Here is a 460,376-nt window from a genome sequence, read left to right on the forward strand (position 1 = left end):
CAAATACCCCTTTGTAAAGGTTCGAAAGATCCCAGCATCATTGATGGGATCCCTGCTGCGATCTTCTTTGTACTACAGAACACACCGGGAGTCCGGGCAGGACGCGCTAAATTTTTCCAGCCTGCCCGCCGCTCCCCAGCACCGAAGATTCTTCGTCGGTCACGCGAGTTTTCCGACAGCCAGTTCGACGGCGTCGAGGACCTCACCAGATCTGACCATCTGGTCTGCCATTTCCAGCTCTGGTGAAAGGAATCGGTCTGCTCCCGGACCTTCCACGGATTCGCGAAGGGCACGTATCGCAGCGGCACCAGCTGGCCCAGGAGTCAGCGTGCCGTCCGAAAGCTGGCAGCGGATATCGATGGCCCGCGCAGCGGTAACCAGCTCGATGGCAAGAACCCTGCGCAGGTTCTCGACTCCCTTCCGCAGTTTCCTGGCAGCATGCCAGCCCATGGAGACGTGGTCCTCCTGCATGGCCGAGCTAGGAATCGAATCGACGGATGCCGGCACTGCGAGGCGCTTGTTGTCCGAGACCAGACCGGCCTGTGTGTACTGGGCAATCATCAGTCCAGAATCAACGCCAGGATCGGACGCCAGGAACGCTGGCAAGCCGTGGGACCGCGCTGGGTCCAGCATCCGGTCTGTGCGCCGCTCGGCGATGGAGCTCACATCTACGACAACAATGGCCAAAAAGTCGAGGACATAGGCCACGGGTGCTCCATGGAAGTTGCCGTTGGACAGGACGCGCCCATCGGGCAGGACAACCGGGTTGTCGATTGCAGCAGCAAGCTCGCGGGAAGCAACCATGGCTGCGTGGTCCACCGTGTCCCTGGCCGCGCCAGCGACCTGCGGTGCGCAACGCAGCGAATAGGCGTCCTGGACTTTGGTGTCATTGACCCGATGTGAGGCAACGATTGCTGAATTGGCGAGCACCCGCAGCATGTTGTCTGCGGCGGCCGCCTGCCCTGGATGTGGCCTCAGTGCGGCGTGCAACTCCGGCACGAACACCTGATCGGTGCCCAGCAGCGCCTCAACGCTGAGCGCGGCGGTGACGTCCGCCGTCGTCAGTAGTTTCCGGAGGTCGGCGATGGCCATGAGCAGCATGCCGAGCATCCCCTCGGTGCCGTTCACCAGGGCCAGGCCCTCTTTTTCGGCGAGCGTCACCGGCACAATCCCGTGATCTGACAGCAGTTCGGTCACGGATCGCTGGCCGCGACCGCCGCAGAGCTCACCGTCGGGTCCTTCCGCTTCGCCCTCCCCCATCAGAACAAGGGCGCAGTGCGAGAGTGGTGCGAGGTCACCGGAGCAGCCCAGAGACCCAAATTCGCGCACCACCGGTGTGATTCCTGCGTTGAGCACAGCCACCATGGTCTCCAGCACCACTGGCCGAACCCCAGTCCGGCCCGAAGCAAGTGTCTTGGCACGCAGGAACATCAGGGCTCGCACCACCTCGCGCTCCACTGCGGGCCCCATGCCGGCGGCGTGGCTCCGGATCAGCGATTTCTGCAGTTGCGTGCGCAGTTCAGCAGGTATGTGGCGGTTGGCCAAAGCACCGAACCCTGTGGAAATTCCGTAGGCGGGAACCTCGCTGGCCGCCAGGGTGTCGATGTGTTCGCGGACACGGGCGACGCCGTCCAGCGCCTCCTCGCTGATTCTCACGGTGGCGCCGTGGCGGGCGACGGCGAGCGTATCTTCTGGCGTGACGCCTGCTGAACCGAGGATGACAGTGGGGGCTCTGCCCGACGTGCTGGCGGTGGAGTCCTGGGCGTGCGTGGGAATAAGCGTCATGATTGGTTACTTTCCGGGGCGGCGGTGGCGGTGGGCATGGGGATGAGGACGCCACGTTCGGCGGCGACCTCAAGGGCCCTGTCATAGCCAGCGTCAGCATGGCGAATGACTCCCATTCCAGGGTCATTGGTCAAAAGGCGTTCGAGCTTCTGGGCCGCAAGGTCAGTGCCATCAGCCACGGATACCTGGCCAGCATGGATGGACCTGCCGATCCCCACGCCACCGCCGTGATGGAGCGATACCCAGGTGGCACCGGAGGCCGTGTTGAGCAGCGCATTGAGAATAGGCCAGTCAGCAATGGCGTCGGAGCCGTCAGCCATGGACTCTGTCTCACGGTAGGGGGACGCCACGGAGCCGGAGTCCAGGTGGTCGCGGCCGATGACGATAGGAGCTTTCACCTTCCCGTCGCGGACCAGCTGATTGAACAGCAGGCCTGCCTTGGCGCGATCGCCGTAGCCGAGCCAGCAGATCCTGGCCGGAAGCCCCTCGAACTCGACCCTGTCCGCTGCGGCATCCAGCCAACGATGCAGATGCCTGTTCTCCGGAAATAGGTCCTTGATTGCCCGATCTGTAACAGCAATATCTTCCGGATCGCCGGACAGCGCGACCCATCGGAAAGGACCCATTCCCTCGCAGAACATTGGCCGGATGTAGGCGGGAACAAAACCAGGGAACCTGAACGCGTGAGGGTATCCGCCCTGCCGGGCCTCATCTCGGATGGAATTGCCATAGTCAAAGACTTCCGCCCCGGCATCCTGGAATTCGACCATGGCCTGGACGTGGCGGGCCATGGATGCCTGCGCCTTTTTGGTGAATCCCACAGGATCAGCCGCAGCTTCGCGTGGCCATTCCTCGACAGTGATGCCTTCGGGGAGGTAGCTCAGTGGATCATGCGCTGAGGTCTGGTCGGTGACGATATCGACTGTGACTTCACCTGCCCTGTGGCGCCGCAGAATCTCCGGAAAAACTTCTGCCGCATTTCCCACATACCCTACCGACCATCCGCGGCCCTCGTCCTTGGCTTTCTGAGCCTTCGCCAGCGCAGTGTCCAGATCCGTTTCCACCTCATCGAGGTACCGTTTGCCCACCCGGCGGCGAAGCCGGGATTCGTCGACGTCGACAATCAGGCAAGCCCCGTTATTGAGGGTGACGGCCAGCGGCTGGGCGCCACCCATTCCGCCGCATCCGCCAGTCAGGGTCAAGGTGCCAGCCAGTGTGCCGTCCTCGGTCCCGGTCAGTTTGCGGGCAATCGCGGCAAAGGTCTCAAAAGTACCCTGCAGGATTCCCTGCGTACCTATATAGATCCACGAGCCAGCCGTCATCTGCCCATACATCAGCAGGCCCTCAGCCTCGAGACGGCGGAATTCCGGCCACGTGGCCCAGTCCCCCACCAGGTTCGAGTTGGCCAGGAGTACCCGGGGAGCCCATTCATTGGTCCTGAACACACCCACCGGCTTACCGGACTGGACCAGCAGCGTCTCATCGGATTCGAGCGTTTTCAGGATCTCCGTAATTGCATCGAAGGCGGCCCAGCTTCGAACAGCCCGTCCCGTGCCACCGTAGACCACCAGGTCATCGGGGCGCTCGGCCACCTCTGGATCCAGGTTGTTCATCAGCATCCGCAGGGGAGCCTCTGTCTGCCAGGATTTTGCGCTCAGTGTGGTGCCCCGGGCTGCTTTGACCGGGCGGGCACCGGTGGTGAAATCGGCGGGTGCCATGGTGGCTCCTTTGGGTGTGGAAGGGTGTGGAAATCTCCTTCCTCCACTAAAGCCGCTGATGCTCAGGACCTGTAGGTCACACGGGGTGGAACTGTCCGTAATCCCAGACTCCCGGCCGGGGCACTAGTGGGTGAGTGTACTGGCAGGCCTTCCATACAAGCGGGAGGAGAGCTCATCGGCGGCCTTCTGAACCCTGGCCGCAAGCACGGGCCACTGCTCCACTGGCACCTTTTCCTCCAGGAAGGTTACGGCCACGGCAGCCGTGGGCCAGCCCGAATGATCCGTCACAGCCGCAGCAATGGAGCCAAACCCCGGGGTCACCTCACCGTGCTCGGTTGCGTACCCGCGCTGTCGGACCTGGTCAAGGTGCGAAGACAACGCCGAATACTTCATGATGGCGCCCTCCACATAATGGCGGGCAGTGAACGCTTCCGCGTTGGGATACAGCGCACGTGCCTGTGACTTCGGGAGGGATGCCAAGATGGCCCTGCCACTCGCCGTGAGGTGGCTGGGAAGGCGGACGCCGACGTCGGTCACCAGTGACGGGCGATTTTTGGCCCGGTCCTCCACGATATAAAGCACGTCGCGGCCATGCAGAACAGCCAGGTGGGCGCTCTCACCGACCGCATCTACCAGGGAAGCAAGCAGTGGACGCCCCAACCGGGACAGCGGCTCCTGGCGTGAATATGCCGAACTAAGCTCAAAGGCACTGATACCCAGTCCGTATCGCTGCTCCTCGTGCAGATGCAGGACAAATCCGCTGGCTTCCATGACGCCCAGGAGGTGATAGACGCTGGAGCGGGGCAGGCCCAGCGACGTTGCGATGCTGGACGCTGCCATCGGCCCACGCCTTGACGCCAACAGCTTGAGTATCCGGAGGGTATTCTCGGCCGCAGGAACCTTCGAAGCCAGTTTCGGCGCGGCAGGCGCTTCAGGGATGGGGTTCACCGGAGTCATGCCATCATCGAACCACGGCATAGTCTGGGATTCCAGATGCGCCACACATTTTCCCGCGGGGCTGGAAAAGCGAGACACCGCTCCCTCCGAAAACGGCGCCTCGCTGCCCCGTATGGCTAGAGTGCCGCGTGCGCCGCACGGACTGCGTCGGCCATTGTGGTGGTGGGCCGGCCTATGAGATCGGAGAGTTGGGTACCGTCCACGAAGAGGTCACCGCGGGCGATTCCACGATCAGAGTCCGCAAGGATGTCAGCGAAAGCTTCCGGAACTCCGGCGCCCTTAAGGAGGCTGCTGAAGTCTGCAGCGGGAAGATCGTTGTAGGCAACGGTGGTGCCAGATACGTCACTGATTGTGGCAGCAAGTTCTGCCATCGAGAAAGCAGTATCTCCGCCAAGCTCATACACGGCCCCGGCCTGGTTGTCAGCAACTAGGACAGCTGCTGCAGCCGTTGCGAAATCAGCACGTGTGGCAGCGCTGACTTTGCCTTCGCCGGCGCTTCCAGCCATGGCGCCCTGGGCCAGGGTGCCAGCGAGCTGCTCGGTGTAGTTCTCCAGGTACCAGCCGTTGCGCAGGATGACGGCGGGGAGGCCGGAGTTCTCAATCAACCCCTCGGTGGCCTGGTGCTCTGCAGCAAGCGTCATGGCCGTGGTTCCAGCGTTCGCGATGCTTGTGTAGGCGAACAGCTCCACCCCTTCGGCCTTGGCCGCATCAATGACCGCCCGGTGTTGAGCCAGTCGCTTGCCTACCTCGCTACTGGAGATCAACAGCACTTTGCTGGCGCCCTTGAGCGCCGCAGCAACTGTTGCGGCGTCGTCGTAATCCATGGCCCTGACCTCGACACCACGTTCGGCCAGGGTGGCGAGCTTCTCCGCTGAACGTCCTAGGGCGACAATTTGGCCTGCAGCGACGCCTCGGTCCAAAAGTTCAGCAATCACGTGCTGTCCCAGCTGACCGGTTGCTCCGGTGATGACGATGCTCATTGGTTTTCCTTCCAGAGAAGTGATGCTGTCCTTCATGCAAACAGCTCATCCGGGAAGATACTTCCCACGGGAGAGTACGCACTTTGAAGTAAGGTACTACCATGAAAGTAAGCACGTATTCCACCCTCCGCCCGGGCGCCATGTTTCCGGCTGGCTGCTCCAGCCGCACGCTTCTTGACCACGTCACCAGCAAGTGGGGAGTATTGATCCTGGTGGCCCTGTCCGAGGGGCCGCACAGGTGGAGCGGTCTTCGGCAACGGGCGGAAGGCATCAGTGAGAAGATGCTGGCCCAGACCCTGAAGATCCTGGAACGCGATGGCCTGGTCCACCGCGAACAACAGCCCGTCATTCCTCCGCGCGTGGACTACAGCCTGACTGCAAAGGGCCATGAACTTACGGCCCTTTTGCTGCCGCTGTTCGGGTGGACCCTGGACAACGCCGAGGAAATCATTGGACACCAACAAGTACAGGCTGCCACCCTCAACGGCCGCCTGGAAAATCCGTCAGTCGCCAGCGCCTAGGGTTTCAGCACCAGCGCCAATCCCTGCTGGCGCAGCAATCGGGTCATGGCGAACGGACCCGCCCGCGGCGAATGTCCTGACCTGGGCATCGTGCCAGATGTGCGCAGGAACCGCGCCCCCCAGCAGGCGCCGGGCCAGTGCAGGATCGTTGTCGAAAGGCAGGTCTGATCCAGCCATGATCATGTTGCCGTAGCGCCTTCCCTTCAGCATGGCCGGGTCCGCGATAATAATGGCGTGTGCAAAGGATGCCGCAATGCCCGCGGCATCCTCCCGGGCATTTTTCAGGTCTGGGGCATCTCCGGAGTTCACGACGTAGATGCCCCCCGGAGCCAGCACGGCCTTCGCATGGGCGTTGAACTCCAACGTTGTCAGCGGCCGCGGTGTGAGGGAACCAGCAAAAACGTCCCGGATGATGAAGTCACGGGTATCTGGGGTCAGCGCCTCCGTGACAGCGCGGGCCTCGCCCACCCGAATCCGCATCAGCGGTGCCTTGGGCAGATCGAACCAGCCACGGACGTAATCGGCCAGCTTTCCGTCGAGTTCCACCACTACCTGGCGGGCGTCCGGATAGGACGCATTGAAGTATCTGGCCAATGAGCATGCTCCGCCGCCAAGGTGCAGCCCGCGGAGTTTGGGTTTAGTTTCCGGAGCCCAGCGCGACTCAATCAATGCAGCTACCCAGCGCATGTATTCGAAGTCAAGGAATAGCGGATCTGCCAGGTCAATGTGCGAGCTCATGACGCCGTTGATTTTAAGCAGCCAGCCCGTGGAATTGTCCTGGTCCGCGATCAGCTCACAGTCGCCGGTGTCAACGTAGTAGATACCCTCCACGGGGCCGTCCGGACGGCTACCTTTCGGCACCTCCACAACTCCCGACGTCGGCCGGTTCCGATTCCCTTTTGCGCCGCGTCCGCCGCGTTCACCCTTCGCCATCAGACCCGCACCGCGCTCACCATAGGTTCAACCCTAGTGCGTGGTGCTGCCAGGCTCCGCAAGGGAGCGAAGGTACGAACCAAACCCTTCGGGCGCCCTACCTTCAGTTCTGCTAGAGGTGATCACGCGGATACGGTCTGTAGCAACCACCCGGTAGCCTCGCTGGCGCATCTCGGTCACCAGGATGCGGTCCTCATGCGTTTCCAGCGCCGGAAAACCACCACTCACGACATAGGCCGAAGCCCTTGCTCCCAGGTTGGCGCCGTGGATGTGCGAATGATTTTCTGTCAGTGAATGCCTGCCATGCCACAGCCGCAGGATTGCGGGGTCGGCCCCTGACGGCTCGGGTTCGACTGTGCCCAGGACAGCGTCCGCGCCGTCCTGGGCCATCTGCACCTGGGTCAGGAGCCAGTGCTCCGGTACCACCGAATCTGCATCGGTGCTGGCCACCCAGGTGGAGGCTGATGGCAGGGCGGAGCTTGCCCGCAGCCGGAGCAGGCCTTCTGAGACACCAAGCTGGCGGGCAGCGCCGACGCTCCGGAAGTGGCTGTCAATACTGGCAAATCTGGCGTCACCAGCAACAACGGCATCAGCCGCCCGCTGGGAATCGTCAGTGCAGGCATCAAGCACCAGGACGCACAGGATCTGGATGCCAGGTTCTGCTGACTGCAGGACGTTCATTGCGTGGCAGACGGCGGCGAGGCAACGTCCAAGCCGTTGCTCTTCGTTGTGGGCCGGGATGACCACCACAACCTGCTGGATCCCTGCATGCCCGTCAGCAGCCTCGACTGTACGGTGGTTCCCCAACACGTTGCTCATGAGGCTCCCGCAGAGTCATTGCGCGCGCCGGGAGCCACCAGGACATCCACAAGGAAGTCGCGTTCCCGGTACTCCCCGGCAACGTCCCATCCCAGCGATTGCCGAATCCGGGCATGCGCCGTGTCACCGTCAAGCGCCCACCCATCGATCGGGTGCCGCCAGTGGCACAGGAGGAGCGTCCCGCCCGGCAACATCGCTCCGGCAACCCGATCGACGAGCATGTCCAGTTCTGCCAGCGTGAGGTAGTAGCTAACTTCAGAGACCACCACCAGGTCGAAATACCCAGTTGGCCAGTCAGCGGGGACGCTCACCTGCTGCGTCCTGACCTGGGGCAGCCTGGCAAGCCTGCTCCGTGCATGCTCCAGGGCCGCACCGCTGGCGTCCACTGCCAGCAGCGCGGCACAGCGTGGCGCTAGGTCAGCTGTCAGCGCGCCGATGGAACACCCCACCTCGAGTGCCGAGCGGTAGCTTTTGTCTGGCAGGGCTGCCAGCGTCAATGCCCGTTTACGCCCTTCGTACCAGCTGCCGGTGTAGTCCCACGGGTCCGCGCTGGCGGAATGGACGACGTCGAAGATCTGCTCCGCATCAGCGGCGCCATAGTGCCGGGTAGCTGTAGCCTCGGCACCGGCCCGGCCCTCGGCCAGTCCACGACCTGGCGTGAGGGCGAAGACTTCGAAACTGCGTTCAAAATGTTCCAGGAACCCTGCGTGGAGCAGCGCCTCGTCACCGGGCTCTGGGGACAACGGCGCGATTTGGCTCTTGTGGGTCTGCAGTGCGGCGTCCTTGGCCGCCCGGCTCTGGGGCGTTGCATCCACGCGCTTCCAGGACCGCCACTCATGGCGATCCGGCACCGCCCAGTGCCAGTACCAGATGACAAATTCGAGCAGGGCGTGACCTCCCGCCAAGGCAGTGTCCGCCGCAAGGGAACCCAGGGCATCGTGGTCGGTGTGCCCGTCAAACCGATACGGCGCAACGAGCACCACAGCCTGGGAGTCGTTCCGATGCCTGGCTGCCCGATCTCGCAGTGCCCCTGCGATCAGGTCGCTGTGCGCCGCCACCTGGCCATCCGGAACGCCGAGATACAGCCAGTTGCCGCCAACGCCCAGCACATCCATTGCCGTCCGGAATTCAAGGAGCCGGCAGCTTGCCAGCTCGCGCGGCGAGAGCGTGGGCGACTTTGGGTGCGACGCTTCGCCGGCAGTGCAGAGGATTACCTCCACGGTGGCGCCGGCAGCGATCACCTGCGACATGAGGCTCCCCGCACCCAGCGACTCATCGTCAGGATGGGCCGCAAGCACAATGAACGTCAGACCCGAGAGGATGCGGCCATCCCCTGGGTGCGATCCGGCGGCCTGTTTTTCTGGTCTGGCATTCAGTGCCACCAGGTCCAGGACCGGAAGCACAGGCAGGGAACTCTCCCGCCATAGCCGTTCTGGCGTCCCCTGCTCGGCGTGGGTGAAGCTCACCAGGACCTCTTGCCCTGCAGCGTAAAACGGGCAAGTTGGGCATCATCACGGGACCCGTGGTGCTGCCGGACATAGAGCGAGAGATCGGCCATCCGCTTCGCGTACGTCCTGTCAAAGGCCAGTGGTGCTGGTCCGCGGTTGCGGGCAGCCAAGTCCAGGACGCGTTCGACGGCGGCAGCAACGGTTGCGCGCACCCGCAGCGCCTCGGGCCACGCGTCAGCGCCATCGAGTTCGCCGGCATCTACCGCTTGGGCAGTGGCGCCGAGCCAGCGAAGCGTCATGGTGAGCGTTCTGTCCATTTCGCCCAGGGCGGCGAGCGCCAGCTGGTCTGGCTGTCGGCCGCCGTCGGCCTGGTGGTTCAGCGACCGGCTGAAGTCTCGGGCCACCGCCACTGCCCCGCCAAGCCAGCAGGCGGCCACCGCCATGCCTCCCCAGGCAAAGCCGGGCCGGGCGTGGTACCAGCCGGGATTGCCTACCGGGACTGCAGGGGTCCCCGCGCAGTGGATGCTTCCGCTGGGGACCTCCCGGAGCCCGTGGGCAATCCAGTCAGGCTCCTCAGCTTCGACTGTCCCATCCTTCAGGCTGATGGCAAACAGCGCGCGGCCAGCATCGGGGGTATGCGCAGTTACCAGGGCTCCATCCAACGCTGAGGCAAGTGAGCACCACGGTTTGGAGCCGTCAAGGAGCCACTGTGGGCCTTCCTCCGGGCCGCGGACATGGTTGTCCTGGGCTGCCAGCGTCGTGGCAATGGCCTCGAGCCGGAGCCCTGGGCCTTCGGCGGCAAAAACGCCCCAGGTCCGCCCGCCGGAATCTGGTATTCCGGCCTGGTCCAGGATTGCCAGCGCATCCAGGTGCGGCTCAAAAATTCTTGCTGCTGCAACATCAACAGCTGCGATCGAGGCCAGAACGGTCCATACTGCAGCCGTACTGTTTGATGCTGGGGACTGCGGCCCCGGTAGCGGCAGCGTTTTCCCGGCCGAACGGGCCAGGGCAAGGAGTTGCGGTACGTCACCGACTGATCCAGCTACGGCTGCCAGCAACGCTCGCAGGTCTGCCGGACCGGCTTTGCCGCCAAGGAGGTCAACAGGCTCGGGGACGTCTTCCCCCGATACAGAACGGGCAAAACCGGGCGTCTCGGGTGTCCTGCTCATGGTTCCTCCCTGCACGCCACGCCGAATGGCATGTCCACGCGCATCCATCATAAGCCTACTTAGTAGATTGATGGCTCAAGCCGAGCAGCACAACTGCTCGAGCTGGGTCAGCTGTCCATCTGGCCGAGCGCACCCTCCAGGCGCTCAACCTTGGCAGTCAGCTCTCCTGAGTAGCCGGGCCGAATATCGGCTTTGATCACCAGGGACACCCTGCTGCCAAATTTACCGACGGCGTCAGTGGCCCGCCTGACAACATCAAACACTTCATCCCATTCCCCCTCGATGGTGGTGAACATGGAGTCGGTGTGATTGGGCAAGCCCGAGTCACGGACAATTTTCACCGCCGCGGCAACGGCATCGTGGACCGAGGCATCGGTGGCGGACTGGTCCGGCGCGGCTCCCTGGGGAGTGCCGGATGGGGCTACAGAAAAGGCAAGCAACATAGCCCAAGTGTGCCTGCTCCATTAGTTTTTTGTCACATAAAAACGTACTGGCCGGTAACGGTCCGCCGAGAGGAACCCGTTGCTACCCTGAACCCATGGACGTCGCAGTAGCCCGCAAACCCCTCCGCGCGGACGCGGCCCGGAATGTGGACAAGATTATTACCGCTGCCCAGCAGTGCTTCAGGGAATTCGGACCGGATGTTCCACTGCAGACCATTGCCGTCACAGCGGGAGTGGGCCCGGCAACCCTGTTCCGAAACTTCGCCGACAAAGAGGCCCTTGTCCTGGCGACGCTGGGCCGCCAGTTGAGGCTTCGCGTGGATCCGGTCATGGAACAGTCTCTGCTTGACCCTGATGCGGCCAGGGCCCTCCTCCGTGTGATCGAGGCGATCATGACTGCCGCGAGCGACGACGCAAACCTCCTTGCCGCCGTCGCTGGACGCCGCCGCCAGCTCCTGAGAAGCATTACGGGCAACGTTATTGGCACGCTGGGTGTCCTGTTGGGCCGTGGCCAGGCGCAGGGGACGTTGCGAACAGATATTTCATTGCCGGACATGATTCAGTTGCTGGGCATGCTCATCGGAGTCCTGGACACCCTGGAGCCCGGCTCCGACGCGTGGCACCGCCCGCTGTCCCTCATGGAGGATTCCATCCGCACCACCCGCCCTGCACGGCCGTTGCCGGCGCAAGAGCACCAACCCGACCTGACCTATGCCGGGATGGCTCCGGCCTGAGGCGAACGGCCGCCAGGCCTCAGGGGAACCCTGCCAACCGAAGCAGGGCCGCTGCTGCGGCGCCTGCAATCACCACCACCAGGAACGGTGCCCGCAGGAACAGTGCCACAGCTGCTGCCACCAAGGCACCCAACCGGGCATCGAGCACAATGGACTGTCCCGTCACCGTTGCGTTGACCACTGTCAGTGACGCCAAAAGCCCAATGGTCATGGCCCCGGCGATCCTGGACATCCGCGGGTTGCCAAGGACCGCGGCCGGTAGCAGATATCCCACCAGTTTCCAGCCATACGCGAGCACGCACGCAACCAGGATCCAGCCCCACAGGTTCATGCCGTTCCGCCCCGGAAGGTCTCGTTGCTTTCGGGGTAGGGATCAACGTCAGGTTCCAGGCCCTCGTTGCTGCGGCCGTGGCTCACCGCGCCAATCACTGCCGCCACCACGGCAGCAACCAGAATCGGAACGCCTGGCGGAACCCAAGGAACTGCCAGCACTGTGGCCACAGCACACACCACGGCAATGGCCGCAGGCTCACGCCCCTTCAGCCTGGGCCACAGCAATGCCAGGAATGCGGCTACAGCGGCACCGTCGAGTCCCCACTGCCTGGGATCTCCCAGTCCGCTCCCGGCTAACGCACCCACCGCTGTAAAGACGTTCCAGAGGACGTAGATCCCGATGCCGGCGGCCCAGAACCCCCGGCGTTGTTCGTCGGGATCGGTCTGTCCGGTGCTGGTGGCCGCCGATTCGTCAATGGTGACCTGCGCCGAGGCGAAGCGTCGCCAGCCCCGCGGGCGCAAGAGTGCATTGAGCTGCATCCCGTAGATGCCGTTGCGCATTCCCAGCAGGGTGGCAGCACTCATGGCGGCCACCCCGGAGCCGCCGCCGCCCACCACTCCGATAAACGCGAACTGGGAGCCGCCACTGAACAGCAGCAGACTCAGGGCCATGGTCTGCCAGAAGTCAAGGCCTGACGTAACTGACAGCGCCCCGAACGAGATCCCATACAGACCTGTGGCAACACTGATGGACACCCCCACCCGGACAGCTGGCGAGTCCCGCAGCCTCACTGTCTGGCGATTTTCTTTCGCAGGCTCCAGGCCCACAGAATCAGCGGCACCTGAAACGGCAGCCTGAGCGTATGTGCTTTGCGCTGACCTGCTGACCCTCGCGGTCCGTAGGCCCTGCGCAGGGCATCGATATGACCTGCGGTAAATGCTGCGTACATGGCAGTCACGCCGGTCGCCGTAAATCGCCGGGTGGCGGGAACAAGAAGCCCGACGGCGGCACCGGCCTCTATGAGTCCACTCACCGCGATCCATTCGCCACGCGTCATGATCGCCAGCGGCGTGGGCGTCCCGCTCCTGTCCGCGTGACCTGGTGAGCCAGGATCACCTGCAGAACCGTTGCCCCTCGCTCCCCCGCTGGTTCCGGCAGGCCTTGCCTCCGGAATTCCGGCCTCGGACATCCCAAAAACGACAGCTGCCGGTTCAGGTACAACGGTGTCCGCGTCAGGGTCCGCGGACACCAGATCCGCATCCACGCCGGCCCGCGGCGCCTGGTCCTTTGGTTCCTCACGGCACAGGTAGCCGGGGACTACTTGCCTGTAAAAGGAAGGGTCGCGGAAGTGCTTGAGCGCGCTGGCGGCCAAAAGGGCGCTCATGGCTAGTGCGGAGAGAGTTTGGACAGTCGCTCTGGACGGTGGCAGGTGCATGGTTCAACTCAACCACAGGGAGCGTCTGCTTGGCACCGCACCACAGCTGCTACAGCTGGGCCAGGACCCGGGCGGGCTTGTTGGTGGTGATCTCGTGGATCCCGAGCCCCTGGCACAGTGCCACATCGCGTTCATCGTCGACAGTCCACACCCGGAAGCGCCGTCCTGACTCAAGCCAGCGCTGCACTGTTCGGGCATGCTGGCGGACGTAGTCAATTCCCGGACCGGCCAGCCCTACCTGGCTATTATCAAGTAACTGTTCGCCCTCTGCCTGGGCAGCCTTCATGACATTGGCCACCGCGCTGCCGGAAAGTGCGCCTAGGCCCATCCCCTCACGGAGTTCTGCAACATCAACGTCAGCCACCAGCTGGCAGATGAACGTCCCGGGGATCTTGCCGAGGAGGTATTTGGTGGCATCCGGGTCGAAACTCATGAAGGTGACGCTGATGTTGTCCACTGCTGAGGACTCCGGCGTCCAGCCCTCTGCCAGCAGAATGTCCAGCACCCGGTCCTCAAGCTTGAACGCAAAGGGGCTGGGATGCTTGAGCTCAATGGCGAGGCTGATGGGGCGTCCGGCGCCGCGCAGCAGGTCCAGGAGTTCGGGCAGGGTGAGGAACTGTTCACTTTTGGCGCCGTAGGCTTCCGGCACCCGGGCACCCTTCCAGGAGGAAAAGTCCAGGGCACGCAGTTCCTCAAGCGTCCGGTCTGCCACGGGCCCGGTACCATCCGAGGTTCTATCCAGGGTGGAATCATGCAGAAGGACCACCTGCTGGTCCCGGGTGAGGTGCACATCGCATTCCACGCCATCCGATCCATCCGCCAGCGCCTGCAGGTAAGCCGCTCGGGTGTGTTCAGCGAACGCTGCACTGGAACCGCGGTGGGCAAAAACCAGGGGCCTGGTGGACTCGGAGGTGTCGTGTGTCATGAGGACACGCTAGCTGACGGACCGCTCCGGCACGGGGCTAGGCTTGGCACATGCAGGTGAACTCTGAACAAACTACTGCGCCCACGGGCGCCCACGCCGCGACCCCCACAAAGGCAGGCGGCCCAGCGGCTGGCGCGCCACCGCAGGCCGTCCCAGCAGCCGGTGGCCCGTCTGGTGGAATGTCAGCAGGGGATGCCGAGAAAGCAAGGGCCCTTCGCCGGATGAAGTCTCTCGCGCTGAGCCTTCTGGTGGCCATGGCCGTCATCTTTGTCTTCGCTTTCGCGCTTCAGGAAGAGTACCCGTGGCTGCAGTATGTGCGGGCCGCTGCCGAGGGCGGCATGGTGGGCGCCCTCGCTGACTGGTTCGCCGTGACAGCGCTTTTCAAGTACCCCATGGGCCTCAAGATTCCGCATACGGCCATCATCCCGCGCCGCAAGGACCAGATAGGCGCGTCCCTGGGCGAGTTCGTAGAGACCAACTTCCTTTCTGAGGAAGTCGTTCAGGACAAACTCGCAACCATCAACATCGCCCGCCGCGCGGGTGAGTGGCTTACTGGCCCGGGCGGTGCGGATCGCGTTGCCAAGGAGGGTGCGGCGATCATCCGCGGCGCCTTCACCGTTTTGAACGACGACGACGTCCAGGCCGTCATTGAAGGCCTTGTCCGGAAGCATCTGGTCACGCCGCCGTGGGGACCACCGGTGGGCAAGCTGGCCGAACGCATTTTTGCCGATGGACACCACCACCAACTCGTGGACCTCCTGGTGGACAGGGCCGCCGACTGGGTTGCTGACAACCGTGAGGTTGTCAGCAGGGTAGTCACGGACCGCTCCCCCACCTGGGTTCCCAGTTTTGTGGATGGCATGGTGGGCGACAAGGTCTACCTGGAAGTTTTGAAGTTTGCCCAGGCGGTCCAGTCGGATCCGCAGCACCAGGTCCGCCAGTCGATCGACACCTACCTCAAGGACCTAGCGCAGGACCTTCAGTACGATCCGGCCATGATTGCCCGTGCCGAGGGCATCAAGGCACAGGTTCTGGGCGATCCGGAGGTCCGCGAGCTGGCTACCCGCACGTGGGCGACGGTCAAGAATGCCCTGCTCACCGCCGTCGACGATCCCACCAGCGAACTGACGGTGCGCTTCAAGTCAGCTGTCAGGGACTTCGGCCTGCGCCTGGTGAATGACACCGAACTGGCCGGCAAGGTCAACACCTGGATTGGCGACGCTGCGGGCTATCTTGTGCGCACCTACCGCTCGGACATCGCGGCGGTCATCACGGATACTGTGTCCCGCTGGGACGCAGCGGAAACGTCACGAAAAATCGAACTCCAGGTAGGCAAGGACCTGCAGTTCATCAGGATCAACGGCACGGTGGTGGGTTCATTGGCTGGGCTGGCAATCTTCACCGTGGCACACTTCGTCTTCGGCTAGAACGCACACCTAGAAGGGAGGGAGGGCACCGACGTTGGCGGTGCCCTGCCTCCCTTCTTCAGTTCACGTTCTTCATGTCACGTACCGTCTCAGGCGAAAGATTCCAGCTCCACACCGGCATCCTCAAGAGCCCTGCGGACTGCGACGGCCATGTCAACAGCTCCGGGGGTGTCACCATGGATGCAGAGCGAATCGGGGGTCAGTGAGAGCACGCTGCCATCTACTGCCTCGACCTCGCCCTTAAGCGCCATGCGCACGGCCCGCTGGGCGATAGCGGCGACGTCGTGCAGCACTGCCCCCTCCTGCGACCGCGGTACCAAGGTGCCGTCCGGAAGGTAGGCGCGGTCGGCGAAGGCTTCGAGGAACACGGGGTGGCCTGCCTCGCGAGCCTGGGTGATGAGCTCGGACCCTGGCAGCCCAAGGATCGGCAAGCCTGGATCGTAGGCGTTAACGGCGGCCACAACAGCCGAGGCCTGCTCCGCGTCACGGACAATCCTGTTATACAGCGCGCCGTGCGGCTTCACGTAGTCAACAGAAGCGCCCACCGCGTGAGCCACCCCGTCCAGGGCTCCTAGCTGGTACAGCACATCGCCGAAGAGCTCATCAAAACTCATGTCCATGGAGCGCCTGCCGAACCCGGCAAGATCCCGGTAGCCAACATGGGCGCCTACTGTTACATCGAGTTCGAAGGACGCCCGGCAGCTATCCAGCATGGTGATGGGGTCACCGGCATGGAACCCGCAGGCCACATTTGCGCTGGTAATGACCTGGAACATGGCGGCGTCGTGCCCCATGGTCCAGGAACCGAATGATTCGCCCAGATCAGCGTTGAGGTCCAAGATTTTTGCCTTCCAGCGTGGGATGGTCCGCGGCGGTGGCCCCATCGCGGAGTTCCCCCGGAATGGTGTCCGGGAGCGGGCCAAACGCTTCCTTGGCATTGGCAACTATTGCGCGGCCCATCATGAGGTTACCGGCACCACCCACGACGGCTCCAATACCGAACGGCAGCGCCCGGCCAAAGAATGCAGTCCCCTGGCGTTTGACCAGGCTCCTAAGGAACATCTTCTGGATCTGCCCACGCACCGGGCCGAAGTTGGCTCCCGGGATAGCCCGGGACAACGTCGCGGACAACGATTTGGTGGCGTTGCTGCCGTTTCCGCGGGCCTGGCCGCTGAGCGTGCTCAGCAGCGTGGTCCCTTCCTCGCCAAGCATCAGTGCCATCACCATGGTGCTGGCTTTTTCTGGATTGATGAGCCGAATCCCGTGGAGCTCGGCCAGCGAGGTGGCGTAGAGGGCCGTGGCTTCCAGGAAGCCCACAGTAGCCACGGCGGACAGTCCCAGGGACGCGGCAGTCCCAATGCCGGGGACGACGGCGGTGGCCCCGACGGCGGCCCCGCCACCGGATACGGCAGCAAGGTAGTCACGCTCGAGTTTGCGCGCCACCTCCGCGGCAGTAGCTTGCGGGTGCCGTTTCTGCAGCCTACGGATGTTGGCCAGGACTATGGGGCGCTGGACGTCAACAGCTTTGAGGAGCATGTTGTGCAGTCCGGGCCGGGGCTTTCCCTCGGCGTCGAAGGCTGCATTGTGTGCGGTGTCCTGGGCGATTTTCACTGCTGGGTTCTTGCGCCGGGCCATGGCTACCTCTGTTCGGGCCTGCGGCCGGCAGGACCGGACTGCAGGGTAGATAGTAAGTCTGCTTAAGACTATTGCACCGGCGCGGCTGGGAAGGCCAGCTTCGCCGAGGGAGCAATAGCGTGAATCCGCTCCTGCTGCTTGTTACCGGGAGGCCACGAGGGGTTGCGCAGTGCGCAGCTACCCGTGCGTGGGTTCGCCTGTCACCTGGTGATCAGCGTGGTTGATGGTTTCCTGGATGAGCCTCGACAAGTGACCGTCGTGCAGTGAATAGACGACGTGGCGGCCGTCCTTGCGGGTGTCGACCAAGCCACTGAGCCGCAGCTTTGCGAGGTGCTGGCTGGCCACCGTCCGGGGCACCTGGGCTGCGTCAACCAGTTCGGTGACAGTTTTGGGTCCCTGGGAGAGCTGCCAGAGAAGGTGCAGGCGAGTTGGTTCAGCAAGCATCCGCAGTGTTCCGGCAGCACTGCTGAGTAGTTCCGGGCCGGGCGTCACCTGGTGGAAAAGTGATGGCACGCCTGCGCCGGCTTCGAAGGAACTACTCTGCGGACTGCTCAATGGCCTTCTCTTTCGGAACGGAAACCCTGGTTTCGGCAGAAATCGCACGGGGCCAGGACAGGAAAGCCCCTGCACTGCCAAGTATTGCAAGAATTGTCAGCACCGCAGCAGCCCAACCCAACCCCGCAGCGGCACCGAGCCATCCGGCGAGCGGATAGCTGACGATATAGCACGCGTGCGAAAGTGAGAACTGGGCCGTAAAGACATAGGGCCTGGTCTCTTCCGTGGACGCTTCGCGTAGCAGCCGTGCCGACGGGGTAAGGATTGTTGAATTGCCTGCGCCGAGCAGGAACCAGAGCCCGAGCAGCCACCACCAGGCCACGAGAGGGGGCGAAACGGAGGTAACCACCGTGATCCCAGCCATCGCAGCCGGGATCACCGCAGCCCCGGCGAGCATGACGACACGGTCGCCGAACCGCTCCAAAAATCGTGGGGCTGCGATTGCAATGAGCATTGACCCTATGCCGAAAGATGCCAAAGCCAGTGCCACGTCGGTCGCCGGGCGGGCCAGGTTCTCACGGACATAAACAACAGTATTGACCAGCACCATTGCGGTGGGCGCGGCGACAACCACATTTAAGGCCAGCAAGGAGCGCAGCCGTCGATTCTGCCAGAAAATCCGGGTGCCCAGGGTGCTTCTGTGCCACAGTGATCCGGCAGCATGGCCGCCACTGCCGTTCTTGGGCAGCGTGGTGAATGCCACCAGGCCGGCCGAGAACAGGAATCCTGCCACGGTTCCCAGAAAAAGGTCACTGTAGCCAAGAACAGTGAGCAGCAGGGCCGCAGCGAGAGGGCTCACCAGTGCCTCCATGTCATAGGCCAGCCGGGACAGCGACAGCGCGCGGGTGTAATCGCGTTCTTCCGTAAGCACTGTTGGAATAAGGGACTGGAAAGCCGGGGTGAAGGTTGCCGAGGCGGACTGCAGCAGGAAAATGACAACGTAAATCTGCCAGGTTTCCGTGATGAATGGCAGGCAGAGCGCCATTCCTGCCCGGACCAGATCGGCACCAACCAGGACAGCTTTTTTGGGCAACCGTGCCACCATCGCATTGATGACCGGTGCAAAGCCGACGTATGCCAGCATCTTGACCGTCAACGCTGTCCCCAATACGGCACCGGCATTGCTTTTGGCTATGTCAAAAGCCAGCAACCCCAGCGCCACCGTCAGAAGTCCTGTTCCCAACAGCGCTATTACCTGGGCAGCGAACAGTCGACCATAACTCGCTTTCCGCAGAACCGAGAGCATCAGGAACTCCTCCGACATTTACGTACATACGTGCGCGCATGTGCACTTAAAATATAGAGCCCAAGGCCCGGACATTCAACAACGTCGTCAAGGGAAACCAGAACAAACCGGGCAGGCGGTTGAGCAGGCGATTCGACCAGCTATGCCCCGCGTGAGTCCTGAACCGCTACCCAGATACCGGCCGGGTAAAGCTCAGGAGAGGAATCGTGGTCTCCACGGACCGCCCGGTCGGTAAGTCAGGCGCTCTGAACCTTTCCTGCGCACCCGCGAAAATATTTCAGAACCGGCGGGTAACAGTGGACATGGGGCACTCGAAATGCCTGCCAGCGGCAAGGCCTACGCTGTTCAAGTACCGGACAATGATGCCGTATGAGCTCAGCAGCGAGGCTTCGGTGTAGGGGATCCGGTGGGTGTCGCAGTACTCACGGACCAAGGTGGAGGCCTGACGCAGGTGCGGGCGGGCCATGTCAGGGAACAAGTGGTGCTCCGCCTGATGATTGAGTCCACCCATCAACAGCGAGATGAACCAGCCACCGCGGATGTTGCGGGAGGTCAGCACCTGCCTACTGAGGAAGTCCACGCGGCTGTCTGCCGGAAGAACCGGCATTCCCTTGTGGTTGGGAGCAAACGACGCTCCCATGTAGAAACCGAAGACAGCAAGCTGCACACCAATGAAGGCCGCAGCAATTCCCCAGGGCAGGAACACGAACGCCAGTACGGGAAGTGTGGCCAGCCGAACCAGGAGTACAGGAATCTCAACCCAACGATGAGCCACTTTGTCCTTGCCCATGACATAGCGCACCGAGTCGATCTGCAGGCCCAGCCCCACCAGCAACAGCAGCGGGAAAAAGAGCCACCCCTGCTTTCGGGTCAGGAAAGAGAACCTGCCCTGGCGCGTGGCCGCTCCCTCGGGGTGAAAGGCAATGGCACCGGTGGCGATATCCGGGTCCTTGGAAATAACGTTGGGATGGTTGTGGTGTGCCCCATGCTTCTGCTCCCACCATGAATAGCTGATACCCGCAACGCCAACGGCCAGGATCCTCGCGGACCAGTCGTTGGCCCTACGTGAAGCAAAGATCTGCCGGTGCCCAGCCTCATGCGCCAGGAAACTCAGCTGCGTGCACAGGATGCCAAGGCCAGCGGCAATGATGAGCTGGTACCAGGTGTCCCCCAGCAGTGCGAACATGACCCAGGTGGCAGCCATCAGCAGCACCAGGCTGGCAAAGAGGGTCACATAGAAGCCCACCCTGCGCTCCAGGAGTCCTGCCTTCTTAACACCTTTGAGGAGGTCGCTGTAACTCTGCACCACGGAATTTTCCCGAAGACGTGGACCGGCGGTAGTGGAAGTGGTCATGATGTACGGCCAACTTTTCAATGAGCGCCGGAACCTCTGGGGAAGCGAGTGGCACGAAGGGGTCGAGGTCCCCAGCTGGGGCACCTAGCGGAGGGGGCATCGTTCCATCCAGGCTGCCGTAGCAGCGCGGTCGTGGCCACCCTCGTTGTCCCACGATTCCCGAGCGTCGGTGGAGGCACGCAGGGCAGTGGCTTCCGGAGCGTCTGGATGTGCTGCGGCCGCTGTGGGTTCCTTGGGAGGGGCACCGTGAAGAGCTTTCGCGGGGTCCCTACATAGACCAAGCCTACCCGGTCAGCCTGGATACCGGCTGTTACAGCCTCGCACGGACCACCGGAAGGCTCGCTGTGGGCAACCCGGAAGGGAAGACGGTGGGTTCCGGCGCCTCGGTGGGAGCAAGGGCAACACTGATGCCTTCGATACCCACCGAGACAACCTCACCGCGCACATCCACGGCGAGGGGTTCGCCCCGGTCAATGGACAGCGAGATGGATCTTTCGTCCAGCCTGACGGAAAGGAGGCGCCCGTCGATGCGCAGGTGGAAGGACAGCGCCGACCATTCCTGGGGGAGCCTCGGATCGAAGTACGGCAGCGGTCCCTGGTCACGAAGTCCCGCGAAGCCGCAGACGAGTGAACTCCAGACACCGCCCGTTGATGCGATGTGTACACCGTCCACCGTATTGCCGTGCGTGTCATCAAGATCAATGAACACTGCATCCGTGAAGTGCTTCAGTGCGGCAGCCCCGTACCCAACCTCAGCAGCCATGATTCCCTGGACACAGGCGGAAAGGGTTGAGTCCCCCGTCGTCAGCGGATCATAGAAGTCGAACGCCCGGTGCTTTTCCTCGGCGCTGAAATCCTGCCACTGCAGGAACATCGCCAAGACGGTGTCCGCCTGCTTGAGCACCTGGTGCCGGTAGATGACCAGTGGATGGAAATTGAGCAGGAGGGGGTATTTTTCCCGGGGGGTTTCCCAATCCCACGGCTCCAGCGTCATGAAATCGTTGTCTTGTGCGTAGACCTCAAGGTAATCGTCATAGGGCAGGTTCATCAGGTTTGCGGCGGCGTTCCATAGTTGGCGCTCATCGTCGTCGATGCTTGCATGCTCCAGGTCGGCTGCTGCACGCAGGTTGAACCGTGCCATGACGTTGGTATAGAGGTTGTCGTTCACCACTGCCGTGTATTCATCCGGGCCCGTAACCCCGTGGATATGGAAGAGCCCGTCCTTGCCGAAGAAGCCGAGGGAAATCCACATCCGGGCTGTCTCGATCAACAGCTCCGAGCCCATGCTTGAGACGAACTCCTCGTCGCCGCTCGCCCAGTGGTACCGATTGGCTGCGAACGCGACAGCCGCCGCAATGTGGAACTGGGCGGTGCCAGCGGCGTAGTAGGCGCTTGCCTCCAGGCCATTGATGGTCCGCCAGGGAAACAGTGCTCCAGCCACACTGAGTTCCTGGGCCCGATCGCGCGCGGCTGGGAGCATATTGTGCCGGAATTCCAGGACCTGGCGGGCACCCTTGGGGTTGGTATAGGTCAGGAAAGGCATCAGGTAGACCTCCTCGTCCCAGAAGTAGTGGCCTTCATATCCGGAACCGCTCACGCCCTTGGCCGGAATACCGGCAACGTCGGCGCGTGCTGTGGCCTGGGCGAGCTGGAAAATATTCCAGCGGATCGCCTGCTGCAGCTCATCCCCACCCTCCACCACAATGTCAGTGGTGGCCCAGAACTGTTCGAAGAAGTCCTCGCTCTCGGCAAAGATCTCCGATACCTGCAAGAGATTGGCTGCGGCAACGTCGGCCGGGTCCTCGCTGTCCGCAACCTGGACGTCCTGGCCGCCAGCGTAGCTTGCACCTTTCTCCAAGCGGAAAGTCTCATCCGGACCGATGGCAAGAACGTACCTAACGCTGCTCTGGTCTTGGTCCACCAATGTTTCAAACGGGAGCAACCCACCGGAGTTCCAGTGATCAACGGCAATGCCAACCCGCTGTTTCGATTCCTTTGCCTGCCAGGAAATCCGCAGCGAACCGTCAGCGCCTTCCTCCCTGGTACTGGTCAGGACCCGGCCTGCATGCCGACCGGGCCTGCGTGGATCGTGCTCCGAGTGCTCTTCCTTCTGCTGGTCCTGGCGGTTGATGACATAGGACGTGACATCCGCTGAGATATCACGGTCTGCCGAAATTTCTAGGACAATTCCAAGGTTCCCGCGGGACTTGTATCCCACTGCCCTGCGCTCTGTTGTGGTGACCAGCGCCCCGGACCGGCACTGCCACGTGATGGCGCACTGGTAGATGCCAGTGGAGAAGTCAACGCTGCGCTGGTACTCAACCACTGCAGACTCGGCCAGGCTCAGAGCCTCGCCGTCAATAACCACAGCAAAGTTGTTCACATCAGGAACGTAAAGGATCCGCTGTCCGGTCTTGGCAAATCCGTAGGCGTTCTCCGCATGTTGGATGTCCCAGGTCTCATGCAGCCCGTTGATGAAACTCCCGGGCAGTTCTGTATCCGCCTCGGACCAGTGGGCGCCTCGGACACCGAGGTGGCCGTTGCCCAGGGTGAAAATGGTCTCCAGAGTACCTACCTCGGCAGGCTCATAACGGGTTTCCACGAGTTTCCAGGGATGGCAGGGGAAGCGTTCGCGGTCGGCAGTGATGAGTGCCATGGTGTGTGGATCCTTTTGGCGGGTGGCGGGGATGTGGAGGCTGGGATCAGCCCTTAGGGCTGTAGTACAGGAGATTGCTCGGTGGCGCCGAGGGCGACGGCAACAAAGGGGCTAGAGGAGCTCGTCCAGGTCGGCCACCACATAGGAGGCGCCGGAATCAAGCAGGGTCTGCCGTCCAGCGCCGCGGTCTACGCCAATGACGGAATGGAATGATCCTGCCCTGCCCGCCTGCACGCCAGACACGGCATCCTCAACCACTACGCACTTCTCCGTGGGAGTTCCAAGGAGGCTGGCAGCGTAGGTGTAGGTGTCCGGCTTCGGCTTCCCGGCGATACCCTTTTCTGCGGCTACAACACCGTCTACCACCACGGCAAAGTGCCCGGCCAGCCCGGCAGCTGACAGGACTGCCGGGGCGTTGCGGGAAGAGGAGACAACTGCCACTTTCAGGCCGTTGTCCTGCGCGGCCCGCAAAAACTTGACGGATCCGGGGTACGGATCAACACCTGCGGCCACCACCTCGTTGAAGATGCTGTTTTTACGGTTGCCGAGCCCTTGGACAGTTGCGTTTTCTGGCGAGTCATCGGTGGGACCTTCGGGAAGCACAATGTTGCGCGAAGCGAGGAAATCTCGGACACCGTCAAACCTCGGCTTGCCGTCGATGTGATCGAAGTAGTCGCTTTCGCGGTATCCAGGAACCTCGGGGTGGTCTGCGAGGAAACCGACAAAGAGCTGCTCCCAGGCGTGCTCGTGGACCGTGGCCGTGGGAGTCAGCACACCATCCAGGTCAAAAAGGATGGCAGTGGCGCTGGTCCACGGTTCAGTCTCAGGTGCCTGGCTCATATGTTTAGCGTCCTCTCAGGGCCCGGAAGGGCCGTTCTGGCCGACATTGAGCTTATTCGCTGACTAAAGGGAGCCGCAAGATGTCATGTTGGCGCACACCCCCAAATTCTACGCAGGGACGGTACTGCAGCCGAATTCCCTTGGTCTCACTTTCCAGACAGGACGTAATGACGGAGAAATGCCGAGACGTCGCCCATCTCCTGGACGGACATGGCGTGGCCCATACCCGGGTAGCTCCGCGCAGTCAGTGCCACGTTCCGCTCAAGCCACTCCCCTGTGTGGGCCGCGGCGTCGGTATTGATGACAAGGTCAGCTTTGTCCCGTCCCCAGAAGAATGGTGGCGGTGATTCAAAGGACTCACTGAGCGCCAGAAGATCGTTGTCCAGAACAAAACCGGAGAGACCTACGGCGGCCGGGTACCGGCTGGGGTGCAGGCGCAAAAGCGTCGTCGCCATGGCCATCCCCTGGGAGTAGCCAAGAAGCGTCACGCTGGAATGACGCACACGGGCCGCTTCGATCCACGCGTGGAGTTGGTGGGTTGCTGAGATGACGTCGGCAAAATTATTTGTCAGGAAGTAGTCCAGAAGAAACCAACCGTACCCATCACCGATGATTTTCGGCGCCCGTACCGCAGCACAGGAAAATTCTGCGGGCAGGTGTGGAAAGAGGCGTGCCATTCGGGATTCATCGGTCCCGTACCCGTGGAGCATCACCAGCAGGGGCGTACCAGGCCGTTCCGACTCCGGCCGGGACCATGCAACAGTGTCCATCCGGCACGCCTAGCGAGCACTAAGAGGCATAGCGGACAGAGCTGACCTCCACGTTTACTGACACGGGGTGAGCTTCCGCGGCAAGCTCGGCGCGGACGACGGCAGCCACCGCACGCGCCACTGCCGTCGATGCAAATGCACTGTCCGAGCCGATCCTGACCAGCACATGTGTGCTGTCGGCACGGCGTTTGATCTCAACGTCGGCCGGTTCCTCTACCCCGCCAGGTGCGAGCCCGGCAGCAACATCGCCCACCATGGCGCGCAGTAGCGGCCGCGCGGCATATACGGTGACCACGCCGGGAATGCTCAGGATTGCTTCCCGGACGTCGGCTGGAGTCTTCATGATGAACCTCCCTGCTGGATTTCGTGCTCGTGGATCTTGACAATCCGGATGTTGATATCCCCCACCAGAAGTTCTGTCTGGAGGGCAAGGACACCTCGAACCTCTCGACGGAGCTCCTCAGCCATGGGCAGGAGCGGATAGCCGAAAAAAGCAGCAATTTCGATGTCGAGAGTAATCTCGGAGCCGACAGCGTCAACGTCTCCCTGGATCCGGCACTTGCCAATCAGGACCCCCTCCATGGTGTCGCCGACCGCACGCACCAGAGCTGTGACTGCCCCTTCGGTAATGAAGAGCGAATCGAGCTCGTCCTCGGTGGAGAGCGGGATTCGACGTCCCGCGCGGGTCTCCAGACGGAGATTGTTCATCAAGCCGTCAAGCCAGGGAAGCTCTTCTTTTTCTGCCTCTTCCACATCGGCGCTGATCAGATCCCCCGTCAACGCCCGCAGCCGCCGCAGGGCGGCAAGGCCGGATTGGCATTCGGGACATGTATCAATATGGGCTGACGCTGGTGACTCCCCGGTCTCGAGATATTCCTGGAGTTCTTCGATGCTGTGTCCGCAGTCCGCATCAGCGGCCCCGGGTGTGTCGTTGGTGCCGTTCATCGCCATTCCTCCATCTCCTTCATCAGGGTGGTTCTGGCCCGGGCAAGCCGTCCGCGGACCGTGGCGCTACTTATACCCAACTGTGCGGCAATCTCATCGTAGGACTGGGCGCCCATTTCTTTGAGCAGCCAGCACTGTCGCTGCCCCTCGGGCATTCTGTCCAGGGCGTGCCGCAACGCCGCCATCTGGGAACTTGCTGCTGCTGCATACTCAGGACCCGGCGCTACGTCCGCCAGGTCGTAGCTCTCATCAACCGGCACATACTCACGTCGCCGCCGCAGGAGGTCAATGCTGCGATGACCGGTGATTTTCATAAGCCAGCTTTTGACGACGGACCCGTCGTTCAGGTCCGCCAGTTGACGCCATGCCTGCGTGAAAGCTTCCTGCAACACGTCATCAGCATCTGAGGCAGACCCGGTAACCCGCCGGGCATAGGCGCGCATGAGGGGCGCGTAGCGACGCACCAGCACTTCGAACGCAGCAACGTCCCCGTCGACTGCCCGATCCACAAGGAAGGCGTCCTCGGCAGCTTCCAGCATCCCCGCACGCGACTGCCGTTGCGCCCGCGCGTCGCCATCTGAAGTCCTCCCAGACCCGGACCGGCGCGGGTGGCACCCTGCCGTCGCCCCGGTTGGGGGCGCCATCGTGCTCTCGGAGGGCACGGCATCGCCAACAACGTCGCGCGGCACAGACCCACCTGAAGCTTCCGGCTGCCTCTGCACTCCGTTGTCCACGCTTCACCGCCTTCATCTAGCACCTGCTTGGGCCCAACCCTGCACCCGGCTGGACCGGAGTCCGCACTCCGGGCAGAACCTCCGCAATCTAAGAATACACAGCCAGGCTGACCATTTTCGGCACTCTCCCCGGCGTCCGTGCACCGCCCCTCAGCGGGCGGAAGATCCGGAGTGGGTGCCGCCTGGCACAGTGCCAAATGGCACTCCCGCAGGCGAGGCATCGCCTGCGGGAGGACGCCTACTCAGATTCGAAGGTACCCATCAGGACTGCGCGGGCAATGACGTGCGGCAGCAGCGTGAATCCCAGCATGGCCGGTGATGCATCGGCCGTAATGTCCAGCGACTCAACGTCGAGGGCCTGCACCACAAAGAAGTACCTGTGGACACCATGTCCTGACGGCGGAGCCGCACCAACAAAACCCGCCATCCCGGCGTCGTTCTTCAGCGTCAGGGCCCCGGCCGGAAGCTGCCCGCTGCCCTGCGTCCCTGCCCCCGCAGGAAGACTCGTGACAGATGCCGGAATATTGGCCACGGACCAATGCCAGAATCCGGAACCCGTGGGAGCATCCGGATCATAAGCCGTGACCACAAAGCTTTTTGTTTCCTGCGGCGCGCCAGTCCAGCTCAGCTCGGGCGAGATATCCTGCCCGCCGGGTACACCCATGGCGCCTGAGCGCTGGGGTGCTGCCAGTTCCTCCCCGGCAGCAAAATCGGTGCTAGTCAGCGCAAACGACTGGACCTCCGGCAGCCTGACAAAAGGATCGTTCCAGATGGGGTCGCTCTCTTGAGTACTCATAGTGCGATGCTAACCGCCGCTTCTGGGAATTCAACCGGCAACGCCGAATCCACCCTCCGTCCCTTCACGTCAGCGCCCCGCATGCTGCCGGCTCCAGGCCAACCACAGCAACCTGTATTTGCCTTCCTGCAACACCAGTTCCGCATGGGTCCCATCCTGGATAATGACTCCCTGGTCCATCACCAGGACCCGATCGGCGGCCTGGGCCTGCGTCAACCGGTGTGCGACAGTGATGGCTGTGCGGCCAACAGCCACGGCAGATGCGGCGGCTTCCAGCTCATGTGCCCCGGCGCTGCCGGCCTCGGCAGTGGCCTCGTCGAGCACAATGACCGGAGGATCAGCAATGACAACCCGGGCCAGAGCCAACTGCTGGGCAGCTGCCGGCGGGATGCTGCGGCCCGATTCACCAATCAGTGTGTGAAGGCCATCCGGCAAAGCCGCCACCCAGGACTGGGCCGATACAACTTCCAGCGCATCCCACACAGTCGCCTCACTCGCCAGCGGGTCAGCCAACCGCAGGTTATCCAGGACAGTCCCAGCAAAGACGTGGACCTCCTGGCTGACCAGGGCAACGTAGGCATTAACCGCTTCCGGATCAATCTCGGAGAGCAGCACCCCACCGATCCAGACATGGCCACCCGAAGCTTGCGTCACCCCTGCCAGGATGGCGGCCAATGTACTCTTGCCGGCACCACTGGCACCTACCAGGGCAACCCGTTGCCCACCCGGGACAACAAGTGAGATCCGATCAAGCACCACGGGGGCCTCTCCGTAAGAGTGAGTCAGCCCCTCGATCCGGACGGAGCTGCCGGCCGGAATGGAGGTGGCCAAGGCTGGGCCGGGGGCCGCGATGCTGGCAACCCCCACGAGGCGCGCGAGGCCTGCACCCGCTGACTGGACGTCGTCGAACGTCAGGAGGAGGACCGCGAGCGGGTTGAACAGCCGATGGAAGTACAGAGCCGCAGCCGTTGCGGCACCAACGCTCACAATGTCCTCCCTGACCAGCACGAACCCGACAATCAGGACTGCACTCAGGCCGATCAGCTCAGCACGATTCAGCCAGCCTGCCCAGCCACTGAAAAGCCTGAACACTGACACTGAGTGCGCCAGGGCCGTGGCGGACCGACTTTGCACTGCTGCGACATGGGAATCCTCCGTGCGGTGCGCACGGACGGTGGCCGCACCCGAGAGTGAGCCCAGCAAGCTTTGGTTCCGCAGGGAAATTGCCGTCCGCTCCATGGCATAGCTAGCGCCGGAACGCGGCAGGTACCACCGCAGGGCAAGAACATAGACAGGCAGCGCCACCATCCCGGCCAATGCCAGGCGCCAGTCCAGCAGCGCAAGGCTCACTCCGGTCAGCACTACTGTCACTGCGGAGGACACGACAGTGGGCACCAAACCGGTAAGGGCCCGGCTGACCATGCCGACGTCATCTCCTACCCGGGTGACAAGATCGCCCGTTCCGATCTTCTCCAGCAGGACCGGCGGCAACCTCACGGCCCTGTCCACCACTTGTTCCCGAAGATCAGCCAGGATGTGTTCGCCCAGGTGGGCAATCAAAACACCCCCGACGGCGGTAATCGCACCACCGAGGACTGCCGCCGCAGCGATAAGCACCCCGGGCTGCAGCACATCAGCTACCGAAGCGCCTGCACGAAGCTGGTCTACCAGCAGGCCCAGAACCCAGGGGGCCACCAGCCAGGCCACGCTGCCGAGCAACGTCACCAGCAACGTCAGGACCGCCAGGGGAATTCGCCGACGGCAGGCACGGCCAAGTTCGCGCCACGTCTCCCGGGCAGAGGCAACAGGAAGCTGCACTGTTCCCGGTGGCGCATCAGGAGATCCCACGCGCGCCCGATAGGCCGTCAACCGAGCCTGCCGGGCAGCTACCTTTGCTGCTTTCTTTGCTGCTTTACGCGCAAAGCGCCGAGCCGACGTCGCCGCCATTTTCTCCGCCTTGGCCTGTGATTTTTTTACCAGCGGCACGGCTGCCCGATTCCTCATCGCAGGACCAGCGCCCGGTACGCAGCACTGGAATCAAGCAGATCCGCATGGTTGCCGTCCAGGACCACCGCGCCGTGATCAAGCATCAGGACCCGGTCCGCTGCATCGAGCAGAACAGGACTGTTCGTGATGATCAAGGTGCTTCGCAACACCTTTCCACCTTGGTTTCCTGAGCGGCCGTGACGGAGCGCGCGGACGCCGTCGGCGATGACCTTCTCCGTCATGGCGTCCACGGCAGTGGTGGGTTCGTTGAGGATCAGAAGCGGAGGATCTCCCAACAGGGCCCTCGCCAATCCCAGCCGTTGCCGCTGCCCACCGGACATGCTGGCACCCCTGTCCACCACCACCTCCGCCAGTCCCCTCGTGCGGGATCCGATCATTTCATCGGCAGCACTCGCGCTCAGTGCCGGGTGGGTCATCGACAGCGCCGGCAGGAGGGCAAGTTCGGCAACTGTTGCCAGTCCGCGTAGATTCTGCTCCAGGGTTCCCTCAAAAAAATCCGGCTGATACGGTTCTGCGAGCACCAGTTCCCGGAGCCTGTCCGTGCTCAGATCAAAGAGACCCAGCTCCCCCACCAGCACCGAGCCCTGCATGGAATCAGCGGCCATCCTGCCGGACAGAAGATCAAAAATGGAGATGGCGTCGCGTGGATCATTGCCGGCAATCGCAAGCAGGGTTCCCGGTGCCAGATCCACTGAAACGTCGCGCAGCGACCCGGCACTTACCCGGTGCAGGACAAGGCGCGGCGCGGGGGTGCTTTCGGGGGACGCTGCATCCTCTGGCATTTCCATCCGGTTGACCTGCGCAATAGCCATGGCCTCCGTCTCCACCCTTGAGCTGTCCGGTCGCAGCCATGGTGCATTCAGCACTTCCTCCACACGGCGTGCCGATGCGTTGGCCACAGCCAGGGATTTCAACCGGAACGCAATGGAACCCACGGGCTCGGCCATGAACTGTGCCAGGCCCACCACAGTAATCAGCTGCCCCGCGCTCAGGCTCCCGTCCAGCGTCAGCAGTCCAGCAAACACGGCAACAACTGCGAGGAAAATGCCATTGAGTGCCGCTGCTGTCCCCGTCTGGAACGCCTCCACCCGAGCTGCGCGCAACGAGGCATCAAGGCTTTTTCGGCTCGCCTGCCGGTAGCGGGCCGATGCCGGCGCCGCTGCACCAATTCCCCGGAGGGCCCGGAGGCCGCGCATCAGGTCTGTTGCCAGCGCAGAGGTCTGCCCCGCCGATTCCTGGGCCGTTCCCCTGCGTCCTGCAATAGGTTTTGTGAAGGCTGCGAGCACCAGAAGGATCAGCGGCGCCCCAGCCAGCACCAGCAGTGCCAGCCAGGGATTGATGTCCACCAGGACACCCACGGCAGCAAGCAGGCCAACCACTGCCGCGATGATGCCCGCGCGGGCTTCGACAGCCGTGGCCGCTGCATCGGCGTCCGAAGAGGCAATGGCGACGAGCTCACCGGACGCCCTGTCCGTAGCCACTCCTCGACTGTCAAGCAAACGGACTGCCATGGATCCACGCAATAGGTGCGCGCGGGCCATCGATGCGTTTTCGATGAAGCGGGCGCCGTGCCGCCAGCACAGCGTGAGGAATGAGAAAAGGACAACCAACCCCGCGATGCACCATGCCAGCGCCGGCCATTCCCCAGTATCAACTGCCGTGTCTATAGTCACGCCGATCAGGACGGGGACCATGGCCTCCGCAAGTTGGTGTCCGCCCAGCAGGATTGTCCCAGCCCAGATTCGCCACCGCGCCGCTGCGCCCAACCCGCGATGTTCGCTTTGGCCGCCCTTCCCCCGCAGCGCCTTGGTCCGGAGTTTTCCGTGGTCAGGAGGAGATATCGGCATTCTCGGCTTCCGGCTGTGAGGCAGGCCTACGGAGCTCCGCAGGGCCAAGTAAGCCTACCCTAAGTTCCAGGTGGGTACTCAGAGTTGAGTGCTGGCTCACACCAAATCTGTGTTTCTGTTGTTTTTCGTTGACAAAGCAACATGAACCTAGATAAAGTCAATTAATTCCACATCCTGTGATGACCATCACCGGGAAGAGGGACTTTTACGCAATGGAGGGTATGTGTTCGCCGAAGAGCGCCAGCAGAAGATTGCCGAGCTAGTTGCCGGCAACGGACGCGTCAGTGTGACAGGCCTTGCTGAGCGCTTTTCCATTACCACCGAAACCATCCGCAGGGACCTCGCCAGCCTCGAAACGGCAGGCACAGTCCGCCGGGTTCACGGCGGCGCAGTCAGCGCGGACCGGTTCAGTACCACTGAAGAAAGCGTCCCGGACCGCACCGTAAAGCTCACGGCCGAAAAAAACCGGATCGCCCAGGCAGCACTGCGCTACATTCCACGAGCCTCCGGTGGAAGCATCCTGCTCGATGCCGGCTCCACCACCGAAGCCCTCGCAGACCTGATTGCCCGCAGCGCTCCACCCGCCGGAATCACGGCGGTCGACCCCGAACTGGTGGTCATTACACACTCCATTCCTGCAGCATCCAAACTCTCCAGCACCGCCGGGATCGCGTTGCACACCCTGGGCGGGAGAGTCCGCGGCATCACCCAGGCCGCAGTTGGCCAAAGCACAGTCCAGGCAGCGGAGCAGCTGCGCCCCGATGTTGCCTTCATTGGCACCAACGGCCTGCACGCCACTTTTGGACTCAGCACCCCTGACCCTGAAGAAGCCGCCGTCAAAACCGCCTTTGTTCGCTCAGCCCGCAGCATTGTGGTGCTGGTCGACTCCTCCAAGCTGGATGCCGAAACCCTGGTCCAGTTCGCCTCCCTGAAAGATCTGGACACAGTGATCACAGACAGTGAACCGGGCCACGAGCTCGCAGCCGCCCTGGCAGATGCCGGCGTTGACGTGGTGATCGTATGATCATCACACTGACTGCCAACCCCAGCCTGGACCGGACGGTGTCCCTGCCCTCCGCCCTAGAACGCGGCGAGGTCCAACGGGCCGTTGCCGTCCGGCAGGAATCCGGCGGCAAGGGCGTCAACGTCTCCCGCGCCCTGGTTACCTCCGGCGTGGACACGCTGGCCGTGCTGCCGGGCGCCGAGACCGATCCCGTCCTGGCTGGCCTCAGCGAGGCCAACGTGCCCTTTGCGGCCCTCCCCATCGCCGAACCACTGCGCACCAACGTGGCCCTCACCGAACCTGACGGCACCACCACCAAAATCAACGAGCCCGGGCCCGTCCTGGATGCCGCGCAGCAGGAAGCCCTCATCGCACTCCTGCTGGAGCGCGCGGAAGGCGCTTCCTGGGTAGTTCTGGCCGGTTCGTTGCCGCCAGGTTTCCCCGCAGACTTCTACACCACAGTCACCCGGCGGCTCCGCCAGCTCACCAGCGGGGCTCCCCTGATTGCCGTCGACTCCTCCGGTGGCCCCCTTGCCGCCGCCGTCGTGGGCGACGCGGCCGGAACTCCCGACCTCCTCAAGCCCAACGCCGAGGAACTCGCGGAACTGGCTGAGGCCGCTGGCTTCGGCCACCCCTATACGGCTGAGCAGCTCGAGGCAGACCCGGAGGCCGCCGCGCGAGCCGCGGCCGCCGTCGTTGGCTCCGGTGTTGCAACAGTTCTTGCCACGCTCGGCTCCAAAGGAGCTGTGCTGGTGACGGCCGACGGCGCGTGGCTGGCCACGCATCCGCCGGTCACCGCTGTCAGTACTGTCGGCGCGGGGGATTCATCCCTGGCTGGCTATCTGCTGGCCCACGGCTTGGGAAAGTCCCCCGCCGACTGCCTTCGTCAAGCAGTGGCCCATGGTGCCGCTGCTGCTTCCCTGCCGGGTTCCACTGTGCCGGCAGTTTCCCAAACAACCCCGGATGCCGTAACCATCACGGCCCTTCGAAAGGACTGACAGTGACGCAGCTCATCACTACCGACCTGGTCGAGCTTGACCAGAACCTGGGCTCCTCGCCCGAGGATGTGATCCGCCACCTGGCCAGCAAAGTTGCTGCCACAGGCCGCGCATCCGAGGTTGAGGGCCTGTTCGCAGACGCCTTTGCCCGCGAGCAGAAAACTGCCACAGGCATTCCCGGCGGGATCGCCATCCCGCACTGCCGCTCTACTGCAGTCAACGAGCCAACACTGGCCATGGCACGGCTGTCGCACCCAGTGGATTTCGGGGCCAAGGACGGCCCTGCGGACCTCATTTTCTTCATTGCAGCACCGGACGGCGCAGACCAGGAGCACCTCAAGCTGCTCTCCAAGCTGGCCCGCTCCCTGATCAAAAAGGACTTCGTGGCTTCGCTGCGGTCTGCTGGTTCCCGCGAGGAGATCGTGGCACTGGTGGACGGCGCCCTGGCTGACAAGCCTGCCGCCCACGCCGCACCGGCCGCTGCCCCCACTGGTGGCGCAGCTCCCCGCCGCATTGTTGCCGTGACAGCATGCCCCACCGGCATCGCCCACACCTACATGGCAGCCGATTCCCTGGTTGCAGCAGCCAAGGAAATGGGAGTTGACCTCCAGGTAGAGACCCAGGGATCATCAGGGGCCAAGCCGCTTGACCCTGCAGTCATCGCCGCCGCGGACGCAGTGATCTTCGCTGTGGACGTGGACGTTCGTGGCAAGGAGCGCTTTGCAGGCAAGCCACTGATCTCCGCTCCGGTCAAGCGGGGGATTGACGAGCCCGGCAAAATGGTCCAGGAAGCCCTGGACGCCGTAGGGAACCCGAACGCCCGCCGTGTTGCAGCCGGCTCCGGTTCCGCAGCCGAGGACACCTCCACTGCCGGCGGTGAGCACATCGGCCAGAAGCTGAAGAAGGCGCTCCTCACCGGCGTCAGCTACATGATTCCGTTTGTTGCCGGTGGAGGCCTGCTCATTGCGCTCGGCTTCCTGCTCGGTGGCTACCTCATCACGGACTTTGCTGATGCGATTGTCACTGACAACAACCTCTTCAACCTGCCTACTGAATTCCCTGATGGTGCACTGGGCCCGCTGGGTGCGTACATCGGAGCGGTCTTCTTCAAGATTGGCGCCCTGTCCATTGGCTTCCTGGTCCCGGCACTTGCCGGCTACATTGCCTACGGCATTGCTGACCGCCCCGGTATTGCTCCTGGCTTCACCGCAGGTGCCGTTGCCGGCTTCATGGGCGCAGGCTTCCTGGGCGGCCTCGTCGGTGGCCTGCTGGCAGGCGTCATTGCCTACTGGATTGGTACCTGGAGCGTTCCGCGTTGGCTGCGTGGCCTGATGCCCGTGGTCATCATTCCGCTGCTTGCCTCGATTGTTGCATCCGGCCTGATGTTCCTGGTCCTTGGCGGACCGATCGCAGCACTGACTGTTGCCCTGAACGACTGGCTCTCCGGCATGACCGGCGCCTCGGCAGTCTTCCTAGGCATCATCCTGGGCCTCATGATGTGCTTCGACCTTGGTGGCCCCGTCAACAAGGTGGCCTATTCCTTCGCTGTCGCCGGGCTGGGTGCCGGAAGCATCATCGACAACCCCGCTCCCCTGCAGATCATGGCAACCGTCATGGCTGCGGGCATGGTTCCTCCGCTGGCAATGGCCCTGGCAACCACCCTGGACAAGAAGCGCTTCACTGCCGCCGAGCACGAAAACGGCAAGGCAGCATGGCTGCTGGGCGCCTCCTTCATCTCCGAAGGTGCCATCCCGTTTGCAGCTGCAGACCCACTGCGCGTGATCCCCGCCAGCATGCTCGGAGGAGCCATCACCGGTGCTATGACCATGGCATTCGGCGTCACCTCACAGGCACCGCACGGAGGAATCTTCGTCTTCTTCGCCATCGGTAACGTCTGGCTGTTCATCCTGTCCATCGTGGTCGGAACAGTCGTCACTGCCCTGTCACTGCTGGCGCTGAAGCGTTGGGCAGTAAAGAACCGGGCTGCTACGGTTGAAGCCGTTCCGGTGACCGTCTAACGGTCCGTCCACAACCGCTGAAAACGGCGCTGCAGCCAGTCCAGGCCAGCCCATCACAAAGGAGCACACAATGTCCGAACGTAAAGCCACAGTTGCCAGCCGTGTAGGCCTGCACGCCCGCCCGGCCGCCATCTTCGCGGAAGCGGCAGGCGAGTATGACCTCGAGATCACCATTGCCAGCGAGGGTGAGCCCGCGGATGAGGCCATGGATGCTGCCAGCATCCTTTCCCTCATGAGTCTGGGAGCTTCACACGGCGATGTTGTGGTGCTCCGCGCCGAGGGTTCCGGTGCTGACGAGGCCCTGGACCGCCTGGTTGCCATCCTCGAAACGGATCACGACGCCTAGTATCCTTCTGCAGCGTTGCACGCGCGGCCGGTCCCTGACATAGCGTCAGGTGGCCGGCCGCCGTCGTTAATCCCCGAGGTCGCGGGAGCGGCACCGGGTCGCGGGAGCGCTCCCGCGAAACGGTGCCTGTCCCGCGAGACGGCGCCTGTCCCGCGAGATCGGCGCAGGGCGGCGGCTGAACCTAGGCTCCTGCTAGGCTCCGGAGGGCACGGAACCATCCATTGTTAGGGGAAACAATGACTGCAGGACCTGCTCCATCACTGGGCACCTGGCGCCGCCCGACCACTTTCAAGGTCCTTCGGGTAGCCAGCGCCCTGTACCTCGTAGTGATAATCGTGGTCACCCTCGCGACGGTGGCCCAATGCCTGGTTCCAGGAACAAACGTGCCCGTAACGATTCCCCTCAAGCCCTTCTGGCCAGAACTGCCTGACGGCGTTGAGGTTGTTCGGGACTCGCCCGTCGAGGTGGTGGGCGGCGGCATGATTTCCGCAGACGTCACCCTGGCAAACCTCGGCTGGGACGTCCGGGTGCTCTTGGCCTTGGCCCATCTGGTGCAGGGTGCACTGGCTGTCATGGCAGGCCTTGTCGGTTTCCGTATGGGAGGACTGTTCCGCTACCCCGGACAGACAATCTTTGTGCCCGCGCTGAGCAGGATGGTCCGCCGCCTTGGTGGAGCCTTCATTGTCGTTGGCATAGGATTCCAGATCCTCATGACAGTAGCTGGCTCGGTGGCATCCGAGCAGGCGCTCCGCATCACAGGATGGAACGGACCACCGGAATCAATGACGCCCGAGGCGGCAAGCCCGGGCGGGCCGTTGGGCATCGAGCCGGCACTTGCCGGCACCGCTGTCGAGTTCTGGCCAATCGTCGTGGGTATCGCCCTGCTGGGGCTGGGAGCAATCCTGCGCCACGGTGAAACGTTGGAGCCGGATAAAACCAATGCGCACATTGCCGGAACCTTGCGCTAGGCGACGGCGCAATCTAGCGTGAGCATTTCCCGGGCAGCAACCGCCGCCTGATGCCGATCGCAGTGGAGGACCCATGCCAGCCAAGGATGCCAGTTCCAACCCGAGCATCAAGGATCCCGAGATGTACGAGGCGTTGGTCGATGATGGTGCTTCGAAGCAGAAAGCAGCACGAATTTCCAACGCAGCAGCAAAGAAGGGCCGGTCAGCTGTGGGAAAAAAGGGCGGCAGGGCTGGCGATTACGAGGACTGGACTGTTGTGGAACTTCGTGTTCGCGCCAAGGAAATTGGACTCACCGGATACTCGTCACAGAAAAAAGACGAGCTCATCTCCGCACTGCGCAATTCCTAGCCCAACGCCCCGCTGGAATCGGTTGCGGCTTTCTTTCCTGGTCTTTGCTTGGCCGTCGTTTTTGCCGGGGGCGTCCGGCCAGATGCTGCCCTCTTCCGGTCCAGGCTCTTCTTGAGGGCTTCCATCAGGTCGATCACCTCGCCTGTGGATGCCTCGTTGTCCGTGACCCCAAAGGTCTCGTCAGTGTCGAGGGCTTCACCCTTGTCCAGTTTTGCCTCGATCAGTTGCCGCAGCTGGATCTGGTAATCGTCCGTAAAGTCACTCGGTTCAAAGTCAGCGGCCATGGACTCGACCAGCGCCGCTGACATTTCACGTTCCTGGGCAGAAACCCGGACAGTGTCCGCAAGGGCCGGGAAGTCGACCTCCCGGACCTCGTCGGACCAGAGCAGCGCCTGCAAAACCAGGACATTGCCCCTGACCCGCAGCACCCCAAGCCTGGTCTTTTCCCGGAGGGCGAACTGCACCACAGCCACGAGGTCCGTGTCTTCCAAGGTGCGCCGCAACAGCACGTAGGCTTTGGGTGACGTGGAATCCGGTTCCAGGAAGTAACTCTTCTCGAAAGTCATGGGATCCAGCTGATCCGACGGAACAAACTGGACCACCTCTATCTCGTGGCTGTTCTCCGCCGGAATTGCTTTGAGCTCCTCCTTGGCCAGGACCACTGTTCGGCCGTCCTCCTCGAACGCCTTGTCGATGTCCGAGTAGTCAACAATCTGGCTACAGACCTCGCAGCGACGCTGGTATCTGATACGTCCGGCGTCGGCGTTGTGGACCTGGTGCAGACTGATGTCATGATCCTCAGTGGCTCCGTAGACCTTTACCGGCACGTTCACCAGGCCGAAGGCGATGGCACCCTTCCAGATTGCTCTCATTCCCCAAGTGAACATCAGACATGCCGCCAGGTGAAGCCCCATGTCCGCGGATAGGGCCCGGGTGCGGGTAGCTGGCCGCGAACTGATAGTGAGCAACCTCGAAAAGGTCATCTATCCGGCTGCGGGCACCACCAAAGCCGACGTCATGGCCTACTACGCGGCGGTAGCAGGCGTGCTGCTCCCGGGGACGTTCAACCGACCGGCTACCCGGAAGCGTTGGGTCCACGGAGTCGGGACGGAGGATGCGCCAGGCGAGATGTTTTTCCAGAAGAACCTGGATGATTCCGCTCCCGGCTGGGTGTCACGGGTAGCCATTGCGCACAAGGAGCGCGAGATCCAGTATCCACTTGTCAACGACGCAGCAACGCTCGCTTGGCTGGGGCAGGTTGCTGCACTGGAAATCCACGTACCGCAGTGGCGGGTGGATTCCGGCGGGCTGCGGTTACCACCCGATCGCCTGGTCCTGGACCTGGATCCCGGTCCCGGTGCGGGTTTGGCCGAGTGCGCGCAGGTGGCCCTCCTGGCTCGCGACATCCTGCTGGACATTGGGCTGGATCCCGTGCCTGTGACCAGCGGCAGCAAGGGAATCCACCTGTATGCGGCACTGGACGGCACGCAAAATTCCGATCAGGTCTCCGCCTTTGCCCACGAACTGGCGCGGTCGCTGGAAGCGGATCACCCAGACCTGGCCCTCAGCGAGATGAAACGTTCACTGCGCACGGGCAAAGTGCTGGTTGATTGGAGCCAGAACAGTGCGGCGAAGACAACTATTGCGCCCTATTCGCTGCGGGGCCTGCCCACACCCACCGTCGCGGCGCCACGAACCTGGGACGAGGTCGCTGCCCCGGCGCTTGCCCAGCTGGACTACCTGACGGTGATGCAGCGGGTCACCGATGGGATTGATCCGTTGGTCAATGTCGTGCCGTTGAGTCAGCAGAATGGCGGGCCGCACAAGGGAGGCGATGACCCGCTGCACAGCTACACAGCCATGCGGGACCCGGCAAGGACGCCAGAACCCTTTGGCGACCCGGCCACTGCCACTGTCCCTCCACCGGGGACAACGTTCGTGATCCAGGAGCATCACGCCAGCAGCCTGCACTACGACTTCCGGCTGGAGCACGACGGCGTTCTCGTCTCCTGGGCCATCCCCAAAGGCATTCCAGGCTCCAGCGGTACCAATCACCTGGCAATCCAGACCGAAGACCATCCGCTGGCCTATGGCAGTTTTGCTGGCACCATCCCGCCCGGTGAATACGGCGCTGGAACCGTACGCATCTGGGATTCCGGCACCTACGAAACCCACAAGTGGGTCAATGGTCGCGAAGTGATCGCTACCCTGACAGGCGCACCCGACGGCGGCCTGGGCGGGAGGAGCAAATTCGCGCTGATCCGGACACGACGTCCGGGAGCTGGTGGGCAGGACGGCGGGCAGCCGCAGTGGCTGATCCACCGGATGGAGGGGGATGCACACAGGTTTCCCACAGCACGGACCGCCGGTGAAAACAGTGACACCGCACCTGACATTGCAGCCCCTCCCCTCTCGGGGAATTCTGCACCGTTGCCTACGCAGTTTGCCGATTTCGCGCCCATGCTGGCTGGCTCCGGAAGCGTCGCTGATCTTGCCAGCAGCTTGTGGCAGTACGAACTGAAGTGGGACGGGGTCCGGGCGCTGATCCACAGTGATGGGTCACGCGTCCGCATTTTCAGCCGGAGCGGCCGCGAGGTCTCTGCCACCTATCCGGAGTTTGCGGACCCCGCGCTATGGCCCCAGCATGCGTTTATTGCAGACGGCGAGATCATTGCCCTGGGAGCCCGGGGCACGCCCGACTTTGGCTTGCTTCAGGGCCGGATGAAGCTTACGGCGCCAGCTGAGATCACCTGGGGGAAACGGGAGATTCCGCTCCAGTTAATGCTGTTCGACCTGCCGTACGACGGCGGCCATGACCTTCGCGCGCTGCCTCTGGAACAGCGCCGCCTGGCATTGGAAAGGCTGATGTCCGAGGTGGAGTTCCCGGTACAGGTCTCACCCCTTCTTGACGAAGGTGTGGCGCAATTGCTGGACAGTGCCCGGGAGCTGGGCTTGGAGGGTGTTGTTGCCAAGCGACGTGGCTCGCGTTATGTCACCGGCCAACGGACTCACACTTGGCTCAAGCTCAAGGTGGAGCGGACACAGGAGGTAGTGGTTGGCGGTTGGAGGCCGGGAAACGGGGCCCGCAGCGCGACGGTGGGATCGTTGCTGGTGGGTGTTCCCGAGGACGGAGAACTCCGTTACGTGGGGCGCGTGGGATCCGGATTTACGGACCGGCAGCTGGCTGAACTCCGGAAGACGCTGGATGCCCTGGCCAGAAAAACGCCGCCGCTGACTGGAGTTCCGGCCGAGGATATGAAGGACGCCCACTGGGTGAGCGCCTCCCTGGTGGGCGAAGTGAGGTTCGGCGAATGGACCGCGACTGGCCGGCTGCGGCACCCCGTATGGCGCGGATGGCGCTTGGACAAGGCTCCGTCAGACGTCATCCGCGAACCCTAGTGGGAACGCGGAGGCGCCTTGCTGAACGGTGTGGGGTCGGTGGGTGCCGGACTAGGAGGAGTGCGGCATTGGTGGGCGTCGGGTCCGGTGAACCGCCGTGACGGCAGCTTCGTGGCCCTGCCGGCCGTGCGCCGCGGAGCGCTCCTTCGGGTGCTTGTGTTTGCCGCTGCCGTCCGGCCATTGCTGGCTTTCGGAATGCGGCGGGAGCACCTCGGAAATACTTGCTGGCGGGGCTTCCTTCATGCTGGCGCGCAGATGCTGCCCAACCTCTGGATCGAGCGACCCTGAATCATCCTGTTTTCCGGCGCTGCTGGCGGTCATTAGTCTTCCTTCCACGATGAATGAAGTGTTCACCAATGGTAGGTCTGCTGGCTCTTTTTGTCTGCATGAATTTGATGTAGGAGAGCATGTTTGGTGACGCCCCTAGAACCAGTAGACGCCTGAAAATCGATCGGAAAGGGCCTTCCAGGGTGAAGTTCGGGAACTAAATGACAAAGATCGCACAACGGTGCAGAATTAGCCGCCCTTTCCCAGTAACCATAAGGAATTTCCGCAGGAAAACGCGTGTGTATTTAGTGGTGAATAACCCGAAAAACGAGCAAAAACGCTGCCTCGGAATCGGAGAATTGACCAAAAAGGCGTAAAATTTTAGGTCTGCCCAGAGCGCGGTAGTTGCCCGCCGCAAGCAAATCACCTTCTCAGGAGCTACATCAATGCCCGAAGACAGAAGCATGAACCCCTCTTCCGGAGGCGGGAAAAACGCCCACGGAGCTGGCACAGGTGCCGGCAAAGGAACACGCAAGCCCAAGCTGTTGCCACGCCGCAGGCTCAAGGAATCTGACGTCAATGTTGTAGACCAGCCCATGCTGAAGAAGGCTATGGGCGGCACCATCGTGGGTAACACCATGGAGTGGTATGACGTCGGCGTTTTTGGTTACCTGATCACCACGTTGGGAACGCCCTTCCTCCCAGGATCGGACCCGTCGACAGCGCAGTTGTTCCTGCTGGGAACATTCGCTGCGACGTTCATTGCGCGCCCCCTGGGCGGCGTGATCTTTGGTTGGTTGGGCGACAAGGTGGGCCGCCAGAAGACCCTGGCCGCCACCTTGATGATCATGGCGGCCAGCACATTCGCGGTGGGCCTACTCCCTGATTACAACGTGATCGGCCTCTGGGCACCTGCGCTTCTGGTACTCCTCAAGATCGTCCAAGGATTCTCCACCGGCGGCGAATATGCTGGCGCCACCACATTTGTTAGCGAATATGCCGCTGATAAGCGCCGCGGATTCTTTGCCAGCTTCCTGGACCTTGGCAGCTACATGGGCTTCGCCGTGGGCGCTGCTCTGGTTTCAGTCTTGCAGCTGACGCTGGGCCAGGAAACCATGGAAGCCTGGGGTTGGCGGATCCCCTTCCTGGTGGCCGGTCCGCTAGGCCTGATTGCCATCTACTTCCGCAGCAAGATCGAGGAATCCCCGCAATTCCAGGCCACACTGGACGCCCGCGAAGAATCCAACAAAAACGCCACCGACGGCGACCCCACAGCGGCCAAGGGCCCGATTGCTACTGTGCGGTCATACTGGCGCTCCATCATCACCGCTATGGTCCTGGTGGCTGCAGCAAACACCGCCGGCTACGCCCTGACGTCCTATATGCCTACGTACCTCACAGAACAAAAGGGCTATGACGAGCTGCATGGCACTGCATTGACGATCCCCGTCCTGGTCATCATGGCGCTATGCATTCCGTTGACGGGCCGTCTCTCTGATCGGGTTGGTCGCCGCCCGGTCCTCTGGGTAGGCGCCTTCAGTACCATCATTCTGGTGATCCCGGCGTTCATGTTGATTGGCGTCGGAGCCATCTGGTCCACGCTCCTTGGCCTGGCCCTGATCGCCTTCCCCGTAACGTTCTACGTGGCCAACCTGGCATCCTCGCTGCCAGCACAGTTCCCGACGTCCAGCCGTTACAGCGCCATGGGTATCTCCTACAACTTTGCCGTGGCCATCTTCGGCGGTACCACCCCGTTCATCGTTGCGGCTCTCATCGAAGGTACCGGCAATGACATGATGCCGGCGTACTACCTGATGCTGACCTCGGCGGCTGGTGCGATTGCCATCTTCTTCCTCAAGGAATCGGCAAACAAGCCGCTTCCGGGATCAATGCCCAGCGTGGACACCCCGGAGGAGGCCCGCGAGTTGGTGGCAACGCAGGATGAAAACCCCAACTTTGTTGTGGCCGACCTGCCTTTTGACGACCTGCAAGCGGATCCGGACAAGGCAGCCACGAACGCCTGACGTCTCCGGCGCAGACGCCCGCACAGCCCCGTGCCACGGGTTCCACCGCTTCGGCGGCCCTGGAACCACTGTGGTGCGGGGTTGCCGTGATTAACAGGAAAGAACGACGACGGCGGATCCGACCGGGTGCGTGCGTTCCCCCAACGGCTGGCCCGTCAGCCCCGGATGATCCGCCGTTCGCGGCTGGCAGCGATGGCCGCCGTCCGGTTATCCACGCCGAGCTTGCCGTAAATGTGCACCAGGTGGGTTTTGACAGTTGCCTCGCTGATGAAGAGCTCCCGCGCAATAGCTCCGTTGGAGAGCCCCTTGGCCAGCAGCTCGGTGAGCTGGATTTCCCTGCTGCTGAGGGCCGGGGTTGGGTTCTGGATCCGCTCCATCAATCGCGCAGCCACGCCGGGTGCCAGCGCTGTCCGTCCGGCAGCAGCATCCAGCACGGCCTGCCTGATCTGCTGCGGCGGAGCATCCTTGAGAAGATACCCTTTAGCACCTGCCTCCACCGCAGCAAGGATGTCCGCCTCCGTATCAAAGGTGGTCAGGATAATCACCGGAGGCGCACCAGGGATGGCCTGGAGCTCGCGCGTGGCAGTCAACCCGTCCATGCCTGTTCCCATCTGGATATCCATGAGCACCACATCGATGGGCTGGCCCACCTGGGATTCCCTGGCGACGGCGGCCAGCGTCGCACCGCCGTCGGACGCCTCACCCACCACCACCAGGTCCTCGAGCTCGGCCAGCATGGCACGCAGCCCGGCCCGGACCACAGGGTGGTCATCCACCAGGAGGATTCTGATGTCAGACATGGGGGGTACTCTCCAGATCGAGTTGGCTGGCCGGGGTTACGGGCAGCCTGATACCAACAACTGTTCCCTCCCCAGGTGTGGAATCGACGCTGATACCGCCCCCGAGGGAAATGATCCGTGCGCGAAGCTGTGGCAGTCCATATCCTGTTCCGTCAGTCCGCTCCGGGGCTGCAGCCACACGCGAAGGGTCGAAACCTTGGCCGTCGTCGTACACGTCCAGGCTGACCTCCGGGCCCATAAACGCGAGGGTCACCACCGCGGTAGCCGCACCTGAATGCTTGAAAACGTTCGCCAGCGTGGACTGGGCCGCCCGCACCAATGCTTCCTGCAGTTCACCGGCAAGCACCTCAGGCTCCCCTTCTGCCCGGAACCTCACCTCCACGGGCGTCCCGGCCGCAGCGGCGCTGCGCTGCACGGCCAGGCACACCTGCCTGATCCGGCTGGCGAGCGCGCCGGCGGCCGGATCAGGACCGTGCACTCCGCGGACAAAGGACCGCGCCTCGGCCAGGTTCTCGGACGCTGCGGCCTGAATCGTCTGGAGGCGCTCCAGCGTCAGGTCCGGCTGGCCCGCCGCAAGGGAGGACTCCGCAGCACGGGAAATCAGCACGATACTGGACAGGCCCTGGGCAAGGGTGTCGTGGATATCGCGGGCCAGGCGTTCACGTTCAGCCAACACACCGGCCTCATGCTGGGCTGCCAGAAGCTCCTCCTGCAGGCGGCGGAGCTCGGCCACGGCACGGCGCTGCGCTGCGGCCTCGGCGAGCAGGCTGCGGTACACGGTGGCCATAACGACGGCGAATGCGGCGCCAAAACTCGGCCCCAGGACCATGGGCAGCTGTAGCGCCGCTGCTTGCGCCCACTGCGCGAGCACCACGGCCGCGGTCAGAAGCACAACCACGGCGACAGCAGCACGACGGGGCAGCACATGAAGGTGCAGGAAGAAGAGGGGGAAAGCAACCCAGGAAAAATCTGCGCTGAGGAGCAGGAGTAGCAGCCACAGGAGGGTCACAGCACCGAGCCACACCAGCGTATAGCGCTTGATTCCGCGGACCACCTGGCTGATTCGTCTGCCCCGCTCCCCCGGGGTATCCGTCGCGTCCAGCACCCCGTGGCCTGCCGCGTTGCGCTTCTCAACCAGAGTTCCGGCCAGGTAGAGCGCTGCCAACAGACCAGCAAGCGCGGCAGCCGCCAGGCTACGTGGCGAAGCTCCCTGGACACTGAACATCCGGATCAGCCCCACCATCAGGAGCGTGGCGAATGCGACGTGCAGGCTAATCCTCATCAGCATGAGCACGGCATGGCCCGAAGAAGATTCCGCCGTGGTCTCGTGGCTCATTGGGGCTGGCATCAGGCCAGTCTACGACGGGGTCCGTGACGCCGAATCAACCGATAGGTTGACTGCCTGATCAACGATCCGACGCCGCACAACCACCCGAAAACCCGATGCGCACCAATCCCGATCCCGGAAGAGTGGAGGTACCACCAACCACCGATTTTTGAGGAATGGACACCCGATGTATCTCGCACTCCGCGACATCCGATTCGCCAAGGGCCGCTTTGCCCTGATGGGAGCGGTTGTCGCCCTCATTACCTTCCTCCTGGTCATGCTGTCCGGGCTGACAGCTGGCCTGGCCCACCAGTCCACATCCGCCATCACCGAACTCCCGGCCACCACCATTGCTTTTGGCGCTCCGGACGGAACCGCGGCCACTGCTTCCTATCCGGAATCACAGGTCAGCGCGGGGCAGCTGAACACCTGGAAAGCGGCCGATGGCGTCACTGACGCTGAGGGACTGGGCATCAGCCAAGCACGATTGGAAGCTGGCGGAACCGCCAGTATTGCAGTTTTTGGCGCGGCCCCAGGTGGTTTTCTTGCTCCGGCCGGTCTTGAACCCGGCACGGCAGTGGTCAGCCAAGGTGTTGCCGACTCCCTGGGCCTGTCCGTGGGGAAGACTGCCGAGATCAACGGCACCACGGTGCAGGTTGCTGGCATCATCGAGGACCAGTGGTACAGCCACACGCCGGTGGTGTGGGTAGACCTGGCCCAGTGGCAGCAGGTTGCCCATGCGCCGTCGAGCTCCGTGGCAACAGTGATCGCTGCCAACGTTTCACCTGGAGCATCCGGAACCGCAGCAGACGTTGCGGCGGCTGTCGACCAAAAAGCGGGAACCCTCAGCTCCACCCGAAACGCAAGCGTCAGTGCCCTGGCATCCTTTCAGTCCGAAAACGGTTCACTGACCATGATGCAGGGCTTTCTCTACGCGATCTCCGCACTGGTCATCGCAGCGTTCCTGACAGTCTGGACAGTACAGCGGACCCGGGACATCGCCGTCCTCAAAGCGCTCGGCGGATCCAGCTCCTATATCCTGCGCGACGCCCTGGCACAGGCAGGAATCGTTCTCCTGGTTGGCGCCCTGGCCGGTGGCGGCGCAGCACTTGCAGCGGGAGCCGTCGCCGCCCAGGCAGTTCCCTTCCAGGTTTCCGCAGCCACCACCCTGCTACCGGCCCTGGGTGTTGTGGTCCTGGGGATCGCGGCCTCCGCACTTTCGGTCCGCAGGGCAGCGTCGGTGGATCCGCTCCTCGCCCTCGGCGGCAGCTGACCGCACTGCCTGGACCGAGGCCACCCCGGCCCCTAGCTCTTCAGTTCATCCAGTAGGCACGTTCCGGTGCATCCACCACCATCAGAAGGACATCCCATGCAGACTTCACTACCCCTCGACTCCGCCGCGCACCAGACGGCCAGCCCCAAAACATCCCGCGGATCGCTGGAACCAGTCCTGTCTCTCTCCAACGTGACCCTGGAATACCCGGATGGCGAGGACAAAACGCTCTTGGCCCTCGATAACGTGAGCATGGCAGCCCACGCCGGGACAGTCACGTCCCTGGTGGGGCCTTCGGGCTCGGGCAAATCGAGTCTCCTCGCTGTCGCCGCGACCCTGCTGGCGCCCACGGCGGGAACGCTCACGATCAACGGCGTGGAAACTACTGCGCTGAACGACAGGGCACGCACCCAGCTGCGGCTCGGCACCACGGGGATCGTCTTCCAGCAGCCCAATCTGCTGGGATCACTGACCGCACTGGAGCAGCTGGTCCTCACCGGGATGCTGCAGGGGCGGTCCCGCAAAGGGCTCCAGCGGGAGTCACTGGACCTGTTGGCTGCGGTGGGAATGGCAGATGCAAGCCACCGCCGTCCCCATCAGCTCTCCGGCGGTCAGCGGCAGCGGGTCAACATTGCACGCGCCCTGGTGGGGAATCCCCAGCTGCTCCTGGTCGATGAGCCCACCGCTGCGCTGGACCACGATCGCTCGGCAGCTGTGATGTCCATGCTTTGTGAGCTGACCCGCGAGTTCAATGCGGCTACCATCCTGGTCACCCACGACACCGAGTTCCTTGACCTCACGGACGCAACACTGCACATGCGCGACGGAAAGCTCACGGCAGCCTCCTGAGTACGGATTTACGGCGCAGGGATCCGCGGCGGTCCTGCAACAAGCCGCGCGGGAAGGACTTTGGCAACGTTCACCAGCACTTTGTAGCGCCACGAGGGCACGGACACTGCCCGGCCGTGGGCATTGTCCGCCAGGGCCTCGCGTACCACCTGGCCAGCACCAAGCCACATCCACTGCGGTGAGGTGGTTTTGTCCATGCCCATGCGCTGGTGAAATTCGGTGTGGACAAATCCGGGGCAGAGGGCAGTGACCTGGATTCCGCTCCGACCATAGGCAATGTTTGCCCACCGGCTGAAGCTCAGCAGCCAGGCCTTTGCCGCAGAGTACGTGCCCCGCGGCAGGAATGCGGCCACACTGGAGACATTGATGATCCGGCCGGAGCCGCGCTCCAGCATGGACTGCAGCGCAGCGTGGGTCAGTTCCATGGCGGCCTGCACGTGCAGCGCGAGGTGCCTGCGTTCGTCCTCCACCGTGTTGTCGGCAAAGTCGTTCAGCAGGCCCAGTCCCGCGTTGTTGATGAGGAAACCCACCGGCTGCGCCGGGTCGCTGAGGCGTTCGACGACGGCGGCCCGCCCGCCGTCGTCCGTCAAGTCAGCGGCGAGTACCTCAGCCGTAACGCCAAAGGAGGCGGTCAACTCGGCAGCAAGTGTCGCCAACCTGTCCTGGGTGCGGGCCACGAGGACCAGGTTCCAGCCCTGCTGCGCCAACTGGCGGCAGAATTCCGCACCGAGCCCTGCACTGGCGCCGGTCACGAGGGCTGTTGCTGCTGAACTGTTGACGGTCATGGGTTCAGCCTACTGCCGGGCAAACCGTGCCAGGGGATTGGCCAGCCGGCCAGCCATCTGGAGGCCACCGGATGGATCATCCAGGTCCAGCATGTTCTGGTTGTTGCGTAGCTGCAGCCGGTTCAGGCAGGAAAGCTGGAAGTCTTCAGCGAAGAGATCATGCCGGGCAAACTGGCTGGCAAGGTCCGGGTTTGTGTCCTGGTACTCGTGGATGATGTCCGCTGCTGCTTCCCAGAACTGCTCTTCGGTAAGCTTGCCATCGTCCACCAGCAGGGCGGCCAGGAAGCGGAAAATACAGTCAAAAACGTCAGTAAAGATGGCCAGGACCATCTCGGCCGCCGGGATGTCAGCACTAATGCGCGAGACCTCATTGGGCAGGTCCAGCTGGTCACCCATCACCACAATTTCCTCGGCAATGTCTTTCATGATGGCGCGCACCGGCACACCGTTGTCCAGGACAAGGATCACGTTCTCACCGTGCGGCATGAATGCCAGCTCGTACTTGTAGAGGCAGTGCACCAGCGGAACAAGATAGGCCCTGAAATAGCTGCGGATCCATTCCTTGGCTCCCAGCCCTGACCTGTCGATGAATGCCGAGGCCAAAGGAACGCCGTCTGAATCAACGTGGAGCAGGGAAGCCATGGTGGCCAGCTGCTGGCCGTTGTCCAGAAGCTGCAGCGGGCTCTCGCGCCAGAGCGCCGCGAGCATTTTCCGGTATGGGGAGCCGCTCTTCGACGCGGCCTCGTAGTAACCGTTGTGATAACCGATTGCTGCGACCTCGCTGATCATGGCCAGGCCGCAGGCCTGCAGCGCGGCATCCTTTTCGATCAGGTCCTGCAGCCAGTCATTGATGGCAGGCGTGGCCTTCATGTACTGCGCTGAGAGTCCTCGCATGAAGCCCATGTTCAGGACGGACATGGCCGTTTTGACGTAGTGCTTTTGCGGCGAGCTGGTGTTGAAGAAGGTCCGGATCGACTGCTGCGCCTGGTATCCGTCAGTCCCGATCCCCAAATGCACAATGTTGTGCTGGGCGATTTCGGCGGCAAAGGTCACAGTGAGCTTGTTTTCCCACTGCCAGGGGTGGACTGGCATGAAGAAGTAGTTGGCCGGATCCAGGGCGCGGACGCGAAGCTCTGAATCGAAGCGGGAAAGGGCAGCCGCCCCGAGTTCCTCCTCCAGGTGCGCCGCATAGTCCAGGCCTGCGGAGGACGCGAAAACCGCCTTGTTCCGATGCACGGCAATCCATTCCAGCTGGATCTGGGCGCCGGCTTCAGGGGAAAAACTGAGGTAGTCGTTGATCCCGAATCCCAGCCTGCCGTTATTGGCGACAAAACAGGGGTGGCCCTCTGTCATGCTGCGTTCGATGAGCTGGAAATCGACGGCGGGATCGGCGCCGCGCGTAATCCCTGCAGCAAGCTCCTCAGCGGAGGGTTGCCCAAGCCACTGCTTGTAGCAGTGGCTTGCGAGGGTGCTGCTGATTTCCTCAAGATAGACCGGCAGCATCTGCAGGGCGATGCCCAGGGTGGTGTGGAATCCGGTGATGAAATCCAGTGCGTCTAGGGGCAACTCCTCTGCGGGGACATCGCCCGTGGCCCTGTCTCCGACAACGGAGCGGCAGCTGATGCTGCGGGCATCCACTGCCCAGTGGTCCAGTTCGAGCCGAGCCGCGGTGAAACGGTACTCCACGGAGCCGTCGTCGGTGGTGACTGAATAGCTTCCCGCGCTGTGTTCCCGGGGTGTCAGTAGCCGCTCATGGGAGAACTCTGCGAGCGCTTTGCGAATGAGGTGCCGGTTGGCAACGTTCCAGAGCTGTGGGTCCAGGTGGGGTGCTGCCGCACTGGGGGCAATCTCGGATTCCTGGTCAAGGATGGTCACGGGGGTCCTAACGTGAAACGGTCAAAGTAGGCGCCACATCAGCGGATTGGTGAAGCTTGAGCCGGGCTTCGTGGAAATCAGCCCGGGTGCAGAAGCTCAGGAGGGCCTCTTTGCTCCCGAGGTCCACTTTCCCCGCCGGGACGAAACCCAGCCGGGCATTGAGGGCATGGATCCTGGTGTTCTGCGCATCGGGTTCCACCACGATCCGTTCCACCCGTGGATCCTTGAACAGGCGGTTCAGGACTGCTTCCATGACAGCTGCCGTGAATCCTTGCCGCGGGGCTCCCACTGGCGGCGCCACCATCATGTGCATGCCCACGTCTCCGGGCTGGATTGCGTAAGCTGTGGCCAGGTTAGAGAGTCCAGGCGCGTATTCCTCCATCAGGAACACTGGCTTGCCATCCTCAAGGCCCCACACCGCATGGTGGTGTCCACTGGACTGGATCTGCGTGTAGGCCGCGGCCACCTGTTCCCGGCTGAAGTCCTGCATGTCCCAGAATGTGGCGTAGGGCTGCGTGACCCAGCTGTGCAGGAGTGCGGCATCGGATTCTGGGGCCAGGGAGCGGAACGTGAAGCTCATACGCCCGCGTCCTTCAGCGCACCAGTGCGTTTTTCTGGTCCAGGGAGCTCGCCCGCTCCAGCCGGGTTGGGCGCCCCAAACTGCTGGAATGCGATGCTGCGTTCTACGGCGTACACCTCACGGCCCGTAATTTCACGCAGGATGCAGGAGTTCCGGTAGGCGGCCATGCCCAGGTCAGGGGTGACAAAGCCGTGGGTGTGCAGTTCGGCATTCTGGACAAAAATCTCCCCGGGGGTGGTGCCGGCACTGTAGAACCTGTCGACGTCGAACCGGCCTTGGGCATCGCGTGCAATCCGGTCTGCGATTCCCGCCAGGAATTCGGGTTCTTGGTACGCGTAGCCCGTCGCCAGGACCACTGCCTCGGTTTCCAGGGAGTAGGTGGTGTCCTGTTCCGTGTGGTGCAGGTCTAGGGTGTGGGTGGCAGTTTCCGGATTCCAGCTGGCGGCGGTGAGCTCCGAGTTCGTCAGGAGTTGGGTTTCCACGAGGCCGGTCAGGCTCTTGGCGTACAGAAGGTCATGGATGGCGTCGATCAGATCAGCGTTGATGCCCTTATAGAGGTTCTTCTGGCTCTTGTTCAGCTGGTCCCGCTGGCCTGACGGCAGTGCGTGGAAGTAGTCCACGTATTCCGGCGACGTCATCTCCAGGGTGAGTTTGGTGTATTCGAGCGGGAAGAACCGTGCAGACCTGGTCACCCAGTTCAGCTGGTAGCCATGGGCATCTATGTCTTGCAGCAGTTCAAAATAGATCTCCGCTGCACTTTGGCCGCTTCCTACGACGGTGATGCTGCGAGCAGCCTGCAACTCCGTTTTACGTTGCAGGTAGTCCGCGTTGTGCAACACCAGGCCATGGCCTGTCCCGTTGTGACCTGAGTGCATTGGATCCGCTTGCCCGGGCGCGGCGGGCTCGGCGTTACGGATTCCAACGCACGACGCCGGAATGTAGGGACTTGTCCCTGTTCCCAGGACCAGGCGCCGCGTGCGGAACTCCTGCGGCCCCTCTGGTGAGGACACCAGGAGGCGGTACACGCCGTCGTCGTAGGTCACGTCCGTGACGTTGGTGCCGAACCTTACCGAATCAAGCTGCCCGGCAACCCACTGGCAATACTGGTTGAACTCCGCCCGGAGTGGGTAGAAGTTCTCCCGGATGTAGAACCGGTACAGGCGTCCGGTCTGCTTGAGAAAGTTCAGGAAAGAAAACGGGGACGTCGGATCCGCCAGGGTGACCAGGTCCGCCATGAAGGGAACCTGGAGGTGGGCGGAATCAAGCATCATTCCGGTATGCCATTCGAACCCGGGGCGGCGTTCCAGGAACACGCAGTCCAGGTCTTCTAGCGGCTCGCACAGTGCGGCGAGGCCCAGGTTGAAGGGACCGACTCCGATGCCTATCAGGTCATGGATGGTGGAGGTGGCATTCATGCGTTGTCCTTCTTGTTGACAGCGAGCAGTTGTGCTCCAGCGCAGCGCAGGAGTTCAACGATTTCGGCTATGTCCTCGAGCGTCGCTTCTGCGTTGAGCAGAGTAAATTTCAGATACTGCCTGCCGTTGACCCTGGTCCCGGCCACCACTGCCTGGCCGGTTGCAAACACGGCGGCACGAATAGCTGGATTGAGCGCGTCAGCAACATCCTCGGTCACTGGCACACCATCAGCCGTGGGCCGGTAACGGAACACAAGCGTGCTCAACTGCGGATCTGTCTCGAGCTCAAAATCAGGATCTGCGGCCAGTAGCCCCCCAACCCGCGCGGCCAGGTCGATTGCTTCGTCAAAGAGCGCACCGATTCCATCTGCACCAATGACGCGCAGTGTCATCCAGAGCTTCAGGGCATCAAAACGCCTGGTGGTCTGAATGCTTTTGTCCACCTGGTTGGGGATCTCGGCCTTGGCCGCGCTCTCAGGATTGAGGTAGTCCGCGTAATACGTCACGTGGCGGAGCATTGCTGCGTCACGTACCAGCAGGGCACTGGAACTAACCGGCTGGAAGAAAGTTTTGTGAAAATCGACAGTCACGGAGTCCGCCAGACCAACCCCGGCAAGTAGATTGCGGTACCGGCTGGAGACAATGAGCCCTCCGCCGTAGGCGGCATCTACGTGGAACCAGGAATCGTAGGTCCGGGAAAGGGCCGCAATCTCACGCAACGGGTCAACGGAGCCAAAGTCTGTGGTGCCCGCAGTCCCCACAATTGCCATGGGGACCAGCCCCGCGTCAGTCGCCTCCACAAGGGCAGCGGCCAGTGCGGCTGGATCCATCCGGTGGTCAGCGGTGCACGGAACGGAGATGACGGCGTCGTATCCCAAACCCAGCATGGACGCAGACTTCTGGATGCTGAAGTGGCTGTCAGCGGAAGCGAAAATGCGCAGGCGATCCAGAAGCAGTGGCAGGCGCAGAGCTGCATTGGCGGTCTCCCTTCGCAGCACCGCCACGGCATGGTTGCGGGCTATCAGCAGCGCCTGCAGGTTTGATTGGCTGCCCCCGGAAGTAAATACGCCGTCGGCGGCAGACCCTAGCTGGAGTCTCCCAGCTGTCCAGTCGATAAGGCGGCGTTCAATCATGGTGGCGCCAGCGCTCTGATCCCACGTGTCCATCGATGAGTTCACGGCTGAGAGGATAGCCTCGCCCACCAGCGCGGGAATTACCACTGGGCAGTTCAGGTGTGCGGCGTACTTCGGATCGTGAAAGTAGACTGCGTCGCGCAGGTACACATCCTCGAGTTCAGCCAACGCCGCCGCGGTGTCTTCAAGGGGCAAGTCAAGATCGACGGCGGCCACGCGTTCCTTGAGTCTGGCAGGTTCTACGCCGGTGAAGGGGTGCTCGGTGCCCTCGATTTTGGTGGCGACTGTGTTGACACCCTGCAGGACCTGAGCGACATAGCGGGAGGCATTGCGGGCATTAAAAAGATGGTTGCTAGCGGATAGTGCCAGCTCAACCGAGGAGCCAAAGTCATGAGCGGGCAGCTGCCCTTTCGGTGCAACAGTTTCCTGGGAAAGCGAAGGCTGTTCGGAAGAGAAGCTCTTGTGGTGGGGCAATGCCGTCACGTAAGTAGTCCTTTGGTCGCGATGGAAACGCAGTGGGCAAGGTAAACCTTACTTAGGACAGCCTTGCCTACAAACAATTGTGAGCCAATTCATGGTGCGTCGTTGGAATACAGTACGTTTTGCAGTCTTTGATTTTCATCTGACCTGGAGGAAGCGCACACTATGCGGCGTACGCCAGTCTGCTACATTAAGAGACATTTGACGGCGCGCCCAAGACTTTGGGGCAACGTTCTTTTCAGTTCCGTGGGGGTTCACTGTGAAAAAGTACTTGCCAGCAGTCTCAGTCACTGCCTTGCTGGCCCAGACGCTGGTGGCAGGTACAAGTGCTTCCCCTGCGGACGTCGCTGTCGGCGGGCTGTCCGCGACTGGGTCTCCCGAGCCTCTGGTGCCACTGGACGCAGGTGGTGGACTTCGCCCTGTTGTGGGCGGGCCCCTGGCGCTGCTGCCCCGACGCCGGCATCAGCACTAAGTTAGCGGGCTTCCGGTATGGGTTCCAGAAACAGGGCGCGGTCCACATCCTTCCCGCTGTTCATGACGCAGGTGATCGGGGAAATCCTCCTGACAGTCGGCGCCGTGGCCCTTCTCTTCGTTGTGTGGGAGCTGGGCTGGACCACCGTTCAAGCCAATGCCTCACAACGGGCGGCAATTGATTCTTTTGCCCAGGATTTCCAGGGAAATCTCGCCCCGGGCCCGGCAGGCCCCTCGGCGGCTTCCAGCTACGGAGATCCAGCCAGCACTCCCCTGCCATCAACTGAAGGTGAGGTTTTTGGGGTTGTGTATATCCCTCGATTCGGACAAAACTACGAACCTCGGCCGATGGTACAGGGGACGGGGCAGCGCGAACTCGATACGCTCGGACTTGGGCACTATGAGTCGACAGCAATGCCTGGCGAAGTAGGGAACTTTGTCCTGGCCGGGCATCGGCAGACCCACGGCGCAACCTTGGATGCCATCCACACCCTGGTGCCTGGCGATAAAATCTACGTGCAGACAACTGCAGGCTACTACTCCTACGTTTACCGCAATTTTGCAATAGTCCTGCCCAGCCAGTCAGAGGTGCTGGCTCCCGTTCCGATGCACGTGGGTACAGCGCCAGAAGACAGGTACCTCACGCTCACCACCTGCAACCCTCGATTCGGCGCCAGCGAGCGTTTTATTGCCTATGCAGTGTTCGACTCCTGGCAACCCTTAGATGCGGGGCCGCCCCAAGAAATTGCAGACCAGGTCCGGTCCGCCATGGGAGGCGAGTAAAGGATGTACGGCTGGATATTCAGAACGTTGCCTGGCCCCATCTGGCTGCGCACCGTCTTGTTTTTGCTCCTGATCGCAGCTGCGGTTGCCGCCTTGTTCCACTGGGTCTTCCCATGGCTTTCGGATTTCATCAACCTCAACGCCCCCACCATCGGTGCGCTTTCGCCCGTATCAGTTCAGGGTCAGCCAGAAACTGATTTCCCACTGACGTGGGCCAGCCGATGAGAAAGGACGCTTCGAAGGACAGGCGACACCGGCGGCCGGCACCGTGGGTTGTGGCGCCGGTGGCAGTTCTGATCAGCCTCACAGCCTCCTGCTCAGCGCAGGATGCGCCTGCATCAACGCGCTTCGATTCCTCGCGTGTTCCGGCGTCGGTGGACTCTGTGCTGCCGGGAACTTCAGGTTCCGGCCGCCTCAACACCATCAGGACCACAATGGAAGAGGCCCTCACCAGACTGGCCTCAACCACGCCCCACGTGGAACGGGAGGCGCTGCGCGCAACCCTGATCGGCCTAGATCCAGAAACGGCAGACACCGTCGAGGTGTCCATCTCAACGACGCCAACCGGGCTGGATGTGGAATCCGTTCAGGGGGCACTCTTGATCAGCGGAGAGTGTGTGATAGCTGAGATCAGAGCGGGAAAGGTCACCACCACGGTCTTGCCAGCTCTGAAGAACAGTCACTGTTTTGTTGGGGACCAGCGGTGACAGCACACACCATCCTGACCTACGCTCCCGGCCAGTCTATGTACTGCTCATATCCACCATGTTTTTTCAGATATCCCGCCACATAGGGGCAGTGCGGGACGATGCGCTTTCCTGCCGCCACGACGTCATCAAGGGCAAAATGGACCAGGACCCGGGCCAGCCCTTCCCCTTGGGAACAGTCTGAGGTTTGGGTGTGGATGAAGTCCACATGCCCGGGGCGGTCAACGTAGCTGAGCTGGACTGCAAGAGCGGACCCGGAGTGGAGCTCGTAGCGATGTTGCGCATCATTACGGAGAGTGGAGACATCCGGTGTGAAAGTGTCCGCCGGTATAACGCTGTTCTGGCTCATACCCTGAGAGTGTCACCAGAACCGGCCACTGGCAATGCCCTACTACAAGCCAATCAGGTCGCCACGGCCAGCAGCCCAAAGAAAACTGCCAGCAGCGGTGTGGTCCCCTGGATAATTGCCGGACGGATGCTCCTGCCGCCGGTCTGGGCCAGCACCAGGGCCGCCAGCAGCATGGAACCACAGCACGCAAACACGAGAGTCCAGCCAGCAATAACGCTGCCAGCTGAGGAGGCGATACCCACCAGCGCAACACCGATCAACGCCCCAATGGCAAGAAACAGGTTGTAGAAGCCCTGGTTGTAGGCCAACGACCTAGTGATGTTCGCTTCTTCCTGCGACGGAATATTGAACGTCTTCCAGGTCTTTGGAGTGGTCCAGGTGAAGGACTCCAGCACAAAAATGTAAACGTGCAGGGCGGCAGCAATGAAAGCGAAAAAGAGGGAGACCAGGAGCATGATCTGATCCTAGTCCCCCCTAGCGCTTTGGCCTTATCGACTAAGCATGTTCAATGTCGCCGTGGCGAAGGCCCGCGCGGAACCGTCCCAATCACGGAGGAGTCCCTGAAGGTTTTCTCCATCCGCGCGCTGTGCCGCTATCCCCGCCTGCAGCGTAGCCAGGATGCCCGTCCGCAGTTCCGTGTTGAAGTTGACCTTGCCCACATTCATTGACGCGGCTTTGACCAGTTCCCCTGCGGGGATTCCTGACGCGCCGTGCAGAACGAGGGGCAGGTGCGTGCGGACTGCAATATCCTGCAGGACATCCCAGCGGAGCTGGGGTTCTCCGCTGTACTTTCCGTGGACATTGCCCACTGCAACAGCAAGGAGCTGGGCTCCCGTGGCGCGGACGAACTCCTCCACCTGTGTCGAGTCGGTCAGCCCGGCAACGGCGCTACCCGCGTAATCGGTACCAAAGGCCCGGTCCTCGTCTCCCGCAAGTCCGCCCAGTTCTGCTTCAATCACGACGTCGGCACCTACTGCCGCGCGTACACGCGTCACCAGTCCAACATTGTCAGCGAACGGCAGAGCCGACCCGTCCGCAAGGACAGAATCCGCACCGGCGGTGACGCCGTCGTAAATGACCTGAACGTCGGTGGCATGGTCCAGCTGGATGGCAACGGGGACATCCGCTGCATCCGCAAGGGTGCGCAGCGCAGCTATAAACCGAAGCCCGCTGGGCGTTGTGGGAGTTTTTGGTGCCACCAAGATGATGACCCCCCTGCCGGCGTCCTCTGCTGCCCCGACGACAGCCAGCGCCGTCGTGAAGTCGTAACACGTCAGCGCAGGAACGGCGGAACCGTGCTGCAGTGCAGCGCTGACGAGGTGATCCAGTCGTGTGCGCATCAGAGCGCCAGGCCTCCTGCCAGCATCCAGACACCAAAGGTCAGCACGAACCCGGCAAAGCCCAGGATGGTTGTCAGAACTGTCCAGGTCCGCAGGCCATCGGATACGGACAGTCCCAGGTAGCGGGTGACAATCCAGAAACCGGAGTCGTTCACGTGGCTCAGCCCCAGGGCACCGAACCCGATAGCGACCAGAATCAACGCCGTCTGCAGCGGCGAGTAGCCGCCGTCAGCCACCGACGCTGCCAGCAGACCCGCGGTGGTGATGATGGCAACCGTTGCCGAGCCCTGGGAAGCTCGGAGAATCGCCGCAAGGAGATACGCCATCAGGATTACTGGCAGTCCGGCCTGCTGAAGGCCTTCCGCCAAGGCTGTTCCGATACCGGAGACAGTCAGGACCTTGCCAAAGACGCCGCCGGCGCCCGTGACCAGAATGACGATGGCTGTTGGTGCCAGTGCAGAGTCCATGACTTCCCCGGTGTGCTGGGAGGACCAGCCCCGGCGAATGCCCAGGAAGTAGTAGGCCAGGCCAAGGGCCACCAGCAGGGCAATCAGCGGCGCACCGATAAATGCAGCCAGAGCAGAAGCGAAGGAGTCCTTGGGCAGAATGACAGCGCCTACAGTACCCACCATAATCATGAGAATCGGCAGCACAATCAGGGTGATGATCATCGCCGGGCTGGGAGCAGTCTTGACCTCGGTCTTGACTCCACCCTGCGCCGCGTCCATTTCAACCTGGGAATTGCCGCTGCCAAAAAGTCGGAACTGCTCCGCGGTGGCTGGCAACATCGTGTAGTCCCGGCGGTTCAGTTTCCGGGCCACAAAATAGCCCAGGATTCCAACCGGGATGCAAAGTCCAAGGCCAAGAATGGTGACCCAACCAATGTCAGCACCAAGGATTCCGGCCCCACCCACCACGCCCGGGTGCGGCGGGACCACGACGTGGATGGCCAGCATGATTCCTGCCACGGGGAGCCCGAACTTCACGGGATTGACCCCGGCAGCCTTGGCGAAACCGTAGATGATGGGGATAAGAATGATGAATCCGACGTCGAAGAACACCGGAATAGCCAGCAGAAACGCAGCTGCCGTCAGCGCTGCTATGACACGGCGCGGACCCAGTAGTTGGGTGAATTTCCCGGCAAGCGACTGGGCTCCACCGGAAATCTCGATCATTTTGCCCAGCATGGCCCCGAGGCCCACCAGGATGGCAACAGATCCCAGGGTTCCACCCATGCCGTCAGTGACGGTCTTAATGACATCCTGGAGCGGGATTCCGGCCACCAGTGCCACCAGGACGCTGACAACAAGTAGGGCCAGGAAGGCCGGGATCTTGAACTTAATGACGGCCAGCAAAAGCAGGGCAACGCCTGCCGCCGCGATGGCCAGAAGAGCGAGAGCGCTCATGGTGTGTCTCCTTTGACAGCGCCAGTTAAGCCTGGCGAGCTTGGTTAGTCCGTCCCGGCTGAGCCTGGAAGGTGTGCGACGACGGCGGAGGGGGTGCCGCCGTCATCGCAGTTCGGGGTGGTGTTAGGCGGTTCGCTTTGCGGGCGCGACTACCCTGATGACGGCCGAATCGTCGGCCGCGGCAAGGCCCTGAGCCTGGCCCAGCAGGTAGAGCTGTTCGGCTGCCGCAGCCACCGGTGCTGCGAGCCCAGCAGCACGGGTAGCTTTGCCGACAATGCCCATGTCCTTGACAAAAATATCCAGCCTGGACAGCACTTCGGCACCATTTTCCGAGTAGGCCTCCAGGATCCTGGGGCCTCGATTGGAGAGCATGAAGGACCCTGCTGCCCCGGCCTCAAGCGCCGCAAGAGTCTTTGCCTGGTCCAGTCCCAGCGCATCAGCAAGGGCCATGGCCTCTGCCGCGGCCGCTATGTGGACGCCGCAGAGGAGCTGGTTCACAGTCTTGAGAGCCTGACCATCACCTGGCTTGTCTCCCACCACGGTCAGGGTGGAGGCCAGCAGGTCCAGGGCAGGCTGGGCCTTGGCCCGCGCACCGGGGGAAGCTCCCACCACAATGAGGAGATCGCCCTCCCCGGCCCGCTTGGGTCCGCCGGAAAGCGGAGCGTCCACCAGTTCGACGTCGAACGCCGCCAGTGCGGCCACTGTTGCGGGAATCGCGTCAGTGCCCACTGTGCTCCCCAGAATAACAACGGCGCCGGGTTTCAGGACCGAGGCAATGCCCTGTTCGCCGAAGAGCACCTCGTGCAGCTGCTCGCCGTTGCGCACCGCCAGCAGGAGGGCATCGGCATCCATGGCAGCCTCGCGGGCTGATGCGAAGGTGCGGATACCTGCCTCTTCGGCCAGCGCCAGCCGCGGCTCGGCAATGTCAAAGCCGTGAACGGTGAGTTCGCTGGCAAGACGGGTCGCCATGGGCAGGCCCATGGCGCCGAGTCCAAGGACTGTAACTGTGTACGTACTGGTCATGATCTTCTCCATTAACGGTGGTTGTGCCCTGGACCGCGGGTCAGCTGTTGAAGGCGGTGCTGAGTTTTCGGGTGACGTCCGCAAGCGACTCATCGCCACCCACATTGCCGGCGAACACGATGTAGGGGATGCCTTTGGCTGGCCCATCCACAGGTTCCCAGAGCGAAACGATGCCCGGCAGCATGGGGCCCCGGACAATGGCATGCCGGATCTCCAGGCCGTGGGCGGCCACATCGGAGGACGTGATCCCACCCTTGGCAATCACAAACCGCGGCGGGAAAGTTTTCAGCGTCCTGTTGACAACAGCGACGACGGCGGCGGACACGCTACGGGCAATCTGGAGGCTGGCGACGGCGTCGTCCGTTTTGATCAACAGGCGGCTGGTATGGACAATTACATCGCCTTGTTTGAGGGCGGCCACAACGGCGTCAACAACGGAACCGATGTAGGCCTCCGAGCCGCGGCCCAAGAGTTCCTGAACATCGATCTCTATGGTGCTCGCGCTGGCATGCTGTGCCTTCAACACATTGAGCTGGCGGGTGGTCACCCCCACGTGGGAGCCCACCACAATGAGTCCACCCGCGGTGGACGGCGAGTTCCCCGCGAAGGCCTCTGCCCCGGTCAGTGGTTCCCGGACTTCCTGGCCGATCCTTCCCCGGACAAACGGCGGGCCCACACGGTACAGAAGTTTCTTGCCACGGCGTTCTGCCTCATCCAGGCCCAGCGCCAATGCACGCAAGTCATTCTCACTCACAATGTCCACCACGATCGGTGTAGAACCACTTGCCGGTTGAATGGCGTCAGCAATGGCAGTTGCCCCGCTGCGGATAATGCCCAGGTCCAGGACAATCACGGAGCTCGCTGGGAACCTTCCCTGGGATTTCTCGGCCACATATTCGGCGAGCTCGGAGTTGGCGAAACCGAAACTGGCGTCCTTGGCGAATTCAGTCTCTGCCACGGGGATGAGAGTTCCGGCGGCGTCACCGGTGCCGCGCATGTAGTGAATACCGCCAATAGTGACCCGCCCGGCGTCCGGGAATGCCGGGACAAGCACCACGCCGTCCGTGGACTCTCCGGTGATTTCCAGGACTGTGGCGGCAATGATGTCTGGCTCCAGCGGGTAGTGGCCACGGAGGGTGGAATCGCTGCGGCTTACGAAGCCCAGCTGCAGGTTGGCCAGCCGGGACGCGGAAGCCAGTGCGTGGCGAACAATTTCGGCGTTGCGGGCAGCAGCCTCGTCGGGATCCAGGCTGCGGGTATTCGTCAGGACGTAAACGGCTGGCTTTCCCTGCCCGAAGGCCCAGTCGAAATCTGCTTCGTCCCAGGCGGTCAGAACGGGAATATCTGCAACGGATTGAGTGCCGGTGGGATCATCATCCAGCACCACCAAAACCCGGTTGGCCGCATGGCTACCAAGGAGACCGGAGACGTTCGCTGCGGGAATGCTGACCTCAGCCGGGAACTGCCTGAGGAGTTCCGACTCCAAGATGTCCAAAGACGCTGATTCAGCAGGCATTGCGCACTCCATTGTGAGGATCCGACGTAAAGCAATATGTAAGATGTCTGACATCTGCCATTAGTGTCGCACAGCACATGGGTGCTCGCAAGTAGACTGGGCTGGCATATCTGCACGGGGATGGAGGGGCGTGGCACGAAAATCACTTGTTGGCATGGTTGCTGACGAACTTCTGGATCGCATCATTGCCGGTGATTTCCCCTCTGGCACACCTGTACCCGGAGAGCTGGAGCTGAGCGCCAAGCACGACGTCAGTCGCATGACGGTCCGCGAAGCCATGAAAACCCTTGCAGCCCAAGGCATCCTTAGCGTGGAACGTGGCCGGGGAACATTCGTAAACCCGCTTAACCGATGGGCGTCCCTGGAAGCGGTGCTGCGCGCCGCATCAGAGGGTACGGATGAAGCCCGTACCGCCGTCCAGCTGATCGAACTGCGGCGAATGCTGGAAACCGGGGCCTGCGAACTGGCGGCCAGCAGGATTTCAGGCGCCGAAATCCAGACCCTGCACAACCACGTTGAGGCCATGGCCGACGCTCACAAAAACAATGACGTCGGTGCATTTGTGGAGGCCGATCTTGCCTTCCACGACCTGATTCTGCAGGCGTCAGGAAACGTCTTTGTGGCGGTCCTGTTTCAGCCACTGCAGCGACTGCTGGAGAAGCGCAGAACCGAGACCTCCCGCGTGCGCCTGATCCAAGAACATGCAATCGGGCATCACCGGCACATCACCGCAGCACTGGAATCAGGAGATTCCAGCCGTGCCCGCATCGCCATGGACGAGCATATGCAGCAGACCCTTGATGACCTCCGCACCCTTGTCCTGGGCGTTGCCGGCCCGGACTCCGTTGCCTGAGGCTTGCAGGGAAGTAGACGAAAGCCCCTGGCACAGCGCCGTGGCCGGCACTAGGGTTCAGCTACAGCCCTGCGGGGAATGGACGTCGATCACGAGGAGCCAGCGTTGGCCAATAACACCTATAGCATTACCGAAATTGTGGGCACGTCACCAGACGGGGTGGACGCAGCCGTCCGCAACGGAATTGATGCAGCATCGAGCACCCTGCGGAACCTGGATTGGTTTGAAGTCAAGGAGATCCGCGGCCACCTGAAGGACGGCAAGGTAGCCGACTGGCAAGTGACAATGAAATTGGGATTCAGGCTGGAACGCCCCTAGCCCCAGACGCTGATCCGGCTCTAGCCATGCGCCTTCGCGATGCACCTTCCCCTGGTGCACCGCGGGGGCGCTCATTTTGTCCACGACAGCTCGGACAAATTTTCTAGTACAGCACGGCTAAAAAGAAAAAATGCCAAGGGGGCTGACTATCCGTATAAAAGTGCATAGGGTCGAAGAGGTCTTCGAAAGCGCTTTCCGGCCGAGTGCCCCCATCCCTAGGAGATACATGTCAGAGCTGACACTGAACAACGGCATCACCATTCCGCAACTGGGATTTGGTGTCTTCCAGATTCCGTCCGAAGACACCCAGCGAGTGGTCGAGGATGCCCTGGAGGCCGGGTACCGACATATTGACACTGCTGCGGCCTATCAGAATGAGGCTGGCGTGGGCGCCGCCGTCAGGGCTTCAGGGATACCCCGTGAGGAATTCTTCGTCACCACTAAACTCCGCAACGGAGATCAGGGCAACGTGGAAAGTGCTTTCAGGGCAAGCGTGGATGCATTGGGACTTGATTACGTTGATCTGTACCTGATTCACTGGCCGGTCCCCTCACAGGGGCTCTACTCTCAGGCCTGGAAAGTGATGGAGACCCTGCAGGCTGCTGGGCGAACCCGTTCCATCGGCGTCTCGAACTTCCTGTCCGAGCACCTGGAGAGACTCATGGAATCTACTGAAACGCTTCCTTCCGTCAACCAAATCGAGCTCCATCCCAGCTACCAGCAGAAAGAACTGGCAGCCAAGTGCCGTGAGTTGGGAATCGCCGTTGAGGCATACAGCCCGCTCGGTCAGGGCGAAGATCTCAACAGCACTGCCGTCACTTCAATCGCCAAGGCTCATCAGGCAAGTACGGCACAGGTGGTCCTCGCGTGGCACCTGGCCAATGGCACCATCGTGATCCCCAAATCCTCAGATCCCCAGCGTCTTCGCGACAATCTGGCCGCTGCATCGCTGCAGCTGACACCTGATGAACTGGCAGCCATCACAGCGCTGGAATCCGGTGCGCGGATCGGCGCCGACCCCGCAGTCGCTGCTTTCACCCAATTCTGAGATTTTCCCGATAGCAACAACCGCGTTGGTGGCTTCGCCAATGCACAGGTGAAAGGACACACCATGCAGTTCACCCATCTAGGCCGTTCTGGCCTGAGCGTCTCCCGTCTCTGCCTGGGGACCATGAATTTTGGACCACAGACCGCGGAGGAAGATGCTCATTCCATCATGGATGCAGCCCTTGATGCCGGCATCAATTTCTTCGACACCGCCAATGTTTATGGCGGCGTGGAGCATCGCGGCTGGACAGAGGAAATCTTGGGCCGATGGTTCGCGAAAGGTGGCGGTCGCCGCGAGCGTGTTGTGCTTGCCACGAAGCTGTATGGCGGAATGAGTGAGCGGCCCAATGATTCCAAGCTCTCTGCCCTGAACATCCGGCGGGCCCTCGAGGCGAGCCTGAAGCGCCTCCAGACGGATTACATTGATCTCTATCAATTCCATCACATCGACAGAGAGACACCATGGGATGAGATCTGGCAGGCCATCGATGTGGCCGTCCAGCAAGGAAAGATCATCTACTCGGGCAGCAGCAACTTTGCTGGCTGGCACATCGCGCAAGCGCAGGAGTCAGCCCAGCGCCGAAATTACACCGGCTTGGTCAGCGAGCAGTCCATCTACAACCTGCTCACACGCCAGGTGGAGCTGGAGGTCATCCCCGCAGCGCAGCGATATGGCCTCGGGATCCTGCCGTGGTCACCGTTGCACGGTGGCCTCCTGGGCGGTGTTCTCAAAAAGCAGGAAACCGGCGTGCGGCGCATTGAAGGGCGTGCCCTGGATGCGCTCAAAAAACATGAGGACGCGATCCGCCACTATGAGAAGTTCGCCGATGACCTGGGCCACGCCCCCGGTGATATAGCACTCGCCTGGCTCCTGCACCAGCCGGGTGTCACGGCACCGATCGTTGGTCCGCGAACCCAGGAACAGCTCGATGCGGCCCTCCGTGCACTTGACGTCACGCTCGACGCTGACGCCTTGGCGAAGTTGGACACCATCTTCCCCGGCCACAAGAGCGCACCTGAGGACTACGCATGGTGAGTGCACTACTGGCTACGGCGGACACCGTGGCGCCGCGATCACTGCTCTTTGTTGGCGGCACCGGCGTTATCAGCGCCTGGGCAGCCGAACGCGCTGTTGCCCTGGGACACAGCGTCACCATCCTGAACCGGGGCCGGACTGCCGGACGCCCCGCTCCAGCAGGCGCGGAAGTCCTGACCGCTGACGTCCGGGACACGTCAGCGGTTGCGGCGGCTCTCGGTAACAGAACGTTCGACGCCGTCGCCGACTTTATTTCCTTCACCCCCAGCCAGGCTCGCACCAGCATGGAGCTGTTTCGCGGGCGAACTGGTCAATATGTCTTCATCAGTTCGGCATCGGCCTACCAGAAGCCTCCCACCACGCTGCCCATCCGCGAGTCCACCCCGTTGAAGAACCCTTTTTGGCAGTATTCGAGAGACAAAATTACCTGTGAGGAACTGCTGTTCCAGGCCTATAGGGACAACGGTTTTCCGCTCACAGTGGTCCGCCCGTCGCATACCTATGACAGAACGAAAATTGCCCTGGCGGGGGGATGGACCGACATCCACCGGATGCGTGCGGGGTTGCCGGTCATGGTCCACGGGGATGGCACCTCACTGTGGACGCTTACCCACAGCAAAGACTTCGCCAAAGCATTTGTTGGACTCTTGGGAAGGCCGCAGGCCATCGGGGAGAGCTACACCATCACCTCGGATGAATACCTGCCGTGGGACCAAATTTTTACTCTCTTTGCCCGGGCCGCTGGGGTGGCCGAACCCAACCTTGTTCACGTAGCGTCGGAGACCATTGCTGCCCACAGTCCAGAACTTGGTGCCAGCCTGCTGGGCGACAGGTCCCACTCGGTAGTCTTTGACAACACGAAGATCAAGACATTGGTGCCTGATTTCAGAGCCACCATTCCTTTCGCGGATGGCGCACGGGAAATCATCCAGTGGTTTGACACTCATGCTGACCTGCAGGTGGTCGACAAGGGCCACATGGATCTGAGCAATACATTGACCACATGGGCCAAAAGCACTGTCTAACCAATGGCTACCCCAGAAAAGGGGATCCCACGGCTTGGTCGTGGGATCCCCTTTTCCGTTTCAGAATCAGGACTCAATGAGCCGCACGTAAGCCTGGGTCACGTGTCTGCGTTATCCGAAGTGGATTTTTCTGCCCGTCCACGGACTTGCTCTGCTCACCTCAACGAGAACGTTCCAGATCCCTTTGCAGCTCGGGTTGCCATGCTTCCACCGGCTCTTGGAGCCCAGTCAAGGGAGGCAATTGTGGCTTTGGCCCGTTACTTCGCTTGAACCGCTGAAGGAAGCTGGCGCCCCATTGTTGGATCGCCAACCAGGTTGCACCGCCCACCAGGACAGCATCAGCAGAGGCCATCACGCCCGAGAAAAATGGAAGTCCCATTGCGATAGCGATACCAAGATGCATTGCCAGGATGCAGAGCAGCGCGATCCTGCGCGTAATGCGGTTGAAAAGCAGGAACGGAAATGCCACTTGGATGATGACCGTGAAATATGTCGCGAGTACGGTGCCCCATGTGAAGAAGGTGAGGGCCGACGATAACCACGGAAGCGCCCCATACGTCTCGGATGCAAGTGGGTAGTAGATGGCAGTTCCGTTTTGCCAGAGTGATCCTTGGACCTTGTACATCCCCGCTTCAAAATAGACGATGCACAATTGGGCGATGATCATGCACAGTGCCAAGTTGTGGACTACCGAGCCAACCTGGGTCTCTGGCTTACCCAAGCGTGAACGACGACGCGAGTCGAGGGACCAGCGTCGTGAGATGTCAGCGAACACCAGGTAGATGAGCATGATGCGGAAGAAATAGTTTCCGCCGTCGGCTATTGCCGTGTTCTGGGCATTAAGCCCAGCGTAGAAAACAAAAAGGAGCGGTGTGGTAAAACGTGTCCTCCAGCCAAGGATGAAGGTAATGACCAGACCGATGGTTACCAGGTACCACGCCCAAAAAGCACCGTTTCCGGCATTATTCAAGAAGTCCAACGGCCATGAATATCCCAGAACGCTCCGGTAAGAGTTCCAGTACGCCGCACCTGGACCCCAGATGCGGTCTGCGATGGGCAGGTTGGCTAGTAGCCATCCCAGAACCAAGATTCCAGAGCTGATGCGCATGACGGCGAGACCATACGATCCATGCCGATCGCTGACAAACCATGAGGAGAGGAAAGTAAGCCAGGCACCAGGAACGTGGCGATGGTCCCGAAGCCAACGCCGGAGAGGGCGCCGGTGACGTGCTCCCGACGTCTGCGGTGAGGGCGATGTCACAGCCATGCGTTTCGTGTCTCCTCATCAAAAATGACGACGCTGCGCCATCCAATGTTCATGAAACTTTGCGTCTTGTCCGCAGCCACCTCATGTCTTTTCTCGAAGGGCACCACTGCATCCCTGCGCATACGAACTTCAACCATTGATGCTTTCCCGCCCCATTCCCGAAGGGCATAGAGTGAAGCGAAACCCACCGCAGTGTCTTCCATTCGCTGATAGGTCTTCAGCTGGCTCAATACTTTCGGATTAAAATCCTTTGACGCCGCTGTGTCATCCAGCGCAACGCCAAAGACTGGTTGTCCATCAAGGTGATTGCCCTCTGCCATGCGTCGCATCTCTGGCGACAGAGCTGCCGCGGCGGGCCAGAAACGACTGTGTACGACTTTGGACTGACGGTGCTCTCGGTTTGCGAGGATCCTGGATACACCAGGCTCAGGGGTTTCCTCCGCGCTGACGTTTCGCCACTCAGTGAATTCTGCTCCAGCACTGCTGCCGCCGGCACACACGTCAGCAGTACTGACACATGCTCGGACAAGCAGGTACTCGTCCTGGGAGTAAGCTCCCGGAGCAAAGAGGTTCCAGCCCTGGTCCAGTGGACCGAGAAAATACTTGTTGAGACCAGGTTGGAGAGATTGCTTCAACGGCGTATCCGGGCCGGTGAAAGCAAGAGTTGCTCCGATGTGGGCTCCACCGATGAGGGTTCCGATCAGCAGGATAGCGGCTGGCAGCTTTCGAATACGTGGGGTGGTCACGGAATCACTTTCTATGCGGAGAGGCGGATGTGTGCCTGCGAAGAGGTGAGTTGTGGCGGCAGAGTTTCAAACCCTGCCGCCACAATTCTTCCTATGCCCTAGCGCGCTGCCGGTGCTTACTGACGACTAGCGTAGAGATTCCCGCCACGAGCAGGAGCAGACCGAGTCCCGCAAAGAGCGCGACACTTTCGGCTCCGGTGTTCGCCAACTTGCCGCCGGAGATAACCGTCGACGGCGTTACGCCACTGTTGATTGGCGGCACAGTGAGTGCATTCGCCGCAACATTGACCGAGGTGCTGCCGCCAGGATTATTCAGCCCGTTTGCGGCAGTATTGGCAGCCGTATTCACAGAGACATTGGCTGCGACGTTCTCAGCGGTGTTCGCACCAGTGTTCTCGGCCGTGTTCACGGAAGCGTTCTCAGCCGTATTGTCACCAACGTTCTCAGCGGTATTAGCAGCCGTGTTCACAGAAGCGTTCTCAGCCGTATTATCACCAACGTTCTCAGCGGTATTAGCAGCCGTGTTCTCAGCTGTGTTCGCTTCGGTGTTCGTCGGAATTGAGACCACTTCGAAGCCCGTAGCTCCGTTTCGGCCGGTTTCGTCATCCGTACTGAGCAACGAATAGCTACCGATTTCCAGGCCGTCAGTCGGAACTCGAAGTAGGAAGCGCCCCGATTCGTCCAGCTCTACGGAGTACGTCTTGATCACGGCCGAGTCGTCGCTGCCACCGAGTGTGGTGAGAACAACAGTCGCGGTTCCGCTAGGCGTAAACCCTCGCCCGCTCAACAGAGTGCTTCCGCCAACCAACACAGTCTTTGGAGTGACATCAACGCTGACTGACCCGTTGTCCGCCGTGTTATCAGCCGTGTTTACGTCTGTATTGTCAGCACCATTCACAGCCGTGTTAGCGGCAGTGTTCACGTCCGTGTTGTCAGCACCATTCACAGCCGTATTCACGTCCGTGTTGTCAGCACCATTCACAGCCGTATTCACGTCCGTGTTGTCAGCACCATTCACAGCAGTGTTCACGTCCGTGTTGTCAGCACCATTCACAGCCGTATTCACGTCCGTGTTGTCCGCACCATTCACAGCCGTATTCACGTCCGTGTTGTCCGCACCATTCACAGCCGTGTTATCGGCCGTGTTTACGTCCGTGTTGTCTGCACCATTCACAGCAGTGTTCACAGCCGTGTTATCGGCCGTGTTTACGTCCGTGTTGTCTGCACCATTCACAGCAGTGTTCACAGCCGTGTTATCAGCCGTATTCACGTCCGTGTTGTCAGCACCATTCACAGCCGTATTCACGTCCGTGTTGTCAGCACCATTCACAGCCGTATTCACGTCCGTGTTGTCAGCACCATTCACAGCCGTATTCACGTCCGTGTTGTCAGCACCATTCACAGCAGTGTTCACAGCCGTGTTATCGGCAGTGTTCACGTCCGTATTGTCAGCACCATTCACAGCCGTATTCACGTCAGTGTTCACGTCCGTGTTGTCTGCACCATTCACAGCCGTGTTATCGGCAGTGTTCACGTCCGTGTTGTCTGCACCATTCACAGCCGTGTTATCGGCAGTGTTCACGTCCGTGTTGTCAGCACCATTCACAGCAGTGTTCACAGCCGTGTTCACGTCCGTGTTGTCAGCACCATTCACAGCCGTGTTATCAGCAGTGTTTACGTCAGTGTTGTCCGCACCATTCACAGCCGTATTCACGTCAGTGTTCACGTCCGTGTTGTCAGCACCATTCACAGCAGTGTTCACAGCCGTGTTATCGGCAGTATTCACAGCAGTGTTCACGTCCGTGTTGTCAGCACCATTCACAGCCGTGTTATCAGCAGTGTTCACGTCCGTGTTCACGTCCGTGTTATCAGCACCATTCACAGCCGTGTTCACAGCCGTGTTGTCAGCACCATTCACAGCCGTGTTATCAGCAGTGTTCACGTCCGTGTTCACGTCCGTGTTATCAGCACCATTCACAGCCGTGTTATCGGCAGTGTTCACAGCCGTGTTATCAGCACCATTCACAGCCGTATTCACGTCCGTGTTCACAGCCGTGTTATCAGCACCATTCACAGCCGTATTCACAGCCGTGTTCACGTCCGTGTTCACGTCCGTGTTGTCTGCACCATTCACAGCCGTGTTATCAGCCGTATTCACTGCGGTGTTATCAGCCTGGTTCGGTTCGATCACGGCTAGGACTGCGGTTGCTTCCAATCCTGCAGCGGTACTTCCGGTGATAGTAAAGTCATCAGCCGGCACCGTCCCGCTGGGAACGGGAAGAGGAAGCGAGAACGTCCCCTCAGGAGTTGTCGTTACAGTCAAAGCCGCTCCGACACTAGCTCCCGAGCCGTCGGTAAGCTGGACAGTGACAAGGGTAAGGGGTGGCCACCCAGCGCCATCAACCACTGTGGATTCGCCAGCGACTACACGCCCTGGTGAAGGAACAATACTCGGCGCCAATACCGCCGCACGAACGCTCGATGTCGCAAGATCCAGTGCAACGGGTCCAGCAAGCTGCGGAAGGACTATCACCGAGAGAGCACTGACGGTTGTTGAACCCTGACCGAAAGCGCCCGGCGACGGTTGGGTATTAACAACAAGCTGGGCAGCGCTTGACAGCACAGTTGCCAGGCCGGGGGAGAGCGTCGTGACGGCACCTGTCACAAGACCCGTGATGCCGCTGGTTGCAGCGTTAATGGTGTTGCTGAGGGCAGTTCCGACCAAGGGAACGAGCCCCGAAGCAAGTTGTCCCACAAGAGGGGTGGATATTGCGGTGCTCAAACCAGGAACATTCACCACGATTGACGGAGCCGGGATACCCGAACCTCCAAGGAAACTTGCCAGAGTACCCGTGAGCGTCGCGTTGCCATTCAGGTCTGGCACGATCGGCAAGTCGACGGCCAGGCCAGCGGTGACCGATACCTGCGCTGAGGAAAGGGCGCCAACGACCGCTTGGTTGACTTCGTTTGCGACACCGTTCAAAATTTCCGAAACTGCGACAGTGATCCGATCAATATTTGCCGAGGTCAGGACCAACGTGTTTGCGGGCTGGTTATTGAGTCCAAGGGCATCGAGATCGACGCTGACCTGCCCTGACTGTAGATCAACTGTGACAAGGCCATCAGGGCTTGTTCGCGTTGAAGAGAGGATGGGATCCGTAACCGCGTCAAGAGCCGACCCAACCCCCGAAACAGAGACCGCAACGGGACCGACGGCAACATTGGCCAAATTAACAATATTCAGGTCCAGGCTCAGACCGGCACCTGCACTGTTCAGAGAAGTCGACAGGCCGTCGACAGCTCCCGCCAGGTCAGTTGTCAGGGCTGCCACCAGGGGGCTTCGCACATCCAGCTGAGCGTCAGCAACGACATAGTCGGTCACAACGCTCTGTCCATCTTGATCGGCGCTGGAAGCAAGGGCTCCAACATCCACGCGGAGCTGATCCACGAGGTTCCCTGCCACAACCTGGCCTACGAGCGGTGTCAGATCAAGGGAGGCTGCATCCCCTGTTGAGGTAGGCGATACGGCAATGGCCCCATCAGCACCGATGGCCCCCGCCGAGGCAGATGACTTGGTGGCAGACGGAGACGCAGAATAGCTGTTGAGGACCCCAGCTTGGCCGAGAGAAAGCAACCCGCCTGCCCCGCTGACCGGACTGATGAGCGGTACCCGGACACTACCAAGATCAACCTGAACAGCTTCAAGCAACTGTGCATTTATCGAAGAACCATTCGGACCGCTATCGCTTGGAAATCCACTTCCCGCAAGACCAACACCCGCCAGCCCGGTGGTCAGCAATGAACCTGAGAGGACTTCAGCGCGAGCTTCGCTGAGATCCGTGGGAGCGGCAACTGCACCCTGCAGCGGTGCCAGCACGACGCTGGCCACCACGCCGCCAGCCAGCAACCGCGTCGTATTTCTCTTCCACCGACTCGGTGGACCCCCTGTGAGTAACTTCAAAACTGCTCCTAAGTAAGGACAAATGCCCGCCCGAGACATGGCGTTGCCCGTCGCACACTACTCACGCAGCTCGCGAGTACTCAGTAGCCTCCTCAGTACTATTTAGACACCAGAGAGCCAACCTGAATAAGCGCTCTGGCTCAGCGGAAATGTCCAAGACGGTAACTTCCTCTGGCCTGATATACGGAACTAAGTCATACGTCCGGAAGTTATTACGTGTAGATAGCCAACCCGCTATTTGTTTCAGTAGGTCGGTCACGGGGATTACCCATCTGGAATTCTTCGACGATTTCGTATAAAACTTGAGTGGGATCCGAGGTTGTGTAGAACACCCTGGGAAAAATTGAAAGTGACGGACAGGTCACTTGCTTTGGGGGGAAGATTTCAATTTTGATACAGGAAAAGCTTCGGGTTCATCTGGTGGACGACGACTACCTGGTGCGGCTCGGCATGGAACGGCTATTCGAAGGCATAGAGCAGGTAGACCTCGAGTCAGTCAGTTGTACCGGTGATGAAGCGGTCACGGAGGCATTGGCCCTGTTGCCCGACATTGTGCTGATGGAAACAAACGTACAAAATATCGACGGACTCCGCGCCGTCAGAGAAATTAGCCACCGCATCCCAACAGTAAAGATCGCGATGCTTTCCTCGCACACCTCCTTTGAAATCATGTGCGATGCCTACCATGCGGGTGCCGTTAGCTATTTGTCTAAGCAATCCATTTCCTCCGACCTTGGCGCGGCACTTCGCATGATCCATCGGGGCGAGAGCATCTTTTCCGCGCCGCAGGACCTACAGAGATTTCCACTCCCAGCTCCGCCCGAAGCCTCTTTCGAGATCAAGTTAATACAGCGCCTCCCCAGCAGGGACAGGGCCATTCTCAAGGCACTCACGGCCGGCCAAACTAACGCCCAGATTGCCCTGTCGCTGCATGTCAGCGAAGCTACAGTCAAGGCCCAAATCACAAAAATCATGTCTAAACTCAACGTCAATTGCCGAGTCCAGGTCGCGGTGTTGGCTGCTCAGGCAGGATTCGTTTAGCACTTCGAGGGTTGAGTCCAGGCCACATGCCGAGTAACTTCCCCCGGTATGGCGTATGGCCCGGGTAAGCATCCGTCCGTGGATTTTCCGCCGGCCAGAAACTACTGCCACGGCTAGACAGAGGCCAATGATTCGACGCGGCAGGGAGTTAAACCGGCCATCCAAAGACCTACATGCGGCGCGAAGTAGCACACTGATGCCATAAAATAATTATTCCCTAGGATCAATGGTTTTATTACAACGTTGCATACTGCACCGTGATAGCAAAAACAAGCCTTGCAGGCAGGCCAATCGAGCACTACATTGCTTGGGAAGCGCTTTCCCATTCAACTTTTGAAAGGATTCACTGATGAATCCGAACACCACTCGCACGCGCTCCATTGCCGCTGCGGCCGGCGTTGCCCTCGCGGCTGGCCTGCTCGCATCACCGGCAGCCAGTGCAACTGCCCCGCCCTTACCATTTGACACAGGCAAGACCCGCGCCGCTGAACCTGGGCTCCAACTGGACTACCTGGACCGCGGCCTGGTAGCCGCAGGTACCGGACAGGGAATTTTCCTGAGCTGGCGCATGCTTGGGAACGAGGCCACCGGGTCCTCCCCTAGCGGCGTGACAGGCAGCAACTTCGCCGTCTACCGTGACGGCGCCAAACTGGCCACAGTCACCGACAGCACCAACTACCAGGACCCGAACGGCACCGCCGCCTCCACGTACTCAGTTGCCGCCGTCGTCGACGGTGTCGAGGTGGACCTCAGCGCCGAGGTGACCGCCTGGGAAGGGAACTTCAACGATATCCCCCTCAAAAAACCGGCCGACGGCGTCACACCGGCAGGTGAGTCTTACACCTACGCAGCAAATGACACCAGCGTGGGGGACGTGGACGGTGACGGTCAGTACGAATTCGTGGTCAAGTGGGACCCTTCCAATGCCAAAGACGTTTCCCAGGTGGGGTACACCGGTTCTACGTACGTGGACACCTACAAGGCCGACGGCACGCTGCTGCACAGGATCGATCTGGGCGTAAATATTCGGGCGGGTGCTCACTATACGCAGTTGCTGGTTAGTGACTTTGATGGCGATGGCCGCGCCGAACTGATGTTCAAGACCGCTCCGGGTACAAAGACGATCACATACACAGCGAATGGCAGCGTGGCCAGTGAGAAGTTCATTTCGCTTGCCAAGGAAGACCAGCGGGCTGGATTCAGGAATACCGACGATTACCGCCTGAGCGCACCTGAGTACTACCAGCACATGGTGGAAACGTTTATGGCATGGTCCGAACACCCTGAGGTCAAGGCAGGGAACTGGCCCGCCAGCCTGGAAGAAGCGTTCGGCACGGCGCAGAAGTACCAGTATCCGCTCAGCCGCGAAGACGCCGAAGAAGTAACAAATTACTTCATGGACGTCTATGCCCCCTCCCGCAGCGCGCGCAACAACCTGCGCGCCTTCGAGGGGTTCATCCTGTCCGGACCCGAATATCTCAGCGTTTTTGACGGCGCGTCAGGTAATGAACTCAAAACCATTCCATACCCGGAAGGACGGCACGACGACGGCCTGATGTGGGGCGATTACGCCATGGCACGGATCGAGCCAGGAAACCGTGTGGACCGCTTCCTCGCGGGAGTTGCCTACCTTGATGGCAAGAAGCCATCGGCCGTCTTCGCCCGGGGCTACTACACGCGAAGCACCCTGGCCAGCTTCACCTGGGACGGAAAGGACCTGGCCCCAGTATGGAGCGTGGACTCCGGCTGGACACCCATGACCAATCCCTTTAACGATTCTCCGCACGGGCGTGACGGAACGGATCCGGAGTTCGGCACACTGACCACCCAGGGCTTCCATTCGCTCAGTGCATCTGATGTGGACGGCGATGGCAGGCAGGAAATCGTTTACGGCTCGGCAACCATCGACGACGACGGGTCGCTGCTGTACAGCTCTTACGACACCTTGCCCGAAGGGAGCGCCGCCCCCGGGCAGGAAGCGAAGCTGGGCCACGGAGATGCCATGCACGTGGCGGACATTGACCCTGCACGCGCCGGGAAAGAGATTTTCACCGTCCATGAGGGCGGCACATACGCCCCCTACGGCTACGTGATGCGCGATGCCGCAACGGGCGAAATCCTGTTCGGTGCCTACTCTGGGAAAGATACTGGCCGCGGAATGATCGGCGATATTGATCCGGGCGTCCCCGGCATGGAGAACTGGGCCATTGGTACCCAGGCGGCCGACGGCACCAAACTCTCCAGCACGGGACCGGGCACCAACATGAGCATCCGTTGGGGCGCAGACCTGACCACCGCGCTGGTCAACGGCGCCGGGGACCAGGAACCCACCATCGATGACTGGAAGCGGGGCCGCCTGCTGACCGCAACCGGTACGCGGACCAACAATGGCACTAAGGGCACACCCGCCCTGGTAGCGGACATCACCGGCGACTGGCGGGAGGAACTCGTGGTCCGCACAGCAGACAGCTCCGCGCTCCGCGTGTACCTGAGCACCGAAGTTACCACGCACAAGCTGCCCACCCTGATGCATGACCCGCAGTACAGGGCCGAGGTAGCGCGGCAGAATACTTCCTACAACCAGCCCGCCTACACTGACTACTACTTGGCCTCGGACATGGACTTCAGCAACTTTCCACGACGGGCGGCGTGGACGCCTGGCTCAGTCACCGCACTGGTGAAACTTGTCGATTCCCTCGCCGCCACCGGTGAGGTGGCAGGACCCATAGCAAAGGGGTTGGCCAGCAAGGCCCAACGTGCACAACGGTCCGTCGAAAAGGCAGATACGGACAAGGCTGGCAAGGCGGTTGTGGACTTTGCTGACGTCCTGGCAAAGCAAAGGAAATCGGACACCGTGAGCGATTCCGCGAGGGCGAAACTGGAGTACGCCACACGTTCCCTGCTGCAATCCTTGGGCGGCAGCGTCTAGCACCAAAAACTGGAAACATACTGAGCGTCGGCTGGCGTTTAGATACTAAGCATGTTTAGTATTAGGTCAGAAGGATTTCGAGCGCCCGCACAACGGACGCCTCCTTAGTATAGGAAGAAGAACAACATAATGAGCTTTCTTGGATTTCTGCTTCTTGGCCTGATCGCCGGTTTCATCGCCAAAGCAATCCTCCCGGGCCGTCAGGGCGGTGGCATCCTGATCACGCTGCTTCTTGGCGTTGTCGGCGCACTGCTGGGCGGCTGGCTCGGTGGCATGATCTTCGGTGCAAAGGTTGACGAGTTCTTCTCGCTCAGCTCCTGGCTCCTGGCGATCGTCGGTTCGATCATCGTCCTGCTGGTCTACGGTGCCATCACCAAGCGTGGCTCCAGGGCCTAATCGCCAAAGCAGCTAAAAGCCAGCCCCGGGAAGTAATCCTGGGGCTGGCTTTCGCTTTAACCACCCACTGACACGTGATACCCAATACCGCACTTCCCAAGGAGAACCCGATGAAATCAAAACTTCTTTTCGGTACCGGTCTGGCCGTGGGCTATATCCTCGGTTCACGATCAGGACGCAGCGCCTACGAGAACATCACGTCCCGCGCCACCAAACTCTGGCGCAGTGAGCCAGTCCAGGACACGGTCCAGGAGGCATCACAGGCCGTAAAGGACAAGGCTCCAGAGGTAACCGAGCATCTTGGCGGCGCTATCCGCCGGGCTGGTGCCTCACTGGGTTCGGGCTTCCACCGGACGGCTACCGAGCCAGCAATCGATGCCGATGTGGACTCGGATCCAGCCCTCAACGACGTTCTGGGCCAGGACTGGAGCGATGAGGGTGGAGCTACTGCTGCTGGCCCCGCAACCAACGTGGACTCCACGCGGGACTGATTCCTTCCGGCATGGACAGCGGCGGCCAAGGCTGATCTGGCCCTGCGGTGCCCTCGCCGCCTTGCTATGCTTTTGATGCGACACAAGGGCGCACGGTGATACCGCAGGAGCATCATGTTCACATTTGACCAGTTGAGCGGCTTTATCGCCGTAGCTGAGGAGCTTCACTTTGGGCGGGCCGCCGAAAGGCTCACCATGACCCAACCACCCCTTAGCCGGCAGGTGCAGAAGCTGGAGCGATCGCTCGGCGTCGTCCTTTTCGAACGCGACAACCGAAGGGTTTCCTTGACGGCCGCCGGCAGCGCCTTCCTGGCCGAAGCCCGCCGCCTCATGGCCCTGGCCGACAGGGCACCACGTTCAGCGCAGACCGCCGCAGCCGGAGGGACCGGCGTGCTGAGCATTGGATTTACTGCAGCTGGCGGTTTCAGCGTCTTGGGACCGCTGTTGAGACGCCTCGACGAGACGCTGCCTGGCGTGTCTGTCACCCTTCACGAACTTGTCACCCAAGAGCAGCTCGGAGGGCTGGAGTCCGGTGAACTGGACCTTGGACTGGCCCGCCCGCCGTTCAATACAGACCAGTACGGATCATGCCTGCTGAATAGCGAGGCGCTGGTCCTTGCGGTACCCACCAGCCATCCGCTGGTCACTGCGACGCGCAATATTTCCGGATCGTCGACGGCAGGTCCGGCTGGCAGCGGCCGCCCGGTCACGGATGACGAGCTCCGGGGACTGCCCTTGATTATGCACTCGCCAATTCAGGCCCGGTATTTTTACGACCTTGTGGTGCGCACCCTGCCCGTACAGCACGGCGATGTTGTGCACACGGTCAGCCAAATTCTTACCATGGTGTCACTTGTAGCCGCCGGCCGCGGCGTGGCCTTTGTTCCAGAATCAACGGCCCACCTTGGCATCCAGGGGGTCAGCTACCTTCAGATGGAAAGCGGTAGGACCAACCCCGCGGAGTTGCACGTTCTCTGGAAACGAAGCAATGCTAACCCGGCGTTGTCCAAAGCAGTTGGCATGATCATCGATCACTACTGATACCCAAAAAGTATCTTACGATCCAAAAATAAGCTTGGACGCGCATGACTTGCGCCCCATAGCGTGGAACTTCAGACCTTGCCGCGATTGGCGGCACTGAATCGGAGGTTTCCCCATGGCCCGCTATTCACCCCAGGAACTCGCCAACGTCCTCAAAGACGGGCTGCTCTCCTTCCCCGTCACCGCTTTCGACACCACCCTTTCCTTCGATGAGGCCAAGTACCGCAAGCACCTGAGCTGGCAGGCCAGCTTTCCCGTGGCTGGGCTGTTTGCGGCTGGTGGGACGGGAGAAGGATTTTCACTGACACCTGCAGAATCAGCCCAAGTGGTCCGGGCAGCGGTCGACGAAGTAGGAGCAGCTGTTCCCGTCCTCGCATCTGCGGGCGGCTCAACAGCGCAGGCCATCGAAAACGCGCGGGCGGCGGAGGCTGCGGGCGCCGAAGGGATCCTGCTCCTTCCCCCTTATCTGACCGAGGCGGGCCAAGCTGGACTGACCGAACACGTCAGCGCTATCTGCAGCGCAACTTCCTTGGGCGTGATCATCTATAACCGCGCCAACGCCATCTACCAAGACACCACCGTGGCAACCCTGGCAGATCGGCACGCAAACTTCATCGGCTTCAAGGATGGAGTAGGCGATCTGGAACATGATGCCCGCGTGTACGCCAAACTGGGCGACAGGCTGTTCTATCTGGGCGGGTTGCCAACCGCAGAAACGTTCGCGCTGCCCCTGCTCCAGTTGGGGATGAGCACCTACTCAAGTGCCATGTTCAATTTTGTTCCCCAGTTTGCCCTCGACTTCTACCAGGACGTGCGCAGTAACGACCGCGTGGCTGTCAACAAAAAGCTCAACGACTTCGTCATCCCTTACCTGGACATCCGCGACCGCGTGAAGGGCTACTCCGTATCGATCGTCAAGGGTGGCCTCGACGCCGTGGGGCGCTCAATGGGTGGCGTACGGCCTCCCCTGCAGAACCTCTCCCCAGCGGATCAAGCTGATCTGGCGGCCCTGATCAGCACCCTGGCCCGAGCCCAGCGACCTTCCACCGCACAGCACAGCACGCCCACTTCACAAGACACCCACGAGAGGACAGCATGAACCTCACCGGACACTCCATCATTGCCGGCCACAGCATTCCCGGCACAGCAGGAACCATCTCTGGACGAGACCCCGCCACCAACCAGCCCCTCGATCCCGCATATTCACTACTCGCGACCGACCAACTGGCAGTGGCAACCGCAGCAGCCGCGGAGGCACACGCTACGTTCAGCGCACTGCCACCATCCGTGCACGCACAATTCCTCGAGGCCATTGCAGACAACATCGAGGCCCTGGGCGCCGACCTGATTGAGCGGGCCACTCAAGAAACTGGCCTTCCCACAGCCCGCCTTGAAGGCGAGCGGGCTCGGACTACCGGTCAACTAAGGCTCTTCGCAAGCGTGGTGCGGGAAGGGGCATTCCGCGGTATTCGCATTGACCCGGCGCAGCCAGGGCGCACGCCCACGCCACGGGTCGATATTCGCCAGCGCCAGGTTCCGCTGGGCCCTGTTGCCGTTTTTGGGGCAAGTAATTTTCCACTGGCATTCTCCAACGCTGGCGGAGATACTGCATCAGCCTTGGCCGCTGGCTGTCCGGTGGTCTTCAAAGCACACAATGCCCACCCTGGCACCAGTGAACTGGTGGGACGGGCGGTATCGGACGCCGTGCGTGGAGCGGGGCTTCACCCCGGGGTCTTCTCACTGGTCTACGGCCCGGGCAGTGAAATCGGGGTAGCTTTGGTGGCCGATCCCGCCATCAAGGCGGTGGGATTCACAGGCTCCCAGACCGCGGGCCTTGCCCTTATGCGCACGGCAGCTGCCCGCCCGGAACCGATCCCGGTCTACGCGGAAATGTCATCGCTCAACCCGGTGATCATTTTCGCGGGAGCGTTGACGGACGACGTCGACGCCCTGGCTGGTGACTATGTCACCTCAGTGACGGGGAGCTCCGGCCAACTCTGCACATCTCCCGGCTTGCTGTTCGCCCCCACCGGGGAAGCAGGCGATCGCTTTGTTGCCGCCGTCGGACGTGCCGCATCGGCAGCGTCAGGGCAGACAATGCTGAGCGAAGGCATCGCATCAGCATGGAAAAAAGGGGTGGTAGAACTCGCGTCGCAGGATGGTGTCACCGTGCTGGGCACGGGTACGGACGGGAGCAGCAAGAATGCACCAGCTCCGGCGATCTACAGCACTGAACTGCCTGATTTTGAAAAAAATTCCGCTATGCATCGTGAGATTTTTGGTGCCGCGAGCCTGGTCATCAGGTATCCAGACGTCCCCTCACTGATCCACGCAGTGCAGCAGATCGAGGGCCAGCTAACTGCCACGCTTCACCTGAGGGACCAGGACCATGAGGCTGCCGCGCAGGTCCTGCCCGCCATCGAACAGAAAGTGGGCAGAATACTGGTCAACGGCTGGCCCACAGGAGTTGAGGTTGGCCGCGCAATGGTCCACGGAGGCCCTTTCCCGGCCACATCAGATTCCCGCACCACATCTGTGGGAACCCTGGCCATCACCAGGTTCCTGCGTCCGGTTGCGTATCAGAACCTTCCGCAGGGCCTGCTTCCGCCCGCGCTGCGGGACGAGAATCCATGGAATTTGCCAAGGGAAATCGACGGTGAATCCGATATCCAAAACTCGTAATACAAGTTACTCACTAACTAACTAACTAACTAACTACGTGGAGGCGGTGCCGCTACCCTTCGAGGAGATCCAGTTGAGAATGGTAGACCAGATCCGCAACGTGATGCTTTCCACCGCAACCATGCCGCTGACAGTGCCCTCCCTTGATACAAAAATCTTTGCCGGGAGGTCGGAATCCATGATCACCTAGGCGAACACGTTCCGCTCATGGTGGGGCCTGGACCACCGATTCCGTAAAATTCAGCGTGTTCTAGGCGGCCTAGTTCGCCCGTGTCGCCGCCCAGGACGAATTCTTGGCAGGATGGGACCATGACTGCACAGCGCCCCACTACTTTCCTCTGGACCGGCTGCTATACCTCCGAGCGCGGTGGCACGGGAACTGGAATCGGCAGCGTCACCGCCGGGCCAGACGGCACCGGCCCCACGGGAACCGCCCTGGCAACCCCCTCACCGTCGTTCGTGGCAGTACACCCCACCCTTCCTGTGGTGTATGCCGTGGGTGAATCGGACCAGACGGTAGGCACGTTTCGCCGGGTCGGAGACGCGGGACTGGAACGCATGGGCAGCGATCATGCGGCAGGCGAGGCTGCTTGCCACGTTGCAGTGGACCCGCAAGGCCGGTTTCTAGTAGCCACCTGCTACGGCGATGGCCAGGTCATCGTGTTCGAGCTGGACGACAACGGCTCAATCTCCGGACGGTTCGTCGCTGCACCGTCCGTGGACCCCCACGCTAGCGGTGCGGGCCCAGAAGCGGAGCAGCGATCCAGCCGGGCGCACTCTAGCCTCATGCTCTCCGATGGCCGTGTCATGACCACTGACCTGGGGCATGACCAGCTCCGCATCTGGTCCTATCACCCGGGCCGCGGACTCGAACAGGACGCGCAGGTGACGCTCCCCTTGGGCAGCGGGCCCCGGCATATGGTGGAGCTTCCAGGGGGCAACGTGGCAGTTGTGTCCGAATACTCCATCGAGGTTTTCATCGCGGCCCGGGATCACGGTCACTACGCATTGGCTTTCCAGGGGCCAGCGACACTGGAACCCGCCGCAAAGGACGACGCGGCAGCCGAAATCTGCCTCTCCCCCGATGGGCGCTTCGCCTACACGGGTGTCCGGAGCAGCAACCGGATCGGTGTCCTGGCTGTTGCGGCTGACGGGCTTGCGCTCACTCCCGTGGCAGATGTTCCAAGCAGCGGAGACTGGCCGCGGCACCACATAGTCGTCGAGGGGCTCCTGCTGGTAGCGCATGAGCGTTCCAACGAAATCACCACGTTTACGCTCGACCCTGACACCGGGCTCCCGACCGGGGCTCCACAGTCGGTCCCCAGCGGCTCACCTACGGCGCTGATCTTGGCGGGCTGAGCCCACAGTCATGCTGAGGATCCCGGCCGTGAGATAAGGTTCCTCAGCACAGCAAAGTCAATGAAAGCCAGCCGGGATCATCGCAGTGATTCAGTCACAGCTGCCAGTAGCTTGTTGAACCGCACGCTGTCCGCAAGATCGTCCAGCAAAACGGCTCGGCCTTTGTCATCGGCTAGGGGAACCTGCCAGTTGGGATAGACATCGGCAGTAGTTCCGGGCTGGTTTTGGACCCGTCGCTCCCCTACGGCATCCACCAGGGCAACGCCCAGAAGGACTGATGGCGCCTGGGCCAGGAGTTGGTGCAGTGCAACGATCACGTCCTCCTCATCCGTTGTGTCCGAGTTGAGAAGTCCTCGTTGGCGGACCAGGACAAGCATGTCGTCAATAGTGGCAGCATGCTCCGCACGCTCTTCTTCCACCGGACGTTCCAGCAGGCCCAGATCCTCGCGAAGGTCAACATGGTCCCCGGCCAGGTATCCGGCAGTGGGAGGAAGGTCATGCGTGTTGACGCTTGCAAGCGCCTGGACCCGGTAAGCCTCTGGCGGCAGCGGCGCACCGTCCTGGTTCTCGAACCAGAGAATTGACGTCCCCAGGATGCCCCGGCTCGCCAAGTAGTCGCGAACCCAGGGCTCGAAGACACCTAGGTCCTCTCCGATCACGACCGCACCGGCCCGGTGTGCTTCCAATGCCAGGACACCGAGCAGTGCTTCATGGTCATAGCCCACGTAGGCGCCGGCGGCCGGCGAATTCCCGGCCGGGACCCACCAGAGGCGGAACAAGCCCAGGATGTGGTCCACGCGGATTCCGCCCGCGTGACGTAAGACAGTGGAAAGCATCTGCGCGTAGGGGCGGTAGCCGGCTTCAGCCAACCTGACAGGATGCCATGGCGGCTGGTTCCAGTCCTGGCCCTGCTGGTTGTACATGTCCGGCGGCGCACCGACGCTGACCCCGGGTGCGAGCGCGTCGCGCAATGACCACGCATCAGCGCTCTGCAGATCGGCGCCCACGGCAAGGTCATGGACAACGCCGAGCCGCATTCCAGAGTTCAGCGCAGTGCGCTGCGCCTCCGCCAACTGGGAATCACAAATCCACTGCAACCAGCGGTGGAAGGCGATCCGGTTGTCCAGGTCCGCCCGCAGTGACTCCACGGCAGCAGAGCCAATGACGCCGTCGTCGGACGTCCAGAACGGATCATTGGCCGCCTTGTCCTCGCGGATGGCGCTCCACAGCGCAAAATCATCCAGCCCAGACCCGGCTCCACGGCAGAATTCCTGGAAGTCATGTTCCCGGGCCGGACCACGAGGCACCAGGTACACCATGTCGAGAACCTTGAGCTTGGCGGCATACGTGGCGTCGCGGTCGAGTGCCCGGGGATCTGTATTCTGCGGTTCAAGGTCCTGGAAAAGCCCCTCGGCCACAGAGCGTTGGCTGGCACTAAGGTAGGCGAACTCCGCGACGGCCTCGACCCTGATGTACAGCGGGTGGAAAAAGCGCCTGGTGGAGGGCGAATAGGGCGAGGCCTGGACGGGCGGGGCCGGCTCGGCTGCGTGGAGCGGGTTGACCAGGATGTAATCCGCCCCGCGCTCCCCACTGATCGCGGCCAGATCTGCCAGGTCGCCAAAATCTCCGATTCCCCAGGATCTCTTGGAACGCACCGAATACAACTGCGTGGCCAGGCCCCAGCCGCGGCGCTGTTCGAATCGGTCGGCAGTGTCCAACCGGTCCGGGACCACCACGAGGGTGGCCGAGGCAGAGGTGGTGTCTGACCATGCCTGAAGCGTGTGATAGCCCAGCGGTAGATTCCCAGGAAGTGCGAACGTGGCGCGTCCTACGGGGTTGCCGTCAACGTCCCGCGGCGGGAGCCAGACATCCTGCTGGGCCGCATCAATGCTGCCGCCGCCTTCCAGTTCAATCCATAGGCTGGCAGGGGCACCGTCGAGGACGTGGACCGGCACAGTGGCATCCCGGCCTTCCCGGACCACCACGCACGGCGGGAGCATCCTGCGCCACTGCGCAATGTCTGCCTCGATAAGCCCTGCCTGGACTGCGTCCTCCGTCCCGGCGTCCACGCCAAGGGACGCGAGGACTTTCACGAGCGTCTCAGGCTGGACTTCCTGGGGTTGGCCTACCCAGTCCTGGTAGGCGGTCCTGACGCCATGCACTGCGCACAGTTGGTGCAGCGCCGTCAGCTGGTTCGAGGTTTCGGACGTTCCGGCCACCGGGACTACTGCTGCGTCGCGAGTTCGTTGAGCTTGTCCCGCAGACCGTTCAGCGCCGGGTCGCGAAGGGAGTTGAATGCCGGCTTGACGAAGGGCTCCGCGATCCTGGCAAGGCCCTTGAGCTCAAACTCGGCGGTGTAGGTCACTCTGGACCCAGTGCCCAGCGGCGCGACATCAATACTGTCAAAAGAGATGACCGTTTTGTTTTCTCCCCTGAGCTTGATGTGTCCATCACGGAGCTCCTGCACAACGTAGACCAGTTCCTGGCGCTTGCCCTTGAACTCGGCTTCCGCCCGGTACTTGTTACCTACCGCGGACGTGCCGGGCTGCAGCTTCTCCACCACGGGGGTGCCGGGATCCCATTCGCTGGTATTTTCGAACTCGGAAAGGAACGCAAAAGCCTTTTCGGGGGACAGGGTGGTTTCGATACTTCCGCCAACGGTGATCATCACCCCAGTCTAGGAACATTCCGCCGAGATAGCACCACCGCCTGCCACCACGTGACCACGTCGCTGCCGCAGGGGTGCCAGGTCAGCCCTCAGCGAGGGGGCGTCGCGCCCACCACGCTGCAACAACTGCACCTGAAACGTTATGCCACAGGGAAAACACTGCCGAGGGCAGCGCCGCGAGCGGGCTGAAGTGCGCAGTTGCCAGGGTGGCTGCGAGTCCTGAGTTCTGCATCCCAACCTCAAAAGCCAAAGCCCTGCGGGCCCGCGCATCCAGGCGTCCCAGTTTGCCCGCAAGGTAGCCCAGGCCCAAACCAAAACCGTTGTGCAGCACCACGGCCAGGAAAACAATTCCCCCTGCGGCAACAAGCTTTGCTGCGCTTCCGGCAACAACAATCGCGACAATCAGGGAGATTACAACGGCGGATGCCCAAGGCAGAACTGGCAGGACCTTGGCTACCGCCCGGCGGAGGAACAGCCGGGCCAGGAGACCAGCGATCACCGGAATGAGCACCGTTTTGAGGATGTCCAGCACCATGCTTCCGGCATCAATCCGCAGATAGGACCCTGCCAAGAACAGCACCAGCAACGGCGTGACAATGGGGGCCAAGAGTGTCGAGACGGACGCAACGGCAACCGAGAGCGCCACGTCCCCCTTGGCCAGGAATGCCATCACGTTCGAGGCGGTCCCGGAAGGCGCGCAGCCCACCAGGATCACTCCTACAGCAAGCTCGGGGCTGAGGTTGAGAGCCACAGCGATCAGCCACCCAGCCCCGGGCATGATCACGTAATGGGCCACGATGCCCAGGACCACCGCCCACGGCCGCTTGGCCACCGCCGCAAAATCCGGCGGGGTAAGCGTTAGTCCCATGCAGAACATGATGACGCCCAACAGGTAGGGCACGGCCGGAGACATTGGTTTGAAGGCCCCCGGTGCCAGGAATCCTGCGACGCCGGCGAGAACCACGAGGACGGGGAAGACCGTGACAGCGATCCGTGCAATCTTGGCTTCTGCCGCCAACGCTGGGTTCAGGGAGAATGTCTGGCTCTGGGATTTAGTTGCCTCGGGCATCCAACAAGAGTGTCACCACCCCTGATTTTGCGCCACTTCGTGACATCCGTATGTCACCGACGCGAGGCACAAGTCCAGCTGGACCAAGTCTTCGATCCGCGACATGGACGCCTTACGCGCGCCGGGCCCCTCGCCGGCTCCGCAGCACGGCAACGCCCCAGACAACAAGCAGCGTCCCTGCCAGCAGTAGGCCGGCCTCCCCCAGGTCCACAGTGCCCAGCCAGGTGGTCAACGGATCATCCAGGCCCAACGCGGCATTCAGGAAACCACCCAGGGTGATGCAGGAGATGAAGAGCGCCGATACTGCGGAGATCCCCGTAATGACTGCGTTGAAGCCAAGTTTTCGGCGCGGGTTCTGCAGGGCGGATCGGTACATGGTCAGCACAGCCACCCCGTTCAGGGAATCGAACAGGGTCATTGCCGCAGTGAACGCCAGTGGCAGTGCCAGCAGGGTCAGCGGCGGAACTCCGGCAAGCGCGGCAGCGGTTGTCATTACCAGCAGACCAATGGTGGTTGCGGTGTCGAATCCGAGCCCAAAAAGGAATCCAATGACATAGATGTTGCGCGGATGCCGCACTTTGGACAGCGGCCTGGCCAGGAGCCTGGCAACCAGGCCCTTGGCTTCTAGGTCTTCCAGCGCAATGTCAGCGTTGTTGGCCGAGGACCTGTACAGCCGAGTGGCCTGCACAAAGGCAGCCCCATTGAACAGGCCCATGGCCAACAGGAAGAGGCCTGACACTCCGCTGCCAATCAGGCCAAGCACCAGGTTGCCCGTGGTCCCGTCCTCCATCCAGGTGCTCACCAGTGATGCACCGGATATCAGCAGCACCCCGGCCAGGAAGACCACTGTGCTGTGTCCCAGGCTGAACGCGAAGCCCACGCTCACGGGGTCCTTGCCCTGAGCCACAAAGCGCCGGGTGGCGTTGTCTATAGCGGCCAAGTGGTCCCAGTCGTAGCTGTGTTTGATGCCGGCAAGGTACGCAGTCAACACCAGCCCAAGGGCCAGCGGCTGCGCACCGTCACCCATGAATCCCGTCAGCAACAGCACGACGGCGGCAGCGTGCAGGGTTGCCACCGCACCGAAGGTGATGGACAGGCGTGTCCGTCGCGGCAGTGTTTCGCGGTCCAGGTAAAGCCGGGTAAAGAGAGTGGAGGTAGCCATCAGTATTTCCTCAGGTTAAGGGGCGCCTGCCCGGTCCAGCGGGTGCGAAGAAGCGCGGTGCAGGATCCCAGCAGTGCACTGAGTACCTCGGTGCTGTTGGACAGGGACCGGAGGATCAGGCCGGTGGTGCCCGCTACGGTGCGGGTGAGGGAGACCCCCGTGTGCGCACCAGCGCCTGCGGTGAGGACTGACAGTTCATCAGCCAGGCCCTGATCCACCCGGGGATCAACAACCACCAGCGAGCCAAGGTGACTAAACCCCTCCATGAAACCCATGCCTGTGACGTCAGTGAGCGGTGGCCGGATCAGCAGGTTGTCCAAAGCCAGCAGCTCGGCCCCGGCCCCCATCCGCCCGGGAGTTTCTACCCGAATCTCATTCCGCAAGCGCACTTCCTCGTACCGGAATGATGCCCCGTCCGGGGACCACCCCGGCGTAATGATCTCTGTGCTGACCAAGGATGATGTAGGGCTCACGGTGTACAACGACCCCTGCCGGTAGGAAGCCTCCCGGTAGGCAATGAGCTGATCGGGGACCAGCTCCAACCGCGCCCGCTCCCCCAATCGCACGCTCATGCGCTGCTCGGCGAAGGATCCTGGCGTGCGGTACACCTTGGTAGCCGACTGCGTCGCAAGCAGCAGGTCGGCCCCGTCCTCCACCTCAACATCAATCACAAACAGATCAGCTCCCAGGTAGGCGCCGCCAGGATTGACCATCACGAAGCAGACCTGCCCGGACTCATCCAGGTAGTGCGGGCGAAGAACGCGCAGTGCCCCCTCGTGAAATTGCCGCGTCGCCACGGACCGGCCCTGCCGGAGACCAATGGAGAGCCGGAGCGTACCCATGGGTGCCGGTGCCACAAGGGACACTAGTTGGCGAGGTCGAGCATCAGGACGTCCCGGCGTACCCAGTTGATGACGGCGTCCAGGCCTTCGTCGGTTTTAAGGTTGGTGAAACAGAATGGTTTGGAGCCGCGGAACTCGCGTGAATCGCGTTCCATGACGCCCAGGTCCGCGCCGACGTGCGGTGCCAGATCGGTTTTGTTGATGATGAAGAGATCCGATTTGATCATTCCCTGCCCTGCCTTACGGGGAATCTTCTCACCTTGGGCCACGTCGATGATGTAAATGGAGAAGTCCACCAGTTCGGGGCTGAACGTTGCGGAAAGATTGTCACCACCTGACTCCACAAAGATCACCTGGAGGTCCTCATGCCTGGCCATGAGTTCGGCAATCGCCGCAGTGTTCATGGAGGTATCCTCGCGGATGGCCGTGTGCGGACAGCCGCCAGTTTCCACGCCAATGATCCGGTCCACAGGAAGAATGCCGTTGGCGGCAAGGATTTTTGCGTCCTCGATGGTGTAAATGTCGTTGGTGATGGCGGCCATGGAAATCTCACCGCTCATGTGCCGGGTCAGCCGCTCCACCAGCTGGGTCTTACCTGCCCCGACGGGTCCGCCAATACCGATTTTGATAGGTTCTCTCATGCTGTCCTCCTGTTAGCTCATAAACATGCGGGCACGTTGTCTTTCATGCCGCATTTGCGAAATTTCCAGTCCAGGGCTGACTGCCCCAAAGTCATCCACATCCAGGTGGCCAATGCTCTCGACGGCGGCAGCGACGTCGTCGGCCGCGTGCCTGAGCAACCGTTGCCCGGCGTTCTGGCCCAGCGGAATGGCCCGGACGGCGTTCTGCGTCAGTGTTGTCGCGGTGGCAAAAAGGTACGCGCCCAGCGCTTCGGCCAGCGGGATACCCAAGGACCGTGCGACGACGGCAAACGCCAGTGGTTGGTGGCCCGCTGCGCGCCCCGTGGACACCAGATCCCGGTACAGGTCCAGGTCCACGGAGGGAAACACATCGCCACCGATCTCCAGGAGCCGTCCGCCCATCTTCATGCTGGCTTCCCGTACCTGCCGCGGCAACAGCTGCGCGGAGAGCAATTCATCGAGCTGTCCCACGTCTGAGCCTTCGTAGAGGAACCGTATGGCCAGGCCGTCCGAGTAGGTCAGCGGCTGGGCTATGAATGCTGATAGCCATACCCCAAAGGATTCTTCGTTACAGATCAGCTCGCGTTCAATGTAGGGCTCGAATCCCAGCGAGTGCGCAAAGGCCCCGGTAGGAAGCGCGGAGTCGGTCAGCTGCGCAAGGGCAAGCTGGTAGCTCTTAGTGGCTGTGTTCAGCATGGCGGAAAGGAACGGGCATCACGCGTTCCTGGCGGTCGTAGGGGACTTCGACATGACGGAGGTAATCCTCCACGGTGTGGTCGTAGGCGCACACCATGACTTCGGCGGCGTACTCGGACTCGTTGTCGAAAAACTGGGCCTGCAGGTGCCTGTTCCCTAGCGAGTGGGCCACCACACCCATTTCGTGAACGGTTCTCGGGGCAATAACCAAGACATCAGTGGGCAGCACGGAGATGACGATCATGTTGGTTTCGGCAACGTGGAGGATATCGCCGTCACGCAGATCCCCGGCTGTGGAGGGCAGGCGGATGCCGATCTCTTTGCCGTGGTCAGTGGTGACCCGTTGGATCCGCTTGACGAGCTGGCCGCTGGGGAGCACAACTTTCTCGCGGTGCAGCCCCTGGTATGCGGAGTCCGTGGAAGACAGGTCATGCAGGTTGCCAAGAATCTTTTCAATGATCACGGAATCTCCTAGAAGAGGAAGTAGCGCTGAGCCATCGGCAGCACGTCGGAAGGTTCGCAGGTGACGTCCTCGCCGTCCACAGTGACGCTGTACGTTTCGGGATCCACCTGGATATCGGGCGTGGCGTCATTATGGATGAGATCCGCTTTGGTGAGGGTACGGATGCCGGAGACGGGCCGGATCACCTTTTCCAGGCCAAGTTCGGCAGGGACGCCGGCGTCAATGGCAGCCTGGGACAGAAACGTGATGGAGGATGCCTGGAGCGCCTTGCCAAAGGTCGCGAACATGGGTCGCATGGTGCGCGGCTGCGGTGTAGGGATGGAGGCGTTGGCGTCCCCCATGAGGGCGTAGGCAATCTGCCCTCCCTTGATCACCAGCATGGGTTTTACCCCGAAAAACGCGGGGTCCCAGAGAACCAGATCCGCAAACTTCCCCTCTTCCACGGAACCAATCGCGTCCGCCATGCCCTGTGCGATGGCCGGGTTGATGGTGTACTTGGCCACGTAGCGTTTGAGCCGGAAATTATCGCTCTCGTCTCCCAATCCGGCAGGGGAACCATGCTGGCCCCCGGCGGGATCCTTGAGTACACCGCGCTGCTTTTTCATTTTGTCGGCCACCTGCCAGGTGCGGGTGATCACTTCCCCCACCCTGCCCATGGCCTGCGAGTCAGAGGAAGTGATGGAGAAGATGCCCAAATCCTGTAGGACATCTTCCGCGGCGATGGTCTCCGCGCGGATCCGCGAATCGGCAAACGCCACGTCTTCCGGAATGTCAGGGTTCAGGTGGTGGCAGACCATGAGCATGTCCAGGTGCTCTTCGATAGTGTTCCGGGTATACGGCAGGGTGGGGTTTGTGGATGCAGGAAGGACGTTGGGAAGCCCGGCAATCTTGATGATGTCCGGAGCGTGGCCACCACCGGCCCCCTCGGTGTGGAAGGTATGGATGACGCGGCCAGCAATGGCGCGGATCGTGTCCTCCACAAAGCCGCACTCATTCAGGGTGTCGGTGTGGATGGCCACCTGCACGTCGTATTTGTCGGCGACGCTCAGTGACAGATCAATCGACGAGGTGGTGGCGCCCCAGTCCTCGTGGATCTTGAGCCCGATTGCCCCCGCCCGGATCTGCTCGGCCAGGGGTTCGACGGCTGACGCATGGCCCTTGCCGAAAAGTCCAATATTGACTGGCAGTCCCTCGGCGGCCTGCAGCATGCGTTGAATGTGCCACTTTCCGGGCGTCACCGTAGTGGCTTTCGTGCCCTCTGCCGGCCCCGTTCCGCCGCCCACCATGGTGGTCACACCACTGGTCAGCGCGGTAGGGACCTGGTCGGGTGAGATGAAGTGGATATGGGTATCAACGCCGCCCGCCGTAAGGATGCGATGCTCACCGGCAATAATCTCGGTGCTGGCACCGATGACAATCGTCACGCCGTCGGTAATGCCGGGGTTGCCGGCCTTACCGATACGGAAAATATGGCCATCCTTGAGGGCAACATCTGCCTTATAGATGCCGCTGTGATCCAGGATGACCACATTGGTGATCACCGTATCTGGGACATCCTGGTCGCGGGTGAGCTGGCCGTTCTGGCCCATCCCGTCGCGGATGACTTTGCCGCCGCCAAAGACTGACTCTTCTCCGTAGACGGTGAGGTCCCGCTCAATCTCGAGGAACAGGTCGGTGTCCGCCAGGCGGATGGCGTCTCCCGTCGTCGGGCCGTAGAGATCCGCATACTGGCGGCGCGTCAGTTCCATGCTCATGGTGTCTCCTCACGACTGTCCAGGGGTCCGTTCACGGCATTACTGAGGCCAAAGACCTCGCGAGCGCCCGCCAGCTCAATCAACCGGACGCTGCGGGAGTCTCCTGGCTCGAAGCGGGCTGCCGTTCCCGCGGGAATGTCCAACCTGCGGCCGTGAGCTGCTGCACGGTCGAAGGTCAGGGCGGCGTTGGCCTCCGCAAAATGGAAATGGGATCCGACCTGAATGGGCCGATCGCCCGTGTTGACAACGGCCACGACGATTGCGTCCCGCCCGTCGTTGAGTGTCACTGGCTCCGCGCGCAGCACATACTCACCTGGAATCATGGCTGGTCCTATCGAATCGGGTCGTGGACTGTGACGAGCTTGGTGCTGTCTGGGAACGTGGCCTCGATCTGCACGTCATGGATCATTTCGGGAATACCTTCCATGACGTCACTGCGCGTCAGGATTGTCGTACCGAAGCTCATGAGTTCTGCCACCGTGCGGCCATCACGGGCGCCTTCAATAAGTTCATAGCTGATGATGGCCACCGATTCGGGATAGTTCAGCAGCAGTCCACGGGATTGGCGGCGCCTTGCCAGATCGGCGGCCACCACAATCATGAGCTTCTCCTGCTCGCGGGGCATCAAATGCATGGGGCTCCTCATGTGTTCATTCCTGCAGCACCACGGCGGCGGGCGGCGCTGGCCGGAGATTCACCGGTGACAGCAGTACACCACGGCATGTGGCGTGGGACCAGCGTAGGTCGCCCACGTTTCCGGCGCGTTACCAAGATGACCTGCGCGGAAAAGTCCTTGACCCATTACCCCGTTAATTCGGCAGTCTCTGGGTCGACGCTGGCATGGCTGCCCGTATCCACGCCCGCTAGGCAGTGCCCCAGCCGGTTCCGAGCATCCGATGGAGAATCAGCTGCCTTGACACACAGAGAAGGCCACCCTGTAAGGGGCGGCCTTCTCCACTCAATGGACCTCGGTGAGGTCAAGCCCTCAACGAACGGGTCGATTAACTGCAGTGATTGTGAGTGCGGCTTCCGTACCGGAGTGCCGTGTGGCTCACTACTCTGCTTCTTCTGCAGCCTTCTCGGCGTCCTTCTCTGCCCGCAGAGCTTCCGCGTCATGCTGTTCTTCCGCTTTTTCCTGATGAATGACCTCGGCGAAGAGTTTCTCCATCTCCTTGGCCACACCGCCGGCGGAGGCCGGGTTCTGGCCAGTCACCAACCGCTCATCCACCACAACCTTCTCCTCAAAGACATCCGCGGAGACATGGGTGGCGCCCTGCTCCTCAAGCCGATCCGCGAGGTAGAACGGAATGACTTTGTCCTTCCCCGCAGCAATCTCCTCATCGTTGGTGAAGGCCGCGACCTTGCGGCCCTCCACCAACCGGAATCCATTCTTGAGTTCGACGTTCAACAATCCAGCAGGCCCGTGGCAGACAGCGCCTACCAGGCCGCCAGCATCGTAAACACTGGCAACCAGCGACTGGAGTCCTTTACTGTCCGGGAAGTCCCACATGGTGCCGTGCCCACCCACCAGGTAGACGGCGTCGTACTGTTCAGGATCGACGACGTCGACGCGCGCAGTGTTGTAGAGGCCAGCCCGCGTGGTTTCATCCTCCGTGAAGGCAACCTGGATGGGGTCGTTTGTATCCACTTCGTCGCGAGGCGGCTGTCCACCCTCGATGGAGGCAAAATCGACGAAATGTCCGGAATCCTTGAAAACTTTCCAGGGGTGTGCGGCTTCGGCTACGTTGTAGCCGGTCTTCTCGCCGGTGTCGCCAATCTCGGAAACGCTGGTCAGTACCATCAGAATCTTCTTCATGCAGTGCTCCTATCGTCTTGATTCCACCCTACGTCACGCCCAGCTGGGCCGGTCCAGAAGAAGTGTCAGCTCCCCGTCAAAGACCACGATTCGCGAATCCCACAGACCCTAAAGGGCCGCCTCCGCTTCACACGCTCGGCGATGGTCTCGCGGCGTCGTTCGGGCAGGACATTGGCCTGCGGCAGGTCGCATCATGAGGCCGAATAATAAACTTGACCGAAAAGACAAGCCTTTCCCATCACTCCCGTTCGGGTGATGTAGGCATAGAGCTATGACTTCGCAAAACCAGCAGGCCCGCACGTTCGATTCGCTGTGGCACACATCGGGGTTCCGCGTTTTGGTCATGTTCGTGGTGCTCGGTGTCGTCTCCGGAGGTACTGCGGCCATTGGCTCCTGGGCGTATGCACCCGCCGTAGGGTGGATTGGTGCTTCGGGAACGTTCTGCTTTTGGGTGTGGGGCGCTGTGCTCCGCCTTGGCCCCGCAGACACAGCAAGCCACTCCCTGCGGGAGGATCCCACCAGGACCACGTCCCAGACACTCCTGATCCTGGCAAGCATTGCCAGTTTCGGGGCCATAGGATTAGTCCTCATCGAATCGGGGAACGCGTCCGGAGCGGCAAAATTGACCCTGGGCGGGATCGCCCTGGCAACGGTCACGGCCTCCTGGTTCCTGATCCATCTACTCTTCACACTCCGCTATGCTGCCGTGTACTTCGGCAGCGGAGGATCAGGTATCGACTTCAACCAGGCTGGTCCCCCCGCGTACCGCGACTTCGTGTACCTAGCATTTACCCTGGGGATGACGTATCAGGTCTCTGATACGAGCATCACCAGCAGCGCCATCCGCGCCGTGGCTCTCCGACACGCGCTGCTGTCCTTTCTTTTTGGTGTGGTCATCCTGGCAACCACCATCAACCTGGTGTCAAGTCTCGCCAGGTAAGCGCCGGCTGATTTTTCACCCAGTGGGCCCGTCGCCTGCGATCCTGGGCAGGCCCCATAAAAAGGGGTCGGCCTCCTCAGGAAAAGCGTTTCAGCACCCGATCGCCGCCAGCGGCGTAACCATCCGAAGAGAACTGCAGGATCCCATGGCCACTACACCGCGCGTTATCCTTTTCGACGTCAACGAGACTCTCTCCGACATGTCCGCGCTGGGGTCCCGCTTCAGCGACATCGGACTGGCTCCGGAGCTGTCGACACTATGGTTTGCCACGCTTCTGCGCGACGGTTTTGCTCTTACAGCCAGCACTGACAACGTACCTTTCGCAGACATTGGAGCCGGTGCGCTCCGTGTGCTCCTGGCAGGGAAAAGCATTAATCGTCCCCTGGACGCAGCCATTGCACACGTCATGGAGGGCCTGATCGGGCTCCCCCTCCACGACGATGTACCCCAAGGGATCGTTGCGCTGGCAGACGCTGAATATCGTTTGGTCACGCTCAGCAACGGCTCTGCCAGCATTGCGGGAAAGCTGTTCACGGAGGCCGGAATCCGAGTTCATTTTGAGCTGCTCCTCTCGGTTGAGGACGCACCTGCCTGGAAACCGGCCCCGGAGTCGTACAGTTACGCTGCGACCAGGATCGGTGTGGAACCGGCAGAAATTCTCCTCGTTGCCGTCCACCCCTGGGACATCCACGGCGCTGCCCGCGCAGGACTGAACACCGCCTGGCTCAACCGCGGCAATGGCACCTACCCACCGCACTTTGCACCGCCCGACATTACGGTGACCTCGCTGCGTGATCTTCCTGCGGCTTTATCCGTTCCGCGCTGATCCTCGTCTCCCAGGCGCAGCACCGGACACGGTTTGGACGCCACCCACCCAAGTAGTACGCATGAAGGGGTCCAAAAAACGAGTACTCGGTACTCGGGTCACCGCGGCTGAACTCAGAATAGGGTTCCCATATCGCACCGATGCGAACGGTGCGCCGGATATGCGTTGCCCCAGGCAGGCGGTTCATGCCACGGGTAGCGGGTTGTTGGAGAGTGTTCTCAACGGCCAGGTCCGGAGTTGCGCCGGCGGGCAGGGGTAGTCCGCGGTCAGCTCGAAGCGCACCCCCTCCCTGCTGGGCACTCCTTCTGGTTGCCAGCCTCAGGAATTTATCCCTGCGGCGGGTTTCCGCCAAGCAAGAGACCCATTTTCGCCACACTTCTGCTGGGCAAAAACACACCTCCCTGAGACCTCGTCTCCAATTCTTTGGAGCCCTCTTCCACTGCGCCCCAACGCTGCACAGTCTCCGGACCATTGTGGTGGGGCCAACCGTATCGAGAAGAATTCGGGCTCGACGCTGCTTATCGAAGGAGCATCATGCTGTTATTGGACACTGGCGCCGCACGGCAGGGCCGGATGGGGCGCAAAAAGACCTCGGCTCAACCATTGACGCGCGAAGTCCGTGCGCAGGCAGCCGCCCACGGAACAATCGAAAGAAACCTTGAATCACCCTCCCTGACGCTGCTGGTCCTGCTGGCTGCCCTTGGGGTGCTGCTCTATGCGGGCTTTCTGCTCAATCCTGCCAACGCCGGAGATCCACTCCCCTACTTCATGGTGGTGGCTTGCGAATCGTTTGTTATGTTCCAGGTCCTGCTCTCGCTTTGGACCGCACTGTCCGCCGCCCAAAACCCTCGCGGCTATGTCTTCCACGAATCACAACGCCAGCTCTTCTACCCAACAAGCCAGGACCTGGACGATCACCTGATGCGCCCCACGGAGTGGATGCAGATTGGCGGACAACGCCTCCTGGTAGATGTCTACATCCCTACCTACGGTGAGGCGCCCGACGTCGTCGAACGCACCGCACGTGCGGCCAGGGACATGCGTGGCTTCCACAGCACCTACATCCTGGACGACGGCCACTCTCCAGAAATTGCTGCAGTTGCCGCGCATCTCGGCGTCGGATATCTGCAGCGGGTGGACAATGCCGGCGCAAAAGCTGGAAATATCAATAACGCCTTGAAGTCCACAACGGGGGATTTTTTTGTTGTCCTGGACGCTGACTTCATTCCAGCTGCTGACTTTCTGGTGGAGACCATGCCGTTCTTCGGAGAGAAGACAGTAGCTTTTGTGCAGACCCCACAGGTGTACGGAAATATCAGTAATTTCATTTCCCGGGGCGCCGGATATATGCAGACCGTATTTTATTCCCTGACCCAGCCCGGTAAGAACCGGTTCAATTCGGCCTTCTGTGTTGGGACGAACGTCGTCTTCCGCAAGCACGCGGTTCTGAGTATTGGAGGACTCTACGAGAAGTCAAAATCCGAGGATATCTGGACCTCCCTGATTCTCCATGGGCAGGGGTGGAAATCTGTATACATTCCGACCGTCCTGGCCGTCGGGGACACACCCGAAACCATTGAGTCCTACACGAAGCAGCAACAACGGTGGGCTACTGGCGCCTTCGAAATCCTGTTCAGGCGTAATCCCCTGCTGGACCGAACCCTGAGCATCGATCAGCGGCTGCAGTATTTTGGAACGGCTACCTTTTACTGCAGCGGCCTGATTACCTTCTGCCTGCTGTTGCTGCCACCCCTACAGATCTACTTGGGCCTGACCCCCGTCAACCAGCACACTCCCTTCCTGCAGTGGCTCCTTTTTTATTGCGGGCTGTACGTCATGCAGATCATCATGGCGGTCTACACCATCGGTTCGTTCCGCTGGCAGACCCTTTTGCTTTCCACTGCATCCTTTCCCATCTATATCCGAGCCTTTGCCAACGCGCTTCGCAGAAAAGATACTGCCTGGCACGTCACGGGTCGCGTAGGGAAAAGGAACTCCCCCTTTCTCTTCATCCTTCCGCAGCTGTTGACATTCGTTTTCCTGGCCGCGACATCCTGTGTTGGCCTGTGGAAAGTGGAATGGACCGGCCAGATTTCAATGGCGGTGATCTGGAACCTTCTGAACTCACTTGTCCTGGGTACTTTCCTGGGGATCGCAATCCACGAATCCTTCGCGCTCCGCCGGGCACACGCGCAGCGCGAACCTGAACCGGCAGCCGAACCGCTAGAAGACCGCCCACGGGCAAAACATAGCGGCAGCGTCCCCGTCTGAACCAGAAAGGCCACGCCATGCTTATCCGCAAAGTTCTCACAATGCTCGCTGCCCTTGTCCTCATCCTCACCGTCAGCGGAGCCGGACTCGTCTACGCGAACGACCGTTCCCATCACCTTTCATCCAACAAGGCCGTCCTGCGGTCTGAGAGCTACAGCATCGGCACCCCGTTCGGCGGGGCGGTCCAACACCTCAGCGTCTCCCGCGGTGACAGCATCAAAAAAGGCCAGGAACTTTTCCGCCTGCAAAGCGCCACCCTTCAGCAGGCGCTGGCCACCTCCCGGTTCAACGCCACAGGCGTCGGCTACAGCATTATTGGCGACGACGTCATGGTTTTTACAGCCACCAACGACGGCGTCGTCAGTGATCTAGGCGTCGCAGAAGGATCCTTCGTACCGGCAAATTCTGCAATGGCCCAGATCGACCTCGACAGCACGCTGATCGTAGAGGCGACATTCGATCTGACCCCACGGGACTATTCGAAGGTGGCCGTAGGCTCGGTCCTGACGGTAGGAATGCCTGACAACTCGTCGGTAGATGCCGAGGTGTTCGACATCCAGGTCACCTCCAATGGCGCCAATACAGCCCAGACCCTCGTCCTGGCGAAGAGCCGGTCGTTGGCGGAGAAAAGCTATTTCTCCACCGGAGCTCCTGTCACAGCGGAACTGAAGCTGAAAGATGACGAAAATTTCGGTTCCTGGCTCGCCCGCCAACTCACCAAACTGGCTACTCCGTCAGGCACAAGCTCATGAGCCGCGCGACAACCCGCGAGAGGCGGCTGCGCGTTCTTGCCGTGTGCATCGCTGTTGCACTGGCTGGGTCTGGTTGCACGCCAGAAACGCAACCACCAGCACCTGACATCGCGGCAGTAAATTCCTGGGCCGCGGCCACGTCCGCACTGGCGGGGGAGCTGCCCCAGGCAGCCGGGCCCTACACCAAGCCAATCCGGACGGCCCAGGGAATCCAGCCACCAACAAATTCCTGGATCTCCGGCGCAATCTTCAACGATGTTCCGCAACCTGTTTTCTCCGGCGTGCTGGCTTTTCAGCCCAGCGACAACGGCTTTGGCGTTGGGCTGCCGGCTCCACACCCGACACCAAAAACGATCTTCGGCTCCTACACCCCAGACCTCATGCTGGGCCTTTCGGCCGATCACTTTGAACTGTCACGGCTCGACTCACTCAGCGCCACCTTTTCCTATTTCAAAGGCTCCCAGGAAATTGGCCGCCTTACCGCTGCCCAGGGCTGGCCCTATCTCTCATACCAGGCACTAGAGCAGCAGGACGTCAGCGTTCCTGTCTCCTTCGAGGGAACGGATACCGACCATACAGCCGTGGTGGCTGAGACGTCATATCATCTGGTCGGCGAGAACATCAGCTCGGACAGCGCTGGCACACGCGCAGCACTGGGCGCAGGATCTGTGCTGACACTCTATGCGGAACCACAGGACGCCGACGCGGCCACCCTTGACGCGATGCGCCAGGGAGCCGTGCCACTGAGGGGGACCACCACCACCTATGACGTAACTGAGGGAACCGTCTCAACGACCTACGCTTTGGACACCGCTGATCGGCCTACGGTTTTCGCCGCCATGCCGCACCAAAGCGTTGCCGACGGCGAAACCCTCAAGGGAAGCTACGCATCAATCAACGGCCAGCTCTCCCTTCACACCGGGATGATCTTCAGTTTCGACGTGGCCGAACGCGCGGCCCGCTCTGAGCTTGACCTGACCGGACTCACCCCAGCGGAACGGGAGGAACTGGCAGGGCACGTCATCAGGGAAGCCTCCGAGGTCCAGTTCCTGGCACCGGATTCCTACTATGGCGGCAAGGCCCTCTACCGTGCCGTCAATATCTACCTTCTAGCCGAGCAACTCCAGCTAAGCGCCCAGGCTTCGGACCTCAAAGACCTGATCCTCGCAGAGTTGGACCGCTGGCTCAGTCCAACAGGGTGCAGTGGAGACGCCACCAAGTGCTTCACCTATGACACATCCCTTGGCGGCGTCGTCGGCCAAGCACCAGCCTATGGTTCTGACGAATTCAACGACCACCATTTTCACTACGGCTACTTCCTCTACGCGGTGGGAGCGATGGCGTTGGCGGACAGTGCCCTGGTTGAGCGTTACCGAACCATGACGGACCTTCTGGCCATGGACATCGCGTCCCCGGAGAGCACTGATGCCTTTCCGCAACGTCGTGCCTTCGATGACTACGCTGGACATTCCTGGGCTTCCGGAACCTCGCCATTCGCAGATGGCAACAATCAGGAGTCCTCCTCCGAGGCTGTTAATGCCTGGGCTGGCTTGAGTCTCTGGGCACAGGCCTCAACCAATCAATCCCTGGCCACTGAGGCAACCTGGATGCTCAGCCTGGAGAGCCAGACGGCCTTGGACTATTGGGTCTACCCCGAAGCCTTCCCCGACTTCGACGCCCCTTTGGTCGGCATGGTCTGGGGTGGGAAAAGGGACTTTGCAACCTTCTTCGATCCTTCCCCTGCCGCCATCCTAGGAATTCAGCTCATCCCTTTTGGCCCCACCATGGACTACCTGATGGGGCCACCGGAAAAAATCATCGCCCTGGTGGACCAGTCAGCTCCCGCAGGAAAAACAGACCTGCCGCTGATCGACTACAACCTCATGTTCCTGGGCATGGCGGATAGGGATACCGCCCTGGAGCGGGCACGGGACCTGCCTGACAAGAACATCGACAATGGAAACTCACGCTCCTACCTACTCGCCAGCATCATGGCACGGCGGTAGGAACGGCACATCTCGAAGGAACACCCTGCGGTCGCCATCCGTCAAAGGTGCAGGCGAAACCCTGACAGCGAGCCGGTAATCGGCTCCCTGTCAGGGTGCCGATTCCCTGATTTTCAGGGCAAAGTCGGATTCCACATGCACGCCGCCCGCAGTCTTCTCCCGGCCTTCAATCCGATCCAGCAGCAAGGCCAGGGAACGCCTGACAATCTCATCCATCCCAGGGGAAACAGTAGTCAGCGACGGCGACGAGAAGCTCGCCTCGTCAATGTCGTCAAAACCCACCACTGCGACATCACCTGGTACTTTTACACCGCGGACCAGGAGTTCGTGCATTGCGCCCAGCGCCAACACGTCGTTGAGTCCAAACACAGCATCAAACTGCGTTCCTCGCTCCAGAAGGGCGGCCACAGCATCGGCCCCGCCGTCCCGGCGCCAGTCCCCGGGCACCACAAGATCTGGGTCAAACGGGACGCCGGCATCGGCAAGCGCCGCCCGGTAGCCGTTCATGCGGAGTCCCGGGCTGCCCGTGGTGTCATCAATACCGGCTCCCACCACGGCCACACGTCGTCGCCCAGATTCCAGCAGGTGCGATGTCACAGCCGCGGCGGCAACCTCGTTCTGCATGGTCACCACATCCAGCCGAGGGTCCAGGATGTGCTCACCCAACAACACCAGGGGCTTTGCGCCCCGGTGGGATTCCACTTCCTCGACATCCATGGACAGCGGCGTGAAGAGGAGCCCGTCCGTCAGTTGGCGGAAGGGGCCCCGCAGGGCGGCGAGTTCCACAGCAGGATCCGCATTGGACTGCTCCACCAGGACCCGGTAGCCAGATTCCGCTGCCACGCTCATGAGCCGTGACGCCAACTCGGCATAGTAGGGGGATGAGAGGTCGGAGAGGACAAGCCCAATCATCTTGGTCTTCCCTGAGCGCAGGCTGCGCGCCGTCAGGTTGGCCTCGTAGCCCAGTTCTGCAATGGCGGCCTGCACCCGTTGGCGTGTGGATTCCCTGATGTATTCGTAGTCGTTCAGGACGTTGGAGACGGTTTTGAGTGAGACGCCCGCAGCCCGTGCAACATCATTCATGGTGACAGCCACTGGTGGTCCTTAAGTTCGATGCCGGGCGGTTCCTTGGACAGCGCCTTCGGCACGTCTGGATCCATAGTTGCAGATGATGTGCCCTTCACCCTTTCCCAGCAACTTTACAACGTTATAGTATTCAAGAGCCGCAACCCAAGGAATCTTCATGGCACAGCTCACTGCGCCGTTGTTTCGCTGCCCGGTATTTGACGGCACAGCAGACCCTGCGCTGATTCACCGTCGCGGGACCAACGCATGGTGGATGTTCTTCACGGCATGCCGGGCTACGCTCACCACAGGTGGATGCGACTCGGTCACCGGCACCCGGACCTGACGCCGCCGGCTCGCCCATCTGTTTGACGCCAAAAGAGCAGGGCGCCCCAGATCTCGCCAGGGGTTTCCCGCCCTTTTTATCGAGCTCTCGCTCTTTCAGCGGAACGTCAGGCGACGGACAGCCTGATCATGGACCAGGAAACGGCGGGCAGATCAGCAGTGAGTGTTCCGCCGTCGACCTTCACGCTGCCGTTGCCGGAGGGCGCCACGGAGGTGTCGTCATCAGCTGTGGCATGCCAGTAGGGATCCTTGTTGGAAAACGTGATGGCATCAACGACTTTCACAGCACCCAGGCTACCCACGGCGACCTCAAGTGCCAGCGGCTGGTCCGAGGAACGGTTCACCGCGAACACCACCGCCTCGCCCTTCTCGGAATCGAACGTTGCCACCGCGGACAACGCTGCAAAATCGACAGTCTTTGCGGACGTGAGCAGCGGCGATTCAACAGCCAGCTGCAGGACAGTTCCGCTGGCGTTTGCTGAGGTCAGGGCAAATGGATGGAAGGTGGTCTGCTTCCAGGCCCGGCCACCGGGCTCGGTCATAATGGGCGCAATGACGTTGACCAACTGCGCCAGGCTGGCGGAATGGACGCGGTCCGTGTTGCGCAGCAGGGTGATCAGCAGATCCCCCACCACGACTGCATCGGCCACCGAGTACTTGTCCTCCAGGAGCACCGGTGCCACGGGCCAGTCGCTGCCGGTGGGGACCTTTGACTCATCGCGGCTGGCATGCCAGACATTCCACTCATCAAAAGAGATATTGACCTGTTTGGTGGACTTCTTAACGGACCGGACATGCTCAATGTGCGCCACGGTGTCCTTGATGAAAACCTCCATACGGTGCCCTGCGGACAAGTGCTCCTGCAGGTCACCGTGATCCTCAAAGTACTGGTGGGCAGAGATCAGGTCCACCACCTCATATGTTTCCGTGAGGACAACGCGCTCCCACTCACCAAAGGTGTCCATGCCCGGCGAGGAACTGCCGCAAACCACAAGCTCCAGGTCTGGCTCGACCATCCGCATTGCCCGGGCCGTGTCAGCTGCCAGACGGCCATATTCGGAAGCGTTCTTGTGGCCAATCTGCCACGGACCGTCCATCTCGTTGCCCAGGCACCACATCGTGATGCCGTACCCTTTCGAGGCTCCGTTGGCCTTGCGCTGGTCCGAAAGTGCCGTGCCGCCCTCGATATTGGAGTATTCGAGCAGATCCAGCGCTTCCTGTGTGCCACGGGTGCCCAGGTTCACGGCCATCATGGGCTCCACCCCGGCCTTGAGGGACCACTTGGCGAATTCGTCGACGCCTACCAGGTTGGGATCGGTGGAGTGCCAGGCCAGGTCCAGACGGGTTGGCCGCTCACTGACAGGACCCACGCCATCTTCCCAGCGGTAGCCGGAAACGAAGTTTCCGCCAGGGTAGCGGACCGTGGAAACTCCGAGCTCGCGCGTCAGATCCAGCACGTCCGTGCGGAAACCGTCCTCATCCGCATTCGGGTGCTCTGGTTCGAAAATTCCGGTATAAACGCACCGCCCCAGGTGCTCAACAAACGCGCCGAAGGTCTTCCGACGGACGGGACCCACAACATATGCCGGGTCGATCGTGATTTTTGCTGCGGTCGATTCAGGGCCCATGAAACATCCTCGTTTTCTGGTTTACAACGTTATAGAAATATTGTCATGGCAGGCTGGCCTCGCCGTCAAGGGGATTCCAGATTGCCTGGCTAAACCGGAAGCTACGGGGCCCCGTCCAGGATCCTGCGGACCATAACGACCCCCCTGGGCAGCAAAGTCATAGTCGCCAATCCCCTGTGCCCAGACCACTGTGCCCACCGCCTGTAAGAGGTTCTCGAGCTGCCAGATTCCCTGATCGACTGGCTCAAGCGCACGCTCCAAACCCGCAAGAAAAGCGTCCCTCAACTCAGGCCGCCCCTGGAACTGCCCATGCGTGACCCGAACCAGGTCGTGGACCCAGGGGCGGAAGTCTGCCCGGCCAAAATCAATGACCCGGACCGTCCCGTCGTCGGAAAGCCAGTTTCGGGGCTGGAAGTCGCCATGCGTGCTCACCAACGGAACGGGGCCTACGTCGGCATTCTCCAGGACAGCACGCACGGCTGCCACTTCGGCGGCAGAAAGCAGGCCCCGGGAGCGTGGCAGCATACCAAGAGTCCGCGCCACCGTGGCCTTGGCATAGCCTGCCGAACTGCCTGCGGGCTGATGAATGGCAGCCAGGAGCTCACCGGCCTGCCGGTACGTCGCCGGGTCAGTCTCGGCCGCAGTGTCCTGGACCAACTCTCCCGGCAGGTACCCGGTCACTAGGATGCCTGCGTCAACCGAGGCTCCCACCAGTGCAGGGACCCGCCCTTGGGGTGCGCCAAGGCCACGGCGGTGGGCGGCAATTTCACGTCCAATATGATGACTTGTGGTGCTGGCCTTGACGATCAGGCGTTCGCCGTCGAGTGCCTGAACCTCCAGCACCGTCGTGTCCTGCAGCGGCCAGGAATGATCCCGCAGCACCACATAAGGCCCCAGCCAGGTGGCAACGAGGCCCCACTGCACTGCTGTCATCTGCCGCATCATCATCCCAGCCTGCCAGACGTGCGGCACCCCAAAAATGGGCACGCCCCAGTTCGGCGACATGAACGACGGCGGGCGGCCCCCCACAGCCGCTACGCGTCGTCGTGCGCTGCCCGTCTTTTCAGAGGTGTTGCAGGCCGCTAGATACGCCCAGCCAATCGATAATACGCAGCATTCCAGGCCAGTTCCTTCTTGAAGGATTTCAGTGTCGTGTCCTCATCGATGGCCAGGAGTTCCGTCTCGGCAATCTCGGCAAAGTCCTCAAAGACATCCAGGCCCACTGCGGTACTGAGGACCGTGTGGTGGGCGGCACCAGCAGTCAGCCAGGCTGCGGCCGATGTTGCGAAGTTGGGCTTGGGCTCCCACAGCGCCCTGGCCACCGGGAGCTTGGGCAGCGGGTGATCCAAATCCACTACGTCCACCACATTGGCTACTAAGCGGAACCTGTCGCGCATGTCAGACAGGGCAACCACCACCCCGGGGCCAGCATCGGTGTCGAACACCATCCGCACCGGATCTTCCTTGCCGCCAATGCCCAGAGCGTGGATCTCCACTCGCGGCTTTTTGGCGGTCAGCGACGGGCAAACCTCCAGCATGTGCGCCCCTAGGATCTTTTCCTCGCCAGGAACCAGGTGATAGGTGTAGTCCTCCATCAGCGAGGCGCCGCCGGGCAGCCCCGAGCCCATCACCTTCGCAGCACGCACCAGGATCGCCGTCTTCCAGTCACCCTCGGCGCCAAAACCGTAGCCGTCGGCCATCAGCCGCTGGACAGCCATGCCCGGCAACTGGCGCAGGGAGCCCAGATCCTCGAACGAAGTGGTGAATGCAGCGGAGCCGTTGGCTTCAAGCAGTGCACGCAACCCGAGTTCGATCCGGGCACTGTAGCGCAGGGATTCGTGCCGTTCTCCACCGGCCGCGAGTTCCGGGGCTACCTCATAGAGGCGCTCATACTCAGCCACCAGGGCATCAACGTCGGATTCGGCCGCGCCGTGCACGGCATCGGCAAGGTCGTTGACGGCCCAGGTGTTCACCGAGACGCCAAATCTAATCTCCGCCTCAGTCTTGTCACCCTCCGTGACAGCTACGTTGCGCATGTTGTCACCGAAACGGGTGAGTTTCAGGGACCGTACCGCGGCCCAGCCGGCAGAGGCACGCTGCCAGGAACCCACCTGCCGGGTGACCTCCGGATTGGACACGTGGCCCACCACCGTTTTCCGGGGAATGCCCAGGCGCGTCTGGATGTACCCAAACTCGCGGTCTCCGTGGGCTGCCTGGTTGAGGTTCATGAAATCGAAATCGATGTCGGCCCAGGGCAGTTCCACATTGGCCTGCGTGTGCAGATGCAAAAGCGGCTTCCGAAGCAGGTCCAGGCCCTGGATCCACATCTTGGCGGGCGAGAATGTATGCATCCACGCGGTAACACCAATAACCGCGTCGTTGGCATTGGCTTCCAGGGCCATCCGGCGGATGGCGTCAGAATCAGTAAGGACCGGCTTCCACACAATTTTTACCGGTACGTCCTGGGCAGCATTGAGTGCCTCCGAGATGCTCATTGACTGCTCTGCCACCTGGGCCAGGACTTCCGGACCATAGAGGTGTTGGCTGCCGGTGAGGAACCAAACTTCGTAGCCATCTAGGGTTGTTGCTGCAGCGTTGGTCATGAAATTCTCCTGCGAAATTGGGGGTTGTTGGGCGGTGCCAGGCTAGTTGCCGTAAACGTTCTGGTACCTGTCATACAGGGCTGCCACATCGGCCGTATCGATCGGGAGGGGCGTGCCCAGCTGCCGGGAAATGTGCACAGTCCGTGCCACTTCCTCGCACATGACCGCAGCCTTAACCGCAGACCTTGCGTCTTTGCCGATGGTGAACGGGCCATGGTTCTGCATGAGCACGGCCGGGGAGTTGGAGTTCCGGAGGGTCTCCACAATGCCCTGGCCAATAGAGTCATCGCCGATTAGCGCGAAGGGACCCAACGGAATATCCCCGCCAAACTCATCACTCATCATGGTCAGCACGCACGGGATCGCCTCACCGCGCGCAGCCCAGGCTGTCGCGTACGTCGAGTGCGTATGGACCACTCCGCCAACCTCGGGCATGTGACGGTACACGTAAGCATGCGCCGCGGTGTCCGACGACGGCGACAGCTCCGGGTTGACCCACGACTCACCATCGAGTCCAGTTACCGGAGTGCCAAACAGGTCAGTGACCACCATCAGTTCGGGAGTGAGGTCATCGTAGGCAACGCCAGAGGGTTTGATCACCATAAGCTCGTGCCCGGGAATCCGTGCCGAGACGTTCCCGGCAGTCCACACCACCAGCTGGTAGCGGGTCAGTTCGGCATGCAGGGCGCAGACAGTTTCCCGCGCCTCGGCAACCGCCACCGTCAGCGCACTCATGCGGATGCCCTGACCGGGGTACCCGCAACGGTGCGGGGATCACCAACTACCGTGCCGGCGTCGTCCGTCCTTTCCTCATCCCTACCAGCCACGGCGCTTCTGGTCACCCTGGCGCCATCCCCATTCCTGCCGGAACGGGCATTGCGCTGGATCGCCTTAAGCCGGTGCATGACCTCGTTATCGCCTCGGCCAAAGTAGTCATGCAAGGTCCGGTATTCCATAAAGAGCTGCTCATAGGCGGCCACGTTCTCGGCAATCGGAGTGTAGACATCTCCCGGTTCAGCGCCCATTGCCCGCGCCGCTGCCCGGATGTCCCGGTAGGCGCCCGCAGCGACCGCCGCATGGATGGCGGAACCAAGCGCGGGGCCCTGCGTGGAGCCAATGGTGGATAGCGGCAGGCCCGTGACGTCCGCATAGATCTGCATCAGCAGGCGGTTCTTGACCAGGCCGCCGGCCACAATGAATTCCTTGACCGGAACACCTGAGTCTCGGAAAGCATCCACAATGGTCCGGGTGCCAAAGGCAGTTGCTTCCAGCAGCGCCCGGTAGGTGTCCTCAGGCCGGGTGGCGAGGGTCTGGCCCACCATGATCCCGGAAAGCTCGTGGTCCACCAGGACCGAACGGTTGCCCGAATGCCAGTCCAGGGCAACCAGGCCATGCTCGCCAATCCCCTGGTGTGCCGCAAGCTCGGTGAGATATTCGTGGATACCCAGCCCAGCGGCTTCCGCTGCCTGATGGCACTCCGGCGGGACGCCATTTTTCGTGAACCAGCCAAAGATATCCCCGACGCCGGACTGGCCCGCTTCGTAGCCCCAGAGGCCGTCCACGATTCCGCCGTCCACTACCCCGCACATCCCCGGCACCTCGCGCAGGTCATCGCCGTTCATGACATGGCAGGTCGACGTCCCCATGATGGCCACCAGCTGTCCTGGCTCCACGGCGCGGGCAGCTGGCGCTGTGACGTGGGCATCCACATTGCCCACGGCAACTGCAATGCCTTCGGGGAGCCCGGTCCACCGAGCTGCCTCCGCCGTAAGCGAGCCAGCAGCATCGCCGAGGCGTCCAATCGTGTGCTCGAGCTTGGTGGCAACAAAGTCTTTGAATCCAGGGTTCAGGGCCGCCAGGAAATCCTCCGACGGGTAACGCCCATCCTGATAGATGCCCTTGTAGCCCGCAGTACACGCGTTGCGAACGTACCGTCCGCAGAGCTGCCAGACAATCCAGTCGGCCGCTTCGACCCAGTGGTCCATCGCGGCGTAAGTGTCCGGATCTTCTTCGAGCAGCTGCAGGCCCTTGGCGAATTCCCACTCAGAGGAAATCAGCCCGCCATAGCGTGGCAACCAGTCTTCGCCGCGCTCCGCTGCCAACGTGTTGATCCGGTCCGCTTGGCCCTGGGCAGCATGGTGTCGCCAAAGCTTGACGTAGGCGTGCGGACGGGTGGCAAACCCCGCCGTCTCGTTCAAGGGAGTGCCGTCGGCCTGAACCGGGACCATGGTGCAGGCGGTGAAGTCGGTGGCAATTCCGACGACATCCGCCGGGTTGATTCCTGCGTCATTGACTGCCGCCGGAACCGCGTGCCGGAGCACGTCCCGGTAGTCGTTGGGGACCTGCAATGCCCAGTCACCAGGTAACCGCTGCGCGTCATCGCCAGCAAGGTCCGCGGGCAAGGCCTCCGTGATGACAGCGTGCGGATACTCATAGACACCATTGCCAAGTTCTTTTCCGTCGCTGACCCGAACAACAACGGCCCGCCCGGACAAGGTTCCGTAGTCAACCCCGATCACGTACTTTTCCGAGTCAGGGGTGGTCTCCGCCGTGACGTCCATAAGAATTCCTCCAGTGCCATGCCGCCACATCGCGGCCTACCCAATTGTGAGCGCTAACATATGGGAAAGTCAACGCCCCCTCTGGACATGCTCATCTCAGCCTCTGAACATTGGACATGGCAGGCGATGCCCAATGTTCGCAACCTCGGACGAGCATGCCCATCCGAGGGCCAAGGCAAAAAACGCACATGTCCACCCGAGGCTGCATGTGACGGACATGCACGCCTTGAGTGCTATCGCGATATGCCCACGCTCAGAATCGCCAGAAGGACATGCTCAATATTGCGGACTGAGCATGTCCATCCCTGGACCTGAGCACTGGGCAGCTCAGATCATGCCCAAGATTGGCTGCAGGGGTTGAGCATGTCCAACCCTGCGGGTTGGGCGCGCCCCCTCAGAAGGCCAGGGTCCCCCTGGCAATGCTGTTGCTGGAGTGCGTTGGATTTCCGTCAAGGGGCTCATCGGAAACATCAACAATGGGGAACTCCGAGAGCTCCAAGCCAGCGGGGACATCAAAGGTTCCCGTCTCAGAGTCCATGACACCCAAGCTGACCAGCCGGGACAGGTCAGGGGCGATCAGCCAGACTTCCTGGTACCCCTGGGCCTGGTCCTCGCTGAGTTTGACCTGCAGATGGCGGATACCGTCACGTGTTTCCACCACCTCGGCGGAGCCCGTGGCGGAAAATTGCCCCAAGGGAGAAAGTTCCGTGTTGGCAAGTTGCTGTGGCGCCGGGTTGAAGGCCCACACTGCACCTACGGCGATCAGAATCGACGCTGCAGCGGCGCCCACCCAGGCCGCCGGAGTCCGCCAACGTGATGACGCTGTCAGCGGGATCACCCGCGCGGAGGGTACTTTCGGCAGCGGATCGGACTGGGCCACAGGATCCGCGGGGGTACTGGCTTCGACACCAAGGGGATCGTCCCGCAGAGAGTCAGGGAGTTCCAGCCGACTGTGAATACCGGCCCAAACCTGCGGGTGGGGAGCTTCTAGGTCGCCAGTACCCTGTGCTGGCCGCACCGCATCGACGGCACGTCGCAATGCTGCGTACTCTGCGGCGCAGTCAGGACAGGCCAAGAGGTGGTCGCTGCTCATGGAATCTTCGCCAAGGCCGAAGAGGGCAAGGAGGCTCAACTCTTCCGAATCAAGATGTTGCAAGGTCTGCCTCCAATCGGCGTCTCAGGTGGGTCAAGCTGCGGCGAATATGGCTTTTGACCGTCCCGAGGGGGAGATCAAGTTTCCGTGAAATCTGTTCGTGCGTCAGGTCATCGTAGAAGGCCAGCTTCAGGATTGACCCCTGCGGCTCGCCTAGCCTGTCCAATTCACCATCGAGAAGGAGCCGGTCAGCCAGCACATCCGCGGCAACCTCCGAGTCCCCGGACTCGCTGCCCACACCGGCCCCGGCAGCGGCCAGAGCCTTTTTGGACTCCCGGACATAAGCGGATTGCATATCCGAAATGACATTCCGGGTAATGCCGACGATCCAGGCCGGGAGTCGCGCAAGCTGCGGCCTGAAGGTGGCCCGCGAGCGCCAGGCCCTGATGAAGACTTCCTGCGTAGCGTCTTCCGCAGCAGAGCGGTCCTGCAGCGAACGCAGCGCCAGCGTGTGCACCAGGGGAGAAAATTCGCGGTAGGCGGCCGCGAGGGCTGCATGGTCGCCTGCCATAAACGAGTCCGTCAGCTCATCTTCCCAGCCTTGGGATGATCTCTCCGGAGGGGCCACGGCAGACTCCTTCACGGCATCGACGGCTGGAAACGTCACCGGGTCCCCCGTTCACTCAAGAACCGCTGTGACAATCACATTGTCGCTGTAGTCCATCCGTTCGTCCAACCATTGGCCGCCGCAGGTCACGACTTTGAGTTCGTGGGGACCGGATCGACGAAAGAGCGACTCTCCATCAAACTTGTCTTTGGCCATCAACTCCACCCTGACCACCCGATAATTCAGTGTCGACGCGTCCTGCCGCCCCACCTGGATGAGCGTTCCCTGCGCCAACGATTTCAGCTGTGACAAAGGCGCCTGCTCCGACGTTGTGTCAATGTGTCCGGCCAGGACCGCGGTCCCGGCCTCGGCTCCTGGAGCTGGTCCGAAGCGATACCAGGCTGCTCGGTCAAAAGCGTTGGGGATCTCCATTGCCCCGTCCGAAGAGACCCCACCGGGAGCGACGGACATGTCGATCGTTGTACCGGCCACGGTCAGCGACGTGGGCGTTGGGACCGCTGCCGGGGATGTCGCGGTAGCCTGCCGGACTGGAATATCACGTGGGACCGTAGCCGTCGGTGCAGCGGCAGGGGGAATGGGGTCCGACGTCGGGTCACTTGGCGCCAGTGCTGCCGTCTCGCTGGGAGCCGCTGCAGGCAGTTGTGGTGAAGCTGGCGCGCAACCAGCAAGAAAAGCTGCTGAGGCTAAGGTCATCGCAAGGGTGGAGCGTACCGCTAAGCGCCGGGACTTTTCTGTCGGAATCCTGGGATTTTTCATGCGTTGGGGCCTTCCTGGACCGACCTTCGGATACAGGTCAGGTGTCTCACTCACTTTTTCCACCACAGCCATGGGCCGCCAGGCAAGGCGCCGGGCGGCCCACACCGCTGGTGGATCCTGAATCGTTACTGCTGGGCCCGCCGAGTGGCAACCGAGCGTGCAACGCTGAAGCCGCCTACCAGGAGTGCGATGGCTGCTGCACCAAAGCCGAGGGTGAGAACCGAAGGGCCTGCCGGTGCGGAACTCGACGTACCGTTCAGGGCGCCGGGAACCGAGCCCGGAGCGGAATGCAGCCCCTCAATGGTCTGTACTGCCAGGTTGAGGTTTGAGTCGGCCAGGCTGCCCCAGGCGTACACAATGGTGTGTGTGCCCTCTGCAACCGTCACATCGGCCGGCCCAATGACTGGTGTTGTGGTGCCTGTCGCGGCAACGGCAGCCGAGATTGTTCCCGGGTCCAGGGTAAGGGTCTGCTCGTTGGGGTTGGAAAGGTTGGACACCACTGCCGAACCGCCGGCCAGGACATCGACGGCCGGTGCTGCGGCGGTGTGTCGGACCGTGAGCTTGCCCTTGCCTGCCTCGATTTGGGAAACGTCGTTGGTGAACAGGTTTGCGGTTGGATTGCCCTCGGCATCGAGGTTGGCAACAGCCGTGTAGTTTCCGTTTGCTGCCAGGTCCACGGTGACCGGTCCAATGACCGGGGCAGATGCATCCACGGCATCTGCAGCCGTGATGGCCAGCTCGTAGGCGCCGGCAGGAAGTGCCAGCGGGCCAGCAAGGCTGCCCGGGGTGAAGTCATCCAGGGTGAGGTCGCCGTTGACCCAGACGTCTACCGTCAGATCGGGAACTCCGTGCAGGACCGAAAGTTGGGCATCACCCTCTGCTGCCTGGGCTGGGCCCGCGAAAACAATTGCCGCGGCAATGGCGGCTGCACCGGCGCCTGCTGTGAAAATGCTCTTGCGCATGTCCTTCTCCTTGGTTGGCCCGGCTGACGGGCGTTGATGCTTACACCTCTACTACCGGCGAAGCATCACCGTTGGATGCAGTTTCCGCAAAGAATATTTTTCGCTAGTCAGGCAGGCCTGACTCTGCAGTCCTGGGAGCGGCTGTGCTCGCTCTGATGATGAGTTCCGGAATCACGGTGCTGCTGCTGACTGCGGCGCCGTCTTCGATCTCACGGAGCATGGCATCGACGCAGCGGCGTCCGAGTTCCTCGAAGTCCTGGCGCACAGTGGTCAGGGGCGGACTGAAGTAGCCTGACTCCGGTTGGTCATCAAAGCCAACAATCGAGACATCCTCCGGCACACGGACCCCGGCTTCCGTAAAGGCGCGCAGTAGCCCCAAGGCCATCTGGTCGTTGGCGACAAAAATTGCCGTGGCGCCTGAGGCCAGCAGGGCAGGGCCCAGGACAAATCCAGACTCGGCACTCCAATCGCCTTCAAGGAGCAGGTCAGCGTCAAGACCGGCGCCCAGCAGGGCAGAACGCCAGCCCTCAGCGCGTTCCGAACTGTCGATCCAGTCCGCGGGGCCCGCCACGTGGGCGATCGCCTGGTGACCCTGGGCAATGAGATGGTCGACGGCGGCTGCGGCACCGCGCTGCTGGTCCACGACGGCGGAACTGACGGTGGTGTTGCCGGCCGAGCCCACCGTAACTACCGGCACCCCGGGATTGAATTCGGACAGTACCTGCAGCGTGTGGGAATGCGGCACCAGGACAGCGATTCCGTCCACCGACTGATCCTGGAAATGCTGGAGTGCGTCGGCAATGGCTGCGTCAGTCACCGTTCGCAGGGCGGCGATGCTGACGAAGTAGCCTGCGTCGCGTGCTGCCTGCTCCACTCCAAGGAGAGTCTTGGCCGGCCCGTACTGAGAGAGCTCACTGCCAAGGACACCAATGGTGTGGGAACGCCTGGTCACGAGCGAGCGGGCCGCCGTGTTGCGCCGGTATCCGAGGTCAGCGATGGCAGCCTCTACTTTTGTCCGGGTGGCAGCACTGACGTTGGGGTGATTGTTGACCACACGGGAGACAGTCTGGTGTGAGACGCCAGCGCGCAGAGCAACATCTTCGAGGCGCGGCAGCCGCCCATTGCCGGGAATGGTCATGATTCCATTGTGCCTGTTGCCCTTGCGCTCTGCCGCGGTGTCTGATGGGTGCATGAGTGAAGCCGTGACAGGACCGCGATCATATTTCCCGTCCATCGAGAAAAAATACGGCCATCCGGCTGCGCATTGGATGACTGCGCTGGAGGCGGTCGCGGACAAGAAACACTTGGAGCAGGTGGACTGGCTCAAGACCGAACACGGCATGGGGCATGGTCACGCAAATGCACTGGTGGCTGTTTTCAGGGCCGAACATGGGCAGCAGAAGCGCTGAGACGCCGTGAGCCAGGATAAGGAAAACCCCCTGCCAGCAGTGCTGGCAGGGGGTTTCTGGGGTGGGCCCTGAGGGGCTCGAACCCTCGACCCACGGATTAAAAGTCCGATGCTCTACCATCTGAGCTAAAGGCCCCAGCCGGGCGTAAAATCACGCTTCGGCCCAGTCCATTTCTGGACCTTAATACTGTACCCCACCGCAGGGCCAGCTTCAGAACCGGGCTCACGCTGCGGACACGCTGCCGGGGTCGATCAGGACTGGGCACAGGAGTAGCGTTGCTTCTATGACTGAGCAAGTACCATCCAGTTCCCAGGGCAGTTCCAAGCGTCATCACAAACCCAAGCCTTTCGCGCCCATCGACTTTGAGCCGTTTGCAGGTGGTGCTGATCCGGCCAGGGTCTCCGAGGCCGCGCATCTGGCAGCACAGGCCCTAGTCCGGCATGGCCGCGACAGCGATGATCCGGAGATCACCAAACGCCTGGTCAAACTCACCGACGAGCAGGGCCTCGAGGCCATTGCGGAGATGTGGGCTGAGAGCCCGGCGCGGTCACTTCCCGGTGCCCTGTGGCGGTTGTATGCCCTTAGGGCAGCGGTTGTGCAGGATCCGGAGCGGATTTCTGTGTATTTCCGGGCCGGCAGGGACACTGCTGAGGTTTCCAACGTGGTGGCAGGTGCAGCAGAGCCGCCAGGCGCCGCAGAGATGTCCGCCATGGCCGATGCGATCCTGTCCGGGGCGTTCAATGGAGATTTCGACGTCGCCCTGGAGCGTTCTGCAGCTTTCTGCCGCGTGGTTGCCCTGGGCCAGGCAACTGTGGCCGACGGCGCCGAGTTCAGCAACGAGGCGCATGCCAGCAGGTTAACCCGCAATTCCCATCAACTGGTGAAAACGGCCGAGGACCTTGAACACGCGGCCAACGCGTGGCGGCTTGGAGAACTGGACTGAACCGCACCAAAAACCGTTGGCGGCGATCTGTCAATGTTGACTTGGTGGGCGCAAAGTAGAAAACTGATCGTGGTGCCGAACTGCGAAACCCCCGGGCTTCAACACTCAGCCGCCTAGAGCGGCCTACCGCCGAGAGGCGTCTCCGGTTCGGCACCATTTTCATGCCCTCCTGCCTTTGCCGCTGGTCCGCTGGAGGGCCCGCACCGTTCCATTCACCCGGTGCCGGTAAAGTGTGAGCAAGCCGCGCCTCCACCCAGGTCACGGCGAGCCCATCCAGATTCCAGTTGACCTTCCGGAGACCGGTACACCACGTGAAGTTGCGCCTTTTCCCCCAAGAGCCTGCAGGGCTGATCCTGCTCTCCCAGATGGCCCACCAGATTGTGCTGGCCGGCCAGACGATGGCTGAGCTCTTGGGTGTTCCAGCGTCAGAGCACATCAAGCTGGTCGACACCATCCACGGCCTTGAGGCGAAATCCAACGATCTGCACTTCGCTCTCCTGACCCATATGCGCACCAGTTTTGTGAATCCCCTGCCCCGCGAGGACATGTACGCCCTATCCCGCTACCTCAACGAGGCGATCGAAAAGCTCGACGCAGCAGCGGATTTGGTGGCGTTGTACAAGCTGGAGCGCCTTCCCAAGCGAGCTGCAGACCAGTTGGAGATCATCAGCAGGCAGGCGGAACTCACGGTCGATGCCATGCGACGCCTGGATAATCTCGATGACCTTGAGGACTACTGGATTGAAGTCCTCAGACTCGCCAAACGGGCAGAGCGGACCCACCGCGTCTGGATAGCGGACATGCTCAATGACATGAAGCCGACGCCGTTTGCCCGCAACCGTGAGGTGGCTAACCAGCTGATTGAGGTCAGCCGAGACATGCGCCGTGTAGCAACCCAGGTGGGCAGCATTATCGTCAAGGAATCTTGACGTGAGCATACTGCTTTTCGCTGTGGTGGTTCTCCTGGCTGCGGTGTTCTCGTTTCTGAATGGATTCCGTGACGTCTCCACGGCTGTGGCCCTCGCCGTGCGGACCCGGGCACTGACCCCCAGCATCGCGGTCCTGATGGCCGCCTTCTTCAACTGCCTCGGCGCGCTACTCAGCTCGTGGCTGGCGATCGCCGTCAGCAGGACGTGGATTTCACTGCCTCCGGGCGACAACGGGTTGAGTATCCTGGCCGCCGGTTTGGCGAGTGGCAGCATCTGGGGCGTCCTGACGTGGTGGCGTGGCATCCCGTCCTCATCGACGCACGCACTGGTGGGCGGACTGGCAGGTGCGGCGCTGGCCAGCGTCCTGGTGGGAAACAACGCTGTAGCAGGGGTAGACCGGTCCTTGCTGTTCCAGGTGGTTTTGCCGCTCCTGATTTCACCTCTGGTGGCATTTGTTGGTGCCTACCTGCTGGTCTTCCCGGTCACCTGGATGGCCCGCTACGCCCAACCAAACGTGATAAACAAGAATTTCCGTCGCAGCCAATCCGTCGCAGCAGGTGCCGTGGCCTTTGGCCATGGACTGCAGGACGGCCAACGGATCAGCGCCGTGCTGCTTATCGCGTTGATTGCCGCAGGGTATTACGACGGCGGCATGCCGCTCTGGGTCATCATCCTCACCGCCGGGACACTCACCCTTGGAACGCTTTTTGGTGGGTGGCGAATCTCCCACACCATCGGCCACAGATTGACCCGGGTGGATCCGCTCCGGGGCTCTGTGGCACAGATTTTTAGCGCTGTTCTTCTTTTTATCGGGGCAATCGGTCTGTACTGGCCGGTATCCACCACGCACACCGTGACAGCTGCAGTCATCGGAGCAGGCGAGAACCAGGACTTCGCCACGACCAACAGGCGCCTCGTCATCCGGATCCTGGGCTACTGGGTGGCAACTCCACTCGCCACAGCGACCGTGGCTTTCATCCTGCAACTCGCGCTGTCTCCACTGCTGAAATCCTGAACAGCAGGCGGCCAATCCCGGGCCGCCGCCGTTGCGCTCTCTCGGGGCCCTCCACAGGCCGTTCAAGGGTCCATATGACGCACCGTTCAGGGGTCAAAACGCAGGGGGCCCGCTTCCACGAAGCTGGCCCCCTGTTCCTGGCGCTTTGTCAGCCGTGCTGGCAAAGCTTCCAGGGTGGTTTATCCGAAGCGACCGGACACGTAATCCTCTGTCGACTTCTGCGCCGGATTGTTGAAGATGGTGCTGGTCTCGGCGTATTCGATGAGCTTGCCCGGCTTGCCGGTACCCGCAATGTTGAAGAACGCTGTTCGGTCCGAGACGCGGGCCGCCTGCTGCATGTTGTGCGTCACGATCACCACCGTGTACTCATCTTTAAGCTCGTTAATGAGGTCTTCGACAGCCAGCGTGGAGATAGGATCCAACGCCGAGCACGGCTCATCCATCAGGATTACCTGCGGCTCGACAGCGATGGCACGGGCAATACAGAGGCGCTGCTGCTGGCCACCGGAGAGACCTGACCCGGGCTTGCCCAGGCGATCCTTGACCTCGTTCCAGAGGTTTGCGCCGCGCAGTGACCGCTCAAGAAGGGCGTCAGCCTCGCCTTTGGAGATCTTCTGGTTATTGAGTTTGACGCCAGCAAGGACGTTGTCCCGGATGGACATGGTGGGAAAGGGGTTGGGCCGCTGGAACACCATGCCGATTTGGGAGCGGACGGTCACCGGATCAACGCCAGGGCCGTACAGGTTATCCCCGTCCAGCAGGACCTCACCTTCAACACGAGCGCCTGGAAGGACCTCGTGCATGCGGTTGATGGTGCGCAGGAAAGTGGACTTGCCACACCCTGACGGGCCGATGAACGCAGTCACGGACTTGGCCTCGATGCTGATGCTGACGTCTTCAACGGCAAGGAAATCACCGTAGTAAACATTCAGGTCTTTGACGTCGATGCGCTTGGACATTGTGTTCCTTCATTTGCTTCAGAGGTATGAGTTCAAGTCTGGCAGCCGCACGTGCTGAACGCACGGCACGCGGGCCTAGCGGCTGATCTTGGGTGCGAAAAGCTTGGCGATCAGGCGGGCGCCCAGGTTCAGGATCATGACCAGGATAATCAGGACCAGTGCGGCGCCCCAGGCTCGCTGGGTTGACGGATCCGGGTTGGACGGTGAGGTCGGATTAAGGATCTGCGTGTAAATGAATGTTGGCAGGGAGGCCATCCAACCGCCGAAGACGTTGTTGTTGATGTTGGTGGCGAACCCCGCAGTCACGAGGATGGGGGCCGTCTCACCGATAACGCGGGCAATTGCGAGCGTGACACCGGAGGCGATACCTGAAATCGCCGTCGGAATGACCACCTTGAGGATGGTCCGCCACTTCCGCACGCCCAGGGCGTAGGCGGCCTCGCGCAGTTCGTTGGGCACGATTTTCAGCATTTCCTCGCTGGAACGCACCACCACCGGGATCATCAGGACCGAGAGGGCGACGGCGGCCACGGCCCCCGTCTTGGTGCCGGGCCCCACCACAGCGAAGAAGAACGCAGCAGCGAAGAGGCCGGCCACGATCGAAGGGATCCCGGTCATGACATCAACGAAGAAGGTTATGGCACGGGCCAGCCGGCCATCGTTGCCGTACTCCACCAGGTAGATGGCTGTGAGCAGTCCCACGGGAACCGAAATCACTGTAGCCAGGAGCGTGATCTGGATGGTCCCCAGAAGGGCATGGTAAATTCCGCCCAGGACGGGCGTTCCCTCTTCTACAGACTTATTGTCAAAAGCCCCGGTGACTCCGTTCATGGAGTTGCCGAGGAACCCCGGGGTCACAATCCCGGGAATACCGTTGACCAGCACGGTCCAGATCACGGAAATAAGCGGCAGCAGTGCAACCAGGAAAGCGCCTACGACCAGGCAGGTGACCAACTTGTCCTTGGCCTTGCGACTACCTTCAACAGCACCGCTCCAACTGACCAGGCCCACGGTGAACAGCAAAGCAGACACCACGCCCCAGCCGAAGGCGTTGAAACCTATGAGTGCCAAGATCGCAGCACCCAGAATCAGGGCGACAACCAGGACAATGTACGGGGCAGCCTTGGGCAACTGGCCCTTGGTCAGCGCGGACCGCTTGCGGGTCGGGGTGAGTGTGGAGGTCATTTAGTTGGCTCCCGAGAATTCTTTGTGCCGGCCGATAATCCAGCGGGCCACCATGTTGACAGCCAGTGTGATGACGAAGAGCACCAGGCCGGCCGCGATGAGCGTGCTGACCTTGAGGCCACTGGCTTCGGGGAAGTTGAGTGCAATCTCAGCAGCGATGGTCTGGTTTCCGGACTGGATCAGGCTGGCAGTCAGCGCGCCGGAGGACAGGACCAGGGCAACAGCCATGGTCTCGCCCAGCGCGCGACCCAGCCCCAACATGACGGCGCTGATGATGCCTGGGCGGGCAAACGGCAGGACAGTCATTTTGATCATTTCCCAGCGGGTGGCTCCGAGCGCCAGCGCGGCTTCTTCGTGGAGCTTTGGCGTCTGGAGGAAAATTTCGCGTGTGAGGGACGTAATGATAGGCAGGACCATTACAGCCAGCACGATTCCAGCGGTAAGGATTGTCTTGCCGGTGGCTGAGGCCGGGCCTGCAAAAATGGGCAACCAGCCCATGTTGTCCGCCAGCCAGTTGTAGACCGGCGTGATTTCTTTGGCGAGAACTGCCGCACCCCAGGCGCCGTAGACAACGGAGGGTATCGCCGCCAGCAGGTCCACCACGTAGCCCAGCCCGGAGGCGAGCTGGCGGGGCGCGAAGTGCGAGATGAAGAGTGCCACACCAATGGCCACAGGGGTAGCAATCACGAGGGCAATCACGGCAGCTATGAGCGTACCGATCACAATCGGCCAGATGTAGGAGAAGAATCCTTCGCCACCCTGAATGTCTTCAGCTGGTGCGACAAAAGCGGGGATGGCCTGGACTACCAGGAAGAGCGCGACGCCGAAGAGTACGGCGAGGATGAGGCACCCGGCGGCCAACGCGGCTCCGGAGAAGATTTTATCCCCGGCACGCCCGGCGCCCTGGGAACTCGTCAGGGAAGTGGCGGTCATTTAGGTGACCCTTCGGTGTTAGCAGTGTGGATACGGCAGGAGGGATGATCCCCAACAAGCCAGGTTCCCCGACCCACCGTGACGGGGGCCGGGGAACCTGGCTTGTTGGCAGAAGATCAGGACTTGAGCTTCACGGAATCCACTGCAGCCTGTGCGCGCTCAGCAAGTGAGGACGACAGGGGTGCGGACTTTGCGGAATCGGCAGCTGCCTGCTGGCCGGCATCGGAAACGACGTAGGATTCAAAGGCCTTGACCAGATGCACTGTCTCCTGGCTGTCGTAGGTGCTGCAGACCACGTGGTAGGAGACCAGGACGATCGGGTACGCACCCTGGGCGGTTGTTGTGCGATCAAGCTTGATGGCTACGTCGTTGGTGGCACGGCCTTCAACGGGCGCTCCAGCCTCGACGGCCTTCGCTGCGGACTCTGCGGAGATCGCTACGAACTCCTCACCAACCTTGACCTGCGCGGTACCGAGCGAACCGGAAACTGCCGAATCGTCAGCGTAGGTCACTGCACCGGGAGTGTCGGTGACGGTCTTGACCACACCGGATGTTCCCTTGGCGTTCTCGCCCTGCAGCGACGCAGGCCAGACACCTGCAGCCTTGTCAGTCCAGACCTCAGGCGCCGCAGCAGCGAGGTAATCGGTGAAGTTGGACGTGGTTCCGGAATCGTCAGAGCGGTTCACGGGCGTAACAGCCAGGTCCGGAAGGGTCACGCCATCGTTGAGGCCGGCGATCGCGGGATCGTTCCACTTGGCGATCTCGCCGCGGAAGATCTTAGCGATTGTTGGCGCGTCCAGGTTGAGTTCCTTGACGTCCGGGAGATTGAATGCCACGGCGATCGGCGAGATGTACACCGGGATGTTGATGGCGCCGTCGGGACCGCACTGGGCCTTGGAGGCTTCCAGCTCTTCGTCCTTGAGGTACGCATCGGAACCGGCGAACTGTGCCGAGCCGTCGATGATTGCCTTGCGGCCCGCACCCGAACCATCAGGTGAGTACTGGACAGTTGCGCCACTGTTGGCGGAGGCGAAGCCTGCTTTCCAGGCGTCCATGGCTGCACCGGTGGAGGACGCACCAATGCCCGTCAGAGTGCCGCTGACGCTGGGGCCGGAGCCTGAAGCGTCGCCTGCAGGGGTGGTGCCGGTGGCGTTGTCTGAACCGCAGGCGGTGAGCGCGAGTGCGCCAGCTGCGATAACAGCAAGAGCCGCGTGGCGGCCGAAGCGAAGTGCCTTCACTGGGATGTACCCCTTCCAGGGTTTCTTTGTCGCGGAGCAGCCCGGAGAAGGGCGCTGCGCTGATGCGTACGTTTGTACCTTCATCCAACGTAGGGGGGCAGGGTTACGGGACTGGCGACCCAAGATGAACAAAGGATTAACGCCTGCGGGACAATACGATGCATCCACTGGGTCGGCATTGCGCCGGCCGCAGCGCCGCCGTAGTGGACGGCCAGGAAATAGACTGGACAAATGCCAGCAGCCGAGAGCATCACCGCAAGCCGACAATTCCTGGGTGGCCGCATCCGCACGGGCGTTGTCCGCAGCCGCAACTCGCTGGTCCCCGCCATCCAGATGACGGTGTGCGCAGTAGGCGCCTACGCCTTTGCCGAGTACATTCTGGGGCACTCAGGCCCGCTGTTCGCTGCGACCTCATCCCTGCTTGCCCTGGGATTCTCCAGGGACCCCCGGCTGCGCAGGGTGGTCGAGGTCGGCCTGGGCTGCACCATCGGAATCGCCGTGGGAGACATGCTGCTCCACTGGTTGGGCAGCGGAATCTGGCAGGCCGCCGTCGTCCTTCTCTTCTCCATCCTGCTGGCCCGCTTCCTGGACAGCGGAACTATCTTCACTACTCAGTTGGGGTTACAGTCCCTGCTGGTGGTCCTGCTTCCGGCGCCCGACGGCGGCCCTTTTACGCGCAGTATCGATGCAGTTGTAGGCGGCCTGTTTGCCCTGCTCATCACAGTCCTGATCCCTAAGGATCCTCGCCGCGAGCCGAGGAAAGACGTCCGCAAGCTGCTGCACGAACTCGCTGAAGTGCTTCGTGAATGCGGCCAGGCAATGTCAGACAGCGATTCCACCAAGGCCTGGCACGCGCTGGTCCGCGGCCGGAACTGCCAGCCCCTGGTTGATGCCATGCGGCAGACGCTCCGGGCCTCCGATGAGGTGGCCACCCTCGCCCCCGCGTACCGGCGGCATCGCGACGAACTGGACCGGCTGGCGCAGTCGCTGGACTACATTGACCTTGCCCTCCGTAACAGCCGCGTGTTCGCACGCCGCCTAACCAGTGCCATCAACCACGCAGCACTGTCAGATGAGGCCACCGCTAACATCGCAGCGGTCCTGGACGAGACAGCCAACGCGATCGATGAACTGTCCCTCGGCCTTGCAGAAACCCAGGAGGGTGCGCGCCGGGCACACCTGCGGGCGGCGCGCCAGGACCTCAGCGAAATTGCGCTCCGCCTGCACCCGCGGCTTCTGGACGTACAGCGGTTGGAGGGGGAAACAGTAGTGATGCTGTTCCGCCCGCTCATGGTTGACCTGCTCGAAGCCACCGGAATGGATCCCCGCGAGGCACGCGATATGCTGCCCGAGCTCTAGGCCTGGTCAGGGCCACTGCACCGCCACCTGCTATGTCGGTGCCCGGCAGTAGTGTTGAATACATGGCAACAAAGACTGCACGGGCTACCAAAACACCCACCTACAAATGCGCCGAGTGCGGCTGGACCACTGCCAAATGGGTGGGCCGGTGCGGCGAATGCCAGGCCTGGGGAACAGTAGAGGAAACAGGGACTGCTGTTGCCCGGACGACGGCGGCCACCACAGTCCTGGTTCCAGCGCGCCGTATCGCTGACGTGGACGCCACGACTGCCGCGTTCCTGCCCACCGGGGTCGATGAGCTCGATCGCGTTCTCGGTGGCGGACTGGTCCCCGGAGCCGTCATCCTGCTGGCTGGGGAGCCCGGTGTCGGAAAATCCACGCTGTTGCTTGACGTCGCGGCGAAGTTCGCCCGTACCGGGCAGGACGTCCTGTATGTCACCGGCGAAGAATCCGCAGCGCAGGTGAAACTCCGTGCCGAGCGGATCGACGCTGTCGCGGATACCCTGTTCCTCTCCGCAGAGACTGACCTTGGCCAGGCGCTGGGACAGGTCGAACAGATTGAACCCCGGCTGTTGATTGTCGATTCCGTGCAGACCCTGAGCAGCGCCGACGTCGATGGCAGCGCAGGTGGGGTGTCTCAGGTCCGCGAGGTGGCGGCATCAATCATCGCCGCAGCCAAGCGTCGCAACATGACCACGCTGCTCGTCGGACACGTCACCAAGGACGGGACTATTGCCGGTCCACGCCTGCTGGAACACCTGGTGGATGTTGTCTGCCAGTTCGAAGGCGAACGGCACTCCCGGCTGCGTATGCTGCGGGCCATCAAGAACCGCTACGGGCCCACGGATGACGTCGGCTGCTTTGACCTGACAGAAAACGGAATCCTTGGCCTGACCGATCCCAGCGGCTTGTTTGTCAGCCGCACCAAGGAGCCGGTCTCCGGCACCTGCATCACCGTCACCATGGAGGGCCGGCGCCCACTGCTCGCAGAAGTCCAGTCGCTCCTGGCTGAGACAGCCAACTCCCAGCCCCGCCGGGCCACAAGTGGCCTGGACAGCTCGCGGGTATCGATGTTGTTGGCCGTGCTCCAGCAGAGGGCGGGCACTGCGCTGCACAAGGATGATTCCTACGTTGCAACGGTGGGCGGTGTGAAGCTCAGTGAGCCTGCCACGGACCTCGCGGTGGCACTGGCCGTGGCCTCGGCCAAATCACGCAAACCACTGCCCATTCGGCTGGTGGCCTTTGGCGAGGTCGGCCTGGCTGGCGAAGTCAGGCCGGTCCCGGGAATCAACCAGCGGATCCAGGAAGCTCACCGCCTGGGGTTTACCCACGCCGTGGTCCCAGCAAGCCACAACGGCCCAGGTCCGGTACCAGCGGGCTTTTCAGTCCGCGAGGTCGAGCATCTAACCGAGGCATTGAGCCTGCTGATCGGGTAGGAGCGCTGGTGCCCGTCGGGGCCTAGGAACGGTGAAGGCCCAGCAGGAGCTGGCCCATCTGCTGCGAACGGCTGGCCGCTTCGAGGTCACCTTCGCTGGCCGCCACAATGGCGCCCTTCATCAGGATGTGCCAGGACCGGGAAAAGTCTTCGGGACGGATCAGCCCGGCTTCTTCAGCCATGGCTCTTACGTGGCCACGGACTTCTGAAAGATACCCGATACAGGCAATGCCGATCGGGTGGCCTGCACCCATCTCCAGCAGGATGCTCACAAAGGGGCATGCTTCAAAGTCAGGCCGGTGGAACCAGTCTGTGAGGACATCAAAAATGGCGAGTAGCCGTTCTTCGGCCGTGGCTCCCCTGCTGGAGGCATCGGCCAGAATCTGGTCAGAAGTCCAGGCCGTCTGGCGCAACTGGAGGAATTCCAGCACCAGGTCATCCTTGGACGGAAAATGACGGTAAAACGTGGCCTTGGCAACACGGCTCCGCTCGATCAGCTCGTTGGTTCCAACGTCCCTGATACCTCGCGTGGAGAACAGCTCGTACGCTGCGAACATAATCCGGTCCCTGGCTCCATCACGGCCTTCCCGGACTGCAGCTGGGAGAAGCGGTTCAAAGAGTTCTGGGGCTACGGTCATTGTCCATCGAGGATATACCCCCTGCGGCGCCACCGGCGCCGGCCAAGGAAGGCCCACCATACGAGACAGACCGGTCTGTCATCAACTACCATCAACTCTAATCGCCTGCCGCCGAATCCTCCGCGTGACTGGCTTCACCAAGAGGAGCTTTACGATGAGCGGCAATTCAACCCTGAGCGGACTTGAGAGCATCTCGCACTTGAGCGTAAAGCCAGGAAACCATCGTTTCCGGCTCAGGCCCAACGACGCCTTCCCACTGGACCTGACAGCCCTCAACGACCTGGAGCTTCAGATCCTGGACAGTCGGATCCAGCGGCAACTGACCCACGAATGCGTCACCCATGGAGCTCCGGACGCCGAAACCGAATTTCGGCAGTGGGAAATCGACGCAGAAGTAACCCGGCGATCAATCGGCTGAGCGCAGGCGGCCACCGCGTCCCTGCCGGTGTTCGCTATTTTGCCGGGTTGTGGGTGCCAATCGGTTCCAGGCTGAGGTCCGGGTGATTTTTTTCAATCCGTCGCAGCGCCCACACGTCATTGAACAGCGCCAGGTACTCCCCGTCTGAGCGCAGCAGCACCTCGGCGCCAGGGACGTTTGCCAGCGCCGGCATGGCATCCGCCGTCGTGATCCTTGCCAGTGAATACGGCAGGCGTTCCAGCCGCATCGGGGCACTGAAGTCGTGCGCCATCCGGTCCTCAACAACCTCAAACTGCATGGGACCAACTGCGGCGAGCACAGGCGCCTGATCTCCGCGTAGGTCCGAACGCAGCACCTGGATGACGCCCTCGTGTTCAAGCTGCTCGATGCCTCGGCGGAACTGCTTGAACTTGCTGGGGTCCTTGGACCGCGCAACCTGGAAGTGCTCAGGTGCGAACAGTGGAATCGCCGGGAATTCCACGGACTCCTCAATGAAGAGGCTGTCCCCCACCCGCAAGGATGAGGCGTTGACGAGACCCACAACGTCGCCCGGGTACGCCTGGTCAATGACCTCGCGTTCCCGGCCGAAAACCTGCTGGGCGTACTTGGTGGCGAAGGATTTCCCGGTGCGGGTCTGGGTGACCACCATGCCGCGTTCAAAAACGCCCGAGCAGACCCGGATAAAGGCAACATGGTCACGGTGCGCCTTGTTCATACCCGCCTGGACCTTAAAAACAAACCCCGCGAAGGGTGCTGCGACTTCCCGCGGAGTGCCATCCACGTCAGGACGGGGCGCAGCGGGCGGGGCAAAATCCACCAGGGCGTCAAGGATCTCCTTGACGCCAAAGTTGAGTGCGGCTGAGCTGAAGAGAATCGGCGTGGCGCGGCCCGCGTGGAATTCCTCAAGGTCGAAATCGAGATTGGACTCCACCACCAGCCCGGCTTCATCAACGGCGTTGGTCCAGTCATCGCCCTGGCTCGCTGCGGCTTCTTCGGGGGTGAAGTATTCCGTCAGGGCGATATTCGCACCGGAGTTGTTGCGCTTGAACTGGGCAAACCTGTCGTTGCGCAGGTCCCATACGCCCCGGAAGTCCCCGGAGATGCCCACGGCCCAGGTCAGCGGCATGGGCTGCAACCCTGTGCGCTCCGTAATCTCATCCATCAGGGCCAGCGAATCGAGTCCGGGCCTGTCCCACTTGTTGATGACGGTGATGATGGGCAGGTTTCGCGCCTTGCAGACCTCGAAGAGCTTCATGGTCTGGGTTTCCAGGCCTTTGGCTGCGTCCACCAGCATGACGGCACAGTCCACGGCGGCAAGCACACGGTAGGTGTCTTCGGAGAAGTCAGCGTGCCCCGGGGTATCAAGGAGATTGATAACGGTATCGCGGTAGGAGAACTGCAAGGCGGCAGAACTGATGGAGATGCCGCGATCCTTCTCCATCTGCATCCAGTCGGACACCGTTTCCTTGCGGTTGGCCTTACCGCTGGAGGCTCCAGCTGTCCCGATCACCTTGGCGTGCAGCGCAAGGGCCTCGGTTAGCGTCGATTTGCCTGCGTCAGGGTGGGAAATCACCGCAAAGGTCCGACGTCGGCCCGCCTCTTTGTGAATCTCGGAGATCCGGGCGGGGCTGAGGACTTCTTGGGACACGGTGCTACTTTCGCTGCGGCAAGGATTCGAGCTTGCCCGGTGCGGTTGGCGGCAAAGGCAGGGCTCGTAGGTCGTGGGCATGGTGCCAAAGGTCAAGTTTATCGCAGGCTCTCGGCCACCCGCATCCCGGACACCTTGGCTGAAGTCCCGCTAGGTTTGAGCCATGGGAAAACAGTACCGATACGACGTGGAAATTCTGCACCTCCTGGTGTCCCCGGAACACGCATACTTTGGCCGAGCCAGGGACGGTGCTGCCGACGTCCCCACAACGGATGCAGCCACGGCGGAATTGGTTGCCGGAAAGGGAATTGTGGGAGACAGGTTCTTCGGCAAGGCCGCGCATATGGATGCCGCAGTAACGCTGATTGCCATTGAAGCGCTGGAAGCCATGGCAGCCGAACTTGAGGTTCAGCCTTTTGATCCACTGCTGGCCCGCCGCAACGTCGTTCTGCGCGGAGCCGAACTTACGCCCCTGATTGGCCAGGACTTCACCATAGAATCCGCCGGAGGGTCAGTCCAGATCCGTGGCGGCCGGCATGCCCACCCGTGCGCCTGGATGGACCGGGTCCTGGCCCCGGGAGCCCACAAGCTCATGCGCGGCAGGGGTGGCATCCGCTGCCAGCCCCGCTCCAGCGGCCTCCTGCACCGCGGACCTGCAACTTTAGTCAGCCCTGTCCCGTTGGATCCTTCCCAGGCGGGCGTGCCGAGACTCCTGAAACCCAGCCGCCTGCCCTGACTTTGGCCATGATTGTGCCGCCCTGCAGTTGGCTGTTCCACAAAAAACAGGCACTGCCAGCGACGGCTGGGACAGCTGGCAGTCCAGCAGAAAACGCCACTTCGCAACAGGTCGTTTTCTGCGCTGCACGGGGTCTTCCGGAGAGGTCACGATGGGGCACTTTGCGCCTGCCCTGTGCGGAAGACCAGGTTTTATACCTCTATCATTGGTGACGGGGAACAAGGACCATTTTGGTCACCGCCAGCACAGGCCCATATTCGGCATGTACTGAAGCGCGGCATGAACCTTTGAAGGGAACAAAACAATGGCTCGCAGTCCCGAGGACTCGCTCAAGGCGACTCTGGGCAGAGTGGCCCCCGGAACACCGCTCCGCGACGGCCTCGAAAGGATCCTCCGCGGACGCACCGGAGCCTTGATCGTGCTTGGGTCGGACAGGACCATTGACTCCATCTGTTCCGGCGGCTTCGACATTGGCATTGATTTTTCGCCTACACGCCTGCGCGAGCTGGCAAAGATGGATGGGGCCATCATTTGCGACAAGGACGCCGGGAATATCCTTCGTGCCGCCGTCCAGCTGGTTCCCGATTCAAGCATCGAGACCCAGGAATCCGGTACCCGGCACCGCACTGCTGAGCGTGTTGCCATCCAGACCGGCGTTCCGGTCATTTCAGTAAGCCAGTCCATGCAGATCATCGCACTGTATGTCAACGGTTTGCGGCATGTCCTCGAAGGGTCAGAAAAGGTGCTGGCCCGCGCCAACCAAGCCCTGGCCACGCTGGAACGCTACCGCTCCCGCCTGGATCAGGTCACAAGCTCCCTCTCCGCATTGGAGATTGAGGCGATGGTGACAGTCCGCGACGTCGCAGTGACACTGCAACGCCAGGAAATGGTGCGTCGCATTTCTGAGGAGATTTCGCAGTACGTTCTGGAACTTGGCGAGGACGGCCGGCTGCTGTCCCTCCAGCTCGATGAGCTGACAGTGGGCCGGGGTCCAGGCTCCGACGTAATCATCCGGGACTACGCAGGCGCCACCGCCTCCCCCGCGGACATTGAGCATGCTGTCACCGCCCTGGTCAGCCTGGGCCCCACGGAATTGATCGATCTCGGCAAAATTTCGGGCATCATCGGCTTTGCCGGCGGCGTGGAAACACTCGACGCCGTGGTGCATCCGCGCGGCTATCGACTGCTCTCGGGCCTCAAGGCAGTACCCAAAGCAGTGGCGGACCGCCTGGTGGATCACTTCGGTGGCCTGCAGTTCCTGATGGCAGCCACCATCGATGACCTGATGACAGTAGACGGGATTGGAGACCAGCGGGCCAGGACAGTCCGCGAGGGCCTAAGCCGCATGGCGGAAGCCAGCCTGCTGGACCGTTTTCTCTAGCCCGCCGGCCAAAGGTTGCGCAAAAGCCTCAGTTCAGCGCGAAAACAACCTTGTTGCTTACCCGGTCGCCCAGGGTTGCCGTAAAGCTATAGGAGGCGCCGCCAGCTCCCGGCACTGCCTGGACCACCTTGCATCCTGCAACGGAGCGATTCCGCTGCCAGGGGAAGTTGGCAGTCTCGCTCTTACCCGGCTCGATTGTCTTCTTGAGGTCTTCGCTCTTGGCCTGGCAATCCCTGGAAGAAAAGATGCGATCTGCGCCGCTGGTGATCAGGTATTCCATCTGCGACGTTCCAAGATTCACCTCGCAGGCCACCTTGCCACCATTTGTCACTTTCAGGGTCAGGAGGGGGTTCTCCTCCGGGCCGTACGACTGCTTATCGGTGGACGCAGCGACGCTGACCAGACTCTGGTCACAGGCAGGCGCTACGGGCGCGGACGGTGTAGGTTCAGTGGGCGGCGCTGGGGTTTCCCCGCCGGGTACCGGATTGTTCTGCGGACTGGATTCCGCAGCAGGGGGGCCGTTGAACGCCCCAGCTGCAACAAACCCACCAAAAATGAGTGCCAGGACAACCAGCAGTCCGCCGCCTGCCACCAGACGGCGACGGCGGTACACCGCCGGGCTGGTGCGCCGTACTCCAGGGCGCGTGGCGGACTTCGCCGAGGCAGCTGCAGGGCCCTGCGGCTGGGTTCCCGACCGGGAATTGCGGCCAGGACCGCTCCCGCCCGATGCCCGATCACTTTGCCTACCCATCTTTCTAGGCTAAGGAGTGGATGGCATTCTGCGCCTCCACCACGCCGCCTGAAACCGAACAGTGCCCCGAAACACTTTCTCCCGGGGCAAGCTCAGCCATTTCAGTGAACAACCGCCTACCCGCCCGTCCAATAGACTTACAGGCATCAAATCTCACACCCCCGCCCCAGATAATGCGTTCTCCCCACGTGGCCCTGGTAGCTCCCCAGCTGCGGCTACAGCCAGCACACCCGTCACAGCTTCGGCACGGGCCATCGCTTTCGCAGACGCCGGTGCAGCGGACCGGTCCCCCACAGACCAAGATCTCGCTGAAATCCATGCGGATATCAACTCCTGGTTCGCGGTGCACGCCAGGGACCTACCCTGGCGCGAACCGGGCTGTTCGCCCTGGGGGATCCTGGTCAGCGAAGTCATGCTGCAGCAGACACCCGTGGTGCGGGTCCTGCCCGTATGGGAAGAATGGATGCAGCGCTGGCCCGAGCCGGCAAATCTTGCTGCGGAACCGGCTGGCGCGGCGGTCCGGCACTGGGGCCGGCTGGGATATCCCCAGCGGGCCCTTCGCCTACACGCAGCGGCAGGAGAAATCTGCGCCAGCCATGATGGCCAGGTGCCCGCAAGCCACGAGAAGCTCCTGGGGCTTCCCGGTATTGGAAGCTACACCGCAGCCGCCGTAGCGACATTTGCCTTTGGGCAACGGCAAACGGTAGTCGACACCAACATCCGGCGGGTCCATGCCCGGCTCTTCCTCGGAGCTGCACTGCCAGCACAGGCACTGACAGCTGGCGAAATGCGCCTGGCCGCAGCGTTGGTCCCGGACGATGTAGCCACAGCCGTGTCCTGGAATGCTGCAGTCATGGAACTCGGCGCCATGACCTGCACTGCCCGGTCGCCGAAATGTGGAGCATGCCCAGTAAAAACCCGATGCGCTTGGCTGGCTGCCGGGGAGCCTGCCCCCACGTACACCCCCAAGGGGCAAGCCTGGCACGGCACGGACCGGCAAGTACGGGGCGCGGTGGTGGCGGTACTCCGGATGGCCGAACATCCTGTTGCTGCCGAACTTTTCCATACACCGGCGGCAGACCTTGGCTATGCGCCGGGGGGCATTGACGTGCCGCTGGCTTCCCTGCATAGGCTCAATTCCGCCCCCGAACAACTGGAGCGTGCGCTCTCCGGGCTGGTCACCGATGGCCTGGCTGAGCTGTCAGCGGGCGGCTATCATCTTCCTGGCTGAGCATGTCCAGGTGGGCAACCACTGGCATCCAGCTGGAATACGCTGGCCGTACCGTCACTAAGGAGAGCCATGAAAACCATCCTGTACGTCGTCTGGGCAGTATTTTTCCTGTGTGCCGCAGCCGCTTTTATGGTCACGACCAGGAAGGCCCGGACCCGCGACCAACAAGCGGCAACGTGGCCGCGCATCCAGGCGACAGTGACGGGACACGTGGGCGGATGGACCAATGGCGGCGGCGGGAGCACCCGGAACCGCCGGTACTTTGCGACCTATCAGTTCACTGATCCGGCTGGCACGGTAGTGGCCGGGAAATCCGACGTCTCAAAGGCTGCCGCTCCCATCCAGGGCTCATTCATCGAAGTGTCCTACAACCCGGCAGACCCCAAGCAGTCATTCCAGAATGCTGGCCAGACAAAGCTGTTGGTTGGCTGCCTGCTTCCGCTCTTCGCGGCTTTCGCTGTTGCGTCCCTGTACCTCATCAGCGTTTTCCCGGCCTAACCCACCGCGTGTGGATACCCCGGCTAGGGAGTCGGGCGCCAGGAAAAAATCAGGCTTCGCCGAATCCGGCCTCTACCAGTCCACCTACAAACTTCACAGCCCGTTCCGCATCCACTCCCCATGCCTCAACATGAAGGACAGTACCCTTTCCGGCAGCCAGGATCATCAGCGACGTCATGGAGCCTCCTTCCGCGGCGTTGATGGTAACTTCCGCGTCCATGGCGGCCAGGCCGCCGGCGATTTGGGCAGCTGGCCGCGCATGCAGGCCCGCTTCATTGACCAGTGTGAAATCCCCGGAAAAATCAGGACTGGACCCAGTCGGTGGCCCCTCAGCCACCATGCTTCCCAGCGCTTCCGCGTCCGGTTGGCGCCGACGAAAGAGCTCTTCGGCCGCCTGCAGGACTGTTTTTCGGTCCGCGCCGCCCTGCGCGGCAACTGCGGCAGCAACAAGTCCCTCCACCAGGGGTGCATCCGCCAGGACTGCCGAGTCTGGATCTGGCAGGAACTCCAGGGCTGATTCGGCGGTCATGATCGCAGAACCAAGGTCCGCAAGGATGACCACTCCGTCGGGGCAGGAAGCCTTTTCAAGGGCCGCCATCACAGTGTCCAGGCTGGTCCCGATCCGACCATCGTCAGTACCACCGGCAGCCATCATGATCACGTCCGGTGCCATCTCCCGGGCCACCTCCACGGCACCGTCGGCAATCTTGGCGCTGTGCGAGACCACCACCAGGGCCACGCTCACCGTGGGGACTCCGGACTTCCTGCGTGGCTGTCCTGCTGGCTGGCAGCCTGCGCCGCGGCTAGCAGGAGGAGCGCACTGGACTGTGCACCAGGATCCCGGTGCCCCACGCTACGCTCCCCCAGGTAGCTTGCCCGGCCTTTGCGGGCCAGCATTGGTTCAGTGGCGGCAGCTCCAGCCGCAGCAGCGCTGGCAGCGGCAGCCAAAACAGCTGCCGCAGGCTCTCCGGCAGTGGCGGCGTCCCGGGCCGCTGCGACTGCCGGAATCCAAGCATCCACCATGGTCTTGTCGCCAGCTTCTGCCTTGCCCCGTGCCACCACGCCGTCCAGGGCGGCTTGGAGCGCACTGACCAAAACGTCCGGGCCGACGTCGGCCGTCTCGCCCAGTGCCGTGGCGGCACGAAGGAACGCCGTGCCGTACAGCGGGCCCGCTGCCCCGCCCACCTTTGACATCAGCACCATCGCCGTCAGCTTCAGGGCTGCTGCGGGCGACTCAGGCGGCGTATCACCCAGCTTGGCCACCACCGCTTCGAATCCGCGGTCCATGTTCTCGCCATGGTCTGAATCGCCAATCGCCCTGTCCAGGGCAATGAGCTCATCCCGGTGTTCAGCCATCGACAGAGCCGCTGCATGCAAGAAGGCAACCGCCCATGCTGTGTCGAGGCCCATCAGCGACCCCACCGCATGGCGGCAGTCTGCACGGGCGCATCCCAGAGTTCCTTCAGCTCGCTGTCCAGCCGGAGCACCGTAATGGAGCAGCCCTGCATTTCGAGTGCTGTGATGTAGTTACCCACCAGTGAGCGGGCCACCGAGATACCGCGTTCCGCCAGAACCTGCGCCGCGCGGCGGTAGACAATGTAGAGCTCGCTCTGCGGTGTTCCGCCCATCCCGTTGACGAACAAGAGGACCTCCTCGCCGCTGGCAATACCGAGGTCCTCAAGGACAGGATCCAGGAGTCGGTCAGTGATCCCGTCGGCGTTTTCCATGGGGATCCGGTGCCGGCCAGGCTCACCATGGATGCCAATCCCGATTTCTATCTCGTTCTCTTCCAGGTCAAAACTTGGTTGCCCGGCGTGCGGGACAATGCATGCGGACAGGGCCACGCCCATGCTCCGGACGTTGGAGTTGACCCGATTTCCGATTGCTGTGACCGTATCGAGGTCATCACCGCGTTCAGCGGCTGCGCCGGCGATCTTCTCGACCAGGACTGTCCCGGCCACGCCGCGGCGGCCAGCGGTATACAGCGAATCCTGCACGGCGACGTCGTCGTTGACCAGGATGGTCCGCACCTCCACGCCCTCGGCCTGGGCAAGTTCCGCCGCCGTCTCGAAATTCAGGACGTCTCCGGTGTAGTTCTTGACGATCTGCACGACGCCCGCGCCGCCGTCCACTGCCATCGTTGCTGGCAGGATCGCGTCGGGTGTTGGCGAGGTGAAGACTGGGCCAGGAACTGCTGCATCCAGCATCCCGAAACCCACGAATCCTGCATGTAGGGGCTCATGCCCGCTGCCACCACCGGATACCAGGCCCACTTTCCCCTTCACAGGCGCGTCCCGACGGGTGATATAGAGCGGATCTGGAACCACTGTCACAAGGTCTGCATGAGCCTGGCCGAAGCCCTCCACGGATTCGTTAACCACTGCTCTGGGGTCATTGATGAGCTTTTTCACGCGCACGCTCCTGGGCGTTGGGTAGTTCCGGCAGAGTCCTTCCGGACCTGGCCGATATGCTCTGACCCTACCCCCGGCCGGGGGTGCTGCGAAAGGGCCATCCGGGCATCAGACCCAGCCCTGGCCTGCGCCTATCTCCTGCTGCCCAAACTCCCGAATCATCCGGGTATTTCCCAGGGTATTCGGCTTGACCCTTGCCAGGTCCAGGAACTCAGCGACGCCCTCATCGTGGGATCGCAGCAGCTCGGAGTAGACAGTGGGGTCCACGGCAGTCTGGTCCGCCATGACGGCGAACCCATGCCGGGTGAAAAAATCGACCTCGAAGGTCAGGCAAAAGACCCGAGCGACGCCTACGTTGCGGGCCTGCTGCAGGAGATGTTCCACGATCACGTGGCCAACCCCCTGACCACGCCAGGTATCGGCCGCCGCAAGGGTGCGGACTTCAGCCAGGTCTTCCCACATGATGTGCAGGGCGCCGCAGCCAATCACCTCGCCGTCGAAGGACTCCGCTATCAGGAATTCCTGGATGCTCTCGTAATACGCCACCGTCTCCTTGGCCATGAGGATTCGTTGATCTGCCAGCGGCGCCACCAATGCCTTGATGGCAGCTACATCGCTGGTACGGGCAGGGCGGATCCGGAACGACTCAGTCACAGCCCCAATCCTACGAGCTGTTTGCCGGCTCCGAATCCGCCCGCCCTCCGCTGGAGGATCCCTAGCGACCCAATTCTTCGGGGTCCGGAAGTTCCTGGCCCAGGACATGGCGGGCCAGGAACTGATCCACCACTCCATACCAGACCCTGGCGTGCTGCGGCTTTAGGATCCAGTGGTTCTCATCCGGGAAGTACAGGAACCGGTGCGCAGTCTGGCCTTCGTCGTCCGCCGCGTGCCCTGACCGGGAGAGCAGTTCGTACCAGAGCCTCAGGCCCTCGCCGATCGGCACCCGGTAGTCCTTGTCGCCATGAATCACCAGCATGGGGGCCGTGATGTTGTCCACGTGGAGGTGCGGGGAGTTTTCCAGGGCCATCGTCGGCGTCATTTCACGCAACCAGTAGTTCGACGAGTCAGTGGTGGCGCCAAACTGATCCAGCGCCCATAGGCTTGCGTGGGTGACTACGGCTTTGAACCGATCCGTGTGACCAGCAACCCAGTTGGCCATGTAACCGCCAAAAGATCCCCCCATGGCCGCAGTTCGGGTGGCGTCGATATCCGCCCGCGCCTCCACAGCGTCCGTGATGGACATCAGGTCCGTGTAGGGGGCCTTGCCCCACGATCCCCAGCCGCGCTGGATGAAGGCCTGCCCATACCCGGTGGACAGTGCCGGGTCCGGAAGAAGGACAGCGTAACCCTTCGCAGTCATCAGCCAGGGGTTCCAGCGCCATGTCCAGGCGTTCCACGACCCCAGCGGGCCGCCGTGGATCCATAGCAGGAGCGGGGCAGGGTTGTCCTTCGACGCACCATCGGGCAGTGCCAGGTACGCAGGCACCCGGGAGCCGTCTGCGGCTGTTGTGGCAACCCGCTCCAGCCGCCCTGACAGCTGCGGGCGCTCAGCAGGCGCTGGGAGCCTTGTGACATCCCCCGAATCCAGGGCAATGCGCACTACTTCAGCCGGGAATTCGTAGGAACTCCGGACCGCATAGGCATACCGGCCATCGGGTGAGACCACCACATCGGTGTAGCTGGCGGCATCCGGCGTGATCCGGGTGACGCTGACCTCCGCTGCTGAGGACGGGATGCTGATTCGAAAAACCGGCGAGGCGCCGTCATCGTCCGCAGTGACAAGGAGCCCCGTCCCATCAGGCAGCCAGGCAGCAGGATGGGGCCAGCGATCCCAGTCGTGGACCAACGGCTGCGGCGTTGCGGGGACGACGTCGGTACCCCGGTTTCCGGCACTGACATCCAGCAGGTGCAGCTGCACGTGGGGTGCCTGCTGCGGAGTGGTGTCGCTCTCGCTGACCAGCACCAGCGTGTTGTTGTCCGGACTTACCGGCCCGGCGGACCAGCTCATGCCCGGCTGGTCTACCAGGACATGCTCAACGCCCGTGGCCACGTCGATGGAGACCAGGACTGAACGGCTCTCAGCCTTGGCCAGGGGTTTTGTCCTACTGGCATAGATAGTCTGGCCATCTGGGCTGATCACAGGGTGCGTCTCGCGGAACCGTGCACCCGCCTCCGGGGTCAGGTTGCGCAATGTCAGCGGCACAGCGCTGTCAACGGTGGCGGGCTTGCGGCTTGCGGCCCCGTCCGCAGTGCCGTTCTCTACCGCAAAGAATCTCGGCTGGTCGGGGCCCAAATCGGAATCCCAATATCGCACCGGGTATTCGGAGTGCAGGATCGCGGAGACCTTGCCATCCTTGCGGAGCTTTCGCTTGGCCTCGTCCTCGGACTCGTCTTTAGATCCGGCAAGGACGGACCCAACCACAAAGGTTTTATCTGCAGCGGAGGCACACAGCACAGCATCCACTCCACCTGCCCTGCTCAACACCACGCGGGCCTCGCCACCTTCAGCTGGCAACCTCCAGAGCGCTTTGGTCGGCTCAGCCCCGGGGTCATCGGACGTGGGACGGGATGAGGTGAAGTAGAGCTCTCCCGTTGCCGAGAACACCGCTCCGGCCTCACCCTTTGCGCTGCGCGTGATGCGCCGCGCCTGCCGCTGGCCTTCTGGGTCGATCTCCCAGAGCGCCGTCCCGTAGTCGGTACCTTTGCCGTTGAGCGTCGCCACAGTGGTGACCAGCTTCTTGCCATCCATGCTCAACGTCAGTCCACCCACCCGGGGGATGCTCAGGTAATGGTCCATGTGGTGGAACGGTGTCGCTGGATGGGCTTGTGGTTGAGGTTCCGGGATCGCCGGTTCTGCTGTGGCCATGAGTTGATTCAACACTGCCTGTGCTGCCGATCACAGGGAGTTCACTCAGAGTGAAACATTTCTTTCACAGTTTTACGCGCACATCCCACTGCCCAAGCATGCGCATCACCCTGCCAGGGCAACACAAAGAAGCCCCACCCGCTCCGAAGTCGGAGGGGATGGGGCTTCTGGGTCAGCAGGATCAGATGCTGGGCGCGATTTCCGGGATAACCGGCTTGGGGTTGCCTGCAAAGGTGAACTTGGCCTCGTCACCCTCACCGCCATCGACATCAACCACGACAATGTCACCAGCGTGGAGCTCTCCGAACAGGATCTGCTCGGACAGCTGGTCTTCGATCTCGCGCTGGATGGTGCGACGCAGCGGCCGCGCACCCATGGCGGGATCGTAGCCACGAGTGGCCAACAGCTTCTTGGCAGCGGTGGTGAGCTCGATGCCCATGTCCTTGTCCTTGAGGCGCTTTTCTAGGCGTCCCACAAACAGGTCCACGATCTCGATGATCTCGTCCTGAGTCAGCTGCGGGAAGACCACAACGTCGTCAACACGGTTCAGGAACTCGGGCCGGAAGTGCTGCTTGAGTTCCTCGGTGACCCGTGCACGCATGCGGTTGTACCCGGTCTGGCTGTCCGTCCCCGACTGGAAGCCAGTGGCAACAGTCTTGGAGATGTCACGGGTGCCAAGGTTGGTGGTCATGATGATCACCGTGTTCTTGAAGTCCACGACCCGTCCCTGGGAATCGGTGAGGCGGCCGTCTTCCAGGATCTGCAGAAGTGAGTTGAAGAGATCAGCGTGGGCCTTCTCTACTTCGTCGAACAGGACCACTGAGAACGGACGACGCCGGACCTTCTCGGTCAGCTGCCCGCCTTCTTCATAGCCCACATAGCCCGGAGGGGCACCGAAGAGACGCGAAACGGTGTGCTTCTCGGAGTATTCGGACATGTCCAAGGTGATGAGGGCTTCTTCCTCACCGAAGAGGAATTCCGCCAAGGCCTTGGCCAGTTCGGTCTTGCCGACGCCGGTGGGGCCAGCAAAGATGAACGAACCACCGGGACGCTTGGGATCCTTCAGACCGGCACGGGTGCGCCTGATAGCCTGCGAGATTGCCCTGATGGCCTCATTCTGGCCAACAACGCGCTTGTGCAGCTCATCCTCCATGTGGAGCAGCCGCGAGGACTCCTCTTCCGTCAGCTTGAAGACCGGGATGCCCGTGGAGTTCGCAAGAACCTCTGCAATCAGGTCCTCATCAACCTCGGAGATGTCATCCATGCCGCCGGACTTCCAGGTACGTTCCTTTTCGGCACGCTCGGTGATGAGCTTCTGCTCCTTGTCCCGGAGCGAAGCTGCACCCTCGAAGTCCTGGGAATCGATGGCCGATTCTTTTTCGAGTTTGACCTCGGAGATGCGCTCATCCATGGCCTTGAGCTCCGGCGGCGCCGTCATGCGACGGATCCGCAGGCGCGCACCCGCCTCATCGATCAGGTCAATGGCCTTGTCCGGCAGGAACCTGTCAGAAATGTACCGCTGCGAGAGGTTTGCGGCAGCCACCAGGGCAGCATCCGTGATGGAGACCCTGTGGTGTGCCTCATAGCGGTCACGCAGGCCCTTGAGGATTTCAATGGCATGCACAACTGACGGCTCATTGACCTGGATGGGCTGGAACCTGCGCTCCAGTGCCGCATCCTTCTCAATGTGCTTGCGGTACTCATCCAGAGTTGTGGCACCAATGGTCTGCAGCTCACCGCGGGCCAGCATGGGCTTCAGGATCGACGCAGCATCAATGGCACCCTCTGCCGCGCCTGCACCTACAAGGGTGTGAATCTCATCAATGAAGAGGATGATATCTCCGCGGGTGCGGATTTCCTTGAGGACCTTCTTGAGGCGTTCCTCGAAGTCGCCACGGTAGCGGGAACCTGCCACCAGGGAACCGAGGTCAAGGGTGTACAGCTGCTTGTCCTTGATGGTCTCTGGTACGTCGCCCCGGACAATGGCCTGGGCGAGGCCCTCGACGACGGCCGTCTTGCCGACGCCCGGCTCGCCAATGAGGACCGGGTTGTTCTTGGTACGGCGGGAAAGGATCTGCATGACGCGTTCCATTTCCTGCTCGCGGCCAATAACCGGGTCCAGCTTGTTTTCGCGCGCAGCCTGGGTGAGGTTACGGCCAAACTGGTCCAGCACCACCGAACCCGCAGGGGTGCCCTCGGGCTGGCCCGGGCCGACGCCTGCGCCAGTGGTTTCCTTGCCCTGGTAGCCGGAGAGAAGTTGGATGACCTGCTGACGGACCCGGTTCAGGTCCGCACCAAGCTTCACCAGCACCTGGGCTGCCACGCCTTCACCCTCCCGGATGAGGCCAAGCAGGATGTGCTCCGTGCCAATGTAGTTGTGCCCCAGCTGCAGCGCCTCGCGCAGCGAGAGCTCCAGCACCTTCTTGGCACGGGGAGTGAAGGGGATGTGACCGGATGGAGCCTGCTGGCCCTGTCCAATGATCTCCTGCACCTGCTCGCGAACGCCGTCGAGCGAAATGCTCAAAGACTCCAGAGCCTTGGCAGCAACGCCTTCACCCTCATGGATCAGGCCCAAGAGGATATGTTCAGTACCGATGTAATTGTGGTTAAGCATGCGTGCCTCTTCTTGGGCAAGCACCACTACCCGACGGGCACGGTCCGTAAATCGCTCAAACATTTCGCCACACTCCTTGCTACGACTACTTTGATGCTACGTGCAGGGCACCGACTTGTGGAGCGTGTTCGCCACAGGGGAAACCCGGCGTCATTCGCGCCTATCCAGAATCAGTCGGTGACCTTCGACGGCGGAGCTTCCCCTGCACTGGTGCCAGGCCGGAAGCAATCTGCTGGCGCAATCCGACGGGGGCATTTCACCGGATTCCTTGGTTTACTAACCCAGGTTTCCCCGGGTGATATTCCATCGATTGGCGACGCTGGTCATTTTTCCCATTTCCCGGCCGAAATTTCTCCGACAGCAGAATGCCCCATTGACCAGAGGGTCAACGGGGCATCTGCAGGAGGGACAGTTATCTGTGTGGCACGCCTCAGGAATTGGCCTTGTGGTAAGCGTCCTGGATTTCGGCCTGAATGCGGCCGCGGCTGTTGACAGTGAAGCCGTTGTCACGGGCCCACTGGCGAATCTGTGCGGATTCCTGATTTCTTCCCGGCGACGGCTTGCTTGCGCGGGCCGCCTTTGACCCTGCAGCCTTGCGGCCAGCTGAGACAAATTTCTCCATGCTGGCGCGGAGTTCGGCAGCGTTGGCGCTGGAAAGGTCAATTTCATACTGCGAACCGTCAAGCCCGAAGTAAATGGTTTCGTCTGCGGATCCCCCATCCAGATCATCAACGAGGATGATTTCAACTTTCTGTGCCATGAGATAACTTCCTTAAGGAAAAGTTGGGATGTTCAAAATTTATACACTTCCCATAAAGTATTACCCAGTGAATGGCAAGCCGTCAAAGCGATAATAAGAATGTGCAATTACCGGGCTTGGGAAATCCTATAAACCTGTTCCGGTGCCTGGATTTTCCGGGGATTCAGCCTTATCCACCTTGGCTCGAAGCGCATCTTGCTCGTCCGCTTCAGCCTGCGCGCGGGCTTCTGCTTGCCGCTCCGATTTATCTGCATTGAAGATCGATTTCATGGCAAACCAGAAGATTAGGCCCACAACAATTGAGGGAACAAGAACGGCTGCGTATTCCATGATCAGTTAGCCTCTGGCTTCAGGAACGGAAAGAGGATGGTTTCCCTGATACCAGTCCCGGTGAAAAGCATCACCAGGCGGTCAATACCCAGGCCGATTCCGCCCATGGGTGGGGCTCCGTATTCAAGCGCCCGGAGAAAGTCCTCGTCAAGGGCCATGGCTTCATCGTCGCCAGCAGCGGCCTTGCGCGACTGGTCGGTCAGGCGTTCACGCTGGATGACCGGATCGATCAGTTCCGAGAATGCAGTGCCGCATTCCATTCCCCCGATGATCAGATCCCATGCCTCAATCAGGCGGTCATCTTCCCGGTGCGGACGTGCCAGCGGCTGGGCAGAGGGTGGGTAGTCGCAGACAAACGTCGGATGGAGCAGAGTAGGCTCCACAATCTCTCCGAAGAGTTCAACAACCAGCTTTTCCGCGTCCCATGCGGGATCAATCTTGACGCTGTGCTCCTGCGCCACTGCGCGGAGTTCCTCGGCGGTGGTGTCCGGGGTGATCTCCGTACCCACTGCGGCAGAGAGGCCCGGGTACACGGACAGCCACGCCCACTCGCCATCAAGGTTGATCTCGCCGGCCGCGGTGCTGATGGTGCGTCCGACGCCCGCCGCGTCCGCAGCGTCGAGAATCATTTCCTGCATACGCTCAGCCATCACAAACTGATCGGCCCAGGCCTCGTAGCTTTCCAGAGTGGTGAATTCTGGACTGTGGGTCGAATCGACACCTTCGTTGCGGAAGACGCGGCCCATGTCATACACCCTGTCGATTCCTCCCACCACGGCACGCTTGAGGTACAGCTCCGTGGCGATCCGCAGGGTCATCTTCTGGTCGAAGGCATTCATGTGTGTCTCGAACGGCCGGGCTGCGGCCCCACCGTGGACCAGCTGCAGCATAGGCGTTTCGACTTCCACGTAGTTGCGGCGGAAGAGCGTTTCGCGGATTGACCGAGTGATCGCGGCCCGGGTATAGACCATCTGGCGCGCCTCATCACGGACCATAAGGTCAACGTACCGCTGCCGGACGCGGGTTTCTTCACTCAGTTCCGCGTGCAGTACGGGAAGGGGGCGGAGCGCTTTTGACGCCATGGCCCAGGAATCGGCCATGACGGAAAGCTCACCGCGACGGGAGGCGATAACCTCTCCACTGATGAAGACATGGTCGCCAAGGTCAACCAGCGCTTTCCAGTTGGCGAGTCCTTCCTCACCAACATTGGCCAGGCTCAACATGGCCTGCAGGCGTGTGCCCGTACCGTCCGTGCCACCTTCCTGGAGCGTAGCGAAACACAGTTTGCCGGTGTTTCGGACGAAGACCACCCGGCCGGTGATCCCTACCGTGTCGCCGGTGGTCTGGTCCGCTTCCAGGTGCGAATACTTGGCCCTGATCTCGCCAAGGGAGTGTGTCCTCCCCACCCCCACAGGGTAGGCCTCGACGCCGCTCTCAATGAGTTTGGCGCGCTTTTGGGCCCGGATCCGCATCTGCTCGCTGGTGTCCGATGCTTCGAGGGCTGCGTTCTGGGCGGGAATGTTTTGGGAGCTCACAGTCCCCAAGTTTACGCGGAGATGCGGTGCTGGTTTTTCCCCCTCTTCACAGGCATAGACTCAGCCTGTGGAGACGTGGGCTGTAAGGGCGGACGACGGCGGAGGCACGCTTGAGGTGCACTCCTTCTACAGCCCTGCACGCGGAGTCGGTGGCCGGTCACCGTCGGAAAACGGAACCGACACAACGGGTGGCGCTGAGCGCCCAGGGGGATCTTCCGGTGTCGTACTGATCCACGGCACGCTGGTGACGGACGCACTGTACTATCCTTTTGCACGGAAACTGAGTCTGCTCCTTGGCCGTCCGGTGCACTGCTACAACAGGCGCGGCCGCGCGGGTTCGGCACCGCAGCCGGATGACTATTCACTCGCGACCGAGCTGGCCGACCTTGGCGCTGTCCTCCGTGCCACCGGCGCTACCGATCTGGTGGGCCACAGTTATGGCGGCTTTATCGCAATGCAGGCCGCCCGCACCTTCCCCATCCGACGAATGGTCACCTACGACGCGGCTGTCTCACTGTCAGGAAACCTGGCCCACCGCTGGCGTCCGGAACTTGAGGAATCCCTCACCGCAGGGCACCTGAACAGCGCGTGGGCCCACCTGGTGCAGGGCCTTGGCACAGCAGGGCCTATTTCACTGCTGCCCATGGGGGCACTACGGATGCTCAGCATTGCCTCAGCCCGGACGCCGCTGGGTGCGCAGATGCGGACATTGCTGCCGAGCGCGGTCCTGGAGATGCGGTCCGTTCTTGCAGCGGACGCAGAGGTCCACGACTTTGCCGGACTCACTACCCCCACGCTGATGCTCAGCGGAAGCTGGAGCCCAGCCTACTTCGCGGAGACCGGACGCCTCCTCGCTGGTGTTGCCCCGGCCGTGGATTTCGCCGAAGTGCCTGGGCAACTGCACGAGGGGCCAATCCGGCCCGGGAAGCGGCTGGCAGTGCGGATGGCGCGGTTCCTGGCACAGACCAGCGGGAAACCAGCCCTCCGCGACTAGGATGGGGCGGTGAAAGAACAGGTTCTGGCCACTGACGACGGCGGCCGGCTGGCCCTCTACACCTACGGTGCCGAAAATGCCCCCGGCACACGTCGCGTAGTCGTCATAGGCGGCGCCTTCTTGACGGCACTGATCTACCGGCCCTTCGCGATTGCCTTGGCTAAAGGCCTGGGCGAGGGCTGGGCCGTTGACGTCTATGACAGGCGCGGCCGCGGAGACTCCAGCGACCAGCCGGCGGACTACTCTATGGACACAGAAATTGCTGACCTGCGGCTGGTCATGGATACCACCGGGGCGCGTAACATCCTGGGCCACAGCCTGGGTGGCTCCGTGGCCCTCAACGCAGCACAGGCTTTTGCAGGGACTGCGCACCAGCCAGACACACTGGTTGTCTACGATGCTGCGGTGAACATTGACGGCTCCATGGACACCTCGTGGCTGCCAGGCTTCGAGAAGGATGTCAACGCAGGCCGGCCAGCCCACGCCATGGCAAAGCTCAGGAAAGGAATGCAGCCCAGCAGCACCCTCTCCAGGGTCCCTGAGCCCATCCTCGCTGGGCTGATGGCCATGGTTTCACGAACGAGGGTCAACCGTTTGCTGCGCACGCTCCTCCCCAGCGGCGTGGGTGAGCTCAAGGCTGCCTTCAAGGAAGTTGATGATGTGGCGACCTTTGCCGTCCTGCCGCGCCGCACGCACTTCATGGTCGGCGGGAAGAGTCCGGAGTATTACCAGGAAACGGCAAGAAGGCTCCACGCAGCGGTTCCAGGCAGCACATTTAAGGTCTCTCCTGAACAGTTCCATGGCTCCATCCCTGCCGCTGTATCAGAACTGGTCAGCGACATTTCCGCATTTTTCACGGCCACGACAAACGAAAACTGAGCCACCGGGTCCGCTTCATGTCCCACCAACAATTCTGGGGACTGCGGGACCGGCCCGGCTGGACTAGGCTTCAAAGATGACCACCGAGATGATCACCACCCCTGGCGGCGGGACCCTGGAGTTGTTCACCACCGGCGCCGAGCTCTCCGGATCGGGTTCCGGAATTGTCGTTGTCGCAGCCTCCATGGTGACTGCTGCCGACTACGCGAAGTTTGCACAGAAACTCAGTGCCGCCCTCGGACGGCCGGTGCACACGTTCAACCGTCGGGGGCGTGGCAAATCATCCCCCCAGCCTGAGAATTACACCCTGGACGTGGACATCCGTGACCTGGACGCCGTCATGTCGCACACCTCTAGTACCGACGTCTTCGGCCACAGTTTCGGAGGCGCGGTGGCCCTCCATGCAGCGCGGACCCTCCCGGTTGAGCGGCTGGCAGTCTACGATCCTGCCGTTTCGGTGAACCACAGCGTCACGGCGGACTGGACGGGTGAATACGAGCGCGCCACAGCCACCGGAGACGACGACCGTGCGTTGGCGGTGCTGACCAAGGGCCTGGAAACAAGCGTGCATTTCGCCCGCATGCCGCTTTCCATGCTCACCATCGCCAACAAGATCACGGCCGCAACCCCCATGGGCAAGCAGATGCGCGAGCTCATGCGGACCGGCGTCCGGGAAATCAAAGCCATCATCGCTGCGGATATGCCCGCCGAGCCCTTCCTGGAACTGCCGCTGGAAACACTCATCGTGGTGGGAGAAAAGAGCCCGGCCCACTTCGGGGTAGCCTGCGGGCAAATCCAGAATGTTCTCTCCGGGTCCAGCTATAGCATCCTGACCGGTTACGGCCATGATGGCGCAGTCAGGGCACCGGACAAACTCATCACCGAACTGAGTGAGTTTTACTCCGGCTGACCCCCGTTCACTCCCGGGACCCGCACGCCCTAGTGGATGGGAGCCCCGGCTACCGCTGACGTCTCGGTTTTGCGCATCATCGCGGCCAGCACGACGGCGGCCAGGGCTATGAGCGTTGCCGTCATGAAGGCGGCCCTCGTCCCCGCAACGAGTCCGGACGATGCCGAAACGACCGAGTAAATGGAGATCATGAGCGCTGTCCCCGCTGCTCCAGCAACTTGCTGGGTGGTGCTCATGATCGCGGACCCGTGCGAGTACAGGTCTGGCGTCAGCGGGTTGAGGCCGGTAGTGAAGGCCGGGGTGAAAAGCAGGGACAGGCCAATGCTGAGCGTGACGTGCAATCCGACGATCCAGCCCACGGACGTTGTCTCGCTGAGCATGGAGAACTGCCAGAGCGCCACCACCATCAGGATTGAACCCGAGAGGGTCAGCGGCAGCGGACCAACCTTGTCGAACAGGCGCCCCACAAAAGGACCCAGCAGACCCATTGCTAGGCCTCCGGGCAGCAGGACCAGCCCGGTCTCCAGCGATCCGAGGCCCAGTACCTGCTGCAGGTACAACGGCAGCAGGATCACGCTGCCAAAGAGTGCCATCATGGCCACGACCATGAGCAGCACCGAAACCGTGAACATCCGGAAGGCGAAAACCCGAAGGTCCAGCAGTGGTGAGCGTTTCGCACCCATGGAAGCTTTGGTGGCACGCGGCGCACCCGTGGCGGATGCATCGCCGCGCACCGGGGGCGTGGTTTGCTGCAGCTTCAGCTGACGCAGGACAAACACCACCAGGGCTGCGATACCTACCACCAGGGCAAGGATTGCCGTGGTGCTCGGGCCAGCGGAATCGCCACCGTGGCCGCCCCCGAGCTGGCTGAGACCATAGACCAGGCCACCGAAACCGGGGACCGTGAGAAGCACGGAAATGACATCGAGGCGGACCTTGCTGGTAGCCCCAATATTGGTGAGGTATTTGGCCCCAATGGCGAGCGCGGCCAATGCGACGGGAAGCACGAAGATGAAGATGAAACGCCAGGTGAAGTGTTCCAGGATGAACCCGGACACCGTGGGTCCCATGGCGGGGGCCACGGAAATGGCGATGCTTACATTGCCCATGACGGCGCCCCGACGCTGTACTGGAACAAGTGTCAGGATCGTGGTCATCAGCAGGGGCAGCATGATCGCTGTTCCACCGGCCTGCACAATCCTGGCGAACAGCAGGACCTCAAAACCCGGCGCCAGGGCCGCCAGGGCTGTGCCAACGCTAAACAGGCCCATCGCGAGCAGGAACACGGACCGCGTCGCCAGTCGCTGCAGGATGAACCCGGTGGTCGGAATCACCACCGCCATCGTCAACATGAACCCCGTGGACAGCCACTGCACGGTAGGTGCGTCCACCTGCAGGTCCACCATGAGGCGCTGCAGCGCTACGTTCATGATGGTTTCGTTGAGAATCACTACAAAGGTGGCCACCAGCAGCGTCGCTATGACAGTCACGGACGCACGGGACATCTTGTCATCGGAGGACGCCGGTCCAGCAGCTTTCGACAGCGACCCCGCATCGGTGTTGTTCGCGGCGTCTGGGGAAACGTCTGTAGACATGGGGAAACCCTTAAAGCTTGATGAGTGATGGCAGGGCGTTTTTGGTCCCGCTGCTGGCACAACACACGAAGGGGCTGGTCCATTCCCGGCGAGGAAAGCCAGCGAACATGCAGCCGGGAGCTTCAGCTGGAGAGCGGCACGTTGTCTATCAGGCGAACGGGGCCAACACGGCCTGCAATCAGTGCCAGTCCTCCGCCGCGAAAGGGAGCGTCCCGTTGATTTCCGGCAAGCGGCTTCAGGGTCAAGGGATCAACCACATCGAAGTAGTCCAGCTCAACCAGCGGCTCGGACTCGACCATGGCACGCGCAGATTCTAGGTCCAACAACTCATGCGCATCAGCCCGGGACTCCAGGAGCCGGAGGGCCCTGGAGAGGACAAGGGCCGCTGTCCGCTCCTCGCCTGAGAGGAAGCGGTTCCGGCTGGACAGCGCCAGTCCGTCAGCTGACCGCACGGTGGGAACTCCTACAATCTCCACCGGGAAGTTCAGGTCGGCTACCATCCGCCTGACCAACGCCAGTTGCTGGGCATCCTTCTGCCCAAAGTAGGCACGGTAGGCGGCCTGGCCCTGCCCTGGCAATCCATAGTGCAGGAGTTTGGCAACAACCGTGAGCGCCCCGTCGAAATGGCCCGGCCTTGAGGCGCCCTCCCAGGCATCGCCCAGTGGCCCGGACGTCACGCGGACCAGGGGCTCGCCGCCCGGATAGATTTCTTCAAGCTCCGGCACGAATGCGAGCTGGACGCCCTGTTCCGCCAAGAGCGCCAGGTCAGCGTCAAGTGTGCGGGGGTATCTGTCCAGATCCGCTGCCTCCCCGAACTGCAGTGGGTTCACAAAGATCGTGGCCACCACTAGGTCGTTCTCTTCCACGGCAGTCCTGGCGAGCGCGGCGTGGCCTTCGTGCAGCGCACCCATGGTTGGGACCAGTGCCTGCGAGGCTCCGCCTAGGGCCAACAGCCGGGCACTCTCGGCCCGGAGCTCAGCGGCAGTGGTGAGGACTTTGATGTTCCTGGATATGCCCATTGTCAGAGTCCTTCCGGGTCAAGTGCGCTGCGGACCGCCGCCGCCTGGTCAGCTTTTAGCAGTCCGCGGCTTTCCGCACGGCGGGCCGTGGCAGTTGCCATGGCCCTGTATGCAGCCAGGACGTCGCCGCTGGTACCGCCGTCGTAATCAAGAAGGGCCTCCGTGTGGGCAGCAACGGTGCCGGCATCCCCCCGGACCACGGGACCGGTCAGCGCGCCCTCGCCGGAAGCCAGTGCGTTCTCCAGGGTGGCGCGGAGCAGTGGTCCAAGCATCCTGGCCGGGGACTCGACCCCGACGGCGCGCAATAGCTCTGCAGACTGCGCGGCGATCGTGGCAAGGTGATTGGACCCATGTGCCAGCGCTGCGTGATACAGCGGCCTGTCACCCTCGGCAATAGCGACAGGCTCGGCACCCATCTCCACCACCAGGGCCTGCGCAATTGGCAACATCGCTGGGTCCGCGGTGACGCCAAAGGAACAGTCCGGCAGCCTGGTCAGGTCCAGGCTCATACCGGTGAATGTCATAGCCGGGTGCAGGGCAAGCGGGATTGCCCCAGCAGCTCTGATGCCACGCAGGATGCCGACACCGAACCGACCTGCGGTATGCGCTACAAGTTGGCCGGGCTGCCACGCGCCCAGCGCGGCCAGTCCATCCACCAGGGCTTCGAGTGAATCGTCCGGCACAGCCAGCAGCACCAGTTCGGAGCGCTCCACGATGTCCTGGATCTCCAGAATTGGAACACCGGGCAACAGGGTTTCTGCCCGCTCCCGGCTGGCATCCGAGACTGCGGACACCCCCACCACAGCATGTTCGGCTGCACGCAGGGCGGCACCAAGAACGGCTCCCACCCTGCCCGCTCCGATGATTCCGATTCCGAGCCTTCCGGGCCTAGACATGGCGCTGGTCTTCTTCCTGCAGGGGTGTGGACGTAGGGGCTGGCACGAGGCCGGTTTCCGGTAGCGGATCGGGCACCGAGGCCTGGCCATGGGCGGCGGTAAGCGCCTGTGCCTCCGCCTGGCTGATGGGGCTGCCGGGCCGGGCAACCACCTGCGCCAGCCACTGTTCGCTGGTCTGGCTGCGCCGCGCCTCCCGGGCCCGGGCAGATTGTTCGGTAAACAGCATCTGCGCAACCCTCACATCCGCCTGGTACAGGCGTGCAGAAACGGGACCTGGCGTGGTGTGCAACACCAGGTCGAGGACGCCGAACCGGCGGGCAAGCGGTCCCTGCTGTAGCGCCATGGACTGGGTTCGCTGATGCGGAACAACGGCCAGGGAGCGCCACCAGCGGCCTGAGCGTAGCAGCAGCGCCGTGGTGGTCACAGCATAGGCATTTCGCCGCCACCCCAGGGGGCTGATGGGACGGACCCTGCGCGGTGAGGTGACAAAACCGCCGTCGGAGTCCATGCCGTTGATCCCGGCAGCAAAGACATCCACCGGGTTGTCCGTTCCCGGGTCGGGCAGCACCAGCGCCATCATGCTCAGGACGTCATCGAAGGTGCCCACGGGCAGGAGGAGCGTCCGGGAGCTTGTGGCATTGGCATCCGCGGCATTTCCATAACCGGCCACGTTGATGTGCATGCGATACCAGCCGAAAATGCGCCACAGGGGCGCCTGGTGAATTCGGACGGCCTGGACCCTTCCGGGTGGAACCGTCTGGGCCTGCGTGTCGAGCAGCCCGTAGCGCAGCCTGATCCCATCTGGGGAAATGGCAGCGGTGAAGTTGTATCCCTTGTTGAAGGAGCCCCAAAAAGAGGCGGCAAGTCCCAGTGCGGCCGGGAAAAGATAAACATAAAAACTGAGGTTCTCCGTCAGGGAGGACAGGACAACGGCCCCCACAGCGCCCAAGAGGATGCCCACCGTCTGTTCGCTCAGCAGGAGGGATCCCAGCAACCGGCCCGGCCGGATACGGAGAATGTGATGCTCTGGCGCTTCTGGGACAGTGTCTTCGGGCATCCCGGGATCCGGAACAATGCCGGCGGCCCGGGCCAGGATGGTGGCGCGGAGCTTCTGCGCATCGGCCTTCTTCAGGTATGCGAGATGTACTGCGGATTCACCGGAATCCGCTACCTCGAACTTGAGTTCCGCGAGGCCAAAAATTCTGGCCACCAGCGGTTGGAGGACGTCGATGGCCTGGACCCGGTCCAACCGCGCCTGCCTCTGCTGCCGGGAGAAAATTCCGCTGGCTACGCGGACGTATCCGTCGGCAACCTGATAGCGCGTGAAATACCAGCTCAGCACAAAACCCAGCACCGCCAGGAACAGGATTCCGCCACCAATGATCAGGAGCCAGGGCGCACGCTGCGCCATTTCATCGTCAAGGACGGCGCGGCCCTGGAGCAGGCGCTCGAAAAAATCCCGTCCAACGAAGAAGGCAATGGCTACCAGCGCCACCCAACCCCGGACAAATGGCGACGCCGGGTGGACACGCAACCAGCCGCCGTCGGACGCCGTGAGCTTCACGCCATCCGGTGACGGAGCCGTCACAGCCCGGCCAACCGTGCTTCGCCGCGGGCGGAGAGCTGTTCGCGGAGCCTGGCGCCCTCATCGGCGGGCAGGCCCGGGATGGTGGCATTGGTCCCGGCAGAGGCGGTATGAAGTTTCAGGGTGCACAGCCCCAGGGATCGCTCGAAGGGCCCGGCTGCAATATCCACGTACTGCATCCTGCCGTAGGGAACCACCAGCGTTCGCTGGAAAATGATTCCGCGGCGCACCAGGAGATCATCGTCGCGTTCGGCGTAGCCCAGGGCCCGCACCTGACGCGGAATGAGCAGAAGTTCCCACAGTTCCAGGAGAAGAACCACTGCAGGGACGCCAATGGCCAGCCACAGCGGCGGCCAGCTCCACCAGCCGAGGAGCACAAAGACCAGCGGCAGGGACAATACCAGGACCGTGATGGCCGCTGTGATTCCCCATGTGATCAGCCGCAGCCTCAGATACTTTGATGAGACCCGCTGCCACGTGAGATCTGGTGGATCAATCGCCTCGGTACGCATACTCGCCTTCCCCCTCGGTTTCGCCGCGGTTCCTGCGCACACCGTTTCCGGGTGCAGAGTCTCCATCATCCGGCGGAATCTTGCAGAACCACTCAACCACAAGGCCCACCACCAGCATCACCAGGCCACCCGCTGCAACCCCAACGGCCTGCCAGGTAAGGCCCTGCGAGGTGCTGAATCCCCACGTGCTGAACTGGTCCAGGAAGATGCCCACATGCCAGCCAAGCAGCACTGTCCCGGCGTAAGCGCAGGCCTGCGCCAGGATCAGGGTCCTCGCGGCAAGGATCGGATCAAGGAAGGTCTTCTTTTTGGTGCTATTGCGCCACCGGAACACCCGAAGGCCAAGCACCAGCGTCAACACAACGATGACCAGCATGCTGATCAGCGCAGCTGCAGGGAGCAGGGGCGTCGACCAGCTATAGCGACTGGCCAGGACAGTTCCAGCCCAGCCCAGGAGCGCGAGGACTGCCCCGAGGAAAACGAGGCGGAGCGGATTGATGGGTTTCATGGCGTCAGTCCGCTGCTCCCTGGCGGGGGAGCTCCTGGGATTCGCTGAAACCGTCAAAGAGGGAAAGATCCGGGTAATCGTTGGCCCGGACCGCCAGGTCTGCCACGGATTCCCCGGACAGGAGAGCTGAAGGTTCGATCAGTGACCACGGGTAGAGCACAAAAGCGCGCACCGATGCGCGCGGATGGGGAATGACCAGGTTGGGGTCGTCACTGACAAAATCGCCGAAGGTGATGATATCCACGTCCAGGGTCCGGGGTCCCCACCGCACCTCGCGGACCCTGTGGTAGCTGTTTTCCACGCCTTGGCAGTGCCACAGGAGTTCCAGAGGCTCCAGTGAGGTTTCAAGGGTGATCACCATGTTGAGGAAATCTGGCTGCCCGGCCGGGCCACCCACGGCTTTCGTCTGCACCACCGGAGAAACAGCAAGGAGCCGCACCTCCGGCGGATCCACCAGCCCAGCAACGGCTCCGCTAAGGGTGTCATGGCGCGCACCAAGATTACTGCCAAGGGCTATGACGGCTTTGGTATAGCTGGGCATCATGACCGGCTCCGGGAAACACTCACGGCAACGTCGCCAAAGGGAACGGCAATGGGGGCCTGCGGTTTGTGGACTGTGACATCCACGGCGTCCACGTGAAATTCAGCCAAGAGGGTCTCGGCGATACCCACCGCCAACTTCTCGATAAGATTCACCGGCTCGCCCTCGATGAGCCCCGTGATCCGCTGCGCCACTTCACCGTAGTGGGCCGTCCGCAGGACATCATCGGTTTCCGCTGCCGCCGTGAAATCCAGGTACAGAACCGTATCAACCACAAACTTCTGTCCCTCCCGGCGCTCAAAATCGAAAACGCCATGATATCCGACGGCGGTGACTCCGGTGAGGGTGATCCTGTCCACGCTACCGTCCTACCGTCCGGGGTGCGGAGCTTTGATCTGCATGGCGACCTTGACGGCGTCGAGGCTCGGTCCGACATCGTGGACCCGGACAGCCCAGGCGCCACGGGCTGCGCTGATGGCAGTGATGGCCACCGTCGCGTGATCGCGTTCCTCAGGAGCTGCAGCCTTTCCCGAAACGCTCAGCAGTGAGCCAAGGAAGCGCTTGCGCGACGCCGCGACCAGGACTCGGTGGCCCATCTCCTGCAGGACATCGAGGCCGGACAGCAGCTCCCAGTTCTGGGCATCCTTCTTGGCAAAACCGATACCTGGGTCCACGATGATCTGCTCCGGGGCGACACCGGCGGCGTAGAGCTTTTCACGGACTTCAGTCAGTTCGGCCACAACGTCCGTCACGACATCCGTGTAGTCAGTCTTGGTATTCATGGTCCGCGCATCACCACGGCGGTGTGTCAGCACGTACGGCACCCCCCGGGTTGCAACGAGTTCGGGCATTCCCGGTTCAATGGTGAGACCGGCAACGTCATTGATGATGCTGGCCCCTGCATCCAGGGCAGCCGCAGCTGTGGATACGTGCGTTGTGTCGATGCTGACCAGCGCCCCGGCCTTCACCAAGGCCTGGATCACCGGAAGCACACGCCGCTGTTCTTCCTCTGGGCTAACTTCCTCAGCACCTGGCCGGGTAGATTCTCCGCCTACGTCGATGATGTCGGCGCCGGCGTAGTGCATCCGCAGTCCCGCGGCAATGGCCGTGTCCGGTGTGGGGTGCTTGCCGCCGTCACTGAAGGAATCGGGCGTGACGTTCAGGACGCCCATCACCAGCGTCCTGCCGGTGGGCAACTTGTCGAAGCTGGCTTTCGCCTGCGACGTGCGCAGGACGGGCATGGGACTGGTGGCCGGGCCGGTGCCGGGTGCTGCAGCGAGTGAATCCATAAAAAAGTCTTTACCTTCCGATGATGAGGCTCATGGCCTCTGCGCGGGTGGCGGGATCATGTAGCTGGCCGCGGACTGCGCTGGTGACGGTCTTGGCGCCGGGCTTGCGGACGCCGCGCATAGACATACACATGTGTTCGCATTCAATGACAACGATGGCCCCGCGGGGTTTGAGATGGCTGACCAGCGCGTCTGCGATCTGGGTGGTGAGTCGCTCCTGGACCTGTGGCCGGCGGGCAAAGATATCCACCAGGCGGGCCAGCTTGCTCAGGCCGGTGACCTTGCCCTCATGTGAGGGGATATATCCCACGTGGGCAACCCCATGGAAAGGGACCAGGTGGTGTTCACAGGTCGAATAGAACGGAATGTCCTTGACCAGCACCAATTCCTCATGGTCCAGGTCAAAAGTGGTGGACAGGACATCGGAGGGGTCCTGGTGGAGCCCGGCAAATACCTCCGCGTAAGCCTTGGCGACGCGCTTGGGAGTGTCCAGCAGACCACTGCGGTCCGGGTTTTCTCCAATGGCCAGCAGCATTTCTCGAACTGCTGCCTCAATTCGCGGCCGGTCTACTGTGTTGCCTGGTTGCCCGGCCGGGCCCCCGTCAGCCGGGAATGCTGCGGGGGCGTCGGCGTCGTCGTCGTCGAAATGATTCACAGAAGAAGTTTAGCCGGGCAGGCCGTCCGACGGTTTATCGGTGGCCCCGCCCTGGAACGGATCTGTGCCGGCGACACCCTGGGGGTGCGGAGGCTGCAGGTCCAGGGGTTCTTCCAGCCGGGCTTCCGTAGCCTCTTCCTGGGCTTCGCGCTCGGCACGCTCCCGGCGTGATTCTACGGGTCCGGCTTCCTGCACGGGGCGGGAATCCTTGGACAGCCAGATCTGGCGGAAGTCGCTCTTGCGAACGTCGGTGAAGATCTCCGCAATCTCTGCCTGGTTCAGGGTCTCGCGTTCGAGCAGTTCCACGGCGAGCTGGTCCAGCACGTCCCGGTTTTCAATCAGGATGGCGTAGGCCTCGTCGTGTGCCTGGTCGATCAGCCGGCGTACTTCCTCGTCAATGACAAACGCCACCTGGTCCGAGTAGCCACGATCACTCCCGCTATCCCGTCCCATGAACGGTTCGCCAGCGGCTTGGCCCAGCTTCACGGCACCCACCCGCTCGCTCATGCCGTACTCAGTCACCATCTTGCGGGCAATTGAGGTGGCTTTCTCGATGTCGTTGGAGGCGCCCGTGGAAGGGTCGTGGAAGACGATTTCCTCGGCTACGCGGCCGCCCATGGCGTACGCCATCTGGTCCAGAAGCTCGTTCCGGGTGACGGAGTACTTGTCGTTGTCCGGAACCACCATGGTGTAGCCCAGTGCGCGGCCGCGGGGCAGGATGGTGATCTTGGTGACTGGAGCGGAGTTGCGCAGCGCGCCGGCCACCAGTGCGTGACCACCTTCGTGGTACGCGGTGATCTTGCGCTCGTGCTCTTTCATGACCCTGCTGCGTTTCTGCGGGCCGGCCATCACGCGGTCAATGGCCTCATCCAGCGCACGGTCATCAACCAGGTTGGCGTTGGAGCGGGCGGTCAGCAGTGCCGCTTCGTTCAGGACGTTGGCAAGGTCTGCGCCCGTATATCCGGGGGTCTTCTTTGCGACCGCCTTGAGGTCAACGCCGGGCGCCATGGGCTTGCCCTTTGAGTGCACCTGAAGGATCTGTTCGCGGCCCACCAAGTCCGGTGCTTCCACGGCAATCTGGCGGTCGAACCGGCCCGGACGCAACAGGGCCGGGTCAAGGACGTCGGGACGGTTGGTTGCGGCGATGAGGATCACGTTGGTTTTGACGTCGAAACCATCCATTTCAACCAGGAGCTGGTTGAGGGTCTGTTCACGTTCGTCGTTGCCGCCACCAATACCTGCACCACGGTGGCGACCGACTGCGTCGATCTCATCCACGAAGATGATGGCTGGAGAGTTGGTCTTGGCCTGTTCGAACAGGTCCCTGACCCTGGAGGCGCCCACGCCAACAAACATTTCAACAAAGTCCGAACCGGAAATGGAGAAGAAGGGAACCCCTGCCTCACCTGCAACAGCCCGCGCCAAGAGGGTCTTGCCCGTACCTGGCGGTCCGTAGAGCAGCACGCCCTTGGGGATCTTTGCACCAACGGCCTGGAACTTGGCGGGCTCCTGCAGGAATTCCTTGATTTCCTGGAGTTCCTCGACTGCTTCGTCCGAGCCAGCAACGTCGGAGAAGGAAACCTGCGGCATGTCCTTGCTGACCATCTTGGCTTTGGACTTGCCGAACTGCATGATCTTGGAGCTGCCACCCTGGGCGCGTGTCATCAGGAACCAGAAAAGGCCACCGAGGAGGATCACCGGCAGCAGGATGGTCAGGAGGCTGCCAAACCAGTTGCTCTCGATCGGCTGGTCGGTGAAGCCATCGGCTGGCTTCGCATCCGTCACAGCCTTGACGACGTCGGCCCCGCGGTCATTGACGAAGAAGAACTGGACGCTCTTGCCCTTGTCCTGCCCGTCGAGGACCAGGCTGTCTTTCAGCGTCAGGTCAACACGGTTTTCGCCATCAAAAATCTTGGCCTGCTCCACCTTGCCACTGTCGGCGAGGAGCTCGAGGCCCTTGTCTGTATCGATCCGCGCAGATCCACCCGGGGACAGTGTTGTGAAGGCAACCAGAAGGATGCCGATCACAACGACGATCCAGATTCCTGGGCCCTTGAAGAAACTCTTAGCTTTCATCTGATCGGGGGTTTACCCCGTCCCTCCTGGTAGTGCGTGGTGCTGCACGGCGGATTTTCTACGCACGTGTGGTGCGGCGTCAGCCTCTAGCTATACACCGTTCGCAGTAGTTCACGCACAGTCAGGAGTTAAAGTTCCCTCTCGGCGTAGCGTTTCAGGTAACTCCCAGGCACCTCGCACCAGAGGTTAACAAACGACGGCGGCCCGAAGGCCGCCGTCGTTCACTGGAGCGTAGGGAAAACGGAAGTGCCTACTCGTAGACGTGCGGAGCCAAGGTTCCCACGAAGTCCAGGTTGCGGTACTTTTCCGCGTAATCCAGGCCGTAGCCCACAACAAATTCGTTCGGGATGTCGTAGCCGACGTATTTGACGTCGATCTCCACCTTGGCTGCTGTCGGCTTGCGGAAGGCGGTGCAGATCTCGACGGACGCGGTGCCACGGGATTCCAGGTTTGTCTTCAGCCAGGAGAGCGTCAGCCCGGAGTCAATAATGTCTTCGACAATGAGCACGTCCTTGCCCATCAGGTCCGTATCAAGGTCCTTCAGGATGCGGACCACTCCAGAGGACTGCGTGCCGGAGCCGTAGGAAGACACCGCCATCCAGTCCATCGAAACGTGGCTGTGCAGTGCGCGGGCCAGGTCAGCCATCACCATGACTGCGCCCTTGAGGACACCGACCATGAGAATGTCGCGTCCCTGGTAGTCCTTGTCGATCTGGGCAGCAAGCTCAGCGATCCGGTCCTGGATCTGCTCTTTTGAATAAAGAACATGCTTGAGGTCTGCATGGACGTCGGTTGAATCCACCAATAACTCCTGTGTAGATGCGGGGATGCGGACTAAAAATGGGGCGGTTTCTGAGGCCGGAATACAAGCTTCCCACAATGGGCAGCCGCACGGGGAACACGCGTGGCCTGCGAATCTCCGCTGCCCTCCTGCCTGGCAGCAAGTTCAGCGAGTGAAAGTCTGTACACGCTGACACCACCGGGCAGTTCAACCGGGCCCGCGGATCCCTGCCGCCGCAGCAGTGCCTCCGCAGCGATAAGGCGACGGTAACTGGGCTGCTGGCCTCCGACGTCGGCGGCTGCGAGGGCAATCACCCGGAACCGAATGGCGGGGGCCAGATCAACCAGGGCGGCTTCGGGAAGGCTGAGCATTCCGCCGTCGCGTTCAGCGAGAGTCGCGAACGTAGCTGTTGCGACACCATCCAGGTAATCGGAATCCTGCGCCAAAATCGCAGCCGTCCGTGCCAGGGACTCGGCAACACCGGGCCCCAGTTTCTCCTCAAGGTGCGGGAGGACTTCAACGCGGGTACGGGATCTCGCGAAGGCCGGATCCGAGTTGCTGGGATCCAGCCAAGGATCGAGCCCCTCCACGTCGCAGATCTCTTCCGTGTCCGATCGGCGCAGCCCCAGGAAGGGTCGCAGCAGAATTCCGCGGGCCTGCCGCATGCCCGCCAGGGATCGTGTTCCGGAGCCACGTGCCAAGCCCAGCAGCACCTGCTCCGCTTGGTCGTCAAGGGTGTGTCCGAGCAGGACGGCGGTTGACGCGGTGTCAACCGCCGCGGACGCGAGCGCTTCATGCCTGGCATCGCGTGCCGCTGCTTCGGGGCCCATGCCGGTTGCCACCACGTCCACGGGAACCACCAGGACAGGATCCAGTCCCATGTCCGTGAGCGTCCGGGCTGTCCGGTGCGCAACCGCTGCTGACCCTTCCTGAAGCTGATGATCAACCACGACGGCGCCCACTGTCAGCGGGTGCCCAGCGACGTTGCCGCGACGGGCGAAGTATGCCGCCACGGAGGCAAGTGCCAGCGAGTCCGGGCCTCCACTGCAGGCCACCAGGACACGCTGCGGATAGCCAGCCTGTTCGAGGGCACGCTCGAGATGCTTTCTTGCCGTTCCCACTACCGGCGCAAGCCGGCCCGGGGTCCGCCGCCCCTTCCTGACGACTGGCTGGACTCCTTCTTCGCCCTGCCCGTCGGGGCCGAAAACGCCGTCCCGCTTGGCGGTCTCAGCGTCGGACACGGCCCTCAAAGTCCCATCCGCTGCAGCCACAGTGAGGAATCATGGATTTCTTTTTCTGTGGGCAGGTGCTCCACGGATTCCCAGACCATGTTGAAACCGTCCATGCCAGCAACGTCGACCACTCCGCGGACAAAGCGGGCGCCGTCGGAGTACTGCCGCATTTTGGCATCCAGCCCCAGGACGCTGCGGATAAGTTTTTCCACGGCTCCACGATCCTTGCCGCGGGCATTAAAGCGCTGCCGAATGGTCCTTACCGAGGGAACGATCCGGGAGTCCACTGCGTCCATCACAACATTGGCGTGGCCTTCCAGGAGGCTCATGACAGCGGTGAGGTGGGAGATTGAGGCCTTCTCGTCCGGATTCTGCAGCAGGTCAAGGACCGCTCCCCGCCCAGGCACGTCCGACGCGCCAGTCCTGTCCCGCAGTGCCTTGGTGGCTGCGGTGGCCCTTTCCATCAGCGAATCCATATTGCCCAGCAACTGGCCGCTGAGTTTCTCGATCTCCTCGAGCATGTGGTGCCGGAGCCACGGTGCGGCGGCAAACTGGACGCGGTGTGTCTGTTCGTGCAGGCAGACCCAGAGCCGAAAATCGTCAGGGGTAACATTTAGGTCGCGTTCCACGGAGATGATGTTGGGAGCCACCAGCAACAAACGACCGCCAGCAGGGGCCGCGGAATCCTCCGCAAGCGCAGAAAATGGATCGTACTGGCCCAGGACCTTGCTGGACAGGAACGCCAGGACCGCGCCCAGCTGAGCCCCTGTAATGGCGCCGCTGAAACCAACCGTCGCCGAACTGATGCTGCCTTTCTGGCTCTCCACCATGGCCTGCATGGCGGGCTTGAGCATCACGGCAAAGCTCTGGGTGTTGGCTTTGGCCCAGGATGCCCGGTCAACAACGAGGACCTCTGAATCACGCAGGTCCCTTGCTGCTTCCAGGCCTGTGATGTCGTGGACGTAGGGAACCGACCTGTCGGCCATGAGCCGGATGCGTTCCACCGCTGCGCCGATCTCGCGGCCAGAAAGATCAGGACCCGCCGGCGCCAACCGGGCAGCCGTGGACGCGGCCAGGTCCCAGTTAATCAGCGCCTCCGCGGCAGAGGCGGATTCTGTGGTCGCTCCCTGAGATGAGTCCATAGTTCCCATCAGAACACATGCGCGGCGCCTCCCAGCCCGACGCCGGGTCTATTTCGCTGACCGGCGAACCCTCGACTTACTGGCAGCCGCACCCAGCCACGGCGGAGGCGGCCTGGTCCAGTGCCGCCTTGTTTGCCGGTGCCCCAGGTTCCAGGTTGTTTCCGATGAAGGAGAACACCAGCAGCCTGCCATCGGCGTCGACCACATAGCCGCTGAGCGCCAGCACAGTATTGAGCGTGCCGGTCTTCGCCCGCACCAGGCCCGCTCCGCTGGCAGATGCGCCGGAAAGGTACCTGCCATTGAGGGTTCCGGTCAGGCCAGCTACGGGGAATCCGGGCAGCGCGGCGCGGAGCCGCAGATCCGTGCCGCTCGTCATGGCCCGCACAACATCCGTGAGTTCTGCCGCCGGGATGGTGTTGTCCAGGGTGAGGCCCGAGACGTCGGCCAGCTGCACCCGGCCCGGCGCGATCCCCAATGACTCCAGTTCCTGCAGGACAACGTCCACTGCCCCTGCGCTGCTTGCGGCAAGCTCCTGGCTGTCCGCTGCCATTCGGCCAAGGACTTCCGCGAGGTAATTGTCAGAGGTCTCCAGCATCAACTGCACCTGCTCACCCACCGTGGCGGACTCGGCAGTGGCAAGCTCCGGCGCACCAGCCAGGGGAGCACCGGAATAGCGCCCGACGTCGGTACTGACAGTCAGCCCCTGGACAGCGCCTGCGCTGCCCAGGGCCGCAGCGAAAGCCTGGCCTGCGGTCAGCGCCGAGTCTTGCGGTCGGGGACCTGACGTACTGCCGGGATCGTACCGGGCCGAGTTCAGTGCCAGTGAGTAGACCGGGGCGATCTCGCCCACCGCAATGTCACCGTCTTCCCACGCCGGGCTGAGGTTGGGACCACTGAACAGCGAATCATCCACCGACACGGTGACGGAGCCCGCGTAGCCCGCGGCAACCAGGGACGCGACTGTATCTTCTGCCAGGGTTGCCAGTCCCACGTGGCCGAGCGTCAGTCCGGGCTGGGATGCACCAGCTGCGAGAAGCACGTCGCCCCCGCCTACCAGGACGACCGCACCGGCTGCAGGCCCCGACACCACCCGCGTCTGGAACTTTCGGTCCGGACCCATGGTCTGAAGAGCTGCAACAGCGGTCAGCAGTTTGGTGTTCGATGCCGGGACCACGGCGCGCGTTCCGTCCCGGCTGTATAGGACCTCCCCGGTCAACGCGTCCTGGACTTCAGCGGTAAAGGACCCCCCGCCGTCGGCGTTCAGGAGCGGATCCAGTGTGGCCGCAAGTGCGGTTCCACTGGGCAATGGCGCGTCCGTCGCCAACGGTCCGGGAAGCAACAGGTTGCCAGGCGGTTCCTGCGACAGGCTGGTGGGCGCCTGCTGCCAGGGCGGAACTGACGGAGGCGCCGTCACGGCAGGACGCTCGGGCCCGGTCACAGCCGGCACGACGGCGGCTATCCCGGGAGCTGCCACCACTGCGGCGAGAAGCAGTGGCACCACAGCGCTCCCGCGGCGGAGGGCGGATCGCCGTCGGCCGGGTAGGGACGGTGGGCCCTGCGGTGACGCCACGGTGGTTCCTCACGTTTGAAATTTCCCGCAAGTTCCTGAAACCCGGGCCTGTCGCTATATCCTCATAGTAGTAGGCAGCCCGGGGGGGAATCCTCGGGGGCTGCGAAGACCTGACAGCTACTTCTGCACCCTTTACCAGTGCAGAATCCAAAGGAGCATCCATGAAGCACGATGTCACCATCGAGATCCCCCGTGGATCCCGCGTCAAGTACGAAGTCGACCACGAGACCGGGCGCGTTCGCCTGGACCGGGTTCTCTTCACCTCCATGCAGTACCCCACGCACTACGGATTCTTCGACAACACCTTGGGCGAAGATGGCGACCCTTTGGACGCACTGGTCCTGATGCAGGACTTCGACCTGCACCCCGGCGTCATCGTTGAGTCACGCCCCATTGGTGTGTTCAACATGACTGACGATGGCGGTGGCGACGCCAAGGTTCTCTGCGTGCCGGTCGACGCCCGTTTTGACCACATCCAGGAGATCACTGACGTGAGTGATTTCCTCATCAAGGAAATTGAGCACTTCTTCACCCGTTACAAGGACCTGGAGCCGGGCAAGTGGGTCAAGGCCGAAGGCTGGGGCGACCGCGCTGCCGCCGAGGCTGAACTCGAGGCGTCCATCAAGCGCTACGTGCCGGCCGCCGGACACTAGATTTCCTGCCGCCCACAAACGTGGGAGCAGGACGCCCAGGCTCACGTGAGTCTGGGCGTCCTGCGTTTAAGCCGAAGACGTCAGGACGCGGCGAAAAACTCTAGGGCAATTCCGTCTGGGTCCTTGAAGCTGAGCACTGTCCCATAACCCGCCTCCACGAGGCCGCTGTGCTCCACACCAAGATGCTCCAGATGAGCGGCCCATTCCCTGAGTTCAGCCACAGTGTCCACGGCGAATCCTACGTGGTCCAGCCCCGGGTTCAGGGCGTCGAAAGCGCTAGCGCCCTGACCGGCAGCATGCTGGGTCAGTCCCAGGCCAAGCCCAGCCCCGAGGTCAAACTTGCGCCGAACAAAGGGCCCGTCCGTCAGGGTCGCTGATGGCTCGGTGCCCCAGAGCGCAGAGTAGAAGGCAACGCTCCGCTCAACATCCGTTACGGTCAGGGCAAGGTGATCAATACTGGGCAACGATGGCACTGCGGCTCCCTTGTCTGGCTTGCATCGAAGAACCAGTATGCATGGCGCGCACAGGCAGCAACCTGTCCACAGGAAATCCAGTCCGGCCGCATCGAGAGGAAAATTTGTGGTTTAAATCACAGCACTGACCCATCCGCCCACCTCAGGGCTCCGAATCAGGGGTGTCACACCTTCAATCAATGCGTCACTCGCATGAGGAGTTTTTCCTAATGAACAAGACACTTCGCTTTTTGGCTGTTCCGACTTTGGCTCTTGGTGCCCTGGCGCTTTCGAGTGCTCCGGCGATGGCCCATGATGGGGATCATTCGTACCAGTCCACGTTGGGCCAGCTTAATGGGAGCACGGCTACGGGTACTGTCACTGTGGACGTCACCGGTACTACTGCCCATGCTGTCCTGAAGGTTTCCGGGTTGCCGGAGACATTCATGGATGCCCCGTACCCGCACGTGCAGCACATCCACGTGGGTGCTCAGGGTGTGTGCCCGGCGCCGTCGGCTGATACCAGTGGTGATGGGGTTATCTCCACGACCGAGGGCGCCCCGTTCTACGGTGCTATTGGCACGACGCTCTCAACCAGTGGTGATACCAGCCCTGCTGCCGGTCTTGACCTCACTGTCGCCGGTCAGGGTTCTTCCTACACGGTGGACCGGACCTTTGAGTTGAACGCTGAGACCGCGAAGTCCCTCCATGATGGCACTGCTGTTGTTGTTGTCCACGGCCTGGACCCGGCAACACTGAGCCCTGAGGCTGCTGCTGCACCCTCTGACCTGGTGCCTTCACTGCCGTTGGCAGCTACCTCACCGGCCCTGTGTGGAACTCTCGCTGCAGGGCAGATGGCCATGCCTGTCGGTGGCGCTGATACCGGTGTTGCCACAACGGCTACTGATAACACCGGGGCTATTGCCCTTGGTGGTGGCCTGGCACTGGTAGCTCTTGCTGGCGGGGCCTACATGATCCGTCGCCGGGCCGCAGCCTAAGCACCTGTCCCTGCCTGAATCGATCATCCCTTGATGACACGCTCGAACGGTTACCGCGGATGCCTCACAGCATCCGCGGTCGCCGCGATCATCGCCTTGACCGGGTGCGCGGGAACACCCGCTGCAGGCCCGGAACCCACCTCAGGGCCTACCTCCGCAACCACCACACCACCACCGGCACCTTCACCGTCAGGGCCGGCAGCGTCGGGGCCCGTGGCTGCCCCTACCCAGGAACCGGTCCCGGTACGGACCTCGCCGCCGGTCTCTTTGGAGATCGCTTCCGTTGGCCTTAGTACCGAGTTGTTATCCCTGGGCTTACGTGAGAACAAGTCCCTGGAGGTACCCTCAGCGACGGAAAACAACGTTCCCGCGAGTTGGTATAACGGCTCGCCGGTCCCTGGCTCACCAGGGCCAGCGGTCATGCTCGGACACGTGAACTCACCCGATGGTAGCGCTGGTGTCTTCGCCAGGCTCCGGGACCTCACCCCTGGAGAGCCCATCACCGTGAGGGCCGAAGACGGCTCGATCACCACGTTCACCGTCACCCGCGGCGCGGCCTACAGCAAAGAAGACTTCCCCACCCTGGAGGTCTACGGAAACACCCCCGGCCCGGAACTACGCCTGATCACCTGCGATGGCTACGACCCCGCCACGGGCCTCTTCGATGACAACTACGTCATCTACGCCCAACTCCAAACCTAACCACCACACCGCACTGCGGATGACCTGCATGGCAGGAGACCGGCACGGCAGGAGACCGGCACGGCAGGAGACCGGCACGGCTTATTGAGTATCAGGACAGGAACACCATGAATCATCCACACCGCTGGATCAGCACACTGGCTCTTTCGACCCTGCTCCTCTCTGGCTGTGCCGCGGCAACAGGAGCCACCACCGCAGCCCCAGGAAACGAGGCCGGTACCGCCAGCGCCGCTGCTAGTACCCCAGCGGCCGGGGCCAGTCATCACGGCGGGGGATCCACCACAGCCCAGACCACCGCGCAGGGCCCCACCGAAGCGGCGCAAATGGTCTGCGGCGACGAAGTCAAAAAAGACATGGCCACCCGGCTAGGCCTACCCCAAGCCCCCCACAGCATCAGTGACTTCACCGATAAAATCTTCACCTGCACCTACCACCTCACCGAGGGCGACTTCATCATCTCCGTGAAGGAAACCCCCGACCCAACAGCCGCGAAAACCTACTTCGAAGCCCTCCAGGTAGAAGTCCCCAACGCCACCGACATCAAAGGCCTAGAAAACCTCGGCTTCCCCGCCTACAAAAACACCGCAGGATCAGTCGTCTTCCTCAAAGACAACATGATCCTCCACGTCAACGCCACCAACATCACCACACCACTAGGCCCAGAAAAAATCACCCCCGCAGCCTTCGCCTACCAAACCGCCACCACCATCCTCGCCTGCTGGAAAGAACACCCAGAACAAGCCACCCACTAACCCCCACCTCCATAACGTCCAGAGAAAACGTCCAGAAAAATGTGGAAGGGTTGGAGCATGAATGCCAGCCCTACCTTCTCTCCCCCGTGTGGCCCGATCACAGGATGGCAGGACGGAGCCGTCCTCCGAGCTACCGGGATCCCCTACGCGGAAGCAGCGCGGTTCAAGCCGCCGGCGCCACGGCCCGACTGGACCGAAACGTACCCGGCAACCGAACTCTCGCCAGCATGCCCACAGGGTCCTGTGCCATTCCTCGACGAGGTGCTGGGGACGCACTACGGTGAACTTCCGGGCAGCGAGGACTGCCAGAGACTCTCCATCACCATGCCTGGTGACCTTCAGGACGGCGAGCGCCTGCCCGTCATGGTGTGGCTCCATGGCGGCTCCTACACCACGGGGTCCGGAGACCTGGCGATTTTCAAGCCCAATGCGCTGGTGAGTGAAAATCGTGTCGTCGTCGTCTCGGTCACCTACCGTCTTGGACTTTTTGGCTACCTGGGCACGTCCCAGGGACGCCCGGCTAACCTGGGTCTCTTGGACCAGCTTGAGGCGTTCCGCTGGGTCCAGCGGAACATTGCGGCGTTCGGCGGAGATCCAGGCTGTGTGACGGCGTTTGGACAATCAGCCGGTGGTGACGCCGTGGCCCACCTGATGGCAATCCCGGAGGCCCCCAAGCTATTTCAACGGGCCATCATACAAAGCGCTCCTCTGGGGATCACCCGCGGGAGGGCAAAAATGAATGCTGCAATGGCTGTGGCGGCAGAAGCTGTCACCGAAGACACCCCGATGCTCGAAGTAGTGGAGCGCGAAGCCCAGGTCACCCACACTGCCCGGCGCTTCGGCCTGCTGGCTGCCATGCCCTTCGGAATCCAGTATGGCCATGCGCCACTCCCCCCGGAAGAAGATATCGATGCTGCCTGGGACGCCACCGCGCCCGGGATTCAGGTGCTGATTGGCCATACGTCGGAGGAATCCCGGCTTTTCCTGCCCCGCAACAAGGTCTTGGGCCACGTGGCAAAGGTTCCCGTCCTTGGCCCCCTCGCTGTTAAGGCTGTGGACCGCATCATCACGGAGGCAGTTTACGGCCGCGCGTCACGCGCGTTCGCCAAGCGCCACGCGAAGGCAGGCGGCAGGGCCAACAGGTACATGCTGTCCTGGAGTGCACCCGGGAATATTTACGGCGCCGCGCACACAGTGGACCTTCCACTACTCCTGGGCGACGAAGATACTTGGCGTGGTGCGGGCCTGCTTGAGGGTGCGACCTGGGCAGAGATTAACGCCACCGGATACCTGATGCGCAACGTCTGGGCCAGCTTTGCCCGCAACGGCACCCTGGGTGGACCAGCAGGAGTTCCTGGGACACTCAAGCTCCGGGCCCCCTGAGTGCGGACAGTAGGGGTAGACCTCGCGGCCGCCACGAAGAAGACAGCAGCTGCTGCCGTGGAGTGGACTGACGGCCGTGCGCGCCTTGTGCATCTGGAGTTGGAGGTCACGGACCAGGACATTGTTGACCTTTTCGCTGGGGCTGCCATGACTGGGATTGACTGCCCGGTGGGATGGCCTGATGCATTCCTGCCGTTCATCACCGGACACCTCACCGGAGATCCGCAGCACGTCCTGGATCATGACGGCATTGCCGGACGCCGCTTGCTGGCCTATCGCGAAACGGACAGGTTTGTTACGGCGCAGACCAAGCTCATCCCTTTGAGTGTCTCGGCCGACAGGCTGGCACACCCGGCCATGCGGTGTGCAGTCATCCAGGCGAAAATTGCCCAGGACCACCAGCGCCAACCCCGCGATGGATCCGGACGGCTGGCGGAGGTCTACCCAGCTGCTTCCCTCAAGATTTGGGGGCTGACAGCGCGTGGCTACAAGGGACGCGGCGTGGACGAAGCCGGGCGACTGGCAGCCCTGGTAACCGCGCTGGAGTCACTGGCGCCATGGCTGGACCTCAACGGACACCAGAGCAAGCTCCGGGCCTCCGATGATCTCTTTGACGCCGTCGTAGCGGCCCTGGCAGCCCGCGCCGTAGCCCTTGGAATCACCCTCCGGCCAGACGAACATCACGCAGGTCCAGCACTGACCGAAGGCTGGATCCACCTGCCCACCGGCACTCTTGACGACCTCAGATAATGCCTGGATCTACCCCTTGCCCGATCCCTGCCACCGGGTAATGTTGTCCCAGAATGTTCACACTGACCATCAACCAAACGGATAGCAGACGCGATGGCGACTGCGTGCCGCAGCTCCTGAAAGACCTGCGGCACATTCCTGCGCGCCTGGATTTTGACCGGTCCGTGGAAGATGAAGTGCAGGGCATCGTGGACTCCCCGGACCAGGCCGTGGACGTGGCGCTGGTTGCCCTGCGCAGTGGAAACTGGTTTGTGGGCCTTGGAGTTGGACCAGTCAACGAGCCACTGCCGAACCAGATCAAGGACGCTTCCGGGCACGGCCTCGTTTATGCCCGCCGCGCTGTCGACCGGCTACGCAGCGGCAGGGACCGCATCCCGGTTGCCGTCGAGGGCCCGCTTCCTGACATTGCCTCAGAATCGGAGGCTGTATTGCGGCTGCTTGGGCACATCGTCAGTTCCCGTAGCTCAGCCGAATGGCGAGTCCTTGACCTCCTAACTCCGGGTGTCCGCGGGCAGCAGAAGTTTGTTGCGCAGGAGTTGGGCATCACGGCGCAGGCCGTCAGCAAGGCAATGTCCCGGGCGCAATGGGCAGAAGAACACGCCGCGAGGCCTGCAGCAGCACGGCTGCTTTCCCTCATCCTTGAGGTTCGCTGACCGTCGAGGGCTCCGTGGCGGGCTCGCTACCGCGGTCCGTGGCGTACACAGTAGGATTGGCAACACCCTGACATGCGCGTGCCCGCCCTGCCAGGCCAACAAGCACTGACTCCACCGCCTCATCCAGCGAAAGGACTGCCCATGCTCTCGCGCGGCTTCCTTCGCCTGGCCAGGACAGCGTTGGTGACGGCGTTGATCATCGGGTTCGCGGCTGGCGGTCACCGGATTGCCGGCGGAGTCCTCCCGCACCCGGCAATCGTTGCGGCCCTGTGCTCCCTCACGCTCCTGCCCGTCATGCTGGCCACACGGCGTAGGCTCTCCTTCACAGTGCTGACTGCACTGTTGGGCGGCGGACAGTATTTCCTGCACTGGGCCTTTACAGCACTCTCGGTCTCCATGCCTCAGCCAGCGCAGTCGCTAGCCGGCCACGCGGGCCTTGGGCACGCGGGGAGTCACGACGTCGGCCCGGCGACATTCGCGGCGCTGGGCACCGCCCTGGGGGTAGCTCCGCCGTCGCACGGCCATCACCAGATGTTCGCCGCCCATGCCCTGGCGACAGTGGCCACGGCGTTACTGCTGGCGTTCGGCGAGCGTGCACTGTGGACAATGGCGGCCTGGCTCCGTCCCCTCGTAGACCTGCCACGCCCCGCCCCTCTTCTTGCGACGCCCACCTCGGTTCCGGCGCTGATTGAAGCGGCCCCGCGGCGTCGTAGGGTCCTGCTGTCCCTACCTGCCTGGCGTGGTCCCCCGGACGCACTGGCCGCCCCCTGACCACCCACATCGCGAAGTACTGCGCAGGGATGGCGGGCCGGCCAGTTTTCAGCTGACCCTCCCAATACTTTCCTGACTGCTTTGCGAAAGGCTCTTCCGCCATGACTTCTTCACGTCGCCGCGCCCTCATGGGCTCCTCTGCCGCACTCCTCGCTGCAGGCCTGCTGGGACTTACCGCGCCCGCTGCCTCCGCCCACGTCCGGGTGGTACCTGCGAACCCGGTCGCAGGGGGCTACAGCCAGCTCACCTTTTCCGTTCCCAACGAGTCCGCCACGGCCAAGACAAACTCCATTGAGGTAAGTCTGCCCACCGAGACTCCTCTGACGTCCGTCTCGGTGCGCCCCATGGACGGCTGGACAGCAACTGTGACCACCAGCGATTTGCCGGCGCCTGTAACCATGAACGGCGCCACCATCACCAAGGCCCCGAGCTCCGTCAAGTGGACAGCAGACGAAGCCCATCAGATCGGGCCGAACGAATACCAGCAGTTTGCAATTTCCGTAGGTGTCCTGCCCGACGCCGGAACCACCCTGGTGCTGCCGACCGTCCAGACCTACACAGACGGTGAAGTTGCAACGTGGGACGAAGCAGCCGTTGAAGGACAGCCGGAACCGGAGAACCCAGCACCCTCTTTTGTCACCGAAGCTGCAGCACCCACAGCGGCCGAGCCTGCGGCCACACCTGAGTCCAGTAACAAAACCGGCACACCAGCAGTTGCCTGGTGGGGACTTGCCGCAGGCCTTGTGGGCCTCGGCGCCGGTATCACTGCGCTGATCCGCAGCAGGCCGGCAACCGCCGCGCCGCGCTCCACCGGCAAGTAGGGACAACTCGCGTGTCCGTCCTCATCCCTCCACGCGATTTAGGACAGCACGGCCCAGCCGCTGGACCGACACCGGCACCATCCGCCGGCTCGGGCTGGTTCCGCGCGTTCCTGCTGCGCCTGCACTTCTACGCCGGAATCCTTGCTGCGCCGTTCCTGCTTGTTGCTGCCGTCTCCGGTGGTCTCTATGCCATGACCCCCCAGCTGGAAAAGGCGTTGTACCCCACGGAGCTGCACGTCCCCGCCGTTACGCAGCCGCTTTCCCTTGCAGAGCAGGTCTCTGCGGCGGTGGTTGCTGCAGAAGGCGCAACGCCGGTAAAGGTTAGGCCGGCGCCAGGTCCGGAAGACACAACGAGGGTACTCTTCGCTGACCCCACGCTGGGTGAATCTCAACTGCGGACCGTCTTCGTCAATCCGGAAACAGCCGAGATCCGTGGGGACCTGCCAACGTACGGCAGCAGCGGATCCCTGCCGCTGCGGACCTGGATTTCAACCCTGCACCGTTCCCTGCATCTTGGTGAGGCTGGCCGCATCTACAGTGAGCTGGCCGCATCATGGCTCTGGGTTGTTGCCCTGGGCGGTTTTGCTCTCTGGATCGATCGGCTCCTGCGCCGCCGGGGACCAAGGGCTCAGGCCACTGGCCTGGGCAGCGGCACGAGCGCGACAGGGTCCCCGGCAAACAATCCGGCTCCCGGTGCCGGAGTGAGCGCTACGGGCACAAAGGGCAAACAACGCACCGGCAGGGCCCGCATGGCCTGGCTCCACGGAACACTGGGAACAGTACTTCTGGTGGGTTTCATGTTCCTTTCGGCCACGGGGCTTTCTTGGTCCGCCCAGGCTGGCGGAAACATTGGCACACTGCGCAGCGTGATGGGCTGGGAAACACCTGTGGTCTCCACCTCGCTTTCCGGCGCAGCGGCCCAATCAGGCGCGCACGCTGGTCACGGCGGGAGCACTGCCGCTGCAGTGGAGGCAACTGCAACGCCTGCGGAATTTGATACCGTCCTGGGCGCAGCGAGGGCCAGCATCATCAGCTCGCCCATGGTGGACATCAGGCCACCGGCTTCTGCGGGCAAGGCCTGGACCTTCACGGAAGTAGGCCGGCAATGGCCCGCAACGGCAAGCGTCGTGGCAGTCGATGGCACCACCGGTGAGATTACCAGCACCGCAGACTTCAGCGAGTTTGGCCTGATGGCAAAGCTGACCAACTGGACTATTGCGGCCCACATGGGCATCTTGTTTGGCCTGGCCAACCAATTGGTGCTCCTAGGAGTCGCCGCCGGCCTGGCTGTGATGGTGGTCCTGGGTTACATGATGTGGTGGAAGCGCAGGCCCATCCGCGGCAGTTCGTGGGCCTTGGGCCGTCCCGCCCCGCGCGGCGCGTTCCGCCGGGGTAGCTGGCTGGGCATCCTGGCCGTCATTACCGTCATGGTGGGGCTGGGCTTCGCGCTGCCGCTCCTGGGCTGGTCGCTCCTGATCTTCCTGGGCATTGACCTGGCCATCGGTTTCGTAAAATCACGACGCCGGAGGGCATCCAGCATCGCCGTTTGACTGGTCATCGCAGCACCGGAAGCTGAACTACCAGGCAGCCGGACAGCCACCTCGTGTGGCTGTCCGGCTGCCTTCTTCTTTGTGGCTACAGGAGACCGCGCAACACCACGGCGGCGCCGTCGTCGTATACCGAGTGCGTAACTTCGTCGGCGGCATCAACTACTTCCTGCGGAGCCTGGCCCATGGCCACACCGCGGCCCGCCCAGGCAAGCATCTCAATGTCATTACGGCCATCCCCCAAGGCCACCGTGTGCCTGGGATGAATTCCGAGCCTTGCGCGGAGATCCTCCAGTGCGCTGGCCTTTGTCACGCCAGCAGCAGCAATGTCCAGCCATGCTGTCCACCCCACAGAGTAGGTGACGCCGGAAAGCCCAATCTCGGTGATGACCTGGGTGAACTCTTCAGGCGTGTTGTCCGCGCTGAAGACGACCACCCGGACGGCGACGGCGTCCAGCAGGGTTGCAAAGTCCACTCCGATGGCCTCGACGCCAAAGCTGGCATCTTCAAAGCGCTCGGTGGCCAGGAAGTTACCCTCGCCGTCCTCGAGGGCGTACTTGGCGTTTGGCAGCTTCTCCCGGAGGGCGCGGAGGGCAGGCGCGGGGTCAAAAGTGGATTTGCTGATGATCTCATAGCCATCCGGGAGCGTCCGGTCCAGGCGGAGGGTTACGCCGCCATTGCAGCAGACGGCATACCCGCGTTCAACCCCGATCTTCTCAATAATGGGCAACGTCGCATTTAGTGAACGGCCGGTGGCAATCATGACCTCATGGCCTGCGGCAACCACTGCCTGCGCCGCCTCACGGACAGCGTCGCTCATGACGCCGTCGTGGTCCACCAGGGTCCCGTCAACGTCCAATGCCACCAGAAGCGTCTGGGTCCCGCGCCGGTCGTCGATGCCGGAGACTGTGTATTCAGTCGAAATAGTCATTGATCCAGTATCGCAACGGCGCACGCATATCGCCTAGGATCCAGGCCACAGGCTCCGTTAACTTGCGGTAAATATTCACAGGCTGCCCACACTGTGAATATTTACCTTTGCTGGTTATCCACAGAGCCGCAACGTTTGGCAGAGGCTCAGCGGCAGAAACAGCAACGGCCGCCGCCCCCTTTAGCGGGTGCGGCGGCCGTGTGGGTCCCGTCCGGGTGGGATCACAGGACCGGGAAAACCTCCAGGCCACCCAGGTATTTCTGCAGGGCCCTGGGCACGTTGACCGATCCGTCCGGGTTCTGGTGGTGCTCAAGAATTGCCACGATCCAGCGGGTGGTGGCGAGCGTACCGTTCAACGTTGCCACGGCACGGGTTCCCTTGGTGACGCCCTCGGTAGTGGTCACGCGTTCACGGATGTTCAGGCGCCGGGCCTGGAACGTAGTGCAATTGGATGCAGAGGTGAGTTCGCGGTAGGCGCCCTGCGTGGGAACCCAGGCCTCACAGTCGAACTTGCGGGCTGCGGACATCCCCAGATCGCCAGCAGCGGTTTCAATCACGCGGTAGGGCAGCTCGCACTTGGCCAGCATCTCCTCTTCCCAGGCCAGCAGTCGGGAGTGCTCGGCGGCCGCTTCCTCAACAGTGGTGTAGACAAACATTTCCACTTTGTTGAACTGGTGTACGCGGATGATTCCGCGGGTGTCCTTACCGTGCGAGCCAGCCTCCCTGCGGAAACAGGAACTCTGGCCGGCAAAACGGATAGGCCCTGCGGACAGGTCGAGGATCTCATCGGCATGGTAGCCAGCCAGCGCCACTTCCGAGGTACCCACAAGATATAGGTCATCCTCGGCAAGGCGGTAGATCTCGGCGTCGTGCTTAATATCAAAGCCAGTTCCCTGCATGGTCTCCGGCCGCACCAGCGTGGGCGTGATCATGGGGACGAAGCCGGCATCAATAGCCTGCTCCATGGCCATCTGCAGCAGTGCCATTTCCAGCCGCGCGCCAACGCCACGAAGGAAATAGAACCTCGAACCCGATACTTTGGCGCCGCGTTCCATGTCGATCGCGCCGATAAGTTCACCGATTTCCAGGTGGTCCCGCGCAGTGAAGTCGGTGAACTCACGCGGCGTGCCCACTGTCTTGAGGACCACAAAGTCATCCTCCCCGCCCGCTGGAACATTGTCCTCAACCAGGTTGGGGACCGAACGCAGCAGGTCTTCCTGCCTCGCCTGCGCACCATCTGCCTCGGTGGAGGCGGCCTTCACAGAATTTGCCAGCTCACGGACCTCGGCCAGCAGCGCCTGCTTTTCGTCACCCTTGGCCTGTGCCACCCGTTTCCCATAAACGTTCTGCTCGGCCCGGAGGTTCTCGTAACGGATCAGGGCAGCCTTCCGATCCGAATCTGCGGAGATGATCGAGTCCACCACTGATTCGTCGGCGCCGCGGGCGCGCTGGCTGGCACGGAACTTGTCCGGATTTTCGCTGAGTTCTTTTACATCGATCACCCGCCAAGCCTATCGAATCCCTGGCACTGCCACTGCTGCCCGCATGTTGTTACGCCCCGCAGGATACTGTTGGAACACCATGGGAGATTGGCTGCTGTACCTTCTGATCGCTGGGGGCGTGGCATTTGCCGCCACCAGCTGGTGGGGAGTGCGCAGGCTACGGGCCCTGCACATCCGCAGTGCCGTCCAGGAGGACCCCCATGATCCCGGGGTGGGCAAGCAGCGTGTGGCAGTGATCATCAACCCCATCAAGAACCGGTCCCACGAGGCGAGGGCTCTTATCCAGCGGGCCTGCCTGTCGGCTGGCTGGGACGAACCGACGTTTTTTGAGACTACTGCCCTTGATCCCGGCCATTCCCAGGCGAAGGCAGCCCTGGACTCTGGCGCAGATCTGGTCCTGGTGGGCGGTGGCGACGGCACAGTGCGCGTGGTGGCAGAAACCCTGGCCCACTCTGGCGTTGCCATGGGGCTCATTCCGCTCGGTACGGGAAACCTGTTGGCTCGCAACGTGGACTTGGACGTCCATGATCTGTACGGCAGCGTCACCACAGCGCTCTTTGGCCGCCAGCGCTTCATCGATACCGCCACCATCACCATTGAGAACAGTCAGACTGGTGAGTCGTCGAGGCACGCGTTCCTGGTGATTGCCGGTATTGGGCTCGACGCCGAGGTATTGGCCGACACCAATGATGACCTCAAGAAACGCGTTGGCTGGCTGGCGTACACAGAGGCTGGCGTCCGGCATCTTCCTGGCCGCCGGAAACGGGTGCGGATATCCCTCGACGGCGAACCAGGTCAAAGCAGGAAGATCCGTAGTGTCCTCTTCGCAAACTGCGGCCTGATTCCCGGTGGGATAGATTTCCTGCCGCAGGCCATGGTGGATGACGGAATGCTGGACGTTGTAGTGATGAGCCCGCGCAGCATCATCGGCTGGCTCGCCATGTACGGAAAAATTGTCCTGCGCAGCGCCGGAAGCCTGCCCTTCATGACCGTGTACCGTTCGCGAAGCATCAGCATCGAATGTGCAGAGCCCATGCCGGTCCAGCTGGACGGAGATACGGCTGGGCAGGCCACCAGGGTGGCTGTCGAAGTATCACCCAGATCGCTGCTGGTCCGGGTCAAGGGGACCAGGACCAACGCCACCGAGGTCAGCGGTACCGCGTTCGACACCGCTGCGCTGGCCGCCAATCGCGTTAACGGCGAAACCGGCCAGCCGTTCCACAGCTGACCGGTTTCCAGATGTTGGCTACTTGCTCTCGGTCTCCGCAGAGTCCTTTGCGGCTTCGCGGGCCTCTGACTGCTCACGGATGAGCGCCTGTTCTTCTTCGAAACGCAGGCGGTCGGCACGGTCAGCCTCGTCGCCGTCCCATTCCTTGTTTTCGCCGGTCGACTTAGGGTTAACGATCATTCCCTGGCCGTCGTTGTCTTCAGTACTCATATCAGGCACCTGCTTCGTCGTCGTTGGGGTTCACCCACGTGTGAATAAGTAAGCATACGCACAATCTCCGCTGTGGCTGTGCCAGCGCTTAGACACGCCGCGGACGCGTTGACACCAGGAGCTAGAGCACCAAGGGCTTCAACCCGTTGTCGGAGACCAGCGGCTTGCCTACTTCCAGCCACTGATCCATGCCGCCAGCCACGTTGGTGGCGGAGTAGCCCTGCCCTGCCAGCCACTGTGTGGCACGCAGCGAGCGCCCACCGGTCCGGCAGATGACAAACAGATCCTGGTCCGGGTCCAGCTCGCCAAGGCGCTCGGGCAGCTGATCCAGGGGGATGTGCCGCGCGCCCTCGGCGTGGCCGGCAACCCACTCGTAGTCCTCACGGACATCGAGCACCGCTGCGCCCTCGGGAACGGCAGTTACGGAAACAGTCTCAAAATCGCTCATGGAAGTCCTCTTCTCTCACCACATCCGGGCATTAAACTCCAGCGTAGCGCCCGAGCCCACAGGAGAGACAGTGCAGGTCCGGGCCAGGAGTCTTGCCGCGCTAGGCTTCTGGGAACAGCCTCGTGCCGGCTGCACGCCCGCGGAGGTGGGCAGCGACAGAAGGGGCGATGTTCCAGACTGCACACGCATCACCGAAAGGGTTCAGCCGTGCCAGCTTCCCAACCCACCATCCTGGCTACCTCCGGTGTATACGGCCCAGGCAGCCGGACCCGCCCAGAGTTCAACTCCCTGGTGCACCACGCCGTCGAACTTTCCGGCGTGACTGGCCGCGCCCCGCGGGTTGCCGGGTTCACTTTCAGCCACCTGAACCTCTTTCCGATGCCCACCATTGCGGATCCGGAGGCCCCTCTGCTGGAACAGGACGTGGTGTGGGTCGACGGCGTGGGGCTGGTCTATCACGGAACGACCCTTGTGGAAGCGGTCACCGAGGTCCGCGGGAAGGGCGCCTACCGCGTCACACGGGAGGCCGCGGACCACTCCTGCTCCGAAGAGCGGTTGGAGACCCGCTTCCTTGGCTGATCCAATGCCCAACTCGTTACCCAAATCCCCCGTAGCTGCCGCAACGGATAGCGCAGGCATTAGTTCTCTTTCCGCCGTTCGGTTGTGCGCTGCCCTACGGTCCGGCGAAATCTCCGCAAGGGAAACCACTGCGCATTTCCTGGACCGAATCACGGCGTCCAACACCGCCCTTGGGGCCTTCGTGAGCGTCAGCGCCGAGCACGCCCTGACAGCAGCTGCCGAAGCAGACGCCAGGTGGGCCCGTTGGAACTCGCTGACCGACAGCGCGCCGGAAACCAATACCGGGCCCCGTGGGCTTCCCCTGCTGCACGGCATGCCCACGGCATTCAAAGACCTGACAGATGTTGCAGGCATGCCCACAACCCACGGGAGCGCAGCCCTGGAGCACCGCCCGGCAGTCGTGGACAGTCCACTAGCTGCCGGCCTGCGGGCAGCAGGGGTCATCTCCCTGGGCAAGACGCAGGTTCCTGAATTTGGCCTGACCGCCTATAGCGAAAATGCCGTGGCGGCACCGTCACGCAATCCATACTCCCTGCAGCGCAGCTCCGGCGGTTCCTCGGGCGGGAGTGCGGCGGCCGTTGCCGCAGGGCTGCTTCCGTTCGCTCCGGGATCCGATGGCGGCGGCTCCGTCAGGATCCCTGCGGCAGCATGCGGGCTCATCGGACTCAAACCGGGCCGGGGAGTACTTCCTGGCGCCAACCCTGCCGGAGACCCTGCACAGCTGGTGGTCAACGGCCCGCTTGCGCATACTGCCGCGGACGCGGCTCTTCTCCTCGATGCACTGATGTCCTCCCCCACAGCCCCAGACCGGCGGCGCCAGCATTTTTTGGCCTCTGTGGACAGGGCACCGCAGAGGCTGCGGATCGGCGTCACGCTGGACAATCCATGGACGTCTGCCTACCCCATCGAGGTTGAGCCAGCAGCGCAGGACGCCCTCGGCGCGGGCATTGCCCTGCTTGAGCACGCCGGCCATGCAGTCGAAGAAACGCGGATTACCTACGATCCCCGCTATCCGGAAACCTTCACCACGGTGTGGACTGCCGACGTCGGGACCGCACGGATAGCACCCCACCAGGAACCATCCCTCATGCCCCTGACCCGGGTGTTCCGGCGTCGGGCGCAGCGGCGCAGTATGGAAATCCTGGAGCAATCCTTGGCCGTTCTTCAGCAGTTTGAGCGTGACACTGTTGCCCAGTACGGAAAATGGGACCTGATCCTGACACCGTCGCTGGCGCAGACTCCACGCCCCATCGGCTGGTTTACCGGGCTGGGCGCCCTGGGCGAGATCGATCCGGCGGACCTTGACCACGTGGCCGACGACGACTATCGGCGGCAATGCCAATACGCCCCGTGGTCCTCCCTGATCAACGTGTGCGGGCTGCCTGCGATCACGGTGCCAGTGCACTGGACCGGCGGTGCCGCGGGGCGCGGGCTGCCCATGGGCATACAGCTGGTGGGAAGGCCAGGCGCGGAAGCACTCCTGCTGCAGGTTGCTGCGCACCTGGGTTTCTAGCCACGGCCACCTTCTGCGAACGTGACAATACCGGGGCACACTGTCAGCATTAACTAAATGAGCAAACCTCATTTATCTGATTCCGCCGCCGCAACCCAGGGCGACACCTCCTTTTTTGGCCAACCAAAGATGCTGGCCAGCCTCTTCTCCGTAGAAATGTGGGAGCGCTTCTCCTTCTACGGCATGCAGGGCATCCTGCTCTACTACATGTACTTCACGGCGTCCCAGGGCGGCCTGGACATTGACCAGGGCCTGGCTGCAAGCCTGGTGGGCGCCTACGGCGGCGGCGTCTACCTTTCCACCATCCTTGGCGCATGGCTGGCCGACAGGCTGTTCGGGTCAGAACGCGTGCTCTTCGGCTCGGCGATCATGATCATGGCTGGCCACATAGCCCTTGCCCTTATCCCCGGCATTCCGGGCCTGATCACCGGCCTGCTGCTGGTGGCAGTGGGCTCCGGTGGCCTCAAGGCAAACGCCACCGCCCTGGTGGGCACCCTGTACAAAGAGAATGACGAGCGCCGCGACGCCGGCTTTTCCATCTTTTACATGGGAATCAACCTCGGTGGCCTGATTGGCCCCCTGGTGACAGGCTTCCTCCAGGAGAGCCAGGGCTTTCACTGGGGCTTTGGTGCGGCGGCGATCGGCATGGCCATAGGTTTGGGCATTTATGCCATGAACCGCAAGAGGCTGCCCGAAGCAGCGCACCACATTGCCAACCCCCTGCCTGCAAAAGACCGCCTCAAATACGGCGCTATCTTCGCCGCCATTGTTGTGGCCATTGCAGCGCTACTGGTAACCGGAGTGGTCAATGCAGAAAACCTCGCGCTGAGCATGGCCTATGCCGCCATCGCGGCGTCGGTGCTGTATTTTGCCCTGATTTTCAGCAGCAACAAGGTGGACGGCACTGAACGCCAGCGCGTGGTCGCCTTCATTCCCCTCTACATCGCCTCAGCAGCGTTCTGGGCCCTCTTCCAGCAGCAATTCACCTTTATCGCCGTGTATTCGCAGGAGAAGCTGGACCGTAACCTGTTTGGGTGGGAGATGCCGGCAGCCTGGGTGCAGTCCATCAACCCGGTCTTCATCATCATCTTCGCCGGCGTCATGGCAGCTCTCTGGACCAGGCTCGGCCACCGACAGCCCGGGTCGGCCCTGAAGTTTGCCATTGGCCTGTTCGTGATGGGCCTGGCGTTCCTGGCCTTCATCCCGCTGGCAGGCGACGCAAAAACCCCGCTGCTCGCCCTGGTCGGCATCCTGTTCCTGTTCACGCTCGCCGAACTGTTCCTCTCTCCTATCGGGCTCTCAGTGACCACCAAATTGGCACCCAAGGCCTTCCAGACACAAATGGTGGCACTGTTCTTCCTCTCGGTATCGCTAGGAACCACGCTCGCCGGCATCCTGGCCGGACTCTATAACCCGGAAAACGAGCTCCCGTACTTCATCGGTATCGGCGGTACAGCCATGCTGCTGGCCTTGGGTATGGCAGCAGCTTCACCAGCCATCAGGAAGCGCATGGGCGGCGTCCGTTGAGCCAATGACGCGGCGCCCCGGGCGGGGCCCTGTCGGAGTGACGCAGCACAGCAACCGGAGGTACTCCACACCATGGATTTTCAGAACCTACTCGATGACATCGCGGGCACCGTAGCAGCGTCCCCGCCCCGTGGCGAAGTGGCCGCCTACATTCCGCAACTGGGTGCGGTGAATCCCGATCAGTTCGGCATCGCCGTGGTCACAGGGGAAGGCGAGGTCTTTTCGGCTGGTGATGCCAACGTGCCGTTCTCGATCCAGAGCATTTCAAAGGTTTTCGCCCTTGCGCTGGTGCTTGCCACTGACGGCGACGGCGTATGGCAGCGCGTATTCCGGGAGCCCTCAGGCAACCCGTTCAACTCGCTGGTCCAGCTTGAACAAGAAGCCGGGATACCACGCAACCCCTTTATCAACGCTGGTGCACTGGTGGTGACGGACAGGCTCCTGAGCGTGACGGGCGATGCCGCCGGGACCGTGTTGGACCTCATGCGCCAGGAGAGCGGCAACCCGGGTGTGGGAGTGGATCCGGTGGTCGCCGAATCAGAACACCTGCACAGCAGCCGCAACGCTTCCTTGGCGTATTTCCTTGCCAGTTGCGGAAACCTGGAGAACCCGGTGCCAGATGTCCTGGATAACTACATCAGACAGTGTTCGCTGGCCATGAGCTGCGTGGACCTGGCACTTGCCAGCCGATTCCTGGCCAGCAACGGGGTACGGGTGGACGGCACGGCGCTGCTGTCCTCTTCACAGACCAAAAGGATCAACGCCGTCATGCTCACCTGCGGAACCTATGACGCAGCGGGCGAGTTCGCCTACCGGGTGGGCCTGCCCGGGAAGAGCGGAGTCGGCGGTGGGATCGTGGCTGTGGTTCCCAACAACCTCACAGTGGTGGTCTGGAGTCCTGGACTGGGACGCTCCGGAAACTCTGTGTCCGGCCTCAATGCGCTCGATGAATTCACAACCCGCACGGGGTTGTCCATTTTCTGAGCACAGCTGGGAATTTGCTGTCGCAGGTATGCTCCGACCCGCAGGAAAGTGCTCAGACGGACTGTGATCCGGATGTTCCATATCCGGTGTCCGAGAAAAATGTGGCGAAGAAAATAATCATCACCAGCCACAGCAGTCCATACCCAACAAAACACAGGTAGCCAAGGACCAGTCCCGTGATGGACATGCCCTTGCCTGCTGGCTCCCGACGGAGCCCAAGGTGGCCTGCGATGACGGCGGCGATCTGTGGAATCATGAATGCCCCAAAGAACAGTGAGACTAGGCCCAGCACAAGGCTGACAATGCTCAGCGTCCTGGGCTGGGGCGCTGTACCCCTTCCTCCGTAAGGTCCGGCGCCATAGTATCCCGGACCTGGCTGGGCTGCAGAGGAATTCTGGCCGTAGCCGGCAGGCGGACCATACTGCGGGTAGGGCCCCGGCACCGAAGGGGTGCCAGCGGAATAACCGCCCGTGGCATAAAAGTCGCCGGAACTGGAATCCTGACCGGACCCACCGTTCGTGTACCGGTCCCAGGCAGGAGCTGCTGTGTCGCCCCGGGCCGCAGGGATATAAGGCGGCGGCTCGTACCCTACCGGCCGTCCGGCGCCATCCTTGCCGGAGGCAGTGGCGTCTCCGCCCTCCCAGGCATCACTGTTTCCACTGGGCTGATCGGTCATGGGCTCCCCTGATATAGCGATTTCTTCAAGCGTACCGCCGGCGTATCCGCGATGGTTGGCAGGATCCCACAGGACCAAATTCTGGACTGACAGTTCTGCACGGCCCATCGTCTGGCATGCTGGTCCCATGGCTAGCCGCGCGGGCACAGTTGCCCAACCCCAGGACCTTGTAGATATCACCGCTTTGCTTGACGCGTATTACGACGTCTCGCCAGACCTCAGCGACGCCGGACAGCGGGTAGCCTTCGGCACGTCCGGCCACCGCGGATCGAGCCTGAAGGCGTCCTTCAACGAAAAACACATCGTCGCAATTACCCAGGCGATCGTTGAATACCGGGCCGGGCAGGGCATTACCGGGCCGCTGTACCTCGCCAAGGACACCCACGCGCTCAGCGAGCCTGCACAGAACACGGCCCTTGAGGTCCTGGCAGCCAACGGCGTCACAGTCCTGGTAGATGCCCGGCACGGCTACACCCCCACACCGGCCCTCAGCCACGCCATCCTGACCCACAACAGGAATGCTGGCCCGGGGGCTCCGCAGGCCGATGGAATTGTTGTCACGCCCAGCCACAACCCACCCGGCGACGGCGGCTTCAAGTACAACCCGCCGCACGGTGGGCCTGCAGATTCGGACGCCACAGGCTGGATCGCCAACCGGGCCAACGAACTGCTCGAAGCGGACCTGCGCGGAATCAGGCGGCTTCCATTGGCCGATGCCATGGCTGCGGAGACTACCGGCAAATTCGATTTCCTGAGCAGCTACGTGGACGACCTGCCTTCCGTCCTGAACCTCGATGCCATCCGCGAAGCGGGCATCCGGATCGGGGCTGACCCCATGGGCGGCGCAGCAGTGGACTACTGGGGCGAGATCGGCGAGCGCCACCACCTGAACCTGACAGTCGTCAACCCCACCGTGGATCCCCAGTGGGCTTTCATGACCCTGGACTGGGACGAGAAGATCCGAATGGACTGCTCCTCACCGTCAGCCATGGCTTCCCTGATAGCGAGGATGTCCGACGGCGCCGCTTTCGACATCGCTACGGGCAATGACGCCGATGCCGACAGGCACGGGATCGTTACGCCCATGGTGGACGGTCACGGCGGACTAATGAACCCCAACCACTACCTGGCCGTGGCGATCGACTACCTGTACCGCAACCGCAGTGGCTGGAACCCCGATTCCGTGGTGGGCAAGACCCTTGTGTCCTCCTCCATGATTGACCGTGTGGCGCACAGCCTGGGCCGCAAGCTGGTGGAGGTTCCGGTGGGCTTCAAGTGGTTTGTTCCGGGCCTGCTTTCCGGCGAGGGTGCCTTCGGTGGCGAGGAATCAGCTGGCGCCTCATTCAACAAACTCGATGGCAGCGTTTGGACCACGGACAAGGATGGCATCCTCCTGGCGCTTCTTGCCTCGGAGATTACTGCCGTCACGGGGCAGTCTCCGTCCCAGCTCTACCGCGGTCTCACTGACCAGTTCGGTGACCCTGTCTACGCAAGGATTGACGCTGCAGCCACGCGGGATCAGAAGTCGGCGCTGGCCAAACTTTCGTCCTCGGATGTCACTGCCACCGAACTGGCCGGCGAGACCATCAAGGCCAAGCTGACGGAGGCTCCGGGGAACGGCGCAGCCATCGGCGGGCTCAAGGTTGTGACCGAAAATGCCTGGTTCGCAGCGCGGCCCTCGGGCACGGAAGACGTCTACAAGATCTACGCCGAGTCATTCAAGGGCTCGGACCACCTCAGGCAGGTCCAGGCCGAGGCCAAGGCACTGGTGGACGGCGTTATCGCCTAGGTCCCCTAAGGCACTAAAAACACCTCATGCACCCGTAAAACACAGGGCGCATGAGGTGTTTTTTTCGTCGCAGGAGTGGCGTCAGACAGTACGGACAACATCCTGGTAGGCAAACTTGGGCTTTGATTCGCCCCAGGCATCGGTACCTGCCTGGCCGATGTTGATGACCAAAAAGCTCTTCTGGTCCCCGGCGGGGAAGAAGGACGCGTCGATTGCGGAGAAGTCGGCGCCCGTCATTGGTCCGGCCGAGAGGCCGAGCGTGCGCACGGCCAGGATGAAGTAGCCAGCCTGCAGGTGGGCGTTGTTGTTGCCTGCAGCAGCTGCCATCTCGGGGGCTGCGTCATACATGGCCTTGGGTGCGTTGTATTCCGGCATGAACTCATCCCAGCGTCCTGCCCAGTCAGTGTCGTAGCTGAGGATAGCTACCAGCGGAGCTGCTGCAGTCTTGGCGCGGTTGCCAGCCATGAGGCCTGCTGCCAGCTTCTCGCGGGCTGCTTCCGAGCGGACGTACGTCACGCGCAGCGGCTGGGAGTTGAAGGCCGTCGGGCCAAACTTGGTGAGTTCGTAGATAGCCTGCGCCTGGGCCTCCGTGACGTCACCGGTAAAAGTATTGGCCGTGCGCGCCTCGGTAAAAATGGTATCGACGGCTGCGGCGTCTACTGTTGCCTCATCGTGGGCAATGGTCATGGTGGAACCTTTCGCTGAGCCGAGCTGGTCCGGCTGTGGGATGATCGCTTTCTTGTTAGTTGCAACTTCAAGTACTTTTGCATTCTTCCCACCCTGGGTGTGATCCTGCTCACCCCCGGCCGCAGGTGGCGGTGCACGCCACCACTGTAAAGTTGCATCCGATCCCCGCGCCCCACGCCAGCTCGCCGTAGAAGCCTCCGGCCGCGGCGCCACCTTTCGAAAGGCACGTCCCATGAGCATGCTCGGAACCAAATGGACCCTGCACGGCAATGGCAAGTCAGTCCAGCCCGGCAAAGTCGTAGCCCCCGGCGAACGACTTTCCTGGCCCCTGACCATTGGAATTGGCATGCAGCACGTCGTTGCCATGTTCGGTGCCACATTCCTTGTTCCCATCATCACCGGCATGCCGCCAGCAACCACCCTGCTTTTCTCGGGAATCGGAACCATTCTGTTCCTGGTCATCACCCGCGGCCTGGTTCCCAGCTACCTAGGCTCCAGCTTTGCCTTCATTGCCCCCATTGCGGCCTCCCAGGCGCAATACGGCATTCCCGGCGCCCTGGGCGGCGTGGTGATGGCCGGCGTCGTCCTGGCAGCAATCGGTGCGGTGGTCCAAAAATTCGGCGCAGGGTGGATTAACAGGCTCATGCCTCCCATCGTGACCGGTGCAATTGTCGCGTTGATCGGGCTGAACCTGGCACCGGCCGCCAAGGCAAACTTCGATGCCGCACCAATCACAGCACTGGTCACGCTTGTCACCATCATCCTTGTAAGCGTCCTCTTCCGGGGCATCCTGGGCCGCCTCAGCATCCTTGTCGGTGTCGTCGTCGGCTACCTCGTCGCCATGCTGCGTGGCGAGGTCGACTACGCAAAGATGGATGCGGCATCCTGGATTGGCCTCCCACCGTTCCAGACCCCGGAATTCCACCTCGGAGTCATCGGCCTCTTTGTCCCAGTGGTACTGGTGCTGGTCGCCGAAAACGTCGGCCACGTGAAGTCCGTTGCGGCCATGACAGGACAGAACCTCGACGGCGTCTCCGGCCGTGCACTGATGGCCGACGGTGCCGCGACGGTGCTGGCCGGCCTTGGCGGTGGCAGCGGCACCACCACGTATGCAGAGAATATCGGTGTCATGGCAGCCACCAAGGTCTACTCCACAGCCGCCTACTGGGTAGCCGGAATCTTTGCAATACTCCTGAGCTTCTCGCCCAAGTTCGGCGAACTGATCGCAACAGTTCCGGCGGGAGTGCTGGGAGGCGCGGCCACCATGCTCTACGGCATGATCGGCGTTTTGGGTGTGAAGATCTGGGTCCAGAACAAAGTCAACTTCGCCAATTCGATCAACCTCACCACCGCTGCCGTGGCGCTCATCATCGGCATTGCCGACTACACCTGGGTCATCGGTGATCTCACGTTCACCGGCATAGCGCTGGGCTCAGCCGCCGCCCTGCTGATCTACCACGGTATGAAGGCGATCGCCCGACTGCGCGGCACAGTAACCGAACCAGAGACCGAGGAGGGCACCGTCCAATCGGTGTGACATAGATCACCCGTGATAGTCCGTGACGAATTGTCCTCCCGGTGCGTCTTATGTATGAACCGGCAAACAGCCGGATGCAACGGATATCAGGAGAATGCAGATGACCTCGCAGCCACAGTCAACATCTTCCACAACGGAACACCCCACCACCGCCACCCCCACTGACGTGGCCAAGATCCAGTCCTCGGACAAGCCTGGCGAACGCGGCCAGACCACCGTGGTGGACAGCGTCGTTGCCAAGGTCGCTGGCATTGCCACACAGAACATTCCGGGCGTCTACGCACTGGGCGGCGGCGCAACGCGCGCACTGGGTGCAGTCCGCGAGGCAGTTGGCCAGAAAGACCTAGCACAGGGAATCAGCGTTGAGGTCGGCCAGACCCAGGTAGCTGTTGATGTGACACTGGTGGCCGAATACCCGCACCCGCTCCAGAAAGTAGCGGACGACGTCCGCAGCGCCATCTTCGAGTCCATCGAGGGACTGGTGGGCATGGAGGTCACGGAAGTCAACATCACCATCACCGACATCCACATTCCGTCAGCCGACGATGACAAGGATGACGAGAAGGAAGAAGCCCCCAAGGAGGCCCGCGTCTCATGAGTCCCACAGTTGCAGGCACCGCAGCCGGTGCAGTCCTGGCATTCGCAGCCCTGGCGTTCGGATTCTGGGGATTCCTCCTGATGGCGATCTTCATGGGCCTCGGCGCAGTCCTTGGCCGCAGCGCCGAAGGGAAGCTTGACCTCGGCGGCGTCGTGGATGCACTCCGCGGCAAGCGCTCCTCGTCATGACCGCGCACGCACTCCCGGCTGGTCCGCATTCATCGCGTGGCCCGGAGTTCGTGGCGGCAGGACATACCCGGATTACCGCAAACGCCATGTCGAAGGCTGTCACAGCAGTGGCCGCGCAGGCGCTGGCGGTCCCGGTCGCCGCCATTAAAGTCTCCCTGGATGATGACAACGGAAAGTTGGCTGCCAGTCTTACGGCGCCACTGGCCGTTCCCACCCTGGAGGAGCTTGTTTCAGACCCGGAGGTCCTGGCGTCCAGCGGTGGATCGATATTTGATCGGGCATCCGAGGCCCGGCGCAGAATATCCGCTGGCATCACAGCCATTACCGGATCGGACGTCGGCCGTGTCGATATAAGAATCTCCGGAGTCCATCACGCACGAAAGCAGGTGAAATTGCAGTGAGCAGACAGTCCACAGCAGATGCTCCCTACGCTGGCCGCATAGTCCGTCGTGAGACACATTCGTCCCGGGCCGTCCCTGCCACCATCACGGCGATCCTGCTTCTGGCGGCCGTTGCCTGGGCCGGAGTGGAAATTCTTCTTTCCCTTCTGGAGAGCGATCCACTTCTCGTTTCGCCGGCAGCAGCTGAATCATGGCTCCTCGGCTTACCTGATGCGACGCTCCAGGCGGGCCTCGCAGCAGCGGGAATTGGTCTTGGCATCATCGGCTTGGTCTTTCTTGGCCTCGCCGTGTCGCCTGGCCGCAAAGGCAAACACGCCCTGGCCAGCGACCGCAGCGCCGTGGTCGCCGACGATCGAGTCATCGCCTCGGCAATCTCCCGGCAGGCAAGCCTTGCCGCAGGGCTCTCCCCTGACCAGGTGGTCACCACCATCGGTACCCGGACGGTGGAGGTCACCCTTCACCCCAGTACTGGCAGGCCAGCGGACCGGGCCCCGGTCCTGGACGCCATAGCGCAGGAACTTGACAGGTATCAGTTGAAACCAGCACCCAAAACGAAAGTGCGCATCACCGAGAAAGGAGCGTTGGGAGTATGACCTCCACACATCGCGGCCTCAACAGGCTGCTGCTCGGACTCGTGGGACTGGTCATTCTGGCCGTTGGCGCAGCCGTGACTGCAACAGCGCTCCTTCCAGGCGGCGCCACCACCTGGAAGGACGTGACAGGTCAGGCGTCCGAAAGCGCCCACTCCGCGCTGGACAGCACCCCCCTGCCCGATGGGCAGACCAGCTGGTGGAGCGTCGGGATTCTTGCCGCTGGGTTGATCCTGATCATCCTCCTGGCTGCCTGGATTTTCTCCCAGGGCGGCGGAAAGACTCATCGAATTCTCCGGGAGAAGGATTCCTCCGATGCCGAAGGCAGTACCACCGTCGACACCGGCTTCGCGGCCGAAGCGATCAAGACTGCGCTGAAGGAGGACCCCAGAATCCTCGGAACCAGTGTCTCCAGCTGGGATATCAAAGGAACTGATGGACTCAAAATTTCCATCCAAGCTCGAAGGGGCGCTTCACCGGCGGACATCACCACCACTGTGGAACGGCTACTCGGCGGGCTGGACTCCCTCCTAGGGAAGACGGTTCCGGTCCTGATCTACATTGGGTCGGGAACCCGCACCAATCTGGCCAGAGCGCAGCGCACCCTCTAGGCACTTTCACCAGGCACCCCCCCGGGAACAGTCAGCTAAGGAATTTTTCCAAGGCTTCACCAAAAGCACCATCCACCGATGCAGTACCCACTCGAAAGGAATTCACTATGGGAATCGACGACAAAGCAGAAAACGCCACCAACAAGCACCTGGGCAAGGCCAAAGAGGCTTTTGGCGACGCGACAGGTAACGACGATCTCAGGGCCGAGGGCCAGGCGGACCAGGCCAAAGGCCACGTCGGCGAAGCTGCAGAAAAGGCAAAGGACGTTGCTGGCGATATTGGCAGCAACCTCAAGGCCGCGGCACAGAAGATCAAGGAAGGCTTCTCCAACAAGTAGCCCCCAACACGACAACGACGCCGGTACTGCACAGTGTGCAGTACCGGCGTCGTTGTCGCTGCGCCACCCGGGCCCCCGGCTGCTTGAGGTCCCGGCTGGCTCTCATCCAGGGCGGGCATTGACCACGCCGCATGTCATCATGCAATCAGTAGTCGATCAATGCTCCTGTCCCTGGTGGCTGGTGCACCGAACCGGGCCGGGACTAGTCCTGGGTTTCGGGAACGGCGGCGCCGGGCTCAGTCGTTCCGGTGTTGTTCTCGTCAAGTTCAGCGTCGGCGGAGGGCACATCGACGTCGTCTTCCGCGCCGAATTCCGCTTCCTGGGCTGGCGCCTCGAACCCGGCGTCCTCGCTCTCATTTTCCGAAAGGCGCTGGTCATCGGTGCCGCCGAAAGTTCCAGCCCCTGGCTCGCCGGAGCTGTCGGCGTCCTCTCCACCAAAGTGGCTCAGGTTGGGCGAGCCGGTCTCGTAGATCTCACCATCGGGACTGTTCTGGTTCAGTCCAGCCGCATCAAAGTCTTCTTCATCGCGAGGCTGGGCAAACTGCTTTTTATCCACGCCCGCTGATTCCTGCTCAGCTGTGGGTGTGCCGTAGCCGCCGGCTTCTTCTTCGGGCACTGAATGCTGCTGATCGCTCATTATTCCTCCTGTGCTGGACCTGCATGGATAAAAACTCGAGTCATAAGCAAACTTATCAAACGATTCTCCATCATGCAGGCCCCGGGGATCCAGCGGGACGCCGGGAGCGCCCCGCTGGTCACCATGCAGAAGGAACGGGTGTGATGATGGAGCCTAACTCAGCTGTTCCGGGTCCTGGCTCGCACCACAACCACTGTTCCCAGCGCAGCAACACCAAGCGCACCCAAGGCAACAGGAAGAACGACGCCGGGCGCCGCGGCTGGGCCGACCGCCACGCCTGTGTCGACTCCACCCATGGGAAGCATCGTCAACTGCCCGCGGACCGCACCGGGAACGAACGCTGAGGTATGGGTATCAGCGGCGAAACCCGCCGGGTTGGCTTCGATCTGCTTCAGCGTGAAACCTTCACCAGTGTCCTTGCCGTTGTCGCCCATGAGCCCGGTAGTGAACGGTCCCTGCATGCAGCCTGAGCTGGTTGCCGTGCCCTCCCCTTCCGGATTGGGGAAGGCCAGCCGCGGTGGACCGCTCTCACCCTTGGCTGCCTCGTGGAGGTGGGTCGAGGTTTTTGCCTTGCTCTGATACGGCGCTGTCACATTGTTCAGGGTGATGTCGTAGCAGACCACATCGAGGTCCGAATTGATCATGAGGTTGAATGTGCCAGTTGCGCCCGGTTGTCCTGGCGCCAACGCCCCATCAGGACCCACCACCTGATCCGGTGTTGCAGCCGCGCTGAAAGCACTGGTGAAAGAGTCGGGACGGTCCACAGTGGTCTCGGCCGACGCTGGCGATGCCACCATCACGGCCAGCAGGGTGGCAGCCCCGGCAGCTCCAGAGAATGTGGCGACCCGTGCTTTGATGCTCGTTTTCATGGTGTCCCTTTCAATGCGCGGCTCCGTGAATCGGTGCCGCCTCGTGAAGGTATACTCGCGTTTTGGCCCCAGCGTTCATGGTCAGTTCAAAAGTTTCTATTTTCTTTTTTGTCCATGGCGGTGAAAGTTTCTGGCAGTCATGAACAAAGGTCCCGCAAGCGACGTATACCTCCTGACGGCCCTTCAGGGTCGATGAATGGACACGATGCAGCAGACCATCAGCGAGGAAGGACGGTTCGCCGCGACAGGCATGCCATGGGCGACTTTGATGTTCATCAGGCATTCGTGGAGCACGGCCGCGCCCTCTACGGCTTTGCCCTCAACACCATGAAAGATGCCCCCATTGCGGAGGACTGCGTCCAGGAAACGTTCGTGCGGGCATGGCGGGCACGCGCCACGTTCGATCCTGGCCTCGCGTCGGAGCGTACCTGGCTCTTCGCAATTGCCCGCAATGTCATCATTGACGAGATGAGGGGACGGTCGCGTCGGCCACTGCCGATCCCTGAGGAACGGATGGAAAGTGCCGCGCCGCCCGTCACCGTTTTTGGCGCAGCAGAAGACCAGATAGTGCTCACCAGTGGCCTGGCCCGCCTCAGCGAGGAGCATCGGAACGTCATAGTGGCCATTTCACTTGACGGCCTGACGTACCAGGAGCTTGCCGAGCGTACGGGTGTTCCAGCGCCAACACTGCGCACACGGATGTACTACGGCCTCCGGGCACTGCGGAAAGCAATAGGCGAAGAAGAGGAGGAGCAGTGATGGTGGACCCGTCACGCCGGGACGAGCTGGTGGCAGCGGCCCTCGCCGGCGAACTTGATGGCCAGGAACAGGAAGAGTTTGATGCCCTTTGTGCCGGCGATCCTGCGCTGTTGCGTGAACTTCACGCACTGCAGCGGCTGACCCAGCGCCTGAGCAATTCCGATCTCACCTGGGAAGAGCCTGCCCTGCCCCCGGGCCTCGGAGCGAAGATCCTGGCCGCCACGAACGGATATGGCGCGGATGGATCACCTGAACCACAGGCAGGTGCATCCGGAGTCCCGCCACGGCTGCCTGGGCTGGCTCAAAAGCCGCACACCACCCCGGGCGCCGACTCTTTGCGCTCTCGTGGGAACGGCTGGTCCCGTCCTGGTGGGAAGCGGCATTCGCGTGGGATCCTGGCCGCAGCGGCGGCAGCCCTGCTGGTGGTTGGCGGTCTTGGCGGTGCCGGAATTGCCGGGCTTTCATATCCACCGTCAGGCAGCGGGGCAGAAGAAACCGCGCAGGCCGCCCCAACAGGGCCACCCGGCACCCTGGGCGCAGTGGAGAACGTAGCCCTTTATGGCACCCCCGCCGGTACCTCGTTTGAGGCGTCAGTGATAGCCCATACCTGGGGTACAGAGACGGTGCTGGCCATCGACGGGCTCCCCGCCGGAGACTCTTTTGAGGTGGTCCTGGTTACAGCGAACGGCCAGGAACTCGTCTCGGGAACATTTTTTGGTGCGCAGCAGACAGTCACCTGCCGCATGAACGCAGCAGTCATGCGTGCTGACGTCGCCAGCCTCCAGATCCGCCAGGACACTGGCGCGGTGGTTGCGTCGTCGTCAGCCCTGCCCCGCACCTGACCCGGGCGTCGCGGGCCACGGTGGCTACGCCCCTTCGAGCAATTGCATGGTGACTCGGGTCAGGTAGGTACCAGCGTTACCCATGGCGTCTTCGGGCCCCCGCGCCACATCAAGCAGTTGGGCGGCCGCCTGCACACCGTGCTCAGCCAGCTCCTCCATGGAGACCAGGATGCGGCCAGCCACTACCAAAACTGGGATGCCGCGGTCGCTGGCCGCATCGGCGAGCGCAATAGGCGCTTTGCCTGCCAGCGATTGGGAGTCCAGCGATCCTTCTCCAGTGATGACCAGATCTGCAGTGTCGAGCCGCCCCGAGAGGTCGGTCAGGCCGGCAACCAGGGCAAACCCGCCTTCCAGCTGAGCGTTTGAGAGGGCCAGGAACGACGCCGGGAATCCACCGGCTGCTCCCGCGCCCGCCACATTGACGTCCCGGCCAGTAGCCTCCCGCAACACTGAGGCCCAGTTGCGCAGACCGGCGTCGAGCTGTTCAACGCCCTCCTGGTCCGCACCCTTCTGCGGTCCAAATACGTGGGCAGCGCCGTCCGGACCATACAGCGGGTTCTGGACGTCAACGGCAATGCGGAAGGTTGTGCGTTCGAGTCGTGGATCAAGTCCCGACATATCCAGGCGTGAGACCTGGTCCAGGGAGCCACCTCCCAGCGGAACTATCGTGCCTGCAGCATCAAGGGGAATCAGCCCCAAAGCACGCAGTGCACCACTGCCACCATCTGTCATGGCAGATCCACCCAGGCCCAGAACAATTTCCGTTGCCCCAGCGTCCAGGGCAGCAGCAATGAGCTGCCCGCAGCCGTAGCTGTGGGCCCGGAGTGCATTGGCCGGAGAGGCTTCCATGTGTTCAAGCCCGCTGGCCTGGGCTGTTTCGATCACAGCCACCACCGGCTCCGTTCCGGAGTCCGTCCGGGGGTCGAGCAAGGCCCAGGCAGCTCCGACGGGCGCCAGAATTGGCCCAACAACTGCGTTGAGCCGCTCTTCATAACCAGCGGAAACGGCGGCTTCCAGGGTTCCCTCGCCGCCGTCGGCAATGGGAAACTGCGTCACCACGGCATCCGGATAAACGCGCAACGCACCCTGGGCGATGGCACTGGCCGCCTCCGCCGCAGTGAGGGAGCCTTTGAATTTGTCCGGTGCAATGAGAATGCGCATGCTGTCCATCTTGCCAGCCACCACCAGAAAGCGCTTCCTCTGCACCCTTCACCAATTGTCGGGCGGCACATCCCAGCAGCTTCCCTCAGCAGCAGCTTCACACGAGGGGAGGCGTGGTGGGCGACACCATACAATGAACACACGTGGGAACTAAGGGGTGCTCTGCCATAATCATGAAACAAGCAATCGACATTCGCCACAGCGCCATCGTCGCTGACCACGATCCGAAACGCAGGGCAGCCACAGCAGGTATTCTCCGCCAGGCAGGGTTTGCCGTCGAAGTTGCCGCCGAGTCTGCGTCCCTCGCCATGCTGCTCTCCGAGGGGACACACCACATCCTGGTGGCAGATTCAGCTCTGGCGAGTATTTCTACCAGCGTTCCGGTACTCCTGATGGCCGATGCCGCTGATTCCATCACCGCCCAGCACATCGTTGCCGACTACACGACCGCGGCGGCCGCACCGGGAGAGCTCGCCATGCGGGCCACGGCTCTGATCGCACGCAATGCCGAACGGCTGGCAGTCCGCGAACGTGCTGCAACTCTCCGCGAGGGTATCCGCTCTGTCACGGCAAGCATGCGCTCTACCAATGATGCGCAGCAGATCGCAGATACCTTGGTGCGGGGGCTTTCTGAGTGCTTTGAAGCAGACCATGTACGCCTCGTCATCTTTGCGGACCAGCGAATCGGCGCCCTCGATGCCGAATGGATCCGCCCCGCTGGCCGCACGTTGCCCGCCCAGGCCTGGAAAGACCGCGCGCCGCTGAAGGCTCTCTCCGATCAATTGTGGGAAAATGCCGAAGTCCTCCTTGGTGGCGGAGACCAAAACACTGGTCACCAGGATCACGCACGGCTCCTCCCTCCGGGAATTCTTCCGTCCGCACGTTCGGGTTTCACACCTGGCGGCCCAACTCTGCTGGTACCTGTTGGTGAGGGCAGTTCCGCCCTGGGCATCCTGCAGATCGCGCCCCTGGGCTCCCACGGGCACTGGGGAGCCACAGAACTTGGCCTTGTCCAGCACGTGGTGGGAAATGCGGCGTACAGCCTCCTCCAGAGCCACCTCATTGCACGGCAGCAGGAAGTACTCCAGCGACTGCGGCAGTTGGACCAGGCCAAATTGGACTTCCTGTCGACCGTCAACCATGAACTTCGCACACCGCTGACGTCAATCGTGGCCTACCTGGACCTTCTCCAGGACGGGAGTGCCGGCCCACTCTCCGTGGACGTGCACCGAATGCTGGACATCATCTCCCGCAACGCAACCCGGCTGAGCGACCTGGTTGGCAACATGCTGGGGGCGTCAAACTCCGCGCCTGAGGGCAATCACATCACGTCCGCTCCCCTGAACCTTGGCCGCACCCTACAACTGGTTACCCTTGCCCTTCGACCGCTCGCAGAGCAGCAGGGTGTGACCATCTCCTACACGGACGAAACCCTTGACGTAGAAATCCCGGGTGACGAGGTCCAGTTGCAGCGGCTGTTTACCAACATTGTCTCCAACGCGATCAAGTTCACTCCCACCGGCGGTAGCATCCACGTCACCAGCCAGTTACCCCGGCTGGGGATGGCGGGACGAATTCCCGACGGCGGGCCGGCGGTGGAAATCCGGGTGATTGACTCCGGTGTGGGAATTCCCCCGGAAGAGCTCCCCGAGGTCTTTACCCGTTTTTACCGGGCATCCAATGCCATGAACGGCGCCGTGCCCGGCAGCGGCCTTGGCTTGGCCATCTGCGAGGGAATCGTCCGCGGCCATGGCGGGGACATCTCCGTGACTTCAACGCTGGGCAAGGGAACGCAGGTCCGGGTGCGCCTCCCTTTTGAGCCACCCGAGTAGCCATTCGCAGCTGCCCCTGGTTGCAGTCCCTGTAACGATTCAAGGCGGCATAAGCACTACCATGCGTAGAATAGGAGATAACTGTAGTATCAGGAGTTCTCCGGTGCATCGTCGCGGGGAGAGCACCACCTTAAAATACCAGGGGTAGTATGTCGTCTGTTCGAGAGCAAGCATGGGGCATTGTGGCTTCCGTCCTGGCGGATAACGATCCCGCCTTGGCCGCAAACCGGGAGCAGCTGTGCACGCTGCTGGCCCAGTTTCCCACAGAGCCCGAGCGCGCCCTTTTCCTCCATATGCAGGAAAGCCGGCTCAGTGGCGCCACGGATCTTCCCGGTGTGCCCCTCGCAAAGCCGCAGGACACCAGCTGGGCAGCACCATCTGCCGCATCCGAGGACGCAGGTGCCCCCGAGGCCCTCAGCGAGGTGGACCGCAACCAACGGATCAGCGAGCTCTTGCACCAGCGGATGCTGATGACAGCTTTCCAGCCGATCTTCGACCTCGACACCAACTCCGTGCAGGGCGTCGAAGCGCTGTCAAGATTTGTGAGCGATGACGGAGCAACCGCGGACCTCTGGTTCGCCGAAGCCGCGTCCCTGGGACGTGGCATTGAACTCGAGTTTTCGGCACTGGGATCAGCACTTGTCACTGCCGAGCAACTTCCTGGAGAGCTGTACGTTTCGATCAACCTCTCTCCGGAATCCTGCCTTGATGCAAGGCTTCCGGAGCTCCTCGAAGCTACATCGATGCCTCTCAACCGGATCGTCTTGGATCTCACCGAGAACATCTCCGAATCTGACTACATGGCGTTCATCACCATCGTTGCCCCCCTGCGTGCCAGAGGCCTCAGGGTCGCAGTGGACGAATCCAGCGCCTCCCTGGGTGCGATGAGTCGGATGGTCCAGCTGAACCCTGACTACATCAAAATCGGCCGGAACATCATCACTGATCTCGAAGATGACCCCGAACAGCAGGCTCTCGCTGCGGGTATGGTGTCATTTGCCCACCGCGTGGGTGCCAGCCTGATTGCCGAAGGCATCGAGACAGCAACTGAGCTCGCAGCACTGCGGGGACTCAGGGTAACCGGCGGTCAGGGCTACTTTCTGGGCCGGCCCACGGTCAGGCCTGAAGACTGGGCCACCTGGGCTCCAGCTACTGTCCCGGACAAGGAAACGTCGCACCAAAAAACGGCTGAGGACACCGCTCCGGGACTGGCCCTTAACTAACGTTTTCGGGAGCCCCGTTCGCGCAGCACGTCCATCAGCAGGTCCGCACGGTCGGTCACAATCCCGTCGAACCCCAGGTCCAGCAGTGCGTGCATCACCACAGGCTCATTGACTGTCCACACGTGGACTTGCAGATTGCACGAGTGAGCCCTGTGTACCAGCCCGCGCGTAGCGGTCCGCACCGGTCCAAAACGTTCGGGTATCTGCAACGCATCAACGCCGGGTAGCAGGCGCGCCATGACGCTGGCCCGGAATCGCTGCGGAACAACGGGTGCCAGCAGGACAAAAAGCGCGTTGCCCACGACCCCGGCAGATCCTGCCACCGGCCGGCTCAGGCGTTTCTGAACGGCACGGCGTCGGCGGTCCGAGAAACTTGCCACCAATACCCTGTCATGCAGCCCCAAACGCTCTATCAGTCCAGCAACAGGGGCAACACTGTTCCATTCCTTGACATCCAGGTTGATCCGGACGTCCGGCAGCTTGCTGGCAAGTTCTTCCAGGGTGGGAATCGCCTGGCTGCCGCCAATCCTTGCACGTGCGACCACCCGGGCGGGGAGCGCGGAAATCTTGCCGCTGCTGCCCGTCACCCGATCGAGGGTGGAATCGTGGAAGAGCAGCACCACGCCGTCGGCCGTCGCCTGGGCATCCGTCTCCACATGCGTGCAGCCGAGGTCAACGGCTGCACGGAACGCAGCCATGGTGTTCTCCAGACCGGTCAGGGAAAAACCGCGGTGGGCCAGGACCAGCGGATGCGAGGTAGCGAAGTACGGCAGAGAGTCAGTCACGTTCGCCAGCATACCGAGCCGTACGAAGCTGACACCCCCACATACAAGTGACCCCGCACTGCCCTGGCAAATGCCAGCGCTGTGCGGGGTCGACCACCGGGCCCTTGGAGCCAGGTGTTTCGTCTAGAGTGTTGCCGTATCGATCACGAAGCGGTAGCGGACATCGGAGGCGAGGACGCGCTCGTATGCCTCGTTGATCTGGTCAGCAGAGATGACCTCAATTTCTGCACCCAGCTTGTGCTCGGCACAGAAGTCCAGCATCTCCTGTGTTTCCTTGATGCCACCGATCATGGATCCGGCGAAGGACCGGCGGCCGGCGATCAGCGAGAAGGCGTTCACGGGCAGTGGCTCTGCCGGGGCACCCACATTGACCATGGCGCCGTCCAGGGACAGCAGTCCGAGGTACGCGCTGATATCAATCTTGGCGCTGACCGTGTTGATGATCAGGTCGAAGCTGCCAGCGAGTTCCTTGAACGTGTTCTCGTCGCTCGTGGCGTAGTAGTGGTCGGCGCCGAGGCGCAGTCCATCTTCCTGCTTCTTCAGTGACTGGGAGAGAACAGTGACCTCTGCACCCATGGCGTGGGCAATCTTGACGCCCATGTGTCCCAGGCCGCCGAGGCCAACCACGGCAACCTTTTTGCCGGGGCCTGCGCCCCAGTGGTGCAGCGGCGAGTAGGTGGTGATTCCGGCGCACAGCAGGGGTGCTGCGACGTCGAGCTCAATACCCTCGGGAATGGAGACAACGAAGTCTTCGGTCACTACCACGTGGGTGGAGTAGCCGCCCTGGGTGATGGTCCCGTCGCGGTCCTCGGCGCCGTAGGTGCCCGTGTTGCCCTTGAGGCAGTACTGCTCTTCGCCCTTTTTGCAGTTGACGCATTCGCGGCACGAGTTGACCATGCAGCCAACGCCCACGCGGTCGCCCACGGAGTGGCGGGATACCTCGGAGCCGACTTCGGTGACAATGCCAGCGATTTCGTGTCCGGGGGTCAGCGGGTACTGGGCCGGTCCCCAGTCACCCTTGACGGTGTGGATGTCTGAGTGGCAGATACCTGCAAATTTGATGTCAATCAGGACGTCATGCGGTCCCAGATCGCGGCGTTCGACGGTGGTCGAAACCAGCGGTCCGGTGGCGTCTGTTGCGGCGTACGCTTTAACTGTAAGCATGTAAATACTCCTGCGTTTGTTGGTGTTTCACCTTCCACACAACCATGGCTGGCATGTGCGGAGGGAGTCACTGCTGAACAACGCACCGCTGGTACATCCCAGGGAGGGAGCTTCCTGGCGGCGGTTCAGCATCCGGATCGGGGGAACCCAGGTGTTAAAGCCTACTCCTGAGTAGAAGGGTCCGCTCCCACGGGGCGGCTGGGGGTCAGGAGCGTGCGGCCCGGATCAGGCCTGTTCGGCCAGGATCTCTACTCCGTCGGTGCAGTGAAGCAGAATCCGCCCGCGGCCAGCATCGAGGTCTACCCACACGGATGCATGGTCGCGCGTCAGGTCAAAAATGCTTCCGCTTTCCTCGAATCCCTTGGAAAGGAGGACCCGCACCCGCTCGCCTCGACGCAGGTCGTGCCAGTGCGGCGCAGGGTGGGCTGCCTGCAGTGTGGTTTCGGTTCTTCTGGACATCACTTTGCGGGTCATGGCTCTCCCTTGTGGCTCGTTTCACAACCTTTGGTTGTCTTGCCAGCCTAAAATCACAAAGTGAACGGGGAATGAGCGCAACATGAGAAAACGGTGTGAAAACCAGATCCCTCGAAGGTCCTCAGGCGGTGGCTTCAGCGTTCAGCTCCGCGAGCCTACCCTCCAACACCTGCGCGACGCCGTCGTCGTCAAAGTGCGGGGCGCTTTGCCCAGCAGCACTGATCGCATCCGGGTGGCCGTTGGCCATCGCATATCCGTGGCCTGCCCAGCGAAGCATCTCGACGTCATTGGGCATATCCCCGAACGCGAAGACATCACGTGCGTCGATGCCCAGCGAATCGGCGTAGGCCGCCAACGTCACAGCCTTGTTGATGCCCGGGAGCGCGATTTCCAGCATGGCCACCGACGGGGTGGAATGTGTCACTGAGGCGAGATCACCGACGGCGGGACGCACCGCGGCAAGGAATTCGTCGGCGGTGCCCTCCCGCACCACGGCCAGGAATTTCAGGACGCCAGAATCGCGGCCGAGGGTTTTTTCCAACGGCGCGGGGGTGATGTCCGCCAGGATTCCACTCTCGTCATTCTCGACAAATCCGGGCTCCACGTGCAGCCCTGTCAGTGTCTCTGCAGCGAAGATCGCCGAGGGCCGCAGCTCCTTGATGATGTCCCTGACCCGAAGCACAAGATCAAGTTCCATGGCGTGGGCAGAGACCACCGAGTCCACCTCAAGGTTCCACACAACGGCTCCATTGGAGCAGATCACCGTGCCCGTATGGCCCATCTGCTCCCGGAGGGGCTGGAGCCAACGCGGTGGGCGCCCGGTGACAAAAACAGTTTCAATACCTGCATCTCGGCAGGCATGAAACGCCCGGATTGTACGTTCGCTGATTTTCCCGTCGTGCCCAAGGATGGTTCCGTCAATGTCGCTCGCTATCAACCGCATGCCTCAAGTCTACGGTGGACATGTAGCGCAAAACACTTGACCGACACTGGGGTCATCCCGCTAATATTGCGTTATGTGGAATATAAATTCCACATAACGGTATTAATGGAACGCTGGCACCATGCCTAAAGGTCCCCCGACAGCGTTCCCGCCACAGCACCGCAGATTTCGCCCAAGCCAAGGACCCGTCCCATGCTGCTTTCCGAGTTCAATACAGCCCCGCCCGAAGCGGCTACTGCTGCCCTGCGCCCTTGCCTGGACATCCCTCGCTGGATCGCAGACATTCTGGCAGCCAGGCCCTTTCCATCGACTGAAGCCCTTCTGGCCGCGGCGGCTACAGCTGCGGATCCCTTCACATCCGCGGAAGTGGACGCAGCGCTGGCACACCACCCGCGCATTGGCGAGCGCCACGCCGGAACGGGGGCAGAAGCAAGGCTTTCGGCCCAGGAACAGCAGAGCCTGGGTGCCGCAAGCGCGGAAACCGTGGACGCCCTGGCCGAGGGAAACCGCGTGTACGAGGAAAAGTTCGGCCAGGTCTTCCTGATACGGGCGGCTGGCCGTACTAAACCCGAGATCCTGGCAGCACTGCTGGAGCGGCTGGAAAATACACCTGAACAGGAATTACCCATCATCCATGAGCAGCTGCGCCAGATCGCACTGCTGCGCCTCGAAGGAGCCATGAGCCAATGACCGTCTCGCACATCACCACGCACATTCTGGATACCACCACCGGCACGCCGGCGCACGGCGTCTCCGTCGAGTTGTTGGCGCAGCGAGGCAATGCCTGGGAGGTCATCGGGTCCTCCACAACCGACGCAGACGGCAGGGTCAAGGACCTGGGACCGGAAGCAGTTGAGACGGGTACCTACCGCCTGCAGTTTGCAACGGCCCCTTACTTTGCCGCACTGGGAACCGAAACGTTCTTCCCGGAAGTGGTACTGACGTTTTCAGTGCAGGCCGACCAGGCGCACTACCACGTCCCCCTCCTGCTGAGCCCGTTTTCATTCTCGAGCTACCGAGGAAGCTAGCGCTTGGGCACCGGCCGCTGAGCCACAGCGCGCCGGCTTATTGCAATCACTGCCACCACCGCCATGGCGATAACGCAGGCCAGGCCACCGTTGTAGAGCACAGGAACCAACGCGCCGCTCTCCATGTTGAAGTCAGCGGCAGCCATCACGGCTACCAGGTAGCCCGCAGTGAAGAGTACCCAAAGTGCACCCAGGGCCCCGACCCCTCGGGTCCACCGGGAAAACACTGGCGGCTGCGCACCGTAGGACATGCCCATTGCAATCATGGCAATACCGGCCACGGCGACAAGCTGGACCAGGAGCACGTAGGAGCCGCCTAGCAACCCCACGGGGATGCAGACAGCGCCAATCAGGATGAGCCTGCGGGACCACAGGGGCGACGCAGGGCTACTGGCACCAGGTGTCCGCGTTGACGCAAAAGACGCCGCTCCGGCCTGGGGAACACCTGGTTGTGCTGGTTCGGGCTTGCGCCCTGCTGGCTCGGGCTGCTCGGGCGTAATGGGCTGTTCCATGGGTAATCCTGTGTTCTTGGGCGGGACGCCGATCCTGGTGTCCGCGCGCTCATGAGGCTACAGGATCCACCTGATACACCGAGGTAGCTGGATCGGCTCGAAGTCGCTGGACCCACCCCGCGAACTCAGCGCCGCTGCCGCGAATCCACCATCGTGGACCCCTAGCCGCGCCCCTGGAAGGGCATCCCGGCGGCCGAAATCACCAGAGAACCGACATTTGCCGACGCCGGCATCTGGGCCATCAGCAGCACCGCCTGGGCAGCGTCCTTCACGGGGAACGTCGGCTCAACCTTGCGGCTGCCATCGGGCTGGACCGCGCCATCGCCAACACCAAGAGTGCTCATGATGTCCGTGGCGGTATTGCCTATGTCGATCTGCCCACACGAGATTCCGTAGGCCCGGCCATCCAGGTCGATACTTTTGGTCAATCCCGTCATGGCGTGCTTGGTGACTGTGTAGGCGACACTCCGGGGCCTGGGCGAGTGGGCTGAAATAGAACCGTTGTTGATGATCCGGCCACCCTGCGGGCTCTGGCTTTTCATGGTCCGCATCGCCGCCGCAGCACATAGCATCGAGCCCGTGAGATTCACGGCCAGAACAGCATTCCAATCCTTGGGGCTGATTTCATCGACTGCGGCAGTCGGCCCAAAGATGCCCGCATTGTTAAAGAGGACGTCCACGCGGCCCCATGCATCAATCGCGTGCCTGAAGAGACGGTCGACGTCGGGCTCCTGGCTGACATCGCACGGCACCACTAGCGCCCCAGGGTGTCCAGCGGCCGCTTCACGCAACGGCTCTTCGCGTCGCCCCGCCAGGACGACCCGAAATCCTTCCTCGAGCATCAGTCGTGCGACGGCCCTGCCGATTCCGGTGCCTGCTCCGGTGATAACGGCAACGGGACCGGGGAAGGATGCAGTGGTCGTCATGATGCTCCTGGTGGACTGGATTGGGTGCGAACGCGGATTTCCCGCGAGGGCTGGCGCTCAGCTACCGGGCAGGATGAGTGGCCAGCCTACGACGGTCTTGGGGCGCGGCGATGCATAGGTCCGCACCTTGGAAGTGCTCAGGTTCATGCGCACCAGGGCCTCCGCGATAGTGACTGCCGACGCAACGCCGTCCACCACAGGCACGCCAGCCCGTTGCCGAATCTGCTCATCGAGCCCAGCCATTCCGCCGCAACCCAGCACAACCACCTCCGCTTTGTCTTCTCGTACAGCACGGAGCGCCTGGTCAATGATGGCCTCGACGGCCCGCTCAGGCTCCTCCTCGAGCTCCAGGACAGCCATACCGCTGGCTCGAACCGAGGCACACCGCTCCTGGAGACCGGCCAACTTCAACCTGTCCTCGATCAGTGGCACTGTCCGATCCAGGGTAGTGACTACGGAATATTTATGGCCCAGGAACATGGCCGTGCTGGCCGCAGCTTCGGTAATGTCCACGACTGGCACGTCCAGGAGTTCCTGGAGTCCCTCGCGTCCATGTTCGCCATAGCCGGCCTGGATCACGGCGTCGAACGGGTCCGGATAATTCACCACGGCATCCATGACGGCAACGGCAGCGAGGTAACTCTCGAAGTTTCCCTCGCACGAGTCCGCACCGAACCGCGGTGTCAGCCCGATGATTTCCGTCCCTGCAGACGCAATGGCTTGGGCCTGGGCGGCTATGGAAGCGGTCATTGAAGCAGTGGTGTTGACGTTGACAACGAGGATGCGCATGAATTTCCCTCCGGTCGTGCTGGCTGAACTGGTGCTGGATGTCACGGTGCTGAAGAATCTTGGTGCTGATGGGACGTCAGTGTGTACTCGCAACAGCTATCGATTCGCCGTCCACGTCGTCAAACTGCTGGCGCCGATCAGAAATCAGGAAGTAGGTCAACGCTGCTACACCTGCCCCAATAAACCAGGCAAAGGGTGCCACCGCGGCGAATGCCGGAACGAATGCCACGCCGAGCGAAAGGATCGAGGCTGGAATCAATGCCGCAATTGCTTTGGGGTTGACGCCGCGCCGGTAGAAGTAAGCACCGCCCGGCTGATCGCTGTACAGCTCGGGAACGTTGACTTTTCCGCGACGGAGGAGCCAATAGTCGGCCATCACCACACCGAAGAGCGGTCCCAGCAGGGCGCCAAGGCCGCCCAGGAAGTAGACGATCACGATGGGGTTGTTGTAAAGGTTCCAGGGCAGGATGAGCAGTCCGATGGTGCCACTGATCCAGGCGGCCTTGCGGAAGTCCAGGTGCTTGGGAAAGAGGTTGGTCAGCGCGTACACGGGAGCTACGAAGTTGGCCATCAGATTCACTGCCACCGTCAAGATCAGGATTGCCAGGCATGCAAGGACCAAAAAGAGAGTGTTGGGAATGCTGGCCACAATGTCAGACGGCGATTCGATGACGGTTCCGTTGATCTTGTACTGGCCGCCGGCAAGGACCACCACGATGGCGCCAAAGAGCAGCATATTGACCGGAATACCCCAGAAGTTTCCCCTGACCACTGACTTTTTGGACACTGCAGACCGCGTGAAGTCACAGAAGTTCAGAACGAATGTTCCGTAGATCGCAACCCACAGTGCACCGCCGGCAAAGATGGTGCGCCACATCTCACCGGTCTCCAGGCCCCTGATCCCGGACCACTGAATCTGCCCTTGGGCTTCGACGAAGATCCAGACCGCCAGGAGGACCATCGTGACCAAGATGATGGGGCCGGCAAAGGCCTCGTACTTGCGAATCATCTCCATCCCGAAGCTGACAATGACCAACTGCACAATCCAGAGCGCCCCAAATGCCATCCAGCCAAGCGAGGAAAGCCCCAGGATGGAGTTGCTGTCCAGTTCACGCAGCGATGGAGCTACAGCCACCAGGAGGACCCGCAGCACCACGGAGGCGAGGAAGGTCTGGATCCCGAACCAGGCCACAGCCACCGCACCACGCAGGAGGCTGGCAAGCTGTGCGCCCCGGATGCCGAAGCTGATGCGGCTCATCACGGGAAACGGAACACCTGTTTTTTCGCCCATGAATCCAGAGAAGCTGAGCAGTGCAAAGAGCAGCACGGCACCAATCCCCAGTGCCACAAGAATCTGCCACCCGCCGAGGCCCAGGGAAAACAGACCAATAGCAAAGGCGTAATTTCCTAGGCTGTGCACGTCGTTGGCCCACAGGGTGAAAATGCTGTAGCCGGTCCAGCGGCGACCCTGCCGCTTGGTAGGAGCCAGGTCTACGTTGTAGAGAGAAGGGCTGATGGGCTGTCCCGACGTCCTGCTGGCTGCATCGCAGAGGGCATCGTTGCCGGCTGCGGGATGCAGTACAAGTTCTGGCGGTACGGGCTGCTGGGCATCCCGGGGTTCTGGCATGTCAGTCCCGCGGACTGATGGGGTTCTCTGCATCATGTGCTCCGATTCGAAAATCCTGTTGTTTCGCCGTGCCCCAATTCCACATTGCGAAATTTGTATATTGAAGAGTGGAACAAATATATGATTCAGGTCACTTTTGGTCAAGGGATGTATCCGCAGCACCGGTCACAATTGGTTAGCGACGCTAGCCCCGGGGTGCACCCGGGTAGTCGATCTGCAACTCCTCCCGGGGGTCGAAAGAATCCGTGGTCTGCGCCCCTTCACCAGGGGCCAATGGCCTTGTGGACTAACTTGAATCAACAAGTAATGAGGCAGTATCCTGAGCTTCTACTCAACAAAATAGAGGGAAATTCGATGAAGGCTTTTGCATGTGGCGACGTAGTTCCCGGCTGTGAAGCACAGTGGGTTTGCAGCACGGAAGATGAGATTCTCAGCGCGGTAGCCGGGCATGCAGTGTCTGCCCACGGTCTTCACAGCATTTCCGAGGAACTGAGCGCCTCCGTCAGAGGCTCAATCACTACCGTTTCTTGACGCCTGGGAACGAGACCGCCCCTTCGTCCGTAAGGGTGCCGGAGTCCGACGCACAATGGTTGATCAACCTCCACACCGCGTGCAGCGGAGAGGGCATGGCAGCGTCGTTCCAGCCGATTGTCGATACCGCTCGGGGCACAGTTGTCGGCTACGAAGCCCTGGCACGATTTCCAGGCTTTGGCGAGAAAAATCCAGAAGCTTGGTTTGCGGCCGCGCGGCGGCACTCACTGGCTGCCCAGTTGGAAGCGGCGGCACTGCGGCGCGCGCTGGCGTTTCGCCCGTCCCTCCCGACCAACTGCTTCATGGCCGTGAATGTCTCACCTGATCTTCTTGGAACCGAGGACGTTCGTTCCGTTTGGCGAGAGCACAGCGACCTCGGGGGCATCGTCGTTGAACTGACGGAACAGATGCCCATAGAGTCTTATGTCGATCTGGAGCCGGATCTCAACAGCCTCCGTGCGGCTGGGGCGCTGATCGCGGTCGACGACGCCGGGGCCGGCTACGCGGGCCTCCGACACCTGCTCTCCATTAGGCCCTCGCTTATCAAGATTGACCGCGAGCTGGTTCAGGGGGTGGACCGCGACGAAGCAAAACGCGCCCTGATTAGGATGCTCGGAATGTTTGCAAGCCAGGTGGATGCGTGGATCCTTGCCGAAGGTGTGGAAACAGCCCAGGAGCTCGATGCCCTGGCGTCCCTGGGAGTTCCGCTGCTCCAGGGCTATTTCCTGGCGCGCCCTGCCCCGGCATGGGCCACACTAGACGTGGATGTCGCCCACCGGCTCGCATCGAGGCCGCTGGCAAAGCATCCCCAGATCCTGCGGGACCTGGTGGAATCTGCAACAACGGCAGAGAGCACCCCACGGGCACAAAAGGCTTTTCTAGCAGACCAAGGGCTCGACGTCGTAGTTCTGATGTCCGCGAACGGCAGGCCCGAAGCTCTCCTGGACGCATCGGGTGCCGGGCTGGGTGTTGTCAGCCCGGGAATGCGTGCAAATCTGGATACGCCGATCGCCCAGGCCCTGGACCGGGCCATGACCCGCCCGGCGTCTAGCCGGTTCCATCCGCTTTTGGTGACTGACAACGCTGGCCGGTTCGCTGGCATTGCACGGCTGGAGCGGATGATCACTGCGTTGACCACAGCCGCCAATTTCGATCCACAGTCCTAGGCACGCCGTGGATTCGAATGAGCCCGCCCTGCCGGCCAGAAGGTAACATCGCAGCGAACTAGGACTCCGCACTGGACGGCTCAGGCCGCTGGGCCGCGACGGACGTGTGGACAGTGGCAGCCTCCTGTGTTGCCGCCCAACTCGAGAGCAGCCGCAGGCCAACTTCCGATGGCGAGCCAGCGGCAGCAGTGTAGATGGTGAGGTTCAGTCCGCTGTCAGCATTGAGGTCCAGAGCCTCATAGGTGAGCTCAAGGTTTCCAACAACAGGGTGCCCAAACGTTTTTGTTCCCGCCGCATGCAGCCTGACGTTATGTTTGGCCCACCGTTCCCGGAACTCGTCACTGCACGTCGAGAGTTCTCCCACCAGGTCCTGCAGATCGCGATCGTGGGGATCCCGGCCAGCCTCGGTCCGCATGATGGCCACCGCAACATCAGCTGCCCCGTTCCAGTCCGGGTAGAAATTCTCGGCGCGCTGACGATCAAGGAAGGTGTAGCGGGCGAAGTTCGGGGTCCGCTGCGCATCCCTGTACATTTCCGAATACAGCGCCCTGCCCAAGGCATTGGCAGCAATGAGGTCCATCCGCCCGTTGCGGACAATCGCAGGGCCGTTGCTGATCGCGTCGAGGGTCTGCTGCAGCCCCGCCCGAACCTCTGCTTTTTTCGCGTCCCTCTTGGTGCGCCGCATCAGAGAGGAACTTGCGGCCTTGGCAAGGTCAAAGAGATGGGCAGTCTCGGCCGGGTCCAGTTGAAGCGCCCGCGCCACGGCGTACAGGACAGATTCAGAAACACCTGACAGATTCCCGCGTTCCAGCTTCGCGTAATACTCGACGCTGATATCAGCCAGTGAGGCCACCTCCGTGCGCCGGAGCCCGGGTACCCGGCGTTGGGATCCGGAGGGCAAGCCAGCCTGCTCGGGTGAGATCCGCGACCTTCGGGAAACGAGGAAGTTCTTGACCTCTTTCGTGTTGTCCATGCTCTTTACCGTACGGCGCATTCCCTCGCCGGACCATGCACTGTCAGTACACCTTCCAAGGTAGTATTCCTCCCTTCAGGCGGCAGTGATTGACTTTTCCATGCGGCATCAGGAGGGCGAGAAAATCACTGCCGCCTCTTGGTTCCGCTCCACCATCACGACAACCAAGCGAATGGCCACATGAGCACCTCACCCTCCACCAGAACACCAGACGCGAGCCTGGGAACAGGTGGGTTCCCGTGGGGCCCACTGCTGATCATGGCACTCGCCGGATTCATCCTGATCGCGACGGAGACCATGCCTGCTGGCCTCCTTCCACAGATCGCATCAGGCATGGACATCACTGAAGGCGCCGTGGGTCTGTACGTCCGCGCCTATGCCCTCGGCACCGTACTGGTGACCATTCCGGCCATCACCCTCACCCGTGGCATGAGCCGGAAACCACTGCTCATTTTCAGTCTCAGCGTGTTCCTCGCAGCCAATTCCATCACTGCCTTATCAGAAAACATTGTCCTGTCCCTGGCCACGCGGTTCGTGGCTGGCGCCTGCTCGGGACTGCTCTGGGGCATGCTGGCCGGATACGCCAGGCGCATTACTGCCCCCCAGCTTGCTGGGCGAGCCCTCTCGATTGCTTCGCTCGGAACGCCCATCGGCCTGGCGGTAGGAACGCCTTTTGGTTCGTGGCTGGGAACAGCGCTGGATTGGCGCTGGTCCTTTGGCGCTCTTTCCATCCTGACCACTGCGGCCATAGCGCTGGTTATTTTTTTTGTTCCACCCGCAGCTGGACAACCGGCCGAGACCCAGGCTCCGCTGCTCCGCGTGGCCGCACTGCCTGGCATCGCCGTGATCCTGGCAGTTGTCGTCGCCTGGATGCTCGCACACAACACCATGTACACGTACATATCCGCATACCTGCGCAGCGCCAACACGGGCCTTTCAGTGGACGTGTCCCTAATCCTGTTTGGCGTTGCAGCCCTCGGCGGCATCTGGCTCACTGGATTATTCGTGGACCGGGCACTGCGTGTCCTTGTCCTCGTCAGCATTGCACTTTTTGCCGTTGCTGGCGTCGTTTTCATTGTGGGCAATGGGTCCACTGTTGCCATCATCTCCGCTATTGCCCTTTGGGGCCTGGCCTTCGGTGGCGCGGCTGCCCAGCTGCAGACCGCAATCGGAGAAGCCAGCGGTGAGAACGCAGATGTTGCTAACGGGCTCCTGGGTGTCTCGTTTAATCTGGCTATTTTCGGCGCGGGACTCATCGGCGCGGTCCTCATCAGCGGCGGGAGCGGACTTGTCCTCCCCTTGTTCATGGTGGCGCTGGCCTTGGTGGCCCTTGCTGTCGCGGCCTTGGCCCGACGGACCGGCTTCCCAGCGGGGCGGTGAACCGTGCACCGGGCAAACCTCACTGCGGCACTTCTTGACGCCGCCAATCCTCACCATCACCGGCATGCCGGATCAAGAAAGAAACCCCGTGCGGCAGTCCATGACCATCGCTACTGCTACTGCGCTCCTGCCCGTCTCAAGCGGATGCAGCTCCGCAGCAACAACGCGAGCCGGCAGCCACGGTGGAAGCTCGCCGGACTCCACTCTGTCCAGGCTCCTACATCGCCCCGCGCGAGCAACTCAACGAGCTGGCCAAGGGCGAAGTTAAAGTGACAGTCGTGAACTGACTCGCGAACGTGATGGCGGACGGATTCTGAAGATGGGAGTCGATGGTTGCTCCCGTGAGAACGGACTATTGATTTCCGGAAAGCACCGGCTTCAGGGGCTTCGGATGCCGCAGGCTCCCGGTCTGACGGCGCGCAAAAGTCCTGGACCTTTCGCTGGACAGCGCCAGGATCAGCAGGATGTCCAATGAAAAACTCACCAGCGTGGTGTTGAAAGAAATCGCATCGCCACCGCTGAGGACGTTGGAGAACTGCACCACGATGGACCCCGCCCCTAGCGTCATGGCCACTACCCGGGCACGGTTTCCACCCCTGAAAATGAACCAAGCCACAGTGAATTCCGCCACGGCAAAAACCGCCAGCCCAACGGCCCCCGGGATGATGACAGTCCGCAGATCCAGGCCTGCCACGGAATCACCGAATGCCTGAATCATGGCAGGTTCATCGGTGGAGAGCGCCATGAATGTCGCGGCAAGGACAAGTGACGACATGCCGCGCCCCAGGACCATGATTCCGCCAAGCAGCGTGGGTAGCGGACGTCTTTTCTTCTGGGCCGGCTGGGCCATGGCTGGGCCGCCACCGGCCTTGAGCGCCGATAGGTCCACGATGGGAAGATCACCGTCGGTAACGATACTGTCCCCTCCCCCATTGCGGGAGTGATATCCCGTGGAGAAATCCCGGATGAGGGTCAACGACGATTCCGGCGCCGCCGCCAGCACGGACTGCACCACGTAGTCCCGTTCCACGTCGATGCTGGCTTCGATCTTGTGGGTGATCTGCAAGGTGAAGAGGGAAAAACCTACGGCGCGGTCGTAGGTGCCAGCGGCCAACCAGTCCACGGGGATCCCACCGGGCAGCAGCCACCCGGGTGGTGCTTTCCAGAACCGGATGTGGTGGCGTTTGCCGGGGTTTCCGTCCACTTCCTGCTGGTAGGCGAAGTCCTGTTGCCTGCTGAAGAGGAATAGCGGACTCACCGGCGCCTCGTCGTAGCTCCTTTGGGTCAGCGTGGAGCTCACAATATGCCAACTCGAGGCCAGCGTCACGGGATCCGCCAATGTCCATTGGGAAGTGGACATTGCCGTGTGGACCTGCGGTGCGCTACCCAGGAATGCCACATTGACCGGGTCGCCCAGCAACCCATCGCTGGTCCTGGACCGGCCAATGAAGTAATCAGGCAAGTAGATCCGGGTGAAGATTCTATGCAGGCGCGGCAGGACAAGGTATGCAAGCGCAGCCCAGAAGACCACCAGGAACCAGACATGGCGCCAGCCAAGACTCGCCTGGAACAGGACAATGGCGAACCAGACCGAACTCAACCCACTGAAGACGAAGAAAACGCGGTCGGCCAGGGTCTCCGCAGCCGCGTCCTCTACTGTTTCGGAGACACCCGCCAGGTCGCCGTCCGCCTGGCCTGGTTCCGTCTTACCTGGCGCCGTGTCCTCATCCATTTCCTTGGTTCCCCGTCATGCCCACACAGTACCGCTGTCCGGGGCCTGGGAAAGCAGGCAGCAACTGTGGAACGAGAGGCATGGAGTTCCAACGACGTCGGAAATCACGCTTCCGCTTCGTAGGGCTCCGGAACCAGGCCCGCATCGAGTAGCCCCAAGTAAATTCGGTCCCGCGAGAGGGGCAGTTGCGCAAATCGCACTCCAGTAGCGTTGCGGATGGCGTTAGCCAACGCCGGTGCAACCGGATTGAACGGACTCTCACTCATGGATTTGGCTCCTAGCGGCCCCATCGTGTCATCAGTCTGCGCAAAGTACACCTCACTGCGGGGAACGTCAGCGTAGGTGGGAATGTGGTAGTGACGCAGGATGTCAGTGGTGACCCTCCCGGCGTCGTCCACCACTACCTCCTCATAAAGCGCAGCTCCGATAGCCTGGGCAATGCCGCCCTCGATCTGCCCCCGACACTGCCGTGGGTTGATGACTACACCCGCATCGGCAGCCTGGACACTCTGCAGGATCTTCAGTTCCCCCGTTGCCCTATTGACCGCCACCCGGAAGCCCTGCACGTTGAAAGCGACTGATCGCGGAGTGCCGCCCCAGCGCCCTTCTGCTGAAAGGTCGACGCCGGCAGTCCGGGCTGCTGCAAACAGCTCCGCCAGCGGGACTCGGGTTCCCTCGCACATCACGGCATCGGCCGTCAGGAGACAGCCCGCAACCTGCACCTGCCGGATACCGGCGGCGAAAGCCCGGATCCGGACTGCTAACTCTTGGGCCGCAGCAAGCGTCGCCTTTCCCGCCACAACAGTTCCAGCGGATCCAAAGGCGCCTGTATCGTGCTCCACGAGCTCCGTATCGGACTGCCGAACCGCTACCCTGTCCGCGGTACTTCCCAATGCCGAGGCCGCCAACTGCGCATGCACGGTGGTGGTGCCGTTACCGAATTCTGCGGTGCCGACGTCGGCCCCGAAAGTTCCATCCGGGAGCAGGCGTACCTTTACGTGTGCGAAGTGCCCCCGGGGCGGCACGGTGTCGATCATAGACAGGGCTGTGCCAATGCCGGTGACCCATGGTGGGCCCAGGTCATCGAGACCAGCGTCGCGGTACCGTTTCCCGCCACGTTCCAATGCGTCCTGCACCAGGTCCAGGCACTGGTCCAGGCCATAGCTTCCATAGTGGACATCAGGTTCGGGCTCCGCATGCGTGGAGACCATATCATCGCCCTCCCGCACCATGTTCCTCCGCCTGAATTCCAGGGGGTCCATGCCAAGGGCAGCGGCCAGCTCATCCATGGCGGACTCGATGGCAAAAATCATCTGACTCAGCCCATACCCACGAAAAGCCCCGGAGGGAATGCTATTGGTATAGACGGCCTGCGCATCAACCTTTTTGTTGGCGCACTTATACACGGCCAGTGACTCGCCACAGCTGTGGAACATGACGCCTGGCGCGTGGTTTCCATAGGCGCCGGTGTCGGTCTGGACATCAAGCAGGAGGCCTGTCAGGTCCCCCGCACTGCTGGCTGCAGCTTTGAGCCTGATGGTGAAGGGATGCCTGACCGTGGAGGCCGTGAGCTGTTCTGTCCGGGTAAATTCGAGCTGGACGGGCCGGCCCAGTTTCATCGCGGCAAGCACCACAATATCCTCGGTCAGAACCTCCTGCTTGCCACCGAATCCGCCACCAACGCGGCCAGTAACCACGCGGACCTGGTCCTGGGGCAGGTCGAAAATCCGGCAGAGCGTCCGCCGGACCAGGAACGGCACCTGGCTGGACGTCCGTACCTGCAAACGTCCAGCTCCGTCCACCGTGGCAATTGCAGCATGGGTTTCCAGCGCCGTATGCTGCACGCGCTGGGTTTGATAGGTACGTTCGTGGACGACGTCGGCATCCGCGAAAGCAGCCTCGACATCACCCACTGCGGAATGCAGCTCCGCCACGATGTTCCGCTCCGGGTGTGCAATCCGCGCGGTCAGGGAATCTTTGGTTCCATGCAATGCTGGCGCCCCAGGTGCGACGGCAGCCGCCGGAGTGAACACCGCGGGCAGTTCGCGGTACTCCACCCGGACAGCCCGCGCACCCTGCACTGCTGCCCCCACGGTCTCAGCCACAACCGCAGCCACCCGTTGACCGACAAAGCGCACAACGTTGTCAAGGACACGGGTGTCGTCCGGATCGTCAGTGAAGAGTTCGTGCTGCGCGGTGGAGAAGAGTTGCTCTGGTGCGTCGTGGTGGGTGAAGACTGCAACGACACCGGGAATCTGTAGTGCCGCTGTGGCATCGACGGCGACAATCTCTGCGTGGGCATGTGGGGAACGAACAAGTGTCAGGTGTAGCAGTCCCGGGTACTCCCCTGCCGGGACGTCCAAGGAGTAGCGGGCTACGCCAGTGACGATGTCCCGTCCCGCCGGCGCCGGGACATCGTCACCAACCTGGCCGCGATCAAGCACGACAGCGGGCTGCACCTCAGAACCCGCCTCGGTATCCACATATTCCCCTTGAGGCATATGTGCGCGGATTGCATCCCCGATGGCCCGGTATCCCGTGCATCGGCAGAGATTGCCCTTGAGGTTGCGCGCTAGATTGGCGCGCTGCCCGTCATTGAATGTTGCGGCCGTCATCACCATTCCGGCGGTGCAGAACCCGCACTGAAAGCCCTGATGATCAAGGAATTGCTGTTGGACGCGATGCAGCCCTGCATCAAGGACGGCATCCCGGTCAGCTGATGCGGCCAGGAACCCAGGTGCGACGACGGGAACAGAGGCGGCAGCTGCGGCCAATCCCTCAATAGTGGTGATGTTCCTTCCCTCGGCCCGCACGGCCGGGTACAGGCAGCTGTGCACGGGGGTACCGTCAACGTGGACCGTGCATGCGCCGCAATCTCCGCCATCGCAGCCCTTCTTGACTCCCAGGTTCCCCTGGTCGCGCAGGAAAGTCCGCAGGCACTGACCCGGCAACGGTGTGACCCCTGAGTCCCGGCCGTTAATAACAATTCCCATGCTTAGGCGTCCTTTTCTGTAGGCAGTACCCAGGGGGTATCGTCGCCGGGTCCTTGGAGGGCAACTGGCGGCCAGAAGTCACCCGAAACAGTGACACCTGCCGTGGCGCCAGCCTCAAGTTCCGCACGGATTTCTTCCGACACGCGGTACGTCATATCCCTGCGCCAGTCGGGGTGGCCATGGACATCGTCGTGATACAGCTCCGCAGGTATCGCCTCAACGAGAGCTGACCGAAGCTCACCAGCGGTGGGGTGCCCCGCAAAGCGCAGCTGGACCGGCCGTTTGGTTGCGGCAGTGACAGTCAGCACCAGAGCTGCACCGCCGTCGTCGGACCGCCCGATCACCAGCACGCCGGAGCGTCCCAAATTGCTCAGTGACAGGCGACGGAACGCCACTCTCGACATCAGGGCAGACGCCGGGACACTGACGCTGCGCAGCAGTTCGCCAGCTGCCAGGCATGTCCTCGAGTCGCCAATCACAACCTCCGCCACTGGGACGGTACGGCGCGCTCCACAGGGACCCAGAATCAGGGCCTGCGCACCCAGGCCAGCAAGAAGGGACGTCATGGGCCCTGCCGGCAGTCCCGTGCAGATATTACCGCCCACCGTGGAGACGTTCCAGATTTTGAAAGAGGCCACAAAAGAGTCGCAGCAGGCACGGATGAGACTCAGGGCAGGCCATTCCTGGGTCCGGTCGGCCAGGAGGGCCGGCAGCGCATAGAGCTCGGCTACCGTACACGTTGCTGCGATCTCCAGGCCGGCATCCGTGACGCTGATGGGCGTCCAACCCGCCCCCGTGAGGTCAAGCAGCCGCTGCAGGGGTGCGGGGCCAAAGGCGTAACTGCCATAGGAGAACAGCACGGTACCACCGGCCAGCCAGGCATCGCCAGGACGGAAAAGCGCAGGATCCTGGGTGTGGATGACGGTGTCAACAGTGGTCAGGTCCATAAAAACTCCTGTTGATGGATCGGGCCATACCCATCCTTGAGGCGGCCTCGTGCCGGCTTGCCGGCCAGCCGTGTGGCCACGATTTCGGCCGCAATGGAGATTGCCACTTCGGCTGGTGTAACAGCGCCAAGGTCAAGGCCTATCGGTGAGTGGAGCCGGGCCACCTCAGCCGTGCTCGTTCCGGCATCCGCCAAGTGGGCGGCTCTCTGGAACTGGCTTTGGCGTGAGCCGATAGCCCCGACGTAGGCCAGGTCAAGGCGCAGCGCCAGATTCAGCAGCGGGATGTCGAACTTTGGATCATGGGAGAGCACGCAGACAACGGTTCGTGTATCCAGGCGACCAGCTGTGGCCTCTGCCGCCAGGTAGCGATGCGGCCAGTCGCCGCGTTGCTGGTCCGCGGCAGCAAAGCGGTCCTGGGCCAGGAACGCTGGCCGTGCATCACAGAGGGTCACGTGATAGCCAAGATGCATGCCCAACGGCAAGAGCGCAGCACCAAAATCATTGGCACCAAAAATCAGCATCCTGGGCTTGGGCAGCTGGCTCTGGACGAGCAGGGTCACCGGTTCCGGCTTCTCCTGGTCGGGACTTTCGCCACCTACTCCATGGCAGGCATCCTGATTGGCCAGCCGCAGGATTTCCGTTCCGCCCGCCCGCAGTAGCGGCACCAGCTGGGTCGTCGCGGCCAGCACGAGTTCGGGCCTACCGTCTAGCAGGTCCAGCAGGTTCGGGGATTCCCGTGGCTCAAATACCATTGGATTCCCAACTGGAACCACGCGCCGCCCACGGCCATCCAAACGTCTGATGAGCGCCATCCCGCGCTCCGCCGTCGCGGTCCCCCCGAGAAGACTCCGGTCCGCGGGCAGATGGAGCGGAGCAATATGCACGTCCAGCACTCCACCGCAGGTGAGTCCGACGGCGAATGAGTCAGCCGCTGTGTAACCGAATCTCTCCTGCCGGGTGGCACCGTCCTCAATGGTTTCCAACGCCATCCCCACCACTGCGCCTTCAACGCACCCACCGGACAGGCTGCCCAACGTGTCACCCAGCTCTGAGACCAGCATCGACGTTCCGACGGGACGTGGAACAGAGCCACTGGCAGCAACCACTGTAGCCACCGCGCATCGCTGGCCCGAGGCCACGGGGTACCAGGAAAGGAGCGCAGGCATCAGGTCCAGCATCAGGCGTCCATCAGCACGTTGAGCGGTCCCCGGGCAGAGTGAGCCAGGAAGGCAGGCAGGACAACTGCAACCCTGGCGAACTCGATCTCACGTATCTGTGCCATCATCATTGCCCCGAGAGGACTGGCGTGGTGACGGGCCAGGGGATGGCGACTGCGCGGGCTTCGGGATTGTCACTCCAGTCACCGGGCCTAGTAGTCAATCCGTGATTCGAGCGTATTCCAGGTAGTGAAAGGCTGGAGTACCGGAGGAGCCGCCAGATCACGGAGGACAAGGCGGCTGACGGGCATGAGCGCGTCCCGGTTGCTGTTCTCGAAGTATTCATAGAAGGCTGCATCATCGAACCCAACAGACGCTGCGTCATACCTGTCTGCGGCAAAGACTACTTTTTCCACCCTGGCCCAAAGGGCGGACGCCAGACACATGGGGCAGGGCTCACAGCTCGCGTAGAGCGTGGCTCCGCTGAGGTCGAAAGTACCAAGCGCTGTGCAGGCGGCCCGGATGGCATTAACTTCAGCGTGGGCCGTGGGGTCGTTCGTGGCTGTGACGCGATTGACCCCGTCGAACGCCTGGCCTTCGGCAATGACGACGACGGCACCAAAGGGCCCTCCGCTGTTACGTACGTTGGCAGTAGCCAGTTCGATGGCCCGGGTAAGAAATTCCTGTGCTGATTCTGCTGACACGGTGGTACTCATGTGCGACTCCCTTGACGTGCGGAAGCCGGCAAATCCGGGGAGTGCTCGGTTCCCGCCGCAGGGGAGGGCAGTCCAGTGCGGTCTTTACCAGGCTTCTGCAGATGCATGTTTAAGGTTCAGTGCGCCTGGTAGATAGCCTCCCGGGTTCGGGTGCTCGCCTTTGGCAAAAACGACACTAGCACCGGAAGGTGATACGCGCCACATTCTTCGGAAAGTTAATTTCGCCATGTGAAATCTATGTTTCCGATGTCTCACACCTCTTCGCCACCACCCTGAACCGCTAGAGAATCACCACAGCTGCGTCATCCACTACAACCCGAACCTCCCATTGCCACCTCACGCACCCTTGGGCGCTGGTCGCATTCCGGGATCATCAGCTAAAAAGTGCTGCGGGAATGCGAGACTGGAGTTGACGCTGCAGGCATCCCACACCCGCCGGCGCATCATCAAGGGGTGGACCATGAGTGAGAACCACAACGACGCGATGGCACATGACGGCAGACGGGAAACCCGCGAGGAACAAGCGGACCGGAACTGGAATGAATTGCTGCAGGAGCTCCGCGTGATGCAGACCGGCACACAAATCCTGGTGGCCTTCCTCTTCACCATTCCGTTCCAGCCACGATTCGGTGAGCTTGATGAAACCCAGCGCATCGCTTACTTGATCCTGGTACTTCTGGCGGGGGTAATGACCGTCCTGCTCCTCGCGCCCATCAGCCTGCACCGCTCGCTCTTTCACCGACGGTTGAAGCGTGAGCTCGTTCGTCGTAGCGCAGTGATCGTCCATGCAGCACTGGTTGGCACAGCGCTCCTGGCTGCCGGCGCGTCTGCACTGGTCTTCGACGTCGTGGTGGGGCGTAGCGCTGGCGTGATTGTTTTTGCTGCACTGCTGACTGCGGCCGCTGTCGTGTGGTTCTTTTATCCACTGGCCTTGGCACGAGGGTCAGTGGTCCATACCGACTAGCACCCAGGACGCCAACCAGCCCGTGGGTGGGACTAGCGGCGGCGGTGAAGCAGCCGTGCGAACAGTCCCGGAGTTCGCTCAACGTCCGCCGGCACATGGAAATCTGGATCCGTACCGCCCCCCGGCGGCACATAAAACGGCTGTGGAACCGCAGGGTGTTCTCTTGCTGGACATGGTTCGGACGGCACGGGTGGTGGTGCAGGTTTCACGGCTTGGCCTCATTTCGACATGTGTCTCAGCGATAAGTTATTGCATTGCGGAAATATATTATTGCTCAGTGGAAAGAGTAAGCCACCCAACGAGGGTAGGCAAGCCGTGTAGATGCCTGCGCCGCCACGGACCCCGCAGGTCGCAAAAAGTAACCCCTGTCACAATCCGTGAATTCGGGAAGTGATGTACACCACGAAAAGTCTGAGCTAATCTGTTGTTCATCTCGTGGACATAGTCCATGAAACCTGGGAGCAGCAGGCAGGGTCGTAATGAGCTGACATCTATCGATGTCGGCTCATTTTTTGTTGGGTCGGCAGCACAAGAAACGCGTGGGAAACACGCGCTTAATTTCTGTGTGGGACGTTTATCCCACACACCAGAAGTTGGGAACCTGACCATGAGCAGCAAGATCATCCTCGGCCACAACCAGTACGGCAAAGCAGAAGTTCGGGTGGTCAAAGTCACCCGTGACACTGAGCGCCACCACATCGAAGATCTCAACGTCACGTCGCAGCTTCGCGGTGACTTCGACGCAGCCCACCTCGAAGGCGACAACGCCCACGTGGTCGCAACGGACACGCAGAAAAATACCGTCTACGCACTGGCGAGGGAGGGAATTGGCTCACCCGAAGCATTCCTGCTGAGGCTGGGCGAACACTTTACCGCCAGCTTCGACTGGGTCACGGGTGGACGCTGGGCAGCCGAAGCCTACAGTTGGGACAGGATCCAGGCCCATGGCGAAGGGCACAACCACTCGTTTGTCCGCAATGGCCAGGAAATCCGCACAGCGGTTTTGGTTCGCGAGGGAGAACACGAACACCTCATTTCGGGCCTCCAGGACCTCACCGTCCTGAAAACAACCGAATCCGGGTTTGTCGGCTTCCCGCGGGAAAAATACACCACCCTGCAGGAGACGACGGACCGGATTCTTGCCACCGACGTCACGGCACGCTGGCGATTCAAAGCCGGCACCGATTTCTCCACCCTCGACTTCAACAAGAATTACGACGACGTCAAGGGACTCCTATTGGAGGGATTCACCGAGAACTACTCCCACGCCCTGCAGCAGACGCTGTTTGACATGGGCACCAAGGTCCTCGAAGCCCACCCGGAGATCGACGAGATCAAGTTTTCGATGCCCAACAAGCACCATTTCCTTGTTGACCTGGCGCCGTTCGGCCTGGACAACCCCAACGAGGTCTTCTTCGCTGCCGACAGGCCATATGGCCTTATCGAGGCCACGGTCCTGCGCGAAGACGCCGTTCCGGCCGACAACGCCTGGTCAGGTATTGCCGGGTTCTGCTGAACCCCTAGCAGCCCGGGAGGGCCCGTCCCTACGGGTCCGCCCGCCCGCTGTGCCGTGCGTAGCGCACATGATCGCCGTCTTGATGTTCCCGACGACGGCACACAGTCACGTATCAGCCAGACAACGTTAGCCAGACAAAGATGTCTGCCATGAACCCAGAAAGTCTGTCATGACCACTAGAAATTCAGCTGCAGCGTCCAGCAAAGCTCGCACCAGGCGCCAGCCCACGGACAGGCCCGAAGATGAGCGCCTCTCCGTCGGCAGCAGTTTTGGCTATGGACTCCAGCACGTCCTCACCATGTACGGCGGAATCATCGCCGTCCCGCTCATTGTTGGCCAGGCCGCAGGACTCTCCACCACGGACATCGGCGTCCTGATCGCCGCAGCGCTATTCATGGGCGGCCTTGCTACCCTCCTGCAGACCATCGGAATTCCTTTCTTCGGATCCCAACTCCCGCTCGTCCAGGGGGTATCTTTCGCCAGTGTTGCCACCATGGTGGCAATTGTGACCACTGGTGGCGGACTGCCAGCGGTGTTCGGAGCTGTTATCGCTTCCGCCGCAATCGGCCTGCTAATTGCTCCCATATTTTCCAAGATCGTGCGGTTCTTCCCCCCAGTGGTCACTGGGACTGTCATCACCACCATTGGCCTTACGCTGATGCCAGTGGCGGCAAACTGGGCCATGGGCGGCAACAGGAAAGCAGAAGACTACGGCAGCGTGGCCAACATCGGACTGGCTGGAATCACCCTTGCCCTGGTCCTCCTTCTGAGCAAAGTGGGCAGCGCCACCATCTCCAGGCTCTCCATCCTGCTCGCCATCGTCATCGGTACAGTGGTCGCCGTGATCACCGGCATGGCAAACTTCTCGAAAGTAGGAGATGGGCCTATTGTCGCGTTTCCCACGCCTTTCGCTTTGGGCATGCCCACGTTCGAAATTGCCGCCATCATCTCCATGGTCATCGTTGTCCTGGTGATCCTGACCGAAACCATGGCGGACATCCTTGCCGTGGGTGAAATTGTAGGGACCAAAACCGATTCGAAGCGCATTGCCGCTGGCCTGCGCGCAGACATGGTGTCCAGCCTGGTGGCCCCCGTCTTTGGGTCTTTCACGCAGAGTGCGTTTGCCCAGAACGTAGGCCTGGTGGCTGTCACCAAAATCAAGAGCCGCTATGTGGTTGCCGCGGGCGGTGTGATCCTGGTGCTCCTGGGTCTGCTTCCTGTCATGGGACGCGTTGTGGGTGCCGTACCCACAGCTGTCCTGGGTGGCGCGGGTATTGTCCTCTTCGGCACGGTCGCGGCCAGTGGTATCCGCACGCTCGCCAAGGTGGAATACCGCAACAATATGAACCTCATCATCGTTGCAGCTTCCATCGGCTTCGGCATGATTCCCATCGCAGCACCGACTTTTTACGACAGGTTCCCCACCTGGTTCGCCACAATCTTCCATTCCGGTATCAGCTCGGCCGCCATTATGGCGATCCTGTTGAACCTGCTCTTCAACCACCTCAAGGCAGGAAACTCTGAGAACCAGTCGGTTTTCGCAGCCGGGACGGGCCGTGTGATCCGCGAGGAAGACCTTGCCCGCCTCGCTGAGGGCGACCGCGTTGAGAACGGCAGGCTCATCGACTGCCACGGCAACGAGGTACCGCTGGACACCGGGATGACGCCCATCCAGCCTGCCGGGAAGGCAGAAGGACACTGACCCATGCAACACAGGACGACGGCGGCCACTCCAGTGGAGGGGCCGCCGTCGCCGGTGGTCAGGACAGCGCGCCAGACACCCGAGGGCGCCCTGTCCTCAGGTGCGGTTCAGCTCATCCGCAATGGCCTTCGCTGCTTCACGGAGCAGCGGAACAGCACGATCAGCAAACGACTCATCCACCCGGGAAACGGGTCCGGATACCGAGATCGCCGTTGGGGTTGGAGCGCCGGGAACGGCCATGGCGAAACAGCGAACGCCCAGTTCCTGCTCTTCCTCATCAATGGAGTAGCCACGGGAGCGGATAATTTTCAGGTCTGCAAGAAGTGCGTCAATATCACCAATACTCTTTGCGGTGGGCGTCGGCATTCCACTGCGCTGCACAATCCCGCGCACCACGTCGTCATCGAGCTGGGCCAGGATTGCCTTGCCGACACCGGTGGCATGGGTGTGTGCTCGGCGGCCCACCTCAGTGAACATGCGCATCGAGTGCAGCGACGGGACCTGGGCCACATAGATGACCATGTCAGAATCCAGAACCGCCATGTTGGAGGTCTCACCAAGCCGGTCCACCAGGGATTTGAGTTGCGGACGGGCAACGGCACCCAGCTGCTTGTTGGCACCTTCGCCCAGCCGAATCAGGCGGGGGCCCAGCGCATAGCGGCGGTTGGGAAGCTGCCGGATGTAACCCAGGGACACCAGTGTCCGCAGGAGCCGGTGGATGGTGGGCAACGGCAGCTCGGTGGAGGAGGAGAGTTCACTGAGCGTGACGTCACCGCCGGCATCCGTGATCAGTTCCAGGAGTTCGAAGACGCGCTCAACCGACTGCACGCCTCCCGTGGCTTTCTCGGCCATAAATCTTGTCCTCCTGAGCTCGACCGTGGCATTGGATATCCACATCGTGAAAATTCATTGATCCCCAAGATACCCCACGAAGAGTACGTCAGTCAGAAAGCGTGGGGGTTGTATTTCCACAAAGTAGATAATAATATCCATAATACGAAATTAATTAGGTAGCCCAAAAGCTGACCATCACCAGGAGGATCATTCAATGGCGAACCCGAGTCCCGGAAATTCCATCACGCTCCGCGTGGAAGCCCCATCCAGCTTCAGTGCCACCAGCGAATTGGCAGCAGCAGTGGGCAGCGCCGGAGCCGCAATCACCGCCCTGGATGTCACTGAGTCCCACCACGAGACTCTGGTTGTTGACGTCACGTGCAATACCACCGACGACGATCACGCAGCCCGCGTCAGGGATGCCCTGAACGAGCTCGACGGCGTCACCGTCCGGAACGTCTCGGACCGCACCTTCCTGATGCACCTGGGCGGCAAACTTGAGGTTGTCCCGAAAGTCGCCCTGCGCAACCGCGACGATCTCTCCCGCGCCTACACACCCGGCGTCGCCCGTGTCTGCATGGCCATCGCCGAAGATCCCGGAGCTGCCCGCAACCTGACCATCAAGCGCAACACCATTGCAGTTGTCACGGACGGTTCCGCCGTCCTGGGCCTGGGCAACATTGGTCCTGCCGCGGCACTGCCGGTCATGGAGGGCAAAGCCGCCCTCTTCAAGCAGTTTGCCAATGTTGATGCCTGGCCCGTCTGCTTGGACACACAGGACACCGAGGAGATCATCAGCATCGTCAAGGCCCTGGCCCCCGTCTACGGCGGCGTGAATCTGGAAGACATCGCTGCCCCCCGCTGCTTCGAAATCGAGAACCGCCTACGCGCCGAACTGGACATCCCGGTGTTCCACGACGACCAGCACGGCACGGCAATCGTCACACTGGCAGCGCTGGTCAACGCACTCCGGGTGGTCGGCAAGAAGCTTGCGGACGTCAAGATCGTGGTCTCCGGCGTAGGAGCTGCAGGCTCAGCGATCATCCAGCTGCTCAACGCCCAGGGCGCCCAGAACATCGTGGCGGCCGGGCGCTCGGGAGCCATCCATTCCGGGGGCAGCTATGACGATGAACACCGGTCTTGGATCGCAGCCAACACCAACCCCGGCGGATTCTCTGGAACCCTGCACGAGGCAATGGTTGGTGCGGATGTCTTCATCGGCGTCAGTGCTCCGCATGTGATTGGCGAGGAACAGGTTGCATCGATGGCAGGGAAGGCTATCGTGTTCGCCATGGCCAACCCCACGCCGGAGATCGACCCCACCATCGCTTCCAAGCACGCTGCCGTCGTTGCAACGGGCCGTAGCGACTTCCCGAACCAGATCAACAACGTCCTGGCCTTCCCCGGATTCTTCCGTGGCCTACTCGACGCTGGTGCCTCGGATATCACCCCCGACATGCTGGTGGCCGCAGCAGAGGCAATCGCCAACCGCGTGGCCGAAGCTGAGCTCAATGCAAGCTACATCATTCCCAGCGTGTTCGATCCCCATGTGGCCGCCGACGTCGCCACCGCTGTAGCAAACGCTGCCCACGCGAATGCAGCGCGCGCCGCAGCAGCGCTCTAAACCACCGCCCTACGAAAGGACCGCCACCATGGCTCTCACTGTCAAAGCCCCGCAGCCAATCGACCGGGAAGAGGAAATCCTCACCCCGGAGGCGCTTGCCTTCGTCGAGGAACTGCAACGCCGGTTCGCAGGCACCCGATCGGACCTCCTGGGGGCCCGGGTTGCCAAGCGCGAGGGCGTGGCCCGCACCGGCAAGCTGGATTTCCTGCCGGAAACCCAGGACGTCCGCGACGGCGGCTGGACAGTAGCCGCGGCTCCCCCTGCCCTGCAGGACCGGCGGGTGGAAATGACAGGACCGGCGGCACCGGCAAAAATGGCCATCAACGCGCTGAACTCCGGCGCCAAGGTATGGCTGGCGGACCTTGAGGACGCGAGCACTCCCACGTGGTCCAACGTGGTGGAGTCCATCCTGAACCTTCGGGACGCCGCGGCCGGGACTCTTTCCTTCACATCAGACGAGGGAAAAGAGTACCGGTTGCGGACCGATGCGCCGCTTGCCGTGGTGGTGGCTCGTCCACGCGGCTGGCACATGAGCGAGAAGCACCTGCTGCTCGACGGCGAACCCGTTGTGGGGGCGCTGGTGGACTTCGGCCTGCACTTCTTCCACACCGCCAAGGCGCTGATTGAGAATGGCCAGGGACCCTATTACTACCTGCCCAAAATAGAAAGCCACCTTGAGGCTCGCCTGTGGAACGATGTTTTTGTCTTTGCCCAGGACTACCTGCAGATCCCGCAGGGCACCATCCGGGCCACCGTTTTGATCGAGACTATCCCGGCAGCCTTCGAGATGGACGAGATCCTCTATGAATTGCGAAACCATGCCTCCGGGCTGAATGCTGGCCGCTGGGATTACCTTTTCAGCATCATCAAGTACTTCCGGGACGCCGGTGGGCAGTTTGTCCTGCCGGACCGCGCTTCCGTGGCCATGACGGCACCTTTCATGCGGGCCTATACAGAGCTTCTGGTCAAGACCTGCCATGCCCGCGGTGCGTTTGCCATGGGCGGGATGGCCGCCGTGATCCCCAACCGCCGGGAACCCGATGTCACCACCGCTGCCTTCGAGAAGGTCCGGGCCGACAAGACCCGCGAGGCCAACGACGGATTCGATGGTTCCTGGGTGGCCCACCCAGATTTGGTGCCCACCTGCCGTGAAGTGTTTGACGCCGTCCTGGGTGATCGTCCCAACCAGTTGGACAAGCAGCGCCCCGAGGTCCATGTCACAGCAGAACAGTTGCTCGACGTCAGCAGCGCCGACGGCAACGTCACCGAAAAGGGCATGCGGGCCAACCTCTATGTTGCCGTCGCCTATACGGCAGTCTGGCTCTCCGGCAACGGCGCTGTAGCGATCCACAACCTGATGGAGGACGCTGCCACGGCAGAAATCTCCCGTTCCCAGGTCTGGCAGCAGCTGCGCAACAAGGCTGTCCTGGCGGACACCGGGGCACAGGTCACACCAGAACTGGTGAAAGGCATCCTTGCAGAGGAAACCGAACGCCTTCGTGGTGAGGTCAGCGAAGAAGCCTTTGCCAGCTACTACCTGCCAGCCTCGGAGCTGATCGGCAGCATCTGCCTCTCTGAGGGTTACACGGACTTCCTCACCCTGCCCGCCTACGAAATCCTTGAAGGCTGAGTCATGGCCGAACTCTCCCTGACCAGCGCGGACCTTGCCCAGATTGAGGTGACGCTGGCAAAGACCGATCAGCTCCTCCACACCAATTACCCCGGTGACGATGGCTCCCGCCAGCCCATCCACACCGTCTACGTTCCCGCCGACAGCTTCACGCCGTCACTCGCCGCAGACTGGGGCAGCCAGGCCCTTGCTGCAGTGGCCGACTCTGGCGGGCTGGGCAGCCTCGGAGCACTCCTGGGCCAGGAAGAACACCTGGCTTCAGCCGTGGCCGAACGGGTTGCCGGCAAGCTTGCCACCGAGCCCATCGAGGACCTTCGCCTCGATTTCGAGGATGGTTACGGGGACCGTGGGGAGGCCACCGAGGACGCCGACGCCGTTGCTGCCGCCACAGCTGTTGCCTCGGCAGTGAAAGCTGGAACAGCGCCACCCTTCATAGGTATCCGGTTCAAGTGTTTTGAGGAACAGACCCGGGCACGTGGCCTGCGGACCCTTGACCTCTTTGTGTCCACGCTGGTCCGTGCCGGGGACTTGCCAGCAGGCCTGATCCTGACGCTGCCCAAGGTCACCACCGTGGCCCAGGTCAAGGCGATGGACTTCGCTCTCTCGCGCCTGGAGGAAATCCATGGACTGCCCGCTGGCCGCCTGCGATTCGAGGTACAGGTTGAAACGCCACAGCTCATCCTGGGTCCTGATGGAACCTCCCCTGTTGCCCAATTGCCCCATGTGGTGCCGGGGCGGATCAGCGCACTCCACTACGGGACCTATGACTACTCGGCCTCGCTGCAGATTTCTGCCGAGTACCAATCCATGGAGCACCCGGTCGCGGACTTCGCCAAGGAAGTCATGCAGTTGGCCGTGGCCGGCACCGGCATCCGGCTCTCCGACGGTTCCACCAACATCATTCCGGTAGGCGACAACGTTGACAACGCCTGGCGCCTGCACGGCCGCCTGGTCCGCCGGTCGCTGGAGCGCGGCTACTACCAGGGCTGGGATCTACATCCGGCACAACTGCCCAGCCGCTTCTCTGCCAGCTACGCGTTCTACCGTGAGGGCCTGCCCGCCGCGGCACTCCGGCTTCGGAACTACGTGGAACAGACGGCGGGCGGGGTCATGGATGAGCCCGCCACTGCCCGCGCCCTGGCTGGCTTCATTCTCCGCGGTGTCCAGTGCGGCGCCGTTGGTGCCGACGAGGTCCGCGAACTGACCGGCGTCGACCTTTCCCGCCTCACTGTCCTGGCCCACCCCCGGTTGGCCACTTCCATCTCCTAAACCAAAGGATTTCCCCATGGGCAAGTACTATTCCCCGCAAGGCGGCCTGCCGCCGCAGACGCACCTGACCACAGAGCGCGCCATCGTCACCGAGGCATACACGGTGATCCCCAAGGGCGTCATGACGGACATCGTCACAAGCAACCTGCCGGGCTTCACCAACACCCGCTCGTGGATCATTGCGCGGCCCATCTCGGGCTTTGCCACCACCTTCTCGCAGCTGATCGTGGAGATCGGCCCCGGAGGCGGCGCACCGCGCGCTGAATTTGAAGCAGGCGTTGAAGGCGTTATTTTTGTTACCCAGGGCAAGGTCAACCTGACCCTTGAGGGCGAACTCCACCACCTGGACGAAGGCGGCTACGCCTACCTTGCTGCCGGTTCGCAATGGGGGCTGGAGAACGTCACCGGGGAGGTTGTGTCTTTCCAGTGGATTCGCAAAGCGTACGAGCGACTTGAAGGCTACGAAGCCAAGTCCTTCGTGACCAGCGACGATGCCGTTGAACCCACGGCCATGCCCGATACCAACGGAGCGTGGAAGACCACGCGCTTCACCGATTCCTCGGACCTGGCGCATGATATGCAGGTCAATATTGTGACGTTCCAGCCCGGTGGCGTCATTCCGTTCCCGGAAACCCATGTCATGGAGCACGGCCTCTACGTCCTCGAAGGCAAGGCCATGTACCTGCTGAACAACGATTGGGTGGAGGTGGAGGCCGGTGATTTCATGTGGCTCCGCGCTTTCTGCCCACAGGCCTGCTACGCCGGCGGGCCGGGCGAATTCCGCTACCTGCTGTACAAGGACATGAACCGCCAGATCCGCCTGACCTGAACAACGCTGCCTACGTTGCCGCCAAGCACGCTGTCGGAGGGCTGACCGAGGCTGACGCCTTCGAGAACGCCACCCGGGACGTATTGCCCCTGTCCCTCGTTTGATCAGTAACGGAAGGTGGCATCATGCTGATCACACTCACGGGTATCGATGGCTCAGGCAAAACGACGGCGGCCCGCAACCTCGCAGGCTGGTATCACCAGGAGGGAGGCAAAGCCCTCCTGCTCAAGAACTGTGCGGGCCGTCGTTTCATGACTGTATGGAGCCGGAGACTGGGCATCAACCTGAACCCGCGGGTTGCCGACGCAGCTGAGACGGTAGTCCGCACGATCAATGTCCTGGTCTCCCACGCGCGGGCCCGCGCCTTCGACGGGCTGGTGGTCATGGACCGGGACCTGCACTGCCAGCTGGCCTTGCGTGAAGCGCGCGGACTTCCCCGCGGCACAGTCCTGCCGTGGCTGAACAAAGTGTTGCCCACGCCCGACGCTGTTATCCACCTCTATGTTTCGCCGCCCCGGGCCCATGACAGGATCCTCACCAGGGCCACGGACGAGGAAACTGTAGCCGACCTGAAGAACTTGTTGGAGGGCTATCGCCGGCTTCCAGAATATGCCGACTGGACTGTTGTCGACGCCGAAGCGTCACCGGGCGAGGTACTGCAGCGCGTGCGCCAGGCCACATTTGAGACCCAACTGCTCAAGGTTTAGTCAAGAATGTGCCCACGCGGGCATTCCATGCAGCGCATACCACTTTTTCAAGGTAAGTTTAAGTCACGTTCTCCGGTTTCCCCCAAGACTGGAGAGCCAGGAAGCCCCCAAGCTTGAGTCTCCGGATTCGCTGGGGGCTTCCACCCATTAAGGGGTAGGCCGGAAATCCTTGCTACAGGCGTCCACATGAGTCGTCAACGCACGTGTGACACGCCATATGACAGAGTGTCACACCCATGACGCCGATGGCCGCACCGTTCGGCGGCCACCACCAAGGGCGTGCAGGCACTGCCTCGTTTTATTGCTAGCGTTGGCCCATGAACAACAAACAGCTGTGGGTCGGTATCCTCTTTGGCGCCGCCATAGGGTTTGGACTCGGAATAGCCCTGTTCGACAAGCCATTCACCGGGCTCTTCGTTGGCGTTCTGCTGGGTGCCCTGATTGGCCTGGGGTTCCGTCCGGATCCAAGAAAGCGGTAGCTTAGCCGTCAGCAGCCAGGCGGCTCCGAATTTCTTTCCGCAGGACCTTGCCAATCAGGGACCGCGGCAGTTCATCAAGAATTTCTACCCGGCGGGGAACCTTGTAGGCAGTGAGTGTGCCACGGGCAAAATCAGTGAACGCAGACGAATCGAAGGTGACCCCCTCTTCCGGGACAACAGCGGCCACCACATCCTCCCCACCGCCCAGGCGGGGAAGACCCACCACGGCGAGTTCCTTGATGCCGGGGTAGGCGCTAAGAACGTCCTCGACTTCCACGGGGGAGACATTGAAGCCACCCGTGATGATGAGCTCCTTGATCCTGTCCCGGATGGTCAGGAAATGGTCCGAATCAATGGAAACAATGTCACCGGTACGGAACCAGCCGCCGTCGAGCAGGACTTCCTCGGTTTCTTCGGGCCGCTTCCAGTACCCGGCAAACACCTGAGGTCCCCGGACCAGGAGTTCCCCAGCCTGGCCCTGCGCGCGGTCCTCAGCAACATTGTCAGGGTTGACAACCCGAATGTCCGTCAGCGGGAAGGGAACTCCCACGGTTCCCGGCTTCCGCGAAGCGCCGATCGGGTTGCCAGCCAGAATCGGCGAGGTCTCCGTCAGCCCATACCCCTCGATAAGGAATCCGCCAGTGGCCCTTTCCCAGGTTTCCACTGTGGCAACGGGCAGGTTCATGGCCCCGGAAATGGCGAATCGAATGCTCTTCAGGCTCACGTTGTTCTCAGCTGCAGCAGAGGCGATCCGGTCATAGATCGGCGGGACAGCTGGCAGGAATGTGGCGGGTGACTTCTTCATCGCTTCCATGACCAAGCCGACGTCGAACTTGGGAAACAGGACCAGCTTGGCACCAATACTGAAGGCAAACGTCATGCACAGTGTCAGGCCATAGGCGTGGAACATTGGCAGGACCCCGTAGACGGTTTCCTTGCCATCCCGGAGTCCCGGCACCCAGGCGCGGCCCTGCGCCGCATTGGCCCGGAGGTTGGAGTGGCTCAGCATGGCACCTTTTGGCGCTCCAGTGGTGCCGCTGGTGTACTGCAAAACTGCGAGGTCGTGGGCAGCGGGGCGTGGATGCCTTTTGCGCAGTTCGCCTGATTTCAGCAGTGACTTCCAGGGCACCAGTGCGCGGGGGACGGGCCCGGCGCCCAGCGCCATTTCCGCACGTGTTGCCGCGAGCGCGGCACGCCCCGCCCTGGCCGCAGCCACCGGCAGCTTCAGTGCCAGTCGCTTGGCCAGGGGCATGGCCGGGATCAATTCAACGGAAATGATAGTGCGCACGGGGATATCCGCCGGCAGCTGGCGAATCCTGCCGGCAACCCTGTCCCACACAATCGCCACCGTGGCACCGTGATCCTCAAACTGGTGGCGCAGTTCCCTGTCGGTGTAGAGCGGATTGTGCTCCACCACTACTGCACCTAGGCGCAAGACAGCATGAAAGGCGACGATGTGCTGCGGGCAGTTGGGGAGCACCAGCGCTACCCTGTCTCCGGCCCGGACGCCAAGCTTCTTCAGGCCTGCGGCGGTCCGGCTGATCTGCTTGCCCAGCTCACGGTAGGACGTTGTGGCACCGAAGAATTCCAGCGCGGTCTTTGCCCCGAAACGCCGCACGGACTGATCCATCAGATCAACCAGCGAACCTGTTGGCAGCGTCATTTCCCTGGGCACCCCGGGTGCGTAGTGGGCAGTCCATGGCCTGCTGGCCCATGCTGACTCCGGGGCTGACCCCGCACGCTGGAAGAACTTGATCATGCCTGACCCCTGCCCGGGACACCTAAGTATCACCTGATTGCGCACCGTCCGGTTACCCTCCGATCCTATCTGCGCCAACCGTGGAAACTCTCCAAAGTGTGCGGGAAGACGCGCGGATTACTGTCCTGACGCCCTGCGACTGGTCCGTGTATTTGCCGTGGGCTGAGAGCAGAGTACCCTTGTGAGGTTAGGACAGCCTTGCCTGACTTCTATTTCCTGAAAGTCACCAATCATGACAGCAAATTTTCTCATCGGACTGCGGGAGGGCCTTGAAGCCTCCCTGATTGTGGTGCTCCTCCTGGCTTATGTCGCCAAGACGGGACGCCAGCACCTCATTCCCCGGATCTGGTGTGGCGTCGGCCTTGCCCTTGGCGTTTCCCTTGGTTTTGGGGCACTCCTGACATTTGGTCCGCGCGGGCTGACATTTGAGGCCCAGGAAGCAATTGGCGGTGGCCTGTCGGTGCTTGCCGTAGGACTGGTCACGTGGATGGTGTTCTGGATGGCCAGGACTGCCCGCTCCCTAGGTTCTGAGCTGCGGAGCAGCGTAGACAAAGCAGCCGACGGCGCCGCCTGGGGCCTGGTGATCGTGGCGGCTCTCGCCGTGGGTCGCGAAGGACTGGAGACAGCCCTGTTTCTCTGGGCCGCAGCCCAGGCAACCGGACAAACCACGATTCCGCTGCTGGGCGCCGTTCTGGGCCTGGGAGTGGCAGCATTCCTTGGCTACCTCCTGCACCGCGGCGTCCTAAAGGTTAATCTCTCGCGGTTCTTCACCTGGACGGGCGCAGCCCTGATCATCATTGCTGGCGGCGTCCTTGCCTACGGCATCCATGACCTCCAGGAGGCGGGCATCCTCCCGGGACTTAACACGCTGGCCTTCGATCTTTCAGTAACCATCCCGCCGTCGTCCTGGTACGGGACGCTCCTAAAAGGGACGCTGAACTTCTCCCCCGCCACCACGTGGCTGGAAGCGACAGCCTGGGTCGCGTACGTCATCCCCACCATGTATTTCTACCTGCGTTCACATCGCCGCAGCCAGGCACCACAGCTTTCAGGGCCACCGGCTGCACCAGCACCCGTCGACGCCGCGGCCGTCTCGACCGTTGTCAACTGATCCGCCCCGCACTTCTTCCACCCCTCTCCCCTAGGACCCACCCATGACAGATCCCACCCTGCCTCAGCGTCGCCGTTTCCTTGTGCCCCTGGGCCTCCTGGCCAGCGTGGTTCTCCTGCCACTCGCGCTCTCTGCCTGCACGGACAACGTGCCGGTAAGCTCTGCTGCATCAGCACGCGGGCCCATCACGGTATCTAGCAGCGATGATGGCTGCGACGTTTCCAGCAGTGAAACCGCCAGCGGAAATCTCACCTTCTCCGTGAAGAACGACGGCGGCCAGGTCACCGAGTTCTACCTCCTAGCTGAGGATGGTCTGCGCATTGTTGGCGAAGTCGAGAACATCGGTCCGGGTATCAGCCGGAACCTGGTGGTCACCGCCCCGGCCGGAAAGTACATCACTGCCTGCAAGCCGGGAATGGTCGGTGATGGCATCCGTGGTGCTTTTACCGTCACCGATTCAGGCCAGTCCCTGGATGTGGACACTGACCTGGCAAAGCTCAGCACCACAGCCACAGCCCAGTACACGTCCTACGTCAAGGACCAGACGGAGCAGCTTCTGGCGTCCACCAAGGACTTTGCCGAAGCGTTCAGGACAGGGAACACCCCAACAGCCCGTGACCTGTACGCCACCACCCGCATGCACTGGGAGCGCATTGAACCAGTCGCGGAATCTTTTGGTGACCTGGATCCCAAGTTGGATCTGCGCGAAGCGGACCTGGAACCAGGTGAGGACTGGACCGGATGGCACCGCGCCGAAAAGGACCTTTTCCCGCCCGCCGATTACACGCCTATGACCGCTCCCGAACGCGCACGGATTGCCGATCAGCTGGTGACCGATACAGCGGATCTTTATACCCGGACGCGGACGGTGGAGATCACCACCGACAAGCTGGGCAACGGCGCCAAGGAACTCCTGGATGAGGTAGCCACGGGCAAGGTCACCGGCGAGGAGGAAGCATGGTCACATACTGACCTCTGGGACTTCCAGGCAAACGTTGACGGTGCCCGTATTGCGTTCGAAAATCTTAAGCCCATCCTGGAACAGAGGAACCCGGAGCTTGCCGCGGAACTGGAGAACAGGTTCACCGTCCTGCAGACCAAGCTCACCACATACGCCACCGGCGACGGTTTCACCTACTACGATCAGCTGACTGCGGCCCAGATCCAGGAGCTCGCAGCACTGGTGGACTCCCTTGCTGAACCGCTCTCCGGCCTGACGGCCGCCGTCGTCCTCTGAGGAATGGCCCGAAATGACAAACGTGACACGACGCGGCCTCCTCTCCCTTGCTGGTGCCGGCGGGGTGGGCGCTGCCGCCGGATTTGTGGGCCACGGCGCGTTCTCCACCACCGGGGCCGCGGCCGTCACCCCAAGCGACACAGTGGCTTTTTACGGCGACAAGCAGGCGGGAATTACGACGCCAGCCCAGGATCGCCTGCATATTGCCGCCTTCGATGTCCTCACCGAGGACCGGGATGAGCTGATCGGGCTCCTCAAGGACTGGACCGCGGCTGCCGCAGCGATGACGCAGGGGCTCGATGCCGGGACAACCGGCGCAGTCAACGGCCCCTACGATGCGCCGCCGGAAGACACTGGCGAGGCCCAAGGGCTGAGCGCCAGCAACCTGACAGTCACCTTTGGTTTTGGTTCCACCCTTTTTGAGAAAGACGGTGCTGCGCGGTTCGGCCTGGCCGGTCGCAGGCCCGCGGCACTTATTGACCTCCCACACTTCCCGGGTGATGACCTTCAGGAGCAGCGTTCCGATGGTGACCTGGTGATCCAGGCATGCTCCGATGATCCCCAGGTTGCCGTGCATGCCATTCGGAACCTTGCCCGGATCGGTTTTGGGAAGGTCCGGGTCCGATGGTCGCAGCTGGGCTTCGGGCGAACCTCATCGACGTCCCGCTCTCAGCAGACGCCGCGGAACCTGTTTGGCTTCAAGGACGGCACCAGCAACGTCAGGGCCGAGGATTCGACGCTGTTGGACCAGCATGTCTGGGTACCTACCGGGGGCCCGGCTGCCGAGGAGTGGATGGCAGGGGGAAGCTACCTGGTGGCACGGCGGATCCGAATGCATATTGAAACCTGGGACCGCACTTCTCTCAGGGAACAGGAGGCTGTGGTGGGCCGCACCAAGGCCGAAGGTGCTCCAATGTCAGGTGGGACCGAATTCACGGAACCTGACTTTGCCGCCACTGGCCGGGCGAACGCACCACTGATCGCCTCCGATTCCCACGTGCGCCTGGCACATCCCGACCAGAACAAGGGGGTACAGATGCTACGCCGCGGCTACAACTTCACTGATGGCTCGGACGGCCTTGGCCACTTGGATGCGGGGCTGTTTTTCATCGCCTTCGTGACGGATGCCCGGTCTCATTACGTCCCCATGCAAAGAGCCATGGCCCGGCACGACACCATGTCCGTGGATTACCTGGTCCATACAGGCTCGGGACTGTACGCCGTCCCACCTGGGATTCAAGAGGGTGGCTACGTTGGCGAAAGCCTGTTCGTCTCCTAGCGGGGGACCCGTGGCATGCACCCGCCAACGCTGAAAGCGACGTTTGATGCCCGTGCACGAAACCTCAGTGCCGTGGGGACCTGTACACGATGCTCCGGTTCCGGCCCTGCCGTTTCGCCTCGAAAAGCGCCCTGTCGGCCGCATCAAGAAGCTCTGCCGCTGTGACAGTCGCCAGGTCGCAGACCCCTGAGGAGACCGTGACGGATATCTGCTCCGAAAACGGCACTGACGAAATCGATTCACCAGCATGTTCGGCAGCCAGCCTTGCGCTGTCAGCGGGCACCCCGGGAAGCAGCCAAACGAATTCTTCGCCACCTAGGCGGGCCATCATCTCGCCGTCGCGGCTTACCCCTTGCAGGCGGCGGGCAATCTCGGTCAGGACCGCGTCACCTGTGGAGTGGCCGAACGTGTCGTTGATGGACTTAAAGCGATCAACATCAAAGACCACCAGGCTCAGCGGCCCGCCAGTGTCCGCAGCTCCCTGCATCTCGCGGTCAAGTCGCTCCTGGAAGGTCCGCCGGTTGGGAAGACCCGTCAGTGCATCTGTTCTGGCCTGGTGCTCCAGGTCAGCACGTGCCTGGGTATTGCCGATGGCGATCTCCACCAGGGTGGCAAATTCGCTGAGCCGCCCCAGGACGTCAGCATTGATCCGCTCGTTGGAGCGGGCTGAAATGACCACCGCACCCCAGGCCTCGCCAGCTACGTTGATGGGCGCTGCCGCTGACGAACGAAACCCAGACGTAAGCATCGTTGCTTCTGCAATGCAGTTCGAGTCCGGCGCATAGCGGCTGATGGCGGCCGCTCCGGAGCACCTGACTGCGTCAGCCGCAAGCCCGCTGCCAGCGTGGCTTTTGTGCGTCCCCTGGACAATCACAGCGTCTGGCGGGGACACTGCAACGGCACGCACCTCATCCTGTTCAATGAAGCGGACCACAGAGGCCTTCTCCACCCGGAACAGGCCCAGCAGCACATCTGAAACCCGGGCTGAGACCGAGGCAGTGTCTTCGTTGCGGGCAATCGCTGTAGAAATCTCGTGGAGCGCCGCCCAGGTCTGTTCCTTCTGCCGAGCCCGGGTAATGTCCATCGCCACCACCATTCCTGCTGAAATTGGCCCCTCGGTCGCCACCGGACATGCAGTCAGGCTGAACGTTCGGCTGCCAACGTCGCGGCTCCAGGTCGTTTCTTCCCCTCGGAGCGCACCCCAGTATCGAGGTTCCACCTCTGCGATGAGCTTGTCGGGAAGACACTCAAAAATCGTGCGTCCTTCCAGTTCATCGGCCGTGTACCCAAAGGTCTTTAGCGCCTGCCCCTCAGCCACGATATATCGCAGGTCCGTGTCAAAGAGGAGAACAAAAACGCTGGGAATACTGCGGGCTAGGGCCCTGTACCTTTCGGCGTCCTGCTTTGCCTGCCGCTCCCCCGCAAGGGTGAGTGTCAGATCAGTAAAGAGCGAAACGAAACCTGCAACAGAGCCTTCGGTCCAATACGGGACAAATGAGACGTGGAAAGTCCGGTTCTCGCCGGAGATACCCCGCGAGCGCAAGGTCCAGTGCTCCTCTGTACCGCCAAGCACAGCCGCGACGTGCGGAATGCTGGCCTGATACGCGACGGGGCCCAGTACATCACTGAGGTGCGCGCCCCTGATGTTCGCTTCCGTGAACCCAAACCATCGGGTCAGGGCACCATCCGCTACGGCGTTGGTAAGGTTGCGGTCCCAGTAGCCCATCATGGTGGGAGGGCCGTGGTGGCCGGCATGATCCTGGCTGATCGCCGGAGCGGGCTCTCCCGGTTGATCCATTGAATACCCCACTGCCTGAGTCCCCATTGCCCTATGGTGCCAGATATTCCGGTGGAGTCACATACGCCCCCGCTCCTACCCAGGGCCGGGCGTCACCGCCTGCTTTTCCGTCCCTGGTCCGACGACGTACGGGCCACCATAAATACGTCGATGGGGTCTTCATGTTCCAGGATGAACCCGTTCCGCTCATAGAGCCGACGGGCGGCACTGCCCTGCAAAACGTTCAACCGGAACGGACGTTGGTCAGCACTGACATGCATCAGATGGCGAAGCACCAGGCCACCGAGGCCTCTGCCCTGCTGAGCTGGGGATAGGTAGAAGTGTTCAATCCATTGCTCGTCCTTCTCAGGGCGAACGGCCGCGCAGCCCACTGGCTCCCCCTCGACCTCAATGACGAACGTGTGTTCGGGTCGAAAGCCATTGAGGAACCGTTGGCGGACCCACCCGCCGTCATATCGATCTAGGCGCTCAAGGTCAGGGCGCATCACGACAGCACGGAGCTCAGCGATCCAGTGAGCATCGGCGGGCAGGCTGCGGCGAAGTGACCATTCTGGGGTCATTGACGTAGTTAGGCGCACACGAACGACAGTAGCGAACCCTGCTTCGGTCAGCCCATTTTCCGTCGGCTGAAGGCTTCCAGGCTCAGGAGGCCTGCGGCCCCAACGCTTCCCCATCGGGAGGATTGTGTGGGGAGGGTTCCTTGAGTTCAACGAAAAACGAGTGGGTGTCTGTCTGGCCCGTATTACGCCCAGAGTGGGTCTGGGCTGGTAGCCAGTGCGCCGATCCGGCCGGTATATCAACATCCACGGTTCTGCCGCCACTCGATAGCCGCCGCCTGAACGAACTCGCCGTGATCATGACACTGTCCGGGTGGGAATGTTCCACAGACTCAAAGCCCGGACGGTCCCTGTATTCGAGCACCCGGACCCGATCGTTCTCGAAGAGCACGCTGTACTGACCCGGATTAGTCTGGACTGGATCTCCGCTCATACGGCGAACTGTACGCCCGTTCAGTGCAGGCAACCACACCTTTGCGCAACACCTGAAGCGGGACAAGTGAGCCTGTGCGTTCCGCGTAGGCTCAAGGAACCAGCCGAAGCCGAAAGTACGAGATGCCTTTTTCCTCCCGGACCACACGTACCCTTACAATTGTTGGACTCACCGGTGCACTTGCCCTCAGCGGGTGCACAGCCGCTGTTCCGCCAGCACCGGACGCTGTCGAGACCTCCGCGCAGCCGGTTCCCGTGGTTGTCCTGGCAGATGACACAACAGCACCGCGGAAGGTCCTTTCGGATTCCGAGGCCGGATCCGCGCTGCAGATGAGCCAGGCCCTCTACGAAGAAAGCCCCGTAGCTGTCGTTTTCGCGCGCGACAGTGCCACCGGATATGCCGGGACCGATGCGGATCTAGGACCCGCGGCAAGCGCAGCAGCCGGCCTGCAGGTGCCGCTGCTGGTGATAAATCCCGACGGCGGCGGGCTGGCTGAGGTAACAGGAGAACTGGATCGGCTGCGCGTGGAAACAGTGGTTGGCTATGGAAGTCCCGGGGCAGACTGGGCAAGGCTCCGCGCGTCCCGCGGGCTTTTGGCCGGGCCATCAGGCCCAGTAGATTTTTCCTCGGTCCTTGGACTCGATGTCACGCCCGTGTCAGTGCAGGAGCCTGCTCTTATTACGTCCGTCAGTACTTTGGACAGCTCAGATCTGCGTCTGCTCGAGATACCTCCCCGGCCAGGACCAGCCACAGGGGAAACAACCGACCCGGCACTAGGCTCCACGTCCGACGTCGAACGCTCACTGGCTGACCAGGCCACCGCTGCGACGCTGCCGGACTTCCGGGCTCCCGTACATCCCTCGCCCGCACTGGTGTTGGCAACAGCCTCTTCCGCCCCGGCGCCCCTGGCGACCGCCAGGGCGGCGGGAGCGAATGTCCAGGTACTGGCAGCGGGTGATCCCCGGTCAACCCCAGCGGCCGTAGATGCAGTGTCAGCACTACCCGATTCACCAGTTTTTGGTATCGGCGCCGACTTCGGAACTGACGCGGATTTCGCAGACCACACAGCTGTGGCCGCGACAGGCGTACAACTCCCCGGCGGCGGGCAGACAGTGTTTCCCGGCCGACGCATGGTGGCTCTTTATGGCCATCCCAGCGGCCCCTTCCTTGGGGCGCTGGGAGAACAGGGGATTGCGGACACCATGGCGAGGGTGAAGGATCTTGCAGCCCAGTATCAGCCCTACAGCGACGAGCCTGTGATCCCTGCGCTTGATCTCATCGCTACAGTTGCCAGCGGCGCGGCCGGACCTGACGGTAACTACTCCAACGAGACGCCCGTGGCTGATCTCATGCCCTGGGTGGCCGCGGCGGAAAAGGCGGGAATCTATGTGGTGCTTGATTTTCAGTCTGGGCGCACGGATTTCCTTTCCCAGGTGCGCATGTACGAAGAACTCCTCACCCGCCCAACAGTCGGCCTGGCACTGGATCCGGAGTGGCGTCTTACTCCCGATCAGGTTCCGCTGGAACAGATTGGCACTGTCAGCGCCGAGGAAATAAATGCAACGTCGGCATGGCTGGCACATCTGACGCGGACAAGGAAGCTTCCCCAAAAAATGCTGATGGTCCACCAATTTAGGGTGGACATGATCTCCAACCGCGGGGCGCTGGATCTCTCACACAGCGAACTGTCGCTGACACTCCATGCCGACGGCCATGGAACGACTGCCCAGAAACTGGAAACATGGAAGGCCCTGCAGGACACCATGCCAGCGGGAGTGTGGCCCTCGTGGAAAAACTTCTACGACGAAGACAAGCCCATGCTGACTCCGGAGCAGACGTACACGGAGGTAGCGCCGAAGCCGTGGCTGGTCACCTACCAGTAGGCAGCAGGATCAGGAGGCCAGCCGTTCGGGAACGGCAACGTCCATCGCGGGTTGTGGCTGATTGATCTGCGCCCACACCTCATCCAGGGAAAGGCCCAGCACGTCCGCAATGGCGGCGATGGTTGGGAAAGCAGGAGTCGCAACGCGCCCTGACTCTATTTTACGCAGTGTCTCAGGGGAAATACTGGCGTCAAACGCGGTGGAGACAATGGAGCGCACGCCCCTGGCTTGGCGAAGGAGAGCACCCAGTCGGTGTCCGCGCTCGGCTTCTGCTGGGGTGAGGGGCAATCTGACCATACGACCAATAGTAGTACCGTTATAGTATTACCGGGATAGTTATTGGTTTACGAGGAAGGTGTCGCATGATCGAGATTCTGAGCCCAGCAGAGTTGGCCCGGGCCCGGGTTACGGGTGCCCTGGTGGGAAATATCTTGCAGACCATGAGGCAACGCGCCACCGTGGGGACCAATCTTCTGGATATCGACCGATGGACGCGGGAGATGATCCTGGAGGCAGGAGCACAGTCCTGCTATGTCGACTACGCCCCATCCTTTGGGCGCGGCCCTTTTGGACACTACATTTGCACGTCAGTCAATGACGCGGTCCTCCACGGGCTTCCCCACGACTACGCCCTCGCAGACGGCGACCTGGTGACACTGGACCTTGCCGTCCTGAAGGCCGGGATCGCCGCGGACTCAGCCGTCAGCTTTGTTGTCGGAGATTCGGCGCCCGCGGAGAGCCTTGCGCTGATCAGCACCACGGAAAAAGCACTTGAAGCGGCCATCGCCACGGCCGGCCCCGGCGCCCGGATCGGCGACATTGCGCATGCTATTGGAACTGTCCTCAGCGAGGCAGGCTATCCCATCAACACTGAATTCGGTGGCCATGGAATCGGCTCCACCATGCACCAGGACCCCCACATTCCAAATACCGGACGCCCTGGCCGGGGTTTTCAGCTCCGCCCGGGCCTGCTGCTGGCAATCGAACCGTGGGTGATGGCAGACACGGCAAAACTGGTCACGGATCCGGACGGCTGGACACTGCGCAGTGCCACTGGCTGCCGGACCGCGCACAGTGAGCACACCATCGCTATCACTGACGATGGTGCGGAAATCCTGACAGTGCGGGCCTGAAGCCCCACGATTTTTCGCTGATGAAAGTGGCCGGGCCGAACCGGCGGCGCAAGCTGATATCAGGAACCCGGAAGATTCACTGTGGCACGCACGGCAAGGTGATCACTCTCTCCAGCGGGCAGCGTGGTGTTTGAGGTGACCTCAAGACCACGCTGCAGCACGTGGTCCAGACGCAGTGCCGCGAAAGGTTCACGGGGCCAGGAAAACCCGAACATTCCTTGGTCCTGATTAGGCTCATCAAGCGTTCCGGTCAGCGCAGAAAACGCGCGGTCTGTAGACGTAGCGTTGAAGTCCCCCACAGCAATGAGCGCCGGGCTTTGATCGGCACGAAGGATGCCAGCTAGTTGGTCCAGCATTCGGTCCCTGTTACCGTGCTCATTCTGGCGAGCCGATGCGGCATGCACTGCATAGAGGCGGACGCTTCCGGATTCGGTCTCAACCTGCGTTGTCAGTGCCCTCTTCCAGCCCAACCCCAGATCCAGCGGTTGGGAATCAGAGAGTAGGTATTTGCTCCAGAGACCCACTGTGCCCACCACAAAACTGTAGGGGTGTGTCTGGATGAGAGCTGCGGTAACACTCTGGGCGCTGCCGGCATCGAGCTCCTGCAGCGAGATGACGTCGCTCTCAGCCAGCGCTAGGGCTGACGCGGCAGCCGCTCCGGTGCCCGCCTCAATATTCTGGCTGCTGATGGTCAGCTGGTGCGCGGCAGCTTCAGGCGCACCCCAGGCAAGGGGGACAATCCCCGGACCAAAAATCGCCAGCCATGCCACTGCCGGAACCAGAACGGCAGCTACTCCCACCCGGCTCTTGGCCATCAGTGCCAGCACCAGCAGGGCGGGCACGGCCAGCCAATACCACGGTGCGGCACTGTCAACCCACAGGGACAGACCCATGACGTCGGGAATGATGGAGTGAAAAAGTATGAGGAGCGTGCTCAGTAGCGCGCCCCAGATGAGGCATGCCCGCAGGATCCGCCGTGCACCGGAACTGCTGCCGGTCTGACGCTGATGGCATGACGCGTCGTCAGGAAAGGACATATTCACCTACGTTGCCACAAAGAACTGACAACAAGCAGGGAGGCACCAGGCGGTCAGCCTCAACCACCCTGTGATGGGGTGGGAGTCGCTTCGGAGCGGATCCGGGAACGCTTGCCGCCCAACTGTGCTGCAGCTCCTGCGCTGACCACCAGAATGATGCCGACCAGCTGGAGCGCCGAAGGTTGCTGATGCAGGATGATCAGACCCAGCACGACGCCCAAGGCCGGTTCCAGTGCCGTCAGCGTGCCAAACGCCGTCGGGGTCATCCTGCGCAGGGCCAGCATCTCCAAGGCAAACGGCAGCACAGGCAGCAGGACTGCCAGCCCCGCAGCCGCGGCCAGGATTCCAAGGGTCAGGTGGCCTGCAGCTTGTGGAATTCCGAAGACCGCAGCAGTCAGCGCCGCAATCGGAATGGTCAGCGACAGGGTACCTATCCCGCTGAACCTGTCCCCGATGCGCTGCGTGAGGAGAATATAAAACGCCCACCCAACAGCGGAGAGGGCAGCAAATCCCACGCCCACTCGATCAAATCCGCCCTCCCACGGCTGGGTGAGGAGCACCACCCCGGCCAGGGCCAGCGCAGGCCAGGCGAGCGCACGCTGGCTATGGCTGCGGACTGCGGCCACCGTCAGCGGTCCCAGGAATTCGATGGCCACAGCGGTCCCCAGCGGTATGTGTTCAATCGCAGAGAGGAACCCCATGGTCATCACACCGGTGCTCACACCCAGTCCGGCAATGGTGGGAATATCGTTGCGGCGGATGGACCGCAGCGGTGGCCGAACCAGGAGGAGGAGAATCACGGCCCCCATGGTCAGGCGAAGCCAGGACGTTCCAAGGGGGCCCACAGCTGCAATGAGGTCAATGGATAGCGCAGATCCCAGCTGGACCGAGAGCATGGCCGTCACAGCCAAGGTCCAGGCCGGAGGGGCAATATTGCGCGCGGCACGGCTACTCATGAACGGACTCCGCATGAGCACCCTGGCCAACCCCGGGCTCAAAAACGGCCAGGGAAAAGCAGGTGGGACCGGCGCCTGAGTTGCGGAAGGCATGGGGACGATCACCAGAGAAGGAGAGCGCATCACCGATCTCCAGCGTCACGCACTGGTCTTCTATCTGGACGGTCAGCTGCCCGGAATGGACCTGTAACAGCTCCTTGGTTCCCGTGGAGTGTGCTTCGCTCTCATGCGCGTCTCCAGGTCCAAGAGTCCAGTCCCACAGTTCCACCACATCCAGAGATCCGGTGCCGGCGACCAGGACACCGCGCCCGCCATTACTCGAGCTCCACAGCACGGCACCGTCTCCGTTGCGGGTCACCCTCGTGGCCTTGGGCTGGGGAGACTCCACGAGTGCGGGCAATCCAACGCCCAGGGCATCACCGATCCGCAGGAGCGTCCCGATACTGGGGTTGGCCGCGCCCTGTTCAACATTGATCAGCATCCGCCGGCTCACGCCTGCTGCTTCTGCGAGCTGGTCAAGCGTCAGGGCCCTGACCTGGCGCTCGTGCCTGATGCGCCCACCAATTGCCGCGGCGAGCGCGGCCGTTGTCCCGTCCATAAGTGCAGCATAGTGCACTCATAGTGCATCAGATGTTTTGGTCCCGCGCCCCCGGCGCCTTATCCACCACGACAAACCGTTGATGGAACATCCTGACAACCTCGACCAGCACGATCGCTCCGGCTGCCACCACGGCCAGAAGCAGCGCCGTGAACCTGGACAGGTCCGCAAATTCCAGAAAGTCCCGGGCCAGCGGGAGAACATACGCCACCACCAGTCCACCGACCATCGCCGCCAGCAAGGCGGCCTTGAACCACGTGATGGGTCGGGCCAGTACCGCCAGGATCCAAAGGCCCACAACTCCCAGCAACAAAGATGCCCCGGTACGGATTTCCGGCTCCGGAATTCCAGCCGTTGCTGCGAGACGGGCAAAAACTGCCAGCCCGGCAGCCACCACGACGCCCGACGGAACAGCGAAACTCAGCGAGCGCCGGAGGAAACCTGGTACGTAGCGCTGGGCATTGGGCAGCAGAGCAAGGAAAAACGCGGGGATACCGATGGTCAGGCCATCCGTCATGGAGAGCTGGCGGGGCAAAAACGGGAAGGGTAGGAACATGACTCCAAAAACCAGTGCCAGCACAACTGCATACGCGGTTTTGGTGAGGAAAAGCATGGACACACGCTCAATATTGGCAATAACCTGCCGCCCCTCCGCGACCACTACCGGAAGATGGGAAAACTTCCCGTCCAGGAGGATCATCCGGGCCACTGCCTTGGTGGCGGCAGCCCCCGAGTTCATGGCGATGCCAATGTCCGCTTCCTTGATGGCCAGGGCATCATTGACACCGTCGCCGGTCATGGCAACAGTCCGGCCTGCGGCCTGCAATGCCACAACGATGGTTTTCTTCTGCTCCGGACTGACGCGGCCAAAGACCACGTTCTTTTCCAGGACGTTGATGAGCTCCCGCTGGTCCTCAGGGAGGTTGCGGGCATCGAATCCATGAGGCGCGTCCAATCCGACATCACGGGCAATGGCTGCCACAGTCTGCGGGTTGTCCCCCGAAATGACGCGGACGGCAACACCTTGCTCGGCGAAATATTCCAGAGTCTGGCGGGCATCAGCCCTGACGCTTTCGCGGAACGTCAGCAATGCCACGGGCGTGGCATCGACTGGGACGCTTTCGTCCGACGTCGGCGTTCCATGCGCCAGCACAAGCGTGCGCCGCCCCGTACGGGCAAGCTCAAGCGCCTTGGTGTGCAGATCAGAGGCCTCCGAGGGGAAAACCATCTCCGGTCCGCCCAGGACCCACATGTCCGTGCCAAATGTTACCGAGCTCCACTTCCTGGCCGAGGAAAAAGCTATCCTTCCCGAAGGATCCTCCGCGGGAATGTCCGAGTACTCGGCCGCCAAGCTGCGCGCCGTGGCGTTGGCGTCATTCTGGACGCCGTACCAGGCAAGGACGTGCTGCCAGCCGGGCACGTCCTTGACCACGTGCGCCGCATCAAAGACAATATTTCCCTGCGTAAGGGTACCGGTCTTGTCCAGGCAAATAATGTCTACTCGGGCCAGCCCCTCCACGGCAGGCAGTTCCTGGATCAGCACCTGCTGCCGGGAAAGCTTCACAGCTCCCACGGCAAACGCGATACTTGTCATCAGGACCAGGCCAAGCGGAACTGTGGCCACCACGGAGGCGATCGATGCCACCGCAGCCTCACGCCACGCTCCAGTCTCAACAGCCACGCTCCACCCACCCGCTGCAATCATCTGCGCGTTGAGCACAATGAGCGCCAGCGGCCCCACCAGCCACGCGACCCATTTCAGCACCCGGTCAATCGAGGACCGCAGCTCAGAGGAGACCAGCGAGAACCGCTTGGCCTCGGTGGCAATCCTGTTCGCGTAGGAATCAGCCCCCACCTGGAGAACCCGCGCCATTCCCTCACCTGCCACCACCACGGAACCGGACAGGACGCCGTCGTCCGTATTTTTCTCCACGGGATCCGATTCCCCCGTGAGCATCGATTCGTCCAGTTCCAGCCCGTCGGAATGAAGGACCCGCGCATCAGCGGATATCTGGTCCCCTGCACGAATGACCAGGATGTCATCCAACACCACGCCAGCCACTGCAATGTCATGTTCGACTGCGTCCCGCAGGACACGCGCGGTGGGAGCGTTGAGCAGGGCAAGCCGATCGAGGGCACGCTTGGCCCGATACTCCTGCACCGTGCCAATAACGGCGTTGAACAGGGCGCTCAACCCAAAGAGGGCATCCTGCCAGCGGCCCAGAAACATCAGGACCAGGAAACAGGCAGCAATGATGCCATTGAACAGCGTGAAAACATTGGCCCGGACAATGGTCCAGACGCTTCGGCTGGTGTTCTGCCTAAAGGCATTCGTCTGGTTCCGGGCAACCCGGTCATTTACCTGAGCAGCACTCAGACCCTTTTTCTCGGGTTCGGCTCGGGTGGCAGTCATGATGCAAGTCTGCGGGTGATGGTGCGCAAAAGAAAGCACCCTCCACCGTGCTCGCGCTGGCAGCGTTTTGTCGCGACACGCTTCCCAAGCCCTCTGCGGCGGGAAGAACGGCAGGACAGTGCCGCACGGCGGGATGGGCGGGGAAAATCTGCTCAGCCAATGTGACTTGACGCACAGTGAGAGCGCGTGCTACTTTCCTTCAGTAAAACTTGTTAGCGCTAACAGAATCGGGTTTTGACCCCTCATCTTGGCTAACCGGACCTAATTCATACTGGCATGCGAGACGGCATCGAGGCTGTCCCCCACCGGTATCTGTTCGTGGACTGTGTCGTCCGCGAAAGGAGCACAGCACGTGAGAATCAAGAAACTCCTGGGCGCATTCGCCGTCGTCCTGGCGATTACAGCTGGCGCAACCGGTTGCGGTGCCCGCGGCGGAGCTACAAGTTCCTCCGAGGGCGCGGACAACTCCGGCTCTTTGGTGGGAATATCAATGCCCACACAGACCTCGGAGCGGTGGATCGCTGACGGCAAGAACGTCTCAGACTCCGTTGCCAAGCTGGGCTACAAGGCAGATCTCCAGTACGCCAACGACGACATCCCTACGCAGGTCGCCCAGATCGAGAACATGCTGACCAAAGGCGCAAAGGCCTTGATCATTGCAGCCATCGACGGGACCACCCTGACCGATGTCCTTGCCAAGGCCAAGGAACAGGACGTCAAGGTCATCGCCTATGACCGCCTCATCAACGGAACCCCGGACGTGGACTTCTACACCACATTCGATAACTACACCGTTGGCGTGCAGCAAGCCACCTCACTCCTGACGGGACTGGGTCTCGTGGACGCCACGGGCGCAAAGGTCGATGGCAAGGGCCCCTTCAACGTGGAACTGTTTGCCGGCAGCCCTGATGACAACAACGCCAACTTCTTCTGGTCCGGCGCCATGGATACCCTCCAGCCGTACCTCGACGCCGGGACCCTCAAAGTCCCCAGCGGCCAGACCAAATTCGAACAGGCAGCGATCCTGCGTTGGCAGGCGCCCGTAGCGCAGAAGCGGATGGAAGATATCCTCTCTGCGGCGTATAGCTCAGGCACGAAGCTCGACGGCGTACTGTCCCCATATGACGGTCTGTCGATCGGCATTATCTCGGCCCTGACCAGCACCGGTGGCTACTCCACAGGCGCACTCCCCGTGATCACCGGCCAGGATGCAGAAAAAGGCTCCGTGAAGTCCATCATCGCCGGTGAACAGTACTCGACAATCTTCAAGGACACCCGCCAGTTGGGCGATCAGGCAGTCAAAATGGTTGACGCCCTCATGAAGGGCAAAGAGCCTGAGGTCAATGACACCGAGACATACAACAACAAGGTCAAGGTTGTTCCGGCGTACCTGCTGAAGTCCGTGATTATCACCAAGGACAACTACCAGAAGGAACTCATCGACTCGGGCTACTACACCGAGGCCGACGTCAAGTAAGCACTACGTCGAGGGGCGGCCGGGCCAAGGCTCCGCCGCCCCTCTGCAGGCCACTGCAGCCGCAGTAGGGCCCAGGTTCAACAAGTCAGTGGGAATTGACGATGAATACACCCATTCTTCAAATGCGAGGAATCACCAAGACTTTCCCTGGGGTCAAGGCGCTGCAGGACGTCACCCTAGATGTTAACCGCGGCGAGGTACACGCCATCTGCGGGGAAAATGGAGCCGGGAAATCCACCCTGATGAAAGTCCTCTCGGGCGTCTATCCCGATAGCTCCTTCGACGGCGACATCCTCTTCGAAAATGAGCCCTGCAGCTTCGCCAGCATCACCGATAGCGAGAAACGGGGCATCGTCATCATCCATCAGGAACTGGCTCTCAGCCCGTACCTGTCAATCGCAGAGAATATCTACCTCGGTAATGAACTCTCGTCCAAAGGATGGGTGGATTGGCGCAAGACCAACCTCGAAGCCGCCAAACTGTTGGCGCGGGTGGGACTGAGCGAAAACCCTGCCACGCCCGTACAGCACATCAGCGTCGGCAAGCAGCAACTCGTGGAAATTGCCAAGGCGCTGTCGAAGCAAGTCAAACTCCTGATCCTCGACGAACCGACTGCGGCCCTCAATGACGAAGATTCCAGCCACCTCCTGGATCTCATCCTGCACCTGAAGGGACAGGGCGTCACGAGCATCATCATCAGCCATAAACTCAACGAGATTCGCAAAGTCGCCGACGCCGTGACAATCATCCGCGACGGGCAGAGCATTGAAACCCTCCGCCTCAACGACGGGGAGATCACACAGGAACGCATCATTCGCAGCATGGTGGGCCGCGACCTGGCCAGCCTCTATCCGGATCGCAACCCCACGATCGGCGAGGAAGTCCTCCGCATTGAGAACTGGTCGGTCAGGCATCCGCAGGATCACACACGCATGGTGGTGAGCAATGCCAGCCTCAATGTCCGCAAAGGCGAGGTCGTTGGCCTAGCGGGGCTCATGGGTGCAGGCCGCACAGAACTGGCCATGAGTGTTTTCGGGCGGACATACGGCCAAGCAGTTACGGGCAAGGTCTATAAATACGGCAAGGAAATCAACACGGGTTCCGTCTCGGCCGCCATCAACCATGGAATCGCCTACGCCACCGAGGACCGCAAGCACTACGGCCTAAACCTGATCGAGGACATCAAACGCAACATCTCGCTCGCCGCCCTGCCAAAACTCGTTACCAAGGGGTGGGTCGACAAAAACAAGGAAACCGTGGTTGCCAACGGGTACCGGAAGAGCATGAACATCAAAGCTCCCTCCGTTGCTGCTGTCACCGGCAAGCTCTCCGGTGGTAATCAGCAGAAAGTGGTGCTGAGCAAGTGGATGTTCTCCGACCCTGACGTCCTGATCCTTGACGAGCCCACCCGGGGAATCGATGTGGGCGCAAAGTTTGAAATCTATACCATCATCGCCAAGCTCGCGGCCGAAGGTAAGGCCGTCATTGTCATCTCATCCGAGTTGCCCGAACTGCTTGGCATCTGCGACAGGATCTACACCCTGTCTGCCGGACACATCACGGGTGAAGTTCCGATCGCCGAGGCGACTCAGGAATCCCTGATGCACTTCATGACACAAGAGAAGGAATAGCCACCATGTCCGCTCTACGCGAATCCCTGGGATTTCTGGCCAGCCGCCTGCGCCAGGTTGGCATCTTTGTTGCCCTGATCCTTATTGTCCTGCTCTTCCAGGGGCTGACAGGCGGGATCCTCCTCCAGCCCCAAAACGTCAGCAACCTGGTGGTCCAGAACAGCTACATCCTGATCCTGGCCATCGGTATGGTGATGGTCATCATCGCTGGACACATCGACCTCTCCGTAGGCTCTGTCGCAGGTTTTATCGGTGCAGTTGCTGGTGTTTTCATCGTTCACTGGGGATGGGCCTGGTGGATTGCGATCCCCGCCTGCCTACTTGTGGGGGCACTGGTGGGCGCCTGGCAAGGCTACTGGATCGCCTACGTTGGCATTCCGGCGTTCATCGTCACCCTTGCCGGCATGCTGATTTTCCGCGGTCTGACGCTCATCACCCTCAAAAACCAGCAGATCACACCGTTCCCTGATGAGCTGCGCGCCCTTGGCGGCGGTTTTCTTCCCGATATTTCCGGCGGCACGTCCGTTCTCGAATGGCTCACTGTCATCCTGGGAGTAACCGCGACCTTCGCGCTGATTTTCCAGGGATTCAAGGAACGCCGTAGTCAGAAGAAGTTTGATCTTGAGGCCGAGCCGCGCGTCTGGTTCATTACCAAGACCGCCTTTATTGCGTTGCTGATGCTGGCTATCACGTTCCTGCTCGCTTCCTACCGCGGAACCCCCATCGTGCTGATCGTCCTGGCAGTCTTGGTAATTGTCTACACCGCGCTGATGAACAACAGCGTTTTTGGCCGCCATACCTACGCAATCGGTGGAAATCTCCACGCTGCCGAGCTCTCCGGCGTAAAAACCAAGGCAGTCACGTTCCGGCTCTTCGTGAACATGGGCGTTCTTGCCGCACTTGCTGGCCTGGTTTTCACCGCGCGGCTGAACTCAGCCCAGCCCGCCGGTGGCACAGGTTTCGAACTCGATGCCATTGCTGCGGCCTTTATCGGCGGCGCCGCCGTCACCGGCGGAATTGGCACGGTGGCCGGGGCCATGATCGGTGGCCTGATCATGGGTGTCCTGAACAACGGAATGTCCATCCTTGGCCTCGGTACGGACTACCAGCAGCTCATCAAGGGACTGGTCCTGCTCCTGGCAGTTGCCTTCGACATCTTCAACAAGAATCGCGCAGGCGGCGAAAGCGTATTCATCAAGTTCTTCAGGAGCAGCAACACGCCGTCAACCCCAGAACAGCCAAAAAAGGACAGGCTGGAGCCAGCAGGCGCTGCTTCCACCACTGAAAGAACCAGCGTCACACAAAAATAGCCAACATCTCCTGAGAGCGAGCGCTCCCCGTCCGCTGGCCATTGCGCAGCGGGGCGGGGAGTGTCGCCACCTTCAGCTGCCGCAAGCTAGGGTTCAACGTATGCGAAAGATGAGCAGAGAGCATCCCTGGCTGTTCCTTGCCATATCTCTGGTGACCGTCTGGTTACTGCTGTTTGCATTCGGCGCTGCCACAGGCCGCACACCGGGAGAAGCTGCGACCAACGCCGTGCCATACGCGGTGATTGTTGCGCTCGTGGGAGCATTCCAGCTCCGCAAAGTTCGCAAAGTCCACGCCCACCTGGCCATAGAGAACCAGGTCCTAGGGTACGTTCGCTACCCGGATTCGAAGTCCGGCTCCCTCAGTGGCATCTGGAACCTGGTCATCATCACTCCGGGGGCTGGCGAAAGCCGCTTCCAGTCCGCGGATTCGCACACCTTCGAGGCCACGGGCCGGGAAACCCGGGTTCCGCTCCTTGGACTCTCCCCTGCTCGCCGCACACTCCCCCTCGTTGAGAAGTACATCGCAATCTCTGGTCTGTCAGCTGCCATGGCTCAGACTGCCAGCGGTCGGCTGGAAATCGCAGCAACACCGGAGGACCTGGATCGCCTGGCAGCGGCCATCAGTCCTGCAAACACCTCTCCAGGGGACCGCTCCACACCGTAAATGGCGTCGCCGTCACCAGCCAGGTCCGGCCGTTGCAGGCGCCCCGAGCTACCCCCGGCGCTCCAGGAACAGCACATCCCGCACAAAAGAGCAGGCCAGCAGAATCAATGCACTTCCACTGACGACGGCGGCAGCACCCACGGGAACAACCGGGACCAGCGCGATGCAGAGGGCGACTCCCACTGTGCCCGCCGCCACCCGCCGGAACTGGCTGAACGGTAGCTCCTGCCGCCATCGCGGCCTGATCCAGGAACCCACCACAAACAGGTAGCGAAGGAGGCCAACCAGAAGGACCCACCACCCCACCGTGGCGGCGACAGGCACACTCAAAACCAGCAGCATGGCGGCATCTGTTTCCAGATCGAGCCGCGCACCCTGAGGGCTGACGGTCCCTGTGTAGCGGGCCACGGCACCGTCCACAGCGTCAAGACCCAGCGCCGGGACGGCAAGGGCGAGCAGCCACCAGGATCGCGATTGGCCATCCATCACCAAGGCCAGCACAACCAGGGCGCAGCCAACAACAAGAAGACCCCGCAGCAGCGTTACCTTCGTCGCGGGACCTGACAGCCAGGGCCGACGTCGGGCCCCATTCATCGCGTTGTACTGTGCACCTGGCATGGGACCCTTCAGCAACAAAAATGGCTCTTCGTGTGTTCGGTCATTCTAGGACGCTGTGAACGTGGCGCCTACCAAGGGTTTCGGACTCCGGTGGATAGATTGGCTCCAGCAGATGGCGGCGATCAAGCGGCTGTTCTTGCCCATGCCAGAGACTGGAGAATCGTGAAAGTTGTAGTCATCGGTGGCAGCGGCCACATTGGAACCTACCTTATCCCCCGGCTGGTTCGCGCCGGTCATGACGTCACAAGCATCAGTCGCGGAATGAGCAGGCCCTACGCAGCGGCAGCCGAATGGGACCAGGTGCATCAGCTGACAGCGGACCGGAGCCAGGAGGACAGGGACGGCACCTTCGCGGCCAGAATCGCCACCCTGCAGGCCGATGCCGTCATTGATCTGGTCTGCTTCACCATCGAATCGGCAACGAGCCTCGTTGAGGCACTCAGGAATGACACGGGGCACCTGGTGCACTGCGGATCCATCTGGCGATATGGTCGCAGCCGCAAACTTCCCATCCGCGAAGGATCCGACGCGGCCGAACCCCCTACCGGGGAGTACGGTATCCAAAAAAACCTCATCGCCGAGTACCTGAAGTCGGAGACGGCTGCTGGAGGATTGGTCACAACCTCGTTGCATCCAGGTCACATTGTGGGTCCCGGCTGGCACCCGATTGGGCCACTGGGGAACCTCGATCCATCCGTCTGGACCAGGCTCGCTTCCGGGGAACCACTGTTGCTCCCCGGGGATGGAACAGCCACAATGCACCATGTCCACGCCGATGACCTGGCCCAGGCATTCGAGAAGGCCGTGGGACGCCGGAGTGCCGCAGCAGGTGAAGACTTCACCATTGTTGCCCCATCAGCATTGAGCGCGCGCGGATTTGCCGCGATTGCAGCCGGGTGGTTTGGGCAGCAGGCGTCCTTGGACACTGGATCCTGGGAGAGCTTCCGCGAGTCCACCCCCACCGACTACGCGGACCAGAGCTGGGAGCACCTGAATCGCAGTCAGTTCTTCAGCATCGAGAAGGCATCGGCACTTCTGGGTTATGCCCCCGCCTACGAACCAGATGCTGCGGTGCTGGAATCCCTGCGGTGGCTCGTCCAGCACGATGAACTGCCGGCAGCAGTGAAATCCCGGCTGCGGAACTGACTCACGGCGCTGCCCCCAGCAGCTGACTGCACGTTCCCGCGCCGGCCCGCCCACACAGGCATTTCCGCACGTCTAAGGCGCCACCGTATCTTCCCTTGACTCATAGGCACTCCTTCCCTACACTTTTCATAAAGCAGAATATAAATTCCACAAAGCGGAATTGGTAAAGAAGCCAGGACAGTGGAATTCAGCACCTCTCCGGAAGGACCTACGATGACGTACACAGTGAACTGCTCCATCCTCCTCACTGAATTGCCCCTGCGTGAACGCCCCGCAGCCGCCAAAGCAGCCGGTTTCGACGCGGTGGAGTTCTGGTGGCCCTTCGAATCCTCGGTCCCTACCGACGCCCAGGTTGCCGACTTTGAAAGCGCCATCAACGAAGCGGGAGTCCAACTCACCGGGCTGAACTTCAATGCTGGCAACATGCCTGGCGGCGACCGCGGACTGGTGTCCTGGAAAGGCCGCTGCTCCGAATTCAAGGACAACATCGACGTTGTTGTCGGCATTGGCGAGCGCCTGGGCTGCAAGGCTTTTAATGCCCTCTACGGCAATCGCCAGGACGGCTTCAGCCCTGAGGAACAAGACGAACTGGCCGTGAAGAACCTCGCTGCAGCAGCCGCCGGTGTTGCCCGGATTGGCGGCACAGTTCTTCTGGAACCCGTCAGTGGCGCGGCAAGGTACCCGCTCCTCACCGCGAAAGATGCCCTGGACGTGATCGCCCGAGTCCGCAGGGATGCCGGTGAAGAGAACATCAAGCTCTTGGCAGACTTCTACCATTTGGCGGCCAACGGCGATGACGTCGCGGCAGTCATCGAAGCCCACGCCAAAGACTTTGGCCACATCCAGATTGCGGACAATCCGGGACGCGGCGCCCCCGGAACTGGTTCCCTCCCGCTGGGCGAATGGATCGCACGCAGCCGGGAACTCGGCTACGACGGCTATATCGGCCTCGAATACAAAGAACCGCAGGAATCTGCCTTTAGCTGGGCCATCCGGGACCGCGCCAACGCCTCCTGACCCCCCCTCCCCACATACTCAGGAAAGAGAATCACCATGAGCAACGTTGCAGTCATCGGACTCGGAATCATGGGCCTGCCCATGGCCATCAACCTGGTCAAGGCCGGCCATACGGTCACCGGCTTCAACCGCAGCCAAGACAAAATCGACAAGCTTGTCGCCGAAGGCGGCCAAGGAGCCACCAGCATCGCGGACGCCGTCAAGAACGCCGACGTCGTCATCACCATGGTGCCCGACTCCCCCGATGTTGAGGGCGTGGTCAGCGGCAAAGACGGCATTTTCGCCAATGCCAGAAAAGGCACCCTCTGGATCGATGCCTCAAGCATCCGCCCCGATGTGGCAAAACATCTTTCCGAGAAAGCAACGGAAGCAGGAATCCGGCCGCTTGATGCACCGGTCAGCGGCGGTGAACAGGGCGCCATCAACGCAGCCCTCTCCATCATGGTGGGTGGCGAAAAAGCAGACTTCGACGCAGCACAGGACGTCCTCAACGCCGTGGGCACAACAATTGTCCACGTTGGTCCCGCAGGCTCCGGACAGACAGTCAAGGCGGCCAACCAGTTGATTGTGGCCGTCAACATCCAGGTCCTTGGAGAGGCAATCGCCTTCCTCGAGGCCTACGGCGTCGACACCGAGGCTGCGCTCAAGGTTCTTGGCGGCGGACTCGCCGGTTCCAAGGTCCTGGAACAGAAGGGCCAGAAGATGCTGGACCGCAACTTTGACCCCGGCTTCCGGCTGGCCCTGCACCACAAGGATCTGGGGATCGTCACGTCGGCAGCCCGCGAAGCCAACGTCTCCGTTCCCCTCGGCGCTCTGGTTGCCCAGCTCGTTGCCGCCACCGTGAGCCAGGGCGATGGCGCATTGGACCACTCAGGTCTGTTCAAGCAGGTCCTTTCGCTCTCCGGCCGCCAATAAGTCAGGCAGGACAGCAGCACTCCGGCCATAGCCGACCAACCACCTAGCCGGCCAACCACACAGCCGGCCAACCGACGCGGGGAATGCCGCCGTCGTCTATCGCTGACGACGGCTCCCCCGCTACACCCAAAATCAGCCCGCAGCGGGCGCCCAGAGTTTCCCAAGGAGCACACCATGAGCAAGATGCGTACCGTCGATGCAGCGGTTGCCATCCTGGAAAAGGAAGGCGCCATCGAGGCGTTCGGCCTGCCAGGAGCGGCAATCAACCCCTTCTACAACGCCATGCGTGAGCACGGTGGAATTCGCCACACGCTGGCCCGCCACGTAGAAGGCGCCAGCCACATGGCTGACGGCTACTCCCGTGCCAAGGACGGCAACATCGGGATCTGCGTGGGCACCTCCGGACCTGCCGGCACGGATATGATCACCGGCCTCTACGCTGCGTGGGCTGACTCCGTTCCAATCCTCTGCATTACTGGCCAGGCCCCCGTCGCCAAGCTGCACAAGGAGGATTTCCAGGCCGTGGATATCGAATCCATTGCCAAGCCCCTCACCAAGATGGCAATGACCATCCTGGAGCCGGGCCAGGTTCCAGGTGCTTTCCAGAAAGCTTTCCAGATGATGCGTTCCGGCCGGCCAGGTCCCGTCCTCCTGGACCTCCCCATCGACGTCCAGATGGCCGAGATTGAATTCGACATCGACACGTATGAGCCGCTCCCCGTTGGGAAGCCACGCGCCAGCCGGAAGCAGCTGGACAAGGCACTGGACATGCTGACCGCCTCGATGCACCCCATGATCGTTGCAGGTGGCGGCATCATCAACGCCGGAGCTTCCGCCCAGCTGGTGGAACTCGCCGAGACCCTCAACATTCCGGTCATCCCAACACTCATGGGCTGGGGAACCATCCCGGATGACCACGAGCTGATGGCCGGCATGGTGGGCCTGCAGACCAGCCACCGCTACGGTAACGAAAACTACCTGGAGTCCGACTTCGTCATCGGCATCGGCAACCGCTGGGCAAACCGTCACACAGGTGGCCTGGAGACCTACACGGCCGGCCGCAAGTTTGTGCACATTGACATTGAACCCACACAGATTGGTCGCGTTTTCTCTCCTGACCTTGGCATTGCCTCTGATGCCGGAGCGGCGCTGGAGGGGTTGATTGAGCTCGCCAAGGAGCGCAAGGCAGCAGGCACCCTGCCGGACTACAGCGCGTGGGTTGCCGAATGCAGCAAGCGCAAAGGGTCCCTGCACCGCAAAACCCACTTCGAGAACATCCCCATCAAGCCCCAGCGCGTCTACCAGGAGATGAATAGGGCTTTCGGTCGGGAGGCCACCTATGTCTCCACCATCGGACTCTCGCAGATTGCCGGCGCGCAGATGCTGCACGTCTTTGGCCCCCGCAGGTGGATCAACGCCGGCCAGGCAGGACCGCTGGGCTGGACCGGACCGGCCGCCCTCGGCGTTGTCCGCGCAATCCCCGAGGCTACGGTAGTGGCTCTCTCGGGAGACTACGACTTCCAGTTCATGATCGAGGAACTGGCAGTAGGGGCACAGTTCAACCTCCCGTACATCCACGTGGTGGTGAACAATTCCTACCTGGGCCTGATCCGCCAGTCGCAGCGCGGCTTCAAAATGGAGCAGAACGTCTCCCTGGCGTTCGATAACATCAATTCCCCCGAAACCAACGGCTATGGCGTGGACCACCTGAAGGTCGCCGAAGGCCTCGGCTGCAAGGCCCTCCGCGTCGAGGATCCGGCCGACCTTCCGGCTGCTTTCGACAAAGCCAAGGCACTCATGGGTGAATTCCGGGTCCCCGTCGTGGTTGAAGTGATTCTCGAAAAGATCACCAACATCTCCATGGGTGTGGAGATCAATGCCATCAACGAGTTCGAGGAGCTGGCTGAAACAGCGGCCGATGCTCCGACCGCTACCCTGACCCTGCAGGCGTAACCCATGCGGGTGGTCATTGCTCCGGACAAGTTCAAGGGCTCGCTCTCGGCCCCCGACGTTGCCCAGCACCTTGCGAGTGGCTTGCGGTCCGCTTTCGAGGTGCGGGGCGATGCCACGCTTGAAGTGACGTCGATTCCCGTGGCCGACGGCGGTGAGGGCACCCTCGATGCCGCCACCGGCTCCGGTTATACCCGCCGGAGCATCAGGGTCGACGGCCCCCTCGGCCATCCCGTCAACGCAGAATATGCCATAAGAGGCATCGAAGCTGTCGTCGAGATGGCTACGGCATCAGGGCTGGCCCTGCTCCCCAAAACCGCACTGGTGGGTGGGCATCCACGGTCTGAAGCGGCAATGACTGCCACCAGCCTGGGCACTGGACAGCTGATTCGCGCCGCGCTGGATGAGGGCTGCCGCACCATCGTCCTGGGTGTCGGCGGCAGCGCCACAACCGATGGTGGTGCGGGGCTCCTGCAGGGACTCGGCGCCCGCCTGCTGGATCTCAACGGGCAGGAACTCCCAGGTGGGGGCGGTGCCCTTGCCCGGCTGCACAGTCTTGATCTCACCACCCTTGACCCTCGGGTGGCGCAGACTCGCTTTGTGCTGGCGTCCGACGTCGACAACCCGCTGCTGGGCGCCTCAGGCGCGGCAGCGGTTTTCGGCCCGCAAAAAGGTGCCACACAAGAAGACGTCGACACCCTCGACGCCGCCCTGGCCAGGTTTGTCGAAGTCCTGGCCAGGGACACCGGATTGAATGCAGCGGAGGCTGCAATGACCCCCGGCGCCGGCGCTGCCGGCGGAGTGGGCTTCGCGGCCATCGCGGTCCTGCACGCTACGCGCAGGCCAGGTATCGACGTCGTCCTTGAATTTACGCGGCTGTCCGAACGCCTCGCCGGAGCCCAGCTGGTCATCACCGGGGAAGGCAGCCTGGACGAACAGAGCCTGCTGGGCAAAACACCCCTGGGCGTGGCCCGAGCAGCTGCGGCCGCAGGAGTGCCAGTCATTGCAGTCTGTGGACGCAGTTCCCTGAGCAGAAAACAGCAGGAAGAATCAGGGTTTCAGGGCGTCCATGCGCTGACAGACCTTGAAGACGATGTAGAGATATGTATAGCTGAAGCAGGGCGACTGCTCGAGCACGTGGGCCACAACCTAGGACTGGCCCTGCAGGAGCGCACCACCGCCCGTGAGAGCGGACCGACCGAATCGGCCGCAACGAAGGAGACCCTCCATGCCTGACGAACACTTTGACCTGGTCATCCGAGGACAGCGAGTTCTCACCACCGCGGGAATCGCACCCCGCGAAGTGGGCATCCGGGCTGGCAAAATCGTGGCCCTGGAACCTCTGGGGAACAATCTGCAGGGCACAGAGATCGTTGAACTTGCAGATGATGAGACGCTCCTGCCAGGTCTGGTGGACACCCACGTCCACGTCAACGAGCCTGGCCGGACCGAGTGGGAGGGTTTTGCCTCGGCCACCCGCGCCGCTGCGGCCGGTGGTGTCACCACCATTATCGACATGCCGCTGAACTCCGTTCCTCCCACCACCACTGTGGAGGCCCTCAAGCTCAAGCGATCAGTCGCGGCCAGCCAGGCGTTCATTGACGTTGGATTCTGGGGCGGTGCCATCCCGGGCAACAAGGCTGACCTGCGCCCGCTGCATGACGAGGGCGTCTTTGGCTTCAAATGCTTCCTCCTCCACTCAGGCGTCGATGAATTCCCGCACCTTGAGGCAGCGGAAATGGAACAGGATATGGCGGAGCTGAAGTCCTTTGACTCGCTCATGATTGTGCATGCGGAGGATTCCCATGCCATTGACCGCGCGCCCCACCCGGGTGGCGACCAGTACGCCACGTTCCTGGCATCACGCCCCCGTGGCGCTGAGAACAAGGCCATTGCCGAAGTCATCGAACGGGCCCGCTGGACAGGCGCCCGCGCGCATATCCTGCACCTGTCGTCGTCGGACGCGTTGCCCATGATTGCCAGTGCAAAGCGCGACGGCGTCAAGCTCACCGTTGAGACGTGTCCGCACTACCTGACCCTGATGGCCGAGGAAATCCCCAACGGCGCCACAGCATACAAGTGCTGCCCACCCATCCGAGAGGCAGCCAACCGGGAGTTGCTGTGGAAGGGCCTGCAGGATGGGACTATCGACTGCATCGTCTCCGACCACTCTCCCTCCACCCTGGACCTCAAAGACCTTGAGAACGGTGACTTCGCCGTGGCCTGGGGTGGCGTATCGTCGTTGCAGCTGGGCCTGCCGCTGATCTGGAGCGAAGCTCGCCACCGCGGCATTTCCCTGGAGCAGGTGGTGTCCTGGATGTCTGCCAAACCCGCTGCACTGGCCCGCCTGACAACCAAGGGTCAGCTGGCACTGGGCTTCGATGCCGACTTCTCCATCTTTGCCCAGGATGAGGCCTTTGTGGTGGACGTGTCCAAGCTCAACCACAAGAACCCGATCACCCCCTACGACGGTAAAGCCCTTTCCGGAGTCGTGCGCAAAACCTATCTCCGCGGCACCGTGGTGGATGGTAAGACGCCCACCGGCAACCTGATCCGCCGCGGCGGAGTCTGAGGACTGGCCATGGCCGCTGAAGCCCACTTCCCGGGCGGCTCAAGGTATCGGTACCGCAGGTCGGGTCCGGCGTTGACTGCCGGGCCCCGAGTCACCGCGCGGGGTCTGGCCGTATGGGTCACGCCGACGGAAGGGACGCTCGTTGATCCCGAGATCATGCGCCATGCAGCGCAGGTCATCCTGGAACGAGCCCACATTATTGCCCCGGATTCGGAAGTCCACTGGCCTGGCTCCGGGGCCGCAACCACCGCTGCACCGCATCATGGCGAAGTATCCAGCGGACCAGAAGTACCGCCGTCGTCAGCCACGCAGGACTCACCGCACCAGGCGGACGACGGCGGTGCACCACATCCCGATCCGGTGACCGGGCCCGCAGCTGGCCCCGTGGGCAATGTGGCCGTGGACCTGGCCCGCGGAGAAGTCCGTGTGGAGGGCAACAGAGTGCCACTGACCGACGTCGAGTTCCGGCTGTTGCGCTACCTGGTGCACAACTGCTCGCGCCCCGTTGAACGGGAGGAACTGCGTGCATTCCTGGAGACCATGAACTTTCCCGGTAGCACAGAACGCTCTATCGATGTCTACGTAGGGCGTATCCGGCGCAAGTTTGGCGTGGCCAGGCACGCCATTGCCACCGTCCGCGGTGGTGGTTACCAATTTATGCCCGGAGCGCACGCAACAGTGCGCGGCCCAGCCGAATATTCCATCTGACGTATACGGGTAGTCCCTAGCCGCCGTCGACCTGCCTGCCTGACCCTGACCACACCGACCCCTCTTGAGGAGCACCATGAGTACCCCCACGCCTACTCCCCTGGCCCACACCCTGCAACAGGGTGCACTGGCTCCGGATTTCACACTGCCTGACGCCACCGGAAATCCGGTCTCGCTTGCCTCATACCGAGGGCGCAACCTGATCGTGTATTTCTACCCCAAAGCCGCGACGCCAGGGTGCACCACGGAAGCCTGCGACTTTCGGGACAGCCTGACCTCACTGAAATCCAGTGGTTATGACGTCCTCGGGATTTCGCCCGACGGCACCGAATCGCTGGTTGGATTCACCAAGGAATTTGGGCTGAACTTCCCGTTGCTCTCCGATGCGGATCATCTTGTTGCCAAGGCCTATGGCGCGTGGGGGGAGAAAGTGTTCAAGAAAGAGATTGTCGAGGGCGTTCTGCGCTCCACAGTTGTGGTGGACGGTGAAGGCAAAGTACTGCTGGCCCAGTACAAGGTTGATGCCGAGGGCCACGTTGCTGCACTGCGGGAACACCTGGGACTCTGAACCAGCCGGGTGCTGACCACGCGTCGACTTAGAGCAGGGCTACCCATCCTGCAGGACTGCTCCCGCATGGACACAGGTTGGCCACTGCTGCATCCGCTGCGTTCCAACGCTAGGGCAGCGGGTTTCCCTGAGGTATGGCTGGAAAGAAGACCGAGACCGTGGTCCCACCCCCCGGTGTGTCCTCGATGGTCAACTCACCCCCGTGTGCCTGGGCAATGCGCGAGCATGTGGCCAGCCCAAGGCCAGACCCAGCACCGTCACCTGGCCTGTGCAACCGGACCAGTGGTTCGAGCGCCTTTTCGCGGTCCTCAGCCCTGATTCCCTTTCCGTTGTCTGCCACCCGCACCGTTGCACCAGCTGAGGTGAAATCTGCGGCAATCGACACCTGCAGGGAACGTTCCGGGCTGGGATAGTTCAGCGAGTTCGCCAGCAGGTTTTGCAGCAGTGCCCGCAACTGCACCCTGTCGGCATAAATAACGGCATCACTGCATACTGCTGGACTACTCAGCGAATCGCTGCCCACCGTCAGGCCAAGGTCATGGGCAGCATCCTGGGTTATTTCAAGGAGCGAGACGCTGTCCCGTTTCAGGCCACCATCAGCCCGCGAATAGGAGAGCACATCCTCCAGTGTCCCCAACATCCTGCGGCCACCGCTGCCAATGACGTTCAGGTATTCAGCAAGGGCATGATCCGCTGAAATATTCGGGTCGAGTTCAGCCAGCTCGACGTAGCCAAGGATGGTGGTCAGTGGAGCGCGCAGGTCATGGCTCACCCGGCCCGCGAATTCAGTAAGTGCGGCGTTGCTTCGCCGAAGCGCCGACAAAGCCTCGTCAAGCTGCAGGGTGCGGTGCTGCAACTCAAGAATTTCCATGACCTGATGGGCGAAAACCTCGAGCATCCTGGTCTGGTCCGATGACGGCAGTTCTGCCGTCATCGAGAAGAGGCACAGCGAACCAATGATCAATCCCGACGGGGCCTCCAACGGCACTGACGCGTAGGCGCGGATCTCACCCAACTCCCCTGTAACAAAGGGGTTGTCAGCGAACCGTGGATCCAATGATGCGTCTTTGACCAAAGTTGTTTGGCCGGACAGGAACACGTCCGCGCACATCGAATCCCCTCGGGAGCACACCATTGCGTCAGTGCCGGCGGCAGCAATCTGCACCTGCTGGTCTGCGGTGATGACATTCACCACGGCAAAGGGAGCACCGCATACCGAAGTCGCCAGGAGGACCAGGTCCTCCAGTGCTGATGCCACGCCGGCATGCAGCAGGGCTGGCAGCTCACCCGATTCCGTAGGAAGCAGTCCGTACTCTCGCAGGCCCGCCATTCGTTCGGATTCTTCTTTGCTCAGTGCGTGCGTGGCAGTTTTTCCAATCATGTCGCTCCCCAGCGTCGGCCTATCAGAACCTCAAGCACTCTCGAAATACTACCCAATCAGAGATCATGCTGCCTGAAACCGCCGCGAACCACTGGACATGCTCATTTTCTAAACACCCCCACGCTGGGCATGCTCTACCTGCACGCTAAGGAATGGGCACAACGCACTATGTCCATGCGACCCACAGCTGGACGGACATGCTCGTCCGGACCACGGATGGAAGGTGTTGCCGGTGCGCGTGACACGCCCCGAGTCAGAAAATCATCAGGACAAAGCCGAACACGGTGCAGGCCACTCCCAGCCCGGTGAGGATGCTGCCCAAAATCAGGACTGTGTTCTTCTCCCTGTTTTGCGTCAACCGCCAGCGCCCGGGGTGGCATTCATCGAAGTGGACCGCCGTGGACTGGCCCACTTTCAGCGCCGGAGTATCGTCGTGGTCCAACAACGCCTGGCGGACGGTGCCTTGGGTATCTGTCCATTCAACAGCCCGGAAGCCCCCTACGGTGGAGACTTCAGACGTTGTCCTGATCCACAGGCACTTCCGTCGGTCCAGGATCAGACCCCAGATCAGCAGGGGCACCCCGGGAATAAACCCCACCCAGGTCATCAACTCCAGGATGGGGCCCAGAAAATCCAGGGGGCCGTCCACCCTCTGATCATATCGGCACCGCACAAATGCTGGGTCCTGTCCCTAGACTGAGCCCAGGCAGACTCCGGGAAGAGTGCGAGCCTGACTCCGCTCAGGACGACTTCTGCAGCTCGCTGAGAATTGCGTTTGACGGATCAGCCTCCACAAGGAAGCGGGCCGCCGCACCAGGGGACGACGGCCCGCAGCCAATCAACAGCTCATCGAGGATGGGTCAGGCGCTGGTGGCGTCCTGCACCTCACCAACGAGCTCCTCGATGATGTCCTCGAGGAAGAGCACACCGGTGGTGCCTCCCTCAGCGTTGAACACCCGTGCCACGTGGGCGCCGGTGCGCCGCATGGTGGCCAAGGCGTCCTCTAGGTCGCTGCCACTGAATGCGGAGGCCAACTGCCGGATGCGCTTGGCCGGAACCCTTTCGGAGAACTTCTCCGCAGACGTGAGATCCATGACGTCCTTGAGGTGCAGGTATCCGGTGGGCTCGCCGCCGTCATCCGTCAGGATGTACCGCGAATAGCCGTGCTCGGCGACTGCCTTCTGGATGTCCGCCGGGGTGGCAGAGGCCGGCAGGAGGACCATGTCACTGATGGGCACCTCGACGTCGGCCACTGTCTTGGAGGTGAACTCGAAGGCTGCACTCAGCGCACCAGTGGAGTCCTGCAGCATGCCGTCGCGGGTGGATTGCTCCACAATGGTTGCCACCTCGTCCAGGGTGTACGCGCTGGTTGCCTCATCCTTGGGTTCCACCTTGAACAGGCGCAAGATCCCGTTGGCAATGCCATTGAGCGACCAGATGACCGGCTTGAAAATGCGGGCCACCACCACCAGGGGCGGCGCCAGAATCAAGGCCGCACGGGTGGGGACGGAGAACGAGATGTTCTTCGGGACCATCTCGCCGATCACCACGTGCAGGAACGTCACCAGAAGGAGCGCGACAATAAACGCGATGATACCGATGGCGTCCACCGACAGTGGGGTGAGGCCAAGCGGGATCTCAAGAAGATGGTGGATGGCAGGTTCAGACACGTTCAGGATCACCAGCGAGCAGACGGTGATTCCGAGCTGGCTCGTGGCCAGCATGAGCGTGGCGTGTTCCATGGCCCAGAGAGTGGTTTTTGCGGCCTTGCTGCCAGCCTCGGCCTTGGGCTCAATCTGCGAGCGTCGGGCTGAGATGACAGCGAATTCGGCACCCACGAAGAAGCCATTGACGACCAGAAGCACCACCAGCCAGATGATGCCGGGAAGGTATTCACTCATGGGTCATCTCCTGGTTGAGGTTTTCAACAATCTGGTCCCGGGTACTTTCGTGGTCGTCGGCACGGGGGGTGTACCGCAGACGTTCCACATGCATTCCCTTCACGCGCTCAACACGGAGCAGCCCGGTCGGGACGCTCACCTCATCGCCAATCTCTGGAATTCTGTCCAGCTGGTCGGTGACGTAGCCGGCAATGGTGTCGTAGTCTTCACCGTCCGGAACACTGATCCCGGCGCGGTCCAGCAGCTCATCGGGCCGTAGGGCCGCATCAAAGGTGGTGGAACGGCCAGAACGGACGACGCCGACGCGGGCGCGGTCGTGTTCGTCCTCCAACTCGCCAACAATTTCCTCAACCAGGTCCTCCAGGGTGACGATCCCGGCGGTTCCGCCGTGCTCGTCGGAAACGATGGCCACCTGCAACCCCTGCTTCCGCAGGAGCCCCAGCAGGGAGTCAACACCCATGGACTCCGGAACCCGCAATGGCTCCACCATGACGTCCGACGCCGTCACGAAAGACCGCTTATCCAGTGCGATCGCGAAGGCCTGCTTCAGGTGAACAACACCCACGACGTCGTCACGATCCTCCCCGATAACAGGGAACCGGGAGTAGCCGGTTGCCGAAGCCAGCGCCACGATGTCCTGCGCTGTCAGGTCAGCGCCGACAGCTGTCATGCGCACGCGCGGTGTCATGACGTCGGCAGCGGAATGATCCGAGAACCGCAGGGTTCGGTGCAGTAGTTCGGCGTGATCCTTGTCGAGGACGCCTTCCAGTGCCGATCGACGGACCAGGGAGCTGAGCTCTTCTGCGCTGCGGGCGCCGGAGAGCTCCTCTTTTGGTTCAATGCCGAAAGACCTGATGATCTTGTTGGCGGTGTTGTTGAACAGGAGGATCACAGGTTTGAAAACGGTGGTGAACAGCGTCTGGAAAGGTACCACCACTTTGGCTGTGGCCAGCGGGAGGGCAAGCGCAAAGTTTTTGGGGACCAGCTCGCCAATGATCATTGAGAACACGGTGGCCAGGAAAATGCCTATGACCGAACCGATGCCCGGGACTATCGCTTCCGGGACGCCGAGTCTAAGCAAAGGTTCACGCAGCAGGGCACTGATGGCCGGTTCGAAGGTGTAGCCCGTAAGGAGGGTTGTCAGCGTAATGCCAAGCTGGGCACTGGAAAGGTGCGTTGAAGTGATCTTCAACGCCTTGATGGTGGGTTCGAGCCGTTTTTCGCCTCGGGCCTGGCGGGACTCCAGTTCGCTGCGGTCGAGGTTCACCAGCGCAAACTCGGAAGCGACAAAGAGTCCGGTACCGACAGTGAGAATAAGGCCGATACCGATCATGATCAGTTCATACATTCGGAGCGCCCCTCTCCCGTGATAACCCGCACACCGGTCAAGTAGTCAAGGGGCAAGGGCATATGTGAAGGAGGGTCATCCATAGTGCCATTAAGGATAGCAAGCAACCGAGCGCATGGCAGCAGCTCTATGCCCAAGGCGAAGAATGAAGCCGACAACTTTTTGGTGCTCCGCATCTTCATAAGTTCGCGGAAGCCTGGGCACAGCTCCTGCACAGGATAGGCAACCACGCTTGTTACATGACCACTTATCCAGGAACCCATGGCAGCGAATCCGTTGCTATCTTGCCTTCAGCTGGGGGCCGGGCCTTCGAGTCCCGCGCCCACGCACGTGCAGCTCGTGGCGACTGGATCAACGTGGCAATGGTTGGCTCGGTCGCACTGGCTGTGGCACTGTTCCTCAGCGACGGCGGCATCTACCGTTTCACCTCCTTCGCAGAATCCATGACGTCCATGGGTATCCTCACCGGTCTGATCGGGACGAATCTGATCTGCCTCATGCTGCTTCTGGCAGCCCGCATCCCCGTGGTGGACCGGACCATGGGCCATGACAGGGCGCTGGCGCTCCACAGTTCGTTGGGCAAGCCCGTCCTGTACCTCCTGCTGGCACATGGGATCTTCCTGACCATCGGATATGCAGCCACGGACGGTTCAAATGTGGTGTCCGAAACAGTCACCCTCATTGGCACTGTCGCGGACATGCCTCTCGCCTACATTGGCCTGGCCCTCTTTGTCCTTGTAGCAATTTCCTCGGTGGTGGCGGTCCGACGCCATTTTCTCTACGAGGTGTGGCAGGTTATCCATCTACTCACCTATGCGGGCACGGCTGCCTCGATTCCCCATCAGTTCAGCACAGGCGGCCTGTTCCTCCCCGGAACCGCCCAGCGCTGGTACTGGCTGGCGCTCTATACGCTCACAGCGTCCTCATTGCTGGTATTCCGCTTCCTTGTCCCACTGATCACGTCTCTGCAGCACCGTGTACGGGTACATTCCGTTCGTCATGAAGGCCCCGGCATCTTCAGCGTGACCATGACCGGGAACAATCTCCAGAGCCTGAACGCACAGGCCGGACAATTTTTCACCTGGCGCTTCCTGGCCCGCGGCCAATGGTGGCATGCGCACCCGCTTTCACTATCCGCCGCTCCGGACGGCACTAGCCTCCGCGTGACCATCAAAGCCACGGGAAAAGGGACTGCCCGGCTTGGTGCGCTTCGTCCTGGCACTGCCGTCTACTTCGAAGGCCCTTACGGAATGTTCACCGAAAATGCCAGGACAGCCGAGGGGGTCCTGCTCATTGGGTCCGGGTCCGGGATGGCCCCCATTCGAGCCCTCCTTGAGGGCCTGACCTTCGCTTCCGGAAAAGCTACGGTGGTTCTGCGCGCCAGCCGAGAGACAGGAATACTCCACCAGTCAGAGATCGAAAGACTCTGCGCTGAACGCGGGGCCAGGCTCTTTTACGCTGCCGGAGCGCGCCACCCCTTTGTCGACTCCTGGCTGCCCGGCGACTGGGTCGATCAGGGGACCACGCTCGGCTCCTTTGGGGTGGATCCCGCCAGAACTGATCTCTATGTCTGCGGCCCGGGAGCCTGGACAGACCTGGTGACACAGGACGCAGAAATTCAAGGCTTCAAAGCTTCCGCCATCCATCACGAAAGGTTCAGCCTGTGAGAACTCGAGCGCTCTTCGCCTCCGTCACCGCTTCGCTGGGAATCCTGGTTGCAGGCTGGCAGTTGGGAACCTCCAACATGCCCGTTACTGCCACACCCGTGGCAGCCGCAGCTCCGGTTGCCGCGTCGTCAGGGGGCACTGCGACGCCAAAGTCCCATGCGGACCCCGGGGCAAGTGCGACGACGGCTCCGTCAACTGCCGGAGCGGCACCGGTGCCCGATCCCGGTTCGGCGAGCGGTTCTGCCACGTCAGGCACCTTCACCGGGATGCCGGTAAGCGAGCGCTATGGTTCCGTGGCTGTCCAGATTACGGTAACCAACGGAACTATTACCGATGTTGCCGCGAACAGTTCCGTTGGGGATTCACGGTCCCAACAAATCGAGGCCCGTGCCGAGAAACTGCTTCGCACATCCGTCCTGACAGCGCAGTCTGCCAAGGTCAGCATGATCAGCGGGGCTACCTACACGTCGCAGGCCTACCTGAAATCGCTGCAGTCTGCCCTAGATCAGGCGCACCTGTGAGTAGCGCGGCCATATCGGGCGCCCATTCCGGTCCTGCCATGACATTTCACACTATGGGTACTGTGGCGAGTTTTCGTTCACATGACGCGATAGCAAGGAAGCTTGTCCCAGGCATCGAGGCACTGTTTGCTGCGGCAGACCAAAGATTCAGCCTCTACCGCACGGACTCCGAACTCAGCCGGATCAACGCTGGCACGCTGAGACTGAATGCCTCCGCACCGGAGATGAGGGACATGTACGCCCTGGCCATGTCCTGGGACCATGCGACCCAGGGGAACTTCACACCCAGCGCACCAGACGGGTCACTGGACCTGAACGGAGTGGTCAAAGCCCATGCACTGGCGCAGGCTGCCCATCTTCTCTGCTCCGCCGGAGCAGTTGACTGGTGCCTGAACGTGGGCGGCGACATTGTGTCCCACGGCAGGCAGCATGACCAGACCCCTTGGACAGTCGGTATCACGGACCCGTCCACGCCCGGTCTCCTTCTTGCAAGCATCACCACAACACCGGTCCGCTCGGCCATCGCCACGTCCGGGACGGACCAGCGCGGTAACCACATCTGGAAGCTTGCACCTGCGGAGCAATCCTGCAGACCAGAGCTCATCCAGGCAACAGTGGCAGCGCGTGACATTGTGACAGCAGATGTGTTGGCAACTGCCGTGATCGCTGCCGGCGCCGCGGCGGTCCATCGTTACGCAGCTGAGTACGACGTTGACATCATTGCAGTGGATTCACTCGGCGCTGTTGTTACCTCAGGTGCTCCGAAGGGTGGAGCGCACTTCGTCCAGGACGCGCATGTCTTGGCTCTCAAGTGAGGCCCTGGCGCGGTCATAGGCCAGTTCCGCAGACTGCAGGAATGGTTGGGAACGGCCCACGGAAAGATCTGCCAGGGAATGGAGGCATTTTTGAAGACGAATCTGGACCTCAACAAATCCCGCACCATCCCGCGCCAGGGGCCTAAAAGCATCTGTCACCAGATCCTCCATTGGGACCGGGCAAACATAAACGCGCGGGTACCGCACATCGTCTGCGCGCTCCCGCTCCAGTACGCCGGCAAAAACTCGCTGGAGTGAGGCAATGACTTCGATCGCCGTACCTGGATCATTCGTTCCTGGAGACAGCGCACGGCTCCCAATTTCGCAGAGTGCTATGACCCCGAGACGCGGGTCCTGCTCATAGTTCCGGTGAGATCCGATGGTAAAGGCACTTCGGATGTCTTTGGCGGCGGACTCATCAACAGCAGCCGACGTCAGTACCAACGCGTGCGTGGCATCGGCCGTGGCGCCTGCCAGACGGAGGATGTAGATGGCGACGTCATTTTTCTTGGCACAGCGATCCAAAGCGCCGATGTCGATAAACGTGACGTACCCGGTAGTTTCTGCGTAGACGGATACTGCACCGCTCGGTGCCGTCGAGAACGCACGTGCTCCCAGGGTGGGTGTTTCCGCGTACGAGTTAAGGGTGCGTGAGGCTGCACTCTCCACGCGGTCAATGATGTCCGCCATCCGCCCGAAAGTAGACAGATGCGCAATCCAGCGGAGCAACGTGACCACGATCAGAACCACCATGGCCAGGGTTCCCAGGAAAAGAACCGTCCGGCCCTGCTGATCGTAATATCCGGTGGAGAGCGCAACAATGCCCACCAGGGAAAAAGTGAACCCGCCGATAAATGTAGAGAGTGCATTCTGCGAGGTCGTATCCTCGACCAGCAGCTGGGTTGCCCGCGGAGTAGCAGTGGTGGTGGCCGACGAATAGGCGGTCACCATGGTGGTCAGGGAGAACGTCGTGACAGCCAACATGGAGCTTGCAAGGATCTGCAGGACGGAACCGACGGAGTCCTGGCCGACGTCAATGATGAGGCTGTAGGGCGATAGGGAAGCTATAAGACCCGCAGCCAGCACCAACACCACTGCCGCGATAGTGAAGAGCGCGGCCCGGAACCATACTTTCTTGGCCAGCCGTTTAAGAATTGCTCCCGACCCACTGGTCACAGCGACCTCTCCCTGAGCTACACCGAACGTTCCCGCCCTGATGGGCCAGGATCCCGCTGAGGCGCGGTCGGTCGATTCTTTCACACAGCCGACGGGCTCAGGGCTGGCCGGGTGGGGCGGGTCAGGCGTCGCTCCACACGGAGGCTGAGCCGGAATGGCCTGTCACGATGCTCTGGTAGATCAGGAACAGGCCAGCAAGAATCCCAAGAACAGTAGTGACCGGGACCAGCCAGCGTGCTGAGAGAATTCCACTAAGTCCCCGGAATGCGCTCCAGCGGGTCAGGACGGTTGGCAGCGCTGACACAATCTGGGCAACAACCACCACCAGGAAGATCACTGTGACAATGCGGAAGAAGCTCCCCTGCTCGGCATGCTCTTCGATCAGTTCCGACGCTGGCATGGCCTGTTGCAACTGTTCGCCAGCCTCGGCCGTCAGGACTGACAGCGGCACCATGAGGAGGGCTAGAATTCCCAGCGGCCACGCCACGTAACGCCGCGAGCGCCGCACCAGCCCAAAAACTATGGCGAGGACACCGGCCAGAGGCGCCAGAACAACAACGCCGTGGATCAAAAGGATGTGGGCCGGAAGGCCGCCAATCTCAATCAATGGGACTCCTGAAATATGGGTCAAAAACGAATGGGGAACTGATGGAGAAAACTAGACGATTCCGCTGGTGCCCAACAAGAGACCAATGCCATACGTAAACGCCATCGCCAACGCTCCGCCAACCACGAGGCGAACAGTCGCCTTGCGCTTGGAGCTGCCGCCGATTCTGGCACTAATTGACCCGGTAAGCGCAAGGGCCAGGAGAACCGCCACGAACGTCACGGGAATACGCGCTTGCGCTGGCGGAAGGAGAATGGCCAGCAACGGCAAGATAGCCCCTACGGTGAATGCTATGGCGGAGGCAACGGCAGCCTGCCACGGGCTTGCCACCTCTTCCTCGGAGATGTTAAGTTCCGCCGAGAGGTGCGCCCGCAATGCGTCATGTTCCGTCAATTCCCGCGCAACGGTAAGTGCCGTCGTCGTACTCAATCCCTGCGCCTCGTAGAGACCAGCAAGTTCTTCCAACTCTCCCTCAGGGTCATCCAGGAGTTCCTGGCGTTCCTTTTCAATCAAGGCATGCTGGCTGTCTTTCTGGCTGCTGACAGACACATATTCGCCAAGCGCCATGGATACGGCGCCGCCCACAACCGCCGCGGTGCCAGCCACAAGAATTGGCGTCACGCTGTTTGTCACACCAGCGACGCCAACCACTGTTGCGGCAACGGAGACTATTCCATCGTTGGCGCCAAGGACGCCCGCCCGCAGCCAGTTCAGTCGAGCTGCGATGCCGCTGTCGTGGGGCTCGTGGGAATGTTGCTTGAAGGTCTCAGACATGATCGAAGTTAAGCATCAGTTGGCCCGCCGCGCCATGGAGGATTGCATACCCTTTGTCCAGGATGGAAGGAGAAACGGACAGGACCGGCCGCTATCCACCCACCACCAGGGGATCAACAGCCCCTACCTCAGGATTGTTTTTCACGTCTGTGACGTGCGGCAATGCCCGGGTGGCCGCAGCAGCATGTTCCTTCTCAGACCAAGATTTGACGCGTCCACCGAGGGCGGCCTGCTGTGCTGCTAGGCCTTCGGAGACGTGGTCGACTTCCCCGGAGAGGATCCCAGCACCATTGTTTACTGCGATGACAATACCCGCGGCATCACGTTCCGGGATCCATTCACATTCAGCCTGCACTGCCAGTTGTAGATCGTGGTCGCTTCTGGTCACGCTTGTTGCAGTCACTGTGGTTCCTGTCATCACAGTGCGCAGACCTGCGCACCTGATCCAACAGTGAACCTGCGATGCTGGGGAACCTAGGGGCTTAGGTCCCTCTCCCACTGGGCGTTTCGCCCTACGGTCCGGGTTCTGGTTGCCCTGACTCCGGAAACCTCTCCGGCCAGGTCAAGGACGTTAATGGCAGATTCTCCGCGGCAGGTGAACCCGGGTTTTGAGCCACAACCTTGCACTCGTCCCTGATATGGCCAGTTGCTGCGCACTCACGGAGCATTGTGATGGCCGCTGCTGCAGTGCGTTTGGTGTCGTGGCGTTCAGAGGTCGCCAGGACGGTCCCGTCGGATCCGAGGAGCCGAAAGCGGATTGCCGCTTCACTATCAGTAAAAAGCTCAAAAATACCTGCCATTGCACTTCACCCGCCTCCGGGATTCCTCGACGGAACCTTGACGATGGCGCCACCTCCACGGAAGTGGGGCACCAAAGGATGACTCCATTCTGGTGCCCTACTTCCGAGAGCGACAGAGGCTAAGTGCCCACCTGATCTGTGGCTGTCAGGACAGCTCGTCAACGGTGACGACGATTTTTCCGCGGGCATGTCCGTCCATGCTGAGTCGGAAAGCGTCTGCTGCTTCCTCAAGCGGAAAACTGCTGTCTATCTTGACCTGAATCCCGTGCTTGTCCACCAGGTCTGCCAACTCCTGCAGATCCGAGCCGATCGGGTTCACCCACATCCAGGTACCACCGTGCTGTTCCACCTCGCTGTCGGCAATGGATGCATGCCTGCCACCGTCGGTCAGTACCGCGAGTGTGGCCGCCAGGTTTCCTCCCACAAAATCTGCAACCACGTCGACACCGCCTGGGACCAGCGCCAGGACCCGATCAGCAACTCCGTCCCCGTAGGTTACCGACTCAGCACCAAGGGACCTCACGAAGTCATGGTTCTTCTCTGAGGCCGTGGCCAGCACACGGGCTCCAAGGGCTGCGGCGATCTGGATCCCGAGCGTTCCGACGCCACCGGCACCGCCGTGGATAAGCACTGTCTCATTTTCTGTCAGCTTCAGTCGGGTGAGGACCTGGTACGCGGTCAACCCTGCAAGCGGGAGGCCTGCTGATCCGGCCCAGTCAAGGGATTTTGGCCGGCGTGCAAGGACGCGTTCGGGGAGGGAGATGTACTCCGCGAAGCTACCTCCATGGACATAATCCTTGCGGCCGTAGGAGATCACCTCGTCACCAGGCTGGAAATGGGGCGCGTCGATCCCCACGGATTCAATGACGCCTGCAACATCCCATCCGGGAATGGCAGGGAACTGCAGGTCCATGGCCTCGTCCAGGTACCCAGCCATGATCTTCCAGTCCACCGGGTTGACCGACGCCGCTTTGACCTTGATCAACACCATGCCTGGTCCCACCTTGGGCAGGGGTGCGTCCGTGAGCTCGAGAACGTCAGGGTTTCCATATTCTTTGTACGTCATTGCTTTCATACAGTCGTAAACGTCCTGTTACAACACACTATTCCGCGTATTTGCTAGGTCCGAAGGGGAAGGATGGCCGCAACACAGGTTCCGGCACCCAGCGTTGACTCGATGGAGAACGTCCCACCGAAATTCTCTGTCCTGCGGCGCATATTCGCCAGCCCGCTGCGGTGGGAAATGGCAGCGAAGCCGCATCCGTCGTCGGTAATCCTGAACTCCACCTCGGTGGCCCTGACCATGACCTCTACGCTGAGCGACGAGGCATCCGCGTGCCGCAGAATATTCGCCAGGGCTTCGCGGATAACAGCTTTGCCCTCCCGGGACGTGATGCTGTCAACAGCTGTGTCAATGGGCCCGGAGAACTGGATGGACTGGCGTATGTCAGTGCCCTCGCAGGTGGCACGGACCAGGGCAAGGATGCGGCTGCTCAGTGCGGGCCTTCCTGGCGCGGCTGCGTGGAGGGAATAGATGGTGTCTCGAAGGTCTTTGATGGTTGCGTCAAGCTCTGCGGTGACGGACGCTATCCGGGCCAGCGGCTCGGCACCAACAACAGATCTTCGCAGGCTCTGGATACTCAGGCCAGCCGCAAAAACACGTTGGATCACCAGATCGTGCAGATCCCGCGCAATCCTGTCCCGGTCCCCAAACACAGCTTCCTGCTCGCGCTGGGCGTGAAGCTGAATCAGTTCTAGGGCCAGAGACACATGGGCTGCGAAAGTCGAGACCATGTCCTGGTCGAGTTGCGAGAAGGACGTATCCTGGCGGCTGCGCGCAATCACGAGGAAACGGGCGTGGTTGCCGCGACTGGTGATCCTTGTACAGAGGGTTGCTCCGAAAAGCTCACGCTTCGGAGCCGGGAAGACCGCGTCCAGGCCGTCACCCGTGAGGATACTGGTTCCACCGAACCCCGACGTGAAGCGATGCAGGGCGGAACCGCTTCCCAGGTGAGCGCCCTGCAGGGACTCAAGGTCGCGCCCCAACGCCACTTCGCAATACAGCTGATCGTCCGAGCTGAGTTGGGTCAGGACCATGACGGCGTTGGCTTCAGAAGCGGAAAATGCATGGTCGGCTACTATTTCAACGTCACTACGGTGTGTTTCCTGGGAGTCGTCAAGAAGTGCCCGCGCCGCCTGTTGGCCGCTTTCCAGCCAGCGGGAGCGGTGGGTCTCGTTCTCAAAAAGACGCATGTTCTCGATGGCGACTCCGGCAGCGGCGGCGAGCGCCACAACCAAGTCCTGATCATCCTGCGTGAAATCATCAGCCCCGCTCTTTTCAGTGAGGTAAAGGTTCCCGAACACTGTGTTCCGGACTTTGATGGGAACGCCCAGGAACGATGTCATTTGCGGATGGTGTTGTGGAAACCCTGCCGCCGCGGGATGCTCGCGCAGATCCTGCAGCCGCAACGGCTTTGGTTCGGAGATCAGCAACCCGAGAACACCATGGCCTACCGGCAGTTTGCCGATCTTCGTGACCTGTTCAGGTGTCAGTCCAACGGTGATGAAATGACTGAGGCGGTCATCATTGCCGACCACTCCGAGTGCACCATAACGGGCGCCGGACACCTGGCATGCTGATTCGAGAACACTCTCCAGCACCTTTTCCAGGCCCGCATTTTCGGCGATAGCGGCAAATCCGGACAGGAGGTGGTCCACCCCAGGCGAAGGAGGTAGCGGTTTCTTGGCGTCCGGGTCGCGATGTTCACGTCGTTCGGTCATTTCTGATCCCATGGGTCCGCCCTACTAGAGATACCGGGAGCCCATCTCGGTGAAGCGTCGAAAGGCGCACTCTTCACGACAGCCGTGGGTCCAGACACTACAGCAGACGAGGCCCCTTTCGGAGAGCCTACGCATTTCGTCACGTCACCGAAAGAGCTCGGTCCGGGCATCCCAGGACGGAGTGTCCCATACATCTGGGAGAGTCGTCCTGAAATGACGGCCTGTCAGGCTGGTGGGATTGACCCTCAGGTAGATTTCCTTGCTGCCAGGCTGCCAGGGGTTCAGCTTCAGTTTGTCAATGCGTGTCTTTTCGTCCTGGCCTTCGACATGCACCGCCTGGCCCTTGACCATTACGCTCCATGCCGTTCCCGCGGGCGGGCCGTAACCGTCAACTTCCAGGGCGCAGGGATCCTGCAGGGCGCCCCAGAATTTTGTGCCAGCTTCCGTTCGGAATACGAGGCTGTTTCCGTCCACGACAAAGTTGATAGGGAAGATCTCGGGGTGATGGTCAACAATGACGGCCAGCCTGCCCACAGCGCTTCGGCGGAGAAATTCCCAGCATTCGGCAGGATCCAGCCGCTTGGTAGTGTCGCCTATCCGGGGTGTCATGGCACTGACACTAACCCCTGCCCCGCCAGCAGGCTAGGGTCATTGGTCCTGCGCAAACCTGTTCTACTCCAGACCTGCCCGCGTGGTGTCATCAAGCGTTATCCGCCAACTGGCAGAATCAACGACGTCGAACCGGCGTCCAGAAATTACATCTGGCGTTATGCGGATGAACCTGTCTTTGGTCCCGGCCTGCCATGGATGCAGTGGCAGATCGAAGGTGTCGAGAAGTTCAGTGGGCCGACTGATCGTGGCAGCAAGTCCCTTGAGGACCACGCTCCATGCAGAAGCACCCGCAGTGTCCGTTCCATCAGATTCAAAGGCCACCCGCGCACCGCTCAAGGCAGCGGCAGCCTTTGTTCCCTCTGCGGTCCGAAAGACCACGCTTCCGTGGTCGACAACGAAGTTGATCGGAAAGATCTCGGGGTTGCCTTCCGCTACGACAGCCAGCCTTCCCACTGCCACTGTTCGCAGGAGCGCCCAGCAGGCATCTGCCGCGAGGATTTCGGTGGACTGTGCCGGGACGTCGGTACTCATGGAACCAATGGTGCGCGCTCACCGGAACAGAAAATAGGGCCGTTGGTCCCACCTTCTTGCCGGATTGGTGGGATCAATCCCCGTCGTCCCGTGGTGTTTTCAGGTGGGCCACAAAAACGGCAGCCTGCGTGCGGCGTTCAAAGCCCAGCTTGGCCAACATTGATGAGACGTAGTTTTTCACGGTTTTTTCCGCAAGCACCATGGCTTCGCCGATCTGGCGATTGGTCATCCCCTGGCTGACCAGATCCAGTACCCGACGTTCCTGTTCCGTCAGGGACGCCATCCGCGGATCTGTAGGCTGCGCAACGGTAAGGCCTGCGAGGATCGTCTTCCTTGTCGCTTCGTCGAACAGCGATTGGCCCATCGCGGTCTTGCGAATCGCCCCGAGGAGGTCTGAGCCGCCGATCTCCTTGAGGACGTAGCCGGACGCGCCGGCGAGGACGGCGCCCCGCAGCGCCTTGTCGTCGTCATAGCTTGTGAGTATGAGGCACTTCAGCGAAGGGTCAACAGAACGGACACTGCGGCACACCTCAATGCCCGTTCCGTCCGGCAGCCTCGCGTCGAGGACACAAACATCCGGTCGCAGTGCAGGGATCCGACGGGTCGCCTCCTCCGCGGATCCAGACATGCCGACGACGTCGAGTCCCTCACTTTCCAGAAGTTCCCTGAGTCCGCGACGGACCAGTTCGTGGTCGTCGAGGAGATATACGCGCAACGCTGCTTGCTCCTCGCCAGCTCCCGCCGACTCCTCATTCACCATTGTTCCCATTCGCTTCGGGTTCACTATCCTTCCTGGATCTTGTCCGCCAGGTCATGTCCCCAGCGTCTGGCACGAAAAAGTTCATCGGTCATAAGCATGGGGTCCGATGCCACCATGAAACTTTCGGGATCCGAAAGTACCGAAAATCCCTTGCCGCGTAGTCTTTCCCTCAGAGCGGTGCCCTTCCTGCCGACAAAGGAGCCGGGTCCCTGGAGCCGGGTATCAAAAAGGGCTGCCTGCTCGCTGTGCGGTGGCAACCCCACGACGTGCCTCATGACCCCGGCGAACTGGACCGGTGCGCCAAAGACCACCACATCGTATCCATCAAGCTCGGTGAGCCCCACGTCATCCACGGAGGCCACGCGAACCGAGAGGTTCTCATCCATTCCATCCCCCACCGCCAGAGCGACATCCTTCGTATCTACAAAAATCGATTCATAGACCACCAGGGCCTTCAGTACTGGTAGGGCGCTCATTGCCCCTCCCTGGTACTGACGTTCTCCCTGGTTTTACTGTTATGGACCACCAGGACAGGACAGTGCGCGTAGGCAACGCACGCGGAACTGACTGACCCGGTAGGCAGACCATACAGGCTTCCGTAACCCCGGCGGCCCACCACAAGCATCAGCGCAGTCAAACTGGCTTGAACCAGGATGACCCTTGGATCTCCGCGGAGCACTAGGGTTTGCGCGCCACTTCCCTGGCCGCCGGACGCGGATGCGCAGATTGCCTTCCGCAGGACTCCTGCCTGAATCATTCGTGCATCAGTAGCGCTACCTGACACGCCGCCGTCGTCAATCGATCCGACAATACTGGGGACATCCCAAACGGTGACGGCAAGGACAGTAGCCCCAATATCCTCCGCGAGGTCCAGGGCTTCCTGGAGCGCTGCCACCGAGGACTGCGAGCCGTCGACCCCCACCACGATCCTCGGCACATCTCTCGCAGTCTGCATGCTGACTCCCGTCCATGGGTCGTTGGGACCACTGCCAACCATTCTGTTGATGTCCGTTGGTCACGCACAGTGCCAAAGGTCACGCGGAGCTCCGCAGCGGCCTGCCACTGGGTATCCAGGACGCTCCCGTGGGAAACAGATGACTTTTGGCCCTGTGCGGGCACGCGGGGACGGGTGATCCTAGGCCTAGGTACCTACAAAAGGACGGAAAACCCATGTCCACACACCTTTCACCTCTTCGCAGGATCATCGTCGGCGTCGACGGATCGGAATCCTCAGTTGAGGCACTCCGGCAGGCCCAGCGGCTGGCACAGCCCGTCGATGCCAAGATCACCGCGACGGCATTCTGGGATTATCCCCAGATCTACGATGGCTATCTCGCCCAGGGCATTGACGGCTTTGAGGAAAGCGCGGAGGCCCTTCTACGCCAGGCAGTGCAGGATGCTTTTGGCCATGACACCCCGGCCAACGTCGAACCAACGCTGGTGCGTGGGCACCCCCGTGAAGGGTTGATAGAAGCCACCCGGGCCGCAGACCTTGTGGTGGTGGGTCGGCGTGGTCATGGTGCCTTCGGTGGCCTGCTCCTGGGCTCCGTCAGCTCCGCTTGCGTGGCCCATGCCCACTGTCCAGTACTGGTTGTCCACGCACCCCAAAAACAAGGAGTTAAGCCAGATGAAAAATCCTGAGGAAATCATAGTCTGCACCAACGATTCGCTGCACAGCAGGGCGGCGATCGCCTGGGCGGCCCATCGAAGCATGGATACGGGCCACCCGTTGGCCATTGTCCACGTTGTGGATGATCGATGGATGGCGGAGCCCTACCCCTGGCTTGGTGTCCTCCGCGAAATGGGAGAGGACATGCTGACTGCGGCTGTTCAGCAGGCAAAAGATGCCGAGCCCTCCGTCAGTGTGCGCAGCGCGCTCCTTGAGGGAAGCATCGCTGGCTCGTTGAGGAAGGTCTCTGAACAGGCTTCCATGGTGGTTCTCGGCTCAGGGAGCAACGAATTTCCACGCTTCCAGCGCGCACTCCAGGTGGCGGCAGCGGCAGTGTGCCCGGTGGCGGTCATCAATGGTGCTGATGACGTCGCGAATAGGCGTGGAATCGTGGTGGGTGTTGACGGTTCGGAGCAATCAGTCCAAGCTGTCGGTTTCGCGGCAGCCGAGGCCGACCGAACGGAACAGGAACTCACAGTGGTGTATGCCCTGTCCCGAGCGGATCGCTGGATTGAGGCGCGGCTTCCACAATCCAGCATGGCCGCCATTGTTAATGACGAAGAGCGGATTGTCCTTGCCGAAAGCGTCGCCGGCCTCAGCCAGGATTTTCCTGACCTGAAAATTCACCGGCGGCTCGTCACGGACCTGGACCCGGCCGCTGCGCTTGCTGATGCTGCAGCCAGCGCAGCGCTTCTAGTGGTGGGAAGCCGTGGTCGCGGTGGATTCCGACACCTCCTGCTGGGATCCACTGCCCATGGCGTCCTTGGCGAGGTTCGCTGCCCCACACTGATTACGCGGACTTACCGAGAAGACCGCGGGTAGCGTCAAAGGCGTCCCTGCCACACTGGCTCTGGGACGCCTTTTAATCCTCCAACGGTGTCCATTTCCAGGCCCTGATCTCTGGAAGATCTTCGAAGTGCCCCCGGATGTAGGCGGTGTGGGCAGTGAGCTGGGACAGGCAATGATCCCTTAGGACAGCCATTCCTGGAAGTTCATGCCTGGATCGGTCCATGGCTTCCATGGCCAGGTGATAACGGCTCATCCGGTTCAGCACCACCATGTCAAAAGGCGTTGTGGTGGTTCCCTGTTCGTTGTATCCGCGCACGTGGAATCTCTCGGGCTGCGGCCTTCCGTGCAAAAGCTGGTGCAACGCGCGCGCGTAGCCGTGCCAAGCCACCACCACATCGACATCTGCGGTGAACAGTTCGGCAAACTTGGCGTCAGAGAGGCCGTGCGGATGAGCGGACACAGGGGGGAGGACCATCAGGTCCATGACGTTGACAACCCTGACGCGGAGTGTTGGGACAAACTTCCGCAGGAGCCACGCCGCGGCGAGGATTTCCTCCGTGGGGACATCGCCAATACAGGCCAGGACGACGTCCGGGGCATCAGCGCCCGTGGAATTCCTGGCAGCCTCATGGCCGGCCCACCCCCAGACGCTAGCCCCGTCTGCGGCTTGTTCCTGCGCTTCCTCAAGGCTGAGGTATTGGGGATGGGACTGCTTGTCCACCACAATCACGTTGACGTAGTCCATGCTGTTCAGCACATGCTGAGCCACCACCAGAAGTGAGTTGGCGTCCGGTGGGAAGTAGACGCGGGTGACCGTACCGGAAAGTGAGAGGACGACGTCGACAAGCCCGGGACCCTGATGGCTAAAGCCATTGTGGTCATTACGCCAGCAGGTGGAGGTCAGCAGGATGTTGAGGCTGGGGACCCGGTGACGCCATTTTAGGGTGCGGGCATGCTGCAACCACTTCGTGTGCTGCACCGTCATTGACGCGCTCACCATGGCGAAGGCTTCATAGGTGGCAAAAAGCCCGTATCGCCCTGTCAGGACGTACCCTTCGAGCCACCCCTGGCAGAGGTGTTCGGACAATACCTCCATCACCCTCCCGGACGGCGAGATCCTGTCCTGGGGCACCGGGTGCTCCCGGTGTCCGGGTGGAAGCATGAGGCATCTGTCGCTGGCCTCGAATACCGCGCCGAGACGGTTGCTGTTGGTCTCGTCTGGGCAAAATAGTCGAAAGCGTGGGTTTTCCGCCGTGTTGAGATAGATGTCGCGGAGCATCTCGCCCAGTGGCCTGGTGGTCTCGTGATGGATGCTCCCACGGGGTTGGATGTCCACCTCATAGGCCGTCAGTGCAGAAATCTTGAGAATCTCTGTCTTCTCGGACGTCCGGCCTGCCCCAGGATCACCCATGCGAAGGGAGCCGGTGGGAGCCAGGGCCTGCAGTTCAGCGATCAACGCCCCGTCAGCGTCAAAGAGCCGTTCCGGGCCGTAGGACCTAAGCCACTTATTCAGCTGTGCGAGGTGGGCGGGATTTTCCCGCACCGCGGCCAGCGGGACCTGATGGGAGCGGTAGGTTCCCTCCACCGGGAGGCCGTCCACAATGGCAGGTCCTGTCCAGCCCTTTGGTGTCCGGAGAATAATTGCAGGCCACTGCGCAGGCCCTGTTACGCCGTGTTCCCGGGCATCTTCCTGGATGTTCCGGATGCGCGCATAAGCCTCATCCATGGCCGCTGCGAGAGCAACATGCACCGGGCCGGGCTCTTCTCCGCTGACAGTCACCGGCGACCACCCATGGGCGCGCAGGAGATCCTCAACCCGTTCATCCGGATAGCGGCCCAGGACAGTGGCACCGGAGATCTTGTTGCCGTTCAGGTGCAGTATGGGCAGCACAGCCCCGTCCCGTGCCGGGTTGATGAAAGAGGGAGCTTTCCAGGATCCCTCCAGCGGCCCCGTCTCCGCCTCTCCGTCACCGATGACGCATGCTGCTATGAGGTCTGGGTTGTCCATCACGGCCCCTGTGGCGTGCATCAGTGAATAGCCCAGTTCACCACCCTCATGGATGGAACCAGGCGTCGCAGGTCCAACATGGCTTGGAATGCCGCCGGGAGTGGAAAACTGGCGCACCAATGATCGCAGGCCGTGGTGGTCGGTGGTCATGGCTGGATAAACCTCTGAGTACGTCCCCTCCAGGTAGAGGTTGGCTACTACAGCCGGCCCCCCGTGCCCGGGTCCGGCTATGAAAAGTATCCGTGCGGACGTGTGCTGAATCAGCCTATTGAGATGGACGTAGATCAGTGATAGGCCGGGGCTAGTACCCCAGTGGCCCAGCAGCCGCGGCTTTATGTCCCCCGCCACCAGCGGACGGCCAACCAAAGGATTTTCCTGCAGGTAGATCTGCGCCACTGTGAGGTAGTTGGCCGCTTCCCAGTACCGGTGCAGCAGAGCAAACGATTCGCCGGTTGCCGATGTGTATTCGGGGTCTGCGCCGTGCATGGACAAGCCTTTCGACTGGAGTGACTTAGCGGGTGGGTGACGGCCAGCCGGGAGGCTTCAGGCCAGGAAGACAGCGCGCCCGGTGAGGGTTTCTGCAGTGAGGCAAATAAACCGGTGCCGCTTCCCGGCTCCCCAAGGTTCAGCCATGGCCCGCCCCCAAAGCTCCGCCAGGTGCTCAGGTTCAGTGACGTGCGAGGCGGTGCCATGGACAAGGACTGACCACCCCTGGCTCAGTTCGGAACGGATGTGGTCAACCTGGAAGGACATGCGCCCCCGCTCGGCAGCCAGGGCAATACTGCCCTCTGCTGCCGTGCGGAAATAGATACTTCCGTTGATTGCAACGTAGTTCACCGGAAGGATTTTTACGTCTCCTCCACTCGTGAAGCCACATCGCCCGGATTCGCTGGACATCACCAATTCCCAGCATCTGTCTGTACCCAATTCCTCGCTCATGTGTCGAGCACCGTCAAGCCTGCTGGGTTCGCTGGTGGAAAATGTCACGGGCTTCCTTTTGCTTCAGGTCGGTTGGCCGGCGTGGCGCTGAGGGAACCACGGCCAGCCTACGTACCTGTGAGCCTGGTTCACAGGTCCGCCAGTTGATAGAGCCGAAAGTCCCTCCCCCTCGCACAGACTGCTGCCAAACGCCAGGACGGATTCACCGCTGCCGAGGGACGACGTGGCCACAACACCAACCTGAATGCGGAGCAGGACATGGGACTTAGGCCCCTACCGGCGTCTCCGTGGAAGGCCTGTACTGGGGTGAACCGTCAGTACTTATAGGAATTCAGGTGTTCTCCTCATGAGCGAAAATACAACCCGCCCGACAATCGTGGTCGGCGTCGATGGAAGTGAGCCTTCTGTCCTGGCACTCCGTTGGGCCGCGGCCCTGGCACCGCTGTTCGGAAATCCCACCATAAAAGCAACCACCACCTGGGAGTTCTATCTCGCTCCCGGCACTTTCTATCCAGCGCAGTGGGACCTCGCCCAGGACGCCCATATTCTCTGCACCGAAGCCATTTCCAAGGCCTTCGGAGACACTCCTCCACCCCAGCTTGAAATCGTGGTCCACCAGGGACCAGCCGCAAAGACGCTGATTGAGGCAAGCAATGATGCCAGTCTCCTTGTGCTCGGCAGCAGGGGCTACGGGGGCTTTAAGGGTCTGCTGCTGGGAGCGGTAAGCTCCACAGTCGCAGAACATGCAAAGTGTGCAGTACTGCTGGCCCATGGGACGGCACTGCCGCCAGGGTTGGAACTGCCTACGGCAAGCCCCGCGGAACCTCACGGAGTTCGCCGCAACGCCTGACACCAAGCAGGACGCAGCCTGTCGCGGCACTGCCGCCACGGGCGGGTCTTTGGTCTCTGGCAGCGGACGTTGTCCGGTGTCAGGATCGCCTCATGAAATATTTGCGCGATCGACTGGAACTGTTTTTGGTTGTGGCGGCACTTGGACTGCTCGCCGGTGGTATGTGCTTCTGGCTACTGGACTTCGCTGAGCTTTCCGCGATCCTCTGGACAGCTGGCGCCCTCCTTGGGCTGGCCTTTTCTGTCGTCTGGACAATCGATGCCCTGATCAAGCGAAAGCCAAGCGTCGACGTGATTGCAGTGTTGGCCCTCGGCGGCGCACTGTGGGTCAATGAGCCCTTTGCCGGAGCCATGATCACGGTGATGCTGGGTACCGGACGGCTGCTGGAGGCCCGCGCCCAGGCCCGTGCACGCAGGGAACTCCGCCTGCTGATGGAACGGGCTCCCCGCACGGCACGCCGCAGGACCGGGGACGGTCTTGAGACAGTGGCCATCGACGAGCTCAAGAGTACTGACCGATTGCTGATCGGTACCGGAGAAGTGCTACCTGTGGATGGGCGACTCCTCTCCGGTGCAACGCTTGATGAATCAGCACTCACGGGAGAGTCGTTGCCCGTGGAACGGTTCATTGGGGAAACTGTGCGCAGCGGCGTCCTGAACGCTGGCGCGCCCGTGGACCTGATGGCCACAGCTGCGGCGGCCGACTCAACCTACGCTGGTGTGATCAGGCTCGTGGAACAGGCCCAGGCATCGTCTGCTCCGTTCGTCCGCACTGCGGACCGGTTTGCCCTGGTTTTTGTCCCTGTGACGCTGGTGCTGGCTGCAGCAGCATGGCTTCTCAGCTCGGATCCTGTGCGTGCCGTTGCAGTTCTGGTTGTTGCCACACCGTGCCCGCTTCTGCTCGCAGCACCGATTGCCATCATCTCCGGATTGTCGAGGGCCGCCGGAATTGGAGTCGTCATCAAAGGCGGCGGAGCGCTAGAACGGTTGGCAGCCGGAAAGGTAGCCCTCTTTGACAAGACAGGGACACTGACCCGGGGCCAGCCGTCAGTCGCCGAAATACTTGTAGCTGATGATTCTGTGGATGCACACGAGATCCTGCGGTTGGCAGCTTCGCTTGACCAGGTCTCACCCCACGTTCTGGCAAGCTCCATTGTCACGGCGGCTACCCGGCGTCATGCACGCCTTGAGCTGCCAACCAAGGTCCACGAGGAGCATGGCTACGGGCTTCGGGGCCATGTCGGCAACCAGGAGGTTCGCCTGGGCAAGGCGTCGTGGATAGCGCCAGGAGACCAGCCCGCCTGGGTTCTGCGTGCCCGTCATCGCGCAGAGATCGATGGCTCGCTCACGGTTTTCATCGCCGTCGACGGAGTTGCTGCCGGAGCCTTCCTGCTCAACGATCCAATCAGGCCCGACGCGCCGAGGATGATCAGGACCCTGCGCGGCGCCGGGATAGAACGGGTAGTGCTGGTAACAGGCGACAGGGCTGATGTTGCTGACACTGTTGGCCGGATTGTGGGCGCCGACGCCATCAGGTCCGACTGTGATCCAGCAGAAAAACTCCGTGTCATCACCCATGAATCAGGCACTGCAGCATCCATCATGGTGGGCGACGGCGTCAATGATGCCCCTGCCCTGGCCGCGGCGGGCGTTGGGGTTGCCTTGGCTGCGCGAGGAGCAACGGCTTCGTCGGAAGCTGCCGACGTGGTCCTGACTGTTGACCGTATCGACGCCCTTGCCGACGCGATCCTGATTGCCCGGCGCTCCCTGCGGATCGGCCGCCAGGCTGTCTTCGTGGGAATGGGGCTGTCCCTGATCGCCATGGTGGCTGCCGCAGTCGGGCTCCTTGCGCCAGCCCCCGGTGCCGTGCTGCAGGAGGTCATCGACGTCATGGCGATTGGGATCGCGCTACGCGCCGTGCTCCCTGGAAAGGCACATAGCAGCAGCATGACTCCTGCAGATCTCGCGACCGTCCGTGAGCTCAAGATGGAGCACGATTCACTCGGGGCGCTGGTCGAGAAAATCCGTGCCGTCGCAGACGAACTCTCAGAATCCCAACCAGATCTTGGATCTGCCCGTACCCTGGCGAAACGGCTGGATACGGAGTTACTGCCCCACGAACGGCAGGAAGAAAAAGTTTTGGTGCCACTGGTCGGCCGTACGCTGGGCGACGACGAAGGATCGTCGGACACCAGCCGGACCCATGCGGAAATTGAGCTCTACATGAGTCGCCTACACCGAATGATCGATGGAATCGACGGCCCGGGAACCAGTGCGGACATCGTCGATATCCGGGGGCTGCTCTACGGCCTTTACGCCATCCTGAAGCTGCACAATACCTTGGAGGACGAGGGCTCATTCAGTCTTCTGCCAAGCTGATCGCAGGGGTCGACGCATCGCCCGGGAGCATCCGCCTCTAGTAGACTCTCAAGCGGTGAGCCGGGAAGTCTGGTCGGCATGTACATCAGCTATGCCATCTTAAGGATAAAAAGTGAGCGAATCACCTACACCTCCCCCACGTCCCTCCGTCCTCGGACGTGGAAGCTACCCCGAGGCCCTCCGCATTGGTGAAATCCTCCGGAAAGAAACAGTGGGCGGCATACTGCTTGTTGCTGCTGCTGTCATTGCCCTGATCTGGGCCAACTCCCCCGTCTCCGAAAGCTACTTCGCCCTGCGCGATTTCACGTTCGGGTATGAACCCTGGCACCTGGAATTGAGCTTGGGCGCCTGGGCCGCGGATGGCCTGTTGGCGATCTTCTTTTTCCTCGTGGGACTGGAGTTGAAACGCGAGTTTGTTGCAGGCGACCTCCGCGACATCTCTAAATCAATCGTGCCCGTGGCAGCTGCTGTGGGCGGTGTCATTGTGCCGGCCATCATCTACGCCGTCATCAACCTCACCAGCCCGGAGACCCTGCGTGGCTGGGCCATTCCCACCGCCACGGACATCGCCTTTGCGGTGGCTGTCCTTGCCATTATTGGCTCCCACCTGCCCAGTGCCCTGCGAATTTTCCTGCTGACTCTTGCCGTGGTTGATGACCTCATCGCCATCACGATCATTGCTGTTTTCTATTCAACCGACCTGCAGTTCACCCCGATGCTCCTGGCGCTGATCCCACTGGCGCTGTATATCTTCCTGGCGCAGAAATTCCGTTTCTTTTTTGGTACCAAGAACGCGGCCGCCTGGTTGATCCTCCTGCCGCTGGGGCTCATTACGTGGGGCCTGGTTCATGCTTCCGGCATCCACGCCACAGTGGCTGGTGTCCTGCTGGGCTTCGCTATCCCCGTGATCCGGTCGCAGAAGGCCGGTGGCCCGGACGCCGGCCCTGGACTCTCCGAAATTTTTGAGCACCGGTTCCGCCCCATCTCGGCTGGAGTCGCTGTTCCGATTTTTGCGTTCTTTTCCGCCGGTGTCGCTGTTGACGGGTGGGACGGTTTTGTTTCTGCGCTGACGGATCCCGTCGCCGTGGGCATCATTGTCGCACTGGTCCTTGGCAAGCCCGTGGGAATCCTGGGCACGACATGGCTTGTCACAAGAGTCACCAAAGCCACGTTGGACAAATCCCTCAAGTGGATCGATATCTTCGGCGTCTCGTTGTTGGCGGGAATCGGCTTCACCGTCTCGCTTCTTGTTGCGGAACTCAGCTTTGGCCTGGGCAGCCCGCATGATGAGCACGCAAAAGTGGGCATCCTCGCGGCTTCTCTGATCGCAGCCATTTTGGCGTCAACGGTGTTGGTGACACGAAACAAGAAGTACAAGGCTGCCGAAGAGTCAGACGCGGTGGACTCAGACCATGACGGCATTCCGGACGTATATCAGCAGGGAAACTAGCACTCAGGAACGGACTGCAGCAGACTCGGCCACAGTCCGTTCCCGCACTACCTGCACGCCAAGCTTCAGAACGTCGGCGCGTGCTGCGTCCAGCGCGCCGGCAACGGCTCCGGTCGACACGGAACCGGCACCCAGGCAGGACAGTCGGAGCTCAGGGGCTGGAAGGTTGATCTCCATGGGCAGGAGGTTCTGGGCCACTTCCAGGACCTCAGCCAGCCCCTCCGCCACAGCCCCCGCCACGATGACCCGTTCTGGGTCGTAGAGGCTGCCAAAAACTGCAGCTACGCGTGCCAGGAGCGCCCCGGCCCGTTCCACCAGGCCACGAGCCCAGGGATCGCCAGAGCGGGCCAAATCCAGGACCATCCGTCCAGTGAGCTCCACGACGGGAATTCCGGCCAAAGAATGCCCGGGTGGAAGTTCCTTGGCGGCCGCAGCTTCCCGTACCCAGTCAGTCAGCTGCAGACCAATTCCAATGGCCGATTCCACGCCGAAAACGTAGTCGAACGCCATCATTTCGCCCACCCCACCGTGCTTGCCTTTCAGGAGGTGGCCATCGACGACAACTCCGGCCCCGAGCCTGTCGCCAGCCAGCAGCACCACAAAGTCACTGAGCCCCACTGCCCCACCCACGCTGCCCTCGGCCAGCGCCGCCAGGGAAGCGTCATTTTCGATCCGCACAATCGGAACCCAGGTTTCCAGGAGTTCCTGCAGCCCCGGGTTCATCCGTTGCCAGAACCCACCCACTTGATGAGGCGAAGCGCCAGCGGAATTTACTGGCGCGGGAACGCCCACACAGGCTGCAAGAACATCATCACGCGCACGGCCCGCAGTAGCGAGCGCAGCATCAATGGCGGCAATAACGGCAACCCTGCGTTCGCGCTGCCCACTGTCGATATCGAGCCGGAGCGTCTCCATGGCGAGGGTGGCTCCGGAAAGGTCCGCCACCGTCGTCGTCAGCTGTGAGCGCCCAGCATCCATCCCCACCACTACCGCAGCATCTGCCCGCAGGGCAAAGCGCCGGGACGGGCGCCCCTTGCTGTACTGGCCGATGGCTCTGGCGTTGGGAAGTTCCATCAGGAGGCCCACGTCAATGAGCGCATCCAGCGCCTCAATGGACGTAGAACGCGTCAACCCTGTTGCGTCCATCGCCTCGGTACTGACGAATGCCTGCCGGCCCCATGCGAAGTTCAGCATTGCCTGGAGGCTTGCTCGCGGTGCTGCGGTTCCTACGTCCATCATCGTTCCAGACCCCTTGACCACTTCGCTGCTTTATTGCATCATTGTCGCAGGCTAGTTGATTCGCAAGCTAAATCTAGTTTCCGGAACAACAAAGATGCCATCATCGGCTCCTGAAAGGACAATGACGTGCCACGACGCCGCAGCGCAAAAGTGCTGGCATCCTCCCTGGGTATCCTGATGCTTGGAACGGGCCTGGCAGCCTGCAGCGCAGGAGACTCGCCAGAAACCGTCAGATTTTATCTGTCGAAACCCGAAGCCATCCCGTACTTCAGGGAGCTGATCAAGGAGTACAACGCCTCCAACGACGACGTCGAGGTAATCCTTGATTCGTCCGCGAACCTGCAGGCCGGATTCCTCAGGGGAAACCCACCGGACCTGGGGCTGCTCAACTACAACATGGAGATGGCCCGCTTCATGGAACGTGGGGCGCTCAGTGACCTCTCCGACATGCCAGAAGCGGAACGCATTCTTCCGGAAGTCCAGGACCTGGTGGACCAGTACGCCACGTATCCCGGGCGGACCAGTGTCCTGCCGTACTCGGTCATGGCGGCCTCGGTCATCTACAACACAAAGATCTTCGAAGACCAGGGCCTGGAGGTGCCCACCACCTATGACGAACTCATTGCGGTCTGCGAGAAACTCAAGGCCGCGGGGATTACACCTTTTTACGGCACGTTCAAGGACCCCTGGACTGCTGCGCAGGGATGGTTTGATTACACAGTGGGCGGCGAGGTGGACGTTGCCACGTTCTACGAGCAGATGAATGCGCAGGGCACCGAGGTTGGCCCGAATTCCGCGGCGTCATTCCAGAAGGACTTCGAAAAGCCCGTCACGCAGATGCAAGAGCTGATTGACAACTACACCAACCCGGACGCCGCCAGCAAGGGCTACGGTGATGGCAACCTGGCGTTTGCCAATGGTGAGGCCGCCATGTACATGCAGGGACCCTGGGCATTTGGTGAAATCGCCAAGACCTCCCCGGACCTGCCCCTGGGCACTTTTCCCCTGCCTATGACGAACAACCCGGACGATCTTCAAGTGCGAGTCAACATTGACCTCGCAGCCTGGATCCCGGAGGACTCCAAGCACAAGGACGCGGCCCGCGCATTCCTCAGCTACCTGTTCCAGCAGGATGTCGTGGACAAGTACAACGCCGCCCAACTGGGCTACGGCACCACTGTGGATGCAGCCCCCGCCACCGACCCACGAATTCTCGGCATGAAGGAATACTACGAATCTGGCGATTTCTACCAGGGCGCATCAAAGGCAATTCCACTGACCATACCGACCGAAAACTACGTTCAGGGGATCGCCGTGGGTGGCGATGTCACCTCAACACTGAGCACCCTCGACGCCGACTGGGCGCGCTTGGCGCTCCGCCGCTGACGGAAAGAAAGTAGAGGCGATGACAACAACACCTGTCCCACCGCGTCCCAAGCGCAAGGTAGAAGGCATCTACTACGCGTTCCTGGTCCCGAGCCTAGTGCTCTTCACGCTGGCCATTACCGTGCCGGCCATCATTGGAATCTTCTTCAGCTTCACCAATTCCATAGGTTTCGGCGATTGGGAATTCGTCGGACTCATCAACTACGTGGCGCTGTTTTCTGATCCCGCCGTCCTGTCCAGCTACCTGTTCACCTTCGGCTTTGCCGCCGTGACAGTGGTGTTGGTCAACGTCCTTGCGTTCCTCCTGGCCGTAGGTCTCACGGGAAAAATCAAGATGAAGACCGGCCTCCGCGCCATCTTCGTCATCCCGATGGTGATCTCCGGAATCATCATCGCGTTTGTTTTCAATTTTCTCTTCTCCAATTCACTTCCTGTCCTGGGGCAGGCCACGGGTACCAGCTGGCTGAGCGAGAGCATCTTGGCCAACCCCGATCTGGCGTGGGTCGGCGTCGTGCTTGTTACTACCTGGCAGGCGATTCCCGGAACTCTACTCATCTACATTGCAGGGTTGCTGGCCATCCCCGGCGATGTCTATGAAGCGGCAGACCTGGACGGGGCCGGAAAAATTGCTCAGCTTCTTCGGATCACACTTCCGCTCGTTGCCGGATACATCGTGATCAACGTCCTGCTTGGCTTCAAGAACTTCCTCAATGCCTACGACGTGATTGTGGGCCTCACCAATGGCGGGCCGGGCACCGCAACGCGAAGTATTCCCATGACCATCGTGACCGGCTTCACCGGCGGTGACTATGCATACCAAATGGCGAACGCAGCCATGTTCTTCATCATTGTTGTGGTCATTTCACTAATTCAACTTCGCATCACCCGCGGAAGGAACGCACTCTGATGACGCTCATGAACACACCACGGGCCGACGGCGCCACAGACGCCGTGGGGGCCGCAACCACAGGGACACCGGAGAAAGCCGAGAGGGCGCCGCGGAGCCGGGGCGACAAGGTCAACTGGCCGCTGACAACTGTGCTGATCCTCTGCGCCGTGACGGTCATTGTGCCCCTGTACGTCACCCTTTCCATGGCCTTCAAAACACAGGCGCAAGCAGTGGACGGCAACGCCTTTTCCCTGCCTGCCCCCTTCAGCGTGGATGGCTTTGTTACGGCGTGGACCCTGACAAACTTCCCGGCAGCCTTCACGGTAACCGTCATCATTACCGTCTGCACTGTGGTGGGCACTGTGATCCTCGGAGCCCTTGCGTCTTTCGCGATCTCCCGCAACTGGGATCGCAAGCTGTTCCGCTACTCGTTCTTCTACCTGCTCGCGGCCATGTTCATCCCGTTCCCCGTTGTCGCGCTGCCGCAGATCCAGCTCACCGGCCTCGCTGGCCTGGACAACCCTGCCGGGGTGATCCTGCTGCACATCATGTTCCAGCTCAGCTTCAGCATCCTGCTCTTTACCGCATTCCTGCGCTCCATTCCTGCGGAACTGGAAGAAAGTGCCCGGATCGATGGGGCGAGCACCTGGCAGACGTTCTGGCAGCTGATCTTTCCGCTCCTGGCACCCATGAGCGCCACCGTGGGGATCTTCGCTTTCCTGGCGTCCTGGAACGACTTCATGATGCCGTCACTGATCACCTCTGACCCCGCCCTGCAAACTCTCCCCGTCGTGCAGAGCATCTTCCAGACGCAGTTCAGCAACAACTACAACGTGTCGTTTGCCTCCTACTTGATGGCGATGGCACCGGCCATCATCGTCTACCTCTTCACCCAGCGGTGGGTGATGGAAGGCGTAACGCAGGGCGCCGTCAAGGGCTAGTAACCACCACTGGCTTTAGGCGGTTGGTTCCACCCCGTCTTCCTGAGTCCCAGTGAGGTTCTGTCAGCAGGTGTAGGTCCTGCTCAGCGCCGCCCCTGTCCACGTGCCGACCATGGCCCGCAACGTCAGGGTGTAGACGCCGGCTGAAGCCGAGGTCTTGTTCAGGGTAGCGGTGTCACCCGTGAGATTTTGCGTCGTGGAGCTTCCGTCGGGGGCAGTGACAGTGAGCCGATAACCCGTGGCGCGAGCAACTTTGCCGTAGCCCGTCAGGCTCAGATTGAAGCTACTGGGACGGGTTCCGCACGTGTAGCTTCCGGCGATACTTGCGGGCGCGGGGATCACGTAGGTGGAACTACTCAGCGATCCGGACGCCGTCGCCTGGAACGCAGCCTGGGCAATGGAAGGAATGGTCACCAGGAGAAAGGCCACCAGCAAGACAGCCACAATGCGGCGCGCGCGCTGTGACGCTCGTGATTGTCCAATGGTCCCCATGTGGTGCCGGTGCCTTTCGTTGCAGATTCCCTTGACTCCATTCTGTCGTTTTGGCCTCAACGTCGCCCTGCCGGCAGTTCAAGTTTTCCTCAAGAATTGCCATCCAGCCACGGCCTGTGACAAGACCGTGGGCCAAATATCTGAAAGGGTTGGTGCATGGGTAGCGAATCGATAGACCGAAGAGCCGTCATAGTCGAGGATGACGAGGACATTCGGCTCCTCCTGACCAGGACCCTGAGCATGCAGGGATTTGATGTTGTGGTGGCCTCAAACGGGGTTGACGGTCTGGCACGGATCCGCGAACACAGCCCTGACCTGGTCACACTTGACCTGAACCTTCCAGACCTGGACGGCACGGAAGTCTGCCGACGCCTGAGGAATTTCTCCGACGCCTACGTCGTCATGATTACCGCACGGGTTGATGAGATCGACGAGCTCATGGGTCTTCAGATCGGCGCCGACGACTTTGTCACCAAACCTTTCAGCCCACGATCCCTGCAGGCTCGCATCACGGCAATGTTCCGCCGCCCACGGCAGGGACTTACTGAAGGGGACGACGGCGCCACGGCAAAACCGCAGGCCGCTTCCACCCAGCCTCCGGTCACACACGCTGCGCCAGCTGCCATACACGGTCCTGTCAGCCTGGATCTCGAGTCCCGGACAGTCCACGTCTCCGGAGACGAAGTGACTCTGACGCGCACCGAGTTTGACCTCCTCGCTGCTTTTATTGGAGCTCCTCGGCGGGTATGGACCAGGGAGTCGCTCCTGCGACTTGTCTGGGGTGACGAATGGGCCACCGACGAGCATCTGGTGGAAGTACATATTGGCAATCTGCGCCGTAAAATCCGCACCAGTGGGACAACGGCACAGATAATCCGGACGGTCCGCGGTGTCGGTTATGGGCTGGTTCCCCAGGCGGTCCAACGCTAGCCTCCCCTGCCACCGGCAGTGCTCCGCAGACTATGGCTCCAGCAACTGCTTCAGTTCGCCAGCCAGAAGCACCGCCTCCGATACCAGGTGCACTGCAGCGTCCTGGGCCTGCGCCAGAGCCCCACCCCTGAGGCTCACACTGATGTGTCCTGCGTGCCGCTCCATCCGACGGGCGCCTATCATTGCGGCTGTTGTGCCCAAGGACATAGCGGCAATCCTCGCGGCCTCCGGCCTACCAGCAGCCAGGTTGTCGGCAATTGCCTGCACCCTGCCTGGCAGCATCTTCAGGAACAGCGCACAGATCTCCAGTGCTGCCTGCTGCGAGCCAAGCTCTTCACCGAGGTGGTCCACCATGCTGCGATCCAGCACGGATGCCCGGCCCACTCCGTCCGCCACACCAGCAGTGATGTGATGGGCATCCATGGTCAGCTGGCGGCCGGTCCGGCGATTTTTCCCTCCACGGCAGCGTCGTCAGTTTCGGGGCGGGCCCAGATGCTGGACAGGAGCAGGAGGACAAGCAGTGCCGGCGCGCCATACAGCAGCGCTTTGCCCACGGCGGGGGACCGCAGGGTGCGGATCGCGTCACCCAGGTGCGGAATAACAGCCACAGTGGTGAAGGCGTGGTCCTCGGACATTGTCGCAGTCCAGGGATCTGCGCCATTGTTGGCATCACCCTTGGTCTGGACAGTGGTGGTTCCAGCAGCAGTGCTCACATCGATAATGCGGTGGGTCTCGATCCGGTGGTCATCGACCGGGATGTGATAGGTGACTACATCTCCCACCGTGAGTTCTGCTACCGGAGTCGGCACACTGACCACGACGTCTCCCGGATTGATCATGGGGGCCATGGATCCGGTCAGCATGGTGGATGTCTGGTAGCCCAGCAGCCGCGGCCCAACGGCCAGGAAGAGGAATGCCGCGGCAGCAAGCACCATGAAACTGATGAGCACAACCTTGGCCATTATCCTGGCCCAGGGTCCGACTGCCCGCTGAACCCTTGCGCCCAGCGGCTTGTGCGTTCTAGCTGCTGCGCGTCGTCCTGTCAGCGGAAATGTCTCAGTGGTCATGCTGTCCTCGGTTCACATCTCTAGGTGGAATATTTTCCGCGGCACAGATACTGCTGCGCATCCGTGCCGCGCCTCGGAACAACTACTTGTTGGTCGCGGTGCGCTGTGTCGCGGTGAAGTTGAAGGCAACAGTGTCGGAGAGGCCCTGAAAGGTGTTGTCTGCAGCGGTGGGAAGAACCACTGTGACGCGGAGGTTGTCCACGGCAGCAGCTGTCAGGGAGTTCAACCCGGCCAGCGGCAGGTTAGCTCCCACAACCGCACGTGAAGCCAGGACGGTGGTGACGGTTCCACTGCACGTGTAGGTCAGGGCGGGTGAAGCGCCAGCTTCTGTCCACGGGACGGAGCAGGCGTCGATAGCCAGCTGAAGGCCATTGACTGCGTCAGTGTCCAGCTTGGAGGACGGTGCGGCTACGGTGCTGAGCGTGACGGCGGCCAGGTTCTGGTTGCCGGTGTTGGACAGGGTCACGGCACGCTGGATGGTGTCACCCGGAACAAGCCCAGTGGAGGCAACACTCAGGCGGTTCGCGGCTGTGCCGGAAGCGCCCAGGGCAACGTTGACGGTACCTGAGGAAACAGTCTCACTGGCGCTGGTGGTTCCAGTGAAGGCACCGTAGGTACCCAGGCCGGCCACACTCGCGGCTGCACCCACCAGTGCTACGGAAGCGAGGACTTTGCTGGTGGTGGACTTGAGTTTGCGACCCATGGTGGTGATCCGTTTCGTGATGGCCGGCCAGGTGGCCTGCAGAGTGTTTGGGCCAGCCCTTTGGCTGACAAGAACAACTTTGCCGCCCGTAGTTCAAGCCCAGACCACACCAACTCACAAGAAAACTTCAAGAGTTCTTCAAGATCAACAACTCACACGGGTACCTCACGCGGTGGGCGTGGGCCTTACATGAATCAGCCTTGCGCTGCGAGCAACTCTCCCCGACTGGGCGGGTTTGCTCCCGGCCGGGACACCGTGATCGCGGCCGCGGTTGCCGCGTGCCCCAACAACTCGGTCAGATCAGCCAGTGGCAGCGAGCGCAGCGCAGCGCGATTCTGGACTCCATCCAGTCCGCGGTCCACTACACCGGAAAGCAACGCAGCCATGAAGGAATCGCCGGCGCCCACCGTGTCCGCAACGTCCGTCCGGGGAGCCGCAATCTGGGTCTCCCCGGCGGCGCTGACGGCCCATGGGCCTTCAGCGCCTCGAGTCACCACCACAAACGCAGGCCCCTCCTCACCACCCAGGGTGAGCCAGTGGCGTGCCGCGTCCAGCGGGTCTTCCCCCGGATAGAGCCACTGGAGGTCCTCATCTGAGGCCTTGATGACATCCGCGAGCCGAGCGAATTTCTCGGCCTGATCCCTCGCATACTCAACGTCGTTGATGATGCTGGGACGGCAGTTGGGATCGTAGCTGATGGTCGCCAGCGGCCGTGCCTGCATCACAGCCGAAAAAACATCGCTGGCGCCTGGTTCCAGCATGGTGGCAATGGAGCCGGTATGGAGCAGCGTTGTACCCTGCAACATGAAATCCAGCCGGGTCGCCAACCCCGGAAGCTCCCAGAGCAGGTCGAACGTATATGAGGCTGCACCGTCGTCGTCAATCAGTGCCGTGGCCACACTGGTCGGGTGATCGTCGGGACCTTGCGGCAGGAGTACGGAACTCGCTTTGACGTGGGCAGCCACAGAATCCCCGTAGGCATCGCGGCCGTAGCGGCCCACAAACTGCACTGGGTGATCAAGCCGCGCCAGGCCAACGGCCACGTTCAGCGGGCTGCCACCCACGTGGGCTGCAATTCCAGTGGTGCGTTGGACAACGTCAACCAGGGCTTCGCCAATAACAGTAAGCATGTCCATACTCTGCCAGAAAGTTGACGAAAGCTTCGTTCCTTACGCCATAAGCGACTGCACCAGCTCGCGGCACTTGCGGTATGCAGGGGACTTGGTGTCAATGAGATCGAAGTGATCCCCTGTCACTTTGAGCAACGAGGCAAAACCTGCGGCATTCCGTGCTGCCGTGACGTAGGACTCCGACTGGCCGATGGGCACGGTACTGTCCTCCATCGCGTGAACGGCATAGACCGGGACCGGCAATGGGATAGCTGTCATGGGGTCTGCGTACCTGTGCCGGACGGGGTATCTGGTTGCAGAACCGCCCAGCAGGTTACTGACAGCACCGTTGCTGAGGTCCAGCTTCTCCGCTTCCCCGAGATTGAGCAGGCCAGATTGGCTCACCACCCCGGTCAGGTGCAGGGCATGCCCGCTGTCCCGTGGCTTCAGCTGCCTGTCAGCGTCGGGAAGTCCGAGGCTGCCCAGCCTGTCGCGTCCGGCAGCCCAGGCAGCAAGATGACCGCCTGCGGAATGGCCCAGCGCCACCACAGGCCCGAGTTCGATGCCGTGCTCACCTGCTATATCGCCGAGCTTGTCGATCCCGGAAAGGATGTCGTCAAAGGTTGTAGGCCAGCCCCCACCATTTCCGGCCCGACGGTATTCCAGGTTCCAGGCAGCCATTCCATGGGCCGCAAGATCCTTGGCCAACGGCTCGCCGAGCTCTGCCCCGTACTGCGAACGCCAGTAACCACCGTGGATCACGATCACGGCCCCACGAGTCGGGGCACTCCCTGATCGATCAGGGAGGAAGAGCTCACCCCACTGGCTGGGGTCCTCTCCATAGTGATACTTATGCCTCTTCAACGATGCCTCCTCCGCTCCCTGCGGTAAGCAGGAAACTGAACTTACCCCCACGGCTGCGGCGGAGCCGGCACCCAGCACCATCCGGTGCAGGAAAGTGCGTCGCCGCAGCCCAGTCATGTCCAGAGCCTACAGGGAGCACCATGGAGGCGCGGATTGCGAGCCGCAAGTAGGGGATCAGTCGCGCACTGCAGCAACCAGCCATTGGCCATTGAAGTACTCAAGCTTCCAGCCGTCAGTCCTGTGGTGATGGGCAAGGTTAAGGGCAGCATTATCGATTTTTCCCAGCTCGCTTCCCAGTGCGCTGCTCAGTGCCGCGCGGAGCAGTGTCCCGTGTGCCACCACCAGGACCCTGCCGCCGTGAAACTCCTCAGCCAGTTCCTCCAGGGTAGCCAGTCCCCGCAAGGCTGTTGATTCTTGGGTTTCCGCCTCCAGGAATCCACCGGGGATTCGGATCTTATCGAGTGCAGGCCCGTCCTGCATACCTTCGGCCAGTCCGTAGCTACGCTCCGCCAAGCCTGGAAGGCGTCTGGCGACACTGAGTCCCAGTCCAGCAGCGATCAGATCAGCCGTTTCGGCAGCACGGCTCAGGGGCGAGGAGACGATGACATCCCAGTCATTTCCCGGCAGTGCCGCGACAGCGTCCCTCGCCTGCCCACGGCCCACACCATTGAGGGGAATATCGGTGGAACCCTGGATTCTGGCCTCCGCATTCCAGTCCGTCTGGCCATGGCGGATGAGGGCAAACGTTGTGAAGCTCATGGTCCCATTGTCCCGCACCGGCATGTGCACGCCGATTCGACCAACCGTTGGGCGCATGGTGACCCCTGGTCCTTTACTGCCCCCGCAGGCATTTCGCCACGTCAGCAACCGAAGGGTAGGCAGCCTGCGTGCCTTTTTTGGTAGTAGCCAAAGCTGCGGCCACAGAGGCAAAAAGGGCAGCATCTGCCAACGTCTCGCCTCCTGCCAAGCGGGCTGCGACAGCACCCGTGAACGCGTCGCCGGCCCCGGTTGTGTCCACCGGAGTGACGTGTGTCGGCGCAATCCGGGTGACCATGCCGCCGTCGGCGTGCGAATCCAGCACCACCGAACCATTGGCGCCCAACGTCACCAAGACACGGTGCATGCCGCGTTCATCAAAACGCCGACGCACAGCATCCCAATCGTGGGTGGAAGCATCATCGTCTGGCATTGCAGAGCTGTCTGCGCCCAGGAATAGTGCAGCCTCATGGGCGTTTACGAGAAGTACATCGGCCAGGGCAGCCAACTCTTCCGGGATCTCTGCATACGGCGAGAGGTTGAGCAGGACACGCGCACCTGCATCGTGCCCTGCCTGGGCAGCTGCCACCACAGTCTCAGGTTTAACCTCCAGGCACAGGCACACCACTGACGCTCCCGTGAAGGTCTCCCCTGCGGCCGCGATATCCGCAGGGGAGAGCGATCCATTGGCACCGGCGGAAATGATGATGTTGTTCTCTCCCGCAGCGTCAACAGCAATAACTGCAACGCCAGTGGCTTCGGTAGTGGACGTCAGGACCCCCGAAACGTCTACTCCGGCCCTCCGGGTGGAGGCCAACAGCATCTCGCCATTGGAATCCTTACCTACAGCGCCAATCAGGCGAACGTTGCCGCCCAGAAGGCTGGCCGCAACAGCCTGGTTGGCGCTTTTGCCGCCAGGATTGACCGCAAATCCATTGCCGTGGACTGTCTCGCCAGGCAACGGCAGACGCTCGCAATAAATGGTGAGATCAGCATTGAGGGATCCGACCACCACGATTCCGCCGTCGGTTCCAGCTACTGGGTGGTTCATTCGGTGACCTCTGCTTCAACAGGTTGGGGGATCAGGAGGGACGCGGCCAGGGCTGCCACGGTGATGACCAGTCCTACTAGAACCACGCTGAAGTATGAGGCCCTGGTGTCACCCAGGGTCGATGTTGCCACCAGGACAGCGGGCAGCACAAGGAAGCTCAGGCCCGCACCAAGGTTGAACGCTCCAGCATTCATTCCCGGCAGGAAACCTGGGTTACCGGCAGGTGAGAGCACAACGCCCAAGCCGTTGAGCATGATGTTGACAGTACCTGCATACGTGACGCCGAGCAGCACGGTGCCAACAATCATCAGGGGAAGGCTGCCCAGGCCAAAGAATGCAATGAGGGCCAGTGCAACCAGGCTGCCCACCAGGCCGAGACGAAGAACTCTTGTGTAGCCGAGGACGGGAGCGAGCCTGCCACTGAGGGGGCCCACAATCCAGCCAAGCAGTGCGTAGGGCGTCAGGATGAGCAGCGCCATTTCGGTGGGGCCAACACCAAAACCAGGTGCAGCTGCCTGAACGTACGCGGGCACAATCCCATTGATCACTGCGAAAATGCCCGTCATGGTCAGGGTTGTGGTCAGCAGGGGCGCCCAGGTGGCACGCTGGCGCAGGTGCCTGATCTCCACCATTGGTTCCCGTGCGCGTTTCTCGACAGTCCAGAACGCGAAGAACGCTGCACCGGCAACGACCAGCAAAATCGTGGAGAGCACCAGCACCTCCACACTGAACCCGCCTACCAGCTTGGTGGCTTCGTTGAGTGCCGTCAGCAAGGCACCCACTGCGACGACAATGAAGAAGACACCCAGCCAGTCCATGGAGGTTCCGGCAGCTGGCCTGCTTTCTCCCGCCAGGACCACAATCAGGACTGTAGCCACCAAGGCCAGGCCCACCATAAGCCAGAAGATGCTGCGGAAACCGAAGTTCTCAGCGAAGTACCCGCCAACAAAGGAGTCGACGCCAGCAACTCCACCGTTAACGGCAGTGATGAGGCCCATCAGGGTGCCGTACTTGCGGGGATTTGTGACGGCAGAACGGAGCATGATCAGGCATAGCGGGACGGTAGGTCCGCTGACGCCCTGGATGATGCGGCCCACAAAAAGCCAAGAGACGTCGGGTGCCAGTGCGGCTATGACGGAGCCGATGGCCATCAAGGCCATCATGCCGATCAGGATTTTTTTACGCCCAACGATGTCGCTGAGCCTTGGCAGGAAGAGGGAGAACAGTGCCGCCGCAGTGAAGAACCACGTCTGCGAGAGCCCAATGACGGCCTGGTCAGCTTTGAGTTCTTCCCCCATGGTGACAAGGGCCGGGCTGAGCATTGAAGCATTAAGCTGGAACGCCACGCAGGCTGCCAACAGGGCCACCATCAACGCGGCGACGTTGCCGCTATTCGTCGTCGTGGTTTTGGCTGTAGTGAAGGTTGTCATTTACTGTGCGCTTCCGGTCAGCGCGTCTTTGCGCTGGGTGGGTTCTGGACTACTTGTGCTGGCCTGCGGATCCCCGATCCGGACCAGGGCATCCGTGACAAGGTCCCAGAACCTTTCATGGTCCAGTTCTGTGGCCACAGAGGTAGTGCAGTCCTTTGGTGCGGGGGCACGGAAGTCGGCAACTGTCATCCCCAGGGTGAGGGTGCCCTGTAGCTCGATGTTGACGGGAACCTTGCGGGTCTTGACGACACTGGGGTCTATTACATATGCCACGGCACAGGGATCATGGACTGGCGGGTAGTCAAAGCCCTGTGCGTCCTTGTAGGCAGCAGCAAAAAAGTCCATGAGTTCCCGGACAAAGCGGGCGGGCGCCGTGTCCAGTGCCGCGATCCTGCTGACTACTTCGGGGGTTGCAAGTGCTTGGTGGGTCAAATCCAGACCCACCATCACCACGGGCCACTTCTCGTTGAACACAATATGGGCGGCCTCGGGGTCAATGATGATGTTGAATTCCGCCACTGCGCTCCAGTTGCCGGTGTGGTAGCCACCACCCATCAGGACAACTTCCTTCACGCGTTCCACGATCTTGGGTTCCTTGCGGGCCGCCAGGGCTATGTTGGTCAAGCCAGCCGTCGGAACCAGGGTGATGGTCCCTGGTTCGTGGGCCATGATCGTGTCAATGATTAGGTCAACGGCATGCCGTGGGTCCAGCTCAATGGTGGATTCAGGCAGCTCTGGCCCGTCCATTCCGGATTCACCGTGGATCTCCGGAGCTGTCTCAATAGTGCGGACCAGCGGTCGGGCACAGCCTGCAGCGAAGGGCACTCCGGTGATCCCCGCAATGGTCCCCACTGCCAGCGCGTTGCGCGTAACTTTCTCAAGGGTCTGGTTACCCACCACAGTTGTGACGGCCAACAGGTCAATGTCAGGATTGCCATGTGCCAGCAACAGGGCAACAGCGTCATCGTGGCCGGGATCGCAGTCCAGGATGATTTTTTTGGGTGCAGCAACAGTGCGGTGGGAATCCACGATTATTCAATCTCCACGTCATTGGGGCCTGCCCGAGGCAGGGGCTAAAACAGTCAGGCTGATCATGGCATCCGAGACACTGCGACGTCAAGCGCTTAACGTAGATGCGTAAAGTGCTTGACTTCCTCATCCGAAAAATTCCTGCGGAAGCCCCTTAGGATCGAGGGATGGAATCTGGGGATCCCCGGCAGGATGCAGCCGACAGACTTGAGCATCGCGACGAACCCCCCATTGCCGGAAAGCCGGTCCGCCCCCACAGGGTCACGGCTGCCATGGTTGCAGCCCGGGCAGGGGTCTCCGCTGCGACCGTTTCGCTCGTGGCCAACGGCAAGACTGCCGGCAGGGTCTCAGAGGACAACGTGGTCCGAGTCCGTGCAGCCATCCAAGAACTGGGTTATGTCGTCGATGGAATAGGCAGTTCACTGGCCAAGGGAGTCAGCTCGCTGGTCCTGCTGGTAGCTCCCGATATTTCTAATCCATTTTTTGCGAAGGTGATCGACGGAGTGCGCCAGGCCCTCGGCGCTGATTACCAGGTGCTCCTGTCCGTCACTGACGCAGGATCGTTTCCGCAGGCTGACGACATTCGGCGCCTGCTCTCACTCCGGCCCGCCGGGTTGTTGGTGGATGCTCCTAATGCCCGGTTCCTGGAAGATCTCTCTGCCTCCATTCCCCTGGTCCTCCTCGATGCGCCTGGGCTCGAGAGCTACGCGCCCTCAGTCAATCTCGACGTCGCGTTCGGTGCCCGCGAACTAGCCGCCCATCTGGCTGCAGAGGGCCACCGAACCGTCGCCTACCTGGACAGCGTGACAGGAACGGACACCTTTACCCTGCGCCGGGAAGCCTTCCTCACTGCTGCTGCAACCCTGGGTATCCACGTCGCCCCAGACCGCATTATCGGGACCACCATCGATGTGGGGGCGGCCGCGGCGGCCTTTGCCTCCACCTGGCCGGCGTGGGCGCGTGCGGGCGTCACCGCCGTCGTCTGTGGAACTGATACCCACGCGTACGGGGTCCTGCAGGAGGCACGCGTTACAGGCGTGCGCATCCCTGAAGACCTTGCTGTTGCGGGATTCGATGACCTGCCGTATTCGGCCACCAGCAATCCTGGCCTTACCAGCGTCCATCTCCCGGCAGAGTCGCTAGGCTTCGAGGCAGGCGATCAGCTCCGCCGCCTCATGCTGGGGGAAATGCTGGCACAATCGCAGGTCACCCTAGAAACATCCCTGCTCATCCGCCGCTCAACATCCGTCAGCGCACCGTAGGTTTGCAGTATGAACCTGAACTGATCTTCCGGCTTTCCACCATGTTCCACCCGTTGGAGCCACCTCAGTCAGGGCCTCACCGTATGCTGGTTCCATGGCTACTAACTGGGGGCGCCTGGACCCCGCACTGCGTGCATCTGTGCAGGAGAATGTTGAGCTGTACGAACGTGTCCGGCCCGCGCTGAAGCTGGTCACGCGGGACGTCCTGCTGACACTGCGGACCATACTCAAGGGCAGCGAGGTCACTCCCCTTTTTGTGACGGGCCGAACCAAGACTGTCGAATCGTTCCGCGAAAAAATTTCCAGGATCGAAGAATCCCTGGAACCGGGCGGGGACCCGGTCCTGAAGTTCCCAGATCCCTTCCGCACGCTTAATGACATGGTGGGCATCCGCGTGATTACAAAGCTTCCCGCCGAAAATGCTGTGGTAGCCAACATCATCAAGCGCCAACGCCACCTGTTTGACTGCCGTGGAGACCGCGAAAAAGACATCGGTTCCATCGAATCCGGCACGTACGGTTACTCAAGCCGGCACCTGATCCTGCGAACCCTGCAGAACGACGCCGTCAAGGAGTACCAGCAGACGTTCAACATGGAGGGCTCCCCCAACGGCAGCTACTTCTTTGAGTGCCAGATCCGTACGGTATTCGCCCATGCCTGGAGCGAAATTGAGCATGACATCCGCTTTAAGGCAGAAGACCCGCGCGCGTGGACCCCGCACTTTGACAGGCAGTTCACGGCCACCGCCGCCATGCTGGAAACCGTGGAGGGAGCATTTGCCGACCTGCACGAACGCTACGAGGAAGTGCAGAGCTTCTGGGACACGGAGGGGGAAGGGGCTGCGCAGCTGACACCCAATCGCATCCGGGACGTCTGGCGGACGCTCCTGCCGCACGTTGACCGGAAAGTCGACGACGACTGGGGCTGGGCTGCGGAACTCATGGCCGCCCACGGACTCAACCAGACTGTCCAGCTTGCCGGGCTCCTGAGCGCGGATCGCATTACCGACGTCCGTCGCGCCCTTGATCATCGGTATTCCCCCGGCCCTGACCGCCTGCTTGATGATCTTCTGCTCTGGCAGTACGGCACCAAGCACGTAGACCTCACAGCTGAAGCGCCAGATGTCGTGCCACATCCTAGGCGGGACAGCCTACAGCGCCGGCTCAAGCAGATTGAACGGTACCGGCAGGCCCAGGACTAGGCAGGTATCGCGCAGTACCGGCGCCTTGGTCGAGCGGTCCCCTACAGGTCCCGTGTCGCCAGGATGGCCCGGTCTCGTCCTTGGGCTTTTGCCTCGTAGAGGGCCTCGTCAGCCGAGGAAATCAAGGCTTTGAGGTCATTTTTCGTGGCGTCGTACATGGCGATTCCATAACTTACGGTGGGGAGCGTTATCCCGTCCCGCGCCGACACTCTGGCCAGGGACGCGCTGATCATCTGGGTAAGGCTCTGCGCACGGTCCGCAGATATTCCGGGTAGCAGGATCACAAACTCCTCGCCACCGTAGCGGGATACCAGGTCTGAACTCCTGAAGTTATCGCGGCAGACATCCGCAAACGCAGCAAGCGCTATGTCTCCGGCCGCATGCCCAAACGTGTCGTTGATCATTTTGAAGTGGTCAAGGTCGGCAACAATCAGCGCCCCGGCTGACCGTGCGCCGTTAAACTTCTTGGTCCGCAACTGACGTTCGGCCTGTTCCAGGAAGGCGCTCCGGTTAAGCAGCCCTGTCAGTCCGTCCAGGGATGCCTTTTCCTGGAGATCCCTGTTCTGTTGCTCGTTGCTGAGCCCAGACATACTGAAAGAGACAACGGCCAGGAGAACCATCGTCAGAAGTGTTGTAGGTGCCGTGCCGAACCAGGCCAGAAAAAAATCGGAATTGGGCCCGACCACCATGAATGCCACGCCACGGGAAAGATAGAAGGCTGAGAGGCAACTCGCCGCCAGCCCAAGGGGGATGCGCTCCCGGCTATAACCCGGTTCCAGCTTCCATATTTCCCACGCCGCCAAGCCCATTGTGGTTCCCATCGAAATCAGGAATACCCTGCCACCTGCCCACGTGTTGGTAGCGGGGGAATCAAGGGTTCCAGCCATGAGCGTCAACGTTGGTATGACGATGAATGCCCAGAGGGGCATCTTCCGTGTCCGCAGGGACCGGGCCGAATACCAGACACAGGTGCAACCTGCCACGAGCAATGCGCCACCGAGAGGATTTGCCCAAAGCTGTTGCGGTGTTCCGTCAAAAAGGAACGCGGCCGACCCTGAGAGGTAGAGCAGGAGTCCAGAGCACCACCAGCCGCTAAAGGCAGATTTAGTGTGAAGATACGACGAAAAAAAGAACAGCAGGCCGAGAGAGGCTGCCAAAACACCAAAGGCAACCCGAAGCGTCGCTTCGTCCAATAGCATGCAGTCACTCCCCAGCCGAATGTCTTCCAGACAAAGTATTACACCTCACCGCTGACACTGCACCGTGATGACCACTCCCTGTCACGTACGCAGCCAAACCCGTGGGTAAGATGACGGGCCTGCAGAAAGTCCTGTCCATCGAAATATACTCTCTGAAGAATATACAGACCGTTGTGGAGAGGACTTTCTGCCATTGCAGGAGGGCAGTAGGGCAGCATTCCCTACCAGTCGAACCATGTTTCCGGGCCCTCATGTGTACAACGATGTAAAGTTTCATTCAAGAGCGAGCTCCACACCCCTCATCGGAAGGTCGACGCATCTCAATGAAGAACTGGGCAGGAAACCTTGAGTACTCCGCCGCACGCATTGTGCGGCCTGAATCCCTGGCGACCCTCACTGACGTTGTTGCCAGCGCTGCTACCGTCAAAGCACTGGGCTCCCGCCACTCTTTTAGCCGGGTGGGCGATACCGTTGGCACGCACGTCTTGTTGGACGGCCTTCCCCAAGAGATCACCATCGCCGAGAACCGGCAGAGTGTGAGAGTAGGTGGCGGTATCAGCTACGGAACGCTGTGCCGTGTACTTGAGGACGGCGGGCTCGCCATCCATAACCTCGCGTCACTCCCGCACATTTCCGTAGCTGGTGCAATCCAGACCGGAACGCATGGCTCCGGCGTCAACAATCAGGCGCTTGCCGGTGCCGTCCAGGCCATTGAACTGATCCGGCCGTCGGGAGAGCAGGTCAGGCTGACGCCTAGCGACGGCGATGCCTTCTTTTCAAGTGTTGTTGGCCTTGGTGCGCTCGGAGTAGTCACGGCAGTTGACTTGGCAGTTGTTCCCAGCTTCCTCATGCGTCAACGGGTTTTCGAGGATCTGCCCTGGGCGGCGGCTCTGGACAACTTTCCGGCGCTGGTCTCGAGCGCCTACAGCGTCAGCCTATTCACCGACTATTCGGGACCCAATATCGCCCAGGTCTGGCTTAAGGCAACGGCTGATGAGCCCGCCCTGACAGACCTCTTCGGGGCGCGTGCTGCCACCGTCGCCCGGCACCCGCTACCAGACATGAGTGCCGAAAACTGCACGCAACAAATGGATCAGCCTGGGCGCTGGCTGGACCGGCTTCCCCATTTTCGCCACGAGTTCACACCGAGCAATGGCGATGAGCTGCAGAGTGAATTCATCCTGCCCCTTGAGCATGCTCCTGCCGCGATTACGGCGATCCAGAAATTGGCAGGCAAGCTTTCCCCTCTGCTTTTCATCTCGGAAATCCGGACAGGCGCAGCCGACGATTTCTGGCTCAGCCCGTTCTATCAGCAGCAAAGCGTGGCATTCCACTTCACCTGGAAGTTGCTGCAGGCTGAGGTCGAGGCATTTTTACCCGAACTGGAGGACGCTCTACGGCCTTTCGGCTCACGTCCGCACTGGGGCAAGCTCTTCACGCCAACAAGTTACGACTTCGAGCTGCTCTATCCGCGGTTCGCGGACTTTCGTGCCCGCGCAGCGGCAAACGACCCGGAAGCGAAATTCCGCAATCCACTACTTGACGCTATTTTCGGCGTCCAGGCGGCCAGCACCCGCTGAATGCATGCAGGCCCTACCGCCAGGCTCCGTGGGGACTTGGATCAGGGTCATCCCTCGCCACGCTTGCCAATACCGTGCAACGACGGGCAACGGGCGGGGTGGACGCCACCAGAGGAACGACGACGGCTTCCATCCCCTGGACGTCTCAGCCCTGCCGATCCAGGAAGCCTGTCCACGGCCCAGGTCCGCGCCCGACATCGACGATAGTGCCAGCCAAATCCTGTGCCCACGCCGCAGCCAGGGCGCAGTCCAGCGGGCTAGCCTGATCAATGGAACCGAACCGGGCCATAGATTCAGCGGCAAGCCCGGCGGTGGCCTGATCAAAGGCCATGCCCTCAGGCTAGCGATCCACTCTCAACGCTTCCCTTTTTTCCGCGATCCCTTGCCCCTGCCCTTGTCCGGATTCGGAGCATATCGCTGGGCGACCTTAGGCTTCTTGACAGGAACAGCCCGCCGGTCGGGCTTAGGTTCACGCTTGGGTTTTTCCTGGTTGGCCGACGGCTGCCTGGAGCTCTGGGCCGTCCGGCCGCGGACTATGCCAATGAACTCCTCGATAACTTCGTCCGTTGACTCCGAAAGCCATGCAACCGCGATCTGCGTCGGGTCCGCTCCGCTCAGTGGCCGGTACACAGTGTCCTTGACGTTGAAGTGCCTGGCCACAGACATGGGGAGAATCACCAGCCCGGCACCCGATGCCACCACCTGCAAGGCCATGGCGGGTCCGCCCAGTTCATCAACGTCAAGGAACGTCTCCGCCGTCAGGTCAGCGGCGTCCACGCCCTCGAAAACCGAGATTTCGTGCCCTTTGGGGGCCACCACCACCGGCTGTTCTTCATAGAGGGCAATGACACTCAGGCCCTCCCGCTCTACCGGCAGACGGACAAAACCGAGGTCTGCCGAACCGTCCCGTAGCGCCTGCTCCTGTCCGCTGTCGTCGGCCATAAACGCCTCCACGGCGATGTCCGGCATGCGTTCTTCCCAGCGCCGAATCCACTTGCCCGGCGTCACGCCGGCAACATAGGAAAAGCGCAACACCCGGGCAGTCTCCTGATCGGTGGGAGCAGTCGGATCTGCTGTCGTTTCGGGTACTTCGGCTGCGCTCACCCCTTCACAGTACCGCCGGTCTGGGGTTGGGGTGCCGCACCACCGCAGGGGCGGATATCCTAGAGCCATGACATCCGCCAACTCCCAGTCCATGAAGCCGGCCACCGTTGCCAAAAAACTTGGCCTCTACCTGCCCGCAACACCCCAGGAGTTCCAGGAGTCCAGCATTACCCGCGAGGAATTTGCTGCCCTCCAGGCAACACCTCCTGAGTGGCTCGCTGAACTTCGCCGCACGGGGCCGCATCCCCGTCCGGTGGTGGCCCAGAAGCTGAACATATCCATCAGCGGCCTCAGCCGCAGCGGTATCGAAGAAGCCCTCACGACGGCGGAAATCACCGCTCTGCTCCAGGCCCCACCGGCATGGCTGGTGACCGAGCGTTCCACGCACGCCGCCGTCCGTGCTGAAGCCCAGCGCGTCAAGGAACAGGCAGAAGCAAAGGCAGCCAAAAAGTAGCCCCTGGTTGCGGGCACGTGCCTGCGGCATTCGCTACCCAAGAGATTCCCCACTGCCAGCCCCTGGACAAGGGGCTGGCAGGTGCGGAGCCCTAGAGCTTCGGGATCAAGACCGGTGTGCTCTTCTTGTAGGCCTCGTAGTCATCCTGACCGCCCCACTTCTTGTCGGCCTTCTTTTCAAGCATTGGCACCCCACTGATCTTGATCAGAAGGAGGGCGACAAAAACCGGCGACACCAAGGCCACCCACTGCCAGCCCTCAAGAACCGGCAGGGCAATGATGGCCACCCCGAGCCAGAGGACAATCTCTCCAAAGTAATTGGGGTGCCGGGACTTGGACCAGAGTCCATTGGAGATGAACTTCCCCTTGTTCTGGGGGTCTGCGGCAAAGGCCCGCTTCTGGGAATCAGCAACAGCCTCGATTCCGAACCCGATGATCCAGACCACCAGCCCCACAACTGCCACCCAGTCCAGGGACACGCGCGTGGACGAGGCGATTGCAATCCATGCCGCTCCTGCAGTGAGGGTCACCCACAGGCCCTGAACGGTCCAGACGTTAAGGAACCGCACAAAGTTGGGCTTGATGTCATCAAACCTGTCGTCTTTCCCGGCCTTGCTCACACGCTTGAACAGGAACGTTCCCAAGCGTCCGGCCCAGATCAGGACCAGGGCTGCCAGGAGCAGCGCGCGGGCATCAACGCCCGGGGTGAGAACCACCAGCAAAAGCGTAATGGTGATGTAGGTCAGAGATCCGGTCAGATCATAGAACTTTTCTGTCTGCGCCCTGAACGAGGGGATGAAGACAAGCCACTGAACAACGAACACGGCGATAACCGCGAGGGCAAAGGTGGGGATGCCGCCAATGTCCGCACCGCCTTGGCTGCCAGCCCACGCCACCAGGGCGGCAACAACCACAACCAGTGGCGTTACTATCAGCAGCTTTTTGTTACCGTCCTTGGACACGGTGATCCCTTCAAGATGTGTTTTACGTTCTGCAGCGTTCCTGGATGTACCAGCGCCCACAGTCCTTAGGAAGTTACAGTATCCCAGCCCCCACGCATTGACCTCAGAGGCTCAACCGGATGGAATGGAATGCACGGCACTGGATTTTCAGTCCACGCGACACATGAGGAGGTGCGAAGTGATCAACGAATCAGCAAACCTGGCGTCCTCCGTGTGGCAAGTGGTTCTCGGCGGCTCTGTTTTTATTGCCGCAGTCCCCGCGACGGTGTTGGCAGTCCGCCATCACCGCTCCTACGACGACACTGGATCGGACCACCTCTTCTGGGACCTGTTCATCGGCGCTGTCGTTGCAGTCCCGGCACTTGTCATTGCCACAGTAGCCTCACCGTGGCTGGGATTGGTGCTCGCCGCGAGCGGCGCAGCCGCGGGCTGGTGGGCGTTCCGCACCTACCCTCGACTGGCCGAAGCCGTCGCGCAGCGCAGACGACGCCGCGAAGCCGCACCAGCGCTGCGCTCCGCCGAAGCCCGCCATGACCAGGCAGTTGCCCGGTGGCAGCGCTATGAACTGGATCCGGGGCTGACCATCGACTTCCCGGCCATGTCCGATCCCCGCAAGCCAGAAACGGCGGAGCTCATTAAGGCACTGAGGTCCGCATCTGCCGTGAAAGCAGATGCGGACCCTGATGCTTACATTCCCGCAGTGGATCGTCTAGAAGCCGCACTGCTCAGAGCGGAGACAGCAGCCGGAGCCATGCCCCGCAACGAGGCCTGATATGGCTGGTGCAGGTGCGCCCTAGAGCTCGACCGTACCGCTTTCGCCTACGCTCATTTTGCTGTTTGTCGCTTTTGCCTTGACCCACTGCAGCACTGTGGCCACTGTTCCACCGGGGCTGGTCCAGTATTCGGCGGAATCCGAGTCCACCTTCAGGAGAACCACACCGGGGGTGTCCGGTCCGTCAGGGAACCATGCTTCGACGGCCTGGTTCCACAGCTCGTGAATTTTGGCGCTGTCCGTGATGATCTCGGCGGTGCCTGCCACGGAGACCCATTCGGTGTTTTTACCGAAGGAGACGTTGACCCGCGGGTCCGCGTGGACGTGCGCTACCTGTGATGTGGAGTCAGCCGTGAAGAACCACAGGTCGCCGTCCTCCTTTACATCCTGGACGGCCAGGGGCCTGCTGACCAGGGCGCCATCCTCGTTGAGGGTGGCCAACATCCCAATCCGGGAATCGTTGATGATGTCTGTGACTTTTTTGATGTTCTCGGCTTCGCTCATGTTCGCACCTCGTTCGTGAATGCTGCAGGGTACTTCCCTGACCCCAGCCTATTGCTCAGCATGCTTATTTTCCACCGCGGCCGGTGCAGACCCCTGGCGCTCCAGGACCTGGCCCCTGAAAAACTCTGGCCGAATCCTTGACATGACGATCATGATCACCACGCCCAGCAGGATCACGCCCATGCCAAGGATGAACACCATGCCTACGCCACCGACAGAGGAACCGGAACCATAGGCCGGGTCCATGGAATCCGTGGCGGTTTTGAAGAACATGACCAACAGGATCACGCCGCCCAGAAGGGGTGCGAGGAACTTGAAGAAAAATGCCCTGGCACTGGTGAATGCCTCGGCACGGAAGAACCAGACGCAGGCCATTGCCGTCACGCCGTAGTAGAAGCAGATCATCATTCCCAGGGCAGTGATGGTGTCCCACAGGGCATTTTCAGAGGTGGTTCGGGTGATGACATAGAACGCTGCAGCCGCAATGGCGGCAACAATCGTGGCATAGCTGGGGGACTTGAATTTAGGGCTGATGGCGCCGAACTTCGTGGGCAACGCCCGGTAGTGACCCATGGAAAGCATTGTGCGTGCGGGAGAAACGAACGTCGACTGCAAGGATGCCGCGGAACTGCTCAGGATGGCAAGTGACATCAGAATTGCAAAAGGTCCCATCACCGGTCCGGACAGAACAGCAAAAATACTCGACTGATTGTCCGGGTTTCCCACTCCAAGACCTTCCTCCCCGATTCCGGCAAAGGACAGTGTGGCCAGGGCGATCGTCATGTAGATGATCACAATCACAAGGACTGTCACCGTGGCGGCGCGGCCTGGCGTCTTCTCGGGATCCTTGGTCTCCTCGTTCATGGTCAGCGTTACATCCCAGCCCCAATAAATGAAGATGGAGAGTGATACACCGGCAGTAAACGCCGAGAAGGAACCCACAGCAAAGGGGTTGAACCACTCCGGGGTGATGGCTGTGGCAGCAAACGCGGTGCCGTTGCCGACGTGGATAAAGGCGGCCACGGCAAACCAGCCAAGAACTAAGAGCTGGAAAGCCACGAGGACATACTGGACACCCTTGGTGGTTTCCATACCGCGGTAGGAGATCCAGCAGGCTCCGGCAATGAAGACAAGCGTGGTGGCAATGTTCAACGGGAGGTTGGTGGTCAGGTCTGCCAGATCTGGATTGCCAAGCACCTGCGAAAGCATCAGGTAGAAGAAGTCCACTGCCACGGCCGCCAGATTGGAAAGCACAATGATGGTGGCAGCAATAAGGCCCCAACCACCCATCCAGCCCACCCAGGGACCAAAGGCTCGTGAGGCCCAGGTGAAGGACGTGCCGGCATCAGGCATTGCGTTATTAAGTTCGCGGTATCCGAGGGCAACAAGGAGCATAGGGATAAATCCGACAAGGAAGATTGCCGGCAACTGGACGCCCACTTCGGACACCGTGGGGCCTAGCGCGGCCGTCAGGGTATAGGCCGGAGCAATACATGACACCCCAATGACCACCGCGCCGATCAGGCCGACGGAGCCGGCCTTGAGCCCCTTGTCGCTCAAACCGCCAGTGGAAGATGTTGCGGGTGGCGCAACGCGCTTGATGCTCATGACTGTCCTGCCTCTCCGGAAGGGTCGTTCGCTGAAGTCTGGCTAGTGCCTTCCGGGACATAGTCGCGGGGGACCACAATCATGGGGACAGGCAGTGACCGGAGAATACGGTTGGCTGTCGACCCCAGGAAGATGGAGCGGTTCTGCGCAAGCCGACTGGATCCAATGAGCAGGACTTCACCGTCTTCCCAGTCGAGACGGTCTACTGATTCCTCGATGGTCCGGCCACGTGCCACCACAATTTCGGGAATCGGGGCATGGACGCCGGAAACGGTAGCGGCCATGGCATCTGCGGCCCTGACCGTAGCCGCGTTGACTGCATCCTCTTCATTCTCGCCATCGAGGGTCAGCAGCGAGACGAGCCGTAGCGGAGTCTCCTTCACAGCTGAGAGAGCAACGGCGAACGTGAGGAGGTTTTGCGCACCGGGCCGGGTCCCAATTCCACAGCTGTACCGGGTGATTGGATCGGTCCGGTGGTATCCCTGGGGAGCTAGTGCCACTGGGACAGCCGCTGAGTGCAGGAGCGACCCTGCCACCGAGCCCACTGTAAAGCGGCGGAAGAGACCGCTGCTGGTAGCACCGATGACCAACAGATCAGCGCCAAGGTCAGCAACTGCGTCAATCAGGACACTGGCTTCCGAATCACCACGCCGGATGTGGGCCCGGGCCTGAACATCATCAGGGATCATGGCCAATCCCTCGTCCAGCCACTCCGCGGCCTGCTGATCCAGGATCTCGTCATATCCAGCTTGCGGCGGGTAGATACCGCTGAACGGCGAACCCTCGGGGAGGACGAGGACGAGGTCGATGGAGGCATTGTGTCCCCGTGCCAGGGCAACTGCCAGGTTAACCGCGTCATATCCACGGGCGTTTGCCGAATATCCCACGACATATCTCATGGCAGTATCTCTTTTCAGTCAGGTGATGGTGCAGTGCAGCTGTCAGGAGACAGCTGTGGCCGAAGTCTTTGTTCCAGCCGCGGTGGCTCCGGCAACGATTCGCCCAGCTGTGATGGCGCCCATGCGGATAGCTCCATCCACATGCTGGTATCCCTCGGCAGCAAGGTCAGAACAGGACCAGTAAATGGGGCCGACAGGCGCCAGCTGATCCTTTCCGTAGCGGTGAAGGCCCCCCAGGTCATAGCTGGTGGCGTAGGCACCCCGCGTCCACTCCTCAGAGCCCCAGTCAGATTCGTAGTACACCTCCGGCGTCAGTGCATCAGGGCCCAGGAACGTGGCAATTGATTCAAGGACGGCCCGTTGACGGTCCTCCTCGCTGAGCTCAAACATTGCGTCGGCTTTTTCGTCGGAGATAAAGCCCACAAGCGTTCCCCGCGGATCCTCATGATTGGTGTTGTCATAGACCTCCTGCACGATCGATCCGGCACCAAAGCCCGTACCGGACAGTCCGTTCTCACGCCAGAAGGGTGTCGAGTACACCGCGTGGACCTTGATAACGAGGCCCAGGGACTGGTGCTGGTGCATCTGGTGCTGACGCCGCGGAAGCGGCGGATCAAATGACACACGTGAGTAGAGGTTCGGCGGAACCGCCATCACCGCAAAACGGGCCGTTACAGTGGCGCGATCGGAGATTGCGGTGACAGTGCCGCCGTCGGACGTCCCAGACCACCGGATGGTGCGTACCGGACTGTCCAGGACAACATCACTCCCGAGTTCCTGCGCCATGCGCTCCGACACGTGCTGCATGCCGCCCACTACGCGCTTGTCCAGAATGAAGTCCTCATCAGTGAGATTACTGAAGGATCCTGCAGAAGCTGCCATGAGTACAGCCTGGAGTGCGCTGAAGGCATGGGCGGGCTTGGTAAGCATGCCGCCTGCAATGAAGAGGCCAATATTGTTACAGGCCTCTTCATCTTCCGACTGGGCGCGGAGCCAGTGATGGAAGGAAATCGTGTCGAGCTCCCTGGACTTGGAGTGTGCCCAAGGCTCGGTAGGACCAATTTCCGCCGCGAGTCCGTCGAGGATCTCAATGAGCCGATCCATTTCCGCCTTGGTCGACTCCTGGACAGGGAATGAATCTCCCGTGTAGCGCGTGGCAGCTCCATCAGCTCCGATATAGACGGATTCGCCTTCCCGATAACGTGAGTACGTACCGAGGCCCAACTCATCGAGGAGCCCAAGAAGGGCAGTTTGATCCGGTGAGACCCACTGACCGCCTATTTCGAGCATGGCCCCGTTAATGGTGTCGGTCCAGGTCCTGCCACCCACCCGATCCCGGGCTTCCAGGACCGCGACACTCAAGCCCGCTTTCCTGAGCTCCCTGGCGGCCGTAAGGCCTGACGGCCCGGCTCCCACAATCACAACGTCCCTATCCAGATGCAGCATGATGTCCTTTCCGGTCCCGCGGGTGACGCGGGGCACTAAATGAATGCCATTCATTTAGAGTAACTATAAGGCCACCGTGGTCCACGCAACAGTGCTTGATGGAATAATTCTTCGAATCACTACCGAAAGGTCAGTCATGCCGGCATCTGCCGCCGACCACCACAGCCCCACCGTGCCTCGACGCACACCGTCCCGCCGCAGGGTGGGCCGGCCACCATCGGCCGTACTGGACCAGGGCGTCATTACGGTGGCGGCGCTGGATCTCATCAGCCGAAAAGGCTACGAGGGTCTCACCATGGCAGCACTGGCCCGCTTCCTGGATGTGGCTCCGTCGGCCCTTTATAACCATGTCAACTCAAAAATGGATGTCCTCCTGCTCCTGGAAGACCACCTGACTGCACGCGTCGACGTGTCTGCTTTCGCAGACCGTCCATGGGACGAGGCAGTTTACGCATGGGCCGCCAGTTACCGAGACGTCTTCGCCCAGCACACTCCACTCATTCCCGTGATAGCCGTCCTCCCCGTGACCAACGCTCCCCAGACCCTGGCCATGTACGAGGCAGTCGCTTCAGGGTTCCGGCATGCAGGGTTTCCGGACGAAAAAATCATTCCGTCGATCGTGGCCCTTGAGTCCTTTATCTTTGGTTCTGCCTACGACGTCACGGCCCCCGCGGATATTTTTGATCCAGGATCCATGGCACCTGCGACTCCCAACTTCACGTCGGCGGTCCACAGCCTGAAGAATGAGGAGCACAGCAGGCCAGCGGATATCGCGTTCACCCTGGGACTGGACGCCCTCATTGCCGGACTCAGCAAGCTGCGGCGCTTTTCCTGAGCCGGTCCCTACAATGATCGCCATGCCGCGGACAGGGCCCGGCTCAGCACCCTGGCGTGGATGCACTGCGAAATCTCGTTAAATGCAAAACCCCCGATCAGAAGATCGGGGGTTTTGCTGTGCGTGCGCGAGGGGGGATTTGAACCCCCACGCCCTTTCGGACACTGGCACCTGAAGCCAGCGCGTCTGCCGTTCCGCCACTCGCGCGCAACTTCCCTCACCCGATCCAGCACTCCGCGAGCGGAAGCCAACCGTGTGAAAGCAGCGAGATCAAGCATAACGGACGCAAGGGCCAAAACACGAATCGTCGTCTCCATCCTGCCTCTGACATGGACGAACGGATTCCACAGCAACATCCGCAAAATAGTGCTGATCATGTCGCCGAACACTATTTGAGCAGCGTACCGGGAGGCAGATTGAGGTCATTCTCAGGCACGGACAGTACTATCGAGTGTGGAAGTGCCTGCCACCCGGCGGCACGGCTGGTTAGCCGATGTCCAATGGACACCCGGATTCCCCGCTGAAAACCTCATGCTGGAGCCTAGGGAGGGAGAAGACCATGGGACTGCTGGACAATGTAGAACGAGGAATTGAAAAGGCCGTCCGAGGCGTCTTCTCGACCGGCTCAAAGGCCCAGGTGGAACCTGTCGAGATTGCAAGCCGGCTCCGCCGCGAGGTTGATAACAAATCCATGACCATCTCGGCTGGCCGCACACTTGTCCCCAACGTCTTCGACGTGCAACTCAGCGACGCAGACTTTGGCCGGGCCCAGGAATGGGGAACACCGCTTGCTGAGGAACTGTGTGACGTTGTCATCAACCACGTTCACAGCCAGGGCTACACGCTGCAGGGACCTGTACAGATATCCTTTCGCCGGAACAGCGAACAGCGGGCCGGAAATTTCGACATCACCGCCAGGACCGAAAAGGATGGCAACACCCCCGCTGCGCCGCCTCCGTCCCGGCCAAACCTCCCTGCCGCACCACAGAGGGCGCCAGCGCGACTGCAGCCAGTTCTGGATATTGACGGACAGCGCTATTCGCTGAACGCTCCCTCAATTGTCCTTGGGCGCTCCTCCGAAGCTGACATCCTCGTGGACGATACCGGGGTGTCGCGCCGCCATCTGGAAATCAGGACTGTCAACGGCCTCAGCAGCGCCGTAGATATGGGATCAACCAATGGAAGCTACGTGAATGGCCACCGGGTCGTAGAGCCTGCGGATCTCCACGACGGCTCCACCATCACCATGGGACGGACCAGAATCATTTTCCGTCTCCTACCCACGAACAACGGAGGCCGTTCATGACCGAGCTCAGCGACCTCACCATCACCGCGCTCCGCTTCGGCTTCCTGATCCTGCTGTGGGTTCTCATTTTCAGCATTGTCTCGACCATGCGGCGCGACCTGATGATTGGGAAAAAAGCCGCAGCTGGTGCGCCCACCGCACGTCAGGTCCGGAAAAACCCTGACCTAGCAGAAGTATCCGCTCCACCGGCCCGCCAGGCCCCTACGCAGTTGCTCGTCACTGAGGGACCACTGAAGGGCATCACAATCCCGTTGGCATCAAGCCCAATTCTCTTGGGCCGCGCCCAGGAAGCAACACTTGTCCTTGAGGACGACTACGCATCCGGCCGTCATGCCCGTCTTTTCCCCCAGGGTAGCCGTTGGTTCATAGAGGACCTTGGCTCCACAAATGGGACCTACCTTGCTGACCAGCAACTGACCCGCGCACAGCCAATGGAGCCCGGAGTCCCCGTGAGAATCGGCAAGACGGTCATCGAATTGAGGCCCTGACCATGGGTCACCCAGACTTGGCCGCCGCGGAAGGAAAATCCTCCCAGCGGCCCCTGATCATGAAGTATGCTGCCCGCTCGGACGTGGGGCGCGTCCGAGCAAAGAATGACGACTCGGCCTATGCGGGACGGCACCTGGCGGTGGTTGCCGACGGAATGGGCGGCCATGCTGGAGGCGATGTGGCGTCAGCGGCAACTGTCCTGGACATGCTTCACCTGGACCGGGAGTCCTACAATGGCGACGCCGCCACAGTGCTGGCGGACGAGATCCAGACAGCCAACTCCCTACTCTCGGAGCTGGTCCACATCAATCCCAAGCTCGCAGGCATGGGGACAACTGTGACGGCGCTGCTTCTCGCCGAGGGTAAACTGCACTTCGCCCACATTGGTGATTCCAGGGCCTACCGACTTCGGGATGGAATCTACGAACAGGTCAGCATCGACCACACGTTTGTGCAACGTCTTATTGACGAGGGACGTCTGCAACCTGAAGAGGCGGAGACCCACCCGCACAAAAATGTCCTCATGCGAGTTCTGGGCGATGTTGACGCAAGCCCGGAACTTGATTTGCAGGCACTTGACGTTGTGCCAGGTGAGCGCTGGCTGCTCTGCTCCGATGGGCTTAACTACGTAGCCGGCCACGCCGTTGAACGTACGGTGCGGGGGACCAGGAACCTTGGCGAGTGCGCGGACATCCTGATTGACCTGACTCTTGAGGCTGGATCGCCGGACAACGTCTCAGTTGTCCTGATCGACATCATTGAGGAGACGCCAGACGACGTCAACACCGCCGCCGTGGACATCATTAGTGCACCACCGGCAGCCACTCCGGCTGCATCAGCCACGCCTATGGCACCCGGGAGTCCCAACGACAAGCCCGTTTCGGCCAGCGGCGAACCGGCGGATTCCACAGACCCGCACCTTGGCGAACATCTCTCCGCGGAGGTCCTCCGGGAAGAACTGGCCCTGAGGCCACATGAGCTCGTAGGAGCAGCAGCCACCGCTGCGGCCAGTGGCTCCATCCCCACCATCGCTGGGCGGACCGTTGCCCGACGCGCAGCCACAGTCCTCACCCACAAGGCGGGTGATACCGAACCTGCGGAACCTGAAGACGTCATACCGCTGAAGCCACGTCGCTGGCTGACTCTCTCTATTGCTGCAGCTGTCGTGGTTGCGCTGACGGCTGGGATCTGGCTCGGTTACGCCTGGACTCAGACTCGCTACTATGTCGGGGAGTATGACTCGCGTGTAGCCATCTACAACGGCGTCTCCCAGCGCCTCGGGCCCTTCCAGCTTTCCACCCTCGAGACCGTAACTGACCTCACGCTGGACTCCCTCCCACAGTTCACGCAGGAGCGCGTCCGTCAGACAGTCCCTGCGGGAGATCTGTATGACGCTCAGGGAATCGTTCGGAACCTGCGCGACTTTGGCACCACAGCACCTGATACAGAGTGCATCCCACCCTCCGCTAGCCCGTCTTCATCGGCTTCAGCCACAGGGGGCGCGTCACCTGCGACGCCGACACCAACAGCGTCCGCCTCTGTCGGTGCAGCCACTTCCTCGGCTAGCCCGCGGCCCACCCAAATCGCCTGTGAGGGAACACCATGACCCAGGTCGGTACGGCTCCTAAACCACGACGCAATGTTGAACTTGTCTTGCTGGTGTTGGCCCTGATCGTCGGCATTGGTGCGAGCACATTGGCCGGAGTGGACCAGGGCGCAGCATTCGACTCGGACTTCTGGTTCCAATCGTCGCTGCTCGCTGTCGCAGCCCTGGCATTCCATATTGTCCTCCGCGTCAGGGCTAAATATGCAGATCCGGTAATACTTCCGTTGGTCGTTGCCCTCAACGGCCTCGGCCTAGCAATGATTCACCGGCTGGACGGCCCTGCCGATGACACCGGTAACAACCAGCTCCGCTGGACCCTCATAGCCATGGCCGTCTCGATCGGTGTGATCTGGCTTCTCAAGGACCACCGCATACTGCGTCGTTTTACCTATATTTCACTGGCTGTCAGCGCAGCGCTGCTGATCATGCCCCTGGTGCCTGGAATCACGGCTGGGGAGATCCTCGGGGCCCGTGTATGGATCCGGGTTGGGCCCATGACCTTTCAGCCCGGTGAAATAGCCAAGATCACCCTGGCCATATTCTTTGCTGGATACCTGTCCTCCAATCGAGATCTGATCCTGCTGGCGGGACGTAAAATCGGCCCACTCCAGCTCCCACGGTTCAAGGACATGGGCCCCATGGTGGCGGCTTGGCTAGTGAGTATCGGCGTTCTGATCTTCCAGCGGGACCTTGGCTCGTCAGTGCTCTTCTTCGGGCTCTTCATTGTCATGATCTACGTCGCCACCAGCCGAATCAGCTGGGTGGTCATTGGCCTTCTTCTGATCCTCGGTGGGGGCTTTGTTGCGGCGCGGGCGTTTTCCCACGTCAACCTGCGTATTGATGGTTGGATCAACGCCTTTACGCCCGAGGTCTACGACCGCTCCCCCGGCGGCAGCCGCCAAATCATCCAGGGCCTGTTTGGAATGGCTGATGGAGGGCTCGTGGGGACGGGTCTGGGACGCGGAACCCCAGACGTTGTTCCCTTCGCCAACAGTGACATGATCATTGCTTCGTTCGGTGAAGAACTGGGATTGATCGGTCTCTTCGCCATTGTCATGATGTATGTCCTTCTGGTCACCAAAGGTTTCCGTGCCGCGTTGGGCACCCGGGATTCCTTCGGAAAGCTCTTGGCCTGCGGATTGTCCTTCGCCGTGGCCCTGCAGTGCTTCGTGGTCATTGGTGGGGTAACCCGACTGATCCCACTGACCGGTCTGACCACGCCATTCCTGGCAGCAGGTGGGTCGTCGCTGCTGGCCAACTGGATCATTGTGGGTCTGCTGCTGATGATCTCCCATACAGCCCGGAGTCCGCTCAACACCTCGCCGCTGAAGCCGGGCGAAGCTGGAACCGACGCGGTCGAAAACGATGAACGAAAAGCGGTGACCCGTCCTTGAACCAGGCCATAAGAAACTCCTGGATGGCAGCGATTGTTATGTTCGCCCTGCTTTTCGGAGCCATCAGCTATGTCCAGGTCATAGGCGCAGATGACTTGAAGGGTAATCCCTGGAACAGCCGCCAGCTAAACAGGGACTTCTGCAATGACCGTGGATCCATCATTGTGGGCGGCGACGCTATTGCGGAATCCGTGGAAGGTACCGAATCATGTGCATTCCAGCGTGTCTACAACCAGCCTCAGCTCTACGCTGGACTGACGGGCTTCTTTTCCCAGACTTATGGGGCAACTGGCCTGGAGCTGTCCATGAACGAGCAGTTGGCTGGTAGCTCGGACCAGCAGTTCCTGGATCGTGTTGGCCAGCTGTTCCTGGGTAACCAGCCCAAGGGCGCATCCGTGGAGCTGACAATTGATCCTCAAATCCAGAAACTGGCCTATGACCTGATCCCGGATGGACAACGTGGATCGATTGTGGTGACCAATCCAAAAACCGGCGACATCATCGCCATGGTGTCCAAACCCTCGTTTGATCCCAACCTTATTGCCACCCAGGACAGCGAAGCTGCCAAGGCCAATTACAACGAGATCGCCGCAATTCCGGGCATCAATGCAAATCAGTCGGTCAGCGGCCCAACTGGATCACTCCTGTTTCCCGGCTCGGTCTTCAAACTGATCGACACCGCGGCTGCCCTGAACTCCGGCAAATACAACGCGGACAGCGTCCTGGAGAACCCTGCGCAGTTGGCCTTTCCTGGCATTGACTACACTCTTCCGAACTACGCTGGCGGCAGTTGCTACACGCGGGACACAGCGAGTTTCGCCTTTGCGCTCCAGCAGTCCTGCAATACCCCATTTGCCAGCATCGCCCTGGATCTTGGCGCCCAGGCAATTTCTGATCAGGCGGAGAAGTTCGGCTTCAATGAGGGCATGGGCGATCAATTGATGCTCCCGTATGCCACCAGCGTGTTCCCCGCCGACCTTGAGGGCCCGGCCCTGGCCCAGTCCGCCATTGGCCAGCGGGATGTCAAAGCCACACCTCTTCAGATAGCCCTGATGACCGCCGCCATCGCCAACGATGGGAAACAGATGAGCCCCAACCTCGTGAAGGCCCTGCGGTCTCCGGATCTGCGGATTATTGACGAGCCAAAGCCGAGTGTCCTGCGGACCTCCACCACGCCGCAGATCGCCCAGCAGATCACTGAGTGGATGACCAGCGTTGTCACTGAAGGTATCGCCAGCCAAGCTGCGGTACCCGGAGTCGATGTTGCCGGCAAGACAGGCACCGCCGAATTGGGTAACGGCCTGAACAACTCATGGTTTACGGGGTTCGCCCCAGCAAACGATCCGGAGGTCGCTGTCACCATTGTCATGGAGGACGTCGACATCACAACCGGAGCCCAGCTAACCAGTCCGAACGCAAGCAAGATTTTTGAGGCGGTGTTGAATAAGTGAGGCCTACATCCGGAATCACCCTCGGCGGCAGATTCCAGTTGACTACCCGCATTGCAATCGGTGGCATGGGAGAAGTCTGGAAAGCAAAGGACCAGGTCCTTGGTCGCATCGTCGCGATCAAGGTCCTAAAAGAGGAATACACGGGGGACCCTGGATTCCTGCAGCGCTTTCGCGCTGAAGCGCGCCACACAGCACTCCTGAACCACGTTGGCATCGCAAACGTCTTTGACTACGGCGAAGAGGACGGCTCTGCCTACCTGGTGATGGAGCTGGTCCCCGGCCATCCGCTCAGCACCATCATTGAACAGGAACGCGTCCTCTCACCTGACCGCACCCTGTCCATGATTGCCCAGGTGGCCCGTGCACTCTCCGCGGCGCACAAGCAGGGCCTGGTTCACCGCGACATCAAGCCCGGAAACCTCCTCATCACGCCCGAAGAACGCGTTAAAGTCACCGACTTTGGCATCGCCCGCCTGGCAGACCAGGTGCCATTGACGCAGACCGGCCAGGTGATGGGGACAGCGCAGTATCTTGCACCCGAGCAGGCTACCGGCCAGACGGCAACCGGAGCGTCAGATATCTATTCCCTGGGCATCATCGGTTACGAGTGCCTGACCGGCCACCGCCCCTTTACCGGCGAATCCCAGATTGCCATCGCCCTTGCCCAGGTAAATGATGCACCGCCGCCCCTCCCTGATTCACTGCCCCGCCCGGTGCGGGCGCTGCTGATGTCCATGCTTGCCAAGGACCCCAAGAACCGCCCTGCCAACGCCATCAAACTCGCCGAAGCGGCAGAAGCAATTCGCGCCGGTGACATCGAGACTGCACATGCCGCAGTGCCGGGCATGCTGTTGTTTGAGTCCACCACCGGACCAATCACGGCTCCCGTGAATGTCCCCACCTCGCCTACGGGAGTCATCGCCAGCAGCCCTGATACAAACAGTGCAGCAACATCTGCCCTACCTGTTGTCGGTGCCTCTGCAGCCTCCTTGGGAGACGACGAGCCAGTCCAGGCCGTGGCCGCCCAGCGTTCGTGGGTTCCCGAAGAAGACCAGTACGAGGATCAGGGCGACGAACCACAGAAGCGTGGGCGAAGCCCCTGGACGTGGCCACTGGTGGGCCTCATCATCCTGCTAATTTTTGCTCTTGGTGGCTTCCTGCTCCAGGGCACGGACCTTTTCACATCGGATAATAATTCGCCAGCCCCGGCTGTGACATCATCCAGCGCCCCTGCGCCGAGTAGCCCTTCGCCGACCCGGACAAGCGCCCGTCCCACACCATCAGAGACACCTCCGGCACCAGAACCCACACCGACTGTCGACCCCACAGTAAATATCATTCGGGCCGCCTACTTGGGGCGGACGTTCAGCGTAGTCGAAGCGGAACTCCGGAACTTGGGGCTGCAGGTGAATGGAGTTCCACAGGAGAATGCAGCACCCGTCAACACTGTCCTGGATCTCGGCCCATCTGGAGAAGTTGAGCCCGGGTCAACCATCACAGTTACCTATGCTGTCGCTCCTCCCCCCGAGCCGACCCCTGAACCAATACCCACCACGGAACCAACCGTTGCGCCCACAGCGACGACGACGACGACGCCCGTCACCGCTCCTGTCCTGCCGACCTGCGGACCATCCCAGGCGCCTGGCAACCCGGCTGTTTGCACTCCCTAGATCCGGTACCTGAATGAGTAACGAACCCCGCACGCCATCACACCGTGAAGACAGTCTCCCGGTGGATGGTCGACGTATCCTGAGTGGCCGCTACGAAGTTGGCGAGCTGATCGGGCGCGGCGGGATGGCAGATGTCCACCGGGGAACAGACTCGCGATTAGGCCGGACTGTTGCCATCAAGCTGCTTCGCCCAGACCTGGCTCGGGACCCTCAATTTCAGGCTAGATTCAAACGGGAGGCGCAAGCCGTTGCCGCGCTAAATCATCCCTCTATTGTTGCCATCTACGACACTGGCGATCACACCATGCCGGGAGGAACGGACGAAACCGTCCGCGTTCCCTATATCGTGATGGAATTTGTCTCCGGCCACACCCTCCGCGACTTGATACGCGCTGGCAAGATCACCATTGCCCATGCCGTGGACTACACACTCGGCGTTCTGGGAGCGCTCGAATATAGCCATAAGGCGGGCATAGTTCACCGGGACATCAAACCGGGCAACGTCATGGTGTGCGGCGATGGAGCCGCGGTAAAAGTCATGGACTTCGGCATCGCCCGCGCCATTGCCGACTCTGCGGCAACAATGACCCAAACCCAGGCTGTGGTGGGCACTGCCCAGTACCTTTCACCTGAGCAGGCACGCGGCGAATCTGTTGACGCACGCAGCGACCTCTACTCTGCCGGGTGCCTCCTCTATGAATGCCTCACGGGCAGGCCTCCATTTGTCGGCGACAGCCCTGTGTCCGTGGCCTACCAGCACGTACGGGAAGTACCAGAGCCTGCAAGCTCACTTAATCCCGAAGTGCCAGATTCCCTGGACAGTGTCCTCAGCAAGGCACTCCGGAAGAACCGTGCGGATCGTTTCCAGGATGCCGCAGCTTTTAGGCGCGCCTTGCGGGCAGCCCGAAGCGGTATTTCGGTACCAGAGGTCCATGCAAGCGATGCAGCAACCGATCCACAGCACCATGTTCCCATTACTGCCCATCCCGCAACAGAAGCTTTTGATGTGTCGCCTGCCGCGTCATCCACCTCTGACCGCGACACACCCAAGACCACGGCGGTGCGGTACCCCACCGAGGACGCCAGCGCGCGGGCATCACACGACGCAGTTGGCCTCCCCCTTGGCCTCCCTCCAGAACGCGAGCGGACAGCTGCCCAGAAGTCACGGCGTCGGACGTGGATTGTCACCCTCGCTATCTTCACCGTCCTGATACTTGCTGGCGGTGGGCTGTGGGTCTACAACGCCATGAACAACGCCGTGCCGGTCATTCCCACGGTCGCAGTCCCCACTGTTACTTCGCTGAGCGAATCCGATGCACTGCAAGAACTCTACGGTGCCGCGTTGCGTCCCACAGTAGAACGCATCAACAGTAATTCGGTGCCTGCAGGTACAGCTATCGGTACGGACCCGAATTCTGGTGAAAGCGTCCCTGAGGATTCTGAGGTCTTGCTGAACATTTCAGCTGGGCCAAGTTCCGTCACCATCCCGGAGGAGCTTCCAGGCCGGACTGAAGCGGCCGCCCGGGATCTGTTGCGCCAGGCGGGACTGACGGGGGTGCCCACAACCACCATGCTGAACAACCCCACAGTTCCCCGCGGATCGGTCATCACAAGCAATCCGTCACCAGGTCAGCTTGTGGCAGTTGATACCGCAGTGGAAATAGTGGTGTCCACAGGAAAAGTAGCCGTTCCCGAGCTCAGGGGACTGGCACTCGAGGAGGCCCGGAAAGCCCTCACGGACCTGAATTTAGGGACCAATGTCCAAGAGGTTGAGAACGGCCAGGTGGCCCCCGGGCAGGTCACTGACCAAAGCAACCCCGTCAACGCTGAGTTGGATCAGGGCACCACAGTGACCATCACGGTGGCCAAGGAGCCAGAAGCTCCAACACCGAGTCCCACGCCATCCACCAACAGCCCCTCTCCGAAACCCACCAAGACTAAAAAGTAATCCTGAACCAGGGTCGAATTGTTCGCCTTTCCGGCCTAGTGCCTGATCAACGGGCTGAGCCCCGAGGAGCGCTGGGCGGCACCTGCCATTCCCAGGGACTCAAGCCAATTGCCGACCATGTGGTAACCACTCTCGGTCAGAACAGACTCTGGGTGGAACTGAACACCGGACAACGGCGCTGTGCGATGCCGTAGACCCATGACGACTCCCGATGCCGTTTGGGCTGTGATCTCCAGAACCTCCGGAATGCTGCTTCGAACTGCGGCCAACGAGTGATACCGGGTCGCAGTAACCGGGGACACAATGTCCTTAAAAACGTCGGATCCATCATGCTCTACCAAGGAGGTCTTCCCGTGCATGAGCTCGGGGGCGTGAGTGACTACACCACCGAAAGCCTCTGCCAGTGCCTGGTGCCCGAGGCACACGCCCAGCATGGGTTTGTTGTTGACGCCGCACCACTTGATGAGGTCAATGCAGACGCCAGCATCGGCTGGTGCACCAGGCCCGGGAGACACAAGTACTCCGTCGCGGCTCCGCGCCAGTTCCACAGCTTCGGCCAGGGTGACATCATCATTTCGGACAACAGTTGTTTTGGCTCCGAGTTCCTCGAGGTAACCCACCAGGGTGTACACGAAGCTGTCGTAATTGTCGATGACCAGGATGTTTGCAGTGCTCATGGCTGGGCCGGAAAACCAATCGTTCGGACGGATTGCGTCAGTGGAGACACAGTCTTCCCTGCAATTATCTCACTTCTGGATACAGCTCCCACTGGTCGACTGGTTCCAGGCACCCACGGTGGCTTTGACCGCACTCGCGAGCACCTAATCGGACCGCGGGTGTATCCTCTTCCCGCTAGAATTGGACGCTACAACGAGTTCATTCCCGAGCGGAAAGTTCCCGGCCACAGAAATGATTGCCCGCAGGGGACGATCTCGTGTCGGTTGGAGAACTTTTTGCTCAGTCTGCAAGGAGATCACGTGCCGGAATCCAAGCCCCGCAAGAAGTCCACCCGCGAGTCCGGCGTGGCGTCCACACAGGCCGCCACCAAGCCAAACGCCGTCTGGTTCAAACCGGTGATGTTCGGTCTGATGCTGATTGGGCTCTTCTGGATCATCACGTTCTACATCAGCGAAGGTCGCTTCCCGGTCCAGGCCTGGGGCGCCGGTAACATCATCGCTGGTTTTGGCATTGCCATCTCAGGCTTCCTGATGACGACGCGCTGGCGGTCCTGACCACACGAACAGCAGCCGTCCCTGGTATATGAGATCCGCCCCGTGACGGACTCCACCGGAATTGTCGTCGGGGACGACGGGCTTGCCCGGCCGGCGTGGGCCGCCACTGACCCCCTGATGCGGGACTACTACGACTTCGAATGGGGTATGCCTGTCCGGGATGAACGGGGCCTCTACGAGCGAATCTGCCTCGAAGGCTTCCAGGCAGGTCTCTCCTGGGCGACGATCTTGCGCAAACGGCCAGCATTCCGCAAGGCCTTCCAGTCATTCAACCCTGATGTCGTTGCAACATTTACGCAAGAACACCAGGAAACCCTGATGCAGGACACCGGGATAATCCGAAACAGACGCAAAATACGCGCGACGGTGGAAAACGCACGCGCCACCCTGAACCTGCGCTCTGACGGCGGCCTGGTAGACCTTGTCTGGGGTTTCCAGCCCGACCACACGCCAGCGCCACGAACCACAGCAGAAATTCCCACGAAGTCTGCGCAGTCCCTTGCTCTCTCACAGGCCCTTCGCCAACGCGGATTCACCTTCGTGGGTCCCACCACCATGTACGCACTCATGGAGGCCATCGGAATGGTGGATACCCACCTAGTGAGTAGCCACCGTAGGGGATCAGCAGGAATCTGGACCTGAAATTCCAGCGACTGTAAGGGTGGTCGCCATTCATTGCCTGGGTGTGCACAAAGTTATCCACACTGTTGATAACCTTCCGCAAGTGGCGTAGGAATCCACTATTTTCGGCGCCCCTTCAGCGCACTGGCGGCCACGTTCGATAAATGGTGCAAGTCTCGGCACACCACGCCAAAAAAGTGGCTCTGGATAACTACCCGAAGCCGCCACGTCCTGACTACGGCGGCTCTGCGCCAAAGAAGGAACCACTGATGCCCAGGATTCCACTGTTATCCACTTACCCACACTTCTCTACCCACACGTTATCCACAACTGTGGAGAACTAGCGCCAGCGCAACAGAATATACCTCAGATCACTGACCTGTAGCGGTTAAACATGGACTAGTTACACGCTTGTAAGTTACCAACAGTGTGTATAAGCCTGTTGATAGATCGCCAGAACACGTCCCCTGACGCACCGATACGAGTTATTCCGCCCCTTTATCCACAGGTGTCACTCTAATCACGGAAGTTATCCACTTAACCACACCATAAAGACCATAGTTATCCACAGGTGTGGGTAACTCTTGCGATTTCTGGGGGAAAGTCCCGGAATCGGCGGTTTCAGCCTGGACCCCACCCTGAATTACACGACTGTAAGTTACCAACACTGTGGATAACACCTGTGAATAACCCGCGTCGAGGATCAATCCATGGACACCGCTTCCTAGGGCGGTGGCAGAGACCTCTCGCTGGAGCTAGCGAAGCAGCCAGAGAAGTCCGCGCGGGCCCCGCCCAGGCAAAGTTCCTGGGGGACCCTCCCACAAGCCCTTGACCAATGCTTCGGACCTCGGTCCATTCAGGAGACAACAAAAAACCCTGTGCCTAGGCACAGGGTTTTAGTAGAAGCAGCTTATTGCCGAGGTCAGTGCTACCTAACCCACTGCAACCTTGATTACGCTGAGGAGAACCAGGACTGCCAGAACAAGTACCAGCCCCAGGCCCTGCAGGGTTCCTTGCCTGGAACCTCGGGGAGCGTACGCGATGATTGCAGCACAGACTGCTCCGGTCACCAACCCACCGAGGTGTGCCTGCCACGCAATATTTGGAATGAGAAAGCCCACGACGGCATTGATCCCGATAAGGACCCACAGCTGACGTGTTTGTCCACCGCGATTTCGTTGGATCACCAACATGGCTCCAAACAGCCCGAAGATAGCGCCGGAGGCACCCACCACGCCCGTCAGTTGCTGGCCCGGTAGGTAGAGGGACGTCAACAGGAGATACCCGACAGAACCTCCGATTGCAGAGACAAGGTATAGGGCAAGGAACCAGACCCTCCCCAGGAGAGGCTCAAGCGCCTGCCCAAATATCCACAACGTGTACATGTTGAGGATGATGTGGAGGAATGATCCCGGCGAATGCAGGAAGGCGGACGTAATGGTGCGCCATGGTTCAAACTGCCCAAGGTTTGGATCTAGGAAAGCCGGATTGAAGGCGCCTGCGGAGAAGACCACGTTCCCCGGGATGAGAAGCTGAAGGGCGTAGACCACCACACATAAGGCGATGATGCTGTATGTCACCAGCGGTCGGCCAGTCGCCACGGCTCCGCCGTAGACGGATCGCACCGCCGGGATCCTCTTCTGTGCCTCGTTCACGCAGTCAATACACTGGAATCCGACGGCGGCAGCGCGCTGGCACTCGGTGCAGGCCGGGCGGCCACATCGCTGACACCGTACATACGATGTCCGGTCTGGATGCCGGGGGCACACCGGGACCTGGCTAGGCGACTCCGCCGCCGGATGTCCGTAACTCATGCGCTGGTGTTAGAGCTGCTCGACATCAATGCTTTTGATGACAACATCTTCAACCGGACGATCGCCCATTCCAGTCCGAACTGCTTCGATGGCGTCGACAACCTTCTTGGACTCGTCATCCGCGACCTCGCCGAAGATACTGTGCTTGCCCTGCAGCCAGTCCGTCGGGATCGTGGTGATGAAGAACTGGGAACCATTCGTGCCTTTACCAGCCTGAATGCCGGCATTTGCCATTGCGAGCTTATAGGGCGCGTTGAAGGTCAGTTCCGGGTGGATTTCGTCATCAAACCGGTACCCGGGCCCACCTGTGCCACGGCCCAGTGGATCGCCAGCCTGCACCATGAAGTCCTTGATGATGCGGTGGAAGATAGTGCCGTCATACAGCGGTGTTCCGGTCTTCTCTTCACCTGTCTCAGGATGCGTCCAGGCCTGTTCCCCGGTAGCCAGCCCAACGAAGTTCTTGACCGTCTTCGGTGCGTGGTTACCAAAAAGGTTCACCACAATATCTCCGAGGCTGGTGTGAATAGTTGCTTTTGCTGTTCCATTTGCAGTCATGCTTCTATTCTTCCATGACTGGTGCAGGTGCACACAGCCTGCTGCGGAGTTCCGCGCTAGGTGAAATCAGTGTTAAATCGATTCTAGAAATGGCTGGTTACGGCCATTCAACGTAGGCTGGCACGAGAACCGTCACGTTAATCGGGAGGTAGTTGTGAAGAAGACAGACCGTGTTGTCCGCGATTTGGAAAGCGGCGTCAGCAACGGATTTGAAAGCGCAAGGGATTGGGCGACACCCCGGGTGGAGGCTGCAGTCAATTGGACTGTTCCCCGCATCCAGCAGGGTATTGACACTGCGTCCCCCAAAATCCAAGAGGGCCTCAAATCCGCTGCGCACAATCTCGCCGACGGCGTAGAAAAAGTCACGCCCAAGATCCAGGACGGCCTGGCAAATTTGGCACCCCGTATCCATGACGCCGTGGACGGAGCCACGCCGATGCTCCACAGTGCGCTGGACCGGGCCACTCCGGTCATTTCCAACGCTCGTGACAGGGTGGTTGACGATTACCTTCCCAAGCTTTCCGATCAGTTGGGAAATGCTTCCAGCAGGGTTCACCGCACTCTTGAGGGTACCCCCGCGCAAGTGGATTCGCTGGCCAAGAAGTTTACCGACTCCAGCGTTGTCAGCACCGTTCAGGACCAGGCACACGCAGCCAGCAAACAGCTGAAGTCAACCGCTGGCGACGCCGGCAAGGCCGCAACGGAAGCGGGCAAGTCCCTTGCTGCGAAAATGGGCCACGAGCCGAAGCCTAAGAAGCGGGGTTGGCTGATTTTCGGCATCATCGCCGCAGCAGCGGCCGCTGGCGCGGCAGCATGGAAAGCATCCCGTCCGGTTGAAGATCCGTGGAAGACACCGTCGCCAGTTTCTTCCACCACTGTCGCTGATGTGAAGGACACCGCAAAAGACGCCACGGAAAAAGCCGCCGATGCGGCGAGCAGCATCGCGGCAGACAAAGCGGACAAGGCAGAGGACACTGCCGACGACGCCTCGGCAAAAGCCAAAGACGCTGCCGAGAAAATCACCGACACTGCCAAGGACGCGGCAGACAAAGCCGGCACGGTGGCCGATGACGCGGCAGACAAAGCCAAGCATGTAGCCACCGATGCAAAAACCGCTGTAAAGAATATCGCTTCGAGCATCAAGGATGACACCAAGTAGCAGCAGGCAGCATAATCAGTCTGCTACCTGAACGGAAAGGGACCGGTCTTACCGGTTCCTTTCCGTTTTTAAGTGGGCAAACGGCCAGGCAGGCTTTCTTGGCAGGGACCATCAGCTGAGCCTCGGCAAGACCTACGCCAGCAATTGGTGAGGCCAACGGTGCTACATTTGGGTTCATTACAACTGAAAGGCCGCCGAGGAAGCAGTGAACCACACCTCCCCGCAGCTCCGAGTCTCCATCATCATCCCGGCCTTCAACGAGGAATCCGTTCTGCGGCAGTGCCTCATCGCAGCTGTGTACCAATCGGTTCCTGCACACGAAATAATTGTCGTGGACAACATGTCATCTGACAGCACTGCGGATATTGTCCGGCAGGTGCAGTTGGAGTTCCCTGAAAGACCGATACACCTGCACAGTCAGGACCAGGATCAAGGACTCATTCCCACAAGGAACTATGGACTTGATAGAGCCACCGGCGAACTTCTGGGTCGAATCGATGCAGACTCAGTACTGGAACCGGATTGGGTGGAACAAGTCCAGCGGGTCTTCCACGACCCAGACGTCCAGGCTGCGACCGGACCTGTTGTCTACTACGACATGCCACTTCGCCGATTCGGGCTCAAGGCCGACGACAAAATGCGCCAATTCATGCTGCGCTTGGCGAAGCATCAATATCATTTCCTTTTCGGATCCAACATGGCTCTTCGTCGCTCAGCCTGGGAAACAATCCGGGCCGAGGTGTGCTGCGACAGGGAAGATCAAATGCACGAGGATATCGACCTTTCGCTACATCTGGCAGAACATCATCTGAAGATCAAATATTCACCGCATATGATCTCTGGGATGTCAGCGCGACGACTCCAAGATTCGCCGAAAGACTACCGGTACTATGTGACGCGCTTCGACAGGACGTACAAAGCTCACAACGTCAGCAAGCTTGCGCTCAAAGCACCCATGGTGGTGTTCCTTTCTGTTTACTTTCCCGCGAAGCTTCTCCGCGCGCTCCACACGATCAATTCCCCTCAACCAGCCAGGCGTTGAACCTCGGATTTGCGGACTTAGCTGCCCGATCTAGTCTGTTCCAAGCTCGGCGATGATGCGTTCATCCGACGGGGGCCCACCGTCATCGGTAGCGGATTGACGACGGGCCTGTCCAGACACAGACACCGCCAGTCCCATCAGTATCAGGACCAGGCCGCCGTAGATCCCGACGGGAAGCTTCTCGTCGAGGAATATCGCTGCAAGGGTAGCGGCGCCGGGAATCTCCAGCAAAATGATCATTGATACGACCAACGGACTCATGGTCGCCAGGAGATGGTTGAAGGCTGTGTGGCCAATCAACTGGGCACACACAGTGATTGCGAGAATTCCCAGCCAGCCCGCTGCCTCAAATCCAGCCAAGGGCTGCTGCGTGAACCATGCCAGAAGAGCCACAAACACTGCACACATTCCATAGCAGAGGGTTGTGTAGGTGCCTGTCGTCATGCTCTGGCGGGCCTTGCCTCCGGCCATTGTGTAGAGCCCAGCCAGCGCACCTCCAGCGACTGCCAGCAGATCACCAACAAGCGCTTCACGTGACGTTCCAAGGTCAAACCCTGTAATCGCGACCACTCCACCAAACGCCATTCCGAGACCCACCAGGACCGGCCACCGAAACCTGATGCCCCTAGCAAGTTGGAAGATCGCGATCCAGGCAGGCTGAAGGCATACCAAGGCTGTTGCTGCCGCCACAGAAGTCAATTGCAAAGATGTAATGAAACAGGCAAAGTGCAGGGCAAGGGCAGCAGAGGCCAACAACGACCAGCGAAATTCCTGACGCGTGACACTGCCAAAACGTCGAGGTTCCCTGACGAGCGTGGGCGTAGCCATGACGATGGCACCAATTGCGTTGCGCCAGAACGCAATTGCTAGCGCGCTAACGCTGGTTGCCCCCAGGGTGGCAGCAATGAGAGGCCCGGAGGACGCGACTCCAAGGACTCCGGCAAAGGCAAGAAGGATGTTCACGAACCAACTTTAGTGGCAAAGGAAAACATCAGAATGCCAAAGCAAAAGTCCCGGCCTGCTGATCGCAGACCGGGACTTTTCTTATGGTGGAGGCACGGGGACTCGAACCCCGAACCCCCTGCTTGCAAAGCAGGTGCGCTACCAATTGCGCCATGCCCCCATAAGAAGCAACCCATCAATCATACCTCATGTCGAGAGTGAAAAATCCACTCAATAACCTGTGGCTGGATTCAGACAACCTTGTCGGTAGCCGTGCTCCATATGCTCTTTCGGGCCTTGGATTCCTGTGCTTTCCAGTAGGAAAAAACTCCTGCGACGGCAGCTGCAATAATGAGCAACTTCTTCACAATCATTCCTTCCTTGGGTCACCTTTCGGTGATCCACCACTGAAACCTGCATAGGTTCCGTGGGCGTACCAGGACTTGAACCTGGGACCTCTTCGTTATCAGCGAAGCGCTCTAACCGCCTGAGCTATACGCCCTCATGCCCTGTCGGGCCGAGATATGACTTTACAGTATTTCTCGGCCCGATCCAAAATCGGGGCAGGTCTTGGACTGATCGGCCAAGAATCCCTTGCCTAGTCGTCCGTCAATGTGACGCCGATGCCACCAACAAGCGTCGCGGCGATGTTGTATAGAACGGCCGAAAGCATAGAGAGTGCAGTCAAGAGGACAACGTTGATCACCGCAAGGAAAACGGCGAAGGACGCAACCTGACCAAGCGAAGCAACCTTCTGCAACTCAAATCCGCCCCCCTCAGAACCAGCGAGGGTCCCCAAGAGGCTGTCCACCTGATCAAAAATTCCCGTGAGATCCAAGACTGTCCACAGAACAATCGCTGCGACGACTGTGACAACACCAAGGGCAACAGAAAGGAGGAATGACATCTTCAGGACGGACCAGGGGTCCACTTTGCTGACCAGCAACCGCGCCCTACGGACTTTAGCCTTAGGAGCAGGCTTTACGAGTGACGGTGCAGTACCTTGGCTGGGACGCTGGGCTGGCGCACCCTGGGTAGCTGGCCTGCTTCCAGTAGGCTGCTGACCGGGCGGCCGCTGCCCTGGAGTACCAGGACGTTGGCCAGGACTGCTAGGGCGCTGTCCCTGGCCGCCACCTGTTGGAGACGTTGCAGCGGGTCGCTGTGCAGGGGGCGTGTTTGGTGCTGTTGGACGCTGTGCAGGGCGGGCAGGCGTGTTAGCCCGAGGGGTGTTGGCAGGCTTCTGCTCTCCCCCCTGGGAATTATTACCTGTGGGAAATGAGTCGGAATTACTCACTCGTTACCTCCGGTGTAGTCCTTGTTCGGCTCTACATCGCCCGAAGGGTCCGGGGATTCGATGTCCGAGATTGATTCTGAAAGTGCTTCTGGTTCAACGGTTTCGTTGCCAGCGCCAACTTCCGCAGCCAACGTTACGTCATCCTCCGTCGATTCCTCACCCTCAAGACCACGCTCGCTGTTACGGGCAACTTCGATAATTCGGTCATTTTTGTCCGGTTTAGCGAAGATGACACCCATGGTATCCCTGCCTTTTGCAGGTACGCCCTTGACGGATGAGCGGACCACTTTTCCGCCCTCCATAACGACCAGGACTTCATCCTCCTCCTGGACAATCAGGGCACCAACCAGGTCACCCCTCTCGTCAGCGAGCTTTGCCACCTTGATGCCGAGGCCACCACGGCCCTGTAAGCGGTATTCCTCAACGGCAGTCCGCTTGGCATATCCGCCCTCAGTCACTATAAAAACGAAGGAGCCCTCTGTGATCACATTGGCAGCAAGGAGTTCATCGTCGTCACGGAACTTCATTCCGGTCACGCCTGACGTTGCGCGACCCATCGGGCGAAGGGCATCGTCACTGGCCGTAAACCGGATGGATTGCCCCTTACGGGATACCAACAACAGGTCATCCGTTTCTGAGACCAGCTGGGCCGAGACGAGTTCGTCTTCGTCACGGAGATTGATGGCGATGACGCCAGCGGACCGGTTGGTGTCATAGTCCTCGAGCCGGGTCTTTTTGACCAATCCGCGCTTTGTTGCCAACACCAGGTACGGCGAGTGCTGGTAATCCCTGAGATCCAGTACCTGCGCGATGTGCTCGTCTGGTTGGAACGCCATCAGGTTGGCGACGTGTTGACCTTTGGCATCCCGGCCAGCTTCGACCAGTTCGTATGCCTTTGCACGGTAGACCCGGCCCAAGTTCGTGAAGAACAGCAACCAGTGGTGTGTGGTCGTCACGAAGAAGTGTTCAACAACGTCATCGCCGCGGAGCTGGGCTCCCTTTATGCCCTTGCCACCGCGCTGCTGCGATCGATAGTTATCACTGCGGGTCCGTTTGACGTATCCGCCCCGGGTGATTGTAACCACCATCTCCTCTTCGGGAATGAGGTCTTCCATCGACATATCCCCGTCGAATCCCATCAGGATCTTGGTCCTACGGTCGTCTCCGTGTTTTGCCACAATCTCAGCAAGTTCGTTGCTGATGATCTCCCGCTGGCGGTGTTCCGAGGCAAGGATTGAGTTGTATTCGGTGATAGCCGCTTCGAGTTCAGAATGCTTGTCCTGAATCTTCTGCCGTTCCAGGGCAGCAAGGCGCCTCAGCTGCATATCCAAGATGGCCCTTGACTGCAGCTCATCAATGTCAAGCAGTTCCATCAGGCCATCACGCGCAGCCTCAGTGGTATTGGACGCGCGGATGAGGGCAATAACCTCGTCCAGCATGTCAAGGGCCTTCAGCAGGGCCCTCAGGATGTGAGCCTCTTCCTCGGCCTTCCGCAACCTGTACCGCGTACGTCGGGCAATGACATCCATCTGGTGGGTGACCCAGTGCCTAATAAACGCGTCAAGGCTCAGTGTCCGGGGAACGCCGTCGACAATAGCCAGCATATTGGCAGAGAAGTTACTTTGCAGCTCTGTGTGCTTGTAGAGATTGTTCAGCACAACCTTTGCTACAGCATCCCTCTTCAGAACAATGACAAGGCGCTGTCCGGTACGCCCAGAGGTTTCATCACGAAGATCCGCAATACCGGCAATCTTGCCATCCTTGACCAATTCCGCAATCTTGACGGCGAGGTTGTCCGGATTGGCCTGGTAGGGCAACTCCGTAACGACCAGGCACGTACGACCCTGCAGTTCTTCCACGCTGACCACAGCACGCATGGTGATGGATCCACGCCCAGTGCGGTACGCGTCTTCGATACCCTTATGGCCCAAAATAGTGGCTCCGGTGGGGAAATCCGGACCCTTGACCCTCAGGAGCAGCTCCTCGAGTAGCTCTTCGCGAGTAGCCGCGGGATTTTGAAGATACCACTGGACACCCTCGGCTACTTCGCGGAGGTTGTGTGGCGGAATATTCGTAGCCATACCGACAGCGATACCTGAGGATCCGTTAACAAGGAGGTTCGGAAACCGAGCCGGCAGGATGGTTGGTTCCTGGTTCTTGCCGTCATAGTTATCGGTGAAATCTACTGTTTCCTCATCGATATCGCGGACCATTTCCATGGCGAGCTGCGCCATTTTGGTTTCCGTATACCTGGGAGCTGCGGCACCATCGTTACCTGGGGAACCGAAGTTACCCTGCCCAAGTGCCAGGGGGTAACGCATGGTCCAGTCCTGAATGAGGCGGACCAGAGCATCGTAAATGGCAGTATCACCATGGGGGTGGTACTGGCCCATCACCTCGCCAACAACGCGCGCGCACTTGTTGAAGGATCGATCCGGGCGGTAGCCACCATCGAACATGGCATAGAGCACACGCCGGTGAACAGGCTTCAGACCATCCCGTACATCCGGCAGGGCGCGGCCGACAATGACAGCCATGGCGTAGTCGAGGTACGACCGCTGCATCTCGGTCTGGAGATCAACTTGTTCAACGCGGTCCAACAGTGTGCCTTCAAGGGCTACCTCAGAAATGTTATCTGAATCTGCCGGTACTTCTGGGGTTTCGTCGCTCATCGTTTAAATTTTCCGTTTCAGGTATATGTCGGCTTTGGAATATAAGGCGATGCCTATATATCCAAGAACCTGACGTCCTTGGCGTTCTGCTGGATGAAGTTTCTGCGGGATTCAACGTCCTCGCCCATGAGAACCGAGAAGGTCTGGTCGGCGGCCAGGGCATCATCCATGGTTACCTGAAGCAGGGTCCGGCGATCCGGGTCCATGGTGGTGTCCCACAGCTCCGTGTAGTCCATCTCTCCAAGGCCCTTGTACCGCTGGATTCCATTGTCTTTGGGAATACGGCGCCCTTCAGCCTGCCCAGAAATGAGCCGGGCATCCCTTTCGCGGTCACTGAAAACGTAGTCGTGAGGAGCATTTGACCACTTGATCCGGTAGAGCGGTGGCTGCGCAAGGTAAACGTAGCCATTTTCAATCAGCGGACGCATGTACCGGAAAAGCAAAGTCATCAGCAGTGTGGTGATGTGCTGGCCGTCGACATCAGCATCAGCCATGAGCACGATCTTGTGATACCTGAGCTTGCTCAGGTCAAAATCCTCACCGATTCCGGCGCCGAACGCCGTGATCATTGACTGGACCTCAGCATTTCCCAATGCCTTATCCAAACGCGCGCGTTCAACATTCAGGATTTTTCCGCGCAGCGGCAGAATTGCCTGTGTTTCGGGATTGCGCCCACGTTTGGCAGACCCACCAGCCGAATCGCCCTCGACAATGTAGACCTCACATTTGGACGGATCTTTCGAAGAGCAGTCTGAAAGTTTCCCAGGCATGCCAAACGATTCGAGCGGACTCTTGCGCCGAGCATTGTCACGGGCCTTACGGGCGGCCATTCTTGCCTGCGCAGCTGAGATGGCTTTTCGGATGACGTCGCGGGCAGGGCCGGGGTTCCGTTCGAGCCAGTCGCCCAGTCCATCCGTGACAACTTTCTGAACGAAGCCCTTCACCTCAGAATTACCCAATTTGGTTTTCGTCTGGCCTTCGAACTGAGGTTCAGCCAACTTCACAGAAATGACAGCAGTGAGACCCTCACGAATGTCGTCACCGGTCAGGTTGTCATCTTTTTCCTTGATGATGTTCTTCTCCCGCGCGTAGCGGTTGATCAGAGACGTCATAGCTGCACGGAAGCCCTCTTCATGAGTGCCGCCCTCGTGCGTATTAATAGTGTTCGCATAGGTATGAACACTCTCGGAATAGGCATTCGTCCACTGCATGGCCATTTCGAGTGCAATTTTTCGCCCGGTATCTTCGGTTTCGAAGGCGATCACGTCTTCGTGAACAACATCAACCTTCTTACCTGAATTAAGGTGCTTAACGTAATCCAGAAGGCCATCGTCGTACTGATAGACGACGGTAAGGTGCTCGGCAGCGGCAATCTCACCTTCTGTAGGGACAGAATCTAGATCAAGATCCTCAACTGGTTCGCTACTCTCACCGCGCTCATCCGTCAACGTGATCCGAAGACCCTTGTTAAGGAATGCCATCTGCTGGAATCGCGCACGCAGGGTTTCGAAATCGAAAGTAGTGGATTCGAAAATGCCTGCATCTGGGTAAAAAGTCTGGGTTGTCCCAGTAGTGGATGTCTCTTCTCCTTTGACCAGTCCACCCTGCGGCTTTCCGCCGTCTGCGAAGGTCATCCGCCAGACGTGCCCCTGCCTGCGCACTTCGGTATTAACCAGGCTCGAGAGCGCATTGACAACGGAAATTCCAACTCCGTGGAGACCGCCTGAAACGGCATATCCGCCACCACCGAACTTTCCGCCTGCATGGAGGATCGTCATGACAACCTCAACCGTAGGTTTGTGCTCCGTTGGGTGCATGTCCACGGGGATACCGCGTCCATCGTCAACAACTTTCACTCCGCCGTCGGCCTGGAGAACAATCTCGATATGCGTGCAGTAGCCCGCGAGGGCCTCATCGACGGAGTTGTCCACTACCTCATAGACAAGGTGATGCAGCCCGCGAGGCCCGGTGGAGCCGATGTACATACCGGGCCTTTTCCGGACAGCTTCGAGGCCTTCCAGAACAGTAATGTCGCTAGCACCGTATTCGCGGACGGCCGGGGCCTCCGGCACGGCGGGCTCCAGTGTCGGATCCACTAATGGGTTTTCTGCATTGTCGTTAGCCACAGGTGCTTTCGACTCCTCTGTTCGATGATGGCCGGCTCTTCTCCTCCGGAGGGAAGGGGTACCGACAGGCGCAATCCACTGGGCAACAGATATCCATCCACGACCGCTCCGAACAATGTCGGGGAATCGGACCTATGGATTGTGATGATGAGACCCGGTCTTTACCCTCAATTCTATCGTGAGTAAGTCGATATCGTCGGCCATTTGGGCTCTGGGAGGACATCAATATGCTCCTGCAAGGCCACTGGCCCTGCCTTGGTGCCCCTCGAACCACCTTCTCTGGGTTCCTATACGACGATGTGGTGGCTAATCGACTCACACGGCATCCATGCGAGAGACATAAAACAGATTTCGTGCCGTAAATCAGCCGTACGTATCACGTGGACCGCGGCCGTTAACGCTGCGCCCACCCTTGCGCCAACTTGGAGCAGAAGGACCCAACACCTGGATCTTCGTAACAACCCCTTCTCCGAGTTCCGTGCGAAATTTTTCCAGCAGCCTGTGACTCAAAAGGCGAAGTTGAGTTGCCCACGTGGTGGAATCGCAACGGACATGCAAGGTGGTTGCCTCAAAGCTCTCGGGCGTACAGTGGGCGGAAATTTCCGGGCCCACCAACGCAGGCCACTGAGCAATGACAGAGCCCACGGCCACGGGAGATGTCCAGCCGCGTTCGGCCACCAGCCTGCCAACGACCTTTCCCAACCCAAGGGGATCCCGCCCCGTACTGTGGAACTGGCTGAAGCCCCGGCCCTGGAAGGCCGGCTTCTTTCCGGGCGCTGCCCCGCTCTTGCGCGGCAGGGCGCGCCTAATTTCCCCACGAGAGGCAGCTGCATCGCGCATCCGGTTCAGCGCCGCCTGGGGCGCGTCAATATCATCCGGGTCTCGCCCGGGCTGTAAACCCGAGCCCTCATCCCCGTTCATCGATTCCTCCTGAAACGACCTGGACCCTTCGCCCTGAAAGCTCCGGCGGAATATCTGCATCCACTGCCGCCGTGACCAGTACCTGCTCGGCACCGGCTACAATCGCAGCAAGCCGACGTCTTCGCTGAACATCAAGTTCGGCGAAAACATCATCCAGAATAAGTATTGGTGCTGCGCCTTCAATCTGCCCGTCATCGAGCATCACGTAATACGACGCAAGGCGCAGGGACAGGGCCAAGGACCAGGTTTCCCCATGCGAGGCGTATCCCTTGGCGGGTGCCTGCCCCAAGATAAGTTCAACATCATCGCGGTGGGGGCCCACAAGGGAAATTCCCCTCTCAATTTCCCTTTTCCTTGACGCAGCAAATGCCGCCACATAACGGTCGGTAAGCTCTTCAACGCTCAGGTGCGCAAGGTCCTCCTGTTGCGCTCCGGTAGGTAATCCAGGAGAGAAACCCAAGGTGGCGTCGTCGTCTGCTAGGTCAACAAGCGAAGACCGATAAACCGCCAGAGCAGCTTTGGAGCCATCAGTCAGCTGCCGATATGCGTGGTCAAGGTGCGGCTGAATGTTTTCGAGAAGTGCAAGCCTTGCGTGCAGCAGCTCAGCACCAGCTTTAGCCATGTGCTGATCCCAGACATCCAATGTCGCCTCATGACCCGACGTAAACCGGCCCGCCCGTCCGGATTTCAGCAATGCATTCCGCTGTTTGAGCACTCGATCGTAATCGCTTCTGGTTGCTGCATGACGCGGGATCAAAGTAGCCAACAACTCATCCAAAAAACGTCGACGATGCGAGGGATCACCCTTCACCAGGGAGAGATCCTCGGGAGCGAAGAGAACAGTCCGGCAGATACCCAAGATATCCCGGGCCCGAACGGGGTTACTTCTGTTAATGCGTGCCCTGTTGGCTTTCCCAGCGTTGATTTCCAGCTCTAGAACAGTGGCCTGTTCCCCTCGAACCAGACGTGCCCGCACCAATGCCCGATCTGTCCCAAAACGCAGCAGGGGTGCATCCGAACTCACCCGATGGGAGCTAAGGGTTGCAAGGTACCCCAAGGCTTCCATGAGATTTGTCTTGCCTATCCCGTTGGCGCCCACCAACACTGTAGGCCCAGGTTCAAGGGAAAGATCGACCTGGGCATAGCTCCGGAAGTCAGTTAGCGACAGGTGCTCTAGATACACGGTTTCTCAGGAATTCTGGGGCTTGCCCGGCGGTGCCTACTTGGCTGGGCGGGTGGCGTGTCCGCCGAACTGGTGACGCAGTGCCGACACCATTTTCATGGCAGGTGAGCTGTCTTCCCGGGAAGAGAACCGGGCAAAAAGAGCTGCTGTGATGGCGGGGGCTGGAACGGCATTGGCAATAGCTTCCTCCACAGTCCATCGACCCTCGCCGGAATCCTCAACGTAGTCGTCAATTGATTCAAGCCCCGGATCTTCCTCAAGGGCCTTGACCATCAAGTCAAGGAGCCAGGAGCGAACGACAGTTCCCTTTTGCCAGGCACGGAATGTCCCGGGCAGATCGTCAACGATATCCTTTGCCGCGAGAAGTTCATATCCTTCGGCGTATGCCTGCATCAGCCCGTACTCTATGCCGTTGTGGACCATCTTTGCGTAGTGCCCTGCGCCGACATCCCCCACGTGGACAAAACTATCTGCCCGCTCGCCCTCCGGCCTGAGCGCGTCGAAGACAGGGAGTGCGTAGGCGATGTCATCAGCCGCTCCGCCCGCCATCAGTCCATAACCGTTTTGAAGTCCCCAGACTCCACCGGAAACACCACAGTCCGCGAAACGGATACCTTTTGCACCCAACTGGGTACCGTGCTTCTGATCTTCGGTGAAACGTGAATTACCGCCATCAATCACCAAGTCACCCGGTTCAAGCTTCTCGCTGAGTTCCGTGATCACGGAATCAGTGACAGCACCTGATGGAACCATGACCCAAATGAGCCTAGGTGTGGGGAGTGCGGTGATGAGTTCGTCAACAGTGGCTACATCAGAAACATCTGGATTCCTGTCAAAGCCCGTGACCTCAAGTCCTTTGACGCGGAGGCGCTCACGCATGTTGAATCCCATTTTTCCGAGACCAATTAGTCCGATATGCACGTTGTGAGCTCATTTCTGCGTCCGTGGACGCTCGTAGGTTCAGTGGTGGAGGCGATTCCGCGGCCTTGACAGTAGGTCCCATGCGAACGATTGCTCATGAGACCGGCTGTTACCTAGTTGGGGAGGCGGACAGGCATTACCAGATAGCGATAGTCCCCTTGATCTTCGCCGTCGATATCAGCCTGGGCCGTGATCATGGCTGGCTTAGGGGCGGTTGTGAAGGAGAAGCGAACAAATTTTGTTTCGATAACACTCAATCCTTCCACCAGGTAGTGAGGGTTGAATGCGACAGTGATTTCATCACCAAAAAGTTGGGCTTCAAGTTCCTCAGATGCCTGCGCATCCTCGCCCGTACCGGCGTCAAGCTGAAGCAACCCGTCGGTGAAAGCAAGACGAACCGGAGTGTTGCGTTCAGCAACCAGTGACACTCGCCTGACCGCCTCTACGAGTTCCTGGGTCTGGACCGTTGCATGAATTGGTGTTGAATCCGGGAACAGTGACCGAATCTTGGGATAGTCGCCGTCAACCAGTAGGGAGGTAGTGGTGCGTCCTCCACTCTCAAAACCAATGAGCCTGCTGTCATCTGAAGCGATCGCGAGGTGGATGTCGCCACTGTTTCCAAGGGTTTTGGCCACTTCATTAAGAGTTTTTGCCTTCACGAGGGCGCTTGTGGAAATGCCAGGGGTGACTGGTTTCCACGGGACTTCACGCATCGCAAGGCGATATCTGTCAGTTGCCAGCAACGTAATCAGATCGTCTTCAATTTCCATCCGGACACCGGTAAGGATGGGAAGGGTATCGTCCCTGCTTGCAGCAATGATGACCTGTGAAACGGCCTGTGCAAACGATTCGCCTGGGACCGTTCCACTGATAGGCGGCAATGCCGGCAGCGGAGGGTATTCCGCCTCAGGCATCGTTGCCAGGTGGAAGCTGCTTCGACGACACGTCAGAGTGACCTTGTTTCCATCTGTTTCTACGTCGACGGGTGCTGATGGCAGGCTTCGACAGATGTCGGCAAGAAGGCGCCCTGAGACAAGAATCGTCCCTTCGTCACGGATGTCAGCAGCTATCTCGAGCCTTGCTGAAGTTTCGTAGTCAAAGCTTGAAAGGCTGACGGTTCCCGATTCAGCCTTGAGGAGCAGCCCTGACAAAACGGGTACAGGAGGACGGGGTGACAAGGAGCGTGCTGCCCAGGTCACAGCTTCTGCCAGGACGTCCCGTTCGACTCTGAACTTCACGGAAGGGTGCCGCCTTTCATAACTGCTTCATCGATGGTGCGTTGGCTTGCTTGGTCCAAGGCCTTGTTCCAGGAGGAAACACCAGGAGAGGTCTTTTCTTGGAAACGTGAAAGCCGGGACGGATGCACTGGAGACAGCTTAGCGGCATCGAATGACTTTCTCCCATCAGCTTCTGTTCCCTGGCATCAGTCCGGGGTTGTTTTTCGGTCTGCGCTGGGGTGATCAGGATCAGGAACGGAAGTTGTTATTTGAGGGAATTCATTTTCTTGGGATTAGTAGTGTTAATAACCCCTGTGGAAACTGTGGATAACTCTGTCTGAGCCCCACATCTAGCGGTTGCTGCCTGTTCATGGAGTGTGGGGAGCATGTGTTTTAAACAGGCTGTGGATGGGGACAACTTTTCTGGCCGTTGTGCTGATCCACAGATGGCTTAAGGGTTTTAAGCCCATTAAGCGTAGTTGTCCCCTTAAGTATCCACAGCCTTATCCACATGCACCTGTTAATAAGGTACGAGGCACTTGTGTCAGGAGTCGCGTTGCTGCTGCTTGATCCGGTTTGTGAGTTCCGTGACCTGGTTGTAAATCACACGGCGCTCGGCCATGAGTTCCCGAATTTTCCGGTCTGCGTGGATGACGGTGGTGTGATCCCGGCCGCCGAGTTCCTGTCCGATTTTGGGTAGCGACATGTCAGTGAGCTCCCGGCAGAGGTACATGGCGATCTGCCGCGCGGTGACCAGCGTGCGGGTCCTGGACTTGCTGCAGAGTTCCTCCATGGTGAGTTTGAAGTACTCAGCCGTCTGGGTGAGGATCTGCGCAGACGTTATTTCCTGGGCTCCGTCATCGGTAATCAGGTCCTTCAGCACCATTTCGGCAAGGGCCACGTCAACTGGCTGACGATTGAGGCTGGCAAAGGCAGTTACCCGGATGAGTGCTCCCTCAAGCTCCCGAATATTGCTGGATATTTTGGAAGCAATATATTCCAACGCATCGTCAGGTGCTGAAAGCCCCTCGCTAAGAGCCTTTTTTCGGAGGATAGCGATGCGTGTTTCGAGTTCCGGGGGCTGGATATCTGTCAGTAGGCCCCACTCGAACCGGGACTTCATCCGATCTTCGAACCCAGCCAAGAGTTTTGGTGGCTGATCGGATGTGATGACGACCTGTTTGTTGTTGTTGTGGAGGGAATTGAAGGTGTGAAAGAACTCCTCGAGGGTTCGATCTTTGCCTGCAAGGAACTGGATGTCATCAATGAGAAGAACATCTACATTCCGGTAGGTCGTCTTGAAGCTAGCGCCTTCGTCATCGCGAATGGAGTTGATGAAGTCGTTGGTGAACTCTTCGGAATTTACGTAGCGGACCCGTATGCCGCTGTAGAGGCGGCGGGCGTAGTGGCCAATTGCGTGGAGAAGGTGTGTTTTGCCAAGACCTGAATCACCATAGATAAACAGTGGATTGTAGGCCTTGGCTGGGGCCTCAGCCACAGCTACGGCGGCGGCGTGGGCGAACCTGTTGGAAGAGCCTATGACGAAGGTGTCAAAAACGTACTTGGGATTGAGGCGGCCGAACTCGTGGGATGTGCTGGGAAGCATTGGTTGTGGCTTCTGCTCTATCAGCTGATCACGCGAATACGAGGGTTCAACTACTGCTTCGGGTTCTTTGTGGATGGGAACCAGATCGGTATCAACATCGATTGCACACCGGATGTCCTCGGAAAAAACGTTGTGAAGCGCATCGTCCAGGGCATCCTTGACTTGTGTCTGAAGGACTTCACGGGTGAGTTCGTTGGGCACGGCAACCAGCAGTGTTGATCCAATGAGTCCCTGGGCCTGGGCGAGAATGACAAATCCGCGCTGGCGCGGCGAGACGCGGTCATCTTGTTCAAGGATGCTGATGACTCTTCGCCAGGAACTTCCAACGGTATTGGCCTGGTTGGATTCGTCTACCGTCATTGCTGGTTTCCTCAAAGCTTGCTTGCCTGCAGTTTCTGCAGCGATGCCATGAAGCCAGCGTTCGGCCAGGCTTAATCCACAGACTTATGCACAGACCGTGGATAATCGACTACTGGGACACTCTAGGGGAACAAAAGCCCAGAAGATAGCTGGGTATAGCTTGTGGATAATTACATGGTTGTGGTTCCTGGCCAGTTCGGTTGGGACCGTCATCCACAGGCTGTGGGGAAAAGTTAGCCACAGGCAAGTGTCTGCTACGGAATGGTCTCCAGTTTGACTACGGACCCCTTCCGGCCCTAACGTTGTGTAGTCCTTTGTGTACGCTTTTGGGCCTCGTCTGATTTTTTCAATCGTTAGCGATTGTGCAGGTGGGGAAGGCGGAAACATACAAAACTTAGCGTCGGCCAGTTCTTCCCCTTTTTACTGATCGGGTGACGCACCTTTGATCCACTGGAGTGACTAACGTGAGCAAGCGGACTTTTCAGCCGAATAACCGCCGTCGGGCGAAGAAGCATGGCTTCCGCCTTCGTATGCGCACCCGTGCCGGCCGTGCCATCTTGGCAGCCCGTCGCGGCAAGAACCGCACCGAACTGTCGGCTTAAACAACTGATTCCTCGGTAGACAGACTCATGCGAGTTTAATGGTGCTTGCCACCCCGAACCGTCTGAGAACGTCAGCCGAATTTTCAAGCACTGTGCGTTCCGGTGTCCGCTATGGACGCCGGAACGTTGTGCTATATGCGGCACCCCTGGATTCAGGCGAGCCTACTCGTATTGGATTCATCGTTTCCAAGAGCGTTGGGAACGCCGTAGCCCGGAACCTCGTTAAGAGAAGACTGAGGGAAGCCGGTTTCCTGTCCCTCAGCACATACGGCACTGGGCTGGCAATCGTGGTGCGTGCACTACCTGCATCGTCGTCAGCAACGTGGGCGCAGCTTTCGGTAGACTTTGACGTAGCCTTGGCTGCGGTTGCCAGGCGCATCGTCACTTCCGAGTCGCTACCGAAGGCTGTAGGTGACCGAACTCAACAGGAGAGGAACGTACGTGGCTGACTCAACTGCCGGCGTCGTCCGCTCTGTCCACCCTGCACTGAGTAGTGCGGCTGTTTTTGGGTGGAATCTTCCGCGGAATATTCTGATTCTTCTCCTCAAGTCCTACCGCAAGGTGATTTCGCCCTTGTACGGGCAGGTCTGCAGATTTTTCCCCTCGTGCTCCGCATATGCCCTCGAAGCGGTCACCGTCCACGGTGCGGTTAAGGGAAGTTGGCTGGCAGCTCGCCGATTGGTGCGTTGCCATCCATGGAATGCTGGTGGTGTGGACCATGTCCCCGCTGGCAATAGGGTGTGGCCGGAAGGCCAGACCCCCACAATTGTTGTTATGAACAATCCGGATGTTTTCCGGGTTGTCCAGGCTGATGACGAAGGCCGCTCTGCGGCCTGACGACTAAGGGATACGTATGGATTTCTTCACGACAATAATGTTCCCCTTCAAGTGGGTGGTCTCGATCATCATGATCGGGTTCCATGAAGGCCTTACCTTCATTGGGTTACCTGCAGCGAACGGCTGGACCTGGACTCTGTCCATTATTGGCCTCGTGTTGGTGATTCGTGCGCTGTTGATTCCAGTCTTCGTCAAGCAGATCAAAGCCCAGCGTGGAATGCAGCTCCTGCAGCCTGATCTCAAAAAGCTACAGGCCAAGTACAAGGGTAAAACAGACCAGTTGTCGCGACAGGCCATGGCGCAGGAGCAGATGGCCATGTACAAGAAGCACGGGACAAATCCGTTCTCGGCATGTTTGCCGATGCTGATCCAGATGCCGTTCTTTTTTGCTCTGTTCCAGGTGCTGTCAGGAATAACCAAGGCCAAGAACGATGGCACGGGCATTGGCGCTATGAGCCCCGAACAGGTCTTCCAGTTTGACGACTCAAGTATCTTTGGTGCCCCGTTGTCCGCTTCCCTTCTGCACGGGCTGCCTAACGACTCTGGTGACCAGGTTTCAGTTGTAATCCTCAGCATCATCATGATTCTTGCCATGACGGCGTCACAGTTCATTACACAGAAACAGATCATGGCCAAGAACATGTCTGAAGAAGCCATGGCGAGCCCGTTCATGCGTCAACAAAAAATGATGCTTTACATCCTCCCCGTTGTGTTCGGTGTAGGCGGCATCAACTTCCCCATTGGTGTCCTCATCTACTGGACAACCACCAACCTCTGGACAATGGGCCAGCAGTTCTTCGTCATCCGGCGAATGCCAACCCCAGGGTCACCGGCTGCCAAAGCTCTCGCGGAGCGCCGTGCTGCAAAGGGGCTGCCGATGCTCTCTGCCCTGACCGGCAAGAAGGACGACGACGCCGAGGCAGCAGCTGCGGAAGCTGCAGCTGTGGCGGCGAAGACTCAGCGTGTCCAGCCGCAGCGTAAGAATAGGAAGAGCAAGTAATGCCTGCCGAAAGTACTGAAGTAGTTAGCGGTACGGAGGAGGGCGGGTTCCCTGTGGAGGCAGATGAACGAGAAAAGAATGAGGAAAATCCGGCAACTCGACTCGAAGAAGAGGGCGACGTCGCTGCGGACTATCTGGAAGAACTCCTCGATATTGCGGACATCGATGGGGACATTGATATAGAGGTCAGGAACGGGCGAACCTATATTTCCATAGTGACGGAAGAAGAGTCTGCTGGCCTTGAAAATTTGGTGGGCGAGGACGGCGAGGTCCTTGAAGCCCTTCAGGAGTTGACGAGGCTGAGTGTCCTCTCTGCTACAGAGACGCGGTCCAGGCTTGTTCTGGATATCAATGGTTACCGCAAAGAACGTGCTGGTCATCTTCTCAGGGTCGCCGAGGAAGCCGCAGAGTCGGTCAAAGAGACAGGGACAGCAGTTAAGCTGCAGCCGATGAGTGCCTATGAGCGTAAAATTGTCCACGATGCAGTTGCCGATCTTGGATTAGTCAGTGAATCTGAGGGCGAAGGCGCCGGCCGCCACATCGTTGTCTCAGCGGAGTGAATGTGTCCGGAACAATGGTTGCCATTACTGACGAAGAACACTCCGCAGCTCTTTCGATCTTCGGTGATCGACTGGGGTTGGCCCAGCGCTATGTTGAACACCTTGCTACCTCGGGAACTGAACGTGGGCTTATAGGTCCTCGTGAAATTCCTCGCCTCTGGAGTCGGCACGTCCTGAACTGCGCTGTTATCGAACGCGAGATCGCCCAGGGCAGCCAGGTTGCGGATGTTGGCAGTGGTGCCGGACTCCCGGGACTTTGCCTGGCGATTGCCCGTCCCGATCTGGAATTGACGCTGATCGAACCGTTGGAGCGGCGTTGCATCTGGCTTCAGGAGGTCGTGGACGACCTAGCGCTCGACAACGTGAGTGTCATGCGAACACGTGCTGAGCTGGCCGTAGGTAAGATCTCAGCTGATGTGGTGACAGCCCGTGCAGTATCAGCGTTGACTAACCTCGCCGGGCTGACCATTCCCCTCCTTGGAGGTAAAGGCGTAGTGGTGGCTATCAAGGGACGCAGCGCGGCGGACGAAATTGAAAAGGCCACAAAGGTGATCCGCAAGCTTGGGGGTCGCGAGACCACTGTGTTAACAGTTGGCGAGGGCCTCCTGGCTGAACCAACAACTGTTGTACGCATTGTGGTGGACAAAGCAACCAAAAAGTCCCGATGACCCTGTCCACAGTGTGTGGGCCCCAGCGGTTAGGCTAGTCAACGGAAGCAAAAAGCTGAACGAGAGTGAGTGAGTCCCTGTGACCAGTAGCGAAGCCTCCACGCAACGGATACCGCCGTTCGTGTCCTTGGGTTCTGCGCGTTCAGCGTCTCCTGTTCCAGCGGTTTCAACTGCCAAGCAACCTAAAAAGGTTGATAGCAAGGCAGTAACCGCTCGTGTTTCACGTGAAACAAAAAAAGGTTCACTTGAGGCAATGGATGAGTCCAGTCCCATCGCAAGGGAGCTTGCTCACGAGAACCGCCGCCGGGAACGGCTTGCGGGCAGATCCTTGCCGAAGCCTTCCGCGACGCGAACATTCACAGTGTCGAACCAGAAGGGCGGGGTCGGGAAGACCACGACGACGGTCAACATTGCGGCTGCTCTGGCGTCGGCTGGTCTGCAGGTTCTGGTTATCGATATAGACCCACAGGGTAATGCCTCGACAGCTCTCGGAATCGATCATCACGCAGACGTCGACAGTATCTACGATGTGCTGATCAACGATCTTCCGTTGGCCGATGTCGTCGCCCCATGTCCGGACATCGGAAATCTGATCTGTGCGCCGGCTACTATCCACCTGGCTGGGGCTGAAATTGAGCTCGTATCGCTTGTTGCCCGTGAGCAGAGGTTGCGGAGGGCCATTGATGTCTATGCGAAGTTCCGGGCTACCGAAGGTCTCCCCCGGTTGGATTACATTTTTATCGATTGTCCGCCAAGTCTCGGCCTTCTTACCGTTAACGCATTCTGTGCAGCTAGTGAAGTGCTTATCCCTATCCAGTGTGAGTACTACGCACTAGAAGGATTGAGCCAGCTACTTAAAAATATCGAGATGATTCAAAAACATCTTAATGCCGATCTGGAAGTGTCCACAATCCTTCTCACGATGTATGACGGCCGAACCAATCTTGCTGCACAGGTTGCTGCCGAAGTACGTGAGCATTTCCCCAATGAGGTGCTGGCCGCCGTTGTACCCCGGTCGGTAAGGATTTCAGAGGCACCCAGCTATCAGCAGACGGTGATGACCTACGACCCATCCTCAAGCGGAGCGCTGTCCTATTTGGAAGCCGCTTCTGAAATTGCCGAACGCTAAAACCTAGTCGATCTGACCTACTTAGGGCTGGGCACTGCCTGGCTCTTCCATCGGAGGGAATCCATCATGAGCGAGAAGCGACGGGGCCTAGGCCGCGGTCTTGGCGCACTCATCCCCAGTTCGGCGCCCGTAGCGGGAACAACAGGTGGGGCAGCATCGCGACCCGTAGACCTGTTCTTCCCCGAAGGTAGGCGTAAGACAGACGACAAAGACAGCCCTGCGTCAGGTACTTCAAATGCATCTGAGCCGCAGACTCCCCCAACGCCCGGAGGAACCAACGCATCAGAGATTCCTGAATCTTCTGATTCCTCGACGAAGAAGAAGACAGGTTCAAAGGAATCAAAAGCGGGTCCCGGGTCTCAGACACCGTCGGCTGCTTCAGCTGAACGTGTTGACTCTGATGGCGTGGAAAAGATCGTTGAAAATGTGGCCCAGGAGGAGACAACCGACCTGGTTGAGGTACCGGGAGCCAGGTTCGCCGAGATCTCAGTAGACTCCATCCACCCCAATAGGAAACAGCCCCGCTCTGTCTTTAATGAAGAGGACATGGCGGAATTGATTCACTCCGTCAAGGAAATTGGTGTCCTGCAGCCAATTGTTGTTCGTTTATCCACTGAAATCGGTGGAGAACCCTATGAGTTGGTCATGGGTGAGCGTCGATGGAGGGCAGTTCAGGCCGCTGGCCTGGTAACAGTTCCGGCAATTGTTCGTGACACCAACGATGATGACCTTCTGCGGGATGCGCTCTTGGAAAACCTGCACAGGAGCCAGCTGAATCCATTGGAGGAGGCAGCTGCGTATCAGCAGCTGCTAGAAGACTTTGGTACCACTCATGAGCAGCTCGCAGATCGTATTGGTCGTTCCCGGCCACAGGTATCAAACACCATCCGACTGCTCAGGCTGCCGGCTCTTGTTCAGCGGCGTGTTGCAGCAGGAGTGATTTCAGCTGGCCACGCAAGGGCCCTTCTATCCCTTCCTGACGCTGCAGCAATGGAGAGGCTGGCGCAGCGCATAGTTTCAGAGGGAATGTCTGTCAGGTCTACAGAAGAGGCCGCTGCTCTCTACCAGGAGCCCAGTAAGCAAGGGAAAGGTAACATTCCAAAGGCTGGGGCACGTCATGAGCGGCTGGATTATTTGGCCTCTTCTCTATCTGACCGATTGGACACGAACGTAAAGATCTCCTTGGGAGTCCGTAAAGGGCGCGTGAGCATCGAATTTGCCAGCGTTGAGGACCTCAATCGGATAATGGAAGTTCTTGCGCCGGATTCCGATGGCTAAGTGCCAGAGCCGTTATGTGGCATATGTTTCACGTGAAACGGTTAGGCCTGCGACTCCATGTGGAGATCGTTCGTCCCTTGTGGTGATTGTTCGTCCCTTGTGGTGATCGTTCGTCCCTTGTGGTGATCGTTCGTCCCCTGTGGTGATCGTTCGTCCCCTGTGGTGACGGACGAGGGAGTATTGGACGCCTAAATTCGTGGCGAGGCAGATTTGTGAGATTCCTTTGACGTTTTTTGTCTGAATCCCAGGAATGTAGATGATGCGAAGTGCATGGTTGTGCCTTGCCAAATCTAAATTGACGCATCAAATATCTGGTCGTGACACGTTGACTGTTCGCCGGTGCAGCGTGGCCATGGCTAGCTGGGCCGATATTGTTCATCCTAGGCATGATTCGTTGTTGTGAACCGGTAGCCCTTTTGTTGCCTTTCGGTATGGACAGTGTGATCAATCGCTAGCACTAAGGGGCGCGTTCGTTTGCATGCCTAGTTGGGGTTCAGGAGCTTGTGTGGCGACGTATGTGTGTAGTCCTATCACTACCCTTTTGTGGGCTCTTATAGAGGCTCCAGAGTTGCTCGAACCCTAGAACCTATTGCTGGGCACTGCAGCAAGGAGCATGGACGGTAGCGCCTTGACATACGTATTTTGGGCAATCTGCATCATTACCCACCAGCTTGTTTCCCCCGGGCGTGATGTCTGCGGAATACCTCGAACGCAAAGTGACTGGAGGATGTCACCAATCCATCTCGAAGCAAGATGTTGTACTTGGGGAATGGTGTAGGTCGTTGCGATGGTTGGTGAAAGAGATCAAGCCAGGAGCGGACAGCCCTTTTCCTTAAATCTTCCCTAAGATCCTGGGTATTGGCGTGATTTATCAGATTCCCATGCATTTGTGGATTGTGAATGACTATCAGTGAATCATGTTCTACAGCCTACTTGTTTGTCCGGGGGCCGAGCTGGGTGTGGATCGACCAAGAATGTCATTGCTAATAGCTGTCTTGTTTCACGTGAAACAAGTATGGTTCGAGCTGGCGTTCTGCGGGGTTCTGTACATTTGTGGCGCCAATTTTTTTTCAGTTGGGGACAGAATCCCTGGCGGCAATTCCATCTTTGTGGTTTGATCACCTACGTAGTCTTTACACCGCTGAATCTCAGGTGTTTCACGTGAAACTTGTCGTTGAGCGCGCAAGTGTATGGGTGACACTGCCTCTGCATTGGAGACATCTCCTCGTTGATTTTGAGCGGGATATCCTTCGGGGACCAAAGGGAGATGCGCCGAACCAGAGAGTGCTGGTTCTACTGCGGCAGGAATTCGGGAAGAGTGTCTCGGTATCTACAGTGACGGCGTCGTGAGGGTGCTGGAGTCCTCCTCCGGCCAGGGCCATCCTACAAATGCAGCTTGTGTGTGGTTGGCCCGTTGAACTATGACTTCATGCATGTTCATCGTCGATGGAATGCCCGGCTCGTGGTTTTTCACTACAGACGAAGTCATGAGGAACTACCGTAGATCGTTAACTAGATTGGCTGTGGATAAGAAGGATTGTGACTGTGCATAACCGATGGGATATTGTTCATTGGTCTATGTCGGGTACGGATTGCCGATACTTGTTTCCGAGCTGCACATGAGGACTTTCTTGGTTCGATGAACTGCCGACTGCGATCGGTGCAAGGGTTGGTTTGTGATGAGGCTGGTAGCTGCGTCAATTTTCTCCCACATTCACCTGGTTCCAAAGGAATTTAGGTTGATTACGGGCGGATTCGCTCTGTGTGGGTTGCTGCTCGCAGTTCTCAACTTCCCCGCGGAGCGCAGTGTCGGGTTGGTAAATACTTGCAGTGGCGCAGGGTGCAGTCTGTAGCCTGACAGGCGGCAATGAATGTGTGCTGTGGATATCGCTGTGGATAAGCGGGAACGGATCTGTGGATATCGGACGGACTTTTTGGCATTTCTATGGGCTTGGTCCAACAGGAACTCACCCAGACAGACCTCCGAGCCATTGGGATTGCATGATCGAATTGGGCCGCGTTGCTGAACTTGAGATCGCGCGCTGGCGTGACCCAATATTGGCGTTTCGAGCCCGGTATGACTCCACGCGACGGGGTCGACTGTGTCTATACTCCAATTGCAGTCAACACCCTGGTCAATCCGGCATCATAGAATCGGAGCGCATGGGGTGTCTGGACTCTGCCCGGGATTTTTCTCACCAATCCACGTAGTGTGAAGGCCTGGTTCAGGTGGATGCTTATGTTCGAGCTGCTTTTGCTGGTGATGGGAAGCCAGCGACTCGTCAAGGTGTAGAAGTTTTGCAATAACGCACAAGAATGTTTCACGGGAAACATTGATGCCGTAGACCACTGGCTTGTCCTACCCAATTTATTTGGCATGTTGCAATATTGCCAGTGTAGGCAGCCCATCATCTGGATGTTTCGGGCCGCTCCAACCCACGAGAGGCCTGAGGGTGCTGTTGGGTTGCCGCCAGGGGTCTGGAAGTATTCCGGGACGTTGATGACCCGTGTGCACTCCTTGGACAGGCTACGGTCGCCGTGCTCCCGAAAAGAATAGAGGTGAGTGAGATGTAGTTTGAGACAGTGGTTGGCGTGCTTGCGTACTCTCCCCCTCATCTGGCTCACTCATAGGCTGGTCTCGTATTCTTGTTTTTTGTGATCGACTTAGCCGTTCATAATTTCAAGCAGCGGATGTTGCGTTGGATATCGGGTGGATGGATCTGGGAAGGAAGCCAGGGTCAGGTATGTTGCGCACCGTCTACTTGTGATGGATTTGAATGTTTCACGTGAAACCAGAGCGGCCGAATAGCCGTGAAGTGCTAAGCATCAGTAAGTTTTGAGCACTTTGTGACTCGGCAGGGCAGCAGATCTGGCAGCCCTTTAGGCTCCTCAGTGCGCTCTACATCGCATCAGATGGTTCGCAAGGGTCCTGAAGTTCGAAGTTTATGTGGATTCCGGGCTTCCTCAGGAAAGTTTCGACCAAATGTTGCTGAAGTAGTGTCGTTGACATTTTGATGGAGAGGTAAGCCTGAGTATCAAAAACCGGTGGGACCTGTTTGGATGAACAGGGGATCCTGAGCATGAGGCAGGCTGCGTTCCTTGTCGGGCTGCTTGGGGACAATGGAGCCTCATTCTGGTATGTTTCACGTGAAACAGGTCCACAGGTTGAACCGCCTGCCGGTTCATGAGATTGTAGTCATCGCATGGCGGTTCCAGGGCAGAACCCCTTAGTGACCACCTTGCGTCTGAGTATTGCTTCGGGTGAGCCAGAATAAGGTGTCGCCGGAATGGACCTGTACTAGGACACTGTCCGCCTCCCTTAGGTGGCTTTCAACAGGCGAGCTCTAAACTACGTACTAGGTTGCCGGCGTATCCGAGGAAAGTCGAAACGGCATACCGTACGTGCTTGATCACCCCTGGTTATGGCTCACAGAGGTTTGCGCATTCTTCCACGCGAATGAGTACCTGTGGTGTTTCACGTGAAACACCACCTTGACGATGGGAATTATCCGAAGGGATGTCCCGAAATTCTCTTGGCGTAACGGGAGAAACTGTGGTGTCTGGCGGTAGCAACTCCCGTGAACCGTGCACGGCACTGTAGGTAGTTGTGCAAGTCACCCTTTCGGGTTGTTATGTGACCTGAATATTCCCCACATCCCGTGACGTGCCACGGAGCTTGTTTTTCATTTTCAGATGGCCCGCACAAACGCCGGAGGTACGGTCCGGAGGCGATAGCTCACGGAGGGCAGTTGGCAGCGTGTCCAGCGAACCGAGGATTCGGCCATGACATTTGTGCAAAAAAAGAGGACTTCAGGTTGGTACCTGAAGCCCTCTCTTAAGCTCGCTGGCGAGCGTCGGTCCCTACTTAGGAAAGAACGCCTGCGAATTCCTTTTCAAAGAACTGCTTTGGCTTGGCGCCAATTACGGTGCTCTTCACCTCGCCGCCCTGGAACAGGTATACCGCCGGAATTGATGTGATTCCGTACTGTGCCGCGATTCCTGGATTGTCATCAACGTTGACCTTGACGACGTCGATCTTTTCGCTGTATTCGATGGAAAGCTCATCGAGTATGGGGCTCAACTTGCGGCAGGGCCCGCACCACTCAGCCCAGAAATCCACAATGACTGGCTTCTCGGAGCCCAATACATCTGTTGCGAAGCTTGCGTCTGTTATATCTTTTGCGTTGCTCATTGCTGTCTCTCTTTCCAATGAAATGGATAGTTCTAGGCGGGAAGATCTGCCAGGTAGTGCTCTACGTCAATTGCAGCGGCGCAACCCGAACCCGAAGCTGTGATCGCCTGACGGTATGTTGGGTCTATGACGTCGCCAGCAGCAAAGACACCCTTGAGGCTGGTACGCGAGCTTCGGCCCTGAACGGCAATTGTTCCTTCCGGGGTCAGCTCGAGGACATCCTTGACCAAGTGCGTTCGAGGATCGTTTCCAATGGCGACAAAAACGCCCGTGACTGCAAGCTCGGATTCGGTGCCGTCCTGGAGATTCTTTAGCTTCAGACCAGTCACCTTGTCCCCACCAAGAACATCTTCAACACCGGAATTCCACACGAAGGTGATCTTCTCGTGGGCCAGCGCCCGGTCCGCCATGATCTTTGAAGCACGTAGTGTGTCACGGCGATGGACCACTGTCACTGACTTGGCAAACTTCGTGAGGAACAAAGCTTCTTCCATTGCGGAGTCTCCCCCACCAATGACAGCTATGTCCTGATTTTTGAAAAAGAAACCATCGCAGGTTGCGCACCAACTGACACCGTGGCCTGAGAGGCGTTTTTCGTTGGCCAGGCCCAATTCACGGTACGCGGATCCGGTAGAAAGGATGATGGCCCTGGCCCTGAACGTTTCCCCGGTGCCAATGGTGACCGTCTTGATATCACCCTCAAGCTCCAAGGACGTGACATCCTCAAACTGGATTTCCGTACCGAAGCGAGCCGCCTGCTTTTCGAAGTTCTCCATGAGGTCCGGCCCCATGATGCCTTCAGGGAAACCTGGGTAGTTTTCGACATCGGTGGTGTTCATGAGCTCACCACCTGCGGTAACGGAGCCTGCGAGAAGCAAAGGATTCAGGTTGGCGCGGGCAGTGTAGACAGCTGCCGTATATCCCGCCGGACCGGACCCAACGATGATGACGTCGCGGACATCAGTTGCTGTGCTATCTGTGGTGCTCACGAAACAGTTAACCTCTTCCTTTGTGGTGGTTAGCCCGTGAGGGCTTCCATACGGCACAACTGATGCGTAGTGCCTAATATTCCTGCGGAGCAGGGATCGACTGACCTACTGGACCGTGATTTCAGCCAAGCGAAGCCCGAAGCCATAGCGGGTTTTGGGGACCGCCAGCTTAGGGAGTGTCTTGATGGAGACGATAACGTACTCTGCTGTTTCTGGTTCTGCTGCGGGCACGGTTAGTTCCGTGCCGGTGAAGCCGCTGTTGCCAAGTTGTTTGGCGCCGTCCAGGGACGGCTTGCTGTTAGTGAAGATACTGACATTGCCACCGGATGCCCCCAATTGGGTGAGGGTGACGGAAGAAACCCTGGAGGGTTCCTTCAGCTTTACCACCAGCGGAACCCCCTCTGGAGCCAATCCGCCCCAGTTCTCCGTGGCGAATTCCATGTCAGACCAGTAGCTGGCCGTGTTACCGTCAAAAGCCTTGGCCAAGTCACCGTCATAGCCTGCAGCGAAGTCGAAAGCGCCCTGCCTCGTCACTGTATCGATGACTGGAGCTACAGCCGGTGGGGCCGTTGTTTCCGAAGGGGAGGGTGACGGCGCAGTCGTGGAGGGCGGGGCCGGGGCCGGTTCGGTGACCACTGGATCTGCGCTCTGATCGCTGGCTGTCGTGATTGACCCGAGGCCGTTGACTGCAAAGACAAGCCCGCCCACCAGGACAACTGCCAGTATGCCGCCGACAAGCCAGCGCATGGACCGTGGTTCACGGGCTTCTTCGCCATCGCCGTCATCGTCGATGTCGGGAGTATCAGCAGGTTCGGACGCAGCGGCCGGAGTGCCTTTTCGTGCGAGGAGCGGAAACGCTGCAGCAGCCCTGTTTTTCGATGCTGGCTCCTCGGGTGTCTGATCCTCCCAACTGGGTACGTCGCGTGAACTGTCACTGCGATAATCGTCCTCCGACCACAGGGAGACTTTGGGCTCCCCAGAAGGTCTTCCAGAGTGAACGGTCTGGGGGGCGGTGGAATCGGACTCATGTGGAGCGTCGGTCCGCGTGGGCGGCTGGACTGGTTCCGCGGCGGAGCTGGCGGGGTAAGGGTCCACCTGGCTCGAGTACTGGTCGTCATAGGTGATAAATCCGGCGTCGACGCCGTTGTCCTCACCGTACACTTCGGGTTCGGTAGAGCGGGGCTGGCCAAATATTTCACTGCCCAGCGTGTCCGTGAAGAACGGTTCCACGTAGGGCGGATTGGAGGCTACTACCAGATCAAGAAGATCCGGGGCCGAGGTGTGATTGGTGATCAGGTAGGTGTGTTCCTCGCTGACTCCCAGATCCAAGACCTGCACGCTGCCTGGACGTTCACCGGTTGCAACTTCGCGGGCGCTCTGTGCGACCTGGTCGCCATTGCCTGGCCCAGCCACCAGGATGCTGACGGGCCTGTTGAGCACCTGATCCACGCCATCCAATACCAGGTCCTGGTCGTGGGAGGTCAAAACCGTTGCTGTGACCTTGTAGCGGCCACCAAGTACTGATCCAACATCGATCGGCTGGGACACGAGTTCCTCCTAGACTGTCCGGGGCTGGGAGCGGGCCTGGCCTGTTGTCCAAGATCTGCGCCAGCACGCCATGGAAAGCCGCTGCGCAACTATCCCTTTTTCCTTACCCGATCCTAGCGGATACAGGCCTTCGGGGGCCGATGATGGGTGCTGGCTATGAGGATTGTGGCTACTTTTCTTGGCCGGTCGTTGAGGGGAAGTCAGGGTTCTGTCCTGCAGGCCCCTGGTAGGTGTGACGTCCAAAAGGCAGGTTCTCCGGGGGTTGAGTGCGACCTGGAGCGGCGTCCAGGTGTTCTTCTTCTGGCAGGTAGAAACTCGCCGGCTCTGGTGTGAGCCGGTCTGAATCGGTGTCACGGGAGTCAACAGTGCCAGCGCGGGTGGCGCGGTAGGCAGTGGCATCGAAGGCTCCGGAAATACTGGGAATGAGTCCGGTATCAAGAGCTACAGTCTCCATTGTTGCCGTCGAGAAAGGCTGGCGGAGAGGCGCTGGTGGAGCGCCTGAATCCACGGGTGACCGGGGAGGTTGTGGAGCCGGCCCTTGTTGCCCTCCCCCGTTGCCGTCGTCGTCGGGGCCCTTGCTGAACCGTCCCATCAGGGGACGAAGGAGATCCCGCAGTTCCGTAACCCGAAGGACCTTCAGTAGAACCAGGTAGACCACCAGCATGATCGGTCCCACCACCACAAGGGTGACAACTGCTGCTGGCCTGGAGCTCCAAGCGAACCCGTCGCCGCTGTAGCTTCCGAGCAGGCCCAACGCGCCAGCGCCGACAACTGCGGACCCGAGGGCTGCGTAGCCCATGCGGATATACGAAGAGGCAATTCGCGGCCCATCCAGGTGTCCGAGCATTCGACGCAGGAAGAAGGCGCTGATCACAACGGAGAGGATGTTTCCGGCGGTGTAGAGGCCCGCGATGGCGTAGATGATGGTGCCAACGGGCAGGAACTGGATGACAAAGGCGCCAACCACGTTAAGGCCGGCCAGGAACAGTTGGATATAAAAAGGTGTTCTGGCGTCTTCGTTCGCGTAGAACACCCGGCTCATCATGAAGTTGGCGCTCATAAAGGGGGTACTCAGGGCAAGGATGGTCAATGTCTGGGCCAACATGACACCGTCCTGGGTACTGCCGCCCGAGAAGAACATGCCCAGCGGACCGGCAAGGGCAAAGAGGGCCAACGCGCCAAAAACGGTAGCTACTGCCATGGTCCGCAGACCGTGCGACAGGGCACCGCGGAGGGCTGGCGTATTTCCGTCCTGGGAAGCGCGTGTCATCCGGTTGAAGAGCACAGTTGCCAGTGACAGCGCAATAATCGAGTGCGGCAGCAGGTACAACTGACTGGCGACCTCCAGGATCGCGTTGCCAGGCAGCCGGTCAGCGCCTGGTGCCCCCTCCGCCTGGAGGCGAAGCCGTTCTGCTCCGGGAATGGTGGCAATGCGCATCACGTACAGGAATGCCAACTGTCCGACGACGGCGGTCAGGAGCGTCCACACCCCTAGTTTTGCTGCCTGGCCAAGTCCCACGCCGCGCCAACCGAAGCGCGGCCGCAGCCCGAGTTTCAGCCGGAAAACCGGGATGAGGAGAATGGCGGTCTGGGCCACGACACCAATCGTCGAGAAACCAGCGACCAGGAAGGTCTGGGTGGACCCCCAGTTGTCCAGCGTGTGGGAATTGATGTTGTTTGCGCCGAAAATAACGATGAACATGCCCAGTCCGCCAATGGCTACCAGGTTGTTCAGAATGGGGGCCCACATTGCGGGACCAAAGGCGCCGTTTGCGTTAAGAACCTGCGTTAGCAACGCATACAGGCCGTAAAAGAAGATTTGGGGCAGGCACCAGAAAGCGAAAGTGACAGCGAGGGCCTTTTGCTGCGGCGAGTAACCCTGGGTGGTCAGGTCTATGACCACAGGAGCCAGCGCTGTCACCAGCGCTGTCAGGCTCAGCAGCACCAGCACGGCGAGGGTCAGGAGGCGGCTGATGTAATCGGCGCCGCGATCCGGAGCCTTACTGGCCTTGATGATCTGTGGCACCAGAACAGCATTGAACACACCGCCGGCCACCAGTAGGAAGATCAGGTTTGGCAGGTTGTTGGCGTTGATGAAGGTGTCATTAACCGTCGAACCCAGTCCAAGGGCGGCACCAAGCATCCACGTCTTTCCAAAGCCCAGCAGACGTGACACTAGGGTGCCAGCGGCCATGATGGCACTGGAGCGGGTCTCCCCAGCCTGGGAGCCCGATGAATCAGTGGGGGCCGCTGCTGGGAGACCTGCACTGCCGGGTTTCTGGGAGGATACGTTGCTAGACATCCGCTTTATCGTCTCACCCGGAGACCCCTCGGGTTGAAAAGCCCACACATTTCCGGCAAATTGAGTTCCCGAGAAGAGCTTTACTTATGGTCTGGCAGGACTTCCCGGGCAAGGTCCGCGATCCGGCGTTCATTCGGGAACGACAGTTTCCGGGCAAGTTCGGCCAGCGGAACCCACGCGACGTCGACCGCTTCGTGGTCGGGGTCATTCTCGATGGTGAGCACCCCACCCGTGGCTCGAAGGAGGTAGTGGTGCACTGTCTTGTGGACGCGGTGCCCACTGACGGTGAACCAGTAGTCGATGCTGCCAAGGGGAGCAAGAATACGTCCCTCAATCCCTGTTTCTTCAGCGATCTCGCGGACCGCTGCCTCCTCATTGTTCTCAACGCCCTCGGGGTGGCCTTTCGGAAGGCACCATTCCAACCGTCCGCCCCTGTTAAGGCGGGCAATAATCGCGACGCGAAGTTCGGCGTCGGACGTATCGATGACAACGCCACCGGCGGAGACTTCCTCCACTGTTGGGAGCTGTACCGAGGCGTGCGGCTGGGCAGGCGCAACGTGGGCACCGATTGCCGATGGCAACGGTGCGTTTGTCCTCCTGCCGGGAGCGCTCGGTACGGGTTGGGCCATGAGGTCCACTCTAACGACTCTTGCCCGTTGGTGATGACCGAATCGTGTCCTCCAGGACGACTAAGGGAAGACAAAAGGTGACGGAGCGAACTCGGATTACGCCCAAACTGGCACATCCCGGGGCAGGTCCTGGCTTCCCAATGCCGTTCTTTCTGCCAAGCTTAAGGAACTATGGCGCACGCACATCAGGGATCCGGCTCCCCAACAGTTGAATTCGCAGTGGACCCCGTTGTCCTGGAACTCGGGCAACGCTTTGTTGCTGCCGGGTATGAGTTGTCGCTGGTGGGCGGTCCCGTCCGGGACCTCTTTTTGGGGCGGCAGTCGCCAGACCTTGATTTCACCACAAACGCCACGCCGGACCAGACCGTCACCATCATCAAAAAATGGGCTGACAACTTTTGGGAAATCGGCAAGGCCTTCGGGACCATTGGAATGCGTAAGGCAGGATTCCAGATTGAGGTAACCACTTACCGCGCTGAGGCTTACGACCCTGAATCACGCAAGCCCGTGGTGGCTTTCGGGTCATCACTGATTGATGACCTGCAGCGACGGGACTTCACCATCAACGCGATGGCGCTGCGCCTCCCCAGCCTTGAACTGGTGGACCCTTTTGGCGGTGTGAGGGACCTGCATGACCTCCGCCTCGCTACGCCCGGGTCACCGGAGGACTCGTTCTCCGATGATCCCCTGCGCATGATGCGTGCTGCCCGTTTCGCCTCAGCATTGGGTGTCACTGTCCGGGACGATGTCCTTGCAGCTATGACGTCCATGGCGGATCGGATCAGCATCATCTCCGCAGAACGTGTCCGTGACGAGCTCGTGAAGCTGATCTGCGGCGCCCATCCCCGTCACGGGATCAACCTGCTGGTGGATACAGGAATCGCGGACCATGTCCTTCCGGAAGTTTCGGCCCTTCGGCTTGAATCTGACGAACACCACCGCCACAAGGATGTCTACCAGCATTCCCTGCAGGTAGTTGAACAGGCGGCGGCGCTTGAATCTGGACCAGAAGGTGCCGTTCCGGGCCCGGATTTTGTGCTGCGGTTTGCGGCATTGATGCACGACGTCGGCAAGCCGGCTACGCGGCGCTTCGAACCAGGCGGCGCGGTCAGCTTTCGCCACCATGACATGGTGGGTGCCAAACTCACCGCAAAACGCATGAAGGCCTTGCGCTTTGACAATGACACCACCAAGGCTGTTGCGAGGCTCGTGGAGCTGCACATGCGCTTTTACGGGTATGGGGAGGCCGGTTGGAGTGATTCGGCCGTGCGTCGTTACGTCACGGACGCAGGCCCGCTCCTGCACCGCCTGCACCGCCTGACGCGTTCTGACGTCACCACCCGAAACCAGAAGAAGGCAGACAGGCTTTCCTTTGCCTATGACGATCTGGAGTCCCGTATTGCCGACATCCAAGAACGCGAGTCCCTCGAAGCCGTCAGACCAGACCTCGACGGGGCGCGGATCATGGAATTACTCAAACTGAAGCCAGGCCCAGTGGTGGGCCGGGCCTATCGATTCCTCCTTGAGGAAAGAATGGAACACGGCCCCCTTGACCTCGGGGACGCAGAAAATAAGCTTCATGCTTGGTGGGCCGAACAGCCAGAGGCAGCCACCCCAGCCGAAACCGACGTTGAGCCCCCCAAGGAGACAAAGTGAGCCCTTCAAACACTGCCGCACGTCCGCAGTTATGGATCCTGCGCCATGGAGAGACCGAATGGTCCAAAAGCGGGCAGTACACCGGCCTGACGGATATTCCACTAACCGTGGAAGGAGAACGGCAGGCAGTCGATGCGCGCAAAGTCCTGGAAGGGATCGATTTTGACCTGATTTTGACCTCGCCGCTCCGACGTGCGCGCCGGACCGCCGAGCTGGCTGGTTTTCCCGAAGCTGAGCTGGAGCCGCAAGCCGTGGAGTGGGATTACGGCGACTATGAGGGCATAAGTTCGGACCTGATCCGCAAGGACAACCCGGACTACCTCATCTGGAATGATGGCGTGCCCAACGGTGAGTCCCTTGCGCAGGTGGCCGCCCGTGCGGACCGGATAGTTGAGCGCGTCCTCGAGTCGAAACTGGATAATGTCCTGGTGGTTGCCCATGGCCACTTTTCTCGAATCCTGACGGCCCGCTGGCTCGGATTGGCACCGGACGAAGGAAGGCACTTTGTGCTCGGCACCGCAAAGGTCTGCACCCTGGGCTGGGACAAGAAGACGCCAGCCATTGTCCGGTGGGGAATCTGATCTGCATCCACTGACCGTCGTCGCCTGGCGGTATGCTCAGGATCATGCCGGAGATCCCACCGCACCCGCCGCAGCGTCCGCTGCGGCTTGTTGTGCCGAGCGGGAGCGATTCCCTGCTGCGTCACTTCACCGAAGTCCTAGGCGGTCCGCTCGGAAAACGCACAGCTCCGGGGATTGTGGCACCGCACATTTTCACTGTGGAACGCGTCTTGATACTTCTTACGGTCGGAGCGGCGCTGCTTAGTATTGCGGTGAAGCAGTACTGCCGGACCAACGGCTGGGAGAGCCCGGCGCAGTTCTATTCGACGTGCTATTCCGATTTTCCCGAACTTTTCCGCAACCGTGGCATTGGCGACGGTACGTTGCCGATCTTCACTGCCGGGGCGTCCCTTGAGTACCCTGTGCTGATAGGTTTTCTGGCTGCCCTCACGGCGCTGTTGACCCCCGGCGAGGGCTACAGTGCAGCCCGCAGCCTGGCGTATTTCGATATCAACGCAACATTGATTGCCGCCGTCTGGATTGTCACGGTGATAGCCACTGCGAGGATGGCAGGCAGGCGGCCATGGGATGCCGCCATGGTGGCCCTTGCGCCGGGGATTGTCTTGGCGGGGGTCATCAATTGGGACATGTGGGCTGCCGGACTCCTGGCCATGGGCATGCTGTTTTTTGCTAGGAACCGCCTGGTGCCGGCAGGTATCCTGATTGGTCTTGCGGTGGCCACCAAGCTCTATCCAGTGATTTTCTTGGGAGCTATCTTTCTCTTGGGTCTGCGGACCGGCAGATGGCGTCCGTTCATTGTGACGACCGCTGCTGCGGCAGCAACCTGGGGTGCAGTCAACCTTCCAGTTGCCTTGTTGAACCCGGCGGCGTGGGAATCATTTGGCCAATTCTCTGTTGGCCGGGAAGCCGGGTATGGTTCCGCGTGGTTTGCCTACAATCTGGTAGCCGGCCAGACGGGGAGTTCGGTCCTTGAACCACGGACCATCAACCTGCTTTTCGCGGGCCTTTTTGTTCTTAGTTGCCTCGGAATAGCCGCTGTTGCAGTGACAGCAGAACGCCGGCCACGGCTGGCCCAGCTTCTCTTCCTGGGAGTGGCCGCTTTTATCCTGTGCAACAAGGTCTACTCGCCACAATTTGTTGTCTGGTTGATCCCGCTCATTGCGCTGGCCCGTCCACGGTGGCGGGATTACCTTGTCTGGCAGGGGGCAGAAGTCCTGCACTGGGCGGCAACCTGGATGTACCTCGGACGGATCACCAGCAACGGCCCCTCGCAGCACAACATTGATACGCCGTATTACGTCCTGGCAGTAATCCTACATATGCTCGCCACGGCATATCTTATGGCAAGGGTGATCTGGGACATTTATCAGCCTGCAATGGACCCCGTCCGTCGCCAGGGGATGGACGATCCCCAAGGCGGTCCTTTTCGCGAAGCCCCAGACGCACGCTACTTTCCACTGCGCCGCGGAGGTGGAGCAACCTCGTACGATGGCATGCACGCCCTTCTTGATAAATCGGCGACGGAACCACGTGATCAACGCGCGAAAGGGAATCATGCCTGATGCAGTAGTGGTGGGAAGTGGTCCCAACGGGTTGTCTGCGGCGGTCACCCTGGCACGGGCGGGGTTGGCCGTAGAACTGCATGAAGCAGCTCCCACCGTCGGAGGTGGCATGCGGACTATGGAGCTGATGCGGCAGGGCTACGTCCATGACATGTGTAGTGCCGTGCATCCCATGGCCCTGGCTTCCCCGTTTTTCACGGCCTTTGGTCTACGGAACCGTACCGAGATGCTGGTCCCGGATATCTCCTTTGCCACGCCTTTGGACGACGGCCGGTCAGCACTCGCCTATCGTTCGCTGGAGCGCACAGCAGTTGAACTGGGCCGTGACGGGCTGGCCTACCAGTCGCTGATGGCACCACTGGTGGAACGTCTGAGCGGCATACTGGACCTGACACAGAACCAGCTCCTGCGGATTCCCAGGGAGCCGATTGCAGCGGCTGTCTTCGCCGCCAGGGTCCTCGAACAGGGCACCAGGATGTGGGGACTACGCTTTCGGGAAGATCTGGCGCCAGCCTTGATCAGTGGTCTCGCAGGACACGCCATCACGCGACAGCCGGCGCTGACATCTGCCGCCGCTGGCCTGATGCTTGGTGCCCTGGGACATGCTGAAGGCTGGCCCATTCCAGTGGGTGGATCCGGCGCCATTGCCGCCGCGCTGACAGAGGATTTCCAGGCCCACGGTGGGATAGTGCACACCAATCACCGGGTTGATTCGCTGGCGGAGCTCCCAGCCTCACGCGCCACCCTCCTGGACATCGCGCCGGCGGGCCTGACCAGGCTTGCCGGCGGCGCACTGCCGCCGCGCTACGCCAAGGCCATGGCGGCGTTTCGCTACGGCAGTGCGTCCTGCAAGGTGGACTACATCCTGTCTGGGCCTGTTCCATGGGCGGACCCGCGCTTGGCCGGGGCGGGAACGCTCCACGTGGGTGGCACCCGGGCAGAACTCGCAGCATCGGAAAATGACGTTGCCGCCGGCAGGCACCCGAAACGTCCCTATGTCCTGGTGTCCCAGCCATCGACGTTCGATTCGACGCGGGCCCCGTCCGGCCATCACGTCCTGTGGACGTATTGCCATGCACCCGCAGGATCCACCGTTGACATGAGCGAGGCGATCACGGCTCAGCTTGAGCGATTCGCCCCCGGTTTCAGGGATCTGGTGGTCGATCACCATGTGACAACCGGGCAGCAGCTCGCCGACTACAACGAAAACTATGTTGGTGGTGACTTCAGTAGCGGAATCATGGACCTGCGGGGTCTTATCCGCCGCCCGGTCATCTCCCGTGTCCCATGGAAGACTCCGCTGCCCGGTGTCTATCTCTGCTCCTCTTCCACCCCGCCGGGCCCTGGCGTGACCGGTATGCCTGGATTCCTTGCTGCCCGCGAAGTGCTCGGATCAATCTTTGGGAAAGGTACTCCGTACCTTGGGCACCGGGGCACCTGATCCCTTCCCGTTGATGAGCTGGCATTAATTGACACCCCTTTGTTTGTGGAACCGGGCATAATGGGCGCCGTGGGGAATACGAAGAGAATGTCACTTGTCATAGCCAGCTTTGTTATGGGGGCGTCCTTGGTGGCGTGCGACGATCCGCGAACCGACGCGGAATCCGCTGCCGCCAAGCTTGCCGATGCAGTCCAAATCCAGGACGTCAGCTCCGTCCCCTTTGAGGGCCTCGAATCTGCGGCGGTCAATACTGAACTCCAGAGCATCTTCAAGGCATTGGAGCCAGCCAAACCAACCATTGACGTTGGTGAACTGACGCTCGAACAGGACACGGCAAAGGTTCCCCTGAACTACACCTGGGACATTGGCGGCACGCAGTGGAAGTACACGGTGTCCGCCCGGCTTGCCAAGTCCGAGAACGAGTGGGTGACCACCTGGTCGCCCGAGCTCCTCGTGGCAGGGCTCCAGGATGGTGAAGTCCTTCGACGGGCCACTATCGCTCCTCCACGTGCAGATTTCTTGGGTGCGGACGATGCCCCCATTGTGACAACCCGCGACGTGGTGAACGTTGGCATTGATAAGACCCGCCTCGGATCCGCGGATGCTGTCGACTCCGCCACCCAGCTTGCGATGTTGGTGGAGGTAGATCCGGCTGCGTTTTCCGCGCAGGTCAGTGCTGCGGGGCCCGAAGCATTTGTCGCTGCGATTACCCTCCGCGAGGAAGGACGCACCATTACCGACGAGCAAGTAAATGCCATTCCAGGGGGGTTTACCACCACGGAAAAACTCCCTCTTGCGCCCAGCCGCACGTTTGCCCGCGGCATCCTGGGAACTGTCAACCCGGTCAACAGTGAGCAGATTGAAGCGTCTGGGGGTGGACTTCTGCAGGGCGACCTGACCGGAAACGGTGGCCTGCAGCAGCAGTATGACGAGCGCCTGCGGGGCGTTGACGGACTGGAGATTTCCGCAGAAAATCCTGATTCAGGAGAAAGCGGCCCAGCGCCGCGCCCGCTTTTCTCAACTCCTCCTGTGCCTGGCGAACCACTGCGGACAACCCTGGACCTCGGGCTCCAGGAACTGGCAGAAAAAACACTCGCCGACGTCGGACCCGCCTCTGCGCTCGTAGCCGTCCGGCCGTCCACCGGTGCTGTCCTTGCGGCGGCGTCGGGGCCGGGAAGCAACGGCTACAACACGGCCATGCTCGGACAGTACGCCCCAGGCTCCACTTTCAAGATTGTGGATTCTTTGGCCATGATCCGGAACGGCGCTACGCCAGAGACCATAGTCCAGTGCACGCCGACCCTGAATGTAGAAGGCCGGACGTTCAAGAACGCTGAAGGTTACCCGGAAGGCTCGTTGGGCGATGTCACCCTCCGCGACGCCTTTGCACACTCCTGCAATACGGCGTTCATCGCTGCCCGGGATTCCGTGACGCAGGAGCAGCTGGAATCAGTGGCAACATCCCTGGGAGTGGCCATCGAGGCACCAAAGCTTGGTGCTGAGGCATTCCTGGGTTCCGTGCCCGGGCAGGCGGAAGGCACAGAACATGCCGCATCCATGATCGGCCAAGGAAAAGTCCTGGTGTCCCCCCTGTCTGCGGCAGTCATGGCGGCTTCTGTTGCCAAGGGAGCTACCGTTTCCCCACAGCTGGTTACCAATCCGGAAACCACCAGCAGGAGCGCAGCACCGAGTGCTTCGGCATCTCCGTCTGTCTCGGGGTCCCCGGAGCCGTCGACGGTGGCCAGCCCCCAGCCCACTGCCACGGGCCCGGTGTCGCCTGTTACCGCTGCTGAATCGGCGGCAATAGGGGACATGATGCGGGCCGTCGTCACTTCCGGCCATGCCGGCTTCCTGGAAGCTGTCCCCGGGGCTCCGGTCCAGGCGAAAACTGGAACCGCCGAATTTGGCAACGATACTCCCCCCAAGACCCATGCCTGGATTGTTGCCATCCATGGTGATCTGGCGGTTGCGGTATTTGTTGAAGAGGGAGGCCTGGGGGCTACGACGTCGGGGCCGCTCCTGCAGTCGTTCCTGACCGCGGCTGGATAACAGCTTCCACTGTCCCAGCCGGCAACGCATGGGAGGATGGGACCGTGGCCCATATTGACGTTTCTGCTATTGACTATTTCCTCTCTGACGGAACCCAGCTCCTCAACGGCGTGACCTTCAAGGTGCCCGATGGCACCAAAACGGCGCTGATCGGGCCCAATGGTGCGGGAAAGACAACCCTGTTCCGCATCATCGCCAATGACCTGACCGCAGATGAGGGCGTTATTGGCAGGTCCGGAAACATGGGGATCATGCGGCAGTTTGTTGGACAGGTACGCGACGATTCCACGGTTCGCGATCTCCTTGTCTCGGCCGCACCGCCAGTCCTGGCCGCCGCAGCAAAAACCGTGGATGCAGCCGAGCTCGCAATGGTGGAGCATGATGATGAACCCACGCAGATGGCTTATGCCCAGGCCATAGTCGACTGGGGTGACGTTGGAGGCTACGACGTCGAGACGGTCTGGGATGAAGTGTGCATGGCCGCTCTGGGCCTACCGTTCGACAAGGCCCAGCACCGGCCAGCCAGCACGCTCTCTGGTGGCGAACAGAAGCGCCTTGTCCTGGAGGCACTGTTTTCCGGCCCTGACGAACTGCTCCTCTTGGACGAACCGGACAATTACCTGGATGTCCCGGGGAAGCGGTGGCTGGAGAGCAAACTCAACGAGTCGCGCAAGACTGTCTTCTTCATCAGCCATGACAGGGAACTGTTGGACAATGCGGCCGGGCGCATCGTCACCCTGGAACCTGGTATCAATGGAGCCAGCGCCTGGATCCACGGTGGGGGGTTCGGGACGTATGTTGAAGCACGTGCTGACCGCCATGCCCGATTCGAGGAGTTGCGGAAGCGGTGGGACGAGGAGCACATCAAGCTCAAGGAACTCGTTAACATGTACAAGAACAAGGCTGCGTTCCGCTCCGACATGGCCAACAGGTATCACGCAGCCCAGACGCGCCTGGCAAAGTTCCTGGAAGCTGGGCCTCCGGAAGCCCTGCCCATTGAGCAGAACGTGAACATGCGGTTGAAGGGCGGCCGCACGGCCAAACGTGCGGTTGTTGCGCAGAAGTTGGAACTGACAGGCCTCATGAAGCCCTTTTCCACCGAAATCTGGTTTGGCGACAGGGTGGGGGTCCTGGGCTCCAACGGCTCTGGGAAAAGCCACTTCCTCCGGCTGTTGGCCACGGGAGGAACTGACCCGGAGCGCGAGCACCTGCCCGTGTCCGATGTCGAGATTGCAGAAGTTCCGCATCAGGGCACCGTAAAACTCGGCGCGCGGATCCGGCCCGGTTTTTTCGCCCAGACCCATGTCCGCCCTGACTTGCTGGGTAAGACCCTGTTGGAGATCCTGCACCGGGGCGATGAGCACCGCTCTGGGATGGGCAGGGAGGCAGCTGCCGGAGCCCTCGACGGGTATGGGCTGGCTTCACAGTCGGAGCAGAAGTACGAGTCCCTCTCCGGTGGACAGCAAGCCCGCTTCCAGATTTTGCTGCTCCAGCTTTCCGGGGCCACGCTGCTGTTGCTCGATGAGCCTACGGACAACCTTGACCTGCATTCGGCAGAGGCTCTCGAAAAGGCCATCGATCATTTTGAGGGGACGGTTCTTGCCGTAACGCATGACAGGTGGTTTGCCCGCACGTTTGACAGGTTCCTGGTGTTTGGTTCCGATGGCAAGGTCTACGAATCCGAGGAACCTGTGTGGGACGAAAAACGTGTTGTCAGGGCGAGATAATAGCAGTCGATAGTGGTGGAACGTCCGTAGGGAAAGCCAAAAAGGTCCTTCTTAAAGGAATGCAATGTGGTCACGGACCGTTACCTCCGCGGCGATGAACGACGCATCCTCGCAGATCATTCAGTGGAAGTAGTGAGCGCATGAAAACTTCGGTGGAATCCCGCGTTCGAGCGGCTTCCTTGGCCACCTTCGTCATCTTCGGCGCCAATGGGCTCGTCTTTGCCAGCTGGGCTGCCCGTATTCCAGCAGTCACCGAGATCCTGGATATCAGCTCTGGGCAGATGGGAACCCTTCTGCTGTGCGCAGCTGTTGGATCGCTGCTGGGACTCCCGACGGCGGGCTTCGTGGTGGGGAGGTTGGGAACCGCCAATACGGTGCGTGCCGCAGGGATGGTCGCGTCGATCGCTGGCCTTGGAATAGCCGGGGCACTGCACATTGCGTCGTCTCCCGCCCTGGCCGTGGCGCTGTTCTTCTTTGGGATCGCCATTGGACTCTGGGACGTGGCACAGAACCTGGAGGGCGCCGACGTCGAACATCGCCTCAGGCGCACCATCATGCCGCAGTTCCATGCGGCCTTCAGCGGTGGAGCATTTATTGGGGCGCTGATTGGATCCGGACTCTCCGGAATGGGGGTGGGGCTGCCCCTCCACCTCGTGGTCATTTCCATTGTGGTGGCAGCAGTGACAACCGTCGTGCCGCGATTTTTTCTCCCGCATCAAGCGGAGCCTTCCACGCCAACAACGGAGGGCGCAGTCCAGGGCGGTACCTCAGCATGGCGGGATAGCAGGACCCTTCTGCTGGGCGTCGTGGTGCTGGGTGCAACGCTCACGGAGGGTGCCGGAAATGACTGGATTGCCAAAGCATCAGTGGATGGCCTGGGCACTACGGAGTCCGCGGGAGCCCTGCTCTTTGCCCTTTTTGTGTTGTCAATGACAGCCATGCGGTTTTTTGGCGGTCGGCTCATTGATCAGTACGGCAGAGTGGTTGTGCTCCGTGCCAGCATGGTCGCTGCCGCCGCCGGGCTGGGACTTTTTGTCCTTGCGGACAATCCGTGGTTTGCCGCAGGAGGAGTCGCTCTGTGGGGAGTTGGTGCCGCAATGGCTTTTCCGATGGGAATGTCTGCTGCAGCAGATGATCCCACCCAGGCGGCAAAACGGGTTTCCGTGGTGTCAACGATTGGATACACCTCATTCCTGGCCGGACCGCCACTTCTCGGTTTCCTAGGCGACATCACTGGTATCCATGCGGCACTCCTGGTGATCATGGCGCCTATCGTGTTGGCGCTGCTGCTAGCTGGTGTAGCGAAGCCGTTGCCAGCTAGGTAGTTTCACGACGCCCTTCGACACGGCCGCGCCGGGCATTTTTCTGGAAAGCAAGCCAGAGCGCGGGTACCACGGTGACGGCAAGAAGTATGCCCCCAAGGGTATCTGTGGCCCAGTGCGCCTGAAGGTAGATTCTGCTGAGCGCCATTGCCAGGCTCAGGACAAGCGCTAGAAGCCACATCCACCAGCGGGCAATCAGGAGAGCCAGCAGCAGCAGAAATGCAGTAGTGGTTGCTGTGTGACCAGAGGGAAAGGATCCTGTGTCAGTAAGGACCACCGTGTTGGGCGGACGAACGCGTCCTACTGCAGCCTTGAGGACCTGCAAGAGCAAAAGTACCAAACCACCGGAGGCCAGAGAGAAGAGTGCGTCGGCAGGACGGTGGCGAACAAACAGCAACAGGGTAAGGGTGGCCTGGAGCAGCAGAACCCCGCGGTAACCCGCAACGTTAAGTACCTGATTGACGGCATCGAGGGATGGACTCCGGGCATCAGCAACCCATGCGGTCCAGGCATCGTCGGGGGCCTGGAATATCGGGTGTTGGGCATCGGCAAGCAGGAAGGCTGTCAGGAGCCCCAGCGCAGCCAGGGCCACGGCGGCCACGCCCACTGTTCCGCCAGTGGGCAATTGCTGCGGGCGGATCGCGGAAAACATGGCTACATCCTAGCCCTGGAACCCGTAGGGCCATCCGGGTTGGCAGTTGTAGGGTTGGCGGATGCGAAGCATTGCCAGGCCAGGGTACACAGCAGTTTCACGTGCCGATCGGGCACTTGTCGGTGTGCTGGCAGGTGTTCCGCACGGCAAGCACGATGACGTCTTCCGGCGGCTGTCCAATGCTGCCAACCATGGTAAGCTCTGGCTCGGCGTTGCGGGGGCGCTCGCCCTGATTCCCGGTCGCCCGCGGCATGCGGCGTTACATGGCCTCCTGGCCCAGGCAGTTGCGTCTGGGCTCACCAATATCGTCTTTAAGACCCTCCTGCCCAGGGCCAGGCCGCTGCCGGCGCATCTCCCCGACTTTCGGTTCGTCGCTCCGCAACCCACCAGCTCGTCCATGCCGTCGGGGCATTCGGCCTCGGCTGCTGCTTTTGCGGTTGGCGTGGGGCTGGTGCACCCTGGTGCGGGAATCGCTGTGGCCCCACTTGCTGGCGCTGTCGCCTATTCGCGGGTGCACACCGGAGCTCATTGGCCCTCGGACGTGTTCATTGGTTGCGCGCTTGGCACAGGCGCAGCGCTCCTGATACGCCATTGGTGGCCAGTTCGGCCACCAATCCCCACGGCACAACACCATCGCGTGCCGGTAGCTCCCCTGCCCGATGGCGAAGGCTTGGCCATCCTGGTCAATACGATGGGCGGATCGTACGACACGGAAACAGCCACAACGCTGGCCAAAGTATTCCCCAAGGCGAATATTAAGACTGCCGGCTCAGGCCCCGGAATTCAGCAGGCCCTTGCCGATATTGTCGAGGATCCCGCAACCAGGGCGCTGGGGGTGTGGGGCGGTGACGGGACGGTGGGCACCGTGGCGGCGGCTGCCGCCGAGCATTCCCTTCCGCTGCTGACCCTGCCCGGCGGTACGCTCAACCACTTTGCCCGGGACGCCGGAATGTCGTCGCTGACAGAGGCAGTCGCGGCCGCCACGGCAGGATCCGGCGCTCTTGCCGATGTGGGTGTAGTCCACGTGGAGCGTGGAACCACTGGGAGGCCTGAACAGATTCACAGGCTTATGCTCAATACCGGGAGTATCGGCCTGTATCCAGATATGGTGCGGCGACGGGAACTGCTGCAACCCGCCCTGGGAAAGCCCATTGCGGCCTTTGTGGCGATGATCAGGACTTTCGCAGGCGCCACCCCCACGGCGCTGGACGTTGATGGTCGACGCCATAAGCTCTGGATCATGTATGTGGGCCGGGGGCGCTTCTATCCCCGTGATCATGCCCCGCTTGTGCGTCCCCTCCTTGACGACGGCGTCTTTGATATTCGAATGATCACCGCTGATGAGGCGTTCGCTCGCCTGCGGCTCTTGGGGTCTGTGCTGACCGGGACTGTAGCGACGTCGCGGGTAACGCATGTGAGCGAGAGCACCGGCGTGCGGGTGGCTGCTGGCGGCGATCCCCTGGTGCTCGCAGTAGATGGCGAAGCACTGGCTGGCGTCCGGGCCGTGGAATTCCGCCTGGATCCCCTGAAACTGACTTACTACTGCCCGCCGAGGACCTGAACGAACCGCGAGTTGGTGCAAAGCGCGCACTGTCAGCTCCTGAAACAGGGACGTGATCATCCAATGGGAGTACCCCAGACCGCCTCTGGAATCATCCCTTGGACCGTCGCCTGCCGTGGCAGTCAACGGTAGCGTTGAAGACACCACGAAAAATCCTGACGCATCCGCGTCCGTCCACACACCCGCAGCAGAAACAAAGGATTCCTCCCATGATTGAAGCAAATGGGCTGACCAAGGTTTACGGCAGCAAGACAGCCGTCCATGGTGTCAGCTTTGCTGTCCAGCCAGGCCAGGTCACAGGCTTCCTGGGGCCAAACGGTGCCGGCAAGTCCACCACAATGCGCATGATTGTTGGGCTGGACCGCCCCACGGCGGGCACCGTCACTGTTAATGGCGTCCCCTATGCCAAACATCAGGATCCCCTCCATCAGGTTGGCGCCCTTCTTGACGCCAAGGCAGTCCACACAAGCCGTAGTGCCTACAACCATTTGATGGCCATGGCCGCCACCCACCGGATCCCCAAGTCCAGGGTTCAGGAAGTCATTGAGATGACAGGCCTGACCGATGTAGCCAAAAAGAAGGCCGGCGGGTTCTCCCTCGGTATGGGCCAGCGTCTCGGTATTGCGGCAGCGCTGCTGGGCGATCCCCAGACCCTGATCCTTGACGAACCGGTCAATGGCCTCGACCCTGAGGGCGTCCTCTGGGTGCGCAACCTTGTCCGCTACCAGGCCAGCTTGGGGAAGACGGTATTCCTCTCCTCCCACCTGATGAGCGAGATGGCCCAAACGGCCGATCACCTGATTGTGATTGGCCGCGGCCGGATCATTGCCGACGCCCCCATGCAGGAGATCCTTTCTGGCGCCAGGCAGAGCAAGGTCCTGGTTCGCACACAGCATGCCTCTGTCCTGGCGACCCTCCTGGGGGACTCGGGTGTGAAGGTGGACCAGAGCGAGACGGAGACCCTGCAGGTCACCGGGGTTGATCCGCGCCAGATTGCCCAGGTGGCCCTGGAAAATGGACTCCTGGTCTACGAACTGACCCCGCAGACCACCTCCCTGGAAGAGGCATATTTCGATCTCACCAAGGACGAGGTGGAGTACCACTCCCACGTCTCAGGCCAACCGGCAGGCCCGTCCTCCGGGCAGCAACCCGGAACAGATCAGTCCATCCCCGCAGCGGCAGGAAAGTAAGGCCATGAGTACATCTACTGCATCACGCGCAACAAACCGCGCTTCTTCTGCCGGTTCGGGCGGGGTCAGCTTTGGCGGCGTCCTGAGGTCCGAATGGATCAAATTCCGTTCCTTGACCTCCACCCGAATCCTGTTGATTGTGACCTTTGTGGCCACCATTGGCATAGGCGTCCTGACGGCCTGGATCCGCTTCCTGACCATCGATGGGTTGCAAAGCGCAGCAGCGGAGCAGAACAGGACGCTGACGCCGGAGATGCTGGAACAGTCGTTCCCACCAGGGGCTGGTTTTGACCTCTACAACCTGCCCAATGCTGGACTGCAGATCACCATTCTGGTCCTTGGGGCGCTGGCCGTCCTCTTTATTTCATCCGAGTATTCGACGGGAATGATCCGCTCCACGATGGCGGCTGTACCCAAACGGCTGCCGGCGTTCTTCGCAAAGGCAATCATCCTCGTTGTCGCCTCGTACCTTGTGACGCTAGTGGCCGGCGTCATCATTTTCGCCATGTCCATTCCGATCCTCCAGGGAACGGGACTCGAGCTGGACTGGTCCACGGACGGCGTGATCTATAGCGTCTTCACCGGTGGGCTGTACGTAGCTGGTGTAGCGCTGATCGGCCTTTCATTGGGAACCCTGCTGCGGAATTCCGCGGGCGGGATCACTGTCCTCGTGGGTATTTTCTTTGTCCTGCCAATCGCTGCATCCTTCCTGGGCCTGGTACCCGGTGACTTCTGGAAAGACCTGCCCAAATTCATTCCCAGCGAGGCCGGTGGTCGGTTCCTCTCCATTGGCCAGGTCGACGGAATGCTAGATCCCTGGCAGGCCGGGCTGCTTTTCCTGGGCTATGTGGTGGTCTTTATGGTGCCCGCTGTCCTGGTCCTCAAGCGACGCGACGTCTGAGTCATCACGAATCCGCCACTATGACTGGATATGAACCTGCAAAGGACGCGTTGGCCCCCGTGGCGGACGCGTCCTTTGCAGAAATTACGGCGAAGCGTCGTGGCCGTATCCGGCGTTTCTTCTATGCCCGGCCCCGGACTACTGACGCTCTGGTGGCTTTGTCCTATCTCCTTCTGGCCGCTACAACCATTGTGGACAGCTTGCTCTCTGGTGGCTGGCTTGCCGCTCTGCTGATGTTCGCCGTTGCTGGCTCACTGTTCTTCCGGCGTACCCACCCCATCCCCGTCGTCGCATTCGTGGCAGTGGCAGAGGTGGCCGTGACGTTGCTCCACCCATGGGGATCGAATGTTTCAGCGGGTCTCTGGTTCAGTCTGTATTCGGTGGCAGTCAGCCATACCCGGAGGTTCTCTTTTGTGGTGCTGGGCGCCGTTACGGCGCCATTGGCACTCCTTTACCTTCTGGCGGCGGTAGGCCCACCCGACGCATCGATGTTGCCCGCGGCGGCGGCCCAGGCAGAGACCGAGAGCTACCTGCTTGTCACCAGCATTGCCACGGGGGCTGCGATTGCGCTTTCCAACGTGGTTGCCACGGGCATCGGCATTTCGGTGCGCCAGCGACGCGACCATGAGGCGGAGATTGCCGCATGGGCATCCCGGACTGCGCGCCTTGGCTCGGTTAATGAACGGAACCGGATTGCACGCGAGATGCACGACGTCGTGGCCCACTCACTGACGGTGATGATCAGTCTGTCCGATGGGGCCTCAGTTGTGGTCCGGAAGAGTCCCGAACGCGCCGGGGAGGTATTGGGGGAACTGTCGAGGACCGGCCGGACAGCGCTGGCCGACATGCGCAGGGTCCTGGGAGTGCTGCGCGATGACCGCGGCGAAGACGCCGCGACGCGGGTTCCGCTGGCACCGCATGAGAGTCTTCAGACGCTGTTGGATGGGTTCCGTGCTACGGGAATGACGCTGCACTACTCCCACACTGGTCCCGCGCTGCCGGAGGACCCAGCGTTTCGACTCACCGTGTACCGGATAGTCCAGGAGTCCCTCACCAACGCCCTGCGCTATGGGCGGCCCCTGGCCACCGTGACGGTCGGCGTCATAAGGAAGGGATCCTGCGTAAGTATCGACGTGCTCGACGACGGCAGGGCTGGCCCTGGAACACGGCCCCAACCGCAGGGCACCGGCCAGGGACTGGCAGGTATGAGTGAACGGGCAAGGATCTACTCCGGTACGCTCAACGCAGGCAGGACAGGTACGGGCGGCTGGCTGGTCCATGCAGAGCTGAACTGGACCGGAGACAAAAACACAACCACCCTGGGGGACACATGAGCGAGACCACCATCAGCATTCTCCTGGTAGATGATCAGCCACTGCTGCGGGTCGGTTTCCGGCTGATCCTTGAAGGCGAGGAGGACTTCCGCATCATAGGTGAGGCATCACATGGCGCCGAGGCTGTTCGGCTTGTCGGGGAACTCACCCCGGACGTTGTCCTGATGGACGTGAGGATGCCTGTCCTGGACGGGATTGAAGCAACTCGGGCAATTACCAAATCCTCCTCCGAGAGCCGGATCATCATCCTAACGACTTTTGACCTGGACGAATATGCGTTCTCCGGCCTGCAGGCCGGGGCTTCCGCGTTCCTCCTCAAGGACGTTGCACCGGAGGAACTGATCAGTGCCGTGCGCGTGGTGGCCAGTGGTGATGCAGTTGTTGCTCCCCGTGTGACGCAGCGGTTACTGGAGACCTATGTCCGCGGTAGCCACGGCGCTCCGGTGCCGCACAGTCCGCGCGACCCGCTGTTGGATGACCTGACGCCCCGGGAAACAGAGATGCTCGAGGCAATGGCGGAGGGCCTGTCCAATGCCGAGATTGCACACAGGTATTTCCTGTCAGAAGCTACAGTCAAAACCCATGTGCGGCGGATCCTGACCAAACTGCACCTGCGCGATCGGGTCCAGGCTGTGGTGTACGCCTACGAGACGGGATTGGTAGTTCCCAGCAACCCCGACTACTGACCCAAAGGACGCCCAATGGCCCGGATAGACTCGGTCCATGCCTTTGAACAGCACAGCAATTGAGCACATCCATGACCTTGGCGCCTACGTCAGTGCGTCGCCGTCGAGCTTTCACGCCGTCCATGAAGCAGCGCGGAGGCTCGATGGAGCAGGCTTTACCGCGCTGGTGGAAACGGCCGAATGGCCTAGTGGGGCCGGCAGTTTCTACATGATCCGCGACGGCGCCCTTGTTGCCTGGGTGACGCCGGAAACCGCTGGCCCCACCACTGGGTTCAACATCCTCGGTGCCCACACTGATTCCCCGTCATTCAAACTCAAGCCCAAGCCCACCACGGGAAGCCATGGCTGGTTGCAGGCTGGCGTTGAGGTCTACGGTGGACCCCTCCTGAACTCGTGGCTGGACCGCGAACTCCGCCTTGCCGGACGGCTTGTCATGATGGACGGCACCGAGCACCTGACCGCTACCGCGGCGATGCTCAGGTTCCCCCAGCTGGCCATTCATCTTGACCGTGGTGTCAACGATGGCCTGACACTGGACAAGCAGCGACACATGAACCCGGTGTGGGGTCTTGGGGCGCCAGTGGACAATGACCTCCTGTCCGTCCTGGCGGCGAATGTGGCCGGTACCGTTGTGGATCCTGCCGCCATTGGGGGGTACGACGTCGTTATCGCAGACACGCAGGCACCAGCAGTTTTCGGCGGCAACAGTGAATTCTTCGCTTCCGGGCGCCTGGATAACCTGTCCGCAACCCACGCGGGCCTTGTGGCACTGATTGCGCATTCCGCCAATGACACTGCCCACTCCGGGGCGCCAATTTCTGTCCTTGCCGCGTTTGACCACGAGGAAATCGGCTCCAACTCCCGGTCCGGTGCCTGTGGACCGATCCTTGAGGACGTCCTGGCCCGGATTTCCGATGGATTGGGCGCAACCGGCAGCCAGCGGCGGCAGGCTGTGGCGGCGTCGTTCTGTGTTTCTGCCGACGCTGGGCATGCTGTCCACCCGAACTACTCCGAGCGGCATGATCCGGTGAATCACCCCATACTCAATGGCGGGCCGCTGCTCAAGATCAACGCCAACCAGCGCTATGCCACGGATGGTGCAGGGGCAGCTTTCTGGGCGCGGCTGTGCGGCGCGGCGGAGGTTCCCTACCAGGAATTTGTTTCCAACAATGTGATGCCCTGTGGGTCGACCATTGGTCCACTGACTGCCACCAGGCTGGGAATCCGGACCGTGGACGTTGGCGTGCCGCTGCTCTCCATGCACTCTGCGCGTGAGCTCTGCGGCGTGGAGGATCCACGCCGGTTGGCCGCTGTAACGGAGCTATTCTTCGGCACCATGGCCTGACATTGCGGGCACGCCGCAAGGCGTTTCAGGACTCTGGTGGGCCCCCTGGGGTCCTCGTGGGTTGGCACACACTTGATGCGGGTTCCCACAGGATTGCCTGAATCCAGGGAGGGGGGACAGGTGACACGCCTACGGTGGAGTCATGGTGATGCTGCGCAGGCACCCGGACCACGGTTCCGGACCTGGTGTGACCACAGGTTTTTCCTGTGGACTGCGGGACGTCACCAGTCCATCTAACGCAGTAGGCGCTGACAGGGACGCACTGCCGGTCTGACCGGGAGTGCAGGCAGGCAGGGGTAGTGCAGACGCCCCGGCCGGCCGGCGGTTCCTTGCCGTGCTTCCATCCTGGAGCCCCCATGACGTCTGTAAGCCTCAAGCCAGTCCGGTCCGCACCAGCCATGGCCGCTGCCGCCTCGCCCGCCCCGCCCGCCGCACTCAGCCAGTCGCAACGAACCGTCAGGTTGGGCGGGACAGCAGTTGACCTGCTCACATTCGATGAAGCCCGAGACGTGATTGTGGGCCGATCGCTTTCCGGCGGCGCCAGGCCCCTTGCCGTGGCGTCTGCGAACCTTGACCACATCAAGCATTTCGGGCACGGTAGCCGCTGGGCAGGCACGGCAGCCACGACAGCGGATCTGGAGTGGCTTACGCTCCTCGATGGGGCGCCACTGGTGGCGAAGGCCCGGCAGGTGACAGGCGAGGATTGGCAGCGGCTGGCTGGCAGCGACCTTTCCCCCGTGCTGCTGGAGGAAGCGCAGCGCCACGGCCTGAGCGTTGGATTCCTCGGCGGCCGTCCCGAGACGCAGGAGATTGCCCGCACCAGGCTCTCCCAGGAGTATCCAGGCCTGGAGGTCGCGGGATTCTGGGCGCCGGAGCGTTCGGAACTCACAGACCACGCTGCGGCCACCGCGCTGGCAGCAGAGATCGCCACCACCGGGGTGGACATGCTCTTCGTCTGCCTCGGTAAACCGCGCCAGGAACTCTGGATTGCCGAATATGGGGCGCTGAGCGGGGCAAAGGTCCTGCTGGCCTTTGGTGCTGTCGTCGACTTTGTTGCAGGCACAGTCCGGCGCGCACCCGAGCAGGTTCGCGATGCCGGCTTCGAATGGGCGTGGCGGCTGGCACTTGAGCCGAGGCGGCTCGCGTCGCGGTACCTGGTGGACGGGCCACCGGCCTACCTGCAGTTGGGCCGCCAAAGCGGAAGCCCCGTAGGTAACCGCCAATGGTGGGACGGAGCTGCAGAGTCGCACCAAGGCCGCCGGGTGGCTGGGACCGCTGAATCCACCGTCAACCGTCCGCCCATGGTCCGGCAGGCAGGCTTCCGACCGGTGACTGAAGACACGGATGTCGCTGTCCTGGTTGTTACCTACAACAGCGAGGAGACGCTTCCGCTACTGCTGGATGACCTCAGGAGGGAGGCTGGCGAGCAGTCCATCAAGGTTGTTGTCGCGGATAACTCCCCCACGCCCCATACCTTGGCTGCTGCAGCTCGTGAACCTCTTGTCCACGCCTTCCGGACCGGAGGAAACCTGGGCTATGCTGCGGCCATCAATCGTGCGATGGAACGCGTTGGATCGGCTGGCGCCTATCTGGTCCTCAACCCCGATCTACGGGTGGACCCGGGTGCCATCAACGCCCTGCTGGTGCGGATGCGGGCAGTCAACGCGGGGGTGGTAGTGCCTGTCCTCCTCGACGACGATGGCTCCGTATATCCATCGCTGCGGCGCGAACCATCGCTGACCAGCGCCCTCGGAGATGCTCTGCTCGGCAGCAGGCTGCCCAACCGCCCCGAATGGCTCTCCGAAATGGACCGGGACAACGAAAGCTACCGCCACGCACATAGCGTTGAGTGGGCCACGGGCGCTGCGCTCCTGATCCGGGCGGACACTGCTGCGGCAGTAGGTGCGTGGGATGAACAGTTTTTCCTGTACTCGGAGGAGACAGATTTCTTCCGGCGGGTCCGCGAGACGGGGTCCAGTATCTGGTTTGAACCCCACTCGATCATGCGGCATAGCCGGGGAGGCTCAGGCAGTTCGCCGGAACTGGACGCCCTCATGGCAGCCAACCGGGTGCGCTACGTCCGCAAACACAGGACGCGTACCTACGCCGGTGTGTTCCACGCGACAGTGAACCTGGGCTTGCTGCTCCGGGCAGGAATCCCTGGACAGCAGGGCATTTTGGCCCGCGTAGCGCTCCCGGGTCGGTGGGACGGCTTGCCGAGCGCCACAGTGGACCAGGACGTGCCGGCGGCGGACATGCCCATCGGTTCCGTGATCATTCCAGCGTGCAATGAGGCGGCCGTCCTTGGCCGCACACTGGCGCCCCTGGCACCGTATGCTGCCGCAGGCCGGATTGAAGTGATTGTCGCGTGCAATGGCTGCACTGATGGCACGGAACAGGTGGCAGCGTCCTTTCTTGGCGTAAAGGTGCTGCAGGTGGATGCGGCGTCGAAAGTTGCCGCCATGAATGCCGCGAATCGAACGGCAACTCTCTGGCCAAGGGTCTACCTCGACGCCGATATTTCCATGGGGCCCAGCACTCTGAGGGAGCTGCTGCTCCGTCTCCACAAAGACGACACGCTCGCGGCCCGTCCCGCCTACACAAATGACACGGCCGGTGCCAGCTGGCCAGTCCGTGCCTTTTATCGCGCCCGACGTCGTCTGCCGTCCATGAGTGGAGCTCTTTGGGGTGCGGGAACGTACGCCGTCACGGAAGCAGGGCACCGAAGGTTGGGTGACTTTCCGTCGGTGACTGCAGATGACCTGTACGTCGACCAGGCCTTTGCGCCAGAGGAAAAGGAAGTACTTACTGGCATTCCCGTCGTCGTGCGGGTGCCCCGCGACGTCCACGGACTGATGGCTGTCCTGCGACGGAGCAGGCGCGGAAATGTCGAGCAGGGAGCGGTGGGTGGATCAGGTACTGGCACACAGACGGTCCGCGAACTTGCGGCGTCGGTGCGCGGACCTGTCTCGCTGGCCGACGCCGTGGTGTACGCCGGGTTTTCTGCCGCGGCCAGAGTCGTGGTAGCTGCTCCCAAGGCGGCTGGCGGCTTGTCCGGTGGTTCTGCATGGGAGCGCGACAACAGCAGCCGGATTTGAATGCGTAGGAGATTGATCCGCAGGATTGGGCGGCACGAGAAGAGCCTCCGCAGAGGAATCTATTTTCCACGCGGGGGCTCTTCGCGTTCACTGACCTTTATGCGATTTTGCGCTCTTTCACGCACTTGACTGCTTGAGGGTTGCTGCCCAATTGTTGACTGGCGAGGGGCAGATTTGCCTTGGGAAAGGCGGAATTACCTGAGGGAGACCCTAGTGTCGATCTGATGAAGCGACTGCATCCGCTCCCTCCGGCGATTCCGAAGCCATTCGGTCAACCGCTCGGCTCCGCTGGATGCGCCGCCAGCCAATCCCAAGGCCAGCAGAACGAGTGCGCCGACCGCAAACTTCGGCTTGGCGGGGTGGTAGCTGATCGACGGGGCAGTAGGAGAGAGATCTGTTGTAATCAGGGCCTTCTCAGAAATCCCCATCCTGTCCTGTTGCTCTTGGGATGCATTTTCAATTTTTGTCGCAAGTTCAGCAGTCACTGTAGCGACCTTCTCAGGGGTTTCTGCTACTACTTCTATGGAAACTACAGCCCGATCGAAGGAAGGCTGCCATTGCCCACCCGAATTTGGGAGATAGACAGAATGCCCATCCCGGATGCCGGTGCCGTACAGGGTCGCTCCGTTAGTTTCCTGTACGGGTTGGTTGTCATCTCTTATCGCAAGTCGCTGAATTAGGGCGGCATATTGGACGATGTCTTGGGAGTCGAGTCGTAGAGGGTTTCCTGCAGCGGCACCAGGGGGAGGCAGGAATACAACGTCCATTTTAGTCCAATAGACACCTGTTGCTTCGCTCGCCTGGTAAATGAAAGGGGTCATGATCCCCAGCACGGCAAGGGCCACCGGCCAGCTACGGAGGAAAGCCCATCGGCTAGTTTTTGATCTTTTCTGGTCACGCATCGACGACCGCTTTCCATGGGTCGCGCATTCGCCAATATGCACCGGATAGTCCGCAAATCAAAAATAGAACACCGGCAGCCTGCGGAAACGACAGGACATCGAAGAATGCGGTAAGCGATGCGCCAGCTGCTACGGCGCCGGCAAACGCTGGTCCCAGATGTCGAAAGAGCGGATCGGCATAGCGATGTTGGCCTACTAAGGCTACGGCGAAGCTGGTCACCATAACCCCAATGAGCGCAATAAGGCCCAACGTTCCCATGTCGATGAGGCTAACGAGATACTGATTATCAAGAATTCGATATTCCGGGAGGAATGTTCCCAGACCACGTCCGAAGAGCGGCGCCAAATGCCAGAAATCTGCAACCACCGTGTAGCTGTCTGTTCGAGATTTGAGGCTGGAGTCCTCACCACCAAAGAGGCCGAGTAGGGTGCCGGCCATCCCGGGGACCAGTGCCCAAACGAAAACAAGGAGGACTATTGTGGCAATCCCCGCCATCTTCCTCACCTTGGGACTCCACGTTGGTACCAGAATCGCGACTCCGACCACAAGACCAACAATTGCCGAGCGGGATACGGATAAGACTGTGGCCAACGCTATTGCAGCCACGGGGAACCATCGAACCCATATTCCACGTGGAGCGTCGTTGAGTGCGAGGGTGATGGCCAGAGGGAAGACCATGGACATAACGAAGGCGTACTCAAGGGGATTTCTTGCTGTAGCCGAAGGTCGATTAAAGCCCCCCCTGTCCTGGAGAGCCCCAAAGTCGGTGACAGTCAGGCCGGGAATGTTAAGTCCGGCAACAAAGGATTGTCCAGTAAAAAATTGGAACAGACCCAACACTGCATAGACTCCGGTAAGAAAACAACAGAACCGAAGGATATCGAGTAGACGTTTTCGGCTCGGGATGCCGTCGCTGGCTACAGAAAGGATGCTGGCAAAAGCGGCAGCACGGAGGATTCCCAGGTCAAGGGCATTGGCTTCAGCCTCGGTGAGTGCGCGAGTTGCCCCCGCGGCATAGCTTGCGAGTACAGCGCCGGAGAATATGAACATCGCTGTTCTGACAGGCTGAATACGCATTCTCACGACACGCCTAGTTCGCTGGAGGTGGTACCAGCCCCACCAGGGTAGCAAAATCAGGGCGAACAGCGCAGCGGGGGCACCCGCCCCGCCGAGGGCCGCAAAACTTCTGTTGGACGGTATGACCAGGAGGATAACCATGTAGAGGATAAGAACGTTGACAGCATCTTTTCCGATGCGGTCATCCGGAATTGCATCCTCCAGCCGAAGAGGGGCACTGCGCTCCTGCCCACGCTGATTGCTTCCCTGAAACTCAGTTACTTTTGGCACCAACAGACTCCTTCTGCTTCGAATGGCCCGAAGCGGGAGCGTGGGGTTGCGATTCCTTACCTGCGTCATCACTTTCAGCATGAGGACTTTTGGGGGTGCTAGTCCGATCTCGACGACTTTTTGTGCCCCGACGGCCAGGGTGGGACCGTGTGGGACTCGCACGCCTATTTCCGCGGCGAATAAGGAGACGGTCTAATAGCCCAGTGAGCATGAGGGACGCAGCACCTCCGAATGCGATGACTGCCAAGAGCGCTCTAGTTCTTGTCCCGTTGGTCACTGTCACGGTTTCGTCCTGCGCGAGAGACATCGAACTTATGCGTGCTGAAGATTCGAGCGACAGGGAGTCCTGGAGGTCGGCGAGAGTGGTGGGAACTGCGGAAACCACGCTCTGCAGTGTTCCGAGAGTATCTGCTTCAGAAGCCCCGGATACAGAGATCAGAATGATGGGTCCATTGGTACTTGAATCTCGCGCTGTTGAGTAGGACGCTTCTGGGAATGAGGACTCAATAGTCTCGCGTACTGCGGGTGAATTCAGCTTTACGGTGAGTACCCCCAATGCCTGCTCAAGTCCTCCCATGTAGAGAAATGGATTATCACCGGAAATTACGGCAGTGGGGGGCGGGATGAGGGCAACACTCGCAGTTGCCTCGTATTTGACCGGCACTTCGCTGTAGACAAGCGTCGCAAGGATTGCCGTGATTATGATCCCAGACAGCACAAAGTACCATCGCCTGAGTACGCTGGTATATAAGTCGCGCAGAAACATGGAATGGTTCCCTTCGCTATCTGCTAGTGGGATTGGCGTTGGACTGGGCGTTCGACTTCGAAAAGTACTTGAAATTAATTTTTCGGTTCATAGTTGATTTGATCCGGTCCAGTCCCCCGCGTCCAAAGACAACTAAAATAGTGGCCTTAGTAACGGCCCGCCCACTTTCGCGAATCGACCGGAATGGTCGAAGTGCCAGTCTTTCGATGAGTATTTCCGCTCTACTCGGTCTGCGCGCATCATCAAGTAGTTCGCCGAAGCTGGAAACGAAAGCCTTAGGATCGACTCTCGTCCCCCGGACTCTATTGCTTACATTCAAATCGTGGACAACTTGAAGCCACGCGGGGGTGCCTGAAATTTCCCTAGCTGGCATCGACTTCCCTAACTGGTTATGCCAGTCAGCCCAGCACGTCTCTGGGCCGTCCCACGTCTCCCTGACTGAACAGAACGCGTTCGCCCGATCCGTACGGAGGAAAAGTTTGTTGCCTGAAAGGATCAGGCCGCGGGTCAAGTATATTGCTGTTCGACTTCCGTCCATTGGGACAGTGTGGAGTTGTTCCACAAATGTTGACGCTAACCCGTCGTCGTTGTCAAGATTGGTTGTCATTAGATGATCCTTCTGTGAACCAACCAAGTTTCGAATATCAGCCACTAGGTCCTCATTGCTGACCTCTGCGCGATATATTGCCTTGAAAGCATTTCCGGTACTAAGTTCCTCCATGCGGCGCTTCAGCCAGGTTGGACTTTCGGGATCGAGGTAAATTATCCAAAAGAAGTCTGAATTTGTCTGAGCCAACACAGATGGTAGGCAATATCGTTCGAAGAGTTGGATTCTATCTCGCAGCCATCCTTCCTTGGCACGGATGAGGCTTTCCGAGCCAATGGATGGAAGATTGAAGCGTGTCAAAATGACATGATCAACGGGACTATTCATAGTGCGACCCTGTAAATGTGGTAGGCATATTCATCGCTGAAAGAGTCTGTAAATGAACCCGATTCGCCAATGTGAACGGAACGATTTTCAAAGAGCACATCCGCAGACCGTCCTCGAATGCTGTCCGGAAGAGCCAAGGTTCTTTCACCTGGGTCAGAACTTCCGTCCAACATGGAAAAGATGTACGCGTAACCATCCCGAGATTTAAGCATCGTTTCTAGGCCATCCCCAAAGGTGTATGAAAAGGACTGCGTATTTAGGATTGGAGCAAGTTCTCTTATCTTTGAATTTACTTCCTTGAGCGCATCCATTTGTGTGGTGCCACAGAAACCGGCCGTAATTTGGGACAGACGAAGGATGCTCCCCCCGCCGCACGGCCCGCTAAGGCTCTGGTTGAAGTAGATGATGCCACGCGCTTCGTTGATAATGGAGCTCATCACGGCTCCCTGTAGTTCACCAGCTTGGATGTTAGCTTGAAATGGCCCTTCGCCTGGACCTCCATTGAGATTTTCAACAAATTGCCAAATGGGCTGTAGCTTTCCATCAGCTGAATCCTGCTGTCGTAATGCTTTAACCGACTTCCCGTAACTGGAAGCAGTTCTGCACCTCTGTTCGTCTATCGGAACTATATGGGTGTTCTGATACGGTTTCAGGTCGCAGTACGGTATCGAGTACCAGTACATATCCAGGGATACAGCATCCGTGTAGTCATTCACATATGCTTGGGCGTCGGTTTGGTCCATGTACTTACTGATCACCATCTGAGTGAAGTTGGCATAAGCAAAGTTTCCTTCCGGTACCGCTTTGGACAGCTTTTCGAGATGCTGCCTGCCGTCAGATGGACTGAATCTACCGTCTACTTCATCGTCCAAGAGCGAACCCACCCAATTGCGGCTTTCTGAGGTAAACGAGTCGTTCAATGCCCCCCCAATCCAGAAAAGATCGTTGTCCTCGAACAAAGAATATGGAGTTGTATCTGCCATCCCCATATAGGTGTTGATGCCGTGGTCTTTGTCATACATTGCTTCTTCATCGCTACTGATGCCGTTGTACCAGATGCCGATAGGAAAGAACGTTGGATCAGCCCAACCGGCGCCGTTCGCTTTGGCAAAAGACTTCCAGTAATCTGGCCCGCCTTCCCACGGGATTCTCGGCAGATCCAAATCGTGGTTCGAGGCTGACGCTAGCGACGAAGTCGCTTCGTTGGTACACGCTGTTGAACCCAGAATGATGCCCACCGCCGACGTCAAAGCCAATACGGAATTTTTAACCGTTACGGTTCTCATGGAAACACGTCATCGATCAATTTGAGAAGGCCCGCAGAGCGAGCCTGCCAGGTGTGTTGGGCGGCGAATCTTTTGCGATCACTTTCACGCGTGGGATTCGGACTCGCCTCAAGAACTGCTTGGACTTTCTGGGAAAATTCCTGGGCTGTGGCGCCTATAGATACCAGATCGGTGTCCAACCATTGAACTGCCGGAAGGTCCGTCGCTACTACCGGTATTCCCGCGGCGAGGTAGTCAAGCGTTTTTAATGGAAAACTTGACCGGTTGAACTCGTTGTCTGCGTAGGGTGTCAATCCCACGCCAGCAGCGGCTAGGTGCGGACCGAGATCTGAAGCCGGCAAGGTACCGAGCCATGTGACTTTAGGCGAGGCCAGGAAATCGTCCAGCCGTTGCCCGAGCCTAGGGTCACGATCTGTGCGTGGGCCTATGACAGTGATGGGGGTGCCAGTTGAGAGCACTGCTTCGAGTACGTCCATATCCAGACGCTCGTTGAGCTGTCCGATAAGTGCAGCGGAACGAGTTCGTTGTACGCTTGGCCCTGATTCTGTCGTGGCTGCCCTGCATCCGTTAGGGATGACCTCTACAGCAGCTCCGGCAGGTGCTAGGGCAGCTACGGCGGCCGCGAGATATGGGGAAACTGCTGCCACAATTTTGGCTGAGGCCAGATTTTGATCCAGGATTCCCGCTATCCGACGTTTGGATAATCCCATCATTGATGCGCCTGACAGCCAGTCATCCGTTACGTAGAGCACATTCACTCCACTATTTTTCATGGGAAATTCTGAGATTGGTGAAGAGAGAATCGTTGCAGTAGGCACGGCACTAACCGCCTTGAGTGCTGACCGAATCGCCATGCGCTGCAACTTACCAGCGACACGCGAAAAGCCTCGACGTGTAAAGAACGGTATCGAGAGGGAGCGTAGAACCGTAATGCCAGTTTCCACTTCGGTGACAGCCCAGGGGTGTCGCAATGAAAGACCATTTCGTGACGAAAAATGGTGGAGTGGAAGCGGAGGATCGACCCAGAGAACACGTTCGACTCCGGAGATTGCCGTCGCCAGGTGGTAATCCGTCCCGCGAATGTCATCCCATCTGCTGCCCGGAACATACATCACGACGCCGTGTGGTGCGCTCATGTGCGGACTTCCTTCATCTGCGTGCCTTTGGAATGCCTGGGTCCAGAAATCGACTGTACGGGTCGGGCATTGAAGTCATCCATGGCGATTTTTCCCACTAGCCCGCGCAGTCGACGATCTGCCTGATAGGCAATAAAACGACCCACGGCTCCCGTGTCGGCCATAACCTGATGACGGGATGGTGCTTCGATTGCGCGCTGGTAAAAGTCTTCCTGAACCTCGGCCGCCCGTGCCAAGGAGAATCTTGCTTGGACAGTCTTGAGCCCAAATTCACCGAGAGTTGTCATACGTTCCGTGTCGGACGATATTTCGCGCACGATGCTGGCCAGGTTCTGGGCTCCCCAGGGCACTCCGGTTCCCGTGCCGTACCAGCCCTGTTGCAGGAAGGTCGGCAGGGATTCCGGTGTCAGGAGTTTCCAGAATCCTCGTTGGCCCTGCACGATCAGCGGTTTTGCGAATGCAAGTGCGCGAAGGGCTGATCCGCCCATTCCGAGGGAAATGTCAGCCACAGCATACGCGGCACGGGGATCAGGAAGTTCGCCGGTGAGTATCACCGTATTTTGCCCACTTGCGTGGTTTACGTTCCTGGCAGCTTCTTGGACTGTGGTGCGCGCCGTGCCATCGCCAACGATGACGAGCTGAACCGGGAATTCCCCGGTGAGCTCGCCCGCTACCTGGATTGCGGCCAGAATCCCCTCAAGTTTGAGTTCGTCCGCCAGTCTGGTCACCATTCCAAGGACCAGCGAGTTTGACTGAATTCCCCATTGTTGACGGAAACCCTCAGTGTCGAGGTGAACGTCTGGATTATTCAGTTCGAGATCCACTGGCGGTTCGAGTAGTTCAACGCTTGTGCGACCGAAAGCGTGTTCCGCGGCGAGGATATCCGCTGTTCCCACCATGAGTGGCATTGACTTGGGTACGAAGGGCGCCACGGCCATGGACATGATCGTCCCAACTGCGGCTGCGTTGGATTTCCTTGCAGCGAGGAGGCACTCTAGCGCAGGGGGCCACTCGTAGCCGTGCAGGATGTCGATGCCGCGGGCTTTTGAAAGGTCAGTCAGTGATCTGACAATTGCTGGAGTAGGGCGGATCCAGGGCTCCGGCGCTTCGATGAATTCCAGGCCAAGACGATCAATGTGTTCAACGAGGGGACCCGGACGGCCCAAAATGACGACGTCGTGGCCACGCCTCTGCACTGCGGCGGCAATTTCGATGGCGTTGAGCTGGCTTCCGCCAATTCCAAGATCATGGGGATAGACGACGATTTTCATCGGGCAAGCTCCACTTCGGCTGCAGGGGTAGCCGCACCGATGGTCCGGAGGGCCTTGAGAGTGTCGCGTCGGAGCCATAGCAATCCAGCCGTGACGGCGCTGGCAGTCATTCCGCCTGCAGCCAAGGCCCAGAATGGGACGGTAATCCAGTGGGCGAATCCCCACGACAGTGCGCCTACGGGGAGCGCTGCCGCCAGCGGCAGTCCGATGACCCTGACAATACTGTTCAGGTCAACACCGGTTCTCCGCAGTTGCCACAGATAGAGCGGAAGAACGACGACGGCCGTCACTATTGCCTGCGCCGCAGCGAGGCCCGGGACGCCAAACCAGGTGGCGCCAGCAATCAGCGCTGGCACCAGAATGATCAGGCTACCTGCCTGAATTGCGAAAACAGTTCCGGATTTTCCCAGGACTACTACGAAGTCATAGGCAAGGTCGCAGAAGACCTTGCAGGTTGCAGCGAGGACCAGCCAGGACAATGCTGTGGCCGCCGGTAGCCAGGCGTCGCCGTAGACAAATCCGACCAGCGGCACGGCGCCACCGGCAAGGAAAAGGACGATAGGGAGGGTAACGCAGGCCAGGATCGAGACGATTGCCGCAAGCGCCGTACCCATTGCTGGCCGATCGTGCTGCAACGAGGAGAAAGCGGCAGGAGCAACCCGACGAAGCGGCTGGGCAAGGATACTGACTGGCCAGTTCGACAGGTTGAAGGCCAGCACATAAAACCCCAGTGCGGTGGTCCCCAAAATCGTGCCGGCCGTCAGTTGATCGCCGTAGCTCAGGGCGAAAAAGATGATGCTGGTCCCTGCCAGGGGCAAGCCGAAGCGCAGGAGCGGAACAAGGAATTCCCGGTCGAGTCCAAAACGGTACGGCATTGGTGAAGCCCTAAGAAACATGACGGCGGAGATCAGGCTTCCCGCCACGCGTCCGACTGCCAGAGCCATTGCGCCCACTCCGGCAAGGGCCAGGCCCACGGAAAGGATCGCCCCTACCCAAACATTGATCTGGTCAATGCCCATTCGGGTTTTTTCCCGAAAATCGCGTTGCAGCAGCGCTGCCGGCGAAGCAACGATCCCGTTGATGAAAACACTGATAATCAAGATGCGGATGACATCGGTAGCACCTGGATCGCCCACGGCAGCTGTGAAGACCGGGGCCAGGAACACGGCCAGTGTGCAAAAGAACGCACTGCCAAGAACCGAAATGGTATTAACTGTTGGCACAATTCGTGCAGGATCGCCTGGCCACCTGACGATGGCCAGCGATACGCCGAGTTCGTTGAAGCTCAGGATGGCCATGAGAGCCACAAGTGCGACAGCGAATGTACCGAACGACTCGGGACCAAGCACCCTCGCGAGCACAATGCCGATTCCCAGCGTGCCGACACGGGATACAACCGTGTTCAGCACGCTCCAGGCAAAGGCATTCGATGCGCCTGCACGGTGGGTCGGAACCGTCATGACTGTCCCAGCGCCCATTCGAGTTGTTCAGCCACATACTCCTGCTGGACCACTGTGATGTGCGGGAATAGCGGAAGCGACAGGATTCGGCCAGCAGCTGCTTCGGCGACTGGAAAGCTTCCAGGTGTGTGGCTGGCGTAGGCACCACTGCGGTGGACGGGAACCGGATAGTGGATGCCTGCTTGGACTCCGACTGAATGCAGGCGCTCGAGCACTGAGTCGCGGTCATTGACTCGAACCACGTAGAGGTGCCAGACGTCAACGTTTCCAGGTGCCTCGGTGGGAAGTTCGACGCCGGACAACCCGTTCAAGAGAGTTGTGTAACGGGTCGCAGCATCACGTCGTCGCTGATTCCAGTCAGCGAGTTTTTTCAGTTTCGCCTTGAGGACCACGGCTTGCACGGTATCCAACCGGGAGTTCATGCCAATCGCGTCATGGCGGTACTTGTGGGCGCTGCCGTGGGCCCCCAAAAGTCGCACGCGGGCGGCTACATCTTCATCATCGGTGAGAACGCCGCCAGCATCGCCTGCGGCCCCCAGATTCTTCCCTGGGTAGAAGCTGGTGCCTGCCGCAAGTCCGAATGTTCCTGCTGATTTACCATGCCGGGTGGCTCCTTGCGACTGTGCGGCATCCTCGATAATCACGGAACCACTGAAATCCGCTAGCGGCTGGAGGCGTTCCATGAAGGCTGTCTGTCCAAAAAGGTGGACAGGAACGATCGCCTGGGTGCGGGGGGTAAGTGCGTCCGCAACGGCATCGGGGTCGATGAGCAGATACTCAGGGTCGACGTCGACGGGTACCGGGTTCGCCCCGATGCGGCTGACCGCCTCTGCGGTAGCAATGAATGTGTTGGCCGGGAGGATAACCTCACCGCCGGCGGTGACGCCGCCGGCGCGAAGGGCTAGTTCCAGGGCATCAGTTCCATTCGCTACGCCCACGCAGTGTTGGGAGCCGATGAATCCTGCATATGCCTGTTCGAATTCCTGCACTGCTGAGCCACCAATAAAGGATGCTCGGGTGAAAACGTCGCCGAGCTCGGCCATCACTTCCTCGTGGACCTCCACCTGCTGGGCTGCCAGGTCGACCAGCGGAACACTTTGGTGTTCAGTGATGGTTCGGGTTCCTGTGCTCATAGCCTCGGTCCTCCCTGGACACTGCTGATATCGATGGATTGTGCGGGTACTCCAACCCACGTTTGGCCCTCAGGCACATTGCTCAAGACTGCCGCGCCCATGCCCACCGTGGAGTATGCCCCAATGGAGGTTTGTTCGCGGACACTTGAGTTCATGCCCAGGTACGCTGCCCGGCCCACCCGTACCCCGCCACCGAGGGAGACCCCGGAGGCAAAAGTACTGAAGTCGGCAACGGTGTCGTCATGGGTGAAAGTGACGGATGGCATGGCAACAACATGGGATCCGAGTGTCACGGAGGTGGTAAGAGTAACGTTCTGCAGCAGGATGCTTCCCCGACCTACCTGGCAGCCGTCGGGCAAGTACACCGAGGGATCAATTGCCGTGGCATACCGGGACTCGTGCAGGCCCATGGCTGTCAGCCGTTCCACCAGAGTCTCCCTCGTTTTGCCTGACCCAACGCACACCAGCACAAAGGCGTGGGTGTACTTGGGTGCGTCGTCGATGAACCCGAGCACCGGAGCGCCGTCAATACTTACGCCCACCATGTTCGGATTGTCGTCAAGAAGTCCCACTACGTCGTACTGGCCACTGGCCCGGACCATGGCAAGGACCTCACGTGCGAGGCCACTGGCCGCGATCAGGATCAGTTCGCTCATGCCGGCAGGCCTCCAGCTGCGGCCCGGATGCTGTTGATCACACGTAGTTGGTCCTGGCCGCTGAGGTCGTGGTAGATCGGCAGGATCAGGGTGCGGGAGGTCAGCCGGTCTGTGTTCCGCAGGCCAGCGTTGCCGTTATCCCGCCCCCGGTATGCAGGTTGGTGGTGAGCTGCCATGATGCCGCGACGCCCAGAAATTCCGTCTGCTGCCAGACGCGCGAGGAGTCCGTCGCGGTCAGTCCGGAAGCTCGGGAGCACCTCAACCCAGAAGGATTGGAAGTTACTGGTTCCGTAGGAGGGATCTGCAACGCATCGCAATCCATCCAGGTCGGCCAGGGCAGCTGTATAGAATGCGGCAATTTCGCGGCGACGCTCTACTGCCGCCCTGAGCCGTCCCAGCTGAACAATCCCTACGGCCGCCTGCAGGTCTGTCATGCGGTAGTTGAAGCCGACCTCAAGGTACATTTCCTCCGGTGCCATGAGGGACGCATGGCGCTCCGCGGCGGAGACGCTCATTGAGTGTTCACGCAAGGTCCGGGCCCGAGCAGCCCACTTCGAGTGGCCGGTAGTGAGCATGCCACCTTCGCCGGTGGTAAGGATTTTTCGGGGATGGAAAGACCAGACCGCCACGTCAGCCGTAGCGCCGACCGGTTGCCCGCGGTACGTGGAACCCACGCCACAGGCCGAGTCTTCGATCACCACGATGCCCAGCGGATCGCATAGTTCGCGGATCGGGTCGACGTCGACAGGGACTCCGCCCTGGTCCACGATGATCACTGCCCTCGTGTCCACTGTCAGGGCCGCCCAGATCGTCTCGGCTGTGACGTTGCCAGTGACGGCATCAACGTCGCAGAAGACCGGTCGGGCGCCCACATACGTCACGGCGTTTGCCGTGGCGATAAAGGAGAAAGAGGGAACGACGACGTCGTCGCCGGCGCTGATCCCGGCGACCACTAGTGCGAGGTGCAGCGCAGTGGTGCAACTGGAAGCGGCAACGGCATGGGATACCTGCTGGGTCTGCGCGAAGTTTTCCTCAAACTGCCGCACGCGGGGTCCCTGGGCAACCCAACCGGATGCGATGACCTCTGTGACGGCCTGGGCTTCTTCCTCCCCAAGCCACGGTTTCATGACATTAATGCGTTCCAGGGCCACGTCGCTGGTTATTTCAGCAGTCACAGGGCATCAACCTTCCGGGTCGCGGCGATTTCCTGCCGGAGTGGCAGCCACCAGGAAGACAGTTCGCGGAGGCCGTCCTCTAGCTCCACCCGGGACGTGAATCCTAGGTCCCGCTGTGCGGCGGAGGTATCCGCCAGGCGTCGTACTACGCCGTTGACCTGACGCTCTGGACCGTGCTCCACGGAGAGGTCTGAACCCATGGCGCGAAGCAGTGCCTCGGCCATGCCCAGGAGGCTGGTTTCCGTGCCGCTGGCCACGTTATAGATACCCTCGTGGATATCACTGGCTGCGGCCAGTACGTTGGCGCGGGCAACGTCGGTCGTGTAGATGAAGTCCATGGTCTGCTTGCCGTCACCGAAGATCAGTGGTGGCCGGCCATCAACAATTCGTTCCATCCAGCGCACCAGGACCTCTGTGTAGAGGCCATGAACGTCCATCCGTGGCCCGTAGACGTTGAAGTAGCGGAGCATGACGTAGTTCAGGCCCTCCATGGCCCGGAAGCTGCGCGCCATGCCTTCGTTGAAGGACTTTGCTGCGCCATAGAACGTGTCGTTATTGCCGTGGTGGTGCCCCTCTTTCGTCGGGAACTCCTCAGCCATGCCGTAGACGGATGCAGATGACGCTGCTACAAGCTTGTCGATCTTGTGCGTGGTAGCAGCTTCGAGGATGTTGAACGTGCCATTGACCATGACGTCCAGGGCAAGCCGCGGTTCCTCCGCGCACTGCGTGATTCGAATCGCTGCCTGGTGGAACACCAGGTCCTTGCCCCTCGTGAGGTCATGGACTAAGTCCCGATTCAGGATGTCACCGCGGACCAGTTCCACCCGTCCCGTGGCGAGGGCATCGTCAAGGTTTTCCAGCCGTCCACGGACCAGGTTGTCCAGGATGTCGATCCTTGCCGCTCCAGCCTCCAAGAGCTGGTCCACGAGTGTTGACCCGATGGTCCCGGCGCCGCCGGTGACCAGGATGTTGGCTCCTGCAAGGCGGCTCACAGGGCACGCTCCAACTGTGCTTCGGCGCCTTCTACGGCAGCGGAGCGGCCGTCTTGGCCCAGGCTCCGGGTTGCAGCTTCGAGCACGGAAAGTACCCGTAGTCCTGAGCTTCCACCTGTCCGGGCCTCACGGTTTGTCCTGATGCACAGGGCAAGTTCTTCCACTACCTGTGCCAGGGCCTCACGTTCCTGAAGCGCCGGTGACCAGGTATCGCCCAGCCGGTAGGACACGGCGGAATTCTTGCGCTCACCAGGAGACTGTGGCTGTCCATCAATACTGACGCCCCGATCGTAGACGCTGAGCCGCTGCTGTGGGTTCAGATCGTCCCAGACCAGCGTGCGGAGGGACCCGCCAATAACCATCTGGCGGATCTTGGTTGGACTCAGCCAGTTGACGTGGATGTGGGCAGTGGCATCATTGGGGAGCCGGAAGTTGAGATGGCCCACGCAGTCACGCCCCGTTCCCAACGGGTCTGCGCCGAACGCAGAGACTTCCGCGGGATTTAGGCCGCCGGGAAGGATGAAGTCCAGGATCGCCAGATCGTGCGGGGCCAGGTCCCAGAAGACGTCAACGTCCGGCTGGATCAGGCCCAGGTTGATGCGTACAGAGTCCACAAACAGGATCTCGCCAAGGGAACCTGACTGGATCAGCTCCTGCATCTTCAGGACTGCCGGCGTATAGCAGTACGTGTGGTCTGCCATCAGGACAAGCCCGGCAGCCTTGGCTGTCGCAACCATTTCGGCCCCGTGTTCACGACTGTCGGCCAGCGGCTTCTCCACAAGAACGTGTTTGCCTGCCCGCAGCGCCGTCATGACCGTCCCATAGTGGGTGCGTGCCGGCGTGGCGATAGCAACGGCGTCGACCTCTATGGTGTCCAGGAGTTCATCAAGCGTCTCTACGACGGCGACCTCGCCTACTGACGCTGCCAGTTTCCTCGCCCGGGCCAGATCCAGGTCGCAGATGGCGACGAGGTCCCAGTCAGGGCTCGACTGGAAGTTCCGAACCAGGTTCGGGCCCCAGTAACCAGCGCCGACGACGGCGACACGCAACTTTCGATTGACGGGGCTCGGAGGAGGGGTGCTGGCCTTGGAAGAGAATTTTCTCATGATCCACGTGTTCTTTCGCAGGAGGGGTGCAGGAGGGGTTTCTTGAGTGGGTTCAGTAGGCACCGGATGGTCTGATGACCGCCCGGAAAGTGCGCCAGAGAATCAGGAGATCGCCGGCGATGGACCAGTTCTCGACGTAGTAGAGGTCCAGGCGGACGGCTTCTTCCCACGGCAGGTCGGATCTGCCGTTGATCTGCCAGAGGCCAGTGATGCCTGGTTTGGTGAGCAGCCGACGATACGTATGCTGCTCGTAGCTGCTGACTTCCTTTGCCAAGGGAGGGCGTGGGCCCACCATGCTCATCTGGCCAGTGACCACGTTCCAGAGTTGGGGCAGTTCGTCGAGGGAGTACTTGCGCATCCAACGGCCGCAGCGGGTTACGCGGGGATCGTTACGCATTTTGAATAGCACGCCCGATCCATCGCTTGAGGTGGACAGTGATGTCAGTCGGGCTTCGGCGTCGACCACCATGGAACGGAACTTGAGCATGCTGAAAACAGTTCCGTTCTTACCTACCCGTTCCTGCCGGAAAAATATGGGTCCCGGGCTGTCGTGGCGAACGATCAGGGCAAGGACTGCAAGCACGGGTGAGAGGACTAAGAGGGCCCCCAGCGCCAGGGCAGTATCCAGGACTCTTTTCAGAACGTGTTTCCCGCCTGAATACTGGGGGATGTCCACGTGCATGAGGGGGAGCCCTTCAACAGGACGCCAATGGATGCGCGGTCCTGCCACGTTGGTCAGGGTGGAGGCCAGAACCATCTCGGCTGGTGAGTCCTCAAGCTTCCAGCCGAGTTCCCGGATGAAGCGGTTTCCGCCCGGCATGGCGCCAGCCACTATCACCGCGTCGGCATTTGCGAGCCTGGCGGCCCTGGCAATGCTGTCGGTTGAAGAAAGGACCGGGAAGGTCAGTTGGTCCACGCAGAAGTTGGTTCCACGCCGTGCGCCGGGAAGGCAGACGCCGTGAATGTTGTAGACCGCGCCCGACTTGCGGACCACACGCTGAATCACATAACGGACGTCTTCGGGTTCGCCGACAACTATCGCATTGGACAGGTGCTGTCCCTGAGCCTGCCGTGACGTGAGCCAGCGGCGGAATCCCCAGCGGTTGGCGGTCAGTGCAACGAGGCCCAGCGGCAGCGTGGTTGTAACGAAGGCTGCCGCTCCTTCAGCTCCGAGTGCTACGGCGGCAATGGCCATGACTCCAAAGGTTCGGACACTGGCAGAGGCCACGCGCTTGTATTCGTCGGCACCGACGCCCAAGACCTTCCGATCGCGTGTCCTGTAGACCTCTAGGGCACCGATCCACGTTGCCGCCACCACGATCGCGGTGATGGTGGTGCCGGAACCGGCTGTTGAGCGTTCCAGCGGGAAACTTCCTCCGGCCAGAAGAAAGCCCACTGTGGCAGATGCCAGGACCAGCAGGATGTCCATGGCCCTTAGTCGCTGGACGTGGCCGCGGATCCAGGCGGACGCGGAGACAGGCGCCTGGATGGGCAAAGAAAGTGTGGCTGCTGGTGGTAGCTGAACCCGGGTTCCTTCGGGGTCAGCCGCCACCAGCGGCGCACGGACCGTCAGCTGTGCAGCAGTTGACGGTGCGGTCCATCCAAAAGCATGCTGACCGGTGCGGGCCAGGGGAACTTCTGCCATGATCAACCCTTTCCGGTGAGCAGTCGCTGTTTGTCGTAAGACCGTTCAGCAAAGCTATGCCGGAAGAAGGCGTCAAAACCCGAAAATAACGTTCCCCTGTGGGTTAGTTGGGGTAACTCTGTGGATTATGTGGGAACCTGCATTGACCATGGCGTCATGAGTGAAAAAGGCGAAAAGATGACTGCCTGGTCAGTGGACGGGCAGGGGCATGGACTCGCGTGTTGGATTGTCTTTGCCTGCTGCCAGGGCCGTCAACTGGGCGCGGGATTCCACACCAAGCTTGCGGTAGATGGCAGTCAGCCTGACTTCTACCGTTCTCACTGACACGAAGAGGTTGGCAGCAATTTCCTTGTTTCGCATGCCACGCGCAACCATCTGCGCCAGGACCCGTTCGTGATCAACCAGCATGAGCATCGCGGCGTTTCCCTCGGCCGAACTTGCATCGACGCGCTCGTCCAGGAGCAAGGTGTCCACATGCTGTGTCCATGCGTCTGCGCCTGCTTCGTCGAAGAGCACCTTTGCCCGGAGCAGCCCGTCACGGGCATCGCGCGCACGCCCCAGGACCCGAAGGCGCTCAGCAAAGGACAGCACCGTCCGTGCCCGTTCCAGTCGGGATACTGGGCCGTGTCCCAGTTCCAGCGCCTTGTTGAAGAGTTCCAGTGACTTTTCACCGTCCGCGAGCAGCGCGCGGTTACGGGCCACGGCAATCATCAGCCAGGGCGAGTGCAGGCCCCTGCTCCTATGCTCGAGGCGGATCAGCGTCTGGGTTGCCTCGCGGTGCCGGCCCATTCGTGCGAGTACCTCCACCAGATCCGTCTCGCAGCGGAGCATGCTGGGGTTTGTGAAAGTCAAGCCGATCTCGGTGGCCCGCGACAGTTGCGCGTAGGCTTCTGCGAGATCGTCACGGAGCAGGGCAAAATGGCCCTGCCAGGCTGCGAGCTGTGCGGTGAGTGCGGGGTGGCTTTCCACACTGGAGAAATGCTGGGCTTCCGCCACAAAAACTTTGGCCGACTGCTCGTCACCCAGGGCGTGGGCCCGCCAAACCCGGTACAGCTGCCGGATCCCGCAGTGGTACTTGGACTCAGGTTCTGAACGGTCCAGGTCCTCAATCAGCCTGACGGCGGAGCGCACATTGCCGGCGCGGATCTCGTTGTCCACAGCAAAGTAGGCTGCTGATTGCCGCCAGTTTTCGTTGAAGGGCTCGATTGAGTTCTTGACCATGGCGAACAGTTCCTGGGCATCCTCGACGCGTTCCGCGTAACTTAGGGCCCTGGCTTCTATCAGCAGCGTGATCGGACTTGATTGGCCGGCGTCGGCTATCCGGTGGACGGAGTCCTGGTTGCCGCGGACGGCGTCCACCAACAACCGTGCACGGGCCAGAACGCCAAGGCACTCTTCCGATGCTGCGGCCTCAAAACCCGCGGCACACTCAAGGATGCTCTCTGCCTCGGTAAGCTCCCACCGGTCTGCGAAATAAAGTGCACTGATGGCCAGGAGGCAAGCCGAGTAGGTGGGGTCATTCTGGCCAAATTCTTTGATCAACCGTAAAACCATGGTGGAGCGCACCACCGTTCCCTGCATGAACTGAATCTGGAAAGACAGTCCCGTCAGGCGAAGGATGAGGGAAGGGTTGCGCGTAACCCTGCGCGCCCAGTCCAGATACCGCTGGGCGTGGACGAATGCTCCGCGATTAAACAAAAGCTCAGCGACGGTGCTCAGCCGGACCGCAGTTTCCGCTTCCCACGGGTTGATGGCCAGGGCTCGCTCAATGTATTCCACAGCGAAGGGAACCTCGCCATTGCGGATCAGGTCCGCTGCAGCGCGCAGGAGCCCGAAGGGAGTGTGCCGTTCCAAGGCAGTGAAACTCAGATGCCAGTCCCGCGCAAAGGGATCAGTTCCAACTGCAGCCTCTGCCAAGAGTCGGTGCGATGCTGTCCGTGATGCCGGTGCCATCCCGGCGAACACATAACCACGCAGGAGCTGATCGGAAATCCGCACGTGGGTGCCGGTTCTCGTGACAAGGCCCGCAGCCAGAAGCTCGTCAACGCCTGGCCACGGATGGCTGGGAATTTTCTGCAGTGACTCTATATCTGTGCGGTAGGAGAGGGAAAGCAGTTCCAGCGCCATCCGCGCCGGGTGACTGAGCCCAGCCGTTTTGGCGGAGAATTCTGATTCGAAGCTTCCCCGACTCGGCAGCGGGATGGGCAGGGCATACTTTCCTTCCGCATTCCTCTCGAGGAGGAGAGTGAAGAGCTCTACCGATGCGAGCGGATTGCCCTGGGTTGCCGCTGCGACAGCGTGTTGCAGCGCCGGTGCTGTGTTGTGCGACGCCAGCGCGGAGAGCATCGTGACGGTGTCGTTGTAACTTAGCGCTGTGAGCGTCAGGACCGGGAGGCTGGCGAATGGATTTTCTGCCGATGTGCTGGACACGCTCAGAATGAGGGCTATCTCGGTACCGGCCAGTCGCCGAGCCAGGAAGCCGATGATGGCCTGGCTGCCGGGGTCCAGGAAATCTGCATCGTCAATAACCACCACAGTCCGGCTGGCGCTACGTTTCTGCAGTCCAGCAAGTAGCTTGGTGGACACTGACGCAATGTCGAAGTCTCCGGCCGGATGGCGAATAAGATCGTCAGCCAGGCTGTTGAGAACGGGATCATCAAGTTCATTGAGCAGTGCCGTCAACCCGGAGAAGGGCCAGTCAGCCTCCGAGAGGCTCGCCCTCATCACCACTGTCCGGTAGGGGGAGAGCTGGGGGATCTGCGCAAGGAGGGCAGATTTCCCAAGACCACGGGATCCAGAAATCGCCAGCGCAGAGTCTTTGGGGCCCCTGATGACCGAAAGAATACGTTCGATCTCTTTGGTGCGTCCGGTAATCAACGTGTTCCCCCCACATTGGGCCCACAGTGCCGTGGGAGTTCAGGCATGCTGGCAGGTAACAGAAGTGCTGTCGCTCCCCTGCCAATTTTCATTTGCTGCTGACGATTTTTTGCTGCGCGCTTCTGCTGGTAGTGCTCATAGGTGCTGCGCATGCCTCCATTAGCAGGCGCTTGAAAAGCGGTCATAGGAACGGTTCGTACCCATGCACGCTCCGGATGTCCCGGCCCGCCGACCATCGATGTGATGTCCGTTACGGGAAATCGAACGCTGTCCACACGCTTGCAGCTACGGTGCGGATCTTCGAACCGCGACACAACGGGCTCGTTCGGTGCGATTACGATCCTGCGAAGTTTCCGGGACTCTTGCCTTTTGAGCATCGGGGCCTCCTGTTCACTGCTGCGGAGACCCCAATACTGAACGCTCAATCCATGACCGCCAAGGCCGCGAGATTGCCTACCAGCCGAGACTTCTGCCGGGGACGGTTCCCGGCCGTCCGCTGTCAATATAGCCCGTTACGGCATCGGGCACCAGAGTAAGACGCCACTTCTTCATTTTTCGAACGGAACTCGTGGACCTGGCTGCTGCCACTCCGGCTCACCGTCCGGTCCACTGGCGTCCTGGTCTTCTAGAGCGCGAAAAATGCAGTGTTGAAACTTCATTTCCGGCCTGTTTCAAATATTCCTCAGAGGAAACTTTGGGTGTTTCAGATGCCTCCGCTTTGTTGAAGACTCTGATTTCACATCAGTCGCTCTGTCGGTTTGCACAGGAGATCGACCCACAACTCGGGTCTATCGTGAAGTTCAGTGTGGCGCACGCTACATAACTACCCATGTCCCAGCAAATAAGGACGGCGCATGAACGCTGATCAACAGCTTTCAAAATCACTCAAACCACGACACCTGTCCATGATTGCCATTGCCGGGGTTATCGGGGCCGGTCTTTTTGTAGGCTCAGGTGCTGCTATCCAACAGGCGGGCCCCGGCATCCTCGTGGCCTATACCGCCGCTGGCCTTGTGGTGATCCTGGTGATGCGCATGCTCGGCGAAATGGCTGCCGCGAACCCGGAAACCGGATCCTTTTCGACCTACGCTGATAAAGCGCTGGGGCGTTGGGCAGGTTTCAGCATCGGGTGGCTCTATGCCTGGTTCTGGATCATTGTGCTGGGCATCGAAGCCACTGCCGGTGCGGCAATCATGCACCGTTGGGTTCCCGGCATAGATCAGTGGGTTTGGGCGCTACTGCTCATGGTGCTCCTCACGCTGACCAACCTGGGCTCTGTGAAGTCGTTTGGGGAATTCGAATTCTGGTTTGCCTCCATCAAGGTCGCAGCCATCATCTTGTTCCTGCTGTTTGGTGTTGCCGCAGTCCTTGGCCTGATCCCTGGAGTACCAGCGCCCGGAATGAGTAACCTCACCGGTAATGGCGGGTTCTTCCCGAACGGACCCGGCGCAGTTTTTGCCGGCATTCTCGTGGTGGTCTTCTCTTTCTTTGGCGCTGAGATTGCCACCATTGCTGCTGGCGAATCAGAAAATCCGGTGGACGCTGTCAAAAAAGCGGTGCGGTCCACCGTGTGGCGCATCCTGATCTTCTACATTGGCTCTATCGCGATCGTGGTGACCCTCTTGCCATGGAATTCAGCGTCTGTGGCAAAAAGCCCCTACGTAGCGGTGATTGAGCTGTACGGCATTCCGGGAGCGGGCACCATCATGGACATCGTGGTCCTCACGTCTGTCCTCTCCTGCCTGAACTCTGGCCTCTATACTGCAAGCCGCATGCTGTTCTCGTTGTCCAAGCGTGGCGATGCACCGCGTTCCTGGACCGGGATCTCCCGGCGGGGCGTTCCGGCGTCGGCCGTTTTGGCGTCAACTGTTGTGGGCTTCGTGACAGTAGGCCTGAACTACATTGCTCCGGATACTGTTTTTCTTTTCTTGGTCAACACTTCAGGCGCCATAGCCCTGTTCGTCTGGTTGGTCATCTCTATTTCGCAACTCATCCTGCGGAAAAGAATGGGCGCAGAGGCCAAGGACCTGGAGCTGAAAATGTGGCTTTTCCCCTACCTGACGTGGTTGTCGATTGGCAGCATTGTTGCCCTCCTGATTGGCATGGTGATCCTGGATTCCACAAGAGAATCGCTGCTGCTCTCCCTAGCGCTCGCCGCGGTTGTGGTGGGGATTGGGATCTTCCGCTACCGGGCCAATGGGCCGGGCCAGGATAGGAATGGCACAGTACATTCCGTGAGTGCCTCCCCAAAGAAGCTCGACACTGGAACGCGGCCCTGAGTTCCAGGGGACCCCATCGAAGTGTGTGAGCCATAGGGTTTTCCACATACAGGGCTGTGCGCTCGCCTTAGCGGGCGCACAGCCCTAGGTTTGGTGAAGGCACTTTCGCAACGGATTGTCACGCCACGCAGTCTCGTTCGTCATGACCTACCAGGTCCGCCAGCCATGAATGTCACCCTCGCGGTCTTCATGGCCTAGAATGAGAAAGTCTGTGCTGTGTCCTGCCCCATTCCGGGGGTATGTTCCGGCGCAGGCGCGCAAATGAACCTCCTGTTACGGAAATGCCGTAACCGCTTAGCCCAAAGGAGGTGGGTTCACATATGCGTCCTTACGAATTGATGGTAATCATCGACCCCGACGTCGAAGAGCGTACCGTCGAGCCGTCGCTTCAGAAGTTCCTGAACGTCATCACCAACGATGGTGGAACCATCGAAAAGGTTGACATCTGGGGCCGTCGTCGACTGGCTTACGAAATCCAGAAGAAGTCCGAAGGTATCTACGCCGTGGTGAACTTCACCGCCAAGCCGGACACCGCAAAAGAACTTGACCGCCAGCTGTCTCTGAACGAGACCATCATGCGCACCAAGATCACCCGCCCCGAAGAGCAGAAGGTTGTTGCCGAGTAATTACTCCGCATCAGCACTTCATTCTTCACCGCAGGAACGCATTCTTCACCAGAACGAACCAAGGAGGCAGTAGATGGCAGGCGAGACAACCATTACGGTCATCGGTAACCTCACCAATGACCCTGAGCTGCGGTTTACGCCGTCAGGTTCAGCGGTAGCGAACTTCACCATCGCTTCCACCCCCCGTACGTTCGACCGCCAGTCCAGTGAGTGGAAGGACGGGGAAACCCTGTTCCTCCGCGCTGCTGTCTGGCGCGAAGCTGCCGAGAACGTTGCCGAGTCCCTGACCAAGGGTATGCGCGTCATCGTTTCCGGCCGGTTGAAGAGCCGTACCTACGAAACCAAAGAAGGCGAAAAGCGCACTGTTATGGAGCTTGAGGTCGACGAGATCGGTCCGAGCCTGCGCTATGCCAATGCGAAGGTCAACCGAACCCAGCGCTCCGGCGGTGGGCAGGGCGGCTTTGGTGGCGGCGGCAACAATAACGGTGGCGGCGGATTCGGCGGCGGCAATTCTGGTGGAAACCAGGGCGGCAACTCCGGTGGATTCGGTGGCGGCAACCAGCAGGCAGCTGCACAGGACGATCCCTGGGCTACGCCCGGTGTCTCCAACGCAGGTGGCGGCTGGGGTAACGGCCCAGACTCCGAACCTCCCTTCTAACCAATCGAATAACGGTCCGATGCTGGCCATTGCAGACGCTTCTTGCCCTGCAGGCTACCTTCGGACCACCACCATCCCGTGGATCACCCCCCACGGGCTCCATAGAATAGGAGCTCCACGATGGCTAAGGCTGAACTCCGTAAGCCCAAACCAAAGTCCAACCCCTTGAAAGCCGCTGACATCACTGTCATCGACTACAAGGACGTAGCATTGCTGCGCAAATTCATCTCCGACCGCGGAAAGATCCGCGCTCGTCGCGTTACCGGCGTCACGGTGCAGGAACAGCGCAAAATCGCCCAGGCAATCAAGAACGCCCGCGAAGTTGCCCTGCTGCCTTACTCCGGCGCCGGCCGCGGCTAAGGAAGGGATTAACTAACATGGCAAAGCTCATTCTGACCCACGAAGTCACCGGTCTCGGTGCTGCAGGCGACATTGTTGAGGTCAAGGACGGTTACGCACGTAACTATCTCCTGCCCCGCAACTTCGCCCTGACCTGGTCCAAAGGTGGCGAGAAGCAGGTTCTCTCCATCAAGGCCGCCCGTGCTGCCCGCGAGCACGCTTCCCTGGAAGACGCCCAGAAGCAGGCTGCTGCACTCTCCGCCAAGCCGGTCAAGCTGACCGTCAAGGCTGGCGAGACCGGACGACTCTTTGGAACCGTCAAGCAGGCCGACGTTGCCGATGCTGTTGAGGCTGCTGGCCTTGGACGCATCGACAAGCGCAAGGTCGAACTGCCGGCTCACATCAAGTCTGTCGGTTCCTACCAGGCCAACGTCCGGCTTCACGCTGACGTTGCTGCTGTGATCGAACTCGACGTAGTCGCTGGTAAGTAACACCCAGTCAGACACTGGAAGGCCCGCATCAACTCCCTCCGGGAGAGTTGGTGCGGGCTTTTCTGTACGTCAGAAAGAGTCCTGGGAGCTCGGACTGCTGTGCTCCAGCACGGCGCACTAGGCCGAGGTTTCCTCGCTGTGGCTGGCGCTACGGTTGCTGAGGGGATCGGTTCGCCTAGTCATTTTTGCGCCGTCTTAAGAGGTCACCACGACCAAGGCGACAATGATGAGCGGTATGGCCAGGAGTGCCAGGCAGGAACTGACATTGAACAGGGAGCGCCCAGATCCGGCCCGAAGGGATTTTGCAGGTGCCAGGGTCAAGCATATCGACCGGATTTTGGGGCGGTGCCGGTGATAATCTGCACAGATGAGCCACCCCCTTCACGATTCCACAGTCCCGCACCGCCCTTTCGCGCAGGTGGACGTGTTCAGTTCGGAGCCCTTCCGCGGAAATCCCCTGGCGGTTGTGCTTGACGCGCAGGGGCTTGCCACGGAGCAGATGCAGCAGTTTGCCAACTGGACCAATCTTTCTGAAACGACTTTTCTCTTCCCGCCGAATCATCCGGAGGCAGACTACAGGGTTCGAATCTTCACGGGCCACGAGGAGTTCCCGTTTGCCGGTCACCCGACGTTGGGCTCGGCACATGCCTGGCTTGCTGCCGGCGGTCGGCCTCGGATAGAGAACGTGGTGGTTCAGGAGTGTGCCGCAGGATTGATCCGGGTCAGGGAGGAGGGTTCCCGGCTCGCCTTTGCGGCGCCGCCCATGACCAGAACCGGCCCCGTGGACAAGCCGCTCATGCAGCAGATCATGGCCGCGTTAGGGCTCGAACGGACAGCTGTTCGTGATGCCTCGTGGTTGGTGAATGGGCCTTCTTGGATTGGCCTACTCCTGGATTCTGCCGACCGCGTCTTGAGCCTGAATCCAAACTTCGAGGCGCTTGGCGAGTTGAAGGTGGGAGTTATTGGACCTTACCTGCATGGTGGCCAGGCCGATTATGAGGTACGCACATTCATTCCAGGAGATGCTGCGCCCGAAGATCCCATTACAGGGAGCTTCAACGCAGGTGCCGCACAGTGGCTTATTGGTGGGGGCCGGGCACCGGACAGCTACGTTGCCGCCCAGGGGACTGTGCTGGGCCGTGCAGGCAGGGTCTTTGTGCAGCGCGAGGGGGACGAGACGTGGATCGGCGGGGATGTCGCCAGCCGGGTAACGGGTACCGTCAGTCTCTAGTCGCGCTCGCGGACACCCAGCGGAATAATTCTACGAATCCCGCAGTTCCTCTTGTATATGCATTTGCATATACATCCAGGACTGAAGGAACGAGAAGATCCCTTGGAATCACGCCGAATCACCGTCTTATCCGCTGGCCTAGGAACTCCATCCTCGTCCCGGTTGCTGGCGGACCAACTGGTTGCAGATACCTGTGAGCTGCTGACAGCGCAGGGTTACGACGTCAGCGTGGACGTTGTGGAGCTCCGTGATCTGGCTGTTGATATCGCTAATAATTTTGTCACGGGATTTGCGCCACCAAAACTTGCAGAAGTAATTTCGGGCTTGGTGGTGGCGGATGGGATCATCGCCGTCACGCCTGTGTTCAGCGCATCGTTCAGTGGGCTTTTTAAGTCATTTATCGACGTTCTGGAGCCATCAGCACTCGAAGGTAAAGCCGTGCTTCTTGGCGCCACCGGAGGTACCGACCGCCACCAGATGGTTCTGGATTACGCCATGCGGCCGCTGTTCAGCTACCTGCGCACACGAATCGCAGCCACTGCCGTTTTTGCTGGGCCGCAGGACTGGGGATCTGAGACCGGGACAGCGTCGTTGCTGGCGGAACGCTCGCATCGGGCAGCGGCCGAATTTACCCAGCTGCTTGTGGCGGCGCAGCCAGCCAGGGAGCAGGAGGCCATCAAATCCCTGCCGTTTGCCGACCTACTGGCGGGCATTACCAGCGGGAGGTAAGGTATCGGTTCAGGGTTCCAGGAGGGCTATAAATTCCCTGGCCTGCTCGAGGCTGATCTCCGAATGCCGCTTCAGGATGATGGCAGCATCCTCTACGTTGCCACCGGCGGCCTTCTCGCGGATATCTGCGAAGATCGCATCGTTGAGCATGTTGCTACTGACTTCCCGGGTCACGTCCCCACGGCTGGCAATGGCCCGATAGCGATAGGAGAAGCGCTCTGGTGTGGCTTCCTCAGTGATCTGATCCGATGTGTCGTGTTCCGTGGGTACCGTTGCGGCAGCCCTGAAAGGCTGCGGGTGCGATGACAACGCACCAACCGCATCGCGGGAGGCGCGTAGTCCCTCTCCGGTGACCTCGTGGAAGAACTTGATGGCCCCCACCTGTTGATTTTGCGCGATCAGTGCGTAGACGCGACGGTGTTGGTCCTGATCCAGCTTTTCAGCGGACGAACGTGCAAGGGCCATCATTTCCGGGCCAGTGTGGTTGCTTACTTCCTGCGAGTCCGGAGTGGCACCGGAGTCAGGAGATCCAGATGACCTGGCTACTGCCCGCCGAAGTGCACGCGCTGCTAGGGCAACCACGGCGGCCACTACCACCAGGATCAAGAGAGGAATCGTGAAGTCCATGGTCAAAGCCGATCTATGAACTGTTTTGCGGTCAACAAGTCAGTATTGGTGGTTTGCCTGACGAGGCGAATGGCCTGAATTTTTTGTCCACCCGAAACCATGGAACGCAGCTGCATCAGAAGCTGGGGGTCCATTTGTGCGGCGAGCGGGCTGGCAGGAGGGGCCATGGTTCCCGCAGGACCGTGCTGGGTTGAACCACTCGCATAGCGCGAGTTTTGGCTCGGGAGGGTCGCGGCGTCGATCTGCGCCTGCAAGGCCTCTGCTACGCGTACCTGCTCCGCGTAGTGTGCAGCAGATTGAACTGCAAGGTCGCGCTGATAACGGTCAGCGTCCGACATTCCGCCATCGCGAGGCCGGAAAGCCGTGGAAAGCCCCCAAAGCACCGCCGCCAGAATTCCGACAGGCAGCAAGATCACCATTACGTCGCCCATGCACCCACCCTATGCCACAGGGGAGTTATCCACAGCACATACCAAGGTGCGTATATAAAAATGCCTCTGGCGGCCAGGGAATCCTCCTGAAAACCCTGCAGTTCCCGACATTGGATGGTGAGCGTCATTACTTCTGTGGATGGAATGGAAGATCCATGTCCAAAAGGCGGTTTGTCAACCTCTGTTTGTGGAAGAACTATTTTTGCCCCAGGGCTTCCTCCACAGTAGGAATCATGTGTTTCTGCAGGTCAAATCGCTTTGAGTGGCCAAATAAATATTCTTTCCACAGCTTTTCCCACAGGCTGTGCACAAGCAGGAGCAGTTAACCCACAGGTTATCCACAGGCCCTTACCTCGTCCAGCTTTGCCCTGTCCGAAAGGGCGGATACCGTAGCCGGGTACCCTTTTGAGGATGTTCGATGCGAGCACGTGGCCGCGGGCCTTGAGCGTACAGCGCGGCCGTCGGTTCTTGTGGATAACCTGTGGAAAGTGGGGATAACTCCCCCAAGCCACGCGCGCGGGGATGTCGTCGTGGCCCCGGACTCAGTTGTCAGGGCTCCGCAGCACAATGAGATGCGGGATGACTTCCAAAAGTAGGATCCCGGGCCAGTACCCAGGCCATTGTCAGGCGAATCCGCCCGATGAGGAGCAGTACACCTTCGCGGCCGCCAGCTGCGAAAACTAGTTGAGGACGGCATCTTTGTCAGTAGCGCATCTGGACTCCAGTGAAACCAGCCGGAATCCTGAGGGAAGCCGAAAGCCACCGCAGGACATCCCGGCCGAGCAGTCTGTCCTGGGCGGCATGATGCTGTCGAAAGATGCTATTGCGGATGTTGTGGAGATCCTTCGGGGCGTGGATTTCTACCGTCCAGCGCATGAGACCATCTACGAGGCGATCCTTGATCTCTACGGCCGGGGCGAGCCAGCAGATGCCGTCACGGTTTCCGACGAGCTCACCAAGCGCGCCGAGATCAACCGCATAGGTGGCCCCGCATACCTTCACGAGCTCATCCAGACTGTTCCCACCGCAGCAAATGCTGGGTATTATGCCGAGATCGTTGCGGAGCGGGCGGTCCTGCGTCGGCTCGTCAATGCAGGTACCAAGATTGTTCAGTTGGGCTACGGTTCCGACGGTGAGGTTGAGGACCTGGTAAACCAGGCGCAAGCTGAGATCTATGCCGTGGCCGAACGCCGTACCGCGGAGGATTACGTTGTCCTCAAGGACGTCATGGAGTCTACCGTTGACGAAATTGAGGCGTCCGGACACCGCGATGAAGGTATGACCGGCGTTCCTACGGGCTTCTACGAGCTCGACGAACTCACGCACGGGCTTCATCCTGGACAGATGATCGTGATTGCCGCGCGCCCTGCCGTGGGAAAGTCAACGTTTGCGTTGGACTTTGCGCGGTCTGCTGCGATTAAGAACAATCTGGCCACGGTGATGTTTTCCCTAGAAATGGGCCGGAATGAAATTGCCATGCGCTTGTTGTCGGCAGAGGCAACCATTGGGCTTCAGGATCTGCGCAAGGGAACCATCAAGGACGAACAGTGGTCAAAAATTGCAACGACCATGGGCCGCATGAATGATGCACCACTTTTTATTGACGACAGCCCCAACATGTCCTTGATGGAAATCCGCGCCAAGTGTCGAAGACTGAAGCAGCAGCATGACCTGAAACTCGTAATTCTGGACTACTTGCAGCTCATGAGCTCAGGCAAGAAGGTTGAGTCGCGGCAGCAGGAGGTCTCCGAGTTCTCCCGTGCCCTCAAGCTTCTGGCCAAGGAGTTGCAGGTCCCTGTTATTGCGTTGTCACAGCTGAACCGAGGCTCTGAACAGCGCCAGGACAAGCGCCCGATGGTCTCGGATCTCCGAGAGTCAGGTTCCATTGAGCAGGACGCCGACATGGTGATCCTGCTTCACCGTGAAGACGTTTATGACAAGGAATCTCCACGAGCAGGTGAGGCGGACATTCTGATCGCGAAGCACCGCAACGGCCCGACCAAGGACATTGTGGTCGCGTTCCAGGGGCACTATTCACGGTTCGCGAATATGGCGGCCGACGCCGGCGGGGGCGGTTTCTAGCCCACACGGTGGTTGGGCAGCCTGTTAACGGGGAATCGTACCCGGGATCTGGCGGTTTCTAGGCAGTCGTTTTTGTGCGACGTCCACGACGTCCACTGAATGCTGCGTCGATCGAGAAGCCCCCGGCACCAGCCAGGCTCAGCGCGGCGGCGCTGGCGGCCAGGATGAGTACAAGCTCGTAGCCTCCATTGGTGACATAAATGCCCGCCGCGGCATGGACCAGGAACAGGGCGCCCAGCATGTCCAGCGCCAGCAGGGCCGCGACAATCCTGGTGAACAGGCCCAGGATCAGGGCAACACCGCCGGCGAGTTCAAGGACGGCGACAACAGGAGCAACAACGTCAGCGGCGGGTACACCCATCTGCGCGAAGGATGCCTGGGTACCGGCAATGGTGAATTCGTTGAATTTCTGCCAGCCGTGGGCGGTGAAAATGACGCCCAGGGCGACACGAAGGATGAGCAGGGCGGCTGAGGTTGCGGACGACTTTTTCATGGGTCCTATCGTTTCCCAGGAAAGATTGAAGTGTCAACTAATCGTGGCGTTATGTGATGTGAGTCATGGATGGGATGACTGCGGGTAGGACAGCAGGGCCCACTAAGCTTTGCGGGTGACTCGATCAGCTTCAGCAGGGAAATCTCAGTCCTCCCACGCCAGGGAGATACTGCGGTTGGCTGTCCCAGCACTTGGTGCGCTGATCGCCGAACCACTTTTCCTCCTGGCAGATTCGGCAATCGTCGGCCATCTGGGGGTGGCGCAGTTGGCTGGCGTCGGACTTGCCTCTACCCTGCTGCACACAATTGTTGGCCTCATGGTCTTCCTCGCGTACTCCACTACCCCTGCTGTTGCCCGGGCAATCGGTGAGCGTAATCCGGCACGCGCCATGGCTGCGGGCCGGGACGGCATCTGGCTCGCCCTTGGCCTTGGGCTCATCCTGGCCGCTGGTGGATTCGTGCTCGCGGAGCCACTTGTCACATTGTTGGGTGCTACCGGAGACCTCACGGTCTATGCGGTGGAGTATTTCCGGTGGTCAATGCCGGGCCTGGTGGCCATGCTGCTGGTCTTCGCTGGTACTGGTGTCCTCCGCGGAATGCAGGACACTAGGACTCCGCTCCTGGTAGCCGGTGCGGGTTTTGCGCTCAACCTCGTCCTGAATCTGGTGCTGGTCTACGGCGCGGGGCTGTCTGTGGGTGGATCTGCCATCGGCACAAGCATCACGCAGTGGGCTATGGCAGTGGTCTACGTTTTGATGGTGCGGCGCAATGCCTTGGCACACGGCGTAAGGCTTTTTCCGTCGCTGTCCGGGCTCCGGGCCACCGCCAGTGTCGGATCGTGGCTCTTGCTTCGCACCATGAGTCTTCGAGTAGCAATTCTGGCCACTGTTGTGGTGGCAACTGCCCAGGGGGATCAGAACCTAGCCGCTCACCAGTTGGCAATGACAATTTTCTCATTTTTCGCCTTTGCCCTTGATGCGCTGGCGATTGCGGCCCAAGCCCTGGTGGGCAGGGAGCTGGGTGCTGCGAATGCGATCAAGGTCCGTGAACTGACACGCACAATGGTCTGGTGGGGACTTGGCTTCGGATGCGTGACCGGAGTCCTGGTTGCTGTTACCGCGCCGTGGGTGGGGTTTATTTTTACTTCCGACGCCGGGGTGCGGTCGACTCTTGCCCTAGCGCTGTACATCCTTGCCCTGGGACAGCCCATTGCTGGATTCGTATTCGTCCTGGATGGCGTGTTGATCGGCGCTGGTGACGCACGGTACCTCGCCCTTGCCGGGGTGGTGAACCTCGCTGTTTACCTTCCCCTGTTGGCCCTGGTGGGCAGCATTGGTCCAGCCGGCCCGTCCGGACTGCTGTGGCTATGGGTTGCCTTCGCCCTTTGCTACATGGCCGTGCGTGGAATAACGCTTGGGCTTCGCGCCAGGACTGACCGCTGGATGGTCTTGGGAGCTCGCTGACGTTCGGCTCTTCGTGCCCGGTTCTCCCACGGGAGTTCGGCCACTAAACTGGTGCAGTGAGACACGCACCTAATTCCGCCGAAACCCGTCCGGCCGTCCCCACCGCCACTACATGGCGGCCCGTACTGTTCCGTGCCGTAGTTTCGCTGGCATTTGGCGCAGTGACAATTTTCTGGGCCACCCAGTCCACGGTGGCCATGGGAATTCTTGGCGGCCTGTACCTCGCCGCTACTGGAGCCATCCTACTTAGCGGCGGCAGCAAGGGTGGCTTCGGCCATTCCGCCGGTGCAGGACGGCTCTTGGCTGCCGGATCCTCGGTCTTGGTAGGGGCAGGTGTTGCGGCCGCAGCGTTGCACGGGGAGGTCCTCTTTGCCGTCTTTGCCGTGATCGGCCTCGGCGTCATGGGCCTGATGGAGACCATTTCCGGCATCCTGAGGCGCGGGCAGGATGTCTTGGCCAGGGATTGGCTGGTTTCCGGCGTCATTGGGCTCGGAACAGCCGTGTTGCTTCCTTTTTTCACGCCTTTGGGCGTCCACGCGCTCCTGGGTGTTGCGGGCGGCGGGGCGGTGGTTTCCGGTGTGCTGTGGATTCTTTCCGGGCTGTCGCTGCGGCACGATTCGAGGCCCGGCTCCGACAAGCCGTAAACTGGTGGCCTAGGTTCTACTAATTGTAGAAATCTAGGCACAATATTTTTCGCGGCTGCACTCAGTGCGCCCACAGGAAGGACACAACGTGGCAAACCAGGAACCAGGCAAACCGCAATCGATGCGGACCTCGGTGAAGGGCCCGTTGCTTTTTTCCGCTTTCTGGGCGGTCCTTGCTTTCGTGGCCGTGCTCATCTTTGCCTCCGGAGGAAGCGCCGGGGCGCCACGCATTGATCTTGCCCTCACGGGGGCCGGAATAGCCTTTATTGTCACTCTCGTCATTGCTGCAATGCTCTCCATGAGCTACAAGGAAAACCCTGAGCATCTTGGCAAAGGTTCCGGTGTGAACCTCAGTTCGGCACCCAAGCCGGGCAGCGGATCTGCCGCAAACCCCGCCGATCCACGCTTCGATTCTGGCACCTCTGGCACCAACGGGACAGACCCGTCCTGACGCTGGATCGCCAGCTTGGGCGCCCTTGGCCAGCAGTGTCTGCTTCACCACGAAGCGACCTAGATGCCGGCCTGACGCGCACGGTACGCCGCTACGTGCGCACGGTTGGCGCAGTTGCCGGTGTCGCAGTAGCGCTTTGACCGGTTGCGGCTGAGGTCAATAAGAACTGCGTCGCAGTCTTCTGCAGCGCACGTCAGCATGCGGCCCATCTCTTTCCCCCGGACCACGTCCGCAACTGCCATGGCCGCTTCTGTGCTCATCCTGTCCCGCAGGGGGGCGTCCGGGGTTGTGGCGTGGAAGTGCCAGTCGCATCCGTCGTGTCGGCGAAGCTGCGGAAGTGCACGGCCCGCCCTCAGAAGCCTATTGATGATCTCGACTGCAGCCTCTTCCGAGCTGCCCCAGAGCGCCCGCAGTTGCCCCCGCAGCATGTGAACCGAAGCCAGTTCCTCCGGCGTCCCAGATCTGATCCCCGTAAATCTCTCGGCATCCAGGAACGACGCAAGATCCGCCTCCGTGCCCAGCAGTTCCGCCTGATTTGCTGCGGTGTTTATCAGGTGGACTACTGTGCGCAACTCAAGCTCGGTGTCAGGTGCAAAAACCATCTTGACTCCTTACGAAATTCCAGCGTATTGTCAGGACCAATATCCAACTTTACTCCTGACAGGGGGAGCTGTGGCAGCCGTACACTCCAGCTGGCGCCGGCCGGCCCATTATTTCTTGGGTTCAGGACTTGGAATTGCGCTGTTTTCTTCAGCAGTTTTTGGTCTTTCCGGATCCTTCGCCAAGGCCTTGCTGGAGAGTGGCTGGAGCCCTGGCGCCGCCGTTACCGCCAGGCTGACGGGAGCGGCGCTCATACTTCTCCTGCCTGCGTTCCTCGCCCTCCGCGGCCGGTGGTACCAACTGCGAAGCAACTGGCTTACGATCGGCCTCTTTGGATTGATTGGCGTCGCTGCCTGCCAACTCTTCTATTTCAACGCGGTGGCCAGGCTGTCGGTGGGTGTCGCACTCCTATTGGAATACCTTGCCCCCGTCCTGATCGTGCTCTGGCTCTGGGTCGCCAGCAGGCGCAAGCCCGGCGCATGGACCATTGCCGGCACGCTGCTCTCTCTTGGTGGACTGATCCTCGTCCTTGACCTCACGGGCGCTGTGGTTATCGATCCTGTAGGTGTTTTTTGGGGTCTCGGGGCAGCTGTCTGCCTGGCAATCTACTTTTTCATCACGGCGCGGCAGAACGACTCCCTTCCACCGCTCGTCCTCGCTGCCGTGGGACTGATGGTGGGCGCGGCAGTGATGTGGGTGGCGGCGGCCGTCGGGATCGTTCCCTTGGTTTTCAGTACGGCTGACACAACCCTTGGCGCATGGCGGGCACCCTGGTGGGTAGCGCTGGCAGGTCTGGTTGTCCTGGCCACTGTCCTTGCCTACGTCAGCGGCGTGATGGCATCGAGGGCTCTGGGCTCCAAGGTTGCATCCTTTGTGTCACTGACCGAAGTGCTCTTCGCCGTGGTCTGGGCGTGGCTTCTCTTGGGGGAGCTCCCGGCGCCTATCCAGCTTGCTGGCGGCCTGCTGATAGTTGGTGGCGTTGTCCTGGTCCGGCTTGACGAGATTCGCGGCAAACCTGCTGGTCATAGCGCAAACTCCGGGACACGCAGCACGCCACTGGATCACGCCAATGATGTGGAACCGGTTCCCTGAGTGTCGCCATGAAACAGGAAAGGCCCGGACGCACAGTGTGCCTCCGGGCCTTTCCTGAAGCAGCTTCCTAGCTGGAAGCTGTCTCCTGCTGCTGAGCGTTCTTCTTGGCCTGCTGACCGGCGTCCTTCAGTGCCGCGGCGACCTTGTTGAGGGCGGCTGTGTGCTGGCCGCTCCACTCGTTGCGGAAGCGATCTGCATCGGGACCCTTCCAGTCGGTGCCGGCAAGAGCCTTGGTGAGCTGGCTCTTCTGGTCTTCGATGGCCTGTGCGCCGGTGACAAGCCTCTGACCGAGGTCCTTGAGCTGCTGAATGTCTGCGCCCCAAATGGCCATGATGTTCTCCTTCAGATTGTGTGGATCCGAAACATGCCGGCATCCCCCGTGGCCTCCGGCGTCTCCGGAAGTTCCAATACATAGAACCTATCCTGAGCCGTTGGACCCGTCGATGGGGACACCTCCCCATGTCCTTTTTTCCTCAGTCCTACCGGCCAAAACGACGCAGTCGTAGTGAGTTTGCCACCACTAGGACAGAGCTGGCTGCCATGGCCCCGCCGGCCACCATGGGGTTGAGCAGGCCCAGCGCAGCTACGGGAATTCCGATTGCGTTGTAGAGGAAGGCCCAAAAAAGGTTGGTTTTGATAGTGGCAAGTGTTTTCCTGGAGAGTTCAATTGCCAGGGCAACCTGCTGGAGGTCGCTCCCCATGACTGTCAGGTCGGCGGCCTCGATGGCGACATCCGTGCCTGACCCCATGGCGATGCCAAGGTCTGCCTGCGCCAGGGCCGCGGCATCGTTGACCCCATCACCTGCCATTGCCACGGTTGATCCCTGGGACTGGAGCCTTCGGACAGCGTCGACCTTGCCTTCCGGCGAGACTGCCGCCATGACGTCGCTGGCCGGAATCCCGACGGCGGACGCCACCTGCGCAGCCACGGCACCGTTATCTCCTGTGACCAGCAGCGGACGCAGGCCCAACTCCCGGAGCTTGGCGATTGCGGCTCCGGAGCCTTCCTTGATGCTGTCCTGCAGGGAGATGATCCCGGCAGGACGTCCATCAACGGCTACCCAGACTGCTGTTGCTCCCGCATCTTCTGCGGACAAGAGCCGTGCTTCGTGTGGCGGGTCGATCGTGACGCCGTTTCCCGTCAGCCAGGTGGTACCGCCGACCAGGACGTCGTGGCCGTCCACGTCGCCGGCCACCCCACCACCGGCAGCGGACCGGAAGTTCTGCACGTGGGCTGTTCCGCCGTCGCTGGTTGCGCCCCGGGCGGCATTGGCAATTGCCCGGCCAATGGGATGCTCGGACGAATTCTCCACAGCACCGGCAAGGCGCAGGAGCTGGGCTTGAGTAAATCCGTCCAGCGGCTCGGTGACTGAAACGGCAAGGACGCCGTTGGTCACGGTGCCAGTTTTATCCAACACGATAGTGTCAACGGTCCGGGTGTCCTCCAGGATTTGCGGTCCCTTGATGAGGATGCCCAGTTCGGCCCCTCGGCCCGTGCCGGTGAGAAGTCCCACGGGAGTGGCGAGGCCCAGGGCGCACGGGCAGGCAATGACCAGAACGGCGACGGCGGCAGTGAAGGCGGACTGCAGTTCCGTTTGGCTGACGTCCGGTGCGGCCACGAGGAGCCAGGCGCCAAACGTCAGGATCGCTATGACGAGTACAACAGGGACAAAAACGGCGCTGATCCTGTCTGCGAGCCGTGCAATGGGAGCCTTCCCGGTCTGTGCCTGCGCCACGAGTGCGCCCATGCGGGCGAGGGTAGTGTCGGGCCCCACCCTGGTGGCACGCACCAGGAGGCGACCGGAGGTATTGATGGTGGCGCCGGTGACTGAACTTCCAGGGCCGACGTCGACTGGCAGCGATTCGCCTGTCACGAGAGACGCGTCAACCGCGGAACGCCCCTCTGTTACCTCGCCGTCGGTGGCGATTTTCTCACCGGGACGGATTACCAGGATGTCGCCTACCGACAACTGTGCTGCGGGTACCCGCCGTTCAACACCCTGGACCAGCACTGTCGCATCCTTGGCACCCAGGCTTAGCAGGGTGCGCAGGGCATCGCCTGCTTGGCGCTTTGCATTGGCCTCGAGGTATCGACCCAGCAACAGGAAAGTCGTCACGACGGCGGCCACTTCAAAGTAAAGTCCGCCCGCAGCCATTCCACCCATCGATTCCATGACCGGGTTTGCCGTCAGGTCTGGCGCGGCGATGAGCTGCCATGCGGAAAACACATAGGCTGCCGTGACTCCGAGCGAGACCAGGGTGTCCATGGTGGAGGAGAAGTGCCGCGCATTGACCGCTGCCGCCCGGTGGAAGGGCCACGCAGCCCATGTCACCACCGGCAGGGCCAGGGCACCCACAACCCAGCCCCACTGCGGGAAGTGCAGTGCAGGGATCATGGAGATCAAGAAAACCGGAACCGTAAGGGTGGCTGCAAGCAGGAGCCGAGGACGCAGGGAGGGCGCCGTGACGGCCACCTTTTCCGGGACAGTTCCGCTGGCTGGCCCATGTGCGGGTGGGACGGCCTGCGGAGTGTCCGTTTGCTGGCGGGAGGGGGCCTGTGGACTGCTGAGCCGGGCGGTGTAGCCGGTGGCAGTGACCGCCTGGATGATGTCTTGGTCAGTGACGCCAGCAGGGACTGTGACACGTGCGGTTTCCAGGGGTAAATTCACCGACGCTGAGACGCCGTCGATCTTTCCCAGTTTGCGCTCGACGCGACCCACGCACGATGCGCAGGTCATGCCCCCAATATCGAGGGAAAGTACCCGCTGGGAAGCGCCATCCGTGGTGACGATAATCGGGTCAGCACCCATGAATTCCTCAGTTCTGCTGGTAATGTCTGGTTGCCCTAGGCCTCGTTGGCTACAACCAGGTACCCGGCTTCTGCCACTGCTTCACCGATTTCGGCGGGGGACAGTGTCAGGTTGGAGTTGATGACGACTGTTGAAACCCCGCCGCCGTTGAGGTCGACGTGGACGCCTGTTACACCTTTGAGGGATTCCAGCTCCTCGGTGACGGCCGCGACGCAGTGGTTGCAGGTCATGCCGGAAACGCTGATAGTGGTGTTGCTCATGATGGCTCCTTGGTGACGTTTGCCGTGGCATGCCCGGCGTGATCGGTGGTTGTGGCGTCGTTGTCCATGAGATTTCGGATGGCGCTCACCTGAGCAACCGGCCGATTGCGCTGGTTGCTTCTTTGACCTTCTCATCGATGGCGATTTCGCGCAGTGCGGGGTCGGGCTCTGCAGCGGCACCTACTACGCAGTGCCCAATATGCTCCTCCACCAGGCCCAGGCTGACTGCGTGGAGGGCCTTGTTCACGGCAGCCATCTGTGTTAGGACATCGATGCAGTAGGTGTCGTCCGCAACCATACGGGCGATTCCACGAACCTGGCCTTCGATGCGTCGAAGCCTTCGAAGGTAGGCGTCCTTGTTGGACGAATATCCCGGGCCACGCTCGAGTGCGGCAGCGTCCGACGACGGATCGGCAGTCGGGGTGGGGGTCTCGTCTTGGGAAGGGCTCATGGTGTGAACATATACCCTTGGGGGGTATTGGTCAAGTACCCCCTGGGGGTATTATTTTCTGGTCTTGTTTCCCGTCGACGACTCCGCCATGCCAGCGACAGGCCCAAAAAAAGCTCCGGAGCGCGTTATTGGGGGATACGCACTCCGGAGCAGCTTTGGGGCAGGTGTTGACGTCTCCGTCGGCCTGCATTCAACACAGTACCCGCGCAGATACCGGGCCGCCAGCACGTGGGATTAGTACTTTCGGTTTAGTTTATGGACGGCCGGGAAGCGTCCCGCCGCTGGATTTGGCAGATGTCATCCCGCCGCACCCTTGAATGGACACCAGGGGAGGATTAAGGTTGAGATGGCGCGAGGGTGGGTCGTGAAGATCAGGGATTCACGGCGATTGGACGGTGCACGGTGGAGATTTTCATGTGGTGGCTGGACCTGGGCAAGAACCCGAAAGAATGGTTGCGGGAGCACCTGCGGGCCGACGAATTGCCACTGTTTGTTATGCAGGGCATTGCGGAGGCTGGCGGTCCCCATCCGGACGACCCAACAGCTGTCCTGACCGATGATGACTGGAATTTCATCGAGGCACAGTCGGAGTTTGCAGACTGACGTGGGCGCCACCACAAGCATCTGACACAATTTTGTTCCGGCCATTGCGCCAGCGGATCGGTGGTGCTTCCATGGGCTTATGGCTACCCACCAGAGCTTCCTCATGGCCGTTGGAACCAAAAAGGGACTATGGCTCGCCACGAGCCCTGACCGGGCGAACTGGACGCGCTCCGGCCCGTATTTCCTGATGAGTGAGATTCCGAGCATTGGGATCGATACGAGGGGTGGGGGACGGCGAATCCTGGTGGGTCTCCGCTCCGAACACTGGGGCCCCACCGTCGCTCATTCAGATGATCTGGGTGCTACGTGGCACGAACCTGACCACGGCGCAATTGCTTTCCCTGAAAGCACAGGTGCCGTCCTGGAGCGGGTCTGGCAGATCCATCCTGATGCGGAATCGCGCCCCGGCGTCGTGTGGGCTGGATGTGAGCCGATCTCGCTGTGGCGCTCAACAGACGGTGGGGAACATTTTTCGCTTAATCGCGGGCTGTGGGATCATCCGCACCGCGCAGACTGGGGAGAGGGTTTCGGGGGTGGCGCCGCCCATTCGGTTGTTGTGAACAATGATGGCGGCACGGTGCACGTTGCCATGAGTACTGGTGGCGTCTACCGCTCGGTCGACGGCGGAGACTCCTGGAAACCCTGCAATCAGGGCATTTCGGCCTATTTCATGCCCGAGCCCTCCCCGGAATTTGGTCAGTGCGTCCATAAAATAGCCGCCGATGGCGCCACGGCTGGAAGGCTTTATGCCCAGAATCATCACGGTGTCTACCGAACCGATGACAATGCTGATTCCTGGACGTCCATTGCCGAGGGCCTACCCGCAGACTTCGGTTTTGTCATGCTGGCGCATCCCGTTCGCTCCGGTACTGCATGGGTCATCCCGCTCACAGCCGACGGCGAACGGATTCCACCAGAGGGAAAGCTGGCAGTTCACCGAACGGATGACGCCGGTGCAACCTGGCAACGATCGGACAGCGGCCTGCCTGCGGAGGAGTACAACGTCGTGCTCCGCGACGCGGCGGCAACCGATTCCGCAGACCCGGTGGGAGTCTATTTTGGAACCAGGGGCGGTTCTGTCTACGCCAGCGCCGACGAGGGAACAACGTTCAATGAAGTGTTCTCCCACCTCCCGGACGTTCTCTGTGTCCGCGTTGCGGTCCTGGCAGGAGAGGCAGCACCAGGCCTGGTTCCCCTACGGTCCGCATCGATGGCCTGAGTGATGTCTGAGCCTGCAGTGTTGCCACGCCTTGAGGTGGTCCTGCCAAGCGTCCTCCACCCGTCGGCCAACGGGCACTCTTCAGTCTGGGTCCCGCTCCCCGGAGGTTCCACGATCCAGGATGTTCTGACCCATCTTGGCCAGGAGTATCCCCTTCTTGGCCGACGCCTTTGCGACGAAGCCGGAATGCTGAGGCGCTACGTCAATATCTACGTCGATGGTGACGAGTCCCGGCGCCTGGAGGGGCTTTCCACACCCGTATGGCCTGGGCGGGAAGTGCTGATTATCGCATCCGTGGCCGGGGGCTGACAGGTCACCTCCTGGCAGTTGGCACGCTTCCCGCCAGATGCCTGCTCCGGACACTAAACTTCTGTTCGGGGTGGGGCGCGTTCACGTCGCCATCCAGGACGTGGTCATGAGGGCGAGGCGTACCACGTGCACCAAAAGAGTTGCTGTTGCCCGCCAGTCGAAAAGGAGAACACTGTGGGCACTTTTGCTGTGGGCGAGAAGGATTTTCTGTTTAACGACGAACCTTTCCGTGTCCTTTCGGGCGCCATCCACTACTTCCGGGTTCATCCGGACCTCTGGGCCGATCGGATCCACAAAGCGCGACTGATGGGGCTCAACACCATCGAGACCTACGTCCCGTGGAATGAACACATGCCGGATCCAGGAACGTACCTTGATGCTGGCCAGTTGGACCTTGGCCGTTTCCTGGATCTAGTGGCAGCTGAAGGGATGCGTGCCATTGTCAGGCCAGGTCCCTTTATCTGCGCTGAGTGGGATAACGGTGGGTTGCCTGCCTGGCTGTTTCGCAACCCGACCATTGGCGTGCGCAGCAGTGAACCTGGCTACCTCGCCGCCGTCGACCTCTTCCTGTCAGCACTGCTGCCCACTGTCGCGGAGCGCCAGGTCAGCCGCGGCGGCCCGGTCATTATGGTACAGATCGAAAACGAGTACGGTGCCTACGGCAAGGACAAGGCCTACCTTCGGCACCTCGTGGACACCGTCAAGCAGCTGGGAATTGATGTTCCCCTTTTTACCTGCGATCAGCCTTTCGGCACCATGATTGAGGACGGCTCCCTGCCCGAACTGCATAAGACCGGAACGTTCGGGTCACGAGCCACGGAGCGCCTGGAGTTTCTGCGCTCGCAGCAGCCGACCGGGCCGTTGATGTGTGCCGAGTTCTGGAATGGCTGGTTTGACAACTGGGGCACCCACCATCACACCACTGATGCTGCGGCGTCTGCGGCTGAGTTGGATGCGCTTCTCGCGGCAGGCGCCTCGGTCAACATCTACATGTTCCATGGCGGCAGCAATTTTGGCTTCACAAACGGTGCCAATGACAAGGGAATCTACGAGCCCACCATCACCTCCTACGATTACGACGCACCCCTGAGTGAAGATGGCTTTCCAACGGAGAAGTACTTCGCTTTCAAGGAGGTCATTGGAAAGTACTTCGCCGTTCCGGCGGAGGATCCCTTGCCCCGCGGACAAGGCGTTCCGGAAACCCTCACTGTCGAATCCGCGGTACCGCTACTGGAAGTGGTCAGCAGCCTGGGCTCAGCCCTCTCTTTTCGCGACGGAGCTCCCACCATGGAGGACGTGGAGCACTACCGGGGGTTCGGCCTGTACAGCACCGACGCGAACCGCGGAGGAGTGCTCACCGTTGCCCAGGTGCGTGATCGGGCCCAGGTTTTCCTCAACGGGGCACCGGTGGGGGTCCTGAGCCGGGAACTAGGAGAACGTGCCATTACCCTTCCAGGGCCGGGTCTGCTTCAGATTCTGGTTGAGGACCAGGGCCGGGTCAACTACGGAGCCCGTATTGGAGAGGTAAAGGGACTGATCGGCCCAGTCGCCCTGGATGGTGTCGGACTGATGCACTGGGAGATGACGCCCCTTGATATGGGCCGACTGGGTACTCTGCGCGAGCGAGCGATTGACGTGGGAACAACCTCCGGGGTGCCTGGACCGTCGGTGTCCTTCGCAACGTTCGAGGCAAGCGGTCCGGGCGACCGCTACCTCTGCCTGGACGGCTGGACCAAGGGAAACGCCTTCATCAATGGGTTTAACCTGGGACGTTACTGGAGCCGCGGACCGCAGCGAACGCTCTACGTGCCCGGTCCGCTGGTCCGGGAAGGCCGCAACGACGTCATGATCCTCGAATTGCACGGAAGCGTGACGCGCGAACTCAGGTTTGCCGCGGAACCTGACCTTGGCCCGCACGAGAAGTAGGTGAGGAACCGGAGTGGGCGGTTCGGACATGCGACAGACCCACCCACTCCAATGACCGTGCGGCTCAGGAAAGTCGCCACACAGTGCATTCGTCGGCGTTGACCACCCGTCGCATTCCCGTGGCCTCATCGATCATCCAGACAACCCGGATCCCGGGGGCAGTCTCCAGGACAGGGCCGCGGCGTATGACGACGTCGTCGTACGTCCGCCCAACGGCGATGCGTACTTCAATTCGGTCTCCGCGGTGGAGTTGCTCCAGTGCCCTCACGCGCCTTGATGGCGCAGCATGACGGGGAAGTGTTGTTTCCATGGTCTGGCCTCCTGCTGGGAGCGCTTGCCGGCTTGTGCCGGTCAACTAAGTCTGGCGGCTCTGTATTGCCAGGTGATTTCCGGCAGGTCAGAAGCCTGTTAGTTTTTGCTGCCGTTCCTGTTTCGGGCGATCTCGCCCGCTCGCGTGGAGTTCGGCAATCTGCCGATGCGGCGAACAGGGTTCGGCTGCGGGCAGGTTTTCATACCAACGTTGCGTGATGTTCACATGGGGGCTTGCGGAGGGACAGCTTGGCCAAGAAGTATGGAGGTGTACTCGCCGCCAAACCTGGAGTTTTCCATGACTGCGAACCAGACCGTGTCCCGCCGATCAGCCCTGACGGCGGCGGGGGCGCTGGGAGTTGCGGGCGCCGTTTTCAGCCATGCAGCCACTGCGGAAGCGGCACCCCCACAGACTGACACGGCCGCGTTGATTGGACCCGCCGGAGATGGCGAGCTCCACATCATGAGCTTCAACATCCGTTTCGACAATCCGGCGGCAGGTCCCGGGAACCCAGACTTCTGGCAGGACCGGATTGGCCCCATCCGGGCCCTGTTGGCCACAGAGCAACCGACCATCATGGGTGTGCAGGAAGCGCTCTTCCACCAGCTCATGGCAATCGAAGAGGCACTGCCGGAGTATTTTGACTTCGTTGGCTACGGCCGCGATGGTGGAAGCGAAGGCGAGTATTCAGCGATCTTCTTTGACGACCGCCGCCTCGACCTTCTGGAATGGGATCAATACTGGCTTTCTGATAACCCGGAACTGATCGGGTCGGCGACCTGGGGCAACACCGTCACGAGGATTGTCACCTGGGGACGGTTCAAGGACCTTTCCACGGGGCGCCAGGTCCTGGTGGTCAACACACACTTCGACCACGAATCGGAGAACGCGAGGATCCGCAGTGCCCAGGCTCTGCTTGAACTGGAAGCCAGGCACCCCGGCATACCAACTATCCTGACCGGCGACTTCAACTCGCGGGCAGAAGCGTCAAGTGCCTATTCCACACTGGTACGGGACGGCGGCGTCGTTGATACCTGGAACGCCGCCGCCCGCCGGCTGACTCCAGAATACGGAACGTTCCCCGACTATCAGGAGCCCGTGGTGGATGGAGGAAGAATTGACTGGATTCTTGCCACGCCCGATGTCGCCGTGCTGCAGGCTGCAATCAATACCAGCACCACCGGAGGCCGGTATCCCAGTGACCACGCTCCCGTTCAGGCGCTGGTCAGGCTCACCTAGGGAGGCCTACCCACGGGACCGGGTGCGGGCGAAATGCCTGTCGGGGCAGGATCCCAGCTACGCTTTTGTCCAACAGGATTATCGAGACCGGTGCCAGCAGGCGCAATCCGGCCAAGTATCACGAAGGACGCCATGTCAGCCCCCACTAGTTCTGCCTCCGCTCCCCGCGCGGCGATCATTATTAACCCGTCGAAGACGGTGAGCGTCGATGTCCGGAAAATCCTGACGGAAACGTCACAGCAGAACGGCTGGGATGAGCCGATCTGGCTCGAAACGACCAAGGATGATCCTGGCGTGGGTCAAGCCCGAGAGGCGCTCCGACTCGGCGCCGCAGTCGTGATCGCGGCCGGCGGCGATGGGACTGTCCGTTGTGTGGGAGAAGTCCTGGCTGGGACCGGTACGCCGCTGGGGTTGATTCCACTGGGCACCGGGAACCTCCTGGCGCGCAATCTCGGGATGGACGTCACAGACGTCGCCGGAGCCATTGCCGGTGCCATCACGGGTACCGAGCGGAAGATCGATGTGGTCCGGGCACGCCAGGGGGACACGGACACCGGGAAGATATTCCTGGTCATGGCGGGGCTCGGCTATGACGCAACCATCATGGCTGACACCAACGAGGAGCTCAAAGGCAAGGTCGGCTGGTTGGCCTACGTGGATGCCGGAATCCGGAACCTCCCAGGAAAACCGGTGAAAGCCACGATCGTCCTCGATGGCAAGACTGTTGTGCAGCGACGTGTTCGCAGCGTCATGGTGGGAAACTGCGGCAAGGTCCAGGGCGGCGTGGAAATTTTTCCCAACGCGAAGCTGGACGACGGCGTGTTGGACATCGTCGTTTTGGCCCCCAAGGGGCGGTTTGGCTGGCTTACCGTCATTGCCGGGCTGGTGGGCCGGGGACGCAGCAAGCAGACCGCCGTCGAATATTTCGCTGGCACCTCGGTTGAGGTGAGTGTCGAGCATGGCCAGGACTACCAGCTCGACGGCGACCATGAGGGTGAAAGCAAACACGTAACCATGACGATCGATGCCGGTGCGCTGAGCATCCGCATGGCTGGCGTCTAGCCGCTTTTCCGTCGGGGAGCGGAAGGACTCAGCAGGCCCCAGGTGCGTCAGCCTAGGTGCGCACTACCCTAGGGGCCCTGGCCGCAACCGGCGCGCACGCGGTCAGGGCTCTAGGCCATTGCCGTGTGGGCTGCGCTGTGCGAGTTGATGGTTTTGGCAAAGCACTGAGAGTGCAGCTGGCCTGCGTATGGCCCATAGTTGGGAATAATCTCGAACCCAGCATGGAGGTAGAACTGCCGGCCGTCCGCCTGTGCCGAGCCGGCTTCTGCCTTGACCCGGGTAATACCCTGCTTGAATGCCTCCGCTTCCAGCGCGGCCAGCATGGAACTGGCCACGCCCGACCCCCGGGTGTAGGGCAGGACGTATAGGCGCTTGATCTCGGCCGTTTCGCTGTCCAGGAGCCGGAGGCCGCCGCATCCCACCGGCTGTCCCGAGGCTTTATCGTAGGCCACCAGGAAGACGGCGCAGTCGGTCTCCGACGGAGGCGTGCCCGGCTCGTGATTAGGCTTGCCAAAGCGCGCATCAAGTTCCGACTGCTGGGCACGGCGGAGGTCGGCGCCCACGGGATTGGCCCAGGTCACATGCCTGATGTTGAGCCTTGGATTGGTCTGCACTTCGTCCTCAATTCAGTGGAGGGTTGTGCTGGAAGCCTATGCACCGGCAGTTTCGGCCGTGTTTCCGACCGGTAAGGCTTACAAGAACTCCACGGATGAATCCGGTACGAAATGCTGTAGGGGACCGTTCTCAGGGATTGACGATGGGTTCTATGGTTGGCTAGTCCACAATTTACTATGTATGCTTACTTTACTTAATACATCGAATGTAATCAGGAGTCGTGAGTTCCTTGGTCAGCTTTTTCGAGTTGCCCGAGTCGGGACCTCGCCCTGGTGGATTACCTGTATCAACGCAGGTTCCACCGACCCACTGCGGGGCATCCATGACGCTCTTCACCCCTGCCCAAGCGGGGGGTGCGGTCGCCTACACTTTTGCCCCGGAGCGGGATTCTGAGGACCTTCCCCCCGTGTGGCGCTGCATGTGCGGATTCCAGCTTGATATCTGGACTCTCGAATCCCACTCCATCGATCCCGCCCGGGGCCCGATCGATTCAGGAAAACCTTGGTCCCGACCGGTGGTCCAGCAACAGTTGGGCCTCCGGGCAGGCTGATGGCCTCCGACCCAGGCGGCGCACCGAGCGGGGCGAGTAAACGTCCCCTGGTGGCTGACCTGCACAGGGCCGTGACAACCGGCGAGCTCATCAACGGGCGGTACATCCTCCAGGGGCTGGTGGGTCGAGGCTCCATGGCGGTGGTCTTCCAGGCTGTTGATACCGCCGAACAGCGAACCGTAGCGATCAAGTTCTCCGCCCGTGGAAGCGCGGGCAAAGGCCATCTGCTGCAAAACGAGGCAGCGATTCTTCAGCGTCTTGACCACCCTTCCGTCGCAAAGTACCTCGACCACGGGATGCTACAGTCCGGTGCTGCCAGGGACCCGGATTTTTGCAGGGTTACCGGAAAACACGGATCCGCCGAATCCAGGGCTGCGGCATCTTCTGATGCTGAAAGCGGCGGGATTGAGGGCCGCACATTCCTTGTCCAGGAGTTCGCCCATTCCGGGACGCTAGCCCAGGCCACCGCTTCCGGTCCCTGCCCGCCGGCGCAAGTTGCACTCTGGGCTGAGCATCTCCTGTCCGGCCTGGCACACGTCCATGGCCGCAATCTGGTCCACCGAGACATCAAACCAAGCAATCTTGCCCTGAGTGGGCTTCGACGCAGCCCGGTGCGGATTATCGATTTTGGTGTTGCCACCGACGCTGGATCAGTGGTGGTAGCCGGGAGCTCCACAGGGACTGTGCACTACATGAGCCCCGAGCAGGCAGCCGGTGGCGATGTCATGCCTGCGTGGGACATCTATGCAATGGGCCTGGTCTTTATCGAGTGCCTCACGGGCGCCAAAGCGTTTCCTGGCACTCCTATTGAGTCACTGGTGGCCAGGACGCTGCGCAATCCCGAGCTCCCGGCTGGATTGAGTCCTGCCTGGAACCGCTTCCTCTCCGCCTTGACGGCCATGGATCCGGCGGACCGCCCGGCCGCGCAGGAGGCGGCAGCAATTGCTCGCCAGCTCCGGAAAACCCCTGAGCGCTTCACCGGGCCGCGGAATCCACGAAAATTCCAGAAAACAAGGCAGCGGATAGCTGCATAGCCCCTGGCGCCTGTTTCCGACCATGAACTGTGGTGCCAGCCCCCCGTGCGGTGAAACCGGATGGTGCGCTACGAGAGGTGATCCACCAGTTCGTTTGCAATTCCGGTGTATCGGCCAGGGGTCAGCGCGAGGAGCCGGGATTCGGCGTCGGGCGAGAGACCGAGGCTCTGGACGAACTCCCGCATGCGCGTGGCGTCAACACGCTGGCCCCGGGTCAGGTCCTTGAGCCGTTCGTACGGGTTTTCCATGCCCTCGACGCCAGCAATCGCTTCGGCGCGCATTACCATCTGGATTGCCTCGCCAAGCACCTCCCAGTTCGTATCGAGGTCAGCTGCCAAGATTTCCTCAGCAACGTCCAGACGGTCCAGCCCCTTCACCACGTTGGAAATGGCGAGTAGTGAATGGCCGAAAGCAACGCCGATATTCCGCTGGCTGGAGGAATCCGTGAGGTCGCGCTGCCATCGCGACGTCACCAGGGTTGATGCCAAGACATCGAGCAGGCCGGATGAGATTTCCAGGTTTGCTTCGGCGTTTTCGAACCGGATGGGGTTGACCTTATGCGGCATGGTGGATGACCCGGTTGCCCCCGCTACGGGGATCTGTGCGAAGTAGCCGATCGAGATATAGCTCCAGACGTCCGTGCAGACGTTGTGGAGGATGCGGTTGAAGCGTGCGACGTCGGCATAGAGTTCTGCTTGCCAGTCGTGGCTCTCGATCTGGGTGGTCAGAGGATTCCAGGTAAGCCCCAGCCCTTCCACAAACGCTTTGGCAACCTGCTGCCAGTCTGCGCTGGGAACCGAGGCCACATGCGCTGCGTAGGTGCCCGTGGCGCCATTGATTTTCCCGAGGAAATCGGTTTTCGAAATCCGGTCTAGCTGACGGGTCAGCCTGTGAGCGGAAACTGCTAGCTCTTTGCCCAGGGTGGTGGGCGTGGCAGGCTGTCCGTGCGTGCGGGACAACATGGGAACGTTGCGGTTTTCGGTTGCCATGGCCGAAATTTGGGCCACCAGGGCACGGGCGGCAGGCAGCCAGACATCCTCCACCGCGCCCTTGATGCCCACGGCGTACGAAAGGTTGTTGATATCTTCTGACGTGCAGCCAAAATGCACCATCGCCGTGAGGTCGGCAATGCCGATGCTTTCCAGCCGGCGGCCAATGTAGTACTCCACGGCTTTGACGTCGTGGACCGTTACGGCCTCGATCTCCGCGAGTTCCCGGACTGATTCGGCATCAAACTCGGTCACAATAGCCCGGAGCTGCTGCTGCTGCTCTGCTGTCAGGGGTCCAGCGCCGGGGAGCACGCTGTTGCTGGTCAGGTGAATGAGCCACTCAACTTCCACTGCAACGCGGTCTCGATTGAGGGCAGCCTCGGAGAGGTAATCCACCAAAGGCGCGACCGCGCCCTGGTACCGACCATCGAGGGGGCCCAGCGCAATCTGAGTCTGCGCGGCCGCCAAGGCGAGGCGTCCAGAGGGCGTGCGGGAGTCTGTGGTTGCGGAGATTTCAGGCATGCCTTGATTCTTTCACGAACTGCCACGTGCGCCGGAAAGTTTGCTGCGCTGTGACGCGGAAATCTCCGTGGGTTGTCCACATACGTCAGCTCAGCCAAGACCAGAAGGTACCAGCGCTCCTAGGGTAAAGGTCAGTAAGGTCAAGGCAAGAGAGGGCGGATTGTGGACGGAGGGGACGTGGAATGGGCGGCCTGTACCTCGCGCGCCTACGACATTGAGCAAATCGGTCTTCGTGTTGAGCGTTGCCTCTGCCAGGTGCGTGATGCACTGTCCGCGCTGCATCAGATCCAGTTGCTGCAGTGGCAGTCTCCCGCGGGACATGCCTACCGGGCAGCGGTTTACGAGCGCTCGCTGGAGCTGCAGCGGGCCGTGGGCGGACTGGAGAATGCGCGAACGGCCATCTCACTCCACGCTCTCGCGGCATCGGTTAGCCAGGTACAGGTACCCTTCTCGCTGTGGCCGGGCGACAGCTGATGGTTGGGGCAGCACCTGATCTCTGGGTAGTGCCCCAACCATCAGGCAATGAGCATTTTGTCGTCAGGGGCGGGGTCGGTGGCATAGCTTTTTCGCTGGAAGAGCTCCTGGGAGGTGCCGAAAAGTTGGACCTGTTGGCGGAGCAGCTAGAAGACAGTGAGAGGGAACTCCAGAGCATCCGGACCGCCCTGTGGGACCTGCGGAATGACCCCTGGAACACCGGAGCCGCGGCTCTGGACAGCATGGACAGTGCGCTGGGTGCTCTGTACGCCGTTCGAGTGTCCTTTCAGGTCCTCGGCAGCGGGGTGCGGCGTTCCATGCTGGACTACCAGGCGGCAGAGCAGAAGGCGGCGCTGCTTCGGGCTGTTGGACTTGGCCCGGAGCCTGGCACGGGCTCCGCGTTCTTCCAGTGGCCGCCAGGTCTGGACCAAGTGGAGTCCACCCTGGGCACTGCGCCACTAACTGCCGGGCTGTTGCTGGGCATTGCGCCGGGAAAGTTTGCCGCCCTGATTGCTGCGGATTTGGTGTTGGGTCGACGTTTCGGTGCGATCCGTCCCCTGGTGGCCGCCATTGCCGACGCTCATCCGCAGCTGGCGCCGCGTCCCATATCTGCCGAGGCGGGGGCGCCGCAGGTCATGACATTGGTGCCCACCCCAGCGGGCCTATTAAAACGTGTTCAACTACTTGAAGACCTGCCAGACCCTACGGTTGAGGTAGTGCGGCTGGCAGGCAGCGGCTCAGGTTCACCGGCCTATGTGGTGGTTATCCCGGGAACGCAGAACTCAGCTCCCCTTGGCGGCAGCAACCCGTTTGACGTGGCCGGCATAGCGGAAGCGCTGGGATTTGGTTCGCCTGAAACTACCGCGGCAGTCCATGCGGCCCTCACAGAAGCTGGTGCTGTTGCTGGGGACCCTGTTGTTGCAGTCGGTTACAGCCAGGGTGGAATCCACGCGATGAATCTTGCGCAGAACGATGACTTCCTTGCGGATTTTGATCTGCGCTACGTCCTGACCGCTGGATCCCCGGTGGGCGATGTCCAGCTTCGGCCCGGGGTCGAATCGCTGAGCCTGGAACATCGTCAGGACTGGGTACCCGGCAGCGACGGCACTCCCAACAGGGACGCCCGCAACCAGGTCACTGTCACGCTGACGGATCCGGTGGCGACCCCCGCGGGACAGGGCTTGGGATTGGGGCCTGGGCACAGGCTGGATTCCTATGTCGCTGGAGCCGAGAAGGTCGACCAAAGCCAAGATCCCTCGCTGGTGGCCTCAAGGGGAGCGCTGACAGGCATTCTCGGGACGGGTGGGACTGCCACGGCAGTCCGATTCACCATGACAAGGGCCCCGGCCACTTCCATGGTAGGTGGTGCTTCACCGAACGTGCCGCCACGTGCCCCGGCAATTTCACTGGGTACAGATGGGGGTAAGGCCGGTCCCGCGGAAAAGGGTGGCGAGGACAGTGCAGACAGGCAGAAACAGGAACGCATGCGGATGGGTCGTCGCTAGCGGCGGCTTCCGGTCAGTCCGCTGGCAACCATCGAGACCAGGGAGGTGATGATCGCTGCCAATACTGCTGTCCACCAGAACGAGTCTATGGAGAAGACGACCGGCGTAAAGCTGCTGAGCCATGCCGTGAGGTACAGCATGGCCGCATTGATGACGATGGTGAACAGGCCGAGGGTGAGGATGGTGATGGGAAGGGAAAGGAGGCTGACCAACGGTCTGACAAAGGCATTGATCACACCGAAAATCAGTCCAACAAAGAGAAAGGCCAGAATGGACCCCACCGCGTCAGCCCCGTTGCCGGCTCCCGCTCGTGCGGCCACGCCAGAAGCGGAAGTGGCGGCTATGGTCATCCCAGGCAGCAGCCACGTGGCAACCCACAGGGCCAGGGCATTGATCACAACTCGAAGAATGAAGGAGCTCATTGGCCCATGGTCGCATAGGTTGCCCGGCTGAGTCTGTGCCGTGGACGTAGGCTGGGCGCATGACTTCTTCTTCGAATCCCGCTCCTGGGGTGCGGCCACGCGCCGTAGTGGACCGGCTTCCACGCTACGCGGCCGGAAAGCCCCCCGTCAGTGTCGACGGCCTTGACAGCTACAAACTTTCATCCAATGAAAACCCGCTTCCCCCGCTGCCGGCAGTTCTTGCTGCAATTGCAAGCCGGACAGACTTCAACAGGTACCCGGACCCGCTGAGTTCCCGGCTCCGGGCAGTACTCGCGGAGTTCCTCAAGGTTCCTGCCGAGGACATTGTTACCGGAGCTGGAAGCCTGGGCGCCCTCAACCAGGTGCTTTCCACGTTCGCCGGACAGGATGAGGATGGAGTTCCGGATGAGGTCATCTACGCCTGGCGATCCTTCGAGGCCTATCCCATTAGCGTCGGACTGGTCGGAGCCCGCAGTGTCCAGGTGCCTGTCCGTGCGGACGGCAGCCACGATCTTGCTGCCATGGCGGCGGCCATCACGCCGAAGACCCGCGTGATCCTGCTGTGCACTCCCAACAATCCAACAGGTCCCGTGCTGACTGCCGGGCAGGCGGAGGACTTCCTGCGACAGGTTCCTTCCGATGTTGTGGTGGTCATCGATGAGGCCTATCAAGAGTTTGTCAGGGTTCCTGACGCTGTGGATGGACTGCAGATGTACCGCCAGTTCCCCAATGTCGCGGTATTGCGGACTTTCTCGAAAGCCTATGGCCTCGCTGGTCTTCGGGTGGGATTCAGTGTTGCCCAGCAGGAACTCACGCAGCACCTGAGAGTAACGGCTACGCCATTTGCGGTGTCCCAAATCGCTGAGGAGGCCGCCGTCGTCTCCCTGGAGAATTTTGACCAGATTGTAGAAAGGGTACAAAGCCTGGTCGATGAGCGCGAGCGCGTGGTTGCTGGGTTGCGGGCGCTTAACTGGTTTGTGCCCCAATCGCAGGGGAACTTTGTCTGGCTCAATTTTGGTGCAGACAGCGAGGAGTTCGCAGCACTGGCGGGACGGGAAGCCTTGTCTGTTCGGGCATTCAAGGGTGAGGGGGTCCGGGTGAGTATCGGAGAGGTGGAAGCGAACTCCCGTTTCCTTGACTTGTGTGCGAACTATACAAAGGTGCCGCAGGGATCCTAGCGCTTAACATGTGGCGTTTTCTTACCTTACTGACGATAAAGTAAGGAGCTGTAAGCCATATATGTGCGATCTGGAATATATTCCTCTTCAGGCATATATCCCAGCGATTAGTGCACCGCTCGCGTGTGCGGCAAGCAAGGAGACGGTATGGGCGCCACACATCTGCCCTCCACCGAGTTCGATGGAAACAATCTGGACCAGGACTACCCGGCTGAGGCGGTGGCAGCGGGGACAGGAGCTGCGATGGTCCAACTCCTGGACGCCGACGGGAAGCTCAGGGTGGACCAGCAGTTTTCCCGCTACGCTGAGCGCCTGAATCCGGAAACCCTCCGCGGTTTCTATGCGGACATGGCTGCCATCCGTCGCTTTGATCAGGAAGCCACTGCACTGCAACGCCAGGGCCAGCTGGCGCTGTGGGTCCCCATGACCGGACAGGAAGCTGCGCAGATTGGTTCGGGACGGGCCAGCAAACCCCAGGACTACCTGTTCCCTACGTACCGCGAGCACGGAGTAGCGTACACACGCAACGTTGACCTGGCTGAACTGCTCCGCCAGTTCCGAGGAGTTTCCAACGGAGGGTGGGACCCCAAGGAGACAAATTTCCATCTCTATACATTGGTTCTGGCGGCACAGACCCTCCATGCAGTGGGGTATGCGATGGGAATACAACGGGACCAGGAAGCTGCCCTTGAGGCCACTGCTGCCTCAGGCGGTGAGCCGGCAGAGCCTGCGGCCGCCGTGATTGCTTACTTCGGCGACGGCGCCAGCTCCGAAGGTGATGTTCACGAATCGATGATTTTTGCATCGTCCTTCAGCGCTCCTGTGGTGTTCTTCTGCCAGAACAACCAGTGGGCCATTTCGGTCCCTAGCAGTGTGCAGTCCAAGGTGCCACTTTCGCAGCGGGCGGCCGGATACGGTTTCCCAGGAATTCGCGTGGACGGGAACGACATTCTTGCCGTGCACGCCGTTACCGAGTGGGCGCTGGACCATGCACGGAACGGCAACGGGCCAGTGTTGATAGAAGCATTCACCTACCGGGTGGGAGCGCACACCACTGCCGATGACCCCACCAAGTACCGGGAATCCGCCGAAGAGGCGAGCTGGCGTGCGCGGGATCCGCTGGAGCGGTTGGAGAAATACCTCCGCGCCGAAGGACTTGCCGACGAGGATTTCTTCGAGCAGGTCGCCGCTGACGGTGCGGATCTTGCAGCATACGTGCGGAAGACGGCCTACGATCTCCAGGCACCGGACATCCGGGAGTCATTTGCCAACGTCTACGCTGAAGCTCACCCCCTGGTGGCTGAGGAACTCGCCTGGTTTGAGCAGTACAGTGCAGGATTTGCTGATGAAGCGGAAAGCGAGGCAGGCCGCTAATGACCACCATGACCATTGCCAAAGCCATCAATGAAGGCCTGCGAGCCACGCTGGGCAACAACCCGAAGTCACTGCTTATGGGGGAGGACATCGGCCCGCTGGGTGGTGTGTACCGCGTGACGGATGGGCTGATCAAGGAATTTGGTCCCCGCCGCGTAGTTGATACACCGCTGGCAGAATCGGGCATCATTGGCACTGCTATTGGCCTTGCGCTGCGAGGGTATCGGCCGGTGTGCGAGATCCAGTTTGATGGTTTTGTTTTCCCCGGCTTCAACCAGATCACTACCCAGTTGGCCAAGATGCACTCCCGTAGCAGCGGCAAGCTGAACGTTCCGGTTGTCATTCGCATTCCGTATGGCGGAGGTATTGGCTCGATTGAGCATCATTCGGAGTCCCCAGAAGCGCTGTTCGCCCATACTGCAGGTCTGCGCATCATCACCCCTTCCAATGCCCACGACGCCTTCTGGATGATCCAGCAGGCAGTCGACTGCCAGGACCCGGTTATTTTCTTTGAACCGAAGCGGCGTTACTGGCTTAAGGGAGAGGTCGATACGGAGAATCCCGGGACGGCGGCCGACCCTTTCAAAGCTCAGGTTCTTCGTGCAGGGACCGACGCCACAGTTGTTGCCTACGGGCCACTGGTTCCCGTAGCGCTCGCTGCCGCCAACGCTGCGGCCGAGGACTGGCGGACTGTCGAGGTGATTGACCTCAGGTCTATCTCGCCGATCGATTTTGACACCGTGACTGCCTCGGTGAAGAAGACCGGCCGCCTTGTCATAGCCCACGAAGCGCCAACATTCGGCGGCATCGGAGGTGAGATTGCCGCGCGTATCAGCGAGCGGGCTTTCCATTCACTGGAAGCTCCCGTCATTCGGGTCGGTGGTTTCCACATGCCGTATCCCGTAGCAAAGGTGGAGGAAGACTACCTTCCTGACATCGACCGCATCCTTGAAGCGCTGGACAGCGCGTTCGCCTACTGACGAGGACACCATGACACTGAAGAAATTCACCCTCCCGGACGTCGGTGAGGGTCTCACGGAGGCCGAAATCGTCTCGTGGAAAGTAAAGGCCGGCGACACTGTTGCCATCAACGACATCCTGTGCGAAATTGAGACCGCCAAGTCCCTGGTAGAGCTGCCCTCGCCCTACGCCGGGACAGTCCACGAACTGCTGGTCACGGAGGGCGTCACCATTGACGTGGGCACCGCCATCATTAGCGTTTCTGAAGGCGCGCTGGACGATGCGTCACCGGCAATGCCTGATCTGGCACCAGCGGTTGCCTCGGCGTCGCCCGTAGAACAGCCGCTGTACGGCACCCTAACCGAAGATGATGGTGGCCCCGGGAGTACTGATCCTGAGGCCCCCGTTATGAACCCGCTGGTGGGTTCGGGTCCAAAAGCTGACGCCGTCAAACGCCGACCGCGCAGGAATATTCCATCAGCACCCACCGAGAGCGTTGCCATACCTGCAGCCAGCGCCATGCAGGACACGTCCACCGACGTCGCCCCGCCCGCAGCAGCAGTGCCTGTGGATCTTCCGTCCCCAACCGTGCCGGCAACCCAGGGTGGCCCGGCCTTCATAGCGGGAACCATTTCTGGGCTGGTCAATCGCGTACTGGCCAAACCACCAGTTCGCAAGATTGCAAAGGACCTGGGCATTGACCTGGCCGATGTAGTTGCTACGGGCCTGCGCGGCGAAGTAACCAGGGAAGATCTGGTCAGCTACCAGTCGCAGCGGGACGCCGAGCTGGATCGCGCCGACGGATTCTGGGGCAAGACGGGTAAACCGCAGGACCAGCGGGTGGAACGTATCCCCGTCAAGGGCGTTCGCAAAGCCACTGCAAAAGCCATGGTGGAGTCTTCCTTTTCAGCTCCCCACGTGAGTATTTTTGTTGATGTGGACGCCAGCCGGACCATGGAATTCGTCAAACGGCTCAAGGCCTCCCGTGACTTTGAGGGCATCAGGGTCTCGCCACTGCTCATTCTGTCCAAAGCGGTGGTCTGGGCAGCTGCCAGGAATCCAAGCGTGAACGCCAGCTGGGTTGACACTCCAGACGGTGCCGAGATCCAGGTGAAGCACTTCATGAACCTGGGCATCGCCGCCGCAACCCCGCGTGGACTCATGGTCCCCAACATCAAAAACGCCCAGGACCTCTCGCTCAAGGAACTTGCCCTGGCGCTGAACGATCTGGCGACCACTGCGCGGGCCGGGAAGACCCCACCTGCCGATATGCGGGGTGGCTCGCTGACCATCACCAACATTGGGGCACTGGGTATCGATACGGGAACGCCCATCATCAATCCTGGTGAAGTTGCCATTGTGGCTTTTGGCACCATCAAACAGAAGCCTTGGGTCCTTGATGGCGAGGTGATTCCACGATGGATCACCACCTTGGGCGGCTCCTTTGACCACCGGGTTGTGGACGGAGACCTCTCTGCCCGCTTCATGGCGGATGTTGCAGCCATCCTGGAAGAACCCGCGCTCCTGCTCGACTGAAGCGCGGCCGGAGCGTTTGCAGCGGCAGGTAGGGGCCTCGTGCTTAGATGGTCGGCGTGAGAACCTCAGACACAGCCGCCAAGCAGGGCGCAGACACCCATGCCACCACAACGAAACGATCGCGTCGCGTCTGGGCTGCGCACCTCCTGACGGAACTCTTTCAGCCACCCGTGGTGGTCTCCCTGGCCCTTCTCCTGAGTCCAGCAGCTGAACCGGGTTTCCCGGGAACCCTGGGCTACGGTGCCGTGGCTGCCTTTTTTGTGTGTGGCATTCCGCTGGGGATCTTACTGGTGCTGGTGCGCCTTGGCAGGGTGCGTGACCACCACGTGAGCGACAGGAAACAGCGGCTTCCCGTCCTCCTGATCGCCATTGCCTCGGTAGCGGTGGGCCTGGTGGTGCTGAATGCGGCCGATGCGCCCACCAGCGTCACCTCGGCCGCCGCGGTGGTGGTCGCTGGTGTGCTGGCGGTTGCCCTGATCAGCCCCTTCTGGAAGATCAGCGGCCATGCAGCCTGCATCACATTCTCCGTGCTTGCCATGATCATCCTGTTCGGGCCTTGGTGCGTGCCGCTACTTATCCTGATTCCAGCAGTGGGGTGGTCTCGGCTGGTCCTTGCGGCGCACACGCTGGGCCAGTTGATCGCTGGTACTGTCCTCGGTGCCCTCATGGCAGGGCTGTGGCTGTTGCTGCTTGGTCGAATCGGCTAAGCCCAGCGACGGTCCTTAAAGGAGAACTGCCTGCGTCCCCTCAGGTGGGTCGCAGGCAGTTCGTGTCTCAGGGCCCACAGGGTGGGCTGAGCCTCTTAGTCCGTAACGTAGGTGTTGGCGATGTAGACGTCGCAGTGTGCGTTGTGGGCGACTGTATTGGCCACGCTGCCGAGGACTCGGCCCAGGCCCTGCATGCGGCGGTTTCCGACCACAATTGTCGTGGCCTCCAGGCGGCTTGCCTCCGCTATGAGTGCCTCGGCCGGCTTACCGCGGGCCGCAGAGTAGGTCACCTTGACGTCTTTACCCAGTGATTCGGCGACAGTGCGAGCTACGTTTTCAGCGCCATCTGCGTCTGAGACGATCCATTTGTCGCTTCCGCTGCCGAACACCTCTGTCCTGTCGCTGTCGAATGCTGAGATGACGTGCAGCCCCGCGCCCAGCGCTGCGGCGAGGTGGTGTGCCTTCTCCGCAGCTTTCTTGGCGGTTACGCTGCCATCGACTCCCACGACAACAATTCCACTCATCTTGGTTCTCCCTTTTCTTGGTGCGAGCTTAGGCCTGAGTGGCCTACGTTACAGGGCGGGCCGGGCGCTGGCGTTGATTGCCTCCTGAAGGACGGGAGCCAGACGCTTGATTCCTTCTGAGATGCTCGCGGAGTCCACGGCACTGAATGCCAGCCGGAGGTTGTTGGAGGGTGCATCCGACGGCGAGAAAGCGGCTCCCGGAATGAACACCACTCCGGCATCGATCGCCTTCGCCAGAAGAGGGTAGGTGTCCACGCCATCCGGCAGCGTCACCCAGATGAAGAACCCGCCAGCCGGCCGTGTCCACGTGACGCCTGCCGGCATTTCGGCACTCAGGGCCGCGAGCATGGCCGCACACCGCTCCTCGTAGAGTCCCCTGTATGTTTCTATCTGGCCCCGCCAGTCATAGTCCCTCAAATAGGCGGAAACGAGCATCTGGTTCAGGGGCGGCGGGCACAGCGTCACAGCCTCGGACGCGAGATAGTACCTGCGCTGCAGATGCTCGGGGACAAGGGCCCAACCGATGCGCAGCCCAGGTGCGAGGATCTTCGAGAACGAGCCCAGGTACAGAACATCGTTGGGATTGTTGGCCCGCAGCGGGACCAGGGGTTCGCCGTCGAACGTCAGGAGTCCATAGGGGTTGTCTTCAAGAACAAGAATATTCGCATTGCGGCATATGTCGACGACGGCCTGGCGGCGTCCAGCCGACATGCTGATCCCAGAGGGATTGTTGAAATTTGGGATTGTGTACAGGAAATTGACGGTTTTACCGGCAACCTGCAGCGCTGCAATCTTTGCCTCAAGCAGCTCGGGAATAAGTCCGCTGGCATCCATGGGGACTGTCTCGACGTGGACCTGGTATGCCTCGAAGGTGTTCAGTGCCCCCACGTAGGTAGGATCCTCCACCAGGACAACGTCGCCTGGGTTGCAGAAAACTTTCGTGGCTACGTCCTGGGCGGACTGGGATCCTGCGGTAACGACTACATTCTCCGGACGTGCGTCGGTGATTCCTTCAGCAGCCATGACAGCGCAGATCTGCTCCCGAAGCTCCTGTGTTCCCTGCCCAGCCCCGTACTGCAGTGCTGTCAGGCCATGATGTGAAATTATTCCTGCAGCCGTCTCGGCGAGCCGGTCCAACGGTAGGGATTGCAGGTAGGGACTTCCACCGGCCAGGGACACCAGTCCGGGACGCAGGGAGATGTCGAAAACATCGCGGACAGCGGATTGCCTGATGTTTGCGGCTCGCTCCGAGAACAGCGCATCATGGCGGGAAGCGGAGGTTGCGGCCCGTTCCAGGGCACCCACGGCTTCTGCGGGCAACGTATCAGTGGCGGCGGCAGTATCGGAGTTCACAGCACCACCATAGCCGTCGCGTGTTGCTGGGGGGTCAGCCTTGCTGCGGCACTTTGCGAAGGGCGTCGGTCCTTTCCCTTCGGGGTGGGCTTAAACGACCACGCCCCTTCCGTGGTTCTTGTGGAAAGGGCGTGGGCGTAGCAGGGGGCGTGGTGCGGAAGCCTTATGCGGCAGGTGTGTGGCTCAGCAGCGTGGCGAAGATACCGGGGATCTGCTCCACAATTTCGGTGTCGTCCTTGGGGTGAATCTCGGCGAAACGCACCAATGAACCGGGAACTGCCAATTTGATGTCCTCAACCACTGACGCACCGGCAATTCCGGCAGCCTTGCGGGTTTCGTCCTGTGCCCAGACTCCCCCAAACTGGCCAAATGCTGTCCCGACGACGGCGGTGGGCTTGCCGGTCAGCGCACCAGCGCCGAAAGGACGGGACAGCCAGTCAATAGCGTTTTTCAGTGCAGCCGGGATGGTTCCGTTGTGTTCAGGGGTCACCATCAGCACTGCGTCAGCCGTACCGGCCGCCTGGCGCAGGGCTTCTGCCGCCGCGGGGACCTGGCCTTCGACATCGATATCTTCGTTGTAGAAGGGGATGTTGCCCAGGCTGTCATGGATGACCACGCTGACGTGTTCCGGCGCGTTCAGGGCAATCGCCTCTGCAAGCTTCTGATTGGTGGATTCTGCGCGCAGGCTACCTACGAGGGTAAGGACGGTTTTCGACATTGGTGCTCCTGGTGTTGGGACTCTAAGCGAGCCCTTGATGATGGCGTGTCTGTGCGCTCGCCGATGCTTCCCCAAGTCTAAACGGACCGTGGTCCGTTTATTATTCCCACCTCGGCCGCAGGTACTCCGCCCGGCCCATAGGATGGCTGGGTGAACCTCCTTCCCATGACCCCAGTACCGCAGGGGGGCGTACCAGAACGCCGCGATGCTGCCAGGAACAGGCTTGCGATCCTCGAAGCGGCCCGTGCGCTGATCCGGGACGTGGGGGCGAGTCGGGTGACGATGGATGCGGTGGCGCTGCGGGCCGGTGTTGGCAAAGCCACTGTGTCAAGGCATTTTGGCGGTAAGGCTGGACTTATGCTCGGACTGCTCAGCGACTCGGAGGCAACATTCCAGAAGCGGTATATCTTTGGTCCACCCCCGCTGGGCCCCGGGGCACCACCCGTGGAGCGGCTTGTGGCTTTCGGCGCAGAGCGCATGGCGTTCATCCTTGAGTTCGGCGAGGTTCTCCGGGCTGCGGACCTGGCTGCAGGCCACCGTCTCGATGTTCCTGCTGCGGTTCTGGTTCGACGGCACCTGTCGTTCCTTCTGGGCGCCGCTGGAGTACCTGAAGCCGATATTCAAGCTCTGTTTCTGTCGGCAATTTTTGACGCTGAAGTCCTGCAAAATTCTGGCGGACACGGCCAAGAGCGGGTCCGTGCGCTGCAGTCATCGTGGCAAGTGTTGGTGACCGGGCTGGTGGCAGCGGCGGCTGAGAATACGCTGGGTGAATCCAGACGTCCAGTTAACGACGTTTCACCCAGTTGTTCATAACGATCTGATGGTCGGTGGGGCCGTTTTGTGCTGAACGCTCAATTGTGGTGTCTACAAATGTGGTAGTTTCCTCTGGAATGTGACCCGCAACATAGTCCACCAGGATGTGGCTCATCAGAGCCGCGGGAGGCCAGCTACCCGCTGGACAGCCACCGGCGGTGCAGCCTATCCCCTGCATTGCTGGGGAGGACGGAAGGAATTACCTCGTGAACATATTGACTGCTGTCGAGCCGGCAATGTTGGATTCTGGCCCCGTGGGGACGGGCCATTCACAGCAGCAGGTTCCGGCGAGCATAAAGTAGCGGCATGTTCAGGTACCTCGCCAAGCGCGGAATTACATACGTTTTCATGATCTTCCTGACCACTTCAGCTGGATACCTCCTGGCGGTGAGTACCCTCAAGCCAGCCCTGCTGGAACAGGAGCGTATTCCGCGTCCCACGCCGGAGCAGGTGGTGAACTCCCTGAGCCTCAAGGGGCTGAATCCTGAGCTCAATCCCTGGGAACGCTATGTTGACTGGCTCACGGGCATTGTGACCCGCTGGGATTGGGGCAGAAGCCCCAACGGTGCGTTCATCAACGCTGAATTTGGTGACCGCGTGTGGATTTCCACCCGCCTTTTCCTCGCATCGATTATTCTCACGCTGGTGATCGGCGTTGCCCTTGGTGTTTATTCTGCAGCCCGCCAGTACAAGTTCTCGGACCGTGCCATCACGGCCTACAGCTACCTGGCCTATATCGTCCCCGCGCCGATTGCCTACTTCCTGGTGCAGCTTGCGGCCATCAACATCAACGACACACTCGGCAAGCGAGTCTTTTTCGTGACAGGCATTTCCACTCCCGGAATGGACCCAGGATGGGCGCAATTCGTCGATATGGTGGCGCACTATGCGGTACCAACCATCGCGATCACCCTGGTGGGCTGGGGCTCCTACCAGATCGCACAGCGGCAGTATCTTTTGGATAACGTGAACGCGGACTTTGTCCGGACGGCACGCGCCAAGGGACTTACTCGGAACCAGGCAATCAGCAGGCATGCACTGCGGGTCTCCTTCATCCCAGTGGCCCAAAGTATCGCTTTCACGATCCCGGCAATTTTCGCCGGTGGCTTCTTCGCAGAAAAAATCTTCGCGTGGCCCGGAGTCGGCTCTTGGAGCATCGACGCCATCTCACAGCAGGACGTAAATGCAGCCACGGCCACCCTGGCCTACGGCTCTGTGATCTTTGCGATCGGTGCCATCCTGGCAGACTTCGCCACCACATTGGTTGACCCGAGAGTGAGGGTGCAGTAAGCATGACAAATCTTAATGCTGTTGATCCCGCCGCCGTAGCGGAGGAAGCTCATCTAGAAGGCCATGAGGTGGTCATCAACAAGTCGACCATCATCCTTCGGCGATTCCTGCGTAACAAGACTGCCGTCGCTGGCCTGATTGTCTTTGTAGCCCTCACCATCTTTTCCTTCATTGGAGGGTTCTTCACTGAGTGGGACAAATCCAAGATTGACCCGTTCAGTATCGGCATGGCGCCGTCCTCGGATCACTTCTTCGGCACGTCCCAGGCTGGAATTGATCTCTACGCACAGATGGTGGAGGGCACCCGCGTTTCCATCCTTATTGGACTTGTTGTGGGGTTGGTCTCCGTTCTGGTGGCGGCTGTCTACGGCTGCACTATGGCCTACTTCGGTGGCAAGGTGGACAAGGTCATGCTGTTCTTCCTGGAAGCGCTGATCATGATGCCTGCCCTTCTGGTGGTAGCTGTTGCCACCAACGGCGGCGGCGGAGGCTCCTTCAAGCAGGCCCTGCCCAGCTGGCTTCTCCTGACAATCGTCCTGCTGGTTTTCAGCTGGATGGGCACAGCCCGGTTGATCCGCTCCATGTCCATGTCGCTGATGTCACGGGATTTCGTTAAGGCAGCGCAGTTCATGGGCGTACCGGCCCGCCGGATCGTGTGGCGGCACCTCGTTCCCAACATTGGCTCCCTCCTGGTCCTGGACATCACGCGCGGTGTGACAGCCGCAATCCTGGCCGAGGTGACATTTTCCTTCATCGGTATCGGCATCAAGGTCCCGGACGTCAGCCTGGGCGTACTGATCGGCGGAGCTACCTCGCAGGTCCAGACCTATCCCTGGATGTTCTGGGTCCCGCTGGGCGCCATGTTCCTCCTGACCGGCTCCCTGGCCATGATGAACGATGGCCTACGGGACGCCTTTGATCCCAGCTCCAGCTCCGTCGGCAAAGCCAAGAAAAAGAAGAAGAGCACGTCATGAGTCGTGAAACATCCCCAGAACCCAGCGAATCACTCCCCGTCTCCGCAGTGGCCGCGAGCCCAGTAGGACGAAGCACTGCTGAGCGCCTCCACGTTGCAGGCCTCCATGCTCCCGGGGATGCAGTGCTGTCCGTCCGTGACCTGAACGTTCGGTTCAATTCGGAGAACGGCGTGGTGCATGCAGTCCGAGGTGTGGACTTTGACCTGCTCCCGGGCAAGACGCTGGGTATTGTGGGCGAATCCGGCTCCGGGAAGTCTGTTACGTCAATGGCCATCATGGGCCTGTTGCCGGAAACTGCTGAGGTGAACGGCTCCGTCCTACTCAAAGGCAAGGAACTGCTGGGCCTCAGTGACAAGGCGATGTGCAAGTACCGCGGCAAAGAACTCGCCATGGTGTTCCAGGATCCACTGTCCTCGCTGACGCCCGTCTACACCGTAGGCAACCAGATTGTCGAGGCTCTCACAGTCCACAATCCGACCATGAGCAAGCAGGCAAAAGAGGTGCGCGCCGCCGAACTGCTGGGCATGGTGGGAATCCCCAGCCCCAAGGATCGGCTCAAGGCCTTTCCGCACGAATTTTCTGGTGGCATGCGCCAGCGCGTCATGATCGCCATCGCCATCGCCAACAACCCCCGCGTCCTTATTGCGGATGAGCCGACGACGGCCCTGGACGTGACGATTCAGGCGCAGGTCCTGGAGGTCCTGCAGAAGGCGCAGGACGAGACAGGTGCCGCCGTCGTGATGATTACCCACGACCTCGGGGTCGTGGCTGGCATCGCGGACGACATCCTGGTGATGTACGCCGGCAAGCCCGTCGAGGCAGGTGTGGTGGATGATATCTACTACAACCCCAGGATGCCCTACACCATGGGCCTGCTGGGAGCGGTGCCACGGGTGGACATCTCCGAAAAGTCCTCACTGATTCCGATCGAGGGGATGCCGCCGAACCTGGTGCACACCCCGACGGGGTGCTCTTTTGCGCCACGTTGCCCACTCGCTGGCCCGGAATGCCTCACCGGCGAACCGCCCCTTCGCAAGGTTCCCGGCTCGTCCGCCCACCAGGCCGCCTGCGTCAAGGCCGAAGCGCTTGGCGGTGACGTCGACGTCCACGACATTTTCCACGCCCCGCCAGTGCCGGTGTCCAACTTTGCGGGAATACCGCGGGAGGACCGCAAGACGGTCCTTGAACTCCGCGACGTGAAGAAGCACTTCCCGTTGATGAAGGGCGCCCTGCTCAAGCGTCGCATCGGAACCGTCAAGGCGGTGGACGGCCTTAGCTTCGATATTCGCGAGGGTGAATGTTTCGCGATTGTGGGGGAGTCCGGCTCTGGCAAGACCACCACGCTCCTGGAAATCATGGAATTCCACAAGGACCAGGACGGTGAGGTGGTGATTGGCGGTCTTAGCAACAAGGAGGCTGCTGACTCCAAGACAAAGTTCGCCATGCGCAAGGAAATGCAGATGGTCTTCCAGGACCCCACAGGCGCCCTGGACCCACGTTTCACTGTGTACGAGGTCCTTGCTGAACCGCTGGTGAACCAGGGCATGGGCAAGTCGGATATCAAGAAGCGCATTATGGAATTGATGCGCCTGGTGGGGCTGCAGCCAGACCACGTCAATCGTTTTCCCAACCAGTTTTCTGGCGGGCAACGGCAGCGCATTGGCATTGCCCGGGCCCTGGCAGTGAATCCGAAGCTCGTGGTTCTGGACGAGCCCGTCTCCGCGCTGGATGTCTCGGTCCAGGCGGGTGTGATCAATCTTCTCGACAAGCTGCGTGCCGAGCTGGGCCTGAGCTACCTGATGGTCGCCCACGACCTCGCTGTTGTTCGGCATATCTCGGACCGCGTGGCAGTCATGTACCTGGGCAAGATCGTCGAGGTTGGTGAGGTGGGACGGGTGTTCGATAATCCCAGGCACCCTTACACCCGCGCTCTCCTGTCAGCGATTCCGGTACCGGATCCGGAGGTGGAACGAAACCGTGAGCGCATCATCCTCGAAGGCGACCTACCCACGCCCCTGGATGCACCCACGGGCTGCAACTTTGTTACCCGCTGCCCGGTGTACGCTGCGCTGCCTGAGGCCAAGAAGCAAAAGTGCCTCACGGAAGAACCACCCCTGGAAATGATTTCTGCGTCCCGGGCCGCTGCTCAGTTGGAAGCTGAAACCAGCACCGCGTTGGACCAGCGGTTTGCCTGCTTCTTCCCTGACGGAGACCTCGACCAGAGTTCGCTGGTCTCCCACGCATCGGCTGGCCCGCATGCGCCATAAATTTACCCACTCCACCTCAAGCACCACCTCTCGCACCAATGAAGGGAACACCATGAAGAACCTGACCAAGATCGGCGGGGTAGCGACTGTAGCCGCAGCCCTGGCCCTCACCGGCTGCGGTGGCGGCTCGTCCACGGGCCCGGAGACCGCACAGGGCGGTGGCACCGGAACCGACGTCTCAAGCCTGACCAGCGTCAACGAAAAGCCCGCAGCGGACCTGGAGCAGGGTGGCAAGGTCACCTTGCCCCTGGGCAACATCGGGCCGGACTTCAACGGCTTCTCCAACAACGGCAACAACGCCGACAACACCGCGCTGATGGCACCCATTAACCCGGTTGCCCAGAACGGCGGCGGTCAGGGCGGCTGCTGGGAGACGGACTTTGAAGGCAAGGTCACACCCAACCCGGATTTCTGCGAGTCGGTGGAGAGCGAAGTGGTGGACGGGAAACAGACAGTCACCATCAAGATCAATGACAAAGCCGTCTACAACGACGGCTCGCCCATTGACGTCAAGGCGTTCCAAAACACCTGGAACATCCTGAAGTCGACAGATGGCGAGTATGACGTTGTCTCCTCGGGCAACTACCCGTTGGTGGAGTCCGTTGAACCCGGGGCAAATGACAAGGAAGTTATCGTCAAGACGAGCTCACCTGTCTACCCGCTCGATTCCCTGTTTTACGGCCTGATCAACCCAAACGTCAACACTCCGGAAATCTTCAACAACGGCTTCTCCGGTGAGATGCACCCTGAGTGGATGGCTGGCCCGTTCAAGGTTGACCAGTACGATACCGCGGCACAGACCGTCACCATGGTCCCCAACGACAAATGGTGGGGTGACAAGCCGGTCCTGGAGTCCATTGTGTTCCGCCAGATGGAGTCCAGTGCAGCCATCGCTGCCTTCAAGAACGGTGAGATCGATGCCGTTTCCGCTAACACCCTGCCGCTCTACAAGCAGCTTGAAGGCACCGCAAACTCGGAGATCCGCCGAGGCCAGCGTCTCTTCGCCGGTGGCATGAACATCAATGCCCAGCGCATCTCTGACGTAGCTGTCCGCGAGGCCATCTTTACGGCCGTAGACCGCCCCGCCATCCGTAACGTCCGTTACAACGGCCTGAACTGGGAGGAGCCCAGCTCAGGCTCCATGATGCTGCTGCCGTTCTCGGAGTACTACCAGGACAACTACCCCGTCACCGAGACCGGCGCTGACGCTGCCAAGAAGGTCCTGACCGACGCTGGCTACACGGCAAACTCCGCTGGCATCATGGAAAAGGATGGCGCGCCCATCAGCTTCCAGGTTGCAAACTTTGGTGATGACCCCACGTCCCTGGCAACAACGCAGACCTTGGTGGACCAGCTCAAGCAGGCCGGCATGGACGTTGGAATTGCCCAGTTCGGTTCCGCTGAATTTGGCAAGGTCATCGGTGGGCGTGAATTCGACCTCAGCCTCTCCGGCTACACGGTCGGTTCCGACGCCACGGAGGCCGTCAAGCAGTTCTATGACTCCAAGACCAACACCAATGAGCTCGGTGACGCCGAGCTCGACAAGAAGATCCTTGACCTTGCTTCTATCGAGGACAATGCAGAGCGCAACAAGGCTGCCATGGACGTTGAAAAGGAGCACATGGCCAAGTACTTCTCCATGGGCGTCGTCTTCAACGGCCCGCAGATCTCGTTTGTCCGCACGGGCCTTGCAAACTACGGCCCTTCGCTGTTCCAGAGCCTGTCCCAGGTTCCTGACTGGACCACCATTGGCTGGGAAAAGAAGTAACTCCCTCCTGGTTCTGAACTAGCAGTAATCACCGAGGACCGGTACCTCCTGGATATCCAGGAGCTACCGGTCCTCGGTGTTTAACCGACCGCGCGTTACCGTGGACCCATGAGTACCACAGCAAAAATGGACATGCCCATCAGGACCGCACTAGCGGGCTTTGGTTTGTCTGGAAGCGTCTTCCATGCACCGCTGCTGGGTGCGGATCCTGAGTTTTCGCTGGAGATGATCAGCACCTCGGACCGGGAACGCATCGGCAACGCCGAGCAGCGGTACCCGGGCGCCGTCGTCGTCCCATCTCCTTCGGAGCTCCTGGACAGCGCTGAGCAGCTGGATCTGCTGGTGATTGCTACTCCACCCGCCACCCACTACGGCCTGGCCCTGGCGGCGCTGAAGGCTGGCCTTGACGTGGTGGTGGACAAGCCGTTTGCAGTCTCCAGCGCGCAGGGCAGGGAGGTTGCTGAACTGGCAGGACAGCTGGGGAGGACGCTTACTGTGTTTCACAACCGGCGCTGGGATGGCGACTTCATCACGGCCAAGTCCCTGGTTACGGGAGGTCTCCTGGGGGACGTCTCCCGGTTCGAGTCCCGTTTTGAGCGGTGGCAACCGACGGTGACCAAACCGTGGAAGGCGGTAGCAACTGCGGCCGACGGCGGCGGCGCGCTTTTTGATCTTGGTACGCACCTTATAGACCAGGCCCTGGAGCTCTTTGGCCCCGCCGTGGTGACACACGCTGAGCTGTCCGCCCACCGTCCTGGCGGCAGTGCCGACGATGACGCGTTTGTGGTCCTGCAACACCACTCGGGCGTGATCAGCCACCTGAGCATGAACCTGCTGTGCGCCCAGGTCTCTGCGCGGATGCGTGTCCTGGGATCAGCAGCGGCCTATACAAAGCAGGGCCTCGATCCGCAGGAGCCTTTCCTTGCTGCGGGTGGCAGCCCGCGTGATCCTGACTACGGTGTCGAGGACAAAGAGTGGGCCGGCCTGCTGGGCCGCGACGGGCACCTGGACGCTGTCACCACCGAACGCGGCCAGTACCCGGTGTTCTACCGAATGCTGGCAGCGGTGCTCCGCAGCGGCGGTGCCAGATCAGGAAAGCCGCTCCCCGTAGAACCCGGACACGCCATCCGGGTCCTTGAGATCATCGAACAGGCCAGGGACATAGCCCTTGGGGAGCGGCCGACTGATCGGGGGTGATCAGGCAGAAACGAGTTTGTGCCAATCGCTGACCAGGGGAAGTCCGTGGGCCGTGGAGACTGAATGGTGGGTAACCTGCCCGGCGGCAATGTTCAGGCCAGCAGCAAGCGCGGGATCGCGGTCGAAAGCTGCTGCAACACCCAGGTTGGCCAGGGCCGCGGCGTACCGCAAAGTCACGTTTGTGAGGGCGTAGGTGGAGGTGTTGGGGACCGCTCCGGGCATGTTGGCCACACAGTAGAAAATGCTGTTGTGCACCTTGTAGGTGGGGTCCTGGTGCGTGGTCGCGTGGGTGTCCTCAAAGCAGCCACCCTGGTCCACGGCGATGTCCACCAAAACCGACCCGGGCTTCATCCGGCTGACCAGTTCGTTTGTGACAAGCTTGGGGGCCTTGGCGCCGGGGATCAGCACCGACCCGATGACAAGGTCGGCGTCGATAACCGAGCGCTCAACCTCGTAGGTATTGGATGCCACGGTCCGCAGGCGGCCCTGGTAGAGCGCATCAAGTTCACGCAGCCTGTTGATGTTGATGTCCAGGATTGTCACCTCGGCCCCCAGGCCCATGGCCATGGCAGCGGCATTTGTGCCCGCCACGCCAGCTCCCAGCACCACAACCTTGGCGGGCCGGACGCCCGGAACGCCGCCCAGCAGGACGCCCTTGCCGCCTGCCGGCGCCATCAGGGACGTTGCGCCCACCTGGACTGACAGGCGGCCAGCAACTTCGGACATGGGCGCCAGGAGCGGCAGGGAACGGCCGTCCTGCACAGTCTCGTAAGCTATGGCTGTGACTCCGGAGTCCAGCAATGCGTGGGTCAGTTCGGGTTCCGCGGCCAGGTGGAGATACGTGAAAAGGATGAGTCCCTGCCTAAAATGCCGGTACTCGGATGCAATGGGCTCCTTGACTTTCAGGACCATATCCGCACGGCCCCACACCTCGTCGGCGGCTTCGACGATCTCAGCGCCAGCCACCGCGTATTCCTCATCGGTGATGCTCGAACCCGTGCCAGCGCCAGCCTCGATCAGGACTGTGTGCCCGGCGGTCCGGAACTCATGCACGCCTGCCGCGGTGATGGCCACCCGGAATTCGTTGTTCTTGATTTCTTTGGGGACACCGATGATCATTGGGGGCTCCGATGCTGGTGGCCCTCTGGGGCCGGTGTGGTCAGGACTTGTATTTACAGAATATGACTGGTTGTGAGCTGGCTGACAGGTCAGCTGGTGTGTAGCACCAACAGTTTCCCGGAAAATCAGGCTTTTTCTGTGGGTGGACTCGACAAATGTTCAGGTCTCGGGCGGCAAGTGTCTTCTGCTGTTGGTTCGGTTTTTTCGATGAAGCCGAAGTACTGTTGCACCATGCTGCAGCAAGACGTGGAACGGCTCGTGGAGCAGGTAGCCCTTCGCCTTGGCTGGGGGCTTTCCCTGGAGGACCTGGATGGCTTGCTCCTGGCATACAGCTCCAATCAGTCACATGCGGACAGGGTCCGGGTGAACTTCCTCTTGAGCAAGCGTGTGGCTGCCGATGTCAGCGCGTGGCAGCTGTCCCATGGAATCGCGACGGCGGTCCGGCCGGTTGCGATCCCTGCAAACCCTGAGCTTGGCATGCTGGGGCGGGTGTGTGTCCCGCTGACGGTACGTGGTTTTCGGGTCGGCTACCTCTGGGTGCAGCAGGAGCAGGGCGAGGAAAGTCCCGCGGCGATCCTGCGTGCGCTGCACAGCGAGCAGGGAGATATTGCGGCGCTGGCAGCCATGTTGCTTGAATCGAATACTGTGGAGTCCGGTTTCCGACGGAGCCGTGAACGGGAATTCCTGGCTGCCTGCATGGGGGACGCCAACGCCATCTCCGCAGTTGCCGGTTGGCGCGAAGTCCAGGGCAAGGGTCCCTGGCACGTGGTGACAGTTCTGCAGGCAGATGGCCTGGCTGGTGGTGAGGACCCTGCTGCAGCACGGCTAATCCATAGTTCCGCAGCCCTGCAGGCCACGGTGGGCGTGGATGCTGCCCTCTTCAGTGGCGGCACGGAGACCCACTCGGTGGTGCTGTTCCGCGCATCGCCTGGCCGCGCCGTCCACGCGCAGGTCCTGGTGCACTACCAGCTCGAGTTGGCCAAGCGGTCCGGCAGGCCTGTCCACAGGATCATTTTGGGACTCAGCGAAGGCTTTGAACGGCCTCGGGAGCTTGCCGAGGCATACGCGGAATCCAAGGTCGCGGCACAGGCGGCAGCGGTGGACAGCCAGCTTGGTGAACTTGTCGACTGCCGTTCCACAGGTGTGTACCAGGTCCTGGCCTCCGCCGGGGGTGGAGCTGGGGCCTGGGCAGAGGCCAGTTCAACGTATTATCGGCTGCTCCTGGACCACGATCGCGCCGGAGAACTGTTGCCTGTCCTCGAACTGCTCTACGACAACGACGGCGCGGTCCAGGACGTCGCAACGGCCCTTCACCTGCACCGGAGCAGCATCTACAACCGGCTTGCCAGGGTCCGGAAGATCATTGGTGTGGACCCGCTCAAGGGCGCTGCGCGGCTGGAGCTCCACTCCGCCATGAAAGCCCGGCGCTGGGCCGGCCGGCCGCGAATCTAGGGCCGCGGAGCCGTGGCCCCTTGATTTCCGCGGCTGCAGGCCTGGCGGAGACGTTCACGGGTGCCGCGAGGCGCGTTATCGGGACCGTCTCAGGTGAGTGGCTCGTGGCCGGAGAGAGAATCAGGTTTCTTCTCCCTGGCCTTCTGCTCATCCAGCCAGGCCATGATGGCCGTAAGCCGGATCCGGCGGTGGGTTCCGCGATACTCCACCGGGATCTCACCCCGGTCCGTCATGTTGCGCAGGTACGTATGGGAGATTCCTGCCAGCTCCGCTGCCCGCGAGGTGGTCAACATATCCTCGACACTGCTCACTGTCACCGACTCTCCGGCCCCCAGGCGGCGCAGGAGGTCCACGACGGCGTCGCGCGCCGGCTCCGGCAGGCGGTGAACCGTGCCGTCAACAAACACTGTGATGTCGGAGCTGCCCTCAAGCGTTCGGTGCAGCTGTGTCGCATCGTCGGCAGGCAGTGCGGGTGATGTCCGGGGTGCAATGAGGGCCATGCGATCAGACTACCGGCGGACGCGCATTGCTGGCGTTATGCTCAGGAAATGACATTGACTGGCGGCCGGGACGTTGAATCCGGCGGGGTGCGCGGAAAGTTGTATTCGACTGTCTCGGCTGCGCAGGACGGCTCGCGCACGGCGTACGTGCTGCTGCACGGCATTGGCGTGTCGCATCGCTACCTCGAAAGGCTGCATCGCGAGCTTGCCGTGGGGGCGGACGTCTACACCTTCGACCTTCCAGGCTTCGGTGGGACGCCCCGGCCGCGGAGAGCTTTCGAGATCTCTGACTTCGCCCGCTTTGTTGCCGGTGTTCTCCGGAACGTGGGCGTGGAATCCTTTGTTGTGGTGGGTCATTCCATGGGCACCCAGTGTGCTGTTGAGGTTGCCAGGCTGATTCCCGGCCAGGTGAGGGGTGTGGTCCTGATGGGGCCTGTTGTGGAGTCCAGCCGTCGAAGCGTCGCGCTCCAGGCGGCTGAGTTAACCAGGGACGCCATGTTCAGTGAGTCGGCGTCGGCAAACAGGATTGTTTTTGTCGACTACCTTCGGGCCGGCCCCCGCTGGTACTTCACGGAGCTCCCCGTGATGATGGATTATGCGCTGGAGAATAGGCTGGCCGACGTCGTCGCGCCGGTGCTCACGCTGCATGGTGAGCAAGACCCGGTGGCGCGCCGCACATGGTGTGTTCGTCTTGCGCGGGGTGCACGGCAGGGCATGTCACGCGAGATCGCTGGCCACGGACATGTGTTCCAGCACACCGCAGCCGGGGAAACCGCTGCCGCTATCACGCAGTGGGCAGGTTCTCTTGGGGCCACCAGCGGGTCTTCGCCAGGCGCCTGACCGCCCCCACGGTGGGAGGGGCCAGGCGCAATGGCTGGTGCTGGTCCGCCTAGAGTCCCAGCTCTTCGAGGACAGGCAGCTTCTCGCGGACGCGGCTGCGGGCCTGCGAGGCGTTCGGTGCGGCCAAGGCAAGTTTTGCCAGTTCCTGAGCCTCGGCAAGGGTCACAGTCTTCAGCACGGCGGCCACGGCAGCGAGGGACCGTGCTGTCATGGACAGTGTGGTGACGCCCAGGCCGGTCAGGACAACAGCCAGGGCAGGATCCGCTGCCGCTTCGCCACAGACGCCCACCGGTTTGGTGTTGCCTTCGGCACGGGAACCCTCCACTGTGAGACCCACCAAACGCAGTACTGCCGGCTGCCAGGGTGTATTCAGGTTGGCGAGCGGGCCAAGCTGTCGGTCCGCGGCCATGGCGTACTGCGTCAGGTCATTCGTGCCGAGACTGGCGAAGTTGACCTCGCGAAGGATGGCCTCCGCGGTCAGGGCGGCAGAGGGAACCTCCACCATGACGCCCGGGTTGGTGATCCCGGCCTCCGTGCACATGCCAGCAAAGTGTGCTGCTTCTTCGGCGGTTGAGATCATGGGGGCCATTACCCAGACATCGGCGTCAGAGTCCTTCTCGGCCTGGGCAATTGCCTGGAGCTGGCGGTCCAGCACCCCCGGAGTGGTGAAGTCCGTGCGGTAGCCGCGCACGCCCAGTGCCGGATTTGGTTCCGTGGCATCCGTCAGGAAGGGCAGGGGCTTGTCCGCGCCTGCGTCGAGGGTTCGGAGTACTACCTTCTTGCCGGGGAACGCGTCGAACACGCTCTTGTAGGCGGCAGCCTGCTCTTCAACAGTGGGCTCGGTGTCACGCTCCAGGAAGCAGAATTCGGTGCGGAACAAACCAACGCCTTCCGCGCCGAGCTCTGCGGCGGCGGCGGCGTCCTTGCCGCCGCCGACATTGGCCAGCAGTGGAACCTCATGGCCGTCCGCGGTGACGCCCCTGCCGTCAAAAACAGCCAGCAGGGAGGCGTTGGATGCCCAGGCCTGCGCTGCGCTGCGCTGGTCAGTGTCCGGTTCCAGGCTGATGGTTCCGGCGGCGCCATCGACATATACCTCTGAACCATCCGCTATACCCTCAACGCCGGCCGCGGCCACCACGGCGGGCAGGCCAAGGGAACGGGCGATGATTGCAGTGTGCGACTGTGGACCGCCGCCGGAGGTGATCAGGGCAAGAACTTTTGCCGGATCAAGGGTAGCGGTGTCGGCCGGGGCAAGATCCTCGGCCACGAGGATGAAGGGAACGTCCGACGCCGGGATCCCCGGCGCTGCGACGCCCCTCAGCTCTGCGACGATACGGGCGCGCACGTCCAGAACGTCAGTGGCGCGATCCGCCATGTAGCCGCCCAGGTTGTGCAGCATCTCCGAGACGGACGCTCCCGCCTCCCAAATGGCGCGCTGGGCTGAGGTTCCACGCCCGATCAGCTTGGCCGCGTTCTTCAGGAGCATGGTGTCCTTGGCCATCAGGGCGGTGGCCTCCAGGACAGCTTTGCCATCCCCCGTAGCTGTGGCTGCACGCGCTTTGAGCTCATCATGGACGGACGTTGCCGCCGCTTTCAGCTCAGCTGTGGCATCCTCCGCGGACACGTCTGCTTTGCGCTGTTCTCCGGCGGCTGGCTCGCTGATCGGTTTCGGCATCTGCCGGACGGTCCCGATGATACGGCCCGGGCTGACGCCAACTCCTGGGAAGTTCTGCACTGAAGGTCCTCATTCTGCCGATAGCCAGGCTGCCCTGATTCCGGGGGTGCCGGGGGCGACGGACATCGGAGTCCAGCGCCAGGAAAACAGCCTGAAAAGATTGTATGTGATGCAGTTCATATAGCAACGCTATAGATGCTAGGGTAGCGGCTATGAGTTTAGATGGCCAGCGACCGCCAAAGGCACGTTTGTTGCGCGCGGCGGCCGAATTGTTGGCCAAATCAGCGGGAGAAGCAGTCTCCACGCGCCAGATCACGCAGCTGGCCGGGGTGAGTGCGCCCACGCTTTACCATCACTTTGGTGACAAGGAGGGGCTCTTTGAGGCGGTCATCTCCGCCGGCTTCGAAGAGTACGTGGCAGGCGAGCGCGATTTTGCCCCGTCCGGCCAACCGCTGGAAGACATTCGGCGGATGTGGGATAACCATGTGCAGTTCGGACTTACCCAGCCCTCGCTGTACCTGGTGATGTTTGGCAATATCCGTCCGGAGAGCCGCCCCGCCATCATTGCTGATGCCGAGGCGCTCATGGAAGAGGCCTTGAACAAGGCTGCAGTGGCAGGGCATATCAACGTTCCGCCGCGAGAAGCTGCCAGGAGCATCCTGGCCGCCACTGTTGGGGTGACCCTCATGCTTATCTCCGAGCGCGCGCCGGAGCGAAACCTTGAACTGTCCTCCATGACCCGTGATGCCATGATATTCGCGGTGTCCACGGACCAGGCCCGGGGTAGTGAACCTGAGAACTCCGGGAAATCATCAGTGGTGGTGGCGGCGATCGCGCTCAACGCCGCACTGCAGGCATCCACTGCGGATCAGTTGTCCAGCTCCGAACTCAAGCTCTTCCTTGAATGGTTGCACCGTATTTCCACCAGTTCCACCACCTGAAACACCAGAAGATTCCTCGTACACCAAGAGGCCGCCGGCACGTGGCGGTTTCCATCAGAACATCACTATCGGACCTTCCTGCGGAGCAGCAGGAATCACTGTTAGGAAAGCACAATGGCAACAGAGACCGTTGCGAAACCCCGCACCAGCGTGCGGGTGGGCGTTCAGAAGTTTGGAACGTTCCTGTCCGGAATGATCATGCCCAACATCGGTGCTTTCATCGCGTGGGGCATCATCACTGCACTCTTTATTGAAAAGGGGTATTTCCCCACACCAGCGCTTGGTGGCTTTGGAACCGATGCTGACGGTGTTCCCTACACGGGCCTCGTTGGCCCCATGATCACCTACCTCCTTCCCCTCTTGATCGCCTATACAGGCGGAAAGATGGTGCACGGCGTCCGCGGCGGCGTCGTGGGTGCCATTGGCACCATGGGTGTGATTGTGGGTGCAGGCATCCCAATGTTTATTGGCGCCATGATCATGGGGCCGCTGGGTGGCTGGTCCATGAAGAAGCTCGACAGCCTCTGGGACGGCAAGATCCGCCCCGGCTTCGAAATGCTGGTGAACAACTTCTCTGCCGGTATCTGGGGCGCGCTCCTGGCCATGCTTGGCTTCTTCGGAATTTCTCCCCTGGTTGCCAGCTTCACCGAGGCTGCCGGTAAAGGTGTGGAGTTCCTGGTCAACAACGGCCTGCTCCCACTGACAAGCATCTTCATTGAACCTGCCAAGGTGCTCTTCCTCAACAACGCCATCAACCACGGTGTGCTGACCCCGCTCGGTGTCCAGCAGGCACAGGTGGACGGCAAGTCCATCCTGTTCCTCCTCGAAGCCAACCCTGGCCCCGGCCTGGGGATCCTGTTGGCCTTTGCGCTCTTTGGCCGCGGTGCAGCCAAAGCCTCGGCTCCCGGCGCAGCAATCATCCACTTCTTCGGCGGAATCCACGAGATCTACTTCCCGTACGTCCTGATGAAGCCGGCCCTGATCGTCGCAGCCATCGCAGGCGGAATGACAGGTATTGCCACACTGTCCATCACCGGGGCCGGGTTCCGCGCTCCAGTAGCTCCCGGATCCATCATTGCCGTGTATGCCCAGGCCGCCAGCGACAGCTACGTCGGCGTGACGCTTTCGGTCCTGCTTGCCACCGCAGTCTCCTTCCTGGTCGCTGCAGTGATTCTCCGGGCTTCCAAAAACAAGGGTGACGCCGATGGCGACCTCAGCGCCGCCACGTCAAAGATGGAAGACATGAAGGGCAAGAAGAGCTCGGTATCCAGCCATCTGACGGGTGGTTCGGGCAACGTCGCAGTCCTGGCGGGTCCGGTGCGCAACGTTGTTTTTGCCTGCGATGCCGGGATGGGTTCCAGTGCCATGGGCGCGTCAGTGCTCCGGAACAAGATCAAGGCGGCCGGCTTCCCGGACGTCAAGGTCACCAATTCCGCCATTGCCAACCTCAGCGACACCTATGACATTGTGGTGACCCACCAGGATCTGACCGAACGCGCCAAGCCGGCAACGTCCAGTGCAGAGCACTTCTCGGTGGACAATTTCATGAACAGCCCCAAATACGACGAAATCGTGGAACTGGTGCGCAGTAGCCACCAGGACAGCGGCGCGGCCGATGCCGCTCCTGCGGCAGCTGCAGCGACCCCAACGCCTGCCCGTACGGATGAGGTAGCCGCCACCCCGGCGTCGGACATCCTTGTCAGCGAGAGCGTCATCCTGACCGGAACCGCCACCACCCGGGACGAGGCTATCGACGAAGCCGGCCGGCTGCTCTTGGCCCGCGGTGCCGTGGACCAGGGCTATGTTGACGCCATGCACGAGCGTGAGGAATCAGTGTCCACCTACATGGGCAGCTTCCTGGCGATCCCGCACGGTACCAACGCTGCAAAGGACCACATCATCAAGTCAGCTGTTTCAGTGATCCGCTACCCCAACGGCATTGACTGGAACGGCAAAGAGGTCAAGTTTGTGGTGGGCGTTGCGGGCGTGAACAATGAGCACCTGCACATCCTGTCCTCCATTGCCAAGGTCTTCACCAGCAAAGACCAGGTTGCCCGGCTGGAGTCAGCGGGTTCCGTGGAGGAAATCCTGGATCTCTTCGGAAAGGTCAATGCATAGTGAAAGCAGTACATTTCGGTGCCGGAAACATCGGTCGTGGTTTCGTGGGGCTGCTGCTCCACGATGCCGGGTACCAGGTGGTCTTCGCGGACGTTGCGGAAGCTTTGATCGATCAGCTCTCCGCGGCCTCGAGCTACCAGGTGCACGCTGTGGGGGAGAATCCCACAGTGCACTCCGTGGACAATTTTCGGGCACTGAACTCGGGCAGCCAGGAAGACGAGCTGATCGCGGAGATCGCCACCGCTGACGTGGTCACCACCGCCGTTGGCCCGCACATCCTGAAGTTCGTGGCGCCGGTCATCGCCAGGGGATTGGCTGCCCGGTCTGCTGATCTGGCGCCGCTGCACGTGATGGCATGCGAGAACGCCATCAACGCCACGGACATCCTGGCTGCGGAAGTCGCGGACAGGCCGGAAGCTGCCAATGGCGCACTGGATGGCCGGGCCGTCTTCGCGAACACTGCCGTGGATCGAATTGTGCCAAACCAGGCGCCGGGCCAGGGCCTGGACGTCACGGTGGAGACGTTCTACGAGTGGGTCATCGATAAAACGCCTTTCGGGGCCGACGTTCCGGTGATCCCTGGTGCAACGTTTGTGGGTGACCTTTCGCCCTACATCGAGCGGAAACTGTTCACTGTCAACACGGGTCACGCCTCCGCAGCCTACTTCGGGTTCCAGGCCGGAATCGAGAAAATCTCGGATGCCATGGCGGATGCCGACGTGGCAGAGGACGTCCGGGCGGTCCTTGAGGAGACCAAGCAGTTGCTGGTCTCCAAGCACGGGTTCACCGCGGATGAGCAGGAAGCGTATGTGCAGAAGATCCTGGTCCGGTTCTCCAACCCGTATCTGCCTGACACCGTTAACAGGGTGGGCCGCGCACCGCTGCGCAAGCTGAGTCGCAATGAGCGCTTTGTTGGCCCAGCGGCCCAGCTGGCTGAACAGGGGATTGTGCCAGAAGCTCTGCTCGGTGCCATGGCCGCTGCGCTGCGTTTCAACGATCCCGAGGATGCCGAGGCCACCGAGATGGCGCAGATCCTTGGGTCGTCCAGTCCGGTAGATGCCACCACGCAGATCACGGGCCTGGAGCCAGGGCACCCGCTTTTCGCAGCCGTGGTGGCGCTGGTGGAGGACCAGCAGTCTCCACGCTGACACCTCCATTTCCGTAACGCCAGGAGCCGGCACTCACTGTGAGTGCCGGCTCCTGGTTTTTGGGACCGCCTGGGCACTTGCGCGCTGGGTCTCCTCACCTTTCGGGTGGTGCTGCGGCGTGTTGCCGACTGTGGGCGGTGTGTCCCGGCGTCGGGCGCTCAAAGGTGGGGATTTTCAGGGTCCGACGGCGGGTAACGTATGGGTCATGAGTGAGGCTTCCAGGGAATTGCTACGTACTGACGTCGACGGCGGCACGTTTGTGCTCCGCAATGCCGTCAGTGCTGATCTCCCGGACATTCTCCGGCTACTGATGGCTGATTCGGTGGGTGTCACGCGGGAAAATCTGGTCCAGATGGATCCGTACCGTGAAGCGTTCACTGCGATCGACACCGACCCCGCCCACCAGTTGGTGGTGGGCGATTTTCTGGGGATCGACGGCGTCATGCCCACGGTGGCAACGTTCCAGCTCAGTGTCATTCCCGGACTTTCACGGCATGGCTCGTGGCGCTCGCAGATCGAGGCTGTCCGGGTGTCAGCGGATCTTCGGGGAAAGGGGCTGGGCACACTGATGATCCAGTGGGCCATTGATGAGTCGCGGCGTCGAGGCTGTTCCATGGTGCAGCTGACCACTGACAAGTCGCGCACCGATGCGCAGCGGTTCTACGGACAGCTAGGGTTTGCCGGCAGCCACGTGGGCATGAAGCTGATTCTCTAGGGACATCTTGACTATTAGGCACCCTAACTATTAGGCTACCTAAGTATGGACACCTTGCGCAGCACAGACCCAGCGTTGCTCAGCCTGGCACAGGACTTCCGCGAGAGTCTCCGACTCAGCGTCTACCTTGCCCGCCGGTTGGACTCCGAGGGTGAACTCAGCGCCGTGCAGGTGAGCACCTTGAAGATGCTTTTCGACGGCGGTGTCCGAGTGGGCGAAATTGCCCGCAACCTGGGAGTCCGGGTTCCCAGCGCCACCGAGCAGATCATCAAACTGGAGAAAGCCGGGCTCGTTGGCCGCGAGCAGGACCCGGATGATTCCCGTGCCGTACAGGTGGCTATAACCGAGGCCGGCCGAACGGCTGTCGAGGAGGCCAACCGGAAGCGTAATGCTGCCGTGGCGAGCATCCTCGAAAACCTCGATGACGGCGAACGGGCGGCCCTCGTAGCGGCGCTGCCCGTCATTGCCAAGATCAACTCTGCCGGTTGACGCGCAGCTCGGACATCCCAGCCGGTCCGCATTCTGGCATTGGCCCACGCACTATCCACACGTTACTCATCAAGGCTGCCTATATGACGGCTGGTCAACAACAGGAGATACCCCATGAAGGGCTCGCTCGCAGGAGCACAGGCGGCGCAAGAGGCGCCTGACGCAGAAGAGACACTCCAGGCGGAAAAGGCATCGCTGCTCAAGCAGCCAAAAGCCGTCTGGGCCACAGCTATTGCAGCCGTTTTTGCTTTTATGGGGATCGGGCTGGTCGATCCGATCCTCCCAGCCATTGCCAAGAACCTTGACGCCAGCCCCAGCCAGGTCTCGTTGCTTTTCACCAGCTACTTCCTGGTGACAGCGGTGGCCATGCTGATCACAGGGTGGGTATCCTCCCGGATTGGCGGCAAGAAGACGCTGCTGATCGGCCTCGCCATCATTGTGGTGTTCGCCTCGCTGAGCGGCACCGCCACCAGCGTTAATGAACTTGTGGGATTCCGGGCCGGCTGGGGCCTTGGCAACGCCCTCTTTGTCGCGACCGCCCTTGCCGTGATTGTGGGCGTGGCCAGCGGTGGCGCGGGCACAGCCATTATCCTTTACGAGGCGGCGCTGGGCCTGGGCATTTCGCTCGGCCCCCTGCTCGGCGCGCTCCTGGGCGGCTGGCAGTGGCGGGCACCATTCTTTGGAACCGGGGTGCTGATGGCAATCGCATTCATTGCCCTGCTCACACTGCTGCCAGCGACCCCCAAACCAGAAGCCAGGATTCGCCTCCGCGACCCGTTGCTGGCTCTTGGGCACAAGGGGCTTCGGACCACTGCTGCCAGCGGCCTTTTCTACAACTATGGCTTCTTCACCATTCTCGCTTTCACGCCCTTCATCCTAGGAATGGATGCCTACGGAATCGGTGGCGTGTTCTTTGGCTGGGGCGTGGCAGTCGCCATCTTCAGCGTGTTTGTTGCCCCCGTTCTTCAGAACCGGTTTGGTGCTGTCAAGGTTCTCACCGGAACCCTCGCGCTGCTTCTGCTTGACCTGGTGGGAATAGGCCTTGCTGCAGGGCATTCAGTCCCCACGGTGGTGGTGCTGGTGATCGCGGCGGGCGCCCTGTTGGGCGTCAATAACACCGTCTACACGGAACTGGCCATGGGCGTCTCCGATTCACCGCGTCCCGTAGCCTCCGCTGGGTACAACTTTGTCCGCTGGATGGGTGGCGCGTTGGCCCCATTCCTCGCGGCCCAGCTGGCTGAATACTTTGGCCCCCAGGTTCCCTTCTTCGCTGGGGCCCTGGCCATGGGCATTGCCATCCTGGTAGCCCTCAGCGGACGCAGGTACCTCACAGCCCACGAACCGCACATCGTCTGAGGCCCTAGCGTTGGCCCGCTGCCGTGGGACGTGAGTACAGCACCACAAGAATCACGACGCCGGTCACCACCGCCTGCATCAGCAGGATTAAGGTGGTGGCCTGTCCTATGTAGAGGGCCAACAGCAGCGGAAGCATGGCAGCTATGGTGACATCCAGCCCCCGCAGCAGGGCGGACAGCTGGGTTCGGGGGACTGGCCCGAAGGGCGTGTCCACCGGTGGCACTGTCCAGTCCGCTGCAGGCCGGGATGCCCCACGGACGGTTCCGGCGCCCATTCCCACCCCGGCCAACGCGCCAACAAGGATCAGGGGAAGGCCACCGCGTCCCAGCAGCACAACAGCCCCGCTCAGCACTGTCATCCACAGGCCCAGTGCGACGGCGGGCATCAGCATCCGACTGGCGCGAACCTGGGCGGGGGATAACGGCAGCATCGCGTCCAGCTCGGGAAGCAGGGCGGTACGCCTGGCCACCGTTCCCATTCCGCTGGCCACGACACAGCCAGCAATCACCACAAAGGCAAGCTGGACGGGCACGGAAAGGCCGACGTCGGCCAGCATCAATGCCAGGCAGGCAACCAGCCACAGTGCGGGAACTGTAAGAGGGGGCTGGAGACGCAGGAATGCGGCGACATCAGCCTTGACCAGCCCCAGGTGGGGACTGCGCGCCGGCATGGCGTAGAGAGCAGCCGCACGGTTGGCTGCCATGGGCCTCGGCTCACCTGCCAGTGACCGCATCAGCTCGTTGGTGTCCAGGAAGAAGACCGAGGCGCCAGCATGCCCAGACACGGCGCCGCCGCGAATTAGCTCGCTACCCCTGACCTGGCCTGCCCGTCGGAAGACAACAACCACCATGCCGACTGCGGCCAGCAGGGCCAGCGCGAAAGCCCATGGGTCGGGTGCGAATCCCGGCAGGAGCGCCAGGGGTACCAGCACCAGTGCACTCAGGGCGCGTAGTGACCGAGGGTTCCGCACGCTGAGCTGAAGCATGGCGGCAATTCCCAGGACTCCCACGCTGGCAGCTCCAAAGGTTCCGGCCGCCAAGGCGTGTCCAGTGGCGCTCAGATTCAGGGCCGTCACAAGGCTGAAAGCGAAATAGCCAAGCACGGATCCCACCCCCACCCAGATCATCCGGCGCAGGAACGTGGGCCGCACCATGGGTGTCCGGTCAAGGGGCAAGGGAAGCCACCAGGTGCCCTGGGCGCCTGTAACGGCGATGGGTCCGAGGCGCCGCGACACCGTCAGGATTCCCGTCAGCGCAGCGTAGGTCAGGAGGGCCCAGAGCACACTGGAGGGTAGCTGGAACGAGTTTCCGGGGAGCAGCCCGCCCTGTGTCGGGTCCTGGCCAGCCACCTCGTCGCGCATTGCCAGGACAAAGGACACGGCAATCGCCGCCAAACATCCGAAGGCCAGGACAGAAGTGTAGATGTCCGCAAAAACCTCACCGAATGAGGTCCGTGCACGGTTATAGGATCGGGAGTTGCGGCGGGTGAAGGCCACAATATCGCGGGACAGGGTGGAGCCGGTGCCAGCACGCACCGCCCCGTGACGGACTCCGTTGTCAGATTCCCGCAATGTACGCTGCCCCCTGGTCTGCCGTTACCAGCTCCACCTCATCCTTGATCAGCAGGCAGGATGTGGCGGTGCGTACCAGCAGACTTGGGTCATGGGTGACCAGAACGGCTGCGCCGCCGGCTGCGGCATGGGCTGTAATCCGTTCGGCAAGGGAGTCCCGCATGACTGGGTCTAGGCGCTGTTCGGGCTCATCGAGGATCAACAGGGATGCCGGTCTAATGAAACCGGCGGCCAGCAGAAGCCTGCGGCGCTGTCCTGAGGAGAGCGCATCCGGCACGGCAGCCGCTCGGTCGGTGAGTCCAAAGAAATCCAGTTCAGCCCTGACGCTTTCCTCCGGATACTCCAGCGAGTGGCCACGAGCCACCAGCAGCAGGTGTTCGGCGACGCTCAGCGACGGGAAGAAGAGATCGTCGTCGAACACGGCTGCCACCTGGCGGCGGAAATGCACGGCATCCCGGTCAACGGCAATCCCGCTAATGCGTGCCTCGCCGCCCAGGGCAGGTTGGCGTCCCGCGATCGTCTGGACGACAGTGGATTTCCCGGCGCCGTTGACCCCCACGACCCCCAGGATCTCGCCCGCCTGCACAGACACGGAAACTGCTCCGCACACAGGCGCGCCACCATAGCCCACCAGCAGTTGATCGGCCTCGAGTAACGCACCCATTTCAGTCATGCACCAAACCTAGCGGCTGCGCCCGACGGTGGCTGTCACACAGCGGCGCTTAAACTGACGGACACCCTGGGAGTGCCGGGGTGTCCGTCGATGATGCCAAGTGGAGCAGGGATCAGTTCTTGCTGGCGTCAGCTTTCTTGGATCCCTTGGGTACAAACAGCGTTTCGGCCTGCTCCAGAGACATGCCGTTGGTCTCCGGGACCTTGAACATGACAAAGAAGAACGACGCCGCCGCGAAGGCCGCATACATGGCGTAGGTCAGCGGCAGGGATGCCGCCGCCATGACGGGGAAGCTGAGGGTAATGGCGAAGTTTGCGATCCACTGAGCCGCCGCCGCGATGCCCAGGGCTCGGGCACGGATCCTGGAGGGAAAGATCTCGCCCAGCAGGACCCAGACCAGTGGTCCCCAGGATGCGCCGAAGCTGATAACAAAAACATTTGCCGCAACCAGGGCGATGGGACCCCAGGCACCGGGAAGGGAGATGTCCTCGCCGGATCCTACGGCGGAGGAGAACGCGAGGGCCATGGTCCCGAGGGAAACTGCCATGCCGATCGAGCCTGTGAGCAGGATGGGGCGGCGACCAATACGGTCCACTAGGGCAATAGCCACCAGTGTCACCAAAATGTTCGTGATGGACGTAGCCACGGAAATGGTGAGCGAATCCTCCTCCTGGAAACCAACTGCCTTCCAGAGCGTGGTGGAGTAGTAGAAGATCACATTGATGCCAACAAACTGCTGGAGGACGGAAAGGATGATGCCAATCCAGACCACCGGCAGTAATCCAAACCTGTGGCCACGCAGGGACCCCTTCTGGCCAGCCACCCTGTCTTCTTCGATACCGCGCTGGATGTCGCGGATGCTGCGATCCGTGTCCTCGGCAGGGGCGATCATGTTGAAGACCTTGCGTGCTTCCTCTTCCCTGCCCTTGACCACAAGGAACCGCGGGGACTCTGGAAGGGTGAAGGCGATCCAGCCATAGACGATCGCGGGGACGGCGCCTGCCAGGAACATCCAGCGCCAGGCCTCAATGCCCAACCAGAACGGCTGGTCAGCGCCGCTGGCGCCATTGGCAATGACGGCGTCGGACAACAGGGCGGCAAAGATACCTGTGGTGATGGCGAGCTGTTGTAGCGACGCAAGGCGGCCACGCACCTGTCGCGGGGAAATCTCGGAGATATAGGCGGGTGCAATGACGGACGCCAGGCCAATGCCGAGTCCACCGACCAGGCGCCAGAAGACCAGGTCCCACACCCCGAAGGCGAATCCGGTACCCACTGCGCTGATGAGGAAAAGGGATGCGCCGATCTTCATGGCCGGAATGCGGCCATATTTGTCAGCAATGCGGCCCGCGAAGTATGCACCGGCGGCGCAGCCCAGCAGGGCAACCGCCACGGCAAAGCCGGTGAGGGCCTCGGAGAGGGCAAATTCTCCCTGGATGGCATCAACGGCGCCGTTGACTACCGAAGAGTCAAAACCGAACAGAAAACCACCTACGGCGCCCGCAAGCGCAAGCCAGATCACCCGCCTGGGGATCTTGGCTGTATCTTGCTCTTTGGCGCTGGCCATTGCATTTCCTTAAACCTCGACTGACTCCGCGTCCGGCGAAGCCTTATCAGTCTTACACCGTGAGCGCCGCCACTCCAGTCATTTCCAGCAAAAATGAGAGCAAGCAGACAGTATGCTTCTGATTTTCCGCCGTGTGGGACCCCGTTCGGGAGCCCACCCGGCGTCAGTGCCGATCAGTGCGCCGGAACGGGCTCCGGAGCGTCTGTCAGCTTCTTGTTGGGCAGGGCAAAGGTGATCAGGAACGCGATGCCCGTCAAAATGGCTGCAGTGAGCATGACCATGTCGATCGAGTCGGCGAAGCCCTGGATGATGGGCCTGGTGAGGGTTTCGTTTGCCGTGTGCAGCCAGCTGGTGTCATTCAGGGAATCGTTGGACGCCCCATTCTGGAAGAACTCGTACAGTTTGGCGTTGGCTGGATCCGCGGCAACGGCGGGATCCTTGAGTACTGCCTGGAAATCAGCAGAACCCATTGCAGATCTCATGCCATCGCCAATCTTGTCTGCGGCGAGGCTGAACAGCAGCGAGATGAACACTGCCGTGCCCACCGCGCCGCCCATGGAGCGGAAGAATGCTGCGGTGGAGGTACCCACTCCCATGTCCTTGGGAGGAACGGAGACCTGCATGGCGAGGGTCAGGGGCTGCATGCAGAAACCAAGGCCCATGCCTACGAACACGGCGATCAGGCCAGGAACCCACAGTGGAGTATCGACACCCAGCGTCAGGCTCATGGTGATGGCAGAAACCGTTAGCAGGGCGGTGCCAAGGATGGGGAAGATCCGGTAGGTGCCCGATGCGGAAATGGTTCTGCCAGCGGTGATGGATCCGGTGAGGATACCCACGGTGAAGGTAATCATCATCAGGCCAGCCTCCGTAGGGGTAAGGCCCTTGACCAGCTGCAGGTACATGGGGAGCATCGCGATCACAGCGAACATTCCAATGCCGATCAGGAAGTTCAGCAGTGAGGACAGGCCAAAAGTGAGGTTCTGGAAGAGCCGCAGGGGAATCAGCGCGTAGTCTCCAGCCTTCTTTTCTGCCGTGACAAACACCACGATGCCCAGGACTCCGAGTCCGTAGCAGAGGAAAGAATTAAAGGAGGTCCAGCCCCAGCTGCGGCCCTGTTCCGCAACCAGCAGGAGCGGCACAATGGCCAGGGTGATTGCTGCTGCGCCAATGTAGTCGATTTTCTGCTTGACGTGCTTGGCCGGCAGGTGGAGGTACAGGAAGACCACTGCCAGGGCTGCCAGGCCGATGGGGAGGTTGATGAAGAATACCCAGCGCCAGCCATCAAAACCCAGGATAGTGCTGGACCCGGCAAATGCCCCGCCCACCACGGGGCCCAGGACTGAGGAGACACCAAACACGGACATGAAATAGCCCTGGTATTTTGCCCGGTCCTTCAGCGGAACAATGTCTCCGATGATGGTCAGCGCGAGGGCCAGCAGGCCACCGGCGCCCATGCCCTGGATGCCACGTGCAATTGCCAACTCCGGCATCGAGTTCACGGAACCGGCGTAGAGCGAGCCGATCAGGAAGATAACAATGGCTGCCAGGTACAGGGGACGGCGGCCAAAAATATCGCTGAGTTTTCCATACAGCGGGGTGCTCACTGTCGAGGTGATGAGGTAGGCGGTGGTAGCCCATGCCTGCAGTGACAGACCGCCTAGGTCATTGGCGATCGTGTAGATCGATGTGGACACAATCGTCTGGTCCAGCGAGGAAAGGAACATGCCCAGCATGAGTCCCACCAGCACTGTCATGAGTTGCCGGTGCGTGAGGGTTGCCCCGGGCGCTGTGGCGGTAGAGTTTTTAGACACGGGGGCTCCAAGGGACCTAAAAGGATGATAGTTGCTTTCAGTAACTATCTTACTGCCAGATTTGTTCCCCGCACCATGGTCAGTGCGTCGTGACGGGTTGGTTCAGGATGCCACGAGGATGCCGTCCGGATCGCACCAGATCAGTGCCCCGGGGCGGAACCTGACGCCATCAATGACCAGGTCAATATCGCTCTCGCCCGCACCGTCCTTGGCGCTTTTGCGCGGGTTGCTGCCTAAAGCCTTGACGCCCAGGTCAAGCTTCAAAAGGGCCTCGCGGTCTCGGATGGCGCCGTTGATCACGACGCCGGACCACCCGTTGCGCACGGCGCTCGCCGCGATCATGTCCCCCATCAGGGCGGTCCTTAGTGAACCGCCGCCATCAATCACCAGCACGGCGCCGTTGCCGGGCGAGCCGAGGGTCGACTTCACCAGCGCGTTGTCCTCCAGGCAGCTGATGGTCCGGATGGGACCGCTGAAATGGGTGCGACCCCCGAGGGACTGGAACTGCAGGGCCATGGATTCCAGTTCCTCACCCCGATTGTCATAGAGGTCTGCGGTGTTGATGGCAGTGGTCGCGGTACTGGGCTCGGTCATGGTGCTCCGTTGCAGGTCTGGCCGGAACAGCCGGAAGTTGATGATCAGTTTGGTGCTGCAGCCCACGATAGTCTGAAGCTCACATCGGCCAGTCGTTTTGGGGAAAGCTCACGTCATGAATCAGTCAGATACTCCTGCCCCACTGCCCCCTCGCGGTAGTTCTGGTGCCAGCGCCGCCCTGGCGGAGCCTACCCGCAAGGTTTCCGCCCGTTGGGTCACTGGGTTGGTCCTGGTCAACGTGGGAATCAACGCAGCTTTTTTTGGTCCCATCAACATCTTCATCGGCCAGCAGGCCATCGGCATCGATCCGGCCAATAAGGAAGCTATCTTGTCCCTGGTGACCGGGTGCGGTGCGGCCGTTTCCCTCGTGGCCAATCCACTGTCCGGGGCGTTGTCGGACCGCACCCCCTCGCGTTTTGGCCGGCGCGCGCCGTGGGTCCTTGGTGGGGCAATCCTGGCGACGGCGGCGCTTCTGGCCATGTCGGGGGCCACCGCGGTTGCCATGATGGTGCTGTTCTGGTGCTTGGTCCAGCTGGGCGCCAACGCGGCCTACGCTGCCATTACCGCAGCTATCCCGGACCGCGTTCCGGTCCGCCAGCGCGGCAGGGTGGGCGGGCTGGCTGCCATGGGACAGACGGGTGGAATCCTGGTGGGAGCAGTGCTTGGCGCTGTTGTCACAGGGAACTTCCTGGTCGGGTACGTCCTGTGTGCGGCGGCCCTCCTCGTGTCCGTCCTGCCCTATATCTTCCACAGCGATGACCAGCAGCTCCCCCTAGCCGAGAGGCGCCCGTTTTCGCTGCTGCCGTTCCTGCGCAGTTTCTGGATCAGCCCTGCCAAACACCCCGACTTCGGCTGGGCCTGGCTGACGCGCCTCCTGGTGTACACGGGCAATCAGCTCACCATCGTCTACCTGCTTTTTTTCCTACGTGATGTCATAGGCTTCCCGGACCCGGCACTGGGCGTGCTGATCCTGACGGGAATCTACGCCGTTGCGGTCATGATCTCAGCAGTGCTGGCCGGACCCATGAGTGACAGGGTCGGCCGGCGCAAGCCCTTTGTTATTGGCTCGTCCGCAGCCATCGCCGCATCAGGCCTCATCATGGCGTTTTTCCCGGTTTGGCCCGGAGCGTTAGTGGGAGCGGCTGTTCTAGGATTTGGGTTTGGAGCGTACCTAGCGGTGGACTTCGCGCTACTCACGCAGGTCCTGCCCACGGCAACGGACCGGGGCAAGGACATGGGTGTCATCAACATTGCCAACTCGCTGCCCCAGGTCTTTGCACCGTTGCTGGCATTCCTCTCGGTGCAGTACCTGGGCGGCTACGTCACGCTTTTTGTCCTGGCAGCCATTATTGGCCTGCTGGGAGCTGTTTTCGTGGTGAAGATCAAGGGTGTCGACTGAGCGGACCCGGCGCCACCTACACTTGGCAGCATGAACCCCGACATTGTTGTGAGCGTCCTGTGCGGGCTGGCCATTGTTGTGGGCGTGGCCGGGACCATCATCCCCGTGCTGCCGGGCAGCATCCTGATTGGCCTGAGCCTGCTGGCATGGGCTCTCTGGGGCGGAGCCGGGGCCATCGGATGGGTGGTCTTCGGAATAGGGCTGATTTTTGTCGGGGCAGGAATGACGGCAAGTGCGGTCCTGACCGGCCGGAAGATGAAGCAGCACGCCATTCCCGGCCGCAGCGTGCTGGTCGGAATCCTGGTGGGAGTGGTTGGCATGTTCATCATCCCGCTGGTGGGCTTGTTTGTGGGGTTTGCGGCAGGACTGCTGCTCAGTGAGCTGGCGCGGACCCGGCAGGTTGGTACCGCTGCGAGGTCCAGTTGGGCTGCGCTGAAGGCTACCGGTCTGGGCATGTTGGTCGAGTGCGGGCTTGCCTGCCTGGCTGCGAGCACCTGGGTTATTGGCCTGTGGGTGGCCGCCGCAAATGCCTGATCCTCACGCCGCGGATAGCATGGAGTCATGACCGCCGGTGATGCTGAGCCCATTTTTCAGGACACCCGGGACCTCGCGCCCTTTGGCGCTGTGCAGCTGTGGACCCCTGTACGTGGTCTGACCGACAGCGTGAGTGGATTGCTCTCCGAGGTCATGGGCGGCAACAGCGGTTCGGTGCTCGCTGTGGATGGGGACATCCCGCGTGTGCACCGTCGCGAGTCCCGCACGGCCAAGGCTTTCCATCAGGCCGTGTACACCTCCAGGCAGCCTGATCGGCTCCTGGCCCTGGCCCGCACGTATTCAGGCTGGGCAGGGCTGGCTCATCTCATGGCCGGGTTGCAGGCCTACCGGAACAGCGACTACCGCCCGGCTTCCGAGCACCTGCGACGCGGACTTTCACTGCGGAACGACGACGATGCCAATGCCTATGCGCTGACGTACCTCTCGCGGATAGTCACCCGCGTTGAAGTAGTGGAGAAGGTGCAGGTGCCGGTGCTGTTCAGTGAGGAGTCAGTACTCCTTGCACTGTCACATGCGCTGCGCGAAACCGGCCGCACCGAAGATGCCCTGACCGCACTGGGTCGGCTGCCACCATCGTTGCCGTCCGCCTTGGCGCGTAGCTCGCTTGCTCTTTCGCTGGGGCGCACCGGGGCAGCAATTGCCTGGACGGAAGGACTGCTGAACGAGGACGACCTCTCAGCGGCCCTGTTACAGGTCCGCTCCCGTGCCCTCCGGCAGGAAGGCTGGCTCGAGGAGGCCCAGGAAGCACTTGCTGAGGTGCTTCGACGCCGCGGGACGGCCATGATGCTGCGCAATGACGCGATGAGTGAAAGGGCTTCGCTGTTGGTGGAGATCAGCAAGCGGAACCTGCATCCCAAGGAGTGGCTGCGCAAGCCTGATCAGGCTGGCGCGCGGCGCGATATTGATGAGGTGGAACGGATCAGGCGGGACCAGGAGAGCCGGCGGATCTGGAAGCAGGAGTGGAAGCGCTTGGGCGGGGATTGACCCACGCCTCAGAGTGGGGCCGGGAATACATGGACAATGATGACCTGCGTTTCCTGTGAGCCGTCGTAGCGGAGGTCGTAGCTGACTTCGAGGCCCGTCGCCGTTCCCGGTGTGATGGCGAATTCGTCCTTGGACGTCAGATCGGCTTCGGTGGCGGTGATCCATCGTTCGGCTGAGTCGCTGTCGATCCCGTAGCGGTTGACGCCATCGCGGATCAGGGCGAAATATTCTTCCGGGGAGGTGGCGGTGAGGAAGTATG

430 protein-coding genes, 4 tRNA genes and 1 pseudogene (1 of these 435 cut by a window edge) are annotated in these 460,376 nt (G+C 61.1%); 202 read left to right on the plus strand and 233 right to left on the minus strand.

Annotated elements, in window-relative coordinates:
* Positions 1-159: 159 nt before the first annotated feature.
* The 4 genes from hutH to QMG79_RS08950 form a co-directional block, all read right to left on the minus strand.
* The gene (hutH, locus tag QMG79_RS08935; RefSeq protein WP_283538239.1) at positions 160-1,785 is read right to left on the minus strand and encodes a histidine ammonia-lyase; all 1,626 of its coding nucleotides are present in this window, start codon (positions 1,783-1,785) and stop codon (positions 160-162) included.
* On the minus strand, positions 1,782-3,503 hold the full coding sequence (gene hutU, locus QMG79_RS08940; RefSeq protein ID WP_283538240.1) for a urocanate hydratase: 1,722 nt from the start codon (positions 3,501-3,503) through the stop codon (positions 1,782-1,784). The genes hutH and hutU overlap by 4 nt, the downstream gene beginning before the upstream one ends.
* Before the next feature lie 123 nt (positions 3,504-3,626).
* On the minus strand, positions 3,627-4,460 hold the full coding sequence (locus QMG79_RS08945; RefSeq protein WP_283538241.1) for an IclR family transcriptional regulator: 834 nt from the start codon (positions 4,458-4,460) through the stop codon (positions 3,627-3,629).
* Between the two features lie 116 nt (positions 4,461-4,576).
* Entirely contained in the window at positions 4,577-5,440 is an 864-nt protein-coding gene (locus QMG79_RS08950; protein ID WP_283538242.1) for an SDR family oxidoreductase, read from the minus strand.
* A 101-nt stretch (positions 5,441-5,541) separates the two neighbouring features.
* Between QMG79_RS08950 and QMG79_RS08955 the strand changes: the two genes are divergently transcribed.
* Positions 5,542-5,961, plus strand: a complete 420-nt coding sequence (locus QMG79_RS08955; protein ID WP_283538243.1) for a winged helix-turn-helix transcriptional regulator — start codon at positions 5,542-5,544, stop codon at positions 5,959-5,961.
* Here the strand turns inward: QMG79_RS08955 and QMG79_RS08960 are convergent.
* The 5 genes from QMG79_RS08960 to QMG79_RS08980 form a co-directional block, all read right to left on the minus strand.
* Positions 5,944-6,894, minus strand: a complete 951-nt coding sequence (locus QMG79_RS08960) for a spermidine synthase (protein WP_283538244.1) — start codon at positions 6,892-6,894, stop codon at positions 5,944-5,946. The two genes, QMG79_RS08955 and QMG79_RS08960, sit on opposite strands and share 18 nt — an antisense overlap.
* A gap of 33 nt (positions 6,895-6,927) precedes the next feature.
* Positions 6,928-7,713, minus strand: a complete 786-nt coding sequence (locus tag QMG79_RS08965) for a glycosyltransferase family 2 protein (protein ID WP_283538245.1) — start codon at positions 7,711-7,713, stop codon at positions 6,928-6,930.
* The gene (locus QMG79_RS08970; protein ID WP_283538246.1) at positions 7,710-9,179 is read right to left on the minus strand and encodes a bifunctional PIG-L family deacetylase/class I SAM-dependent methyltransferase; all 1,470 of its coding nucleotides are present in this window, start codon (positions 9,177-9,179) and stop codon (positions 7,710-7,712) included. The genes QMG79_RS08965 and QMG79_RS08970 overlap by 4 nt, the downstream gene beginning before the upstream one ends.
* Positions 9,176-10,330 carry an acyl-CoA dehydrogenase family protein gene (locus QMG79_RS08975; RefSeq protein WP_283538247.1) on the minus strand — a complete coding sequence of 385 codons (1,155 nt, stop codon included), beginning with the start codon at positions 10,328-10,330 and terminating at the stop codon, positions 9,176-9,178. Before QMG79_RS08975 ends, QMG79_RS08970 begins: the two co-directional genes overlap by 4 nt.
* Before the next feature lie 107 nt (positions 10,331-10,437).
* Positions 10,438-10,773 (minus strand): thiamine-binding protein, encoded by a 336-nt coding sequence (locus QMG79_RS08980; RefSeq protein WP_283538248.1) that lies wholly within the window; start codon positions 10,771-10,773, stop codon positions 10,438-10,440.
* Between the two features lie 95 nt (positions 10,774-10,868).
* Between QMG79_RS08980 and QMG79_RS08985 the strand changes: the two genes are divergently transcribed.
* Entirely contained in the window at positions 10,869-11,507 is a 639-nt protein-coding gene (locus QMG79_RS08985) for a TetR/AcrR family transcriptional regulator (RefSeq protein ID WP_283538249.1), read from the plus strand.
* A 19-nt stretch (positions 11,508-11,526) separates the two neighbouring features.
* On the opposite strand, the gene QMG79_RS08990 is transcribed toward QMG79_RS08985, so the two are convergent.
* From QMG79_RS08990 to QMG79_RS09005, 4 genes are all read right to left on the minus strand, one after another.
* Complete coding sequence (locus tag QMG79_RS08990; RefSeq protein ID WP_283538250.1) at positions 11,527-11,838, minus strand: AzlD domain-containing protein; 312 nt, start codon at positions 11,836-11,838, stop codon at positions 11,527-11,529.
* Complete coding sequence (locus QMG79_RS08995) at positions 11,835-12,572, minus strand: AzlC family ABC transporter permease (RefSeq protein ID WP_283538251.1); 738 nt, start codon at positions 12,570-12,572, stop codon at positions 11,835-11,837. The genes QMG79_RS08990 and QMG79_RS08995 overlap by 4 nt, the downstream gene beginning before the upstream one ends.
* Entirely contained in the window at positions 12,569-13,165 is a 597-nt protein-coding gene (locus QMG79_RS09000; RefSeq protein ID WP_283538252.1) for a DoxX family protein, read from the minus strand. The genes QMG79_RS08995 and QMG79_RS09000 overlap by 4 nt, the downstream gene beginning before the upstream one ends.
* Before the next feature lie 100 nt (positions 13,166-13,265).
* Entirely contained in the window at positions 13,266-14,141 is an 876-nt protein-coding gene (locus QMG79_RS09005; RefSeq protein WP_283538253.1) for a glycerophosphodiester phosphodiesterase, read from the minus strand.
* A gap of 179 nt (positions 14,142-14,320) precedes the next feature.
* Between QMG79_RS09005 and QMG79_RS09010 the strand changes: the two genes are divergently transcribed.
* Entirely contained in the window at positions 14,321-15,568 is a 1,248-nt protein-coding gene (locus QMG79_RS09010; RefSeq protein WP_283538698.1) for a DUF445 domain-containing protein, read from the plus strand.
* A gap of 89 nt (positions 15,569-15,657) precedes the next feature.
* Here the strand turns inward: QMG79_RS09010 and QMG79_RS09015 are convergent, their stop codons facing one another.
* The 14 genes from QMG79_RS09015 to QMG79_RS09080 form a co-directional block, all read right to left on the minus strand.
* Positions 15,658-16,407, minus strand: a complete 750-nt coding sequence (locus QMG79_RS09015; RefSeq protein WP_283538254.1) for a LamB/YcsF family protein — start codon at positions 16,405-16,407, stop codon at positions 15,658-15,660.
* Positions 16,391-17,203, minus strand: a complete 813-nt coding sequence (locus tag QMG79_RS09020; protein WP_283538255.1) for a hypothetical protein — start codon at positions 17,201-17,203, stop codon at positions 16,391-16,393. The genes QMG79_RS09015 and QMG79_RS09020 overlap by 17 nt, the downstream gene beginning before the upstream one ends.
* Before the next feature lie 177 nt (positions 17,204-17,380).
* The gene (locus QMG79_RS09025; RefSeq protein WP_283538256.1) at positions 17,381-17,758 is read right to left on the minus strand and encodes an ArsR/SmtB family transcription factor; all 378 of its coding nucleotides are present in this window, start codon (positions 17,756-17,758) and stop codon (positions 17,381-17,383) included.
* On the minus strand, positions 17,739-19,004 hold the full coding sequence (locus QMG79_RS09030) for an MFS transporter (RefSeq protein WP_283538699.1): 1,266 nt from the start codon (positions 19,002-19,004) through the stop codon (positions 17,739-17,741). Before QMG79_RS09030 ends, QMG79_RS09025 begins: the two co-directional genes overlap by 20 nt.
* 277 nt (positions 19,005-19,281) lie before the next feature.
* Positions 19,282-20,358: a fatty acid desaturase family protein gene (locus tag QMG79_RS09035; protein ID WP_283538257.1), complete on the minus strand. Its 1,077-nt coding sequence runs from the start codon at positions 20,356-20,358 to the stop codon at positions 19,282-19,284.
* A 310-nt stretch (positions 20,359-20,668) separates the two neighbouring features.
* Positions 20,669-23,014: a glycoside hydrolase family 65 protein gene (locus QMG79_RS09040; protein ID WP_283538258.1), complete on the minus strand. Its 2,346-nt coding sequence runs from the start codon at positions 23,012-23,014 to the stop codon at positions 20,669-20,671.
* Positions 23,015-23,125: 111 nt separating this feature from the next.
* Positions 23,126-23,854, minus strand: a complete 729-nt coding sequence (locus QMG79_RS09045) for an HAD family hydrolase (protein WP_283538259.1) — start codon at positions 23,852-23,854, stop codon at positions 23,126-23,128.
* A gap of 146 nt (positions 23,855-24,000) precedes the next feature.
* The gene (locus QMG79_RS09050) at positions 24,001-24,624 is read right to left on the minus strand and encodes an alpha/beta hydrolase (protein ID WP_283538260.1); all 624 of its coding nucleotides are present in this window, start codon (positions 24,622-24,624) and stop codon (positions 24,001-24,003) included.
* Positions 24,625-24,643: 19 nt separating this feature from the next.
* The gene (locus QMG79_RS09055; protein WP_283538261.1) at positions 24,644-24,967 is read right to left on the minus strand and encodes a hypothetical protein; all 324 of its coding nucleotides are present in this window, start codon (positions 24,965-24,967) and stop codon (positions 24,644-24,646) included.
* Positions 24,964-25,575 (minus strand): Asp23/Gls24 family envelope stress response protein, encoded by a 612-nt coding sequence (locus QMG79_RS09060; protein WP_283538262.1) that lies wholly within the window; start codon positions 25,573-25,575, stop codon positions 24,964-24,966. Before QMG79_RS09060 ends, QMG79_RS09055 begins: the two co-directional genes overlap by 4 nt.
* Positions 25,566-26,108, minus strand: coding sequence for an RNA polymerase sigma factor (locus tag QMG79_RS09065; protein WP_283538263.1), 543 nt, complete (start codon positions 26,106-26,108; stop codon positions 25,566-25,568). The genes QMG79_RS09060 and QMG79_RS09065 overlap by 10 nt, the downstream gene beginning before the upstream one ends.
* Before the next feature lie 433 nt (positions 26,109-26,541).
* A complete protein-coding gene (locus QMG79_RS09070; RefSeq protein ID WP_283538264.1) occupies positions 26,542-27,099 on the minus strand; it encodes a YbhB/YbcL family Raf kinase inhibitor-like protein in 558 nt (185 codons plus the stop codon).
* Positions 27,100-27,168: 69 nt separating this feature from the next.
* Positions 27,169-29,085 (minus strand): ABC transporter ATP-binding protein, encoded by a 1,917-nt coding sequence (locus tag QMG79_RS09075; protein ID WP_283538265.1) that lies wholly within the window; start codon positions 29,083-29,085, stop codon positions 27,169-27,171.
* A gap of 14 nt (positions 29,086-29,099) precedes the next feature.
* Positions 29,100-30,953, minus strand: a complete 1,854-nt coding sequence (locus QMG79_RS09080) for an ABC transporter ATP-binding protein (RefSeq protein WP_283538266.1) — start codon at positions 30,951-30,953, stop codon at positions 29,100-29,102.
* Positions 30,954-31,176: 223 nt separating this feature from the next.
* Between QMG79_RS09080 and QMG79_RS09085 the strand changes: the two genes are divergently transcribed.
* The 6 genes from QMG79_RS09085 (at position 31,177) to QMG79_RS09110 (ending at position 36,635) form a co-directional block, all read left to right on the plus strand.
* The gene (locus tag QMG79_RS09085) at positions 31,177-31,977 is read left to right on the plus strand and encodes a DeoR/GlpR family DNA-binding transcription regulator (RefSeq protein WP_283538267.1); all 801 of its coding nucleotides are present in this window, start codon (positions 31,177-31,179) and stop codon (positions 31,975-31,977) included.
* Positions 31,974-32,954 carry a 1-phosphofructokinase family hexose kinase gene (locus tag QMG79_RS09090; protein WP_283538268.1) on the plus strand — a complete coding sequence of 327 codons (981 nt, stop codon included), beginning with the start codon at positions 31,974-31,976 and terminating at the stop codon, positions 32,952-32,954. The genes QMG79_RS09085 and QMG79_RS09090 overlap by 4 nt, the downstream gene beginning before the upstream one ends.
* A gap of 2 nt (positions 32,955-32,956) precedes the next feature.
* Positions 32,957-34,972, plus strand: coding sequence for a PTS fructose transporter subunit IIABC (locus tag QMG79_RS09095; protein ID WP_283538269.1), 2,016 nt, complete (start codon positions 32,957-32,959; stop codon positions 34,970-34,972).
* A 70-nt stretch (positions 34,973-35,042) separates the two neighbouring features.
* A complete protein-coding gene (locus QMG79_RS09100) occupies positions 35,043-35,318 on the plus strand; it encodes an HPr family phosphocarrier protein (RefSeq protein WP_283538270.1) in 276 nt (91 codons plus the stop codon).
* Between the two features lie 236 nt (positions 35,319-35,554).
* Positions 35,555-36,286, plus strand: a complete 732-nt coding sequence (locus QMG79_RS09105) for a hypothetical protein (protein WP_283538271.1) — start codon at positions 35,555-35,557, stop codon at positions 36,284-36,286.
* A 73-nt stretch (positions 36,287-36,359) separates the two neighbouring features.
* Entirely contained in the window at positions 36,360-36,635 is a 276-nt protein-coding gene (locus tag QMG79_RS09110) for a DUF7218 family protein (protein ID WP_283538272.1), read from the plus strand.
* Here the strand turns inward: QMG79_RS09110 and ku are convergent.
* Positions 36,632-37,507 carry a non-homologous end joining protein Ku gene (gene ku / locus QMG79_RS09115; RefSeq protein WP_283538273.1) on the minus strand — a complete coding sequence of 292 codons (876 nt, stop codon included), beginning with the start codon at positions 37,505-37,507 and terminating at the stop codon, positions 36,632-36,634. The two genes, QMG79_RS09110 and ku, sit on opposite strands and share 4 nt — an antisense overlap.
* A gap of 40 nt (positions 37,508-37,547) precedes the next feature.
* On the opposite strand from ku, the gene QMG79_RS09120 reads away from it, so the two are divergent.
* Positions 37,548-40,034, plus strand: coding sequence for an ATP-dependent DNA ligase (locus QMG79_RS09120; protein ID WP_283538274.1), 2,487 nt, complete (start codon positions 37,548-37,550; stop codon positions 40,032-40,034).
* Positions 40,035-40,085: 51 nt separating this feature from the next.
* Here the strand turns inward: QMG79_RS09120 and QMG79_RS09125 are convergent, their stop codons facing one another.
* Positions 40,086-40,355 (minus strand): hypothetical protein, encoded by a 270-nt coding sequence (locus QMG79_RS09125; protein WP_283538275.1) that lies wholly within the window; start codon positions 40,353-40,355, stop codon positions 40,086-40,088.
* A gap of 392 nt (positions 40,356-40,747) precedes the next feature.
* Here QMG79_RS09125 and QMG79_RS09130 point away from each other — a divergent pair, with 392 nt between their 5' ends.
* Complete coding sequence (locus QMG79_RS09130) at positions 40,748-42,325, plus strand: MFS transporter (protein WP_283538276.1); 1,578 nt, start codon at positions 40,748-40,750, stop codon at positions 42,323-42,325.
* Between the two features lie 155 nt (positions 42,326-42,480).
* On the opposite strand, the gene QMG79_RS09135 is transcribed toward QMG79_RS09130, so the two are convergent.
* Together QMG79_RS09135 and QMG79_RS09140 are read right to left on the minus strand one after the other, a co-directional pair.
* Complete coding sequence (locus tag QMG79_RS09135; protein ID WP_283538277.1) at positions 42,481-43,125, minus strand: response regulator; 645 nt, start codon at positions 43,123-43,125, stop codon at positions 42,481-42,483.
* Positions 43,118-44,473, minus strand: coding sequence for a sensor histidine kinase (locus QMG79_RS09140; protein WP_283538278.1), 1,356 nt, complete (start codon positions 44,471-44,473; stop codon positions 43,118-43,120). The genes QMG79_RS09135 and QMG79_RS09140 overlap by 8 nt, the downstream gene beginning before the upstream one ends.
* 166 nt (positions 44,474-44,639) lie before the next feature.
* Between QMG79_RS09140 and QMG79_RS09145 the strand changes: the two genes are divergently transcribed.
* Both QMG79_RS09145 and QMG79_RS09150 read left to right on the plus strand, forming a co-directional pair.
* Positions 44,640-45,725 (plus strand): ABC transporter permease, encoded by a 1,086-nt coding sequence (locus QMG79_RS09145; RefSeq protein ID WP_283538279.1) that lies wholly within the window; start codon positions 44,640-44,642, stop codon positions 45,723-45,725.
* Positions 45,726-45,821: 96 nt separating this feature from the next.
* The gene (locus QMG79_RS09150) at positions 45,822-46,574 is read left to right on the plus strand and encodes an ABC transporter ATP-binding protein (protein ID WP_283538280.1); all 753 of its coding nucleotides are present in this window, start codon (positions 45,822-45,824) and stop codon (positions 46,572-46,574) included.
* Positions 46,575-46,582: 8 nt separating this feature from the next.
* Here the strand turns inward: QMG79_RS09150 and QMG79_RS09155 are convergent, their stop codons facing one another.
* The 5 genes from QMG79_RS09155 to QMG79_RS09175 are packed head-to-tail and all read right to left on the minus strand — an operon-like array spanning position 46,583 to position 52,764.
* Positions 46,583-47,359 (minus strand): SDR family NAD(P)-dependent oxidoreductase, encoded by a 777-nt coding sequence (locus QMG79_RS09155; RefSeq protein WP_283538281.1) that lies wholly within the window; start codon positions 47,357-47,359, stop codon positions 46,583-46,585.
* A 9-nt stretch (positions 47,360-47,368) separates the two neighbouring features.
* Complete coding sequence (locus QMG79_RS09160) at positions 47,369-49,234, minus strand: IucA/IucC family protein (RefSeq protein ID WP_283538282.1); 1,866 nt, start codon at positions 49,232-49,234, stop codon at positions 47,369-47,371.
* A 7-nt stretch (positions 49,235-49,241) separates the two neighbouring features.
* Positions 49,242-49,814, minus strand: a complete 573-nt coding sequence (locus QMG79_RS09165; protein WP_283538283.1) for a GNAT family N-acetyltransferase — start codon at positions 49,812-49,814, stop codon at positions 49,242-49,244.
* Positions 49,811-51,229: a lysine N(6)-hydroxylase/L-ornithine N(5)-oxygenase family protein gene (locus QMG79_RS09170; protein ID WP_283538284.1), complete on the minus strand. Its 1,419-nt coding sequence runs from the start codon at positions 51,227-51,229 to the stop codon at positions 49,811-49,813. Before QMG79_RS09170 ends, QMG79_RS09165 begins: the two co-directional genes overlap by 4 nt.
* Positions 51,226-52,764 carry a pyridoxal phosphate-dependent decarboxylase family protein gene (locus QMG79_RS09175; protein WP_283538700.1) on the minus strand — a complete coding sequence of 513 codons (1,539 nt, stop codon included), beginning with the start codon at positions 52,762-52,764 and terminating at the stop codon, positions 51,226-51,228. The genes QMG79_RS09170 and QMG79_RS09175 overlap by 4 nt, the downstream gene beginning before the upstream one ends.
* Positions 52,765-53,101: 337 nt before the next feature.
* Here QMG79_RS09175 and QMG79_RS09180 point away from each other — a divergent pair, with 337 nt between their 5' ends.
* From QMG79_RS09180 to QMG79_RS09190, 3 genes are all read left to right on the plus strand, one after another.
* Positions 53,102-53,314 carry a hypothetical protein gene (locus QMG79_RS09180; RefSeq protein ID WP_283538285.1) on the plus strand — a complete coding sequence of 71 codons (213 nt, stop codon included), beginning with the start codon at positions 53,102-53,104 and terminating at the stop codon, positions 53,312-53,314.
* Positions 53,315-53,376: 62 nt separating this feature from the next.
* Positions 53,377-54,096, plus strand: a complete 720-nt coding sequence (locus tag QMG79_RS09185) for a class E sortase (RefSeq protein ID WP_349357260.1) — start codon at positions 53,377-53,379, stop codon at positions 54,094-54,096.
* 221 nt (positions 54,097-54,317) lie between these two features.
* A complete protein-coding gene (locus tag QMG79_RS09190; protein WP_283538287.1) occupies positions 54,318-54,803 on the plus strand; it encodes a DUF6993 domain-containing protein in 486 nt (161 codons plus the stop codon).
* A gap of 19 nt (positions 54,804-54,822) precedes the next feature.
* On the opposite strand, the gene QMG79_RS09195 is transcribed toward QMG79_RS09190, so the two are convergent.
* From QMG79_RS09195 to QMG79_RS09220, 6 genes are all read right to left on the minus strand, one after another.
* On the minus strand, positions 54,823-55,152 hold the full coding sequence (locus QMG79_RS09195; protein WP_283538288.1) for a GNAT family N-acetyltransferase: 330 nt from the start codon (positions 55,150-55,152) through the stop codon (positions 54,823-54,825).
* A gap of 53 nt (positions 55,153-55,205) precedes the next feature.
* Positions 55,206-55,607, minus strand: coding sequence for a DUF1304 domain-containing protein (locus QMG79_RS09200; protein WP_283538289.1), 402 nt, complete (start codon positions 55,605-55,607; stop codon positions 55,206-55,208).
* A gap of 33 nt (positions 55,608-55,640) precedes the next feature.
* Positions 55,641-56,492: a class II fructose-bisphosphate aldolase gene (locus QMG79_RS09205; protein WP_283538290.1), complete on the minus strand. Its 852-nt coding sequence runs from the start codon at positions 56,490-56,492 to the stop codon at positions 55,641-55,643.
* Entirely contained in the window at positions 56,492-57,898 is a 1,407-nt protein-coding gene (locus QMG79_RS09210; protein ID WP_283538291.1) for a GntP family transporter, read from the minus strand. Before QMG79_RS09210 ends, QMG79_RS09205 begins: the two co-directional genes overlap by 1 nt.
* A gap of 123 nt (positions 57,899-58,021) precedes the next feature.
* Entirely contained in the window at positions 58,022-58,921 is a 900-nt protein-coding gene (locus tag QMG79_RS09215) for an NAD(P)-dependent oxidoreductase (RefSeq protein ID WP_283538292.1), read from the minus strand.
* 40 nt (positions 58,922-58,961) lie between these two features.
* Positions 58,962-60,437 (minus strand): four-carbon acid sugar kinase family protein, encoded by a 1,476-nt coding sequence (locus QMG79_RS09220; RefSeq protein ID WP_283538293.1) that lies wholly within the window; start codon positions 60,435-60,437, stop codon positions 58,962-58,964.
* 130 nt (positions 60,438-60,567) lie between these two features.
* Here QMG79_RS09220 and QMG79_RS09225 point away from each other — a divergent pair, with 130 nt between their 5' ends.
* The 5 genes from QMG79_RS09225 (at position 60,568) to QMG79_RS09245 (ending at position 64,716) form a co-directional block, all read left to right on the plus strand.
* The gene (locus QMG79_RS09225; RefSeq protein ID WP_283538294.1) at positions 60,568-61,290 is read left to right on the plus strand and encodes a FadR/GntR family transcriptional regulator; all 723 of its coding nucleotides are present in this window, start codon (positions 60,568-60,570) and stop codon (positions 61,288-61,290) included.
* A gap of 105 nt (positions 61,291-61,395) precedes the next feature.
* Entirely contained in the window at positions 61,396-61,608 is a 213-nt protein-coding gene (locus QMG79_RS09230; protein ID WP_283538701.1) for a dodecin, read from the plus strand.
* A gap of 226 nt (positions 61,609-61,834) precedes the next feature.
* Positions 61,835-62,656, plus strand: a complete 822-nt coding sequence (locus QMG79_RS09235) for an aldo/keto reductase (protein ID WP_283538295.1) — start codon at positions 61,835-61,837, stop codon at positions 62,654-62,656.
* Between the two features lie 63 nt (positions 62,657-62,719).
* Positions 62,720-63,691: an aldo/keto reductase gene (locus tag QMG79_RS09240; RefSeq protein WP_283538296.1), complete on the plus strand. Its 972-nt coding sequence runs from the start codon at positions 62,720-62,722 to the stop codon at positions 63,689-63,691.
* On the plus strand, positions 63,685-64,716 hold the full coding sequence (locus QMG79_RS09245) for an SDR family oxidoreductase (RefSeq protein WP_283538297.1): 1,032 nt from the start codon (positions 63,685-63,687) through the stop codon (positions 64,714-64,716). Before QMG79_RS09240 ends, QMG79_RS09245 begins: the two co-directional genes overlap by 7 nt.
* A gap of 160 nt (positions 64,717-64,876) precedes the next feature.
* Here QMG79_RS09245 and QMG79_RS09250 read toward each other — a convergent pair whose 3' ends face one another.
* From QMG79_RS09250 to QMG79_RS09260, 3 genes are all read right to left on the minus strand, one after another.
* The gene (locus tag QMG79_RS09250; protein WP_283538298.1) at positions 64,877-65,983 is read right to left on the minus strand and encodes an HTTM domain-containing protein; all 1,107 of its coding nucleotides are present in this window, start codon (positions 65,981-65,983) and stop codon (positions 64,877-64,879) included.
* Positions 65,974-66,729 carry a DUF5819 family protein gene (locus QMG79_RS09255; protein WP_283538299.1) on the minus strand — a complete coding sequence of 252 codons (756 nt, stop codon included), beginning with the start codon at positions 66,727-66,729 and terminating at the stop codon, positions 65,974-65,976. Before QMG79_RS09255 ends, QMG79_RS09250 begins: the two co-directional genes overlap by 10 nt.
* Before the next feature lie 91 nt (positions 66,730-66,820).
* On the minus strand, positions 66,821-70,690 hold the full coding sequence (locus QMG79_RS09260; RefSeq protein WP_283538300.1) for a beta strand repeat-containing protein: 3,870 nt from the start codon (positions 70,688-70,690) through the stop codon (positions 66,821-66,823).
* A 420-nt stretch (positions 70,691-71,110) separates the two neighbouring features.
* Between QMG79_RS09260 and QMG79_RS09265 the strand changes: the two genes are divergently transcribed.
* From QMG79_RS09265 to QMG79_RS09300, 8 genes are all read left to right on the plus strand, one after another.
* Positions 71,111-71,731, plus strand: a complete 621-nt coding sequence (locus tag QMG79_RS09265) for a LuxR C-terminal-related transcriptional regulator (RefSeq protein WP_283538301.1) — start codon at positions 71,111-71,113, stop codon at positions 71,729-71,731.
* Between the two features lie 349 nt (positions 71,732-72,080).
* A complete protein-coding gene (locus tag QMG79_RS09270) occupies positions 72,081-74,660 on the plus strand; it encodes a rhamnogalacturonan lyase (protein ID WP_283538302.1) in 2,580 nt (859 codons plus the stop codon).
* 129 nt (positions 74,661-74,789) lie between these two features.
* Entirely contained in the window at positions 74,790-75,056 is a 267-nt protein-coding gene (locus QMG79_RS09275) for a GlsB/YeaQ/YmgE family stress response membrane protein (protein WP_283538303.1), read from the plus strand.
* A gap of 110 nt (positions 75,057-75,166) precedes the next feature.
* Entirely contained in the window at positions 75,167-75,547 is a 381-nt protein-coding gene (locus tag QMG79_RS09280; RefSeq protein ID WP_283538304.1) for a hypothetical protein, read from the plus strand.
* Between the two features lie 114 nt (positions 75,548-75,661).
* A complete protein-coding gene (locus QMG79_RS09285) occupies positions 75,662-76,588 on the plus strand; it encodes a LysR substrate-binding domain-containing protein (protein ID WP_283538305.1) in 927 nt (308 codons plus the stop codon).
* Positions 76,589-76,703: 115 nt separating this feature from the next.
* Positions 76,704-77,687, plus strand: coding sequence for a 5-dehydro-4-deoxyglucarate dehydratase (gene kdgD / locus QMG79_RS09290; RefSeq protein WP_283538306.1), 984 nt, complete (start codon positions 76,704-76,706; stop codon positions 77,685-77,687).
* The gene (locus QMG79_RS09295; RefSeq protein ID WP_283538307.1) at positions 77,684-79,270 is read left to right on the plus strand and encodes an aldehyde dehydrogenase (NADP(+)); all 1,587 of its coding nucleotides are present in this window, start codon (positions 77,684-77,686) and stop codon (positions 79,268-79,270) included. Before kdgD ends, QMG79_RS09295 begins: the two co-directional genes overlap by 4 nt.
* A 309-nt stretch (positions 79,271-79,579) precedes the next feature.
* Positions 79,580-80,629 carry a lactonase family protein gene (locus tag QMG79_RS09300; protein WP_283538308.1) on the plus strand — a complete coding sequence of 350 codons (1,050 nt, stop codon included), beginning with the start codon at positions 79,580-79,582 and terminating at the stop codon, positions 80,627-80,629.
* Between the two features lie 77 nt (positions 80,630-80,706).
* On the opposite strand, the gene malQ is transcribed toward QMG79_RS09300, so the two are convergent.
* The 12 genes from malQ to QMG79_RS09360 all read right to left on the minus strand — a co-directional run bounded on the left by malQ (position 80,707) and on the right by QMG79_RS09360 (position 91,740).
* A complete protein-coding gene (gene malQ, locus QMG79_RS09305; RefSeq protein WP_283538309.1) occupies positions 80,707-82,848 on the minus strand; it encodes a 4-alpha-glucanotransferase in 2,142 nt (713 codons plus the stop codon).
* A 5-nt stretch (positions 82,849-82,853) separates the two neighbouring features.
* Entirely contained in the window at positions 82,854-83,297 is a 444-nt protein-coding gene (locus QMG79_RS09310; RefSeq protein WP_283538310.1) for an SRPBCC family protein, read from the minus strand.
* Positions 83,298-83,379: 82 nt separating this feature from the next.
* Entirely contained in the window at positions 83,380-84,366 is a 987-nt protein-coding gene (locus QMG79_RS09315; RefSeq protein ID WP_283538311.1) for a bile acid:sodium symporter family protein, read from the minus strand.
* A 112-nt stretch (positions 84,367-84,478) separates the two neighbouring features.
* Positions 84,479-85,528 carry a HoxN/HupN/NixA family nickel/cobalt transporter gene (locus QMG79_RS09320; protein WP_283538312.1) on the minus strand — a complete coding sequence of 350 codons (1,050 nt, stop codon included), beginning with the start codon at positions 85,526-85,528 and terminating at the stop codon, positions 84,479-84,481.
* Complete coding sequence (locus QMG79_RS09325; protein WP_283538702.1) at positions 85,528-86,370, minus strand: urease accessory protein UreD; 843 nt, start codon at positions 86,368-86,370, stop codon at positions 85,528-85,530. Before QMG79_RS09325 ends, QMG79_RS09320 begins: the two co-directional genes overlap by 1 nt.
* A 23-nt stretch (positions 86,371-86,393) precedes the next feature.
* Positions 86,394-87,011, minus strand: coding sequence for an urease accessory protein UreG (gene ureG, locus QMG79_RS09330; RefSeq protein WP_283538313.1), 618 nt, complete (start codon positions 87,009-87,011; stop codon positions 86,394-86,396).
* A gap of 12 nt (positions 87,012-87,023) precedes the next feature.
* Positions 87,024-87,707, minus strand: a complete 684-nt coding sequence (locus tag QMG79_RS09335; protein ID WP_283538314.1) for an urease accessory protein UreF — start codon at positions 87,705-87,707, stop codon at positions 87,024-87,026.
* Entirely contained in the window at positions 87,688-88,170 is a 483-nt protein-coding gene (ureE, locus tag QMG79_RS09340) for an urease accessory protein UreE (RefSeq protein ID WP_283538315.1), read from the minus strand. The genes QMG79_RS09335 and ureE overlap by 20 nt, the downstream gene beginning before the upstream one ends.
* An 8-nt stretch (positions 88,171-88,178) precedes the next feature.
* On the minus strand, positions 88,179-89,924 hold the full coding sequence (gene ureC, locus QMG79_RS09345) for an urease subunit alpha (RefSeq protein ID WP_283538316.1): 1,746 nt from the start codon (positions 89,922-89,924) through the stop codon (positions 88,179-88,181).
* Entirely contained in the window at positions 89,921-90,247 is a 327-nt protein-coding gene (locus tag QMG79_RS09350; protein ID WP_283538317.1) for an urease subunit beta, read from the minus strand. Before QMG79_RS09350 ends, ureC begins: the two co-directional genes overlap by 4 nt.
* Before the next feature lie 8 nt (positions 90,248-90,255).
* A complete protein-coding gene (locus tag QMG79_RS09355) occupies positions 90,256-90,558 on the minus strand; it encodes an urease subunit gamma (RefSeq protein WP_283538318.1) in 303 nt (100 codons plus the stop codon).
* Between the two features lie 420 nt (positions 90,559-90,978).
* Positions 90,979-91,740 (minus strand): type 1 glutamine amidotransferase domain-containing protein, encoded by a 762-nt coding sequence (locus tag QMG79_RS09360; protein WP_283538319.1) that lies wholly within the window; start codon positions 91,738-91,740, stop codon positions 90,979-90,981.
* Between the two features lie 271 nt (positions 91,741-92,011).
* Here QMG79_RS09360 and QMG79_RS09365 point away from each other — a divergent pair, with 271 nt between their 5' ends.
* The 5 genes from QMG79_RS09365 (at position 92,012) to QMG79_RS09385 (ending at position 98,535) form a co-directional block, all read left to right on the plus strand.
* Positions 92,012-92,680 (plus strand): DUF1345 domain-containing protein, encoded by a 669-nt coding sequence (locus tag QMG79_RS09365; protein WP_283538320.1) that lies wholly within the window; start codon positions 92,012-92,014, stop codon positions 92,678-92,680.
* Positions 92,681-92,825: 145 nt separating this feature from the next.
* On the plus strand, positions 92,826-93,506 hold the full coding sequence (locus QMG79_RS09370; RefSeq protein WP_283538321.1) for a haloacid dehalogenase type II: 681 nt from the start codon (positions 92,826-92,828) through the stop codon (positions 93,504-93,506).
* A gap of 534 nt (positions 93,507-94,040) precedes the next feature.
* Positions 94,041-95,777, plus strand: coding sequence for a glycosyltransferase family 2 protein (locus QMG79_RS09375; protein WP_283538322.1), 1,737 nt, complete (start codon positions 94,041-94,043; stop codon positions 95,775-95,777).
* A 17-nt stretch (positions 95,778-95,794) separates the two neighbouring features.
* Positions 95,795-96,529, plus strand: a complete 735-nt coding sequence (locus QMG79_RS09380; protein ID WP_283538323.1) for an HlyD family efflux transporter periplasmic adaptor subunit — start codon at positions 95,795-95,797, stop codon at positions 96,527-96,529.
* On the plus strand, positions 96,526-98,535 hold the full coding sequence (locus QMG79_RS09385) for a glycosyl hydrolase (protein WP_283538324.1): 2,010 nt from the start codon (positions 96,526-96,528) through the stop codon (positions 98,533-98,535). The genes QMG79_RS09380 and QMG79_RS09385 overlap by 4 nt, the downstream gene beginning before the upstream one ends.
* A 90-nt stretch (positions 98,536-98,625) precedes the next feature.
* Here the strand turns inward: QMG79_RS09385 and QMG79_RS09390 are convergent, their stop codons facing one another.
* Complete coding sequence (locus QMG79_RS09390; protein ID WP_283538325.1) at positions 98,626-99,630, minus strand: LacI family DNA-binding transcriptional regulator; 1,005 nt, start codon at positions 99,628-99,630, stop codon at positions 98,626-98,628.
* 148 nt (positions 99,631-99,778) lie between these two features.
* Between QMG79_RS09390 and QMG79_RS09395 the strand changes: the two genes are divergently transcribed.
* Positions 99,779-99,946, plus strand: a complete 168-nt coding sequence (locus QMG79_RS09395; RefSeq protein ID WP_283538326.1) for a hypothetical protein — start codon at positions 99,779-99,781, stop codon at positions 99,944-99,946.
* A 106-nt stretch (positions 99,947-100,052) separates the two neighbouring features.
* On the opposite strand, the gene arfA is transcribed toward QMG79_RS09395, so the two are convergent.
* The 8 genes from arfA to QMG79_RS09435 all read right to left on the minus strand — a co-directional run bounded on the left by arfA (position 100,053) and on the right by QMG79_RS09435 (position 108,908).
* Positions 100,053-101,573, minus strand: a complete 1,521-nt coding sequence (gene arfA, locus QMG79_RS09400) for an arabinosylfuranosidase ArfA (RefSeq protein ID WP_283538327.1) — start codon at positions 101,571-101,573, stop codon at positions 100,053-100,055.
* A 21-nt stretch (positions 101,574-101,594) separates the two neighbouring features.
* Complete coding sequence (locus tag QMG79_RS09405; protein WP_283538328.1) at positions 101,595-102,506, minus strand: phosphotransferase family protein; 912 nt, start codon at positions 102,504-102,506, stop codon at positions 101,595-101,597.
* A 149-nt stretch (positions 102,507-102,655) separates the two neighbouring features.
* Entirely contained in the window at positions 102,656-104,176 is a 1,521-nt protein-coding gene (gene araA / locus QMG79_RS09410; protein ID WP_283538329.1) for an L-arabinose isomerase, read from the minus strand.
* A gap of 42 nt (positions 104,177-104,218) precedes the next feature.
* Positions 104,219-104,911, minus strand: coding sequence for an L-ribulose-5-phosphate 4-epimerase (locus QMG79_RS09415; protein WP_283538330.1), 693 nt, complete (start codon positions 104,909-104,911; stop codon positions 104,219-104,221).
* The gene (gene araB, locus QMG79_RS09420; protein WP_283538331.1) at positions 104,908-106,737 is read right to left on the minus strand and encodes a ribulokinase; all 1,830 of its coding nucleotides are present in this window, start codon (positions 106,735-106,737) and stop codon (positions 104,908-104,910) included. Before araB ends, QMG79_RS09415 begins: the two co-directional genes overlap by 4 nt.
* A gap of 394 nt (positions 106,738-107,131) precedes the next feature.
* Positions 107,132-107,893 carry an anti-sigma factor gene (locus tag QMG79_RS09425; RefSeq protein ID WP_283538332.1) on the minus strand — a complete coding sequence of 254 codons (762 nt, stop codon included), beginning with the start codon at positions 107,891-107,893 and terminating at the stop codon, positions 107,132-107,134.
* The gene (locus tag QMG79_RS09430; protein WP_502934732.1) at positions 107,880-108,401 is read right to left on the minus strand and encodes an RNA polymerase sigma factor; all 522 of its coding nucleotides are present in this window, start codon (positions 108,399-108,401) and stop codon (positions 107,880-107,882) included. The genes QMG79_RS09425 and QMG79_RS09430 overlap by 14 nt, the downstream gene beginning before the upstream one ends.
* Before the next feature lie 108 nt (positions 108,402-108,509).
* A complete protein-coding gene (locus QMG79_RS09435; RefSeq protein WP_283538333.1) occupies positions 108,510-108,908 on the minus strand; it encodes a class F sortase in 399 nt (132 codons plus the stop codon).
* Here QMG79_RS09435 and QMG79_RS09440 point away from each other — a divergent pair.
* Positions 108,907-109,335, plus strand: coding sequence for a hypothetical protein (locus tag QMG79_RS09440; RefSeq protein ID WP_283538334.1), 429 nt, complete (start codon positions 108,907-108,909; stop codon positions 109,333-109,335). The genes QMG79_RS09435 and QMG79_RS09440 overlap by 2 nt on opposite strands.
* A 4-nt stretch (positions 109,336-109,339) precedes the next feature.
* Here QMG79_RS09440 and QMG79_RS09445 read toward each other — a convergent pair whose 3' ends face one another.
* Both QMG79_RS09445 and QMG79_RS09450 read right to left on the minus strand, forming a co-directional pair.
* A complete protein-coding gene (locus QMG79_RS09445) occupies positions 109,340-110,176 on the minus strand; it encodes a DUF4397 domain-containing protein (RefSeq protein ID WP_283538335.1) in 837 nt (278 codons plus the stop codon).
* A gap of 103 nt (positions 110,177-110,279) precedes the next feature.
* Positions 110,280-111,314: a LacI family DNA-binding transcriptional regulator gene (locus QMG79_RS09450; RefSeq protein WP_283538704.1), complete on the minus strand. Its 1,035-nt coding sequence runs from the start codon at positions 111,312-111,314 to the stop codon at positions 110,280-110,282.
* A gap of 52 nt (positions 111,315-111,366) precedes the next feature.
* On the opposite strand from QMG79_RS09450, the gene QMG79_RS09455 reads away from it, so the two are divergent.
* Positions 111,367-111,585, plus strand: coding sequence for a DUF4287 domain-containing protein (locus QMG79_RS09455; RefSeq protein ID WP_283538336.1), 219 nt, complete (start codon positions 111,367-111,369; stop codon positions 111,583-111,585).
* A gap of 62 nt (positions 111,586-111,647) precedes the next feature.
* Here QMG79_RS09455 and QMG79_RS09460 read toward each other — a convergent pair.
* Positions 111,648-111,720, minus strand: a tRNA-Lys gene (locus QMG79_RS09460).
* Between the two features lie 148 nt (positions 111,721-111,868).
* Here QMG79_RS09460 and QMG79_RS09465 point away from each other — a divergent pair.
* The 3 genes from QMG79_RS09465 to QMG79_RS09475 all read left to right on the plus strand — a co-directional run bounded on the left by QMG79_RS09465 (position 111,869) and on the right by QMG79_RS09475 (position 114,472).
* The gene (locus QMG79_RS09465) at positions 111,869-112,528 is read left to right on the plus strand and encodes a hypothetical protein (RefSeq protein WP_283538337.1); all 660 of its coding nucleotides are present in this window, start codon (positions 111,869-111,871) and stop codon (positions 112,526-112,528) included.
* A 311-nt stretch (positions 112,529-112,839) separates the two neighbouring features.
* A complete protein-coding gene (locus QMG79_RS09470) occupies positions 112,840-113,457 on the plus strand; it encodes a DUF47 domain-containing protein (protein ID WP_283538338.1) in 618 nt (205 codons plus the stop codon).
* 1 nt (position 113,458) lies between these two features.
* On the plus strand, positions 113,459-114,472 hold the full coding sequence (locus QMG79_RS09475) for an inorganic phosphate transporter (RefSeq protein ID WP_283538339.1): 1,014 nt from the start codon (positions 113,459-113,461) through the stop codon (positions 114,470-114,472).
* A gap of 179 nt (positions 114,473-114,651) precedes the next feature.
* On the opposite strand, the gene pstB is transcribed toward QMG79_RS09475, so the two are convergent.
* The 4 genes from pstB to pstS all read right to left on the minus strand — a co-directional run bounded on the left by pstB (position 114,652) and on the right by pstS (position 118,787).
* On the minus strand, positions 114,652-115,431 hold the full coding sequence (gene pstB, locus QMG79_RS09480; protein ID WP_283538340.1) for a phosphate ABC transporter ATP-binding protein PstB: 780 nt from the start codon (positions 115,429-115,431) through the stop codon (positions 114,652-114,654).
* A 75-nt stretch (positions 115,432-115,506) separates the two neighbouring features.
* Positions 115,507-116,616: a phosphate ABC transporter permease PstA gene (gene pstA / locus QMG79_RS09485; RefSeq protein ID WP_283538341.1), complete on the minus strand. Its 1,110-nt coding sequence runs from the start codon at positions 116,614-116,616 to the stop codon at positions 115,507-115,509.
* Positions 116,617-117,549, minus strand: coding sequence for a phosphate ABC transporter permease subunit PstC (gene pstC, locus QMG79_RS09490; protein WP_283538342.1), 933 nt, complete (start codon positions 117,547-117,549; stop codon positions 116,617-116,619).
* Positions 117,550-117,665: 116 nt separating this feature from the next.
* Positions 117,666-118,787, minus strand: coding sequence for a phosphate ABC transporter substrate-binding protein PstS (gene pstS / locus QMG79_RS09495; protein ID WP_283538343.1), 1,122 nt, complete (start codon positions 118,785-118,787; stop codon positions 117,666-117,668).
* A gap of 231 nt (positions 118,788-119,018) precedes the next feature.
* Between pstS and QMG79_RS09500 the strand changes: the two genes are divergently transcribed.
* Entirely contained in the window at positions 119,019-120,146 is a 1,128-nt protein-coding gene (locus tag QMG79_RS09500) for an FUSC family protein (RefSeq protein ID WP_283538344.1), read from the plus strand.
* A 62-nt stretch (positions 120,147-120,208) separates the two neighbouring features.
* Positions 120,209-121,582, plus strand: coding sequence for a DNA repair protein RadA (gene radA, locus QMG79_RS09505; protein WP_283538345.1), 1,374 nt, complete (start codon positions 120,209-120,211; stop codon positions 121,580-121,582).
* 22 nt (positions 121,583-121,604) lie between these two features.
* On the opposite strand, the gene QMG79_RS09510 is transcribed toward radA, so the two are convergent.
* Entirely contained in the window at positions 121,605-122,219 is a 615-nt protein-coding gene (locus tag QMG79_RS09510) for a TetR/AcrR family transcriptional regulator (RefSeq protein ID WP_283538346.1), read from the minus strand.
* A 154-nt stretch (positions 122,220-122,373) separates the two neighbouring features.
* Here QMG79_RS09510 and QMG79_RS09515 point away from each other — a divergent pair, with 154 nt between their 5' ends.
* Complete coding sequence (locus tag QMG79_RS09515) at positions 122,374-122,637, plus strand: hypothetical protein (RefSeq protein WP_283538347.1); 264 nt, start codon at positions 122,374-122,376, stop codon at positions 122,635-122,637.
* A 34-nt stretch (positions 122,638-122,671) separates the two neighbouring features.
* Here the strand turns inward: QMG79_RS09515 and QMG79_RS09520 are convergent, their stop codons facing one another.
* Complete coding sequence (locus tag QMG79_RS09520) at positions 122,672-124,285, minus strand: peptide chain release factor 3 (protein ID WP_283538348.1); 1,614 nt, start codon at positions 124,283-124,285, stop codon at positions 122,672-122,674.
* A gap of 163 nt (positions 124,286-124,448) precedes the next feature.
* Here QMG79_RS09520 and QMG79_RS09525 point away from each other — a divergent pair, with 163 nt between their 5' ends.
* Entirely contained in the window at positions 124,449-125,021 is a 573-nt protein-coding gene (locus tag QMG79_RS09525) for an MOSC domain-containing protein (protein ID WP_283538349.1), read from the plus strand.
* Between the two features lie 304 nt (positions 125,022-125,325).
* Positions 125,326-126,402, plus strand: coding sequence for a DNA integrity scanning diadenylate cyclase DisA (gene disA / locus QMG79_RS09530; RefSeq protein WP_283538350.1), 1,077 nt, complete (start codon positions 125,326-125,328; stop codon positions 126,400-126,402).
* Positions 126,403-126,430: 28 nt separating this feature from the next.
* Here the strand turns inward: disA and QMG79_RS09535 are convergent, their stop codons facing one another.
* Positions 126,431-127,153 (minus strand): hypothetical protein, encoded by a 723-nt coding sequence (locus QMG79_RS09535; protein WP_283538351.1) that lies wholly within the window; start codon positions 127,151-127,153, stop codon positions 126,431-126,433.
* 412 nt (positions 127,154-127,565) lie between these two features.
* Between QMG79_RS09535 and QMG79_RS09540 the strand changes: the two genes are divergently transcribed.
* Complete coding sequence (locus tag QMG79_RS09540) at positions 127,566-128,384, plus strand: iron-sulfur binding domain-containing protein (protein WP_283538352.1); 819 nt, start codon at positions 127,566-127,568, stop codon at positions 128,382-128,384.
* Positions 128,385-128,453: 69 nt separating this feature from the next.
* Complete coding sequence (locus tag QMG79_RS09545) at positions 128,454-128,882, plus strand: DUF3592 domain-containing protein (RefSeq protein WP_283538353.1); 429 nt, start codon at positions 128,454-128,456, stop codon at positions 128,880-128,882.
* A 49-nt stretch (positions 128,883-128,931) separates the two neighbouring features.
* Here QMG79_RS09545 and dhaM read toward each other — a convergent pair whose 3' ends face one another.
* The 9 genes from dhaM to lysS form a co-directional block, all read right to left on the minus strand.
* Positions 128,932-129,627 carry a dihydroxyacetone kinase phosphoryl donor subunit DhaM gene (dhaM, locus tag QMG79_RS09550; RefSeq protein WP_283538354.1) on the minus strand — a complete coding sequence of 232 codons (696 nt, stop codon included), beginning with the start codon at positions 129,625-129,627 and terminating at the stop codon, positions 128,932-128,934.
* Positions 129,624-130,292 carry a dihydroxyacetone kinase subunit DhaL gene (gene dhaL, locus QMG79_RS09555; RefSeq protein ID WP_283538355.1) on the minus strand — a complete coding sequence of 223 codons (669 nt, stop codon included), beginning with the start codon at positions 130,290-130,292 and terminating at the stop codon, positions 129,624-129,626. Before dhaL ends, dhaM begins: the two co-directional genes overlap by 4 nt.
* Positions 130,292-131,293 (minus strand): dihydroxyacetone kinase subunit DhaK, encoded by a 1,002-nt coding sequence (dhaK, locus tag QMG79_RS09560; RefSeq protein WP_283538356.1) that lies wholly within the window; start codon positions 131,291-131,293, stop codon positions 130,292-130,294. The genes dhaL and dhaK overlap by 1 nt, the downstream gene beginning before the upstream one ends.
* A gap of 108 nt (positions 131,294-131,401) precedes the next feature.
* Positions 131,402-131,947: an amino-acid N-acetyltransferase gene (locus QMG79_RS09565; protein ID WP_283538357.1), complete on the minus strand. Its 546-nt coding sequence runs from the start codon at positions 131,945-131,947 to the stop codon at positions 131,402-131,404.
* 61 nt (positions 131,948-132,008) lie between these two features.
* On the minus strand, positions 132,009-134,159 hold the full coding sequence (locus tag QMG79_RS09570) for a S9 family peptidase (RefSeq protein ID WP_283538358.1): 2,151 nt from the start codon (positions 134,157-134,159) through the stop codon (positions 132,009-132,011).
* A 181-nt stretch (positions 134,160-134,340) separates the two neighbouring features.
* Positions 134,341-136,836, minus strand: coding sequence for an ATP-dependent Clp protease ATP-binding subunit (locus tag QMG79_RS09575; RefSeq protein ID WP_283538359.1), 2,496 nt, complete (start codon positions 136,834-136,836; stop codon positions 134,341-134,343).
* Positions 136,837-137,203: 367 nt separating this feature from the next.
* Complete coding sequence (locus QMG79_RS09580; protein WP_283538360.1) at positions 137,204-137,533, minus strand: histone-like nucleoid-structuring protein Lsr2; 330 nt, start codon at positions 137,531-137,533, stop codon at positions 137,204-137,206.
* Between the two features lie 126 nt (positions 137,534-137,659).
* The gene (locus QMG79_RS09585; RefSeq protein ID WP_283538361.1) at positions 137,660-137,863 is read right to left on the minus strand and encodes a hypothetical protein; all 204 of its coding nucleotides are present in this window, start codon (positions 137,861-137,863) and stop codon (positions 137,660-137,662) included.
* Between the two features lie 2 nt (positions 137,864-137,865).
* The gene (lysS, locus tag QMG79_RS09590) at positions 137,866-139,398 is read right to left on the minus strand and encodes a lysine--tRNA ligase (protein WP_283538362.1); all 1,533 of its coding nucleotides are present in this window, start codon (positions 139,396-139,398) and stop codon (positions 137,866-137,868) included.
* A gap of 67 nt (positions 139,399-139,465) precedes the next feature.
* Here lysS and QMG79_RS09595 point away from each other — a divergent pair, with 67 nt between their 5' ends.
* From QMG79_RS09595 to QMG79_RS09605, 3 genes are all read left to right on the plus strand, one after another.
* Complete coding sequence (locus tag QMG79_RS09595; RefSeq protein ID WP_283538363.1) at positions 139,466-140,392, plus strand: alpha/beta fold hydrolase; 927 nt, start codon at positions 139,466-139,468, stop codon at positions 140,390-140,392.
* A 9-nt stretch (positions 140,393-140,401) separates the two neighbouring features.
* Positions 140,402-141,271 carry an alpha/beta fold hydrolase gene (locus QMG79_RS09600; protein WP_283538364.1) on the plus strand — a complete coding sequence of 290 codons (870 nt, stop codon included), beginning with the start codon at positions 140,402-140,404 and terminating at the stop codon, positions 141,269-141,271.
* A gap of 76 nt (positions 141,272-141,347) precedes the next feature.
* Positions 141,348-142,181: an alpha/beta fold hydrolase gene (locus QMG79_RS09605; protein WP_283538365.1), complete on the plus strand. Its 834-nt coding sequence runs from the start codon at positions 141,348-141,350 to the stop codon at positions 142,179-142,181.
* A gap of 29 nt (positions 142,182-142,210) precedes the next feature.
* Here the strand turns inward: QMG79_RS09605 and QMG79_RS09610 are convergent, their stop codons facing one another.
* The 15 genes from QMG79_RS09610 to dacB form a co-directional block, all read right to left on the minus strand.
* A complete protein-coding gene (locus QMG79_RS09610) occupies positions 142,211-143,776 on the minus strand; it encodes an MDR family MFS transporter (RefSeq protein ID WP_283538366.1) in 1,566 nt (521 codons plus the stop codon).
* A 122-nt stretch (positions 143,777-143,898) separates the two neighbouring features.
* Entirely contained in the window at positions 143,899-144,795 is an 897-nt protein-coding gene (gene panC / locus QMG79_RS09615) for a pantoate--beta-alanine ligase (RefSeq protein ID WP_283538367.1), read from the minus strand.
* A gap of 2 nt (positions 144,796-144,797) precedes the next feature.
* Positions 144,798-145,691, minus strand: a complete 894-nt coding sequence (locus QMG79_RS09620) for a Rossmann-like and DUF2520 domain-containing protein (RefSeq protein ID WP_283538368.1) — start codon at positions 145,689-145,691, stop codon at positions 144,798-144,800.
* Positions 145,684-147,279 (minus strand): PH domain-containing protein, encoded by a 1,596-nt coding sequence (locus tag QMG79_RS09625; RefSeq protein ID WP_283538369.1) that lies wholly within the window; start codon positions 147,277-147,279, stop codon positions 145,684-145,686. Before QMG79_RS09625 ends, QMG79_RS09620 begins: the two co-directional genes overlap by 8 nt.
* Positions 147,276-147,788 carry a PH domain-containing protein gene (locus QMG79_RS09630; RefSeq protein WP_283538370.1) on the minus strand — a complete coding sequence of 171 codons (513 nt, stop codon included), beginning with the start codon at positions 147,786-147,788 and terminating at the stop codon, positions 147,276-147,278. The genes QMG79_RS09625 and QMG79_RS09630 overlap by 4 nt, the downstream gene beginning before the upstream one ends.
* Positions 147,769-148,296, minus strand: coding sequence for a DUF3180 domain-containing protein (locus tag QMG79_RS09635; protein WP_283538371.1), 528 nt, complete (start codon positions 148,294-148,296; stop codon positions 147,769-147,771). Before QMG79_RS09635 ends, QMG79_RS09630 begins: the two co-directional genes overlap by 20 nt.
* 4 nt (positions 148,297-148,300) lie before the next feature.
* Positions 148,301-148,840 carry a 2-amino-4-hydroxy-6-hydroxymethyldihydropteridine diphosphokinase gene (gene folK / locus QMG79_RS09640; protein ID WP_283538372.1) on the minus strand — a complete coding sequence of 180 codons (540 nt, stop codon included), beginning with the start codon at positions 148,838-148,840 and terminating at the stop codon, positions 148,301-148,303.
* Positions 148,837-149,196, minus strand: a complete 360-nt coding sequence (gene folB, locus QMG79_RS09645) for a dihydroneopterin aldolase (protein WP_283538373.1) — start codon at positions 149,194-149,196, stop codon at positions 148,837-148,839. The genes folK and folB overlap by 4 nt, the downstream gene beginning before the upstream one ends.
* A 9-nt stretch (positions 149,197-149,205) precedes the next feature.
* Positions 149,206-150,126, minus strand: a complete 921-nt coding sequence (gene folP, locus QMG79_RS09650; RefSeq protein WP_283538374.1) for a dihydropteroate synthase — start codon at positions 150,124-150,126, stop codon at positions 149,206-149,208.
* Between the two features lie 10 nt (positions 150,127-150,136).
* Positions 150,137-150,781: a GTP cyclohydrolase I FolE gene (gene folE, locus QMG79_RS09655; protein ID WP_283538375.1), complete on the minus strand. Its 645-nt coding sequence runs from the start codon at positions 150,779-150,781 to the stop codon at positions 150,137-150,139.
* A gap of 9 nt (positions 150,782-150,790) precedes the next feature.
* Positions 150,791-152,857, minus strand: coding sequence for an ATP-dependent zinc metalloprotease FtsH (ftsH, locus tag QMG79_RS09660; RefSeq protein ID WP_283538376.1), 2,067 nt, complete (start codon positions 152,855-152,857; stop codon positions 150,791-150,793).
* Positions 152,858-153,107: 250 nt separating this feature from the next.
* Positions 153,108-153,659: a hypoxanthine phosphoribosyltransferase gene (gene hpt, locus QMG79_RS09665; RefSeq protein WP_283538377.1), complete on the minus strand. Its 552-nt coding sequence runs from the start codon at positions 153,657-153,659 to the stop codon at positions 153,108-153,110.
* A gap of 32 nt (positions 153,660-153,691) precedes the next feature.
* Positions 153,692-154,759 carry a tRNA lysidine(34) synthetase TilS gene (gene tilS / locus QMG79_RS09670; protein ID WP_283538705.1) on the minus strand — a complete coding sequence of 356 codons (1,068 nt, stop codon included), beginning with the start codon at positions 154,757-154,759 and terminating at the stop codon, positions 153,692-153,694.
* A 125-nt stretch (positions 154,760-154,884) separates the two neighbouring features.
* Positions 154,885-156,021 carry a zinc-dependent metalloprotease gene (locus tag QMG79_RS09675; protein WP_502934725.1) on the minus strand — a complete coding sequence of 379 codons (1,137 nt, stop codon included), beginning with the start codon at positions 156,019-156,021 and terminating at the stop codon, positions 154,885-154,887.
* A gap of 67 nt (positions 156,022-156,088) precedes the next feature.
* Positions 156,089-157,582: a D-alanyl-D-alanine carboxypeptidase/D-alanyl-D-alanine endopeptidase gene (dacB, locus tag QMG79_RS09680; protein ID WP_283538379.1), complete on the minus strand. Its 1,494-nt coding sequence runs from the start codon at positions 157,580-157,582 to the stop codon at positions 156,089-156,091.
* Between the two features lie 161 nt (positions 157,583-157,743).
* Here dacB and QMG79_RS09685 point away from each other — a divergent pair, with 161 nt between their 5' ends.
* On the plus strand, positions 157,744-158,235 hold the full coding sequence (locus QMG79_RS09685; RefSeq protein WP_283538380.1) for an inorganic diphosphatase: 492 nt from the start codon (positions 157,744-157,746) through the stop codon (positions 158,233-158,235).
* Between the two features lie 80 nt (positions 158,236-158,315).
* Here the strand turns inward: QMG79_RS09685 and QMG79_RS09690 are convergent, their stop codons facing one another.
* On the minus strand, positions 158,316-158,708 hold the full coding sequence (locus QMG79_RS09690) for a VOC family protein (protein WP_283538381.1): 393 nt from the start codon (positions 158,706-158,708) through the stop codon (positions 158,316-158,318).
* Positions 158,709-158,917: 209 nt separating this feature from the next.
* Here QMG79_RS09690 and QMG79_RS09695 point away from each other — a divergent pair, with 209 nt between their 5' ends.
* Complete coding sequence (locus QMG79_RS09695) at positions 158,918-159,685, plus strand: GVDTG sorting domain-containing protein (protein ID WP_283538382.1); 768 nt, start codon at positions 158,918-158,920, stop codon at positions 159,683-159,685.
* Between the two features lie 50 nt (positions 159,686-159,735).
* Here the strand turns inward: QMG79_RS09695 and QMG79_RS09700 are convergent, their stop codons facing one another.
* A complete protein-coding gene (locus QMG79_RS09700) occupies positions 159,736-160,107 on the minus strand; it encodes a hypothetical protein (protein ID WP_283537376.1) in 372 nt (123 codons plus the stop codon).
* Here QMG79_RS09700 and QMG79_RS09705 point away from each other — a divergent pair.
* The 8 genes from QMG79_RS09705 (at position 160,019) to QMG79_RS09740 (ending at position 167,067) form a co-directional block, all read left to right on the plus strand.
* The gene (locus QMG79_RS09705) at positions 160,019-160,387 is read left to right on the plus strand and encodes a sortase domain-containing protein (protein ID WP_283537366.1); all 369 of its coding nucleotides are present in this window, start codon (positions 160,019-160,021) and stop codon (positions 160,385-160,387) included. The two genes, QMG79_RS09700 and QMG79_RS09705, sit on opposite strands and share 89 nt — an antisense overlap.
* A 107-nt stretch (positions 160,388-160,494) precedes the next feature.
* Entirely contained in the window at positions 160,495-161,139 is a 645-nt protein-coding gene (locus QMG79_RS09710; RefSeq protein ID WP_283537267.1) for a hypothetical protein, read from the plus strand.
* Positions 161,140-161,196: 57 nt separating this feature from the next.
* A complete protein-coding gene (locus QMG79_RS09715; protein ID WP_283538383.1) occupies positions 161,197-162,522 on the plus strand; it encodes a carboxylesterase family protein in 1,326 nt (441 codons plus the stop codon).
* Entirely contained in the window at positions 162,523-163,272 is a 750-nt protein-coding gene (locus QMG79_RS09720; protein WP_283538384.1) for a DUF429 domain-containing protein, read from the plus strand.
* A gap of 53 nt (positions 163,273-163,325) precedes the next feature.
* On the plus strand, positions 163,326-163,925 hold the full coding sequence (locus tag QMG79_RS09725; protein WP_283538385.1) for a hypothetical protein: 600 nt from the start codon (positions 163,326-163,328) through the stop codon (positions 163,923-163,925).
* Positions 163,926-164,066: 141 nt separating this feature from the next.
* Complete coding sequence (locus QMG79_RS09730; RefSeq protein WP_283538386.1) at positions 164,067-164,696, plus strand: hypothetical protein; 630 nt, start codon at positions 164,067-164,069, stop codon at positions 164,694-164,696.
* 101 nt (positions 164,697-164,797) lie between these two features.
* Complete coding sequence (locus QMG79_RS09735) at positions 164,798-165,517, plus strand: YcnI family copper-binding membrane protein (protein ID WP_283538387.1); 720 nt, start codon at positions 164,798-164,800, stop codon at positions 165,515-165,517.
* 11 nt (positions 165,518-165,528) lie between these two features.
* Positions 165,529-167,067 carry a PepSY-associated TM helix domain-containing protein gene (locus QMG79_RS09740; RefSeq protein WP_283538388.1) on the plus strand — a complete coding sequence of 513 codons (1,539 nt, stop codon included), beginning with the start codon at positions 165,529-165,531 and terminating at the stop codon, positions 167,065-167,067.
* 85 nt (positions 167,068-167,152) lie between these two features.
* Here the strand turns inward: QMG79_RS09740 and QMG79_RS09745 are convergent, their stop codons facing one another.
* Both QMG79_RS09745 and serS read right to left on the minus strand, forming a co-directional pair.
* Positions 167,153-167,995: an HAD family hydrolase gene (locus QMG79_RS09745; RefSeq protein ID WP_283538389.1), complete on the minus strand. Its 843-nt coding sequence runs from the start codon at positions 167,993-167,995 to the stop codon at positions 167,153-167,155.
* Positions 167,996-168,216: 221 nt separating this feature from the next.
* Positions 168,217-169,497: a serine--tRNA ligase gene (gene serS / locus QMG79_RS09750; RefSeq protein WP_283538390.1), complete on the minus strand. Its 1,281-nt coding sequence runs from the start codon at positions 169,495-169,497 to the stop codon at positions 168,217-168,219.
* Positions 169,498-169,576: 79 nt separating this feature from the next.
* On the opposite strand from serS, the gene QMG79_RS09755 reads away from it, so the two are divergent.
* Entirely contained in the window at positions 169,577-170,725 is a 1,149-nt protein-coding gene (locus QMG79_RS09755) for a diacylglycerol/lipid kinase family protein (protein WP_283538391.1), read from the plus strand.
* Positions 170,726-170,743: 18 nt separating this feature from the next.
* Here the strand turns inward: QMG79_RS09755 and QMG79_RS09760 are convergent, their stop codons facing one another.
* Complete coding sequence (locus QMG79_RS09760) at positions 170,744-170,935, minus strand: hypothetical protein (protein ID WP_283538392.1); 192 nt, start codon at positions 170,933-170,935, stop codon at positions 170,744-170,746.
* Positions 170,936-171,056: 121 nt separating this feature from the next.
* Positions 171,057-171,383 carry a rhodanese-like domain-containing protein gene (locus tag QMG79_RS09765; protein ID WP_283538393.1) on the minus strand — a complete coding sequence of 109 codons (327 nt, stop codon included), beginning with the start codon at positions 171,381-171,383 and terminating at the stop codon, positions 171,057-171,059.
* 207 nt (positions 171,384-171,590) lie between these two features.
* Between QMG79_RS09765 and QMG79_RS09770 the strand changes: the two genes are divergently transcribed.
* From QMG79_RS09770 to QMG79_RS09785, 4 genes are all read left to right on the plus strand, one after another.
* Positions 171,591-171,962 (plus strand): type 1 glutamine amidotransferase family protein, encoded by a 372-nt coding sequence (locus QMG79_RS09770; protein ID WP_283538394.1) that lies wholly within the window; start codon positions 171,591-171,593, stop codon positions 171,960-171,962.
* 4 nt (positions 171,963-171,966) lie between these two features.
* Positions 171,967-173,475, plus strand: coding sequence for an amidase (locus QMG79_RS09775; RefSeq protein ID WP_283538395.1), 1,509 nt, complete (start codon positions 171,967-171,969; stop codon positions 173,473-173,475).
* Between the two features lie 57 nt (positions 173,476-173,532).
* Positions 173,533-175,002 (plus strand): peptide MFS transporter, encoded by a 1,470-nt coding sequence (locus QMG79_RS09780; RefSeq protein ID WP_283538396.1) that lies wholly within the window; start codon positions 173,533-173,535, stop codon positions 175,000-175,002.
* A 72-nt stretch (positions 175,003-175,074) separates the two neighbouring features.
* The gene (locus QMG79_RS09785) at positions 175,075-175,986 is read left to right on the plus strand and encodes a glutaminase (protein WP_283538397.1); all 912 of its coding nucleotides are present in this window, start codon (positions 175,075-175,077) and stop codon (positions 175,984-175,986) included.
* Between the two features lie 52 nt (positions 175,987-176,038).
* Here QMG79_RS09785 and QMG79_RS09790 read toward each other — a convergent pair whose 3' ends face one another.
* Positions 176,039-176,662: a DUF4190 domain-containing protein gene (locus QMG79_RS09790; protein ID WP_283538398.1), complete on the minus strand. Its 624-nt coding sequence runs from the start codon at positions 176,660-176,662 to the stop codon at positions 176,039-176,041.
* Positions 176,663-176,789: 127 nt separating this feature from the next.
* Here QMG79_RS09790 and pgm point away from each other — a divergent pair, with 127 nt between their 5' ends.
* Entirely contained in the window at positions 176,790-178,451 is a 1,662-nt protein-coding gene (pgm, locus tag QMG79_RS09795) for a phosphoglucomutase (alpha-D-glucose-1,6-bisphosphate-dependent) (RefSeq protein WP_283538399.1), read from the plus strand.
* Positions 178,452-178,532: 81 nt separating this feature from the next.
* Here pgm and QMG79_RS09800 read toward each other — a convergent pair whose 3' ends face one another.
* On the minus strand, positions 178,533-179,138 hold the full coding sequence (locus QMG79_RS09800) for a malonic semialdehyde reductase (RefSeq protein ID WP_283538400.1): 606 nt from the start codon (positions 179,136-179,138) through the stop codon (positions 178,533-178,535).
* Positions 179,139-179,370: 232 nt separating this feature from the next.
* On the opposite strand from QMG79_RS09800, the gene QMG79_RS09805 reads away from it, so the two are divergent.
* The 7 genes from QMG79_RS09805 to QMG79_RS09835 all read left to right on the plus strand — a co-directional run bounded on the left by QMG79_RS09805 (position 179,371) and on the right by QMG79_RS09835 (position 183,401).
* The gene (locus QMG79_RS09805) at positions 179,371-180,675 is read left to right on the plus strand and encodes a uracil-xanthine permease family protein (protein WP_283538401.1); all 1,305 of its coding nucleotides are present in this window, start codon (positions 179,371-179,373) and stop codon (positions 180,673-180,675) included.
* A gap of 100 nt (positions 180,676-180,775) precedes the next feature.
* Positions 180,776-181,273, plus strand: a complete 498-nt coding sequence (locus tag QMG79_RS09810; protein ID WP_283538402.1) for an Asp23/Gls24 family envelope stress response protein — start codon at positions 180,776-180,778, stop codon at positions 181,271-181,273.
* Positions 181,270-181,461 carry a DUF2273 domain-containing protein gene (locus tag QMG79_RS09815; protein ID WP_283538403.1) on the plus strand — a complete coding sequence of 64 codons (192 nt, stop codon included), beginning with the start codon at positions 181,270-181,272 and terminating at the stop codon, positions 181,459-181,461. The genes QMG79_RS09810 and QMG79_RS09815 overlap by 4 nt, the downstream gene beginning before the upstream one ends.
* A complete protein-coding gene (locus tag QMG79_RS09820) occupies positions 181,458-181,862 on the plus strand; it encodes a hypothetical protein (protein ID WP_283538404.1) in 405 nt (134 codons plus the stop codon). The genes QMG79_RS09815 and QMG79_RS09820 overlap by 4 nt, the downstream gene beginning before the upstream one ends.
* Complete coding sequence (locus QMG79_RS09825) at positions 181,859-182,455, plus strand: DUF6286 domain-containing protein (protein ID WP_283538405.1); 597 nt, start codon at positions 181,859-181,861, stop codon at positions 182,453-182,455. The genes QMG79_RS09820 and QMG79_RS09825 overlap by 4 nt, the downstream gene beginning before the upstream one ends.
* Positions 182,452-183,063 (plus strand): hypothetical protein, encoded by a 612-nt coding sequence (locus tag QMG79_RS09830; RefSeq protein ID WP_283538406.1) that lies wholly within the window; start codon positions 182,452-182,454, stop codon positions 183,061-183,063. Before QMG79_RS09825 ends, QMG79_RS09830 begins: the two co-directional genes overlap by 4 nt.
* A gap of 107 nt (positions 183,064-183,170) precedes the next feature.
* The gene (locus QMG79_RS09835) at positions 183,171-183,401 is read left to right on the plus strand and encodes a CsbD family protein (RefSeq protein ID WP_283538407.1); all 231 of its coding nucleotides are present in this window, start codon (positions 183,171-183,173) and stop codon (positions 183,399-183,401) included.
* 202 nt (positions 183,402-183,603) lie between these two features.
* Here the strand turns inward: QMG79_RS09835 and QMG79_RS09840 are convergent, their stop codons facing one another.
* Together QMG79_RS09840 and QMG79_RS09845 are read right to left on the minus strand one after the other, a co-directional pair.
* A complete protein-coding gene (locus QMG79_RS09840) occupies positions 183,604-184,038 on the minus strand; it encodes a hypothetical protein (RefSeq protein WP_283538408.1) in 435 nt (144 codons plus the stop codon).
* A 158-nt stretch (positions 184,039-184,196) separates the two neighbouring features.
* Complete coding sequence (locus QMG79_RS09845) at positions 184,197-184,907, minus strand: CHRD domain-containing protein (RefSeq protein ID WP_283538409.1); 711 nt, start codon at positions 184,905-184,907, stop codon at positions 184,197-184,199.
* Positions 184,908-185,099: 192 nt separating this feature from the next.
* Here QMG79_RS09845 and QMG79_RS09850 point away from each other — a divergent pair, with 192 nt between their 5' ends.
* Positions 185,100-185,666, plus strand: a complete 567-nt coding sequence (locus QMG79_RS09850) for an RNA polymerase sigma factor (protein WP_283538410.1) — start codon at positions 185,100-185,102, stop codon at positions 185,664-185,666.
* Complete coding sequence (locus tag QMG79_RS09855) at positions 185,666-186,508, plus strand: hypothetical protein (protein WP_283538411.1); 843 nt, start codon at positions 185,666-185,668, stop codon at positions 186,506-186,508. The genes QMG79_RS09850 and QMG79_RS09855 overlap by 1 nt, the downstream gene beginning before the upstream one ends.
* A gap of 24 nt (positions 186,509-186,532) precedes the next feature.
* On the opposite strand, the gene QMG79_RS09860 is transcribed toward QMG79_RS09855, so the two are convergent.
* A complete protein-coding gene (locus tag QMG79_RS09860) occupies positions 186,533-187,669 on the minus strand; it encodes a glycerate kinase (protein ID WP_283538412.1) in 1,137 nt (378 codons plus the stop codon).
* A 173-nt stretch (positions 187,670-187,842) separates the two neighbouring features.
* Here QMG79_RS09860 and QMG79_RS09865 point away from each other — a divergent pair, with 173 nt between their 5' ends.
* Positions 187,843-189,501, plus strand: coding sequence for a sensor histidine kinase (locus QMG79_RS09865; protein ID WP_283538413.1), 1,659 nt, complete (start codon positions 187,843-187,845; stop codon positions 189,499-189,501).
* Between the two features lie 149 nt (positions 189,502-189,650).
* Positions 189,651-190,724, plus strand: a complete 1,074-nt coding sequence (locus QMG79_RS09870; protein ID WP_283538414.1) for an EAL domain-containing protein — start codon at positions 189,651-189,653, stop codon at positions 190,722-190,724.
* Here QMG79_RS09870 and QMG79_RS09875 read toward each other — a convergent pair.
* The 4 genes from QMG79_RS09875 to QMG79_RS09890 form a co-directional block, all read right to left on the minus strand.
* Positions 190,721-191,521: a glycerophosphodiester phosphodiesterase family protein gene (locus QMG79_RS09875; RefSeq protein ID WP_502934726.1), complete on the minus strand. Its 801-nt coding sequence runs from the start codon at positions 191,519-191,521 to the stop codon at positions 190,721-190,723. The two genes, QMG79_RS09870 and QMG79_RS09875, sit on opposite strands and share 4 nt — an antisense overlap.
* Before the next feature lie 111 nt (positions 191,522-191,632).
* Positions 191,633-192,673 (minus strand): NAD(P)-dependent alcohol dehydrogenase, encoded by a 1,041-nt coding sequence (locus QMG79_RS09880; RefSeq protein WP_283538416.1) that lies wholly within the window; start codon positions 192,671-192,673, stop codon positions 191,633-191,635.
* Between the two features lie 225 nt (positions 192,674-192,898).
* Entirely contained in the window at positions 192,899-193,147 is a 249-nt protein-coding gene (locus tag QMG79_RS09885; protein WP_283538417.1) for a hypothetical protein, read from the minus strand.
* Between the two features lie 121 nt (positions 193,148-193,268).
* Positions 193,269-194,090, minus strand: coding sequence for an HAD family hydrolase (locus QMG79_RS09890; RefSeq protein WP_283538418.1), 822 nt, complete (start codon positions 194,088-194,090; stop codon positions 193,269-193,271).
* Between the two features lie 192 nt (positions 194,091-194,282).
* On the opposite strand from QMG79_RS09890, the gene uraD reads away from it, so the two are divergent.
* Both uraD and uraH read left to right on the plus strand, forming a co-directional pair.
* Positions 194,283-194,780, plus strand: a complete 498-nt coding sequence (gene uraD / locus QMG79_RS09895; RefSeq protein ID WP_283538419.1) for a 2-oxo-4-hydroxy-4-carboxy-5-ureidoimidazoline decarboxylase — start codon at positions 194,283-194,285, stop codon at positions 194,778-194,780.
* Complete coding sequence (uraH, locus tag QMG79_RS09900; protein ID WP_283538420.1) at positions 194,777-195,118, plus strand: hydroxyisourate hydrolase; 342 nt, start codon at positions 194,777-194,779, stop codon at positions 195,116-195,118. Before uraD ends, uraH begins: the two co-directional genes overlap by 4 nt.
* Here uraH and QMG79_RS09905 read toward each other — a convergent pair.
* The 4 genes from QMG79_RS09905 to QMG79_RS09920 form a co-directional block, all read right to left on the minus strand.
* The gene (locus tag QMG79_RS09905; protein WP_283538421.1) at positions 195,115-195,630 is read right to left on the minus strand and encodes a hypothetical protein; all 516 of its coding nucleotides are present in this window, start codon (positions 195,628-195,630) and stop codon (positions 195,115-195,117) included. The genes uraH and QMG79_RS09905 overlap by 4 nt on opposite strands.
* Before the next feature lie 161 nt (positions 195,631-195,791).
* Positions 195,792-196,556 carry an SDR family oxidoreductase gene (locus tag QMG79_RS09910; RefSeq protein ID WP_283538422.1) on the minus strand — a complete coding sequence of 255 codons (765 nt, stop codon included), beginning with the start codon at positions 196,554-196,556 and terminating at the stop codon, positions 195,792-195,794.
* Positions 196,557-196,613: 57 nt separating this feature from the next.
* A complete protein-coding gene (locus QMG79_RS09915; protein ID WP_283538423.1) occupies positions 196,614-197,345 on the minus strand; it encodes an aspartate/glutamate racemase family protein in 732 nt (243 codons plus the stop codon).
* Positions 197,346-197,421: 76 nt separating this feature from the next.
* Positions 197,422-199,005, minus strand: a complete 1,584-nt coding sequence (locus QMG79_RS09920) for an NCS1 family nucleobase:cation symporter-1 (protein WP_283538706.1) — start codon at positions 199,003-199,005, stop codon at positions 197,422-197,424.
* Between the two features lie 321 nt (positions 199,006-199,326).
* On the opposite strand from QMG79_RS09920, the gene QMG79_RS09925 reads away from it, so the two are divergent.
* Both QMG79_RS09925 and QMG79_RS09930 read left to right on the plus strand, forming a co-directional pair.
* The gene (locus QMG79_RS09925; protein WP_283538424.1) at positions 199,327-199,503 is read left to right on the plus strand and encodes a DUF1059 domain-containing protein; all 177 of its coding nucleotides are present in this window, start codon (positions 199,327-199,329) and stop codon (positions 199,501-199,503) included.
* A 35-nt stretch (positions 199,504-199,538) separates the two neighbouring features.
* Positions 199,539-200,669 carry an EAL domain-containing protein gene (locus tag QMG79_RS09930; RefSeq protein ID WP_283538425.1) on the plus strand — a complete coding sequence of 377 codons (1,131 nt, stop codon included), beginning with the start codon at positions 199,539-199,541 and terminating at the stop codon, positions 200,667-200,669.
* A 58-nt stretch (positions 200,670-200,727) separates the two neighbouring features.
* On the opposite strand, the gene QMG79_RS09935 is transcribed toward QMG79_RS09930, so the two are convergent.
* Positions 200,728-201,642 carry a helix-turn-helix domain-containing protein gene (locus QMG79_RS09935; RefSeq protein ID WP_283538426.1) on the minus strand — a complete coding sequence of 305 codons (915 nt, stop codon included), beginning with the start codon at positions 201,640-201,642 and terminating at the stop codon, positions 200,728-200,730.
* A gap of 180 nt (positions 201,643-201,822) precedes the next feature.
* On the opposite strand from QMG79_RS09935, the gene QMG79_RS09940 reads away from it, so the two are divergent.
* Entirely contained in the window at positions 201,823-203,022 is a 1,200-nt protein-coding gene (locus tag QMG79_RS09940; RefSeq protein WP_283538427.1) for an MFS transporter, read from the plus strand.
* Positions 203,023-203,374: 352 nt separating this feature from the next.
* Here the strand turns inward: QMG79_RS09940 and QMG79_RS09945 are convergent, their stop codons facing one another.
* The 5 genes from QMG79_RS09945 to QMG79_RS09965 form a co-directional block, all read right to left on the minus strand.
* Positions 203,375-204,754 (minus strand): LssY C-terminal domain-containing protein, encoded by a 1,380-nt coding sequence (locus QMG79_RS09945; RefSeq protein ID WP_283538428.1) that lies wholly within the window; start codon positions 204,752-204,754, stop codon positions 203,375-203,377.
* Between the two features lie 104 nt (positions 204,755-204,858).
* Positions 204,859-207,747 carry a molybdopterin-dependent oxidoreductase gene (locus tag QMG79_RS09950; RefSeq protein ID WP_283538429.1) on the minus strand — a complete coding sequence of 963 codons (2,889 nt, stop codon included), beginning with the start codon at positions 207,745-207,747 and terminating at the stop codon, positions 204,859-204,861.
* Between the two features lie 2 nt (positions 207,748-207,749).
* Positions 207,750-208,694: an FAD binding domain-containing protein gene (locus tag QMG79_RS09955; protein WP_283538430.1), complete on the minus strand. Its 945-nt coding sequence runs from the start codon at positions 208,692-208,694 to the stop codon at positions 207,750-207,752.
* Positions 208,685-209,872 (minus strand): XdhC family protein, encoded by a 1,188-nt coding sequence (locus tag QMG79_RS09960; RefSeq protein WP_283538431.1) that lies wholly within the window; start codon positions 209,870-209,872, stop codon positions 208,685-208,687. The genes QMG79_RS09955 and QMG79_RS09960 overlap by 10 nt, the downstream gene beginning before the upstream one ends.
* 191 nt (positions 209,873-210,063) lie before the next feature.
* The gene (locus QMG79_RS09965) at positions 210,064-210,567 is read right to left on the minus strand and encodes a nucleoside deaminase (protein ID WP_283538432.1); all 504 of its coding nucleotides are present in this window, start codon (positions 210,565-210,567) and stop codon (positions 210,064-210,066) included.
* A 460-nt stretch (positions 210,568-211,027) separates the two neighbouring features.
* Here QMG79_RS09965 and QMG79_RS09970 point away from each other — a divergent pair, with 460 nt between their 5' ends.
* The 3 genes from QMG79_RS09970 (at position 211,028) to QMG79_RS09980 (ending at position 214,749) form a co-directional block, all read left to right on the plus strand.
* On the plus strand, positions 211,028-211,531 hold the full coding sequence (locus QMG79_RS09970) for a DUF6328 family protein (RefSeq protein WP_283538433.1): 504 nt from the start codon (positions 211,028-211,030) through the stop codon (positions 211,529-211,531).
* A 607-nt stretch (positions 211,532-212,138) separates the two neighbouring features.
* Positions 212,139-213,047 carry a factor-independent urate hydroxylase gene (gene pucL / locus QMG79_RS09975; RefSeq protein WP_283538434.1) on the plus strand — a complete coding sequence of 303 codons (909 nt, stop codon included), beginning with the start codon at positions 212,139-212,141 and terminating at the stop codon, positions 213,045-213,047.
* A gap of 169 nt (positions 213,048-213,216) precedes the next feature.
* Positions 213,217-214,749, plus strand: a complete 1,533-nt coding sequence (locus QMG79_RS09980; RefSeq protein ID WP_283538435.1) for a nucleobase:cation symporter-2 family protein — start codon at positions 213,217-213,219, stop codon at positions 214,747-214,749.
* A 96-nt stretch (positions 214,750-214,845) separates the two neighbouring features.
* Here QMG79_RS09980 and QMG79_RS09985 read toward each other — a convergent pair whose 3' ends face one another.
* Positions 214,846-215,601 (minus strand): IclR family transcriptional regulator, encoded by a 756-nt coding sequence (locus QMG79_RS09985; RefSeq protein WP_283538436.1) that lies wholly within the window; start codon positions 215,599-215,601, stop codon positions 214,846-214,848.
* A 196-nt stretch (positions 215,602-215,797) separates the two neighbouring features.
* On the opposite strand from QMG79_RS09985, the gene QMG79_RS09990 reads away from it, so the two are divergent.
* The 6 genes from QMG79_RS09990 (at position 215,798) to QMG79_RS10015 (ending at position 222,121) form a co-directional block, all read left to right on the plus strand.
* Positions 215,798-217,207: an NAD-dependent malic enzyme gene (locus QMG79_RS09990; protein WP_283538437.1), complete on the plus strand. Its 1,410-nt coding sequence runs from the start codon at positions 215,798-215,800 to the stop codon at positions 217,205-217,207.
* A 28-nt stretch (positions 217,208-217,235) separates the two neighbouring features.
* Positions 217,236-218,837, plus strand: coding sequence for a malate synthase A (gene aceB / locus QMG79_RS09995; protein ID WP_283538438.1), 1,602 nt, complete (start codon positions 217,236-217,238; stop codon positions 218,835-218,837).
* Between the two features lie 3 nt (positions 218,838-218,840).
* On the plus strand, positions 218,841-220,106 hold the full coding sequence (locus tag QMG79_RS10000; RefSeq protein WP_283538439.1) for a DUF6986 family protein: 1,266 nt from the start codon (positions 218,841-218,843) through the stop codon (positions 220,104-220,106).
* Positions 220,107-220,122: 16 nt separating this feature from the next.
* Positions 220,123-220,935, plus strand: a complete 813-nt coding sequence (locus QMG79_RS10005) for a bifunctional allantoicase/(S)-ureidoglycine aminohydrolase (RefSeq protein WP_283538440.1) — start codon at positions 220,123-220,125, stop codon at positions 220,933-220,935.
* A gap of 125 nt (positions 220,936-221,060) precedes the next feature.
* The gene (locus QMG79_RS10010) at positions 221,061-221,642 is read left to right on the plus strand and encodes a dTMP kinase (RefSeq protein WP_283538441.1); all 582 of its coding nucleotides are present in this window, start codon (positions 221,061-221,063) and stop codon (positions 221,640-221,642) included.
* 317 nt (positions 221,643-221,959) lie between these two features.
* Positions 221,960-222,121 (plus strand): hypothetical protein, encoded by a 162-nt coding sequence (locus QMG79_RS10015; RefSeq protein ID WP_283538442.1) that lies wholly within the window; start codon positions 221,960-221,962, stop codon positions 222,119-222,121.
* Position 222,122: 1 nt separating this feature from the next.
* Here the strand turns inward: QMG79_RS10015 and QMG79_RS10020 are convergent, their stop codons facing one another.
* Positions 222,123-223,880 (minus strand): long-chain-fatty-acid--CoA ligase, encoded by a 1,758-nt coding sequence (locus tag QMG79_RS10020; RefSeq protein WP_283538443.1) that lies wholly within the window; start codon positions 223,878-223,880, stop codon positions 222,123-222,125.
* 232 nt (positions 223,881-224,112) lie between these two features.
* On the opposite strand from QMG79_RS10020, the gene efeU reads away from it, so the two are divergent.
* The 3 genes from efeU to efeB are packed head-to-tail and all read left to right on the plus strand — an operon-like array spanning position 224,113 to position 227,507.
* Positions 224,113-224,991 (plus strand): iron uptake transporter permease EfeU, encoded by an 879-nt coding sequence (efeU, locus tag QMG79_RS10025; protein ID WP_283538444.1) that lies wholly within the window; start codon positions 224,113-224,115, stop codon positions 224,989-224,991.
* 43 nt (positions 224,992-225,034) lie between these two features.
* On the plus strand, positions 225,035-226,228 hold the full coding sequence (gene efeO, locus QMG79_RS10030; RefSeq protein ID WP_283538445.1) for an iron uptake system protein EfeO: 1,194 nt from the start codon (positions 225,035-225,037) through the stop codon (positions 226,226-226,228).
* Positions 226,229-226,241: 13 nt separating this feature from the next.
* Positions 226,242-227,507, plus strand: coding sequence for an iron uptake transporter deferrochelatase/peroxidase subunit (gene efeB, locus QMG79_RS10035; protein WP_283538446.1), 1,266 nt, complete (start codon positions 226,242-226,244; stop codon positions 227,505-227,507).
* Between the two features lie 64 nt (positions 227,508-227,571).
* Here the strand turns inward: efeB and QMG79_RS10040 are convergent, their stop codons facing one another.
* The 3 genes from QMG79_RS10040 to QMG79_RS10050 all read right to left on the minus strand — a co-directional run bounded on the left by QMG79_RS10040 (position 227,572) and on the right by QMG79_RS10050 (position 230,295).
* Positions 227,572-229,332, minus strand: coding sequence for a sensor domain-containing diguanylate cyclase (locus QMG79_RS10040; RefSeq protein ID WP_283538447.1), 1,761 nt, complete (start codon positions 229,330-229,332; stop codon positions 227,572-227,574).
* A 65-nt stretch (positions 229,333-229,397) separates the two neighbouring features.
* Positions 229,398-229,865, minus strand: coding sequence for a GNAT family N-acetyltransferase (locus tag QMG79_RS10045; RefSeq protein WP_283538448.1), 468 nt, complete (start codon positions 229,863-229,865; stop codon positions 229,398-229,400).
* 82 nt (positions 229,866-229,947) lie between these two features.
* Positions 229,948-230,295: a cupin domain-containing protein gene (locus QMG79_RS10050; RefSeq protein WP_283538449.1), complete on the minus strand. Its 348-nt coding sequence runs from the start codon at positions 230,293-230,295 to the stop codon at positions 229,948-229,950.
* A gap of 122 nt (positions 230,296-230,417) precedes the next feature.
* Here QMG79_RS10050 and QMG79_RS10055 point away from each other — a divergent pair, with 122 nt between their 5' ends.
* On the plus strand, positions 230,418-232,178 hold the full coding sequence (locus QMG79_RS10055) for a hypothetical protein (RefSeq protein WP_283538450.1): 1,761 nt from the start codon (positions 230,418-230,420) through the stop codon (positions 232,176-232,178).
* Between the two features lie 9 nt (positions 232,179-232,187).
* Here QMG79_RS10055 and QMG79_RS10060 read toward each other — a convergent pair whose 3' ends face one another.
* Positions 232,188-232,475: a helix-turn-helix domain-containing protein gene (locus tag QMG79_RS10060; protein WP_283538451.1), complete on the minus strand. Its 288-nt coding sequence runs from the start codon at positions 232,473-232,475 to the stop codon at positions 232,188-232,190.
* A gap of 65 nt (positions 232,476-232,540) precedes the next feature.
* Here QMG79_RS10060 and map point away from each other — a divergent pair, with 65 nt between their 5' ends.
* The gene (map, locus tag QMG79_RS10065; RefSeq protein ID WP_283538452.1) at positions 232,541-233,311 is read left to right on the plus strand and encodes a type I methionyl aminopeptidase; all 771 of its coding nucleotides are present in this window, start codon (positions 232,541-232,543) and stop codon (positions 233,309-233,311) included.
* A gap of 59 nt (positions 233,312-233,370) precedes the next feature.
* Here map and QMG79_RS10070 read toward each other — a convergent pair whose 3' ends face one another.
* From QMG79_RS10070 to QMG79_RS10085, 4 genes are read right to left on the minus strand one after another with little or no spacing between them, the layout of a single operon-like run.
* On the minus strand, positions 233,371-234,348 hold the full coding sequence (locus tag QMG79_RS10070) for an endonuclease/exonuclease/phosphatase family protein (protein ID WP_283538453.1): 978 nt from the start codon (positions 234,346-234,348) through the stop codon (positions 233,371-233,373).
* A gap of 59 nt (positions 234,349-234,407) precedes the next feature.
* Positions 234,408-235,304 (minus strand): EamA family transporter, encoded by an 897-nt coding sequence (locus QMG79_RS10075; RefSeq protein ID WP_283538454.1) that lies wholly within the window; start codon positions 235,302-235,304, stop codon positions 234,408-234,410.
* The gene (locus QMG79_RS10080; RefSeq protein ID WP_283538455.1) at positions 235,297-235,902 is read right to left on the minus strand and encodes a helix-turn-helix domain-containing protein; all 606 of its coding nucleotides are present in this window, start codon (positions 235,900-235,902) and stop codon (positions 235,297-235,299) included. Before QMG79_RS10080 ends, QMG79_RS10075 begins: the two co-directional genes overlap by 8 nt.
* A 28-nt stretch (positions 235,903-235,930) precedes the next feature.
* Positions 235,931-238,315 carry an HAD-IC family P-type ATPase gene (locus QMG79_RS10085; RefSeq protein ID WP_283538456.1) on the minus strand — a complete coding sequence of 795 codons (2,385 nt, stop codon included), beginning with the start codon at positions 238,313-238,315 and terminating at the stop codon, positions 235,931-235,933.
* 352 nt (positions 238,316-238,667) lie between these two features.
* Here QMG79_RS10085 and chvE point away from each other — a divergent pair, with 352 nt between their 5' ends.
* The 4 genes from chvE to QMG79_RS10105 all read left to right on the plus strand — a co-directional run bounded on the left by chvE (position 238,668) and on the right by QMG79_RS10105 (position 243,397).
* Positions 238,668-239,792 (plus strand): multiple monosaccharide ABC transporter substrate-binding protein, encoded by a 1,125-nt coding sequence (chvE, locus tag QMG79_RS10090; protein WP_283538457.1) that lies wholly within the window; start codon positions 238,668-238,670, stop codon positions 239,790-239,792.
* A gap of 101 nt (positions 239,793-239,893) precedes the next feature.
* Positions 239,894-241,423 (plus strand): multiple monosaccharide ABC transporter ATP-binding protein, encoded by a 1,530-nt coding sequence (gene mmsA / locus QMG79_RS10095; protein ID WP_283538458.1) that lies wholly within the window; start codon positions 239,894-239,896, stop codon positions 241,421-241,423.
* 5 nt (positions 241,424-241,428) lie between these two features.
* Positions 241,429-242,733, plus strand: a complete 1,305-nt coding sequence (mmsB, locus tag QMG79_RS10100; RefSeq protein WP_283538459.1) for a multiple monosaccharide ABC transporter permease — start codon at positions 241,429-241,431, stop codon at positions 242,731-242,733.
* A gap of 100 nt (positions 242,734-242,833) precedes the next feature.
* Complete coding sequence (locus tag QMG79_RS10105; RefSeq protein WP_283538460.1) at positions 242,834-243,397, plus strand: hypothetical protein; 564 nt, start codon at positions 242,834-242,836, stop codon at positions 243,395-243,397.
* Positions 243,398-243,445: 48 nt separating this feature from the next.
* On the opposite strand, the gene QMG79_RS10110 is transcribed toward QMG79_RS10105, so the two are convergent.
* A complete protein-coding gene (locus QMG79_RS10110; protein WP_283538461.1) occupies positions 243,446-244,015 on the minus strand; it encodes a CDP-alcohol phosphatidyltransferase family protein in 570 nt (189 codons plus the stop codon).
* 162 nt (positions 244,016-244,177) lie between these two features.
* Here QMG79_RS10110 and QMG79_RS10115 point away from each other — a divergent pair, with 162 nt between their 5' ends.
* From QMG79_RS10115 to bcp, 8 genes and pseudogenes are all read left to right on the plus strand, one after another.
* Entirely contained in the window at positions 244,178-245,161 is a 984-nt protein-coding gene (locus tag QMG79_RS10115) for an NAD-dependent epimerase/dehydratase family protein (protein ID WP_283538462.1), read from the plus strand.
* A gap of 213 nt (positions 245,162-245,374) precedes the next feature.
* Positions 245,375-246,178, plus strand: a complete 804-nt coding sequence (locus QMG79_RS10120) for a hydroxypyruvate isomerase family protein (protein ID WP_283538463.1) — start codon at positions 245,375-245,377, stop codon at positions 246,176-246,178.
* Between the two features lie 27 nt (positions 246,179-246,205).
* Positions 246,206-247,093: pseudogene (locus QMG79_RS10125) on the plus strand (2-hydroxy-3-oxopropionate reductase); the annotation flags it as partial.
* Between the two features lie 174 nt (positions 247,094-247,267).
* Positions 247,268-249,046: a glyoxylate carboligase gene (gene gcl / locus QMG79_RS10130; RefSeq protein ID WP_283538464.1), complete on the plus strand. Its 1,779-nt coding sequence runs from the start codon at positions 247,268-247,270 to the stop codon at positions 249,044-249,046.
* 3 nt (positions 249,047-249,049) lie between these two features.
* A complete protein-coding gene (locus QMG79_RS10135) occupies positions 249,050-250,279 on the plus strand; it encodes a glycerate kinase (RefSeq protein WP_283538465.1) in 1,230 nt (409 codons plus the stop codon).
* Complete coding sequence (allB, locus tag QMG79_RS10140) at positions 250,272-251,615, plus strand: allantoinase AllB (RefSeq protein ID WP_283538466.1); 1,344 nt, start codon at positions 250,272-250,274, stop codon at positions 251,613-251,615. Before QMG79_RS10135 ends, allB begins: the two co-directional genes overlap by 8 nt.
* A 9-nt stretch (positions 251,616-251,624) precedes the next feature.
* On the plus strand, positions 251,625-252,323 hold the full coding sequence (locus tag QMG79_RS10145; RefSeq protein ID WP_283538467.1) for a winged helix-turn-helix domain-containing protein: 699 nt from the start codon (positions 251,625-251,627) through the stop codon (positions 252,321-252,323).
* A gap of 76 nt (positions 252,324-252,399) precedes the next feature.
* Positions 252,400-252,891 (plus strand): thioredoxin-dependent thiol peroxidase, encoded by a 492-nt coding sequence (gene bcp, locus QMG79_RS10150; protein WP_283538468.1) that lies wholly within the window; start codon positions 252,400-252,402, stop codon positions 252,889-252,891.
* Between the two features lie 109 nt (positions 252,892-253,000).
* On the opposite strand, the gene QMG79_RS10155 is transcribed toward bcp, so the two are convergent.
* The 4 genes from QMG79_RS10155 to QMG79_RS10170 form a co-directional block, all read right to left on the minus strand.
* A complete protein-coding gene (locus QMG79_RS10155) occupies positions 253,001-254,272 on the minus strand; it encodes a sensor histidine kinase (RefSeq protein ID WP_283538469.1) in 1,272 nt (423 codons plus the stop codon).
* Positions 254,273-254,525: 253 nt separating this feature from the next.
* A complete protein-coding gene (locus QMG79_RS10160; RefSeq protein WP_283538470.1) occupies positions 254,526-254,921 on the minus strand; it encodes a hypothetical protein in 396 nt (131 codons plus the stop codon).
* Between the two features lie 211 nt (positions 254,922-255,132).
* A complete protein-coding gene (locus tag QMG79_RS10165) occupies positions 255,133-256,173 on the minus strand; it encodes a hemolysin family protein (protein ID WP_283538471.1) in 1,041 nt (346 codons plus the stop codon).
* Positions 256,166-257,521 (minus strand): hemolysin family protein, encoded by a 1,356-nt coding sequence (locus tag QMG79_RS10170; RefSeq protein WP_283538472.1) that lies wholly within the window; start codon positions 257,519-257,521, stop codon positions 256,166-256,168. Before QMG79_RS10170 ends, QMG79_RS10165 begins: the two co-directional genes overlap by 8 nt.
* A gap of 239 nt (positions 257,522-257,760) precedes the next feature.
* Between QMG79_RS10170 and QMG79_RS10175 the strand changes: the two genes are divergently transcribed.
* Genes QMG79_RS10175 through QMG79_RS10185 form a run of 3 tightly spaced genes read left to right on the plus strand, consistent with a single transcriptional unit; the run spans position 257,761 to position 260,524 of the window.
* On the plus strand, positions 257,761-259,188 hold the full coding sequence (locus QMG79_RS10175) for a ferredoxin reductase family protein (RefSeq protein ID WP_283538473.1): 1,428 nt from the start codon (positions 257,761-257,763) through the stop codon (positions 259,186-259,188).
* Positions 259,185-259,709 (plus strand): FMN-binding protein, encoded by a 525-nt coding sequence (locus tag QMG79_RS10180; protein WP_283538474.1) that lies wholly within the window; start codon positions 259,185-259,187, stop codon positions 259,707-259,709. Before QMG79_RS10175 ends, QMG79_RS10180 begins: the two co-directional genes overlap by 4 nt.
* A gap of 38 nt (positions 259,710-259,747) precedes the next feature.
* Complete coding sequence (locus QMG79_RS10185; RefSeq protein WP_283538475.1) at positions 259,748-260,524, plus strand: FAD:protein FMN transferase; 777 nt, start codon at positions 259,748-259,750, stop codon at positions 260,522-260,524.
* On the opposite strand, the gene QMG79_RS10190 is transcribed toward QMG79_RS10185, so the two are convergent.
* From QMG79_RS10190 to QMG79_RS10245, 12 genes are all read right to left on the minus strand, one after another.
* Positions 260,462-261,784, minus strand: a complete 1,323-nt coding sequence (locus QMG79_RS10190; protein ID WP_283538476.1) for a DUF2254 domain-containing protein — start codon at positions 261,782-261,784, stop codon at positions 260,462-260,464. The genes QMG79_RS10185 and QMG79_RS10190 overlap by 63 nt on opposite strands.
* Before the next feature lie 37 nt (positions 261,785-261,821).
* On the minus strand, positions 261,822-262,307 hold the full coding sequence (locus QMG79_RS10195; protein WP_283538477.1) for a hypothetical protein: 486 nt from the start codon (positions 262,305-262,307) through the stop codon (positions 261,822-261,824).
* Positions 262,308-262,358: 51 nt separating this feature from the next.
* Positions 262,359-263,081, minus strand: coding sequence for a VIT1/CCC1 transporter family protein (locus QMG79_RS10200; protein ID WP_283538478.1), 723 nt, complete (start codon positions 263,079-263,081; stop codon positions 262,359-262,361).
* Between the two features lie 91 nt (positions 263,082-263,172).
* Complete coding sequence (locus QMG79_RS10205; protein ID WP_283538479.1) at positions 263,173-263,484, minus strand: BON domain-containing protein; 312 nt, start codon at positions 263,482-263,484, stop codon at positions 263,173-263,175.
* Between the two features lie 109 nt (positions 263,485-263,593).
* The gene (locus tag QMG79_RS10210) at positions 263,594-263,881 is read right to left on the minus strand and encodes a YegP family protein (RefSeq protein ID WP_283538480.1); all 288 of its coding nucleotides are present in this window, start codon (positions 263,879-263,881) and stop codon (positions 263,594-263,596) included.
* Between the two features lie 145 nt (positions 263,882-264,026).
* Positions 264,027-264,956 carry an NADP-dependent oxidoreductase gene (locus tag QMG79_RS10215; protein ID WP_283538481.1) on the minus strand — a complete coding sequence of 310 codons (930 nt, stop codon included), beginning with the start codon at positions 264,954-264,956 and terminating at the stop codon, positions 264,027-264,029.
* 44 nt (positions 264,957-265,000) lie between these two features.
* Positions 265,001-266,662, minus strand: coding sequence for a GAF domain-containing sensor histidine kinase (locus QMG79_RS10220; protein WP_283538482.1), 1,662 nt, complete (start codon positions 266,660-266,662; stop codon positions 265,001-265,003).
* A gap of 144 nt (positions 266,663-266,806) precedes the next feature.
* Positions 266,807-267,271, minus strand: coding sequence for a pyridoxamine 5'-phosphate oxidase family protein (locus QMG79_RS10225; protein WP_283538483.1), 465 nt, complete (start codon positions 267,269-267,271; stop codon positions 266,807-266,809).
* A gap of 63 nt (positions 267,272-267,334) precedes the next feature.
* Positions 267,335-267,805, minus strand: coding sequence for a pyridoxamine 5'-phosphate oxidase family protein (locus tag QMG79_RS10230; protein ID WP_283538484.1), 471 nt, complete (start codon positions 267,803-267,805; stop codon positions 267,335-267,337).
* 73 nt (positions 267,806-267,878) lie between these two features.
* Positions 267,879-268,565, minus strand: coding sequence for a response regulator (locus tag QMG79_RS10235; protein ID WP_283538707.1), 687 nt, complete (start codon positions 268,563-268,565; stop codon positions 267,879-267,881).
* A gap of 23 nt (positions 268,566-268,588) precedes the next feature.
* Positions 268,589-269,041 carry an NADPH-dependent FMN reductase family protein gene (locus tag QMG79_RS10240; protein WP_283538485.1) on the minus strand — a complete coding sequence of 151 codons (453 nt, stop codon included), beginning with the start codon at positions 269,039-269,041 and terminating at the stop codon, positions 268,589-268,591.
* Positions 269,038-269,520 carry a universal stress protein gene (locus QMG79_RS10245; RefSeq protein WP_283538486.1) on the minus strand — a complete coding sequence of 161 codons (483 nt, stop codon included), beginning with the start codon at positions 269,518-269,520 and terminating at the stop codon, positions 269,038-269,040. The genes QMG79_RS10240 and QMG79_RS10245 overlap by 4 nt, the downstream gene beginning before the upstream one ends.
* A 215-nt stretch (positions 269,521-269,735) precedes the next feature.
* Between QMG79_RS10245 and QMG79_RS10250 the strand changes: the two genes are divergently transcribed.
* Both QMG79_RS10250 and QMG79_RS10255 read left to right on the plus strand, forming a co-directional pair.
* Positions 269,736-270,206 carry a universal stress protein gene (locus QMG79_RS10250; protein ID WP_283538487.1) on the plus strand — a complete coding sequence of 157 codons (471 nt, stop codon included), beginning with the start codon at positions 269,736-269,738 and terminating at the stop codon, positions 270,204-270,206.
* Positions 270,193-271,056: a universal stress protein gene (locus QMG79_RS10255; RefSeq protein ID WP_283538488.1), complete on the plus strand. Its 864-nt coding sequence runs from the start codon at positions 270,193-270,195 to the stop codon at positions 271,054-271,056. The genes QMG79_RS10250 and QMG79_RS10255 overlap by 14 nt, the downstream gene beginning before the upstream one ends.
* A gap of 40 nt (positions 271,057-271,096) precedes the next feature.
* Here the strand turns inward: QMG79_RS10255 and QMG79_RS10260 are convergent, their stop codons facing one another.
* Positions 271,097-273,517 carry a phosphoketolase family protein gene (locus QMG79_RS10260; protein ID WP_283538489.1) on the minus strand — a complete coding sequence of 807 codons (2,421 nt, stop codon included), beginning with the start codon at positions 273,515-273,517 and terminating at the stop codon, positions 271,097-271,099.
* Positions 273,518-273,574: 57 nt separating this feature from the next.
* Positions 273,575-274,018 (minus strand): pyridoxamine 5'-phosphate oxidase family protein, encoded by a 444-nt coding sequence (locus tag QMG79_RS10265; RefSeq protein ID WP_283538490.1) that lies wholly within the window; start codon positions 274,016-274,018, stop codon positions 273,575-273,577.
* A 298-nt stretch (positions 274,019-274,316) separates the two neighbouring features.
* Here QMG79_RS10265 and QMG79_RS10270 point away from each other — a divergent pair, with 298 nt between their 5' ends.
* The 3 genes from QMG79_RS10270 (at position 274,317) to nhaA (ending at position 278,648) form a co-directional block, all read left to right on the plus strand.
* Positions 274,317-274,820, plus strand: a complete 504-nt coding sequence (locus QMG79_RS10270) for a universal stress protein (RefSeq protein WP_283538491.1) — start codon at positions 274,317-274,319, stop codon at positions 274,818-274,820.
* 92 nt (positions 274,821-274,912) lie between these two features.
* Positions 274,913-277,198 (plus strand): heavy metal translocating P-type ATPase, encoded by a 2,286-nt coding sequence (locus tag QMG79_RS10275; RefSeq protein WP_283538492.1) that lies wholly within the window; start codon positions 274,913-274,915, stop codon positions 277,196-277,198.
* A gap of 112 nt (positions 277,199-277,310) precedes the next feature.
* The gene (gene nhaA, locus QMG79_RS10280; RefSeq protein ID WP_283538493.1) at positions 277,311-278,648 is read left to right on the plus strand and encodes a Na+/H+ antiporter NhaA; all 1,338 of its coding nucleotides are present in this window, start codon (positions 277,311-277,313) and stop codon (positions 278,646-278,648) included.
* Between the two features lie 3 nt (positions 278,649-278,651).
* On the opposite strand, the gene QMG79_RS10285 is transcribed toward nhaA, so the two are convergent.
* Positions 278,652-279,887, minus strand: a complete 1,236-nt coding sequence (locus tag QMG79_RS10285) for an ROK family protein (RefSeq protein WP_283538494.1) — start codon at positions 279,885-279,887, stop codon at positions 278,652-278,654.
* A gap of 126 nt (positions 279,888-280,013) precedes the next feature.
* Between QMG79_RS10285 and QMG79_RS10290 the strand changes: the two genes are divergently transcribed.
* Genes QMG79_RS10290 through QMG79_RS10300 form a run of 3 tightly spaced genes read left to right on the plus strand, consistent with a single transcriptional unit; the run spans position 280,014 to position 283,103 of the window.
* A complete protein-coding gene (locus QMG79_RS10290; protein WP_502934727.1) occupies positions 280,014-281,273 on the plus strand; it encodes an ABC transporter substrate-binding protein in 1,260 nt (419 codons plus the stop codon).
* Positions 281,274-281,292: 19 nt separating this feature from the next.
* A complete protein-coding gene (locus QMG79_RS10295) occupies positions 281,293-282,180 on the plus strand; it encodes a carbohydrate ABC transporter permease (protein ID WP_283538495.1) in 888 nt (295 codons plus the stop codon).
* The gene (locus QMG79_RS10300; RefSeq protein ID WP_283538496.1) at positions 282,180-283,103 is read left to right on the plus strand and encodes a carbohydrate ABC transporter permease; all 924 of its coding nucleotides are present in this window, start codon (positions 282,180-282,182) and stop codon (positions 283,101-283,103) included. The genes QMG79_RS10295 and QMG79_RS10300 overlap by 1 nt, the downstream gene beginning before the upstream one ends.
* Before the next feature lie 63 nt (positions 283,104-283,166).
* Here QMG79_RS10300 and QMG79_RS10305 read toward each other — a convergent pair whose 3' ends face one another.
* Positions 283,167-283,595, minus strand: a complete 429-nt coding sequence (locus QMG79_RS10305) for a hypothetical protein (RefSeq protein WP_283538497.1) — start codon at positions 283,593-283,595, stop codon at positions 283,167-283,169.
* A 156-nt stretch (positions 283,596-283,751) separates the two neighbouring features.
* Between QMG79_RS10305 and QMG79_RS10310 the strand changes: the two genes are divergently transcribed.
* Positions 283,752-284,525, plus strand: a complete 774-nt coding sequence (locus QMG79_RS10310) for a response regulator transcription factor (protein WP_283538498.1) — start codon at positions 283,752-283,754, stop codon at positions 284,523-284,525.
* Between the two features lie 30 nt (positions 284,526-284,555).
* Here the strand turns inward: QMG79_RS10310 and QMG79_RS10315 are convergent, their stop codons facing one another.
* From QMG79_RS10315 to uriH, 9 genes are all read right to left on the minus strand, one after another.
* Entirely contained in the window at positions 284,556-284,948 is a 393-nt protein-coding gene (locus tag QMG79_RS10315; RefSeq protein ID WP_283538499.1) for a hypothetical protein, read from the minus strand.
* Between the two features lie 2 nt (positions 284,949-284,950).
* Complete coding sequence (locus QMG79_RS10320) at positions 284,951-285,592, minus strand: signal peptidase I (RefSeq protein ID WP_283538500.1); 642 nt, start codon at positions 285,590-285,592, stop codon at positions 284,951-284,953.
* Between the two features lie 82 nt (positions 285,593-285,674).
* On the minus strand, positions 285,675-286,295 hold the full coding sequence (locus tag QMG79_RS10325; RefSeq protein WP_283538501.1) for a TasA family protein: 621 nt from the start codon (positions 286,293-286,295) through the stop codon (positions 285,675-285,677).
* Positions 286,296-286,489: 194 nt separating this feature from the next.
* A complete protein-coding gene (locus QMG79_RS10330) occupies positions 286,490-287,425 on the minus strand; it encodes a carbohydrate kinase family protein (RefSeq protein ID WP_283538502.1) in 936 nt (311 codons plus the stop codon).
* Positions 287,426-287,464: 39 nt separating this feature from the next.
* Positions 287,465-288,268: an alpha/beta hydrolase gene (locus QMG79_RS10335; protein ID WP_283538709.1), complete on the minus strand. Its 804-nt coding sequence runs from the start codon at positions 288,266-288,268 to the stop codon at positions 287,465-287,467.
* Positions 288,269-288,442: 174 nt separating this feature from the next.
* The gene (locus QMG79_RS10340) at positions 288,443-289,027 is read right to left on the minus strand and encodes a histidine phosphatase family protein (protein ID WP_283538503.1); all 585 of its coding nucleotides are present in this window, start codon (positions 289,025-289,027) and stop codon (positions 288,443-288,445) included.
* 73 nt (positions 289,028-289,100) lie between these two features.
* On the minus strand, positions 289,101-290,075 hold the full coding sequence (locus QMG79_RS10345) for a ribokinase (protein WP_283538504.1): 975 nt from the start codon (positions 290,073-290,075) through the stop codon (positions 289,101-289,103).
* A complete protein-coding gene (uriT, locus tag QMG79_RS10350; protein ID WP_283538505.1) occupies positions 290,072-291,505 on the minus strand; it encodes a uridine transporter UriT in 1,434 nt (477 codons plus the stop codon). Before uriT ends, QMG79_RS10345 begins: the two co-directional genes overlap by 4 nt.
* The gene (gene uriH, locus QMG79_RS10355) at positions 291,506-292,534 is read right to left on the minus strand and encodes a uridine-preferring nucleoside hydrolase UriH (protein WP_283538506.1); all 1,029 of its coding nucleotides are present in this window, start codon (positions 292,532-292,534) and stop codon (positions 291,506-291,508) included.
* Positions 292,535-292,806: 272 nt separating this feature from the next.
* On the opposite strand from uriH, the gene QMG79_RS10360 reads away from it, so the two are divergent.
* Both QMG79_RS10360 and QMG79_RS10365 read left to right on the plus strand, forming a co-directional pair.
* Complete coding sequence (locus QMG79_RS10360; RefSeq protein WP_283538710.1) at positions 292,807-293,796, plus strand: LacI family DNA-binding transcriptional regulator; 990 nt, start codon at positions 292,807-292,809, stop codon at positions 293,794-293,796.
* Between the two features lie 94 nt (positions 293,797-293,890).
* The gene (locus QMG79_RS10365; RefSeq protein ID WP_283538507.1) at positions 293,891-294,997 is read left to right on the plus strand and encodes a GTP pyrophosphokinase; all 1,107 of its coding nucleotides are present in this window, start codon (positions 293,891-293,893) and stop codon (positions 294,995-294,997) included.
* A gap of 41 nt (positions 294,998-295,038) precedes the next feature.
* On the opposite strand, the gene QMG79_RS10370 is transcribed toward QMG79_RS10365, so the two are convergent.
* On the minus strand, positions 295,039-296,196 hold the full coding sequence (locus QMG79_RS10370; protein ID WP_283538508.1) for a GGDEF domain-containing protein: 1,158 nt from the start codon (positions 296,194-296,196) through the stop codon (positions 295,039-295,041).
* A 323-nt stretch (positions 296,197-296,519) separates the two neighbouring features.
* On the opposite strand from QMG79_RS10370, the gene QMG79_RS10375 reads away from it, so the two are divergent.
* Positions 296,520-297,776 carry a D-arabinono-1,4-lactone oxidase gene (locus QMG79_RS10375; RefSeq protein ID WP_283538509.1) on the plus strand — a complete coding sequence of 419 codons (1,257 nt, stop codon included), beginning with the start codon at positions 296,520-296,522 and terminating at the stop codon, positions 297,774-297,776.
* Positions 297,777-297,921: 145 nt separating this feature from the next.
* On the opposite strand, the gene QMG79_RS10380 is transcribed toward QMG79_RS10375, so the two are convergent.
* Positions 297,922-298,107, minus strand: a complete 186-nt coding sequence (locus QMG79_RS10380; protein WP_283538510.1) for a hypothetical protein — start codon at positions 298,105-298,107, stop codon at positions 297,922-297,924.
* Between the two features lie 23 nt (positions 298,108-298,130).
* On the minus strand, positions 298,131-298,880 hold the full coding sequence (locus QMG79_RS10385; RefSeq protein ID WP_502934728.1) for a LysR family substrate-binding domain-containing protein: 750 nt from the start codon (positions 298,878-298,880) through the stop codon (positions 298,131-298,133).
* 67 nt (positions 298,881-298,947) lie between these two features.
* On the opposite strand from QMG79_RS10385, the gene QMG79_RS10390 reads away from it, so the two are divergent.
* A complete protein-coding gene (locus QMG79_RS10390; RefSeq protein ID WP_283538512.1) occupies positions 298,948-299,334 on the plus strand; it encodes a DUF5997 family protein in 387 nt (128 codons plus the stop codon).
* Positions 299,335-299,425: 91 nt separating this feature from the next.
* On the opposite strand, the gene QMG79_RS10395 is transcribed toward QMG79_RS10390, so the two are convergent.
* A complete protein-coding gene (locus tag QMG79_RS10395) occupies positions 299,426-300,295 on the minus strand; it encodes a DUF1295 domain-containing protein (RefSeq protein ID WP_283538513.1) in 870 nt (289 codons plus the stop codon).
* A gap of 178 nt (positions 300,296-300,473) precedes the next feature.
* Between QMG79_RS10395 and QMG79_RS10400 the strand changes: the two genes are divergently transcribed.
* Positions 300,474-301,067 carry a hypothetical protein gene (locus tag QMG79_RS10400; protein WP_283538514.1) on the plus strand — a complete coding sequence of 198 codons (594 nt, stop codon included), beginning with the start codon at positions 300,474-300,476 and terminating at the stop codon, positions 301,065-301,067.
* A 21-nt stretch (positions 301,068-301,088) separates the two neighbouring features.
* Here QMG79_RS10400 and QMG79_RS10405 read toward each other — a convergent pair whose 3' ends face one another.
* Genes QMG79_RS10405 through QMG79_RS10420 form a run of 4 tightly spaced genes read right to left on the minus strand, consistent with a single transcriptional unit; the run spans position 301,089 to position 305,578 of the window.
* Positions 301,089-301,571 (minus strand): pyridoxamine 5'-phosphate oxidase family protein, encoded by a 483-nt coding sequence (locus QMG79_RS10405; RefSeq protein ID WP_283538515.1) that lies wholly within the window; start codon positions 301,569-301,571, stop codon positions 301,089-301,091.
* Positions 301,572-301,619: 48 nt separating this feature from the next.
* Positions 301,620-303,179, minus strand: a complete 1,560-nt coding sequence (locus QMG79_RS10410; RefSeq protein ID WP_283538516.1) for an APC family permease — start codon at positions 303,177-303,179, stop codon at positions 301,620-301,622.
* Positions 303,176-304,078 carry a universal stress protein gene (locus QMG79_RS10415; RefSeq protein WP_283538517.1) on the minus strand — a complete coding sequence of 301 codons (903 nt, stop codon included), beginning with the start codon at positions 304,076-304,078 and terminating at the stop codon, positions 303,176-303,178. Before QMG79_RS10415 ends, QMG79_RS10410 begins: the two co-directional genes overlap by 4 nt.
* 42 nt (positions 304,079-304,120) lie before the next feature.
* Positions 304,121-305,578 (minus strand): flavin monoamine oxidase family protein, encoded by a 1,458-nt coding sequence (locus tag QMG79_RS10420; RefSeq protein ID WP_283538518.1) that lies wholly within the window; start codon positions 305,576-305,578, stop codon positions 304,121-304,123.
* Between the two features lie 82 nt (positions 305,579-305,660).
* Between QMG79_RS10420 and QMG79_RS10425 the strand changes: the two genes are divergently transcribed.
* Positions 305,661-306,359 carry a TetR/AcrR family transcriptional regulator gene (locus QMG79_RS10425; RefSeq protein WP_283538519.1) on the plus strand — a complete coding sequence of 233 codons (699 nt, stop codon included), beginning with the start codon at positions 305,661-305,663 and terminating at the stop codon, positions 306,357-306,359.
* Between the two features lie 124 nt (positions 306,360-306,483).
* On the opposite strand, the gene QMG79_RS10430 is transcribed toward QMG79_RS10425, so the two are convergent.
* Positions 306,484-306,566: transfer RNA gene (locus QMG79_RS10430), tRNA-Leu, on the minus strand.
* Positions 306,567-306,918: 352 nt separating this feature from the next.
* Here QMG79_RS10430 and QMG79_RS10435 point away from each other — a divergent pair.
* Genes QMG79_RS10435 through pknB form a run of 7 tightly spaced genes read left to right on the plus strand, consistent with a single transcriptional unit; the run spans position 306,919 to position 316,223 of the window.
* Positions 306,919-307,665 (plus strand): FHA domain-containing protein, encoded by a 747-nt coding sequence (locus QMG79_RS10435; RefSeq protein ID WP_283538520.1) that lies wholly within the window; start codon positions 306,919-306,921, stop codon positions 307,663-307,665.
* Positions 307,662-308,153 carry an FHA domain-containing protein FhaB/FipA gene (locus tag QMG79_RS10440; RefSeq protein WP_283538521.1) on the plus strand — a complete coding sequence of 164 codons (492 nt, stop codon included), beginning with the start codon at positions 307,662-307,664 and terminating at the stop codon, positions 308,151-308,153. The genes QMG79_RS10435 and QMG79_RS10440 overlap by 4 nt, the downstream gene beginning before the upstream one ends.
* A 2-nt stretch (positions 308,154-308,155) precedes the next feature.
* On the plus strand, positions 308,156-309,760 hold the full coding sequence (locus QMG79_RS10445; RefSeq protein WP_283538522.1) for a PP2C family protein-serine/threonine phosphatase: 1,605 nt from the start codon (positions 308,156-308,158) through the stop codon (positions 309,758-309,760).
* Complete coding sequence (locus QMG79_RS10450; RefSeq protein ID WP_283538523.1) at positions 309,757-311,154, plus strand: FtsW/RodA/SpoVE family cell cycle protein; 1,398 nt, start codon at positions 309,757-309,759, stop codon at positions 311,152-311,154. The genes QMG79_RS10445 and QMG79_RS10450 overlap by 4 nt, the downstream gene beginning before the upstream one ends.
* Positions 311,151-312,605 carry a peptidoglycan D,D-transpeptidase FtsI family protein gene (locus tag QMG79_RS10455; protein WP_283538524.1) on the plus strand — a complete coding sequence of 485 codons (1,455 nt, stop codon included), beginning with the start codon at positions 311,151-311,153 and terminating at the stop codon, positions 312,603-312,605. Before QMG79_RS10450 ends, QMG79_RS10455 begins: the two co-directional genes overlap by 4 nt.
* Positions 312,602-314,275: a protein kinase domain-containing protein gene (locus tag QMG79_RS10460; protein WP_283538525.1), complete on the plus strand. Its 1,674-nt coding sequence runs from the start codon at positions 312,602-312,604 to the stop codon at positions 314,273-314,275. Before QMG79_RS10455 ends, QMG79_RS10460 begins: the two co-directional genes overlap by 4 nt.
* 13 nt (positions 314,276-314,288) lie before the next feature.
* Complete coding sequence (gene pknB, locus QMG79_RS10465) at positions 314,289-316,223, plus strand: Stk1 family PASTA domain-containing Ser/Thr kinase (RefSeq protein WP_283538526.1); 1,935 nt, start codon at positions 314,289-314,291, stop codon at positions 316,221-316,223.
* 35 nt (positions 316,224-316,258) lie between these two features.
* Here the strand turns inward: pknB and QMG79_RS10470 are convergent, their stop codons facing one another.
* Positions 316,259-316,900 (minus strand): anthranilate synthase component II, encoded by a 642-nt coding sequence (locus QMG79_RS10470; RefSeq protein WP_283538527.1) that lies wholly within the window; start codon positions 316,898-316,900, stop codon positions 316,259-316,261.
* Positions 316,901-317,200: 300 nt separating this feature from the next.
* Between QMG79_RS10470 and QMG79_RS10475 the strand changes: the two genes are divergently transcribed.
* Both QMG79_RS10475 and QMG79_RS10480 read left to right on the plus strand, forming a co-directional pair.
* On the plus strand, positions 317,201-317,455 hold the full coding sequence (locus QMG79_RS10475; RefSeq protein ID WP_283538528.1) for a cell division protein CrgA: 255 nt from the start codon (positions 317,201-317,203) through the stop codon (positions 317,453-317,455).
* A 42-nt stretch (positions 317,456-317,497) separates the two neighbouring features.
* Complete coding sequence (locus QMG79_RS10480; protein ID WP_283538529.1) at positions 317,498-318,097, plus strand: DNA-3-methyladenine glycosylase I; 600 nt, start codon at positions 317,498-317,500, stop codon at positions 318,095-318,097.
* A gap of 911 nt (positions 318,098-319,008) precedes the next feature.
* Here the strand turns inward: QMG79_RS10480 and QMG79_RS10485 are convergent.
* Together QMG79_RS10485 and QMG79_RS10490 are read right to left on the minus strand one after the other, a co-directional pair.
* Positions 319,009-319,890, minus strand: coding sequence for a rhomboid family intramembrane serine protease (locus QMG79_RS10485; RefSeq protein WP_283538530.1), 882 nt, complete (start codon positions 319,888-319,890; stop codon positions 319,009-319,011).
* A gap of 9 nt (positions 319,891-319,899) precedes the next feature.
* Positions 319,900-320,445, minus strand: coding sequence for a peptidylprolyl isomerase (locus QMG79_RS10490; protein WP_283538531.1), 546 nt, complete (start codon positions 320,443-320,445; stop codon positions 319,900-319,902).
* A 154-nt stretch (positions 320,446-320,599) separates the two neighbouring features.
* Here QMG79_RS10490 and QMG79_RS10495 point away from each other — a divergent pair, with 154 nt between their 5' ends.
* Entirely contained in the window at positions 320,600-321,604 is a 1,005-nt protein-coding gene (locus QMG79_RS10495) for a hypothetical protein (protein ID WP_283538532.1), read from the plus strand.
* A 205-nt stretch (positions 321,605-321,809) separates the two neighbouring features.
* Positions 321,810-322,646: a glycosyltransferase family 2 protein gene (locus QMG79_RS10500; protein ID WP_283538533.1), complete on the plus strand. Its 837-nt coding sequence runs from the start codon at positions 321,810-321,812 to the stop codon at positions 322,644-322,646.
* A gap of 30 nt (positions 322,647-322,676) precedes the next feature.
* On the opposite strand, the gene QMG79_RS10505 is transcribed toward QMG79_RS10500, so the two are convergent.
* The 12 genes from QMG79_RS10505 to dnaA form a co-directional block, all read right to left on the minus strand.
* Complete coding sequence (locus QMG79_RS10505; protein ID WP_283538534.1) at positions 322,677-323,609, minus strand: DMT family transporter; 933 nt, start codon at positions 323,607-323,609, stop codon at positions 322,677-322,679.
* A gap of 84 nt (positions 323,610-323,693) precedes the next feature.
* Positions 323,694-323,769, minus strand: a tRNA-Ala gene (locus QMG79_RS10510).
* A gap of 70 nt (positions 323,770-323,839) precedes the next feature.
* On the minus strand, positions 323,840-323,962 hold the full coding sequence (locus QMG79_RS10515) for a DLW-39 family protein (RefSeq protein WP_283538535.1): 123 nt from the start codon (positions 323,960-323,962) through the stop codon (positions 323,840-323,842).
* A 54-nt stretch (positions 323,963-324,016) separates the two neighbouring features.
* A tRNA-Ile gene (locus QMG79_RS10520) sits at positions 324,017-324,090 on the minus strand.
* Between the two features lie 96 nt (positions 324,091-324,186).
* Positions 324,187-324,882: a DUF3566 domain-containing protein gene (locus QMG79_RS10525; RefSeq protein ID WP_283538536.1), complete on the minus strand. Its 696-nt coding sequence runs from the start codon at positions 324,880-324,882 to the stop codon at positions 324,187-324,189.
* A complete protein-coding gene (gyrA, locus tag QMG79_RS10530; RefSeq protein ID WP_283538537.1) occupies positions 324,879-327,554 on the minus strand; it encodes a DNA gyrase subunit A in 2,676 nt (891 codons plus the stop codon). Before gyrA ends, QMG79_RS10525 begins: the two co-directional genes overlap by 4 nt.
* Before the next feature lie 53 nt (positions 327,555-327,607).
* On the minus strand, positions 327,608-329,680 hold the full coding sequence (gyrB, locus tag QMG79_RS10535; RefSeq protein ID WP_283538538.1) for a DNA topoisomerase (ATP-hydrolyzing) subunit B: 2,073 nt from the start codon (positions 329,678-329,680) through the stop codon (positions 327,608-327,610).
* 363 nt (positions 329,681-330,043) lie between these two features.
* Entirely contained in the window at positions 330,044-330,601 is a 558-nt protein-coding gene (locus QMG79_RS10540; RefSeq protein ID WP_283538539.1) for a DciA family protein, read from the minus strand.
* Entirely contained in the window at positions 330,588-331,784 is a 1,197-nt protein-coding gene (gene recF / locus QMG79_RS10545; RefSeq protein WP_283538540.1) for a DNA replication/repair protein RecF, read from the minus strand. The genes QMG79_RS10540 and recF overlap by 14 nt, the downstream gene beginning before the upstream one ends.
* 36 nt (positions 331,785-331,820) lie before the next feature.
* Entirely contained in the window at positions 331,821-332,705 is an 885-nt protein-coding gene (gnd, locus tag QMG79_RS10550; RefSeq protein ID WP_283538541.1) for a phosphogluconate dehydrogenase (NAD(+)-dependent, decarboxylating), read from the minus strand.
* 113 nt (positions 332,706-332,818) lie between these two features.
* Positions 332,819-333,943: a DNA polymerase III subunit beta gene (dnaN, locus tag QMG79_RS10555; protein ID WP_283538542.1), complete on the minus strand. Its 1,125-nt coding sequence runs from the start codon at positions 333,941-333,943 to the stop codon at positions 332,819-332,821.
* 523 nt (positions 333,944-334,466) lie between these two features.
* The gene (gene dnaA / locus QMG79_RS10560) at positions 334,467-335,888 is read right to left on the minus strand and encodes a chromosomal replication initiator protein DnaA (RefSeq protein ID WP_283538543.1); all 1,422 of its coding nucleotides are present in this window, start codon (positions 335,886-335,888) and stop codon (positions 334,467-334,469) included.
* 464 nt (positions 335,889-336,352) lie between these two features.
* Here dnaA and rpmH point away from each other — a divergent pair, with 464 nt between their 5' ends.
* The 8 genes from rpmH (at position 336,353) to QMG79_RS10600 (ending at position 341,962) form a co-directional block, all read left to right on the plus strand.
* On the plus strand, positions 336,353-336,490 hold the full coding sequence (rpmH, locus tag QMG79_RS10565) for a 50S ribosomal protein L34 (RefSeq protein WP_283538544.1): 138 nt from the start codon (positions 336,353-336,355) through the stop codon (positions 336,488-336,490).
* Positions 336,491-336,528: 38 nt separating this feature from the next.
* A complete protein-coding gene (gene rnpA / locus QMG79_RS10570) occupies positions 336,529-336,939 on the plus strand; it encodes a ribonuclease P protein component (RefSeq protein WP_283538545.1) in 411 nt (136 codons plus the stop codon).
* A complete protein-coding gene (gene yidD / locus QMG79_RS10575; RefSeq protein WP_283538546.1) occupies positions 336,932-337,327 on the plus strand; it encodes a membrane protein insertion efficiency factor YidD in 396 nt (131 codons plus the stop codon). The genes rnpA and yidD overlap by 8 nt, the downstream gene beginning before the upstream one ends.
* Before the next feature lie 16 nt (positions 337,328-337,343).
* Positions 337,344-338,327: a membrane protein insertase YidC gene (gene yidC, locus QMG79_RS10580; protein WP_283538547.1), complete on the plus strand. Its 984-nt coding sequence runs from the start codon at positions 337,344-337,346 to the stop codon at positions 338,325-338,327.
* Complete coding sequence (locus QMG79_RS10585; protein WP_283538548.1) at positions 338,327-338,887, plus strand: Jag family protein; 561 nt, start codon at positions 338,327-338,329, stop codon at positions 338,885-338,887. The genes yidC and QMG79_RS10585 overlap by 1 nt, the downstream gene beginning before the upstream one ends.
* Before the next feature lie 14 nt (positions 338,888-338,901).
* Entirely contained in the window at positions 338,902-339,555 is a 654-nt protein-coding gene (gene rsmG / locus QMG79_RS10590; RefSeq protein WP_283538711.1) for a 16S rRNA (guanine(527)-N(7))-methyltransferase RsmG, read from the plus strand.
* Between the two features lie 79 nt (positions 339,556-339,634).
* The gene (locus tag QMG79_RS10595) at positions 339,635-340,684 is read left to right on the plus strand and encodes a ParA family protein (protein WP_283538549.1); all 1,050 of its coding nucleotides are present in this window, start codon (positions 339,635-339,637) and stop codon (positions 340,682-340,684) included.
* A 66-nt stretch (positions 340,685-340,750) separates the two neighbouring features.
* On the plus strand, positions 340,751-341,962 hold the full coding sequence (locus tag QMG79_RS10600) for a ParB/RepB/Spo0J family partition protein (protein ID WP_283538550.1): 1,212 nt from the start codon (positions 340,751-340,753) through the stop codon (positions 341,960-341,962).
* A gap of 3,865 nt (positions 341,963-345,827) precedes the next feature.
* Here the strand turns inward: QMG79_RS10600 and trxA are convergent.
* From trxA to QMG79_RS10625, 5 genes are all read right to left on the minus strand, one after another.
* On the minus strand, positions 345,828-346,154 hold the full coding sequence (gene trxA / locus QMG79_RS10605) for a thioredoxin (protein WP_283538551.1): 327 nt from the start codon (positions 346,152-346,154) through the stop codon (positions 345,828-345,830).
* A 32-nt stretch (positions 346,155-346,186) separates the two neighbouring features.
* A complete protein-coding gene (trxB, locus tag QMG79_RS10610) occupies positions 346,187-347,143 on the minus strand; it encodes a thioredoxin-disulfide reductase (RefSeq protein ID WP_283538552.1) in 957 nt (318 codons plus the stop codon).
* Between the two features lie 105 nt (positions 347,144-347,248).
* Complete coding sequence (locus QMG79_RS10615) at positions 347,249-348,691, minus strand: ABC transporter substrate-binding protein (protein ID WP_283538553.1); 1,443 nt, start codon at positions 348,689-348,691, stop codon at positions 347,249-347,251.
* 169 nt (positions 348,692-348,860) lie between these two features.
* Entirely contained in the window at positions 348,861-350,993 is a 2,133-nt protein-coding gene (gene murJ, locus QMG79_RS10620; protein ID WP_283538554.1) for a murein biosynthesis integral membrane protein MurJ, read from the minus strand.
* Between the two features lie 80 nt (positions 350,994-351,073).
* A complete protein-coding gene (locus QMG79_RS10625; RefSeq protein WP_283538555.1) occupies positions 351,074-351,622 on the minus strand; it encodes an NUDIX hydrolase in 549 nt (182 codons plus the stop codon).
* A gap of 171 nt (positions 351,623-351,793) precedes the next feature.
* Here QMG79_RS10625 and QMG79_RS10630 point away from each other — a divergent pair, with 171 nt between their 5' ends.
* From QMG79_RS10630 to QMG79_RS10660, 7 genes are all read left to right on the plus strand, one after another.
* Positions 351,794-353,278: a CCA tRNA nucleotidyltransferase gene (locus tag QMG79_RS10630; RefSeq protein WP_283538556.1), complete on the plus strand. Its 1,485-nt coding sequence runs from the start codon at positions 351,794-351,796 to the stop codon at positions 353,276-353,278.
* Complete coding sequence (locus QMG79_RS10635) at positions 353,275-353,859, plus strand: histidine phosphatase family protein (protein ID WP_283538557.1); 585 nt, start codon at positions 353,275-353,277, stop codon at positions 353,857-353,859. Before QMG79_RS10630 ends, QMG79_RS10635 begins: the two co-directional genes overlap by 4 nt.
* Positions 353,860-353,903: 44 nt before the next feature.
* Positions 353,904-355,421: a glycosyltransferase family 87 protein gene (locus QMG79_RS10640; protein WP_283538558.1), complete on the plus strand. Its 1,518-nt coding sequence runs from the start codon at positions 353,904-353,906 to the stop codon at positions 355,419-355,421.
* Positions 355,414-356,862: a phytoene desaturase family protein gene (locus QMG79_RS10645; RefSeq protein WP_283538559.1), complete on the plus strand. Its 1,449-nt coding sequence runs from the start codon at positions 355,414-355,416 to the stop codon at positions 356,860-356,862. The genes QMG79_RS10640 and QMG79_RS10645 overlap by 8 nt, the downstream gene beginning before the upstream one ends.
* An 87-nt stretch (positions 356,863-356,949) precedes the next feature.
* A complete protein-coding gene (locus tag QMG79_RS10650; protein WP_283538560.1) occupies positions 356,950-358,911 on the plus strand; it encodes a penicillin-binding transpeptidase domain-containing protein in 1,962 nt (653 codons plus the stop codon).
* Positions 358,912-358,955: 44 nt separating this feature from the next.
* On the plus strand, positions 358,956-360,638 hold the full coding sequence (locus QMG79_RS10655) for an ABC-F family ATP-binding cassette domain-containing protein (protein WP_283538561.1): 1,683 nt from the start codon (positions 358,956-358,958) through the stop codon (positions 360,636-360,638).
* A gap of 140 nt (positions 360,639-360,778) precedes the next feature.
* Positions 360,779-361,963, plus strand: coding sequence for an MFS transporter (locus QMG79_RS10660; RefSeq protein ID WP_283538562.1), 1,185 nt, complete (start codon positions 360,779-360,781; stop codon positions 361,961-361,963).
* Here the strand turns inward: QMG79_RS10660 and QMG79_RS10665 are convergent.
* Positions 361,956-362,612: a phosphatase PAP2 family protein gene (locus QMG79_RS10665; RefSeq protein ID WP_283538563.1), complete on the minus strand. Its 657-nt coding sequence runs from the start codon at positions 362,610-362,612 to the stop codon at positions 361,956-361,958. The genes QMG79_RS10660 and QMG79_RS10665 overlap by 8 nt on opposite strands.
* A 61-nt stretch (positions 362,613-362,673) precedes the next feature.
* Between QMG79_RS10665 and QMG79_RS10670 the strand changes: the two genes are divergently transcribed.
* The 7 genes from QMG79_RS10670 (at position 362,674) to QMG79_RS10700 (ending at position 372,727) form a co-directional block, all read left to right on the plus strand.
* Positions 362,674-364,173, plus strand: a complete 1,500-nt coding sequence (locus tag QMG79_RS10670) for a bifunctional phosphatase PAP2/diacylglycerol kinase family protein (RefSeq protein ID WP_283538564.1) — start codon at positions 362,674-362,676, stop codon at positions 364,171-364,173.
* A 209-nt stretch (positions 364,174-364,382) separates the two neighbouring features.
* Entirely contained in the window at positions 364,383-365,363 is a 981-nt protein-coding gene (locus QMG79_RS10675) for an ABC transporter ATP-binding protein (RefSeq protein WP_283538565.1), read from the plus strand.
* A 4-nt stretch (positions 365,364-365,367) separates the two neighbouring features.
* A complete protein-coding gene (locus QMG79_RS10680) occupies positions 365,368-366,264 on the plus strand; it encodes an ABC transporter permease (protein WP_283538566.1) in 897 nt (298 codons plus the stop codon).
* Positions 366,265-366,284: 20 nt separating this feature from the next.
* Positions 366,285-367,598, plus strand: a complete 1,314-nt coding sequence (locus tag QMG79_RS10685) for a sensor histidine kinase (protein ID WP_283538567.1) — start codon at positions 366,285-366,287, stop codon at positions 367,596-367,598.
* Positions 367,595-368,284 carry a response regulator gene (locus QMG79_RS10690; RefSeq protein WP_283538568.1) on the plus strand — a complete coding sequence of 230 codons (690 nt, stop codon included), beginning with the start codon at positions 367,595-367,597 and terminating at the stop codon, positions 368,282-368,284. Before QMG79_RS10685 ends, QMG79_RS10690 begins: the two co-directional genes overlap by 4 nt.
* Positions 368,285-368,321: 37 nt before the next feature.
* A complete protein-coding gene (locus QMG79_RS10695) occupies positions 368,322-369,629 on the plus strand; it encodes a M18 family aminopeptidase (protein ID WP_283538569.1) in 1,308 nt (435 codons plus the stop codon).
* A gap of 356 nt (positions 369,630-369,985) precedes the next feature.
* A complete protein-coding gene (locus QMG79_RS10700) occupies positions 369,986-372,727 on the plus strand; it encodes a WecB/TagA/CpsF family glycosyltransferase (protein WP_283538570.1) in 2,742 nt (913 codons plus the stop codon).
* A gap of 194 nt (positions 372,728-372,921) precedes the next feature.
* On the opposite strand, the gene QMG79_RS10705 is transcribed toward QMG79_RS10700, so the two are convergent.
* The 14 genes from QMG79_RS10705 to QMG79_RS10770 all read right to left on the minus strand — a co-directional run bounded on the left by QMG79_RS10705 (position 372,922) and on the right by QMG79_RS10770 (position 391,414).
* Positions 372,922-373,548, minus strand: coding sequence for a hypothetical protein (locus tag QMG79_RS10705; RefSeq protein WP_283538571.1), 627 nt, complete (start codon positions 373,546-373,548; stop codon positions 372,922-372,924).
* A gap of 73 nt (positions 373,549-373,621) precedes the next feature.
* Positions 373,622-374,977, minus strand: a complete 1,356-nt coding sequence (locus QMG79_RS10710) for an O-antigen ligase family protein (protein ID WP_283538572.1) — start codon at positions 374,975-374,977, stop codon at positions 373,622-373,624.
* A gap of 782 nt (positions 374,978-375,759) precedes the next feature.
* Positions 375,760-376,677 carry a glycosyltransferase gene (locus tag QMG79_RS10715; RefSeq protein ID WP_283538573.1) on the minus strand — a complete coding sequence of 306 codons (918 nt, stop codon included), beginning with the start codon at positions 376,675-376,677 and terminating at the stop codon, positions 375,760-375,762.
* Complete coding sequence (locus tag QMG79_RS10720; RefSeq protein ID WP_283538574.1) at positions 376,674-377,963, minus strand: hypothetical protein; 1,290 nt, start codon at positions 377,961-377,963, stop codon at positions 376,674-376,676. The genes QMG79_RS10715 and QMG79_RS10720 overlap by 4 nt, the downstream gene beginning before the upstream one ends.
* On the minus strand, positions 377,960-378,736 hold the full coding sequence (locus QMG79_RS10725) for a glycosyltransferase (RefSeq protein WP_283538575.1): 777 nt from the start codon (positions 378,734-378,736) through the stop codon (positions 377,960-377,962). The genes QMG79_RS10720 and QMG79_RS10725 overlap by 4 nt, the downstream gene beginning before the upstream one ends.
* Before the next feature lie 359 nt (positions 378,737-379,095).
* Positions 379,096-380,370, minus strand: coding sequence for a glycosyltransferase family 4 protein (locus QMG79_RS10730; protein ID WP_283538576.1), 1,275 nt, complete (start codon positions 380,368-380,370; stop codon positions 379,096-379,098).
* Positions 380,367-381,830: an oligosaccharide flippase family protein gene (locus QMG79_RS10735; RefSeq protein ID WP_283538577.1), complete on the minus strand. Its 1,464-nt coding sequence runs from the start codon at positions 381,828-381,830 to the stop codon at positions 380,367-380,369. Before QMG79_RS10735 ends, QMG79_RS10730 begins: the two co-directional genes overlap by 4 nt.
* Complete coding sequence (locus QMG79_RS10740; protein WP_283538578.1) at positions 381,827-382,963, minus strand: DegT/DnrJ/EryC1/StrS family aminotransferase; 1,137 nt, start codon at positions 382,961-382,963, stop codon at positions 381,827-381,829. Before QMG79_RS10740 ends, QMG79_RS10735 begins: the two co-directional genes overlap by 4 nt.
* On the minus strand, positions 382,960-383,619 hold the full coding sequence (locus QMG79_RS10745; RefSeq protein WP_283538579.1) for an acetyltransferase: 660 nt from the start codon (positions 383,617-383,619) through the stop codon (positions 382,960-382,962). Before QMG79_RS10745 ends, QMG79_RS10740 begins: the two co-directional genes overlap by 4 nt.
* Entirely contained in the window at positions 383,616-384,746 is a 1,131-nt protein-coding gene (locus QMG79_RS10750) for a DegT/DnrJ/EryC1/StrS family aminotransferase (RefSeq protein WP_283538712.1), read from the minus strand. The genes QMG79_RS10745 and QMG79_RS10750 overlap by 4 nt, the downstream gene beginning before the upstream one ends.
* Positions 384,747-384,790: 44 nt before the next feature.
* Positions 384,791-385,786: an NAD-dependent epimerase/dehydratase family protein gene (locus QMG79_RS10755; protein ID WP_283538580.1), complete on the minus strand. Its 996-nt coding sequence runs from the start codon at positions 385,784-385,786 to the stop codon at positions 384,791-384,793.
* The gene (locus QMG79_RS10760; protein ID WP_283538581.1) at positions 385,783-386,892 is read right to left on the minus strand and encodes a Gfo/Idh/MocA family protein; all 1,110 of its coding nucleotides are present in this window, start codon (positions 386,890-386,892) and stop codon (positions 385,783-385,785) included. The genes QMG79_RS10755 and QMG79_RS10760 overlap by 4 nt, the downstream gene beginning before the upstream one ends.
* A 52-nt stretch (positions 386,893-386,944) precedes the next feature.
* The gene (locus QMG79_RS10765) at positions 386,945-388,537 is read right to left on the minus strand and encodes a sugar transferase (RefSeq protein ID WP_283538582.1); all 1,593 of its coding nucleotides are present in this window, start codon (positions 388,535-388,537) and stop codon (positions 386,945-386,947) included.
* Positions 388,538-388,726: 189 nt separating this feature from the next.
* Positions 388,727-391,414, minus strand: a complete 2,688-nt coding sequence (locus tag QMG79_RS10770; protein WP_283538583.1) for a helix-turn-helix transcriptional regulator — start codon at positions 391,412-391,414, stop codon at positions 388,727-388,729.
* A gap of 854 nt (positions 391,415-392,268) precedes the next feature.
* Between QMG79_RS10770 and QMG79_RS10775 the strand changes: the two genes are divergently transcribed.
* The 7 genes from QMG79_RS10775 (at position 392,269) to QMG79_RS10805 (ending at position 397,767) form a co-directional block, all read left to right on the plus strand.
* A complete protein-coding gene (locus QMG79_RS10775; protein ID WP_283538584.1) occupies positions 392,269-393,693 on the plus strand; it encodes an amino acid permease in 1,425 nt (474 codons plus the stop codon).
* A gap of 320 nt (positions 393,694-394,013) precedes the next feature.
* Positions 394,014-394,319 (plus strand): 30S ribosomal protein S6, encoded by a 306-nt coding sequence (rpsF, locus tag QMG79_RS10780; RefSeq protein WP_283538585.1) that lies wholly within the window; start codon positions 394,014-394,016, stop codon positions 394,317-394,319.
* Between the two features lie 73 nt (positions 394,320-394,392).
* Entirely contained in the window at positions 394,393-394,977 is a 585-nt protein-coding gene (locus QMG79_RS10785) for a single-stranded DNA-binding protein (protein WP_283538586.1), read from the plus strand.
* Between the two features lie 120 nt (positions 394,978-395,097).
* Positions 395,098-395,337, plus strand: coding sequence for a 30S ribosomal protein S18 (rpsR, locus tag QMG79_RS10790; protein WP_003800144.1), 240 nt, complete (start codon positions 395,098-395,100; stop codon positions 395,335-395,337).
* Positions 395,338-395,354: 17 nt separating this feature from the next.
* Positions 395,355-395,807 (plus strand): 50S ribosomal protein L9, encoded by a 453-nt coding sequence (rplI, locus tag QMG79_RS10795; RefSeq protein ID WP_283538587.1) that lies wholly within the window; start codon positions 395,355-395,357, stop codon positions 395,805-395,807.
* Between the two features lie 367 nt (positions 395,808-396,174).
* Entirely contained in the window at positions 396,175-397,038 is an 864-nt protein-coding gene (locus QMG79_RS10800) for a PhzF family phenazine biosynthesis protein (RefSeq protein WP_283538588.1), read from the plus strand.
* Positions 397,039-397,140: 102 nt separating this feature from the next.
* Complete coding sequence (locus tag QMG79_RS10805) at positions 397,141-397,767, plus strand: FMN reductase (RefSeq protein WP_283538589.1); 627 nt, start codon at positions 397,141-397,143, stop codon at positions 397,765-397,767.
* A gap of 9 nt (positions 397,768-397,776) precedes the next feature.
* Here QMG79_RS10805 and QMG79_RS10810 read toward each other — a convergent pair whose 3' ends face one another.
* Both QMG79_RS10810 and QMG79_RS10815 read right to left on the minus strand, forming a co-directional pair.
* On the minus strand, positions 397,777-398,394 hold the full coding sequence (locus QMG79_RS10810) for a hypothetical protein (protein ID WP_283538590.1): 618 nt from the start codon (positions 398,392-398,394) through the stop codon (positions 397,777-397,779).
* Between the two features lie 2 nt (positions 398,395-398,396).
* Positions 398,397-398,825: a hypothetical protein gene (locus QMG79_RS10815; RefSeq protein WP_283538591.1), complete on the minus strand. Its 429-nt coding sequence runs from the start codon at positions 398,823-398,825 to the stop codon at positions 398,397-398,399.
* 699 nt (positions 398,826-399,524) lie between these two features.
* Between QMG79_RS10815 and dnaB the strand changes: the two genes are divergently transcribed.
* Positions 399,525-400,907, plus strand: coding sequence for a replicative DNA helicase (gene dnaB / locus QMG79_RS10820; RefSeq protein WP_283538592.1), 1,383 nt, complete (start codon positions 399,525-399,527; stop codon positions 400,905-400,907).
* A 58-nt stretch (positions 400,908-400,965) separates the two neighbouring features.
* Here dnaB and QMG79_RS10825 read toward each other — a convergent pair whose 3' ends face one another.
* On the minus strand, positions 400,966-401,400 hold the full coding sequence (locus tag QMG79_RS10825; RefSeq protein ID WP_283538593.1) for a DoxX family protein: 435 nt from the start codon (positions 401,398-401,400) through the stop codon (positions 400,966-400,968).
* A gap of 115 nt (positions 401,401-401,515) precedes the next feature.
* Between QMG79_RS10825 and QMG79_RS10830 the strand changes: the two genes are divergently transcribed.
* The 3 genes from QMG79_RS10830 (at position 401,516) to QMG79_RS10840 (ending at position 403,957) form a co-directional block, all read left to right on the plus strand.
* Positions 401,516-402,862 (plus strand): MATE family efflux transporter, encoded by a 1,347-nt coding sequence (locus tag QMG79_RS10830; protein ID WP_283538594.1) that lies wholly within the window; start codon positions 401,516-401,518, stop codon positions 402,860-402,862.
* Between the two features lie 56 nt (positions 402,863-402,918).
* Positions 402,919-403,506: a hypothetical protein gene (locus QMG79_RS10835; RefSeq protein ID WP_283538595.1), complete on the plus strand. Its 588-nt coding sequence runs from the start codon at positions 402,919-402,921 to the stop codon at positions 403,504-403,506.
* Positions 403,507-403,594: 88 nt separating this feature from the next.
* Positions 403,595-403,957: a hypothetical protein gene (locus QMG79_RS10840; protein ID WP_283538596.1), complete on the plus strand. Its 363-nt coding sequence runs from the start codon at positions 403,595-403,597 to the stop codon at positions 403,955-403,957.
* 59 nt (positions 403,958-404,016) lie between these two features.
* Here QMG79_RS10840 and QMG79_RS10845 read toward each other — a convergent pair whose 3' ends face one another.
* On the minus strand, positions 404,017-404,559 hold the full coding sequence (locus QMG79_RS10845; protein ID WP_283538597.1) for a CGNR zinc finger domain-containing protein: 543 nt from the start codon (positions 404,557-404,559) through the stop codon (positions 404,017-404,019).
* 70 nt (positions 404,560-404,629) lie between these two features.
* Here QMG79_RS10845 and QMG79_RS10850 point away from each other — a divergent pair, with 70 nt between their 5' ends.
* Entirely contained in the window at positions 404,630-405,649 is a 1,020-nt protein-coding gene (locus QMG79_RS10850) for an EamA family transporter (protein WP_283538598.1), read from the plus strand.
* Positions 405,650-405,716: 67 nt separating this feature from the next.
* On the opposite strand, the gene QMG79_RS10855 is transcribed toward QMG79_RS10850, so the two are convergent.
* From QMG79_RS10855 to QMG79_RS10870, 4 genes are all read right to left on the minus strand, one after another.
* A complete protein-coding gene (locus QMG79_RS10855) occupies positions 405,717-405,980 on the minus strand; it encodes a hypothetical protein (protein ID WP_283538599.1) in 264 nt (87 codons plus the stop codon).
* A gap of 148 nt (positions 405,981-406,128) precedes the next feature.
* Positions 406,129-408,459: a heavy metal translocating P-type ATPase gene (locus QMG79_RS10860; RefSeq protein WP_283538600.1), complete on the minus strand. Its 2,331-nt coding sequence runs from the start codon at positions 408,457-408,459 to the stop codon at positions 406,129-406,131.
* A gap of 35 nt (positions 408,460-408,494) precedes the next feature.
* A complete protein-coding gene (locus QMG79_RS10865) occupies positions 408,495-408,719 on the minus strand; it encodes a heavy-metal-associated domain-containing protein (protein WP_283538601.1) in 225 nt (74 codons plus the stop codon).
* Positions 408,720-408,804: 85 nt separating this feature from the next.
* Positions 408,805-409,170 carry a metal-sensitive transcriptional regulator gene (locus QMG79_RS10870; RefSeq protein ID WP_283538602.1) on the minus strand — a complete coding sequence of 122 codons (366 nt, stop codon included), beginning with the start codon at positions 409,168-409,170 and terminating at the stop codon, positions 408,805-408,807.
* 402 nt (positions 409,171-409,572) lie between these two features.
* Between QMG79_RS10870 and QMG79_RS10875 the strand changes: the two genes are divergently transcribed.
* From QMG79_RS10875 to QMG79_RS10890, 4 genes are all read left to right on the plus strand, one after another.
* The gene (locus tag QMG79_RS10875; RefSeq protein WP_283538713.1) at positions 409,573-409,773 is read left to right on the plus strand and encodes a hypothetical protein; all 201 of its coding nucleotides are present in this window, start codon (positions 409,573-409,575) and stop codon (positions 409,771-409,773) included.
* A gap of 79 nt (positions 409,774-409,852) precedes the next feature.
* Positions 409,853-410,992: a WD40/YVTN/BNR-like repeat-containing protein gene (locus tag QMG79_RS10880; RefSeq protein WP_283538603.1), complete on the plus strand. Its 1,140-nt coding sequence runs from the start codon at positions 409,853-409,855 to the stop codon at positions 410,990-410,992.
* Positions 410,993-410,995: 3 nt separating this feature from the next.
* Complete coding sequence (locus QMG79_RS10885; RefSeq protein ID WP_283538604.1) at positions 410,996-411,301, plus strand: MoaD/ThiS family protein; 306 nt, start codon at positions 410,996-410,998, stop codon at positions 411,299-411,301.
* Between the two features lie 174 nt (positions 411,302-411,475).
* On the plus strand, positions 411,476-413,227 hold the full coding sequence (locus QMG79_RS10890) for a glycoside hydrolase family 35 protein (RefSeq protein ID WP_283538605.1): 1,752 nt from the start codon (positions 411,476-411,478) through the stop codon (positions 413,225-413,227).
* A 64-nt stretch (positions 413,228-413,291) separates the two neighbouring features.
* Here QMG79_RS10890 and QMG79_RS10895 read toward each other — a convergent pair whose 3' ends face one another.
* On the minus strand, positions 413,292-413,537 hold the full coding sequence (locus QMG79_RS10895) for a hypothetical protein (protein WP_283538606.1): 246 nt from the start codon (positions 413,535-413,537) through the stop codon (positions 413,292-413,294).
* A gap of 297 nt (positions 413,538-413,834) precedes the next feature.
* Here QMG79_RS10895 and QMG79_RS10900 point away from each other — a divergent pair, with 297 nt between their 5' ends.
* Both QMG79_RS10900 and QMG79_RS10905 read left to right on the plus strand, forming a co-directional pair.
* Positions 413,835-414,776, plus strand: a complete 942-nt coding sequence (locus QMG79_RS10900) for an endonuclease/exonuclease/phosphatase family protein (protein ID WP_283538607.1) — start codon at positions 413,835-413,837, stop codon at positions 414,774-414,776.
* 132 nt (positions 414,777-414,908) lie between these two features.
* The gene (locus QMG79_RS10905; protein ID WP_283538608.1) at positions 414,909-415,838 is read left to right on the plus strand and encodes a diacylglycerol/lipid kinase family protein; all 930 of its coding nucleotides are present in this window, start codon (positions 414,909-414,911) and stop codon (positions 415,836-415,838) included.
* Positions 415,839-415,948: 110 nt separating this feature from the next.
* On the opposite strand, the gene QMG79_RS10910 is transcribed toward QMG79_RS10905, so the two are convergent.
* Positions 415,949-416,452, minus strand: coding sequence for a GNAT family N-acetyltransferase (locus QMG79_RS10910; protein ID WP_283538609.1), 504 nt, complete (start codon positions 416,450-416,452; stop codon positions 415,949-415,951).
* 601 nt (positions 416,453-417,053) lie between these two features.
* On the opposite strand from QMG79_RS10910, the gene QMG79_RS10915 reads away from it, so the two are divergent.
* Complete coding sequence (locus QMG79_RS10915) at positions 417,054-418,037, plus strand: serine/threonine-protein kinase (protein WP_283538610.1); 984 nt, start codon at positions 417,054-417,056, stop codon at positions 418,035-418,037.
* Positions 418,038-418,105: 68 nt separating this feature from the next.
* On the opposite strand, the gene purB is transcribed toward QMG79_RS10915, so the two are convergent.
* A complete protein-coding gene (gene purB, locus QMG79_RS10920; RefSeq protein WP_283538611.1) occupies positions 418,106-419,548 on the minus strand; it encodes an adenylosuccinate lyase in 1,443 nt (480 codons plus the stop codon).
* A 162-nt stretch (positions 419,549-419,710) separates the two neighbouring features.
* Here purB and QMG79_RS10925 point away from each other — a divergent pair, with 162 nt between their 5' ends.
* Positions 419,711-420,022, plus strand: coding sequence for a hypothetical protein (locus QMG79_RS10925; RefSeq protein ID WP_283538612.1), 312 nt, complete (start codon positions 419,711-419,713; stop codon positions 420,020-420,022).
* Positions 420,004-421,527, plus strand: a complete 1,524-nt coding sequence (locus QMG79_RS10930) for an alpha/beta hydrolase family protein (RefSeq protein WP_283538613.1) — start codon at positions 420,004-420,006, stop codon at positions 421,525-421,527. The genes QMG79_RS10925 and QMG79_RS10930 overlap by 19 nt, the downstream gene beginning before the upstream one ends.
* Here QMG79_RS10930 and QMG79_RS10935 read toward each other — a convergent pair.
* The gene (locus QMG79_RS10935; RefSeq protein WP_283538614.1) at positions 421,524-421,949 is read right to left on the minus strand and encodes a phage holin family protein; all 426 of its coding nucleotides are present in this window, start codon (positions 421,947-421,949) and stop codon (positions 421,524-421,526) included. The genes QMG79_RS10930 and QMG79_RS10935 overlap by 4 nt on opposite strands.
* A 59-nt stretch (positions 421,950-422,008) precedes the next feature.
* On the opposite strand from QMG79_RS10935, the gene QMG79_RS10940 reads away from it, so the two are divergent.
* The 5 genes from QMG79_RS10940 (at position 422,009) to QMG79_RS10960 (ending at position 427,704) form a co-directional block, all read left to right on the plus strand.
* Positions 422,009-423,127: a histidinol-phosphate transaminase gene (locus QMG79_RS10940; protein ID WP_283538615.1), complete on the plus strand. Its 1,119-nt coding sequence runs from the start codon at positions 422,009-422,011 to the stop codon at positions 423,125-423,127.
* Positions 423,128-423,274: 147 nt separating this feature from the next.
* A complete protein-coding gene (pdhA, locus tag QMG79_RS10945) occupies positions 423,275-424,501 on the plus strand; it encodes a pyruvate dehydrogenase (acetyl-transferring) E1 component subunit alpha (protein WP_283538616.1) in 1,227 nt (408 codons plus the stop codon).
* Positions 424,501-425,481 (plus strand): alpha-ketoacid dehydrogenase subunit beta, encoded by a 981-nt coding sequence (locus tag QMG79_RS10950; protein WP_283538617.1) that lies wholly within the window; start codon positions 424,501-424,503, stop codon positions 425,479-425,481. Before pdhA ends, QMG79_RS10950 begins: the two co-directional genes overlap by 1 nt.
* Before the next feature lie 10 nt (positions 425,482-425,491).
* Entirely contained in the window at positions 425,492-426,997 is a 1,506-nt protein-coding gene (locus QMG79_RS10955; RefSeq protein ID WP_283538618.1) for a dihydrolipoamide acetyltransferase family protein, read from the plus strand.
* A gap of 56 nt (positions 426,998-427,053) precedes the next feature.
* Complete coding sequence (locus QMG79_RS10960; protein WP_283538619.1) at positions 427,054-427,704, plus strand: phosphatase PAP2 family protein; 651 nt, start codon at positions 427,054-427,056, stop codon at positions 427,702-427,704.
* Positions 427,705-427,799: 95 nt separating this feature from the next.
* On the opposite strand, the gene QMG79_RS10965 is transcribed toward QMG79_RS10960, so the two are convergent.
* From QMG79_RS10965 to QMG79_RS10975, 3 genes are all read right to left on the minus strand, one after another.
* On the minus strand, positions 427,800-428,228 hold the full coding sequence (locus tag QMG79_RS10965) for a universal stress protein (RefSeq protein ID WP_283538620.1): 429 nt from the start codon (positions 428,226-428,228) through the stop codon (positions 427,800-427,802).
* Between the two features lie 48 nt (positions 428,229-428,276).
* Positions 428,277-429,581 (minus strand): aminotransferase-like domain-containing protein, encoded by a 1,305-nt coding sequence (locus QMG79_RS10970; protein ID WP_283538621.1) that lies wholly within the window; start codon positions 429,579-429,581, stop codon positions 428,277-428,279.
* A gap of 163 nt (positions 429,582-429,744) precedes the next feature.
* Positions 429,745-430,299 (minus strand): NAD(P)H-dependent oxidoreductase, encoded by a 555-nt coding sequence (locus QMG79_RS10975; protein ID WP_283538622.1) that lies wholly within the window; start codon positions 430,297-430,299, stop codon positions 429,745-429,747.
* Positions 430,300-430,449: 150 nt separating this feature from the next.
* Here QMG79_RS10975 and QMG79_RS10980 point away from each other — a divergent pair, with 150 nt between their 5' ends.
* The 6 genes from QMG79_RS10980 to QMG79_RS11005 all read left to right on the plus strand — a co-directional run bounded on the left by QMG79_RS10980 (position 430,450) and on the right by QMG79_RS11005 (position 438,608).
* Positions 430,450-431,112, plus strand: coding sequence for a TetR/AcrR family transcriptional regulator (locus QMG79_RS10980; RefSeq protein ID WP_283538623.1), 663 nt, complete (start codon positions 430,450-430,452; stop codon positions 431,110-431,112).
* 306 nt (positions 431,113-431,418) lie between these two features.
* Positions 431,419-432,402, plus strand: a complete 984-nt coding sequence (locus QMG79_RS10985) for an ABC transporter permease (protein WP_283538624.1) — start codon at positions 431,419-431,421, stop codon at positions 432,400-432,402.
* 2 nt (positions 432,403-432,404) lie between these two features.
* Entirely contained in the window at positions 432,405-433,376 is a 972-nt protein-coding gene (locus tag QMG79_RS10990; protein ID WP_283538625.1) for an ABC transporter permease, read from the plus strand.
* Positions 433,373-435,643, plus strand: coding sequence for a dipeptide ABC transporter ATP-binding protein (locus tag QMG79_RS10995; RefSeq protein ID WP_283538626.1), 2,271 nt, complete (start codon positions 433,373-433,375; stop codon positions 435,641-435,643). Before QMG79_RS10990 ends, QMG79_RS10995 begins: the two co-directional genes overlap by 4 nt.
* A gap of 52 nt (positions 435,644-435,695) precedes the next feature.
* Positions 435,696-437,411, plus strand: a complete 1,716-nt coding sequence (locus QMG79_RS11000) for an ABC transporter family substrate-binding protein (RefSeq protein ID WP_283538627.1) — start codon at positions 435,696-435,698, stop codon at positions 437,409-437,411.
* Positions 437,412-437,519: 108 nt separating this feature from the next.
* The gene (locus QMG79_RS11005) at positions 437,520-438,608 is read left to right on the plus strand and encodes a Gfo/Idh/MocA family protein (RefSeq protein ID WP_283538628.1); all 1,089 of its coding nucleotides are present in this window, start codon (positions 437,520-437,522) and stop codon (positions 438,606-438,608) included.
* Here QMG79_RS11005 and ald read toward each other — a convergent pair whose 3' ends face one another.
* Complete coding sequence (ald, locus tag QMG79_RS11010; protein ID WP_283538629.1) at positions 438,609-439,727, minus strand: alanine dehydrogenase; 1,119 nt, start codon at positions 439,725-439,727, stop codon at positions 438,609-438,611. It lies immediately after the preceding gene.
* 231 nt (positions 439,728-439,958) lie between these two features.
* On the opposite strand from ald, the gene QMG79_RS11015 reads away from it, so the two are divergent.
* A complete protein-coding gene (locus QMG79_RS11015; protein WP_283538630.1) occupies positions 439,959-441,179 on the plus strand; it encodes a PucR family transcriptional regulator in 1,221 nt (406 codons plus the stop codon).
* 89 nt (positions 441,180-441,268) lie between these two features.
* On the opposite strand, the gene QMG79_RS11020 is transcribed toward QMG79_RS11015, so the two are convergent.
* Complete coding sequence (locus tag QMG79_RS11020) at positions 441,269-441,679, minus strand: helix-turn-helix domain-containing protein (protein WP_283538631.1); 411 nt, start codon at positions 441,677-441,679, stop codon at positions 441,269-441,271.
* A gap of 48 nt (positions 441,680-441,727) precedes the next feature.
* On the opposite strand from QMG79_RS11020, the gene QMG79_RS11025 reads away from it, so the two are divergent.
* Positions 441,728-442,519, plus strand: coding sequence for an alpha/beta fold hydrolase (locus tag QMG79_RS11025; protein WP_283538632.1), 792 nt, complete (start codon positions 441,728-441,730; stop codon positions 442,517-442,519).
* Between the two features lie 49 nt (positions 442,520-442,568).
* On the opposite strand, the gene ptsP is transcribed toward QMG79_RS11025, so the two are convergent.
* Positions 442,569-444,254 carry a phosphoenolpyruvate--protein phosphotransferase gene (gene ptsP / locus QMG79_RS11030; protein WP_283538633.1) on the minus strand — a complete coding sequence of 562 codons (1,686 nt, stop codon included), beginning with the start codon at positions 444,252-444,254 and terminating at the stop codon, positions 442,569-442,571.
* 152 nt (positions 444,255-444,406) lie between these two features.
* Here ptsP and QMG79_RS11035 point away from each other — a divergent pair, with 152 nt between their 5' ends.
* The 6 genes from QMG79_RS11035 (at position 444,407) to QMG79_RS11060 (ending at position 450,961) form a co-directional block, all read left to right on the plus strand.
* Positions 444,407-445,135, plus strand: coding sequence for a TetR/AcrR family transcriptional regulator (locus tag QMG79_RS11035; protein ID WP_283538634.1), 729 nt, complete (start codon positions 444,407-444,409; stop codon positions 445,133-445,135).
* 114 nt (positions 445,136-445,249) lie between these two features.
* Positions 445,250-447,253 carry a PTS mannitol transporter subunit IICBA gene (locus tag QMG79_RS11040; RefSeq protein WP_283538635.1) on the plus strand — a complete coding sequence of 668 codons (2,004 nt, stop codon included), beginning with the start codon at positions 445,250-445,252 and terminating at the stop codon, positions 447,251-447,253.
* Complete coding sequence (locus QMG79_RS11045; RefSeq protein WP_283538636.1) at positions 447,253-448,401, plus strand: mannitol-1-phosphate 5-dehydrogenase; 1,149 nt, start codon at positions 447,253-447,255, stop codon at positions 448,399-448,401. Before QMG79_RS11040 ends, QMG79_RS11045 begins: the two co-directional genes overlap by 1 nt.
* A gap of 205 nt (positions 448,402-448,606) precedes the next feature.
* A complete protein-coding gene (locus tag QMG79_RS11050) occupies positions 448,607-449,116 on the plus strand; it encodes a GNAT family N-acetyltransferase (protein WP_283538637.1) in 510 nt (169 codons plus the stop codon).
* 45 nt (positions 449,117-449,161) lie between these two features.
* Positions 449,162-449,605 (plus strand): MarR family winged helix-turn-helix transcriptional regulator, encoded by a 444-nt coding sequence (locus QMG79_RS11055; RefSeq protein ID WP_283538638.1) that lies wholly within the window; start codon positions 449,162-449,164, stop codon positions 449,603-449,605.
* Positions 449,606-449,719: 114 nt separating this feature from the next.
* Positions 449,720-450,961 carry an MFS transporter gene (locus tag QMG79_RS11060; RefSeq protein WP_283538639.1) on the plus strand — a complete coding sequence of 414 codons (1,242 nt, stop codon included), beginning with the start codon at positions 449,720-449,722 and terminating at the stop codon, positions 450,959-450,961.
* Between the two features lie 4 nt (positions 450,962-450,965).
* Here the strand turns inward: QMG79_RS11060 and QMG79_RS11065 are convergent, their stop codons facing one another.
* The 5 genes from QMG79_RS11065 to rraA form a co-directional block, all read right to left on the minus strand.
* Positions 450,966-452,531, minus strand: a complete 1,566-nt coding sequence (locus tag QMG79_RS11065) for a DUF6297 family protein (RefSeq protein ID WP_283538640.1) — start codon at positions 452,529-452,531, stop codon at positions 450,966-450,968.
* On the minus strand, positions 452,518-453,195 hold the full coding sequence (locus QMG79_RS11070) for an ABC transporter ATP-binding protein (RefSeq protein WP_283538714.1): 678 nt from the start codon (positions 453,193-453,195) through the stop codon (positions 452,518-452,520). Before QMG79_RS11070 ends, QMG79_RS11065 begins: the two co-directional genes overlap by 14 nt.
* A gap of 121 nt (positions 453,196-453,316) precedes the next feature.
* On the minus strand, positions 453,317-454,771 hold the full coding sequence (locus QMG79_RS11075; RefSeq protein ID WP_283538641.1) for a sugar porter family MFS transporter: 1,455 nt from the start codon (positions 454,769-454,771) through the stop codon (positions 453,317-453,319).
* A 173-nt stretch (positions 454,772-454,944) separates the two neighbouring features.
* Positions 454,945-456,528, minus strand: coding sequence for an MDR family MFS transporter (locus QMG79_RS11080; protein WP_283538715.1), 1,584 nt, complete (start codon positions 456,526-456,528; stop codon positions 454,945-454,947).
* Positions 456,529-456,687: 159 nt separating this feature from the next.
* Positions 456,688-457,179, minus strand: coding sequence for a ribonuclease E activity regulator RraA (gene rraA, locus QMG79_RS11085; RefSeq protein ID WP_283538642.1), 492 nt, complete (start codon positions 457,177-457,179; stop codon positions 456,688-456,690).
* Between the two features lie 115 nt (positions 457,180-457,294).
* Here rraA and QMG79_RS11090 point away from each other — a divergent pair, with 115 nt between their 5' ends.
* The 3 genes from QMG79_RS11090 to QMG79_RS11100 are packed head-to-tail and all read left to right on the plus strand — an operon-like array spanning position 457,295 to position 460,117.
* Positions 457,295-458,578, plus strand: a complete 1,284-nt coding sequence (locus QMG79_RS11090; RefSeq protein WP_283538643.1) for an MFS transporter — start codon at positions 457,295-457,297, stop codon at positions 458,576-458,578.
* Positions 458,579-458,608: 30 nt separating this feature from the next.
* The gene (locus QMG79_RS11095; RefSeq protein ID WP_283538644.1) at positions 458,609-459,112 is read left to right on the plus strand and encodes a DUF456 domain-containing protein; all 504 of its coding nucleotides are present in this window, start codon (positions 458,609-458,611) and stop codon (positions 459,110-459,112) included.
* Between the two features lie 27 nt (positions 459,113-459,139).
* Positions 459,140-460,117, plus strand: coding sequence for a tetratricopeptide repeat protein (locus tag QMG79_RS11100; RefSeq protein WP_283538645.1), 978 nt, complete (start codon positions 459,140-459,142; stop codon positions 460,115-460,117).
* 8 nt (positions 460,118-460,125) lie between these two features.
* On the opposite strand, the gene QMG79_RS11105 is transcribed toward QMG79_RS11100, so the two are convergent.
* Positions 460,126-460,376, minus strand: the 3' portion of a protein-coding gene (locus QMG79_RS11105; RefSeq protein WP_283538646.1) for a hypothetical protein. Its footprint extends 397 nt past the window's final position; the window shows 251 of its 648 coding nt (coding positions 398-648); the start codon falls outside the window, past its right edge; its stop codon occupies positions 460,126-460,128.

Origin of the sequence: Pseudarthrobacter sp. PS3-L1 (assembly GCF_030063285.1) — a bacterium.
Taxonomy (GTDB): domain Bacteria; phylum Actinomycetota; class Actinomycetes; order Actinomycetales; family Micrococcaceae; genus Arthrobacter.

Excerpts from the sequence above, each read along its gene's own strand:
- hutH (WP_283538239.1), bottom strand. The coding sequence starts at position 1,785 with ATGACGCTTATTCCCACGCACGCCCAGGACTCCACCGCCAGCACGTCG.
- hutU (WP_283538240.1), bottom strand. The coding sequence starts at position 3,503 with ATGGCACCCGCCGATTTCACCACCGGTGCCCGCCCGGTCAAAGCAGCC.
- QMG79_RS08945 (WP_283538241.1), bottom strand. The coding sequence starts at position 4,460 with ATGACTCCGGTGAACCCCATCCCTGAAGCGCCTGCCGCGCCGAAACTG.
- QMG79_RS08950 (WP_283538242.1), bottom strand. The coding sequence starts at position 5,440 with ATGAGCATCGTCATCACCGGAGCAACCGGTCAGCTGGGACAGCACGTG.
- QMG79_RS08955 (WP_283538243.1), top strand. The coding sequence starts at position 5,542 with ATGAAAGTAAGCACGTATTCCACCCTCCGCCCGGGCGCCATGTTTCCG.
- QMG79_RS08960 (WP_283538244.1), bottom strand. The coding sequence starts at position 6,894 with ATGGCGAAGGGTGAACGCGGCGGACGCGGCGCAAAAGGGAATCGGAAC.
- QMG79_RS08965 (WP_283538245.1), bottom strand. The coding sequence starts at position 7,713 with ATGAGCAACGTGTTGGGGAACCACCGTACAGTCGAGGCTGCTGACGGG.
- QMG79_RS08975 (WP_283538247.1), bottom strand. The coding sequence starts at position 10,330 with ATGAGCAGGACACCCGAGACGCCCGGTTTTGCCCGTTCTGTATCGGGG.
- QMG79_RS08980 (WP_283538248.1), bottom strand. The coding sequence starts at position 10,773 with ATGTTGCTTGCCTTTTCTGTAGCCCCATCCGGCACTCCCCAGGGAGCC.
- QMG79_RS08985 (WP_283538249.1), top strand. The coding sequence starts at position 10,869 with ATGGACGTCGCAGTAGCCCGCAAACCCCTCCGCGCGGACGCGGCCCGG.
- QMG79_RS08990 (WP_283538250.1), bottom strand. The coding sequence starts at position 11,838 with ATGAACCTGTGGGGCTGGATCCTGGTTGCGTGCGTGCTCGCGTATGGC.
- QMG79_RS09000 (WP_283538252.1), bottom strand. The coding sequence starts at position 13,165 with ATGAGCGCCCTTTTGGCCGCCAGCGCGCTCAAGCACTTCCGCGACCCT.
- QMG79_RS09005 (WP_283538253.1), bottom strand. The coding sequence starts at position 14,141 with ATGACACACGACACCTCCGAGTCCACCAGGCCCCTGGTTTTTGCCCAC.
- QMG79_RS09010 (WP_283538698.1), top strand. The coding sequence starts at position 14,321 with ATGTCAGCAGGGGATGCCGAGAAAGCAAGGGCCCTTCGCCGGATGAAG.
- QMG79_RS09020 (WP_283538255.1), bottom strand. The coding sequence starts at position 17,203 with ATGGCCCGGCGCAAGAACCCAGCAGTGAAAATCGCCCAGGACACCGCA.
- QMG79_RS09030 (WP_283538699.1), bottom strand. The coding sequence starts at position 19,004 with ATGCTCTCGGTTCTGCGGAAAGCGAGTTATGGTCGACTGTTCGCTGCC.
- QMG79_RS09035 (WP_283538257.1), bottom strand. The coding sequence starts at position 20,358 with ATGACCACTTCCACTACCGCCGGTCCACGTCTTCGGGAAAATTCCGTG.
- QMG79_RS09040 (WP_283538258.1), bottom strand. The coding sequence starts at position 23,014 with ATGGCACTCATCACTGCCGACCGCGAACGCTTCCCCTGCCATCCCTGG.
- QMG79_RS09045 (WP_283538259.1), bottom strand. The coding sequence starts at position 23,854 with ATGAGCCAGGCACCTGAGACTGAACCGTGGACCAGCGCCACTGCCATC.
- QMG79_RS09050 (WP_283538260.1), bottom strand. The coding sequence starts at position 24,624 with ATGGACACTGTTGCATGGTCCCGGCCGGAGTCGGAACGGCCTGGTACG.
- QMG79_RS09055 (WP_283538261.1), bottom strand. The coding sequence starts at position 24,967 with ATGAAGACTCCAGCCGACGTCCGGGAAGCAATCCTGAGCATTCCCGGC.
- QMG79_RS09060 (WP_283538262.1), bottom strand. The coding sequence starts at position 25,575 with ATGGCGATGAACGGCACCAACGACACACCCGGGGCCGCTGATGCGGAC.
- QMG79_RS09065 (WP_283538263.1), bottom strand. The coding sequence starts at position 26,108 with ATGCTGGAAGCTGCCGAGGACGCCTTCCTTGTGGATCGGGCAGTCGAC.
- QMG79_RS09070 (WP_283538264.1), bottom strand. The coding sequence starts at position 27,099 with ATGAGTACTCAAGAGAGCGACCCCATCTGGAACGATCCTTTTGTCAGG.
- QMG79_RS09080 (WP_283538266.1), bottom strand. The coding sequence starts at position 30,953 with ATGCCGATATCTCCTCCTGACCACGGAAAACTCCGGACCAAGGCGCTG.
- QMG79_RS09090 (WP_283538268.1), top strand. The coding sequence starts at position 31,974 with ATGATCATCACACTGACTGCCAACCCCAGCCTGGACCGGACGGTGTCC.
- QMG79_RS09100 (WP_283538270.1), top strand. The coding sequence starts at position 35,043 with ATGTCCGAACGTAAAGCCACAGTTGCCAGCCGTGTAGGCCTGCACGCC.
- QMG79_RS09105 (WP_283538271.1), top strand. The coding sequence starts at position 35,555 with ATGACTGCAGGACCTGCTCCATCACTGGGCACCTGGCGCCGCCCGACC.
- QMG79_RS09110 (WP_283538272.1), top strand. The coding sequence starts at position 36,360 with ATGCCAGCCAAGGATGCCAGTTCCAACCCGAGCATCAAGGATCCCGAG.
- ku (WP_283538273.1), bottom strand. The coding sequence starts at position 37,507 with ATGAGAGCAATCTGGAAGGGTGCCATCGCCTTCGGCCTGGTGAACGTG.
- QMG79_RS09120 (WP_283538274.1), top strand. The coding sequence starts at position 37,548 with ATGTCCGCGGATAGGGCCCGGGTGCGGGTAGCTGGCCGCGAACTGATA.
- QMG79_RS09125 (WP_283538275.1), bottom strand. The coding sequence starts at position 40,355 with ATGACCGCCAGCAGCGCCGGAAAACAGGATGATTCAGGGTCGCTCGAT.
- QMG79_RS09130 (WP_283538276.1), top strand. The coding sequence starts at position 40,748 with ATGCCCGAAGACAGAAGCATGAACCCCTCTTCCGGAGGCGGGAAAAAC.
- QMG79_RS09135 (WP_283538277.1), bottom strand. The coding sequence starts at position 43,125 with ATGTCTGACATCAGAATCCTCCTGGTGGATGACCACCCTGTGGTCCGG.
- QMG79_RS09140 (WP_283538278.1), bottom strand. The coding sequence starts at position 44,473 with ATGCCAGCCCCAATGAGCCACGAGACCACGGCGGAATCTTCTTCGGGC.
- QMG79_RS09145 (WP_283538279.1), top strand. The coding sequence starts at position 44,640 with ATGTATCTCGCACTCCGCGACATCCGATTCGCCAAGGGCCGCTTTGCC.
- QMG79_RS09150 (WP_283538280.1), top strand. The coding sequence starts at position 45,822 with ATGCAGACTTCACTACCCCTCGACTCCGCCGCGCACCAGACGGCCAGC.
- QMG79_RS09155 (WP_283538281.1), bottom strand. The coding sequence starts at position 47,359 with ATGACCGTCAACAGTTCAGCAGCAACAGCCCTCGTGACCGGCGCCAGT.
- QMG79_RS09165 (WP_283538283.1), bottom strand. The coding sequence starts at position 49,814 with ATGAGCTTCACGTTCCGCTCCCTGGCCCCAGAATCCGATGCCGCACTC.
- QMG79_RS09170 (WP_283538284.1), bottom strand. The coding sequence starts at position 51,229 with ATGAATGCCACCTCCACCATCCATGACCTGATAGGCATCGGAGTCGGT.
- QMG79_RS09185 (WP_349357260.1), top strand. The coding sequence starts at position 53,377 with ATGACGCAGGTGATCGGGGAAATCCTCCTGACAGTCGGCGCCGTGGCC.
- QMG79_RS09190 (WP_283538287.1), top strand. The coding sequence starts at position 54,318 with ATGAGAAAGGACGCTTCGAAGGACAGGCGACACCGGCGGCCGGCACCG.
- QMG79_RS09195 (WP_283538288.1), bottom strand. The coding sequence starts at position 55,152 with ATGAGCCAGAACAGCGTTATACCGGCGGACACTTTCACACCGGATGTC.
- QMG79_RS09200 (WP_283538289.1), bottom strand. The coding sequence starts at position 55,607 with ATGCTCCTGGTCTCCCTCTTTTTCGCTTTCATTGCTGCCGCCCTGCAC.
- QMG79_RS09205 (WP_283538290.1), bottom strand. The coding sequence starts at position 56,492 with ATGCGCACACGACTGGATCACCTCGTCAGCGCTGCACTGCAGCACGGT.
- QMG79_RS09210 (WP_283538291.1), bottom strand. The coding sequence starts at position 57,898 with ATGAGCGCTCTCGCTCTTCTGGCCATCGCGGCGGCAGGCGTTGCCCTG.
- QMG79_RS09215 (WP_283538292.1), bottom strand. The coding sequence starts at position 58,921 with ATGACCAGTACGTACACAGTTACAGTCCTTGGACTCGGCGCCATGGGC.
- QMG79_RS09220 (WP_283538293.1), bottom strand. The coding sequence starts at position 60,437 with ATGCCTGCTGAATCAGCGTCTTTGGACATCTTGGAGTCGGAACTCCTC.
- QMG79_RS09235 (WP_283538295.1), top strand. The coding sequence starts at position 61,835 with ATGTCAGAGCTGACACTGAACAACGGCATCACCATTCCGCAACTGGGA.
- QMG79_RS09240 (WP_283538296.1), top strand. The coding sequence starts at position 62,720 with ATGCAGTTCACCCATCTAGGCCGTTCTGGCCTGAGCGTCTCCCGTCTC.
- QMG79_RS09245 (WP_283538297.1), top strand. The coding sequence starts at position 63,685 with ATGGTGAGTGCACTACTGGCTACGGCGGACACCGTGGCGCCGCGATCA.
- QMG79_RS09250 (WP_283538298.1), bottom strand. The coding sequence starts at position 65,983 with ATGGCTGTGACATCGCCCTCACCGCAGACGTCGGGAGCACGTCACCGG.
- QMG79_RS09270 (WP_283538302.1), top strand. The coding sequence starts at position 72,081 with ATGAATCCGAACACCACTCGCACGCGCTCCATTGCCGCTGCGGCCGGC.
- QMG79_RS09275 (WP_283538303.1), top strand. The coding sequence starts at position 74,790 with ATGAGCTTTCTTGGATTTCTGCTTCTTGGCCTGATCGCCGGTTTCATC.
- QMG79_RS09280 (WP_283538304.1), top strand. The coding sequence starts at position 75,167 with ATGAAATCAAAACTTCTTTTCGGTACCGGTCTGGCCGTGGGCTATATC.
- QMG79_RS09285 (WP_283538305.1), top strand. The coding sequence starts at position 75,662 with ATGTTCACATTTGACCAGTTGAGCGGCTTTATCGCCGTAGCTGAGGAG.
- kdgD (WP_283538306.1), top strand. The coding sequence starts at position 76,704 with ATGGCCCGCTATTCACCCCAGGAACTCGCCAACGTCCTCAAAGACGGG.
- QMG79_RS09295 (WP_283538307.1), top strand. The coding sequence starts at position 77,684 with ATGAACCTCACCGGACACTCCATCATTGCCGGCCACAGCATTCCCGGC.
- QMG79_RS09300 (WP_283538308.1), top strand. The coding sequence starts at position 79,580 with ATGACTGCACAGCGCCCCACTACTTTCCTCTGGACCGGCTGCTATACC.
- QMG79_RS09310 (WP_283538310.1), bottom strand. The coding sequence starts at position 83,297 with ATGATCACCGTTGGCGGAAGTATCGAAACCACCCTGTCCCCCGAAAAG.
- QMG79_RS09315 (WP_283538311.1), bottom strand. The coding sequence starts at position 84,366 with ATGCCCGAGGCAACTAAATCCCAGAGCCAGACATTCTCCCTGAACCCA.
- QMG79_RS09320 (WP_283538312.1), bottom strand. The coding sequence starts at position 85,528 with ATGGCTACCTCCACTCTCTTTACCCGGCTTTACCTGGACCGCGAAACA.
- QMG79_RS09325 (WP_283538702.1), bottom strand. The coding sequence starts at position 86,370 with ATGGGTACGCTCCGGCTCTCCATTGGTCTCCGGCAGGGCCGGTCCGTG.
- ureG (WP_283538313.1), bottom strand. The coding sequence starts at position 87,011 with ATGAGAGAACCTATCAAAATCGGTATTGGCGGACCCGTCGGGGCAGGT.
- QMG79_RS09335 (WP_283538314.1), bottom strand. The coding sequence starts at position 87,707 with ATGCTGAACACAGCCACTAAGAGCTACCAGCTTGCCCTTGCGCAGCTG.
- ureC (WP_283538316.1), bottom strand. The coding sequence starts at position 89,924 with ATGAGCATGGAACTGACGCGCCGCCAGTATGCGGATCTCTACGGCCCG.
- QMG79_RS09350 (WP_283538317.1), bottom strand. The coding sequence starts at position 90,247 with ATGATTCCAGGTGAGTATGTGCTGCGCGCGGAGCCAGTGACACTCAAC.
- QMG79_RS09355 (WP_283538318.1), bottom strand. The coding sequence starts at position 90,558 with ATGCATTTGATGCCCCGCGAGCAGGAGAAGCTCATGATTGTGGTGGCC.
- QMG79_RS09360 (WP_283538319.1), bottom strand. The coding sequence starts at position 91,740 with ATGAAGAAGATTCTGATGGTACTGACCAGCGTTTCCGAGATTGGCGAC.
- QMG79_RS09365 (WP_283538320.1), top strand. The coding sequence starts at position 92,012 with ATGACTTCGCAAAACCAGCAGGCCCGCACGTTCGATTCGCTGTGGCAC.
- QMG79_RS09370 (WP_283538321.1), top strand. The coding sequence starts at position 92,826 with ATGGCCACTACACCGCGCGTTATCCTTTTCGACGTCAACGAGACTCTC.
- QMG79_RS09375 (WP_283538322.1), top strand. The coding sequence starts at position 94,041 with ATGCTGTTATTGGACACTGGCGCCGCACGGCAGGGCCGGATGGGGCGC.
- QMG79_RS09380 (WP_283538323.1), top strand. The coding sequence starts at position 95,795 with ATGCTTATCCGCAAAGTTCTCACAATGCTCGCTGCCCTTGTCCTCATC.
- QMG79_RS09385 (WP_283538324.1), top strand. The coding sequence starts at position 96,526 with ATGAGCCGCGCGACAACCCGCGAGAGGCGGCTGCGCGTTCTTGCCGTG.
- QMG79_RS09395 (WP_283538326.1), top strand. The coding sequence starts at position 99,779 with ATGGCACAGCTCACTGCGCCGTTGTTTCGCTGCCCGGTATTTGACGGC.
- arfA (WP_283538327.1), bottom strand. The coding sequence starts at position 101,573 with ATGGGCCCTGAATCGACCGCAGCAAAAATCACGATCGACCCGGCATAT.
- QMG79_RS09405 (WP_283538328.1), bottom strand. The coding sequence starts at position 102,506 with ATGACAGCAGTGCAGTGGGGCCTCGTTGCCACCTGGCTGGGGCCTTAT.
- araA (WP_283538329.1), bottom strand. The coding sequence starts at position 104,176 with ATGACCAACGCTGCAGCAACAACCCTAGATGGCTACGAAGTTTGGTTC.
- QMG79_RS09415 (WP_283538330.1), bottom strand. The coding sequence starts at position 104,911 with ATGAGTGCGCTGACGGTGGCGGTTGCCGAGGCGCGGGAAACTGTCTGC.
- araB (WP_283538331.1), bottom strand. The coding sequence starts at position 106,737 with ATGGACGTCACGGCGGAGACCACCCCTGACTCGGAAAAGTACGTGATC.
- QMG79_RS09430 (WP_502934732.1), bottom strand. The coding sequence starts at position 108,401 with ATGGCAGGCGACCATGCAGCCCTCGCGGCCGCCTACCGCGAATTTTCT.
- QMG79_RS09440 (WP_283538334.1), top strand. The coding sequence starts at position 108,907 with ATGTCGATCGTTGTACCGGCCACGGTCAGCGACGTGGGCGTTGGGACC.
- QMG79_RS09435 (WP_283538333.1), bottom strand. The coding sequence starts at position 108,908 with ATGTCCGTCGCTCCCGGTGGGGTCTCTTCGGACGGGGCAATGGAGATC.
- QMG79_RS09445 (WP_283538335.1), bottom strand. The coding sequence starts at position 110,176 with ATGCGCAAGAGCATTTTCACAGCAGGCGCCGGTGCAGCCGCCATTGCC.
- QMG79_RS09450 (WP_283538704.1), bottom strand. The coding sequence starts at position 111,314 with ATGACCATTCCCGGCAATGGGCGGCTGCCGCGCCTCGAAGATGTTGCT.
- QMG79_RS09455 (WP_283538336.1), top strand. The coding sequence starts at position 111,367 with ATGAGTGAAGCCGTGACAGGACCGCGATCATATTTCCCGTCCATCGAG.
- QMG79_RS09465 (WP_283538337.1), top strand. The coding sequence starts at position 111,869 with ATGACTGAGCAAGTACCATCCAGTTCCCAGGGCAGTTCCAAGCGTCAT.
- pstB (WP_283538340.1), bottom strand. The coding sequence starts at position 115,431 with ATGTCCAAGCGCATCGACGTCAAAGACCTGAATGTTTACTACGGTGAT.
- pstA (WP_283538341.1), bottom strand. The coding sequence starts at position 116,616 with ATGACCTCCACACTCACCCCGACCCGCAAGCGGTCCGCGCTGACCAAG.
- pstC (WP_283538342.1), bottom strand. The coding sequence starts at position 117,549 with ATGACCGCCACTTCCCTGACGAGTTCCCAGGGCGCCGGGCGTGCCGGG.
- QMG79_RS09500 (WP_283538344.1), top strand. The coding sequence starts at position 119,019 with ATGCCAGCAGCCGAGAGCATCACCGCAAGCCGACAATTCCTGGGTGGC.
- radA (WP_283538345.1), top strand. The coding sequence starts at position 120,209 with ATGGCAACAAAGACTGCACGGGCTACCAAAACACCCACCTACAAATGC.
- QMG79_RS09510 (WP_283538346.1), bottom strand. The coding sequence starts at position 122,219 with ATGACCGTAGCCCCAGAACTCTTTGAACCGCTTCTCCCAGCTGCAGTC.
- QMG79_RS09515 (WP_283538347.1), top strand. The coding sequence starts at position 122,374 with ATGAGCGGCAATTCAACCCTGAGCGGACTTGAGAGCATCTCGCACTTG.
- QMG79_RS09525 (WP_283538349.1), top strand. The coding sequence starts at position 124,449 with ATGGGAAAACAGTACCGATACGACGTGGAAATTCTGCACCTCCTGGTG.
- disA (WP_283538350.1), top strand. The coding sequence starts at position 125,326 with ATGGCTCGCAGTCCCGAGGACTCGCTCAAGGCGACTCTGGGCAGAGTG.
- QMG79_RS09535 (WP_283538351.1), bottom strand. The coding sequence starts at position 127,153 with ATGGGTAGGCAAAGTGATCGGGCATCGGGCGGGAGCGGTCCTGGCCGC.
- QMG79_RS09540 (WP_283538352.1), top strand. The coding sequence starts at position 127,566 with ATGCTGCAGCAGACACCCGTGGTGCGGGTCCTGCCCGTATGGGAAGAA.
- QMG79_RS09545 (WP_283538353.1), top strand. The coding sequence starts at position 128,454 with ATGAAAACCATCCTGTACGTCGTCTGGGCAGTATTTTTCCTGTGTGCC.
- dhaL (WP_283538355.1), bottom strand. The coding sequence starts at position 130,292 with ATGGGCCTCGACACAGCATGGGCGGTTGCCTTCTTGCATGCAGCGGCT.
- QMG79_RS09570 (WP_283538358.1), bottom strand. The coding sequence starts at position 134,159 with ATGGCCACAGCAGAACCGGCGATCCCGGAACCTCAACCACAAGCCCAT.
- QMG79_RS09575 (WP_283538359.1), bottom strand. The coding sequence starts at position 136,836 with ATGTTTGAGCGATTTACGGACCGTGCCCGTCGGGTAGTGGTGCTTGCC.
- QMG79_RS09580 (WP_283538360.1), bottom strand. The coding sequence starts at position 137,533 with ATGGCACAGAAAGTTGAAATCATCCTCGTTGATGATCTGGATGGGGGA.
- QMG79_RS09585 (WP_283538361.1), bottom strand. The coding sequence starts at position 137,863 with ATGGAATACGCAGCCGTTCTTGTTCCCTCAATTGTTGTGGGCCTAATC.
- QMG79_RS09605 (WP_283538365.1), top strand. The coding sequence starts at position 141,348 with ATGACCACCGAGATGATCACCACCCCTGGCGGCGGGACCCTGGAGTTG.
- QMG79_RS09610 (WP_283538366.1), bottom strand. The coding sequence starts at position 143,776 with ATGTCTACAGACGTTTCCCCAGACGCCGCGAACAACACCGATGCGGGG.
- panC (WP_283538367.1), bottom strand. The coding sequence starts at position 144,795 with ATGGGCATATCCAGGAACATCAAAGTCCTCACCACTGCCGCTGAGCTC.
- QMG79_RS09620 (WP_283538368.1), bottom strand. The coding sequence starts at position 145,691 with ATGTCTAGGCCCGGAAGGCTCGGAATCGGAATCATCGGAGCGGGCAGG.
- QMG79_RS09630 (WP_283538370.1), bottom strand. The coding sequence starts at position 147,788 with ATGCGTACCGAGGCGATTGATCCACCAGATCTCACGTGGCAGCGGGTC.
- QMG79_RS09635 (WP_283538371.1), bottom strand. The coding sequence starts at position 148,296 with ATGAAACCCATCAATCCGCTCCGCCTCGTTTTCCTCGGGGCAGTCCTC.
- folK (WP_283538372.1), bottom strand. The coding sequence starts at position 148,840 with ATGATGCCCAGCTATACCAAAGCCGTCATAGCCCTTGGCAGTAATCTT.
- folP (WP_283538374.1), bottom strand. The coding sequence starts at position 150,126 with ATGGATTCACTCGCTGCAGCACCCGGCACCGGCCCGGCCACCAGTCCC.
- ftsH (WP_283538376.1), bottom strand. The coding sequence starts at position 152,857 with ATGAAAGCTAAGAGTTTCTTCAAGGGCCCAGGAATCTGGATCGTCGTT.
- QMG79_RS09675 (WP_502934725.1), bottom strand. The coding sequence starts at position 156,021 with ATGGGAACTATGGACTCATCTCAGGGAGCGACCACAGAATCCGCCTCT.
- QMG79_RS09685 (WP_283538380.1), top strand. The coding sequence starts at position 157,744 with ATGAAGCACGATGTCACCATCGAGATCCCCCGTGGATCCCGCGTCAAG.
- QMG79_RS09695 (WP_283538382.1), top strand. The coding sequence starts at position 158,918 with ATGAACAAGACACTTCGCTTTTTGGCTGTTCCGACTTTGGCTCTTGGT.
- QMG79_RS09700 (WP_283537376.1), bottom strand. The coding sequence starts at position 160,107 with ATGACCGCTGGCCCTGGTGAGCCAGGGACCGGCGAGCCGTTATACCAA.
- QMG79_RS09710 (WP_283537267.1), top strand. The coding sequence starts at position 160,495 with ATGAATCATCCACACCGCTGGATCAGCACACTGGCTCTTTCGACCCTG.
- QMG79_RS09715 (WP_283538383.1), top strand. The coding sequence starts at position 161,197 with ATGAATGCCAGCCCTACCTTCTCTCCCCCGTGTGGCCCGATCACAGGA.
- QMG79_RS09725 (WP_283538385.1), top strand. The coding sequence starts at position 163,326 with ATGTTCACACTGACCATCAACCAAACGGATAGCAGACGCGATGGCGAC.
- QMG79_RS09730 (WP_283538386.1), top strand. The coding sequence starts at position 164,067 with ATGCTCTCGCGCGGCTTCCTTCGCCTGGCCAGGACAGCGTTGGTGACG.
- QMG79_RS09735 (WP_283538387.1), top strand. The coding sequence starts at position 164,798 with ATGACTTCTTCACGTCGCCGCGCCCTCATGGGCTCCTCTGCCGCACTC.
- QMG79_RS09745 (WP_283538389.1), bottom strand. The coding sequence starts at position 167,995 with ATGACTATTTCGACTGAATACACAGTCTCCGGCATCGACGACCGGCGC.
- QMG79_RS09755 (WP_283538391.1), top strand. The coding sequence starts at position 169,577 with ATGGGAGATTGGCTGCTGTACCTTCTGATCGCTGGGGGCGTGGCATTT.
- QMG79_RS09760 (WP_283538392.1), bottom strand. The coding sequence starts at position 170,935 with ATGAGTACTGAAGACAACGACGGCCAGGGAATGATCGTTAACCCTAAG.
- QMG79_RS09765 (WP_283538393.1), bottom strand. The coding sequence starts at position 171,383 with ATGAGCGATTTTGAGACTGTTTCCGTAACTGCCGTTCCCGAGGGCGCA.
- QMG79_RS09775 (WP_283538395.1), top strand. The coding sequence starts at position 171,967 with ATGCCCAACTCGTTACCCAAATCCCCCGTAGCTGCCGCAACGGATAGC.
- QMG79_RS09780 (WP_283538396.1), top strand. The coding sequence starts at position 173,533 with ATGAGCAAACCTCATTTATCTGATTCCGCCGCCGCAACCCAGGGCGAC.
- QMG79_RS09785 (WP_283538397.1), top strand. The coding sequence starts at position 175,075 with ATGGATTTTCAGAACCTACTCGATGACATCGCGGGCACCGTAGCAGCG.
- QMG79_RS09790 (WP_283538398.1), bottom strand. The coding sequence starts at position 176,662 with ATGACCGATCAGCCCAGTGGAAACAGTGATGCCTGGGAGGGCGGAGAC.
- pgm (WP_283538399.1), top strand. The coding sequence starts at position 176,790 with ATGGCTAGCCGCGCGGGCACAGTTGCCCAACCCCAGGACCTTGTAGAT.
- QMG79_RS09800 (WP_283538400.1), bottom strand. The coding sequence starts at position 179,138 with ATGACCATTGCCCACGATGAGGCAACAGTAGACGCCGCAGCCGTCGAT.
- QMG79_RS09805 (WP_283538401.1), top strand. The coding sequence starts at position 179,371 with ATGAGCATGCTCGGAACCAAATGGACCCTGCACGGCAATGGCAAGTCA.
- QMG79_RS09810 (WP_283538402.1), top strand. The coding sequence starts at position 180,776 with ATGACCTCGCAGCCACAGTCAACATCTTCCACAACGGAACACCCCACC.
- QMG79_RS09815 (WP_283538403.1), top strand. The coding sequence starts at position 181,270 with ATGAGTCCCACAGTTGCAGGCACCGCAGCCGGTGCAGTCCTGGCATTC.
- QMG79_RS09820 (WP_283538404.1), top strand. The coding sequence starts at position 181,458 with ATGACCGCGCACGCACTCCCGGCTGGTCCGCATTCATCGCGTGGCCCG.
- QMG79_RS09830 (WP_283538406.1), top strand. The coding sequence starts at position 182,452 with ATGACCTCCACACATCGCGGCCTCAACAGGCTGCTGCTCGGACTCGTG.
- QMG79_RS09835 (WP_283538407.1), top strand. The coding sequence starts at position 183,171 with ATGGGAATCGACGACAAAGCAGAAAACGCCACCAACAAGCACCTGGGC.
- QMG79_RS09840 (WP_283538408.1), bottom strand. The coding sequence starts at position 184,038 with ATGAGCGATCAGCAGCATTCAGTGCCCGAAGAAGAAGCCGGCGGCTAC.
- QMG79_RS09845 (WP_283538409.1), bottom strand. The coding sequence starts at position 184,907 with ATGAAAACGAGCATCAAAGCACGGGTCGCCACATTCTCTGGAGCTGCC.
- QMG79_RS09850 (WP_283538410.1), top strand. The coding sequence starts at position 185,100 with ATGAATGGACACGATGCAGCAGACCATCAGCGAGGAAGGACGGTTCGC.
- QMG79_RS09855 (WP_283538411.1), top strand. The coding sequence starts at position 185,666 with ATGGTGGACCCGTCACGCCGGGACGAGCTGGTGGCAGCGGCCCTCGCC.
- QMG79_RS09860 (WP_283538412.1), bottom strand. The coding sequence starts at position 187,669 with ATGCGCATTCTCATTGCACCGGACAAATTCAAAGGCTCCCTCACTGCG.
- QMG79_RS09865 (WP_283538413.1), top strand. The coding sequence starts at position 187,843 with ATGAAACAAGCAATCGACATTCGCCACAGCGCCATCGTCGCTGACCAC.
- QMG79_RS09870 (WP_283538414.1), top strand. The coding sequence starts at position 189,651 with ATGTCGTCTGTTCGAGAGCAAGCATGGGGCATTGTGGCTTCCGTCCTG.
- QMG79_RS09875 (WP_502934726.1), bottom strand. The coding sequence starts at position 191,521 with ATGCTGGCGAACGTGACTGACTCTCTGCCGTACTTCGCTACCTCGCAT.
- QMG79_RS09880 (WP_283538416.1), bottom strand. The coding sequence starts at position 192,673 with ATGCTTACAGTTAAAGCGTACGCCGCAACAGACGCCACCGGACCGCTG.
- QMG79_RS09885 (WP_283538417.1), bottom strand. The coding sequence starts at position 193,147 with ATGACCCGCAAAGTGATGTCCAGAAGAACCGAAACCACACTGCAGGCA.
- QMG79_RS09890 (WP_283538418.1), bottom strand. The coding sequence starts at position 194,090 with ATGCGGTTGATAGCGAGCGACATTGACGGAACCATCCTTGGGCACGAC.
- uraD (WP_283538419.1), top strand. The coding sequence starts at position 194,283 with ATGCTGCTTTCCGAGTTCAATACAGCCCCGCCCGAAGCGGCTACTGCT.
- uraH (WP_283538420.1), top strand. The coding sequence starts at position 194,777 with ATGACCGTCTCGCACATCACCACGCACATTCTGGATACCACCACCGGC.
- QMG79_RS09905 (WP_283538421.1), bottom strand. The coding sequence starts at position 195,630 with ATGGAACAGCCCATTACGCCCGAGCAGCCCGAGCCAGCAGGGCGCAAG.
- QMG79_RS09910 (WP_283538422.1), bottom strand. The coding sequence starts at position 196,556 with ATGACGACCACTGCATCCTTCCCCGGTCCCGTTGCCGTTATCACCGGA.
- QMG79_RS09915 (WP_283538423.1), bottom strand. The coding sequence starts at position 197,345 with ATGCGCATCCTCGTTGTCAACGTCAACACCACTGCTTCAATGACCGCT.
- QMG79_RS09920 (WP_283538706.1), bottom strand. The coding sequence starts at position 199,005 with ATGCAGAGAACCCCATCAGTCCGCGGGACTGACATGCCAGAACCCCGG.
- QMG79_RS09925 (WP_283538424.1), top strand. The coding sequence starts at position 199,327 with ATGAAGGCTTTTGCATGTGGCGACGTAGTTCCCGGCTGTGAAGCACAG.
- QMG79_RS09935 (WP_283538426.1), bottom strand. The coding sequence starts at position 201,642 with ATGGACAACACGAAAGAGGTCAAGAACTTCCTCGTTTCCCGAAGGTCG.
- QMG79_RS09940 (WP_283538427.1), top strand. The coding sequence starts at position 201,823 with ATGAGCACCTCACCCTCCACCAGAACACCAGACGCGAGCCTGGGAACA.
- QMG79_RS09945 (WP_283538428.1), bottom strand. The coding sequence starts at position 204,754 with ATGGATGAGGACACGGCGCCAGGTAAGACGGAACCAGGCCAGGCGGAC.
- QMG79_RS09950 (WP_283538429.1), bottom strand. The coding sequence starts at position 207,747 with ATGGGAATTGTTATTAACGGCCGGGACTCAGGGGTCACACCGTTGCCG.
- QMG79_RS09955 (WP_283538430.1), bottom strand. The coding sequence starts at position 208,694 with ATGGACCTGACCACTGTTGACACCGTCATCCACACCCAGGATCCTGCG.
- QMG79_RS09960 (WP_283538431.1), bottom strand. The coding sequence starts at position 209,872 with ATGCTGGACCTGATGCCTGCGCTCCTTTCCTGGTACCCCGTGGCCTCG.
- QMG79_RS09965 (WP_283538432.1), bottom strand. The coding sequence starts at position 210,567 with ATGAGTACCACCGTGTCAGCAGAATCAGCACAGGAATTTCTTACCCGG.
- QMG79_RS09970 (WP_283538433.1), top strand. The coding sequence starts at position 211,028 with ATGAGTGAGAACCACAACGACGCGATGGCACATGACGGCAGACGGGAA.
- pucL (WP_283538434.1), top strand. The coding sequence starts at position 212,139 with ATGAGCAGCAAGATCATCCTCGGCCACAACCAGTACGGCAAAGCAGAA.
- QMG79_RS09980 (WP_283538435.1), top strand. The coding sequence starts at position 213,217 with ATGACCACTAGAAATTCAGCTGCAGCGTCCAGCAAAGCTCGCACCAGG.
- QMG79_RS09985 (WP_283538436.1), bottom strand. The coding sequence starts at position 215,601 with ATGGCCGAGAAAGCCACGGGAGGCGTGCAGTCGGTTGAGCGCGTCTTC.
- QMG79_RS09990 (WP_283538437.1), top strand. The coding sequence starts at position 215,798 with ATGGCGAACCCGAGTCCCGGAAATTCCATCACGCTCCGCGTGGAAGCC.
- aceB (WP_283538438.1), top strand. The coding sequence starts at position 217,236 with ATGGCTCTCACTGTCAAAGCCCCGCAGCCAATCGACCGGGAAGAGGAA.
- QMG79_RS10000 (WP_283538439.1), top strand. The coding sequence starts at position 218,841 with ATGGCCGAACTCTCCCTGACCAGCGCGGACCTTGCCCAGATTGAGGTG.
- QMG79_RS10005 (WP_283538440.1), top strand. The coding sequence starts at position 220,123 with ATGGGCAAGTACTATTCCCCGCAAGGCGGCCTGCCGCCGCAGACGCAC.
- QMG79_RS10010 (WP_283538441.1), top strand. The coding sequence starts at position 221,061 with ATGCTGATCACACTCACGGGTATCGATGGCTCAGGCAAAACGACGGCG.
- QMG79_RS10015 (WP_283538442.1), top strand. The coding sequence starts at position 221,960 with ATGAACAACAAACAGCTGTGGGTCGGTATCCTCTTTGGCGCCGCCATA.
- QMG79_RS10020 (WP_283538443.1), bottom strand. The coding sequence starts at position 223,880 with ATGATCAAGTTCTTCCAGCGTGCGGGGTCAGCCCCGGAGTCAGCATGG.
- efeU (WP_283538444.1), top strand. The coding sequence starts at position 224,113 with ATGACAGCAAATTTTCTCATCGGACTGCGGGAGGGCCTTGAAGCCTCC.
- efeO (WP_283538445.1), top strand. The coding sequence starts at position 225,035 with ATGACAGATCCCACCCTGCCTCAGCGTCGCCGTTTCCTTGTGCCCCTG.
- efeB (WP_283538446.1), top strand. The coding sequence starts at position 226,242 with ATGACAAACGTGACACGACGCGGCCTCCTCTCCCTTGCTGGTGCCGGC.
- QMG79_RS10040 (WP_283538447.1), bottom strand. The coding sequence starts at position 229,332 with ATGGGGACTCAGGCAGTGGGGTATTCAATGGATCAACCGGGAGAGCCC.
- QMG79_RS10045 (WP_283538448.1), bottom strand. The coding sequence starts at position 229,865 with ATGACCCCAGAATGGTCACTTCGCCGCAGCCTGCCCGCCGATGCTCAC.
- QMG79_RS10050 (WP_283538449.1), bottom strand. The coding sequence starts at position 230,295 with ATGAGCGGAGATCCAGTCCAGACTAATCCGGGTCAGTACAGCGTGCTC.
- QMG79_RS10055 (WP_283538450.1), top strand. The coding sequence starts at position 230,418 with ATGCCTTTTTCCTCCCGGACCACACGTACCCTTACAATTGTTGGACTC.
- QMG79_RS10060 (WP_283538451.1), bottom strand. The coding sequence starts at position 232,475 with ATGGTCAGATTGCCCCTCACCCCAGCAGAAGCCGAGCGCGGACACCGA.
- map (WP_283538452.1), top strand. The coding sequence starts at position 232,541 with ATGATCGAGATTCTGAGCCCAGCAGAGTTGGCCCGGGCCCGGGTTACG.
- QMG79_RS10070 (WP_283538453.1), bottom strand. The coding sequence starts at position 234,348 with ATGTCCTTTCCTGACGACGCGTCATGCCATCAGCGTCAGACCGGCAGC.
- QMG79_RS10075 (WP_283538454.1), bottom strand. The coding sequence starts at position 235,304 with ATGAGTAGCCGTGCCGCGCGCAATATTGCCCCTCCGGCCTGGACCTTG.
- QMG79_RS10080 (WP_283538455.1), bottom strand. The coding sequence starts at position 235,902 with ATGGACGGGACAACGGCCGCGCTCGCCGCGGCAATTGGTGGGCGCATC.
- QMG79_RS10085 (WP_283538456.1), bottom strand. The coding sequence starts at position 238,315 with ATGACTGCCACCCGAGCCGAACCCGAGAAAAAGGGTCTGAGTGCTGCT.
- mmsA (WP_283538458.1), top strand. The coding sequence starts at position 239,894 with ATGAATACACCCATTCTTCAAATGCGAGGAATCACCAAGACTTTCCCT.
- mmsB (WP_283538459.1), top strand. The coding sequence starts at position 241,429 with ATGTCCGCTCTACGCGAATCCCTGGGATTTCTGGCCAGCCGCCTGCGC.
- QMG79_RS10105 (WP_283538460.1), top strand. The coding sequence starts at position 242,834 with ATGCGAAAGATGAGCAGAGAGCATCCCTGGCTGTTCCTTGCCATATCT.
- QMG79_RS10110 (WP_283538461.1), bottom strand. The coding sequence starts at position 244,015 with ATGCCAGGTGCACAGTACAACGCGATGAATGGGGCCCGACGTCGGCCC.
- QMG79_RS10120 (WP_283538463.1), top strand. The coding sequence starts at position 245,375 with ATGACGTACACAGTGAACTGCTCCATCCTCCTCACTGAATTGCCCCTG.
- gcl (WP_283538464.1), top strand. The coding sequence starts at position 247,268 with ATGAGCAAGATGCGTACCGTCGATGCAGCGGTTGCCATCCTGGAAAAG.
- QMG79_RS10135 (WP_283538465.1), top strand. The coding sequence starts at position 249,050 with ATGCGGGTGGTCATTGCTCCGGACAAGTTCAAGGGCTCGCTCTCGGCC.
- allB (WP_283538466.1), top strand. The coding sequence starts at position 250,272 with ATGCCTGACGAACACTTTGACCTGGTCATCCGAGGACAGCGAGTTCTC.
- QMG79_RS10145 (WP_283538467.1), top strand. The coding sequence starts at position 251,625 with ATGGCCGCTGAAGCCCACTTCCCGGGCGGCTCAAGGTATCGGTACCGC.
- bcp (WP_283538468.1), top strand. The coding sequence starts at position 252,400 with ATGAGTACCCCCACGCCTACTCCCCTGGCCCACACCCTGCAACAGGGT.
- QMG79_RS10155 (WP_283538469.1), bottom strand. The coding sequence starts at position 254,272 with ATGATTGGAAAAACTGCCACGCACGCACTGAGCAAAGAAGAATCCGAA.
- QMG79_RS10165 (WP_283538471.1), bottom strand. The coding sequence starts at position 256,173 with ATGAGTGAATACCTTCCCGGCATCATCTGGCTGGTGGTGCTTCTGGTC.
- QMG79_RS10170 (WP_283538472.1), bottom strand. The coding sequence starts at position 257,521 with ATGTATGAACTGATCATGATCGGTATCGGCCTTATTCTCACTGTCGGT.
- QMG79_RS10175 (WP_283538473.1), top strand. The coding sequence starts at position 257,761 with ATGACCACTTATCCAGGAACCCATGGCAGCGAATCCGTTGCTATCTTG.
- QMG79_RS10185 (WP_283538475.1), top strand. The coding sequence starts at position 259,748 with ATGACATTTCACACTATGGGTACTGTGGCGAGTTTTCGTTCACATGAC.
- QMG79_RS10200 (WP_283538478.1), bottom strand. The coding sequence starts at position 263,081 with ATGTCTGAGACCTTCAAGCAACATTCCCACGAGCCCCACGACAGCGGC.
- QMG79_RS10210 (WP_283538480.1), bottom strand. The coding sequence starts at position 263,881 with ATGGCAGGTATTTTTGAGCTTTTTACTGATAGTGAAGCGGCAATCCGC.
- QMG79_RS10215 (WP_283538481.1), bottom strand. The coding sequence starts at position 264,956 with ATGAAAGCAATGACGTACAAAGAATATGGAAACCCTGACGTTCTCGAG.
- QMG79_RS10220 (WP_283538482.1), bottom strand. The coding sequence starts at position 266,662 with ATGACCGAACGACGTGAACATCGCGACCCGGACGCCAAGAAACCGCTA.
- QMG79_RS10225 (WP_283538483.1), bottom strand. The coding sequence starts at position 267,271 with ATGACACCCCGGATAGGCGACACTACCAAGCGGCTGGATCCTGCCGAA.
- QMG79_RS10230 (WP_283538484.1), bottom strand. The coding sequence starts at position 267,805 with ATGAGTACCGACGTCCCGGCACAGTCCACCGAAATCCTCGCGGCAGAT.
- QMG79_RS10235 (WP_283538707.1), bottom strand. The coding sequence starts at position 268,565 with ATGGTGAATGAGGAGTCGGCGGGAGCTGGCGAGGAGCAAGCAGCGTTG.
- QMG79_RS10240 (WP_283538485.1), bottom strand. The coding sequence starts at position 269,041 with ATGAGCGCCCTACCAGTACTGAAGGCCCTGGTGGTCTATGAATCGATT.
- QMG79_RS10245 (WP_283538486.1), bottom strand. The coding sequence starts at position 269,520 with ATGCAGACTGCGAGAGATGTGCCGAGGATCGTGGTGGGGGTCGACGGC.
- QMG79_RS10250 (WP_283538487.1), top strand. The coding sequence starts at position 269,736 with ATGTCCACACACCTTTCACCTCTTCGCAGGATCATCGTCGGCGTCGAC.
- QMG79_RS10255 (WP_283538488.1), top strand. The coding sequence starts at position 270,193 with ATGAAAAATCCTGAGGAAATCATAGTCTGCACCAACGATTCGCTGCAC.
- QMG79_RS10260 (WP_283538489.1), bottom strand. The coding sequence starts at position 273,517 with ATGCACGGCGCAGACCCCGAATACACATCGGCAACCGGCGAATCGTTT.
- QMG79_RS10270 (WP_283538491.1), top strand. The coding sequence starts at position 274,317 with ATGAGCGAAAATACAACCCGCCCGACAATCGTGGTCGGCGTCGATGGA.
- QMG79_RS10275 (WP_283538492.1), top strand. The coding sequence starts at position 274,913 with ATGAAATATTTGCGCGATCGACTGGAACTGTTTTTGGTTGTGGCGGCA.
- QMG79_RS10285 (WP_283538494.1), bottom strand. The coding sequence starts at position 279,887 with ATGATGGACGTAGGAACCGCAGCACCGCGAGCAAGCCTCCAGGCAATG.
- QMG79_RS10295 (WP_283538495.1), top strand. The coding sequence starts at position 281,293 with ATGACAACAACACCTGTCCCACCGCGTCCCAAGCGCAAGGTAGAAGGC.
- QMG79_RS10300 (WP_283538496.1), top strand. The coding sequence starts at position 282,180 with ATGACGCTCATGAACACACCACGGGCCGACGGCGCCACAGACGCCGTG.
- QMG79_RS10305 (WP_283538497.1), bottom strand. The coding sequence starts at position 283,595 with ATGGGGACCATTGGACAATCACGAGCGTCACAGCGCGCGCGCCGCATT.
- QMG79_RS10310 (WP_283538498.1), top strand. The coding sequence starts at position 283,752 with ATGGGTAGCGAATCGATAGACCGAAGAGCCGTCATAGTCGAGGATGAC.
- QMG79_RS10315 (WP_283538499.1), bottom strand. The coding sequence starts at position 284,948 with ATGGATGCCCATCACATCACTGCTGGTGTGGCGGACGGAGTGGGCCGG.
- QMG79_RS10320 (WP_283538500.1), bottom strand. The coding sequence starts at position 285,592 with ATGACCACTGAGACATTTCCGCTGACAGGACGACGCGCAGCAGCTAGA.
- QMG79_RS10325 (WP_283538501.1), bottom strand. The coding sequence starts at position 286,295 with ATGGGTCGCAAACTCAAGTCCACCACCAGCAAAGTCCTCGCTTCCGTA.
- QMG79_RS10330 (WP_283538502.1), bottom strand. The coding sequence starts at position 287,425 with ATGCTTACTGTTATTGGCGAAGCCCTGGTTGACGTTGTCCAACGCACC.
- QMG79_RS10340 (WP_283538503.1), bottom strand. The coding sequence starts at position 289,027 with ATGAGCTTCACAACGTTTGCCCTCATCCGCCATGGCCAGACGGACTGG.
- QMG79_RS10345 (WP_283538504.1), bottom strand. The coding sequence starts at position 290,075 with ATGAACCACCCAGTAGCTGGAACCGACGGCGGAATCGTGGTGGTCGGA.
- uriT (WP_283538505.1), bottom strand. The coding sequence starts at position 291,505 with ATGACAACCTTCACTACAGCCAAAACCACGACGACGAATAGCGGCAAC.
- QMG79_RS10360 (WP_283538710.1), top strand. The coding sequence starts at position 292,807 with ATGGTTGCAGCCCGGGCAGGGGTCTCCGCTGCGACCGTTTCGCTCGTG.
- QMG79_RS10365 (WP_283538507.1), top strand. The coding sequence starts at position 293,891 with ATGGCTACTAACTGGGGGCGCCTGGACCCCGCACTGCGTGCATCTGTG.
- QMG79_RS10370 (WP_283538508.1), bottom strand. The coding sequence starts at position 296,196 with ATGCTATTGGACGAAGCGACGCTTCGGGTTGCCTTTGGTGTTTTGGCA.
- QMG79_RS10375 (WP_283538509.1), top strand. The coding sequence starts at position 296,520 with ATGAAGAACTGGGCAGGAAACCTTGAGTACTCCGCCGCACGCATTGTG.
- QMG79_RS10380 (WP_283538510.1), bottom strand. The coding sequence starts at position 298,107 with ATGGCCTTTGATCAGGCCACCGCCGGGCTTGCCGCTGAATCTATGGCC.
- QMG79_RS10390 (WP_283538512.1), top strand. The coding sequence starts at position 298,948 with ATGACATCCGCCAACTCCCAGTCCATGAAGCCGGCCACCGTTGCCAAA.
- QMG79_RS10405 (WP_283538515.1), bottom strand. The coding sequence starts at position 301,571 with ATGAGCGAAGCCGAGAACATCAAAAAAGTCACAGACATCATCAACGAT.
- QMG79_RS10410 (WP_283538516.1), bottom strand. The coding sequence starts at position 303,179 with ATGAGCATCAAGCGCGTTGCGCCACCCGCAACATCTTCCACTGGCGGT.
- QMG79_RS10415 (WP_283538517.1), bottom strand. The coding sequence starts at position 304,078 with ATGAGATATGTCGTGGGATATTCGGCAAACGCCCGTGGATATGACGCG.
- QMG79_RS10420 (WP_283538518.1), bottom strand. The coding sequence starts at position 305,578 with ATGAATGGCATTCATTTAGTGCCCCGCGTCACCCGCGGGACCGGAAAG.
- QMG79_RS10425 (WP_283538519.1), top strand. The coding sequence starts at position 305,661 with ATGCCGGCATCTGCCGCCGACCACCACAGCCCCACCGTGCCTCGACGC.
- QMG79_RS10435 (WP_283538520.1), top strand. The coding sequence starts at position 306,919 with ATGGGACTGCTGGACAATGTAGAACGAGGAATTGAAAAGGCCGTCCGA.
- QMG79_RS10440 (WP_283538521.1), top strand. The coding sequence starts at position 307,662 with ATGACCGAGCTCAGCGACCTCACCATCACCGCGCTCCGCTTCGGCTTC.
- QMG79_RS10445 (WP_283538522.1), top strand. The coding sequence starts at position 308,156 with ATGGGTCACCCAGACTTGGCCGCCGCGGAAGGAAAATCCTCCCAGCGG.
- QMG79_RS10450 (WP_283538523.1), top strand. The coding sequence starts at position 309,757 with ATGACCCAGGTCGGTACGGCTCCTAAACCACGACGCAATGTTGAACTT.
- pknB (WP_283538526.1), top strand. The coding sequence starts at position 314,289 with ATGAGTAACGAACCCCGCACGCCATCACACCGTGAAGACAGTCTCCCG.
- QMG79_RS10470 (WP_283538527.1), bottom strand. The coding sequence starts at position 316,900 with ATGAGCACTGCAAACATCCTGGTCATCGACAATTACGACAGCTTCGTG.
- QMG79_RS10485 (WP_283538530.1), bottom strand. The coding sequence starts at position 319,890 with ATGAGTTACGGACATCCGGCGGCGGAGTCGCCTAGCCAGGTCCCGGTG.
- QMG79_RS10490 (WP_283538531.1), bottom strand. The coding sequence starts at position 320,445 with ATGACTGCAAATGGAACAGCAAAAGCAACTATTCACACCAGCCTCGGA.
- QMG79_RS10515 (WP_283538535.1), bottom strand. The coding sequence starts at position 323,962 with ATGATTGTGAAGAAGTTGCTCATTATTGCAGCTGCCGTCGCAGGAGTT.
- gyrA (WP_283538537.1), bottom strand. The coding sequence starts at position 327,554 with ATGAGCGACGAAACCCCAGAAGTACCGGCAGATTCAGATAACATTTCT.
- QMG79_RS10540 (WP_283538539.1), bottom strand. The coding sequence starts at position 330,601 with ATGAACGGGGATGAGGGCTCGGGTTTACAGCCCGGGCGAGACCCGGAT.
- dnaA (WP_283538543.1), bottom strand. The coding sequence starts at position 335,888 with ATGACGGTAGACGAATCCAACCAGGCCAATACCGTTGGAAGTTCCTGG.
- rnpA (WP_283538545.1), top strand. The coding sequence starts at position 336,529 with ATGGTGCTTGCCACCCCGAACCGTCTGAGAACGTCAGCCGAATTTTCA.
- yidC (WP_283538547.1), top strand. The coding sequence starts at position 337,344 with ATGGATTTCTTCACGACAATAATGTTCCCCTTCAAGTGGGTGGTCTCG.
- QMG79_RS10585 (WP_283538548.1), top strand. The coding sequence starts at position 338,327 with ATGCCTGCCGAAAGTACTGAAGTAGTTAGCGGTACGGAGGAGGGCGGG.
- rsmG (WP_283538711.1), top strand. The coding sequence starts at position 338,902 with ATGGTTGCCATTACTGACGAAGAACACTCCGCAGCTCTTTCGATCTTC.
- QMG79_RS10600 (WP_283538550.1), top strand. The coding sequence starts at position 340,751 with ATGAGCGAGAAGCGACGGGGCCTAGGCCGCGGTCTTGGCGCACTCATC.
- trxA (WP_283538551.1), bottom strand. The coding sequence starts at position 346,154 with ATGAGCAACGCAAAAGATATAACAGACGCAAGCTTCGCAACAGATGTA.
- murJ (WP_283538554.1), bottom strand. The coding sequence starts at position 350,993 with ATGTCTAGCAACGTATCCTCCCAGAAACCCGGCAGTGCAGGTCTCCCA.
- QMG79_RS10625 (WP_283538555.1), bottom strand. The coding sequence starts at position 351,622 with ATGGCCCAACCCGTACCGAGCGCTCCCGGCAGGAGGACAAACGCACCG.
- QMG79_RS10630 (WP_283538556.1), top strand. The coding sequence starts at position 351,794 with ATGGCGCACGCACATCAGGGATCCGGCTCCCCAACAGTTGAATTCGCA.
- QMG79_RS10640 (WP_283538558.1), top strand. The coding sequence starts at position 353,904 with ATGCCGGAGATCCCACCGCACCCGCCGCAGCGTCCGCTGCGGCTTGTT.
- QMG79_RS10645 (WP_283538559.1), top strand. The coding sequence starts at position 355,414 with ATGCCTGATGCAGTAGTGGTGGGAAGTGGTCCCAACGGGTTGTCTGCG.
- QMG79_RS10650 (WP_283538560.1), top strand. The coding sequence starts at position 356,950 with ATGTCACTTGTCATAGCCAGCTTTGTTATGGGGGCGTCCTTGGTGGCG.
- QMG79_RS10660 (WP_283538562.1), top strand. The coding sequence starts at position 360,779 with ATGAAAACTTCGGTGGAATCCCGCGTTCGAGCGGCTTCCTTGGCCACC.
- QMG79_RS10665 (WP_283538563.1), bottom strand. The coding sequence starts at position 362,612 with ATGTTTTCCGCGATCCGCCCGCAGCAATTGCCCACTGGCGGAACAGTG.
- QMG79_RS10670 (WP_283538564.1), top strand. The coding sequence starts at position 362,674 with ATGCGAAGCATTGCCAGGCCAGGGTACACAGCAGTTTCACGTGCCGAT.
- QMG79_RS10675 (WP_283538565.1), top strand. The coding sequence starts at position 364,383 with ATGATTGAAGCAAATGGGCTGACCAAGGTTTACGGCAGCAAGACAGCC.
- QMG79_RS10680 (WP_283538566.1), top strand. The coding sequence starts at position 365,368 with ATGAGTACATCTACTGCATCACGCGCAACAAACCGCGCTTCTTCTGCC.
- QMG79_RS10685 (WP_283538567.1), top strand. The coding sequence starts at position 366,285 with ATGACTGGATATGAACCTGCAAAGGACGCGTTGGCCCCCGTGGCGGAC.
- QMG79_RS10690 (WP_283538568.1), top strand. The coding sequence starts at position 367,595 with ATGAGCGAGACCACCATCAGCATTCTCCTGGTAGATGATCAGCCACTG.
- QMG79_RS10695 (WP_283538569.1), top strand. The coding sequence starts at position 368,322 with ATGCCTTTGAACAGCACAGCAATTGAGCACATCCATGACCTTGGCGCC.
- QMG79_RS10700 (WP_283538570.1), top strand. The coding sequence starts at position 369,986 with ATGACGTCTGTAAGCCTCAAGCCAGTCCGGTCCGCACCAGCCATGGCC.
- QMG79_RS10705 (WP_283538571.1), bottom strand. The coding sequence starts at position 373,548 with ATGACCCCTTTCATTTACCAGGCGAGCGAAGCAACAGGTGTCTATTGG.
- QMG79_RS10715 (WP_283538573.1), bottom strand. The coding sequence starts at position 376,677 with ATGAATAGTCCCGTTGATCATGTCATTTTGACACGCTTCAATCTTCCA.
- QMG79_RS10720 (WP_283538574.1), bottom strand. The coding sequence starts at position 377,963 with ATGAGAACCGTAACGGTTAAAAATTCCGTATTGGCTTTGACGTCGGCG.
- QMG79_RS10725 (WP_283538575.1), bottom strand. The coding sequence starts at position 378,736 with ATGAAAAATAGTGGAGTGAATGTGCTCTACGTAACGGATGACTGGCTG.
- QMG79_RS10730 (WP_283538576.1), bottom strand. The coding sequence starts at position 380,370 with ATGAAAATCGTCGTCTATCCCCATGATCTTGGAATTGGCGGAAGCCAG.
- QMG79_RS10735 (WP_283538577.1), bottom strand. The coding sequence starts at position 381,830 with ATGACGGTTCCGACCCACCGTGCAGGCGCATCGAATGCCTTTGCCTGG.
- QMG79_RS10740 (WP_283538578.1), bottom strand. The coding sequence starts at position 382,963 with ATGAGCACAGGAACCCGAACCATCACTGAACACCAAAGTGTTCCGCTG.
- QMG79_RS10745 (WP_283538579.1), bottom strand. The coding sequence starts at position 383,619 with ATGAGCGAACTGATCCTGATCGCGGCCAGTGGCCTCGCACGTGAGGTC.
- QMG79_RS10750 (WP_283538712.1), bottom strand. The coding sequence starts at position 384,746 with ATGAAACCGTGGCTTGGGGAGGAAGAAGCCCAGGCCGTCACAGAGGTC.
- QMG79_RS10760 (WP_283538581.1), bottom strand. The coding sequence starts at position 386,892 with ATGAGAAAATTCTCTTCCAAGGCCAGCACCCCTCCTCCGAGCCCCGTC.
- QMG79_RS10765 (WP_283538582.1), bottom strand. The coding sequence starts at position 388,537 with ATGGCAGAAGTTCCCCTGGCCCGCACCGGTCAGCATGCTTTTGGATGG.
- QMG79_RS10775 (WP_283538584.1), top strand. The coding sequence starts at position 392,269 with ATGAACGCTGATCAACAGCTTTCAAAATCACTCAAACCACGACACCTG.
- rpsF (WP_283538585.1), top strand. The coding sequence starts at position 394,014 with ATGCGTCCTTACGAATTGATGGTAATCATCGACCCCGACGTCGAAGAG.
- QMG79_RS10785 (WP_283538586.1), top strand. The coding sequence starts at position 394,393 with ATGGCAGGCGAGACAACCATTACGGTCATCGGTAACCTCACCAATGAC.
- rpsR (WP_003800144.1), top strand. The coding sequence starts at position 395,098 with ATGGCTAAGGCTGAACTCCGTAAGCCCAAACCAAAGTCCAACCCCTTG.
- rplI (WP_283538587.1), top strand. The coding sequence starts at position 395,355 with ATGGCAAAGCTCATTCTGACCCACGAAGTCACCGGTCTCGGTGCTGCA.
- QMG79_RS10800 (WP_283538588.1), top strand. The coding sequence starts at position 396,175 with ATGAGCCACCCCCTTCACGATTCCACAGTCCCGCACCGCCCTTTCGCG.
- QMG79_RS10810 (WP_283538590.1), bottom strand. The coding sequence starts at position 398,394 with ATGGACTTCACGATTCCTCTCTTGATCCTGGTGGTAGTGGCCGCCGTG.
- QMG79_RS10815 (WP_283538591.1), bottom strand. The coding sequence starts at position 398,825 with ATGGGCGACGTAATGGTGATCTTGCTGCCTGTCGGAATTCTGGCGGCG.
- QMG79_RS10825 (WP_283538593.1), bottom strand. The coding sequence starts at position 401,400 with ATGAAAAAGTCGTCCGCAACCTCAGCCGCCCTGCTCATCCTTCGTGTC.
- QMG79_RS10845 (WP_283538597.1), bottom strand. The coding sequence starts at position 404,559 with ATGGTTTTTGCACCTGACACCGAGCTTGAGTTGCGCACAGTAGTCCAC.
- QMG79_RS10855 (WP_283538599.1), bottom strand. The coding sequence starts at position 405,980 with ATGGCCATTTGGGGCGCAGACATTCAGCAGCTCAAGGACCTCGGTCAG.
- QMG79_RS10860 (WP_283538600.1), bottom strand. The coding sequence starts at position 408,459 with ATGGGTGCTGACCCGATTATCGTCACCACGGATGGCGCTTCCCAGCGG.
- QMG79_RS10865 (WP_283538601.1), bottom strand. The coding sequence starts at position 408,719 with ATGAGCAACACCACTATCAGCGTTTCCGGCATGACCTGCAACCACTGC.
- QMG79_RS10870 (WP_283538602.1), bottom strand. The coding sequence starts at position 409,170 with ATGAGCCCTTCCCAAGACGAGACCCCCACCCCGACTGCCGATCCGTCG.
- QMG79_RS10880 (WP_283538603.1), top strand. The coding sequence starts at position 409,853 with ATGGCTACCCACCAGAGCTTCCTCATGGCCGTTGGAACCAAAAAGGGA.
- QMG79_RS10885 (WP_283538604.1), top strand. The coding sequence starts at position 410,996 with ATGTCTGAGCCTGCAGTGTTGCCACGCCTTGAGGTGGTCCTGCCAAGC.
- QMG79_RS10895 (WP_283538606.1), bottom strand. The coding sequence starts at position 413,537 with ATGGAAACAACACTTCCCCGTCATGCTGCGCCATCAAGGCGCGTGAGG.
- QMG79_RS10900 (WP_283538607.1), top strand. The coding sequence starts at position 413,835 with ATGACTGCGAACCAGACCGTGTCCCGCCGATCAGCCCTGACGGCGGCG.
- QMG79_RS10905 (WP_283538608.1), top strand. The coding sequence starts at position 414,909 with ATGTCAGCCCCCACTAGTTCTGCCTCCGCTCCCCGCGCGGCGATCATT.
- purB (WP_283538611.1), bottom strand. The coding sequence starts at position 419,548 with ATGCCTGAAATCTCCGCAACCACAGACTCCCGCACGCCCTCTGGACGC.
- QMG79_RS10935 (WP_283538614.1), bottom strand. The coding sequence starts at position 421,949 with ATGAGCTCCTTCATTCTTCGAGTTGTGATCAATGCCCTGGCCCTGTGG.
- QMG79_RS10940 (WP_283538615.1), top strand. The coding sequence starts at position 422,009 with ATGACTTCTTCTTCGAATCCCGCTCCTGGGGTGCGGCCACGCGCCGTA.
- pdhA (WP_283538616.1), top strand. The coding sequence starts at position 423,275 with ATGGGCGCCACACATCTGCCCTCCACCGAGTTCGATGGAAACAATCTG.
- QMG79_RS10950 (WP_283538617.1), top strand. The coding sequence starts at position 424,501 with ATGACCACCATGACCATTGCCAAAGCCATCAATGAAGGCCTGCGAGCC.
- QMG79_RS10955 (WP_283538618.1), top strand. The coding sequence starts at position 425,492 with ATGACACTGAAGAAATTCACCCTCCCGGACGTCGGTGAGGGTCTCACG.
- QMG79_RS10965 (WP_283538620.1), bottom strand. The coding sequence starts at position 428,228 with ATGAGTGGAATTGTTGTCGTGGGAGTCGATGGCAGCGTAACCGCCAAG.
- QMG79_RS10975 (WP_283538622.1), bottom strand. The coding sequence starts at position 430,299 with ATGTCGAAAACCGTCCTTACCCTCGTAGGTAGCCTGCGCGCAGAATCC.
- QMG79_RS10985 (WP_283538624.1), top strand. The coding sequence starts at position 431,419 with ATGTTCAGGTACCTCGCCAAGCGCGGAATTACATACGTTTTCATGATC.
- QMG79_RS10990 (WP_283538625.1), top strand. The coding sequence starts at position 432,405 with ATGACAAATCTTAATGCTGTTGATCCCGCCGCCGTAGCGGAGGAAGCT.
- QMG79_RS10995 (WP_283538626.1), top strand. The coding sequence starts at position 433,373 with ATGAGTCGTGAAACATCCCCAGAACCCAGCGAATCACTCCCCGTCTCC.
- QMG79_RS11000 (WP_283538627.1), top strand. The coding sequence starts at position 435,696 with ATGAAGAACCTGACCAAGATCGGCGGGGTAGCGACTGTAGCCGCAGCC.
- QMG79_RS11005 (WP_283538628.1), top strand. The coding sequence starts at position 437,520 with ATGAGTACCACAGCAAAAATGGACATGCCCATCAGGACCGCACTAGCG.
- ald (WP_283538629.1), bottom strand. The coding sequence starts at position 439,727 with ATGATCATCGGTGTCCCCAAAGAAATCAAGAACAACGAATTCCGGGTG.
- QMG79_RS11015 (WP_283538630.1), top strand. The coding sequence starts at position 439,959 with ATGCTGCAGCAAGACGTGGAACGGCTCGTGGAGCAGGTAGCCCTTCGC.
- QMG79_RS11020 (WP_283538631.1), bottom strand. The coding sequence starts at position 441,679 with ATGGCCCTCATTGCACCCCGGACATCACCCGCACTGCCTGCCGACGAT.
- QMG79_RS11025 (WP_283538632.1), top strand. The coding sequence starts at position 441,728 with ATGACATTGACTGGCGGCCGGGACGTTGAATCCGGCGGGGTGCGCGGA.
- QMG79_RS11035 (WP_283538634.1), top strand. The coding sequence starts at position 444,407 with ATGAGTTTAGATGGCCAGCGACCGCCAAAGGCACGTTTGTTGCGCGCG.
- QMG79_RS11040 (WP_283538635.1), top strand. The coding sequence starts at position 445,250 with ATGGCAACAGAGACCGTTGCGAAACCCCGCACCAGCGTGCGGGTGGGC.
- QMG79_RS11050 (WP_283538637.1), top strand. The coding sequence starts at position 448,607 with ATGAGTGAGGCTTCCAGGGAATTGCTACGTACTGACGTCGACGGCGGC.
- QMG79_RS11055 (WP_283538638.1), top strand. The coding sequence starts at position 449,162 with ATGGACACCTTGCGCAGCACAGACCCAGCGTTGCTCAGCCTGGCACAG.
- QMG79_RS11060 (WP_283538639.1), top strand. The coding sequence starts at position 449,720 with ATGAAGGGCTCGCTCGCAGGAGCACAGGCGGCGCAAGAGGCGCCTGAC.
- QMG79_RS11070 (WP_283538714.1), bottom strand. The coding sequence starts at position 453,195 with ATGGGTGCGTTACTCGAGGCCGATCAACTGCTGGTGGGCTATGGTGGC.
- QMG79_RS11075 (WP_283538641.1), bottom strand. The coding sequence starts at position 454,771 with ATGGCCAGCGCCAAAGAGCAAGATACAGCCAAGATCCCCAGGCGGGTG.
- QMG79_RS11080 (WP_283538715.1), bottom strand. The coding sequence starts at position 456,528 with ATGACAGTGCTGGTGGGACTCATGCTGGGCATGTTCCTTTCCTCGCTG.
- rraA (WP_283538642.1), bottom strand. The coding sequence starts at position 457,179 with ATGACCGAGCCCAGTACCGCGACCACTGCCATCAACACCGCAGACCTC.
- QMG79_RS11090 (WP_283538643.1), top strand. The coding sequence starts at position 457,295 with ATGAATCAGTCAGATACTCCTGCCCCACTGCCCCCTCGCGGTAGTTCT.
- QMG79_RS11095 (WP_283538644.1), top strand. The coding sequence starts at position 458,609 with ATGAACCCCGACATTGTTGTGAGCGTCCTGTGCGGGCTGGCCATTGTT.
- QMG79_RS11100 (WP_283538645.1), top strand. The coding sequence starts at position 459,140 with ATGACCGCCGGTGATGCTGAGCCCATTTTTCAGGACACCCGGGACCTC.